At 71.7% G+C, this 455,846-nt stretch carries 422 protein-coding genes, 4 tRNA genes, 15 pseudogenes and 2 riboswitches (2 of these 443 cut by a window edge); of the genes and pseudogenes, 272 read left to right on the top strand and 169 right to left on the bottom strand.

Annotated elements, in window-relative coordinates; translation table 11 throughout:
• On the top strand, positions 1-1,260 hold the 3' portion of the coding sequence (gene resB, locus GA0070604_RS01300; protein ID WP_091112775.1) for a cytochrome c biogenesis protein ResB. 360 nt of this gene lie to the left of the window's left edge; 1,260 of the gene's 1,620 nt are visible here — the last part of the coding sequence; its start codon lies beyond the left edge, outside the window; it ends in the stop codon at positions 1,258-1,260.
• Entirely contained in the window at positions 1,260-2,252 is a 993-nt protein-coding gene (gene ccsB, locus GA0070604_RS01305; protein ID WP_091112779.1) for a c-type cytochrome biogenesis protein CcsB, read from the top strand. The genes resB and ccsB overlap by 1 nt, the downstream gene beginning before the upstream one ends.
• On the opposite strand, the gene GA0070604_RS01310 is transcribed toward ccsB, so the two are convergent.
• Positions 2,245-2,451 carry a hypothetical protein gene (locus tag GA0070604_RS01310; RefSeq protein WP_091112782.1) on the bottom strand — a complete coding sequence of 69 codons (207 nt, stop codon included), beginning with the start codon at positions 2,449-2,451 and terminating at the stop codon, positions 2,245-2,247. The two genes, ccsB and GA0070604_RS01310, sit on opposite strands and share 8 nt — an antisense overlap.
• A 75-nt stretch (positions 2,452-2,526) precedes the next feature.
• On the opposite strand from GA0070604_RS01310, the gene GA0070604_RS32220 reads away from it, so the two are divergent.
• From GA0070604_RS32220 to GA0070604_RS01320, 3 genes are all read left to right on the top strand, one after another.
• Positions 2,527-2,667, top strand: coding sequence for a hypothetical protein (locus GA0070604_RS32220; RefSeq protein ID WP_167363364.1), 141 nt, complete (start codon positions 2,527-2,529; stop codon positions 2,665-2,667).
• A 196-nt stretch (positions 2,668-2,863) separates the two neighbouring features.
• Positions 2,864-3,670 carry a helix-turn-helix domain-containing protein gene (locus GA0070604_RS01315; protein ID WP_091112785.1) on the top strand — a complete coding sequence of 269 codons (807 nt, stop codon included), beginning with the start codon at positions 2,864-2,866 and terminating at the stop codon, positions 3,668-3,670.
• Complete coding sequence (locus GA0070604_RS01320; protein WP_091112789.1) at positions 3,661-3,849, top strand: DUF397 domain-containing protein; 189 nt, start codon at positions 3,661-3,663, stop codon at positions 3,847-3,849. Before GA0070604_RS01315 ends, GA0070604_RS01320 begins: the two co-directional genes overlap by 10 nt.
• A gap of 318 nt (positions 3,850-4,167) precedes the next feature.
• Here the strand turns inward: GA0070604_RS01320 and GA0070604_RS34200 are convergent.
• Positions 4,168-4,455: pseudogene (locus tag GA0070604_RS34200) on the bottom strand (sigma factor); the annotation flags it as partial.
• Positions 4,456-4,549: 94 nt separating this feature from the next.
• A complete protein-coding gene (locus tag GA0070604_RS01330) occupies positions 4,550-5,020 on the bottom strand; it encodes a MarR family winged helix-turn-helix transcriptional regulator (RefSeq protein WP_091112792.1) in 471 nt (156 codons plus the stop codon).
• Between the two features lie 65 nt (positions 5,021-5,085).
• Here GA0070604_RS01330 and GA0070604_RS01335 point away from each other — a divergent pair, with 65 nt between their 5' ends.
• Positions 5,086-5,631, top strand: a complete 546-nt coding sequence (locus tag GA0070604_RS01335) for a carboxymuconolactone decarboxylase family protein (protein ID WP_091112795.1) — start codon at positions 5,086-5,088, stop codon at positions 5,629-5,631.
• A gap of 33 nt (positions 5,632-5,664) precedes the next feature.
• Here GA0070604_RS01335 and GA0070604_RS01340 read toward each other — a convergent pair whose 3' ends face one another.
• Both GA0070604_RS01340 and GA0070604_RS01345 read right to left on the bottom strand, forming a co-directional pair.
• Entirely contained in the window at positions 5,665-6,267 is a 603-nt protein-coding gene (locus tag GA0070604_RS01340) for a DUF1707 SHOCT-like domain-containing protein (RefSeq protein ID WP_091112798.1), read from the bottom strand.
• Positions 6,268-6,335: 68 nt separating this feature from the next.
• Positions 6,336-7,208, bottom strand: coding sequence for an alpha/beta fold hydrolase (locus tag GA0070604_RS01345; protein ID WP_091112802.1), 873 nt, complete (start codon positions 7,206-7,208; stop codon positions 6,336-6,338).
• 186 nt (positions 7,209-7,394) lie between these two features.
• Between GA0070604_RS01345 and GA0070604_RS01350 the strand changes: the two genes are divergently transcribed.
• Together GA0070604_RS01350 and mqnP are read left to right on the top strand one after the other, a co-directional pair.
• Positions 7,395-8,855, top strand: coding sequence for a menaquinone biosynthesis decarboxylase (locus GA0070604_RS01350; RefSeq protein WP_091112805.1), 1,461 nt, complete (start codon positions 7,395-7,397; stop codon positions 8,853-8,855).
• Positions 8,855-9,769 carry a menaquinone biosynthesis prenyltransferase MqnP gene (gene mqnP, locus GA0070604_RS01355; RefSeq protein WP_091112808.1) on the top strand — a complete coding sequence of 305 codons (915 nt, stop codon included), beginning with the start codon at positions 8,855-8,857 and terminating at the stop codon, positions 9,767-9,769. Before GA0070604_RS01350 ends, mqnP begins: the two co-directional genes overlap by 1 nt.
• Before the next feature lie 67 nt (positions 9,770-9,836).
• Here mqnP and GA0070604_RS01360 read toward each other — a convergent pair whose 3' ends face one another.
• The gene (locus GA0070604_RS01360; RefSeq protein WP_091112812.1) at positions 9,837-10,787 is read right to left on the bottom strand and encodes a terpene synthase family protein; all 951 of its coding nucleotides are present in this window, start codon (positions 10,785-10,787) and stop codon (positions 9,837-9,839) included.
• A gap of 169 nt (positions 10,788-10,956) precedes the next feature.
• Between GA0070604_RS01360 and GA0070604_RS01365 the strand changes: the two genes are divergently transcribed.
• Positions 10,957-11,601 (top strand): UbiX family flavin prenyltransferase, encoded by a 645-nt coding sequence (locus GA0070604_RS01365; RefSeq protein WP_091112816.1) that lies wholly within the window; start codon positions 10,957-10,959, stop codon positions 11,599-11,601.
• A 30-nt stretch (positions 11,602-11,631) separates the two neighbouring features.
• Here the strand turns inward: GA0070604_RS01365 and GA0070604_RS01370 are convergent, their stop codons facing one another.
• Positions 11,632-11,895: a BldC family transcriptional regulator gene (locus GA0070604_RS01370; RefSeq protein ID WP_091112819.1), complete on the bottom strand. Its 264-nt coding sequence runs from the start codon at positions 11,893-11,895 to the stop codon at positions 11,632-11,634.
• 269 nt (positions 11,896-12,164) lie between these two features.
• Here GA0070604_RS01370 and GA0070604_RS01375 point away from each other — a divergent pair, with 269 nt between their 5' ends.
• Positions 12,165-12,623 (top strand): Lrp/AsnC family transcriptional regulator, encoded by a 459-nt coding sequence (locus GA0070604_RS01375; RefSeq protein ID WP_091112822.1) that lies wholly within the window; start codon positions 12,165-12,167, stop codon positions 12,621-12,623.
• A gap of 25 nt (positions 12,624-12,648) precedes the next feature.
• Entirely contained in the window at positions 12,649-13,773 is a 1,125-nt protein-coding gene (gene cds1, locus GA0070604_RS01380) for an L-cysteine desulfhydrase Cds1 (RefSeq protein WP_208601955.1), read from the top strand.
• Between the two features lie 71 nt (positions 13,774-13,844).
• Here the strand turns inward: cds1 and GA0070604_RS01385 are convergent, their stop codons facing one another.
• The 4 genes from GA0070604_RS01385 to GA0070604_RS01400 form a co-directional block, all read right to left on the bottom strand.
• Complete coding sequence (locus tag GA0070604_RS01385; RefSeq protein WP_091126828.1) at positions 13,845-14,465, bottom strand: putative glycolipid-binding domain-containing protein; 621 nt, start codon at positions 14,463-14,465, stop codon at positions 13,845-13,847.
• Between the two features lie 128 nt (positions 14,466-14,593).
• The gene (locus GA0070604_RS01390) at positions 14,594-16,390 is read right to left on the bottom strand and encodes a DEAD/DEAH box helicase (RefSeq protein WP_377592332.1); all 1,797 of its coding nucleotides are present in this window, start codon (positions 16,388-16,390) and stop codon (positions 14,594-14,596) included.
• A gap of 185 nt (positions 16,391-16,575) precedes the next feature.
• The gene (locus GA0070604_RS01395) at positions 16,576-18,066 is read right to left on the bottom strand and encodes a hypothetical protein (RefSeq protein WP_091112831.1); all 1,491 of its coding nucleotides are present in this window, start codon (positions 18,064-18,066) and stop codon (positions 16,576-16,578) included.
• Positions 18,067-18,175: 109 nt separating this feature from the next.
• Positions 18,176-19,729 carry a C40 family peptidase gene (locus GA0070604_RS01400; protein ID WP_208601956.1) on the bottom strand — a complete coding sequence of 518 codons (1,554 nt, stop codon included), beginning with the start codon at positions 19,727-19,729 and terminating at the stop codon, positions 18,176-18,178.
• Between the two features lie 244 nt (positions 19,730-19,973).
• Here GA0070604_RS01400 and mqnE point away from each other — a divergent pair, with 244 nt between their 5' ends.
• Genes mqnE through GA0070604_RS01420 form a run of 4 tightly spaced genes read left to right on the top strand, consistent with a single transcriptional unit; the run spans position 19,974 to position 22,423 of the window.
• Positions 19,974-21,143, top strand: a complete 1,170-nt coding sequence (gene mqnE / locus GA0070604_RS01405) for an aminofutalosine synthase MqnE (RefSeq protein ID WP_091112835.1) — start codon at positions 19,974-19,976, stop codon at positions 21,141-21,143.
• A gap of 10 nt (positions 21,144-21,153) precedes the next feature.
• Complete coding sequence (locus GA0070604_RS01410; RefSeq protein ID WP_091112838.1) at positions 21,154-21,582, top strand: hypothetical protein; 429 nt, start codon at positions 21,154-21,156, stop codon at positions 21,580-21,582.
• A gap of 35 nt (positions 21,583-21,617) precedes the next feature.
• Positions 21,618-21,896 (top strand): DUF4229 domain-containing protein, encoded by a 279-nt coding sequence (locus tag GA0070604_RS01415; protein ID WP_091112842.1) that lies wholly within the window; start codon positions 21,618-21,620, stop codon positions 21,894-21,896.
• A 41-nt stretch (positions 21,897-21,937) separates the two neighbouring features.
• Positions 21,938-22,423, top strand: a complete 486-nt coding sequence (locus tag GA0070604_RS01420) for a hypothetical protein (RefSeq protein WP_141721203.1) — start codon at positions 21,938-21,940, stop codon at positions 22,421-22,423.
• An 89-nt stretch (positions 22,424-22,512) separates the two neighbouring features.
• Here the strand turns inward: GA0070604_RS01420 and GA0070604_RS01425 are convergent, their stop codons facing one another.
• Positions 22,513-23,853, bottom strand: coding sequence for a C39 family peptidase (locus GA0070604_RS01425; protein WP_091112850.1), 1,341 nt, complete (start codon positions 23,851-23,853; stop codon positions 22,513-22,515).
• Between the two features lie 218 nt (positions 23,854-24,071).
• Positions 24,072-24,158, top strand: a riboswitch (cobalamin riboswitch).
• 114 nt (positions 24,159-24,272) lie between these two features.
• On the opposite strand from GA0070604_RS01425, the gene GA0070604_RS01430 reads away from it, so the two are divergent.
• From GA0070604_RS01430 to GA0070604_RS01440, 3 genes are all read left to right on the top strand, one after another.
• On the top strand, positions 24,273-25,208 hold the full coding sequence (locus GA0070604_RS01430; RefSeq protein ID WP_091112854.1) for an ABC transporter substrate-binding protein: 936 nt from the start codon (positions 24,273-24,275) through the stop codon (positions 25,206-25,208).
• 142 nt (positions 25,209-25,350) lie between these two features.
• The gene (locus tag GA0070604_RS01435; protein WP_208602208.1) at positions 25,351-26,382 is read left to right on the top strand and encodes a FecCD family ABC transporter permease; all 1,032 of its coding nucleotides are present in this window, start codon (positions 25,351-25,353) and stop codon (positions 26,380-26,382) included.
• On the top strand, positions 26,379-27,209 hold the full coding sequence (locus GA0070604_RS01440; RefSeq protein WP_244161707.1) for an ABC transporter ATP-binding protein: 831 nt from the start codon (positions 26,379-26,381) through the stop codon (positions 27,207-27,209). The genes GA0070604_RS01435 and GA0070604_RS01440 overlap by 4 nt, the downstream gene beginning before the upstream one ends.
• 57 nt (positions 27,210-27,266) lie before the next feature.
• On the opposite strand, the gene GA0070604_RS01445 is transcribed toward GA0070604_RS01440, so the two are convergent.
• From GA0070604_RS01445 to GA0070604_RS01455, 3 genes are all read right to left on the bottom strand, one after another.
• Positions 27,267-28,046 (bottom strand): VOC family protein, encoded by a 780-nt coding sequence (locus tag GA0070604_RS01445; RefSeq protein WP_091112865.1) that lies wholly within the window; start codon positions 28,044-28,046, stop codon positions 27,267-27,269.
• Positions 28,047-28,141: 95 nt separating this feature from the next.
• The gene (locus GA0070604_RS01450; RefSeq protein WP_091112870.1) at positions 28,142-28,882 is read right to left on the bottom strand and encodes an ABC transporter permease; all 741 of its coding nucleotides are present in this window, start codon (positions 28,880-28,882) and stop codon (positions 28,142-28,144) included.
• 8 nt (positions 28,883-28,890) lie between these two features.
• Entirely contained in the window at positions 28,891-29,781 is an 891-nt protein-coding gene (locus tag GA0070604_RS01455; protein ID WP_091112874.1) for an ABC transporter ATP-binding protein, read from the bottom strand.
• A 182-nt stretch (positions 29,782-29,963) separates the two neighbouring features.
• Here GA0070604_RS01455 and GA0070604_RS01460 point away from each other — a divergent pair, with 182 nt between their 5' ends.
• From GA0070604_RS01460 to GA0070604_RS01475, 4 genes are read left to right on the top strand one after another with little or no spacing between them, the layout of a single operon-like run.
• Positions 29,964-30,290, top strand: coding sequence for a hypothetical protein (locus GA0070604_RS01460; protein WP_091112877.1), 327 nt, complete (start codon positions 29,964-29,966; stop codon positions 30,288-30,290).
• A gap of 10 nt (positions 30,291-30,300) precedes the next feature.
• On the top strand, positions 30,301-31,227 hold the full coding sequence (locus GA0070604_RS01465; RefSeq protein WP_091112879.1) for a WXG100 family type VII secretion target: 927 nt from the start codon (positions 30,301-30,303) through the stop codon (positions 31,225-31,227).
• Positions 31,228-31,236: 9 nt separating this feature from the next.
• Complete coding sequence (locus GA0070604_RS01470) at positions 31,237-31,590, top strand: YbaB/EbfC family nucleoid-associated protein (protein ID WP_091112882.1); 354 nt, start codon at positions 31,237-31,239, stop codon at positions 31,588-31,590.
• Positions 31,591-31,594: 4 nt separating this feature from the next.
• Positions 31,595-32,194 carry a hypothetical protein gene (locus tag GA0070604_RS01475; protein WP_091112885.1) on the top strand — a complete coding sequence of 200 codons (600 nt, stop codon included), beginning with the start codon at positions 31,595-31,597 and terminating at the stop codon, positions 32,192-32,194.
• 173 nt (positions 32,195-32,367) lie between these two features.
• Here the strand turns inward: GA0070604_RS01475 and GA0070604_RS01480 are convergent, their stop codons facing one another.
• Entirely contained in the window at positions 32,368-34,683 is a 2,316-nt protein-coding gene (locus GA0070604_RS01480; RefSeq protein ID WP_091112890.1) for a HelD family protein, read from the bottom strand.
• 206 nt (positions 34,684-34,889) lie between these two features.
• Here GA0070604_RS01480 and GA0070604_RS01485 point away from each other — a divergent pair, with 206 nt between their 5' ends.
• From GA0070604_RS01485 to GA0070604_RS01495, 3 genes are read left to right on the top strand one after another with little or no spacing between them, the layout of a single operon-like run.
• Positions 34,890-35,471: an ArsR/SmtB family transcription factor gene (locus tag GA0070604_RS01485; RefSeq protein WP_091112894.1), complete on the top strand. Its 582-nt coding sequence runs from the start codon at positions 34,890-34,892 to the stop codon at positions 35,469-35,471.
• Positions 35,472-35,516: 45 nt separating this feature from the next.
• Positions 35,517-36,845, top strand: a complete 1,329-nt coding sequence (locus GA0070604_RS01490; RefSeq protein WP_091112898.1) for an MFS transporter — start codon at positions 35,517-35,519, stop codon at positions 36,843-36,845.
• Positions 36,846-36,878: 33 nt separating this feature from the next.
• Positions 36,879-37,730 carry a menaquinone biosynthetic enzyme MqnA/MqnD family protein gene (locus GA0070604_RS01495; protein ID WP_091112901.1) on the top strand — a complete coding sequence of 284 codons (852 nt, stop codon included), beginning with the start codon at positions 36,879-36,881 and terminating at the stop codon, positions 37,728-37,730.
• Between the two features lie 62 nt (positions 37,731-37,792).
• On the opposite strand, the gene GA0070604_RS01500 is transcribed toward GA0070604_RS01495, so the two are convergent.
• Both GA0070604_RS01500 and GA0070604_RS01505 read right to left on the bottom strand, forming a co-directional pair.
• Entirely contained in the window at positions 37,793-38,731 is a 939-nt protein-coding gene (locus GA0070604_RS01500; RefSeq protein WP_091112906.1) for a serine hydrolase, read from the bottom strand.
• Positions 38,731-39,720, bottom strand: coding sequence for a hypothetical protein (locus GA0070604_RS01505; RefSeq protein WP_091112910.1), 990 nt, complete (start codon positions 39,718-39,720; stop codon positions 38,731-38,733). Before GA0070604_RS01505 ends, GA0070604_RS01500 begins: the two co-directional genes overlap by 1 nt.
• 364 nt (positions 39,721-40,084) lie before the next feature.
• On the opposite strand from GA0070604_RS01505, the gene paaA reads away from it, so the two are divergent.
• From paaA to GA0070604_RS01635, 26 genes and pseudogenes are all read left to right on the top strand, one after another.
• On the top strand, positions 40,085-41,155 hold the full coding sequence (gene paaA / locus GA0070604_RS01510) for a 1,2-phenylacetyl-CoA epoxidase subunit PaaA (RefSeq protein ID WP_091112914.1): 1,071 nt from the start codon (positions 40,085-40,087) through the stop codon (positions 41,153-41,155).
• Positions 41,152-41,442, top strand: a complete 291-nt coding sequence (gene paaB / locus GA0070604_RS01515) for a 1,2-phenylacetyl-CoA epoxidase subunit PaaB (RefSeq protein WP_091112917.1) — start codon at positions 41,152-41,154, stop codon at positions 41,440-41,442. Before paaA ends, paaB begins: the two co-directional genes overlap by 4 nt.
• Positions 41,439-42,164: a 1,2-phenylacetyl-CoA epoxidase subunit PaaC gene (gene paaC, locus GA0070604_RS01520; RefSeq protein ID WP_091112921.1), complete on the top strand. Its 726-nt coding sequence runs from the start codon at positions 41,439-41,441 to the stop codon at positions 42,162-42,164. The genes paaB and paaC overlap by 4 nt, the downstream gene beginning before the upstream one ends.
• Before the next feature lie 55 nt (positions 42,165-42,219).
• Positions 42,220-42,696 (top strand): 1,2-phenylacetyl-CoA epoxidase subunit PaaD, encoded by a 477-nt coding sequence (paaD, locus tag GA0070604_RS01525; RefSeq protein WP_091112923.1) that lies wholly within the window; start codon positions 42,220-42,222, stop codon positions 42,694-42,696.
• The gene (paaE, locus tag GA0070604_RS01530; RefSeq protein WP_091112926.1) at positions 42,693-43,802 is read left to right on the top strand and encodes a 1,2-phenylacetyl-CoA epoxidase subunit PaaE; all 1,110 of its coding nucleotides are present in this window, start codon (positions 42,693-42,695) and stop codon (positions 43,800-43,802) included. The genes paaD and paaE overlap by 4 nt, the downstream gene beginning before the upstream one ends.
• Positions 43,803-43,854: 52 nt before the next feature.
• Positions 43,855-44,133: a type II toxin-antitoxin system Phd/YefM family antitoxin gene (locus tag GA0070604_RS01535; protein WP_091112930.1), complete on the top strand. Its 279-nt coding sequence runs from the start codon at positions 43,855-43,857 to the stop codon at positions 44,131-44,133.
• Positions 44,130-44,540 (top strand): type II toxin-antitoxin system VapC family toxin, encoded by a 411-nt coding sequence (locus GA0070604_RS01540; protein WP_091112935.1) that lies wholly within the window; start codon positions 44,130-44,132, stop codon positions 44,538-44,540. Before GA0070604_RS01535 ends, GA0070604_RS01540 begins: the two co-directional genes overlap by 4 nt.
• A 57-nt stretch (positions 44,541-44,597) precedes the next feature.
• Positions 44,598-45,788 (top strand): cyclic dehypoxanthinyl futalosine synthase, encoded by a 1,191-nt coding sequence (gene mqnC / locus GA0070604_RS01545; RefSeq protein WP_091112939.1) that lies wholly within the window; start codon positions 44,598-44,600, stop codon positions 45,786-45,788.
• A 492-nt stretch (positions 45,789-46,280) separates the two neighbouring features.
• Positions 46,281-46,991, top strand: coding sequence for a demethylmenaquinone methyltransferase (locus GA0070604_RS01550; protein WP_091112942.1), 711 nt, complete (start codon positions 46,281-46,283; stop codon positions 46,989-46,991).
• Positions 46,992-47,074: 83 nt separating this feature from the next.
• A complete protein-coding gene (locus GA0070604_RS01555) occupies positions 47,075-47,293 on the top strand; it encodes a hypothetical protein (RefSeq protein ID WP_091112944.1) in 219 nt (72 codons plus the stop codon).
• A gap of 134 nt (positions 47,294-47,427) precedes the next feature.
• Complete coding sequence (locus GA0070604_RS01560; RefSeq protein WP_091126831.1) at positions 47,428-48,702, top strand: geranylgeranyl reductase family protein; 1,275 nt, start codon at positions 47,428-47,430, stop codon at positions 48,700-48,702.
• Positions 48,703-48,834: 132 nt separating this feature from the next.
• Positions 48,835-49,200 (top strand): NADH-quinone oxidoreductase subunit A, encoded by a 366-nt coding sequence (locus GA0070604_RS01565; protein WP_091112947.1) that lies wholly within the window; start codon positions 48,835-48,837, stop codon positions 49,198-49,200.
• Between the two features lie 13 nt (positions 49,201-49,213).
• On the top strand, positions 49,214-49,891 hold the full coding sequence (locus GA0070604_RS01570; RefSeq protein ID WP_091112951.1) for a NuoB/complex I 20 kDa subunit family protein: 678 nt from the start codon (positions 49,214-49,216) through the stop codon (positions 49,889-49,891).
• Complete coding sequence (locus tag GA0070604_RS01575; RefSeq protein WP_091112955.1) at positions 49,888-50,625, top strand: NADH-quinone oxidoreductase subunit C; 738 nt, start codon at positions 49,888-49,890, stop codon at positions 50,623-50,625. Before GA0070604_RS01570 ends, GA0070604_RS01575 begins: the two co-directional genes overlap by 4 nt.
• A 55-nt stretch (positions 50,626-50,680) precedes the next feature.
• Complete coding sequence (locus GA0070604_RS01580) at positions 50,681-52,009, top strand: NADH-quinone oxidoreductase subunit D (RefSeq protein ID WP_091112958.1); 1,329 nt, start codon at positions 50,681-50,683, stop codon at positions 52,007-52,009.
• Positions 52,006-52,704 (top strand): annotated as a pseudogene (nuoE, locus tag GA0070604_RS01585) (NADH-quinone oxidoreductase subunit NuoE); the annotation flags it as partial. The gene GA0070604_RS01580 and the pseudogene nuoE, both read left to right, overlap by 4 nt.
• A complete protein-coding gene (gene nuoF / locus GA0070604_RS01590; RefSeq protein WP_091112961.1) occupies positions 52,704-54,020 on the top strand; it encodes an NADH-quinone oxidoreductase subunit NuoF in 1,317 nt (438 codons plus the stop codon). The pseudogene nuoE and the gene nuoF, both read left to right, overlap by 1 nt.
• Positions 54,020-56,536, top strand: a complete 2,517-nt coding sequence (locus GA0070604_RS01595) for an NADH-quinone oxidoreductase subunit G (protein WP_091112965.1) — start codon at positions 54,020-54,022, stop codon at positions 56,534-56,536. The genes nuoF and GA0070604_RS01595 overlap by 1 nt, the downstream gene beginning before the upstream one ends.
• Positions 56,533-57,891 carry an NADH-quinone oxidoreductase subunit NuoH gene (nuoH, locus tag GA0070604_RS01600; protein WP_091112970.1) on the top strand — a complete coding sequence of 453 codons (1,359 nt, stop codon included), beginning with the start codon at positions 56,533-56,535 and terminating at the stop codon, positions 57,889-57,891. The genes GA0070604_RS01595 and nuoH overlap by 4 nt, the downstream gene beginning before the upstream one ends.
• 1 nt (position 57,892) lies before the next feature.
• Positions 57,893-58,468 (top strand): NADH-quinone oxidoreductase subunit NuoI, encoded by a 576-nt coding sequence (nuoI, locus tag GA0070604_RS01605; protein WP_091112973.1) that lies wholly within the window; start codon positions 57,893-57,895, stop codon positions 58,466-58,468.
• Positions 58,465-59,235, top strand: coding sequence for an NADH-quinone oxidoreductase subunit J (locus tag GA0070604_RS01610; RefSeq protein WP_091112977.1), 771 nt, complete (start codon positions 58,465-58,467; stop codon positions 59,233-59,235). Before nuoI ends, GA0070604_RS01610 begins: the two co-directional genes overlap by 4 nt.
• Positions 59,236-59,293: 58 nt before the next feature.
• Positions 59,294-59,611, top strand: a complete 318-nt coding sequence (gene nuoK / locus GA0070604_RS01615; RefSeq protein WP_091112981.1) for an NADH-quinone oxidoreductase subunit NuoK — start codon at positions 59,294-59,296, stop codon at positions 59,609-59,611.
• Positions 59,612-59,637: 26 nt separating this feature from the next.
• Complete coding sequence (nuoL, locus tag GA0070604_RS01620) at positions 59,638-61,581, top strand: NADH-quinone oxidoreductase subunit L (RefSeq protein ID WP_091112984.1); 1,944 nt, start codon at positions 59,638-59,640, stop codon at positions 61,579-61,581.
• 64 nt (positions 61,582-61,645) lie between these two features.
• Positions 61,646-63,178 carry an NADH-quinone oxidoreductase subunit M gene (locus GA0070604_RS01625; protein WP_091112988.1) on the top strand — a complete coding sequence of 511 codons (1,533 nt, stop codon included), beginning with the start codon at positions 61,646-61,648 and terminating at the stop codon, positions 63,176-63,178.
• On the top strand, positions 63,175-64,728 hold the full coding sequence (nuoN, locus tag GA0070604_RS01630; protein ID WP_091112992.1) for an NADH-quinone oxidoreductase subunit NuoN: 1,554 nt from the start codon (positions 63,175-63,177) through the stop codon (positions 64,726-64,728). Before GA0070604_RS01625 ends, nuoN begins: the two co-directional genes overlap by 4 nt.
• An 88-nt stretch (positions 64,729-64,816) precedes the next feature.
• Complete coding sequence (locus GA0070604_RS01635) at positions 64,817-65,899, top strand: polyprenyl synthetase family protein (RefSeq protein ID WP_091112996.1); 1,083 nt, start codon at positions 64,817-64,819, stop codon at positions 65,897-65,899.
• A gap of 58 nt (positions 65,900-65,957) precedes the next feature.
• On the opposite strand, the gene GA0070604_RS01640 is transcribed toward GA0070604_RS01635, so the two are convergent.
• Positions 65,958-67,163 (bottom strand): MFS transporter, encoded by a 1,206-nt coding sequence (locus GA0070604_RS01640; RefSeq protein WP_091112999.1) that lies wholly within the window; start codon positions 67,161-67,163, stop codon positions 65,958-65,960.
• A gap of 154 nt (positions 67,164-67,317) precedes the next feature.
• Between GA0070604_RS01640 and GA0070604_RS01645 the strand changes: the two genes are divergently transcribed.
• The gene (locus tag GA0070604_RS01645) at positions 67,318-68,100 is read left to right on the top strand and encodes an IclR family transcriptional regulator (RefSeq protein WP_091113003.1); all 783 of its coding nucleotides are present in this window, start codon (positions 67,318-67,320) and stop codon (positions 68,098-68,100) included.
• A gap of 84 nt (positions 68,101-68,184) precedes the next feature.
• Here GA0070604_RS01645 and GA0070604_RS01650 read toward each other — a convergent pair whose 3' ends face one another.
• Positions 68,185-70,293 (bottom strand): PhoX family protein, encoded by a 2,109-nt coding sequence (locus GA0070604_RS01650; RefSeq protein ID WP_091113008.1) that lies wholly within the window; start codon positions 70,291-70,293, stop codon positions 68,185-68,187.
• Positions 70,294-70,530: 237 nt separating this feature from the next.
• Here GA0070604_RS01650 and GA0070604_RS01655 point away from each other — a divergent pair, with 237 nt between their 5' ends.
• Positions 70,531-71,025 (top strand): sigma-70 family RNA polymerase sigma factor, encoded by a 495-nt coding sequence (locus tag GA0070604_RS01655; RefSeq protein ID WP_244162142.1) that lies wholly within the window; start codon positions 70,531-70,533, stop codon positions 71,023-71,025.
• On the top strand, positions 71,022-71,711 hold the full coding sequence (locus tag GA0070604_RS01660; protein ID WP_091113014.1) for an anti-sigma factor family protein: 690 nt from the start codon (positions 71,022-71,024) through the stop codon (positions 71,709-71,711). Before GA0070604_RS01655 ends, GA0070604_RS01660 begins: the two co-directional genes overlap by 4 nt.
• Before the next feature lie 8 nt (positions 71,712-71,719).
• On the opposite strand, the gene rarD is transcribed toward GA0070604_RS01660, so the two are convergent.
• The 5 genes from rarD to eccE all read right to left on the bottom strand — a co-directional run bounded on the left by rarD (position 71,720) and on the right by eccE (position 76,016).
• Complete coding sequence (rarD, locus tag GA0070604_RS01665; RefSeq protein WP_091113019.1) at positions 71,720-72,646, bottom strand: EamA family transporter RarD; 927 nt, start codon at positions 72,644-72,646, stop codon at positions 71,720-71,722.
• A complete protein-coding gene (locus GA0070604_RS01670) occupies positions 72,643-73,131 on the bottom strand; it encodes a GNAT family N-acetyltransferase (protein ID WP_091113021.1) in 489 nt (162 codons plus the stop codon). The genes rarD and GA0070604_RS01670 overlap by 4 nt, the downstream gene beginning before the upstream one ends.
• A gap of 118 nt (positions 73,132-73,249) precedes the next feature.
• A complete protein-coding gene (locus GA0070604_RS01675) occupies positions 73,250-73,675 on the bottom strand; it encodes a GNAT family N-acetyltransferase (protein ID WP_091113024.1) in 426 nt (141 codons plus the stop codon).
• A gap of 80 nt (positions 73,676-73,755) precedes the next feature.
• Positions 73,756-74,142 (bottom strand): phage holin family protein, encoded by a 387-nt coding sequence (locus tag GA0070604_RS01680; RefSeq protein WP_091113028.1) that lies wholly within the window; start codon positions 74,140-74,142, stop codon positions 73,756-73,758.
• A gap of 65 nt (positions 74,143-74,207) precedes the next feature.
• Positions 74,208-76,016: a type VII secretion protein EccE gene (gene eccE, locus GA0070604_RS01685; RefSeq protein ID WP_091113032.1), complete on the bottom strand. Its 1,809-nt coding sequence runs from the start codon at positions 76,014-76,016 to the stop codon at positions 74,208-74,210.
• 234 nt (positions 76,017-76,250) lie between these two features.
• On the opposite strand from eccE, the gene GA0070604_RS01690 reads away from it, so the two are divergent.
• Positions 76,251-76,568, top strand: coding sequence for a WXG100 family type VII secretion target (locus GA0070604_RS01690; RefSeq protein WP_091126832.1), 318 nt, complete (start codon positions 76,251-76,253; stop codon positions 76,566-76,568).
• Between the two features lie 18 nt (positions 76,569-76,586).
• Complete coding sequence (locus GA0070604_RS01695) at positions 76,587-76,880, top strand: WXG100 family type VII secretion target (RefSeq protein WP_091113035.1); 294 nt, start codon at positions 76,587-76,589, stop codon at positions 76,878-76,880.
• A 238-nt stretch (positions 76,881-77,118) separates the two neighbouring features.
• Here the strand turns inward: GA0070604_RS01695 and mycP (GA0070604_RS01700) are convergent, their stop codons facing one another.
• A complete protein-coding gene (gene mycP, locus GA0070604_RS01700; RefSeq protein WP_091113037.1) occupies positions 77,119-78,324 on the bottom strand; it encodes a type VII secretion-associated serine protease mycosin in 1,206 nt (401 codons plus the stop codon).
• A 151-nt stretch (positions 78,325-78,475) separates the two neighbouring features.
• Here mycP (GA0070604_RS01700) and GA0070604_RS01705 point away from each other — a divergent pair, with 151 nt between their 5' ends.
• Positions 78,476-81,214 carry an SseB family protein gene (locus tag GA0070604_RS01705; RefSeq protein ID WP_091126833.1) on the top strand — a complete coding sequence of 913 codons (2,739 nt, stop codon included), beginning with the start codon at positions 78,476-78,478 and terminating at the stop codon, positions 81,212-81,214.
• Positions 81,211-81,576: a hypothetical protein gene (locus tag GA0070604_RS01710; RefSeq protein ID WP_091113040.1), complete on the top strand. Its 366-nt coding sequence runs from the start codon at positions 81,211-81,213 to the stop codon at positions 81,574-81,576. The genes GA0070604_RS01705 and GA0070604_RS01710 overlap by 4 nt, the downstream gene beginning before the upstream one ends.
• Before the next feature lies 1 nt (position 81,577).
• Here the strand turns inward: GA0070604_RS01710 and GA0070604_RS01715 are convergent, their stop codons facing one another.
• The 5 genes from GA0070604_RS01715 to acs form a co-directional block, all read right to left on the bottom strand.
• Complete coding sequence (locus GA0070604_RS01715; RefSeq protein ID WP_091113046.1) at positions 81,578-82,510, bottom strand: alpha/beta fold hydrolase; 933 nt, start codon at positions 82,508-82,510, stop codon at positions 81,578-81,580.
• A gap of 190 nt (positions 82,511-82,700) precedes the next feature.
• Positions 82,701-85,103, bottom strand: coding sequence for an immune inhibitor A domain-containing protein (locus GA0070604_RS01720; protein WP_091113050.1), 2,403 nt, complete (start codon positions 85,101-85,103; stop codon positions 82,701-82,703).
• Between the two features lie 281 nt (positions 85,104-85,384).
• Complete coding sequence (locus GA0070604_RS01725; RefSeq protein WP_167363381.1) at positions 85,385-87,694, bottom strand: immune inhibitor A domain-containing protein; 2,310 nt, start codon at positions 87,692-87,694, stop codon at positions 85,385-85,387.
• 376 nt (positions 87,695-88,070) lie between these two features.
• Complete coding sequence (locus tag GA0070604_RS01730) at positions 88,071-90,863, bottom strand: immune inhibitor A domain-containing protein (RefSeq protein ID WP_091113055.1); 2,793 nt, start codon at positions 90,861-90,863, stop codon at positions 88,071-88,073.
• Between the two features lie 234 nt (positions 90,864-91,097).
• Complete coding sequence (gene acs / locus GA0070604_RS01735) at positions 91,098-93,089, bottom strand: acetate--CoA ligase (protein ID WP_091113059.1); 1,992 nt, start codon at positions 93,087-93,089, stop codon at positions 91,098-91,100.
• 230 nt (positions 93,090-93,319) lie between these two features.
• On the opposite strand from acs, the gene GA0070604_RS01740 reads away from it, so the two are divergent.
• Positions 93,320-94,066 carry a Fic family protein gene (locus GA0070604_RS01740; RefSeq protein ID WP_091113062.1) on the top strand — a complete coding sequence of 249 codons (747 nt, stop codon included), beginning with the start codon at positions 93,320-93,322 and terminating at the stop codon, positions 94,064-94,066.
• A 122-nt stretch (positions 94,067-94,188) separates the two neighbouring features.
• On the opposite strand, the gene GA0070604_RS01745 is transcribed toward GA0070604_RS01740, so the two are convergent.
• From GA0070604_RS01745 to GA0070604_RS31555, 3 genes are all read right to left on the bottom strand, one after another.
• Entirely contained in the window at positions 94,189-94,995 is an 807-nt protein-coding gene (locus GA0070604_RS01745; protein WP_091113065.1) for an HAD family hydrolase, read from the bottom strand.
• A gap of 617 nt (positions 94,996-95,612) precedes the next feature.
• A complete protein-coding gene (locus GA0070604_RS01755) occupies positions 95,613-97,178 on the bottom strand; it encodes a hypothetical protein (RefSeq protein WP_141721204.1) in 1,566 nt (521 codons plus the stop codon).
• 245 nt (positions 97,179-97,423) lie between these two features.
• Positions 97,424-97,636, bottom strand: coding sequence for a hypothetical protein (locus GA0070604_RS31555; protein WP_141721205.1), 213 nt, complete (start codon positions 97,634-97,636; stop codon positions 97,424-97,426).
• Between the two features lie 171 nt (positions 97,637-97,807).
• Here GA0070604_RS31555 and ssd point away from each other — a divergent pair, with 171 nt between their 5' ends.
• From ssd to GA0070604_RS01790, 7 genes are all read left to right on the top strand, one after another.
• Positions 97,808-98,911 (top strand): septum site-determining protein Ssd, encoded by a 1,104-nt coding sequence (gene ssd, locus GA0070604_RS01760; RefSeq protein ID WP_091113076.1) that lies wholly within the window; start codon positions 97,808-97,810, stop codon positions 98,909-98,911.
• Positions 98,908-100,116, top strand: a complete 1,209-nt coding sequence (locus tag GA0070604_RS01765) for a TadA family conjugal transfer-associated ATPase (protein WP_091113080.1) — start codon at positions 98,908-98,910, stop codon at positions 100,114-100,116. The genes ssd and GA0070604_RS01765 overlap by 4 nt, the downstream gene beginning before the upstream one ends.
• A gap of 17 nt (positions 100,117-100,133) precedes the next feature.
• A complete protein-coding gene (locus GA0070604_RS33240) occupies positions 100,134-101,372 on the top strand; it encodes a type II secretion system F family protein (protein WP_244161708.1) in 1,239 nt (412 codons plus the stop codon).
• Complete coding sequence (locus tag GA0070604_RS01775; protein ID WP_091113083.1) at positions 101,372-102,109, top strand: type II secretion system F family protein; 738 nt, start codon at positions 101,372-101,374, stop codon at positions 102,107-102,109. Before GA0070604_RS33240 ends, GA0070604_RS01775 begins: the two co-directional genes overlap by 1 nt.
• Positions 102,110-102,132: 23 nt before the next feature.
• A complete protein-coding gene (locus GA0070604_RS01780; protein WP_091062778.1) occupies positions 102,133-102,300 on the top strand; it encodes a DUF4244 domain-containing protein in 168 nt (55 codons plus the stop codon).
• A 131-nt stretch (positions 102,301-102,431) separates the two neighbouring features.
• Positions 102,432-102,815 carry a TadE family type IV pilus minor pilin gene (locus GA0070604_RS01785; RefSeq protein WP_091126836.1) on the top strand — a complete coding sequence of 128 codons (384 nt, stop codon included), beginning with the start codon at positions 102,432-102,434 and terminating at the stop codon, positions 102,813-102,815.
• Between the two features lie 122 nt (positions 102,816-102,937).
• On the top strand, positions 102,938-103,306 hold the full coding sequence (locus GA0070604_RS01790) for an Rv3654c family TadE-like protein (protein ID WP_244162143.1): 369 nt from the start codon (positions 102,938-102,940) through the stop codon (positions 103,304-103,306).
• A gap of 557 nt (positions 103,307-103,863) precedes the next feature.
• On the opposite strand, the gene GA0070604_RS01795 is transcribed toward GA0070604_RS01790, so the two are convergent.
• A complete protein-coding gene (locus GA0070604_RS01795) occupies positions 103,864-104,442 on the bottom strand; it encodes an LURP-one-related family protein (protein ID WP_091113087.1) in 579 nt (192 codons plus the stop codon).
• A gap of 70 nt (positions 104,443-104,512) precedes the next feature.
• Positions 104,513-107,034 (bottom strand): annotated as a pseudogene (locus tag GA0070604_RS01800) (DEAD/DEAH box helicase).
• 150 nt (positions 107,035-107,184) lie between these two features.
• Here GA0070604_RS01800 and GA0070604_RS01805 point away from each other — a divergent pair.
• The 6 genes from GA0070604_RS01805 (at position 107,185) to topA (ending at position 115,050) form a co-directional block, all read left to right on the top strand.
• A complete protein-coding gene (locus GA0070604_RS01805; protein WP_091113090.1) occupies positions 107,185-107,541 on the top strand; it encodes an STAS domain-containing protein in 357 nt (118 codons plus the stop codon).
• Positions 107,541-107,975, top strand: coding sequence for an ATP-binding protein (locus GA0070604_RS01810; RefSeq protein WP_091126838.1), 435 nt, complete (start codon positions 107,541-107,543; stop codon positions 107,973-107,975). The genes GA0070604_RS01805 and GA0070604_RS01810 overlap by 1 nt, the downstream gene beginning before the upstream one ends.
• 317 nt (positions 107,976-108,292) lie before the next feature.
• Positions 108,293-110,671 carry a sodium-translocating pyrophosphatase gene (locus tag GA0070604_RS01815; RefSeq protein WP_091113094.1) on the top strand — a complete coding sequence of 793 codons (2,379 nt, stop codon included), beginning with the start codon at positions 108,293-108,295 and terminating at the stop codon, positions 110,669-110,671.
• Positions 110,672-110,795: 124 nt separating this feature from the next.
• Positions 110,796-111,335: a hypothetical protein gene (locus tag GA0070604_RS01820; protein ID WP_091113098.1), complete on the top strand. Its 540-nt coding sequence runs from the start codon at positions 110,796-110,798 to the stop codon at positions 111,333-111,335.
• Positions 111,326-111,934, top strand: coding sequence for a hypothetical protein (locus GA0070604_RS01825; protein ID WP_091113101.1), 609 nt, complete (start codon positions 111,326-111,328; stop codon positions 111,932-111,934). Before GA0070604_RS01820 ends, GA0070604_RS01825 begins: the two co-directional genes overlap by 10 nt.
• Positions 111,935-112,299: 365 nt before the next feature.
• Positions 112,300-115,050 (top strand): type I DNA topoisomerase, encoded by a 2,751-nt coding sequence (topA, locus tag GA0070604_RS01830; protein WP_091113104.1) that lies wholly within the window; start codon positions 112,300-112,302, stop codon positions 115,048-115,050.
• Positions 115,051-115,121: 71 nt separating this feature from the next.
• Here the strand turns inward: topA and GA0070604_RS01835 are convergent, their stop codons facing one another.
• A complete protein-coding gene (locus GA0070604_RS01835) occupies positions 115,122-116,429 on the bottom strand; it encodes a D-arabinono-1,4-lactone oxidase (RefSeq protein ID WP_091113105.1) in 1,308 nt (435 codons plus the stop codon).
• Positions 116,430-116,654: 225 nt separating this feature from the next.
• Between GA0070604_RS01835 and GA0070604_RS01840 the strand changes: the two genes are divergently transcribed.
• Positions 116,655-117,230, top strand: a complete 576-nt coding sequence (locus GA0070604_RS01840) for a TetR/AcrR family transcriptional regulator (protein WP_091113108.1) — start codon at positions 116,655-116,657, stop codon at positions 117,228-117,230.
• A 142-nt stretch (positions 117,231-117,372) separates the two neighbouring features.
• Here GA0070604_RS01840 and GA0070604_RS01845 read toward each other — a convergent pair whose 3' ends face one another.
• Entirely contained in the window at positions 117,373-118,581 is a 1,209-nt protein-coding gene (locus tag GA0070604_RS01845; RefSeq protein WP_091113113.1) for an amino acid deaminase/aldolase, read from the bottom strand.
• Between the two features lie 149 nt (positions 118,582-118,730).
• Here GA0070604_RS01845 and tmk point away from each other — a divergent pair, with 149 nt between their 5' ends.
• The 6 genes from tmk to GA0070604_RS01875 all read left to right on the top strand — a co-directional run bounded on the left by tmk (position 118,731) and on the right by GA0070604_RS01875 (position 124,861).
• Complete coding sequence (gene tmk, locus GA0070604_RS01850; RefSeq protein WP_141721207.1) at positions 118,731-120,953, top strand: dTMP kinase; 2,223 nt, start codon at positions 118,731-118,733, stop codon at positions 120,951-120,953.
• Positions 120,953-122,332 (top strand): DNA polymerase III subunit delta', encoded by a 1,380-nt coding sequence (locus GA0070604_RS01855; protein ID WP_091113117.1) that lies wholly within the window; start codon positions 120,953-120,955, stop codon positions 122,330-122,332. Before tmk ends, GA0070604_RS01855 begins: the two co-directional genes overlap by 1 nt.
• Before the next feature lie 122 nt (positions 122,333-122,454).
• Entirely contained in the window at positions 122,455-122,784 is a 330-nt protein-coding gene (locus tag GA0070604_RS01860) for a YbaB/EbfC family nucleoid-associated protein (protein ID WP_091113121.1), read from the top strand.
• Position 122,785: 1 nt separating this feature from the next.
• On the top strand, positions 122,786-123,091 hold the full coding sequence (locus tag GA0070604_RS01865) for a hypothetical protein (RefSeq protein ID WP_091113124.1): 306 nt from the start codon (positions 122,786-122,788) through the stop codon (positions 123,089-123,091).
• Entirely contained in the window at positions 123,091-123,753 is a 663-nt protein-coding gene (locus tag GA0070604_RS01870; RefSeq protein ID WP_091113126.1) for a hypothetical protein, read from the top strand. Before GA0070604_RS01865 ends, GA0070604_RS01870 begins: the two co-directional genes overlap by 1 nt.
• A 268-nt stretch (positions 123,754-124,021) precedes the next feature.
• Positions 124,022-124,861 carry a PSP1 domain-containing protein gene (locus GA0070604_RS01875; RefSeq protein WP_091113130.1) on the top strand — a complete coding sequence of 280 codons (840 nt, stop codon included), beginning with the start codon at positions 124,022-124,024 and terminating at the stop codon, positions 124,859-124,861.
• Positions 124,862-124,947: 86 nt separating this feature from the next.
• On the opposite strand, the gene GA0070604_RS01880 is transcribed toward GA0070604_RS01875, so the two are convergent.
• Complete coding sequence (locus GA0070604_RS01880) at positions 124,948-126,684, bottom strand: metallophosphoesterase family protein (RefSeq protein ID WP_091113134.1); 1,737 nt, start codon at positions 126,682-126,684, stop codon at positions 124,948-124,950.
• A gap of 137 nt (positions 126,685-126,821) precedes the next feature.
• Here GA0070604_RS01880 and GA0070604_RS01885 point away from each other — a divergent pair.
• The 3 genes from GA0070604_RS01885 to GA0070604_RS01895 all read left to right on the top strand — a co-directional run bounded on the left by GA0070604_RS01885 (position 126,822) and on the right by GA0070604_RS01895 (position 131,392).
• Positions 126,822-126,895: transfer RNA gene (locus GA0070604_RS01885), tRNA-Thr, on the top strand.
• A 268-nt stretch (positions 126,896-127,163) separates the two neighbouring features.
• Positions 127,164-131,009 carry a S8 family serine peptidase gene (locus GA0070604_RS01890; protein ID WP_167363382.1) on the top strand — a complete coding sequence of 1,282 codons (3,846 nt, stop codon included), beginning with the start codon at positions 127,164-127,166 and terminating at the stop codon, positions 131,007-131,009.
• A 134-nt stretch (positions 131,010-131,143) separates the two neighbouring features.
• Positions 131,144-131,392, top strand: a complete 249-nt coding sequence (locus GA0070604_RS01895) for a hypothetical protein (RefSeq protein ID WP_141721208.1) — start codon at positions 131,144-131,146, stop codon at positions 131,390-131,392.
• Positions 131,393-131,402: 10 nt separating this feature from the next.
• Here the strand turns inward: GA0070604_RS01895 and GA0070604_RS01900 are convergent, their stop codons facing one another.
• Entirely contained in the window at positions 131,403-132,032 is a 630-nt protein-coding gene (locus GA0070604_RS01900) for a pyridoxamine 5'-phosphate oxidase family protein (RefSeq protein ID WP_091113146.1), read from the bottom strand.
• Between the two features lie 162 nt (positions 132,033-132,194).
• Here GA0070604_RS01900 and GA0070604_RS01905 point away from each other — a divergent pair, with 162 nt between their 5' ends.
• Genes GA0070604_RS01905 through GA0070604_RS01915 form a run of 3 tightly spaced genes read left to right on the top strand, consistent with a single transcriptional unit; the run spans position 132,195 to position 134,346 of the window.
• Positions 132,195-132,701 carry a DUF2231 domain-containing protein gene (locus GA0070604_RS01905; protein ID WP_091113150.1) on the top strand — a complete coding sequence of 169 codons (507 nt, stop codon included), beginning with the start codon at positions 132,195-132,197 and terminating at the stop codon, positions 132,699-132,701.
• Positions 132,698-133,234 carry an Hsp20/alpha crystallin family protein gene (locus tag GA0070604_RS01910; protein WP_091113153.1) on the top strand — a complete coding sequence of 179 codons (537 nt, stop codon included), beginning with the start codon at positions 132,698-132,700 and terminating at the stop codon, positions 133,232-133,234. The genes GA0070604_RS01905 and GA0070604_RS01910 overlap by 4 nt, the downstream gene beginning before the upstream one ends.
• Positions 133,235-133,239: 5 nt before the next feature.
• A complete protein-coding gene (locus tag GA0070604_RS01915; protein WP_091113156.1) occupies positions 133,240-134,346 on the top strand; it encodes a glycosyltransferase family 9 protein in 1,107 nt (368 codons plus the stop codon).
• 5 nt (positions 134,347-134,351) lie between these two features.
• On the opposite strand, the pseudogene GA0070604_RS01920 reads toward GA0070604_RS01915, so the two are convergent.
• A pseudogene (locus tag GA0070604_RS01920) lies at positions 134,352-135,200 on the bottom strand (glycosyltransferase family A protein); the annotation flags it as partial.
• On the bottom strand, positions 135,197-137,068 hold the full coding sequence (gene rfaE2 / locus GA0070604_RS01925; RefSeq protein WP_091113162.1) for a D-glycero-beta-D-manno-heptose 1-phosphate adenylyltransferase: 1,872 nt from the start codon (positions 137,066-137,068) through the stop codon (positions 135,197-135,199). The pseudogene GA0070604_RS01920 and the gene rfaE2, both read right to left, overlap by 4 nt.
• A 122-nt stretch (positions 137,069-137,190) precedes the next feature.
• Here rfaE2 and GA0070604_RS01930 point away from each other — a divergent pair, with 122 nt between their 5' ends.
• Positions 137,191-138,840 (top strand): MDR family MFS transporter, encoded by a 1,650-nt coding sequence (locus tag GA0070604_RS01930; RefSeq protein ID WP_244161709.1) that lies wholly within the window; start codon positions 137,191-137,193, stop codon positions 138,838-138,840.
• A gap of 18 nt (positions 138,841-138,858) precedes the next feature.
• On the opposite strand, the gene GA0070604_RS01935 is transcribed toward GA0070604_RS01930, so the two are convergent.
• The 4 genes from GA0070604_RS01935 to GA0070604_RS01950 all read right to left on the bottom strand — a co-directional run bounded on the left by GA0070604_RS01935 (position 138,859) and on the right by GA0070604_RS01950 (position 142,807).
• Positions 138,859-139,350 carry an NUDIX domain-containing protein gene (locus GA0070604_RS01935; RefSeq protein ID WP_091113169.1) on the bottom strand — a complete coding sequence of 164 codons (492 nt, stop codon included), beginning with the start codon at positions 139,348-139,350 and terminating at the stop codon, positions 138,859-138,861.
• Positions 139,351-139,661: 311 nt separating this feature from the next.
• Entirely contained in the window at positions 139,662-140,675 is a 1,014-nt protein-coding gene (locus tag GA0070604_RS01940; protein WP_091126840.1) for an NADPH:quinone reductase, read from the bottom strand.
• Between the two features lie 469 nt (positions 140,676-141,144).
• Entirely contained in the window at positions 141,145-142,005 is an 861-nt protein-coding gene (locus tag GA0070604_RS01945) for an SCO6745 family protein (protein WP_091126841.1), read from the bottom strand.
• A gap of 139 nt (positions 142,006-142,144) precedes the next feature.
• Positions 142,145-142,807 (bottom strand): FKBP-type peptidyl-prolyl cis-trans isomerase, encoded by a 663-nt coding sequence (locus GA0070604_RS01950; RefSeq protein ID WP_091126842.1) that lies wholly within the window; start codon positions 142,805-142,807, stop codon positions 142,145-142,147.
• A gap of 241 nt (positions 142,808-143,048) precedes the next feature.
• On the opposite strand from GA0070604_RS01950, the gene GA0070604_RS01955 reads away from it, so the two are divergent.
• Entirely contained in the window at positions 143,049-144,011 is a 963-nt protein-coding gene (locus tag GA0070604_RS01955; RefSeq protein WP_091113173.1) for a zinc metalloprotease, read from the top strand.
• Positions 144,012-144,083: 72 nt separating this feature from the next.
• Here the strand turns inward: GA0070604_RS01955 and ku are convergent, their stop codons facing one another.
• Positions 144,084-145,139 (bottom strand): non-homologous end joining protein Ku, encoded by a 1,056-nt coding sequence (ku, locus tag GA0070604_RS01960; RefSeq protein ID WP_091113177.1) that lies wholly within the window; start codon positions 145,137-145,139, stop codon positions 144,084-144,086.
• 85 nt (positions 145,140-145,224) lie between these two features.
• Between ku and ligD (GA0070604_RS01965) the strand changes: the two genes are divergently transcribed.
• The 4 genes from ligD (GA0070604_RS01965) (at position 145,225) to GA0070604_RS01980 (ending at position 148,800) form a co-directional block, all read left to right on the top strand.
• Positions 145,225-146,166, top strand: coding sequence for a non-homologous end-joining DNA ligase (gene ligD, locus GA0070604_RS01965; RefSeq protein ID WP_091113180.1), 942 nt, complete (start codon positions 145,225-145,227; stop codon positions 146,164-146,166).
• Positions 146,156-147,067, top strand: a complete 912-nt coding sequence (ligD, locus tag GA0070604_RS01970) for a non-homologous end-joining DNA ligase (protein ID WP_091113184.1) — start codon at positions 146,156-146,158, stop codon at positions 147,065-147,067. Before ligD (GA0070604_RS01965) ends, ligD (GA0070604_RS01970) begins: the two co-directional genes overlap by 11 nt.
• Positions 147,068-147,130: 63 nt before the next feature.
• A complete protein-coding gene (locus GA0070604_RS01975) occupies positions 147,131-147,976 on the top strand; it encodes a patatin-like phospholipase family protein (protein ID WP_091113188.1) in 846 nt (281 codons plus the stop codon).
• Between the two features lie 65 nt (positions 147,977-148,041).
• The gene (locus GA0070604_RS01980; RefSeq protein ID WP_091113191.1) at positions 148,042-148,800 is read left to right on the top strand and encodes a TIGR03089 family protein; all 759 of its coding nucleotides are present in this window, start codon (positions 148,042-148,044) and stop codon (positions 148,798-148,800) included.
• Here GA0070604_RS01980 and GA0070604_RS32225 read toward each other — a convergent pair whose 3' ends face one another.
• Together GA0070604_RS32225 and GA0070604_RS01990 are read right to left on the bottom strand one after the other, a co-directional pair.
• A complete protein-coding gene (locus tag GA0070604_RS32225; protein WP_167363383.1) occupies positions 148,801-149,379 on the bottom strand; it encodes a hypothetical protein in 579 nt (192 codons plus the stop codon).
• Positions 149,376-149,873: a sigma factor-like helix-turn-helix DNA-binding protein gene (locus GA0070604_RS01990; RefSeq protein WP_244161710.1), complete on the bottom strand. Its 498-nt coding sequence runs from the start codon at positions 149,871-149,873 to the stop codon at positions 149,376-149,378. The genes GA0070604_RS32225 and GA0070604_RS01990 overlap by 4 nt, the downstream gene beginning before the upstream one ends.
• Positions 149,874-150,009: 136 nt before the next feature.
• Between GA0070604_RS01990 and GA0070604_RS32230 the strand changes: the two genes are divergently transcribed.
• From GA0070604_RS32230 to GA0070604_RS02000, 3 genes are read left to right on the top strand one after another with little or no spacing between them, the layout of a single operon-like run.
• Entirely contained in the window at positions 150,010-150,183 is a 174-nt protein-coding gene (locus GA0070604_RS32230) for a hypothetical protein (protein WP_167363384.1), read from the top strand.
• A 26-nt stretch (positions 150,184-150,209) separates the two neighbouring features.
• Positions 150,210-150,773, top strand: a complete 564-nt coding sequence (locus tag GA0070604_RS01995; protein WP_091113199.1) for a thioredoxin family protein — start codon at positions 150,210-150,212, stop codon at positions 150,771-150,773.
• A complete protein-coding gene (locus tag GA0070604_RS02000) occupies positions 150,755-151,270 on the top strand; it encodes a protein-disulfide reductase DsbD domain-containing protein (RefSeq protein WP_091113201.1) in 516 nt (171 codons plus the stop codon). The genes GA0070604_RS01995 and GA0070604_RS02000 overlap by 19 nt, the downstream gene beginning before the upstream one ends.
• Positions 151,271-151,494: 224 nt before the next feature.
• On the opposite strand, the gene GA0070604_RS02005 is transcribed toward GA0070604_RS02000, so the two are convergent.
• Together GA0070604_RS02005 and GA0070604_RS02010 are read right to left on the bottom strand one after the other, a co-directional pair.
• Positions 151,495-152,961, bottom strand: coding sequence for a M28 family peptidase (locus tag GA0070604_RS02005; RefSeq protein ID WP_091113204.1), 1,467 nt, complete (start codon positions 152,959-152,961; stop codon positions 151,495-151,497).
• Positions 152,962-152,976: 15 nt separating this feature from the next.
• Positions 152,977-154,182, bottom strand: coding sequence for a cytochrome P450 (locus tag GA0070604_RS02010; RefSeq protein ID WP_208601958.1), 1,206 nt, complete (start codon positions 154,180-154,182; stop codon positions 152,977-152,979).
• 836 nt (positions 154,183-155,018) lie between these two features.
• Between GA0070604_RS02010 and GA0070604_RS02015 the strand changes: the two genes are divergently transcribed.
• A complete protein-coding gene (locus GA0070604_RS02015; protein ID WP_141721212.1) occupies positions 155,019-155,498 on the top strand; it encodes a hypothetical protein in 480 nt (159 codons plus the stop codon).
• 21 nt (positions 155,499-155,519) lie between these two features.
• On the opposite strand, the gene GA0070604_RS02020 is transcribed toward GA0070604_RS02015, so the two are convergent.
• Positions 155,520-157,199 (bottom strand): DNA repair helicase XPB, encoded by a 1,680-nt coding sequence (locus tag GA0070604_RS02020; protein ID WP_091113212.1) that lies wholly within the window; start codon positions 157,197-157,199, stop codon positions 155,520-155,522.
• 175 nt (positions 157,200-157,374) lie between these two features.
• Here GA0070604_RS02020 and GA0070604_RS02025 point away from each other — a divergent pair, with 175 nt between their 5' ends.
• Together GA0070604_RS02025 and GA0070604_RS02030 are read left to right on the top strand one after the other, a co-directional pair.
• On the top strand, positions 157,375-158,271 hold the full coding sequence (locus GA0070604_RS02025; RefSeq protein ID WP_091113214.1) for a L,D-transpeptidase family protein: 897 nt from the start codon (positions 157,375-157,377) through the stop codon (positions 158,269-158,271).
• Positions 158,272-158,383: 112 nt separating this feature from the next.
• On the top strand, positions 158,384-158,620 hold the full coding sequence (locus GA0070604_RS02030) for a hypothetical protein (RefSeq protein WP_091113217.1): 237 nt from the start codon (positions 158,384-158,386) through the stop codon (positions 158,618-158,620).
• Between the two features lie 25 nt (positions 158,621-158,645).
• On the opposite strand, the gene GA0070604_RS02035 is transcribed toward GA0070604_RS02030, so the two are convergent.
• On the bottom strand, positions 158,646-161,114 hold the full coding sequence (locus GA0070604_RS02035; protein ID WP_091113219.1) for a helicase-associated domain-containing protein: 2,469 nt from the start codon (positions 161,112-161,114) through the stop codon (positions 158,646-158,648).
• Positions 161,115-161,197: 83 nt separating this feature from the next.
• On the opposite strand from GA0070604_RS02035, the gene GA0070604_RS02040 reads away from it, so the two are divergent.
• Complete coding sequence (locus GA0070604_RS02040) at positions 161,198-161,821, top strand: HAD family hydrolase (protein WP_091113223.1); 624 nt, start codon at positions 161,198-161,200, stop codon at positions 161,819-161,821.
• A gap of 28 nt (positions 161,822-161,849) precedes the next feature.
• The gene (locus GA0070604_RS02045; RefSeq protein WP_088997128.1) at positions 161,850-162,236 is read left to right on the top strand and encodes a cold-shock protein; all 387 of its coding nucleotides are present in this window, start codon (positions 161,850-161,852) and stop codon (positions 162,234-162,236) included.
• On the opposite strand, the gene GA0070604_RS02050 is transcribed toward GA0070604_RS02045, so the two are convergent.
• Positions 162,197-163,027, bottom strand: coding sequence for a 1,4-dihydroxy-6-naphtoate synthase (locus GA0070604_RS02050; protein ID WP_091126843.1), 831 nt, complete (start codon positions 163,025-163,027; stop codon positions 162,197-162,199). The two genes, GA0070604_RS02045 and GA0070604_RS02050, sit on opposite strands and share 40 nt — an antisense overlap.
• A gap of 356 nt (positions 163,028-163,383) precedes the next feature.
• Between GA0070604_RS02050 and GA0070604_RS02055 the strand changes: the two genes are divergently transcribed.
• Positions 163,384-164,226 (top strand): GNAT family N-acetyltransferase, encoded by an 843-nt coding sequence (locus GA0070604_RS02055; protein ID WP_244161711.1) that lies wholly within the window; start codon positions 163,384-163,386, stop codon positions 164,224-164,226.
• On the opposite strand, the gene GA0070604_RS02060 is transcribed toward GA0070604_RS02055, so the two are convergent.
• Both GA0070604_RS02060 and GA0070604_RS02065 read right to left on the bottom strand, forming a co-directional pair.
• Complete coding sequence (locus GA0070604_RS02060; protein ID WP_091113225.1) at positions 164,198-164,848, bottom strand: futalosine hydrolase; 651 nt, start codon at positions 164,846-164,848, stop codon at positions 164,198-164,200. The two genes, GA0070604_RS02055 and GA0070604_RS02060, sit on opposite strands and share 29 nt — an antisense overlap.
• On the bottom strand, positions 164,845-166,446 hold the full coding sequence (locus GA0070604_RS02065) for an MFS transporter (protein ID WP_091113229.1): 1,602 nt from the start codon (positions 166,444-166,446) through the stop codon (positions 164,845-164,847). The genes GA0070604_RS02060 and GA0070604_RS02065 overlap by 4 nt, the downstream gene beginning before the upstream one ends.
• 85 nt (positions 166,447-166,531) lie before the next feature.
• On the opposite strand from GA0070604_RS02065, the gene GA0070604_RS02070 reads away from it, so the two are divergent.
• The gene (locus GA0070604_RS02070) at positions 166,532-167,371 is read left to right on the top strand and encodes a DUF3027 domain-containing protein (protein WP_091113233.1); all 840 of its coding nucleotides are present in this window, start codon (positions 166,532-166,534) and stop codon (positions 167,369-167,371) included.
• A 39-nt stretch (positions 167,372-167,410) separates the two neighbouring features.
• Here the strand turns inward: GA0070604_RS02070 and GA0070604_RS02075 are convergent, their stop codons facing one another.
• A complete protein-coding gene (locus GA0070604_RS02075; protein ID WP_091113236.1) occupies positions 167,411-167,671 on the bottom strand; it encodes a DUF2530 domain-containing protein in 261 nt (86 codons plus the stop codon).
• 14 nt (positions 167,672-167,685) lie between these two features.
• Here GA0070604_RS02075 and GA0070604_RS34205 point away from each other — a divergent pair.
• From GA0070604_RS34205 to thpR, 5 genes and pseudogenes are all read left to right on the top strand, one after another.
• Positions 167,686-167,868 (top strand): annotated as a pseudogene (locus tag GA0070604_RS34205) (hypothetical protein); the annotation flags it as partial.
• Positions 167,869-167,895: 27 nt separating this feature from the next.
• Positions 167,896-168,345, top strand: coding sequence for a MarR family winged helix-turn-helix transcriptional regulator (locus tag GA0070604_RS02085; RefSeq protein WP_208601959.1), 450 nt, complete (start codon positions 167,896-167,898; stop codon positions 168,343-168,345).
• A 72-nt stretch (positions 168,346-168,417) separates the two neighbouring features.
• Positions 168,418-169,704 carry an MFS transporter gene (locus GA0070604_RS02090; protein ID WP_091113244.1) on the top strand — a complete coding sequence of 429 codons (1,287 nt, stop codon included), beginning with the start codon at positions 168,418-168,420 and terminating at the stop codon, positions 169,702-169,704.
• Positions 169,705-169,824: 120 nt separating this feature from the next.
• The gene (locus GA0070604_RS02095) at positions 169,825-170,328 is read left to right on the top strand and encodes a hypothetical protein (RefSeq protein ID WP_091113248.1); all 504 of its coding nucleotides are present in this window, start codon (positions 169,825-169,827) and stop codon (positions 170,326-170,328) included.
• Between the two features lie 14 nt (positions 170,329-170,342).
• The gene (gene thpR / locus GA0070604_RS02100; protein WP_091113252.1) at positions 170,343-170,921 is read left to right on the top strand and encodes an RNA 2',3'-cyclic phosphodiesterase; all 579 of its coding nucleotides are present in this window, start codon (positions 170,343-170,345) and stop codon (positions 170,919-170,921) included.
• A gap of 16 nt (positions 170,922-170,937) precedes the next feature.
• Here thpR and GA0070604_RS02105 read toward each other — a convergent pair whose 3' ends face one another.
• From GA0070604_RS02105 to GA0070604_RS02120, 4 genes are all read right to left on the bottom strand, one after another.
• Complete coding sequence (locus GA0070604_RS02105) at positions 170,938-171,924, bottom strand: aldo/keto reductase (protein WP_091113255.1); 987 nt, start codon at positions 171,922-171,924, stop codon at positions 170,938-170,940.
• Between the two features lie 39 nt (positions 171,925-171,963).
• Complete coding sequence (gene sepH / locus GA0070604_RS02110) at positions 171,964-173,049, bottom strand: septation protein SepH (protein WP_091113259.1); 1,086 nt, start codon at positions 173,047-173,049, stop codon at positions 171,964-171,966.
• Positions 173,050-173,237: 188 nt separating this feature from the next.
• Positions 173,238-174,365, bottom strand: coding sequence for a phosphoserine transaminase (gene serC, locus GA0070604_RS02115; RefSeq protein WP_091113263.1), 1,128 nt, complete (start codon positions 174,363-174,365; stop codon positions 173,238-173,240).
• Between the two features lie 346 nt (positions 174,366-174,711).
• Positions 174,712-175,818, bottom strand: a complete 1,107-nt coding sequence (locus GA0070604_RS02120; RefSeq protein WP_091113266.1) for a citrate synthase 2 — start codon at positions 175,816-175,818, stop codon at positions 174,712-174,714.
• Positions 175,819-176,088: 270 nt separating this feature from the next.
• Between GA0070604_RS02120 and pdxH the strand changes: the two genes are divergently transcribed.
• The 7 genes from pdxH (at position 176,089) to GA0070604_RS02155 (ending at position 182,200) form a co-directional block, all read left to right on the top strand.
• Complete coding sequence (pdxH, locus tag GA0070604_RS02125) at positions 176,089-176,718, top strand: pyridoxamine 5'-phosphate oxidase (RefSeq protein WP_091113269.1); 630 nt, start codon at positions 176,089-176,091, stop codon at positions 176,716-176,718.
• On the top strand, positions 176,715-178,001 hold the full coding sequence (locus GA0070604_RS02130) for an MFS transporter (protein WP_091113271.1): 1,287 nt from the start codon (positions 176,715-176,717) through the stop codon (positions 177,999-178,001). Before pdxH ends, GA0070604_RS02130 begins: the two co-directional genes overlap by 4 nt.
• A 170-nt stretch (positions 178,002-178,171) precedes the next feature.
• The gene (locus GA0070604_RS02135) at positions 178,172-179,053 is read left to right on the top strand and encodes an aldose epimerase family protein (protein WP_091113274.1); all 882 of its coding nucleotides are present in this window, start codon (positions 178,172-178,174) and stop codon (positions 179,051-179,053) included.
• A gap of 2 nt (positions 179,054-179,055) precedes the next feature.
• Entirely contained in the window at positions 179,056-179,658 is a 603-nt protein-coding gene (locus tag GA0070604_RS02140) for a nitroreductase family protein (RefSeq protein WP_091113278.1), read from the top strand.
• A 180-nt stretch (positions 179,659-179,838) separates the two neighbouring features.
• Positions 179,839-180,144: a type II toxin-antitoxin system VapB family antitoxin gene (locus tag GA0070604_RS02145; protein WP_091113285.1), complete on the top strand. Its 306-nt coding sequence runs from the start codon at positions 179,839-179,841 to the stop codon at positions 180,142-180,144.
• A gap of 31 nt (positions 180,145-180,175) precedes the next feature.
• Positions 180,176-181,336: an acyl-CoA dehydrogenase family protein gene (locus GA0070604_RS02150; RefSeq protein WP_091113291.1), complete on the top strand. Its 1,161-nt coding sequence runs from the start codon at positions 180,176-180,178 to the stop codon at positions 181,334-181,336.
• A 99-nt stretch (positions 181,337-181,435) separates the two neighbouring features.
• Complete coding sequence (locus GA0070604_RS02155) at positions 181,436-182,200, top strand: DUF4230 domain-containing protein (RefSeq protein ID WP_091113297.1); 765 nt, start codon at positions 181,436-181,438, stop codon at positions 182,198-182,200.
• A gap of 88 nt (positions 182,201-182,288) precedes the next feature.
• Here GA0070604_RS02155 and GA0070604_RS02160 read toward each other — a convergent pair whose 3' ends face one another.
• Positions 182,289-182,474, bottom strand: a complete 186-nt coding sequence (locus GA0070604_RS02160) for a PspC domain-containing protein (protein WP_091113301.1) — start codon at positions 182,472-182,474, stop codon at positions 182,289-182,291.
• Positions 182,475-182,890: 416 nt separating this feature from the next.
• Between GA0070604_RS02160 and GA0070604_RS02165 the strand changes: the two genes are divergently transcribed.
• The 6 genes from GA0070604_RS02165 (at position 182,891) to GA0070604_RS02190 (ending at position 191,512) form a co-directional block, all read left to right on the top strand.
• The gene (locus tag GA0070604_RS02165) at positions 182,891-184,261 is read left to right on the top strand and encodes an L-serine ammonia-lyase (protein WP_091113305.1); all 1,371 of its coding nucleotides are present in this window, start codon (positions 182,891-182,893) and stop codon (positions 184,259-184,261) included.
• A 64-nt stretch (positions 184,262-184,325) separates the two neighbouring features.
• Positions 184,326-185,153: an ABC transporter permease gene (locus tag GA0070604_RS02170; protein ID WP_091126846.1), complete on the top strand. Its 828-nt coding sequence runs from the start codon at positions 184,326-184,328 to the stop codon at positions 185,151-185,153.
• Positions 185,154-185,897 carry an ABC transporter ATP-binding protein gene (locus tag GA0070604_RS02175; RefSeq protein WP_091113309.1) on the top strand — a complete coding sequence of 248 codons (744 nt, stop codon included), beginning with the start codon at positions 185,154-185,156 and terminating at the stop codon, positions 185,895-185,897.
• Complete coding sequence (locus GA0070604_RS02180; protein ID WP_091113312.1) at positions 185,894-187,855, top strand: DUF5941 domain-containing protein; 1,962 nt, start codon at positions 185,894-185,896, stop codon at positions 187,853-187,855. The genes GA0070604_RS02175 and GA0070604_RS02180 overlap by 4 nt, the downstream gene beginning before the upstream one ends.
• A gap of 16 nt (positions 187,856-187,871) precedes the next feature.
• Positions 187,872-190,061, top strand: a complete 2,190-nt coding sequence (locus tag GA0070604_RS02185) for a bifunctional glycosyltransferase/CDP-glycerol:glycerophosphate glycerophosphotransferase (RefSeq protein WP_091113315.1) — start codon at positions 187,872-187,874, stop codon at positions 190,059-190,061.
• Positions 190,062-190,207: 146 nt separating this feature from the next.
• Complete coding sequence (locus GA0070604_RS02190) at positions 190,208-191,512, top strand: ABC transporter ATP-binding protein (protein ID WP_091113319.1); 1,305 nt, start codon at positions 190,208-190,210, stop codon at positions 191,510-191,512.
• Between the two features lie 58 nt (positions 191,513-191,570).
• On the opposite strand, the gene GA0070604_RS02195 is transcribed toward GA0070604_RS02190, so the two are convergent.
• Positions 191,571-192,407 (bottom strand): SCO4651 family lipoprotein, encoded by an 837-nt coding sequence (locus GA0070604_RS02195; protein WP_091113322.1) that lies wholly within the window; start codon positions 192,405-192,407, stop codon positions 191,571-191,573.
• 211 nt (positions 192,408-192,618) lie between these two features.
• Between GA0070604_RS02195 and GA0070604_RS02200 the strand changes: the two genes are divergently transcribed.
• The 3 genes from GA0070604_RS02200 to GA0070604_RS02210 are packed head-to-tail and all read left to right on the top strand — an operon-like array spanning position 192,619 to position 196,252.
• Entirely contained in the window at positions 192,619-193,086 is a 468-nt protein-coding gene (locus GA0070604_RS02200) for a DUF4442 domain-containing protein (RefSeq protein ID WP_091113326.1), read from the top strand.
• 47 nt (positions 193,087-193,133) lie between these two features.
• Positions 193,134-193,883 carry an HAD family hydrolase gene (locus GA0070604_RS02205; protein WP_091113330.1) on the top strand — a complete coding sequence of 250 codons (750 nt, stop codon included), beginning with the start codon at positions 193,134-193,136 and terminating at the stop codon, positions 193,881-193,883.
• Positions 193,880-196,252, top strand: a complete 2,373-nt coding sequence (locus tag GA0070604_RS02210; RefSeq protein ID WP_091113333.1) for a glycoside hydrolase family 65 protein — start codon at positions 193,880-193,882, stop codon at positions 196,250-196,252. The genes GA0070604_RS02205 and GA0070604_RS02210 overlap by 4 nt, the downstream gene beginning before the upstream one ends.
• A gap of 122 nt (positions 196,253-196,374) precedes the next feature.
• Here GA0070604_RS02210 and GA0070604_RS02215 read toward each other — a convergent pair whose 3' ends face one another.
• A complete protein-coding gene (locus tag GA0070604_RS02215) occupies positions 196,375-196,554 on the bottom strand; it encodes a hypothetical protein (RefSeq protein ID WP_091113336.1) in 180 nt (59 codons plus the stop codon).
• Between the two features lie 234 nt (positions 196,555-196,788).
• Between GA0070604_RS02215 and GA0070604_RS02220 the strand changes: the two genes are divergently transcribed.
• Both GA0070604_RS02220 and GA0070604_RS02225 read left to right on the top strand, forming a co-directional pair.
• Positions 196,789-197,448, top strand: coding sequence for a dienelactone hydrolase family protein (locus GA0070604_RS02220; RefSeq protein WP_091113339.1), 660 nt, complete (start codon positions 196,789-196,791; stop codon positions 197,446-197,448).
• A gap of 75 nt (positions 197,449-197,523) precedes the next feature.
• Positions 197,524-197,706: an antitoxin gene (locus tag GA0070604_RS02225; protein ID WP_091113342.1), complete on the top strand. Its 183-nt coding sequence runs from the start codon at positions 197,524-197,526 to the stop codon at positions 197,704-197,706.
• Positions 197,707-197,832: 126 nt separating this feature from the next.
• On the opposite strand, the gene GA0070604_RS02230 is transcribed toward GA0070604_RS02225, so the two are convergent.
• Entirely contained in the window at positions 197,833-198,738 is a 906-nt protein-coding gene (locus GA0070604_RS02230; RefSeq protein WP_091113346.1) for an SMP-30/gluconolactonase/LRE family protein, read from the bottom strand.
• Positions 198,739-198,837: 99 nt separating this feature from the next.
• Here GA0070604_RS02230 and GA0070604_RS02235 point away from each other — a divergent pair, with 99 nt between their 5' ends.
• Complete coding sequence (locus tag GA0070604_RS02235) at positions 198,838-199,293, top strand: Lrp/AsnC family transcriptional regulator (protein WP_091113350.1); 456 nt, start codon at positions 198,838-198,840, stop codon at positions 199,291-199,293.
• Positions 199,294-199,301: 8 nt separating this feature from the next.
• On the opposite strand, the gene GA0070604_RS02240 is transcribed toward GA0070604_RS02235, so the two are convergent.
• From GA0070604_RS02240 to eccB, 11 genes are all read right to left on the bottom strand, one after another.
• Positions 199,302-199,958 (bottom strand): HAD family hydrolase, encoded by a 657-nt coding sequence (locus GA0070604_RS02240; RefSeq protein WP_091113354.1) that lies wholly within the window; start codon positions 199,956-199,958, stop codon positions 199,302-199,304.
• Positions 199,959-200,024: 66 nt separating this feature from the next.
• A complete protein-coding gene (locus GA0070604_RS02245) occupies positions 200,025-200,681 on the bottom strand; it encodes a C39 family peptidase (protein ID WP_091113358.1) in 657 nt (218 codons plus the stop codon).
• A gap of 383 nt (positions 200,682-201,064) precedes the next feature.
• Positions 201,065-201,406 (bottom strand): YkvA family protein, encoded by a 342-nt coding sequence (locus GA0070604_RS02250; protein ID WP_091113362.1) that lies wholly within the window; start codon positions 201,404-201,406, stop codon positions 201,065-201,067.
• Positions 201,407-201,475: 69 nt separating this feature from the next.
• The gene (locus GA0070604_RS02255; protein WP_091126847.1) at positions 201,476-202,294 is read right to left on the bottom strand and encodes a hypothetical protein; all 819 of its coding nucleotides are present in this window, start codon (positions 202,292-202,294) and stop codon (positions 201,476-201,478) included.
• A 159-nt stretch (positions 202,295-202,453) separates the two neighbouring features.
• Positions 202,454-202,921 (bottom strand): hypothetical protein, encoded by a 468-nt coding sequence (locus GA0070604_RS02260; protein WP_091113365.1) that lies wholly within the window; start codon positions 202,919-202,921, stop codon positions 202,454-202,456.
• A 145-nt stretch (positions 202,922-203,066) separates the two neighbouring features.
• Positions 203,067-205,415: an ABC transporter permease gene (locus GA0070604_RS02265; RefSeq protein ID WP_208601960.1), complete on the bottom strand. Its 2,349-nt coding sequence runs from the start codon at positions 205,413-205,415 to the stop codon at positions 203,067-203,069.
• The gene (locus GA0070604_RS02270; RefSeq protein ID WP_091113368.1) at positions 205,412-206,095 is read right to left on the bottom strand and encodes an ABC transporter ATP-binding protein; all 684 of its coding nucleotides are present in this window, start codon (positions 206,093-206,095) and stop codon (positions 205,412-205,414) included. Before GA0070604_RS02270 ends, GA0070604_RS02265 begins: the two co-directional genes overlap by 4 nt.
• Positions 206,095-206,616: a PadR family transcriptional regulator gene (locus GA0070604_RS02275; protein WP_091113371.1), complete on the bottom strand. Its 522-nt coding sequence runs from the start codon at positions 206,614-206,616 to the stop codon at positions 206,095-206,097. The genes GA0070604_RS02270 and GA0070604_RS02275 overlap by 1 nt, the downstream gene beginning before the upstream one ends.
• 112 nt (positions 206,617-206,728) lie before the next feature.
• Complete coding sequence (locus GA0070604_RS02280; RefSeq protein WP_091113375.1) at positions 206,729-207,997, bottom strand: WXG100 family type VII secretion target; 1,269 nt, start codon at positions 207,995-207,997, stop codon at positions 206,729-206,731.
• Positions 207,990-208,364 (bottom strand): hypothetical protein, encoded by a 375-nt coding sequence (locus tag GA0070604_RS02285; protein WP_091113378.1) that lies wholly within the window; start codon positions 208,362-208,364, stop codon positions 207,990-207,992. Before GA0070604_RS02285 ends, GA0070604_RS02280 begins: the two co-directional genes overlap by 8 nt.
• Before the next feature lie 110 nt (positions 208,365-208,474).
• Positions 208,475-209,962, bottom strand: a complete 1,488-nt coding sequence (eccB, locus tag GA0070604_RS02290; protein ID WP_091113382.1) for a type VII secretion protein EccB — start codon at positions 209,960-209,962, stop codon at positions 208,475-208,477.
• Between the two features lie 163 nt (positions 209,963-210,125).
• On the opposite strand from eccB, the gene GA0070604_RS02295 reads away from it, so the two are divergent.
• Positions 210,126-211,298: a type VII secretion protein EccE gene (locus GA0070604_RS02295; protein WP_091113385.1), complete on the top strand. Its 1,173-nt coding sequence runs from the start codon at positions 210,126-210,128 to the stop codon at positions 211,296-211,298.
• On the opposite strand, the gene eccD is transcribed toward GA0070604_RS02295, so the two are convergent.
• Positions 211,282-212,679, bottom strand: a complete 1,398-nt coding sequence (gene eccD / locus GA0070604_RS02300) for a type VII secretion integral membrane protein EccD (RefSeq protein ID WP_091113388.1) — start codon at positions 212,677-212,679, stop codon at positions 211,282-211,284. The genes GA0070604_RS02295 and eccD overlap by 17 nt on opposite strands.
• 169 nt (positions 212,680-212,848) lie before the next feature.
• Here eccD and eccCa point away from each other — a divergent pair.
• The 3 genes and pseudogenes from eccCa to GA0070604_RS02315 all read left to right on the top strand — a co-directional run bounded on the left by eccCa (position 212,849) and on the right by GA0070604_RS02315 (position 217,681).
• Positions 212,849-216,813: pseudogene (gene eccCa / locus GA0070604_RS02305) on the top strand (type VII secretion protein EccCa).
• Between the two features lie 252 nt (positions 216,814-217,065).
• Positions 217,066-217,374 carry a WXG100 family type VII secretion target gene (locus GA0070604_RS02310; RefSeq protein ID WP_091113390.1) on the top strand — a complete coding sequence of 103 codons (309 nt, stop codon included), beginning with the start codon at positions 217,066-217,068 and terminating at the stop codon, positions 217,372-217,374.
• A 28-nt stretch (positions 217,375-217,402) separates the two neighbouring features.
• Positions 217,403-217,681 (top strand): WXG100 family type VII secretion target, encoded by a 279-nt coding sequence (locus GA0070604_RS02315; RefSeq protein WP_091113394.1) that lies wholly within the window; start codon positions 217,403-217,405, stop codon positions 217,679-217,681.
• Positions 217,682-217,872: 191 nt separating this feature from the next.
• On the opposite strand, the gene mycP (GA0070604_RS02320) is transcribed toward GA0070604_RS02315, so the two are convergent.
• The gene (mycP, locus tag GA0070604_RS02320; RefSeq protein WP_244161713.1) at positions 217,873-219,111 is read right to left on the bottom strand and encodes a type VII secretion-associated serine protease mycosin; all 1,239 of its coding nucleotides are present in this window, start codon (positions 219,109-219,111) and stop codon (positions 217,873-217,875) included.
• A 126-nt stretch (positions 219,112-219,237) separates the two neighbouring features.
• Positions 219,238-219,573 (bottom strand): helix-turn-helix transcriptional regulator, encoded by a 336-nt coding sequence (locus tag GA0070604_RS02325; protein WP_091113401.1) that lies wholly within the window; start codon positions 219,571-219,573, stop codon positions 219,238-219,240.
• 201 nt (positions 219,574-219,774) lie between these two features.
• Between GA0070604_RS02325 and GA0070604_RS02330 the strand changes: the two genes are divergently transcribed.
• Positions 219,775-220,407, top strand: a complete 633-nt coding sequence (locus GA0070604_RS02330; RefSeq protein ID WP_091126849.1) for a carbonic anhydrase — start codon at positions 219,775-219,777, stop codon at positions 220,405-220,407.
• A 22-nt stretch (positions 220,408-220,429) separates the two neighbouring features.
• Here GA0070604_RS02330 and GA0070604_RS02335 read toward each other — a convergent pair whose 3' ends face one another.
• Together GA0070604_RS02335 and GA0070604_RS02340 are read right to left on the bottom strand one after the other, a co-directional pair.
• A complete protein-coding gene (locus GA0070604_RS02335; protein WP_091113404.1) occupies positions 220,430-221,449 on the bottom strand; it encodes a coiled-coil domain-containing protein in 1,020 nt (339 codons plus the stop codon).
• A gap of 4 nt (positions 221,450-221,453) precedes the next feature.
• Positions 221,454-221,584, bottom strand: a riboswitch (cyclic di-AMP (ydaO/yuaA leader).
• 139 nt (positions 221,585-221,723) lie between these two features.
• Positions 221,724-223,055 carry a YibE/F family protein gene (locus GA0070604_RS02340; protein WP_091113408.1) on the bottom strand — a complete coding sequence of 444 codons (1,332 nt, stop codon included), beginning with the start codon at positions 223,053-223,055 and terminating at the stop codon, positions 221,724-221,726.
• A gap of 185 nt (positions 223,056-223,240) precedes the next feature.
• Between GA0070604_RS02340 and GA0070604_RS02345 the strand changes: the two genes are divergently transcribed.
• Positions 223,241-223,678 carry a DUF6153 family protein gene (locus tag GA0070604_RS02345; RefSeq protein WP_141721213.1) on the top strand — a complete coding sequence of 146 codons (438 nt, stop codon included), beginning with the start codon at positions 223,241-223,243 and terminating at the stop codon, positions 223,676-223,678.
• Between the two features lie 87 nt (positions 223,679-223,765).
• Positions 223,766-224,389 carry a DUF305 domain-containing protein gene (locus tag GA0070604_RS02350; protein WP_091113415.1) on the top strand — a complete coding sequence of 208 codons (624 nt, stop codon included), beginning with the start codon at positions 223,766-223,768 and terminating at the stop codon, positions 224,387-224,389.
• Between the two features lie 149 nt (positions 224,390-224,538).
• Here the strand turns inward: GA0070604_RS02350 and GA0070604_RS02355 are convergent, their stop codons facing one another.
• Positions 224,539-224,838, bottom strand: a complete 300-nt coding sequence (locus GA0070604_RS02355; RefSeq protein WP_046568942.1) for a metal-sensitive transcriptional regulator — start codon at positions 224,836-224,838, stop codon at positions 224,539-224,541.
• A gap of 152 nt (positions 224,839-224,990) precedes the next feature.
• Between GA0070604_RS02355 and GA0070604_RS02360 the strand changes: the two genes are divergently transcribed.
• The 3 genes from GA0070604_RS02360 to GA0070604_RS02370 are packed head-to-tail and all read left to right on the top strand — an operon-like array spanning position 224,991 to position 228,502.
• On the top strand, positions 224,991-225,200 hold the full coding sequence (locus tag GA0070604_RS02360) for a heavy-metal-associated domain-containing protein (protein ID WP_091113418.1): 210 nt from the start codon (positions 224,991-224,993) through the stop codon (positions 225,198-225,200).
• Between the two features lie 36 nt (positions 225,201-225,236).
• Positions 225,237-226,211, top strand: a complete 975-nt coding sequence (locus GA0070604_RS02365) for a hypothetical protein (RefSeq protein ID WP_091113421.1) — start codon at positions 225,237-225,239, stop codon at positions 226,209-226,211.
• Positions 226,212-226,225: 14 nt separating this feature from the next.
• Positions 226,226-228,502 (top strand): heavy metal translocating P-type ATPase, encoded by a 2,277-nt coding sequence (locus GA0070604_RS02370; protein WP_091113425.1) that lies wholly within the window; start codon positions 226,226-226,228, stop codon positions 228,500-228,502.
• A gap of 70 nt (positions 228,503-228,572) precedes the next feature.
• Here GA0070604_RS02370 and GA0070604_RS02375 read toward each other — a convergent pair whose 3' ends face one another.
• From GA0070604_RS02375 to GA0070604_RS02390, 4 genes are all read right to left on the bottom strand, one after another.
• Positions 228,573-229,817, bottom strand: coding sequence for an RNA polymerase sigma factor (locus GA0070604_RS02375; RefSeq protein ID WP_091113429.1), 1,245 nt, complete (start codon positions 229,815-229,817; stop codon positions 228,573-228,575).
• Positions 229,814-230,173 carry a YciI family protein gene (locus tag GA0070604_RS02380; RefSeq protein WP_244162145.1) on the bottom strand — a complete coding sequence of 120 codons (360 nt, stop codon included), beginning with the start codon at positions 230,171-230,173 and terminating at the stop codon, positions 229,814-229,816. The genes GA0070604_RS02375 and GA0070604_RS02380 overlap by 4 nt, the downstream gene beginning before the upstream one ends.
• Positions 230,174-230,273: 100 nt before the next feature.
• Complete coding sequence (locus tag GA0070604_RS02385; RefSeq protein WP_091113432.1) at positions 230,274-231,533, bottom strand: DUF2786 domain-containing protein; 1,260 nt, start codon at positions 231,531-231,533, stop codon at positions 230,274-230,276.
• A gap of 166 nt (positions 231,534-231,699) precedes the next feature.
• Positions 231,700-232,269: a TetR/AcrR family transcriptional regulator gene (locus tag GA0070604_RS02390; protein ID WP_091113436.1), complete on the bottom strand. Its 570-nt coding sequence runs from the start codon at positions 232,267-232,269 to the stop codon at positions 231,700-231,702.
• 94 nt (positions 232,270-232,363) lie between these two features.
• On the opposite strand from GA0070604_RS02390, the gene GA0070604_RS02395 reads away from it, so the two are divergent.
• A complete protein-coding gene (locus GA0070604_RS02395) occupies positions 232,364-233,719 on the top strand; it encodes an MFS transporter (protein WP_244161714.1) in 1,356 nt (451 codons plus the stop codon).
• 4 nt (positions 233,720-233,723) lie between these two features.
• Here GA0070604_RS02395 and GA0070604_RS02400 read toward each other — a convergent pair whose 3' ends face one another.
• The 3 genes from GA0070604_RS02400 to GA0070604_RS02410 form a co-directional block, all read right to left on the bottom strand.
• Entirely contained in the window at positions 233,724-234,149 is a 426-nt protein-coding gene (locus GA0070604_RS02400) for an ATP-binding protein (protein ID WP_091113443.1), read from the bottom strand.
• A 170-nt stretch (positions 234,150-234,319) separates the two neighbouring features.
• On the bottom strand, positions 234,320-235,075 hold the full coding sequence (locus GA0070604_RS02405; RefSeq protein WP_208601961.1) for an SAM-dependent methyltransferase: 756 nt from the start codon (positions 235,073-235,075) through the stop codon (positions 234,320-234,322).
• 121 nt (positions 235,076-235,196) lie between these two features.
• Positions 235,197-236,186 (bottom strand): glycoside hydrolase family 6 protein, encoded by a 990-nt coding sequence (locus GA0070604_RS02410; protein WP_167363386.1) that lies wholly within the window; start codon positions 236,184-236,186, stop codon positions 235,197-235,199.
• 161 nt (positions 236,187-236,347) lie between these two features.
• Between GA0070604_RS02410 and GA0070604_RS02415 the strand changes: the two genes are divergently transcribed.
• The 7 genes from GA0070604_RS02415 to GA0070604_RS02445 all read left to right on the top strand — a co-directional run bounded on the left by GA0070604_RS02415 (position 236,348) and on the right by GA0070604_RS02445 (position 245,857).
• Positions 236,348-237,382, top strand: a complete 1,035-nt coding sequence (locus tag GA0070604_RS02415) for an extracellular catalytic domain type 2 short-chain-length polyhydroxyalkanoate depolymerase (RefSeq protein ID WP_091113453.1) — start codon at positions 236,348-236,350, stop codon at positions 237,380-237,382.
• A gap of 332 nt (positions 237,383-237,714) precedes the next feature.
• A complete protein-coding gene (locus tag GA0070604_RS02420; protein WP_091113456.1) occupies positions 237,715-237,804 on the top strand; it encodes a potassium-transporting ATPase subunit F in 90 nt (29 codons plus the stop codon).
• Positions 237,804-239,459, top strand: coding sequence for a potassium-transporting ATPase subunit KdpA (kdpA, locus tag GA0070604_RS02425; RefSeq protein WP_091113459.1), 1,656 nt, complete (start codon positions 237,804-237,806; stop codon positions 239,457-239,459). Before GA0070604_RS02420 ends, kdpA begins: the two co-directional genes overlap by 1 nt.
• Positions 239,460-239,479: 20 nt before the next feature.
• Positions 239,480-241,675 (top strand): potassium-transporting ATPase subunit KdpB, encoded by a 2,196-nt coding sequence (gene kdpB, locus GA0070604_RS02430; protein ID WP_244161715.1) that lies wholly within the window; start codon positions 239,480-239,482, stop codon positions 241,673-241,675.
• Positions 241,675-242,556 carry a potassium-transporting ATPase subunit C gene (locus GA0070604_RS02435; RefSeq protein ID WP_091113462.1) on the top strand — a complete coding sequence of 294 codons (882 nt, stop codon included), beginning with the start codon at positions 241,675-241,677 and terminating at the stop codon, positions 242,554-242,556. Before kdpB ends, GA0070604_RS02435 begins: the two co-directional genes overlap by 1 nt.
• Before the next feature lie 77 nt (positions 242,557-242,633).
• Positions 242,634-245,180 carry a DUF4118 domain-containing protein gene (locus GA0070604_RS02440; RefSeq protein ID WP_091126852.1) on the top strand — a complete coding sequence of 849 codons (2,547 nt, stop codon included), beginning with the start codon at positions 242,634-242,636 and terminating at the stop codon, positions 245,178-245,180.
• Entirely contained in the window at positions 245,177-245,857 is a 681-nt protein-coding gene (locus GA0070604_RS02445) for a response regulator (protein ID WP_091113464.1), read from the top strand. Before GA0070604_RS02440 ends, GA0070604_RS02445 begins: the two co-directional genes overlap by 4 nt.
• A 45-nt stretch (positions 245,858-245,902) precedes the next feature.
• On the opposite strand, the gene GA0070604_RS02450 is transcribed toward GA0070604_RS02445, so the two are convergent.
• From GA0070604_RS02450 to GA0070604_RS02465, 4 genes are all read right to left on the bottom strand, one after another.
• Entirely contained in the window at positions 245,903-246,661 is a 759-nt protein-coding gene (locus tag GA0070604_RS02450) for a zf-HC2 domain-containing protein (RefSeq protein WP_091113466.1), read from the bottom strand.
• A gap of 88 nt (positions 246,662-246,749) precedes the next feature.
• A complete protein-coding gene (locus GA0070604_RS02455; RefSeq protein ID WP_091113470.1) occupies positions 246,750-247,319 on the bottom strand; it encodes a sigma-70 family RNA polymerase sigma factor in 570 nt (189 codons plus the stop codon).
• A 161-nt stretch (positions 247,320-247,480) separates the two neighbouring features.
• On the bottom strand, positions 247,481-247,888 hold the full coding sequence (locus GA0070604_RS02460) for a RidA family protein (RefSeq protein WP_091113473.1): 408 nt from the start codon (positions 247,886-247,888) through the stop codon (positions 247,481-247,483).
• The gene (locus GA0070604_RS02465; RefSeq protein ID WP_167363387.1) at positions 247,885-248,739 is read right to left on the bottom strand and encodes an NAD(P)-dependent oxidoreductase; all 855 of its coding nucleotides are present in this window, start codon (positions 248,737-248,739) and stop codon (positions 247,885-247,887) included. Before GA0070604_RS02465 ends, GA0070604_RS02460 begins: the two co-directional genes overlap by 4 nt.
• 88 nt (positions 248,740-248,827) lie before the next feature.
• Here GA0070604_RS02465 and GA0070604_RS02470 point away from each other — a divergent pair, with 88 nt between their 5' ends.
• Positions 248,828-249,733 (top strand): LysR family transcriptional regulator, encoded by a 906-nt coding sequence (locus tag GA0070604_RS02470; RefSeq protein WP_091126853.1) that lies wholly within the window; start codon positions 248,828-248,830, stop codon positions 249,731-249,733.
• Here GA0070604_RS02470 and GA0070604_RS02475 read toward each other — a convergent pair.
• The gene (locus tag GA0070604_RS02475; protein WP_091113479.1) at positions 249,730-250,209 is read right to left on the bottom strand and encodes a GbsR/MarR family transcriptional regulator; all 480 of its coding nucleotides are present in this window, start codon (positions 250,207-250,209) and stop codon (positions 249,730-249,732) included. The genes GA0070604_RS02470 and GA0070604_RS02475 overlap by 4 nt on opposite strands.
• A 91-nt stretch (positions 250,210-250,300) precedes the next feature.
• On the opposite strand from GA0070604_RS02475, the gene GA0070604_RS02480 reads away from it, so the two are divergent.
• The 3 genes from GA0070604_RS02480 to GA0070604_RS02490 all read left to right on the top strand — a co-directional run bounded on the left by GA0070604_RS02480 (position 250,301) and on the right by GA0070604_RS02490 (position 256,795).
• On the top strand, positions 250,301-251,215 hold the full coding sequence (locus GA0070604_RS02480; RefSeq protein WP_091113482.1) for an ABC transporter ATP-binding protein: 915 nt from the start codon (positions 250,301-250,303) through the stop codon (positions 251,213-251,215).
• A complete protein-coding gene (locus tag GA0070604_RS02485) occupies positions 251,208-251,999 on the top strand; it encodes an ABC transporter permease subunit (RefSeq protein ID WP_091113486.1) in 792 nt (263 codons plus the stop codon). The genes GA0070604_RS02480 and GA0070604_RS02485 overlap by 8 nt, the downstream gene beginning before the upstream one ends.
• 434 nt (positions 252,000-252,433) lie before the next feature.
• Positions 252,434-256,795, top strand: coding sequence for an ExeM/NucH family extracellular endonuclease (locus GA0070604_RS02490; protein ID WP_244161716.1), 4,362 nt, complete (start codon positions 252,434-252,436; stop codon positions 256,793-256,795).
• Positions 256,796-256,915: 120 nt separating this feature from the next.
• Here the strand turns inward: GA0070604_RS02490 and GA0070604_RS02495 are convergent, their stop codons facing one another.
• Positions 256,916-257,365, bottom strand: coding sequence for a type 1 periplasmic-binding domain-containing protein (locus GA0070604_RS02495; protein ID WP_244161717.1), 450 nt, complete (start codon positions 257,363-257,365; stop codon positions 256,916-256,918).
• A gap of 395 nt (positions 257,366-257,760) precedes the next feature.
• Here GA0070604_RS02495 and GA0070604_RS02500 point away from each other — a divergent pair, with 395 nt between their 5' ends.
• The 3 genes from GA0070604_RS02500 (at position 257,761) to GA0070604_RS02510 (ending at position 262,252) form a co-directional block, all read left to right on the top strand.
• A complete protein-coding gene (locus GA0070604_RS02500) occupies positions 257,761-258,978 on the top strand; it encodes a HupE/UreJ family protein (RefSeq protein ID WP_091113491.1) in 1,218 nt (405 codons plus the stop codon).
• A 126-nt stretch (positions 258,979-259,104) separates the two neighbouring features.
• Positions 259,105-261,081, top strand: coding sequence for a purple acid phosphatase family protein (locus GA0070604_RS02505; RefSeq protein ID WP_091113495.1), 1,977 nt, complete (start codon positions 259,105-259,107; stop codon positions 261,079-261,081).
• A 91-nt stretch (positions 261,082-261,172) separates the two neighbouring features.
• Complete coding sequence (locus GA0070604_RS02510; RefSeq protein ID WP_091126854.1) at positions 261,173-262,252, top strand: WxL protein peptidoglycan domain-containing protein; 1,080 nt, start codon at positions 261,173-261,175, stop codon at positions 262,250-262,252.
• Positions 262,253-262,430: 178 nt separating this feature from the next.
• Here GA0070604_RS02510 and GA0070604_RS02515 read toward each other — a convergent pair whose 3' ends face one another.
• A complete protein-coding gene (locus tag GA0070604_RS02515) occupies positions 262,431-263,996 on the bottom strand; it encodes a helix-turn-helix domain-containing protein (RefSeq protein WP_091113498.1) in 1,566 nt (521 codons plus the stop codon).
• A gap of 353 nt (positions 263,997-264,349) precedes the next feature.
• Positions 264,350-265,051, bottom strand: coding sequence for a hypothetical protein (locus tag GA0070604_RS02520; protein ID WP_091113502.1), 702 nt, complete (start codon positions 265,049-265,051; stop codon positions 264,350-264,352).
• Between the two features lie 233 nt (positions 265,052-265,284).
• Here GA0070604_RS02520 and GA0070604_RS02525 point away from each other — a divergent pair, with 233 nt between their 5' ends.
• The 3 genes from GA0070604_RS02525 (at position 265,285) to GA0070604_RS02535 (ending at position 268,619) form a co-directional block, all read left to right on the top strand.
• Positions 265,285-266,034 (top strand): hypothetical protein, encoded by a 750-nt coding sequence (locus GA0070604_RS02525; RefSeq protein WP_167363388.1) that lies wholly within the window; start codon positions 265,285-265,287, stop codon positions 266,032-266,034.
• Between the two features lie 561 nt (positions 266,035-266,595).
• Complete coding sequence (locus GA0070604_RS02530) at positions 266,596-267,297, top strand: C40 family peptidase (RefSeq protein WP_091113507.1); 702 nt, start codon at positions 266,596-266,598, stop codon at positions 267,295-267,297.
• A 20-nt stretch (positions 267,298-267,317) separates the two neighbouring features.
• Entirely contained in the window at positions 267,318-268,619 is a 1,302-nt protein-coding gene (locus tag GA0070604_RS02535) for an NlpC/P60 family protein (protein ID WP_091113511.1), read from the top strand.
• Between the two features lie 152 nt (positions 268,620-268,771).
• On the opposite strand, the gene GA0070604_RS02540 is transcribed toward GA0070604_RS02535, so the two are convergent.
• Positions 268,772-269,740: an NADP-dependent oxidoreductase gene (locus GA0070604_RS02540; RefSeq protein ID WP_091113516.1), complete on the bottom strand. Its 969-nt coding sequence runs from the start codon at positions 269,738-269,740 to the stop codon at positions 268,772-268,774.
• Positions 269,741-269,834: 94 nt separating this feature from the next.
• On the opposite strand from GA0070604_RS02540, the gene GA0070604_RS02545 reads away from it, so the two are divergent.
• Both GA0070604_RS02545 and GA0070604_RS02550 read left to right on the top strand, forming a co-directional pair.
• Complete coding sequence (locus GA0070604_RS02545) at positions 269,835-270,434, top strand: TetR/AcrR family transcriptional regulator (RefSeq protein ID WP_091113520.1); 600 nt, start codon at positions 269,835-269,837, stop codon at positions 270,432-270,434.
• A gap of 726 nt (positions 270,435-271,160) precedes the next feature.
• A complete protein-coding gene (locus GA0070604_RS02550; RefSeq protein ID WP_091113524.1) occupies positions 271,161-271,640 on the top strand; it encodes a hypothetical protein in 480 nt (159 codons plus the stop codon).
• Between the two features lie 391 nt (positions 271,641-272,031).
• On the opposite strand, the gene GA0070604_RS31570 is transcribed toward GA0070604_RS02550, so the two are convergent.
• Entirely contained in the window at positions 272,032-272,892 is an 861-nt protein-coding gene (locus GA0070604_RS31570) for a DUF11 domain-containing protein (RefSeq protein WP_141721216.1), read from the bottom strand.
• A gap of 432 nt (positions 272,893-273,324) precedes the next feature.
• On the opposite strand from GA0070604_RS31570, the gene GA0070604_RS02565 reads away from it, so the two are divergent.
• A complete protein-coding gene (locus tag GA0070604_RS02565; RefSeq protein WP_141721217.1) occupies positions 273,325-274,632 on the top strand; it encodes an alpha/beta hydrolase in 1,308 nt (435 codons plus the stop codon).
• An 83-nt stretch (positions 274,633-274,715) separates the two neighbouring features.
• On the opposite strand, the gene GA0070604_RS02570 is transcribed toward GA0070604_RS02565, so the two are convergent.
• Genes GA0070604_RS02570 through GA0070604_RS02585 form a run of 4 tightly spaced genes read right to left on the bottom strand, consistent with a single transcriptional unit; the run spans position 274,716 to position 278,227 of the window.
• Positions 274,716-275,360, bottom strand: a complete 645-nt coding sequence (locus GA0070604_RS02570; protein ID WP_091126855.1) for a response regulator transcription factor — start codon at positions 275,358-275,360, stop codon at positions 274,716-274,718.
• Between the two features lie 14 nt (positions 275,361-275,374).
• A complete protein-coding gene (locus tag GA0070604_RS02575) occupies positions 275,375-276,721 on the bottom strand; it encodes a sensor histidine kinase (protein WP_244161718.1) in 1,347 nt (448 codons plus the stop codon).
• 13 nt (positions 276,722-276,734) lie between these two features.
• Complete coding sequence (locus tag GA0070604_RS02580) at positions 276,735-277,505, bottom strand: ABC transporter permease subunit (RefSeq protein ID WP_091113538.1); 771 nt, start codon at positions 277,503-277,505, stop codon at positions 276,735-276,737.
• Complete coding sequence (locus GA0070604_RS02585; protein WP_091113541.1) at positions 277,502-278,227, bottom strand: ABC transporter ATP-binding protein; 726 nt, start codon at positions 278,225-278,227, stop codon at positions 277,502-277,504. The genes GA0070604_RS02580 and GA0070604_RS02585 overlap by 4 nt, the downstream gene beginning before the upstream one ends.
• Before the next feature lie 464 nt (positions 278,228-278,691).
• On the opposite strand from GA0070604_RS02585, the pseudogene GA0070604_RS34210 reads away from it, so the two are divergent.
• Positions 278,692-278,883, top strand: a pseudogene (locus GA0070604_RS34210) (IS110 family transposase); the annotation flags it as partial.
• Positions 278,884-279,233: 350 nt separating this feature from the next.
• Here GA0070604_RS34210 and GA0070604_RS02590 read toward each other — a convergent pair.
• Complete coding sequence (locus GA0070604_RS02590) at positions 279,234-280,547, bottom strand: reverse transcriptase family protein (protein WP_128136113.1); 1,314 nt, start codon at positions 280,545-280,547, stop codon at positions 279,234-279,236.
• Positions 280,548-280,832: 285 nt separating this feature from the next.
• Here GA0070604_RS02590 and GA0070604_RS02595 point away from each other — a divergent pair, with 285 nt between their 5' ends.
• The 6 genes and pseudogenes from GA0070604_RS02595 to GA0070604_RS02620 all read left to right on the top strand — a co-directional run bounded on the left by GA0070604_RS02595 (position 280,833) and on the right by GA0070604_RS02620 (position 285,482).
• On the top strand, positions 280,833-281,369 hold the full coding sequence (locus GA0070604_RS02595; protein WP_091113549.1) for an RNA polymerase sigma factor: 537 nt from the start codon (positions 280,833-280,835) through the stop codon (positions 281,367-281,369).
• Positions 281,366-282,151, top strand: a complete 786-nt coding sequence (locus tag GA0070604_RS02600) for a zf-HC2 domain-containing protein (RefSeq protein WP_091113552.1) — start codon at positions 281,366-281,368, stop codon at positions 282,149-282,151. The genes GA0070604_RS02595 and GA0070604_RS02600 overlap by 4 nt, the downstream gene beginning before the upstream one ends.
• Positions 282,148-282,903, top strand: coding sequence for an ATP-binding cassette domain-containing protein (locus GA0070604_RS02605; RefSeq protein ID WP_091113556.1), 756 nt, complete (start codon positions 282,148-282,150; stop codon positions 282,901-282,903). Before GA0070604_RS02600 ends, GA0070604_RS02605 begins: the two co-directional genes overlap by 4 nt.
• Positions 282,900-284,173, top strand: a pseudogene (locus tag GA0070604_RS02610) (hypothetical protein). The gene GA0070604_RS02605 and the pseudogene GA0070604_RS02610 overlap by 4 nt, the downstream one beginning before the upstream one ends.
• Positions 284,170-284,802: a hypothetical protein gene (locus GA0070604_RS02615; protein ID WP_091113559.1), complete on the top strand. Its 633-nt coding sequence runs from the start codon at positions 284,170-284,172 to the stop codon at positions 284,800-284,802. Before GA0070604_RS02610 ends, GA0070604_RS02615 begins: the two are co-directional and overlap by 4 nt.
• Before the next feature lie 155 nt (positions 284,803-284,957).
• Complete coding sequence (locus GA0070604_RS02620) at positions 284,958-285,482, top strand: DUF5956 family protein (RefSeq protein ID WP_141721218.1); 525 nt, start codon at positions 284,958-284,960, stop codon at positions 285,480-285,482.
• A 299-nt stretch (positions 285,483-285,781) separates the two neighbouring features.
• On the opposite strand, the gene GA0070604_RS32880 is transcribed toward GA0070604_RS02620, so the two are convergent.
• A complete protein-coding gene (locus GA0070604_RS32880) occupies positions 285,782-286,342 on the bottom strand; it encodes a hypothetical protein (RefSeq protein ID WP_181726473.1) in 561 nt (186 codons plus the stop codon).
• 550 nt (positions 286,343-286,892) lie between these two features.
• Between GA0070604_RS32880 and GA0070604_RS02635 the strand changes: the two genes are divergently transcribed.
• Entirely contained in the window at positions 286,893-288,083 is a 1,191-nt protein-coding gene (locus GA0070604_RS02635) for an IS110 family RNA-guided transposase (RefSeq protein ID WP_091113566.1), read from the top strand.
• A 256-nt stretch (positions 288,084-288,339) separates the two neighbouring features.
• Here GA0070604_RS02635 and GA0070604_RS02640 read toward each other — a convergent pair whose 3' ends face one another.
• The 4 genes and pseudogenes from GA0070604_RS02640 to GA0070604_RS34085 form a co-directional block, all read right to left on the bottom strand.
• Positions 288,340-288,987: a nucleotidyl transferase AbiEii/AbiGii toxin family protein gene (locus GA0070604_RS02640; protein ID WP_091113568.1), complete on the bottom strand. Its 648-nt coding sequence runs from the start codon at positions 288,985-288,987 to the stop codon at positions 288,340-288,342.
• Positions 288,988-288,989: 2 nt separating this feature from the next.
• Positions 288,990-289,556 carry a hypothetical protein gene (locus GA0070604_RS02645; protein ID WP_073825711.1) on the bottom strand — a complete coding sequence of 189 codons (567 nt, stop codon included), beginning with the start codon at positions 289,554-289,556 and terminating at the stop codon, positions 288,990-288,992.
• A gap of 94 nt (positions 289,557-289,650) precedes the next feature.
• The gene (locus GA0070604_RS33250; RefSeq protein WP_279615665.1) at positions 289,651-290,538 is read right to left on the bottom strand and encodes a DEAD/DEAH box helicase; all 888 of its coding nucleotides are present in this window, start codon (positions 290,536-290,538) and stop codon (positions 289,651-289,653) included.
• A 55-nt stretch (positions 290,539-290,593) separates the two neighbouring features.
• Positions 290,594-292,009: pseudogene (locus tag GA0070604_RS34085) on the bottom strand (TOTE conflict system archaeo-eukaryotic primase domain-containing protein); the annotation flags it as partial.
• Between the two features lie 52 nt (positions 292,010-292,061).
• Between GA0070604_RS34085 and GA0070604_RS02655 the strand changes: the two are divergent.
• The 4 genes from GA0070604_RS02655 (at position 292,062) to GA0070604_RS02670 (ending at position 295,084) form a co-directional block, all read left to right on the top strand.
• Complete coding sequence (locus GA0070604_RS02655; protein WP_225319462.1) at positions 292,062-292,373, top strand: hypothetical protein; 312 nt, start codon at positions 292,062-292,064, stop codon at positions 292,371-292,373.
• A 6-nt stretch (positions 292,374-292,379) separates the two neighbouring features.
• Positions 292,380-293,531 (top strand): hypothetical protein, encoded by a 1,152-nt coding sequence (locus GA0070604_RS02660; protein WP_047891453.1) that lies wholly within the window; start codon positions 292,380-292,382, stop codon positions 293,529-293,531.
• A 129-nt stretch (positions 293,532-293,660) separates the two neighbouring features.
• Entirely contained in the window at positions 293,661-294,242 is a 582-nt protein-coding gene (locus GA0070604_RS02665; protein WP_091113571.1) for an RNA polymerase sigma factor, read from the top strand.
• A complete protein-coding gene (locus GA0070604_RS02670) occupies positions 294,239-295,084 on the top strand; it encodes a hypothetical protein (RefSeq protein ID WP_091113574.1) in 846 nt (281 codons plus the stop codon). The genes GA0070604_RS02665 and GA0070604_RS02670 overlap by 4 nt, the downstream gene beginning before the upstream one ends.
• Positions 295,085-295,172: 88 nt before the next feature.
• Here GA0070604_RS02670 and GA0070604_RS32885 read toward each other — a convergent pair whose 3' ends face one another.
• A complete protein-coding gene (locus GA0070604_RS32885; protein WP_181726474.1) occupies positions 295,173-295,733 on the bottom strand; it encodes a hypothetical protein in 561 nt (186 codons plus the stop codon).
• Between the two features lie 547 nt (positions 295,734-296,280).
• Here GA0070604_RS32885 and GA0070604_RS02685 point away from each other — a divergent pair.
• Together GA0070604_RS02685 and GA0070604_RS34215 are read left to right on the top strand one after the other, a co-directional pair.
• Positions 296,281-297,471: an IS110 family RNA-guided transposase gene (locus GA0070604_RS02685; RefSeq protein ID WP_091113578.1), complete on the top strand. Its 1,191-nt coding sequence runs from the start codon at positions 296,281-296,283 to the stop codon at positions 297,469-297,471.
• Between the two features lie 357 nt (positions 297,472-297,828).
• Entirely contained in the window at positions 297,829-297,948 is a 120-nt protein-coding gene (locus GA0070604_RS34215) for an IS3 family transposase (RefSeq protein ID WP_223201434.1), read from the top strand.
• Here GA0070604_RS34215 and GA0070604_RS02690 read toward each other — a convergent pair.
• Positions 297,934-300,765, bottom strand: a pseudogene (locus GA0070604_RS02690) (helix-turn-helix transcriptional regulator); the annotation flags it as partial. The gene GA0070604_RS34215 and the pseudogene GA0070604_RS02690 overlap by 15 nt on opposite strands.
• A 71-nt stretch (positions 300,766-300,836) precedes the next feature.
• Here GA0070604_RS02690 and GA0070604_RS34090 point away from each other — a divergent pair.
• Positions 300,837-304,328 carry a M28 family peptidase gene (locus tag GA0070604_RS34090; protein WP_047893052.1) on the top strand — a complete coding sequence of 1,164 codons (3,492 nt, stop codon included), beginning with the start codon at positions 300,837-300,839 and terminating at the stop codon, positions 304,326-304,328.
• Positions 304,329-304,750: 422 nt separating this feature from the next.
• Here the strand turns inward: GA0070604_RS34090 and GA0070604_RS02700 are convergent, their stop codons facing one another.
• Together GA0070604_RS02700 and GA0070604_RS02705 are read right to left on the bottom strand one after the other, a co-directional pair.
• Positions 304,751-305,200, bottom strand: coding sequence for a hypothetical protein (locus GA0070604_RS02700; protein WP_124778772.1), 450 nt, complete (start codon positions 305,198-305,200; stop codon positions 304,751-304,753).
• Between the two features lie 5 nt (positions 305,201-305,205).
• Positions 305,206-305,553, bottom strand: coding sequence for a hypothetical protein (locus tag GA0070604_RS02705; protein WP_091113588.1), 348 nt, complete (start codon positions 305,551-305,553; stop codon positions 305,206-305,208).
• Positions 305,554-305,816: 263 nt separating this feature from the next.
• Between GA0070604_RS02705 and GA0070604_RS02710 the strand changes: the two genes are divergently transcribed.
• The 6 genes and pseudogenes from GA0070604_RS02710 to GA0070604_RS31580 all read left to right on the top strand — a co-directional run bounded on the left by GA0070604_RS02710 (position 305,817) and on the right by GA0070604_RS31580 (position 310,718).
• Positions 305,817-305,999, top strand: a complete 183-nt coding sequence (locus GA0070604_RS02710; protein WP_091113591.1) for a hypothetical protein — start codon at positions 305,817-305,819, stop codon at positions 305,997-305,999.
• Complete coding sequence (locus tag GA0070604_RS02715) at positions 305,996-307,939, top strand: N-6 DNA methylase (protein WP_091113596.1); 1,944 nt, start codon at positions 305,996-305,998, stop codon at positions 307,937-307,939. The genes GA0070604_RS02710 and GA0070604_RS02715 overlap by 4 nt, the downstream gene beginning before the upstream one ends.
• A 143-nt stretch (positions 307,940-308,082) precedes the next feature.
• A pseudogene (locus tag GA0070604_RS33270) lies at positions 308,083-308,571 on the top strand (NUDIX domain-containing protein); the annotation flags it as partial.
• A gap of 236 nt (positions 308,572-308,807) precedes the next feature.
• On the top strand, positions 308,808-309,209 hold the full coding sequence (locus GA0070604_RS02730; protein ID WP_167363365.1) for a hypothetical protein: 402 nt from the start codon (positions 308,808-308,810) through the stop codon (positions 309,207-309,209).
• Between the two features lie 58 nt (positions 309,210-309,267).
• The gene (locus GA0070604_RS33275) at positions 309,268-309,699 is read left to right on the top strand and encodes a hypothetical protein (RefSeq protein WP_091113603.1); all 432 of its coding nucleotides are present in this window, start codon (positions 309,268-309,270) and stop codon (positions 309,697-309,699) included.
• 14 nt (positions 309,700-309,713) lie between these two features.
• Positions 309,714-310,718: an IS3 family transposase gene (locus GA0070604_RS31580; protein WP_244162147.1), complete on the top strand. Its 1,005-nt coding sequence runs from the start codon at positions 309,714-309,716 to the stop codon at positions 310,716-310,718.
• 163 nt (positions 310,719-310,881) lie between these two features.
• Here the strand turns inward: GA0070604_RS31580 and GA0070604_RS02745 are convergent, their stop codons facing one another.
• The 3 genes from GA0070604_RS02745 to GA0070604_RS02755 all read right to left on the bottom strand — a co-directional run bounded on the left by GA0070604_RS02745 (position 310,882) and on the right by GA0070604_RS02755 (position 316,557).
• On the bottom strand, positions 310,882-312,225 hold the full coding sequence (locus GA0070604_RS02745) for a hypothetical protein (RefSeq protein ID WP_141721221.1): 1,344 nt from the start codon (positions 312,223-312,225) through the stop codon (positions 310,882-310,884).
• A gap of 305 nt (positions 312,226-312,530) precedes the next feature.
• Positions 312,531-315,146 carry a DEAD/DEAH box helicase gene (locus GA0070604_RS02750; protein ID WP_091113615.1) on the bottom strand — a complete coding sequence of 872 codons (2,616 nt, stop codon included), beginning with the start codon at positions 315,144-315,146 and terminating at the stop codon, positions 312,531-312,533.
• Positions 315,147-315,408: 262 nt separating this feature from the next.
• Positions 315,409-316,557 (bottom strand): IS3 family transposase, encoded by a 1,149-nt coding sequence (locus GA0070604_RS02755; RefSeq protein ID WP_091113620.1) that lies wholly within the window; start codon positions 316,555-316,557, stop codon positions 315,409-315,411.
• Positions 316,558-316,652: 95 nt separating this feature from the next.
• Between GA0070604_RS02755 and GA0070604_RS02760 the strand changes: the two are divergent.
• A pseudogene (locus GA0070604_RS02760) lies at positions 316,653-317,116 on the top strand (transposase); the annotation flags it as partial.
• 260 nt (positions 317,117-317,376) lie between these two features.
• On the opposite strand, the gene GA0070604_RS02765 reads toward GA0070604_RS02760, so the two are convergent.
• On the bottom strand, positions 317,377-318,621 hold the full coding sequence (locus GA0070604_RS02765; protein WP_091113630.1) for an IS256 family transposase: 1,245 nt from the start codon (positions 318,619-318,621) through the stop codon (positions 317,377-317,379).
• A 441-nt stretch (positions 318,622-319,062) separates the two neighbouring features.
• On the opposite strand from GA0070604_RS02765, the gene GA0070604_RS02770 reads away from it, so the two are divergent.
• The 17 genes from GA0070604_RS02770 to GA0070604_RS02850 all read left to right on the top strand — a co-directional run bounded on the left by GA0070604_RS02770 (position 319,063) and on the right by GA0070604_RS02850 (position 334,651).
• Complete coding sequence (locus tag GA0070604_RS02770) at positions 319,063-320,445, top strand: glycosyltransferase family 2 protein (RefSeq protein ID WP_091113634.1); 1,383 nt, start codon at positions 319,063-319,065, stop codon at positions 320,443-320,445.
• An 18-nt stretch (positions 320,446-320,463) separates the two neighbouring features.
• The gene (locus GA0070604_RS02775) at positions 320,464-322,818 is read left to right on the top strand and encodes a pyridoxal phosphate-dependent decarboxylase family protein (protein WP_091113638.1); all 2,355 of its coding nucleotides are present in this window, start codon (positions 320,464-320,466) and stop codon (positions 322,816-322,818) included.
• Positions 322,815-323,684, top strand: coding sequence for a phosphotransferase family protein (locus tag GA0070604_RS02780; protein ID WP_091113641.1), 870 nt, complete (start codon positions 322,815-322,817; stop codon positions 323,682-323,684). The genes GA0070604_RS02775 and GA0070604_RS02780 overlap by 4 nt, the downstream gene beginning before the upstream one ends.
• A 2-nt stretch (positions 323,685-323,686) precedes the next feature.
• Positions 323,687-324,190, top strand: a complete 504-nt coding sequence (locus GA0070604_RS02785; RefSeq protein WP_091113644.1) for an NUDIX domain-containing protein — start codon at positions 323,687-323,689, stop codon at positions 324,188-324,190.
• A 35-nt stretch (positions 324,191-324,225) separates the two neighbouring features.
• Positions 324,226-325,245: a monodechloroaminopyrrolnitrin synthase PrnB family protein gene (locus tag GA0070604_RS02790; RefSeq protein ID WP_091113646.1), complete on the top strand. Its 1,020-nt coding sequence runs from the start codon at positions 324,226-324,228 to the stop codon at positions 325,243-325,245.
• Positions 325,242-326,348: a GHMP family kinase ATP-binding protein gene (locus tag GA0070604_RS02795; RefSeq protein ID WP_141721222.1), complete on the top strand. Its 1,107-nt coding sequence runs from the start codon at positions 325,242-325,244 to the stop codon at positions 326,346-326,348. Before GA0070604_RS02790 ends, GA0070604_RS02795 begins: the two co-directional genes overlap by 4 nt.
• Positions 326,345-326,992 carry a class I SAM-dependent methyltransferase gene (locus GA0070604_RS02800; protein ID WP_167363390.1) on the top strand — a complete coding sequence of 216 codons (648 nt, stop codon included), beginning with the start codon at positions 326,345-326,347 and terminating at the stop codon, positions 326,990-326,992. The genes GA0070604_RS02795 and GA0070604_RS02800 overlap by 4 nt, the downstream gene beginning before the upstream one ends.
• An 18-nt stretch (positions 326,993-327,010) precedes the next feature.
• Positions 327,011-328,054 carry a hypothetical protein gene (locus tag GA0070604_RS02805; RefSeq protein WP_091113659.1) on the top strand — a complete coding sequence of 348 codons (1,044 nt, stop codon included), beginning with the start codon at positions 327,011-327,013 and terminating at the stop codon, positions 328,052-328,054.
• Between the two features lie 7 nt (positions 328,055-328,061).
• The gene (locus GA0070604_RS02810) at positions 328,062-329,249 is read left to right on the top strand and encodes a hypothetical protein (protein WP_091113661.1); all 1,188 of its coding nucleotides are present in this window, start codon (positions 328,062-328,064) and stop codon (positions 329,247-329,249) included.
• 53 nt (positions 329,250-329,302) lie between these two features.
• A complete protein-coding gene (locus GA0070604_RS02815) occupies positions 329,303-330,007 on the top strand; it encodes a phosphotransferase (protein WP_167363391.1) in 705 nt (234 codons plus the stop codon).
• Positions 330,008-330,171: 164 nt separating this feature from the next.
• On the top strand, positions 330,172-330,747 hold the full coding sequence (locus GA0070604_RS02820; protein ID WP_167363392.1) for an HAD family hydrolase: 576 nt from the start codon (positions 330,172-330,174) through the stop codon (positions 330,745-330,747).
• A gap of 296 nt (positions 330,748-331,043) precedes the next feature.
• Positions 331,044-331,571, top strand: a complete 528-nt coding sequence (locus tag GA0070604_RS02825) for a DUF6244 family protein (protein WP_091113672.1) — start codon at positions 331,044-331,046, stop codon at positions 331,569-331,571.
• Between the two features lie 185 nt (positions 331,572-331,756).
• Complete coding sequence (locus tag GA0070604_RS02830; RefSeq protein ID WP_088986537.1) at positions 331,757-332,167, top strand: CdiA C-terminal domain-containing protein; 411 nt, start codon at positions 331,757-331,759, stop codon at positions 332,165-332,167.
• 14 nt (positions 332,168-332,181) lie between these two features.
• On the top strand, positions 332,182-332,637 hold the full coding sequence (locus GA0070604_RS02835) for a SitI3 family protein (RefSeq protein ID WP_091113676.1): 456 nt from the start codon (positions 332,182-332,184) through the stop codon (positions 332,635-332,637).
• A gap of 421 nt (positions 332,638-333,058) precedes the next feature.
• Positions 333,059-333,131: transfer RNA gene (locus GA0070604_RS02840), tRNA-Arg, on the top strand.
• Positions 333,132-333,557: 426 nt separating this feature from the next.
• A complete protein-coding gene (locus GA0070604_RS02845; RefSeq protein WP_244161722.1) occupies positions 333,558-334,064 on the top strand; it encodes a winged helix-turn-helix domain-containing protein in 507 nt (168 codons plus the stop codon).
• Entirely contained in the window at positions 334,064-334,651 is a 588-nt protein-coding gene (locus GA0070604_RS02850; RefSeq protein ID WP_141721420.1) for a transposase, read from the top strand. The genes GA0070604_RS02845 and GA0070604_RS02850 overlap by 1 nt, the downstream gene beginning before the upstream one ends.
• Here the strand turns inward: GA0070604_RS02850 and GA0070604_RS02855 are convergent.
• The 7 genes and pseudogenes from GA0070604_RS02855 to GA0070604_RS33280 all read right to left on the bottom strand — a co-directional run bounded on the left by GA0070604_RS02855 (position 334,625) and on the right by GA0070604_RS33280 (position 338,148).
• A complete protein-coding gene (locus GA0070604_RS02855) occupies positions 334,625-335,188 on the bottom strand; it encodes a PIN domain-containing protein (RefSeq protein ID WP_091126860.1) in 564 nt (187 codons plus the stop codon). The two genes, GA0070604_RS02850 and GA0070604_RS02855, sit on opposite strands and share 27 nt — an antisense overlap.
• 44 nt (positions 335,189-335,232) lie before the next feature.
• Entirely contained in the window at positions 335,233-335,745 is a 513-nt protein-coding gene (locus tag GA0070604_RS02860) for a helix-turn-helix domain-containing protein (protein WP_244161723.1), read from the bottom strand.
• Positions 335,746-336,442: 697 nt separating this feature from the next.
• Positions 336,443-336,709, bottom strand: coding sequence for a site-specific integrase (locus GA0070604_RS02870; protein ID WP_091113680.1), 267 nt, complete (start codon positions 336,707-336,709; stop codon positions 336,443-336,445).
• A 93-nt stretch (positions 336,710-336,802) separates the two neighbouring features.
• Positions 336,803-337,096: a hypothetical protein gene (locus GA0070604_RS32240; RefSeq protein WP_091113683.1), complete on the bottom strand. Its 294-nt coding sequence runs from the start codon at positions 337,094-337,096 to the stop codon at positions 336,803-336,805.
• Between the two features lie 11 nt (positions 337,097-337,107).
• Positions 337,108-337,339, bottom strand: a pseudogene (locus GA0070604_RS31590) (transposase); the annotation flags it as partial.
• Between the two features lie 133 nt (positions 337,340-337,472).
• Complete coding sequence (locus GA0070604_RS32245; RefSeq protein ID WP_244161724.1) at positions 337,473-337,619, bottom strand: hypothetical protein; 147 nt, start codon at positions 337,617-337,619, stop codon at positions 337,473-337,475.
• A 268-nt stretch (positions 337,620-337,887) separates the two neighbouring features.
• Positions 337,888-338,148, bottom strand: coding sequence for a hypothetical protein (locus GA0070604_RS33280; RefSeq protein ID WP_244161725.1), 261 nt, complete (start codon positions 338,146-338,148; stop codon positions 337,888-337,890).
• A 200-nt stretch (positions 338,149-338,348) separates the two neighbouring features.
• Here GA0070604_RS33280 and GA0070604_RS33285 point away from each other — a divergent pair, with 200 nt between their 5' ends.
• Both GA0070604_RS33285 and GA0070604_RS02885 read left to right on the top strand, forming a co-directional pair.
• Entirely contained in the window at positions 338,349-338,717 is a 369-nt protein-coding gene (locus tag GA0070604_RS33285) for an HAD hydrolase family protein (protein WP_244162148.1), read from the top strand.
• 234 nt (positions 338,718-338,951) lie between these two features.
• The gene (locus GA0070604_RS02885) at positions 338,952-340,742 is read left to right on the top strand and encodes an adenylyl cyclase (protein ID WP_091113686.1); all 1,791 of its coding nucleotides are present in this window, start codon (positions 338,952-338,954) and stop codon (positions 340,740-340,742) included.
• A 57-nt stretch (positions 340,743-340,799) separates the two neighbouring features.
• Here GA0070604_RS02885 and GA0070604_RS02890 read toward each other — a convergent pair whose 3' ends face one another.
• Both GA0070604_RS02890 and GA0070604_RS02895 read right to left on the bottom strand, forming a co-directional pair.
• Complete coding sequence (locus tag GA0070604_RS02890) at positions 340,800-341,393, bottom strand: ATP-dependent Clp protease proteolytic subunit (protein WP_091113689.1); 594 nt, start codon at positions 341,391-341,393, stop codon at positions 340,800-340,802.
• A 124-nt stretch (positions 341,394-341,517) separates the two neighbouring features.
• Positions 341,518-342,105, bottom strand: a complete 588-nt coding sequence (locus GA0070604_RS02895) for a helix-turn-helix domain-containing protein (protein WP_091113693.1) — start codon at positions 342,103-342,105, stop codon at positions 341,518-341,520.
• A 144-nt stretch (positions 342,106-342,249) separates the two neighbouring features.
• Between GA0070604_RS02895 and GA0070604_RS02900 the strand changes: the two genes are divergently transcribed.
• Positions 342,250-343,263: a potassium channel family protein gene (locus GA0070604_RS02900; RefSeq protein WP_091113696.1), complete on the top strand. Its 1,014-nt coding sequence runs from the start codon at positions 342,250-342,252 to the stop codon at positions 343,261-343,263.
• Between the two features lie 213 nt (positions 343,264-343,476).
• On the opposite strand, the gene GA0070604_RS02905 is transcribed toward GA0070604_RS02900, so the two are convergent.
• On the bottom strand, positions 343,477-344,511 hold the full coding sequence (locus tag GA0070604_RS02905) for a 2-oxoacid:ferredoxin oxidoreductase subunit beta (RefSeq protein WP_091113699.1): 1,035 nt from the start codon (positions 344,509-344,511) through the stop codon (positions 343,477-343,479).
• Entirely contained in the window at positions 344,504-346,351 is a 1,848-nt protein-coding gene (locus GA0070604_RS02910; RefSeq protein ID WP_091113704.1) for a 2-oxoacid:acceptor oxidoreductase subunit alpha, read from the bottom strand. The genes GA0070604_RS02905 and GA0070604_RS02910 overlap by 8 nt, the downstream gene beginning before the upstream one ends.
• 375 nt (positions 346,352-346,726) lie before the next feature.
• Between GA0070604_RS02910 and ndhC the strand changes: the two genes are divergently transcribed.
• Complete coding sequence (gene ndhC / locus GA0070604_RS02915; RefSeq protein WP_091126862.1) at positions 346,727-347,104, top strand: NADH-quinone oxidoreductase subunit A; 378 nt, start codon at positions 346,727-346,729, stop codon at positions 347,102-347,104.
• Positions 347,105-347,216: 112 nt separating this feature from the next.
• Here the strand turns inward: ndhC and folP are convergent, their stop codons facing one another.
• Positions 347,217-348,086: a dihydropteroate synthase gene (gene folP, locus GA0070604_RS02920; protein ID WP_091113709.1), complete on the bottom strand. Its 870-nt coding sequence runs from the start codon at positions 348,084-348,086 to the stop codon at positions 347,217-347,219.
• 151 nt (positions 348,087-348,237) lie between these two features.
• Here folP and GA0070604_RS34220 point away from each other — a divergent pair.
• The 4 genes and pseudogenes from GA0070604_RS34220 to GA0070604_RS02940 form a co-directional block, all read left to right on the top strand.
• Positions 348,238-348,595, top strand: a pseudogene (locus tag GA0070604_RS34220) (DivIVA domain-containing protein); the annotation flags it as partial.
• Between the two features lie 364 nt (positions 348,596-348,959).
• Complete coding sequence (locus tag GA0070604_RS02930; RefSeq protein WP_091113712.1) at positions 348,960-349,454, top strand: SRPBCC family protein; 495 nt, start codon at positions 348,960-348,962, stop codon at positions 349,452-349,454.
• Positions 349,455-349,501: 47 nt separating this feature from the next.
• Complete coding sequence (locus GA0070604_RS02935) at positions 349,502-350,086, top strand: DNA-3-methyladenine glycosylase I (RefSeq protein ID WP_091126863.1); 585 nt, start codon at positions 349,502-349,504, stop codon at positions 350,084-350,086.
• Between the two features lie 62 nt (positions 350,087-350,148).
• Complete coding sequence (locus GA0070604_RS02940) at positions 350,149-350,766, top strand: hypothetical protein (RefSeq protein WP_091113715.1); 618 nt, start codon at positions 350,149-350,151, stop codon at positions 350,764-350,766.
• A 120-nt stretch (positions 350,767-350,886) separates the two neighbouring features.
• Here the strand turns inward: GA0070604_RS02940 and GA0070604_RS02945 are convergent, their stop codons facing one another.
• Positions 350,887-351,678: an enoyl-CoA hydratase/isomerase family protein gene (locus GA0070604_RS02945; RefSeq protein WP_091113719.1), complete on the bottom strand. Its 792-nt coding sequence runs from the start codon at positions 351,676-351,678 to the stop codon at positions 350,887-350,889.
• Positions 351,679-351,681: 3 nt separating this feature from the next.
• Entirely contained in the window at positions 351,682-352,497 is an 816-nt protein-coding gene (locus GA0070604_RS02950; RefSeq protein ID WP_091113722.1) for a PaaX family transcriptional regulator, read from the bottom strand.
• A 190-nt stretch (positions 352,498-352,687) separates the two neighbouring features.
• Between GA0070604_RS02950 and GA0070604_RS02955 the strand changes: the two genes are divergently transcribed.
• Both GA0070604_RS02955 and GA0070604_RS02960 read left to right on the top strand, forming a co-directional pair.
• Positions 352,688-352,855, top strand: a complete 168-nt coding sequence (locus GA0070604_RS02955) for a DUF3117 domain-containing protein (protein WP_013283866.1) — start codon at positions 352,688-352,690, stop codon at positions 352,853-352,855.
• A 145-nt stretch (positions 352,856-353,000) separates the two neighbouring features.
• Positions 353,001-354,461, top strand: a complete 1,461-nt coding sequence (locus GA0070604_RS02960; RefSeq protein WP_091113724.1) for a leucyl aminopeptidase — start codon at positions 353,001-353,003, stop codon at positions 354,459-354,461.
• A 70-nt stretch (positions 354,462-354,531) separates the two neighbouring features.
• Here the strand turns inward: GA0070604_RS02960 and GA0070604_RS02965 are convergent, their stop codons facing one another.
• A complete protein-coding gene (locus tag GA0070604_RS02965) occupies positions 354,532-355,152 on the bottom strand; it encodes an O-methyltransferase (RefSeq protein ID WP_091113727.1) in 621 nt (206 codons plus the stop codon).
• Positions 355,153-355,398: 246 nt separating this feature from the next.
• On the opposite strand from GA0070604_RS02965, the gene GA0070604_RS02970 reads away from it, so the two are divergent.
• Both GA0070604_RS02970 and GA0070604_RS02975 read left to right on the top strand, forming a co-directional pair.
• Entirely contained in the window at positions 355,399-356,769 is a 1,371-nt protein-coding gene (locus GA0070604_RS02970) for a S1C family serine protease (protein WP_208602212.1), read from the top strand.
• A gap of 72 nt (positions 356,770-356,841) precedes the next feature.
• Positions 356,842-357,270, top strand: coding sequence for a twin-arginine translocase TatA/TatE family subunit (locus GA0070604_RS02975; RefSeq protein WP_091113731.1), 429 nt, complete (start codon positions 356,842-356,844; stop codon positions 357,268-357,270).
• Positions 357,271-357,395: 125 nt separating this feature from the next.
• On the opposite strand, the gene GA0070604_RS02980 is transcribed toward GA0070604_RS02975, so the two are convergent.
• The 3 genes from GA0070604_RS02980 to GA0070604_RS02990 all read right to left on the bottom strand — a co-directional run bounded on the left by GA0070604_RS02980 (position 357,396) and on the right by GA0070604_RS02990 (position 360,623).
• Positions 357,396-358,541 carry a P-loop NTPase gene (locus tag GA0070604_RS02980; protein ID WP_091113735.1) on the bottom strand — a complete coding sequence of 382 codons (1,146 nt, stop codon included), beginning with the start codon at positions 358,539-358,541 and terminating at the stop codon, positions 357,396-357,398.
• A gap of 197 nt (positions 358,542-358,738) precedes the next feature.
• Positions 358,739-359,344, bottom strand: coding sequence for a DUF1003 domain-containing protein (locus GA0070604_RS02985; RefSeq protein WP_091113738.1), 606 nt, complete (start codon positions 359,342-359,344; stop codon positions 358,739-358,741).
• The gene (locus GA0070604_RS02990; RefSeq protein ID WP_091113742.1) at positions 359,337-360,623 is read right to left on the bottom strand and encodes a magnesium transporter MgtE N-terminal domain-containing protein; all 1,287 of its coding nucleotides are present in this window, start codon (positions 360,621-360,623) and stop codon (positions 359,337-359,339) included. The genes GA0070604_RS02985 and GA0070604_RS02990 overlap by 8 nt, the downstream gene beginning before the upstream one ends.
• A gap of 32 nt (positions 360,624-360,655) precedes the next feature.
• On the opposite strand from GA0070604_RS02990, the gene GA0070604_RS02995 reads away from it, so the two are divergent.
• Positions 360,656-361,525, top strand: a complete 870-nt coding sequence (locus tag GA0070604_RS02995; RefSeq protein WP_091113745.1) for a PhzF family phenazine biosynthesis protein — start codon at positions 360,656-360,658, stop codon at positions 361,523-361,525.
• Positions 361,526-361,598: 73 nt separating this feature from the next.
• On the top strand, positions 361,599-362,129 hold the full coding sequence (locus GA0070604_RS03000) for a hypothetical protein (RefSeq protein WP_208602213.1): 531 nt from the start codon (positions 361,599-361,601) through the stop codon (positions 362,127-362,129).
• A gap of 66 nt (positions 362,130-362,195) precedes the next feature.
• On the opposite strand, the gene GA0070604_RS03005 is transcribed toward GA0070604_RS03000, so the two are convergent.
• On the bottom strand, positions 362,196-362,900 hold the full coding sequence (locus GA0070604_RS03005; RefSeq protein WP_091113752.1) for an HAD family hydrolase: 705 nt from the start codon (positions 362,898-362,900) through the stop codon (positions 362,196-362,198).
• Positions 362,901-362,997: 97 nt separating this feature from the next.
• On the opposite strand from GA0070604_RS03005, the gene GA0070604_RS03010 reads away from it, so the two are divergent.
• Positions 362,998-363,963, top strand: coding sequence for a DMT family transporter (locus GA0070604_RS03010; RefSeq protein ID WP_377593614.1), 966 nt, complete (start codon positions 362,998-363,000; stop codon positions 363,961-363,963).
• Positions 363,964-364,052: 89 nt separating this feature from the next.
• Entirely contained in the window at positions 364,053-366,233 is a 2,181-nt protein-coding gene (locus tag GA0070604_RS03015) for an APC family permease (protein ID WP_091113760.1), read from the top strand.
• An 83-nt stretch (positions 366,234-366,316) separates the two neighbouring features.
• On the opposite strand, the gene GA0070604_RS03020 is transcribed toward GA0070604_RS03015, so the two are convergent.
• The gene (locus GA0070604_RS03020; RefSeq protein WP_091113763.1) at positions 366,317-367,141 is read right to left on the bottom strand and encodes an SDR family NAD(P)-dependent oxidoreductase; all 825 of its coding nucleotides are present in this window, start codon (positions 367,139-367,141) and stop codon (positions 366,317-366,319) included.
• Between the two features lie 128 nt (positions 367,142-367,269).
• Between GA0070604_RS03020 and GA0070604_RS03025 the strand changes: the two genes are divergently transcribed.
• Complete coding sequence (locus GA0070604_RS03025; RefSeq protein ID WP_091113766.1) at positions 367,270-368,226, top strand: HpcH/HpaI aldolase/citrate lyase family protein; 957 nt, start codon at positions 367,270-367,272, stop codon at positions 368,224-368,226.
• 44 nt (positions 368,227-368,270) lie between these two features.
• Here GA0070604_RS03025 and GA0070604_RS03030 read toward each other — a convergent pair whose 3' ends face one another.
• A complete protein-coding gene (locus GA0070604_RS03030; protein WP_091113769.1) occupies positions 368,271-368,780 on the bottom strand; it encodes a DUF4190 domain-containing protein in 510 nt (169 codons plus the stop codon).
• A gap of 116 nt (positions 368,781-368,896) precedes the next feature.
• Between GA0070604_RS03030 and GA0070604_RS03035 the strand changes: the two genes are divergently transcribed.
• Positions 368,897-369,787, top strand: a complete 891-nt coding sequence (locus GA0070604_RS03035) for an SDR family NAD(P)-dependent oxidoreductase (protein WP_091113772.1) — start codon at positions 368,897-368,899, stop codon at positions 369,785-369,787.
• Between the two features lie 4 nt (positions 369,788-369,791).
• Here the strand turns inward: GA0070604_RS03035 and GA0070604_RS03040 are convergent, their stop codons facing one another.
• Positions 369,792-370,205 (bottom strand): DUF4190 domain-containing protein, encoded by a 414-nt coding sequence (locus tag GA0070604_RS03040; RefSeq protein WP_091113775.1) that lies wholly within the window; start codon positions 370,203-370,205, stop codon positions 369,792-369,794.
• Positions 370,206-370,541: 336 nt separating this feature from the next.
• Here GA0070604_RS03040 and GA0070604_RS03045 point away from each other — a divergent pair, with 336 nt between their 5' ends.
• The gene (locus tag GA0070604_RS03045; protein ID WP_091113779.1) at positions 370,542-371,738 is read left to right on the top strand and encodes an acyl-CoA dehydrogenase family protein; all 1,197 of its coding nucleotides are present in this window, start codon (positions 370,542-370,544) and stop codon (positions 371,736-371,738) included.
• Positions 371,739-371,762: 24 nt separating this feature from the next.
• Here GA0070604_RS03045 and GA0070604_RS03050 read toward each other — a convergent pair whose 3' ends face one another.
• Both GA0070604_RS03050 and GA0070604_RS03055 read right to left on the bottom strand, forming a co-directional pair.
• Positions 371,763-372,542 (bottom strand): hypothetical protein, encoded by a 780-nt coding sequence (locus GA0070604_RS03050; RefSeq protein WP_091113781.1) that lies wholly within the window; start codon positions 372,540-372,542, stop codon positions 371,763-371,765.
• Between the two features lie 23 nt (positions 372,543-372,565).
• Positions 372,566-373,216: a hypothetical protein gene (locus tag GA0070604_RS03055; protein WP_091113784.1), complete on the bottom strand. Its 651-nt coding sequence runs from the start codon at positions 373,214-373,216 to the stop codon at positions 372,566-372,568.
• Between the two features lie 99 nt (positions 373,217-373,315).
• Between GA0070604_RS03055 and GA0070604_RS03060 the strand changes: the two genes are divergently transcribed.
• The gene (locus GA0070604_RS03060; protein ID WP_091113788.1) at positions 373,316-373,927 is read left to right on the top strand and encodes a TetR/AcrR family transcriptional regulator; all 612 of its coding nucleotides are present in this window, start codon (positions 373,316-373,318) and stop codon (positions 373,925-373,927) included.
• Between the two features lie 246 nt (positions 373,928-374,173).
• Here the strand turns inward: GA0070604_RS03060 and GA0070604_RS03065 are convergent, their stop codons facing one another.
• Both GA0070604_RS03065 and GA0070604_RS03070 read right to left on the bottom strand, forming a co-directional pair.
• Complete coding sequence (locus GA0070604_RS03065) at positions 374,174-374,581, bottom strand: CoA-binding protein (RefSeq protein ID WP_091113791.1); 408 nt, start codon at positions 374,579-374,581, stop codon at positions 374,174-374,176.
• A 37-nt stretch (positions 374,582-374,618) separates the two neighbouring features.
• Positions 374,619-375,662: an Rv2578c family radical SAM protein gene (locus GA0070604_RS03070; protein ID WP_091113794.1), complete on the bottom strand. Its 1,044-nt coding sequence runs from the start codon at positions 375,660-375,662 to the stop codon at positions 374,619-374,621.
• 90 nt (positions 375,663-375,752) lie between these two features.
• Here GA0070604_RS03070 and GA0070604_RS03075 point away from each other — a divergent pair, with 90 nt between their 5' ends.
• Positions 375,753-376,172, top strand: a complete 420-nt coding sequence (locus GA0070604_RS03075) for a thiol-disulfide oxidoreductase DCC family protein (protein WP_091113798.1) — start codon at positions 375,753-375,755, stop codon at positions 376,170-376,172.
• Between the two features lie 105 nt (positions 376,173-376,277).
• Here the strand turns inward: GA0070604_RS03075 and GA0070604_RS03080 are convergent, their stop codons facing one another.
• The 3 genes from GA0070604_RS03080 to trxA all read right to left on the bottom strand — a co-directional run bounded on the left by GA0070604_RS03080 (position 376,278) and on the right by trxA (position 378,167).
• Positions 376,278-377,195: an MFS transporter permease gene (locus GA0070604_RS03080; RefSeq protein WP_244161727.1), complete on the bottom strand. Its 918-nt coding sequence runs from the start codon at positions 377,193-377,195 to the stop codon at positions 376,278-376,280.
• Entirely contained in the window at positions 377,192-377,632 is a 441-nt protein-coding gene (locus tag GA0070604_RS03085; RefSeq protein ID WP_091113802.1) for a hypothetical protein, read from the bottom strand. The genes GA0070604_RS03080 and GA0070604_RS03085 overlap by 4 nt, the downstream gene beginning before the upstream one ends.
• Before the next feature lie 166 nt (positions 377,633-377,798).
• Entirely contained in the window at positions 377,799-378,167 is a 369-nt protein-coding gene (gene trxA, locus GA0070604_RS03090) for a thioredoxin (protein ID WP_091113805.1), read from the bottom strand.
• Positions 378,168-378,713: 546 nt separating this feature from the next.
• Here trxA and GA0070604_RS03095 point away from each other — a divergent pair.
• From GA0070604_RS03095 to GA0070604_RS03140, 11 genes are all read left to right on the top strand, one after another.
• On the top strand, positions 378,714-379,229 hold the full coding sequence (locus GA0070604_RS03095; protein ID WP_091113809.1) for a MaoC family dehydratase: 516 nt from the start codon (positions 378,714-378,716) through the stop codon (positions 379,227-379,229).
• Between the two features lie 169 nt (positions 379,230-379,398).
• On the top strand, positions 379,399-379,890 hold the full coding sequence (locus GA0070604_RS03100; protein ID WP_091113812.1) for a hypothetical protein: 492 nt from the start codon (positions 379,399-379,401) through the stop codon (positions 379,888-379,890).
• Positions 379,891-379,971: 81 nt separating this feature from the next.
• The gene (locus GA0070604_RS03105; protein WP_091113815.1) at positions 379,972-380,595 is read left to right on the top strand and encodes a TrmH family RNA methyltransferase; all 624 of its coding nucleotides are present in this window, start codon (positions 379,972-379,974) and stop codon (positions 380,593-380,595) included.
• A 75-nt stretch (positions 380,596-380,670) separates the two neighbouring features.
• Positions 380,671-381,357 carry a DUF6758 family protein gene (locus tag GA0070604_RS03110; protein ID WP_341845351.1) on the top strand — a complete coding sequence of 229 codons (687 nt, stop codon included), beginning with the start codon at positions 380,671-380,673 and terminating at the stop codon, positions 381,355-381,357.
• A 120-nt stretch (positions 381,358-381,477) separates the two neighbouring features.
• Positions 381,478-381,636, top strand: a complete 159-nt coding sequence (locus GA0070604_RS32250) for a hypothetical protein (protein ID WP_007455302.1) — start codon at positions 381,478-381,480, stop codon at positions 381,634-381,636.
• Between the two features lie 6 nt (positions 381,637-381,642).
• A complete protein-coding gene (locus tag GA0070604_RS03115; protein WP_091113822.1) occupies positions 381,643-382,497 on the top strand; it encodes a PH domain-containing protein in 855 nt (284 codons plus the stop codon).
• A 103-nt stretch (positions 382,498-382,600) separates the two neighbouring features.
• Complete coding sequence (locus tag GA0070604_RS03120) at positions 382,601-383,272, top strand: SigE family RNA polymerase sigma factor (RefSeq protein WP_244161728.1); 672 nt, start codon at positions 382,601-382,603, stop codon at positions 383,270-383,272.
• 151 nt (positions 383,273-383,423) lie between these two features.
• Entirely contained in the window at positions 383,424-384,632 is a 1,209-nt protein-coding gene (locus tag GA0070604_RS03125) for a TolB family protein (RefSeq protein WP_244161729.1), read from the top strand.
• Between the two features lie 54 nt (positions 384,633-384,686).
• Positions 384,687-385,553: a PHP domain-containing protein gene (locus GA0070604_RS03130; protein WP_091113828.1), complete on the top strand. Its 867-nt coding sequence runs from the start codon at positions 384,687-384,689 to the stop codon at positions 385,551-385,553.
• 40 nt (positions 385,554-385,593) lie between these two features.
• Complete coding sequence (locus tag GA0070604_RS03135; protein WP_091113831.1) at positions 385,594-386,208, top strand: MarC family protein; 615 nt, start codon at positions 385,594-385,596, stop codon at positions 386,206-386,208.
• Positions 386,209-386,352: 144 nt separating this feature from the next.
• Complete coding sequence (locus GA0070604_RS03140) at positions 386,353-387,186, top strand: RecB family exonuclease (RefSeq protein WP_244162150.1); 834 nt, start codon at positions 386,353-386,355, stop codon at positions 387,184-387,186.
• Between the two features lie 129 nt (positions 387,187-387,315).
• Here the strand turns inward: GA0070604_RS03140 and GA0070604_RS03145 are convergent, their stop codons facing one another.
• Positions 387,316-388,170: an oxygenase MpaB family protein gene (locus tag GA0070604_RS03145; RefSeq protein WP_091113837.1), complete on the bottom strand. Its 855-nt coding sequence runs from the start codon at positions 388,168-388,170 to the stop codon at positions 387,316-387,318.
• A 110-nt stretch (positions 388,171-388,280) separates the two neighbouring features.
• Entirely contained in the window at positions 388,281-388,709 is a 429-nt protein-coding gene (locus GA0070604_RS03150; protein WP_091113841.1) for a Fur family transcriptional regulator, read from the bottom strand.
• A 172-nt stretch (positions 388,710-388,881) separates the two neighbouring features.
• On the opposite strand from GA0070604_RS03150, the gene GA0070604_RS03155 reads away from it, so the two are divergent.
• A complete protein-coding gene (locus tag GA0070604_RS03155) occupies positions 388,882-389,364 on the top strand; it encodes a DUF2231 domain-containing protein (RefSeq protein WP_091126865.1) in 483 nt (160 codons plus the stop codon).
• Positions 389,365-389,371: 7 nt separating this feature from the next.
• On the opposite strand, the gene GA0070604_RS32890 is transcribed toward GA0070604_RS03155, so the two are convergent.
• Positions 389,372-389,953, bottom strand: coding sequence for an ICP22 family protein (locus GA0070604_RS32890; RefSeq protein ID WP_208601963.1), 582 nt, complete (start codon positions 389,951-389,953; stop codon positions 389,372-389,374).
• Between the two features lie 83 nt (positions 389,954-390,036).
• Here GA0070604_RS32890 and GA0070604_RS03165 point away from each other — a divergent pair, with 83 nt between their 5' ends.
• Positions 390,037-390,213, top strand: coding sequence for a hypothetical protein (locus GA0070604_RS03165; protein WP_377593696.1), 177 nt, complete (start codon positions 390,037-390,039; stop codon positions 390,211-390,213).
• A gap of 41 nt (positions 390,214-390,254) precedes the next feature.
• Here GA0070604_RS03165 and GA0070604_RS03170 read toward each other — a convergent pair whose 3' ends face one another.
• The 3 genes from GA0070604_RS03170 to GA0070604_RS03180 form a co-directional block, all read right to left on the bottom strand.
• Positions 390,255-390,752, bottom strand: coding sequence for a flagellar biosynthesis protein FlgA (locus GA0070604_RS03170; RefSeq protein ID WP_091113844.1), 498 nt, complete (start codon positions 390,750-390,752; stop codon positions 390,255-390,257).
• 266 nt (positions 390,753-391,018) lie between these two features.
• Positions 391,019-391,354: an FmdB family zinc ribbon protein gene (locus GA0070604_RS03175; protein WP_091126867.1), complete on the bottom strand. Its 336-nt coding sequence runs from the start codon at positions 391,352-391,354 to the stop codon at positions 391,019-391,021.
• A gap of 61 nt (positions 391,355-391,415) precedes the next feature.
• The gene (locus GA0070604_RS03180) at positions 391,416-392,081 is read right to left on the bottom strand and encodes a 5-formyltetrahydrofolate cyclo-ligase (RefSeq protein WP_091113847.1); all 666 of its coding nucleotides are present in this window, start codon (positions 392,079-392,081) and stop codon (positions 391,416-391,418) included.
• An 83-nt stretch (positions 392,082-392,164) separates the two neighbouring features.
• On the opposite strand from GA0070604_RS03180, the gene GA0070604_RS03185 reads away from it, so the two are divergent.
• The 7 genes from GA0070604_RS03185 (at position 392,165) to GA0070604_RS03215 (ending at position 399,248) form a co-directional block, all read left to right on the top strand.
• Positions 392,165-394,369, top strand: a complete 2,205-nt coding sequence (locus tag GA0070604_RS03185; RefSeq protein ID WP_208601964.1) for a diguanylate cyclase — start codon at positions 392,165-392,167, stop codon at positions 394,367-394,369.
• A gap of 9 nt (positions 394,370-394,378) precedes the next feature.
• Entirely contained in the window at positions 394,379-395,374 is a 996-nt protein-coding gene (locus tag GA0070604_RS03190) for a UTP--glucose-1-phosphate uridylyltransferase (RefSeq protein WP_091113850.1), read from the top strand.
• Positions 395,371-396,672 carry a molybdopterin molybdotransferase MoeA gene (locus tag GA0070604_RS03195; protein WP_091113854.1) on the top strand — a complete coding sequence of 434 codons (1,302 nt, stop codon included), beginning with the start codon at positions 395,371-395,373 and terminating at the stop codon, positions 396,670-396,672. The genes GA0070604_RS03190 and GA0070604_RS03195 overlap by 4 nt, the downstream gene beginning before the upstream one ends.
• An 88-nt stretch (positions 396,673-396,760) precedes the next feature.
• Positions 396,761-397,369 carry a GNAT family N-acetyltransferase gene (locus GA0070604_RS03200; protein WP_377593689.1) on the top strand — a complete coding sequence of 203 codons (609 nt, stop codon included), beginning with the start codon at positions 396,761-396,763 and terminating at the stop codon, positions 397,367-397,369.
• A 184-nt stretch (positions 397,370-397,553) separates the two neighbouring features.
• Positions 397,554-398,342: a divisome protein SepX/GlpR gene (gene sepX / locus GA0070604_RS03205; RefSeq protein WP_091126869.1), complete on the top strand. Its 789-nt coding sequence runs from the start codon at positions 397,554-397,556 to the stop codon at positions 398,340-398,342.
• Between the two features lie 101 nt (positions 398,343-398,443).
• Positions 398,444-399,001, top strand: coding sequence for a dihydrofolate reductase family protein (locus tag GA0070604_RS03210; protein WP_091113859.1), 558 nt, complete (start codon positions 398,444-398,446; stop codon positions 398,999-399,001).
• Positions 399,002-399,174: 173 nt separating this feature from the next.
• Positions 399,175-399,248: transfer RNA gene (locus tag GA0070604_RS03215), tRNA-Ala, on the top strand.
• Between the two features lie 93 nt (positions 399,249-399,341).
• On the opposite strand, the gene GA0070604_RS03220 is transcribed toward GA0070604_RS03215, so the two are convergent.
• From GA0070604_RS03220 to GA0070604_RS03230, 3 genes are all read right to left on the bottom strand, one after another.
• Entirely contained in the window at positions 399,342-399,530 is a 189-nt protein-coding gene (locus tag GA0070604_RS03220) for a general stress protein CsbD (protein ID WP_091113863.1), read from the bottom strand.
• A 209-nt stretch (positions 399,531-399,739) separates the two neighbouring features.
• Entirely contained in the window at positions 399,740-400,684 is a 945-nt protein-coding gene (locus GA0070604_RS03225) for a phosphotransferase family protein (protein ID WP_091113866.1), read from the bottom strand.
• Positions 400,685-400,702: 18 nt separating this feature from the next.
• The gene (locus GA0070604_RS03230; RefSeq protein ID WP_208601965.1) at positions 400,703-401,614 is read right to left on the bottom strand and encodes a LysR family transcriptional regulator; all 912 of its coding nucleotides are present in this window, start codon (positions 401,612-401,614) and stop codon (positions 400,703-400,705) included.
• A gap of 237 nt (positions 401,615-401,851) precedes the next feature.
• Here GA0070604_RS03230 and GA0070604_RS03235 point away from each other — a divergent pair, with 237 nt between their 5' ends.
• Entirely contained in the window at positions 401,852-402,121 is a 270-nt protein-coding gene (locus GA0070604_RS03235) for a hypothetical protein (protein ID WP_091113870.1), read from the top strand.
• 54 nt (positions 402,122-402,175) lie between these two features.
• Here the strand turns inward: GA0070604_RS03235 and GA0070604_RS03240 are convergent, their stop codons facing one another.
• The 3 genes from GA0070604_RS03240 to GA0070604_RS03250 all read right to left on the bottom strand — a co-directional run bounded on the left by GA0070604_RS03240 (position 402,176) and on the right by GA0070604_RS03250 (position 406,305).
• Positions 402,176-402,949 (bottom strand): peptidase, encoded by a 774-nt coding sequence (locus GA0070604_RS03240; RefSeq protein WP_091113873.1) that lies wholly within the window; start codon positions 402,947-402,949, stop codon positions 402,176-402,178.
• 2 nt (positions 402,950-402,951) lie between these two features.
• The gene (locus GA0070604_RS03245) at positions 402,952-404,232 is read right to left on the bottom strand and encodes a VWA domain-containing protein (protein WP_091113876.1); all 1,281 of its coding nucleotides are present in this window, start codon (positions 404,230-404,232) and stop codon (positions 402,952-402,954) included.
• A gap of 360 nt (positions 404,233-404,592) precedes the next feature.
• Positions 404,593-406,305, bottom strand: coding sequence for a dolichyl-phosphate-mannose--protein mannosyltransferase (locus tag GA0070604_RS03250; protein WP_091113880.1), 1,713 nt, complete (start codon positions 406,303-406,305; stop codon positions 404,593-404,595).
• A gap of 92 nt (positions 406,306-406,397) precedes the next feature.
• On the opposite strand from GA0070604_RS03250, the gene rsmI reads away from it, so the two are divergent.
• On the top strand, positions 406,398-407,237 hold the full coding sequence (rsmI, locus tag GA0070604_RS03255) for a 16S rRNA (cytidine(1402)-2'-O)-methyltransferase (protein ID WP_377593691.1): 840 nt from the start codon (positions 406,398-406,400) through the stop codon (positions 407,235-407,237).
• Between the two features lie 151 nt (positions 407,238-407,388).
• On the top strand, positions 407,389-409,191 hold the full coding sequence (gene metG / locus GA0070604_RS03260) for a methionine--tRNA ligase (RefSeq protein ID WP_091113885.1): 1,803 nt from the start codon (positions 407,389-407,391) through the stop codon (positions 409,189-409,191).
• A gap of 52 nt (positions 409,192-409,243) precedes the next feature.
• Here metG and GA0070604_RS03265 read toward each other — a convergent pair whose 3' ends face one another.
• Positions 409,244-410,095, bottom strand: a complete 852-nt coding sequence (locus GA0070604_RS03265) for an alpha/beta fold hydrolase (RefSeq protein ID WP_091113888.1) — start codon at positions 410,093-410,095, stop codon at positions 409,244-409,246.
• Between the two features lie 61 nt (positions 410,096-410,156).
• Positions 410,157-411,380 carry a hypothetical protein gene (locus GA0070604_RS03270; protein WP_091126871.1) on the bottom strand — a complete coding sequence of 408 codons (1,224 nt, stop codon included), beginning with the start codon at positions 411,378-411,380 and terminating at the stop codon, positions 410,157-410,159.
• An 82-nt stretch (positions 411,381-411,462) separates the two neighbouring features.
• Here GA0070604_RS03270 and GA0070604_RS03275 point away from each other — a divergent pair, with 82 nt between their 5' ends.
• The 6 genes from GA0070604_RS03275 to GA0070604_RS03300 all read left to right on the top strand — a co-directional run bounded on the left by GA0070604_RS03275 (position 411,463) and on the right by GA0070604_RS03300 (position 417,543).
• The gene (locus GA0070604_RS03275) at positions 411,463-412,401 is read left to right on the top strand and encodes a TatD family hydrolase (protein ID WP_091113891.1); all 939 of its coding nucleotides are present in this window, start codon (positions 411,463-411,465) and stop codon (positions 412,399-412,401) included.
• Between the two features lie 82 nt (positions 412,402-412,483).
• The gene (gene rsmA / locus GA0070604_RS03280; RefSeq protein ID WP_091113892.1) at positions 412,484-413,353 is read left to right on the top strand and encodes a 16S rRNA (adenine(1518)-N(6)/adenine(1519)-N(6))-dimethyltransferase RsmA; all 870 of its coding nucleotides are present in this window, start codon (positions 412,484-412,486) and stop codon (positions 413,351-413,353) included.
• A gap of 85 nt (positions 413,354-413,438) precedes the next feature.
• Positions 413,439-414,392, top strand: coding sequence for a 4-(cytidine 5'-diphospho)-2-C-methyl-D-erythritol kinase (locus GA0070604_RS03285; RefSeq protein ID WP_091113896.1), 954 nt, complete (start codon positions 413,439-413,441; stop codon positions 414,390-414,392).
• A gap of 213 nt (positions 414,393-414,605) precedes the next feature.
• On the top strand, positions 414,606-416,405 hold the full coding sequence (locus tag GA0070604_RS03290; RefSeq protein WP_091113899.1) for an ABC-F family ATP-binding cassette domain-containing protein: 1,800 nt from the start codon (positions 414,606-414,608) through the stop codon (positions 416,403-416,405).
• A 95-nt stretch (positions 416,406-416,500) separates the two neighbouring features.
• Complete coding sequence (locus GA0070604_RS03295) at positions 416,501-416,956, top strand: DUF4383 domain-containing protein (protein ID WP_091113902.1); 456 nt, start codon at positions 416,501-416,503, stop codon at positions 416,954-416,956.
• A 113-nt stretch (positions 416,957-417,069) separates the two neighbouring features.
• Positions 417,070-417,543 (top strand): DUF4383 domain-containing protein, encoded by a 474-nt coding sequence (locus GA0070604_RS03300; protein ID WP_091113905.1) that lies wholly within the window; start codon positions 417,070-417,072, stop codon positions 417,541-417,543.
• Positions 417,544-417,604: 61 nt separating this feature from the next.
• Here the strand turns inward: GA0070604_RS03300 and GA0070604_RS03305 are convergent, their stop codons facing one another.
• A complete protein-coding gene (locus GA0070604_RS03305; protein ID WP_141721421.1) occupies positions 417,605-418,291 on the bottom strand; it encodes a TetR/AcrR family transcriptional regulator in 687 nt (228 codons plus the stop codon).
• 212 nt (positions 418,292-418,503) lie between these two features.
• Complete coding sequence (locus GA0070604_RS03310; protein ID WP_091113913.1) at positions 418,504-419,514, bottom strand: acyl-CoA desaturase; 1,011 nt, start codon at positions 419,512-419,514, stop codon at positions 418,504-418,506.
• Positions 419,515-419,759: 245 nt separating this feature from the next.
• On the opposite strand from GA0070604_RS03310, the gene GA0070604_RS03315 reads away from it, so the two are divergent.
• From GA0070604_RS03315 to GA0070604_RS03350, 8 genes and pseudogenes are all read left to right on the top strand, one after another.
• Positions 419,760-419,831: transfer RNA gene (locus tag GA0070604_RS03315), tRNA-Gln, on the top strand.
• A gap of 114 nt (positions 419,832-419,945) precedes the next feature.
• Positions 419,946-421,478 (top strand): annotated as a pseudogene (gene glmU, locus GA0070604_RS03320) (bifunctional UDP-N-acetylglucosamine diphosphorylase/glucosamine-1-phosphate N-acetyltransferase GlmU); the annotation flags it as partial.
• A gap of 57 nt (positions 421,479-421,535) precedes the next feature.
• The gene (locus tag GA0070604_RS03325; RefSeq protein WP_091113915.1) at positions 421,536-422,516 is read left to right on the top strand and encodes a ribose-phosphate diphosphokinase; all 981 of its coding nucleotides are present in this window, start codon (positions 421,536-421,538) and stop codon (positions 422,514-422,516) included.
• 301 nt (positions 422,517-422,817) lie between these two features.
• On the top strand, positions 422,818-423,510 hold the full coding sequence (locus GA0070604_RS03330) for a 50S ribosomal protein L25/general stress protein Ctc (protein ID WP_091113918.1): 693 nt from the start codon (positions 422,818-422,820) through the stop codon (positions 423,508-423,510).
• A 195-nt stretch (positions 423,511-423,705) separates the two neighbouring features.
• On the top strand, positions 423,706-424,296 hold the full coding sequence (gene pth, locus GA0070604_RS03335) for an aminoacyl-tRNA hydrolase (RefSeq protein WP_091113922.1): 591 nt from the start codon (positions 423,706-423,708) through the stop codon (positions 424,294-424,296).
• Positions 424,297-424,395: 99 nt separating this feature from the next.
• Positions 424,396-425,229, top strand: coding sequence for an inositol monophosphatase family protein (locus tag GA0070604_RS03340; protein WP_091113925.1), 834 nt, complete (start codon positions 424,396-424,398; stop codon positions 425,227-425,229).
• Positions 425,230-425,309: 80 nt separating this feature from the next.
• Complete coding sequence (cysD, locus tag GA0070604_RS03345) at positions 425,310-426,221, top strand: sulfate adenylyltransferase subunit CysD (RefSeq protein WP_091113929.1); 912 nt, start codon at positions 425,310-425,312, stop codon at positions 426,219-426,221.
• On the top strand, positions 426,221-427,534 hold the full coding sequence (locus tag GA0070604_RS03350) for a sulfate adenylyltransferase subunit 1 (protein WP_091113933.1): 1,314 nt from the start codon (positions 426,221-426,223) through the stop codon (positions 427,532-427,534). Before cysD ends, GA0070604_RS03350 begins: the two co-directional genes overlap by 1 nt.
• A 144-nt stretch (positions 427,535-427,678) precedes the next feature.
• Here GA0070604_RS03350 and galK read toward each other — a convergent pair whose 3' ends face one another.
• Both galK and galE read right to left on the bottom strand, forming a co-directional pair.
• Positions 427,679-428,872, bottom strand: a complete 1,194-nt coding sequence (gene galK, locus GA0070604_RS03355) for a galactokinase (RefSeq protein WP_091113937.1) — start codon at positions 428,870-428,872, stop codon at positions 427,679-427,681.
• Complete coding sequence (galE, locus tag GA0070604_RS03360) at positions 428,869-429,852, bottom strand: UDP-glucose 4-epimerase GalE (protein WP_091113941.1); 984 nt, start codon at positions 429,850-429,852, stop codon at positions 428,869-428,871. Before galE ends, galK begins: the two co-directional genes overlap by 4 nt.
• Positions 429,853-430,026: 174 nt before the next feature.
• Between galE and GA0070604_RS03365 the strand changes: the two genes are divergently transcribed.
• The 6 genes from GA0070604_RS03365 to GA0070604_RS03390 all read left to right on the top strand — a co-directional run bounded on the left by GA0070604_RS03365 (position 430,027) and on the right by GA0070604_RS03390 (position 434,652).
• Positions 430,027-431,049 (top strand): hemolysin family protein, encoded by a 1,023-nt coding sequence (locus tag GA0070604_RS03365; RefSeq protein ID WP_091113945.1) that lies wholly within the window; start codon positions 430,027-430,029, stop codon positions 431,047-431,049.
• 33 nt (positions 431,050-431,082) lie between these two features.
• On the top strand, positions 431,083-432,108 hold the full coding sequence (gene trpS / locus GA0070604_RS03370) for a tryptophan--tRNA ligase (RefSeq protein ID WP_091113948.1): 1,026 nt from the start codon (positions 431,083-431,085) through the stop codon (positions 432,106-432,108).
• A 62-nt stretch (positions 432,109-432,170) separates the two neighbouring features.
• Entirely contained in the window at positions 432,171-432,716 is a 546-nt protein-coding gene (locus GA0070604_RS03375; protein WP_208601966.1) for a 2'-5' RNA ligase family protein, read from the top strand.
• A 57-nt stretch (positions 432,717-432,773) separates the two neighbouring features.
• On the top strand, positions 432,774-433,709 hold the full coding sequence (locus tag GA0070604_RS03380) for a YhjD/YihY/BrkB family envelope integrity protein (RefSeq protein WP_091126873.1): 936 nt from the start codon (positions 432,774-432,776) through the stop codon (positions 433,707-433,709).
• Positions 433,706-434,071: a GntR family transcriptional regulator gene (locus GA0070604_RS03385; RefSeq protein ID WP_091113953.1), complete on the top strand. Its 366-nt coding sequence runs from the start codon at positions 433,706-433,708 to the stop codon at positions 434,069-434,071. Before GA0070604_RS03380 ends, GA0070604_RS03385 begins: the two co-directional genes overlap by 4 nt.
• Before the next feature lie 137 nt (positions 434,072-434,208).
• Positions 434,209-434,652: a hypothetical protein gene (locus tag GA0070604_RS03390; protein ID WP_091113957.1), complete on the top strand. Its 444-nt coding sequence runs from the start codon at positions 434,209-434,211 to the stop codon at positions 434,650-434,652.
• A gap of 149 nt (positions 434,653-434,801) precedes the next feature.
• On the opposite strand, the gene GA0070604_RS03395 is transcribed toward GA0070604_RS03390, so the two are convergent.
• Both GA0070604_RS03395 and GA0070604_RS03400 read right to left on the bottom strand, forming a co-directional pair.
• The gene (locus tag GA0070604_RS03395) at positions 434,802-436,436 is read right to left on the bottom strand and encodes a glycoside hydrolase family 13 protein (protein ID WP_091113960.1); all 1,635 of its coding nucleotides are present in this window, start codon (positions 436,434-436,436) and stop codon (positions 434,802-434,804) included.
• Positions 436,437-436,652: 216 nt separating this feature from the next.
• Positions 436,653-437,726 (bottom strand): LacI family DNA-binding transcriptional regulator, encoded by a 1,074-nt coding sequence (locus GA0070604_RS03400; protein WP_091113963.1) that lies wholly within the window; start codon positions 437,724-437,726, stop codon positions 436,653-436,655.
• Between the two features lie 197 nt (positions 437,727-437,923).
• Between GA0070604_RS03400 and GA0070604_RS03405 the strand changes: the two genes are divergently transcribed.
• The 4 genes from GA0070604_RS03405 (at position 437,924) to GA0070604_RS03420 (ending at position 443,723) form a co-directional block, all read left to right on the top strand.
• Positions 437,924-439,174 (top strand): sugar ABC transporter substrate-binding protein, encoded by a 1,251-nt coding sequence (locus GA0070604_RS03405; protein ID WP_091113967.1) that lies wholly within the window; start codon positions 437,924-437,926, stop codon positions 439,172-439,174.
• Complete coding sequence (locus tag GA0070604_RS03410; RefSeq protein WP_091113971.1) at positions 439,174-440,814, top strand: ABC transporter permease subunit; 1,641 nt, start codon at positions 439,174-439,176, stop codon at positions 440,812-440,814. Before GA0070604_RS03405 ends, GA0070604_RS03410 begins: the two co-directional genes overlap by 1 nt.
• Before the next feature lie 32 nt (positions 440,815-440,846).
• Positions 440,847-441,719 (top strand): sugar ABC transporter permease, encoded by an 873-nt coding sequence (locus GA0070604_RS03415; RefSeq protein ID WP_091113974.1) that lies wholly within the window; start codon positions 440,847-440,849, stop codon positions 441,717-441,719.
• 192 nt (positions 441,720-441,911) lie between these two features.
• Positions 441,912-443,723: a glycoside hydrolase family 13 protein gene (locus tag GA0070604_RS03420; protein WP_091126874.1), complete on the top strand. Its 1,812-nt coding sequence runs from the start codon at positions 441,912-441,914 to the stop codon at positions 443,721-443,723.
• A gap of 118 nt (positions 443,724-443,841) precedes the next feature.
• On the opposite strand, the gene GA0070604_RS03425 is transcribed toward GA0070604_RS03420, so the two are convergent.
• Positions 443,842-444,441 carry a TetR/AcrR family transcriptional regulator gene (locus tag GA0070604_RS03425; RefSeq protein ID WP_091126875.1) on the bottom strand — a complete coding sequence of 200 codons (600 nt, stop codon included), beginning with the start codon at positions 444,439-444,441 and terminating at the stop codon, positions 443,842-443,844.
• A gap of 98 nt (positions 444,442-444,539) precedes the next feature.
• Here GA0070604_RS03425 and GA0070604_RS03430 point away from each other — a divergent pair, with 98 nt between their 5' ends.
• The 9 genes from GA0070604_RS03430 to GA0070604_RS03470 all read left to right on the top strand — a co-directional run bounded on the left by GA0070604_RS03430 (position 444,540) and on the right by GA0070604_RS03470 (position 454,774).
• Positions 444,540-445,547 (top strand): YhgE/Pip domain-containing protein, encoded by a 1,008-nt coding sequence (locus GA0070604_RS03430; protein ID WP_208601967.1) that lies wholly within the window; start codon positions 444,540-444,542, stop codon positions 445,545-445,547.
• Positions 445,548-445,603: 56 nt separating this feature from the next.
• Positions 445,604-445,945 carry a hypothetical protein gene (locus GA0070604_RS03435; protein WP_091113977.1) on the top strand — a complete coding sequence of 114 codons (342 nt, stop codon included), beginning with the start codon at positions 445,604-445,606 and terminating at the stop codon, positions 445,943-445,945.
• A 277-nt stretch (positions 445,946-446,222) separates the two neighbouring features.
• Positions 446,223-447,299, top strand: a complete 1,077-nt coding sequence (locus tag GA0070604_RS03440) for a BMP family lipoprotein (protein ID WP_091113980.1) — start codon at positions 446,223-446,225, stop codon at positions 447,297-447,299.
• A gap of 265 nt (positions 447,300-447,564) precedes the next feature.
• A complete protein-coding gene (locus tag GA0070604_RS03445) occupies positions 447,565-449,091 on the top strand; it encodes an ABC transporter ATP-binding protein (protein WP_341845352.1) in 1,527 nt (508 codons plus the stop codon).
• Positions 449,088-450,443: an ABC transporter permease gene (locus tag GA0070604_RS03450; protein WP_091113987.1), complete on the top strand. Its 1,356-nt coding sequence runs from the start codon at positions 449,088-449,090 to the stop codon at positions 450,441-450,443. The genes GA0070604_RS03445 and GA0070604_RS03450 overlap by 4 nt, the downstream gene beginning before the upstream one ends.
• Before the next feature lie 3 nt (positions 450,444-450,446).
• Positions 450,447-451,727 carry an ABC transporter permease gene (locus GA0070604_RS03455; RefSeq protein ID WP_091113989.1) on the top strand — a complete coding sequence of 427 codons (1,281 nt, stop codon included), beginning with the start codon at positions 450,447-450,449 and terminating at the stop codon, positions 451,725-451,727.
• Between the two features lie 138 nt (positions 451,728-451,865).
• Positions 451,866-452,567 carry a cytidine deaminase gene (locus GA0070604_RS03460; protein WP_091113993.1) on the top strand — a complete coding sequence of 234 codons (702 nt, stop codon included), beginning with the start codon at positions 451,866-451,868 and terminating at the stop codon, positions 452,565-452,567.
• A gap of 134 nt (positions 452,568-452,701) precedes the next feature.
• The gene (locus tag GA0070604_RS03465) at positions 452,702-453,982 is read left to right on the top strand and encodes a thymidine phosphorylase (protein WP_091113996.1); all 1,281 of its coding nucleotides are present in this window, start codon (positions 452,702-452,704) and stop codon (positions 453,980-453,982) included.
• 111 nt (positions 453,983-454,093) lie between these two features.
• Positions 454,094-454,774 (top strand): DUF4272 domain-containing protein, encoded by a 681-nt coding sequence (locus tag GA0070604_RS03470; RefSeq protein WP_091114000.1) that lies wholly within the window; start codon positions 454,094-454,096, stop codon positions 454,772-454,774.
• A 7-nt stretch (positions 454,775-454,781) separates the two neighbouring features.
• Here the strand turns inward: GA0070604_RS03470 and GA0070604_RS03475 are convergent, their stop codons facing one another.
• Positions 454,782-455,687: a putative RNA methyltransferase gene (locus GA0070604_RS03475; protein ID WP_091114003.1), complete on the bottom strand. Its 906-nt coding sequence runs from the start codon at positions 455,685-455,687 to the stop codon at positions 454,782-454,784.
• A gap of 1 nt (position 455,688) precedes the next feature.
• Positions 455,689-455,846, bottom strand: the 3' portion of a protein-coding gene (locus GA0070604_RS03480) for a MarR family winged helix-turn-helix transcriptional regulator (protein WP_091114007.1). 325 nt of this gene lie beyond the right edge of the window; only the last 158 of its 483 coding nucleotides appear in the window; the start codon falls outside the window, past its right edge; the stop codon is at positions 455,689-455,691.

Genomic DNA, 455,846 nt, shown 5'->3' on the forward strand with positions numbered 1-455,846 from the left:
CTGCGTCGCCGGCCGCCGGCCGCGCCGAAGCGGCTCGACCGGCTGCCGCAGCACGCGGTGCTGGAGGCGCCGGCCGCCGCCGACCCCGAGGCGATCGCGGCCGTGCTGCGCCGCCGCCGGTGGCGGGTCGCGGTACGCGACAACGAGGTCTCCGCCGAGAAGGGCTACCTCAAGGAGACCGGCAACCTGGTCTTCCACGTCTCGCTGGTCGCCGTCCTGCTCGGAGTCGCGGTCGGTTCCTGGTACGGCTGGCACGGCAACCGCATCCTGGTGTCGGGCGCGGAGAACGCCTTCTGCAACACCCGCCAGCAGTACGCCGAGGCGTCGCTCGGACCCCGGGTGGACAGCGCCGACCTGCCCCCGTTCTGCCTCACCCTCGACCGGTTCGAGGCGGACTACCTCCCGTCCGGGCAGGCGTCGCGCTTCTGGGCGACGGTGACCGTGGACGAGCCCGACGGGTCGAAGCGGACCGCCGGTTTCTCGGTCAACTCGCCGCTGCGACTCGGCTCGGCCAACGTCTACCTGCTCGGCAACGGATACGCACCGGTCCTGAAGTACACCGACAGGTACGGCCGCAGCCAGACCAGCACGACGCCCTTCCTGCGCACCGGCGACCCGAACGCGACCGAAGAGGGCGTCGCCGTGTTCCCGGACGCGAACGTCGACCCGAAGACCGGCACCCGCGCCGCCGACCAGCAGGTGGCCTTCGACGGTCTCTACCTGCCCACCGCCCCGGACCGCGCGCCGTTCGTCTCGTCCCAGTTCCCCGAGGAACGCAACCCGGCGGTGGTGCTGGCCGCGTACCGGGGCAACCTCGGGATGGACGCCGGCATCCCCGGGTCGGTCTACAAGCTGGACCAGCGGCAGATCGACAACGGCAAGCTCAAGCAGGTCGGCGACAAGAAGCTGGGCCTGGGCGAGAAGTGGACCCTGGACGACGGCAGCACGCTGGAGTTCCTCGGCACCGAGCCGTACATCACCATCGCCGTGCGGTACGCCCCCGGGCAGACGTTGATGCTCGGCGCCTGCGTGACGCTGCTGCTCGGCCTGATGGGTTCCCTCTTCGCCCGGCGGCGGCGGGTCTGGTTCCGGGTTTCGCCCCCCGAGGGTGGATCTCCGACGGTCGGTAGTAGCTTGGTGGAGGCCGGTGGGCTGCCGCGCACCGAGCATCCGGGGTTCGCCGACGAGTTCGCGCAGCTCGTCGCCGCGGTCAGCGACGACGGGCGAGACGACCGGCGGGCGCGAGAAGGAGACGACTGATGTCCGCACTCTCCGACCAGCTGGTCACGTACGCGATCCTGGCGTACCTGGTCGCGATGATCTGCCACGCCGTCGAGTACGCGCTGGGCAACGCCCGGGCGGTGTCGGCGAAGGTCGCCGCCCCGGCCCGCGAGCTGGTCGGCGCTGGTGTCGGCGGTGCCGGTGGCACCGGTGAGGCGGTGCCGGCGTCGCCCGCCACCCCGGCCGAGACCCGGCCCGCCCGCCCGGCCGCGCGGGGCGCGCTGGCGGGGCAGATCGCCGGCTGGGTCACCGCGCTCGCCGTGGTGCTGCACCTGGGCGCGGTGTTCACCCGGGGCCTCGCCGCCGAGCGGATGCCCTGGGGCAACATGTACGAGTACGTGCTGACGGTCACCTGGATCGGGGCCGGGGCCTGGCTGGCGCTGCTCTGGAAGCGCCCGCAACTGCGCCGGCTCGGGCTCTTCCTGACCCTGGTCATGGTGCTGCTGCTGGCGTTCGCCGAGCTGAAGCTCTATGTGCAGGTCACGCCGCTGATGCCGGCGCTTAAGTCGTACTGGTTCATCATCCACGTGTCGACGATCATCTTCTCCTCCGGCATCTTCCTGATCGGCGTGGTGCCGGCCGCGACGTACCTGATGCGGGCCGGCTGGGAGCAGGGCCGGCGGAGCTTCCCGTACACCCTGGGCCGCCGGCTGCCGGCAGCGGCCGGCCTGGAGCGGCTGACCTTCACCCTGCACGCCTTCGCGTTTCCGATCTTCACGTTCGCGGTGATCGCCGGGGCGATCTGGGCCGAGGCGGCCTGGGGCCGGGCCTGGGGCTGGGACCCGAAGGAGACCTGGGCGTTCATCTCCTGGGTGGTGTACGCCGGCTACCTGCACGCCCGGGCGACCCCGAGCGTCAAGCGGAACGTGGCCACCTGGATCTCGATCCTGGGCTTCCTGACCATGCTGATGAACCTGTTCGGGGTCAACTTCTTCTTCACCGGCCTGCATTCGTACGCCGGCGTCAACTGATCCTGGTCCGGCGTCGGCCGGTGAGCACCCGGTCGACGCCGAGCGTCACCTGATAGGCGATCTCGGGGACGTCGGCCAGCTCGATCCGTTCGGCCCGCATGGCCAGCTGCGCGTGCAACTCGCGGGCCACCACGTCCCGGATCTCGGCCTGGAGGGGGCTGAGTCCGTCCGGGTCGCCCACCACGTACGCGTCATCCATGCCGCATAGCATCTGCCGGATCACGCCTGGGCGCAAAATGTAGAACTACATTTCTAAGAACTGTAGTTCTATGAAATGCGCCGTCCCGGGATTGACGCCACCCGCACCCGCCTGCTGCTGGCGAGCGGGGAGGGATTCACCGACGACCTATGGCGAGCAGCCGCGGACCGGCCCGACGTCGTCCTCGTCGACGCGGCCCGGCTCTATTCGGACTGACGGACATCCCGGACCGGCCGGCCGCCGGGCGGCACCTTCACGTGCTCTACAGCGTAGAGGGTGGTTTCTCCACTTCTCTTCCACGGCACGGGCGGCGGGGCTGACAGAGCGCTCCCGGGTCGCTACCGTCCGACGCGGGCGTGTCTCGTCCGTCTGCGCGGCGGGCGTCTTCTTCTCCGACCACGGGAGTTGCCGGATGGGCGAGCAGGTGTCGGCAGCGGCGTTGATCCGTTCCCAGCTCCGCCGGGCGCGGGTCGCGGCCGGGTTGAGCCAGGAGGAGTACGGCCGCCGTATCCACTACTCGACGTCGTTGATCTCCGCCGTCGAGCTGGGGAACGCCACGCCCAAACTCGACTTCCTGAAGCGCGCCGACGACGTCTTCGACACCGGAGGGCTCTTCGTCGCGCTTCGCGAGCTGGGCCGCCGGGAACGGGAGCCGGTGTGGTTCCGGCCCTGGCTGGAGGCGGAGCGGGAGGCCACCCAGTTGCGTTGCTTCGCAGCGATGATGGTGCCGGGCCTGTTGCAGACGGCCGACTACGCGCGGGCGGTGTTCCGGCTCGACCCCACCCTCACTCCCGACCGGGTGGAGGAGATGGTGACGGCCCGACTCGACCGGCAGGCCATCCTCGACCGGGAGGACCCGCCCCACCTGACCGCCGTCATCGACGAGTCGGCCCTGCGCCGCTTCGGCGTGGACGGTACGGACGTGCTGGTGGGTCAGCTCCGGCACCTGTTGGCCTGCGCCCGGCGTCCGCACGTCAGCGTGCACGTGCTGCCGCAGGGCACCGGGCTGCATCCCGGCCTGCTCGGCCCGTTCATCCTCGGCTGCTCGGCCGACGGGGGCTGGATGGCCTTCCTCGACAACCAGATCGGCGGCACGGTGGTCGACGACGTCGACGGGGTGGCGACGCTGCTCGGACGGTGGGAGAGTCTGCGTAGCGATGCGCTGCCCCGGCAGCAGTCGATCGGCCTGATCGAGGAGATCTTGAAGCCATGGACCTGACCGGCGCTTACTGGCGCAAGTCCACCCGGAGCGGCAACGACAGCGGCGCATGTGTCGAGGTAGCCGACAATCTGCCCGGCCGGGTGCACGTACGGGATTCGAAGGATCCTGCCGGCGCGGTGCTGACCTTCTCCCCGAGCGCCTGGCGGGCCTTCGTGGCGTCGGCCCGCAGCCGCTGACCAGCGACGGTCGACCGGGGCGCGTACGCCTCGCTCATGCTCGTGGCATCCGCCGGGTCGCGCCCGCACGCAAAGCGGCCCGGCTCTACTCGGACTGACCGCGTGGCGCGACGGCCGGGACAGGCCCCGTGCCCTGTCCCGGCCGCCGCAGGAGGCACTGACGCCGTCTCCGCAGGAGAGCCGGCGCAGCGCCTCGGCCAGCGGCCGGCGGGTCGACCAGGCGGTGACTGACGCGGCGACCCGGTCGGCGAAGCCCTCGGCGATGTCGCTGTCGGCGGCCCGGCCCAGGGCCCGCCAGCGGGCCTCCTCGGCCCGGCGGCGGCGCGCGATCTCCCTGGCCAGGATGCCGAAGAACCAGGGTCGGGCGTCGGTGCGAGCCAGGTCGTACGTGCTGCGCCGGCGGAACGCCGCGAGGAAGGTGTCGGCCACCACGTCCTCGGCGAGTTCCGGCCCGACCCGGCGGTCGCGTACCGGTAGAGCTGGGCGGCGTACCGGTCGTAGAGCAGGCCGAACTGTTCGGCGTCCTGCTGGGACGCCGCGATGGCGGTGGCGTCGTCGACGTCCCGGCCACCGACCACCGTCAGCACGGTGGCGCGGTCTGTCGATGCTGGCTCACGAGGAACCTCCCGTCCACGAGTGATCTGTCACCGTGTCTCTCCGTGGGCCGGGTTTTGGGTTCACGCCGGGGCGGGACCGGTCCTCACCCGCCGAACCAGCCGGGGACGTCGAGGCGGAAGACGTCGGCCGGGGCCATCCGGCGCAGGTCGTCCTCCAGCGCCGCGACCCGGTCGGTGCCGAGCGTCGCCGCCCAGCGGTCCCGGAGCTGGTCGAACACGGCGGCGGAGCGGCGCAGCCCGTCGATGCCCTTCTCCGTCATCCGGACCAGCTTGCGGCGGGCGTCGGCGGGGTCATCGGCGCGTTGCAGATAGCCGAGCGCGACCAGCCGGTCGACCGTCTTGCCGGCCGCCTGTTTGGAGACGCCGAGGCGCTGGCCCAGGTCGGAGGCGGTGGTGCCGGTCGGGCCGACCGCCTGGAGGACGAAGCCGTGGGCCGGGCGCAGGTCGGGGTGCCCCTGCCGGGCCAGCTCGGCGTGCAGATCATCGATCAGCGTACGGAAGCCGGCGAGCAGGAGCAGGGGAAGCGCGAAGCCGGGGCGGTCAGGAGTTGCCATGTTCGACAACCACGTTTACTATTCCGTCAACCACGTTGACTATCTTACGCGAGGGGTCCCGCCTCATGTCCCGACCGGTCTTCACCGCCCACACTCCCGACACCGCACCCGCCGCCGCCCGTCAGGTCATGGCCGGCGTGCACCGCAAGCAGGGGTACCTGCCCACCGCCGTCGCCCAGATGGCCGAGTCCCCCGAACTGCTCAAGGGCTTCCTCGCCGCCCTTGCCACCTTCGAGTCCACCGACCTCGACCCGGTCGCCCGGGAGGTGGTGGTGTTCACCGTCGCCACCCGCAACGAGTGCCACCTCTGCGTGGCCATGCACACCGCCATGCTCACCCGCCAGGGCGTCGCCCCGGAGTTGATCGACGCCCTGCGGGCCGGCGCGGAGCTGCCCGAGCCCCGGCTGGAGGCGCTGCGCCGGTTCACCCTGGCCGTGCTCGACCACCGGGGCGCGGTCCCCGACGACGAACTGGACGCCTTCCTCGCCGCCGGCTGGCAGCCCCGGCACGCCCTGGACGTGGTGTTCGGCGTCGGCACGTACACGATCTCCACCTTCGCCAACCGGCTCATCGCCGCGCCGATCGACCCGCCGCTGGCCGCGTACGCCTAACCAGGTGGGGGCCTGCCCGGAGACCGGTGGAGGCTACTGGCCGGCCAGCCAGCGGCGCCAGCCAGGCACATCCTTGCCCGCGCTCGTTGAGCGGACGTGTACATCGCCCAGCAGGGCGTACACCCTGACCCGGATCCGCGGTGTTCCCGGCAGCGGGGGCACCGGGGCCAGCCGGAGCTCTCGGTCGCCGAGCAGGTCGAACCCGGCAAGTTCAACGTCCACCCCGTCGGGCACCGTGATGTTGATGTCACCCATCAGGTTCCATGCGTTGATCTCCACCACGTCCTCGGCGCAGACGGCCGTGCCCAGGTCGAGGTGAACGTCGCCCAGCACGCTGAACGTACGTAGTCGGGCGGGCAACCGCCACCGCCCCGCGCGCCGCTGGTCACCGAGGAACGCAACGACGGTCGACACGGTGTGAGTGCTGCCGACCGGCTGTGGACCCACCACCCCGGCGGTCGCCTGCTCCAGCTCGTCGGTGCGCTCGGCCGCCCAGACCGCCCCGATCCGGTCGCTGAACTCCTCAAGGGTCAGCCGACCGTCGCCGACCGCCTCGCGCAGCGCTGCCGCAGCGGCCTCCTGCTCCACCTCGCTCGGTTTCCGTCCGGGCTGATCACGTCGAGGTTCGATCTCCACTCGTTGAGCCTACCCCTGCCCCGGTGCTTGTTGATCATGAAAGTCGATCGAGCGGGCCGCCGGTGGGGTCAACCGCGCAGGAACGGCAGCAGCAGGGCGGCCAGCTCCGCCGGGCGCTCCTCGAACAGCCAGTGACCGCAGTCCTCGACCACCTCGCCGGTGACCTGGTCGGCGTACCGGCGTACCTGGTCGGCCACCTGCGGGCCGAGACTGGCCCGGGCGCCGACGGCGAGCACCGGCATCGGCAGCCGGGTCGACCGGTACGCCGCGTTGTCCTTGATGTCCTGCCCGAACGCCCGAAAGTAGCCGAAGCTGGCGCGCAGGTGCGCCTCGTCACGCAGGTGCCGCGCGTACTCCTCGATGTCGTCCGGGCCGAGGCTGCCCTTGTTGACCATGATCGAGTCGCTGAAACGGTCCACCCAGAGCGTCTCCCGGCCGGCGACGAGCTGCTCCGGCAGGCCGTTGGGGACGGAGAAGAAGCCGAAGTTCCACACCGCCGGGCCGGCGGCGGTCAACGCCGGGATGGTGTAGATGCTCTCGTCGGGGATCGGCGCCTCGGTCAGCGCCAGCCGGGCGACCGAGTCGGGGTGGGCGGCGGCGTAGGCGTACGCGACCATGGTGCCCAGGTCGTGGCCGACCAGTCGGATCTCCCCGGCCAGGCCGAGCCCGGTGAGCAGCCCGTGCAGCTCGGCGGCGACGGTCTTCTTGTCGTACCCACCGGGTGGGGCGTCGCTGTCCCCGAAGCCGCGCAGGTCGGGGGCGATCACCTCGTACGACTCCGCCAGCGCCGGCAGCAGGTGCCGCCACATCCGCCAGCACTGCGGATAGCCGTGGAGCAGCACCACCGTGGGCCCCCGGCCGCCCCGGACGTAGTTCCACGTCACATCGCCGACCCGGGCCCGCTGCTCGGTGAACCCCGCTGGCATCCGTCCGTCGCCCATGTCGCCCCCCGCCCTGCTCCGGCCGCCCGACTACCCGGCAGGCTCCCGGCCATGCCAGCTCCGTTCCGCATCGCGGCTGCCGCGTTAACAGGGGGCCCGTGCTCTACCTGAGGCGTTAAGAGGGGGCCCCTCCTTACACAGCACCCGGCGTGAGCGGGGCGGACGGGGGTGCGGGAGGATGGCGGCATGGCGGCTCGTGGGTTTCCGTACACCGATCTGAAGGACTTCCTCGCGGCGCTGGAGCGCGCGGGTGAGCTGCGGCGGGTGAGCGTCCCGGTCGACCCGACGCTGGAGATCAGCGAGATCGTGACCCGGACGGTGCGGGCCGGCGGCCCGGCGCTGCTGTTCGAGCGGCCGACCCGGGGCGAGATGCCGGTCGCGATCAACCTGTTCGGCACCGAGAAGCGGATGGCGATGGCGCTCGGCGTCGACTCGCTGGACGAGATCGGCGAGCGGATCGGTGGGCTGATCAAGCCGGAGCTGCCGGTCGGCTGGTCCGGCATCCGCGAGGGCCTGGGCAAGGTCATGCAGCTCAAGTCCGTCCCGCCGCGCAAAGTGAAGACCGCGCCCTGCCAGCAGGTGGTCTACCGGGGTGAAGACGTCGACCTCAGCCGGCTGCCCGGGCTCCAGGTCTGGCCTGGCGACGGCGGGATCTTCCACAACTACGGGCTGACCCACACCAAGCACCCGGAGACCGGCAAGCGCAACCTCGGCCTCTACCGCCTCCAGCAGCACAGCCGGAACACGCTGGGCATGCACTGGCAGATCCACAAGGACTCCACCGCCCACCACGCGGTCGCCGAGCGGCTCGGGCAGCGGCTCCCGGTCGCCATCGCGATCGGCTGCGACCCGGTCGTCTCGTACGCGGCCACCGCGCCGCTGCCCAGCGACATCGACGAGTACCTGTTCGCCGGCTTCCTGCGCGGTGAGCGGGTGGAGATGGTCGACTGCCTGACCGTGCCGTTGCAGGTGCCGGCGCACGCCCAGGTGGTGCTGGAGGGCTACCTGGAGCCCGGCGAGCGGCTGCCCGAGGGGCCGTTCGGCGACCACACCGGCTACTACACGCCGGTCGAGCCGTTCCCGGTGCTGCACGTCGAGACGATGACCATGCAGCGCGACCCGGTCTACCACTCGATCATCACCTCGAAGCCGCCGCAGGAGGACCACGGCCTGGGCAAGGCCACCGAGCGGATCTTCCAGCCGCTGCTCAAACTGATGATTCCGGACATCGTCGACTACGACCTGCCGGCCGCCGGGGTCTTCCACAACTGCGCGATCGTCTCGATCCGCAAGCGCTACCCGAAACACGCGCAGAAGGTGATGAACGCGATCTGGGGCGCGCACCTGATGTCGCTGACCAAGCTGATCGTGATCGTCGACGAGGACTGCGACGTGCACGACTACGCCGAGGTCGCGTTCCGCGCCTTCGGCAACGTCGACTACGCCCGCGACCTGCTGGTCACCGAGGGGCCGGTCGATCACCTCGACCACTCGTCGTACCAGCAGTTCTGGGGCGGCAAGGCGGGCATCGACGCCACCCGCAAGCTACCCGCCGAGGGCTACACCCGGGGCTGGCCGGAGGAGATGAGCATGTCGCCCGAGGTGGTCTCGCTGGTCGACAAGCGCTGGAAGGAGTACGGGATCTGATGGCCGCCGTCGCCGAGGCCCCGGTGGCACGACCGGGCCGGGTCAAGTCCTTCCTCAAGCTGGTCGCGATCGAGCACTCGGTCTTCGCGCTGCCGTTCGCGTACCTGTCGGCGCTGACCGCGATGCGGGTCAACGGCGGGCACGTCCGCTGGGTCGACCTGCTCCTGATCACCGTGGCGATGGTCGGGGCGCGTACGTTCGCCATGGCCGCCAACCGGATCCTCGACCGGCGGATCGACGCGCGGAACCCGCGTACCGCCAACCGGGAACTGGTCACCGGGGCGGTGAGCCTGCGGACGGCCTGGACCGGCGCGGCGGTCGCGCTGGTGGTCTTCCTCGCCACCGCCGCCCTGCTCAACCCGCTCTGCCTGGCGCTCGCGCCGCTCGCCGTGGTGCCGCTGGTCGTCTACCCGTACGGCAAGCGGTTCACCAACTGGCCGCACGCCATCCTGGCGGTCGCCCAGGCGGTCGGGCCGGTCGGCGCGTGGCTGGCGGTCACCGGCACCCTCGCCGGCTCCGGACCGGCCTGGCTGCTCGGCGTGGCCGTGGGCCTGTGGATCGGCGGCTTCGACCTGATCTACGCCTGCCAGGACGCCGACGTGGATCGGAAGATCGGGGTGCACAGCGTCCCCGCCCGTTACGGGCTGCGCTTCGCGCTGCACGCCTCCACCGTGGCGCACGTGGTGACCTTCGCCCTGTTCCTCTGGTTCGGGGCGCTGGTCGGGTTCGGCTGGCTCTGGTGGATCGGGCTGGTGCTCACCGCGCTCGCCTTCGGCTACCAGCATCTGGTGGTCAGCCCGACCGACCTGAGCAAGGTCAACCGGGCGTTCTTCACCGCCAACGGGTTCGTCGGCATCGCGCTGTTCGTCTTCGCCCTGCTCGACCTGGTGATCCGCCTCCACCTGCGCCGCTGAGTCGCCGCCGCAACGCTGTTAAGAGGGGGCCCCTGCTCTACGGGAGGCGTTAACAAGGGGCCCCTCCTTACCCGTAGCGGGCGCTTTCGAGGGTCCAGTCGAGGGTGCCGCGGACGGTGTTGGCCACCCCGTCGAGAAGGGCGGTGACCGACTCGTCCAGCGCCGGCCCGAAGGACGGTACGGCGGCGCGCAGCGCCAGGAAGCGCCCCATCTCGCTGCGCCAGCGGTCGGCGACCAGGTCCACGGCGGTCGCCACCGGCACGCTCCGCTCGGCGGCCACCGCCAGCACCAGGTTGTGGCCGCCGGTGGTGGCCCGGTCCCGCTCCAGCGAGGCGATGTCGTTGAACCAGGAGAGCAGGTCGTTGGCGACGTCGGCGAGCCGGCGCAGCGCGGGGTGGTGGTAGACCGCGTCGGGCAGCGGCCGGCCGGCCGCGAACTCGATCAGGGGGTACGACACGTACGCCGCCGAGGTGGCTCGGCGCAGCTCCACGTACTCGTCGACCCCGGGCGCCCGGCCGGCGGACCTGGCGACCGCCTCCCGCCACACGCCGTCGAGATGGTGGGCGACGGCGTCGGCGAAGCGGAGCCGCCAGCGGGCCGGCATCCGGCGCCGGGGCTCCCGCCACGCCTGGGCGAGCAGCCGGCGCAACGGACCGGAGATACCGGGATGGCGGGCGTGGGAGCCCTGCCGGAGCAGGATGAGCGCACCGTCCCGCAGGGCCCGGATCCGCGCCGGGTCCGGCTGGCCCGGCCCGTCACAGCTGTCGTCCACGAGGAAGAACCAGGTGAACAGGGCGGCCAGCACGCGCAGGTCGGGTTCGACGGCATCCGGGTGGAGCCGGCCGGCGTACCGGGCGAAGCCGGCGCGGGCCAGCCGCTGCCGGGCGGCGGTGTCCGGCGGCAGCCCGAGGCGGTCGAGTTGACCGGCCAGCCACTCCTGCACCGGCTCCGCGTACGGGGAGAGCCGGGGCGCGATCGGGCAGGCGGACCGCAGCGACCGGAGCACTGCTTCCGTCATCACCGGTCCCCTTCCGTGACGTGGCCCGTCGACGGAAGCATGGCAGGTTGGTGGGATTCCCATCCGGCCCGGCGGACAAGCCGCCCGACGACCGGACAAACAGGACGGGCCGGGCGGGGCCTCGGGGGTGCCCGCCTGGCTTCCCGGCCGACCAGGCACGCTTGACGGTATGCGCGAACCATGGGTGGTCGGCGTCTCCGGGGCATCCGGCACGCCGTACCCCGCAGCGGTCATCCGTGGCCTGCTCGACGCCGGCGAGGCGGTGGACCTGATCGTTTCCCGGGCCGCCCGGCTGACCATCCTCGACGAGACCGGACGCCCCTTCCGGGACGCACACTGGGCCGACGACCTGGCCACCTGGCTCGGCCGCGACCTCGCCGACGCGGACCTGCGGTTCTGGCCGGCCGGCGACCTGGCCGCCGGGCCGAGCAGCGGCTCCTACCCGGTACGCGGGATGGCGGTCGTCCCGGCCAGCACGGCAGCCTGCGCCGGCATCGCCATCGGGCTCTCCAAGGACCTGTTGCAGCGCGCCGCCGAGGTGAACCTCAAGGAGCGGCGGCCGGTGGTCGTGGTGCCACGGGAGACCCCGGTGACCCGCAGCCACCTGGAACACCTCATCAGGCTGCACGACGCCGGTGCCGTCGTCCTGCCCGCCAGCCCCGGCTTCTACGGCGCCGGCGCAGCGGCCTCCGCCCAACAACTGGTCGACTTCGTGGCCGGCAAGGTGCTGGATGCGCTCGGTGTGCCGCACACGCTCTTCCGGCGCTGGTCCGGTGAGCTGGCGGCGGCCCGACGGGACGCGGACCGCACCTGACGGCCGGTCCGCGCGCCGATCGGCCCCGGGTCAGTACATGCCGGCGTTCGCCGGTCCGGGGCCGGTCGAGGCGGTCGGGCCCGTACTGCGCCTGCTCATGTCCTCCGCCTCGTCCAGCATGCCCTCCCCCTCAAGCAGGGCTCGCACCTCGGATTCCCGAAACCGGCGATGCCCGCCTGGAGTCCGGATGCTGCCTATCCGGCCGGCCGCTGCCCATCTCGTCACGGTCTTCGGGTCAACCCGAAACAGCGCGGCGACCTCACCCGGTGTCAGCAGGCGATCTCCAGTGTCCACAGCCCCCTCCTCGCGTCGACGAAGCCCCCGGCTGAACACACTGCCCCCGGCCGGTGCGAGCCCAGAGCCGTCATGAGGGACGTATGGCAATTACAGCACCGGCGACCTGGCCTGTCCGCCAAACGCGAAAAACGCACGGAGTGAGAAGTTAGTAAATGGTACCGGCGGAGAACTCCTGTGACTGCGAGTTTGTGAAGCCCTTACCAACTGCCATGTTCAACTGATGCCGAGCGCCGGGCGTTACGCCCGAACGGATAGGGTCACACTCCGTGGACGCGATCGACCTCAGCCTCGTGGAGTTGCTGCGCGGCAACGCCCGCCTGTCGTACGCCGAGCTGGCCCGCCAGGTGGGTCTCTCCGCACCGGCGGTGCACGAGCGGGTCGGCAAGCTGGAGGCGAGCGGGGTCATCCGGGCGTACCGGGCCGAGGTGCAGCCGGAGGCGATCGGGCTCCGGGTCACCGCGCTGATCGGCATCGTGGAGGACTCCAACGCCGACACCGACGACGTGCTGGAGGCGTTCCGGCAGATGCCCGAGATCGAGTCCTGCTATTTCATGGCTGGTGTCGAATCGTTCCTGCTCAAGGCGCGGGTCGGCACCATCGCCGAGCTGGAGCAGCTGATCGTCCGGCTGAACCGGACACCCGGGGTGGCCTCCACCCGGACCGGCATCGCCCTGTCCACCAAGTGGGAGAACCGTCCCCAGCCGGTCGAACCGCCCGCCTCCTGAGGGCCGGGCAGCCGGGCCTGCCGAGATGCGAGCCGACCTCGCTTGTAACGTTGCCGGCGTGACTCATCTCGACCGGTGTGACGAGGCCAGCCGAGCCTGGGTGACCGAGGCGATCGCCGCGGTCGAGGCGGACGCCAACCGCTCCGCCGACACCCACCTGCTGCCCTTCCCGCTACCCAGGGAATGGGGGATCGACCTCTATCTCAAGGACGAGTCGGTGCACCCCACCGGCTCGCTCAAGCACCGGCTGGCCCGCTCGCTCTTCCTGTACGGGCTCTGCAACGGCTGGATCGGCCCGGCGACCACGATCATCGAGGCGTCGTCCGGCTCGACCGCGGTCTCCGAGGCGTACTTCGCCCGGATGCTGGGGCTGCCGTTCATCGCGGTGATGCCCGCCGCCACCTCGCCCGAGAAGATTGCCCAGATCGAGTTCCAGGGCGGGCGCTGCCACCTGGTCGACGACCCGGCCCGGGTGGTGATCGAGGCCCGTTGGCTCGCCGAGGACACCGGTGGGCACTTCATGGACCAGTTCACGTACGCCGAGCGGGCCACCGACTGGCGGGGCAACAACAACATCGCCGAGTCGATCTACGCGCAGCTCGCGCTGGAGCGGCACCCCGTGCCGGCGTGGATCGTGGTGGGCGCCGGGACCGGCGGCACCAGCGCCACCATCGGCCGGTACACCCGCTACCGTCGGCTGCCCACCAAGCTCTGCGTGGTCGACCCGGAGAACTCCGCGTTCTTCCCGGCCTGGCAGGCGGGCGACTGGTCGATGCGGACCAACCGGGGCTCCCGGATCGAGGGGATCGGTCGCCCCTGCGTCGAGGCGTCCTTCCTGCCCTCGGTGGTGGACCGGATGCTCCAGGTGCCGGACGCCGCCTCGCTGGCCGCCATGCGGGCCGGCTCGGCGGTCCTCGGCCGTCGGGTGGGCGGCTCCACCGGCACCAACCTGTGGGGGGCGTTCGGGCTGATCGCGGAGCTGCTCGCCGCCGGGCGGACCGGGTCGGTGGTCACCCTGATCTGCGACGCCGGTGACCGCTACGCGGACACGTACTACGCCGACGAGTGGGTGGCCGCCCAGGGGCTGGACCTCGCCCCCCACCGGGCCACCATCGACAACTTCCTCGCCACCGGCAGCTGGCCCGCGTGAAAGGAAGGGCCCCCTCTTAACGCCTCCGGTAGAGCAGGGAACCCTTCTCACAACAGTGGGCGCGGCGCGGGTCAGCGCGGGTCGATCCGCTCGGCCAGGCCGGGGTAGCGCACCACGTACCCGTTCGGGTCGATGTCCAGGTCGGCGGTGAAGGTGCCGCTGGCGAAGCGGACCCGGCCCGGCCCGAGCGAGGTGTAGACCTGATCGCCCGGCAACACGGCCAGGCCGGGCAGCAGCACCCAGGCCACGGCGACCTGCCGGGCGTGGTCCGCCGGGGTCCGGCCCAGCCCGATCCGGCGTACCGGAAGGGTGTTGAACAGCGGCGAACCGCTCAGGTCGACGTCGAGCGCGGCGGCCAGCCGGTCCGGTTCGTCGGTGCCCGGCAGGCCGGCCGGCGGGTGCCCGGCCGCCCGCAACGCCGCGTCCAGGTCACCCTCCTCGCCGGTACGCACCCGCCAGCCGTCCTCGGCGCGTTCCAGGCGTACGCTGCGCGTCCAGCCGGCTCCCGCGGCCTCGGCCTCCAGCGAGCTGGTGCACCAGTCCGCGCCGACGGTGAGCTGATACCGGCAGGTGTACGGGATGGGGTCCACGGCCAGCACCACCCCCCGCGCGAAGAGACCCTCGCGATCGTCGAAGACGACGTGCTCGGAGCCGGCGGTGTCGGTCCTGGTCCAGAAGAGCGACTTCGGCATGGTCGGCATGAGGCGGACGTTACGCCCACCGGCCGAGCACCGGCACGGGATGCGCGAACGCCGCCGCCGAGTGGCTCGGCGACGGCGTACGTCAGCTCGCTCCGCCGTACCAGCGGAAGTGGGACCGATCAGTGGGCGCGCGTCGCCGGGCGCCCGCCGAAGCTGCGTCGGTCGTCGCGTGGCCGGTCGTCCCGGACCCGCCCCTCGGCGCGGAAGCCGGCCCGGCGATCCGTCGGTCGAAGGTCGCCACCCCGGCCATCCCGATCGCCGAAGCGCCGCCCACCCTGCGGCCGGTCCTCGTACCGGTGCTCGACGCGGTCGCCGTAGCCTCGGGTCTCGCGCTCGCCGCGTGCGTCGCGGTCGCTGTAGCCGCGGGGGCCGCGCTCGCTGTAACTCCGGGTGTCCCGGTCGCCGTAGCCCCTGTCCCCGTAGCCCCGGTCACCGCTGGGCCGGTCCCCGAACCGGCGCTCGCCACCCCGATCCCCGGCCCGCTCGCGCCGCTCCCCGAAGGGCCGGCCGGAGCGCCGTTCGTCCCGGTCGCCGAACCGGCGCTCGCCAGGCCCGCCCCGGTCGAACGACCCGCGCTCGCCACGCTCGAAGGATCCGCGCTCGCGGCCTCCGAACCGGCGCGGGCCGGACGGGCGGTCGCCGTGCCGGCGCGGCTCGGGCTCGTCCCGGACCGGTACGCCGCTGGGCTCGCGGGCGCCGGTCAGCTCGGCCAGCGCCGGGTCACCCGCACGGACCCGGGTCTGCGCCGGCTCGACGCCCGCCTTCTCGAGCATGGCGAGGGTCGTCCGGCGCTGCTTCGGCAGCACCAGGGTCGCGACCGCGCCCGACTCTCCCGCCCGGGCGGTACGCCCCGCCCGGTGCAGGTAGTCCTTCGGGTCCTTCGGCGGGTCCACGTGCAGCACCAGCGACACCCCGTCGACGTGGATGCCCCGGGCCGCCACGTCGGTGGCGACCAGCACGTTCATCCGCCCCTCACGGAACTCGGCCAGGGTCCGGGTACGCATCCGCTGGGTCTTGCCGCCGTGCAGGCCACCCGCCCGTACGCCGACCGCCGCGAGCTGCTCGACCAGCCGGTCGACGCCGAGCTGGGTACGCGCGAAGAGCATCGTGCGCCCGTCCCGGGCCGCGATGGACGCTGCGACGGCGAACTTGTCGTGCGGCGGGATCAGCAGCAAGTGGTGATCCATGGTGGACACGGCGGCGGTCGGCGGCGCGGTGGAGTGGGTGACCGGGTCCGTCATGAACCGGGTGACCAGGGTGTCCACGTCGTTGTCCAGGGTGGCCGAGAAGAGCAGCCGCTGGGCCTGCGCCGGGGTCTTCGCCAGCAGCTCGGTGACCTCGGGCAGGAAGCCCATGTCGGCCATCTGGTCGGCCTCGTCGAGCACGGTGATCTCGACGTCGTCCAGCTTGCAGACGCCGCGCTCGATGAGATCGCCGAGCCGCCCCGGGGTGGCCACGACGATCTCCACGCCCCGGCGCAGCGAGTCGATCTGCCGGTCGTACGGCACGCCGCCGACAGCGGTCTTGAGGAAGATGCCGACGGCCTTGCCGAGTGGCATCAGCGCGTCGTTGACCTGCATGGCCAGTTCCCGGGTCGGCACCAGGACCAGGGCACGCGGGTGCAGCGGGCGGGCCCGGTTGCGTTCGGCGAGCTGGGCGATCACCGGCAGGCCGAAGGCGAGCGTCTTGCCCGAGCCGGTCTGGCCCCGGCCCAGGACGTCGCGTCCGGCGAGTGCGTCCGGCAGCGTGGCCCGCTGGATCTCGAACGGGGTGGTGATGCCCTGTCGGGCGAGCGCGTCGACCAGCCGCCGGGGCAGGCCCAACGCGGCGAAGTCGACGGTCTCGATGGCCGGAGGCTCGGGCGTCGGAGCCTGGTCGGCGGACGGGGACGTGCCGGGGGCAGCAGAAATGGTCAAGAAATGCCTTTCGAGCGGGGCGCATCTTCGCGATGGCCCGCCGCAGCGCTGAACGCCGCCGAATCGCCCGCAAGATCGCCCATGGGCGCACGATCCGCGCGCCGGGTCAATGATCTCTACAAGTGTACGGCGGCCCGGCGCGGTCGCCACCGCACCGAGACGCCGTAGTGGGCGGGCTCACCCCGTCAGTTGCCCCCCGCGCCGCCGGTCAACCCGCTCAACGCGTCGTTGGCCAGGAACACCACCAGCAGGCTGATCGCGATCACCAGACCCAGCGAGACGGCCAGCACGATCACCACCCTGGCGGTGCTGGACCGGGCCGCCGGGGCGTCCTCGGCCCAGCCCTGGGCCAGGATGTGCCCGGTCAGGGAGCCGGAATTCTCCTCCGAGTGGCCCTGCGGGAACGCGAAAGTGGTGAAGCCGGCACCGTCGCTGCCCCCGTACGCCGTACCGGCCAGGTCGGAACCGCCCAGGTGGGCCGGCCCGGAGGAGGCCGTAGGCCCCCCGGCCGGGTACGCCGATCCGCCGGCCGGGCCGGTCGGGTTGGTCGGCGGCGGCCAGGTGGGCAGCGCGGGCCCCGGCACAACCGGCGCCGGGGTAGCCGCCACCGGTGGCGCGGAGACCGGCGGGGGCGACGGCGTCCCGACCGGAGCGGAGACCGCTGTCGGCTCCGACGGCGCGGTGACGGATGCGCTGGCCCGGACGGCGGGCGCGGACGGTGGTGCGGAGACCGCTGTCGGCTCCGACGGCGCGGTGACGGATGCGCTGGCCCGGACGGCGGGCGCGGACGGTGGTGCGGAGACCGCTGTCGGCTCCGACGGCGCGGTGACGGATGCGCTGGCCCGGACGGCCGGAGGACTCGGTGGTGCGGGGACCGGTGCGCTGGCGCGGGTGGCTGGTATGGCCGAGGGCGCGGCGGCGGGCCCACCCAGCGGGTCAGCCAGGGATGGGGATGCCGGGTCCGACATGGGTGCCGGCCCGTCCGCCGGGTTGGCCGTGGCCGGTGGCGGCGGGAACGGGGGCGCCGGCATCGGGCCGGGTGGCGGTGGAGGCGGTGGCGTCGGTGGGCCGGGCGGTGGCACCGGCGGCCCGGGCCGCGGCGGGACCGGCCCGGGTGGGGTCGGTCCGGGTGGCGGCGCGGGCACCGGCGGCACCGGCCGCAACGGCGGCTCCGGCTCCGGCACGGGCGGTGCCGGCGACGGCGGGGTGGGACCCGGTACGGGCGTCGGTGCCGGCTCGGGTTCCGGAGCGGGTGGCGTCGGCGGCTGCACGGGCTCCGGCGGCTGTGCCGGCTCGGGCGGCTCGGGGTTGACCGGACCCGCGCGGTAGACCTTGGCACCGCCGGCGTTCGCCACCGGCGCGGCGGCGATCTCGTCCGGCGACATCCGGTTCATGCCGGGCACGGCGACGCTGGCCCGGGCCTGCCCCGCCTCGGCCGGCGGTGCCGCCTGCGCCGGAGCGCCCGCCCGGTACGTGGTGGTGGCGGCGGCCGGCGTGCTCGGCCGGTCGTCAGCCGGCGGCGGTACGGCGGCCGCGGCGACGCTGACCCGTGCCCGGGCGACGGCGGCCGGAGCCGCCTCGCCCGGCAGCTCACCGGCGGGTCCGGACGGCTGCCCGGTGGGCTCGGGCGTGGATCCGGGGTGGACCGTCTCCGCCGGAACCTCTTGCTCGCCCATGCTTCCCTCCGCGCCCGCGTCGACCCCGGACCGTGGCGTTGGCCTGGAGTGCCTGGGTCTCACCGTGCCACATTCCGGCCCGGCAGCACAGCCGGAGCGGACGGTTGGGTCAGCTACCGGTGCTCGGGGTGGACGGTGCGGTGCCGGACGCGCTGTTCGACGGGTTGGCGGCGCTCGCCGTCACGGCCGGCTCGCTGCCCGTCGTGTCGTCCGGCGAAGTGCTCGGCGACTCGGGCGGGTCGGACGTCGGCGAGCCGGTGGGCGAGCCGCTCGGCGAGGTCGACGGGGTGTGGCTCGGACTCGGCGTGGTGGGCCGTGGGGTGGGCGTACGGGTCGGCTTGGGGGAGGCCGTCCGGCTCGGCGTGGGCGTGGGGATCGTCGAGGGGGTCGGCTTCGGCGGCGGGGTCGTCCCGGTCGGGTCCGGTGCCGGGGTGGCCGGGGCGGGGACTGCGCCGATCACCCGGGTGGCGGCGTAGAGCCGGCTCCAGCGGACCACCGAGATCTTGACCACGTCGCCGGTCCGCGGCGCCTCGACCATCTTGCCGTTGCCGATGTACATGGCGACGTGGTGGATGCTCGTCCAACTGCTGCCCGAGGCGAAGAAGAGCAGGTCGCCCGGGAGCAGCGCGTTCGGGCTCACGGTGCGGGAGCGAGTGGCGTAGTACTGGTCGCGGGAGACCCGGGGCAGGCCACGGTAGCCGGCCGCCCGGTACGAGGCGAGGACCAGGCCGGAGCAGTCGAAACGGTCCGGGCCCTCCGCCGCCCACAGGTACGGGTCGCCGAGCTGGGCGAGGGCGTACCGCACGGCGGCCAGTGCCTGCGGGTCGGCGACCAGCCCGCTGACGTTCTGGTCGACGACGTACGAGCTGCCGAACTGCTGCTCGGCGGCGTCCTGCCGCTTCTCGATCTCGAGTAGCAGCGCGGCATTGTCCTTGCGCAGCTTGACCAGCTTGGCTTCCAGCTCGTCCAGCGCCGCCTTGATCCGCGCGTGCTCGTTGGCCTTTTCGTTGGTGCGCTGCTGGATCGCGGCGTGTGCCTCGCGGGCCGTCTTCTCGGCGGCGGTGGCCCGGGTGACCTCGCCGGTGACCGCGGTGGTGGCCCCGTCGGCCTTGTCGCCGCGGTTGATCCGCTGGAGGTCGCTGAGCTCACGCAGGTCGGCGCCGAACGGCAGGGGCGGCACGGCGGCGGCGGCCTTGACCGCGTCGGCGGCGGCGTTGCGGGCGTTTTCCTGGGCCCGGGCCAGCGCGTCCTGGGCCTCCTCGAGCGTCTTGGCGGCGAGAGCCAGCTCGGCCTGCGCCGCGGCCCAGGCCTTCTCGGCCTCGATCAGGTTGTCGCCGAGCTCGGCGACCTGCGCGTCGACCTGGTTGATCTGCGCGATCAGCGGCCCGGCGGCCGGGTCGGTGATGCCCGGGGTGACACCGGGCGCCCCCGGGGTCTGACCGGGCAGCCCGGGGACCGCGCCGGGGAGTTGCAGCGTGCCGGTGTAGGTGGGGCGGAGGCCGGCGCTCGGGATCGTGTCGGGCAGCGGGTCGGCCCAGACCGGGGTGGCGAACGCGGCCGCCGCCACCGCGCCGAGCAGGGCGGACCAGAGCGCCGGGCGCAGCACCGGGGAGATGATCGGGAACCTGCGTCGCTGCCGTCGACGCCGCCTGCTGTCGGCCATTCCGCTCCCCGTCCGGTCTGGTGCGTTCCGCGCCGGATGAGCGCGGGTGGACCGGGACGGCACGGATGTGTTCGTTCCGCCCCACCCTGTCTTACCTCACTCGCGCACCTATGTCGATGCGCGGAGGGTGACGACCGTACGGGCAGCCGGTGAATTCCGTCGCTGGGGTCGACCAGGTCACCGGTTCGTCGGCCCCGCGACGTACGCTCGACCGGGATCGCAGGTGGAAGGGACGTGGCTTTCGATGGACGCCGGACTCAAGCGTGAGCTCGAAGCGAAGGTTTACGCGGGGGAGCGGCTCACCCGCGAGGACGGCATCGCCCTCTACGAGTGCGACGACCTCGCCTGGCTGGGGCGGCTGGCCCACCACAAGCGCACCGAGTCGAACGGCGACCGGGTGATGTTCAACGTCAACCGGCACCTCAACCTGACCAACGTCTGCTCCGCGTCGTGCGCGTACTGCTCGTTCCAGCGTAAGCCGGGCGAGAAGGACGCCTACACGATGCGGATCGACGAGGCGGTCCGCAAGGCCAAGGAGATGGAGGACGAGCAGCTCACCGAGCTGCACATCGTCAACGGCCTGCACCCGACCCTGCCCTGGCGCTACTACCCGAAGGTGCTGCGCGAGCTGAAGGCGGCGCTGCCGAAGGTCAACCTCAAGGCGTTCACCGCGACCGAGGTGCAGTGGTTCGAGAAGATCAGCGGCTTGAGCGCCGACGAGATCCTCGACGAGCTGATGGACGCCGGTCTGGAGTCGCTGACCGGCGGCGGCGCGGAAATCTTCGACTGGGAGGTCCGGCAGCACATCGTCGATCACGCCTGCCACTGGGAGGACTGGTCGCGGATCCACCGGCTGGCCCACTCGAAGGGCATGAAGACCCCGTCGACCATGCTCTACGGCCACATCGAGGAGCCCCGGCACCGGGTCGACCACGTGCTGCGGCTGCGCGAGTTGCAGGACGAGACGGGCGGCTTCCAGGTCTTCATCCCGCTGCGCTACCAGCACGACTTCGTCGACTCGGCGGACGGCAAGATCCGTAACCGGATCCAGGCCCGGACCACGATGGCCTCGCCGGCCGAGTCGCTGAAGACCTTCGCCGTGTCCCGGCTGCTCTTCGACAATGTCCCGCACGTGAAGTGCTTCTGGGTGATGCACGGTCTCTCGGTGGCCCAGCTGTCGTTGAACTTCGGTGTGGACGACCTGGACGGTTCCGTCGTGGAATACAAGATCACTCACGATGCCGACGCGTACGGCACGCCGAACACCATGCACCGCGACGACCTGCTGCACCTGATCTGGGACGCCGGCTTCCGCCCGGTCGAGCGGAACACCCGCTACGAGATCGTCCGCGAGTACGACGCGGCCCCGTCGCTGGCCGAGCGCCGGGCCGAGCCGCAGCAGGTCTGGGCCTGACCGGACGCCGATGACCACCGAGGAGCAGCAGCGCACCTTCCCCCGGCGGGACGCCGAGGGGCGCATCCTCACCCTGGGCGACCTGCTCGGGGTGAGTCTCGCCGGCCTGGTGATCGGAGTGCTGGCGCTGGTGCTCTTCGAATGGGCGTTCGCCACGATGGGCGCGGGCGGGTTCGGGCGTACCAACGGCTGGCTGGCGGTGATCCTGCCGGTGTGGTTGTTCTGGGACGACTTCCGGGCCTGGGATTTCGGCGCCGCCCGGGTGTTGGCGGCGCTGGCCGGCGTCGCGGTCGGGGTCTTCGCGGGGCTGTTGGCGGCCGGACTGGCCGCCGGGTTGCCGCCGCTGGTCTCCGGCGCGCTGGCCGCGGCGGTGTTCACCGTGGTCTACGCGGTGATCTGGTTTCCTGGCGTGCACTGGCTGGCCCGGCGTACGGGCTGAGCCCGCGCCGGCGTGATGGAGAACGGAGTACGAAGGTGAGCGCGGCGGTCAAGTACACGCTGGGCCGGATCGGGCTGTTCGTCGGCGTGCTGGCGGCCCTCTGGTTCGTCGAGATGAGCATGTTCCTGCGGCTGATGCTGGCGCTGATCTCCTCCGCCGCGCTCTCGTTCGTCCTGCTCCGCGGCTGGCGCGACGAGATGGCCGGGGAGATGGCCGAGGCGTCGGACCGGCGCCGCGCCGAGAAGGAGCGGCTGCGTTCCGCGCTCGCCGGGGACGACCGGTCCGAGCCGGCGGAGCAGCGCCGCGAGGAGTAGGCCGGCCAGCGAGCGGCCGGGTGTCGGTATGGTCGGCCGCCGTGAGTTTCCTTAACACGATCAATGGATGGCGGACGAAGGCGTTCGTCTGGATCGGTCTGCCGGCCATCGCCGCCATCGGACTGATGATGGGGGCCACCGACCTCGCCCCCGCCTGGCAGGCGAAGAACGGTGGCGGAACGTCGGGCACGTTCACCGCGGTGAACGAGGAGTGTGGCCGGCGCAGCTGTAAGTGGCACGGCAACTTCGTCGCCACCGAGGGCGGCACCCAGCGCGCGGATGTGCTTCTCTACGACGCGCCGGACGGGCTGGCCAAGGGCGACACCGCTCCGGCGCGCGACACCGGTGCCCGCGGGGGCGTCTACTCCACCACCGGCGGATCGACCTACCTGCAGGTCACCGGGCTCGTCGTGGCCGGTGTTGCCGCTCTGGTGATCTGGGTGGTGATCATCGTACGGGCGATCCGGCGCCGCCGTGAGACGGCCGAACCGTCGGCCACGCCCGCGTCGTTTGCCCCGTCGGCGTAACCGCCTCGTCGGAGGTACGCGCCACAGCGGCCGACGTCGTGGCGACGGGCCCGGCACCGTCCCGAGGGGGAGGTGCCGGGCCCGTCCCATCACCAGTTGGTCGAGCCGGGGACGACCGGCCAGGCCTTGTTCGTCGGCTTGATCAGGTACGCGATGCCGCCCGAGCCGCCGGCCACCGTGCCGTTCGCCCGGTACCGCTTGGTCCGCAGCCAGATCTGCTCGAACTGCTCCCGCTTGTAGACGTTGCGCACCTCGGCGTTCGAGGAGGACGCCGGGTCGTTCACGATCACGTCACCGTCGGCGGTGAAGCCGACCACCACGAACAGGTGCCCGGAGGTGCCGTAGTTCGACCCGTCCAGCTCCTCGCCGAGGAAGGACTGCGAGGTGATGACCGGGATGCCGGCCTTGATGAAGCGCTCCACCTCGTCCAGCGAGTGCATCCGGGTGACCCGCGCGTCGATGCCCGGGAAGCTGGCCGCGTACGCGGTGTTGAACGGCCAGTTGCCCGCGCCCTCGTACTCGTGGTCCCAGGTCATCCGGGCGGCGTAGGCGACCTGCGGATCGGTGTAGCCGGGGGTGATCCAGGACATGTCCTCGGTGGACGGCACCTTGCCGTAGTACTCCAGCACCATCGTGGTGGACGTCGGGCTGCACCAGACCTGGCCGCCGCCGCCCCACTCCGGGTAGTTGCCTCGGTGGATCATCTGGGAACGTGCCGGAACGGGCAGTTCGACGCCCCAGGCGATCCCGCCCTTGCTCGGCGTGACGGTGAACCGGTCGGGCACGTTCGAGCTCATCGCGCCCAGCATCCGGACCCGCGGCGCGGCGTCCTGTCCCGGCGCCCGGTAGAGGGTCAGCCGGAGCTGGTACGACCGCAGCAGCACGCCCTTCGCGGCGTCGTCGATGGAGAAGGTGTCGGTCCAGATGGTCGACCAGGGGTCGCCCTGGCCGTCCAGGGTGGCCCGCTTGATGTCCTGGTCCCCGGAGGCCCAGCGGCCCATCACGTACCAGGGGGTCTGCTGGCCGGTGTTGTACGTGCCGTGCATCTCGACCTGGATCCAGGTGCCGGCCGGGGTCTCCGCGTTCCACGAGGCGACCAGTTCGGTGGCGTCGAAGCCGACGGCCCGCTCCGGGGAGGTCCAGGTGGCGTACTCCCAGGTGCGGGTGGTGCCGCCGTGCTTGTCGGTGAATTCGGTGGTGCCGACCGGTTGGTCGATGGTGATTCCGGTGAGGTGCCCCGGGACGGCCCGCGTCCCCTGGTGGGTGCCGGTACGCCAGTCCGGGTACTTCGACCACTCCTGGAAGGTGATCTGCTCGTCGTGTGGACCGGCCGGGAGGTTGTTGCCCGCCTGGGCGGGCGCGGCGGTGCCGAGAAGGGCGAGCGCGGTCACGCCGGCGAGGGCGACCGCGCGCAACGGTTTCGTGATCATGGCAGCTCCCACGGGAGTACGGCATCGTTGCCGTTCACTGTCGCCCCTGGCGGGAATTTTCGCCAGAGGTCGACGCATGGAAAATCCTTGCCGGTGAGGGGATCCGGTCGGGATGCCGCCGCGTGGTCGGGGCGGCCCGCCGGGCGCCACCCACCCCGCCCATCCGGACGATCTCCGCTGGTCGTGCGCTACCGTGCTACCGACCGACCCGCAGCGAAGCCGGTGCGAAACCGGCGCTGTCCCGCAACTGTGATGCCCCGAACCGGTGCCGGCCCACCGCCGCTGCCGATCGGGGACGAGCCAGGTCGCCTGCGGCACGGTCGCGACACGCGCTCTCGAGGAAGGGCGCCTCGCGGACGGGTACGCCCAGGCGCTCCCTGTCGGCGAAGCACCACGCTCCTCGACCGACAGGAGGACCGATGTCCAGACGTACCCCCCGGCTCTTCGCCGCCGCCCTCGCGGTCGGCGCGCTCATCCTCGGCGGCTGCGCCGAGAAGACCGCGACCGACGCCCCCGCCGCCGGCAGCAGCTCCGCCGCGGCCTTCCCGGTCACGGTCGGCAAGCTGACCCTCGACAAGCGCCCGGAGAAGATCATCTCGCTGTCGCCGACCGCGACCGAGGTCCTCTTCGCGATCGGCGCCGGCAAGCAGGTCACCGCCGTCGACGACCAGTCGAACTACCCGCCGGAGGCACCGAAGAGCGACCTCTCCGGCTACCAGCCCAACGCCGAGGCCATCGCCGGCAAGAGCCCCGACCTGGTGGTGCTCGCCAACGACCTCAACAAGATCGTCGACCAGCTCACCACGCTCAAGATCCCGGTGCTGCTGGCCCCCGCCGCCGCCACGATCGACGACACGTACCAGCAGATCACCGACCTGGGCGCGCTGACCGGCCACCCGGGCGAGGCGGCCGACCTGACCAGGAAGATGAAGGACGACATCGCCGCGCTCACCGGCAGCCTGCCGAAGCGGGCGGAGAAGCTCACCTATTTCCACGAGCTGGGCCCGGAGCTGTACACCGCGACCAGCAAGACCTTCATCGGCTCGATCTACGCCCTCGCCGGCCTGGAGAACATCGCCGACCCGTCGGACGCCGACGGCCGCAACGGCGGCTACCCGCAGCTCTCCCAGGAGGTCATCGTCAAGGCGAACCCGGACTTCGTCTTCCTCTCCGACACCAAGTGCTGCCAGCAGACGGCCGAGACGGTCAAGGCCCGCAGCGGCTGGGCCGGCGTCACCGCAGTGAAGAACAACCAGATCGTCGCTCTCGACGACGACATCGCCTCGCGCTGGGGCCCGCGCGTGGTCGACCTGCTCCGGACGATCGTCGAGGCCACCGCCAAGGTCCCGGCGTGACCTGCCGGTGAGCGTGCGCCCAGTGGAATCCGCCGGCCCGGCCGGGACGCCCGACGCGTCCCGGCCGGCCGGCCCGCCCGCGTCCCGATCCGCGCCCGGCCGTCCGGTCGGCGGGCGTGGCGCGCGGCTCCGACCGGCCGGGCTGCGCAAGCGCTGGCTGATCGCCGGGGTCGCCGCAGTGCTGGTCGCCCTGGTCGCCGGGGTGTCCCTCGGCCCGGTCAGCCTGCCGCCCGGCAGCGTCGCCGCCGAGCTGCTCAACCTGCTGCCCGGGGTGCACCTGGACAGTGGGCTCAGCGAGCGGGAGATCGCCATCGTCACCGAGCTGCGGCTGCCCCGGGTCGTGCTCGGCCTGCTCGTCGGCGGGCTGCTCGCCCTGGCCGGCGGCTGCTACCAGGGCGTCTTCCGCAACCCGCTGGCCGACCCGTACCTGCTGGGCGTGGCGGCCGGTGCGGGGTTCGCGGTGACCGCCGCGATCGCGCTCGGCGTCGGAGCGGGCGGGGCGGTGGGCGGCCTGCCGGTGACCATCCCGCTCGCCGCGTTCGTCGGCTCCCTCGGCGCGGTCGCCCTGACGTACCTGCTCGGCGCGGCCGGCGGGCGCGACCGGTCACCCGCCACGCTGATCCTGGCCGGGGTGGCGGTCTCGGCGTTCCTCGCCGCCGGGCAGACGTACCTGATGCAACAGCACGCCGAGAGCCTTCAGCAGGTCTACTCCTGGCTGCTCGGCCGGCTGGCCACCGCCGGCTGGCGCGACGTCCGGCTGGTCCTGCCGTACTTCCTGCTCACCGCGATCGTGGTGCTGCTGCACCGGCGTGAGCTGGACGTGCTCAGCGTCGGCGACGACGAGGCCACCGGTCTCGGGCTGCACCCGCAGCGCTCCCGCTACCTGCTGATCGCCGCCGCCTCGCTGGGCACCGCCGCCGCCGTCTCCGCCTCTGGGCTGATCGGCTTCGTCGGCATCATCGTGCCGCACACCGTACGGATGCTCGCCGGATCCAGCTATCGGGTGATCCTGCCGCTGTCGATGCTCTTCGGCGGGGCGTTCCTGGCGCTGACCGACGTGGTCGCCCGGACCGCCGCGGCCCCCGCCGAGATCCCGATCGGCGTGGTCACCGCGCTGCTCGGCGGCCCGTTCTTCGTCCTGGTCCTGCGCACCGCCCGGCGGGTGTTCACATGAGCGCGAGGAGCGAGCCGGTGGCGCGAGCCCCGCAGCCGCGACCGGAAGCCTCGCCGAGCGCGGTAGAGGTCCGGGGCCTGCGCGTCAGCCTGGGCGGCGCGCCGATCCTGGCCGGCGTGGACCTGACCGTCGCCGCCGGCGAGTGGGTCACCGTGATCGGCCCGAACGGCGCCGGCAAGTCGACCCTGCTGCGCGCCGTCGGCGGCCTGCTGTCCGCGCCGGGCGCGGTCTCCCTCTTCGGTACGCCGATCCAGGCGTTCCGCCGCCGCGACCGGGCCCGGGTCGTCGCCACCGTCGCCCAGTCCCCGGTGGTACCGGCCGGCATGTCGGTCTTCGACTACGTGCTGCTCGGGCGTACCCCGTACATCCCGGCGCTGGGCCGGGAGTCGGCCGCCGACCTGGCCGCCGTGCGGGAGGTGCTGGACCGGCTCGACCTGGGCGCGTTCGGGCACCGGGAACTGGCCACCCTCTCCGGCGGGGAACGGCAGCGGGTGTTCCTGGCCCGTGCCCTGGCCCAGGGCGCCACCCTGCTGCTGCTCGACGAGCCGACCAGCGCGCTGGACATCGGCCACCAGCAGGAGGTGCTGGAGCTGGTCGACCAGCTCCGGCGCGAGCACGGCCTGACCGTGCTCGCCACCATGCACGACCTCTCCATCGCCGGCGAGTACGCCGACCGCCTGGTGCTGCTCGCCGACGGCCGGGTGGCCGCCGCCGGCCCCCCACACGAGGTGCTCACCGAGGAGCTGCTCGCCACCCACTACCGCGCCCACGTCCGGGTCGTCCAGGGCGACCACGGCCCCCTCGTCGTCCCGGTCCGCCCTCGTTGAAAGGAGGGGCCCCTTGTTAACGCCTCCGGTAGAGCAAGGGCCCCCTGTTAACCGCTGTCAGACGGTGGCGTGGCGGACGGGGCGGGGGGCGAGGGTGGAGAAGATGGCGCCCTGAGGGTCGCGGAGGGCGGTGAGCCGGCCCTTCGGGGTCTCCCGGGGCGGGACCAGGACGGCCGCGCCCAGCTCGGCGGCGCGAGCGGCGGTGGCGTCGGCGTCCGCCACCGCGAACCACACCGACCAGTACGCCGGCAGGTCGGCCGGCAGCTCCGCCAGCGGCGGCGTCATCCCGCCGACGATCAGCGCGCCGCACCGCCACCCGGTGTACGGCGCCGGCTCGGCCGGCTGCTCCTCCGCGTGCCAGCCGAAGACCAGCGCGTAGAAGTCCTTCGCCCGCTCGGGGTCGGGGGTGACCAGCTCGTTCCAGCACATCGACCCGGGCGCGTTGAACAGCTCCGCGCCGCGCATCGCCATCGGCTGCCAGACGCTGAACACCGCCCCGGCCGGGTCGGAGAGGACCGCCATCCGGCCCTGGTCGGAGACCGCGAACGGGGGCACCACCACCTGGCCGCCGGCCGCCTCGACCCGGGTGGCCACCAGGTCGGCGTCGTCGGTCGCCACGTACGTCGACCAGATCGGCACCTGGTCGGGAGTGGCCGGCGGGCCGACTCCGGCGACGGCCCGCCCGTCCTTCCGGAAGACGGTGTAGCCGCCGGCCGTGGGCTCCGGGGAGACCTGGCCGGTCCAGCCGAACAGCTCCGAGTAGAAGCGTTTCGCGTCATCCAGCCCCGGGGTCGCCAGGTCGGTCCAGCAGGGCGTGCCGGGCTCCACGCCGCTCACGGTGACCCCTCTCGCCGGGGGCGGCCCCGCTGGCACGCCCTGCCGGCATCGTGGCACCGCCGGGTCCCCCACCGGGCTGGAATCGGGCAAAACCGTCAGGTGAAGCGGCGTCCCTCGTCCCGCCGGTACGCCCACCCGGCGACCGTCGCCAGCACCACCACCCACACGCCGAGCATGACCAGGGAGACCGGGTTGGGCCGCAGGTCGGTGGTGGCCGCCCACATCACCTCCACCGCGCCCCGGGTGGGCAGGTAGGGGGCGATCGTCTTGATGAAGCCGGGCGTGGTGTCCGGGCCGCCGGTGAGCAGGCCGCCGCCGACGGCGAGCGGGAAGAAGACGAGCTGGGCGACCACGATCGCCGCCTTGCTCGGCAGCGAGTAGCCGATGGAGAGCCCGAGCAGGGTGAACGGCACCGAGATCACCGCCACCGCGCCGGCGCCGAGCAGGAACTGGACCGGGCTCACGCTCGCTTCGGTGGCCACCGCCGCGATCACCACCACCGGGATCATGGACACGTAGGTGAGCGCCAGGCCCGCCAGGATCCGGCCGGTGAGCCGGGCCGCCGGCCCCGCGGGCAGCGTCCGGGTGTACGGGTCCCAGGGCTTGTCGCGGTCCTCGGCGACGCCGATTCCGTACTGGAAGATGTTGGCGCTCATCACCGCGAAGGTGACCATGGCGGCGGTGGCGTAGGTGGCGGCGGCCGGGTCTTCGCCGGTGAAGGGCACCACGAAGAAGAGCATCGCGGCGGCGGGGAAGAACGCGCTGCCGAAGACCGCGACCGGGATCCGGACGGTCTCCAGCAGTTGGTAGCGGGCGTGGACCAGGGCGAGTGGCACGAGGTCTCCTAGACGGCGGCGGTGATGGTGGGCCGGTGGTGGGCCGTGATGGCGAGGAAGGCCTCCTCCAGCGAGGTGGGCCGGACCTCCAGGTCCCGGAACGCCACCCCGGCGATGACCAGGTCGCGGACGAGCTGGTCGGCGTCCGTGGTGAGCAGGTGGGTACGCCCCTCGGTGTGCTCGGTGGCGACCACCCCGGGCAGCGGTGGCAGGTCGTCGGCGACCAGGCTGACCCGGCGTACGCCGACGATGCCCCGGATCGCCTCGACGGTGTCGTCGGCGAGCACCCGCCCGTGCCCCATCACCACCACCCGCTGGGCGAGGGCCTCCACCTCCTCCAGGTAGTGGCTGCTCAGCAGCACGGTCCCGCCGTCGGCGTGGAAGCCGCGGATCGCCTCCCAGAGGGCGTGCCGCGCCTCGACGTCCAGCCCGGTGGTCGGCTCGTCGAGGACGACCAGCCGGGGCCGGCCGACGAAGGCGAGGGCCACCGCGAGCCGGCGGCGCTGCCCGCCGGACAGGCCGCCGGTCTGGCGCTTGAGCTGGTCAGCGAGGCTGAACCGGTCGAGCAGTTCGCCGCGGGGCACCGGGTCGGGGAAGTGCCGGGAGACGAAGTCGATCACCTCGCCGACCCGGAGCGTGCCGGGCAGGCCGGTCTCCTGCGGGGTGACCCCGAGCTGCCGCCGGCTGGCCGGGTCGCGCGGGTCGCCGCCGAACAGCTCAACCCGTCCGGCGGTGGGCCGGCGTATCCCGACCAGCAGGTTGATCAGGGTGCTCTTGCCGGCGCCGTTGGGGCCGAGCAGACCGACCAGCTCCCCGGTACGTACGGTCAGGTCGACCCCGTCCAGGGCCAGCACGTCACCGTAGCGGCGGCTGACCTGGTCGGCGTGGGCCAGGATCATCGGGTCTCCTTCGTGGGGCGGTCCCGGGCGCTTCTGCCGTCACCTGTGTATCGTGCCGGCGCCAGTTACGCCGCTGCCGGCCGGGGCGGCGTCGGGCTCAGCGGATCGCCTACTGTGGTATTCCCGTCCGCGGTGGCCTGGCGACAGCGGGCGGGATGCCGACGGGACACTGGGGAGGGTCCGTGACCAGTCCGAGCAAGAACCTGGACGTCCAACCGGAGGCGTTGACCGCCTTCGCCGCCGCGTCCCGGGACCGGGCGAGCCGCTTCGGTGAACTGCGGCAGGTGTTCCACGACGGGCACGTGCCCCGGCACGCCTTCGGCATCATGCCGGCGTCCTTCAGCCTGGCCGCCGCGTACGCCGAGCAGTTCGAGGCGTGCCTCACCGGGCTGGCGGAGGGCGCCGAGGTGATGGCCGACATCGCCGAGGGGATCAGCGACACGGCCGACGCGTACACCGGGACCGACGTGGCGACCAACGACATGTTCGCGCCCGGCGCGCCGGCCTGAGGGGGATGGGATGAGCACGGAGGCGCTCCAGCGCAACAAGACCTACTTCGAGCAGATCGTCTCGGGCACGCCCGACCCGTTCAAGCCGCTCTCACAGGCGGTGCTCTGGCCGTTCGAGCAGTTGCTGGAGCTGGTCGCGGGTGAGCCGGACGACCTGATGCGGGCGGCCCAGCTCGCCCTGACCACCGGTGAGGCGGTCCGGCAGATCGCAGGTGACCAGATCGCCGACCGGGCCCGGCTGCGGGGCGCCTGGGACGGCGACGCGGCGGAGAAGTTCCACGCCTCGATGGAGTCCGTCGAGGAGGCGATCGAGGAGCTGGCCAAGGGGCTGGACGGCACCAAGGAGGTGCTGGTCGACGCGGCGAACGCGGCGGTCGACGCGTTCAACCTGCTGGTCGAGCTGATCCTGGAGTTCCTGCTCTGGTTCCTGACCGAGGTCATCATCGCGGCGGTGGCCGCCGTCCTCAGCGCGGGCGTGACGCTGGCCGCCACGGTGGTCCGGGTGCTGGCCCGGCTCGCCACCACGGTCGGCCGGATGTCCAAGATCGTCGCCCGGTTCGCGGAGATCCTCACCAAGCTGGTGACCAAGCTGGAGAAGGTCGCCGCGCTGCTCACGAAGTACCGCAAGACCGTGATGGAGCTGCGCAAGGCGAAGAAGGCGTACAAGGCGTGGAACAAGTCCGGCTACACCAAGGAGGCGCTCCAGTTCAAGCTACAGCGGACCGCGATCCTCTTCCCGGGTCGGTTCGCGATCAACCAGGCCTCGCCGGTGAACATCCCCGGCATCGGTGGCGCCCTGCTGGACACCGGTGTCGGCCTGCATGACATCTCCGACGGGCACAAGGACCGCAACTATCTGGTGGACGGCACCTACAAGGAGGATCTGGGCCCGTACACCAAGGGTGTGCAGAACGTCTTCGACTCGATCGTGAACTGAGAGGCAGCCATGACCTTCCCCGCCCTGGACCGGATCGAGGCGCTGGCCCGCAACCTGGACGGCTGGCAACGTGAGCTCGGCGCGCGGATGGCCGAGCTGGAGCAGAGCAGCGCCGAGGGGGTGAGCGACTCCGGTCTGGTCACCGTCACCGCCGCCGCCGACGGCAAGATCCTTTCCACCGAGATCAACGCGCGGGCGATGCGGTTCGACTCGTACACCCTCGCCGAGGAGTTCACCGCCGCCGCGAACCGCGCCCAGGAGGCGGCCGCCGCCCGGGTCCGCGACATCGTCGGCGAGGTGATGGGGGGCGCGCCGGCCACCCAGCGCCCGGCCGACGACGGATACGGCTACGAGCGGTACTGAGCCGATGGACGACAGCAGATACCGCGACCGGATCGACCAGCTCGTCGACCCGGGCGAGCGGGTGCTGGCGTACGCGGCGGCGGAGATCGGCGGCGGCGTGGCACCCTCGCCGCCGCCGGACGACGCGGCCCCCGCCGCCTCCGGCCGGGCGACCGTCACCTCGGTGCTGCTCAACCTGCTCTTCCCGCTGGTCACCTGGGACCGCGGCGATCGGCTGGTGGACCTGATCGGCTGGGGGATCGCCGGCCGTGGCGCACCCGGCTCGGCCGCCTCCCGCCTGCACCGGGCGGTCAACCCGGCCCGGCCGGACGGCAAGGTGCGGCACACCGTGCTCGCCGTCACCGACCGGCGGCTGCTGGTCTGCCGCACCGGCGCGACGAAGCTGCTGTCCAGCCAGGAGGACGACGAGCGGGCCCTGGCCGAGACCTCGGTCGCCTGGTCGGCGTCGCGGGCCGAGGTGGCGTCGGCGCGGGTGGGCTGGCACCGGCTCAACCCGAAGCGCCTGCGCGTCGACTTCGCCGACGGCTCCTGGCTGTCCTTCACCGTGCCGATCGCCGAGTCGGGCCGGCCGCTGCGTGCGGTCGCCGCCGCCCTCACCGGCTGACGGTCGCCACCTTCACCGGCTGACGGTCGCCGCCCGGCGGGCCGGTCGGGACCACTCCCGGCGGGCACGCCGCTTGATCAACTCGGTGTGCGGCACGTGGTGGTCTCCCACGAGGCGATGACCACCGTATGCCGCACATGGAGTCGATCAAGCCGAGGTCGCGGACGACGGAGTCAGGCGGCCAGGGGAGCGGGCAGGGGGGCGTGGTGCAGTACCGAGAGGCGGGAGACCGCCCGGGTCAGCGCCACGTAGAGGCGGTGCAGGCCGCGCGGCTCGGCGGCCACGATCGCGGCCGGCTCGACGACCACGACGTGGTCGTACTCCAGGCCCTTGACCAGGGTCGCCGGGACCACGGTGACCCGCGCCGCGGCGTCGACGTCGTCGGCGGTCGCGGTCTCCACGCCGGCGGTGGCGAGCGCCGCGCGGAGCCCGTCCACCGCGTCGTCGGCGGCGATCACGCCGACCGAGCCGTCGTGCGCGAGCGCCGCGCGCACCTCGGCCACCGTCGCCGCCGTCAGGTCCTCGGCGGTACGCACGTCCAGCGTCCCGTCGCGGCGTAGCGACTCGGCCGGGGGCACGTCGACGGCGAGCGCGGGCAGTAGCCGGTTCGCGAACGCGACCACGACGGCGGGCACCCGGAAGCCGACGCTCAGCGGCACCACGGCCGCGTCCGGCTTGCCGAGGTGGGTGAGGGACTCGCGCCAGTCGGTGGCCGCCCACGGCGCGGTGCCCTGGGCCAGGTCGCCGAGCAGGGTGATCGAGCCGTGCTCGCTGCGGCGGGCGATGGCCCGGCACTGCATCGGGGAGAGGTCCTGCGCCTCGTCGACCACCACGTGCCCGAATCCGCCGGGCCGCTCGATCAACCCGGCCGCCTCGTCGATCAGCACGGCGTCCGCGGCGGTCCACTTCGTCGCCTTCGGGGTACGGCCCAGCTTCGTCCCGGCCACCGCCCGAGCGGGCCGCCGCCCCGTCGCCCCGTCGCCCGTCGCCACGTCGGCCGTTGCCACGTCGGCCGTTGCCACGTCGGCCGTTGCCACGTCGGCCGTTGCCACGTCGGCCGTTGCCACGTCGGCCGTTGCCACGTCGGCCGTCGCCGCGTCGGCCGTCGGCGCGGCACCGTCGGCCGGCGCGTGGTCGCGTGTCCGGCTCGGGATGCCGGCGGTGCCGAGCAGCAGGGCCTGCTCCTCGGCGGTGAGCAGGCCGTCGGCCGCCGCGGCGAGGGCGTCGGCGTCGGACCAGAGCCGGTGCAGCAGCCCCTCCGGGGTGAGCGCCGGCCAGACCGCGTCGAGGAAGGCGGTGACCGGCTTGGCCTTGCCCATCCGGCGCAGCCAGGCGTCGCTGGGCGACTCCGCCCGGCGGGCCTCGGACTGCCGTTGCAGCAGCCCCACCACCCGGGCCCGGACGCGTTCCCGCCCGGTGGCGTACGGCAGCCCCTCACGGCGGGTCTCGTCGACCACCCGGTGCAGCGGGTCGAGGCCGATCCGCCAACGGAACGAGCCGTCCGACACCATGATCGGCTCGGTGGGCGTACCGATGTGGGCGTCGACGGCGCGGCGCAGCACCTGGGCCATCCGGACGTCGTGCTTCAGGGTGGCGAGGGCCGGGTCGTCGACCGCGCGTACCGGTACCCGGGCGACCAGGTCCTCCACCGTGGCCTGCTCGACCTCGACCTCGCCGAGCGCCGGCAGCACGGCCGCGATGTACGACAGGAACGCCCGGTTCGGGCCGACGATCAGCACCCCCGACCGGCGTAGCCGTTCCCGGTGCAGGTAGAGCAGGTACGCGGCGCGGTGCAGCCCGACCGCGGTCTTGCCGGTGCCCGGGGCGCCCTGCACGCAGATCGAGTCGGCCAGGTCGGCCCGGACCAGCTCGTCCTGCTCGGGCTGGATGGTGGCGACGATGTCCCGCATCGGGCCGACGCGGGGGCGCTCGATCTCGGCGGTGAGGATCCGGCTGGCCGTACCCAGCTCCTCGCCCCGGTCCAGGTGCTCGTCCTCGAAGCTGGTGAGCAGGCCGGCGCTGAACCCGAACCGGCGCCGGACGGCGACGCCCTGCGGGTCGCGGGCGCTGGCCCGGTAGAACGACCGGGAGACCGGGGCCCGCCAGTCCAGCACCAGCGGCTCGCCGAGGTCGTCGGTGACGTGCCGGCGCCCGACGTGGTACACCCCGACCACTTCGTCGTCGGCGTCGCCGCTGTGCCGGCTGTCGGCGGTCCCGCCGCTGTGCTGTCCGTCGGCTGTTCCGCCGAAGTCGAGCCGTCCGAAGAAGAGCGGGGTGCTCGGGTCGTCGGCCAGTTCCTTTACCCGCCGGGCCATGTGCCGGCCCAACTGTTCGGCGGTGTACGCGTCCCCGGCGACCTTGTCACCGGTGGCGAAGAGTGCCTCGGCGCGCTCGCGCATCCGGCGCAGCGCGGCACGGGAGGTGTCCAGATGCGCGCGTTCGGCGGCGAGCGCGGCGTCCAGGGTCTGTTCGGGTGCGTGCAGGGTCATCCACGTACTCCTCGTCACGGGAAAAACGCTGCCGCTCGCGTTTCCGACGTCGGTCGGCGCGGGACGTCCTGTGCGGTGCTACTCACCACGGCCGTCAGGCGGGACAGAGCAGCTTACTCCGGTCCGTACGGAGGGCAACCGGTTTTTCCCGGGCCGGGTGGTGGCCGTCGCTGGGCCAGCCCGGCCGCGAGCGGGATCATGGGGGCATGACCGAGGAGCGTCCCGAGCCGCGCCGGGTGACCATCAGCGACCCGCAGGTGATGCGGGCCCTGGCCCACCCCGCGCGTATGGCGATCATGGAACACCTGAGCACGGTGGAGGGCGGCGCGACCGCCACCGAGTGCGCCGAGATCGCGGGCCTCTCGCCGAGCGCGACCAGCTACCACCTGCGGGAGCTGGCGAAGTTCGGGCTGATCGAGGAGGCCCCGAGCCGGGGTGACGCCCGGGAGCGGGTCTGGCGGGCGTACAGCCCGTCGTACTACATCGAGTCGGGGCCGGATGCCGACTCCGAGGCCCGCGCCGCCGAGCTGGCCCTGGTCGACGCCCACCTGGCCCGGGACAGCCAGCGGGTCCGGGACTGGATCCGGCGGGCCCCGGACGAGCCCCGCGAGTGGTACGAGGCCGCCTGGTTTGCCGACAGTGTGCTGCTGCTGACCGCGGAGGAACTGATCGGGCTCAACAACGCGATCCAGGAGCTGCTCAACCCGTACCGGCGGCGGGTGCGGACCAACCCGCCGGAAGGGGCCCGAAGCGTTGCCGTGCAGTACCGGGCGTTGCCTCTGGACTGATATTCGGGGTTGTGTCGACCAGGTGTGAAGGATTAACTTCGAAGTATGTCCTTCGCATCTGGTCCGTCGCGCTGGTCGGACGTCTGGCTCGCCACCGCCGCCCGGGGCGTCTCCAGCTGCGGGGACTTCCTCGCCGCGAGTGCCCTGACCCTGGCCCTGCAGTCCGCCGGGGCGGGCGGCCTCGCCGTGTCCGGGCTGATGCTTGCCGCCACTCTGCCGCTGGTGGTGCTCGCCCCGCTGACCGGCCGCCTCGCCGACCGGGTCGACAGCCGCCTGCTGCTGGTGATCGCCGGGTTCGCCCAGGCCGGGATCTGCCTCGCCCTCGCGTACGCCGGGCATCCGGCGCTGGTCATGGTCCTGGTGGCGCTGCTCGCGGCCGGGCTCGCGGTGACCCAGCCGGTGCTCTCCGCGCTGGTGCCGGTGATGGTCCGGGCCGCAGACCTGCCCCGGGCCGGCGCGCTCGTGCAGACCGCCGGCACCCTCGGCGCGCTCGCCGGCCCGGCGCTGGCCGGGCTGCTGGTCGGGGGGTTCGGCACCCGGGTGCCGCTGCTCGTCGACGCCGCCAGCTATCTCGCGCTGGTCGCGGCCGGGCTGCTGATCCGTACCCGCCGAGGGGGCCGACGGTCCGGGCCGGCGGCCGGCCGCGCGGCCACCCCGCCGCCGACCTGGCGCTTGCGACGCGACCCGCTGCTGGTCGTCATGGTCGGCAGCCTCGCCGCGGTGATCGGCGCGGTGGGCGCGGTCAACGTGATCGAGGTCTTCTTCATCCGGGAGACCCTGCACAGTTCCACCACCGTGTACGGCCTGGTGACCGGCTCCTGGACGCTGGGCATCGTGATCGGCGGCTGGATCTTCGCCCGGGTGGCCCGGCGCCTCGCCGACGACGGGGCGCTGCTCGGGGCCGGGCTGGCCCTGCTCGGCGGGTGCTGCCTGGCGGTCCTGGCCTCGGCGGCGGTGCCGGCGGCCTGGCTGCTCGTGCCGATCTGGCTGGCCGGCGGGGTCAGCAACGGCGGTGACAACGTCTTCAACAACCTGCTGCTGGCCCGGCGGGTTCCCGACGCGGCCCGGGGCCGGGCCTTCGCGGTCTTCGGGGCCGCGGTCCAGGGCGCCGGGATGGCCGGCTACCTGGCCGGTGGCCTGCTGCTGGAGTTGGCCGAACCCCGGCCCCTCCTCGTCGGCTGCGGGGTAGCCGGGGTGCTGGTGGTGGTCGCGTTGGCGCTGCCCGTCCGCCGGGCGGTACGCGCCGAACGGGCGGCGGCGGCAACCTCCGTGCCCGCAGGCACACCCGGCCGGCCCGAGGTGGCCGCCTCCGATCGGGACCGGGTGGCCGCGGAGCGGGATGCGGAGTTGGCCACTCAACTGCCCACCCCGTGAACCGGCCCGGCGGCCCGGGGTTAACGTCGGGCCATGGCCGACCGCATCGCCCGCCCGAGGGTGGGACACATCCAGTTCCTCAACTGCCTGCCGATCTACTGGGGGCTGATGCGGTCCGGCGCGCTGATCGACGTCGACCTGCACAAGGACTCGCCGGACCGGCTGAACGCCGCGCTGGTCGCCGGTGACCTGGACATCGGGCCGATCTCACACGTCGAGTACCTGCGGCACGCCGACGAGCTGCTGCTCCTGCCGGACCTGGCGGTCGGCAGCGACGGCCCGGTGCTGTCGGTCAACGTGGTCTCCACCAAGCCCCTCGCCGAACTGGACGGGGCACGGGTCGCGCTCGGCTCGACCTCGCGTACCGGGGTGCTCCTGGCCCAGCTGCTGCTCGGCGAGCGGTACGGCGTACGGCCGGAGTACTTCCGCTGCCCGCCCGACCTGAGCCGGATGTTGCTGGAGGCCGACGCCGGGGTGCTGATCGGCGACGTGGCGCTGCGGGCGCTCTACGAGGCGCCCCGCAAGGGCCTCCAGGTGACCGACCTCGGGCAGGCCTGGCGGGACTGGACCGGCCTGCCGATGGTCTTCGCCGTCTGGGCGGTACGCCGGGACTTCGCCGCCGCCCACCCCGGCCTGGTCAAGGAGGTGCACGAGGCGTTCCTGCGCTCGCGCGACCTCTGCCTGGCCGAGCTGGACCAGGTGGCCGAGGCGGCGGCCCGCTGGGAGCCGTTCGACGCGGCGACGTTGGCCACCTACTTCCGTACCCTCGACTTCTCGCTCGGCGAGCGGCAGGTGGCCGGGCTGCGCGAGTTCGCCCGCCGGGCCGCTGAGATCGGCGAGGCGCCCGCCCTGCCCGCGGACGGGCCGCGGTTCTTCCAGGGCTGACCGGCCCGGAACGACGCGGCGGCGGCGTCCACCAGGACACCGCCGCCGGATCGACCGGTGGGTCAGGGCGCCGGGCGCAGCAGCGCCTCGGTGATCTTCTGGCAGTTCTTCATGCCGTAGTCGTAGCCCATGCCGATCGGGTAGCGGACCATCACGCCCATCGTCCAGGTGTCACCGATGGCCAGGCAGTTGATGTGCATCTCCTGCTCCTTGGTCCGGTCGATCCAGCCGTTCTTGATGGCGATCTTCTTCTGCTCGGCGGCCGGGAACGCCTTACGGATGCCGAAGTCGCCGGCGCCGCGGACCAGCCGCATCTCGTTGATCAGCCACTTGGTCCACTTCGGCCCGGCGGCGCGGCCGTCGTCGATGCAGAGGCCGAGTCGGGCGGTGTCCCGTGGGGACAGGTTGGTCCGGCTCCAGCCACCGTCGCTGGCGACCTTGCTGTCGGTGAGCCCACACGTCTTGATCAGCCGCTTGATTGAGTCGGCCCGGCCCACGCTGTTGTAGAACTGCTCGGCGCGGGTGTTGTCGCTGTCCCGGATGATCTTCGTGGCGTCGGCCAGCTTCGCGTCGCTCGGGGTCTTCCCGTCCTCGGCCGTACGCCGCAGGTAGTCGGCGACGATCCACGATTTGATCAGCGAGGCGGTGGTGCTGGTCTCGGCCATGTTCTTGGAGCCGATGACCTTCCCGGTGCGCTTGTCCAGCACGGCCCAGGAGTACCAGCCCTTGAGGTCGAGGCTGTCGAGGTTCTGGGCGGTGAACGGCAGCGGCTCCAGCGACGGCGACGGGGAGGGCGTCGGCTGGGCGCGGGAGCTGCGGTCGGTGGGCGTGTTCGTGGAGCGGCCACTCGCGACGGCCTGGTGCGAGGTGGGGTTGGGGCCCAGCGGGGAGCCGGGCACCAGCCGGAGCGCGACGAGCACCGCCCCGACCAGGGTGATCGCGACGGCGCTGAACATCAGCGGCCGCTGGTTGCTGCCGGGCCGGCGCCGGGTGCCGGCCATCAGAGTTTCCCGACCGGCTGCTGCGGCACCTTGAGGGCGGCGCCGGGCTGCGGGGTGACCAGCTGGGTGGCCACGCTGGCGCAGACGTCCGCGCCGTATTCCAGCCCGTCCTTCTGCGGGTAGCGCATCATCACCGCGAGACTCCACTTGTCCGTCACGGCCAGGCAGCTGACGTGCCAGTTGCCGTCATAGTTGAGCGGGGTCCAGCCGTTCTTGATGCTGACGGGGCCCTGTGCCTTGATCTCGGCCGGCAGGCCGTCGATGATGCCCCACTTGCCGCCGCCGGACTTTTGCTGCTGGGTCTTGACGCTGCCCCGGACCTTGCTCATCTCGTCCAGGACCCACTTGGTCCACTTCGGGCCGGCGGCCTTGCCGTCGGCGATGCAGTCGCCGAGCCGGACGGCGTCACGCGGGGACATCTGGGTGAAGCTCCAGTAGCCCTTGTACGGGTCAACCGCGCCGCGCTTGGTGTCGGTGAGGCCGCAGATTTTGATCGCCCGCTGGATCACCGGATTCGGCATGCCGTCCGACGAGACCTTGTAGGACCCGCCGGCGGCATAGTAGACCTGGTTCGCCGCGTCGTCGTTGCTGTCCCTGATTGCCAGGCTCGCCGCCTTCTTCAACGCCGTGGTCGGCTCCTTGTCGCCGAGCTGGCGCAGGTAGTCGGAGACGATCCACGCCTTGATCATCGACTCGGTGGAGCTGGTCGACGTCATGTTCTTGGCGCCGCTGATCTTGCCGGTCTTGCGGTCCATCAGGGCCCAGGAGAAGAACTCTCCCTTGAAGTTCACCGAGACGGGCGCGTCGGCCAGGGTGGGCGGGGGCGGCGGGGTGGGCGCGGGGGCGGGGACCTTCTCCCCGCCCCCGATGCCGCCGAGGCTGGCGAGGGTGTCGCCGCCGGAGAGGCGGGCGTACGCGGCGGGCACCAGCATGACGCCACCGAGGAGGACTGCCACGATGGCGAGCACCATGATCACGCGATGTCGCATGAGTGGGTGAACTCCAGATGTCTGGCCGGGGGGACCGGCTTTTCCGAGTTGGTTCGGCCTGATCGCCGAGGTCGGGGGTGACCTGGAACTGGTGGCGATCGTCAGCAGCCGATCGGTGTGCCGGGGGAAGTCTACTTCCGGACAGGCCGGACGCCAGAACTTGGCACCTGGCAACTCGCCGTGATGGCGGGGTAATCGGCTGTTGTGCCGCCCTTGAGAGGATTCACGTTCGCTAAGTGGTTGATGTCACAGCCGTCGCTCGTCGCGGCTTCTCACTGGCAGCGGTCATCGGGTGACGGACGGTGGTATCCCAAACCTGTTACACCCTCTGGTGTCATTGGTCGAGAGCTGTAACACTGGCCTCATGTATGGCAACGACTTCGCCCCGCTCGAGGACGGTCCGGGCGGCGGCCTGCTCGGCGAGGTGGAGGCGGCGGAGGCGGCCCTGCGTGAGGCGGCGGCCCGCGCCCGGCACGGCGGGCCCGCCCCGGACGACGACCTCGACGCTTACTTCACCGACGTGATCGCGGCCGATCAGAAGATCGAGCCACGCGACTGGATGCCGGAGGCGTACCGGAAGACGCTGATCCGGCAGATCGCCCAGCACGCGCACTCCGAGATCATCGGCATGCAGCCGGAGGGGAACTGGATCAGTCGGGCCCCCTCGCTGAAACGCAAGGCGATCCTGCTGGCCAAGGTGCAGGACGAGGCCGGCCACGGCCTCTACCTCTACGCCGCGGCCGAGACGCTGGGTGTCAGCCGGGACGAGCTGGTGGAACTGCTGCTGAACGGCCGGCAGAAGTACAGCTCGATCTTCAACTACCCCACGCTGACCTGGGCGGACGTGGGCGCTATCGGCTGGCTGGTCGACGGCGCGGCGATTGTCAACCAGGTGCCGCTGTGCCGCTGCTCCTACGGCCCGTACGCGCGGGCGATGATCCGGGTCTGCAAGGAGGAGTCGTTCCACCAGCGCCAGGGCTACGAGATCCTGCACACGCTGGCCCACGGCACCCCGGCGCAGAAGGCGATGGCCCAGGACGCGATCGACCGCTGGTGGTATCCGTCGCTGGCGATGTTCGGGCCGCCGGACGGCGACTCGACCCACTCCGCCCAGTCGATGGCCTGGAAGATCAAGCGGTTCTCCAACGACGAACTGCGCCAGCGCTTCGTCGACATGTGCGTGCAGCAGGCCGAGATCCTCGGGCTCACCCTGCCCGACCCCGACCTGCGCTGGAACGACGAGCGGCAGGCGTACGACTTCACCCAGCCCGACTACGACGAGCTGATGCGGGTGATCAAGGGCAACGGGCCGTGCAACCGGCAGCGGATGGCGCACCGGCGCCGCGCCCACGACGAGGGCGCCTGGGTACGCGAGGCCGCCGCGGCGTACGCCGCGAAGCGGGCGGAGGAACAGAAGGAGAAGGTTGCCGCATGAGCAGCAAGGAGCAGTCGCCGCTCTGGGAGGTGTTCGTGCGGGCCCGGCGCGGGCTGTCGCACACCCACGTGGGCAGCCTGCACGCCCCCGACGCCGAGTTGGCCCTGCGTAACGCCCGGGACCTCTACACCCGCCGTCAGGAGGGTGTCTCCATCTGGGTGGTGCCGGCGAGCGCGATCACCGCGTCCAGCCCGGACGAGAAGGACGCCTTCTTCGACCCGGCGGCCGACAAGGTCTACCGCCACCCCACCTTCTACCCCGTGCCGGACGGGGTGGCGCACCTGTGACCAGCCTCTTCGACTACACCCTCGGCCTCGGCGACGACGCGCTGATCGCGGCGCAGCGGCTCGGCGAGTGGACCTCCCGTGCGCCGGAGATGGAGGAGGACATCGCGCTGGCGAACATCGCCCTCGACCAGCTCGGCGCGGCCCGCCTCCTGCTCACGTACGCGGGTGAGCTGGAGGGCGCCGGCCGGGACGAGGACGCGCTGGCGTACCTGCGCGACGACCGGGAGTTCCGCAACTGCCTCCTGGTCGAGCTGCCCAACGGCGACTTCGCGGTCACCATGGCGAAGCTGTTCTTCCTGGCCGCGTACCAGCTTCCGCGCTACACCGCGTTGGCCGGGTGCGCCGACGAGCGGCTCGCCGCGATCGGCGCGAAGGCACGCAAGGAGTCCGCGTACCACCTGGACCACGCCGCGCTGTGGGTGAAGCGGCTCGGCGACGGCACCGAGGAGTCGCACCGCCGGATGCAGGTCGCGGTCGAGCAGGTGTGGCCGTACACCCACGAGCTGTTCGCGGCGGACCCGGCGGCGCCGGTCGACCCGGCCACCCTGCGGGCCGACTTCGACACATGCGTGGACGCCGTGCTGGCCGAGGCGACGCTGACCAGGCCCGCGGACGGCTGGCAGCCCGGTGGGGGCCGGGACGGCGTGCACACCGAGCACCTGTCGTACCTGCTGGCCGAGATGCAGGTGTTGCACCGCGCCCACCCCGGAGCAAAGTGGTGAGCGCGAGGAGTGCGGCGCAGCGGAGCCCCGCAGCCGCGACCGGAAGGCGGCGCTGGTGAGTGACGCGCGGGAGGCCGTGGCGGCGGTGGTGGACCCGGAGATCCGGGTCGTCACCATCGACGAGCTGGGCATCCTCCGCTCGGTGGACGAGGACCCGGCGACCGGCCGAGTGGTCGTCACCATCACCCCCACCTACACCGGCTGCCCGGCGATGGACGTGATCCGCGCCGACATCCGCCGGGCGTTGGCCGCCGCCGGTCACCCGGACGCCGAGATCCGCACCGTGCACGCCCCGGCGTGGAGCACGGACTGGATCTCGGAGCGCGGCCGGGCCAAGCTCGCCGCCGCCGGGATCGCCCCGCCCGCGCCGACCCGGGCGGGGAACGTCGTGTCGCTGACCCTCGCCGTCCGTTGCCCACGCTGTGGCTCCCCGGACACCGAGCAGGTCAGCCGCTTCGGCTCGACCGCGTGCAAGGCACTGTGGCGCTGCCGTTCCTGCTCCGAACCCTTCGACCACCTGAAGGCGCTGTGACTGTCACCATCACCCGACCGGTCCGCCGCCGGCCGGTCTTCCACCCGCTTCCCGTCGCCGCCGTCGACCGGCTCACCGACGACGCCGTGGCGATCACCTTCGCCGTACCCGAGGAGCTGCGGGAGACGTTCGCGTTCTCCGCCGGCCAGCACCTCACGGTCCGGCGTCCCGCCGAAGGCGGGGAGGACGTGCGGCGGTCGTACTCGATCTGCTCCACGCCGGAGGAGCTGGCCCGGCACGGCCGGCTGCGGATCGGGGTGCGGGAGATTCCCGGTGGCGCCTTCTCCGCGTACGCCTGTGGGGCGCTGCGCGGCGGCGACACCGTCGAGGTGCTGCCCCCGCTCGGGCATTTCACCACGGCGTTCGCGCCGGACCGGGCCCGGCACTACGGCGCGGTGGTCGCCGGCTCCGGGATCACCCCGGTGCTCTCGCTGGTCGCGACGGCGCTGGCCGTCGAGCCGGCCAGCACCTTCACCCTGGTGTACGGCAACCGCACCGCGAACTCGGTGATGTTCGCCGAGGAGCTGGCCGACCTGAAGGACCGGTATCCGACCCGGCTGCACCTGGTGCACGTGCTGTCCCGGGAGATGGGTGAATCGCCGCTGCTCTCCGGGCGGATCGACGCCGAGCGGCTGACCCGGTTGCTGGACACCATCGTCCCCGGCGACGCCATCGAGGAGTGGTTCCTCTGTGGCCCGTACGGGATGGTGGTGGATGCCAAGGCGGTGCTCGCCGCCCGGGGTCTGCCGGATGCGGCGGTGCACACCGAGCTGTTCCACGTCGACGCCCCGCCGGAGCCGGTCCGCCGCCCCGTGGCCGAGCCCGGTGCCGGCACCGAGGTGACGATCGTGCTGGACGGGCGCTCGTCGAGCTTCACCATGGGGCGGGACGAGCGGGTGCTGGACGCGGCGCTGAAGGTCCGCGGCGAGCTGCCGTACGCCTGCAAGGGCGGGGTCTGCTCGACCTGCAAGGCCAAGGTGGTCGCCGGCGAGGTGACCATGGCCCGCAACTACGCGCTGGAGCCGGACGAGATGGCCGCCGGGTACGTGCTCACCTGCCAGTCCAGCCCGCTGACGGACGAGCTCACCGTCGACTACGACGCCTGATCCTCCGCGCCGATCAGGCGGCCTGTAGAACGTCCTGTTCTACACTCGTGTCATGGAGCAGATCGCGGTCCGGGAGCTGAACCAGCACACGAGCCGGGTGTTGGCGCGGGTGCGCGCCGGCGAGACGGTCGAGGTGACCGATCGGGGCGAACCGATCGCTCGCCTGGTCCCGATCCTGGCGGGTGACGCGCTTCTCGGCCGTCTGGTGGCCGAGGGCCGGGCGACGGCCCCGTCCTCGGCCGGACCGGTGCCGATGCCGCCGGTACTCGGCGACCCCGCCGTCGATGTCGCGGCCGTCCTGGCCGAGTCGCGGGACGAGGAGCGTTGGTGATCTACCTCGACTCCGCGGCGGTCATCAAGCTCCTTCGTCGGGAACAGGAGACCCCGGAGCTGGTCGGCTGGCTCAACGAGCGGGTCGGGATGTCGATGGTCTCGTCGGCTCTGGTCGAGGTGGAGGTGCCACGGGCCCTCCGTCGGGCTGCGCCGCAGGCGCTGGTCGGCGTTCCGTCGGTACTGGGGCGGCTCTACCGGGTCGAGATCGACGCGGCTGTCCGGGCCGCCGCCGGTGCCTACGCCGAGCCGCTGCTCCGCAGCCTGGACGCGATCCACCTGGCGACCGCGGAGATCCTGGCCCGCCAGGCGGGCGCCGACTTCGCCGCCTTCGTCACCTACGACCGGCGGCTGCTGGACGCGGCGAAGGCCGTGGGCCTGCCGGTGGCGAGCCCGGGCATGAACTGACTCAGGGTCCGAACGCCCCTTACGGCAGCCGCAACCGGTCGGCGTAGGCTCGGAGGCGTGACGGTGAGCCGGGAGATCGACGACATCCTGCAGCGCGGCGCGGACGGCGGGCGGATCACGCCCGAGGAGGCCCTGCTGCTCTACACCGAGGCGCCCTTCCACGCGTTGGGCGAGGCCGCGGACGCGGTGCGCCGACGGCGCTACCCGGACAACATCGTCACGTACCTGATCGACCGCAACATCAACTACACGAACGTCTGCGTGACGGCGTGCAAGTTCTGCGCCTTCTACCGGGCGCCCAAGCACAAGGAGGGGTGGACCCACCCCACCGAGGAGATCCTGCGCCGCTGCGGCGAGGCGGTCGAGCTGGGCGCGACCCAGGTGATGCTCCAGGGCGGCCACCACCCGGACTACGGGGTGGAGTACTACGAGGAGCTGTTCTCGGCGGTCAAGAAGGCGTATCCGCAGCTCGCCATCCACTCGATCGGTCCGAGCGAGATCCTGCACATGGCCAAGGTCTCCGGGGTGAGCCTGGACGAGGCCATCGCCCGGATCAAGACCGCCGGGCTGGACTCGATCGCCGGCGCCGGCGCCGAGATGCTGCCGGACCGGCCGCGCCGGGCGATCGCCCCGCTGAAGGAGTCGGGCGCGCGCTGGCTGGAGGTCATGGAGCTGGCGCACCGGCAGGGCCTCGAATCGACGGCGACCATGATGATGGGCACCGGCGAGACCAACGCCGAGCGGATCGAGCACCTGCGGATGATCCGTGACGTGCAGGACCGCACCGGTGGCTTCCGGGCGTTCATCCCGTGGACGTACCAGCCGGAGAACAACCACCTCAAGGGCCGTACCCAGGCGACCACCATGGAATACCTGCGGCTGGTCGCGGTGGCCCGGCTGTTCTTCGAGACGGTGCCGCACCTCCAGGCGTCCTGGCTGACCACCGGCAAGGATGTCGGCCAGCTCGCGCTGCACATGGGCGTGGACGACCTCGGCTCGATCATGCTGGAGGAGAACGTCATCTCCTCGGCCGGCGCCCGGCACCGGTCCAACCTGCACGAGCTGATCAGCATGATCCGCACCGCCGACCGGATCCCGGCCCAGCGGGACACCCTCTACCACCGGCTCGCGGTGCACTGGACGCCGGCCGACGACCCGACCGACGACCGGGTGGTCTCGCACTTCTCGTCGATCGCCCTGCCGGGCGGCGGGGCGGGGAAGTCGTTGCCGCTCGTCGAGGTGAACTGAGTCGTTCCGTCGCTCCCCGCGATGCCCGCCGTACGCCTGGTGTTCGGCCGGCTCGGCGCTGCGGTCGGCCGAACGGTCACCACGCGGTCGTCGCGGGGCTGTTTTCCGGTGCCCGTTCACGCGACCGGCCTCCGGCGCCCGTCGCAACAAGAGCTGTCAATTGGGGCGATTTCGGGTGGCGGTCGGCCACCTGGGGTGATGAGGCTCCGGCGCGGAGGGTGGCGAGGATGATCGCGGGCCGCTAACGTCCCCGCTGGTCCCCGTTACGTTCCTCACCGGGGTGAACCTCATGATCTTCGGGCCGGCCGTCCGCCGGTCATCCTCCACCGGCCCGCGAGGGCCGTTCACATAACGCACGGCAGCCGAGGGCGGGATGGACATCATCCCGCCCTCGCTGTCCGCTCCGGCGGGCGTGGGCGGCCGGCGGTGCTGTCGGCCCGTCCGCACGTACCCGAGGGGCGCCGGGCGGCGGCCGGCTGGCAGAGTGAGGGGATGAGCCGTACCCCGCAGGGCCAGCGCGCTGGCCTGGACAAGCAGCCCCACGAGGTCGCCGCGATGTTCGACGGCGTGGCGGCTCGCTACGACGTGACGAACACGGTGATGACCGCCGGCCGGGACCGGGCCTGGCGCCGGGCCACCCGGGCGGCGCTCGATCTGCGCCCCGGGGAACGGGTGCTGGACGTGGGCGCGGGTACGGGAGTCTCCACCGAGGAACTGGGCCAGTCCGGCGCGTACGTGGTCGGCGCCGACATCTCCCTCGGCATGCTCCAGGCCGGTCGCCGGACCCGGCCGCACGTGCCGTTGCTGGCCGGCGACGCGCTGCGGCTGCCCTTCCCGGACGCCACCTTCGACGCGGTGACCATCTCCTTCGCGTTCCGCAACGTGGTCGACACCCAGGCGGCCCTGCGCGAGTTCGCCCGGGTGACCCGGTCGGGCGGTCGGCTGGTGATCTGTGAGTTGAGCCACCCGACCAACCCGCTGTTCCGCACCGCGTATTTGTCGTACCTGATGCGGTGGTTGCCGACCGCGGCCCGGGTGGTCTCCAGCAACCCCGACGCGTACGTCTATCTGATCGAGTCGATTCGGGCCTGGCCGGACCAGGCCGCCCTGGCGGCGCGGATCCAGGAGGCCGGCTGGGGGCAGGTCGCCTGGCGGAACCTGACCGGCGGGCTGGCGGCGCTGCACCGGGCGGTCCGGGACTGACGGTCGACCGGCCGTGGCAGGGGGTCACTGTCCATTTCGTGAATATCCGTTATTACTCCATTTAGTCCCGTAGGCTCGCCCCCATGACGGGACCAGAGCAGGCGGCCACGGACGACGACGCCGCGGAACTCATCGCGCAGCTCAAGGAGCTGGCCGGCGCGGATCCCGCAGACGTCCGTCAGGTGGTCGCCGAGGTGCTGGCCGCGCTCGACCGGGCGGCCGGCGGCGCGCTGCGCGAGCACCTGCCCGAGACCATCCGCCTCGACGCCGGCCTCGGACCGGCCGCGCCGGCCCGTCCGTGACGCCGAAGTGGACTCCTACCGGCCTGTTCTCGCGAAGTTAGGTACCCCTCACCGGTTACCGGTGTAACTACGGTCATAGACTCCAACCCGATCGGCTTGTGAAGCATTTCACGAGCGTGCGGGAGGAGGCGCAGATGACCGCGGTGGAGCACGACGCCGACGTGATCGTCGTGGGCGCCGGTCCCGGCGGATCGGCAACCGCGTACCACCTGGCGCGGCACGGCGTACGCGTGCTGCTGCTGGAGAAGACCGAGTTTCCCCGGGAGAAGGTCTGCGGCGACGGGCTCACCCCGCGCGCCGTGCGGCAGCTCGTCCGGATGGGTGTGGACACCTCGCCCGAGGCCGGCTGGCTGCACAACAAGGGCCTCCGGGTGATCGGCGGCGGGGTACGCCTGGAACTGGACTGGCCCGACCTGGCCAGCTTCCCCAACTACGGCCTGGTCCGGACCCGGCTCGACTTCGACGACCTGCTCGCCCAGCGGGCCGTCGCCGCCGGGGCGAAGCTGCGGACCAGCGTCAACGTGATGGGTCCGGTGCTCGACGCCGACGACCGGGTGATCGGGGTGCGGGCCGAGGTGGGTCCGGAGAAGGAGCCGGCCACCTTCCACGCCCCGCTGGTGGTCGCCGCGGACGGCGTCTCCGGCCGCTTCCCGCTCGCCCTCGGCCTGGCCAAGCGGGAGGACCGGCCGATCGGCGTGGCGGTCCGCCGCTACTACCGCTCGCCGGCTCGGCACGACGACAACTACCTGGAGTCGTGGCTGGAGCTGCGGGCCAAGGGCAATGACGCGCTGCTCCCCGGCTACGGGTGGATCTTCGGTCTGGGCGACGGCCGGGTCAACGTCGGCCTCGGCATCCTCAACTCGTCCTCCGCCTTCGGCAAGACCAACTACCGGCGGCTGCTCACCGACTGGCTGGCCAACACCCCCGAGGAGTGGGGGATGACCGACGAGACCAACGCGGAGGGTCCGATCCTCGGCGCCGCGCTGCCGATGGGCTTCAACCGGGTGCCGCACTACACCCGCGGGGTGCTGCTGGTCGGCGACTCCGGCGGCATGGTCAACCCGTTCAACGGCGAGGGCATCGCGTACGCGATGGAGTCGGGCGAACTGGCCGCCGAGGTGGCGGTGCAGGCGCTCGCCCGGTCCGCCGCTGCCGAGCGGGAGCGGGCGCTGCAGGCGTACCCGCAGGAGCTGAAGGCCCGCTTCGGCGGCTACTACCGGCTCGGCGGGATCTTCGTGAAGCTGATCGGCCGCCCGGAGATCATGCGGCTGGCCACCAAGCACGGCATGCCGCACCCGACGCTGATGCGCTTCGTGCTCAAGCTGCTGGCCAACCTGACCGACCCCCGGGGCGGGGACGCGATGGACCGGGTCATCAACGCGATGACGAAGGTGGCGCCAGCCGTGTAGACCACCCGTTCCGGGGCGGTGCCGGCCCGGAAACGGACAGAGATCGACCCCGCCGGCCGAGGTCACGAGGGACGTGAATAGTGTGATTTTCGCCAACGACCGAGGCCAGGGAAGGACGAGCAGGAGACAACGATGACGCTCTCGCCTTACGCACCGATCATCGGGCTGTTCGCCCTCGCCGCGGCGTTCGCGCTGATCTCCGTGGCCGGTGCCCGACTCGCCGGTCCCCGGCGTCTGAACAAGGCCAAGCTCGAGGCGTACGAGTGCGGCATCGAGCCGAGCCCGCAGCCGGTCGGCGGCGGCCGGTTCCCGATCAAGTTCTACCTGACGGCGATGCTTTTCATCGTCTTCGACATCGAGATCATCTTCCTTTACCCCTGGGCGGTCTCCTTCGACGTCCTGCCGATCTTCGGCTTCGTGGAGATGGTCCTGTTCATCGTCGCGGTCTTCGTCGCCTACGCCTACGTCTGGCGGCGCGGCGGCCTGGACTGGGACTGAGGGAGGTACGCAGATGGGCATCGAGGAGAAGCTTCCCTCCGGCGTCCTGCTCACCACCGTCGAGAAGCTGGTCAACTGGTCGCGGAAGTCGTCCGTCTGGGGCGCCACCTTCGGCCTGGCCTGCTGCGCCATCGAGATGATGGCGGCCGGTGGCCCGCACTACGACATGGGCCGCTGGGGCATGGAGGTCTTCCGGGCCTCGCCCCGGCAGGCGGACCTGATGATCGTGGCCGGCCGGGTGAGCCAGAAGATGGCCCCGGTCCTGCGCCAGATCTACGACCAGATGGCCGAGCCCCGCTGGGTGCTCTCCATGGGCGTCTGCGCCAGCAGCGGCGGCATGTTCAACAACTACGCCATCGTGCAGGGCGTCGACCACGTCGTCCCGGTCGACATGTACCTCCCGGGCTGCCCGCCCCGGCCCGAGATGCTCATCGACGCGGTCCTCAAGCTCCGCGAGAAGATCGGGCACGAGCCGCTGGGCCCGAACGGCCGCAAGATGCTGGAGGCCCGCAAGGAGCGCGGTGACGTGCCCGTGGTGCCGTACGGCTCGATGCCGTCGTCGTACCGCAACGACAAGGCCCGGCGTGCCGAGTGGACCAGGGCGGTCCGCGAGGGGCGCGAGGAGCAGTTGCGGATCGAGAACTGGATGAAGGCCCAGAACCACCTCCACCCGCACGGGGGCCCGAAGTGAGCGCAACTGACGACAGGACCAACAACGGCGGTGTGCCGGTGCCGGTCACCCCGGCCGGGGCCACCAGCGGTGCGCCGGCCGAGCACCCGCCGGCCAGCCCCGCCGGCCGTGGCATGTTCGGCGTGCACGGCAGCGGCGACGTCTCCGGCTACGGCGGCCTGGTCCGCCCGCGCAAGGCGATCGAGGAGAGCCCCCGGCCGTACGGCGGCTACTTCGACGAGGTCCGGGACGCGCTGGAGGAGGCGTACCCCCAGTTCGGCGACGCGATCGAGAAGGTCGTGGTCGACCGGGGCGAGCTGACCCTGCACGTCCGCCCGGAGCGGATCGCCGAGGTCTGCCAGGTGATGCGCGACGATCTGGCGCTGCGTTTCGAGCTCTGCTCGTCGGTGTCCGGCGTGGACTACCTGGGCGCCGAGGAGCGCCGGCTGCACGTGGTCTACCAGCTCACCTCGATGACCTACCGGCGTCGGGTCCGGCTGGAGGCCGCCGTCTCCGCCGAGAACCCGCACCTGCCGAGCGTCACCAGCGTCTACCCGACCGCCGACTGGCAGGAGCGGGAGGCGTACGACATGTTCGGCATCGTCTTCGACGGCCACCCCAACCTGACCCGGATCCTCATGCCGGACGACTGGGAGGGGCACCCGCAGCGCAAGGACTACCCCCTCGGCGGTGTGCCCGTCGAGTACAAGGGCGCGGAGATCCCGCCACCGGACCGTCGGAGGTCGTACCAGTGAGCGCGAGGAGTGCAGCGGAGCGGAGCCCCGCAGTCGTGAACGGAGGGTGGGCACTGTGACGACGTCGAACTACGCGGCCGAGCGCGAGACCACCGAGGGCAAGGTCTTCACCGTCACCGGTGGGGACTGGGACACGGTCGTCTCCGGCACCGACCCGATCAACGACGAGCGGATCGTCGTCAACATGGGTCCGCAGCACCCGTCCACCCACGGCGTGCTCCGGCTGATCCTGGAGCTGGAGGGCGAGACGGTCCGCGAGGCCCGCTCGGTCATCGGCTACCTGCACACCGGCATCGAGAAGAACCTCGAATACCGCACCTGGGTCCAGGGCTCGACCTTCGTGACCCGGATGGACTACCTCTCCCCGTTGTTCAACGAGACGGCGTACGCGCTGGCGGTGGAGAAGCTGCTCGGCATCACCGACGACGTGACCGAGCGGGCCAGCGTCATCCGGGTGCTGATGATGGAGCTCAACCGGATCTCCTCGCACCTGGTCTGGCTGGCCACCACCGGCATGGAGCTGGGCGCGATCTCGATCATGCTGTACGGCTTCCGCGAGCGGGAGTACATCCTCGACATCTTCGAGACCATCACCGGCCTGCGCATGAACCACGCGTACGTGCGGCCGGGCGGGGTGGCGCAGGACGTGCCGGACGACGCGATCGTCAAGATCCGGAACTTCCTCAAGATGATGCCGAAGAAGCTCAAGGAGTACGAGGACCTCCTCTCCGGTCAGCCGATCTGGACCGAGCGCACCAAGAACGTCGCGGTGCTCGACGTGACCGGCTGCCTCGCGCTCGGCGTCACCGGCCCGGTGCTCCGCTCCGCCGGTCTCGCCTGGGACCTGCGCAAGACCATGCCGTACTGCGGCTACGAGACGTACGAGTTCGACGTCCCGACCCACACCGACGGCGACGTCTGGGGCCGCTACCTGGTCCGGCTCGCCGAGATCCGTGAGTCGCTGAAGCTGGTCGAGCAGGCGGTGGACCGGCTGGCCAAGCGCGGGCCGGTGATGGTCTCCGACAAGAAGGTCGCCTGGCCGGCGCAGCTCGCCATCGGCGTCGACGGCATGGGCAACTCGCTGGAGCACGTCGCCAAGATCATGGGTCAGTCGATGGAGTCGCTGATCCACCACTTCAAGCTCGTCACCGAGGGTTTCCGGGTCCCGCCGGGCCAGGTGTACGTCGGCATCGAGTCGCCCCGCGGCGAGTTGGGCGTGCACGCGGTCTCCGACGGCGGCACCCGGCCGTACCGGGTGCACTACCGGGAGCCGAGCTTCGTCAACCTCCAGGCGCTCCCGGCGATGGCCGAGGGTGGCCTGATCGCCGACGTGATCGCCGGTGGTGCCTCGCTGGACCCCGTGATGGGTGGTTGTGACCGATGAGTGTCTTTACGGAAGAAACCCGGGCCCGGGCGCGGGAGATCATCGCCCGGTACCCGGCGGACCGGTCCCGCTCGGCCCTGCTGCCGCTGCTGCACCTGGTCCAGTCGGTGGAGGGCTACGTCTCCCCGGCCGGCGTCGAGTTCTGCGCCGAGGTGCTCGGCCTGAACAAGGCCCAGGTCGGCGCGGTGGCCACCTTCTACACGATGTACAAGCGCAAGCCGACCGGTGACTACCTGGTCAGCGTCTGCACCAACACGATGTGCAACGTGCTGGGCGGCCAGGAGGTCTACGACACCCTCTCGGAGCACCTGGGTGTCGGGCACGACGAGACCACCGAGGACGGGAAGATCACCCTGGAGCACGCCGAGTGCCTGGCGGCGTGCGACTACGGCCCGGTGATGACGGTCAACTACGACTTCTTCGACAACGTCGACCCGCAGGCTGCGGTCGGCGTGGTCGAGGAGCTGCGGGCCGGGGGCCGGCCGATGCCGACCCGTGGCGCGCGGCTCTGCACGTTGAAGGAGATGGCCGTCCAGCTCGCCGGTTTCGCCGACGAGCGGGAGGGCGCCGTCGCCGACGGTGGGCCGGGCGAGTCGACCCTGCGTGGCGTGCGGCTGGCCGAGGAGCACGGCATCTCGGTGCCGGGGTTCGACCCGAACACCCCGATCCGCAGCAAGGAAGCGGAGGCTCAGAAGTGACGACGCCTCGGCCGGAGACGCTGGCCAAGCTGACGCCGGTGCTGACCAAGCGCTGGCTGTCGCCGGACGCCTGGCGCATCGGCACCTACGAGAAGCTGGACGGCTACGCCGCCCTGCGCAAGGCGCTCAAGGCGCACCCGGACGACCTGATCCAGCTGATCAAGGACTCGGGGCTGCGCGGGCGCGGCGGCGCGGGCTTCCCGACCGGCCTCAAGTGGGGGTTCATCCCGCAGGGCGACGGCAAGCCGCACTACCTGGTGGTGAACGCCGACGAGGGCGAGCCGGGCACCTGCAAGGACCTGCCGCTGATGACCCACGACCCGCACTCGCTGGTCGAAGGTGTGATCATCGCTTCGTACGCGATCCGGGCCAACCGGGCGTACATCTACATCCGCGGTGAGGCCGTGCACGCCGCCCGCCGGCTGCGCAACGCGGTCCAGGAGGCGTACGCCAAGGGCTACCTCGGCCGCAACATCCAGGGCAGCGGCTTCGACCTGGACCTGGTGGTGCACTCCGGCGCCGGGGCGTACATCTGCGGCGAGGAGACCGCGCTGCTGGACTCGCTGGAGGGCTTCCGGGGCCAGCCCCGGCTGCGCCCGCCGTTCCCGGCGACCCACGGCCTGTACGCCAGCCCGACCGTGGTCAACAACGTCGGCACCATCGCCAGCGTGCCGTACATCGTGCTGGGCGGCGCGGACTGGTGGAAGACCATGGGGACGGAGAAGTCGTCCGGCCCGATGATCTATTCGCTCTCCGGCCGGATCGCCAACCCCGGCCAGTACGAGTGCTCGATGGGCATCACCCTGCGGGAGCTGATCGAGCTGGCCGGCGGGATGCGGCCCGGGCACAACCTGCGGTTCTGGACCCCGGGCGGCTCGTCCACCCCGCTGCTCACCGCCGAGCACCTGGACGTGCCGCTGGACTTCGAGGGGGTGGCGGCGGCCGGCTCGATCCTGGGCACCACGGCCACGCAGATCTTCTCCGACCAGGACTGCCCGGTGTACGCGACCTACCGGTGGCTGGAGTTCTACCACCACGAGTCGTGCGGCAAGTGCACCCCGTGCCGCGAGGGCAACTACTGGATGGTCCGGGTCTACCGGCGGATCCTCGCCGGCCAGGGCACCCACGAGGACCTGGACACCCTGCTCGACACCTGCGACAACATCCTCGGCCGCTCGTTCTGCGGTCTGGGTGACGGTGCGACCAGCTCGGTGACCTCGTCGCTGAAGTACTTCAAGCAGGACTACCTCGACTACATCGAGGGACGTACCGCGCCGAAGCTCTCCGAAAAGCAGTTGGTGGGAGCCCACTGATGACCGACGTAGCCAAGCAGACCGAGACCGTCACCCTCACCATCGACGGCGTCCAGGTCACCGCGCCCAAGGGAACGCTGCTGATCCGGGTCGCCGAGCAGATGGGCACCGAGATCCCGCGGTTCTGCGACCACCCGCTGCTGGCCCCGGCCGGCGCCTGCCGGCAGTGCCTGGTGGAGGTGGAGGGCCAGCGTAAGCCGGTCGCCTCCTGCACGCAGACCGTGGCCGAGGGCATGGTGGTCCGTACCCAGCTCACCTCGCCGGTCGCCCAGAAGGCCCAGGAGGGGGTGATGGAGCTGCTGCTCCTCAACCACCCCCTGGACTGCCCGATGTGTGACAAGGGCGGCGAGTGCCCGCTGCAGAACCAGGCGATGTCCACCGGCCGTACGGACTCCCGCTTCCACGAGCACAAGCGGGAATACCCGAAGCCGCTGCCGATCAGCAGCCAGGTGCTGCTCGACCGTGAGCGCTGCGTGCTCTGCCAGCGCTGCACCCGGTTCTCCGAGGAGATCGCCGGCGACAAGTTCATCGACCTGATGAACCGGTCGTCCGCCGAGGAGATCAACATCTACCGGGACGACGCGTACGGCGCGGAGTCCGGCGAGGACAGCGGCGACGTCCCGTTCAACTCGTACTTCTCGGGTAACACGGTGCAGATCTGCCCGGTGGGCGCGCTGACCGGCGCGCAGTACCGGTTCCGGGCCCGCCCGTTCGACCTCGTCTCCACCCCGAGCGTCTGCGAGCACTGCTCGGCCGGTTGCGCCCAGCGCACCGACTGGCGGCGCGGCAAGGTGCTGCGCCGGCTGGCCGGCGACGACCCGGCGGTGAACGAGGAGTGGAACTGCGACAAGGGTCGCTGGGGCTTCCAGTACACCCGCGCGTCCGACCGGCTCACCACCCCGCTGGTCCGCGACGAGCGGACCGGTGAGCTGCGCGAGGCGTCCTGGAGCGAGGCACTGACCCGGGCCGCCGAGGGGCTGCGCGCCGCCCGCGACGGCGGTTCGGGCACGGCGGTGCTGACCGGCGGCCGGCTGACCGTCGAGGACGCGTACGCGTACGCGAAGTTCGCCCGGGTCGCGCTGCACACCAACGACATCGACTTCCGGGCCCGCCCGGTCTCCCGCGAGGAGGCCGACTTCCTGGCCAGCCGGGTCGCCGGGGTCACCGACGTGACCTACACGGACGTGGAGAACGCGCCCGCGGTGGTGCTGGTCGGCCTGGAGCCGGAGGAGGAGTGCCCGATCCTCTTCCTGCGGCTACGCAAGGCGTACCTGAAGAACAAGCTGACCGTGTACGCGATCGCGCCGTTCGCCACGCGCGGCCTGGAGAAGCTCGGGGCCAAGCTGGCCCGGGTGGTGCCGGGCGAGGAGGCCAGCGTGCTGGCCGAACACGCCACGGTGGCCGAGGCGCTGAGCCGGCCGGGGGCGATCCTGATCGTCGGCGAGCGGCTGGGCGCGGTGCCGGGCGGGCTCTCCGCCGCGGCGGACGTCGCCCGGCGTACCGGTGCGAAGCTGGCCTGGGTGCCGCGGCGCGCGGGTGACCGCGGCGCTGTCGACGCCGGCTGCCTGCCCAACCTGCTCCCCGGTGGCCGTCCGGTCACCGAGCCGGCCGCCCGCGCCGAGCTGGGCGAGGCGTGGGACATCGCGGCCGGGGTGATTCCGAGCCAGGCCGGCCGGGACACCGACGGCATCCTCAAGGCGGCCGCCGCTGGTCAGCTCGGTGCCCTCGTGGTGGCCGGGGTGGACCCGGCCGACCTGGCCGACCCGCGCCTGGCCGAGCAGGCCCTGGACGCGGTGCCGTTCCTGGTCAGCCTGGAGCTGCGGATGAGCGCCGTGGCCCGCCGGGCGGACGTGGTCTTCCCGGTCGCCCCGGTGGTCGAGAAGGCCGGCAGCTTCCTGGACTGGGAGGGCCGGCTGCGCACCTTCGAGAAGGTGCTGGACACGGCGGCGATGTGCGACGGCCGGGTGCTCGACGCGTTGGCCGCGCAGCTCGACGTCCGGCTCGGCACCGGTGACGTGGCCGGCGTCCGCCGGGAGCTGGGCGCGCTGCCCCCGACCCGGGTGGACCGTCCGGCCGCGCCGATGTTCGAGCCGGCCACTGTGCCGCAGCCGGGCGCGGGCCAGGCCGTCCTGGCCACCTGGCACCAGCTGATCGACCTGGGCACCCTCACCGACGGCGACGAGCACCTCGCCGGCACCGCCCGCCCGCCGGTGGTCCGGCTCGGCAAGGGCACCGCCGAGGCGATCGGTGTGGCCGACGGCGACCCGGTGACCGTGGGCACCGACCGCGGCGCGGTCACCCTGCCGGCGGCGATCACCGAGATGCCGGACGGTGTGGTCTGGCTGCCGACCAACTCACCCGGCTCGACCCTCCGGCGCAGCCTCGGCGCGGCGGCCGGCGAGGTCGTACAGGTCTCCGCCGGCACGGTCGGCGGTGCTGCCGTCCCGGCCGGACGTGTCGCCTCGGACGGAGCCGGTAGCCCGGGTCCGCTCCTCAACGCAGGGGGTGTTCAGTGAGCCCGGTCATCCTGGCCGCGCAGGACCCGACGCTGGCCGACTTCGGTCACGACCCGTGGTGGCTGGTCCTGATCAAGATCGTCTTCGCGTTCGTCTTCGCCGTGCTGGCCACGCTGCTCGGCGTCTGGTTCGAGCGGCGGGTCGTCGGCTACATGCAGGTCCGGCCCGGACCCAACCAGGCCGGCCCGTTCGGCCTGCTGCAGACGCTCGCCGACGGTCTGAAGATGGCCTTCAAGGAGGACATCCTCCCGAGGACCGCCGACAAGATCGTCTTCTTCTTCGCCCCGACCGTCTCGGTGATCTGCGCGGTCACCTCGCTGTCGGTGGTGCCGTTCGGCCCGCAGGTCAGCATCTTCGGCCACTGGACGCCGTTGCAGGTCACCGACGTGTCGGTGGCGGTGCTGGTGCTGCTGGCCTGTTCCTCGATGGGCATCTACGGCATCGTGCTCGGCGGTTGGGCCTCCGGCTCGACCTACCCGCTGCTCGGTGGTCTCCGGTCCACCGCCCAGATGATCTCCTACGAGGTCGCGATGGGGCTGAGCATCGTGGCGGTGTTCATGACCGCCGGCACGATGTCCACCAGCGGGATCGTCGCCGCCCAGGCACACGGCACCAAGCTGAGCCTCTTCGGCGCCGACCTCCAGGCCCCCGGCTGGTACGCGATCCTGCTGCTGCCGAGCTTCATCATCTTCTTCATCTCCACCGTGGGTGAGACCAACCGCGCGCCGTTCGACCTGCCCGAGGCGGAGTCGGAGCTGGTCGCGGGCTACATGACCGAGTACAGCTCGCTGCGGTTCGCGCTCTTCATGCTCTCCGAGTACGTCGCGATGGTGACCATGTCCGCGGTCACCACCACGCTGTTCCTCGGCGGCTGGCGGGCCCCCTGGCCGATCACCCTGTGGGCGGGCGCCAACTCGGGTTGGTGGCCGATGCTCTGGTTCTTCGGCAAGGTGATCCTCCTGGTCTTCGTCTTCGTCTGGCTGCGGGGCACCCTGCCTCGGCTCCGGTACGACCAGTTCATGCGCTTCGGCTGGAAGGTCCTGCTGCCGATCAACCTGGTCTGGATCCTGGTGCTGAGCGGGCTGCGCTCGATCGAGGACTGGCAGACCAAGGACCGGCTGCTCGCCACCGGTATCGGCGCGGGCGTGCTGCTCCTGGCCACGCTCTTCTGGCCGACCAAGAAGAAGGAGCCGAAGCCGACGCTCCAGGAGCAGGTCAACAGCCGTCCGCACGGCAGCTTCCCGCTGCCTCCGATGGATCTTCAGGTACCACCGAGCCCGCGCACCGTGCGCGTGGTCGCCGAGCGGGAGCCGGCCAACGTCGTCGCCGGCTCGGACCCCAGCAGGGAGGTGTGACGTGGGCGCGATCTCCGGAACGTTCAAGGGCTTCGGGGTCACCTTCTCGCACATGTTCAGGAAGGTCGTCACCACCGACTACCCGTTCAAGCCGCCGGTCGCGGCGCCGCGCTACCACGGGCGGCACATCCTCAACCGGCATCCGGACGGCCTGGAGAAGTGCATCGGCTGCGAGCTGTGCGCCTGGGCCTGCCCGGCGGACGCGATCTACGTCGAGGGTGGCGACAACACCGAGGATGAGCGCTTCTCCCCGGGTGAGCGGTACGCCAGCGTCTACCAGATCAACTACGCCCGGTGCATCTTCTGCGGGCTCTGCATCGAGGCATGCCCGACCCGTTCGCTCACCATGAGCAACGAGTACGAGCTGGCCCGGGACAGCCGGCAGGATCTGATCTTCACGAAGGAGCAGCTGCTCGCGCCGCTGCTGCCCGGCATGGAGCAGCCGCCGCACCCGATGCGGCTGGGCGACAGCGAGAAGGACTACTACGTCGGCGGGCTGACCAATCCGGGTACCTCGGCCGGCGCCGAGCGCTCGCCGATGAGCCCGGCTGCGGCTGGCAAGGGAGACACGGCATGACCACGCAGACGGTGCTCGCCGAGGCGGCCTCGGTCTCCGGCGGCGAGGCGGTGACCTTCTGGATCCTCGCGCCGCTTGCGCTGCTCGGCGCGATCGGCATGGTGTGGGCCCGCAACGCGGTGCACTCGGCGCTCTGGCTGGTGCTGACCATGCTCTGCCTGGGCGTGTTCTACGTCCTGCAGGCCGGGCCGTTTATCGGCATGGTGCAGATCATCGTCTACACCGGCGCGATCATGATGCTCTTCCTGTTCGTGCTGATGCTGGTCGGCCGGGATTCCACGGACTCGCTGATCGAGACGCTGCGCGGGCAGCGGACCGCGGCGGTCGTGCTGGCTCTCGGCTTCGCCGGCCTGGTCGGTTCGGGCCTGTTCCGCGCCCTGGAAGGGGTCACCGCGGTCGGCCTGGACAAGCCGAACGCCGAGGGCAACGTGGAGGGCATCGCCCGGCTGCTCTTCACCAAGTACGTCTTCGCCTTCGAGTTGACCTCCGCGCTGCTGATCACGGCGGCCGTCGGCGCGATGGTGCTGGCGCACGTCGAGCGGCGCAAGGAGGACCGGATGGACCAGGTCGCCACGATGAAGGCCCGGTTCCGCCCCGGCAACTACCCCGGCCCGAAGCCCGGCCCGGGTGTCTTCGCCACCTCGTCCTCGGTGGCCACCCCGGCCCGGCTGCCCGACGGCCGGCTGACCGAGCGCAGCATCCCCGAGATCCTGCCGGTTCGGGAGCTGTCCGCGGAGGAGACCTCGCTGAAGGGGACGGACAAGTGAGCGCGAGGAGTGCAGCGGAGCGGAGCCCCGCAGCCGCGAACGAAAGGCGGGCCCGGTGATGAAGGAGTTCTTCTCGGTCGAGCCGAACTACTACCTGGTCCTCGCCGCGGTGCTGTTCACCATCGGCGCGGTCGGGGTGCTGGTCCGGCGTAACGCGATCGTGCTGTTCATGTGCGTCGAGCTGATGCTCAACGCGGCCAACCTGACGCTGGTCACCTTCAGCCGGATCAACGGCGACCTGAACGGCCAGATCATGGCGTTCTTCGTGATGGTGGTGGCGGCGGCCGAGGTCGTGGTCGGGCTCGCGATCATCATGTCGATCTTCCGGACTCGGCGCTCGGCGAGCGTCGACGACGCCAACCTGCTGAAGTACTGAGGGGTCCACCGGTGGATGAGATTCTGATGAAGGCTTCGGCTGCTTCGGCGGACGCCGTCTCCTTCGCTTCGGCGGACGGCCTGCTCGGCAGCGTCTGGCTGCTGGTGGCTATCCCGCTGGTCAGCGCGGCGATCCTGCTGCTGCTCGGCAAGCGGGCGGACCGCTGGGGCCACTGGCTGGGGGTGGGCGCGATCGGCGCCGCCTTCGTGCTCGGCCTGACCTACTTCCTCCAGCTCCGCGGCCTGGAGAACAAGCAGGTCCAGCTCAGCCTCTGGCAGTTCATCACGGTCGGCGACCTCAAGGTGGACTTCGGGCTGCTCTTCGACCCGCTGGCCGCGGTCTTCGTCCTGCTGATCACCGGGGTGGGCTTCCTGATCCACCTCTACGCGGTCGAGTACATGGCGCACGACGAGGGCCGGCGACGGTTCTTCGGGTACTTCAACCTCTTCGTCGCCGCGATGCTGCTGCTGGTGCTCGGCAACAACTACGTGATGCTCTACTTCGGCTGGGAGGGCGTCGGCCTGGCGTCGTACCTGCTGATCTCCTTCTGGTACGGCCGGCCGAGCGCGGCCACCGCCGGTAAGAAGGCGTTCCTGATGAACCGGGTCGGCGACGCCGGCCTGGCCATCGGCATCTTCGTCCTGTTCGCCCAGCTGGGCACCACCCAGTACGACCAGGTGTTCAACGGGGTGGGCGCGCTGAGCAGCACCACCGTGCTGGTGCTCGGCCTGCTGCTGCTCCTCGGCGCGGCCGGCAAGTCCGGCCAGTTCCCGCTCCAGGCGTGGCTGCCGGACGCGATGGAGGGCCCGACCCCGGTCTCCGCGCTCATCCACGCGGCCACCATGGTCACCGCGGGCGTCTACCTGATCGCCCGGTCCAACCCGATCTTCTCGGCCAACAGCACGCTCCAGCTCGTGGTGGTCAGCGTCGGCGCGGTCACCCTGCTGATGGGCTGCCTCATCGGCGCGGCCAAGGACGACATCAAGCGGGTGCTGGCCTGGTCCACGGTGAGCCAGATCGGCTACATGTTCCTCGGCGTTGGCCTGGGCGGCGGCGCGTACGCGCTGGCCATCGTGCACCTGCTGGCGCACGGCTTCTTCAAGGCCAACATGTTCCTCGGCGCCGGCTCGGTCATGCACGGCATGAAGGACCAGGTGGACATCCGCCGCTTCGGCGGGCTGTCGAAGCACATGAAGATCACCTGGCTGACCTTCATGATGGGCTGGCTGGCCATCATCGGCATGTTCCCGTTCTCCGGCTTCTTCTCCAAGGAGCCGATCATCGCGGAGGCCTTCGCGCGGGAGGACTGGACCGCCTGGCTGTTCGGCGGGGCCGCGCTGCTCGGCGCCGGGCTCACCGCCTTCTACATGACCCGGCTCTTCGTGCTCACCTTCCACGGCCCGGCCCGCTGGACCGAGGAGATCGAGCACCCGCACGAGTCGCCGCGGCTGATGACCGTCCCGCTGATCCTGCTGGCGATCGGCTCGGTCGGTGCCGGCTTCCTGCTCTCCACGTCCGTGCCGGACTGGCTGACCGCCACCGCCGGCCTCGGCGGCGAGCACGCGGAACACGAGCCGGTCCTCGCGCACTGGCTGATCACCACGCTCTCGCTGCTGATCACCGTGCTCGGCGTCGGGCTGGCCTGGATGCTGTTCCGCAACGGCACGGCCACCGAGCCGCAGCCGGCCGGCGTGCTGGTCACCGCTGCCCGCCGCAACCTCTACACGGACACCTTCAACGAGGCGGTCTTCGAGAAGCCGGGCATCTTCCTCACCCGGGCGCTGGTCTTCCTCGACAACCGGGGCGTCGACGGGCTGGTCAACGGCCTGGCCGCCGCGGTGGGCGGGGGTTCGGCCCGGCTCCGGCGGCTGCAGACCGGTTTCGTGCGGTCGTACGCGACCTCGATCATGGCCGGCGCGCTGCTCGTGGTGGCGGCGTTCCTGGCGGTGCAGGCGGGGTGGTTGGCGTGATCGACCTCAACGCGGCCGCCCCCGCCGGCGGGCCACGCAGTCACGACGGAGGTAAGGCCGAATAATGTCCAACTTCCCGTTCCTCTCGGTGCTGACCGTGGCACCGCTGGTCGGTGCCCTGGTCGTGGCCCTGTTGCCGCGTCGCCGGCCGGACCTGGCCAAACTGGTGGCGTTCGGCTGGTCGCTACTGGTCCTGGTGCTGTCGGTGGTCATGTGGATCGCCTTCCAGGCCGACGGTGACCGGTTCCAGTTCCGCGAGTCGTACGCGTGGATCCCGAACTGGGGGGTCAACTTCACCTTCGCGGCCGACGGCATCGCGCTGGTCATGCTGATGCTGATCGCGATCCTGGTGCCGCTGGTGATCCTGGCCTCCTGGCACGACGCCGAGTCGTCGAAGCGTTCGGTGCCGGTCTACTTCGCGCTGCTGCTCGTCCTCGAGTGCACGATGATCGGCGTCTTCGCCGCCGCCGACGTCTTCCTGTTCTACGTGTTCTTCGAGGTCATGCTGGTGCCGATGTACTTCCTCATCGGCAGCTACGGCGGCCACCAGCGGCAGTACGCGGCGGTCAAGTTCTTCCTCTACTCCCTGGTCGGCGGCCTGTTCATGCTGGCCGCGGTGATCGGCCTCTGGGTGGTCGGTGGGAAGACCTTCGACTGGCAGGCGCTCAGCCAGGCGAACATCGACGTCAACACCGCTCGCTGGCTCTTCCTCGGCTTCTTCCTCGCGTTCGCGATCAAGGCGCCGTTCTTCCCCTTCCACACCTGGCTGCCGGACGCCGGTGGCGCGGCCCCGGCCGGCGCGGCGGCGCTGCTGGTCGGCGTGCTGGACAAGGTCGGCACCTTCGGAATCCTGCGGTACTGCCTGCCGCTCTTCCCCGAGGCGTCGAAGTGGTTCGCCCCGTGGGCGCTGGCGCTGGGCCTGATCGGCATCATCTACGCCGCGCTGCTGGCGGTCGGGCAGAACGACCTCAAGCGGCTGGTGTCGTACACCTCGATCGCGCACTTCGGGTTCATCGGGGTCGGCATCTTCGCCTTCACCACCCAGGCCGGCACCGGCGCGGTGCTCTACATGCTCAACCACGGCCTGGCCACCGGTCTGCTCTTCCTGGTGGTGGGCATGCTGATCGCCCGCCGCGGCTCGGCGCTGATCAGCGACTTCGGCGGCGCGGGCAAGCTGGTGCCGGTGCTGGCCGCGGTGCTCTTCTTCGCCGGTCTCGCTTCGCTGGCGCTGCCCGGCACGGCGCCGTTCGTCTCCGAGTTCCTGGTGCTGATCGGCACGTTCACCACCAACAAGCCGGTCGCGGTGATCGCCACGCTGGGCATCGTCCTGGCCGCGGCGTACGTGCTGTGGATGGTGCAGCGCACCACCCAGGGCACCCTCAACCCGGCCCTGACCGAGGTGGAGGGCATGCGCCGTGACCTCAGCCTGCGCGAAAAGATCGTGGTCGCTCCGCTGATCGCGCTGATCGTGCTGCTCGGCTTCTATCCCAAGCCGGTCACCGATGTCATCAACCCCGCCGTCAAGGCGACCATGCAGGACGTCGGTCGGACCGACCCCGCCCCGAAGGTCGGTAGCGTCCAGGAGGCCGCAAAATGACCGAGTTGAAGTTGCCGTCGATCGACTATGCGGCGCTCGCTCCGATCCTGATCATGCTGGGCGCGGCCCTGGTCGGCGTCCTGGTCGAGGCGTTCGTGCCGCGGCGTCGGCGCAACCCGGTGCAGCTGCTGCTCGCCCTGGCGGCCGTGTTCGCCGCGCTGACGATGGTGATCCTCAACGCCGACGACCGGCTGCTCACCGCCGGCCAGGCCATCGCGGTGGACGGGCCGACGCTCTTCCTCCAGGGCGCGATCCTCATCCTGGCCGCGATGGCGCTGCTGCTGATCGGTGAGCGGGCGGTCGAGCGGGGCGGGGCCTTCGTGGCCCACGCCGCGGTCACCGCCGACTCGCCCGACGACCGGCGGCAGGCCGAGCGGGCCGGTGGCACCACCGAGGTGTACCCGCTGGCCACGTTCGCGATCGGCGGCATGCTGATCTTCGTGGCGGCGAACGACCTGCTGACCATGTTCATCTCGCTCGAGGTCTTCTCGCTGCCGCTCTACCTGCTCTGCGCGCTGGCCCGTCGCCGGCGGCTGCTGAGCCAGGAGGCCGCGCTGAAGTACTTCATGCTCGGCGCGTACGCCTCGGCGTTCTTCCTGTTCGGCGTGGCGCTGATCTACGGCTTCACGGCGGGTACCCCGGGCCGGTCGGCCGGCGTCGACTTCGCCACCGTGCACGCCGCGGTCGGCGGCTCCTCGTCCAGCCAGGTGCTGCTCTTCGCCGGCATGGCGCTGCTCGCCATCGGCCTGCTCTTCAAGGCGGCCGCCGCGCCGTTCCACGTCTGGACGCCGGACGTCTACCAGGGCGCTCCGACCCCGGTGACCGGCTTCATGGCCGCCTGTACCAAGGTCGCCGCCTTCGGCGCCATGCTGCGGGTCTTCCACGTCGCCTTCGCCGGGGCCGCCTGGGACTTCACCCCGGTGCTCGGCGCGGTGGCGGTGCTCACCATGCTGGTCGGTGCGGTCCTGGCGGTCACCCAGACCGACATCAAGCGGCTGCTGGCGTACTCGTCGATCGCGAACGCCGGCTACCTGCTGGTGGGCGTGCTCGCGCCGAGCAAGGACGGGCTCTCCGGCACGATGTTCTACCTGGTCGCGTACGGCTTCTCGGTGCTTGCCGCGTTCGCCGTGGTGACGCTGGTCCGGGACGCCGACGGGGAGGCCACCCACCTGTCCCGCTGGGCCGGGCTGGGCCGCCGGTCGCCGTTCTTCGCCGCGGTCTTCACCTTCATCCTGCTGGCCTTCGCCGGTATTCCGCTGACCAGCGGGTTCACCAGCAAGTTCGCGATCTTCGCGCCGGCGCTGGACGCGAACCAGACCTGGCTGGTGATCGCCGGCGTGCTGACCAGCATGGTGCTGGCCTTCCCGTACCTGCGGGTCGTGGTGATGATGTGGCTCTCCGAGCCGGGCGAGGCGACCCCGACCGTCGCCATCCCGGGCGCGCTCACCTCCGCGGCCCTGGTCATCGGCGTGCTGGCCACGCTGGCCCTGGGTGTCGCCCCCCAACCGCTGCTCGACCTGGCCACCGGGGCCGCCGAATTCGTGCGATGACAGTGGTTCTCCTCCCGGGGGCCGGTACGCCGTGGCGTACCGGCCCCCGGTCCGTATCCCCTTTCCGGGCAGGTCGAACGGGTGTGGCATGGTGGAAGGCGTGGTGATTCCGGCTGGCGAGCGTTCAGGTGTCACCGGCTCCGGCGGTCGTCGGGAGCCGGAGAGCACGGGTCAGTTCGGCGCGCTCGGCCTGCACCTCGCCGACCCGCGCGTCGAGGCGTCCGTGCTGGGCCTGCTTGAGCAGGTCGAGAGCGAGTTGCGGTCGAGCGTGGCCAGTGCCGACCCGCTCGTCACCGAGGCGTCCCGGCACCTGGTCGAGGCCGGCGGCAAGCGGTTCCGCCCGCTGCTGGTGGCGCTGGGCGCCCAGTTCGGTGATCCGACCACCGCGCAGGTCGTGCCGGCCGCCGTGGTGATGGAGCTCACCCACCTGGCGACGCTCTACCACGACGACGTGATGGACGAGGCGGCCGTGCGACGGGGCGCCCCGAGCGCCAACTCCCGCTGGACCAACTCGGTCGCGATCCTGGTCGGCGACTACCTCTTCGCCCGGGCCGCGGACCTCGCGGCCGAACTCGGCCCCGAGGCCGTACGCCTGCAGGCACGCACCTTCGCCCGGCTGGTGCACGGGCAGATCGCCGAGACGGTCGGCCCGCGCGACGCCGACCCGGTCGCGCACTACCTGCACGTCATCGCCGAGAAGACCGGATCGCTGATCGCCACCTCGGCCCGCTTCGGCGGCATGTTCGGCGGCGCGTCCGCCGAGCACATCGAGGCGCTGGAGGGTTACGGCGAGACCATCGGGATGGCCTTCCAGCTCTCCGACGACCTGCTCGACATCGCCTCAGAGTCGGTGCAGTCCGGCAAGACGCCCGGCACCGACCTGCGGGAGGGCGTGCCGACCCTGCCGGTGCTCTACGCGCTCGCCTCGGACGACTCCGACGCCGCCTCGGTGCGGCTGCGGGAGATCCTGGCCACCGGTCCGCTGGTCGACGACGCGCTGCACGCCGAGGCGCTCGGCCTGCTCCGGGAGTCGCCCGCGCTGAAGCGCGCCCGGGAGACGGTTCGCGGCTACGCCGAGGACGCCCGCGCCCGGCTGGCCCCCCTACCCGACACCCCACCCCGCCGCGCCCTCGAATCCCTCTGCGACTACATCGCCGACCGCACCTCCTGACCCCCACCCGGGCGTGATCGTGTCCATGACACGCCGGGGCAGGGCGACAACCTCGTGATCACGCGAGTGGGGCCGGGCCCGGGGTGGTGGGGCCGGGCAGGAGGCGGGCGCCGAGGAGCATGAGGAGGGCGGCCAGCAGCATGGCGATCGCGGCCGTCGCCCACATGGTCGGGTAGCCGAGCTGGCCGGCGACGGTGCCGAGGCCCAGCGGGCCGAGGCAGCCGCCCGCGTACACCCCGGTCTGGGTGATCGAGGTGGCGGCGGCCGGCGCCTGCGGGTGGAGCTTGACCACCGCGAAGTTCATCAGCCCGGGCCAGGCCCAGCCGAGCCCGAAGCCGAGCACCACGCCGGCCACCAACGGCCCGGAGCCGGCCAGGGCCAGCAGGGCCAGCCCGACCGCGCCGACCACCAGCATCCCGGCGATCAGCGCGATGTGCCCGGTCTCCCAGCGGTCGGCGAGCCAGCCGGCACCGACCCGGGCGACCACGCAGACCGCGCTGCCCAGGGTCAGGGTGAGGCCGGCCAGGGCCGGGGACAGCCCGCGCCCGGCCGACGAGTCGACCACGAAGGTGCCCAGCGCGTTCGCGGCGGCTGCCGCCAGGGTGGCCGCCAGGCCGACCACCACCAGCGCCAGGCCGGCCCCACCCGCCCGCCCGGTGGCCGACCGCCGCCCCGGATCGCGCTCCGCCCCGGGCACGGCCGGCAGCGCGGCCAGCGCCGCCGCGGCGGCGGCCACGAACGCCCAGCGCCAGCCGGCGGTCAGCGCGATGGCGGGCACCGCCACTCCGGCCAGCAGGGTGGAGACGGGGATGGCCGCCTGCTTCACGCCGAAGGAGAGCCCCTGCCGGTGGGCGGGCACCTGCCGGGCCAGCGCCGCGTTGCTGGCCAACTGCCCGAGCGCGTTCGCGGCGGCGCTGAGCCCGAGCAGGCCGACCAACACCGGGTACGACCGGGCCAGCCCCGCCACGGCCAGCAGCGAACCGGCGGAGAGCAGGACGCCGGCGCGGGCCACCCCGGCCGGCCCGTACCGCTCCACCAGCACGCCGGAGGGGACCGACGCCAGCGCGCTGATCCCGAAGTAGACCGACACGGCCAGGCCCAGCCCGGCGGGGGAGAACCGAAGATCGTCGCCCATCTGCACGGCGAGGCCGCCGACCAGGAAGACCGGCAGCACGCAGGCGATCGTGGTGGCCACGGCACCCGCGCTGACGCGGATGGTGGGCCGGGACGCGGGGGGTGCGGGACGCAGCGCGGTGTCGGTCATGGTGCGCCAAACCTACGTCGGTCACAGTTTGACAGCTGATCGTGTCTGTCGGTGTACGGACTGTGCCCGGTGATCTGGCATCCTCGACCCGAACAGGCATTTCGCACCCGGCCTGTTTTTCATATGGTGTAAGTCCCCGGCGGCGGAGGTGGTTGTGCGCGACCCCTTGGCGGAACCCTCGGACCTGATCCGAAGTGTCTCCCGCGCGCTTCGAGTGCTTGAGTCGGTCGGCCGTGCGCCGAGGGGGCTCACCGTCAAGCAGATCGCCCGTCGGTGCGAGCTGACCGTCGCCACCACGTACCACCTGGTGCGCACCCTGGCGTACGAGGGCTACGTGATCCGGCGGGAGGACGGGACGTACATCGTCGGGTTGGAGGTGGCCGACCGGTACCGGGAACTGGTGACGGCGTTCCGGGGGCCCCCGGCGGTCGGCGAGTCGCTGCGGCGGGCGGCGGCGGACACCGGCTGGAGCCACTACCTGGGCCGCTTCGTCGGCGGCCAGGTGGCGGTCACGGCGGTCGCCGAGGGGCCGCGCTCGCCGTACCTGGAGGACCTGGTGCCGGGCTTCGACGAGGGGGCGCACGCCACGGCCCTCGGCAAGAGCCTGCTCGCCACGCTCACCGCCGACCAGCGCGTCCGCTACCTGCGCGAGTACGGCATGCGCCCGTTCACCAACGCCACCCTGACCACCGCCGAGGCGTTCGAGGCCGACCTGGCCGCCGGTGACCGGCGCGGCATGCAGCTGGAGCTGGGGCAGTTCCGCCAGGGGGTGGCCTGCGCGGCCGTGCTGGTCACGCCGGACAAGGACATCGAGCGCCGGGTGGTGCTGGCCTGCGCGCTGCCGGCCGGCGAGATGATGACCTCCGCCCGGGTGGTTCGGGCCAAGCTGCTCAGCGCAGCTCGCGCGATCGCCGACGGCCTCGCCACCGAGCACTGACCCCGGTGATGCCGAAGGGCCCCTTCCCGGCGGGGGAAGAGGCCCTTCGGGGGCGGTCCAGCGCCGAACCGCCCGGAGGAGAGGTCAGCTGCCGATCGGGCCACCGTCGAGGCGCCAGGTGACCACGACGCCCGGCTTGGCGAAGTCGCCGTCCGGCCAGGTGGAAGCCGGGTTCTCCACCGTCGCGCCGGTGATCTCGCCCGGGTGCTGCACCGCCACGAAGACCGAACGGTTGTCCTTCGTGATGAACGGGCCGCAGGTCTCCGCGCCGTACGGCACGGTGAGGAACTGCTTGAGGTGGCCCCGCTCGGGTCCCTCCAGCGCGGTGGCGAAGAGGCCGTCGTTGCTGCCCAGGGCGTTGCCGTCGGTGGCGATCCAGAGGTTGCCGGTGGCGTCGAAGGCGACGTTGTCCGGGCAGGAGATCGGCGACACCTTGCTCTTGTCGTACCCGGCGAAGTGGGTGGACGGGTCGGTCGGGTCGCCACAGACGATCGGCAGCGACCAGGCGAAGGTCTCGGCGGTGTTGTCGCCGCGGTCCTCGACCAGCTCCAGGATCTGCCCGTGCTTGTTGAGGTTGCGCGGGTTGGCCTCGTCGGCGGCGGCCTTGCCGGACTTGCCCCGGTCGGTGTTGTTGGTCAGCGCCACGTACACCTTGCCGGTGAGCTCGCTGGGCTCGACGTCCTCCGGGCGGTCCATCTTCGTCGCGCCGACCCTGTCCGCGGCGAGGCGGGTGAAGGTGAGCACGTCGGCCGCGGTCATCCCGTCGACGTACGAGCGGTTGCCGCTGACCAGCTTGATCCACCGGCCCCGGCCGTCGAAGGCGCCGTCGGAGGGGAGCTTGCCGGTGCCGTCGATCTCGGCGGCGCTGTTGCCCGCCAGGGCGGCCACGTAGAGCGTGCCGGATTCCAGCAGGGTCAGGTTGTGCCGGCGGGCCACCGTGGAGCCGCCCGACATGAACTTCTTGTCCGAGACGAACTTGTAAAGGTAGTCGAACCGCTCGTCGTCGCCCATGTACGCGACCACGCGGCCGTCCTTCGCCACGATGACGTTGGCGCCCTCGTGCTTGAACCGGCCCAGCGCGGTGTGCTTGCGCGGCCTGCTGTCCGGATCGAACGGGTCGATCTCGACGATCCAGCCGAACCGGTGCACCTCGTTCGGGTGCTTCGCCAGGTCGAAGCGCTCGTCGGCACGGTCCCACTTGCGGCTGCCGCTCGGGTACCGCACGTCGGTCGGGATGCCGTACCGGGCCAGCTTGGGCTTGAGCACCTCCGGCGCTCCGTCGCCGCCGACGAAGTACTGGTTGAAGTTCTCCTCGCCGGAGAGCACCGTGCCCCAGGGGGTGACCCCGCCGGCGCAGTTGTTCAGCGTGCCGACCACCGTACGGCCCTTCGGGTCGGCGGCGGTGCACAGCCAGGCCGAGCCGGCGGCCGGACCGGTCAGCTCGAACTTCGTGGCCAGCGCGGTGACCCGGCGGTTGTACTTCCGGCCGTTGCGCACCGGCCGCCACTGCCCGGTGCTCTCCACCCGCTCCAGCTCCACCACGGACATGCCGTGCGCGGCCATCGCCACCCGGATCTGCTCCACGGAGAGCGCGTCCAGGCCGGTGAAGCCGGGGAACATCAGGTCCTCGTTGGTGTACTCGTGGTTGACCACGAGCAGCGCCCGCTTCCGGTCGATCGGCAGCACGCCGACGAAGTCGTTGTTGTAGCCGAACTGCATCGCCTGGGCGGCGGCGGTCTGGCCGTGCAGCTCGAACGCGGGCGCGCCCGGCACGACCGGGTCACCCCACTTGATCACGACCGCGTGGTCGTACCCGTTCGGGACGACCAGGGTGTCGAGCCGGTTGGGCGGGATCGGCTTGAAGGTCAGCGCGCCGCTGCCCACCCCGCCGTTCGGGGCGGCGGCGCCGGGAACGGCCGGGGCGGCGGGCGCGGCGGCGGCCGGGGCCGCGCCGGCCAGGGCGCCCGCGACGGTCCCGCCGAACCCGAGGACCAGGGCGCCGACCGCGCCGGCCCGCACCACACCGCGGCGGGAGACCTCGGCATCGACCAGGTCCCCGAAGTACGGGTTGTCCGAGGGGTTCGGCACCGGGTGGTCGCAGGCGTTGCCGCAGCGGTACAGGCAGGTCATGGCGTCGCGGCTGCCGTGGCGGGTGGAACCCAGCAACGGGAGCAGCCGGGGACGGTCGCTCATGAAAGGGCCTCCTGGTAGGACGTGGGTGGCAGGCCGGGACGCCCGCCCGCGTACGGGCCGGAGGCTGCCAGGGCGCGGTGAGCTGAGATCGGCCCGGACGTGAACCGGATGTGAACAACTGCGCGGCGGGCGAGCCGGGCTGAACCGAACGGCGACATCGCACGTATCCACGGGCGAAGGCATCCTGGACCCGCGTACGGGAGCGAGGAGACCGCCATCAGCGACCACGACGCCCAACTGCTACGCGCGCTGCACGACGAACACGCCGACGCGCTCCTCGCGCACGCCCTCCGGCTGGTCAACGGCGACCGGGCACGTGCCGAGGACCTGGTGCAGGAGACGCTGCTGCGGGCCTGGCGGCACCCGGAGTCGCTGGACCCGGGGCGGGGCTCGGTCCGAGCCTGGCTCTTCACCACCGCGCGGAACCTGGCCATCGACGCCTGGCGGCGCCGGTCCGCCCGGGTCGGTGAGGTCTACACCGACGAGCTGCCCGAGCCCGCCGGGGCGGTCGACGAGGCGGAACGCGCGGTGGAGGCGTGGACCGTGGCCGAGGCGCTGAACCGGCTCAGCCCGACCCACCGAGAGGTGCTGGTCGAGTGCTTCTATCAGGGGCGGTCGGTGGCGGAGGCCGCGGCGCGGCTGGGGGTGCCGCCGGGCACGGTGAAGTCACGCACCCACTACGCGCTGCGGTCACTACGGTTGGCGCTGGCCGAGATGGGGGTGACCGAATGACCCGCTGCGAGTTCGCGCACGACGACGGCGCGTACGTGCTGGGTGCCCTCGCTCCCGCCGAACGGGCCGCCTACGAGCGGCACCTGGCCGGCTGCGCCGCCTGCCGCGAGGCGGTGGCCGAGATCGCCGTGCTGCCCGGCCTGCTGGGGCGGCTCGACCCGGCCGGGCTGGCGGAGTTCCTGCCGTCGGCGGCGGAGACCTCCCGGGTGCCCGCGCTGCTCGACGCGGCGCGGGACCGCCGGCGCCGCGAGCGGTCGAGGTCCCGACGCCGATACGCGCTGACCACGCTCGCCGCCGCCGTCCTCGCCGTGCTGGTCGGGGTCGGCGGGGCGGCCCTGTTCCGCTCGGCCGCCCCGCCCGCTCCGCGGGTGCCGGTGGCCGCGATGCGACCGGTCGCCGGCCCGGCCCCGGTGCACGCCGAGATCGGGCTGACCGACGCCGACTGGGGCACCGAGGTCACCATGCGCTGCGGGTACGACCGGCAGCCCGGGCACCGCGAGGCGTACACCTTCCGGCTGGTGGCGTACGGACCGGACGGCGCGACGGAGCAGGTCGGCTCCTGGCTGGCCGCTCCCGGCGACGACGTGCGGTTCACCGGCGTCACCCGGTTCACCCGGGGCGAGCTGGTCCGCCTCGAACTGCTGCGCGCCGACGACACCGCCGTGCTCGCCTACGACGTCCGCTGATCCGCCGTTCAGTGGGTCGGGGCGGGGACCGGGGTGGTGGCGGACCGGGCGGCGGCACGGGTGCGGCGGGCGGTGCGGAGGGCGTCCGTGGTGAACACCACCAGCGCGAGCCAGACCAGGGCGAAACCGGCCAGCCGGGCCGGCGGCATCGGCTCGTGGTAGACCAGCACCCCGCAGCCGAGCTGGAGGATCGGACCGACGTACTGCAACATGCCGAGGGTGGACAGCGGCAGCCGGTTCGCCGCCCCGGCGAAGAACAGCAGCGGGATCGCGGTGGCCGCGCCGGCCAGCACCAGCAGCGCGGTGTGCCCGGCGGAGACGTGCCCGAACGTCGCCGCGCCGTCCCGGGTCAGCCAGCCCAGGTAGGCCAGCGCCGGCAGCGCCAGCACGGCCGACTCGACGAAGAGCCCCTCCGCGGCGGGCAGCGCCAGTCGCTTCTTGACCAGGCCGTACCCGGCGAAGCTGAAGGCCAGCACCAGCGCGAGGTAGGGCGGCCGGCCGTAGTCGACGGTCAGCACCACGACGGCGAGGCCGCCCACGCCGAGCGCCGCCCACTGCGCCGGGCGCAGCCGCTCGCGCAGCAGGAAGACCCCGATCAGCACGATGACCAGCGGATTGATGAAGTAACCGAGGGCGGTTTCGATCACCCGGTCGGAGTTCACCCCGTAGATGTAGGTGCCCCAGTTCACGGCGATCAACGCGGCGGCCGCGCCGACGGCGGCGAGCGCCCGGGGCCGCCGGACCAACGCCCGCAGGAAGCCGATGTTGCGCATCGCGGCCAGCACGAGGGCCACGAAGACCACCGACCAGACGATCCGGTGGGCGAGGATCTCCACCGGCCCGGCCGGCCGGAGCAGCTTCAGGTAGATCGGGAAGAAGCCCCAGATCAGGTACGCGCCGAGACCGTACAGGTAACCGAGGCGGGTCTGGTTCACGCCTCCACAGTAAGTGGTGAAGGGGGCTGTTGCTCCTTTCCGGTGACCTGGCTCACCCGCTGGTCGAGCTGCATCCAGCGGTTGGGCTCGACCGGGACGAAGCCGATCTTCGCGTATACCCCGTGCGCGTCGTTCGTGGCCAGCACGATCCGGTGTACGCCCAGCTCGGCCAGGTGGTCGCGGACCGCGCCGGCCAGCCAGGTGCCCAGCCCACGACCCCGCTCGGACCGGTCCACGTAGACGTCGCAGAGCCAGGCGAAGGTGGCGCGGTCGGTGACCACCCGGGCCACCGCCACCTGCTGCCCGTCGCCCGGACGGTAGACGCCGAAGCCGATCGAGCCGGCGAAGGCGCGCTCGACCGCGTCCCGCTCCCGCCCGATCGCCCAGTACGCGTCGGTCGCGAGCCAGTGGTGCACCCGATCGAGGTCGAGCCGGGCCGGATCGGTGCTGAGCTGGTAGCCGTCAGGGCGGGTCAGAGTGAACACCCTGCCACGCTAGTACCGCTCTCCCCGCCCCTCGCCAGCCAATTCCCGCCCACTGGCCTGCCCGGCAGCCGGGACGGCGTGCCGGTGTCGGAGACGCCGGCGAGCAGGACCAGCCGGTTCACGGCGACAGCGGCTTGACCCAGCGCCGCCACTCCGGTTGTCGTCGGTAGCCGGCGGCTGCCCAGGCCAGCCGGCCCAGCTCGTTGCCGTCGAGCACCATCGCGTCGACGCGCCGGCCGCCGAGCCCGGCGAAGCGCAGCTCGGCGGCGGCCAGCAACGCGCTGCCGATGCCCTGCCGGCGGTGGTCCGGGTGGACGGCGAATCGGTAGAGATGCGCCCGCCAGCCGTCCCAACCCGCGATCAGCGAACCGACCACCGCGCCCCGGTCGACCGCCAGCAGCAGGGCGTGCGGGTCACGGGCGACCAGCCGGTGCACCGCCTCCGCCGTGTCGTGCCGGTCGGTGCCCTCGGCGGCGAGTCGCCAGAAGGCCAGCACCGCCTCGACGTCCTCGCTCGTCCCCGCCCGCACCTGAAATTCTGCCATGCCACGCTCCGCCCTCGGAGATCTTGGACAGTTGCCGTTCGCCGCGTACGGCAACTGTCCAAGATCCAGCCTGTTGGTCGTCAGTCGCGGTCGAGGACCGTGCCGAGGAGCCAGGTCACGAGGCTGACGAAGAGCGCGCCCAGCACCGCGGCCGGCCAGAAGCCGTCCACGTGGAAGGGCAGCCCGGCCTGGCCGGCGATCCAACTCGTCAACAGGAAGAGCAGGCCGTTGACCACCAGCGCGATCAGGCCGAGGGTGAGCAGGTAGAAGCCGCAGCCGACGGTCTTGATGATCGGCTGGAGCACCGCGTTGACCACCCCGAAGATCGCCGCCACCAGCACCAGCGTGGTCACCTTCTCGGCGACCGTGTCGGTGCTCAGGGTGATCCCCGGGATGAGCAGAGTGGCCAGCCAGAAGGCCACCGCCGTCGAGGCCAGCCTGATCAGAAGACCTTTCAGGAAATCCATGGCCGGGATCGTGCCACGCTCCGTCCAGCTGCGGAACCCGTGGTGATCAACGGATCGTGTTCGGGTCAGCGGCGGAGCGGGCGGCCGACCAACTGCGACTCGATCGGCGTCGGCGACAGCAGCGCCCAGCGCAGCGCCCGGCGGTTCACCACGGCGACCATCTCGTCCCGGATCCGGGTGAGCCACTCCGCCGAGCTGCCCAGGCCCAGGGCGGCACCGGCCAGCGCCGCCTCGCCCGGATCGAGCGGTTGCAGGATCGCCAGGTCGGCCCGGGCCAGCGCCGCCGTGTCGGCCGGGGTGAGCTCGTCCCGTACCACCAGGACGGATCGCCAGGCCGCCTCCGGCCCCGCCTCGGCCGGCACCGGCCCGGCGTCGACCACCAGCAGCAACGGGTGCAGCGGCGAGCCCGGAGCGCCGCCGACCGGCCGCCCGGGCGGGATCAGCGGCATCGTCCCGCCCGGCCCGCCCACTCCGCGCACGAACGGCTCCCACACCCGGGGTCGGGTGGTCTGCACCACCACCCGGGCGCCCAGCGCCAGCGCTCGCAGCGCCATGAGCTGCGCGGCGCGTACCCCGCCGACGAGCAGTAGCCGGGTCGTTCCGGGGCGGAAGAGGCGTACGGTCAACGGGCCGCCCTGCCGGTTGGCGCCCACCATCAGGCCGGACTCGCCGATGCCGAGTTCCAGCGCGTCCAACTCCGCCGGGGCCGGCGCGGTGGCGGCCCGGGCCACCACCAGGGGCAGGGTGGCGGCCAGGCCGACCAGGTGCTCGCCGTCGAGCCGGCGGAGCTCCGCGCCGAGATCGCCGGCGAGCCGGCGCAGCGCCCGCTCGGCGGTGGACAGCTCCACGGCGGTCGCGGCGGCCAGGCGTACGGTCAGCTCGGCCGGGACCGGGGCGGTGTCGGCGCCGGCGCGTGGACCGAGGCAGAGTGAGACGGTGGTGGCGGTGGTCGGCAGCGCGAGTAGCCGCGGCACCAGCCGCCGGCCCCCGTCGGCACGCGGATCCGGCCAGCGCCGCAGCCGCCAGGTGGCCTGCGCCAGCCCGCCGACCGCCAGCGCCGACCAGCTCTCGCGCAGCGGCGCCCCGGCGTCGTGGTGGGCCAGTTCGGCGATCACCCGCAGCGCCGCCGTTCCGCCCAGCGGCCGACCGGCCAGCGGGCCGAGCCGGCGGACGATGCGCCGGACCGTGCCGGAGAGGGCCCGGCGCAGCTCCTCGTCCGACCAGCCGTCGGCCCGGAGCACCCGGACGGCCAGCACCGCTCGGGCCCGGCCCGCCAGCCGCCCGTCGGTGAGCTGGCGGTACGACGTCCCGACTGTGCCCAGTGCGGCGGCCGGCGCCGGGGCGGGAGAGGCGGAGAGCAGCAGTTGGAGCCGGACCGGTGGGCTCTCCGGGCCCGGTGGCGGCAGCAGGCCCCGCGGCGCGGGCAGGGACTGCGGGCCGTCGCCGAGCAGGTCGCCAGGGTCGCCGATCTCCAGCAACGCGGTCAACCCGTCGGCGTCGTCGACCACGGCGGCCGGATCGCCGGCGAGTTCGACCGGGCGGACCGTCGCTCCGGGTGCCACCAGTTCCAGCACCGCGCCCGCCCCGGAGGCCGCGGGCAGCGCTCGCCGGCGGGTCAGGTGCGCCAGCCCCACCAGCAGCCACTCGTAGAGCCACCGGCCACGGAACCGCACCCAGGCGGCGGGCAGCAGCAGTGCCGCCGACAGCGCGGCGGCCACGGTGACCGCCGCGCCCCGGCCGACGGCCGCGGCCAGCAACGCCACCGCGACCTGCGCCGCCGCCACCTGTCCGGCGCGTACGCCCGGCACAGGACGGATCCGCCGCGGTGGCCGCCCGGGCGTCGGTGCCGGCCGTTCGGTCGTGGTCGCCGTCACCGCGTCTCCTCCGCCTGTTCGTCGCGTGACGTTGGCGTGGCTCATGGTAGGCCGCCTTTGTCCACAGGGGAGTGGAGGGGGTAGCACAACCGAAGTCGGACGACTACCGTCAGCGACGAGTTCCGCCGAGTGCGCGTCGTTTCCACCCACCAGTCCGGATCCGCGCCCGGCGAGTCCACGGTGGTCGTCGTTGCGGCGACCAGCCACGACCGAGGAGACGAGGTGACGTCCCGGGTGTCCCAGACCCAGGCAGAAGCCGCGGTGATGCAGCAGACCGCCGCGAAGTTCGAGCAGGTGGACCAGTCGTTGCAGAGCATGCTCAGCGGCCTGATGGCCGAGTTGGAGGTGTTGCAGCAGGCCTGGCGAGGCGCCGGTGGGCGCTCGTTCGAGCAGGTGAAGCAACAGTGGGCGCAGGACCAGGCGGCGCTGCAGCGGGCCCTGCGCGAGACGGCCACCGCGATCCGCACCGCCGGAGCGCAGTACGACGTCTCGGACACCGAGGCCGCCAGCCGGGTCGCCGGCCTCCACCGCAGCATCCAGCTGCCGCTCTGACAGGGAAGGACGGATCCGATGGACCACGGTGTGCTGGTCGTCAACTTCGCCGCGTTGCAGCAGGCCGGCGCGGACATTCAGAAGGCGCTGAACACCCTAGACAGCCAGCTCGGGCAGCTCGAACGAGACGCCGCGCCGCTGGTCGCGAGCTGGGCCGGCGAGGCCCGCGAGGCGTACGAGCAGCGGCAGGCGCGGTGGCGGGCCGCCTCGCAGGACCTGCAGGCCATGCTGCGCGACATCAAGCTGGCGGTGGAGGACTCCGCCGCCGACTATCTCGACACCGAGAAGCGGAACGTCAACCTGTTCCAGTAGTCGTCGCCGCCCGCGTCCAGGGTCCGCGCAGCCGCCGGGAAGAGGCCACCACCTGGCCTCGGCCGTGGGCGCCGCCTTCTCACGGTGGCGCGGACCCTGGACGCGTGGCGCGCGGCAGGCAGGGGCCGGTGGCGAGCGGCGCCGGTCGCCCGGGCGCGCCGGCGTCGGGGCGTTGCCGTTCGGGCACCGGTCGCCCGGGCGGGCGGTCTTCGGTTCGTGAGCGGCGCGTGGCGGTGGGTCAGGCCGGGCCGGCCGGACGCCAGCGGCGCCGGGCCCCGCGCGGCAGCACCACGGCGAGCAGCACCACCACGCAGGTCGCCGCCCCGGTCGCGCCGGCCACCAGCAGCGCCCGGTCCCGGGCCGCCGCCCGTCGCGTCCGCTGCGCCACCTCCGCCGGGTCCGGCTGCTCCACCGGCAGGGCCGCGCCCCGGCGCGGGCTCGCCACCGCCGGCCCGGCCGACTCGGTGACCGCTCGATACGGGTTCAGCACACCGGCGCCGGATCCGTCACCGCTTCCCGGGGCCGGGTCGGCACTGTCCACGATCCGCCGAGCCACCTCGGCCGCGGTCAGTTTGGGGCGATACTGCCGCAGCAACGCGGCGGTGGCGGCCACGAACGGCGCCGCGTAGCTCGTCCCCTCCGCCCGGCGGTGGCCCTGCCCGGGTGCCGCCACCAGCACGTCGCTGCCGGGAGCCAGCAGGTCGACGTACGGGCCGGTCTGGGAGAACGTGGAGCGGACCCCGTCCGCGCCGATCGCGCCGACCCCGAGCACCCCGTCGTACGCGGCCGGGTACGGCCGGGGGTTGCCGCTGTCGTGCAGGTTGCCGGCGGCGGCCACCACGACGACGTCACGCCGCACCGCGTAGGCGATCGCGAGGCGGACCGCGGGATTGTCCGCGTACAGCACGACGGAGAGGTTGAGCACGTCGGCGTCGTGGTCCACCGCCCACCGGATGGCCCGGGCGAAGTCGGCCGCGCCGACCGTACGCCCCGACTCCCGCCCGTCGACCACCTGCTGCTCGCTGACCCGTACCGGCAGGATGCGGACGCCCGGGGCGAGCCCCCGGAACGCCACTCCCGGCCGGGGTGTCGCCGCGATGATGCTCGCCACCCCGGTGCCGTGTCCGGCGCAGTCCCGGGTGCCGTTGCCGCCCGCGTCGAGGAAGTCGGCGCCGGCGAGCACCCGCCCGGCGAGCTGCGGATGAGTCCGGTCCACCCCGGAGTCGACCACCGCGACGGTCACTCCGGCGCCGGTGGCGAGCGGGGCGAGGCGGTCCGGCGCGTACCGTTGCTGGGGCCATGGCGGGTCCGCCACCGGGCGGGCCGGTGCGGGCGGTGTGGCGCAGGACGACGGCGCCCGGGCCGCTGCCGGACCGGCGGGAAGGACGGCGGTGAGGACGGCCGCAAGGACGGCCAGGGCCGGTCGCGCGATGGGCCGGGACATCGACCGCCTCCGTAACGTGTCGGCTCCGGAACAGGATGTTAGCGCCCGTAGACGGCCCGACGAACGGCTGCCGGCCAACCATTGTGATCTTGTTACCACCTTGTAGGTTGTAGGCGATGCCTGTGGCCTGTTCGCTGAAGGAGAGGTGGCCGTGACCGGATGGGAGCCGGCCACCGAGGCCGAGGTGGCGATGCGGGACGCGTTGCGTGCGCAGGACCAGCAGCTCTACTTCCGCATCCTGACCCGCGTCGATCTGCTGCTGCCGGTCGCCGCCGAGGCACCTGGGCGGACCCCGGTGGGCTGGGGCACCTGGACCACCGGCGGCCGGACGCACATCCTCGCCTTCACCTCCGTCGCCGCGTTGCGGGCCTCCCTGGGCGGGAACGCCGGTGCCACCCGCCGCGTCCCGTACGCGGAACTGGCCGCCGGATGGCCGAACCACGAGTGGTGGCTGGCCGTCAATCCCGGCCTGCCGATCGAGGGCTACCTGCCCGCCTGGTACGTGGCGCAGCTCTCCCGGGGCGACGTCCGGCTGCCGGGCCGGACCATGGGTGCCCGCGCCCGCCTGGAACGGGTGGAGACGGCCGCCCGGCTGCGCGCCGGCACCGGCACACCCGGCCCGGACGCCACGACGGCGTCGCTCCCCGACGCGTTCGCAGGGCGAGCACCTGCCGCGCCGGTCCCAGTCAACTCGGGCGGCCGCACCCCGGCGGCCGGGGACGAGCCGTTGACGGTGCCGATCCCCACGCCGGCCGCCCGGCCCGCCGTGCCCCGCGCGGCCGGACCGGTCGGTCCACCGGCGGTCCAGGGGGCGGAGCCGGCGGCCGACAAGCCGACACCGCCCAACCGGCGTCCCGGCGATGACGGACCGGCCCGCGACGGGTGGCCCGCCCGACCGCACACCGCTTCCGCTGGCGGCGCCCCAGCCGGTGGTCGGTCCGCGCTCGGCTCCGACAGCCTTTCCGGCTGGCTCAACGACCTCCGCCGGCGTCCGGGCGAGCCGGACCCGTTCGCCGACGCCGGGCGTACCGGTTCGGCGAACGACCGGTCCGGCGAGCCCGCGCCAGCCCCCGCCCGGTCGTTCTTCGAGCCCGCATCGAGCCGCTCATCGCGCCGGCTGTCCTCCCCGGACCCGGTGCACCGGCCCGGTGAGCCTGCTGTTCCGCCGTCCCGACTCGCCCAGGGTGGCCAGCCGTTTCCCCGCCGCCGCCCGCTGAGCGAGCCGGTTCCGGAGCGGCCCACCCGGCCGTTGGGAGTGGACGCCGGGGAGGCCACGCAGGCGCTGCGCCCGGGGGAAGCGGCCGTGCCCTTCCGACCCGCCGCGGCCCCAGGGGAGGAGGCGACCCAGGCGCTGCCCCGTCCGCACCTCGCCGTCGGCGACGGGTCGGGTGCGGACGAGCGGACCCAACCGATTCGTCCCGGGGGCGGGGCCTTCGCGCCGGCCGAGACGGAGGAACTGCCCCCGTCGGTCGCCGAACCGGTGCCCGGCCCGCCCACGCCGCACCAGGGTTTCAAGCCGATCGTCATCGAGGGCACCGTGATCGAGTCCCGGGACCTCACCGGGTCCGAGGAGCCGACCCGGATCGCCCCGGCCCCCGACGCGGCGTCCGAGCCGTACGCGGTGCCGGCCGTTCCCGACGCCACCTCCGCGATGGCGACCGCGGCCGGCTCGCCGTTCCGGACCGACGGCGACGGGCCAGGCGCGCCCTGGGCCGGCCCCGCCGACCCCACCGTGCCGATCACGATCGAGCCGCCCGCTGAGCCGACGGTTTCGTTGTTCGAGGTGCCCGAGCCGCCCGCCGAGCCGACAGTTTCGTTGTTCGAGGCGCCTGCGCCGGCTGCGTCGCCTGCCGCGCCCGCGGCGGAGCCGGTGGTGTCCGCCGGACCGGAGCCGACGCCGCCGGAGCCGACGCCGCCCAACTTCGTGGCGGCCAACGAGGTCGAGGAGGAACTGCTCGGTGCGGCGGGCAGCGGCAGCACCGACGGCTTCCTCTCCACCCTGCTGCTGGCCCGGGTGCTGTTGCCCGTCGCGGCCGACTCCGCGCCGGGGAGCCGCCCCGGCGACCTCGGCTTCGTCTGGCGGACGGAGCAGCTCGACGGCGAGACGTACGTGGTGGTCTACACCTCACCGGAGCGGCTGGCCGACCGCGTCGACGCGTCGGTCGACACCGTACGCGTGAAGTTCGTCCAGCTCATCCGCCGCTGGCCGGACGAGAGCTGGTCATTCGCGGTGAATCCGGGCACCCCGGTCGGGGCGAAGTATCCCGGCGAGCAGGTCGTCGCGCTGGCCAACTGGGCCGCCGAGGTGGGGCTCGGCGACGACGCGGAGGGCGAGCCGGAACAGCCGGTCGCCGAGGCCGAACCCACCTCGGTGGTCCGGCCCACCGCGCCGCCCGCCGACCCGAACCGGCCGGTGACGATGCAGAAGGCGCTCGCCCCGAGTCAGCTTGCCTACTATCTGGAGCGTGGCTACGACCGGGTGTCCGGCTTCGTGCACCGGGCCGGCGAGCTGGCCCATTTGAGCACTCCGGCGCAGCTCTACGACGCGCTCGGTCTGGGTCACCCCGAATCGCCGTTCTCCCGGGACGCCGAGGAGATCTACGTGCTGCGCTGGCCGGCGTACCGGCCGAGCCTCTACCGCATCCCGTACGGCGGGCAGAACGAGGCCGCGATGCGAGCGATGGAGGGCTGGGTGATCGAGCGTCCGCCGTTCCGTGGCAACGGTTTCGCGCCGGGGGAGAGCAGCGACGTGGTCGCCGAGTTCAAGGTGGACAGCGCCCGGCTGCCGCACGGTGCGCAACTGTGCCGGATCGGCGCGGACGGCAGTGACCGGGTGGTGGCGATCCTGGACACCGACGCGCTGCGCTGGCGACGGGTCGGTGACTCGTGACCCGCGACGGCTACGTGGCCCGCTGGCGGGGCCGGGAGTACCAGGCCAGCCCGGACGGCGACGACGTCCGCCTCTACCAGCCCGGGCCGGGCGAGGGCTTCGAGGAGGTACGCCCCGGCCGGCACGTCCGGGTGGTGCCGGCCGCCGAGGTCGACGAGCTGGCGTACGTCCGGACCACCTGCACCTGGCAGGGGCAGCCGTTCATCGTGCTGGCCGAGCAGGACGGCTGGCTGCGGGTGGAGTACACCGGTGGCCGGTGGCCGGTGGCCCGCGCGTTGGGGCTCGAAGCCTTCGACTTCGGGGTCTACCAGGGCTGGGCGCCGGCGAACGAGGTCGCCGATCTGCGCGAGCAGCGGGTGTGAGTCAGGACTTCGCCCAGCGCAGGATCTCCCCGAGCACCACGTCCGGGGCCTCCACGTGCGGGAAGTGCCCGACCCCGTCGAGCAGCCGCCACTCGTACGGGGCGGTCACGTAGCGGCCCGAGCCCTGGGCGGTACGCGGCAGGGACGACCGGTCGAGCGCGCCGTGCAGTTGGAGGGTCGGCGTGACCAGCGGCCGCTGCATCAGCTTGACGAACCGGTAGCCGTGCAGCCGCAGCACCGACCGGAACGCCCACCGGTAGCCCTCCATGGCGCAGAAGGCCGCCTGCGGGATCTGCATCGCCTCCCGGCAACTCCGGGCGTACGCCGCGAAGTCGGGGCCGTTCACCCAGCGCGGCCCGCCCCAGCGGCGCAGGATCGCCTCCACCTCGGCGGCGTCGTCCCGGGTCAGCACGTGCTCGTACCGGGGAAGCTGGAACTTCAGGGTCGGGGTGGAGGCGGCGAACTGGCCGCGCGGGTCGGCGAAGATGGCGGCCCGCAGCCGGAGCGGGTGCGGCGCTCCGAGCACCACCAGCCGCCGGACCAGGCTGGGGTGGAACGAGGCGGCGGTCCAGGCGATGAGGCCGCCGGCCCCGGAGCCGACCAGGGTCGCCGACCGTTCGCCGAGCGCCCGGATCAGCCCGGCCACGTCGGCGGCGAGTGTGTAGCCGTCGTATCCCCGGGGTGGCTTGTCGCTCGCGCCGTACCCGCGCAGGTCCATGGCGACCGCCCGGAACCCCGCGTCGGCGACCGCCGGCAGCAGCTCCTGCCAGGCCAGCCAGTATTCGGGAAAGCCGTGGAGGAAGAGCACCATCGGGCCGGCACCGGCCTCGACGACGTGGAAGCGGCTCCCGTTGGCGCCGACGAACCGGTGCGTCCACGGCCCGTCGGGGAGGACGCAGGACTCGTCGACGGGTCCGCTTCGCTGGTCGGTCATGTGGCACAGCCTAGGGCCGGCATCGCGCCGGTAGCTGCGCAGGTGGCGAGGATCAGGGGATTCTCCGGGAGACCACCGGAGGGCCCGGTTCGGGGGTGGGCCGGCCGGGATGCCGGTTACGCCGAGGGCGATGCCCGGGCAGGTGACCTGCCCGGGCATCGGGTGGTGCGCGGTCGTACCGATCAGTGGTTCAGGAGAACTTCACCTTCATCGAGGTGCCCTTCTGCTGCTGAACCGTGATCTTGACGCCGACGGCCGGGAGCTTGACGCCGTGGTTCGGTAGCTCCGGGTACCAGTACTGCTTGGTGTCGTTGAACACCGGCTGCGCGTCCTGGCCCCGGATGTACTGGGCCTGGCCGTTGATGTGCAGGGTGACCGAGTCGGCCTTGTTCAGGCTGAACGGGGCGTCGTAGACCTGGACGCGGGCCCGCCACGGGTTGCCGGTCAGGTTGTAGATCGGCTGCGGGTGCGCGTCGATGATCAGGTTACGACCCTCACCCGGGTGGTCGAACGTGTCGTTGTCGGCCCACCGGAGGTTCCAGTAGGAGATGAGCAGCCCTTCCTGGTACGCGTAGTGGTCCACGTAGTCCGGGCGGGTGTTCAGGTAGCCGAAGTAGTACGGGCCGGTCTTCAGGTACTTGTCGTACGAGACGTACGACCGGTTGCCGGCGATGTAGTAGTTGTCGAACTTCCGCTGGTAGGTCTCCTCGACGATGCTCCAACCGCCGAGGGTCCAGCCGCTGGCGCCCGCCTCGGCACCGTCGCTGAGCAGCGTCTGCCCGTCGGCGGTCACGGTGATCGCGTCACCGTAGAAGCCACCGGCGGAGAGGCCACCGTCGGTCTGGTAGCGCAGCCGGAACTGCACGACCTTGCCGGCGAGGGAGCTCAGCGGGATGTCGACGTCGACCCACTGCCCGTCGCTGGAGCCGTCCAGGGCGAAGCGTCCGGCCGAGATCTCCTTGAGGGCGGTGCCGTTGGCCGTGCCCGGCAGGGTCGACCAGGTCTGGCCACCGTCGGTGGACGCCTCGAAGAAGAGGTAGTCGTAGTCCTCTTCGATGGTGTAGCGACCCTTCATGGTGAGCGCGGCGCTGCTCTTCCCGGTGAGGTCGATGGTCCGGGTCATCGTGTTGTTCAGGTCGTCGGCGTTGCCCGAGAAGAACTGCTTGGTGCCCTCGTACGGCTTGCCGTTCTGGAAGGTGTACTCGCGCTGCGGGAGCACCACCACCGCGGCCTGCGCCTTGGTGGAGTTGTATTCCTGCGGGCCCAGTTCCAGGGTGCGCTTCTGGCCGGCCACCACGACCTCGTAGTCGAGCCAGCCGAGTTGGAGCTTGTTCCAGGCGCCGAGGTCGCCACCGCGCTCGCCGATGCCGCCGTCGTTCTTGTCGCCGAGGCGGCTCTGGGCCATCAGGGTCCAGTGCTCGTTGTTGTTGTCCCCGCCGTTGTTGATGTTGTAGTCGTCCGGCAGGCCGAGGTCGTGGCCGTACTCGTGGTAGAAGACGCTGCGGCCACCGTTCTCGGGCTGGATGGTGTAGTCGCCGATCCAGACGCCGGTGTCGCCGATCTCGGTGCCGCCCAGCGGGTTGTCGGCCGGGCCGGTGTTGCCGATGTCCGAGGCGTACGCGTACCAGCGGTGGCTCCAGATGGCGTCCTCGCCCTGGTGCGGGTCACCGTCGGCCTGGTCGCCGCCGGAGTGGACGATCTGGAAGTGGTCGATGTACCCGTCCGGCTCGTTGAAGTCGCCGTCGCCGTCGTGGTCGTACCGGTCCCACTGGTCCATCGCCCGCACGTCGGCGGCGATCTCCGCGGTCGACCGGCCCTGCGCCTTCTGGTCGGCGACCCACTGGTTGGCGGCGTCGCGGACCAGCGCCCAGGTGTTGGTGCAGACGTTCGAGGCGCACGGGTAGCCGTTGGAGCGGCCGTAGCGCGCCTCGTTGTACCGCACCTTGACCCAGTTGGTGACCTCGCCGTCCACGCTGTAGCGACCCGAGGACTGGGCCTCGTAGTACTGCTTCAGCGACTCGCCGCCCGGGTCGGTGCCGAAGTAGAGCTGGCGGTAGTGGTCGGCGTTGTAGTCCGGCTGCCAGACGGTGGAGTTGTCCACCGCGCGGTCGGGCTGGGGGATCTCGTTGCGCAGCGGCCCGTCGAACCGGGTCGGGCCCTCGGTGTTCGGGTCGGTGTCCTGGTCCGGGTAGCTCGGGTGCCGCTCGTTGCCGAACTCGGCGAGGATCACGAAGATCTGGTCGGTCTTCTCGCGCGACAGCTCGACGTACTGGTCCTGGGTCGGGCCCTTGCCGGCCTTGGTGCTCTTGGCGTTCTTACCCGCCTTGGGCCCCTTGGCGGCCTTCTCGCCGACCTTGACGACCGTGCTGCCGTTGATCTTCTCGGCCTTCGCCCGGCCGGAGAGGACCTCGCTCAGGCCCTCCTGGCGCAGGGCCCGGCGCTTCTCCTCCAGCGGGTTGGGAAGGTCGTGGTCGGCTCGGGCGGGCTCGGCCACCGACGGGGCGGCGGCCGGCACCTTCGCGGCCGGCGCGGCGCTGGCGGCCGTGCCCGCCACCAGTCCCGTCGCGGTCAGCGAAAGCCCGAGCAGACCCACTGCGACTTTGCGCACGTGGTACCTCCGGTGTGAGGGAACCGGCCCAACGGGGGTACGGGCCGGTGCAGACGTCCCACTAGTGGGACCAATGGTGAAGATAGACACTCCGGTGACCGGTGGGAAGAAGGCGCGCATCGATTTGTAGCAAATTTTTGCCGGCGTAACTCCTCACCGTCACATCCGCGTCGGCCGATCGAGTCGTCGCCGGCGAGGCGGACGGGTACGCGAAAGGGGCCGGTGGCGTCGCCGCCGCCGGCCCCTTCCGGTCCGCTGCTAACCGATCAGTTGGTGATCTTGACGACCATGTCGCTGGTCGGGGTGGTGCCCTGCTCCAGGATCTGGATCCGGGTGCCGGTGCCGGCAACCTTCACCGAGTTCCACGCGTTGCCCGAGTTCCAGTACGTCCCGATACCGCTGTCGTCGAAGACCGGCTGCGGGGCGAGCGCCGGGACGGTGACCGCCACACCGTTCTTGTGGAAGGTCTGGGCCGGCTTGGCGTACAGGCTGAACGTCGCGTCGTAGCCGCCCCGCCGGTTGGTGATGGTGCCCTGGCCGGGGACGTTGATCTTCTGCGACCGGACGTCGACCGGCAGGTTGAGACCGTAGCCCGGGTGCTGCGACGTGTTGTTGTCGCCGTACGCGTAGTTGACGTACCACACCAGCATGCCGGGGTGGTTCGAGAACCGCTCCACGAAGTTCGGCCGGGTGTTGAGCCAGCCGAAGTTGTACCCACCGGTCCGCAGCGTGTCGTCGTAACCGAAGTAGGTCCGGTTCTCGGCGATGTAGAAGCGGGGGTAGGTGGCGGTCACCGAGCCGGTGATCCGGGTCCAGCCCTTGGCGGTCCACTCCGCGGCCAGGGTCTCCGCGTCATCGGTCCAGGTGACGGCGCCGTTCTTGGTCAGCGCGATGTTGTCCAGGAACGGGCCCGCCAGGTGCACGCCGCCGTCGGTTGCGTAGCGGTAGCGGAACGTCACGGTCTGCCCGGCGTACGCCGACAGGTCGTAGGTCAGGTCGACCCACGCGCCGCTGGTGGAGCCGTCGACACCGGTCTCGCCGGCGTCGATGAGCGAGTTGCTCAGCGAGTGCCAGGTGGCGCCACCGTCGGTGGACACCTCGGCGTAGAGGAAGTCGTAGTCCTCCTCGATGTCCCACTGTGCCTTCGCGGTGATCGACGCGGAGGTCGCGCCGGTCAGGTCCAGGGTGCGGGTCAGCGTGGAGTTCAGGTCGTCCGCGCTGCCGCCCCACCACTCGTACGACCCGCCGAACGGCGTGTTGTAGTTCGTGGTCTGGGTCTGCGAGGGCAGGTTCACCACGACCGCCTGAGCCTTCGGCCCGTCGCTGTCGCCCGCCGGCCCGAGCGTCACCTTGGTGGCGCCGCTCTTCTCCTCGACCACCGAGTGGTTCAGCCAGCCGAGGTAGAGCTTCGACCACGGGTCCATGTAGCCCGGGGTCGAGCCGATGTCGTCGACGCCGTGGCCGAGCCACGAGCCCGAAGCCATCAGGCTCCAGAAGCCGACGCCGTTGTCGCCACCGACGGTGTCGTACAGGTCCGGCAGACCGAGGTCGTGACCGTACTCGTGGGCGAAGACGCCCAGGCCGCCGTTCTCCGGCTCCGTGGTGTAGTCACGGATCCAGAACCCGGTGTCGCCGATCTGCACGCCGCCCGCGAGATTGCCGGCCGGGCCGGCCTTGCCCTCAAGGTTCGGGAACGCGGCCCAGCGGTGCGACCAGATGGCGTCCTCGCCCTGGGCGCCGCCGCCGGCCTCCTCGCCCTCACCGGCGTGCACCGCCTGGAAGTGGTCGATGTAGCCGTCGGGCTCGTTGAAGTCGCCGTCGCCGTCGTAGTCGTACCGGTCCCAGACGTCGAACTGGGCCAGGTAGTCCTTGATCTGCTGCGGCGTCTTGCCGGCCTTGATCTGGGCGTCATACCAGGACGTGGCGCTGTCCTTGATGAAGTTCCAGGAGCCGTCGGCGTCGGAGATCTCGTTGCTGCCGTACCGGGCCTCGTTGTACGGCACGGTGATCCAGTCGCTGACGTCGCCGCCGACCGTGTACCGACCACCGGACTGCTTCAGGTAGAAGTCCCGCATCGACTCGTTCGGACCGTAGAACATGTCCGTGTAGTGCTCGCGGTGGAAGTCGGGGCGCCACGTGGTGCTGTTGTCGTCCGTCGCGCTGCCGTCCCAGTTGCGGTCCGGCTCGGGGATCTGGTTGACCACCGGGCCGGGTGTGCCGCCGGTACGCGGGTCGGTCTTGTCGCCGAAGTTGACCAGCATCGTGAAGATCGGGTCGACCTTCGGTGCCTGCTGGTACTCGACGAACAGGTCGTCCTTCATCTGGATGACCTTGGAGCCGTTGCGCGTCTGAAGCTTCGCCTTGCCCTTCAACAGGTCGGCGATGGCCTGCTTGCGGACCTCCCGGTGCTGATCCGCCTTCGGGTCCGGGAGGCTGTCCTTCTTGCCGAGCTTCGCGTTGTCAACGCCGGGGGCGGGCTCGGCCGCCGGGGCGGCGGACGCCGGCGCCGTGACGACACCGGCTGCCAGCAGGGCGGCCGCCGTCGCGGCCAGGCCCGCTGTGACTCGTCTCCTCAAAGGTCCTCCTCCTTTGTGGATCTGTTACATGACAGGAGCGGCTATAGCCATCACTGTCATGACATGCGCCACCCACAATGGCAGAGGCATGGACCCTTGTCACCGGCCAGTTGCCACTCCGGGCGGCCTTCATATCCGGCTAAATAGGGATCAGATCCCCCAGTGATTCGGCGCCGATTCACGTTACGTTTTGACAACGGTCACGCTGCGTGACGGTTGGTTGTGGCATCCCCAAGGGGAGCGCCGGGAACCACAGAAATGTCACGCCTCGCTCTCCGGTGGAACATCGGCGGACAACGAGCGACGGGGCCCGTCCGGAGCAGTGCGCTCCAGGACGGGCCCCGCCGGGGTACCCGATCCGCTACAGCGGGTCAGGTCACCGCCTTGCCGGGGTCACGAAGACCGTGGCGTAGGAGTTGTCCTTGGCGGCCCGCTTGATGGTGATCGAGACGCCGTAGGCGACGCCCGCGTCACCCGGGTTACCGGTGCCGAGGACGATGGCCCCACCGCTCAGGGTCGCCCCGTAGTACTCCGCCGCCGGGGTGCCGTCGGGGTTCACCACGCGGGTGGTGTACGGCGCGTTCTCCTTCGACGGAAGCACCACCGAGGCGTCGTTGTCCCGGGCGTACGCCGCGCCGTCGCGGATCTCGATGCCCGGGTACCAGCCCTTGGCGTCGGTGAAGGCCGGCACCGGAGCCTGGGAACCGTAGTTGGTGCAGTACTCGCTGTACGGCTCGCCCGCCGCCTCCAGGCACTCCCGGAAGGGGTACGTCGGGTTCAGCGAGAAGGCCGCGTTGGACGACTGCGGACGGCTGGGCAGGTTCTTCAGCGTCGACGGGTCCTTGCTGGCCGCCACGCCCGTGCGGCGCAGCGGGTCGAAGTGCGAGTCGACGATGAGCAGGCCGCCCTTGGCGCCGTAGCTCGGCAGCGCGGTCATCTGGCCGGTGACGTGGTTGACGTTGCCCAGCATGGTGTCCCGGTACCAGACCAGCATGCCCGGGGCGTTGTAGGCGACCTTCTCGACCTTCCACGCGTCGTGCGAGTAGGTCGTGTCGTAGGTGTACTTCAGGCCGTTGTCGAAGCCGTCGAAGTTGCGCCACTCGGCCAGGTAGTACTGCGCCTTGACCTGGGTGCCCGGGTCGTTGTGCCAGCCCGCGCCGGTGGTGTCGGTCCAGGTGCCGCCGGTCTGGGTCCAGCCGTTCGCGCCACCCTCGACGTCGTCGCTCCAGGTGGTGGCCCCGCCGCCGGTGACCGAGAAGTCGTCGGCGAACCAGCCGCGCTCCTCGAACGCCGCGTCCGTGGCGAGGCGCAGCCGCACCTGCACCGTCTTGCCGGCGTACGCCGACAGGTCGATGTAGTCGTGGCGCCAGCCCTCCGTGTCACCGCTGAGGCCGTACTTCTTGCCTCCGTAGTCGGCCATCCGCCCGTTCGGGTCGCCGTAGCCGTCGTTGGTGGTGACCAGCTTGCCGGACTCGTCGTACACCTTCTGCTCGGCCCAGGTCGCACCGCCGTCGGTGGAGACCTCGACGAAGCCGAAGTCCCAGTCCTCCTCGATGATGTAGTTGTTCCACATCCAGAACTTGGCGTCGGCGGCCGCCGGGACGCTCACCTCGCGGCTGAGCTTGACGTCGGCCCAGTGCTGGTCGGCGCCGCTGTACCACATGTTCGCGCCGCTGTGCGGTTCCGCCAGCTTGACAACCTTGTCCGGCAGATCGATCTTGATGCCGTCCTCGGTGCCGACCGGCGTACGGGAGGTCTGGCCGAGCTGCACCGCGTGCCCGTTGCTACCCGGCTTGAAGGTCAGCGGGTCGGCCCAGCCGAGTACCCACTTGTCCCAGATGCCCATGTGGGTGGGCAGGGCCTGGAAGATCTCACCGGAGTGCGAGCCCGAGGCCATCAGGTCCCAGAAGTCGACGTCCGAGTCGGCGTTGCCCGAGGTGTCGTAGAGGTCCGGCAGGCCGAGGTCGTGCCCGAACTCGTGGGCGAACACGCCGACGCCGGCGTCCTCCGGCTGCACGATGTAGTTGGACACCTTCAGGTTGGTGCCGGGGATGGTGTAACCACCCGCGACCGACGAGGAGTGCGCCCAGATGGCGTAGACGCCCTGGTCACCGCCGCCGCTGGACTTGCCCTTGCCGGCGTGCACCAGCACCAGGTGGTCGATGACGCCGTCCGGCTCGTTGTAGTTGCCGTCCCCGTCCCGGTCCGCCTGGTCCTCGATGTCGTAGTCGGCCCAGGGGAAGTTCGGGTCCATCTTGGCCAGCGCGTCGATCGCGTCGGTGGCGAGCCGCGCCGCACCCAGCGGGTTGTCCGGGTGGCCGTTCATCGACTGCTCACGCCCGGGGACCCAGTTGCCCTTGTCGTCCTTGGTGCAGCGGTTGGCGCCGTACCAGGCCTCCGAGTGCGGCAGCTTGATCCACGGGCTGGCCTGCCCGTCGACCGTGTACGCGCCCTTGGACATCTCCAGGTACATGTTGTGCATGGTCCGGCCGGCCAGGCTGACACCCGGCTTGCCGTCCGGCCCGGTCAGGTCCGTCCGGACCCGCTCGGTGATGCCCTCCTTGGTGTAGAGCATCTTGTTGTAGTGCTCGGACGAGAAGTCCGGCACCCACATCGAGTTGTTGTCCTTGTGGGACAGCGTCGCCGGGTCGGCGATGTTGTTGTGCGTCGGCCCGTTCTGGACGGTGCCGGGCACACAGGTCCGGTCGTCGAAGACCGTGTTGGGGACCATGACGTTGGTGAAGTCGTCATTGGCCTCGTCGTTGAACTCCACCAGCAGCGTGAGCAGCTTGGCCGTCTGGGTGCTCTTGGCCTGCTTGATCTTACGCGGGCTCTGGCCGGTCTTGATCGCCTTGGCCTCGAGCTTGGCCAACTCCCGCGCGGTCACCGGGTTGCCGCCGGCGAACTTGCGGTCGTAGGCCCGGGCCTCGTCGCCGGGCGAGGTGAAGATGCCGTCCTTGCCCTTGACCTCCTTGCCCGCGGTGTCCGGTTGCACCTCGGGCTCGGCGTAGTTGATGTAGTACTCGTCCGCCCCGATCGTGGCCGGTGCCGGACCGGACGTCTGGGCGGCCGCGCTACCGGTCACGGTCAGTGACGCGGCCGCGAGGGCGATGGCGGGCAGCGCGACGAGTAGGCGTCTGCGTGACCCGGATTGCGGAAGTGTGTGCATGCCACTCCGTTCGTCGGCATGGGAGGAAAACGGACGGTCAACGTTGTAGCGAAGATCGTCAACCGTCCAATGTCGCTGAACCTAAGGGACAAGGGACCCTCACCGACAGGGGTGATTTCGCCCTCTGGCCGTTCAGCCCGTTGCGCCTCCACCGAACTTCCGACCTTGGTGGCGGACAAACAACGGTGGGTGACGGCCCTGGGGCCGTCACCCACCGCCGCGTTACGACGTACGTCAGTCCTCGTCGGACTTGCCGCCGCCCATGCCGGCGGAGATCAGCTCCATCACCGAGGAGTCCTGCAGGGTGGTGACGTCGCCGAGCGAGCGGTGCTCCGCGACGTCCCGCAGCAGCCGGCGCATGATCTTGCCGGAGCGGGTCTTCGGCAGCTCGGGGACCAGCATGATCTGCCGCGGCTTGGCGATCGGGCCGAGCGTCTTCGCCACGTGGTTGCGCAGGTCGGTGATGAGCTGCTCACCGGCCGCGCCGGAGGTCTCCGCGTTGCCCCGCGGGATGGCGAACGCCACGATCGCCTGGCCGGTGGTCGGGTCGGTCGCGCCGACCACCGCCGCCTCGGCCACCGACGGGTGGCTGACCAGGGCGGACTCCACCTCGGTGGTGGAGATGTTGTGCCCGGACACCAGCATCACGTCGTCGACCCGGCCGAGCAGCCAGATGTGCCCGTCGTCGTCCTTCTTCGCGCCGTCACCGGCGAAGTAGACCCACTCGCCCTCCCCGCCGGCGGCACCCGCACCGAACCGCGACCAGTACGTCTCGATGAACCGGTTGTCGTCGCCCCAGATGGTGCGCAGCATCGACGGCCACGGCTCCTGGAGCACCAGGTAGCCGCCGCCGCCGTTCGGCACCGACTGGCCCTGGTCGTCCACCACGTCGGCGACGATGCCCGGCAGCGGGGCCATCGCCGAACCCGGCTTGGCCTCGGTGACCCCCGGCAGCGGCGAGACCATGATCGAGCCGGTCTCCGTCTGCCACCAGGTGTCCACGACCGGCAGCTCGCCCCGGCCGACGTGTTGGCGGTACCAGATCCACGCCTCCGGGTTGATCGGCTCGCCGACGCTGCCGAGCAGCCGCAGCGAGGACAGGTCGTACCCGGCCGGAATGTCCTCACCCCACTTCATCATGGTGCGGATCAGGGTCGGCGCGGTGTACAGGATGGTGACCTTGTACTTGTCGACGACCTCCCAGAACCGGCCCTTGTGCGGGGTGTCCGGCGTGCCCTCGTACATCACCTGGGTGGCACCGTTGGAGAGCGGGCCGTAGACGATGTACGAGTGGCCGGTGACCCAGCCGATGTCGGCGGTGCACCAGTAGACGTCGGTCTCCGGCTTGAGGTCGAAGACGGCGTGCGTGGTGTACGACGTCTGCGTCAGGTAGCCGCCGGTGGTGTGCAGGATGCCCTTCGGGCGGGCGGTGGTGCCGCTGGTGTAGAGGATGAACAGCGGGTGCTCGGCGTCGAACGGCTGCGCGGTGTGCGCCGGAGAGGCGGTCTCCACCGTCTCGTGCCACCAGCGGTCCTTCGCCGACCAGGCGACCTCCTCGCCGGTCCGGCGCACCACCAGCACGTGCTCCACCGACGGGCACTTCGCCACCGCCTCGTCGACGGTCGGCTTGAGCGCCGACGGCTTGCCCCGACGGAAACCGCCGTCGGCGGTGATCACCACCTTGGCCGTGGCGTCCTGGATCCGGTTGGTCAGCGCGTCCGCGGAGAAGCCCCCGAAGACCACGCTGTGCGTGGCGCCGATCCGCGCGCAGGCCAGCATCGCCACCGCCGCCTCGGGGATCATCGGCAGGTAGATCGCCACCCGGTCGCCGGCGACCACGCCCAGCTCGGTCAGCGCGTTCGCCGCCTGGCAGGTGAGCTTGTGCAGGTCGGCGTAGGTGAGGGTGCGGGTGTCACCCGGCTCGCCCTCCCAGTGGATCGCCACCTTGTCGCCCCGGCCGGCCTCCACGTGCCGGTCCAGGCAGTTGTACGCCACGTTGAGCTGCCCGCCCACGAACCACTTGGCGAACGGGGCCTTCGACCAGTCGAGCACCTGGTCCCACTTCTTCGCCCAGGTCAGCCGGTCGGCCTGGCGCTCCCAGAAGCCCAGCCGGTCGCGCTCCGCCTCGGCGTACGCGTCGGCCTTGACGTTGGCGTTCGCGGCGAGTTCGGCCGGCGGCGGGAACTGGCGCGTCTCGTTCAGCAAGTTGGCCAATGCCTCGCTCATGCGTGCTCCTTCGTCGCGTGACCTGCGTCTCGTACGTCGCTGAGGTTAGTCGCGCGGCAGCAACCCCGCGACAGCCTGTTCCGTCACCGCGCGCCCAGCGGCCCCCAGCACGCGCCGAGTTGTAAGGAAGGGCCCCTTGTTAACGCCTCAGGTAGAGAGGGGTTCCCTTCTCACACCCCAAGCTGGGGGCGCGCGGGGTGGGGCGGCCGGTGGGTCGATAGCGTGGCGGGGTGACCACCGACCCGCTTGCCCCGCTGCTCGCGCTCGCCGACATCGCGCCCGCCGTCGAGCGGGCCCGCGACCGGGTCGACCTGGCCCACCGGCACCGCGCGCTGCGCCGCCACGGCGGCCAGGTCGCCGCCGAGGTCAGCCTGCGCAGCGCCGTGGCCAGCGCCGCGCTGGAGGGCCGGGCACACGAGCGGGAAGAGGTACGCGCCGGCACCGTCACCGACCCGCTGCTCCAGGGGGCGCTACGGGTGGCCGGGGCGCTGCCCGGGCTGAGTGAACTCTGGCCGAAGGCCCCCCGTCAGGTCCTCGCCCGGCTGCACGTCCTCGCTGCCCGGGACGTCGTCGCCGAAGCGGAACTGGGCCGGCCGGCGGCCGACCCGGTGGTCGCGGCGCGCCTCGACGGGCTGGCCGGGCTGGTCGCCGGTGGTACGAAGGTGCCGCCGCTGGTGCTGGCCGCGGTGGTGCACGGTGAGCTGCTGAACCTGCGCCCGTTCGCCGGCCCGTCCGGGGTGGTGGCTCGCGCCGCCGGCCGGTTGGTGCTGATCTCGACCGGTTTCGACCCGCGTGGGCTGGTCGCCGTCGACGTGGGCCATCGGGAGCGCGAACCCGAGTACGTCGGCTCGGCCGGCGCCTTCGCCACCGGTACGCCGGACGGGCTGCGCTCCTGGCTGCGCCACTACATGGCCGCGGTCGAGATCGGTGCGGACCAGATCGCCCTCATCGGTGACGAGATCCTCGCCGCCTCCTGAACGTCGCTCCGACGCCAGCGCCCTTTCGGAGAGAACGCCGCCTGCGGACAGTCGCAGACGCCACGTGTCCTGGGGGAGTGCCGCCCTTCGGCGGCGGGCCGGACGGGTGATGGCGCCCGTGATCAGGCGGTGGGTGCGGCGGCGCGGGTGCGGCGGTGCCGGCCGTACCAGGCGATCCCGATGGCGACGCCGACGCCGACGCCGAGGGCCGCGGCGGCGACCGGCACGGCGGGCCGCTCGCGCAGCCGCCGGCCGAGCGGGACCGGGTGCCGGAACTCCAGCACCGGCCACGCGTTCTCCACGGCCAACTTGCGCAGCGCGCGGTCCGGGTTGACCGCGGTCGGGTGGCCCACGCACTCCAGCAGGGGCCGATCACTGTACGAGTCGGAGTAGGCGTACGAGTCGGCCAGGTCGTACCCGCGTTCGGTGGCCAGCTCGCCGACGGCGTCGACCTTGCTCGGACCGGCCGCGTAGAACTCGACCTCGCCGCTGTAGCGGCCGTCCTCCACCGCCATCCGGGTGGCGATCACGTCGGTGACCCCGAGCAGCTCCCCGATCGGCCGGACCATCTCCTCGCCGGAGGCGGAGACCAGCACCACGTCCCGGCCGGCGGCCTGGTGCTCCTCGATCAGGGCGGCGGCCTCGGCGTACACGTAGGGGTTGATCAGCTCGTGCAACGTCTCGGCGACGATCTGGCGAACCTGGTCCACCTGCCAGCCCTTGCACAGTGCGGCGAGGTAGTCCCGGGTCCGGGCCATGGTCTGCTCGTCGGTCCCGCCGAGCCGGAACATCAGCTGCGCGTACGCCGACTTGACCACGTCACGCCGAGTGATCAGCCCGTCCCGGTAGAACGGCCGACCGAACGCCAGAGCGCTCGACTTGGCGATGACGGTCTTGTCGAGATCGAAAAAAGCGGCACCTCGGCCCACGGCGCGAAAGTCTAGCCCGAGGAAGGAAAGCGAGCGGGTGCCTGGGGGTGGCGTGCCGGCTTCGCCCGGGGTGGGAACCTGCGGCGACGACCTGGCCGACGCGGGGGCATTCTGCTGATCGTGATGGCGATCACACTCTCTGAACGCAATTTAGCGGTGGGTGGAGCCGACACCACTCGACGTATACCGGTCCGCTGCGGCATGCTTGTGCTCGCGACGAGAGTTCACCTCTCGCCGGCCGGAAGGCCCTCGGCGGTTGCACCCCCCGTGACCGCTGAGCAGGTTCGGCTCGACCCCCCCGGAGCCGAACCTCCCGACGACCCCCGTCTCCCCCGACGGGGGTCGTCCCTTTGTGGGAGCGCTACCCGGCAGTAGGTCAGCGGCCATCCTCGTCCTCGTCGAGGGTGCATCCGCCGGCGTCTCCTCTTCCGGCGCGGGCTCACCGGCGTCCGTACGAGCCGTCAAGGTCCGCTCGGCCTGCCGGGCCGGGCGGTGGCACGTCCCCCGGGAACGGGCGGGTCGACGGCGGCCGGGGTCCTGTCATGTCGAGTCCGGCTTGGGCCACGATCTGCCTCGACGCGGCAACGTGCCCGACAGGGTGGCGCCCCGGCGCGGGGTCAGCTCAGGAATCGGGGTGGGTGGGTGGGGCGGCCCGGCAAATAGAGGCGGTAGCCAGCAGCTTCGACAACCTGCGGTTCGCTGTCGCTCAAATACCTGCTGATGGTCAGATCGAAGGTCGAGCCAGCTGGCGCGATGTAGGCAACGTCCTCCGCCCGGTTGACCAGATCCAGGTACGGGGTATATCGATTTAGTCCCGGCTGGAGATCGTCCCGAAGGACGGCGCAGATGACTCGTTCGTCGGCTGCATAGATCAATCTGTTGCAAGTCCAGTATTCAGTATAGAAGCGTGTGATGCCGAGCCTGTCGATAGCGGCCAGGAGGTCTCTTTGTTCGCTGGCCTGATCTGCGTAGCTCAGAGCATGCTGCGCAAGTGCCGCAGTGGCGTGGGTCATCATCACCACGAGTGTGGTTACCGAAGCGACGGCGAGCGTTCTCCCAGCAACTCGAAGCTTGGCCGAACCAAGTCGCCATAGCGGCCATATGGCTGCCGGGAGGGAAACCAGCAGCAGCTCAAGATAGCGAGCGCTCTCGATGGGCGTATCGGCGGCTGCCGGACTCCTCGCATAAGAGACAACAGTTATCATGCCGCCCAGGGACAGGGTCAGTACGCCAAGTTCCCGCGCTCGGTCAGGACTGGATCCAGACCTGTACGCCCGCACCGCGACTATTGCCGATATGACCAGTAAGGCCAGGTAGGCGGGTCCCCACAGCATCTGCCACCGACTGCAATGGCTCGGATCGCACAGGCCCGTTGCCAAGGGGATACCCAGCATGACTCCGCCGTGGAGGCGGTCAACAAGCGGCGCGTCCGATCCAGCAGTGTTGTGATGCAAGAGGACCATCAGCGAGTTGTTCCTGAAGGGACTCATGAGATTGTGCGCGATCATAGGCGATGCGCCCAACAGAAGTCCGGCCAGCGCGACGAGACCATATTTGCCGCGTAGCTCGCGGGCGCAGGTTAGTGCCAAGGCGACGGCACCGCAGGCGAGATAGGGAAGGATCAGCAGATGATCCCAGAGCGAGAGGCCCGCAAGGAAACCCCAGGCGCCGAAAAGAAGGAGTCGGCGTCGACCGCGGCGCGCCGCCAGGATCGAGGTGACAAGGATTAGAGATGCGGTAATTGCTGCGAGCTCGGCAGAGCCGTCCGCGATTATCCGATCTTTTACGACCCGGTCCGATCCAAGGGCGAGCAGGCCTATCACCAGGAGCGCGAGCCCTCTCGCCGAGAAGAGTCGCCTGGTCAGAAAGTACATCGCGATCAAGAATAGGGCGTAAAAGGCCAGTGGCCCAACGCGCAGTGCCGATGTGGTCGGGCCGTTCAGCCAAATCACGGGTGCGGCAACATAGGATTCGAGCGTTCCCATGTAGTGTTGACCGTAGAGGAAGGCTGGGAAGTCCTTGCCCTGTAGAATGTGTAATGCGGCCAAGCCGAAAGTTGCTTCGTCGCTGTTTGTGGGGGGCGCGTCCGCCGCCGTAAGCCATGCGCGGAACCCCACGCCGAGGCAACCCAGGACTATTGCTGTGGCAGCAGTCAGAGTGCCGCGTCCGCGCCAGTCAATCACGGGCGGCACTATACCTGAGAACGGCGTAGCCAGTGAGCCTTCAGCCTTCGTTAAGAGTGGTGCGCGGAGCTGGCCGGGAATGGGAAGTGCCTTCTGGTTCGGGGTGTCTGGGGTTGCCGAACCAGTAATCACTGGCCAGCGGAGCCACTTGCAATGTGCGGGATGCCGCAGGCCGTCCGAAGGCCTTTGTCGGCGCGGACCGGTCCCCTCCTCGGGTAGGAGGCCGACAGCGGTTAACAATCCGATCAGCCGTTGATATCAACGGCGGTGGCCGAGGCCGAGCCCAAACGCGAACGGCTGTCGCCGCCGGCCGGTGGACGCCAGCGGGCGAAATGGCTCTCGTCGAAAGTCCGGTGAGCGAGGCGTCCGGCAGCCAGGCAGCCGCAAGCCCTGATGCGGGCCGGTTCCGAGAGCGAAGCGATGACAGCCGGCACCTGCTCGTCGACGAGGGTCGCCATCGGGCGATATCGATGAGCAGGCTCGCCCGCTCGTAGCAGATCAGCTTGCTCGGCGGGGTTTTTCCACAGCGCGGTTCGTCATCCACAGGCGAGCGCGGAACGACGACCGCGAGGGCGGCGATTCGGCAGGCTTCCCGGCGGCACGTCCGAGTCCGAACGCTGGAGGCCGCCATGCCGCCCCGTACCCCGCTCCCGCCGCACCACCGCCTTCCCCTGCTCGTCACCGCCGACGGCGAACTCCTCGACGAACTGCTGCGGCTCGCCGCGGCGGGCGGCACCGAGGTCGAGTTGGCCGCCGATCCGGCCGCCGCCCGGGCCCGCTGGGCACCGGCCCCGCTGGTGCTCGTCGGCGCCGACCAGGCGCAGGCCTGCCTGCGGGCCCGGTTACCTCGCCGCCCCCGGACGGTGCTGGTCGGCCGCTCCGGGCACCTCGACCCGGGTACGCAGCTCGCCGAGCTGATCGGTGCCGAGCACGTCGCGACCCTGCCCGCCGCCGAGCCGTGGCTGGTCGACCGGTTCGCCGAGTGCGCGGGTGACGCCTCCGGCGCCGGCACGGCGCGCGTCGTGGCGGTGCTCGGCGGCCGGGGCGGCGCCGGCGCCAGCGTGCTGGCGGGCGGGCTCGCCGTCACGGCGGCCCGGGCCCGGCTGCGTACTCTCCTGGTCGACGCCGACCCGCTCGGCGGCGGCCTCGACCTCGTGCTCGGCTGGGAGCAGTTGGAAGGGCTGCGCTGGCCGGGCCTGACCGACACCGACGGGCGGGTCGACCCACCGTCGCTCGTCCGCGCCCTGCCCAGCCGGGGAGACCTGGTGGTCCTTTCCTGGGACCGGGGTGACCTGCTGCACCTGCCCGGCGAGGCGATGGCCGCCACCGTCGACGCCGCGCGTCGGGGCCGGGACGTCGTGGTCCTCGACCTGCCCCGCTACCTGGACGACGCGGCCGTCGTCGCGTTGCAGGCCGCGGACCGGGCGCTGGTGGTCGTACCGGCCGAGCTGCGGGCCACCGCCGCCGCGGCCCGGGTGGTGGCGGTCGCCGCCCCGCACTGCACCGACCTGTCGGTGATCGTGCGCGGGCCGGCCCCGGGTCGGCTCAAGGCCGGCGAGGTGGCCCGGGCGCTCGGGTTGCCACTCGCCGGCACGCTGCGCCCCGAGCCGGCGATCTGCCGGGGCCTGGAACGAGGCGAGGCGCCGGCCGCCGCCGGGAAGGGGCCGCTCGCCGCGCTCTGCCAGCGGATTCTTGACGAGCTGACCGGCGTACCGGCGCGGGGCGCGGCGTGACCGGCCCGGCCGACTCGGGGAAACTGGCCGTCCGGGTCCGGCAGCGCTTCGCGGAGGCGGCCACCCCGGTCACTCCCGCCGCCATCGTCTCCGCCGTACGTGCCGAGCCGGGCACCGTGCTCGGGGACACCGCGCTGCTGCGGATCGCCGACCGGGTGCACCACGATCTCGTCGGGGCCGGGCCGCTGGCCCCGCTGCTGGCCGACCCGCAGGTCACCGACGTGCTGGTGAACGGCACCCGGGTGTGGGTCGACCGGGGACGCGGGTTGCACCAGGTGGCGGTGCCGCTCGGCACGGTCGACGACGTACGTCGGCTGGCACAGCGGCTCACCGCGGCCGCCGGTCGGCGGCTCGACGACGCCTCCCCGTACGCCGATGCCCGGCTGCCCGACGGCACCCGACTGCACGCCGTGCTGCCGCCGGTGGCGATCGACGGGCCGTACCTCTCGCTGCGTACCTTCCGGCAGCGGCCGTTCACCATCGACGAGCTGGTACGCCATGGCACCGTCCCCCGGCCGGTGGCGCCGCTGCTGGCCGCCGTCGTAACGGCCCGGCTGGCGTATCTGGTGACCGGAGGCACCGGCTCCGGCAAGACCACCCTGCTCAACACGCTGCTCGGGCTGGTGCCCGGGACCGAACGGATCGTGCTCGTCGAGGACGCGTCCGAGCTCCGTCCCGTGCATCCGCACGTGATCGGCCTCCAGGCGCGTACGTCCAACGTGGAGGGGGTCGGCGCCGTCGGGTTGAGTGATCTGGTCCGGCAGGCGTTGCGGATGCGGCCCGACCGCCTGGTGGTGGGCGAGTGCCGGGGCGCGGAGGTGGTCGACCTGCTTGCCGCACTGAACACCGGCCACGACGGGGGCGCCGGGACGCTGCACGCCAACGCCGCGACGGACGTGCCGGCCCGGCTGGAGGCGCTCGGGCTGCTCGGCGGCCTGCCCCGGGCCGCCCTGCATGCCCAGGTCGCCGCGGCGCTCCAGGTCCTGCTGCAGATGCGGCGTACCGCCGAGGGGCGGGTGCTGGAGTCGATCAGCCTGCTGCTCCCTGAGGGGCCGGATCGGCTCGTCACCGTGGTTCCCGCCTGGGTACGCGGGCGCGGGCTCGGCCTCGCCGCCCGGCCGCTGGGCACACTGCTACGGGAGCGGAACGTGACGATCCCGCCCATCCTCTGCTCGGCCTGGCCGGGCTCGGCGGGTCCGTCGTGACCCTCCAGGGCTGGCTGGTGTCCGCGCTTTTGGTCGCCGCCGCGGCGGCGGTGGCCTGGCCGGTGCGCGCCGGTCGGGCCCGGCGGCGTGCCGTCCTCGAACCAGCGGGCCGGGATCGGACGACGTCGGGGCCCCACGTCGCCGGCCGTGCGCATGGGCGTCGGTTCAGCGGAGCCTGCACGACGGCCGGTGGCGGACGGGGCGGGGAACTCGGCAGCCCCGATCGGCCGCCGGTCCGCCCACCCGGCCGTCGCGATGCCACCCACCCGGCCGCCGCGCCCGTACCGGTGGGCGGGCGCCGGCCGCGGGCCGCCCTGTCACTCAGCCCGACCTCGACGGGCGCGGCGGTGACCTGGTCGGTCGGCGGCACCGCAGATCCGGCGGTGGGCGGATACGGGCCGGCCGCGCACACGCTGGGCGGCGCGCCTCCCGGCACCCATCCGGTCGGGCCGGTTGCCAGCGGTTCGGCCGACGCGCGGGCGGTCGACCAGGTCCGCCGCGCTCCGACCGGTGACCGGCGCCAGGCTGGTCCTACCGATGGCCAGGTCCAGCGTGGTCCCGTCACCGGGCTGTTCCGAGTTCCCGGCCTGCTGGCTGCCCCGAGGCCGGCCCGGCTGCCGACCGACGGCGTCGCCGTGCGAGGACGGTTGCTGGAACGGGTGGGGGTGGCGGTGTCCCGGCGCGGCCTGCTGCCGGCCGTCCTGATGGGCGGTGGGACGGGAGCCGTGCTCGGCGGGCCGGTGGCGGCGATCGTGCTGGCCGCCTACGGGGCGCTCGCCGCCCGGGCGGCCCGGCGCCGGAGCGCCCGCCGGCAGGCCGACCAGGCGCGCCGACGCGAGCTGGACCAGCTCTGCGCACTCGCTGCCGATCTCCGCGCCGGGCTGCCGGTCGAGGGCGTCGTCGCCGATGGCCCGCACCGGATCGCCCGGTTGGGCCGGGCCGCCGTGCGGCTGGCCGATCGGACCGGGGCGCCGCTGGCCGAGCTGCTCGAACGCGTGGAGGCGGACGCTCGGGCCGCCGATCGCGGTCTTGCCGCGGCTGCCGCCCAGGCCGCCGGAGCACGGGCGACCGCGTGGCTGCTCGCCGCTCTGCCGCTCGGCGGCATCGGCCTCGGCTACGCCATCGGCGTGGATCCGGTTGCCGTGCTCCTGCACACGACCGTCGGCGGTGGCAGCGCGCTCGCGGCCGTCGCGTTGCAAGTCGGCGGCCTGCTGTGGGCCGAACGGCTCGGGGCGACGCCGGGGCGGCACGACTGATGTCCCGCCAGGTGATGGCCGCGGGTTGCCTGGCCGGGGCGGCGTTGCTGCTGGTCGCCACGACCGGTCCGGTCGGGCGACCAGGGCGGCGGCTTCGGCTGCTCACCCGCTCGACGGTGGCGGAGCGGACCAGGCCACCGTGGTGGCCGGACCGGATTCGGCTCGGCGCGGGCCTCGCCGGGCTGGCCACGTTGGTCGTGGTCGGCGGCTGGGCGGGTCTGATCGTCGGGGTGCTGGCCGGCCTGGCCGCCGACCGCGTGCTCCGGCGGATGGAGCCGCGCGCGGCCCGCGACCGACGGCTCCGGGAGATCGCCGATCTGCCCCTCGCCGCCGACCTGTTGGCAGCGGCGCTGCGCGCGGGAGCGCCGGTCGACCGGTCGGTGCTGGCGGTCGCCGAGGCGCTCGGTGGGCCGCTCGCCGACCGGCTCGGCCGGGTGGGCCGGACGCTGGAGCTCGGCGGAACGGCGGCGGAGGCATGGGCCCACCTGAATCCCGTGGCCGGGGCCGAACGCCTGGTGGCCGACGCGATCCGCTCGTCCAACAGCGGTACGGCGCTGGCCGGCGCCCTCACCCGCCTCGCCGACGAGCTGCGTTCCGACCGGGCGATCGCGGCCGAGGCGGCGGCGCGGCGGGCGGGCGTCCTGATCGTGCTGCCGCTCGGGCTCTGCTTCCTGCCCGCCTTCATTCTCGCCGGCCTGGTGCCGGTGATTGTCGCCGTCCTCGGCGACGTGCTGTGAACCCACGAGGAAAGGAGTACGACATGCGCAGACTTCTCGCCCGTCTGCGGGGTGACGCCGGGATGAACACGGCCGAGTACGCCGTCGGCACCCTGGCCGCGGTGGCCTTCGCCGGCATCCTGCTGAAGGTGCTCACCTCCGGCAACGTGCAGTCCGCGCTCACCGCTGTCATCGACCGGGCGCTGAAGTGACCGGGCGCTGGTGGGCCGGCCGCCGTCGGTGCGCTTCGGGCTCGGGAACGCCGCACCGGCCCGCCGTGCCCGGCGCGAAGCCGCGTCCGGCGGAGCCGCTCCTACACACCGCGGGTACGCGCGGGGCGGGGGTGACGGCCGCCGCATCCTCGGGGCGGCCGTGGGGCGCTGGCGAACGGGGCTCGTTCACCGCTGAGTTGGCGGCCGGCCTGCCGGCGCTCGTTCTGCTGCTCGTCGCCGGCCTCACTGCGGTCGAGGCGGTGACCACGCGGGCCGGATGTCTGGCCGCGGCTCGGGAGGCGGTGCTTGCCGCCTCCCGCGGTGAGCCGGGATCGACAGCCGGTGCTCGGCACGCCCCGCCCGGGGCCGACATCTCGGTCACCGTCTCCGGTGACCAGGTCATGGCGACCGTCCGGGCACCGGTCCGTACGCTCGGCGCGCGGCTGCCCCGGATCACCGTGTCAGCCACCGCCGTGGCCGCCGTCGAACCCGGTACACCGGGGCCACGATCGTGAGGAACCATCGACGACCGGCCCGCACCACCCGGCGGCGGTACGGCCGGCGGATCGGCGACCTGGGCCGCCGGGACAGGTCGCGCAGTCCGAAGACGGAGCGGCCGCCAGGCCAGCCGCCGCTCGTGGTGGCTGCGGCGGGTGGCGGCGCGACGGACCGGGGCGGGGCGACCGTCTGCCTGCTCGCGGTCGGTCTCGTGTTCGTGCTGGTCGGTCTCTTCGGCGCGGCGCTGGGCGCGGCCCGGACGGCGCGGCAGCAGGCCCGGAACGCGGCGGACTTCGGGGCCCTGGCGGGCGCCGCCTGGGCGATCGAGAGCGACGACGTCGCGTGCGGACGGGCCGGCGAACTGGTACGCGCCAACGGCGGGCGGCTGGTGGCCTGCCGGCTCGACGGGCTCGACGTCGTGGTCACGGCGGAGGTCGGGGTCGCGCCGTTGCCGGGGCTGGCGCGCACCGCGACCGCGACGTCCCGGGCCGGTCCGGTGCGCGGCTGACCGACGCCGGCCAGCACCGCGGTCCGCATCGAATGCCGCCTGGCCGGCCACGGATCGCGCCGTCCGGCCAGGGGCCGCGCCGTCCGGCCAGGGATCGCGCCGTCCGGCCAGGGATCGCGCCGTCCGGCCAGGGATCGCGCCGTCCGGCCAGGGATCGCGCCGTCCGGCCAGGGATCGCGCCGTCCGGCCAGGGATCGCGCCGTCCGGCCAGGGATCGCGCCGTCCGGCCAGGGATCGCGCCGTCCGGCCAGGGATCGCGCCGTCCGGCCAGGGATCGCGCCGTCCGGCCAGGGATCGCGCCGTCCGGCCAGGGGCCGCGCCGTCCGGCCAGGGGCCGCGCCGTCCGGCCAGGGGCCGCGCCGTCCGGCCACGGGCCGCGCCGTCCGGCCACGGGCCGCGCCGTCCGGCCCACGGACCGCGCCGCCGGCCACCGACGCGGCGCTGGCCGGCGACGGAGGCGCCCCGGTCGCACACCCGCTGACCCGGTCAGGGGTCGGGCGCTTTGGGTCCAGCAGACCGCCCGACCCCACCGTCAACCGAACGCCGAGGTGGACGCCTCAGCGGGCCTGCAGCGCGTCGAGGCCGATCGCCATGGCGATGACCAACCGCCGGTCGATCTGCGGGTTCTGGATCTCGACGAGGTACCGGTCGCGGAGGCCCCACTTCTTGACGACCGAGAACACCGGCTGGCCGCCGGCCACGAAGTCGAAGTGGTAGGGCAGCCAGGAGAGCGAGTCGACGAACCGGCGCAGCAGCGCCACCGGGAGGCTGCGCTCCTGTCCGGTGATCGCGGGCAGGCCGGCCTGCTCGACGTGCCAGGTGGAGCGCAGCAGCGACTGGGCGAAGTCCTTGCGGAACAGACCGATCGGGGTGCCGGAGTGGTCGGTCACGTCGTACGTGGCGCCGAGATCGAGCCGCTGGCGGGCCTTGAAGCCGAGCAGCGGGGTCTGCTTGGAGTCGTCGGTGTAGATGGTCACCTGCTCCTTGAACGCGAGCCGCTTCTGCTGCGCGAACGCGAGCAGTCCGCCCTCGGAGCCGTCCGGCGCCACCGAGTGGACCTCGTACTGGTTGACCATCATCCGGATCCGCTGGCGGATGAGGAACTGGTGCTGGGTCTGCAAAGTGTCGAGCTGCACAAGATCTCCTTCGATTGACGAACGCCGGAGTTTCGCACAGTTCGGTGCTCGGCGTACGCCCCAGATCCCGTCACACCGCCGGCTCGGGCGAGGTGAGATCGCTGCCCGCCGGCGTCCCCGGTGCTCCGGGGGAGCCGTCGGCCGCGGCCAGGTTGGCCAACACCACGTCGAGGACCCGGACCGCACCGGCCTTGGAGAGCGGGTTGTTGCCGTTGCCGCACTTCGGGGACTGGACGCAGGACGGGCATCCCGACTCGCAGCCGCACTCGGCGATCGCGTCACGGGTGGCACGCAGCCACGCCGCCGCCGTCCCGTACGCCCGCTCGGCGAAGCCCGCCCCGCCGGGGTGGCCGTCGTACACGAAGACGGTGGGCGCCTCGGTGTCCGGGTGCACGGCGGTCGACAGTCCGCCGATGTCCCACCGGTCACAGGTCGCCATCAGCGGCAGCAGGCCGATCGCGGCGTGCTCGGCGGCGTGCAGGGCGCCCGAAACGTCGGCGGGCTCCACCCCGGCGAGCGCCAGGGACTCCGGGGAGAGGGTGAACCAGACAGCGACGGTGCGCAGCTCGCGGGCGGGCAGGTCCAGCGGCCGGGTGTCGATCACCTCGCCGGTGGCGATCCGCCGCCGCTGGTACGACACCACCTGGCTGGTCACGTCCACCTCGCCGAGGAAGAGCCCGACCGGCCCGGCGTCCACGTACGACCGGACCGACGCCACGGACAGCGAGGTGACGTCCCGGGCATGGGTGGACCAGTCCGGCTCCTCGGCGTGCACCAGCGCGCACCCGTCGGCCAGGTCGAGCGAGTCGACCACGTACGAGACGCCCTGGTGCAGGTGGACCGCGCCGGGATGGAGGAGGAAGTGCGAGGAGCCGCCGTCGACGGTGCCGAGCAGCCGTCCGGTGGACGCCTCGACCACGCAGACCGGTGCCCCGTCCTCGCCGCGCAGATCGACCTCGGGGCGTTCCCGGTGCCGCCAGTACCAGCCGGTGGGCCGTTGCCGCAGGGCGCCGGCCCCGACCAGCGAGTCGACCGCCTCCTTCGCTCCCGCCCCGAAGAGCTCCAGGTCGGCCGGGGTGAGCGGGGCCTCGAATGCGGCGCAGGCGAGCTGTGGGGCGAGCACGTACGGGTTGGCCGGGTCGAGCACGGTCGCCTCGACGGGCCGCCCGAAGAGCGCCTCCGGGTGGTGCACCAGGTAGGTGTCGAGCGGGTCGTCCCGGGCGACGAGCACCGCGAGGGCCTCGTCGCCGGACCGGCCGGCCCGTCCCGCCTGCTGCCAGAGCGACGCCCGGGTGCCGGGCCAGCCGCAGATCAGGACCGTGTCCAGCCCGACCAGGTCGACGCCGAGTTCGAGGGCGTTGGTGGAGGCGAGCCCCAGCAGGTCGCCGCGCAGCAGCGCGCGTTCCAGCTCGCGCCGCTCCTCCCGCAGGTAGCCGCCCCGGTAGGCGGCCACCCGGTCACCCAGCCCGGGCACCGCCTCGTCCAGCGACCGTCGGGCGTTCGCGGCGACCACCTCGGCGCCGCGTCGGGACCGGACGAAGGCGAGCGTGCGGACCCCCTCGACGACGCTGTCGGCGAGCAGGTCGGCGGTCTCCCGCAGCGCGGACCGCCGGACCGGAGCGAGGTCCGCGATCTCCTCGACCGCCGATGAGGGGGGCAGCAGCGGCGGCTCCCACAGCGCGAAGGTCACCCCGCCCCGCGGCGAGGTGTCCTCGGTGACGGCCGCGACCGGCAGGCCGGTGAGCCGTTCGGCCGCCGCCGCCGGGTCGCCCGACGTCGCCGAGGCCAGCACGAATACCGGCGAGCCGGCGGGCACCGCACCGGTGCCGCGGCGCGAGCCGCCGCGCGCCTGTGTGGGAGTGAGCGCCTGTGCGGGGGTACGGCCGCCGTACTTCGCGCACTGTCGGCGTAGCCGGCGCAACACGTGCGCCACGTGTGAGCCGAACACGCCGCGGTAGGTGTGGCACTCGTCGACCACCACGTACGTTAGCCGGCGCAGGAACCCGGACCACTGGGCGTGCCCGGGCAGGATGCCGTGGTGCAGCATGTCCGGGTTGGTCAGCACGAACCGGGAGTGCTGGCGGATCCAGTCCCGCTCGGCGCGCGGGGTGTCCCCGTCGTAGCAGGCCGGGCGTACCCCGTCGAGCTCCAGCTCGGCGACGGCGCGTAACTGGTCGGCGGCGAGCGCCTTGGTCGGGGCCAGATAGAGCACGGTGGCGCGCGGGTCGGCCAGCAGCGCGGCCAGTGCCGGCAGTTGGTACGCCAGCGACTTGCCGGACGCCGTCCCGGTGGCCAGCACCACGTGCTGCCCGGCGTACGCCAGCTCGGCGGCCTCGGCCTGGTGCCGCCACGGGGCGTCCACCCCGCGCCGGGCGAACGCCGCCCGCAGCTCCGCGGGGACCCACGCCGGCCAGGGGCCGGCGTGCCGGCGCGGGCCGGCACCCGCTCGACGTGGGTGACCGGGTCGGTGGCGTGCCGGGCGCGCAGCCGACGCAGCAGCTCGGCCGGCGGCTGCCCGGAGCCATTGCGCGGGGACCCGGCGCCGGACGAGGGCGTCAGGCCGTGGCGCGGCGGCGGACTCGCCGAGCTGATGCCGTCGATGGTCACGTCCTGCACCTTCGGAAACGCGAATCGGGGTGATGAAATGCGGGGGGCCTGGGTAAAAGGGTGCCTCGGCCGGTGAACACGGGCATTCCGGCGGAGATGGTTAGATGCCCAGGAGAGCTTACCGAGGAGGGGCCGATGGAGCTGTCGCTGGCGACCCGCACCGTGGGGGAGCACACGGTGCTCGAGGTCGGCGGTGAGGTGGACGTGTACACCGCGCCACGCCTGCGGGAACGGCTCCTCGAACTGATCGACGGCGGCGCTCGCCGGGTCGTGGTCGACCTGGGGCGGGTGGATTTTCTCGATTCGACCGGCCTCGGCGTGCTGGTCGGCGCACTGAAGCGGCTCCGCTCGGCGGATGGCTCCTTCGCCCTGGTCTGCGACAAGGAGCCGCTACTCAAGATCTTCCGGATCACCGCGCTGGACCAGGTCTTCCCGCTGCATCCCACGGTTGATGCGGCGGTCGGCGCCGACCCGACCGGCGCCGGCGCGTGATGGCGACGGTCAAGCTCTCCTTCTCGCCGGCCCCGGTGCACGTCCGCACCGCACGCCTGGTCGGCGTCGCGGTGGCCCGGCGGGCCGGCGTACGCGAGGACCTGCTTGACGAGGTGCGCCTGGCGATCGGTGAGGCGTGCACCCGCGCGGTCGCCCTGCACCGGCAGTACGGGCTGTCCGATCCGGTGCTGGTGGAGATGTCCGACAGCGGGGCGTACTCGGTCCGGGTGGTGGACCGGGCGCCGATCGAGGCGGGCATCGGTCTCGCCGCCCTGCCCCCGGACGAGCTGGCCAAGGAGTCGCTCAGCGAGGATGCGTTGACCACCGGGGTAGGCTTCGCCCTGCTCGCCGGTTTTGTCGAGGACCTCCAGGTGCGCCCGGTCGACGAGGGTGTCGGCACCGAGGTCCGGATGGTGTGGCCGGCCGGCCACTGACCCGAGATCTTGTCGCAGGCCGCGTTCCCGCCCGGGGAACGCGGCCTCGTCGTGCTGCCCCGGCCATATATCAGATTTTTTCGCATAGCACAGCGACGTAGATCATCGGGACACGGTGCCCCTCGGTGTGACCCTCAACACGCCGGAGGGCTACAGTACCCGGGTTATCAGCAAGTGATCCGTCCCGCAGCCAGCGGGAATGGGTGTTCATCGCTGGTCCGCCGGGGTGGGTTGGCGCGCGCTTGCGAGTCCGCATCCAGGCGTCGGTTCGTGCGTCTCCACGGATCGGCGCGAGTGTTCGGTACAGGAGGACATAGATGTCCGGGACCTTGGCCGCCGACGGCGGCGCTCTGTCCCTTACCGGAGCCAACGTGACTTACGTCGTCATCGCCGCGGTCATCGCGCTGGTGGCGCTCGTCTTCGCCGCCACCCTTACCAGGGCGGTGCTGGCAGCCGGTACGGGCACCAAGAACATGCAGGAGATCTCCGGGGCCGTGCAGGAGGGCGCCTCGGCGTACCTGCTGCGGCAGTTCCGCACCCTGGCGATCTTCGTGGTCATCGCCGTCGTGCTGCTGTTCCTGCTGCCGGTGCACGACACCGACGGCAACCAGACCCTGGTGAAGATCGGCCGGTCGGCGTTCTTCGTGGTGGGCGCCGGGTTCAGCGCGTTCATCGGCGGCGCCGGTATGTGGCTGGCCACCCGCGCCAACCTGCGGGTCGCCGCCGCCGCCCGGGAACGGGAAGGCGGGCGCGAGGGCGCCATGAAGATCGCCTTCCGGACCGGTGGCGTGGTCGGCTTCCTCACCGTCGGCCTCGGTCTCTTCGGCGCCGCGCTGGTCGTCCTCCTCTACAAGGGTGACGCCCCGACCGTGCTGGAGGGCTTCGGCTTCGGCGCCGCGCTGCTCGCCATGTTCATGCGGGTCGGCGGCGGCATCTTCACCAAGGCCGCCGACGTCGGCGCCGACCTGGTCGGCAAGGTCGAGCAGGGCATCCCGGAGGACGACCCGCGTAACGCGGCCACCATCGCCGACAACGTGGGTGACAACGTGGGTGACTGCGCCGGCATGGCCGCCGACCTCTTCGAGTCGTACGCGGTCACCCTGGTCGCCGCGCTGATCCTGGGCCGGGCCGCGTTCGGCAACGAGGGCCTGGTCCTGCCGCTGATCATCTCCACGATCGGCGTGCTGGTGGCGATCGTCGGGGTCTTCATCACCCGGCTGCGCGCCTCCGACCGCAACGGGCTGACCGCGATCAACCGGGCCTTCTACCTGTCCGCCCTGGTGTCCGCGGTGCTGGTGGCGATCGCCGTGTTCGGCTACCTGAAGCCGACCTGGGCGGACCTGCTCGGCGACAACTGGCGCGAGACGCTCAACGTCACCGGCGGCGAGCCGCCGCTCGGCCCGCGCGGGCTGGCCATCGGCGCGGTGCTGATCGGCATCGTGCTGGCCGCCGCGATCCAGGCGCTCACCGGCTACTTCACCGAGACCAACCGGCGCCCGGTGCAGGACATCGGCAAGAGCTCGCAGACCGGCGCGGCCACCGTAATCCTCGCCGGCATCAGCGTCGGCCTGGAGTCGGCGGTCTACTCGGCGCTGCTGATCGGTGCCGGCGTCTTCGGCGCGTTCCTGCTCGGCGGCAGCTCCATCACCCTGTCGCTGTTCGCGGTCGCGCTGGCCGGCACCGGCCTGCTCACCACCGTCGGCGTGATCGTCGCGATGGACACCTTCGGCCCGATCTCCGACAACGCGCAGGGCGTGGCCGAGATGTCCGGCGACATCGACGAGCACGGCGCGCGGACGCTGACCGAGCTGGACGCGGTCGGCAACACCACCAAGGCGATCACCAAGGGCATCGCGATCGCCACCGCGGTGCTGGCCGCGACCGCGCTGTTCGGCTCGTACACCGACACGCTGCGCAGCTCGTACTCGGACGCGGGCGTGGGCGACGTGGGTGCCGAGATCCTCAACGCGCTCAACGTGGCCAACCCCCGCAACCTGGTCGGCCTGATCGTCGGCGCGGCGGTGGTCTTCCTCTTCTCCGGCCTGGCCATCAACGCGGTCTCCCGCTCGGCCGGCGCAGTTGTGATGGAGGTACGCCGGCAGTTCCGCGAGCTGCCCGGCATCATGGACCGCACCCAGCGCCCCGAGTACGGCAAGGTCGTCGACATCTGCACCCGGGACGCGCAGCGCGAGCTGATGACCCCCGGTCTGCTGGCCATCATGGCGCCGATCGCGGTCGGCTTCGGCCTCGGCCCGGGTGCGCTGGCGTCGTACCTGGCCGGCGCGATCGGGGCGGGCACGTTGATGGCGGTCTTCCTGGCCAACTCCGGCGGCGCCTGGGACAACGGCAAGAAGCTGGTGGAGGACGGCGCGTACGGCGGCAAGGGCTCCGAATCGCACGCCGCCACCGTCATCGGTGACACCGTCGGCGACCCCTTCAAGGACACCGCCGGTCCGGCGATCAACCCGCTGATCAAGGTGATGAACCTGGTCTCGCTGCTGATCGCGCCGGCCGTGGTGGCCTGGAGCGTGGGCGCGGACAAGAACACCGGCCTGCGGGTCACGGTCGCCCTGGTGGCCGCGCTGGTCATCGTGGTGGCCGTGGTGTTCAGCAAGCGTAAGGGCGTCGCGATGGCCGATTCCGGTGACGCCGGCGCGGGCAGCCCGGAGGAGCGGGTGGAGGCGGTCGGCGCCTGAACCCGGCGAGACGGTCAGGGTTCCCGGTCGGCGTGTCTGCCGGCCGGGAACCGGCCCGTTCGGCGGCCCGGTGCCCGAAACCTGACCGCTGGCACTTCCACCGGGAGGCCGTACGCTGCTTCGCATGCGTACGCGCCGGGCGGCAACCGCCGGAAAGCTCACGGTGGTCCTGGCCACGCTCGGTCTCGTCCTCGCCGGGTGCGGCGGCCCCAGCCCCAGGGCCTGGGCCGCGTCGGTCTGCCAGGCGCTCACCCCGTGGCGCGCCGAGATCAACAAGCTGACCAGCAGCACCCAACAGCAGATGACCGCGCAGACCACCCCCGCGCAGGCCAAGGAGAACCTGGTCCGGCTCTTCGCCGGGGCCGAGCGGGCCAGCGAGACCGCCCGGCACAAGGTCGAGCAGGCCGGTGTGCCGGAGACCGACCACGGCGAGGAGATCTCCGCCGGGTTCCGCGCCTCGCTGAGCAAGGTACGCGACGCGTACGGTCGCGCCCGGGCCACCATCGAAGAGCTGGACACCGCTTCGCCCGGCCCGTTCTACGACGGGGTGCGGGCCGCGGTGGACACCCTCAACAAGGAGTACGACGCGAGCGCGCTGGACACCAGCAAGCTCAATTCGCCAGAGCTCAAAGAGGCCTTCGACGAGGTCCCGGAGTGTCGCTGACGCCGCCATCCCCGAACCCGATCCGCCAGCCCTCGCTGTTCTCCACGGAGGCGGCCGACCCGGCCCTGGCGGACCTGGCCGGCCTGCTCGCCGGCCCAGCGGAGGCGGTCCGGATGGGCGGCACCGCCCGGATCTCGGTGGTGGTGGCGGCGGCCTGGCGGGTGCACGTGCTGGTGGCCGAGCTGGACGCGCGGGGCGTGGCGGCGAGCTGGGAGCCGACCGAGGACGGCCGGCACCTGGTCCGCACCGCGTACGCCACCACGCTCGCGCCGCTCGCCACGGCCTGGCTGCGCGGCGCGGCGAAGCGGCCCCCGGCCGGCTTCCACCTCAACGGGCGTCGGCTGCGGCTCTGGCTGGCCGCCGCCGGTTCGGCCGACCCGGCGGGTTTCCGGCTCGGTCTCGGTCCTGCGGAGGAGGAGTGCTGGCCGCGGGTGCGGGTCGCGCTCGCCGCGGTGGGGCTGCCGGCGGCGTTCGTCGAGCCGGACGAGGGCGGGCCCGCGTACCGGATCGCCGGGCGGCGGCGGGTGGCCCGGCTGGCCGAGCTGGTGGGTGACCGGCCCCGCGCCGCGCCGGCCGCCGAGTGGCCGGACGCCGGCTGAGGCTCGGCCGCCGACCTGAGCGCAAGCCCGCCGGCTGTCCGATCCCGGACACCGCCGCTCGGCGGTTTGCCCAGGAAAACGGAGCGGTGTCGGTTCGCCCGAGGGTGAGTGATCGTCACAGTGACCTGCTCGACACCCTACCCACGGTGTACGGTGACGCCGTTCGGCGGGTGTCGCCGCGCGAGCCGGCCCGGCAGTCGCCCGAACCGGACCGTTTGCCGCCCACGAAACCCAAAGCGCGGACGGCGCGTTACGTTGGACATCCGGACCACCCGTGGTCCGGCTGGTATGACCATGCCCGAAACGGGCAGTGGGCAAGACGGCCCGGGCACGGGCCGAACGCAGGAGTGAGGTCGGGGAGAGACGTGCCGAGCAACGCTGGAACCACCCGTCTGGTCATCGTCGAGTCACCGGCGAAGGCCAAGACGATCTCGGGCTACCTCGGCCCGGGGTACGTCGTGGAGGCCAGCTTCGGCCACGTTCGGGACCTGCCCCGCAACGCGGCCGACGTGCCGGCCAAGTACAAGGGTGAGCCGTGGGCGCGGCTCGGCGTGGACGTCGACAACGGCTTCCACGCCCTCTACGTGGTCTCCGCCGACCGGAAGCAGCAGATCAGCAAGCTGACCAAGCTGGCCAAGGAGGTCGACGAGATCTTCCTGGCGACGGACGAGGACCGCGAGGGCGAGGCGATCGCCTGGCACCTGGTGGAGACGCTCAAGCCCAAGGTGCCGGTCAAGCGGATGGTGTTCCACGAGATCACCAAGCCGGCCATCCAGGCCGCGGTGGCCAACCCGCGGGAGATCGACCGGGACCTGGTCGACGCCCAGGAGGCCCGGCGCATCCTCGACCGGCTGTACGGCTACGAGGTCTCCCCGGTGCTGTGGAAGAAGGTCATGCCGAAGCTCTCGGCGGGCCGGGTGCAGTCCGTGGCGACCCGGATCGTGGTCGAGCGGGAGCGCCAGCGGATGGCCTTCCGCACCGCCGAATACTGGGACATCCTGGCCAGCCTCACGGTGGCGAACCCGGGCGACGGCCCGCGGGCGTTCAACGCCACCCTGATCGCGTTGAACGGCGACCGGATCGCCACCGGCAAGGACTTCGAACCGACCACCGGCCGGGTGAAGGCCGGTGCGGGCGTGGTCCACCTCGACGAGGGCGGGGCCCGGGGGCTGGCGGCACGCCTGGAGGGCCGCCCGTTCACGGTCACCCGGGTCGAGGAGAAGCCCTACCGCCGCCGCCCGTACGCGCCGTTCATCACCTCCACGCTCCAGCAGGAGGCGGCCCGCAAGCTGCGGTTCTCGTCGCAGCAGACGATGCGCACCGCGCAGCGGCTCTACGAGAACGGCTACATCACCTACATGCGTACCGACTCGGTGAACCTGTCGGAGACCGCCATCGCGGCGGCCCGTCGGCAGATCGTCGAGCTGTACGGCGAGCGCAGCGTGCCGCCGGAGCCGCGCCGCTACACCGGCAAGGTGAAGAACGCGCAGGAGGCGCACGAGGCGATCCGCCCGGCGGGGGACAACTTCCGCACCCCGGGCGAGGTGGCCAAGGAGCTGTCCGCCGAGGAGTTCAAGCTCTACGAGCTGATCTGGCGGCGCACCATCGCCTCGCAGATGACCGACGCGGTCGGCTCCAGCGTGTCGGTGCGGATCCGGGCGCTCTCCTCCGCGCAGGAGGAGGCCGACTTCGGCGCGACCGGCAAGACCATCACCGACCCGGGCTTCCTGCGCGCGTACGTCGAGTCGAGCGACGACGAGAACGCCGAGGCCGAGGACGCCGAGCGGCGGCTGCCCACCCTGGTCAAGGACCAGCCGCTGACCGCCGAGGAGTTGGCCGCGCAGGGCCACCACACCCAGCCGCCCGCCCGCTACACCGAGGCGTCGCTGGTCAAGGCGCTCGAAGAGCTGGGCATCGGCCGCCCGTCGACGTACGCGTCGATCATGCAGACCATCCAGGACCGCGGCTATGTCGTCAAGCGCGGCCAGGCGATGATCCCGTCGTTCCTGGCGTTCGCGGTGATCGGGCTGCTGGAGCGGCACTACCCGCGCCTGATCGACTACGACTTCACGGCCAGCATGGAGAACGAGCTGGACGAGATCGCCGGCGGCGACCACGCGGCGGTGGACTTCCTCACCTCGTTCTACTTCGGCAGCGCCAACGGCACCGGCGACCAGGCCATCGCCCACGCCGGCGGGCTCAAGAAGCTGGTCACCGAGAACCTCAGCGACATCGACGCGCGCAGCGTCAACTCGATTCCGCTCTTCACCGACGAGGAGGGGCGCGAGGTCGTGGTCCGGGTCGGCCGGTACGGGCCGTACCTCCAGCGGGCGCTGCCGGGCGAGCCGACCGCGCCGACCGGTGAGGGCGAGGAGGGCGGCGCCCACGGCGACCGCGCGCCGATCCCGGAGGGCCTCGCGCCCGACGAGCTGACCCCGGAGAAGGTGCACGAGCTGTTCCTCGGCGGTGGGGGCGAGCGCAAGCTCGGCGACGACCCGGCCACCGGCGAGCCGATCGTGCTCAAGTCCGGCCGGTTCGGCCCGTACGTGGCCAGCGGGGAGCGTAAATCCTCGCTGCTGCGCTCGCAGTCGCCGGACACGCTCACCTTCGACGAGGCGCTCAAGCTGCTCAGCCTGCCCCGGCTGGTGGGGGTGGCCCCGGACGGGGCCGAGGTGTTCGCCAACAACGGCCGCTACGGCCCGTACGTCAAGCGCGGTGACGAGTTCCGCTCGCTGGACTCGGAAGAGAAGATGTTCACCGTCACGCTGGACGAGGCGCTCGCCCTGCTGGCCGCCCCGAAGACCCGCCAGCGTCGGGCCGCCGCGCCGCCGTTGCGGGAGATGGGCGCCGATCCGCTGACCGAGAAGCCGCTGGTCATCAAGGACGGCCGGTTCGGGCCGTACGTCACCGACGGGGAGACCAACGCGTCGCTGCGGCGCGGGCAGACCCCGGAGGCGCTGACCATCGAGGAGGCCTCCGAGATGCTCGCCGAGAAGCGCGCGAAGGGTCCGGCTCCGAAGAAGAAGGCAGCGGCGAAGAAGGCCGCACCGGCCAAGAAGGCCACCCCTGCCAAGAAGACACCGGCCAAAAAGGCAACCACGGCGAAGAAGAAGTAAGGAACCCAAGAGATCTTGGTACGTGCCTGCCCTCCGCGGGGCGGACACGTACCAAGATTCGGGGGTCGTGGTCAGGCGCCGAGGACTCGGGCCAGGTAGGGGTTGGTGAACAGGCGGTCGGGGTCCAGGCGGTCGCGGACGGTGAGGAAGTCGGCGAACTTCGGGTACGCGGTGGCAAGCGACGCCGCGTCCCGGTAGTGCAGCTTGCCCCAGTGCGGCCGACCGCCCAGTTCCGTCGCCACCTCCTCGAAGGCGCGGAAGTACGGCTCGAAGGGCATGCCCACGTACTGGTGGATGGCGAGGTAGACCGAGTCCCGCCCGTATCCGTGGGAGAGCCAGATGTCGTCGGCGGCGGTGAACCGCACCTCGACCGGGAAGAGCACCTTGAACGGCAGCCCGTCCACGATCCGCCGGAGCGCGTCGAGCGCGGCCGGCAGGACGGCACGGGGCAGGGCGTACTCCATCTCCACGAAGCGGACCCGGCGCGGGGTGCAGAAGACCAGGTCGGAGCGGCCGGTGTAGGTGCGTTCGGTGAGCGCCCGGGCGGAGACCGCGCTGATCCCCGGGGCGAGCGCCGGCACGGCCCGGCCCAGCCGGCAGGCCCCGGCGAAGACGCTGTTGGCGAGGAACTCGTCGTCCAGCCAACCCCGCCAGCGGGGCAGCGGCCGGTCGTCGGCGTCCACCCGGTCGTTGGTCTTGACCTGCACCCGGGTCGTGTACGGGAACCAGTAGAACTCGACGTGGTCGTGCTCGCCGACCAGCGACGGCAGGTCGGCCAACACCGCGTCCAGCGCCGCCGGCCGCTCGTGCGCGCGGAGCACGAAGGCGTCGACGCAGCGCAGCGTGACCTCGACCAGCACCCCGACCGCGCCGAGCCCGACCCGGGCGGCGGCGAAGACGTCGCGGTGCGCCTCCGCGGAGCAGTGCAGCACCTCGCCGGTGCCGGTGACCAGGGTCAGCGCCGTGACGAAGGTGGAGAGGCAGCCGAGCCGCGCGCCGGTGCCGTGGGTGCCGGTGGAGAGCGCGCCGGCCACGGTCTGCGCGTCGATGTCGCCGAGGTTGGGTAGGGCCAGGCCGTGGGTGGCGAGCAACTCGTTGAGGGCGTGCAGGGTCATCCCGGCCGGTACGGTGACCAGCCGGCGGGCGGCGTCGACGGTGACCCCGGTGTCCAGATCGGACAGATCGAGCCGGTGTCCGTCGGTCAGGGCGGCCCCGGTGAACGAGTGACCGCTGCCCACCGCCCGGATGGTCCGGCCAGCGCCGGCTGCGGCGCCGACCGCATCGACGACCTCGGCGACGGTCCGGGGGTGCGTCACAAGAGCGGCGGTGCTGTGCTGGTTGCCGGCCCAGTTGGACCAGGCGGCTGGCGTACCGGACATGGACGCTCCTAGACGTGAATAAGAACTGAATTCATATCAGGAACGTTGTGCCTGGTAAATACCGCAAGCGGGGCCCGCTCGTTGTACCGGTAGTCACAGTCTGGTGACGTGTAGATAGGTTCATCCGTCGAAGGGGGGTGGCGCCGAGTGTCCACACCAGCCGCCACGACCGGGCCGCTGCGCCGCGTACCGGTGCAGGGTCGAAGTGTCGCGCGGGTCCAGCGGATGCTGGACGCCTGCGCCGAGCTCGTCGACGAGGTGGGGTACGAGGGGTTGACCACCACCCTGCTGGCCGAGCGCGCCGAGGTCGCGATCGGCTCGGTCTATCAGTTCTTTCCGGACAAGCGGGCGATCGTGCAGGCGTTGACCCTGCGTACGCTGGAGTCCTACCTCCAGCGGCTCGACGAGCGGTTCGCCTCCGACGACCTGAGCGACTGGTGGGACGGCGTTGACGCGGCAATCGACGAGTACATCACGATGCACCGCACCGTCCCGGGGTTCCGTACCCTGCACTTCGGCGACGTGGTTGACCTGCACCTGCTCGACGAGCAGCGGGACAACAACGGCGTGATCGCCGACCAGCTCGCCCGGCTGCTCACCGAGCGGTTCGGCCTGGACGGCGTACCCGACTTCCGGTTCCATCTGGAGGTCGCGGTGGAGGCGGCCGACGCCCTGATCAAGCTGGCGTTCCGGCGTCGGCCGGAGGGCGACGAGCGGGTGCAGGTCGAGGCGAGGGCGCTGGTCCGGGAGTACCTGCACCGGCAGCTCGACGCCCGGACGGAGGCGGCCCAGCCGGGCTGAGCCGGACGCGGCCGGCCCAGCGCCGGCGGCGTGACACCGTGCGGCGCCCGGGGGGTGCGGCAGCCGTGCGGGACGGGCAGCGGCGGGTTCCCGAGGTACGCCGGGACCCGCCGTCACCCTTTCCGCCCGGCGGAACGCGTGCCTAGAGGAACGCGTGGCCCTCGCCCCGGTAGCTGGGCGCGGTGCCGACCACCTCGTCGCCGTCGACCAGGTGCAGCTCGTTCACCCGTTCGCACAGCTCGCCGGCCTTGGCATGGCGGAACCAGACCCGGTCGCCGACCCGCAGGGTGGTCGCGGCCGCACCGACGAGGGGGGTCTGCACCTCGCCGGCGCCCTCGGCCCCGAGCAGCTTCAGGCCCGCCGGCAGCCACGGGCGCGGCAGCCGGCTCTCCCCGGCCGCGCCCGAGGCGATCCAGCCGCCGCCGAGCACGGTGGCCAGTCCGGGCGCCGGCCGGCGGACCACGGCGCAGGCGAAGAACGCCGCCGGGGTGGGGCGCCAGGCCCGGTACGCGTCGAACAGCGTCGGCCCGTACAGGCCCGATCCCGCGGTGACCTCGGTGACCGCGGGATCGGCGCTGGTGGCGGCCACGCTGCCGGTGCCGCCGCCGTTGACGAACTCCAGGTCGGCGTGCTCGCGTACCGCGGCGACCGCCGCCGCCCGCCGGTCCAGCAGTTCCCGGTACGAGCGGCGCTGGGCGGCCCGGATCGCCGCGCCGCGTACCTGCTGCCCGGGTGGCGCGTCGCCGAGCCCGGCGATCTGCGCCTCGTACGACATCAGGCCGACCAGCCGGAAGCCCGGCCGGGTGGCGACGGCGGCGGCGAACGTGCCGGCCGCCCGGGCGCTGTGCACCGGGGAGCGGCGGACGCCCAGGTGCACCCGTCCGCCCAGGGGCCGCCAGGAGGCGTCCAGGTCGAGGCAGATCCGCAGCGCCGGCCGGCCCCCGGGCGGGCACACCGCGTCGACCAGGTCGAGCTGGCCGGGATCGTCGACCATCAGGGTCACCGCGGCGGCGAGCGCCGGATCGGCGGCCAGTTCGGCGAGCGCTCCCCGGTTGGCCGTGGGATACGCCACCAGCACGTCGTCGCTGACGCCGGTACGCGCCAGCCAGATCGCCTCGGGCAGGGTGAACGCCATCACGCCCCGCCAGCCGGGTCGGGCCAGCACCCGGCTCAGCAGTTCCCGGGCGCGGACCGACTTGCTGGCGACCCGGAGCGGCTTGCCGGCGGCGCGGCTGACCAGCGCGTCCGCGTTGGCATCGAAGGCGGCGAGATCGACCACGGCGTACGGCGGGTCGAGGTGTGCGGTCGCGCGATCGAGTCGATCGCGAAGTTCGTCAGGATCGGTGGCCACGTCTGCACGCTAACTGTCTGGGGGGTAATGCGAAATACCCTCGCGTCTGTCCGGGCTGCGGTCGATGGTGCCGGCGGCCTAGGCTCGGCAAGCAGGCGAATGTCGCGGGGGGAGTGCGTCCCGCCCACGACTAAAGTGTTCCACCGGGGATGCCCAGCTCTGGGCCGGCACGTGGAGGTACGGCCATCGAAAGCCAGAAGAACGGCGAGTCGCCCGGCGTGTCGCCACCCGCGGCTCAGGCCGACCGGTCCGGGGCCGCCGCCATCCGCTCGGTGCTGCGTATCCGGCCGTTCCGCCGGCTGTGGATCGTGCTCGGCGTCGCGTCCTTCGGTGACTGGCTCGGCCTGCTCGCCACCTCCGTCTTCGCCGCCGCCCAGGTCTCCGGCGACACCGCCAAGGGCGCGGCGTTCGGCACGGTGATCGCGATCCGGCTGCTCCCCGCCCTGCTGCTCGGCCCGGTCGCCGGCGTCTTCGCCGACCGCTTCGACCGGCGCTGGACGATGGTCATCTGTGACCTCCTGCGCTTCGTGCTCTTCGCCTCCATCCCGCTGTACGCGCTCACCGGCGCCAGCGGCGGGCTCGTCGTCACCTGGGCCGCGATCGCGACCTTCCTGATCGAGACGGTCACCCTGATGTGGCTCCCGGCCAAGGAGGCCGCGGTCCCCAACCTGATCCCGCGCGCCCGGCTGGAGACGGCCAACCAGCTCACCCTGATCACCACGTACGGGCTCACCCCGATCGCCGCCGCGCTCGTCGCCGCGGTGCTCGACCGCAGCGTGCGGGGGCTGGCCGGGGGCAGCATGCCGAGCTGGGCCGAGCCGGCCCAGCTCGCGCTCTGGGTCAACTCGTTCTCCCGGCTGGCCACCGCCATCGTGGTCGCCGTCGGGATCAGGGAGATCAGCCAGGTCCGGACCGGCGAGCGCGAGTCCACCGAGCAGGGCATGGTGCGCCAGTTCACCGAGGGCTGGCGGTTCATCGGCCAGACTCCGCTGGTCCGTGGTCTGGTGCTCGGCATCTTCGGCGCGTTCGCCGGCGGCGGCATCGTGGTCGGCACGGCCAAGTTCTTCGCCGCCTCGCTCGGCGCCGGCGACGCCGCGTTCTTCCTGCTCTTCGGCGCGATCTTCATCGGCCTGGCGATCGGCATCGGGGCCGGCCCGATGATCGTGCGGGACATGTCCCGGCGGCGCTGGTTCGGCATGAGCATCGTGCTGGCCAGCGCCTCGGTGCTGGTGCTCGCCTTCGCGATCCACCTCTCCATGGCGATCCTCGGCGCGATCCTGGTCGGCGCGGGGGCCGGCATGGCCTTCCTGGCCGGCACCACCCTGCTCGGCGGCGAGGTCGCCGACGAGGTACGCGGCCGGGTCTTCGCGGTGGTGCAGATCGGCACCCGGCTGGTGCTGATCCTGGCCATCGCGCTGAGCAGCATCCTGGTCGGGGTCGGCGGCTCGCGCCAGCTATCCATCGCCGACCTGGGCATCTCGGTCTCCTCGACCCGGCTGCTGCTGCTCGCCGCGGGCGTCGCCGGCATCTTTGCCGGGATCAGCGCGTTCGGCCAGATGGACGACAAGAAGGGCGTGCCGGTCCTCGCCGACCTGTGGGGCTCGATCCGGGGCCGCCCGCTGATGCCGGCCGAGCCCTTCGCCTCCAGCGGCCTCTTCGTGGTCTTCGAGGGCGGCGAGGGCGCCGGCAAGTCCACCCAGCTCGCCGCGCTCGCCGAGCGGCTGCGCGGCCAGGGGCGGGACGTCGTGGTCACCCGCGAGCCCGGGGCCACCGCCGTCGGTGAGCGGATCCGCGCGCTGGTGCTGGAGACCGAGGGGGCCGAGGCCCCGTCGCCGCGCGCCGAGGCGCTGCTCTACGCCGCCGACCGGGCGCACCATGTCGCCACCGTGGTCCGGCCGGCGCTGGTCCGGGGCGCGGTGGTGATCAGCGACCGGTACGTCGACTCGTCCCTGGCCTACCAGGGGGCCGGTCGTACGCTGCCGGCGGAGGAGGTCTCCTGGCTCTCCTCGTGGGCCACCGGCGGGCTCAAGCCCGACCTGGTGGTGCTCCTCGACGTCGACCCGCGCACCGGCCTGAGCCGGGTCGAGTCCCGCAGCCAGGGCACCGACCGGCTGGAGGCCGAGTCGATCGCGTTCCACGAGCGGGTCCGGTACGCCTTCCTCGACCTGGCCGCCGCCGACCCCAAGCGTTACCTGGTGCTCGACGCCGCCCGGCCGGCCGAGGAGATCGCCGAGGCGGTCGCCCGCCGGGTGCGGGAGTTCCTGGCCGACCCGGCCGGCATCGTGCACCCGCGGCCGGCCCACGGCCCGGACACCACGGTCCAGCCCGAGTTATCCGAGGCGGAGCTGGTGGCCATGGAGCGCCGCACCTGATGCCGGACGTCTTCGCCGACCTGGTCGGGCAGGACGAGGCGGTGGCGACGCTGCGTCGCGCCGCCGCATCGGCCGCCGCCCTGCTGCGTGCCGCCACCGCGCCCGCGACCCGCGTCGCCGGGCCGGCGGCGGGTGCCACGTCCGGCGACTCCTACGACGAACTCGACGCGCTCGCCGAGGAGTTCGACGTCGAGCCGGCGACCGGTCCGGCCGGGGTGACCGCCGAGCCGGGAACGGTGGAGCCGGCGCAGCCGGACGGATCGGCGGAGACGGCCGCGCCGGCGGGCGGCCCCGGGGCGGGGATGACCCACGCCTGGATCTTCACCGGGCCGCCCGGCTCCGGACGGTCCGTGGCCGCGAGGGCCTTCGCCGCCGCGTTGCAGTGCGAGCACGGCACCGGCTGTGGCGAGTGTCCCGGCTGCCACACCACGATGGCCGGCACCCACGCCGACGTCCGGCTGGTGGTGCCCGAAGGGCTCTCCATCGGTGTCGGCGAGATGCGCGCGCTGGTGCTCCGGGCGGCCAGCACGCCGTCCGGCGGGCGCTGGCAGGTCGTCATCATCTCCGACGCCGACCGGCTCACCGAGGCGGCCGGCAACGCCCTGCTCAAGGCGATCGAGGAGCCGCCACCGCGTACGGTCTTCCTGCTCTGCGCCCCGTCCACGCACCCGGACGACGTCTCGGTGACGATCCGGTCGCGGTGCCGGATCGTACCGCTGCGGCAGCCGCCGGCGGGCGCTGTCGCCGAGGTGCTCGTACGCCGGGACGGGGTCGCGCCCGACGTGGCCGAGTGGGCCGCGGCGGCCGCCCAGGGGCACGTGGGTCGGGCCCGGCGGCTGGCCCGCGACCCGGAGGCCCGGCAGCGCCGCGACGCGGTGCTCGCCGTGCCGCGCCGGCTGACCGGGGTGGGCGCGGCGTTCGACGCGGCCTCCGCGCTGATCGAGGCGGCCGAGGCGGAGGCGGCGGCGTCGGTCGCCGAGATCGACGAGGCGGAGCGGGCCGCGTTGCAGACCGCGCTCGGCGCGGGCGGCACCGGCCGGGGCGCGGCCGGGGCGATGCGTGGTGCCGCCGGCCAGCTCAAGGACCTGGAGAAGCGGCAGAAGTCGCGGGCCACCCGGGCCCAGCGGGATGCCCTCGACCGGGCGCTGGTCGACCTCGCCGGCTTCTACCGGGACGCGTTGGTGAGCGCGCTGCGGGCGCCGGTCGCTCCGGTGCACACCGACACCGCCGCGATGGCCGAGGCCGGCGCGCGGAAGTGGGACGCCGAGGGGGCGCTGCGCCGGCTGGAGGCCGTGCTGGAGTGCCGGGTGGCGATCGAGGCGAACGTCAAACCGCGGATCGCGGTGGAGGCGATGATGCTCGCGCTCTGGAAGGGCTAGAGGGCCCTTTCCGGCGTTGTCCACAGGGCATCGACAGGCGCGATTGACGTGCGGTACGGTCCCTGGTGCCGCGGTGACGGTGGCGGCACGCTCAGTGATGATCAGCCGGGAGGAGTCCGCCCATGCCGCGGGGGGAGATCGACGAGGCCTGGATCGAGGAGGCGGTGCGGCGCTACCGGCGCATCGAGACCCTGCAGGCCGAGTTCGACCAGGCGGTCGACGCGGTCGAGGTCACCGTCCGCTCGCCCGACGGGCTCGTCGAGGTGGCGGTGACCGCTGGTGGGCGGATCACCGACGTCCGCTTCCTCGCGCCGCTGCACCAGCGCAGCCCCCGGGACGTCGCCGGCTCGGTGCGGGCCGCGGTCAGCGCCGCCGCCGACGCCGCCCAATGGGCCCGGGAGAAGCTGCACAACGAGACCTTCGCGGCGTACCGGCCGCTGGCGGGAGCCTGACATGGAGACGCTGCGCGTGCTGGCCGCCCGCCTTGAGGAGGCCAGCGCCACCCTCGAATCCGTGTCCCGCATGGTGACCGCCACCGACCCGCCGCACCCCGCCTTCGGCACGCACGCCGAGGGCCGCCCCGGCGAGGTCGGCCGCGCCCTGCACCGGCAGTGGACCGTCGCCACCGGCGACCGGGCCCGGGAAGCCCACGCCGCCGCGACCCGGCTGGCCGCCGCCGCATCCGCTCTGCGCGACGCCGCCGACCGATACGCGAGCACCGACGAGTCCGTCCGTCGCCGGCTCGCCCGGGAGGCGTGATGGACGCCCTGGACCGCCTCGCCGAGCCGGGCCTCGACCTGCTCGCCCGGGTCGACGCGCTGCTCGCCACCGGCGCGCCCGAGGGGCACCGGCTCTGGCCGCTGCTGCGCCGCATGCAGGTGCTCCCCGGCGCGGCGGTACGCGAGTTCCTCGACCTGCATCCAGCGCCGCTGGCCGACGCCGGCCACGCCGTGCGCCGGCTGATCCGGGGGTACGACGACGCCTGCACGATGCTCGCCGATCCGGTCGCCTGGTCCGGGCCGGCCGCCTCGGCGTACGACGAGGCCCGCACCACCCTGCTCCGCCACCTGGACGAGGGGCCGGAGAGCCTGGTCGGGCGCCTGGAGTCGACCGCCGGATACGCCGACGCGCTGGCCGACTGGGTGGAGGGGAGCCGGCTCGCCCTGGCTCGGGCGCTGGCCGACGTGCTGCGCTCGGCCGAGGCGGTCACCGTGCACGCGGCCACCAGGGTGGGCGGCGACGATCGTGCTGGGGCGCTCGCGGCGGCGGAGATCGCCACCCGGGTGCTGGGCGCGCTCGGCGTGGCGTACGACGGCGCGGAGACGCTACAGCGCCAGTGGGCGCCGAGTCTGGCGGAGGCGACGTGGCGGGAGCGGCCGACCGGCGTCCGGGCGGCCAACTCGACCATGCGGATCGGCTGACGCGGGCCCACGCGCCACGGCGCCGCCGGCAACTCGGCCAGCGGCGCCGTGGTTATCCCCTGCACCCCCCGCAGGTCTGCTTCCACTCAACGCGGTGCGCCGTCGTTTGTCGTCCGGCTGGCCGATGTTTCAGCCGTCCGGGCGAGGATCTTCGGCACGAGGGGGTGGGTGCGGTTCGGTCGAGTCGACAGTCATGGATCGCTGCGCCGGGTGACCGGGCGGCGACGGGGGCGGGCCGGAACCGCGTCGGGGTCGTAGGGTGGTGGGCATGGGCATGCTCTGCGCGGTCAGTTTCAACCGGTACGGGCGCCTCTACTACCTCGATCCGGGCGAGTTGCGCCCGCAGGTGGGCGACAAGGTGCTGGTGCCCACCGACGAGGGGCCAGAGGTGGCCGAGTGCGTGTGGGCCGCCCAGTGGGTGGACGAGGACACGGCCGGCTTCCCCCGGCTGGCCGGGCTGGCCCAGGAGGAGGACCTGCGCCGCGACGAGCTGCTACGCCGGCGTAAGGCCGACGCCAAGGTCGCCGCCAAGCGGCTGATCCGCGAGCACGGGCTGCCGATGAAGGTGGTGGCCGTCGACCACGTGTTCGCCACGCCGGAGACCGGCAGCGACCGCACCACGATCTACTTCACCGCGCCGCACCGGGTCGACTTCCGCTCGCTCGTCCGCGACCTGGGTGCCACCCTGCACTGTCGGGTGGAGCTGCGGCAGCTCTCGGCCCGTGACTCGGCGCGGGTGCAGGGCGGGATCGGCTCCTGTGGCCGGGACCTGTGCTGCGCCACCTTCCTGAACGACTTCGAGCCGGTGACCATCCGGATGGCCAAGGACCAGGACCTGCCGCTCAACCCGCTGCGCATCTCCGGCGCGTGCGGCCGGCTGATGTGCTGCCTCAAGTACGAGCACCCGCTGTACCAGCGGTTCCAGGAGTCCGCCCCGTCGATCGGCAGCCGGGTGTCCAGCCCGGAGGGAGAGGGCAAGGTCGTCGGCCACAGCGTCCCGAGGGATTCGGTCACCGTACGCCTGGACGCCGACGGTTCTCGCTGCTCGTGCAGCCGAGCCTCCGTCTGCGCCCCCCGCCAGGCCCACGACAGCCACTACACCCGCTGACCCCGATCTCCGCGTTGATCAAGGAGTTTGCGTCGGGAATCGCTGCGGCGGCGACGCATTCTCCTTGATCAACATTGGCTGGGTGGTCAGCGGAGGACGATGGGGGGTTCGGCCAGGCGGGGGTGCAGGGGGCGCTGGGGGGTCAGCCAGGAGGCGGTGGGGGACTGGTCGGGGTTGAGCTGCCAGGCGTGCGAGACCCGGTCCAGTGCGATCGGGTAGATCGTCAGCGTGCCGTCCGGATCGATGCGGATCCGAAGGAACGCCTTCGAGTCCTCGATGCCCTGGCCGGCGAAGAGCTCGTTGACGTTCACCCCGAACGCCCCGGCCACCAGCAGATACAGCGCCACGAGCTGGCTGGCGACCAGGCCGATCACCGGCCCGTACAGCACCGCCGCCGCGGCCAACGGCAACGGCCACGGCCAGTCGTAGAAGGGCAGCGCCAGCCAGAGCCAGGTGCCCGCGGCGGCCAGCGCGACATGGCCCAGCCCGTGCGAGACGCCGAGGATCCAGTGCCGGGCATGCCGTTTCCCCTCGGCGCCGGGCGGTTTCGCGAAGAACACCGCGCTCAGCATGGTCACCAGGAACATGATCACCAGCGGTACGCTCAACAGCCGCTGCTCGGTGGCGCCCGCCCGGTGCGTCGTGACCCCGGCCATGGCCAGCATCAGCAGCGTGTGCAGGATGCCCAGCAGGGTGGTGAACCCCGGGTTGCGGAGCGGCAGTCGGGCGAAGATCCCCCAGCCGTAGCGCCGCGAGCGGGTCTTCTCCGGGAAGCGGGCCGCCAGGTCGTACTCGCGGGTGCGGCTGGCGCGGCGGGACAGCGTGTCGCGCGGCGGCACCTCCAGCCGCTCCGGCAGGGTGTGCGTGGGGTAGAGGTAGGCACCGCCGCCCCCGCAGGTGATGAGCTGCCGCTCCGGGCCGGTGTAGCGGGCGTAGTGGTGCAGGTCGCCGGAGATCAACAGCCGCACCTGGGCCCCGGTGGGGGCGATTATCGTACGGATGAAGTAGTCGATCGAGTCGTACGCGGTGGGGTGGTCGGCGGCCTTGACCCAGGTCGGCGCCGGCACCGCCAGGATCACCTTCGACCCGGGGGTGAGCTTCCGGGCGACCTCGTCGAAGTAGGCGAGCTGCGGGTCGTCCAGGTACGACCCGGACTGGTCGTCGAGGCCGAGCAGCCACCAGCCGGCAGGCAGTTCCGTCGCGAAGTACGACCGGGACTGGCCGGTGGCCCAGCCGGCGAAGTTCCGGTCCCGGGACCGGACGAACAGCCGCAGGAAGGCGGTCAGGCCGTCGTACCAGTCGTGGTTGCCCGGGACCGCGAAGATCGTCGGCTGTTCGGGCGGCGGCACCGGCAGCGCGGCCTGATACGGCCCCTTGCACCGGTCCTCGTACGCCGCGTAGGCGGCCGACGGGTAGACCTGGTCGCCCCCCATCACCAGGGTCTGCGCCCGGGGCAGCCGGTGCCCGTCGACCGTCAGCTCCGGCTGGGCGAGCAGGTACGCCACCGAGTACGTCGCGTCGAAGCCGTCGCCCAGGTCGGCCACGTAGTCCAGCCAGAGCCCGCCGTCCGGCCCGACCTGCCGGAACGTCCCGTCGCCGAACGCGTTCTGCAGCTCCCGCTTGTCCAGGTACGCGCCGAACAGCATCGCCAGCAGGGTACGCAGCCCGGTGCTGATCAACAGCAGCGGCGCGAGCCAGGGGACCGGTTTGCGCGGGGTGAAGCCCAGCTCCAGCGGGTCCAGACTGCGCGGCCGGCGGTTGGCGCGCTCGCCGGGGTGCGCCTCGGGGATCGGCTGCTGCGGCGGTACGTGATCCTCGCTCACCCGCCGCAGGGTAGTCGTGCCCGAACATGAACGCCCTCCCACGGACGTACTGAATCCGCCCCGATGTCCGGATCGTCGTGCGGATCAGGGATCCCGTTCGGATCTCGGCGGGATGTGCCGTACACTTGGCGATCGTTGCCGCCTTAGCTCAGTCGGCTAGAGCGACGCACTCGTAATGCGTAGGTCGACGGTTCGATTCCGTCAGGCGGCTCGGTGCAGAAGCCCAGGTCAACGGCCTGGGCTTCGCCGTTTCCCGAGGTCGGTCACGCCGCCGCCGGCGGCCCGCGTCGCGCGATGGCGACGGGTGCGGCGGCCACCGCCGGGGCGTAGCCAGGGGGCTCGATGGGGTCGCCCGTTTGGCGGTGGCGCCAACGGGCCCGCCTCTGCGACACTTCGACCGCCCGCAATCTCTTCTCCTGCCTGCGGTGCTCTGATCGATTCGACCCACGGGGGATCACATGGCACTCCGCCGTTCGGCGGTGGCTGCGCTCGTACTGGCCGTCACCGGGGCGCTCGTCCCCGGCGTGCAGCCGGCGCGCGCTGCCCAGTCGCCCGACCACCAGTTCAGCGCCAAGCGGTTGCCGCGGCCAGAACGCTCGCGTGACCTGGCGGAACGCGACTTCGACCCGCGCGCCGTTCTCGTCCGGTTCAAGCCCGACGCCTCGAAGTCGGCGAAGGACAAGGTCCTTTCCGGACGTGGCATCAAGGGCACCTCCGCGGTCAGCGGGACCCGCTGGGTCAAGGTGCACGGCGATGCCCCGGCCGCCGATCTGCTGCGCAGCCTGCGTAGTGACCCGGCGGTCGCCGGCGTCAGCCTCGACTACCGGCGCACGGCCAGCGCCAAGCCGAACGACCCGGGGTACGTCTACGGGGACCAGTCCTATCTGAACACCGTCCGGCTGCCCCAGGCGTGGGACCGCACCAAGGGCTCCACCAGTCAGATCATCGCGGTGGTCGACACCGGTGTGAACACGGCACACCCCGACCTGGCCGGTCGGACCGTGGCCGGTTACAACGCGATCAGGCCGGGTGCCTCGGCGGCTGACGACAACGGCCACGGCACGATGGTGGCGGGCGTCGCGGCGGCCAACACCAACAACGGTATCGGCGTGGCGGGTGCCGCCTGGACCGCTCGCGTGATGCCGATCAAGGTGCTCGACGCCCGAGGCTACGGGTACGACTCGGACATCGCCCGGGGCGTCATCTGGGCCGCCGACCATGGCGCCAAGATCATCAACATGTCGCTCAGCGGTCCGGGCGACAACACCGCCCTGCACGACGCGATCACCTATGCGACCGGCAAGGGCGCGGTGGTGGTGGCCGCCGCCGGCAACGAGGGCGACGGCGAGACGCAGTATCCCGCGGCCTACCCCGAGGTGATCTCGGTCGCCGCGACCGACGAGGCCGGCCGACTCACCGACTTCAGCTCGTACGGTGACTGGATCGACGTCGCCGCGCCCGGCGCCAACATCGTCTCCACCGGTCTCGGATCGGATTACTACATCGCCGACGGCACCTCCTTCTCCGCCCCGATCGTCTCCGGCACCGCCGCGCTGGTCCGGACGGTGTACCCGACGCTGACCCCGGCGCAGGTCCTCTCCCAGATCCGCACGAAGGCTCGGGACGCCGGGCCGCGCGGCATCGACCCGTACTACGGCTACGGGATCCTCGACGCGTACGCCTCGGTCGGCGCTGTCCGGGCGGCGGAGTTCCCGGCCCCCTCGCTCGGCGCCAACGAGCCGAACGACGTGCCGGCCCGGGCCACCGCGCTCGGCGCGTCGATCACCGGCACCATCGGCGCTGAGGGTGATGTCGACTGGTACAAGTTCAGCACTGACGGCCTCAAGGCCATCAACGTGACGGTGAAGCCGGCCGGGTACAACCCGGACTGGTACCAGAACCTCGACCCGGTCCTCGCCGTCTACGACGGCAACCTGCGCCTGGTCGGCGTGTCCGACGCGGGCACCGTCGGCGATTCGGAGAAGGTCTCCGCCAAGGTGGCCGCCGGTACCTACTACGTCTCGGTGCGCAACTACAACGGATCCGCCGACACCCGGCCCTACACCCTGACCCTGGCCAGCACCACCGCGCCGATGTTCGGGCCGTACCAGGCGAAGGCGACCGGCTCGTCGCCGCAGACCGTGGCCATCGGTGACGTGACGGGCGACGGCCGCAACGACGTGGTCATGGCCACCGGCTTCTACTTCGACGAGGCCAACGACTACAAGCTCTTCGTCTACGCGCAGCAGCCGGACGGGACCCTGGCCGCGCCGGTCAAGTACGCCACCGGGCTGGCGTACGGGGACTCGGCGGCCCTCGCCGTGCTCGACGTCAACGGCGATGGCCGGCAGGACGTGGCCGTCACCAGCAGCGCCGGTGTGGAGATCTTCCGGCAGACCGACACGGGCACGCTGGAGTCGACCGGCACGCTCGCCGGCACCGCCAACAGCTCGGCCCTCGCCGCCGCCGACATGGACGGTGACGGCGACACCGACCTGGTGGTCACCAGCGACGGAGTGAAACTGCTGACCCAGGAGGCGGACCACACCTTCACCGTCTCGGCCATCGCGGCCGAGAGCAGCGGTGAGCTGGAGATCGGTGACCTCGACGGTGACGGCCGCAACGACGTGGTCGGGTTCTCCGGCACGTCCGTCCGGGTCTGGCACCAAACCGATGCCGGCTGGAACCGCACCGACCACCCGGCCGGCTCCGCCACCAGGATCGGCGGAATCGAGGTCGCCGACGTCTCCGGTGACGGCCGCGCCGACGTGATCGCCACGCTGTACCTGAACACGCCGGCCGCGAACGTCGCCGTCCTGCGGCAGAACGCGGGCGGCGGCCTGGACGCCCCCCAGCTGACCCCGTCGGGCGACCTGCCCGAGACGGTCGAGGCCGCCGACGTGAACGGCGACGGCCGGAACGACGTGGTCACGGTGCACAGCACCTCGGTCAGCGTCCTTCCGCAGCAGGCGAACGGTTCGCTCGGAACGCCGGGCGTCTCCGCCATGCCGTACGCCACGCACACCCACCTCCAGGGCCTGGCCCTCGGCGACCTCGACGGCGACAAGAAGATCGACGTCGTCACCGCCAACTACAACGCCGGGCTGGTCGTGGCGTACAACGGCGCGCAGCCGAGCCCGGTGGGCGAGCAGCGCTGGGTGCGGGACGCGTCGCCGGCCGACTTCGCCACCGGCGTGGCGGTCGCGGCGAAGCCGACGGTCACCTTCGCCCGGGACGTGGACCCGGCCACGGTGACCTCGTCCACCGTGCGCCTGGTCAACGGCGTTACCGGTGCGGCCGTGGCCACGGACGTCTCGGTCAGCGGCAACAAGGTGACCCTGGCCCCGACCGCGGCGCTACAGGACAACACCCCGTACCGGATCGTCGTGAGCGGGCTCAAGGACAGCGCGCGCGCCGCCCAGGCGGAGGCGTTCACCACCACCTTCCGTACCGAGGACCTCGCGCCGCCGGCGGTCGGCGGTCTCAAGGCGGTCGGCGGCTACCGGGTGGCCACGCTGAGCTGGACCCTGCCGAACATCAACGACCTGGACCAGGTCATCGTCCGGGCCGCCGCCGGCACCACCGCACCGTCCTCGGTCACCAGCGGGATCGCGGTGTACGCGGGCGCCGGCAGGTCGGCCACCGCGTCCAACCTGGTCGCCGGGTCCTCCTACACCTTCCGGGTGTGGGTGCGGGACCGGTCCGGCCGGTACAGCTCGGGCCCGACGGTCCAGTTGCTCGGCACCACCGCGACCGTCGGCAGCAGGATCACGGCGCTGACCTACGGCGGCGCGGTGACCCTTACCGGCAAGCTGGCCCGCAAGGACACCGGGGCCGGCCTGGCCGGCCAGACCGTCCAGCTGTACGGCAAGTACAAGGGCGCCTCGTCGTTCGTCCTGATCGCCACCGTGACCAGCGGCACCAACGGCGCGCTCGCGTACACCCACAAGCCGGCCAAGGGCGTCACCTACGAGTGGCTGTACCGGGGTTCCACCACGTACATGGGCAGCGTCAGCAGCCTGCGGACGGTGACCGTGGCGACGGCGGTGACCGCGAAACTGTCGAAGACCTCGTTCCGCCGTGGCGGCACCGTGACCCTCTCCGGCTCGGTCTCGCCGAGGCACGCGGGGCAGACGGTCTACCTCCAGCGCCTGGTCAACGGTACGTGGAAGAACATCACGAGCAAGAAGCTCTCCTCGTCGAGCACCTACTCGTTCTCCATCAAGCCGACCAGCAAGGGCACCTACGGCTACCGGGTGTACAAGCCCGCCGACACCGACCACGCCGCCGGGTTCAGCCCGCGGCAGAGCTTCAAGGTCACCTGATCTCGTCGGCACCTCCGATCGGTTCCCCCGTCGCGACTGCGGCGGGGGAACCGTCGTCTGGGGGGCTCGTCGCCGCGGCGGAGCTACGATTGCCGGGCCATCCCGTGACCCAGCCGACGGAAGCGCAGCAGCACATGACAGCGGTACCTGCCCCCGCGGTGGCGATCCTCGTCCTGCTCGTCGTGCTCGCCCTGGATGCGTGGGTCTACACGGACGCCAGGGAGCGACTGCGGCGCGGAAGCCCGGTCTCCGTCGCGATCGGGTCGCTGCGGATCGAGACGCCGGAGGCGTGGTTCCTGGGCTGTGTGATCTTGTGGGTGGTGTTCTTTCCGCTCTACCTGGCCGCCTCGGGCCGGAACCCGTTCGCCCGCCAGGGCGGCTGACCACCACGGATCACTGCGGCACCGGCTCGTAGATGGTCTTCACGTAGTCCGGGCCGTAGTGGCGTTCGAGGTCGGCGAGGTTGTCCGCCGGGGCCTCCACCTCCTTCACCAGCCGGGCCCGGGTCGGCAGGACCTCCGGTCGCCAGGTCTCCGGCTGCCACAGCTCGGAGCGGAGGAACGCCTTCGCGCAGTGGTAGAAGATCTGCTCGATGGCCACCTCGACGGCCAGCACCGGCCGGTGCCCCCGGACCACCATGTCGGCGAAGTACGGAGCGTCCCGCACCAGCCGGGCCCGACCGTTGATGCGCAGCGTGTCGGTGCGGCCGGGAATCAGGTAGATCAGCCCGACGCGCGGGTTGGCCAGGATGTTGCGGTAGCCGTCGGCCCGCCGGTTGCCGGGCCGCTCCGGGATGGCGATGGTCGCCTCGTCCAGCACCTGGGTGAAGCCGGGCGGGTCGCCCTTCGGCGAGACGTCGCAGCTGCCGTCCGCGCCGGCCGTGGCGACCAGGCAGAACGGCGACGCGGCCAGCCACTCCCGGTCCCGGGCGTGCAGCACCGTGCGTTCCTTGTCGAGCGACCGACGGTTGGGCGTGCCCAGCAGCTCGCGCAGTTCCTCCGGTGAGGTGATCTCCGTCGTCACGACTTCCTCCCCCGTCCGTTGACGTTGACGGTGATTCCGGCCCACGACTGGCCGGCTTCCGCCATCGTCAGCCTAGGTGAGCGCGTCGAACGCGAGTTTTGCCCCCGGGAGCGGCGGGTACGGCTGACCCGCAGCGCTCGGACGCGGACCGTTGGAGGCCGGATGGAGAGCCGACTGAAGGTGCTGGGTCACCCGCTGCACCCGATGCTGGTGATGTTCCCGGTGGCGCTCCTGATCACCGCGGTGATCTTCGATGTGGTCGACGCCGCCGGCGGGCCGGACTACCTGGCCGAGGCCGCGTACTGGAACATCGCGGTCGGCCTGGTCGGCGGCCTGCTGGCCGCGGCGGCCGGCTCGGTCGACCTGTTCGCCCTCCCGACCGGCACCCGCGCCAAGCGGGTCGGGCTCACCCACGCCGCCGCGAATCTCGCGGTGATCCTGCTCTTCGCCGCGGTCTGGGCGGTGCGGTTGAACGCCGACTCCCGGGCCGCCGGGGGAGCCCTGATCGCCATCGAGGTGGTCGCCGTGGCGATTCTCGGGATCAGCGCCTGGCTCGGCGGTGAGCTGGTGGACCGGCTGGGCGTCGGCGTCGACCGGGAGGCCGACCTGGACGCCCCCAGCTCGCTGCGGCCCTCCTCGGCGGCCCAAGGGATCGGAGACGTGCGATGACCGAACAGAGCGGTGGCCGGAGCTGGCGTGCCCGGTACCAGGGCTGGGACCCGATGGGCGAGCTCCAGTCCCTGCGGTCCGAGCTGAGCCGGCTGGTCGGGGGCCGGTCCGGCCCACCGGAGGTCGAGGTCGGTGCGGTGGCCGACGGCTGGGAGGTGGTCGTCCGGCTGCCCGGCGTGGCACCCGAGGAGGTGGCCGTCGAGGTGGACGACCGGGAACTGTGCGTACGGGCCCGCTCGGAGGCCGAGGTGAACGCCGACCAGGGCATCCCGGGCGGCGTCGAGACGCGTGGCTTCGAGTATCGGGTGGACCTGCCGTCCCGGGTGGACCCGGACCGGATCGACGCGGTGATGGACCACGGCCTGCTGCGGGTGCGGCTGCCCCGGGCGGCCCGGCCCACGCCGCGCACCATCACCGTCGGCCGCGCCGGGCCCCGCGCCACCGCCCCGGGTACGCGGAAGCTGGCCGATCCGGCCGCCGACCGGGAGTTGCACCACCCGGACACCACGGTCGACGAGATCGACCGGCCGTAGGTTCCGTGGCCAGCCCGTCCGTGCTCGGCCCGGTCGGCGAGCGGGTATCCGACGTCGAGCGGATCGCCGTGCTGCGGGCGAACGCGCTCGGCGACTTCATCTTCATCCTGCCGGCGCTGGCGGCGCTGCGGGCCGCGTACCCGGGGGCGGAGATCGTGCTGCTCGGTGCGCCGTGGCACGCGGCGCTCTGGCGCGACCGCCCCGGCCCGGTGGACCGGGTGCTGGTGGTGCCGGCCGCGCCCGGCATCCGCGAGGCCGGGCCGGACGAGCCGCCGGCGGAGCTGGCGGACTTCCTGGCGGCGGCCCGCGCGGAGCGCTTCGACCTGGCGTTGCAGCTGCACGGCGGCGGAGCCAACTCCAACCCCCTGGTCTCCGGTCTCGGCGCGCGGGTCACCGCCGGTCTGCGCGCCGAGGACGCGCCGCCGCTGGACCGCTGGATCAGGTACGTCTACTACCAGCACGAGGTGATCCGCTACCTGGAGGCGGTGGCCCTGGTCGGGGCGGCGGCCACCACGATCATCCCGGCCCTGGCCGTCACCGGGACCGACCGGGCCGAGGCCCGCGCGGTGCTCGGCGAGTCGACGCGTCCCCGGGTTGCGCTGCACCCGGGGGCCACCGACACCCGGCGGCGCTGGCCGCCGGAGCGTTTCGGAGAGGTCGCCCGCGCGTTGGTCGGCGACGGGTACGAGGTGCTGGTCACCGGCACCCCCGCCGAGCGGGGGACGGTCGACGCGGTGGTCGCGGCGGCCGGGGTACCGCTCCGACCGCAGGTCGGCACGCTCAGCCTCGGCGGGCTGGCCGCCTGTTACGCGGACTGCGCACTGGTGGTCTCCAACGACACCGGGCCGCTGCACCTGGCCGGCGCGGTCGGCACCCCGACGGTGGGCGTCTACTGGATCGGCAACCTGATCAACGGGGCGACGCCGCTGCGGGCCCGGCACCGCCCGATCGCCGCCTGGACCACGCACTGTCCGGTCTGCGGCGTCGACTGCACCCCGGGCATCTATCCGCACCGGCCCGGCGACGGCGACTGCCCGCACCGGGACTCGTTCGTCGCCGACGTGCCGGTGATCGAGGTCGTCGAGGCCGCCCGCGAGCTGCTGGCGGGCTGACCGGCGAGGACGACCTCCCACGCCTCCACCTCCCGTTCGGTCACCGTGGTCGGCGACTCAAGGTGGTACGCCCCGCTGGGCAGCACCCCGGCGCCACCGTGGCGCTCCAGCACCGCGAGCTGCGCGGCCACGTCCTCGCCCTGGTGCCGCTCCTGCAACCGGCGCCAGAACTCGAAGCCGCCGGAGTCGACCAGCTTGGCCCGGTCGTAGAGCACGCACCCGCCGATCCAGGAAACCTTGTACGCCCGCCAGGCGCCCGCCGGCAGCCGCAGCTTCGCGGTGACGTGCAGCAGGTTCGCCGCCGGGTGGATGGTGGCGCGCTGCCACTGCGGGGTGCCGGGACGGATCCGCTCGGGTACGGGTGGGCCGTCCCACTCCTCGTAGTGGACGTGCGTCTCGGGGCGTACGTCGTCGAGGTAGGAGAGGCCGTGCACCGCGTTGCCGACGAACCCGCAGCCCAGCTCCGCGATCGCGGTGGCCAGCCGGGACAGCGTGCCCGGTTCCAGCCAGACGTCGTCGTCCAGACAGAGCACGTACCGGGCCGCCGACCGGTCCAGCAGGTACGCCCGGTGCTCGGCCAGCCCACGCCGGGGCAACCGCCGGGTCAGCAGCACCGGATGGCCCCGGTGGCGCAGCGCCCGGACCATGGTGGCCGCCGCCGGGTGGACGTACGCCGGATCGCCGTCGGACTGGTCGCTGACCACCACCCCGAAGTCGGGTACGCCCTCCTGGGCGGCCAGTCCGGAGAGGGTGACCGCCAGTTCGGCCGGGCGGTTGCGGGTGGGGATCAGCACGTCGAGCTGCCGGGGACGGCGGAACCGTTCCGGGCTGCCCAGGTCCAGCGGCCGGTTCACGTGGGTCTGCCCGTCCCCTCGCCGACCGTGGGGGCGACCGACTGCGCCCGGATCCGGTCGATGATCGCCGAGGTGGAGCGGTCCGGCACGTACCCGAGGGTGCGGACCTGCCCGCCGAGCCGGCGCACCAGCGGCGCCTCGGGCACCATCTCCGGCGGGTAGTCGCCGCCCTTGACGTACACGTCGGGGCGCACCGCCTCGATCAGCTTCGCCGGCGAGTCCTCCTCGAAGACCACCACGTGGTCGACGCACTCCAGCGCGGCGAGCAGGGCGGTCCGGTCCTCGACCGGGTTGACCGGCCGGTCCGTCCCTTTGAGCCGGCGTACGCTGCCGTCGGAGTTGACCGCCACGATCAGCAGGTCGCCGAGCGCGCGGGCCTGGGTCAGGTAGCGGACGTGCCCCGGGTGCAGCACGTCGAAGCAGCCGTTGGTGAAGACGATCGACCGGCCGGCCCGGCGCTGCTCCGCGACGAGCGCGGCCAGTTCGTCCGTGCCGATCAGCGTCGAGTGGCCGGCCTCGTCCGCCCCGGCGCCGAGCGCGTCGAGCAGGTCCTCCCGCCGGCAGACGCAGGTGCCGGTGTCGGAGACGGTGATGGTGGCGGCGAGCTGGGCGAGCTGGGCGGCGGTCGGCAGGCTCGCCTCCGCCGCCAGCGCCAGCGTCATCGCCGCCAGGTACGCGTCACCCGCGCCCACCGCGTGGCTGGCCGGGACCGGGGTGCTGTGGCTGCGCCGGCGTACGCCGTCGGCCCCACCGACGACCGCGCCCTCGGTGTCCAGGGTCACCGCCACCACGTCGGCGCCGGTGTGCGCGTGCAGCTCGGCCAGGCGCGACTCGGCCAGCACCGCCCGGTCGACGCCCTCGCCGGCGACGGCGTTGACGGTGACGCCGGTGCCGGTGACGCTGAGCCCGTCCCCGGTGAGCGCGACCCGGTCCTCGCCGGGGGTCGGCTCACCCGTCGGCCCGGTGACCGGGCCGGGCCCCTCGGTCGGCGGCGTGCCGGGCCCGTCGGCGGACGGCGCGCCGGAGGTCGGGTGCGGGGTGCCCGGAGCCCGCTCGCCGGCCCCGCCCGGTGCCGCGCCGACAACCAGCTCGGACGGGCCGTCGGTCGGTTCGGCCGGATCCAGGTGCAGGTCACCAGCGGTGGCGGCCCGCACCGAGGTACGGTTCCCGCCACCGAAGCCGGCCGCCGCGCGGGCCAGCAACCGGGTCGCCTCGGCGAAGCTCGGGGTCACCACGGTGGGATTGAGTCCGCGCCAGTCGGCCAGGTCGTGCGCGTCGAGCGCCACCGTGGCGTAGCGGTCCCGGTTGGCGACCAGCCAGGCGCGGAGGGCCCTCGGCAGCGCGCCCAGGCCGTAGTCGCAGACGACCAGGGTGAGCGGCTGTCCGCCGGAGGCGGCCCGCAGCTCCTCGGTCGCGCAGTGCAGCGCGGTGAGCAGGCGGGCCACCCCGTCGTCGTCGAGGGCGTCGTCCGGCTCGCCGGAGTCCTCGCGGAGCAGGATCTGGTTGCCGGCGAGCATTCGTCGTTTCACCGGGGTCGGTCGGCCGTGCTGGTTGACCGTACGGTCCCAGACGCCGGCACGGTCCAGGCAGTCGTGCAGTTCGTCGCCGGCCGCGTCGGCGCCGACCGGGGCGACCAGCACGGCCCGCCCGCCGAGGGCGGCGACGTTGACGGCGGTGTTCGCCGCGCCGCCGGCCGCCGAGATGCGCCGGCGCAGGGTGAGGACGGGTGCGGGGGCCTCACGGCAGAGCCGCTCGGACTCCGCGAACCGCCACTCGTCCAGCATGGCGTCGCCGACGACCAGCACGGGACGCCCCTGCCAGCTCTCCACGACGGTGGCAAGCCGGCGTTCTTCCGCTGCTCCTGCCATGCTTTCCCGGGTCCCCCACGCCGGTCCGGCCAAACCTGTCCGCGGCGGGTCGCGATTCGGTGGCATGTTCTGCGGGAGGCGGGAAAGCGGGCGTAATGACTGCCCAAGCCCACGATCGTCCCGTGCTGCACGCCCGCCAGATCCGTCTGTTGATGTTCGGTCTGATGACCGGGATGCTGCTGGCGGCGCTGGACCAGACCATCGTCGGTACGGCGTTGCCGACCATCGTCGGCCAGCTGGGCGGAATCAACCACTACTCGTGGGTGGTCACCGCGTATCTGCTCGCCTCCACCGCCTCGACCCCGCTCTACGGCAAGATGGCCGACCTGCGCGGGCGTCGCCCGGTGTTCCTCTTCTCGATCGGCACGTTCCTGGTCGGCTCGCTGCTGGCCGGCCTGTCGCAGAACATGACCCAGCTGATCATCACCCGGGGCGTGCAGGGGTTGGGCGCCGGTGGCCTGATGACGCTGGCCTTCACCATCATCTCGGACGTGGTCAGTCCCCGGGAACGCGGCCGCTACCAGGGACTCTTCGGCGCGGTCTTCGGCCTGTCGTCGGTGGCCGGCCCGCTGGTCGGCGGCTACTTCGCGCAGACCAACTGGCGGTGGATCTTCTACATCAACGTGCCGTTGGCGATCCTGGCCATCGTGGTGTGTTACCACGTCATGCGGTTGGTCCCGTTCCAGCGGCGCCAGCACGCCATCGACTGGGTCGGGGCGGCACTGCTGGTCGCCGGGGTGAGCAGCCTGCTGCTGGCGCTGAGCTGGGGCGGCACCCAGTACGCCTGGGGCTCCGGCGTGATCATCGGGCTGTTCGTGACCGGGGCGGTGCTGGGCGTGCTCTTCGTCCTCCAGGAGGCCCGGGTGAGCGAGCCGATCCTGCCGCTGCGGCTGTTCCGTAGCGGCACGTTCACGCTGGCCAACACGGCGGGCTTCGTGCTCGGTCTGGTGATGTTTGGGTCGATCATCTTCATCCCGCTCTACCTCCAGATCGTCAAGGGCGCCTCGCCGACCCGCAGCGGTCTGCTGATGCTGCCGATGATGGCCGGCATCATCGTCACCTCGGTGCTGGCCGGCCGGGCGATGAGCCGGATCGGGCGCTACAAGTGGTTCCCGGTGGTCGGCTCGGCGGTGCTGGTTGCCGGCATGCTGCTCTTCCGGCAGCTCCAGGTGGCCACCTCGATCTGGGCGGCCTTCGGTTACATGGTGGTGATCGGTGTCGGGCTGGGCCTGTGCATGCAGTCGCTGATCCTGGCGGTGCAGAACGCGGTGGACCCGCGGGACCTGGGCGCCGGCACCTCGTCGGCGACCTTCTTCCGCTCGCTGGGCGGCTCGTTCGGCGTGGCGATCCTCGGCGCGGTGTTGTCGACGCAGCTCACCAGCCAGCTCGCCAGCCGGCTACCGGCCGCGATCGCGCAGCTTCCGCCGGCTGAGCAGGCGGCGGTGGCGGCCCGTGGCGGCACCAGGATCTCGATCAACGAACCGGCGACCATCCTCGCCCTGCCCACCCCGGTCCGGTCCGCGATCCAGGCCGCGTTCGTCGAGTCGCTGCACCTGGTCTTCCTGACCACCGGGTTGATCGCCATCCTTGCGGTGCTGGTCACCCTGGCCCTGCCGAACCAGCAACTGCGGGGCACCGGCCCACACGGCGCGACCGGCGGCGCGGACCCGCTCGGCGGGAAGGCCGCCGCAGCCGGCGGCAAGCCGCTGACCAAGGAGTCGAAGGAGGAGGCCGCCTCCGACATGGAGTCGAAGTCGCAGACGATGCTCTGAGTGGGCGTGAGGGCGGGACTACTTGAGGATCAGCCGGTTGGTCTGTTCGAAGACGTCCAGGTCGGCGAGGGTCTCGGCGACGCTGGCGGAGAGCGGGGCGGGCAGTTCCTCCCGGTGGAAGAAGCCGGCGTCGATGGTCTCGTCGGTCATCCGGAGCAGGTCCCCGTCCCACTCGTCGACCCGGAACGCGGTGGTGAAGATCTGGTACGTGTGGCCGTACATGTTGGTGTGGGTGCGGTCGGGGCCGGTGTAGAGGGCGAACGCGCTGACCCGCAGGGCACGTAGGCCGGTCTCCTCGCGTACCTCCCGGACGGCGCAGTCGGCGATCGACTCGCCCAGCTCCATGGCGCCGGCCGGCATCGCCCACTGGCCGTTGTCCGAGCGCTGGATCAACAACACCCGGGCGGCGTTGTCCCGGACCACCGCACGGGCCCCGACGAACATCAGGGTGCGGTCACCGGCCAGGGCGCGTAGCTGTCCCACGTACGAGTCGGCCCACGAGATGCTCACCCGGACAATCTACGCAGCATCCTCAGCCGGATCGGGCGTTCCGAGGGTTCCCTGAATGTGACGGGCGCCACTAACCTGTCCGGTTTTGCCTGCTTGGAGGTGCGCGAACCGACCGCGTCGTAACACTTTCCGGCGTACCGTCGCCTGCACGGGTAGGGGCATGTTCCCCGGAACGAACCTCCCTCCCCAGAGGGCGGCCCCGGCGTTCGCACCGCGCCGGGGCCGCCCGTCCATACGGGGTGACCCGCACCGCTATTGTCGCGAAACTTGTTCGCCTCTGTCCTGGTGTCGGGAAAATCCGTTTCGCGTGGTCACGCCTCGGACGTGGCGATGAGCACCTTGCCGACCGCCCCGTCCTCCACCGCCTTGTGCGCCGCCTGGGCCGCAGACATGGGGTAGTAGTGCAGTGGCAGCCCCGCCTCCGCGCCCACCCGGATCGCGCCCTGGGTCACCGCCGCCGCCACGTCGGTCACCGCCTGCGCCTTGGCCGCCTTCGGTGCCGTGTAGATCAGCACGAACTGCCAGCGGGCGTTCGGCACCATCAGCGGCCGGATCGGCAGGGCCACCTCGGAGCCGCCGTCGTCGGCGTACACGCAGACCGCGCCCCCGTTGCGCAGGATCTGCACGTCGGTGGCGGCGTTGCGGGCCGCGGAGACCTCGACGATCGTGTGCACCCCGTCGGGCGCGATCTTGCGGACCTCCTCGACCACGTCCTGCTCGCGATAGTTGATCACGTAGTTGGCCCCGGCCGCCGCCGCGAGCTGCGCCTTCTCCGGGCTGCTGACCGTGGTGATCACGCAGGCGTCGGCCCAGCGGGCGAGCTGGACCGCCGCGTTGCCCACCGCGCCCGCGCCGCCCTGCACCAGCACCACGTGGTCGCTCAGCGCGCCGGCGTGCAGCTTGTCCGGCATGAACTCGCCGGCGGTCAGGCAGCGGTGCGCGGTCAGGAAGGGGATGCCGAGGCAGGCGCCCAGGTCGAAGGAGGCCGAACCGAGGCGGACCGCGTGCCGGACCGGCACCACCGTGTACTCGGCGGCGGTGCCCCAGGGGCGCTGCCAGGCGGCCTCCCAGAGCCACACCCGCGCGCCGATCAGGATCTGGTCGACGCCCTCGCCGACCGCCTCGATCACCCCGGCGCCGTCCTGCCCGGGGATCTGCCAGCCGGCCGGCAACGGCCACTGGCCGCGGGCCTTCCAGTCGGTCGGGTTCACCCCCGAGACGGCCATCCGCACCAGCACCTCGCCGGGTCCTGGCGCCGGGATCGGGCGCTCGACCTGCTGGAGCACCGAGGCGTCCCCGTTGCGTTCGTACACGATCGCCTTCATCGCCATCCCTTCACCGCCGACACCTGCGCTACCCGGCCGTTCCCCGGTCATGCCGATCCGACTCGCCCCGGAAAACGTACAACCCGGCGGTGGCCGGCAGGAGTGGTGGTGCTGCGGGACATACCGGCGACAACGGGACGATGGGTTGGGCCGGGCCCGTTTCCGGGACCGGCCCACCCTCGCAGGTCAGCCCGCCGCGACCGAGCGCCGCACGTAGTCGATCAGCTCCGGCGTCGGGCCGCCGTGCTCCGTGCAGGGTCCGGACGGTGAGCCCGGTACGCCGGCACAGCTCGCCGATCCGCCAGGTGGACGCCACGTCCCACTCCCTCTCGCATCACCGCCCTCTGCGGTGACAGGAACCGACGCTAGGACCTGACGCGGCGTCAGAAGCAAGTCGTTCAGCGGCTTCGGCCGAGCCGCGGCACCAGCTCCGGGGTGAGCACGCCGATCGCCCGCCGGACGGCGCCGGTCAGCGGGCCGGGGCGGGCGCGTCCTGGTGGGCGGCGGTGCGCTGGGCGGGCAGGCCGATCGGGCTCTGCGGCGGGATGATCGTGCGGCAGCGGCTGGTGATCGGTTCGAGCAGCTCGCGCAGCCGCGCCGTACGCTCCGCGCCCAGCGCCCGCCACGGGCCGATGGCGGCTCGGTCGGTGGCCTCCTCGACGGCCCGGAACGCCTCGGCGCCGTGCTCCGTCGGCGTCCGGTCCGCGGTCAGCCAGCCCTTCTCGACCAGGCGCTCCTCGGCGGCGGCCCACTCCGCGTCGGTCCAGCCCCGGGCCATCTGGTGGAACTCGCGGGACTGGTCGACCCGGCACCGCCAGGCCACCACCTCGACCGGGTCCAGCCCGGTGGTGACCAGCGCCCCGACGTGGCCGTCGCCCCGGTGCTCGCGCAGCGTGGTGGCGGCCTGCCAGAGCCGGGCCAGCGGATAGTCGCCCCGGGGCAGCGCGGCGTTGGCCGCGCCGAGCACCCGGCCGGCCGTCTCGACCCGCCCGGCCGCCTCCTCCAGCAGGTCCGCCGCCTCGACCAGGTGCGCCTCGGGCAGCTCGTAGGTGAACTCGGCGAGCGCCTGCACGGCACCGGTGAGTCGGGCCCGCAGCGCCTCCTCCGGGGTGGCCAGCCGCCACACCGAGGGCAGCGCCCGGGCCACCATGGCCGGCGCGAAGCTGTAGAACGCGGCCACCACCATCGGTGCGGCGACCGGCCCGAGCGGGGCGGTCCGGCCGGCGAAGTAGCCACGCCAGTAACCCCGCAACCCGACGGCCTCGTACGCGGCCCGGGCCCGGGGGTGGAAGTAGGTCACCGCGTGGACCGGCTCGAAGTGTGTCCACATCAGCCGGGCCAGCCCGGGGTCGTCCAGCGCCGCCACGTGCACCTCCGCGTCGTTGGGCAGGTCGCCGCGGACCGATGGACCGCCCACGGTTGATCCGAACCTACTGCCGCAGGGTGACCGGAAGGAAGCCTGCTGTGACCTACTGCGCGGCAAGTACGTCAACGACGAAGCGCAGCGCCCCGGGCGGACCCCCGAGCTCCCCGTTCTCGCCGTACGCCAGGTTGCCCGGGATGTCGAGCTGCACCCGGCTGCCCACCGGCACGCCGACCAGGCCCTGGTCCCAGCCCTGGATGAGCCTCCCGACGCCGATCGGGGTGGTGTACGGCTGGCCCCGGTCCCAGGAGGAGTCGAACTGCTGGCCGTCCTTGTACGACACGCCCACGTAGTTGATAGTGATCTGCTGGCCGGCCTTGATCGCCGGGCCGGTGCCCTTGACCAGGGTGGTGACGTTGAGCTTCTTCAGCTCGCCGGTGCCCGGGCCGACCTGCGGCTTGGTCTTCAGCGCCGGGTCGATCCCCTCGGGCAGCTGCTGGGCGGGCGGGGCGGTGGGGGCGGCGTTGGGCTCGGTGGTGGCGCTGGGCGAGGAGCCGGCGGTGGCCTGCTTGTCGTCGTCCTGGTTCAGCCAGATGATGCCGCCGATCAGCGCGGCGACCGCGAGGACACCCACGAACGCACCCAGCATCGACTGCCGGCGGCGCTTCGCCTCGGCGGCCTTCTTCGCCGCCAGCTGCGCGGCCAGCCGCCGCTCCGCCTTCGTACCCGGGCTCTGGCCCGCCGAACGGTTCTCCACGCGCTCGCTCACGTCGACTCCCCTGCTGATGGGTGGGTACGGCCCGGCGGCCGCTGCCGAGGCCAGCGCACACGGTACCCGCACCGACGCCGCCCGTGCTCCTACGGCCGGTGGAGTTCCGGACAGCTCAGCCCTCTTGGGGCTGTTGTCGGCGCCAATCGCGTGTTCTGATACCGGAACGACGGTCGATGACCTTGTCGCCCTGATCTCCATTCCGCTCTGCGGCCATCCCCCATCCGTGAGAGGTGCAACGATGCGCAGAAGATCCACGTTTCAACTGGCGGTCCTGACCGCCACCGCCGCGACGTTCCTGGCCGGCGGTGGCGCCTCCGCCGCGTTCGCCACGGCGGCGCCCGGGGCCGCCTCCCCCGGTGTCGCGGCCTGTGAGCCGGGTGCCGAGGGGCACAGCGCGGCGCGGGTGAGGGAGGGCTCCCGGGGGCAGGAGCCGGAGCTGTACCCGAAGAACGAGGCGAAAGCCTACGGCGTGATCAAGGATTCGCCCCGCCTGCCCGACGGCAGCGTCACCGTGCCCACGGTCTTCCACATGATCTCCGACCACCCGCTGACCGAAGCCGAGACGAACCGGTGGAACACCATGATCGCGGCGCAGATCACGGTGCTCAATGACTCGTTCGGGGGCCGTACGGCGGCGGATGCCTCCGACACGCCGTTCCGCTTCTCGCTCGTCGACACCACCTGGACGGTCAACAGCGACTGGTACACGGTCGAGCCGGGCAAGAACGAGCGCGACATGAAGAAGGCGCTGTACACCGGCGACGCCCGCACCCTGAACGTCTACGCGGCGAACATCGGCGGTGGGCTCCTCGGCTGGGCGTACTTCCCGAAGGACTACAACAACGGCCGGGACTACATCGACGGCGTGGTGATGCTGGACGAGTCGATGCCGGGCGGCACGGCGGGCAAGTACGCCCTGGGCGACACGCTGACTCACGAGGTCGGGCACTGGCTGATGCTGGAGCACACCTTCGCGCACGGGTGCTCCGCCTCCGGCGACTACGTCGCGGACACTCCGCGCGAGGCGGCGCCGCAGTTCAACTGCCCGGAGGGCGCGGACAGCTGCACCGCGCCCGGGCTGGACCCGATCCACAACTTCATGGACTACACGCAGGACTCCTGCATGAACATGTTCACCCCCGGGCAGGCGGACCGGATGAGCGACGCCTGGGTGGCCTTCCGCGCCGGCGGCGGCAAGTAAGAGGTGAAAGGAGGGGCCCCTTGTTAACGCCTGCGGTAGTAAAAGGGGCCCCTCCTAACACCTGCGCCGGGTTCAGGCGGTCTTGCGGGAGGAGGCCGCCTTCTTCTCGGCGGCCTTCTTCGCGGGGGCCTTGGCGGCCTTCTTCTCCGCGGTCTTCTTGGCCGCCGCCTTCTTCGCCGGCTCGGCCTTCTTGGCGGCGGCTCTCCTCGCCGGCTCGGCCTTCTTCGCCGGGGCCTTCTTCTCGGCCGCCTTCTTCGCCGGCGCCTTCTTCGTCGCCTTGGCCGCCTGCTGCGCCGACCGGGCCGAGGTGATCGGGGTCGGCTCGGCCGCCCCGCCCGCGGGTGCCTCCCCCCGGGCGACCCGAGCCCGCTCCACCGACGCCTTCAGCGCGGCCATCAGGTCCACCGCGGCGGCCGGCGCGGCCTCTTCCTCCTCCGGCTGGACCACCTCGCGGCCCTCGATCTTGGCGTCGATGACCTCCTGCAACGCCGCCCGGTAGTCGTCGGTGAAGGCGTCCGGTTCGAACTCGCCGGCCATCGAGTCGATCAGCGAGCTGGCCATCGCCAGCTCCGGGGGGCGGACCTTCAGGTCCTCGTCCAGGAAACCGAAATCCGGGGTACGCACCTCGTCCGGCCAGAGCATCGTGTTGAGCAGCAGCACGCCCTCGCGTACCCGCAGGGTGGCCAGCTGCTCCCGCTGGCGCAGGGCCACCTTGACGATCGCCACCCGCTCCGAGTCGGCCAGCGCGTCGCGCAGCAGCACGTACGGCTTGGTGGCCGAGCTCTCCGGCTCCAGGAAGTACGCCTTGTTGTAGAGGATCGGGTCGACCTGCTCGGCGGGTACGAACTCCAGCACGTCGATCGCCTTCGAGGTGGTCAGCGGCAGGTCGGCGAAGTCCTCGTCGGTGAGGATGACCATCTCGCCGCCGCCGATGTCGTACCCCTTGGCGATGTCGTCGTAGCTGACCTCCTCGCCACAGACGGAGCAGGTGCGCTTGTAGCGGATGCGGCCGCCGTCGTCGCGGTGCACCTGGTGGAAGCGGATGTCCTTCTCCTCGGTGGCCGAGTAGACCTTCACCCCGATCGACACCAGGCCGAACGACACCGCTCCTTTCCAGATCGCCCGCATCCCGCGCTCCTCTCCCCGGTTCTGACCAGGATCGCAAACGATCGAACGGTACGCACGTGCTTCCGGGTGCAACTACAGTCAGGAGGTGCCCGGCGCGCCGTTGAAGCCGATGCTCGCGATGACCGGGCAGCTCCCGGCCGGTGCCGGCTGGGCGTACGAGTTCAAGTGGGACGGGGTCCGGGCGCTCGCCGACGTCTCCCACGGCGACAAGCACCTGTACGCCCGCTCCGGCGTGGAGATCACCACCGCGTACCCCGAGCTGATCCCGCTGGCCGAGCAGCTCGACGACGCGTTGCTGGACGGCGAGGTGGTCCTCTTCAACGAGCTCGGGCAGCCGTCGTTCACCGCCCTCGCGGAGCGGATGCACGTCCGCAACCCGGCCAAGGCGGCCCGGCTGGCGGCCAGCATGCCGGTCACGTACATGATCTTCGACCTGCTCCGGCTCGGCGGAGAGGACCTGACCGGCCGTCCCTACCGGGAGCGCCGCGCGGCGCTGGAGTCGCTCGGGCTCGGTGCCGCCCGGTGGGCGGTGCCGCCCGCCTTCGCCGACGGCCCGGCCACGTTCGAGGTCGCCGGGGAGCACGGCCTTGAGGGAGTGATGGCCAAGCGGATCGACTCGGTCTACCGACCCGGCGTCCGTTCACCCGACTGGGTGAAGGTCAAACTGGAGGTGACCGGCGACTTCGTGGTCGGCGGCTGGCGGGCCGGCGCGCGCAAGATCGGCGGTTTGCTGGTCGGGGTGCCCCGGCCGGACGGGCGGCTCACCTTCCGGGGCCGGGTCGGCGGCGGGATCGGCGCGGCCCTCGAACGCGAGCTGCTACGCGAGCTGGAACCGCTACGCAGCGTCGCGTCGCCGTTCGCCGGGGACGTGCCGCGCGAGGACGCCCGGGGTGCGATCTGGGTGACCCCGCGGATCGTGGTGGAGATCAAGTACGGCCAGCGCACCCCCGACGGGCGGCTGCGCTTCCCCCGGATCCTGCGCCTGCGTCCGGACAAGCCCCCCGAGGAGGTCGACGATGCCAGCTGACCGGCTCCGGGTGGACGTCGAGGGTCGCGCGCTGGAGCTGTCCAACCTGGACAAGGTGCTCTATCCGAAGGCTGCGTTCACCAAGGGCGAGGTGATCGACTACTACACCCGCATCGCCCCGGTGCTGCTGCCGCACCTGCGCGACCGTGCGCTCACCCGGATCCGCTACCCGAACGGCGTCGAGGGCGGCTCGTTCTTCGAGAAGAACGCCCCGGCCGCCACCCCCGGCTGGGTACGCACCGAGACGCTGCCCGCCCCCGGGTCGAGCAAGGGGCGGGAGACCATCGACTACGTCGTCGCCGACGACCTGCCGACCCTGGTCTGGCTGGCCAACCTCGCCGCCCTGGAACTGCACACGCCGCAGTGGAAGATCGGCGAACATCCCGACATGATGGTGGTCGACCTGGATCCGGGTGCCCCGGCCGGGTTGAGACAGTGCTGCCAGGTGGCGCTGCTGATGCGGGACCGGCTCGCCGACGACGGGATCGAGGCGTATCCCAAGACGTCCGGCAAGAAGGGCATGCAGCTCTGCTGCCCGATCGCCGGTACCCAGTCCTCCGACCTCGTCTCCGACTACGCCAGGCGGATCGCCCAGGAGTTGGAGAAGGCGCACCCGAAGCTGATCGTGTCGAAGATGGCGAAAAACCTTCGCCCCGGCAAGATCTTCATCGACTGGAGTCAGAACAACGCGGCCAAGACCACCGTCGCGCCGTACTCGCTGCGTGCCCAGGACGTGCCGTCCGTGTCCACCCCGCTGACCTGGGACGAGGTCTCCGCCGGCGCGGCCGGCAAGCGCCCGGCGACCCGTCCGTACACCGCCGCCGAGGTGCTCAAGCGCGTCGAGCGGCAGGGCGACCTGCTCGCCCCGCTCCTCGACGGCGGCCCGGAGCTGCCGGCATAGGGCCCGGCCGTGAACCGGATCTCACGGCGGCTCCGGGGCGATTCCACGTGAAAAGATCACGCCATGACCAACGCACTCGTGCTGGCCGGCGGTGGGGTGGCCGGCATCGCCTGGGAACTCGGCGTCCTGCGCGGCATCGCCGACGCCGATCCGGCGCTTGCCGAGCAGGTCCTCGCCGTCGACCTGATCGTGGGTACGTCCGCCGGTTCCTCAGTCGCCGCGCAGATCACCAGCGGCGTCCCACTGGACGAACTGTACGCGGCTCAGCTACGCCCCGAGTCCGCCGAGATCGAGATCGACGTCGACATGGAGAAACTCTGGGCCGACTACGGCGCGGCGCTGGGCGGCGTGTCGAGCCCGGAGGAGGCCCGCCGTCGGGTGGGTACGCTCGCGCTGGCCGCGCAGACCGTCGACCCGGCCGTCCGGCTAGCCGCGATCGACGCCCGGCTCCCAGTCAAGCGGTGGCCGGAACGGGACGTACGGCTGCCCGTGGTCGACGCGGAGACCGGTGAGGCGGTGATCTTCACTCCCGGGTCCGGCGTCGCCCTGGTCGACGCCGTCGCCGCCAGCTGCGCGGTGCCCGGCGTCTGGCCGCCCGTCGCCATCAACGGCCGGCGCTTCGTGGATGGCGGGGTCCGCTCCATCACCAACGCCGATCTGGCCGCCGGCGCCGACCGGGTGCTCATCATCCAGCCCGTCCTGGAGGGCACGCCGCAGCCGTGGGGCGACCTCGACGCCGAGATCGCCGCGCTGGCTCCGGCCAAGGTCCACGTGATCAGTGCCGACCAGGCCTCCGTCGACGCGTTCGGCACCAACCTGCTGTCGCCCGCCACCCGGGCGCCCTCCGCCCGCGCCGGTCGTGCCGTCGGTGAGTCGCACGGCAAGGCCGTGGCGGCATTGTGGAGCTGATCCCGTCCCGCCGGTCGGGGCGGGCGGGTGGTTAGGCTGAGCGGATCGACAGGAGGAGCTTCCCGATGGCTGTCCATCCGTCCGTAGCAGTTCCGGTCGACACGCCACGGGAGGCCGGCCATCCGCTGCTCACCTACTGCGACGACGCGACCGGGGAGCGGGTCGAGCTGACCGCGCAGCAGCTCGGCGGCTGGGCGGCGCGCGGCGCGAGCCTGCTGCGGGACGGCTGCGGGCTGGCCCCGGGCAGCCGGGTGGCGGTGCTGCTGCCGCCCCACTGGCGTACCGCCGCGGTGCTGATCGGCGCCTGGTCGATCGGGATGGCGGTGTCGTTCCGGCCGCGGGCCACCGCCGGGCTGCCGGTCCTCGAACCCGGCGGCGACCAGCCGTACGACGCGGTCTTCGTGACCCCGGGACGCCTCGACGACTGGCTGGAGGACGTACCCGACGGGGTGCACCGCTACCTCGTCGGCACCGGTCCCGGGCCGCTGGCCGAGGTGCCCACGGGCTGGCTCGACTGGTCCACCGAGGTGCTCCGGCACACCGACACCCCGCCCGACTACGCCGCCGTCCGCCCGTGGGACCCGGCCAGCCCCGACGGCACCAGCTACGGCCAGTGGCGGCAGTTGGCGACGGAGATCGCCGGACAGCTCGACCTGCGGCCCGGCGACCGGCTCCTGGTCGATGCGGCCGAGCACGAGCAGCCGCTGAAGTGGCTGCTCGCCCCGCTCGCCGCCGGCGCATCCGTGGTGGTCTGCGCCAACGTCGATCGGTCCAGGCTGGATGCCCGGATCGAGGCCGAGCAGGCCACCCGGGTGCTCTCATGATTACTTGCAGGTCATCCTGTTCTTCCAGGCCAGGCCGAATGACACCGGGCCGTCGGTCGACGGGTCGCGGTACGAGATGGTCATCACGGCGCCCTGCGGAATGGCCGACGGGTTGATCACCAGGACGATGCCCTCATCCGCCTCGCTTCGCGAGGGGAAGAGCCGATCGAGTTCGGGCGGGGAGGGTATCGAGTAGCAGTGTGAACCGTCGACCCTGATCTCCGCCGGCACACCGGCCTCGGACAGCGCCTTCCGAGCCGCGTCCGGGTCGAAGAGCTGCTTTTTCGACAGCTTCAGAGTCACCGTCCCGTTGGGATTGCTGACCACGGAGAAGGCGACCAGTTGCGCCGGAGCCGTGCTGGCCGGCCCCTGCGCGTACGGCAGCGCGGCGGGTCCCGAGCCGGTGAGCGCCGGTACGGCCACGGCCAGCCCGGCGAGCAGCACGCCGGCCACGGTCACCGTGGCCAGCCGCCGTCGGCGCCGCGAGGTGCCCGCGGCGATGATGTCCTCGGCCGGCGTGTCCAGGTCCAGGCCGGACAGGCCGTCCGCCACGGCACGAAGTACGTCTTGGTCTCTCACTGTTCGATCTCCTGAGTCTCGGCGGATATCAGATGGCCGCGCAGCGTCGCGACGGCCCGGGACAGGTGAGCGGTGACAGTTCCCGCAGCGATGCCGAGCACCTGAGCGGTGGTCTCGGTGTCCAGGTCCAGGAACGCCCGCAGCGCGATCACCTGGCGCTGGCGGGCGGGCAGCCGCCGCAGCGCCGCCATGAGCGCCGCGTCCACGCCCCCGCGGTCCGGGCCGACCGCCACGTCGTGCCCGGCGGACAGGGCCACCTCGCGGCGGCGGCGCCGCCAGGCCGACACCCGCACGTTCAGGGCGGTACGCACCACCCACGCCTGGGGAGCCGGGTGCCGGCTGACCTTCCGCCAGGACGTCCAGGCTCTGGTGAACGCCTCTGCCACCAGGTCCTCAGCGCCCTCGCGATCGCCCGTTCCGGCCACCACCGCCCGTACGCAGGCGGCTCGGTGGACCCGATAGAACTCTGCGAACTGTGCTTGCTCGTGTCCCACGTCCCGTCCACGCCTGAGCCCGTCGGCCCACTTACCTCCGGCTGACATTCGCCCGGACAGAGTTGCGCAGGAAGGCCCCCATGCCGCCGGAAGCTACCGGCCGTGGCTCAGCACCGGGCGCCACCAGGACGCCCGGTTGGACCTGCTCGCGCCGGTGGCCGAGGAGTGGCTGGGCGACCTGCGGGACGACGACTATCGGCCGCCGCGCCCGCTACCTGCGCCGTCGCTGCTGATCACCGCGGACGGTACCCGGAGGCCGATCATCGAGGCAGCAGCACGAGGTTGGTTCGCGCTATATTGCGGCGTCTGATCGATCCAAGGGGGTAACTGGTGGGGATGCTGCAACGCGTCGGTCTGGCGGCGGCTGCCGGTACGGCGCTGCTTCTGGCGGCGTGCGCCAGCCAGGGCATCCCAGCGACGGAGGCGGCACCCGCCACCACCGCACCCGCGACCACGGCGGCTGCGAAGCCTGTCGCGTCGCCTACCAGTCCGAAGGTGACGCTGCCCGACCGGTACGACCCGAAGCGGAACCCCGCCACCGACCTGAAGGCCGCCCTCGCGTTGGCGAAGGCGGACGGGAAGGCGGTGCTGATCGACTTCGGCGCGGACTGGTGCCCCGACTGTCATGTGCTGCACGAGCTGTTCGAGGCACCGGAGACCAAGCCGCTGATCGAGGAGAACTACCACCTGCTGGCGGTGGACGTCGGCGAGTTCGATCACAATCTGCAGTTCACCGCGAAGTACATCGACCTGAGCCGCAGCGGTATTCCCGCACTGGTGGTGGTGACCCCAGCGGGCAAGATCCGGGTGGCCACCAACGACGGTTCCTTCGCCAACGCCCGCAGCATGGACAGCAAGCAGGTCAACGCGTTCCTCACCAAGTGGGCACCGAAGCGTTGACCCGTCGACGTGCCCTGGTCGCGGCGCTGGCCGGCGCGCTCCTCGCCGGGGGATGCGCCAACTCCGGCGGGCCGTCGTCCACCACCGACCGTAGTGGTCGACTGGAGGCCGGCGGCGTGACCGTCGAGGCGACGCTGACCGACGGTCCCGACGGCGGGCGGCTGCGGACGACCTTCCGCCCGCAGCGGCCCGGCTTCCATCTCTACAGCATCGACCTCCCGCCGGACGGGGTGCAGGGGCTCGGCATCCCGACGGTCGTCGCCGTCCGGGGCAGCTTGGACGCGACTGGTGCGGCGAGCGCCGACATGCCGGTCAGTAACCTGCGGATCGAGGAGCTCGACGTCGACCTGCCCGTCTACCCGGACGGCCCGGTCACCGTCACGCTTCCTGTCCGGTCCACCGGGGACGGTCCGGCCGAGGTGGTGGTCACGTACGGCGCGTGCAGCGCGGGCACCTGCCTCCCGCCGGTACGCGAGCGTGTGATCGCCCTGACCTGAGGTCCAGCGATCTGCCCGCACACCTCGCCCTCACCGGCGGTCGAGCCACGGCGCGCGGCGGGCGCAGGGCTGTACGGCGGTTCGGGTTCCGTGACGCCGGACGCCGCGCCCGCTACCTGCGCCGCCGCTGACCGTCGCCGGCTCCGCGGCCCGGCGGCCCGGGCGGGAGCCGGTGCGAGGTGGTGACACCTCGGCCTGCTCGCCCGCCCGGGCCGGTGCGCGGGTCAGCTGGCCGTGGTCGAGGCGGCCCGCACGTCCCGTACGTCGCTGGCGAGCCGCCCGAGTACCCAGGCCAGGGCCGGGGCGTTGGCGCCGAGTGCCTGCCGGTTGACGGTGGCGAGGGTGTCGCAGGTCTGGTGGTAGCAGTGGTCGAACATCTGCCCGGCCTCGCCGCCGAAGAGGGCCTGCTGCGCCGGCGTTTTCACGCCGAGGTTGCCGCCGTCGATTCCGCCCACCGGGATGCCGACGTCCTGGAACACCAGGTGGTCCGAGCCCACCGACTCGGGACCGGTCCGCTGGTACGGCAGCCCCCGGCGGTCGAAGTACGCCCCGAAGAGGCCGGCGATCACGTGGCTGCCGCCGGTGCCCGGATCCCAGACGAAGCGGGCGTCGTTCGGTGCGGCGATCAACTCGCCGTTGAGCACCGCCGCGATGCGCTGCCGTTCCGCTGCTGACAGGGCGGAGACGTAGTAGCCGGAACCGACGTCGATCATCTCCTCAGCGCCCCACCAGGCGAACCGCACCTTGTTTCGCACGGAGTGCTGCTGGTTGGCCAGGGCCAGCGCCACCTGGAGGACGGTGGCGGCCGTCGAGCCGTTGTCGTTGATGCCCGGCCCCTCGGGGACGCTGTCGAGGTGGGCGCCGAGCAACACGACGTTGTTCGGGTCGCCGCCGGCCGTCTCGGCCAGCACGTTCACCGTCGTCCGCGGCACCGACCGACCGACCAGGGTCAGGTGTACGCGAACCGTTCCGGCCCGCGACGCCCGGACCAGTTCCTCGCCGTCGCGCTGGGACACCGAGGCCACCGGGATCGTGAAGTCCGCCGGGTTGAACGCGAAGAACCGGTAGCTGTTCTCCGGGGAGGGGGTGGCGTAGTAGAGGAGCACCGCGCGGGCACCCAGGCCCGCGGCGACCTGCTGCTGGAGGCTGTAGCCGCAGGCGGCCCGGGCGAGTACCACGACGGATCCGGCGACGGGAAGCCCGGCGTAGTCGGCCGCGTCGCAGCCGGTACGTCCGGCGGCCGGCGACACCACCGGCGCGTCGATGCCGCTGACGGGGGTCGACGGGGCGAAACGGGTCATCAGCACCGGCGGGTCGATGACGGCCGCGCCAGAGACGGTCAGTTGCTCGGTGCTGATCTCGAAGTTGGTGTAGGGGACGGTCTGCTTCACCACCCGATAGCCGGCGGCCGTCAGCAGGCCGCTGACGTAGTCGGCGGAGCGGGTGAATCCGACCTGGTCCCAGGCCCGGTTGCCGCCGCTGCGGTCGGCGATGAGCTGGAACGCCGCCAGGTGACGGTAGACGGCATCGCCGGTGACGGCGGCGGCCAGCCGGTCGGCCAGGACCTGGTTCCCGGGCGGAACGGCGCCGGGTGCGGCCTGGGCGGCGCGGCCGGCTGGCCCGACCAGGCTGGCCGCCAACAGCAGACTCGCCAGCCCGGCGAGTCTTCGGAACGCTGTCGATCTGTGCACGGAACCTCCGATCCTTCACTCCCGCCGTACGGTGACGGGCAGTTGGGCGACCCCGCGCAGGGTCGCGGTGGGTTCGTAGCTGGATGGTCCGGCCGGGGTGAATCGGATGCGGCTCGCCCGCAGCCCGTCCACCACCTCCCGCAGTTGCATGGTCGCCAGCGCGGCGCCGAGGCAGGCGTGCGCGCCGCGTCCGAAGGCGAGGTGCATGCCACGCCGCCGGCTCAGGTCCACGGCGTCGGGGGCGGCGAAAACCGCCGGGTCACGGTTGGCCGCCGCGATGAACAGCACCAGTACGTCCCCCCGCCGGACGACCTGCGTGCCGACGGCGCATTCCGTCACGCAGACCCGGGCGTCGGCCTGGACCGGCCCGTCGAGCCGGAGCAGTTCGTCGACGAGCGGGTCCGTGTCGTGCGACGTGGCGGCACCGGCGAGCAGGGCCGGGTCCGTGACGAGCCGGACGAGCACCGCCCCGAGGAGCCGGCTGACGGATTCGTAACCGGCGTGCAGCACCGCGCGTAGCGAGTTGGCCAGCACCGCCGCCGGGACGTCCTGGCGGCGCGCGGCGGCTCGGGCCACGCCGATGAAGCCTTCCTCGTCGGCGTCCCGCAGCCAGTCGCCGACCATCCGGCTCAGTTCGGCGCGGGCCTGGTTGCCGGGCTCCGCCCGATCCGGTTCGAGGCCGGCGTCCATGCTCCGCACGATGGCGTTGGACCACTGCTCGAAGGTGGGGCCGTCGGGTGGCGGCACCCCGAGAAAGGTGGAGATCGTGCGGAGGGCGACCGGGCGGGCGAACTCACTGACCAGGTCCACGGGCTCCGTCCGGGCGGCCAGTTCGGACAGCCCGGCCGCCGCGATGTCGGCGACCTGCTGTCGCATGGCTGCCGGTGACTGTTCGTGCAGTGCCGAGACGAGCAGGTGACGAATCGCGGTGTGTTCCGGCGGATCGAGCGACTGCACGCTCAACTGGGCTTGCGGAATTGGGATTCCCACCCGCCGAAAGTCGGAGCCGAAATGGTTGGTGTCCGCGAGCACCTGCCGGCATTCCTGATATCCGGTGACCACCCAGGAATCCAGTACGGTGTGCCAGTAAACCGGATTGATCTCCCGGAGTCTCCGATAAAACGGGTAGGGATTGGCGATCACCTCGGGCGCCAACGGTTCATAGACCGGGTCACCGGCCGCCGTTGCCACCGCTTCCGCCGCAGCGACTTCTCCCGCCACCGAAACGTCCTTCCCGAGTTGGTAGTTCGTGCAGGCAGCCGTCGTTGCGGCCAACCGAATTCGATTGGCCGCAACGACCCGGCAGATCAGTGGATGTAACGCATGATGGCCTCCTCTCCAAGCAGTTCTCCGTTCGTCGTTGTCGACGAACGGACGTCATGGCAGGAATGTGCGCAGGCGAATAGATCGAATCCACGTCGCGGCACATCTCTGTCCCGGCGTGAGGCGGTGCCGGAAAGTTTCACTCATTGGGGCGATGCCGCCGATCGCCAACTTGCCACACGAATGCCGAAGGCGTCAACCATTGACGTTGACGACTTCGCTAACGCGCAGGTGGTGAGGCGGATGATGCCCTGTGATCACCAATTCTGATCAAGCGAGCGCGGCTTGCGCCCGATTGCGCCGGTGATCCTCGCAACCGGTTGAGCCACGACGTGCGCCGTGCGCAGGGCGAGCTTTGATCGACGGCCGGCCGCATCGGTGTCGCCGACCGTCGGGCGGCAGGTGGTCGCAGAAGCCGGTGGCGTACGGCCGCGCCGGCGTACGTTTGGAATGCCGCTCGCGGATCTGCCGGGGCCGCAGGGGGAGTCGCTACCGGCGGGTCTCTTCCATGGGGTGCCCCGCGTCGCGTCGGCCCGCCAGTCGACGGATCACATCACGCACGGATGACCGCCCTTCGCCGGATCACGTCGAGGTGGACGAGGCGGCCTCCACCGGTTGCGGTCGGCGGAGGCCGCCCCGACCTGTTCGGGTACGGCGGCAGGGCCGCGCTGCTGGGGAGCTGCGCTCATTGAAAGAGCCGGCCCGGCCTCCTGGAGCGGCCCCGCTTGGTGATCATGGAATCCCTGCGCCTGCGGCGCACCATGATCGAGTTGACCTTCCGCGACAGCCCCTTGAAGATCCTGTCCTTCATCGCATGCCTCTTCCCGGTGCGTCAGATCGGCCTTGGCGAATCCGCGCCGAAAGGTGGCAGCGGCGCTGGGCCCGCCGGCCATGTCGCAGGCCGCGTACCCGACGAGGCGGCGGTCACTCATCAACGTCGCCTGTCTGTCCCTGTCGGCAGCGCATGCAACGCCTACGACACGAGCCACGTTGTTGTAGGTGTTGCGCCGGAGGCGTATGTCCGGGCCACGCTCGTAAACCTCGATAGGCCGGAGTTGCCGGTCCAGCGCCTCCAGAACGGGTGTGATCGACTCCAGGTGCGGCACCACGGCGGTGTCACGGCGACCGGAGACCGCGACATGCCGCAAGCGGAGTCGATCAACCTCGAAAGGGAGTCGATCGACCTCGAAAGGTGGTCGATCTGCCCCGAATAGGGTCGATCAGCCCTGGAAGGGTCAGTCGAAGGAGGGGAGGGACGGGCCGAGGACGTCGTCGGCGTCGACGATGGTGTACGCGTACCCCTGCTCGGCGAGGAAGCGCTGCCGGTGGGCGGCGTACTCGGTGTCGATGGTGTCCCGGGAGACCACCGTGTAGAAGTGCGCCTGCCGGCGGTCGGCCTTCGGCCGGAGCACCCGGCCGAGCCGCTGCGCCTCCTCCTGCCGGGAGCCGAACGTGCCGGACACCTGGATCGCCACCGCCGCCTCCGGCAGGTCGATGGAGAAGTTGCCGACCTTCGAGATGACCAGGGTGCGTACCTCGCCCGAGCGGAACGCGTCGAAGAGCCGCTCCCGCTCCTTGTTGGTGGTCGAGCCCTGCACGATCGGCGCGTCCAGATACTCGCCGAGCTGGTGGAGCTGGTCGATGTAGCCGCCGATCACGAGGACCTGCTCGTCCGGGTGCCGCTCGACGAGCGCGCGAACCACCGGCAGCTTCGTCCGGGCGGTCGCCGCCATCCGGTAGCGCTCCTCCGCCTCCGCCGTCGCGTACGCCATCCGCTCGGCGTCGGTCAGCGTGACCCGTACCTCGGTGCACTCGGCCGGGGCGATCCAGCCCTGCGACTCGATGTCCTTCCACGGCGCGTCGTACCGCTTGGGGCCGATCAGGCTGAACACGTCGCCCTCGCGGCCGTCCTCGCGGACCAGGGTGGCGGTCAGACCGAGCCGGCGGCGGGCCTGAAGGTCCGCGGTGAACCGGAAGATCGGCGCGGGCAGCAGGTGCACCTCGTCGTAGATGACCAGGCCCCAGTCGCGGGCGCTGAACAGGTCCAGGTGGGTGAACGCGCCGCCGCGCCGCGAGGTGAGCACCTGGTACGTGGCGATGGTGACCGGGCGGATCTCCTTGCGCTCGCCCGAGTACTCGCCGATCTCTTCCTCGGTCAGCGAGGTGCGGGCCACCAGCTCCCGCTTCCACTGCCGGCCGGCGACCGTGTTGGTCACCAGGATCAGCGTGGTCGCCTTCGCCTCGGCCATCGCCGCCGCCCCGACCAGCGTCTTGCCGGCGCCGCAGGGCAGCACCACCACGCCCGACCCGCCGGCCCAGAACGCCTCCACGGCCTCCCGCTGGTAGGACCGCAGGGTCCACGGCTTCACGCCGTCCTTGCCGGCCTCGGCCAGCTCGATCGGGTGCGCCTCGCCGTCCACGTAACCGGCCAGGTCCTCGGCCGGCCAGCCGAGCTTGAGCAGTGCCTGCTTGAGCCGGCCCCGCTCGGACGGGTGCACCGCGATCGTGTCGTCGTCGAGCTTCGCGCCGAGCATCCCGGCGAGCTTCTTGCTCTTGGCGACCTCGACCAGCACCACCCGGTCCAGCGCGCGTAGCACCAGCCCGTGCGCCGGGTCGTTGACGAGTTGGAGCCGGCCGTACCGGTCCATGGTCTCGGCGACGTCGACCAGCAGCGCGTGCGGCACCGGATAGCGGGAGTACTTGATCAGCGAGTCCACCACGCCCTCGGCGTCGTGGCCGGCGGCCCGGGCGTTCCACAGCCCGAGCGGGGTGAGCCGGTAGGTGTGTACGTGCTCCGGAGAGCGTTCCAGCTCGGCGAAGGGCGCGATGGCGATCCGGCACGCCTGCGCGTCGGGGTGGTCGATCTCCAACAGCAGGGTCTTGTCGGACTGCACGATCAGTGGTCCACCGCTCACGCCAGCGCCCTTTCCCTTGCCGGATCCCCGTCGCCCGCATGCCGGCTGACCGTGCCAGAGGCGGACCATCCAGTGTTGCACGCGCGGAGGTGTCCGGAAAAAGTCATGTCCGAGAGGCAACGCGACATGGGCCTCACACGTCTACGAAGGGAACACCTGTCCAGGGGGAGGGTCCATGAAGCGTGTCCGACTCACGGTTCGGGTCGTCGCCCTGGCCACGGTCGTGCTGGTCGGCGTGGGTGCGTGTGCGCTCGATGCGCAGGGCGACGGCGTCGGGGCGGCCGCCCCGACACCCGTCGGCGTGACGGAGACAGCATCGGGGGCGAGCGCGCCCGCACCCACACCGGGCCAGCCGACCGGATCCCCGTCGGCGGAGCCGATCCGGCCGGGCACACCGAAGCCCAGCGGGCCGGCCACACCGAAGCCCAGCCGGACGACGACGGCCGCCGCCGCGCCGAAGCCGAGCGCCTCCGGGTTCACCGGCTGCCCGCAGGGCGAGCACCAGCGGGCCGTGGAGGAAAGCCTCGCCAAGCTGGGTGGGTTCGGCACGGTGACCGTGGACGGGAAACAGTCCGCCGCCGACTGCGCCGCGATCAAGAAGTTCCAGCTCAGGTACGGGATCAGCCCCGCCGCCGGCCGTGCCGGCACCACCACGTACGACGTGGCGCGGCGGCTGGCCAGCACCGACGTGAGCCGCTGCAAGGCCGGTTCCGGGCTGACCTTCTGCGTCGACCTGACCCGGCAGACCGTCTGGGCGATGCGGGACGGCAACGTGGTGATGGGCCCGACGGTCACCCGCACCGGCATGGCCGGGTACGCCACCCCGACCGGCACCTACCGGGTCGGCTGGCGGAACCGGAAGGAGTGGTCCAACCCGTACGAGGTGTGGTTGCCGTACTGGCAGCAGTTCAACGGCGGGATCGGCTTCCACGAGACCACCACGTACCTGCACAACAAGTCGATCGGTTCGCACGGCTGCGTCAACCTGCTGCACCGGGACGCGGTCCGGCTCTGGGAGCTGGGCTCGGTCGGCACCCGGGTGGTCGTCTTCGGCCACCGTCCCGGCACCTGAGCCGCCCGTATCCCCGACCGACCGGCGCGGATCCGGGTTTTATCCCCTGTCCGAGAGTCCTTTTCGGTGCCACGCTGGGAACCGGGGTCCAGTGGGGCGGGAGGGGCGGACGATGGCGGTCGACCACGACGTACTTCGCGAGGAGGACCGGGCGCCGGGCGGCGAGGTCTCCACGGCGGCCCTGATCGGATACGCGATCGCCGCCGTCGGCATCCTCGGCTGGTTCCTGTTCGGGCTGCTGGTGCAGCGGCAGGGCTTCGTCGACTCGGTCGGCGAGGCGGCCGGCGCGGCGTTCGGGCTGCTGCTCGCCGTCTCGGTGGTCGAGATGATCCGGCACAACGGCCGCTGAGCGGGCCGGGGCCCGACCGGCACGTTCATTCCTCCAGCACCGCCGCGGTGATCCGGTGCAGCGCGAAGGTGTGCATCATCTCCGTCCGTTCGTCCTCGGCGCGCAGGTAGCCCGCCCCGATCGACACCGGGCGGACCAGCCGGGACGCGGTCGCCCCGTGCGCGTCGACGTATCCCACCCAGACCAGCGCCTTGTCGCGGACCGCCTGCTGGAGCACGGCGAGCGCGTCGTTGTGCGTGTGCGCGGGCACCATGCCGATGCGCGCCGTGCCGCCCCGGACCACCGCCGGGGCCCGCCGGGCCGCCCGCGCCGCCGCGTCGCCGCGGCGGATCTGCTCCACCACCCCGAGCAGCCGGGGCAGGGGCAGCTTCGGCGAGGCCAGCGGGTCCAGGCCGCGGCTGGCGACCGGCACCCGGGCCGGCGCCCGCCGGGTCTTCGGCCGGGAGAGCACGGCCGAGCCGCTCGCATCCTCCGGCACCGGCGCGTACCCGGCGTCGCGCAGCGCGGTCAGCATCCGCCCCACCTGGTACGGGGTGACCAGCACCGTCGGAGCCAGCCGGCGGAACGCCAACTGCTCCAGCCGCCGGTCGGCCAGCACCTCGGTGAGCAGCGCCTCGTCGTCGCTGCGCACGTACCCGCCGGCGGAGCCGACCCGCAGCCCGCCGTGCTTGCGGGCCACGTCGTTCACCAGGTACGTCAACCCCTGCGGCACCGGCGTACGCGAGCGGCGGCGGAACAGCGCGTGCAGGTCGTCGGCCGAGTAGCCGGCGTCCAGGGCACGTCGGACGCTGGCCGTGGTGACCCGGTGCACGCTCGCCCCGCCCGCCGATTCGTGCTCGGCCACCACGTCCAGCTCGGCGGCGAGCCCCGGGTCGGGCGGACCGGGCACCACCACGGTCAGGTCGGCCTGGAGCAGGAAGTGGTCGACCGGGGCGGGCAGCAGTGCGTCCAGCGCGCGTACGGCGGTGGACGGTTCGTCCGACTCGGTGTCGGAGAGCAGCCCGAGCGGGTCCTCCGCCCGCTCGTCGGCCTCGGTCACGTCGGCCAGCAGCAGCCGCCCGTACGAGGTGAGCGCGCCGAGCCCGGTCACCCCGAGCTGGGCCGCCTCGGCCAGCACCTCGCGGTGCGCGGCCTCCCGGCCCCGGGCCCGCCGGGGCGCCCGCCAGTCCAGCGACTCCAGCACCTCGTCGGGGGTCGGGGCGGTCGCCGGTGCCAGGTCGGCCAGGACGGCGAGCACCGCGCGTCGGGCGGCCGGGGCGCCGGCCCGTTCCGCCTCGGCGGAGAGCACCGAGATCGGTCGGTCCCGGTCGTCGCGCTGGCCGACCAGGCCCACCTGGCGGGTCATGGTCAGCCAGGCCCGGGCCAGTTGCTCCCAGCGCTGGGCCAGTGAGCCGGCCCGCCACACCTCGTACCCGCCGGTGGGCAGGATCTGCTGGTCGCCGCCGTACCGGGTGGTGGCGGTGCCGGTCAGGTCAAGTTCGCCGACCAGCCCGGCCGCGTACGCCACCTCGAACAGCAGCGCGGTGGTCGAGTCGTCCAGCCCGAGCCCCCGGGCCAGCCGGCGCAGGTCACGTACGCCGACGCCGCCGGAGCGCAGCACCGGGGCCGGTTCGGCGGCCAGGCTCTCCAGCAGCGCCTCGGTGTGGCGTACCACCTCCATGGTCTGTCCGGCCCCGGCGGAGTCCACGGCCTTCGGCTCCCGGGGCGGGCTCGCCACCACGGGCGGGTCGGTACGCAGCGGGCCGAGCGGACCGCTGTCCCGGCGCAGCAGCAGACCCACCTCGCGGGGCAGTTCGACGGCGCTGCCCCGGCCGCCCGAGACCGGGACGAGCAGCCGGTGTTCCACCAGCCAGCGGATCGGTGAGCCGGTCGGCGCGCCGCCGTTGGTCTGGTCCGGGGGAAGCTCGTCCTCGGCGCCGGTGGCGGGGGCGTCGAGCGCGCCCGGGGGCACCGTGCCGACCGGTGGCCCGGCGGCGAGCCGGTCCAGGATCGCCCGGGCCGAGGGCGGCGCGGCCAGCAGCGTGCGCCGCAGCTTCGCCGGGTCCGCGCACAGCGCCGCCGTCCGCGGGTCCAGGTCCGCCGCCGGTCGGCCCAACCCCGCCGGGTACGGGGAGACCTCGTCGACCCCGTCCACCAGGTGCAGGTCGTGCTCGGGGCCGTGCAGCAGGAAGAGCGCGCGGAGCCGGTCGACGGCGCGCCGGACGGCGGTCGGGGCGGGCGGGTGTGGGCCGGTGGTGGCCAGCGCCAGGATCGCGTCGGTGGCGGTGCCACCGCCTTCCGGATCACGGGTGAGCCGGGCGGCGTCCAGGATCTGGAGGGTGAACTGGTCCAGCCCGTCGAGGGCCCGGGCCACGGAGACCCGCGACTGGGCCCGGATGGCGAGGGCGGAGACGTCGGCCGGCACCGGTACGACGAGGTCCGGCCGCAGCTGGAGGAGGGCGGCCAGGGACTCGTCGGGAAGGGCCCGCAGACGGTCGGCGAGTGAGGTGGTCATCGTCGTACCACGCTAGCCCGGTCGGGGGGCGTCGCGCCCCTCGGACGTCCGGCTCGGTCAGGTTGGGCGGGTAGGTTCTCGGCATGCCCTCACTGATGGTCGGTTTCGACCTTGACATGACCCTGGTCGACTCGCGCCCCGGCATCGCCGCCGCGTACCGGGCGCTGTCCGCGCGTACCGGCGTGCCGGTGGACGCGGACGTGGTGGTGTCGCGGCTCGGCCCGCCGCTGCGTACGGAACTCGCCCACTGGTTCCCGCCGGAGCGGGTGGAGGAGGCGGTGGCCGCCTACCGCGAGCTGTACCCGGCGTACGCGATCACCCCGACCCTGCCGATGCCCGGCGCGGTGGCCGCGCTAGAGGCGGTGCACGCGCGTGGCGGGCGGGTGATGGTGGTGACCTCGAAGATCGGCCGGCTGGCGAAGCTGCACCTGGATCACCTCGGGTTGGCCGTCGACGAGCTGGCCGGGGATCTCTTCGCCGAGCAGAAGGCGACCGCGCTGCGGGAGCACGGCGCGGCCCTCTACGTCGGGGATCACGTGGCGGACATGGTGGCCGCGAAAACCGCGGGAATCCCAGGTTTGGGAGTGGCGACCGGGCCGTGTACGCAGGACGAACTGCTGGCCGCCGGAGCGCACACGGTTCTGGATGATCTCAGCGGATTCCCGGCGGCGCTGGACCGGATCATCCGGCTAGCCTTGAGGGGGTAGTTGTCTCGAGCGAAGCAGAGGTTGTCAGGTGCCGACGGGTCGAGTGAAGTGGTATGACGCGGCCAAGGGATACGGGTTCGTCACCAGTGATGAGGGTGGCGACGTGTTCCTGCCCAAGGGCGCGCTGCCGGCGGGCGTCACCGACCTGAAGGGCGGCCAACGGGTCGATTTCAGCGTGGTCGACAGCCGGCGCGGCGCGCAGGCGATGGGTGTGAAGCTGCTGGAGGCGCCGCCGTCCGTGGCGGAGCTGCGCCGCCGGCCGGCTGAGGAGCTGCACGGTCTGGTCGAGGACATGATCAAGGTGCTGGAGGCGAAGGTCCAGCCGGACCTGCGCCGGGGTCGCTTCCCCGACCGGAAGACCGCGCAGAAGATCGCTCAGCTGGTCCACGCGGTGGCGCGCGAGCTGGAGGTCTGAGGGACGAGCCCGGCGTCGGCGGCCCGGCCCAGCAGCGCCTCGACGGCAGCGAAGCCGGCCTCTCCCAGGTCGGCGGTGAAGTCGTTGACGTAGAGGGCGATGTGCCGGTCCACCACGTCGGGCTCCATCTCCTGGGCGTGCGCGAGGACGTAGCCTCGGCTGGCCTCCGGGTCGGCCCACGCCTGGCGTACCGACTCGCGGATCCAGGCGGCGGCCTCGACCGGGTCGACCGCGCCCTTGCGGGCCAGGATCGCGCCGAGCGGGATCGGCAGACCGGTGTCGCCCTCCCACCACTCGCCGAGGTCGACCAGCGCGGTCAGCCCGTGCCGGGGGTAGGTGAACCGGGCCTCGTGGATCACCAGCCCGGCGTCGTACCGGCCGGCGGCGACGCCCGGCATGATCTCGTGGAACGGCACCACCTCGATCCGTGCCGGCGGGCGCTCCGCCGCCCAGAGCCGGAAGAGCAGGTACGCGGTGGTCCGCTCGCCGGGCACCGCCACGGTCGCGCCGGACAGGTCGGTCCGGTCGCCCCGGGTGAGCACCAGCGGCCCGCAGCCCCGGCCCAGCGCGCCGCCGCAGGGCAGCAGGTGGTAGTCGTCGAGCAGCCAGGGTAGTGCCGCGTAGCTCACCTTCACCAGGTCGAACGCACCGCGCTCGGCCGCCGTGTTCGTCACGTCCACGTCGGCGTAGGTCACCTCGACCGGGGGCGCGCCCGGCACCCGGCCGTGCACCAGGGCATCGAAGACGAAGGTGTCGTTGGGGCAGGGGGAGATCGCCAGGGAGAGCGCCACGTCCCCCACCGTAACCCCGTCCCGCGGACTGCCCACCACCCCGGTCCCACCACGGCCGGTCCGTCACCGCGACACCCCGGATCACGGCTCACGGCTCACGGCGGTCCTGGCGGGTCGGAGCTTCACTCGCTACAAACTTGATGACGTAGATGAATCGCGGTCGAAGGGGCTTTCGTCAGGGCTCGATCTGGTCGCTGCCGGCTTCGAGCCGGGGCGCCGTTGAGTCGTTGACGTCATCAAGTTCGTAGCGAGTAAGCAAGCACTTCATCCCCAGCCAGGAACGTTTTCCACAGCGTTTTCCACAGGTGGATACTCGCGGGTTGGACTGGTGTCGAGGCGCGGCCGAGCATGGGCTGGTGACCGACGCGGAGCCTCTGACGGATCTGGCGGCGACCCTGCGCGCGTTGCGCCGGGCGGCCGACCTCAGCCAACGGGAACTGGCCGGAAAATCCGGGGTGCCGCAGGCGACGATCGCGCGGATCGAGTCCGGGAGGTCGCCCGACCCGGGCTTCCGCACCATCGAACGTCTCGTCGGCGCCGTGGCCGGCCGGATCACGATCTCGCCCGCGGCCTCCGCTGAGCTCGATCCGGTTGCCCAGGAGGAACTGCGGGACGCGGCGGGGCGGCACCCTCCGGCGCACCTCGAGGCCCGCGAGGTGCGCGAGCCCCGCGATTGGCCGGGCGCCTGGTGGGCGCACTGGTACAACGTCCCGCCCGAGCGTTGGCCTCCACTGCCGGCCGTGACATATGCGCTGGACCGTGACGCGCGGGATCGGCAGCGGCATCGCGATCAGGTGCGGCGGGACAGCACCGTCCGCCGGTACGTCGACCCGGCAGTCCCGTCGACCTCCTGGTGTTTCGTCGCCGAGCGGCCCGGCGGGGAACTGGTCGGCGAGCTTCGGGCACACGAGCGCAGCGTCGACCTGCTGATCGGGCATTATCCGGTCGGCCAGCGCGAGCTCGTACTCGACGGGGTGCTCGTCGCGCCGGCGTATCGTCTGATGGGCATCGGGCGTCGGCTGGTCGACGCGTTCTCGCTCGAGATGGACCGGGCCGGCATCGGCTCCGTTCACGCGGTGGCCGTCGAATGCGGTGCCATCGACTTCCTGCTCGCGTGCGGGTTCCAGCTGGAGTGCAGGCGGCCCGCCGCGTTGCTGCTGGAACGGCCGGTCAGCGGAGGGCGGCCGCCGCGGCGGTGAGGGCGGCGAACGCCTCCCGCATCCGCCAGGATCCCCGATCCCGGGGCCCGATCGGGTTGGACACCGTACGCAGCTCGGCGAAGGGCACGCCGGCCTGCGCGGCGGCGACGGCCACGCCGTACCCCTCCATGGCCTCCGCCACCGCGTCCGGGTGCCGGGCGGCGAGGGCCGCGGTGCTCGCGGCGGTGCCGGTCACCGTGTTGACCGTGAGCACCGCGCCGACCGTGGCCGCCGGCAGGGCGGTACGCAGGGCGTCCAGCAGCCCCGGGTCGGCGGGTACGACGCTGCCGACGCCCAGCAGGTCCGCCGGCATGCCCAGCTCCTCCAGCGGGAGAAAGCCCTCCGGCGACTCGGCGCCCAGGTCGGCCGCCACGCTGCGGGTCGCCAGCACCGTGCCGCCGACCGCCACCCGGTCGACGAAACCGCCGGCGATGCCCGCGCTGACCACCGCCCGGTACGGCCGACCGGCCGCCTCGGCGAGCACGAGCAGCCGGGCGGTGGCGGCCCCGGCCACGGCGGGGCCCACCCCGACGGGCGCGACGGTGACGGTGGGGTCGGTCAGGCCCGCCCGGACCGCCTCCGCCTCGGCGGGTACGGCGGTCACCACCAGCAGTCCGGTCACCCGACCGGCCCCCGTGGCTCCCGCCGGTTCTCCTCGTCGAGGCCGCCCGGCCCGCCGACGGTGGAGGAGGAGGGACGGTAGATGTGAAAGCCGGGCGGCGCGAACGCCTCGTCCAGCTCGGTGGTGGGCGTACCGCCCGACGTCGGGGCCGGCGAGGTGGGGGCCGGGTCGGCCAGCTCCTCCGTCCGCTCGTCGGCCAGCTCGTCGTCGCCGAGGGACCGGCCGATCAGGCGTTCCTTGCGCAGCCGGCTGGCCACCAGCACGCCGCGTACGCCCACCAGCGCCGCGAAGCTGGCGGCGACGGTGACCCCGATCCGGCCGGTGAACGGGACGAGCCCGAGCCCGCCGCCGGCCACGAAGGCGAGCATGAGGGCGGTCTCCGAGTGGGCGAAGGAGCTGGCCCGCAGCCGCTCCGGGATCCGCTCCTGGATCGAGGCGTCGACCGCGAGCTTGGCGATCCCGCTGAACAGGGACGTCACCAGGCAGAACAACGCCACCATGGGGAGCGAGAACTTCAGCGCGGCCAGCACCGCCACCCCGGCCACGATGATCATGCCGCTGGACTGGATCGCGGTCGGCCGGTGGATACGCAGCCGGGTGCCGACCGCGGTGGCCAGGAAGGTGCCCACCGCCAGTGCGCCACCGACCAGGCCGAGTGCGCCCTGTGCGCCCAGATCCCGGCCGAAGAAGTCGGTCGTCAGGTCGCCGGCCTTGATCGCGAAGGCCAGGAAGAGCAGCAGGAAGCCGTACACGCCGCGCAGCGCCGCCGCGCCGATCACGGTGGCGATCACCAGGCGGCCGGCGGGTCGGCCCCGGCCCAGCGGGCGTTCCCCGTTCCGGCGGCGCAATGCCCGGAACGGCTGCGGCACCCGCTCCGGGGGCTCGGAATCCGCCCTCGGCGGCAGGCGCAGCGCGATCACCATGCCGACCAAAAAGATCAGCGAGGCCACCCGGAGCGACCACTGCGGCCCGAACCAGAACGCGGCCAGCCCGAGCGGGGCGACCAGGCCACCGGCCACCGTGCCGTAGACGCTCGCCCGGGCGCCCACCTGGGACAGCCCCAGGCCCTCCGGCAGCAGCCTCGGCACCGCCGCCGAGCGGGCCACCCCGTACGCCCGGGAGAGGGCGAGCACGCCGAACGCCGCCGGGTAGAGCCCGAAGCTGCCGAGGTAGTCGGAGATCAGCCAGGCGAGGAAGGCCCGGCCGAGCATGGTGGTCGCCAGCGCGTACCGGCGGCCGTGCCGGAAGTGGTCCAGCAGCGGCCCGACCACCGGGGCGAGCATGGCGAACGGCACCATGGTCACCAGCAGGTAGAGCGCGACCTTGTTGCGGGCCTCGCCGAGTGGCACGTCGAAGAAGATCGTCCCGGCCAGGCCGATGGCGATCAGGGTGTCCCCGGCGCAGGAGAGGGCGTGCAGGTCGAAGAGGCGGACCATGCCCACCTCGTTGCCGGCGCTGCGGGCCCGGGCCGATCCGGCCCGTCGGGTCATCCATCGACCGCCATGCAGCGAGCCGCGTAGCAGCAGGCGGGTGGCGCGGATGCCCGTGCCGACGGCCCGCCCGAGGGCGGACCGGCCGGAGCGGGAGGACGGCGGCATGTGTCCATCCTCGCCCATCTGATCCACGCGCGCTCCGCCACCCGGTAGAACGACTCCGGGGAGTGCCTGTCAGTCGACCGTGGGCATGGGGAACAATGGGCAGGTGACCAGGCCCGCCTCCGCCCGCGCTCCCCGGCTCGACCAGGTGTGCGCCGCCGCCGTCGAGGTGGCCCGCGCCGCCATCACCGAGGTGGACCCCGCCGACGTCGGCGAGCACCTCCAGGCCGTCGCCGAGGGCGACCGGCTCGTCACCCACTACTTCGAGTGCCGGCTGGCGGGCTACCGCGGCTGGCGCTGGGCCGTGACGGTGACCCGGGTGCCGCGCAGCCGGCACGTCACGATCTGCGACACGGTCCTGCTGCCGGGCCCCGACGCGCTGCTCGCCCCCGGCTGGGTGCCGTGGCAGGAGCGGCTCAAGCCGGGCGACCTCGGCCCGGGCGACCTGCTGCCGACCCCGCCGGACGACGAGCGCCTCGCCCCGGGCTATGTGCTCTCCGACGACCCGGCGGTTGAGGAGACCGCGTGGGAGCTGGGCCTGGGCCGTCCCCGGGTGCTGTCCCGGGAGGGGCGCTCAGAGGCCGCCCAGCGCTGGTACGACGGCGACCACGGCCCGGATGCCGCGATCTCGGTGGCCGCGCCGGCCGCCGCCCGCTGCGGCACCTGCGGCTTCTATCTGCCGCTCGCCGGCGCGCTGCGGCAGTCCTTCGGCGCCTGCGGCAATTTCTACGCCCCGGACGACGGCCGGGTGGTGAGCGCCGACCACGGCTGTGGCGCGCACTCGGAGACGTTGGCCGAGACGGCCGAGACCCCGGTCGACGAGCTGCCCACGGTCTACGACGACAGCGCGGTCGAGGCGATGTCGGTAAGCCGGGCCCCGGGCTCGGTGGAGGCGGCCGAGCCGGCCGAGCCGTACGGCCACCCCTGACGGTCGCTGCGACCGACGGTCAGCCACGGCGGGCGGCGGTCAGCCACGGCGGGCGGCGGCCTCCCGGCGGCGGCGCCGGTTGGCGTCGTGCCGCATCATCACGGCGAGACCGGGAAAGCCCCACAGGAAACCGGCCAGGCAGGTCCAGAGCCAGTTCTGATGCCCGTGCTCGGTGAGCCAGCCGCGGAAGAAGACCAGCAGCACCAGCCCGACCACCGCCCAGGCGATCAGCCCGGCGACGGCGAACGGCACCATCGGTGGGTCGAGCGGCTCGGGCCGCGGCGGTTGCTCCTGGGACACGGGCACAGCATACGGGCGTGCGCACGCCCGTGGTGATCAGGTTGGCCAGGGGTAACGCCCTTGACATCCACCCCCTGTTGTACGTCGTGGCGTTGTTGTTCATCCTGTACTTCCCGCGCGGGCCGATCGAGTCCGTGGTGTTCCCACGCGGGACAAAACGATCTTCTGGTGAGTCTGGTCATATCGCATGTCGTTAGCCAGGCTTATTAGTTAAGCTAACTAGTGTGACGGAGCGGACGGTGACGGCGAAACGCGTGCCACCGGCGCAGCTGGCCCCCCAGCTGCGTGATGCGATCACCCGACTCAACCGACGGGTCCGACAGGCCCGCCCGGTCGGCGACCTGACGGTCACCCAGGTCTCGGCGCTCACCAGCCTCAACCTGGCCGGTGCCCTGACGCCCCGGGAGCTGGCCGACGTCGAGCGGGTGCAGCCGCCCACGATGACCAAGATCGTCGCGAAGCTGGAGGAGCGCGGCCTCGTGCAGCGCACCCCCCACCCGACCGACGGCCGGCAGGTCATCCTCGCGGCGACCGAGGGAGGGCGGGCCGTGCTCGAACAGTTCGAGCGGGCCCGCAACGAGTGGCTGGCCGACCGGCTGGCCGCGCTCACCGAGGAGGAACGCGACACGCTGCGGCGGGCCGCCAACATCCTCCAGGGGATCGCTCGCGCCTGAGCCACGACGCGTCGTGCTCTCCGCCCCGTCCGGCGTGGATGAGGCGTACCGACGCGAGGAGGCGCACCAAGAGTGCGGGCGAAGTTGAGCACGATGTTCCAGTCCCTACGAGTCCGAAACTACCGGCTCTTCGCCACCGGACAGCTGATCAAGTTGATCGGCGTCTGGATGATGTTCATCGCCCAGGACTGGCTCGTCCTTGAGCTCAGCGACAATTCCGCCACCGCGCTCGGCGTGGTCACCGCGTTGCAGTTCACCCCCGTACTGCTGCTGACGCTGCTCTCCGGCCGGCTCGCCGACCGGTACGACAAGCGGATGCTGCTCTTCGTCGCCAACGCGTTCTGGACCGCGCTGGCGCTGGTGATGAGCCTGCTGGTGATCACCGGGCTGGTGCAGCTCTGGCACGTCTTCACGTTCGCCCTCCTGCTCGGCGTCGCCAACGCGGTGGAGACCCCCGTCCGGCAGGCGTTCGTCTCCGAGCTGGTCGGCGTGCCGCTGCTGCCCAACGCGCTCTCGCTCAACGCGGCCACCTTCAACTCGGCCCGGATAGTCGGCCCGGCCACCGCCGGTCTGGCCATCGCCGCCTTCGACGTCGGGCCGGTCTTCCTGTTCAGCGCACTCAGCTCGATCGCGCCGCTGGTCAACGTGGTCCGGATGCGTACCTCCGAGCTGCACCGCAAGGACCTGCCGCCGGCCGGCGAGCGCGACCAGGCCCGGGTGGTGGACGGCCTGCGGTACGTCGGGCGCCGGCCGGACATCCTGCTGCCGATGGCGCTGATGTCGGTGATCGGGATGAGCCTGTTCAACTTCCAGCTCACCCTCGCCGCGCTGGCCAAGACCGTGTTCAACACCGGTGCCGCCTCGTTCGGCCTGTTCAGCACCGCGCTCGCGGTCGGCGCGCTGATCGGTGCCCTGGCCGGCACCGGGCGGCGCAGCCGCCCGTCCGTCTGGCTGGTGCTCGGTGCGGCGGTCGGCTGCGCCGCGTTCGGCACCCTGGTCGGGCTCGCCCCGGCGTACTGGCTGGTGGTGGCGTTGCTGCTGCCGACCGGGTTCTTCATGGTCTTCTTCGCCCAGGCCGCCAACCAACGGGTTCAGCTCAGCGTCGACGCCGCCTTCCGGGGTCGGGTGATGGCGCTCTGGGTGCTGGTCTTCCTCGGCACCAACCCGGTCGGTGCGCCGATCATCGGTTGGGTGGCCGAGACCTTCGGCGCCGGGGCGAGTATCTGGATCGGTGGCCTGATCTCGCTCGCCGCCGCGCTCCTCGCGCTCACCTGGCAGCTGCGCCGCTCCGGTGCCCGGCTGCGGATGCGGGTGCTGCCCATGCCCCGTTTCTACGTGGTGTCGCCCGGCGCCGAATGACCCGATAACCATCGCCGAGGACCGGTTTCCCGCCCCGGGGACCGGTCCTCGGCGTATTCGTAGATGCCCGATCCGCCCATTCGGGTGGCGGGCCGCGACGATGGGCCTTAGCGTCGGTACGTGGCGCGGGGACTACTGTTGGTGCTGGCAATCCTCGCTGTTTGCTGCCTTCCCGCCGTCTTCGCGCTGATCTTCTGCGCCGACGAGATCCTCGACCGGGTGGTCTGCAAGTGGGCCGAATGGCGCGAACAGCGGCGGGAACGGCGTACCATCGCCCGGCTGGACCGGGCCCTTGAGGCAGACGCCCTCACCCGCGACATCGACCTCACCGAGCTCGACCGGGCGGACCGGCGTCCTCTGCAACAGCTCGCCACCGATCTGCGCCGGCTCGGCGGCCACCGGCTCGCCGCCGCCGACCGCTCCGTGGTGTGGCACGGCGCGGTCATCGACGCGTACGACGAGCGGCTGCGCGCCGCCTGCCGAGCGCTGGGCATCACCGAGCACCTGGCTGAGCTGGACGGTGTGGACCGGGAGATCGAGCGGGTACGGGTGGAGGGGCAGTTGCACGCCGCCGGGCTCACCCTGCCCGCCGCCCGCCCCGGTCACCACCAGCGGCACCGCTGACCGGGCGACCTCCGGTGCGGCTCTTCGTCGCGGTCTATCCACCCCGGCCGGCGATCGACGACCTCGCCGCCCAGGTGGCCCGGCTGCGGATCGGGGCCGCCTCCGCCGCCGGCACCAACGTCCGGCTGGCCGACCCGGCCAACGCCCACCTCACCCTGGCCTTCCTCGGCGACGTGCCCGAGGACCGGCTGGTCGACGTGGAGAGCGCGCTCGGCCTGGCCGCCGAGACGTTCCGGGGCGGCCGGGACAGCTCGCCGCGGCTCCGGCTCGGGGGCGGGGGCAGCTTCGGGCGGGGCCGGTTCACCGTGCTCTGGGTGGACGTCCAGGGCGACGTCGAGGGGCTGGCGGTGCTGGTCCGGCTGATCCGGTTCGGGTTGCGCCGCGCCGAGCTGCCGCACGACGAGAAGCCGTTCCGGGCCCACCTGACCATCGCCCGCCCCGGCGACCGGGTCGACCGTGCCGACGTGCTGGCCGATCGGGAGATCCTGCACGCCTACCTCGGCCCCGAGTGGCCGGCGGCGGAGCTGGTGCTGGTCCGCAGCCACCCGGGCCCCCGCCCCACCTACGACCGCCTGGCCGCCTGGCCGATCTGACCGGACCAGCTCCGCCTCACCAGGCCCAGGCCTCGGGGCCGGGGCCGCCGTTGCCGAGGGGCGGGAAGAGTTCGTCGAGGCGTGCCAGGGTCGCCTCGTCGAGGTCGACCTCCAGCGCGGTGAGGTTCCGGTCGAGCTGGTCCACGGTGCGCGGGCCGACGATCGGGGCGGTCACGCCCGGCCGGGAGAGCAGCCAGGCCAGCGCCACGTCGGCCGGGTCGTGGCCCAGGTCGGCGCAGAGCTTCTCGTACGCCTCGATGGTGGGGCGGTGCGCGGCGAGCGCGTCGGCCGATCGGCCGCTGGCGCTGCGGGCCGCGCCGCCCTCGGCCATCTTGCGGATGACGCCGGAGAGCAGGCCGCCGTGCAGCGGCGACCAGGGGATGACGCCCAGCCCGTGATGCTGCGCGGCCGGAATCACCTCAAGCTCGACGTACCGGGTCATCAGGTTGTAGATGCACTGCTCGGAGACGAGGCCGAGGAAGTTGCGCCGGCCCGCCGCGGCCTGCGCCTGGGCGATGTGCCAACCGGCGAAGTTGGACGATCCAACGTAGATCACCTTGCCCTGCGCGACCAGGGTCTCCATGGCCTGCCAGATCTCCTCCCACGGCGTGGCCCGGGAGATGTGGTGCATCTGGTAAAGGTCGATGGTGTCGGTCTGGAGCCGGCGCAGCGAATCCTCACAGGCCCGGATGATGTGCCGGGCGCTGAGGCCCTGGTCGTTGGGCCACTCGCCCATCCTGCCGTACACCTTGGTGGCCAGGACGACCTTGTCGCGGCGCCCGCCGCCCTGGGCGAGCCAGCGGCCGATGATCCGCTCGGTGACGCCCTCGCCGAGCTTCCAGCCATAGACGTTCGCGGTGTCGAAAAAGTTGATGCCGTGTTCCAGCGCCCGATCCATGATGGCGAAGCTGTCCGGCTCGTCGGTCTGCGGCCCGAAGTTCATGGTGCCGAGGCAGAGCCGGCTCACCGAGAGACCGGTACGTCCCAGGTTCGTGTATTCCATGGGTTCACCCTGGCACGCCAGGACTTCGAGTGCCTACGGTCAGGACGACTCGCGGGCCGCCGGGCCGCTGCCGAACAGGACATCGTCCCAGCTCGGCAGCCGCTTGCGCGGCTTGCCGCCGGCCTCGGCGGACTCGCTGCCGCCGCCGGCTGCCGCCGCCGCGCCGGTGCGACGCGGCCGGAGCACGGCCAGCGATGGTACGGCTGGGACCTCCTTCGGCGCGTCCGAGTCGTCGTCGAACGCGGACCCGGGGCCGCCACCGAGCAGCGCTGCCGCGCCCCCGCTGACCGGGCGCTGACGGGGTGCCTCCGGCCCGGCCAGCGCAGCCGGGGTGCGTGGTTCGAGCCCGCGACCGGAGGTCGAGCCGAGCGGCCGGTCCAGCGACGCGAGCAGGGCGTCCCGGCCGGCGCGGATCGGGTCCCGCCCCGGGCGGGCGTGCTCGGCGGGCGTCGGCAGGCCGTGCCCGCCCCGGCTCGGCTCGCCGCGCGACGGGCCGGGCAGCGCGTGACCGCCCCGCTCCGGTGCCGGCTCCTGGCCGAGGATCGGCGTCGGCCGCTCGGCGCAGAGATATTGCGCCATGTCGTCGTGCGGGGCGACGTGCTGCCGGGTCTTGTCGAGGTCCCAGACCGCCTGGGCGGTGGCCTTGCCCGACGGCCAGGTGGCGATGATCCGCCAGGTGCCGTCGTCCCGCCGGTACGCGTCCCAGGAGATCTTCTCGGTGTCGATCCCGTGCTGGGCCAGCCGGCCGTTGACCACCTCGGCCAGCGGGGTCGGCTTCTCCGCGCCCTTGAGTCGGGTCCGCCGGGCGTGCTGGGCGAGCATGGCCCGCTCCTGGAGCACCGGGCCCGCGTAGCGCAGGACGCGGTCGACCGGGACGCCGGCGATCCGGGCGACGTCCTCAGCGGACTCGCCGGCGCGGATGCGGGCCTGGATGTCCCGCGGAGAGAGGGAGGGCGTCGGGTCGGCGGCACTCGGCACCACCGCGAGGGGTGCCGACCCGGGCTCGGCGTGCAGCGCCCCGGTGACGCGTTCGTCGATGGGCAGGGCGAGCAGACGCCCGACCTCGTCGGCGAGCACCATAGCCTGGCCGTCCTCGGAGAGGGCGACGAAGCGTACTGGGCGCATGTGCTTGCCTCCGTCCCGCTTCGCTGGCCGTCACGCCACGAGCCGGCCACCCGGGCGTCTCGCACCACCGTACGCTCATCTACCCCAAGGTGGGGGATGCGACACCCGGCATGTCGCGACTGAGCTGCGGCGATGATCACGGTGGGTGGTCGCGGAAGCAGCGACGACCACCCACCGTCACCGAGTGATCAGAGTCGCTCGACCACGTAGTCGATGGACGCGGTGAGCGCCTCCACGTCGGCCGGCTCGACCGCCGGGAAGAGCGCGACGCGCAGCTGGTTGCGGCCCAGCTTCCGGTACGGCTCGGTGTCCACGATGCCGTTGGCGCGCAGCGCCTTGGCGATCGCCGAGGCATCCACCCCGTCGGCGAAGTCGATCGTGGCCACCACGTTGGAGCGCAGCGCCGGGTCGGCCACGAACGGGGTGGCGAACCCGGCCCGCTCGGCCCAGCCGTACACGATGGCGGCGCTCTCGGCGGTGCGCTTGGCCGCCCAGGCCAGGCCGCCCTGGGTGTTCATCCAGTCGGTCTGCTCCGCGGCCAGGAAGATGGTGGCCAGCGCGGGGGTGTTGTACGTCTGCTCCAGCCGCGAGTTGTCGATCGCGGTGACCAGGTCGAGGAAGGCCGGGATGTAGCGGCCGGACTCCTTGATCTCGGTGGCCCGGGCCAGCGCGGCCGGCGACATCAGGGCCAGCCAGAGGCCGCCGTCGGAGCCGAAGCACTTCTGCGGGGCGAAGTAGTAGACGTCGGTCTCGCCGACGTTGACCTCCAGGCCGCCGGCGCCGGAGGTGGCGTCGACCAGCAGCAGCGAGCCCTCGTCGGCGCCCGCCACCCGGCCGATCGGCACGGCCACGCCGGTGGAGGTCTCGTTGTGCGGGGTGGCGTAGACGTCCACGCCCGCCTCGGCGACCAGGGTCGGCGCGGTGCCCGGCTCGGCCTTGCGGATGGTCGGCTCGCCCAGGAACGGGGCGTCCTTGACCGACTTGGCGAACTTCGCGCCGAACTCGCCGAAGCTGGCGAACTGGGCCCGGTCGCGGATCAGGCCGAAGGTGGCGACCTCCCAGAAGGCGGTGGTGCCGCCGTTGCCGATGATCACCTCGTAGCCCTCGGGGAGGGAGAAGAACTCGGCGATGCCCCGGCGCAGCCGGGCCACCTGGTCGCGGACGGTCTTCTGCCGGTGGGAGGTGCCCAGGTAGCTGGTGGCGACGTCGGCGAGGGCGGAGACCGCCGCCGGACGGACCTTGGACGGCCCGCAGCCGAAGCGCCCGTCGGCGGGCTTGATGTCGTCGGGAATCCGGATGGTCGCTGCGTCAGCCACGGTTGTCTCGATCCTTCCGCGTGGGCGGGGACGGCCCTCTGTGCGGGCGCGGACCGACGGCGGCCGCGCGTGAGCGCGCGGGGAGGCCGGGATCCGAGCCCGGTCCGGCGGCACTGCCGGCCTTCATCCTCGCACCCGCGCGACCCGCCCCGGCGGCTGGTCCCGCCCTCTGAGGTGAGGCGTCGAACACATCCCCGCCGCGCAGGATCCGCGCACTCTTCGGGAACGTGCTGGCTCCGGGCTGCGTGAGGGGACACCTGCGGTGAGGTTTGTGCGGATCTCGCGTCGGGCGGAAAAGCGCGAGCCCCGCCCGGGGGACCGGGCGGGGCTCGACGGGCGTGGGATGTCAGACGCCGTGCGGGATGGCGTCCCAGCCGTCGACCTGCTGCGGCTTGCGCGGGCCGTGGCCGACGTACCGGGCCGACGGGCGGACCAGCCGCTGGAGCTTCTTCTGCTCCAGGATGTGCGCCGACCAGCCGCCCATCCGGGCGCAGGTGAACATCGAGGTGAACATGTGCGCCGGCACCTCGGCGAAGTCCAGCACCACGGCCGACCAGAACTCGACGTTGGTGGCGAGCACCCGGTCCGGGCGGCGGGCCTGCAACTCGGCCAGAGCCGCCCGCTCCAGCGCCTCGGCGACCTCGAAGCGCGGCGCCCCCAGCTCCTTGGCGGTGCGCCGGAGCACCCGGGCGCGCGGGTCCTCGGCCCGGTAGACCCGGTGGCCGAAGCCCATCAGGCGCTCGCCCCGGTCGAGCACGCCCCGGACGTACCCCTCGGCGTCGCCGCTGCGCTCGACGGCCTCCAGCATGCTGAGCACGCGCGACGGCGCGCCGCCGTGCAGCGGGCCGGAGAGCGCGCCGATGCCGGAGGAGATGCAGGCGGCGGCGTCGGCGCCGGTGGAGGCGACGATCCGGGCGGTGAAGGTGGAGGCGTTCAGGCCGTGCTCGGCGGCCGAGATGAAGTAGGCGTCGACGGCCTTCACGTGCCGCGGGTCGGGCTCACCCCGCCAGCGCTTCATGAACCGCTCGACGATCGTCTCGGCCTTGTCGATCTCCTTCTGCGGCACGGCCGGCAGGCCCAGGCCGCGGGCGGACTGGGCGACGAAGGAGAGCGCGGTCACGGAGACCCGGGCGAGGTCCTCGCGGGCCTGCTCGTCGGCGATGTCGAGGAGCTGGTTGAGCCCCCAGTACGGGGCGAGCATGGCGACCGCGGACTGCACGTCGACGCGGATGTCGCCGGAGTGCACCGGCACCGGGAACGGCTCGGCCGGCGGCAGGCCCGGGCCGAAGCGCCCGTCGACCAGCAGCGCCCAGACGTTGCCGAAGGAGACCTGACCGATCAGATCCTCGATGTCCACGCCGCGATAGCGCAGTGCGCCACCCTCGCGGTCCGGTTCGGCGATCTCGGTCTCGAAGGCTACGACGCCCTCCAGGCCCGGTTTGAAGTCGGACATGTCGTCTCCTGGCTTCCGGCGGTGCGCCCGCGCGGGCTCAGCCGAACCCAGCGCCCCAGCGACCCTCAGGGATGTGTTCGTGCCATCTTGCCTGCTGAGTAACTGAGTGCGCGACCCACCGCGACTGTGCTACACGCGACATCCCCATCGCTGGACAGGCGCACGGCCTCGACCAGACTGGTCGGTGGGGCGTGGCCAGCGTCGGGGGACGTGGCCGCCCCGACGAAAGGGACGTGGAGAGTGACGGGCGACACACCGACCCCGGCTGCCATGCGCAACGAATACGCAGCCGACCTGGGCCTTTCCGAATCGGATCTCGCGCCGGACTGGCACACCCAGTTCGCCCGCTGGTTCGCCGACGCGGTGGCGTATCCCCTCCCCGAGCCGAACGCGATGGTGCTGGGCACGGCCGACGCCGACGGTCGCCCGAGCGGCCGGACCGTGCTGCTCAAGGGGTACGACTCGGAAGGCTTCGTCCTCTACACCAACCACGACTCGCGCAAGGGCGTCGAGCTGACCGCCAACCCGTGGGCCAGCCTGGTGTTCCCCTGGTTCCCCATGCAGCGCCAGGTGGTGGTCACCGGCCGGGTGGTGAGGGTCGACCGGGCCGAGACCGAGGCGTACTTCGCCAGCCGACCGCGTGGCTCCCAGCTCGGCGCGTGGGCCAGCACCCAGTCCCGGGTCATCCCGGACCGGGCCGCGCTGGACGCGGCGTACCGGGCGGCCGCCGAGCGCTTCGTCGCCGTCGAGCCGGTCCCCGTGCCGCCACACTGGGGCGGGTTCCGGGTGCTCCCCGAGACGGTGGAGTTCTGGCAGGGCCGGGCCAGCCGGCTGCACGACCGGTTGCGGTTCCGGCACACCGACGGCGGCACCTGGGTCATCGAGCGGCTGGCCCCGTGACCGGGGTGAAGGAGGCCCGGCCGCGCGAACCGCGCCGCTGGGCGATCGACCTGCGTCCACTGGGCGTGCCCGCGTACCGGCGGGTGTGGCTCGGCAACGGCGTGGCGATGTTCGGCTTCCAGCTCACCGCGGTCGCCGTACCGGTGGAGATTTTCGGGCTGACCGGCGGCTCGTTCTGGGTCGGCCTGCTCGGCGTGGCCGGGTTCCTGCCGCTGCTGCTCTTCGGGCTCTGGGGCGGGGCGGTCGCCGACGCCCGGGACCGGCGTCAGGTCCTGCTGGCCGCCGGCGGGCTGCTCTGGGCGTCGACCCTGGGCCTGTTGGCCCAGTCGCTGTTCGGGGTGGGCAACCCGGGGCTGCTGCTCGCCCTGGTGGCGGTGCAGTCGACCGCGTTCGCGATCACCTCGCCGGCCCGTAGCGCGATCCTGCCGCGCCTGGTGCCGGACGAGCTGGTTCCGGCGGCGAGCACGCTGAACTTCACCACGTTCACCGCGGCCGCCGTCTTCGGGCCCCTCACGGCCGGCCTGATCTTCGCCACCTGGCGCGCCGAGGTCGGGCTGCCGATCGCGTACGCGGTGGACGCGCTGCTGTTCACCGTCTCGCTCTGGGCCACCCTGCGGCTGCCGGCGATGCCACCGGAGCCGGACCCGACGGGCGACGGCACCCCGCGGAAGGCGGGACTGGCCAGCATCGTGGACGGCTTTCGCTACCTGGCCACCACGCCGGTGCTGCTGCTGTCGTTCGCCATCGACCTGATCGCGATGATCCTGGCCATGCCCCGGGCGCTCTTTCCCGAGGTGGCGCAGGACCGGCTGGGCGGTGGTGGCGCGATCGGCTGGCTCTACAGCGCCATCGCGATCGGCGCGATGCTGGGCGGCCTGACCTCCGGCTGGATCGGCCGCCTGCGGCGGCAGGGGCTGGCGCTGGTGCTGGCCGTGGTGGGCTGGGGCATCGCGATCGCCCTGGCCGGGCTGGCCCGCCAGCTCTGGCTGGTGGTGCTGCTGCTCGGCCTCGCCGGGGCCGCCGACCTGGTCAGTTCGGTGCTGCGGCAGTCGATGCTGCTGGTGTACGCGCCGGACCGGATGCGCGGCCGGCTCCAGGGCGTGAACACCGTGGTGGTCGCGGGTGGTCCCCGCTTGGGCGATTTGCGGGCCGGCACCATGGCGGCCGGCTTCGGTGCCGGCGTCGCCTGGGTCGGCGGTGGCCTCGTCGCGGCCGTACTCGCCGTGCTGCTGGTGGTGGCCTTCCCGGCCCTGATCCGCTACCGCTCGGCCACCCGCCCCTGACCGTCCGCCCCGGGCCCTCCCCCCGTGCTCCCGCGCTCCTGCCCCGGGGTAGGTGTTAGGAAGGGGCCCTTGCTATCGCCAGGCGTTAAAAGGGGGCCCTTCCTTTCATCTACTAAGGTCGCCAACATGGAGAACGGGGTGAATCCCTCGCCGTCGGGGCACAGTGGAGCATCTCGGCGGACGGGCACGAGGCCGTCGTCGTCGAGGTGGGCGGCGGGCTGCGGGCGTATCGGCACGATGAGGTGGACTACCTCGACGGGTACGAGGCCGACGAGATCTGCCCCGGCTCGGCCGGGCAGGTGCTTGCCCCGTGGCCGAACCGGATCCGGGACGGCGCGTACGCCTTCGGGGGCCGGACGTTACAGCTCGACCTGACCGAGCCGGCCCGGAACAACGCCATCCACGGCCTGGTCAACTGGGTGTCCTGGCAGCTGGTCGAGCGGACGCCGGAGACCATCACGCTCGGCTACGACCTGCCGCCGACCCCGGGCTACCCGTGGGCGTTGCGGCTGCGTACCCGGTGGAGTGTCGGGGCGGGCGGGCTGCGCGCCGAGCACGAGGTGACGAACCTGACCGACGAGGCGGCGCCGTTCGGCTTCTCGGTGCACCCCTACCTCCGGCTGCCGAAGGCCGGCGTGGACGAGCTGTCGCTGCGGGTGCCGGGGCGGATCCGGATGCTGCTGGACGGCCGGCTGCTCCCGGTGGGCGCGACCCGGGTCACCGGCAGCGAGTACGACTTCACCGAGCCCCGCCCGATCGGCGACGCGGTGCTCGACCTGGCCTTCGGGGACATCGTCCGGGACGGCGACGGTCGGTCGAGCGTGACCCTCGCCGCGCCGGACGGTTCGGCGGTGCACGTCTGGGCCGGCCCCGAGTTCGGCTGGTGGCAGGTCTTCACCGGGGACACCCTCACCGGCGAGCGGCACCGCCGCTCGGTCGCGATCGAGCCGATGACCTGCCCGGCGGACGCTTTCCGCTCGGGCAAGGACCTGATCGTGCTGGCCCCCGGCGAGACCTGGCGGGGCGCCTGGGGCATCCGGCCCGGAGCCTGAGCGTGGAGTTCGCCGAGGTCGTCCGGCGCCGCCGGATGGTACGCAACTACGACCCCGACCGGCCGGTCCCGCCCGAGGTGGTGGACCGGTTGCTGGAGCATGCGGTCCGGGCCCCCTCGGCGGGCTTCGCCCAGGGTTGGGGCTTCCTGGTGTTGGAGGAGCCGGCGGACCGGGAGCGGTTCTGGGCCGCGGCCACCCCGGGCGGGGGTGGCCGGGAGCGCTGGCTGGCCGGGATGCGCCGCGCTCCGCTGATCGTCGTGCCGCACGCGAACCGCTCCGCCTACCTGGACCGGTACGCCGAGCCGGACAAGGGCTGGACGGATCGCGCCGAGGACCGCTGGCCGGTGCCCTACTGGTACGTGGACACCGGCTTCGCCGCGCTGCTGATGCTGCTCACCGCCGTGGACGAGGGGCTGGGCGCCTGCTTCTTCGGCATCCCACCGCAGCGGATCGGGGCGTACCGGGAGGCGTTCGGGGTGCCGGCGGAATTCCACCCGATCGGCGCGGTCACCATCGGTTACCGCGCACCCGACCACCGGTCACCGTCGCTGCGTCGTGGCCGGCGGCCGGTCGACGAGGTGGTCCGGCGGGGCCGCTGGAGTTGACGGCGGGTTTGTCCGGGCCGGTCGGGGCATCGGCGGTAGGAAAACCGACATGAGGGAGTAAAACGCAATGTGGCCGCTGCGGCTAGGCTGGCACGGACATCATCAGCCGTTCCGCGTGGCGTCTCGCCCTGACCCGGCCGGGCGCCGAGGCGGGCCGCGCCAGGGGGAGGGGAGCGCGCCGTGATCTTCAGAGCGGTCCGGGACGGGCGTCCCTACCCGGAGCACAACCTCACGCTCAAGCAGTGGGCCGAGATCCCGCCGCGTCCGCTGCGGCTGGACCAGCTCATCACCACGAAGCGGGAGCTGGCGCTGGACAAGCTCCTCGCCGAGGACTCCACCTTCTATGGCGACCTCTTCCCGCATGTGGTGCAGTGGAACGGCGGCCTCTACCTGGAGGACGGTCTGCACCGGGCGTTGCGTGCGGCGTTGCAGCAGCGCAACCAGATCCACGCCCGGGTGCTGGTGCTCAGCCCGCAGGGCGAGTGACGTCCTGCTGAGCCTTCGTTAAGGTGGCGGCATGACCCCTCTCGACCTGCTGGACATCGACGCGTCGCTGGGCGAGGAGGAGCGGCAGATCCGCGCCGTCGTGCGCCAGCTCGTCGACGACCGGGTACGCCCGCACGTCGCCGGCTGGTACGAGGACGGCCGAGTGCCGGCCCGCGAGCTGGCCCGCGAGTTCGGCAAGCTCGGCCTGCTCGGCATGCACCTGACCGGGTACGGCTGCGCCGGCGCGCCGGCGGTCGCGTACGGGCTGGCCTGCCTGGAGCTGGAGGCCGGCGACTCCGGCATCCGCTCGCTGGTCTCGGTGCAGGGTTCGCTGGCCATGTACGCCATCTGGCGCTACGGCAGCGAGGAGCAGAAGCAGCGCTGGCTGCCCGCGATGGCGGCTGGCGAGGCGATCGGCTGCTTCGGGCTGACCGAGCCCGATCACGGCTCCGATCCGGCCTCGATGGCCACCCGGGCCCGCCGGGACGGCGACGACTGGATCCTCGACGGCGGCAAGATGTGGATCACCAACGCGCCGGTCGCCGACGTCGGGGTGATCTGGGCGCGCACCGACGAGGGCGTGCGAGGTTTTCTCGTGCCGATGGACACCCCCGGGGTGGCCACGCAGGAAATCCGCCGGAAGATGTCGCTCCGCGCGTCACTGACCGGCGAGATCGTCCTCGACGGCGTCCGGCTCCCGGCGGACGCCCGGCTACCCGAGGCGACCGGGTTGAAGGCGCCGCTGAGCTGCCTCACCGAGGCCCGGTACGGCATCGTCTGGGGCGCGCTCGGCGCGGCCCGCGACTGCCTGGAGACCGCCCTGTCGTACGCGACCACCCGGACCCAGTTCGGCCGGCCGCTCGCGGGCTTCCAGCTCACCCAGGCCAAGCTCGCCGACATGGCCGTCGAGTGGAACAAGGGGCTGCTGCTGGCGCTGCACCTGGGTCGGCTCGCCGACGCCGGGCGGCTGCGCCCCGAGCAGGTCAGCGTGGGCAAGCTGAACAACGTACGGGAGGCCCTGGCCATCGCCCGGCAGTGCCGGACGATCCTCGGCGCCAACGGGATCTCCGGCGAATACCCGATCATGCGGCACGCCGACAACCTGGAGAGCGTGCTGACCTACGAGGGCACCTCGGAGATCCACCAACTGGTTGTCGGGCAGCGGCTGACCGGGCTCTCTGCCTTCGCCTGACCTGCGGTTTTCCCATCTGCCGCCGGTCGGCGAGCGGGTGTCGTACGGGGGCCTTACCGTCATCTTCAGGCGCAGTGTCTGACGAGGACGGTGAGGGCGATGGCCCGCGACGGTGACATCAACGAGCCCACCATGGAGTTCCCCGGTCACCCGGCCGGCGACCCCGGCCAGCCCCGGTCCGACGTCACACCCGACCCGGGGCCGGGCGCCCCGGCGTCGGTGGGTGGCCCGGTTCGCGGCCTGCTCTGGGTGCTCGGCGCGGCCGCGCTGGTCGTGGTGGCGCTGCTCGGCGTGCAGGCGAGCGGGATCCTGCCGGATTTCCGCAACCCGTTCGCCAGGGAGCAGACCGACCGCAGTCAGCCGACGCTGCTCAGGTCGATCCGCGACCTCAGCCGGTACGTCGCGGCCGAGGGCGACTTCCAGGTGGTGATCGACCTGCAGAACGACCGGCGGAACGTGCCGGACTTCCTGCTCAACGAGCGGACCCTCTTCGTGGGGGCGGGGCGGGTCGAGGCGTACGTCGACTTCTCGAAGATCGCCGATGGGGCCGTGGTGGAGTCGGCCGACAAGAAGTCGGTGGAGATCAAGCTGCCCGCCCCGCAGCTCGGCGAGACCGACCTCGACATGTCGAAGAGTTACGTCTTCGCCCAGCAGCGTGGCCTGCTCAACCGGCTCAACGACCTGGTGGCCGGTGACCCCAACCGTCAGCAGCAGGTCTACCGGCTGGCCGAGGACCGGATCACCGCCGCCGCCCGGGACAGCGGGCTCGCCGCGCGGGCCGAGGAGAACACCCGCAAGATGCTGGAGGGCCTGCTCCGCTCCCTCGGCTACGAGAAGGTGACCGTCACCTACACGGCCCCCTGACATCGTCGGCAGTTTCGGGGGAAGTGCTGCTTCAGCGGCGAGTGGAGGCAGCACTTTCCCCGATGTCGCGCCCGGGCGGGTTGGTGGGTCAGTACTCGTTGGGCATCAGGATCCACAGCACCAGATAGATGATCACCTGGGTGCCGGGCAGCAGTAGGGACAGCAGGAACAGCAGCCGGACCAGGTTGGCCGACAGGCCGAACCGCTGGGCCAGGCCGGCGCAGACCCCGGCGACCATGCGCCCCTGGCGGGGGCGGACCAGTTTGCGACTCATCGTCGTACTCCCACTCTGCGGCGATCCGCCGCGCTGACTCCAGGTTAGGAACGGCAGCACCCCCCGCCCTCGCCCCCGAGGATGATCGCCAGCCCCCGCACCCGTAGGTGCTTACCCCCGCCGGGTCACGCCGGGGCAAGATCGTGCTCGATCCTGGATCGAGTGGCCTCCCGGTCGCTCCGAGGCCACTACTTCCCGGATCGAGCACGATCTTGGCGCGGGAGACGGGCGCGGGGAGACGGACGCGGGGCGCGGGGGAGGGCGGGTGTGCCGGGCTGGGAGCAGGTTCTGACCTGGGCAGGTAGGCTCGCCGGTCGGGCGCCCACACCCCGGGTGCCGCCCGCCGCCCCGGACCGGGAGCGGCACATCCCGGGCCGGACCCGTACGACGGGTACGACGGCGAGGAAAGTGCAGCCATGATCAGTGTTTTCGACCTCTTCAGCGTCGGCATCGGGCCGTCCAGCTCGCACACCGTCGGGCCGATGCGCGCCGCCCGTACCTTCGTGACCGGGCTCAAGGCGGACGGGCTGCTCGCCGACACCGCCCGGGTACAGGCCGAGTTGTTCGGCTCGCTCGGTGCGACCGGGCACGGGCACGGCAGCGACCGCGCGGTGCTGCTCGGGCTGGAGGGCGAGGCGCCGGAGACGGTTGACACGGACTCGGTCGGGCCGCGGGTGGAGCGGATCCGGGCCGATCGGCGGCTCAGCCTGCTCGGCACCCACGAGATCGACTTCGACCCGGACCGGGACCTGGTGCTGCACCGACGCCGCTCGCTGCCGTACCACCCGAACGGGATGACCTTCGCGGCCTTCGACGGGGGCGGGAGTCAGGTCAGGGCCCGCACCTACTACTCCGTTGGTGGCGGGTTCGTGGTCGACGAGGCGGCGGCCGGGGCGGACCGGATCAAACCGGACACCACCCGGGTCCGTTACCCGTTCCTGACCGGGGCGGAGCTGCTGGCGGTCACCACCGGCAACGGCCTGTCGATCAGCGAGGTGATGCTCGCCAACGAACTGTCCTGGCGCGGCGAGGCGGACGTCCGCTCCGGGCTGCTGGACATCTGGCGGGTGATGCGGGAGTGCGTCGAGGCCGGCTGCGCGCGGGACGGAGTCCTTCCCGGCGGGCTGAAGGTCCGCCGCCGGGCGGCCGAGCTGCGCCGCAGCCTGGAGGCGGAGGCCGACGCCAGCGACCCGCTGCGCGCGATGGACTGGGTCACCCTGTTCGCGCTCGCGGTCAACGAGGAGAACGCGGCCGGCGGCCGGGTGGTCACCGCCCCGACCAACGGTGCCGCCGGGATCATCCCGGCCGTGCTGCACTACTACACCCGGTTCGTGCCCGACGCCTCGGACGAGGGCGTGGTCCGCTTCCTGCTCGCCGCCGGTGCGATCGGGGTGCTGTTCAAGGAGAACGCCTCGATCTCCGGGGCCGAGGTCGGCTGCCAGGGCGAGGTCGGCTCGGCCTGCTCGATGGCCGCCGCCGGGCTCGCCGAGGCGCTCGGCGGCACCCCCGAGCAGGTGGAGAACGCCGCCGAGATCGGCATGGAGCACAACCTCGGCCTCACCTGCGACCCGGTTGGCGGGCTGGTGCAGATCCCGTGCATCGAGCGGAACGCGGTGGCCAGCATCAAGGCGATCACCGCCGCCCGGCTGGCGCTGCGTGGCGACGGGGTGCACGCCGTGTCGCTGGACAAGGTGATCAAGACGATGCGGGAGACCGGTGCCGACATGAAGGTCAAGTACAAGGAGACGGCGCGGGGCGGCCTCGCGGTGAACGTCATCGAGTGCTGAACCCGATGGGGTGACCCGGCGTGTACCGGTGCCGAAGGCGGGTGGCGCGGGCGAGGATGGGACGGTGACGACAGGCGTCGCCGCGCTCTGGTCGGCCCGCAACTCGCTGCGCATCCTGGTCAAGCGGGACCTCGCGGTGAAGTACCAGCAGTCCGTGTTGGGCTACCTATGGTCGCTCATCGAGCCGCTCGGCATGGGCCTGATCTACTGGTTCGTCTTCGGGGTGCTCTATTCCGGGGCCACCCGCCGGCACCTGGGCGAGGCCGCCGGGTCGTACCCGCTGTTCCTGATCACCGGGATCTTCGCCTGGATGTGGGCCAGCTCGGCGCTCAACGAGGCGACGAACGCGCTGACCGGGCAGGCCCGGCTGATCACCACGATGAACGTGCCCCGGCAGGTCTTCCCGATCGGCCGGGTCACCGGTCGCTTCGCCGAGTACGCCGCCGGCCTGCCCATCCTGGCCGGCATCGCGGCGATCTACGCGGCGCACGGGAAGATCCACGTCGGCTGGACCCTGCTCGCCCTGCCGCTGGCCGTGTCGGTGCAGTTCGTCCTGCTGGCCGGGGTCGCGCTGCTGCTGTCGGCGTTCAACGTGCTGATGCGCGACATCGAGCGTTTCATGCGGCTGATCATCCGGGTGCTGTTCTACGCCACCCCGATCATCTACCCGCTCGGTCTGGTACGGGACTCCGGCATGCCGGCCTGGGTCAAGTTCGGTTACGAGCTGAACCCGCTGGTCGGCATCTTCCAGCTGCACCACTCGATCTGGTACCCGGACGAGTTCCCCGACGCCCGGCTGCTCGCCGTCACCGTGCTGGACAGCCTGCTGGTGCTGGCGGTCGGCTGGTGGTCGTTCCGCCGGCTGGAACCGGCCGTGCTCAAGGAACTCTGAATGACGGCGATCATCGAGGCGGAGGGGCTCGGCATCCGGTTCGTCCGCAACCGGCGCCGGCAGCTCCGGCTGCGGGAGCTGTTGATCCATCGGGGCGGGCGGAACAGCACCGCCGGCCAGTTCTGGCCGCTGCGGGACGTGTCCTTCCGGGTCGAGCCCGGCGAGACGGTCGGGGTGATCGGTCGTAACGGCACCGGCAAGAGCACCCTGCTGCGGTTGATCGCCGGGGTGCTGATCCCCGACGAGGGCCGGATCCGGGTACGCGGGGCGGTGGCTCCGCTGCTGGAGCTCTCCGCCGGTTTCTCCAACGACCTGACCGGCCGGGAGAACCTGTACCTGGTGGGCGGGCTGCACGGGCTGCCGACGGCGTACCTGCGGCGGCACTTCGACGAGATCGTCTCGTTCGCCGGGGAGCAGGTCGAACGCTCCATCGACACCTCGGTCCGGCACTACTCCTCCGGGATGAAGGTGCGGCTCGGTTTCGCGGTCATCGCCCACCTGCCGCATCCGATCCTGTTGGTGGACGAGGTGACCGCGGTCGGGGACGCGGAGTTCCGCGCGAAGTGCTATGCGACCATCGAGCGACTTCTCGCGGAAGGGCGCACGCTCGTGCTGGTGTCACACAACGAAAAGGACCTCACCCGGTTCTGCCGTCGAGGGCTCTACCTCGACGGCGGGCGGCTGACCGTGGACGGGACGATCGACGAGGCGCTGCACGCGTACGCCAGCGCCGCGCAGCGGTGACGCTCGCGATCGTGCTCGCCGCCGACCCGGCCGCGAGCCTGACCACCCGTGCCGGGGAACGACTGGTCGACCGGCTCGTCGGGCAGTGGCGACGGGCCGGCGCGAGCGACGTGCGGGTGGCCGGCGACCTGACCGAGCTGGCCGAGCTGGTGGCCGGCGCGACCGGCCCGGTGCTGGTCAGCGGGGCCGACCTGGTGGCGCACACGGCCGTACTCCGACACCTGGCGACCAGCCCGGTGGGGCCGACGCTGGCCCTGGTGCTCACCGATCCGCCCGCGCCGGGGCAGGCGTCGGTCCGTGAGGAGCGCGGCCAGGTGGTGGCGGTCGGCGACCCGGCGGACGCGACCGGGGTCTTCGGCGGCGCGCTGCGGGTCGGCGCGGCCGACCTGCCGGCCCTTGCCGCCGCGGCCGAGACGGCCGCCGCCGCGCCGAGCGGGCCGGCGACCGCCGCGGTGGACCGGCTCTTCGCCGAACTCGCGGCGTGCGGCACGCTGACCTTCGCGCACCGGGTACGCCTGCTCGTGGCGCACCGGGCCGGCACCCCCGCCGAGGCGGACGCCGCCGAGGCGGCCGTGGCCGCGGTCGATGAGGACCGGGCCGAGCTGCGGCTTTCGGTGAAGGAGCGGGACGACTTCTTCACCACGTTCTTCGTCAGCACCTGGTCGGTGTACGTGACGAAGGCCGCCGCCCGGCTGCGGCTCAGCCCGACGGCGGTGACCATGATCTCGGTGGCCTTCGCGGTGGCCGCCGCGCTGCTGTTCGGGGCCGGCGGGCGGCCCGCGCTGGCCGCCGGGGCGGTCCTGCTCTACCTGGGCTTCGTGCTCGACTGCGTGGACGGGCAGTTGGCCCGCTACACCCGACAGTTCAGCGCCTGGGGCGGCTGGCTGGACACCATGGCCGACCGGGCCAAGGAATACGTCGTCTACGCCGGCCTCGGCTACGGCGCGACGCACGCCGGCTTCCGCTACGGCTGGGCCCTGGCGATCGCCGCGATGACGTTGCAGACCGTGCGGCACATGACCGACACCTGGTACGGCGTGCTGCACGACGAGGCGGCCCGGCGGCCCCGCCCGGCGACCGGGGGGGCCGGGGGCATCGGCGGGCGGCTGAACGCCGCCTCGACGAAGGTGCAGGCGGACACCGGCTCGGTGTCGTACTGGCTGAAGCGGACGGTGGTCTTCCCGATCGGCGAGCGGTGGGCGCTGATGGCGCTGACCGCCGCGCTCTTCGGCCCGCTGGTGGCGCTCTGCGCGGTGCTGGTCTGGGGGACGCTGGCGTTCGCGTACACCGGGGGGTTGCGGACGTTGCGGGCGCGGTGGATGCGGGTGCCGGTGGTGGCCACCGTCGACGCGACGCTGCACCGCGACGACGGGCCGCTGGCCCGGGGGGTGCCGGCGGTCCGCCGGCCCGGCCCGCTGGCGCTGGCGGTGCTCGGTGCGCTCAGCGCGGTGGCCCTGCTGCTCTGGGCGCTGGCCACCGTGCACGCCGGCGACCGGTTGCCGGGCTGGGTGGTGCCGCTGGCGGTGCTGGTGCTGCTGGTCGCCGCGCTCGGCGCGCGGGCGTCGCACGACGGTCCGCTGGACTGGCTGGTCCCGGCCGCGCTGCGGGCCGGGGAGTATCTCTTCGCCATCGCCGTCGGGGTGGCCGGCCGGGCGCCCGCCTGGCTGATCTTCGGGTACGTCTTCGTGCTCACCCTGCACCACTACGACCTGACCGCCCGGCTGGAGAAGCGGCAGACGGCCCCGCCGCTGCACCCCGCCACGCTCGGCTGGGACGTACGGTCGGTGCTGCTGGCGGTGGCGACATTCGCGGGATTTGCCAGTATCGGGCTGATTACACTCGGTGCGTACCTTCTCGTGGTTTTCGTCGCGAGCGTGGTCCTCGCCTGGGTGGTCCTGCCGGCCCGCGCCCCACGGACGCCGGTCCCGGTCGGTGGGGGTGAGCGCTCGCCGGGCTGACGGAGGGCCGGCCGGGATGACCCTGATCAGCTTCGTCGTACCGGCCTTCGAGGTGCAGGGCTACCTGCGGGAGTGCCTCGACTCGATCCTCGGCCAGCCGTACGGCGACCTGGAGGTGATCGGGGTCGACGACGCCTCCCCGGACGGCAGTGGCGAGATCCTGGCCGAGTACGCGGACCGCGACCCCCGGGTCCGTCCGGTCCGGCTCACCGAGAACGGGGGGCTCGGTCCGGCCCGCAACGTCGGGCTGGACCGAGCCGTCGGCGAGTACGTCTGGTTCGTCGACGGCGACGACTGGCTGGTCCCCGGCTGCCTGCCGCACGTGGCGAGCCGGCTGGTCGCCACCCGCCCGGACGTGCTGATCGTGGACCACGTCCGGGCGTTCTGGAACAACGTGGGCACCCGCAGCGTCATGCCCGAGGTGTTCCCGCGGCCACCCGGCGCGGAGACGTTCCGGCTGCGGGACCGCCCCGAGACCCTGCGGCTGCTGCACACCGCCTGGAACCGGGTGGTCCGGCGGGAGTTCCTGATCGAGCGGGGGCTGCGCTTCGAACCCGGCTGGTACGAGGACGTCTCGTTCAGCTACCCGGTGCTGATGGCCGCGGAGCGGATCGGCGTGCTGGACCGGATCTGCCTGAACTACCGGCAACGCCGGACCGGGGCGATCACCCGTACCCGGGGGGACCGGCACTTCGAGGTGTTCGCCCAGTGGCACCGGGTGTTCCGGCTGATGGACCGGTGGGGGCCGACGGTGGCCGCGCTCCGCCCCGGGATCTTCGAGCGGATGATCTGGCACTACCTGACCGTGCTCGGCAACGGTGAACGGATCGCCCCCGAACTGCGGCCCGCGTTCTTCGCCCAGATGCACGACGACTACGTACGCTTCCTGCCGCCCGAGGGCTACCCGGTGCCGCCCGGATTGGACGGGGTGAAGCACCGGCTGGTGGCGGCCGGGCGCTGGCGGACGTTCCGCGCACTCCGCGCCGCCCACCAGACCGAGGAGCACGCCCGCCGCTCGGTCCGGCGGGTCCGGCGGCGGGTGCTGCCGGTGGCCCGGCAGGCCGCTCGTGGGACCCGGGACGCCGTGCTGGGCGAGTACTACCGGGCCGAGCTGCGCCGGCCGCTCGACCCGACCCTCGCCGTCTACGCCGCGTACTGGTACCGGGGGTACGCCTGCAACCCGGCCGCGATCTACGCAGCCGCCCGTCGGCTGGCCCCTCAGGTGCGGGGGGTGTGGATCGTCCGGCGGGACCGGGTCGCCAGCCTCCCATCCGGCGTCGAGTACGTGGTCGCCGGCACCCGGGACTACTACCGGGTGCTGGCCCGGGCCCGCTGGCTGGTCAACAACGTCAACTTTCCGGATCACGTACGCAAGCGGGCCGGTTCGGTGCACCTCCAGACCCACCACGGCACGCCCGTCAAGGTGATGGGGCTGGACCAGCAGCGGTATCCGCTCGGCGCGGTGGGCATGGACTTCGCCCGGCTGCTGCGCCGGGTGGACCGGTGGGACTACAGCGTCACCTCGAACAGCTTCTCGACGCAGATGTGGGAGCGGGCGTATCCGGCCGGGTTCACCGCGCTGGAGGTCGGCTATCCGCGTAACGACCGGCTGGCGCTGGCCACCCCGGAGCAGTGCCGCCAGGCCCGGGTGGAGCTGGGCATCGGCCCCGACGAGACGGTGGTGTTGTACGCGCCGACGCACCGGGAGCACCTGCCCGGCTGGCGGCCGCCGTTCGACCCGGACCGGATGCGCGAGGTGCTCGGCCCGTCCGGGCGGGTGCTGGTACGCAGCCACTACTTCCACGACCGGGACCGGCGGCCCAGTGGCCCGGTGAGCGACGGGGTGCTGGATGTGAGCGCCCACGAGCGGGTGGAGGACCTGTACCTCGCCGCGGACGTACTGGTCACCGACTACTCCTCGGCCATGTTCGACTACGCCGTGCTGGACCGGCCGATCGTCGTCTACGCCCCGGACTGGGACGCGTACCGGGTGACCCGGGGCGTCTATTTCGACCTGGTCGCGGAGCCGCCGGGCGCGGTGGCCCTCGATTTTCCCGCCCTGCTCGACGCGTTCCGTTCCGGCGCGTTCCGGGCGGAACCGGCCGAGCAGGCCCGACAGCGGTTCCGGGCCCGGTTCTGCGCGCTCGACGACGGGCACGCCGCCGAGCGGGTGGTTCGCCGGGTTTTCCTCGGCGAGCCGGCCTGAAACCGCTTCCGGCTGGCGACGGGCTGCCGGGACCGCCTTAATTGGGCTGTCACGAGCCGAACATGGCACGTTTACCCGATGTGCTTGTTCGATGATGTTGGTCACAGTCATCTGCGGGTTTCGGCCGAGAGCTGGGGAGGGAGACGGTGACCACCGTCGCGCTCAAGGATGTCACCAAGGTGTTCCAGGACGGGACAGTCGCGGTCGACACCATCAATCTGGACGTCAACGACGGCGAGTTCATGGTGCTGCTCGGCCCCTCCGGCTGCGGCAAGTCCACCGTGCTCCGAATGGTCGCCGGGCTGGAGGACCCGAGCACCGGCGCGGTCCTGCTCGACGGCGAGGTCGCCAACGACCTGCCGCCCCGGGATCGGCGGATCGCCATGGTCTTCCAGGACTTCGCCCTCTATCCGCACATGACCGTCGGTGACAACATCGGTTTCCCGCTGCGGTTGGCCGGGATCGAGCCGGGCCCGCGCGGGGAACGGGTCCACGACGTGGCCGGTGCCCTCGGCATCGGCGACGTACTCGGCCGCAAGCCCAGCCAGCTCTCCGGCGGCCAGCGGCAGCGGGTGGCGATGGGCCGGGCGATCGTGCGCCGCCCCGGGCTGTTCCTGATGGACGAGCCGCTCTCCAACCTGGACAGCGGCCTCCGTGCCGAGCTGCGTGCCGAGATCTCCGGCCTGACGCGCGAACTGGGCGTCACCACCATCTACGTCACGCACGACCAGGCCGAGGCGCTGACCATGGCCGACCGGGTCGCCATCATGCGCAAGGGCGTGCTCCAGGACGTCGGCACGCCCACCCAGGTGTACGGCCGGCCCGCCACCCTCTACGTCGCCGCGTTCCTCGGCAGCCCGCGGATGAACCTGCTGGAGGCGTCGGTCTACGTCCACCTCGACCGGTACGTGGCGCTCAACCTCGGAGAGCAGGCGCTCTACCTGCCCTGGGACGACATCCGTAGCCGTGCCGTGGCGCACTACCACGGCGAGCGGATCGTGGTCGGGATGCGGGCGGAGGCGCTCACCCCGGTCGCCCCGGATTCCCCCGGCCACGTGCTCCAGGGGCGGATCCGTTACCTGGAGCACCACGGCCACGAGTCGCTGGCCTTCCTCGACATCGGCGCCACCGCGATCCTGGTGGACGAGATGGGCACCCCGATGGAGAACATGGAGCCCGGCCAGCGCGGGCTGCGCCGCTTCGGCCAGGTCATGCAGCGGTTCACCGGGCGGGGCGCGGAGGCGTCGGAGGCCGTGGCCGCCGGTGGCGGCAACCGGACCAGCGTGCTCTCCGACCCCGGCCGCCATCACCGCCGTCCGGCGGAGCTGGCCGTCCGGCTCGCCCCGTACCCGGCGGTGTCGGCGGGCCACCCGCTGGCCATCCAGGTGCGGATGGACGCCCTGCACTTCTTCGACGAGCGCGGCGACCGGATCGATGTCGGCTGGCGCTGAACGAGTGCGGCCCGGCCGGTGATCTCGTCACCGGCCGGGCCGTGTTCGGGCTCTCCGGTCAGTTGCCGGCGGCCAGGTCGCCCAGGCCCTCCAGCATCTCGGCGAAGTCGGCCGTCTCCGCCGGTGGCGGCGTCTCGATGTTGACCGGCTTGCCGTAGTCGGTGTAGTCGATGGTCAGGTCGCTCGTCGTGCCCATGACCATGTGCACCCGGCGCGGCTGGTACTGCTCGTCGACCCAGAGGTCGAGCTTGATCTCCTTGACCCCCTGCTTAACCAGTTCCTTCTCGACGCCCTCGCGCAGCTTGGCGTCGACCTGGCCGAGGTAGTTCGCCACCGGCGTGGTGACGGTGTAGTGGACGGTGGGCGCCCCGTTCACCGTCTCCTCACCGACGACGGTGACTCCCTCGGTGGCGAGCAACGTCTTGACCTGCTTGGTCGGGTCCATGTCGTCGAACTGCTTGGTGAAGTCCATCCCCGCCTCGGCACCGGCGGAGGACAGGTCCAGCTTCATCCAGCGCTTCCCGTTCAGGTCCGCGCGGCTCTCCTCGGGGATCTCGATGTAGAACGCGCCGCCGATCATGCGGACGGTGGTCGGGGTGCCGTCAGGCCCCGCCGTCTTCATCTCGGCCTTCACCGGGTCGCGCATGTCCACGACACCCTGCATCGAGATCTTCTGGCCGGCCGTCGTGCCCTCCATCGTCAAGGTCACGGATTCGGCCCTGTCGGAGGCGTCGACCACCTTCTGCAACGAACCCTTCAGATCGCTGGCGAGCAGCGCGAGCACGCTCGGCTTCTCGGGCGCGTCAGACGAACCTGGCTTGGATCCGCAGGCGGTCACCGCCAGTGCGGTGAGCGCGGAGACGGTGAGGACGGCGGATTTCTTCCACAGCGACACGTGGCAGCTTCTTTCCCCGAAGGAGTTTGGGCCTCTCGCCCCGACAGATGGATGACACGCTATCCCAACCGGTCCACCTCGCCGGGAGGTCCGGGCCTGGCCACCAGGGCGCCCTGAGGAGTGCGGGGCACCCGGCTGACGCGCAGGGAGTGGATCAGTGCGCGAATCACCTGGCCTTGCCCCGCTGGTTACCGGCGAGTAGCGTGCGGGGATGTCCGTCGACTCTCGCCAGGTGGCAGCCGGTCTGCTGGAGGCCGTGCCATTCGCCCGCACGCTCGGAATCGAATTCGTCGAGGTCGCTCCCGAGGCCGAGGGTGGGGTGCGGGCCGTCGTCCGGCTCCCCGACGCCGTCGAGCACCGCAACCACGTCGGCGGCCCGCACGCCGGGGCCATGTTCACCCTCGGGGAGACCGCCTCCGGAGCAGTGGTGCTCGCCGCGTTCGGGCACGTCCTCGACCGGGCGGTGCCGCTGGCCGTGACCGCCACGATCGCGTACCGGAAGGTGGCCCTCGGGCCGGTGCTGGCCACCGCCCGACTGGGCTGTACCCCGGCGGAGGTGCTCGCCGAGCTGGACGCCGGGCGGCGGCCGGAGTTCCCGGTCGAGGTGGAGATCGGCACCGAGGACGGGGTCACCACCTCGACGATGACGGTGACCTGGACGCTTCGCCCGAACCGCTGAGGCCCGAATCGGGTTTGCCCGGCCCGTCCGCTGGATAGGGTCGTAACGTGCTGGGTCTACCCGCTCACGTGACCGCCTGCCTCTTCGATCTGGACGGTGTGCTGACGCAGACCGCCAAGGTGCACAACGGCGCCTGGACCGAGACGTTCAACGCGTTCCTCGCCGACCGCGCGGCGGCCACCGGCGAGCCGTTCCGCCCGTTCGACCCCGGCCCCGACTACAACCGGTACGTGGACGGTAAGGCGCGCGCCGACGGGGTGCGCTCCTTCCTGGCCTCCCGCGGGATCAGCCTGCCCGAGGGCACGCCGGACGACCCACCGGAGGCGGACACGGTCAACGGGGTGGGCAACCGCAAGAACGTGGTCCTGCTCCAGCGGCTCCAGAGCGACGGGGTCGACGTCTACCAGGGTTCGGTGCGCTACCTGGAGGCGGCGGCGCGCGTCGGGCTCCGCCGGGCGGTCGTCTCGGCCAGCGCCAACGCCCAGGCCGTGGTCGAGGCGGCCGGGCTGGACCGGCTGCTGGAGGCCCGGGTGGACGGGCTGGTCGCCCACGAGCGGGGGCTGCGCGGCAAGCCGTACCCGGACACCTTCCTGGCCGGCGCGGAACTGCTCGGGGTGGCGCCGGCGAAGGCCGCCGTCTTCGAGGACGCTCTCGCCGGGGTGGCCGCCGGAAAGGCCGGCGATTTCGGGTACGTGGTGGGCGTCGACCGGGTCGGCCAGGCCGACGACCTGCGCTCGCACGGCGCCGACGTGGTGGTGACCGACCTGGCCGAGCTGATGACGGAGCCGGCCCGATGATCCGGGAACGGGCCTATCCGGTCGAGCCCTGGCACGTCCGCGAGACGCGGCTCGACATGGACGTGCTGGCCCAGTCCGAGTCGGTGTTCGCCCTCTCCAACGGCCACGTAGGGCTGCGCGGCAACCTGGACGAGGGTGAGCCGCACGGCCTGCCCGGCACCTACCTCAACTCCTTCTACGAACTGCGGCCCCTGCCGTACGCGGAGGCCGGCTTCGGCTTCCCCGAGTCCGGCCAGACCATCGTCAACGTCACCAACGGCAAGCTGATCCGGCTGCTCGTCGACGACGAACCGCTCGACGTCCGGTACGGCGAACTCCTCTCCCACGAGCGGGTCCTCGACCTGCGGGCCGGCACCCTGCACCGGGAGCTGCACTGGCGCTCGCCGGCCGGGCGGGAGGTCAAGGTTCGCAGCACCCGACTGGTGTCGTTCACCCAGCGTACGGTCGCCATGATCAGCTATGAGGTCGAGCCGGTCGACGGGCCGCTGCGGCTGATCCTCCAGTCCGAGCTGGTGGCCAACGAGACCCTGCCGCCGCAGAGCCGCGACCCGCGGGTGGCCGCCGTGCTGGAGTCGCCGTTGCAGGCCGAGGAGGAGCTGACCACCGCCGACGGTGGGCTGCTGATCCACCGGACCAAGGTGAGTGGACTGCGGGTCGCCGTCGCGATGGCGCACGAGGTGCACGGCCCCGAACGCACCACGATCTCCTCCGAGGGGTACGAGGACTGGGTCCGTACCACGATCGGCGGGGTGCTCAAGCCCGGCCAGACGCTGCGGGTGATCAAGTACCTGACGTACGGCTGGTCCAGCCGGCGGTCGCTGCCGGCGATGCGCGACCAGGCCGGCGCGGCCCTCGCCGCCGCCCGCCTGGACGGCTGGGACGGCCTGCGCCGGGCGCAGCGGGAGTATCTGGACGAGTTCTGGGACGCCTCCGACGTGCGGGTGGAGGGCGACCCGGAGGTGCAGCAGGCCGTCCGGTTCGGGCTGTTCCACGTGCTCCAGGCCGGCGCCCGGGCGGAACGCCGGCCGATCTCCGCCAAGGGGCTCACCGGCCCGGGTTACGACGGGCACGCGTTCTGGGACACCGAGATGTTCGTGCTGCCCGTGCTCACCTACACGCAGCCGAACGCGGTACGCGACGCGCTCTACTGGCGCCACTCGACGCTGCCGCAGGCGCACGACCGGGCCCGGACGCTGAACCTGCGGGGTGCCGCCTTCCCGTGGCGGACCATCGAGGGCCCGGAGTCGTCGGCGTACTGGCCGGCGGGCACCGCGGCGTTCCACATCGCCGCCGACGTCGCCGACGCGGTACGGCGGTATCTGCTCGCCACCGAGGACGAGACGCTGGAGCGGGAGATCGGCCTGGAGCTGTTCGTGGAGACCGCCCGGCTCTGGCGGTCGCTGGGCCATCACGACCGGGACGGGCAGTTCCACATCGACGGGGTGACCGGCCCGGACGAGTACACCGCGGTCAAGAACGACAACATCTACACCAACCTGATGGCGCAGCGGAACCTGCTGACCGCCGCCGACTGCGCGATGCGCCTGCGGGATCAGGCGCTCAACCTCGGGGTCACCGAGGAGGAGGCGGCCGCCTGGCGGGACGCCGCGCGCTCCATGCACATCCCGTACGACGAGGACCTCGGGGTGCACCAGCAGGTGGACGGGTTCACCCGGTTGCAGGAGTGGGACTTCGAGCACACCCCGCCGGAGAAGTACCCGCTGTTGCTGCACTACCCGTACTTCGACCTCTATCGAAAACAGGTCGTCAAGCAGGCCGACCTGGTGCTGGCCATGCACTGGCGGGGTGACGCGTTCAGCGGCCCGCAGAAGATGCGCAACTTCCTCTACTACGAGCGGCGGACCGTCCGGGACTCCTCGCTCTCCGCCTGCACGCAGGCGGTGATGGCGGCCGAGGTGGGCCACCCCGAGCTGGCGCACCGCTATCTGCGCGAGGCCGCGCTGATGGACCTGCACGACCTGAACGAGAACACCCGGGACGGGGTGCACATGGCCTCGCTGGCGGGTGCCTGGATCGCCCTGATCGCCGGCTTCGGTGGCCTACGCGACCACGAGGGCATCCTGTCCTTCTCGCCACGGCTGTCCAGCCGGCTGAGCCGCCTGGAGTTCTCGCTCCAGTGGCGCTCCATGCACCTGCGGGTCGACGTCCGGCCGCATCAGACGACGTACTCGTTGCGGCACGGTGGGCCGGACACCGTGCTGGAGCTGCGGCACCACGGCGAGCCGATCCGGGTCACCTGCGACCAGCCGGTCACGGTGCCGGTGCCGCCGGCCGATCCGACCGGCCCGTCGCCGGAGCAACCGCCGGGCCGGGCGCCCCTGCTGCACCTGCCGGAGGGCACCAGCTGAGCCTGCGCCGTCGTGCGGCGAGACCGGCCCGGCATGCGTCGTCGCGGTCGGCGGCGGCCCCAGCGCCGTGTCGAGCCGAGCCGGCCCGGCCCTGGTCAGGGCCGGGCCGGCTGGTCGAAGGGTCAGAACTGGCGGCCGTTGGACGGTCGCCCCTCGGCGTCGCGGGGCGCCATCGCCCTCGGGTCGTCGGCGGTGCGCGCCTGCGCCGCTTCGTCCGCCCAGTCCCGGGAGCGCTCGGCGTCCTGTTCGCGGCGTTCCCGGTCGGCGTTCTGCTGCCGGGACCTGTTCTGCTGCTGGGCCATGACGATCCTCGCGATCCGTCCGGGGCGCGGCTGCGCCGGTCCGTGGGTCACCTCGCGCCTTCCCGATCGGCCCGGCGGCAAACGGCGGCGCCCGGCCGGTCAACTTCGTGTGCCGCACATTGCGGTCTCCGAGGCACGGGAGACCGCAATGCGGCGCACCCGGACTTGATCATCTGTCCGGCGTGCGAGGGCTGGGGGAGGTGAGCCGGGGGTGGGCGGGGGTATGCCGAGGGCATGGAGACGCGTGGGGTGACGATTCCAGTGGTCGAGGGCGGGCTGGCCGCGGACGTGCTCATGCCGGCCGGCGCGACCGGCGCGGTGCTCTTCGCGCACGGCAGCGGCAGTTCCCGGCACAGCCCGCGCAACGTGGCCGTCGCGCACCAGCTCAACGCCCGGTCGCTGGCCACCGTGCTGGTCGACCTGCTCACCCCCGACGAGGACATGCTGGACGCCCGGACCGCCGAGCTGCGCTTCGACATCGGGATGCTCGCCGAGCGGCTGGCCGCCATCGTCGACTGGATGGGCGGCGATCCGGCGCTGGGCCCGCTGCCGGTCGGCCTCTTCGGGGCCAGCACCGGCGCGGCGGCGGCCCTGGTGGCGGCGGCCGCCCGGCCCGACCGGGTGGCCGCGGTGGTCTCCCGCGGCGGTCGGCCCGACCTGGCCGGCAACGCCCTGTCGGCGGTACGCGCCCCGACGTTGCTGCTGGTCGGCGGCCTCGACGAGGAAGTGATCGTGCTCAACGAGCAGGCCCGGGCCGAGCTGGGCGAGGTGGCCGAGCTGCGGATCGTCCCCGGTGCCACCCACCTCTTCGAGGAGCCCGGCACCCTCGACCAGGTGGCCGACCAGGCCGGCACCTGGTTCACCACCCACCTGCGTACTCCCCACCCGGCCTGACCCTCGTGCCGATCATGGAGCGGTTTGTGCTCGCCATGCCCGGGAAGGCCAAGCGTGAGGAAGGGAGATCCGGCCATGAGCGACTTCATGAAGAAGGCCGAGCAGTTCGGCGAACAGCATCCCAAGCAGGCCGACCAGGGCATTCAGAAGGCCGGCCAGGAGGTCGACCAGCGCACTGGCGACCGGTACGACAAGCAGGTCCAGAAGGGCGAGCAGGAGGCTCAGCAGCGGATCGACCAGGGCAACCGCAACCGCTGACCGCGCCGCGCTCCCGGGTCGTCCCAGGTGGGCGACCCGGGAGAGGCGTGTCCGGATCTCCTGCCGCCGGCCGGGCGGATTACCGCCGGACATCGCGCCGGCCAGCCCGGCGACGGTACCGGGCGATCACCAGCCCGGGTAGCGGACCCCGTTGACGTTCACCCGCAGGCTGAACAGTGAGCTGGAGGCGCAGATGTAGAGGTGGTTGCGCTTCGGGCCGCCGAAGGTGAAGTTCGCGACGACCTCGGGGAGGCGCAGCTTGCCCAGCAGGGTGCCGTCCGGGTCGAAGCAGTGCAGCCCGTCGTACGCGGCGACCCAGACCCGGCCCGCGTCGTCAAGACGTACGCCGTCGAAGCTGCCGGCGTCGCAGGTGGCGAAGACCTCATCGCCGCGCAGCGTGCCGCTCTCGGTCACCCGGAACCGGCGCAGGTGCTTCGCCCGGGTGTCGACCACGTAGAGCTGAGACTCGTCGGGGCTGAACGCCAGGCCGTTGGGCTGCCCGAAGTCGTCGGCGACGAGGTGCACCTCGCCGTCGTGCGGGTCGACCCGGTAGACATGGTTGCCGTCGATCTCGCGCTCCGCGCGGTTGCCCTCGTAGTCGCTGTCGATGCCGTAGCTGGGGTCGGTGAACCAGATCGACCCGTCGGAGCGCTCGACGACGTCGTTCGGGCTGTTGAGCCGCCGGCCCCGCCAGCGCTCGGCCAGCACCGTGTCGGTGCCGTCCGCCTCGGTGCGGGTGACCCGCCGCCGGCCCTGCTCGCAGCTCACCAGCCGGCCCCGTCGGTCGACGGTGTGCCCGTTGGCGTAGCCGGCCGGCTGACGGAACACCCCGACCGCGCCGGTGGTCTCGTCCCAGCGCAACAGCCGGTCGTTGGGGATGTCGCTGAAGACCAGAAATCGTCCGGCGGGGAACCAGGCCGGGCCCTCCAGCCAGCGGCCCCCGGTCCAGAGGCACTCCGTCCACTCGTCGCCGTTGACCCGACGGAACCGTTCGTCGAGCACCTCGAACCGGGTCCTGAACCGGTCGACCATGACCGCCTCCGTTCGTGACTGGGATTCGGAATCAAGCTAACATGACCGAACCAGGATCAGGCTAGGCGTAATCTTCCGAACAATTTACGGAGGCGGGAAGTGGATGAGATAGACCGGAGGCTGCTCGCCGCGCTGCAACGCGACGCCACCCAGTCGTACGCCACGCTGGCGGGCACGGTCGGCCTCTCCACCGGCGCGGTGCACGACCGGGTACGCAAGTTGCGTGAGCAGCAGGTGATCCGGCGGACCACGGTGGACGTCGACCCGGGCGCCGTCGGCCGGGGCGTGCTGGCGTTCGTGCTGGTGGAGGCGAACGAGTGGATGGGCGACCAGCCCACCCACGACGCCCTGGCCGCGCTGCCCGAGGTGGAGGAGGCACACGTCATCGCCGGCCCCGCCTCGCTGCTGGTCAAGATCCGGGTCGGTACGCCCGAGCAGCTCCAGGCCAGCCTGCGCCGGCTGTTCCAGGTGGAGGGCGTCACCGGCACACAGACCGTGGTGGTGCTGGAGAGCTTCTTCGAGCGCCCGCTCGACCCGCACCCGCCGACTGCCTGATCCGGCGGCTACCGCAGCAGGGCGGGCAGCTCGCCGAGGGTGGCGAGCATCTGCCCTTCCCAGGCGGGATCGGTGTCGTGGTGCTCGGTGGTCCGGATCACCGTCATGCCGACCGCCGCCGCCCCGGCCAGTTCGCCGTCCGCGCCGTCGCCGACGAAGACGCAGTCGGTGGGGTCGACGCCCAGCCGTTCGGCCGCCGTACGGTAGATCGCCGGGTCGGGCTTGGCCATCCCGACGGTGCAGGAGAAGACCGCCTCGTCGAAGCGGCGGGCCAGTGCGCTGGTGTGCCACGCCTCGGCGGTCTCGGCGGTGGCGTTGCTGATCAGGCCGAGCGGGTGGCCGTCGGCGCGTAACGCGTCCAGCAGGGCGAGGGTCTTCGGCGCGACACCGTCCAGCAGTCGGGCGGCCAACTCCCGGCGGTGTGCGGCGGCGCGGGCCACCTGTTCCTCGGTCGGCGTCCCGCCGAGTCGCCGGGCGAGGATCCGTACGGTCTCGGCCACGTCCCAGCCGAGCATCCGGTCCCGCCAGGTGGCGTGGTACGCGGAGACCAGCGCGGCCGGTTCCACCCCCACCATCAGTGCCATCTCGCCGACCACCCGGTCCCGTTCGGGGTTCGCCCCGTCGATGAGGGTGTGGAAGAGGTCGAAGATCACCGGCCGCGGCATGCCACATGCTAACGACGGCGAGGGCCGGCCTCCCCGGGTGGGGAGACCGGCCCTCGTGGCGCTCGGTCAGGAGCTGTAACCGCGGCTGGCGATCCAGTTGGCCAGGTCGGTCACGTTCATCCAGTACGTCGGCTCGCCCGGGCTGGCCGGGTCGGCGATCAGTACCGTCTTGCCGTCGTCCTTGTACTCGACCACCGTCAGGTAGTGGCCCGTGTAGCTGTGGGCCACCCCGTCGACGTCCAGGGCGGTACCGATGATGTTGGCAACGACCGGGCGGCCCTGGTCGACCGCGGCCTTGACGTCGGTCCGCAGCTGCTCGACCTGGTCCTTGGTGGCCGCGTTGTCCCGGATCTCGGTGGTCTTGTACTTGCCGTCGGTGTACTGGTTGAGCACCCGGGTGATGTCCAGGGCGGAGTCGGTGCCGTTCACCGTGGTGCCCAGCTTCTGGGCCAGCTCGTCCTGGTTGACCTGCTTACCCTCGGCCGACAGTGCGATCCGGGTCGCGGCCGGCCCGCAGTAGTAGAAGTTCGGCTGGGCCTGGTACTGGTAGCCGGTGCGGCGGTCGCCCTTGCCGCTGCCCTTGTCGGCGGACGCCGACTTGGCCGACTTTGCCGGCTTGACGGCCGGAGCGGCGTGCGCGGCCACGGCGGGGCCCGCGACCACGCCGCCGGACATGACGAGACCGGCGACGGAGAGCATGCTCCTGCGGAAGATCTGGTTCATCGAGGCTCCATTCGGGGGTTGACGTCCGGATACGCGGACGCGGCACCGGGAGTGGCGCTCGGGCACTGCAACGACCGCCACGGACGGGCCCATTCCGCCCGTCGAGCCGTCGTGCTCGTGTACGAGAAGTGGAACCAGCGGGGTGCGGCGGTGATTTCCGCAGGTCGCATGGCCCCGGTCACCCCGAAAACGGGAATCGTGATGAAAAGGCCCAGATCGCCCGACGCCCCCACTCCCACACGAACCAGATATTCACCGCAGGTGGCGCACCCGTCCTGCGGGAGGCGACGCCAGATGCGGCAAGTCGTGGTCTTCCGGAGCCCGGATACAGCCACCTGCCGCACCGGGAGTGGATCATGCGTTCGGCGGGCGGTGGCGGGCGATCACGACAGGGGGCGGCGTAGCCGGTCCGGGCCCGGTGGGACGGGCGCGCGATCGGGCGGCCCGGGACGCTCCGCGCGCCGCCGGGCGGCCAGCCGGCCCAGGTAGAACAGGGCACCGGCCAGCACGCCCATGTCGTCCAGATAGATCGGGTCGGGGAGCAGGTCCACCGGGAGGATCGCGTAGATCAGCGCGCCGTAGAACGCCACCTTCCCGCCGGCCCCCAGCGTGCCGAGCAGCCGGCGGGCCCGAATCACCCGGACGGCGAGCAGCACGGCGCCGACCAGCGTCGCCAGCGCGACGAGAGCGGCGAGCACGACCAGGACCCAGGTCTCACGGGACACAGCGCCACGCTAACCGAGCCGGGCCAGTTCCGCCGGGTACCGGCACGCCGGCCCGGCCCGCTGTCGGTGTCAGTACACCGGCACGGCCGCCCGTCCCCGGGCCGGCGGCGCGATCTCGCGGGTGATGTCGGCCTGGCCGGCCGGCAGTTCCCGGGTGGCCTCCGGCCCGACGAGATCCACGATGGACAGCGCCGACTGCGTCTCGGGTGCGGGCTGGGTCGCCGCGTACGCCTCGTCGCGCAGGCTCCGCGCCGCGACAGCGGCCAGCTCGGCGGCCTGCCAGGCGGCCTGCTCCCGCTCCCGGGCGGCCTGCTGCCGGGCGCGCAGGTTGTCCCGGACCAGCCGGCGCAGCAGCAGTTCCTGCTCCACCGGGTGCCGGCGAGGGTCCCAGCCCTGGTGCCCGAGGATGTCGCTGAGCTGCTGCACGGTGATCTCCTTACGCCACTGCGCGTCCAGCGCGGCCCGGTGCAGCCAGCGCTCCCGGTCCGCGTACTCGGCGGGCGTCCGGGCGGTACGCGGCAGGGGCAGCGCGGCAGCGGCGGCCAGCCGTCGGACGTCCTCCTCGGCCGCCTCGTACGCCTGCCACGCCTCCTCGACCTCCTCCTGGGCGGCCAGCCACTCGGCCCGTCGCCGCTCGGCGGTGGCTGCCGCGCGGGTCGCGGCCACCTCGACCTCCTGCGCGTACCGGGCCCGCTCGCGGGTCTCCTCGGCCAGTTCCAGGCTGCTCGGCCTGGCCGCCTCGGTGATCCGGTCGCCGAACACCGGCCGGAACCGGCCCGGGCGGACGACCAGCGCGGCGACGACGATCGCCGCCACGGCAATCAGGGCCAGCCAGATCCCGGCGGCCTGGGGAACATCGGGCAGGACGGTGGAGAAGACGGTCTGCATCACCAGCACCTCGTGGTGGAACGGTCGGACTCAGGGTCTGGGGCCCGCTGGGCGGGCAGCGGATCGCCGTGGGCGCGCCGGGGCGCGAAGGCACCGCTGGGGCCGTACCCGATGGCACGGCGAGGAACGCACCGGAGGCCGCGCGGGCGGCCGGCGTGCTCAGCCGCGCGGCGGGCCGCGGCGGGCGATCGACTCCCGGCCGGGATCGGCGGCCGGGACCACGACGGCGGTCGCGGGCGGTGCCGCGACGTCGTGGTCGGCGTGCCGCGACGGTATGCCGGGCACCGGCGACACGGACGCCGAACGCGGCTGCCCAGCGGTGGCCTCGGCGGCCGGCGCGGCGAGCCGGACCTCGGCGGCCGACGCGCCGCCGGCCGCGCGCGTGGGCCGGACGATCGGCGCGGCGGCGGCATCGGGGGCCGTGACCAGCAACCCGTCGAACGCGACGGAGGCCGCCCGCAGGCCGGTGACCTCAACCGGCCGAAGTGGGCCGACGGTGGCGGGCGCGGCGGCCAGCCCGTTGAGCCCGACGACGAGTGCCAGGGCGGTCACCGCCACCCGGGTCAGCTTCCGCAGGGTGCGCAGCGTCGCAGCCCAGAGGGAGGGGGCGAACGCTACGGGCAGCACCAGTCCAACTTATCCGGCGGAACCGCGTGGTGCAGCTCGACAAGTGCGCGGGCGACGTGACTCGCCCCACCCTCCGCCCTGGACGGACAGCGTTCGTACGAGGCGGCCCACCCGGTGCCCCAAGCCACCGGGTGGGCCGTCGCAGTCACTCGAACCGCAACCCGTCCGGACGGGTCAGCCGCCAGAGCACCGGCAGGCTCGCCAGGGTCACCAGCAACACCACCGCGGCACCGAGCCCGACGCCGAGCCCCACCACCGGCCAGCTCACCACCACCGGTCCGCCCACCATCTTGAGCAGGGCCGCCCCCATCGCCACCCCGATGCCGGTGGCGAGCACCAGCCCGGCCAGCACCGGCACCCCGGTCTGCCCCAGCACCGACCAGCCGAGCGTGCTCCGAGGCGTCCCGACGGCGACCAGCGCGGCGAGCAGCCGGCGGCGCTCCCGGAGCTGCTCCAGGACGCCGACCAGCATGCTCACCCCGATCAGCAGCAGGGTGACCACCGCGCCGCCGAGCAGCCCACGCCGGACGTTGACGAACTGCGAGTTCTCCCGTACCGAGTTCAGCGCGTTCACCGAGGCGAACAGGTCCAGCCCGGCCACGTCGGCGCGGACCCGTTCCATCGCCTCCGGATCGTGCGGATCCAGGCTGAGCAGCGCATGGGCCGATACCCCGGACCGTGGCAGGGACGGCATCGCCCCCGAGGTGACCAACAGTCCGGCGTGCCGCGCCCCCATCGGGTCGTCGCGTACCGGGACGGTCCGGGCGTTCGCCGGTACCTGCCAGGTCGCGATGCCGTCGCCGAAGCTCAGCCGGGCACCAGGACCGATGCCGGTGATCGGGCCGATGCCGGCTTCGGGGTCGTTCGGCCGGACCAGGAAGACGTCACCGTCGGTGCAGGACCCGAGGTCGCCGTACTCGGCCAGCGCCGCGCAATCACCGACCAGCACCTCGGCGAGGCGGTGCTCGGATTCGTCCTCCCTGCCGGGGACGGTCTGCGGGACCGCCGTCAGATGCAGGGTGCCGATGCTGCGCGTCACCGCGGGAATGGCCGCGATCTGTGCCAGGGTCCTTCCGGGCTCCGGCGGGTTGTACAGCGAGACGGCAACCTGGGCCCGGGACAGGTCCTGGCCGGTGGTCTCCCGGAACTCGTGCTGCACGCCGGCCACCAGCATCTGCAGCCCGATGGTGCCGGCCACCGCCACGGCCACCCCGCTGACCAGCCGGGCCGAGGCGGCACTGTCGAGCTGGAGTCGCCGTACCGCGAGCTGCCAGGGCGGCGGGCCGCCGCGCAGCCGGCGTACCAGGATGTCGACCAGCCAGGGCAGCAGGGTGACCGTGCCGACGAGCAGCAGCACCGCGCCGGCCGCGACCTGGGCGTCGGTCCGGGTGGAGCTGGCGGCCCGGACGTCGGCGAGTGGACTGAGCAGCGCGAGCCCGGCGAGGGGCAGCAGCAACCGCCACCACAGCCGGCGCCGGACCGGGGTAGCCCGGCGGCTGACCCCCAACGGCGTGACGAGCACACCGCGCAGGGCCAGCAGCGCCACCCCGGCGGCGAGCAATGGCACGGCCAACGCCACCAGCGCCACCAGCCACGGCACCGGGCGCAGGTCGCCTGGAAAGACGCTGATGCCGTACCACGAGACCACCAGTGCCAGTTGGCGGCCGGCGAGGAAGAGCACCCCGCCGACGGCGAGCCCGAACAGGGCAGCGGTGCCGGCCTCCCCGGCGGCGATCCGGCGGACCATGCCGGCGTCGGCCCCGAGCAGCCGGAGCGCGGCGAGCCGACGGTCGCGCTGCTCGCCGCCGAAGCGGACGGCCGCCCCGAGGAACACCACGATCGGCAGCAACAGCACCACGAAGACCACCACGACGAGCAGCCACAGCACTGGGCCGAACTCCTCCTCCGAGCCGACCCCGCCGAAGTGGTCCAGGCGTATGGCGCGCTCGGGCGTCAGATCGTCGCGGCCCAGATAGAAGGCCAGCTCGTGGGGGCCGGAGAGGCCGTCGGGAGCGATCGTGCCGGTGACCCGGGCCCCGCCCAGGCGGGGGGCGAGCAGCGGTCCGTCCGGCGAGTCGAGCAGGGCACGCAGCTCCGGTGAGACCACCGCCTCGCCGTCGCGGGGAAAAGCAGCCAGCCCGGGTGGCAGCGGCGCGTCCGGCCCCTCCGGGTGGAGGATCCGCCCCCGCACATAGCGGTCGCGGAAGTCGGTGTCGGCCCAGGCAACCAGCAGCGTGTTCGCCGCCGCCGACAACTCAGGCCCGTTACGCATGTCGGACCGGGCTGCGGTCCGGTCGCCACGGGCGTCGATCGCACCGGGCACCGCCGCGGCGAGCAGCAGCATCGCGACCCCGACACCCACGCCGAGTGTGGTCAACAGGGTTCGCGTCCAACCCTCCCGCCCGCCGGTGCGGGCCATCCGGGCCCCCATCAGCAGGTCGCCCAGCCCGGCCCGCAATCGGCCGCCGGGCCGTCGGAACTCCACGCCGGTCACGCCACCTGCTCCAGGCTGCGGGCCCGGCCGTCGCGGACCACGACCTCCCGATCGGAGTACGCCGCCACCCGCGGTTCGTGGGTCACCAACAGGACGGCCACGCCGGCCCCCCGGGCCGCGTCGGCGAGCAGGCGCATCACCCGCTCGCCGTTGAGTGAGTCCAGGGCGCCGGTGGGCTCGTCGGCGAAGACGACCCGAGGGCCGGTGACCAGCGCGCGGGCCACCGCCACCCGCTGGCCCTGGCCGCCGGAGATCTCGCCCGGGCGCTTGCCGGCGACGTCGGTCACCTCCAGCCGGTCCAGCCACTCGGTGGCCCGCCGTTCCGCCTCGCGGCGGGGTACGCGTTCCAGGCGCAGCGGCAGCGCGACGTTCTCCAGGCAGGTCAGCTCCGGTACGAGCTGCCCGAACTGGAACACGAAGCCGAACTCCCGGCGGCGCAGCGCGCTGCGGGCCGGATCGGAGAGGCTGGTCAACTCGATGCCCCGGTAGTGCACCTGACCCTGGTCCGGGCGCACGATGCCGGCCAGGCAGTGCAGCAGCGTGGACTTGCCCGACCCGGACGGGCCCATCAGCGCCACCACCTCGCCGGCGCGTACGGACACCGAGGCGCCGGCGAGGGCCTGGGTCGGGCCGAAGGACTTGTGCAGGTCCGTTCCGGTCAGCAGGGCGTCGCCGGTCATCAGCGGATCTCCTTCGCCAGCTCGTCGAGGCGGGCGGTGGTCAGTTCCAGCCAGCGCAGGTCCGCCTCCAGGTGGAAGAGCGCGTGGTCGCAGATGAGCTGGTCGGCCAGGTCGCCGTCGGCCTTGCGCCGGGTCAGCTCGCGCATCAGCCGCAGGTGCTCGGCCCGTTGGGTGTCCAGCAGGTCGGCGGCGGGGCGGCCGGTGAGCAGCGCGAGCACCACCTTGGTGTAGAGGACGTTCTGCAGGTAGGGCTCGGGCTTCTCGGGCTGGGACAGCCAGCGCTGGACGTCGGTCACGCCCGCCTCGGTGATCGCGTACCGCTTGCGCTCGGGGCCCTCGCCGGGCTCGACCGAGTCCACCTCGACGAGGCCGTTACGGAGCAGTCGGGACAGCGTGGAGTAGACCTGGCCGAAATGTAGCGGCCGGCTGTGTCCGAAGCGCTCGTCGTACGCCCGCTTGAGGTCGTAGCCGTGTCTTGGGCTGGATTCCAGCAGCCCGAGGAAGGTGTGTCCGATCGACATGGCGTGGACTATACACAGCAGGTATACCTGATGTGTATACCTGGGTACGCAAACGCGGACGGCGCGACGACCCCTCCGGTGAGGGCTCGCCGCGCCGTCCGTCAGCGTGCGATCAGTCGGTGCCGAGCACCGGCGGCGGCGCCGACCGGCCGTCGCCCCAGACCATCTCGTCCTCGGTCAGCCAGGTGAGCCGTTCCTCCGACTCGTCCTCGGCGTGCTGGCCACGCCCGCCCAACACGCCGTTGCGCCCGGCCATCGCGGGACGCGCGTTCGTGCCGCGGCCGCCGTTGGACTTGCCACCGTCCGTCTCCACCACGATGCCTCGCCCGGCGGCGAGCCGCCCGGTGCCGGCCGCCGCCCGGTTCTCCAGGCCGGACATCGCGCCGGGCCGGCCGGCGGTCGGCACGCCCGCGCTGGCCAGCGAGCCGGTGCCGCCCACCACGCCCAGCGGCCCGTAGGGGCCTCCGCCCGGAGAGACGGTCGCGGTGGTGCCGCCGATGCTGGTGAGGCCGGTGACCGCCGGGCCGGTGGTCACCGGGGCGGCCCCGGCGAGCGAGGTGCCGGCGGGCTCGACCACGCCGACGGAACCGATGGTGCCCGGGTTACCCGTGCCCGGGTTACCCATTCCCGGGCTGCCGGTGCCCGGGCCGCCGGGACCGGCGCCGACCACCGTGCCGCTGCCCGGGGCCGTGTGGTGGACGCCGGACGTGGTCGCGGTGGCCCCCGGGATGAGGCCGGGCGTGCCGGAGGTCGGCCCGGACGAGGGCGTGGCCACCGACGGGCCGTTGCGCAGCGTCGGGTCGCTCGGGTCGGAGTGGCCCGGCAGGCGACGGTCGGGCGGCTCGGGGATGACGACCCGTCCGTAGGCGGAGAAGTCGTATCCCTCGGCCAGGTTGGCGACGACCTGCACCATCCGCTGGTGCGCCTTCTCCTGCTCGGCCTTGTCCTGCTCGTGGCCGACGATGCCACCGATCACGGCGCCCGTGAGGCCGCCCACCAGGAAGCCCTTGCCGGCACCGGAGATCAACTTGTCGTTGTCGTCGGTCTCCTCCGGGCTCTCCGCCTTGGACTGGGCGGTGCGCAGCTCGGTGGCCATCATGTCGAGGGCCTGCCGGATGCCGGCCATGCCGTGGGCGAGGTTGCCGGAATAGTCGACGACCAGGTTCAACCGCTGGTGGAACTCCCGGGCGGCGTCGCCCGTCCAGGTCTTGGCCAGCGCGTCCAGGTCGCCGGTCAGATCCCGGCTGAGGCCCTCCAGGGTGTCCTTCAGCGAGCTCCACTGGGCGCCGAGCCCGTCGATCTGCTTCGGGTCACCCGCGGTGACGCCCTGGTAGAGCTCCTTGTGGCTGACGTGTGCGTAGCGGCTGGTGTACTCAGACACGCGGATCAGCTCCCTTCGCCGGCTTCATCGCGTCGCTCAGCCCGGAGAGCGCGGCGATGATGTCGGCCGCGGCGGCCGCGTTGCGCGCCTCGGCGGTCCGGTAGTTGGTCATGATCGTCTGGGTCGCCTTCTTGGCGGCCACGATCGCGCGGTGCAGCCGCTCGGCGTGGTCGACGTAGCTCGCGTGGGTTTCCGAGTAGCGGCGGGCGTTGGCGTTCGCGTCGGTGAACGTGCCCAGCGCCGGCGGCCGGCACTGCATCTCGGTGTTGAGCTTCTTCAGCACCGCCTCGGCCTCGCTCAACCGCCGCTCGAGCCGCTGGTGAAAGTCCTCCAAGGACAGTACGTCAACTGTCGTGCGCCCGGTCATGACTGCATCCCCGTAGTCATCGTCGAGATTCGTTGGCCACGCTCAGGTTAGTCGACCGGAGCCGCGCCGGGCGACCCGCGGCCGGCCGCGCTCCAGATCGGACCGTCGGGTCAGCCGCCCTGGGTCCCCGTCGTCTCCGTGTCATCCGAACCGGCCGTCGTGCCGGACGAACCAGCCGCCGTGTCGGACGAGCCGGACGATCTGGTGCTCGGGTCGAAGTGGGCCATGGCGTCCTCACGGGCCAGGGTCGGCCCGATCGGCACCAGCGCCAGCAGTGAGGCGGGCACCGCCAGCGGGGTCACCTCCCCGTAGCCGAGCGCCGCCTTCGCGCCGGGCCCGAGCGGGTAGCGAACCCCCTGCGCGGTGATCAGGTAGACCGTGGCGCCGGCCGCCGCCTTCCCGCTCTCACCCGCTGTCGCCTGCACCAGCACGCCCTTGCCGCCCGGCAGCAGCACGCTCTCCGCGGTACGCACGGCGTCCCGGCTTCCTTGCCGGGCGGTCACCCCGGCCGCCGCGGTCAGCTCGGTCGGCGGCTGGTCGAAGATCTCCAGTGTGGTGACCGGTGGCTGCCCGGACCCACCCTTCCGGTAGGTGGCGCACAGCACGGTCCGCCCGGGCTGCACCTCGTGCATGGTGGGCAGCTTCTCCGGCAGCCCCGCGGGCTCCAGCCGCTGATCGGTGAGGAACTGGCCGGCCTGGTTCGGCGTGAGGTCGGTTACCTTGCCGCCGCCGCCGAGCAGCAGCAGCGCGGTCATCTCGGTGATCGTCACCAGTCCTTGCCGGGTCAGCACGTAGTACTGCTCGGCGGCCCGGAAGACCTGCCCGACCCGGGCCGGGCGGTCGCCCACCGTCAGCGGGCTGGAGCCGTCCTCCCCGTCGATCGTCGGCTTCCGCAGCTCCGGCCCGACCGGCACCGCGTTGAGCAACTGCTGCCCGACGGCGAGCGGCGTCGCGCTGGCCATCTTCAACGCCACCAGCGCCTTCTGGTCGCCGACGATACGCAGCCGCGCGCCGTTCGTGAGCAGGTACCGCTTGCCGTCCGCCCGGACCAGCACCGCCCGATCGGTGAGCGGGGTGCCGCCCGACAGCGGCCGGTCGACCACCAGCCGGGTGGTGGAGCGCTGAGGGTCAGCCGGATCGGGCACGTCACAGACCGACCAGGGCAGCTCGACCAGCGACTTCCGGTCCGGCACGTCGTCCGGGGCGCCGACGATGCCCACCGCCCGGCCCCGCGGCCGGTCCTTGATCGACGCCTGGGAAACGGTCCGCACCGTCGGGTCGGCCTCGTCGAGGATCAGCCGGGCCGAGGCGTAGTTGAGGGTCGGGTACAGCACCCCCTCCGTGTAGACGTACGTGGCACCGGTCTCCCGCTCGATCACCAGCGTGTTCGACTCCAGTGGCGCGGCGTTGCCGGTGAGCTGCCCGTACGCGCCGGCGCCGCCGAGCACGACGGCAGCGGCGATCACGCTGCCGAACACCGCCATGCCGAGCCGGCGCATCGGCAGGTCGTTGGTCTCCGGGTCGCCGGAGAGCAGTGCGGAGACGATGCGGCGGGTGACGAAGCGGTACGCCTGCACCTGATCGCGGCGGGTCCGCATGACTAAACCTCCGGCGGGGGTGGGTCCGCGACGATCAGGTCCGAAACTCCGCCGCGGGCTTCCCTACGATAAGGGGCCGTCGACGGTTCACCGGGACCCCGCCCGCCCCCGGCGACGCACCGACCCGTCGGATGCCCAGGATGTCCAGAAGGGACGCTCACCGATGACCCAGGTCCAGGCGCCATCCGGTCGTACGGCCATCGCCCCCGCCGTCCCGCCGGACCGACCGATCACCCCGGCCGACCGGCGTCGACGCGGCCGGCTCGGCCCGGTCGTCGTCGGTCAGCTCGTGGTGCTCGAGTGCGCCGCGCTGGCCGTCTGGTTCGCCACCTCCGGTCCGGTCTGGGTGCTCGGCGTCGTCGCCGGGCTGGCCGTGGTGGCGGTCTTCGCCGCCTTCGGCCGTCGGGGCGGCCGCTGGTGGTACGAGGACCTGCTGCTGCGCCGCCGGCTACGCCGCCGCCGGGAGCGGGCCCGGGGAGCGGCGCCGGCCGGCGACCCGAGGCTCGGCGCGCTCGCCCCGGAGCTGACCGTCATCGAGCTGACCGATCGCGGCACCCGGCTCGGCATCGGTCAGGACGAGCGGGGCTGGTTCGCGGCCGTCGCGCTGACCGGCCGCCCCGGCGCGCCCGCCGGCTCCGTCGAGGCGGCGATGGTGGACCGCGCCCTCGCGGTGCTCGCCGACTTCACCGGGCCGGTCACCCAGACCCAGGTCGTGTCACACACCCTGGTCTGGTACCCGGCGCCGGGCGCGCCGCCGGCCGCCCACCGCACGGTCTGGGTGGCGCTGCGGCTCTCGGTCTCCGACGCCCGGGCCGAGACGGTGAGCCGGGGCGGCGGGCTGCGCGGCGTGCACCGCACCGTCGCGGCGGGGGTCGGCCGGCTCGGCAAGGCGCTGAACGCCGCCGGCCTCAGCCACCGCGTCCTGAGCCGCGACGAGCTGCACGCGGCGGTGGTCTCCGGGGCCGGGCTCGACCTGGCACCCGAGTCGCCGGTGGAGAGCTGGACCAGCCTGCGCGGCGGCGGCTGGACGCAGCGCTGCCTGGCGCTGCGGGTACGCCCCAACGGCTCGCTGGGCGCACTGGTGGACGCGGTCACGTCGACCTCGGCGCCGTCGCACACCGTCTCGGCGGTGGTGCTCCCCAACGGGCGTCGGGTGCCGCCGCTGCTGCGGGTGGCGGCGATGGACAGCCACGCCGAGGCGCTGGTGAAGGCCATCCGGGACGTGGCCGGCCGGTCCGGTGTGCCGGCCCGCCCGCTGGACGGGCAGCACGGTCCGGGCGTCTACGCGACCGCGCCGGTGGCGACCGCGATGGGCACGGTCACGGTCGAAGGTTGACGATCCAGCCGTACGCGCCGCACACCCAGACGGTCAGCGGCACCAGGGCGACGATCAGCAGGATCTCGACGATGTCGAGGGTACGTCCCCAGACCGGCGAGATCCGCTTGCCCGCCACGCTGAGGCCGTAGATCAGGCTGATCACCGCCGCCAGCAGCAGGCCGCCGAGGATCATCCCGAGCCGGAGCGGAAGCGTCGCGGTGCCGAAGGTGGCCGCGGCGGCCAGCCCCAGGCCGACGGTGCCGGCGAGCAGCACCGGGGTGCGCTGGGCCCGGCCGATGAACGGGCGGGCCCGCAGCAGCGACAGCAGGGCCAGGACCAGGCAGAGCAGCACCGCCGGCAGCCGGCCGTTGCCGGCGAGCACCACCTGGCCGCCGAGCACCAGCAGCGCGACCGTCCACAGCAGGCCGGTGAGGAACGCGTCGGCCCGCTCGCTGTTGCGCAGCACGCGCGGCCCGTCGACCGACTCGGTGTCGGACTTCAGGTCGTCCGGGCCGGTCGGGATCGACGGCACCGGCAGCCGGGCCAGCCGGTAGGCGAACATCGGCAGCATCGGCAGGGCGGCGAACGCGACAGTGGCGATCACCGCCGCGGCCGCCGCCGCGCCGATCTCGAAGACCAGGCAGAGCACCGCACCGAAGCCGACGGCCGCGCCCACCGTGACCGCGCCGAGGAACAGCGGCAGCCGGTCGCCGACCGCGAGCGCGGCCACCGCGCCGAAGAGCACCACCGCGGTCCCGGCCAGCAGCACGTGCGGGCTGGCCAGTTCGGCCAGCTTGCGATCCCCGGCGAGGACCAGCAGGCCACCGATCGCCGCGTAGCCGAGGCCGCCCATGGCCAGCGCCGCGCCGGTGCGGCTGTCGCCGACCGCGCGGGACAGCACCGCGGCGCTCACCAGCAGGGCGAGCGAGACCACGAGGGCGGCCAGCGCGCCGGGCAACTGCGGCGGACCCGCGAAGAGCGCCGCCGCCGCGCCGCCGGCCAGGGCCACCCCGGCGAAGAGCACGGCGAACGCGCGGGTGGTGCCGACCTGCCAGGTGCCGGGGCGCTGGTTGGTGGCGCTGGCGACCGCGTCCACCACGTCGTCGAAGACGATCTCAGGGGCGGCGCCGGCCCGGGGGTTGAAGTAGAGCACCTCGCCGTCGCGCACGCCGAGCTGGGCCGCGGTACGGCCACCGTCCAGCGGCTGCCCGCCGAGCCGGGACAGGCTCCACCCGCCGTGCCGCACGCCCTCGTCGGCGAGGTCCTCGCCGGCGTACCGCAGCAGGGTGGGAAGCAGGTCGGCCAGTGGAACATCCGACGGCAGCGCCAGGTCCATCCTGGTCCGCGGCGCCACGATGGTGATCCGGCTCAGCCCGCCGGTCGCCGCCTTCGTCGCCACTGTGGCCTCCTTGTGCTCGCCTACGATCCACCTGGCCGATGGTGTCGCCCCCCATGGGTCCGCGACGCCTTCGGGAGATTACCTACGATGGCTGTCGCACAGGTTGCCCACCCGACGCCTCGGGTGCGTGGCAGACCGCAATCAGGGCCGCTTCTGGGGAGGAGATGCCGTGAGCACGGTGGTGTTCCGCCGGCTTCCGCGTCAACCGGGGCCCGCGCTGCCGCGCGGCGAGGTGCTGCTGGAGTCTCCGCCTGAGCTGCCCGAGCAGCAGCAGCGCGGGATGGGCCAGGTGTTGATGATCCTGCCGATGCTGTGCGGGGTCGGCGCCATGGCGTTCCTCTACGCCGGGCGCGGCGGCGGCATGATGACGTACGTCGCCGGTGGCCTTTTCGGTGTGTCGATGCTGGGCATGGCGATCGGCACCCTCGGCAGCGGCAACAACAACAAGGCCGAGTTGAACGCCGAACGGCGTGACTACATGCGCTACCTGGCCCAGATGCGTAAGCGCACCCGCCGGGCCGCCGAGCAGCAGCGCGCCGCGATGACCTGGCGGCACCCGGAGCCGGACGCGCTCTGGTCGATCGCCTCCTCGCGCCGGCTCTGGGAGCGGCGGATCACCGAGGACGACTTCGGCGAGACCCGGATCGCGCTCGGCCCGCAGCGGCTGGCGGTGGAGATCGTGCCGCCGGAGACCAAGCCGGTGGAGGACCTGGAGCCGATGAGCGCCATCGCGCTGCGCCGGTTCGTCCGGGCCCACTCCAGCGTGCCGGACCTGCCCACCGCGCTCTCGCTGCGCGCGTTCAGCCGGATCGTGCTGCGCGGCGACCGGGAGCCGGTGCTCGACCTGGCCCGGGCCGCGCTGGGTCAGCTGGTCACCTTCCACGCCCCGGACGACCTGGTGGTGGCGGTGGTGGCCGCGCCGGACCGGCAGCCGGTGTGGGACTGGGTGAAATGGCTGCCGCACGCCCAGCACCCGGGGCGTACGGACGCGGCGGGCGCCCGCCGGATGGTCTTCGCCAGCCTCGCCGAGGCGGAGGCGGCGCTCGCCAACGAGCTGAACGGCCGCCCCCGGTTCGCCCCGGAGGCGAAGCCGCTCACCACCGCCCCGCACCTGGTGGTGGTGCTCGACGGCGGCGAGGTCACCGCGACCTGCGCGCTCATGGGCCCGGGCCTGCTCGGCGCCACGGTGATCGACCTCTCCGGCACCGTGCCCCGCGACGCCGGTCGCTGGCTGCTCTGCCTCGACGTCGGCGACGGCAGCGGGTTGGACCTGGTCCGGGGCACCACGTCGTCCCGACTCGGCCGGCCGGACCGGCTCACCGCGGCGGCCGCCGAGGGACTGGCCCGGCAGATCGCCCCCTACCGGCTCTCGCAGCAGCAGGGGGCCACCGCCGAGGAGCCGCTGGCCCGCAGCATGGAGCTGCCGGACCTGCTCGGCGTCGGCGACGCGGCCGCCGTGGACGTGCAGCAGACCTGGCGGCCGCGCAGCCACCGGGACCGGCTGCGCATCCCGCTCGGCGTCGGACCGGACGGCAACGTGGTCGAGCTGGACTTCAAGGAGTCGGCCCACGAGGGTATGGGCCCGCACGGCCTGGTCATCGGCGCGACCGGTTCCGGCAAGAGCGAACTGCTGCGTACGGTCGTGGGGGCGCTGGCCGTCACGCACTCGTCCGAGGAGCTCAACTTCGTCCTGGTCGACTTCAAGGGTGGCGCCACCTTCGCCTCGCTGGACGCGTTGCCGCACACCAGCGCGGTGATCACCAACCTCTCCGACGAGTTGCCGCTGGTCGACCGCATGCGCGACGCCCTGGCCGGCGAGATGAACCGCCGCCAGGAGGTGCTCCGGGCGGCCGGCAACTACGTCTCCCGGTACGACTACGAGAAGGCCCGGGCCGCCGGCGAACAGCTCGACCCGATGCCCAGCCTGCTCATCATCTGCGACGAGTTCAGCGAGTTGCTCGCCGCCAAGCCGGACTTCATCGACCTGTTCGTGATGATCGGCCGGCTCGGCCGGTCGCTCGGCGTGCACCTGCTGCTGGCCAGCCAGCGGCTGGAGGAGGGGAAGCTCCGGGGGCTCGACACCCACCTGTCGTACCGGATCGGTCTGCGGACCTTCTCGGCGGTGGAGAGCCGGATCGTGCTCGGCGTGCCGGACGCGTACGAGCTGCCGAACGCGCCCGGCCACGGCTATCTCAAGACCGACACCAGCACCATGCTCCGGTTCCGGGCCGCGTACGTCTCCGGGCCGTACCGGGCGCCGGGGCAGGTGCAGCGGTCCACCCGGGCGCAGGTGCAACGTCGGATCGTCCCGTACGGCATCGACTACGTGCCGGTGCCGGCCCTGCCGAGCCCGGCGGAGACCGCGCCGGAGCCGGAGCAGGCGGCCGACGGCAAGGCCGTGGCCATGCTGGACGTGCTGATCGACCGGCTCAAGGGCGGGGCCGGCCGGCGCACCAGGTCTGGCTGCCGCCGCTGGCCGAGCCGCCGAGCCTGGGCGAGCTGTTGCCGCCGCTGAGCGTGCACCCGACGTTCGGCCTGTGCACCGCCGACTGGCCGGGGCGCGGCCGGCTCACCGTGCCGGTCGGCATCGTCGACCGCCCGTACGAGCAGCGGCGCGATCCGATGATGGTGGACCTGTCCGGCGCGGGCGGCAACGTGGTGATCGTCGGTGCCTCACTGAGCGGCAAGAGCACCATGCTGCGGTCGATGCTCGCCTCGCTGGCGCTCACCCACACCCCGCGCGAGGTGCAGTTCTTCTGCCTCGACTTCGGTGGTGGCGCGCTGCGCAGCCTGGAGGGGCTGCCGCACACCTCCGGGGTGGCCGGCCGGCGGGACACCGAGGCGGTCCGGCGGACCATCGCCGAGGTGGTCGCGATCATCGACGAGCGGGAGCTGCGCTTCACCCAGCACGGCATCGACTCGGTGGCCAGCTACCGCCGGCGGCGGGCGGCCGGTGAGTTCGCCGACGACCCGTTCGGCGACATCTTCCTGGTGGTCGACGGCTGGAACACCCTGCGTCAGGAATACGAGGAGCTGGAGCAGACCATCACCAACCTGGCCAACCGGGGGCTGGGTTTCGGCGTACACGTGGTTGTCACGGCCGTGCGGTGGGCGGAGATCCGGATCAACATGCGGGACCTGCTCGGCACGAAGCTGGAGCTGCGGCTCGGCGACCCAGCCGAGTCGGAGATCGACCGCCGGGCCGCGCAGAACGTGCCGGCGGGCACGCCGGGTCGCGGTCTGACCCACGACAAGCTGCACTTCCTCACCGGGGTCTCGCGGATCGACGGCAAGCGTGACATCGAGGACCTGACCGAGGCGTCGGTCGCCCTGGCCGGGCACGTGGCGGCCAACTGGCCGGGTCGCCCCGCGCCGAAGGTACGGCTGCTGCCGCGCAAGCTGCCCGTCGCCGAGCTGGCGAAGGTCATCGACCGGTCGGCCCCGGGCATCCCGATCGGCGTCAACGAGTCGGCGCTCGCCCCGGTGTATCTGGACCTGGCGAGCGAGCCGCACCTGACCGTCTTCGGCGACGCCGAGTGCGGCAAGACGAACCTGCTGCGGCTGATCGCCCGGGGCATCGCCGAGCGGTACAGCCCGGCCCAGGCCCGGCTGGTCATCGCCGACTATCGGCGCGGTCTGCTGGGTGCCGTGGAGGGCGACCACCTGCTCGACTACGCACCGTCCAATCAGGTGTTCAGCCAGGGGCTGGGCTCGATCCGCACCGCGTTGCAGAACCGGCTGCCCGGACCGGACGTGACCACCGCCCAGCTACGCGACCGGAGCTGGTGGAAGGGTCCGGACCTCTACATCCTGGTCGACGACTACGACCTGGTCGCCTCCGGCGGCAACAACCCGCTCAGCGCGCTGCACGAGCTGCTGCCGCAGGCCCGGGACATCGGTCTGCACCTGATCATCACCCGGCGGGTGGGCGGCGTGGCCCGGGCGCTCTACGAGCCGGTGCTGCAACGCCTGCGTGAGCTGGACTCGCCGGGCCTGCTGATGTCCGGCAGCCGGGAGGAGGGTGCCGTCTTCGGCAACCTGCGGCCGAGCCCACAGCCCGCGGGCCGGGGCACCCTGGTCCGCCGCCGCGACGGCCAGCAGCTGATCCAGACCGCCTGGACGGAGCCGGCCTAGTGGCGCCCGGGCGGTCGATCCGACGGGGCCGGTCTGGCTCGGGCCGAGGGCCGTCCACGTTGTACGGTGGGCACGGAAGCGGTTGCAGGTCCTGGCGTGTCGGCAAGGACGACAGGGATGCAGGGCTGCGCGGGTTGAAGCTCGTCCGCTACCGTTCGAGTTGAAGTGTCCGTCGGTGGGGTGCGTTCGCCTTGCCGCGGGGGAGGGGCGCGGCGGATCCGCCGCCACGAAGATGACGGAAGGGTGTGAAGCATGGCGTTCGAGGTCAGTGCAGCGACTCTGCACACCGCCGCGAGTGACGTGCGGTCCACGCGCAGCGACGTCGACGGCGAGCTCAAGAAGCTGTGGAACGTGGTCGACGACCTGGCGATGGCTTGGAAGGGTCAGGCGTCCACGGGTTTCCAGAACCTGATGACGCGTTGGAACGAGGACACGACCAAGCTGCTGACGGCGATGGACAACATCGCTGACCTGCTCGACAAGTCGGGCACGACGCACCAGGTCAACGACGAAGAGCAGCAGCAGATGCTGGACAAGTTCCACGCTGCTCTCAACCCGTGATCCGCGTAGCCAGGCAGAGGAGGAACCGATGAGCATCAAGGTTGACTACGCTGTCCTCGAGAGCAGCAACCAGCAGATGCAGACCATCTCGCGGACCATCGACGAGAAGCTGGACACGCTGCGTTCGATGCTGACCAAGCTCGAGTGGGAGGGCGAGGACCGCGCCGCCTACCAGCACCACCAGGCTCAGTGGGACGCGGCCGTGCGGGACATCAACCGAGTCCTGAACGACATCGGCCAGGCGGTCGGCATCGCTCGCGAGAACTACATGACCACCGAGATGAGCAACTCCAAGCTCTGGGGTTGATCTGACCGATCCCTCTGCGGCTCCGCCCCGGTTCGGCCGGGACGGGGCCGCAGTGCTTTTCGGAGGATGCCGGCGGCTGGCGTACCGCCGCCGTCCAGGTGCGAGCTGTGGTGGCAGCGCCGGGAGCGGCCCGACGCCCGCCCCGGGGCGGGCTCAGACGTCCACCCCGCCGCCGTCGTCCGGGGCTGGGCTCAGGCGTCCACCTCGGCCGGCCGTCGTCCGGGTCGCCAGCCGCGCCTGCGGCCGAGGGCCAGGATCGGCCGGAGCGCCAGCAGGACGCCGGCCGCCGCCGCTCCGACCACGGCCGCCCAGGCCGCCACGACCCGCTGCCAGGCCAGCGGGTCGGCCGGCGGGACCGGCTCCGGCATCGCGCCGAGCGGTGGGTCGCTGCGCGTGCCCAGCAGGCTGGTCACCGCCCGGTAGGGGTCGACCATCCCGTAACCGACCTCGGCGTTGTGCCCGTCCGGCGGATTGTCGGCGGTCTGGGTCAGCCGGAGGGCGACCTCTTTCGGGGTGATCTTCGGGTGGGCGGCGCGGACCAGGGCGGCGACCCCGGAGACGTACGCCGCGGCGAAGCTGGTGCCGCCCTGCGGCTCGGCGAGGTATCCCGAGCCCTGCGGCGCTGGGCCGATGATGTTCAGTCCGGGCGCGGCGATGTCCACGTAGTCGCCGGTGACCGACGTGCCGACGTGTTCGCCCTTGTCGTCGATCCCGGCGACGGCGATGACCCCCGGGTACGCGGCCGGGTACTCGGACGGCTCCTGCTCGTTCTCCTGCCGGTTGCCGGCGGCGGCCACCACGATCACGCCCTTGTCGAGGGCGCGGTCGACGGCCTTCTTCAGCGCCGGGTCGTCCAGCGTGACCAGGGACAGGTTGATCACGTCGGCCCCGTGGTTGACCGCCCAGTCGATGGCGTGGCCGATCTGTGCCGGGATCGACTTGTCCATGCTGCGCTTGCCGTCGGCGAGGACGCGGATCGGCAGGATCTTCGCCTCCGGCGCGATCCCGCTGTACGGCGTGCCGGTGTCGTCCCGGCCGGCGATGATGCCCGCCACCAGGGTGCCGTGGCCGGCCAGGTCGCACTGCCCCTTGAGTTTCGCCAGGTTGTTGAAGTCGGTGCCGTCGAGCACCCGGCCGCGCAGCAGCGGGTGGTCGGGTGAGACACCCGAGTCGATGACCGCGACCGTGATCCCGGCACCCCGGGTGATCCGCCAGGCCCCGGACGGGTCGAGCCGGTCCAGTGCCCAGGGCCTCTCGGTGGGCGCGGGATTGCCGGTCGGACCGCACTTGGGCGCGGCCAGGGCGGGTGCCGGCGGGGCCAGGAGACCGCCGAGCAGCGCCGTGACCGCAGCTCCACAGAGGACGGATCGGAACCGGTGTCCGGTACGGACGCTCACCGTCGTCCCGTCCGGCCGCAAGCTGTCACGCACGCGCTGAGATTACCGTCGCCACGCCCGCCGCAGGGTGCCGGGAGTGTGCTCCACCGGGCGGCCGGGGCGATGGGTCGGCCACCCGTCACCGGCCCGCTCTCCGGTGGGCGCGGCGGGGCGTGGGCGTCAGGCGCCGGGACCGGTGGCCGGCTCGGCGGTGAAGAGGGCGAGCAGGGCGCCGACCTGCTGGTCGGCCTCCGCCGGGTGCCGGAAGTGGCCGCTCGGGTTGATCGTGTATTCGTTGCGCCGCCCCACCCGGGTGCGGCGCAGGTAACCACCGGCCTCCAGGTCGGCGACGATCGCCTGGGCGGCCCGCTCGGTCACCCCCACCTCGTCGGCCACGTCCCGCAGCCGCGCGGTCGGGTTGCGCGCGATGGCCAGCAGCACGTGCCCGTGGTTGGTGAGGAAGGTCCAGTTACGGCCGCTCCCGTTCTCGCGCGCTGTCGTCGCCATGATGGTCATGGTATGGCCCCGGGCGGGGCGTCCCGGCTCCTGCCCCGGCCCGCTCCCGCTGCCGTCAGGTCAAGCGCTCGGCAACACATGAAACCTGTATCACGTAAATCTTGACGTATCTTGGCTGTGGGTGTGACGGTGGTTCCCGCGGCCGTCTCCGCCGCCGACCGGGTTGACCAGGTCGTTCCACGCGAGGACGAGGTGACTGCCGTGACGCCGACCACTCCCGAACAGGCGCTCGCCGAGCTGTACGCCGGCAACCGTCGCTTCGTCACGGGCGTACCCCGGCATCCGAACCAGGACGCCGGCCACCGGGCCGCGGTCGCCGACGGCCAGCACCCCTTCGCGGTGATTGTCGGCTGCTCCGACTCCCGGCTCGCTGCCGAGATCATCTTCGACCGTGGCCTCGGAGACGTCTTCGTGGTGCGGACCGCCGGCCACACCGTCGGCCCCGAGGTGCTCGGCAGCGTCGAGTACGCGGTCACCGTGCTCGGCGTACCGCTGGTCGTGGTGCTCGGGCACGACTCCTGCGGGGCGGTGCAGGCCGCCCGCGAAGCGGTCGCCACCGGCACCTCCCCGGCCGGGCACCTGGGGGCGGTGGTCGAGGCCGTCGTGCCCAGCCTGCGCCGGGCCGCCCGGCAGGGCATCGAGGACGTGGACGGGATCGTCGACATCCACATCGCGCAGACCGTGGAGGCGCTGCTGGCCCGGTCCGCCGTGCTCGCCGACCTGGTGGCCGTCGGCCGGTGCGGGGTGGTCGGCATGTCGTACCGGCTCAGCGCGGGCGAGGTGCGGACGGTGGCCGAGGTGCCGGCGGGCACGCCGACCACGACGGTGGTCTGACGCGCCCCTCGGCGTACGACGGCTAGAGCAGCGACATGTGGACGTGGTCGGTGTGGTTGGAGGGGCCGCTGTAGGACTTCCAACCGGTCGCCGGGAACCAGATCTGCCGGTTCCAGATCACGTAGTAGATGCCCAGCCGATCGGCGTTGCGGATGAGGAAGGCGGCGAGGTTGTTGCCGTACATCCGGGTGTCGTTGTTGTGCCAGGGCGCGAAGCCGCTGTTCTGCAACGACCAGTCGCAGGCCCGACCCTTCGGATGCTCCCACGGCCCACCAGGCCGGTAGCAGCCGGCGAAGCGGTTGAAGCCGGCCCGCCGGACCTCCTTGTAGGCGTGCAGGGTGCGCGGGGTGATACAGCCCGAGGTGGTGGGGTCGTCCGCGCTGCACGACTCGGGCTTCCAGCCGCCGTCGGCGGTGCGACCGGGACCGATCCGGGCCACCGGCGAGGTGGCCGAGACCAGACCGCCGGTGAAGCCCTTCCCGCCGACCAGCGCCAACGCCTTCTCCGCCGCGACCTTCTCCCGCGCCATCGCGTTCTTCTGCTTCTCCTGCTCGCGCACCTCGGCGTCGAGCGCGAGCTTGGCCTGCTCCGCACGGGTCTTCGCCGCGTTGATCGCCGCCAGCCGCTGCCCGTTGACCAGGTTCAGCTCGTCCAGGGCGGCGGCCCGCTGGACGAACGAGTCGGGCGAGTTGCTCTCCAGCAGCACGGCCACCGCACCGATCCGGCCGGTGCGGTACGACTGCGCGGCGACCTGGCCGACCTGTGGGCGCAGCGCGTCGAGTTCGGCCTGCGCGGCGCGTACCTCGATGGCCAGTTGGAGTTGGCGCTTCTTCGACTTCTCCAGCTTCGCCTTGGCCTGGAGGTAGGCGCGGTTCGTGGCGTCGATGACGTCCGTGATGAGCGGAGGATCGTTGTCCTCCTCGTGCCCCGAGGGGGTGGGGTTGGTCGGCGCGGCCAGCGCCGGGGCCGGCCCGGCGACGATGGCGAACGCGGCGAGTACGGCCACCACGGGTGTCAACCAGTGGCGCAGGGGTGCCGTCACAGTGTTCCCTTCCGTCGACCGCCGACCGGGTTAGCTGCCGGGTTCGGGGCGGAAGTGGCCCCTACCGCTGACGCGGATTCACCCCTCGTACCTGGTTCCCCGGCTCGCCGTCGGGCGATTGGGCGGCGGCACCGCAGGCGCCGCTGCGCGCCTTCGGCGGTGACCGGCAGCGACGTTACCTGAGAGTCCCCGCGGCGATCTACGTCCGGAAGCCGACCAATAGTGCGATTTCGTCGTCGCCCTGCGTGACCGGCGTCGCGTTTGGAACCCGTGATCACGCTGTGGAGTCTCGCCATGCGTCCTCCGTGTTCCCCTGCGGCCCGCGCCGCCCCGCGACCGCCCCGCCGAGCGCCGCCAGGGCGTCGTCCCGCTCCGCCGGTGGCCGGGAGGCGGGCCGCTCCGGCGGTTCGGTCTCCGACCCGGCGCGCCGGCCGGCGGCGGTGACCACCGCGGCCAGCCCGGTGGTCAGCGGTACGGCGGCGATCAGGCCGAGCGTGGCCACGATGCTACGGACGATCTCCTGGGCCAGGAACTCGCTGGTCAGGATCTGACTCAGCGGGCGTGAGTCGGCGACGAGCAGGAGCAGCAGCGGCAGCGAAGCGCCCGCGTACGCCAGCACGATCGTGTTGACCGTGGAGGCGATGTGCGCGCGGCCCACCCGGGTGGCCGCCCGGTAGAGCTGGATCCGGGACAGCCCCGGGTTCGCGTACGCCAGCTCGGTGACCGTGGCGGCCTGGGTGACGGTGACGTCGTCCAGCACACCGAGCGAGCCGATGATGATGCCGGCCAGAAGCAACCCGTGCAGGTCGACGTCGCTCTGGAACATCGACAGGGTGGTGGCGTCCTCGCTGCCGAAGCCGGTCAGGTGGGTGGCCGCGGTGGCCAGGGCGCCGAGGACGCCGGTCAGCACCAGGCTGCCCAGGGTGCCGAGCACCGCCACCGAGGTCTGCGCGGAGATCCCGTGGGTCAGGTAGAGCACCACGAACATGATCAGCGCGGACCCGACGATCGCCACCAGCAGGGGCGGCTGGCCGCCGGCGATCCCGGGCAGCACGAAACCGAGCAGGACGGCGAAGCTCGCCACCAGGCCGCCCAGCGCGGCCAACCCGCGCCAGCGGCCGAACGCGACGATGGCGACGGCGAAGAGCACGGCGAGCCAGGCCAGTGGCGCGCCGCGCTGGTGTTCGGCGATCTGGTAGCTCTTCGTCGCCGGGTCGGCCGGGTCCGCCAACTCGACCAGCACGACCGCGTCGCCCACCTCGACCCGGGGCGCGCCGGGGCCGGCCGGGACGGGTGCCTCGACCTGCCGTCCGGCGTCCGGGCCCTGCTCGGCGGCGACGGTGACCGTACCGCAGGGGCCGGTGGAGCCCCCCGGGTCGCCCTCCGGCGTCTCCGGTGCCGGTGGGCAGGGTTCGGTCACCACCCGGGTCACCGTGCCGTGGTAGCGCGGCACGTCCGCGCTGCCCGCCGGCTCCCGGGTGTCCCGTGGCCAGAGCACGAGCGCGGCGACCACGGTGACCAGGAACAGCGGCACCACCGTCGCGACGAGGATCCGTCGTACGCCGGGCGGGGCGGACGGAGCGGGACGGGTGTGGTCGGCGCCCATGGCGAAACTCCCAACGATTCACAGCCGGAGACGTGTCGCCGGGCTGGTCGGTTCACCGGGCCGGCGGAGGCGCACGGGGGCGGCGGCGCCAGTCATCGCGGGGAATGGTAGCCAGGCCGGCCCGGAGCGACCCGATCGACGGGTTCCCCGCGGCCGGCCCGGCCGCACCGGTTAGCGTGGTCGACGTGCGTACGAAGGCGGCGCCGATGACCGGGCGGATGGCCCGGCTCCTGCTGCTGCTCTGCACGCTGGTCGGGTTGGCCGCCATGCACACCCTCGGCCACGGCGCACATGGTCCCGCCGGTCGGTCCGGCGGGCACGACAGCGGGCACCACCCGGCCGTCGCCGCGCTGGCCGCGGTCGAGACCTGCCCGGGTGACGGCTGCCACGCGGGCGTGCTGCCGCTACGTGACCTCGGCGGCGACCCGTCCGGATGGAGCGTGTGCCTGGCGGTCCTCGGCGCGTTCGCGGTGGCGCTGCTGGTCACCGTGCTGCTACGGGCCGCGTCGCGGCTCGCCGGGCCGGGCCTCGGCCGCCCGCACCGGGCCACCCGTGGGCCGCGCGCCCCGCCGCTCCGGCCGTACGGGCTGCGCCTGGCGGCGGTGTCGGTGCTGCGCAGATAGGACGCCCCGGCGCGGGTGGACCGGACGAAAACCGGTGACCCGCGTCCGCCGTCCGCTGCGTACCTTCCGACACCGAAAGGCCCAACCGTGTTCACTCGTACCCTCGTGCGCCGGACCGCCCTGGCCGGCGCGACCGCCGTCGCGGCTCTCGCACTAGCCGCCTGCGGCGGCACCGATCATTCGACCACCCACCCCGGCACCGGCTCGGCGGGCAGCGGCTCGCCCTCCGCCGGGGCCTCGTTCGGCGACGCCGACGCGATGTTCGCCCAGATGATGATTCCGCACCACCGGCAGGCCGTGGAGATGGCCGCGCTGGCCGAGGGGCGGGCCGCCGACCCCGAGGTGAAGAAGTTGGCCGAGCAGATCAGGGCGGCCCAGGCACCGGAGATCGCCACCATGACCGGCTGGCTCGCCGCCTGGGGCCGGCCGGTCCCGTCGGCGAGCGCCGGCCACGGGATGCCGGAGATGGATCACGGCATGCCGGGGATGATGTCCGCCGCCGACATGGCGAAGCTGACGGCGTCCTCGGGCGCCGACTTCGACCGGCAGTTCCTGGCCATGATGATCGCCCACCACGAGGGCGCGATCAGGATGGCGGAGGACGAGCTGGCCCGGGGAGCCGACCCGGAGGCCCGGGCGCTCGCCCAGCGGATCGTCGACACCCAGCGGGCCGAGATCGACGCGATGCGGAAGCGGCTCGACCGCCGCTGACCCGCCACCGCCGTTCTCGCGCCGTGCCGCGCCGCGCCTCGCAAGATCGTGCAGAACCATGGATCGAGTGGTGTCAGACCTGCTCCGATGCCACTACTTCCTGAATCGAGTACGACCTTGCGAGGCTGCGTCGGGCCGGAGGGATCGGCTCAGCCGCGCTTCATCAGCCGGCCGACGGCGGCCATCATCTCGGTGGCCATCTCGTCGGCGCGGCCCTCGGCGGCGCCCTCGTGCATGCAGTGGCGGGCGTGCCCGTCGAGCAGGCCGAGGCCGACCTTGTCGAGGGCGGCCTGGATGGCGGAGATCTGGGTCAGCACGTCGATGCAGTAGCGGTCGTCCTCGACCATCTTCTCGATGCCGCGGACCTGGCCCTCGATGCGGCGGAGCCGCGCGAGCAGCTGGTCCTTGCTGGCGGTGTAGCCCCGGGTCGGGGTCGTCGGTGCGGTCATGAAATCCAGGATAGCGTACCCCTCGGGGGTATGCTATCTTCTCCATGGCCGATACCCCCACCGGGTAACGGTAACGGGAGAGTGGCAGTCGCCTCGGGTTGAATTACCCCTAGGGGGTATAAGGTCGGAGGCGGTGGGAAGGGAGATTCGCCATGGTCACCACCACGTACCAGGTGCAGGGCATGACCTGCGGGCACTGTGTCAACTCGGTCAGCACCGAGGTGGGCGCGATCCCGGGCGTCAGCGACGTCCAGGTCGACCTGGCCTCCGGCCAGGTCACCGTCACCAGTGAGAGCCCGTTGGACACGGACACCGTCCGCGCCGCCGTGGACGAGGCCGGATACGACCTCGTCGGGGCGTGACGGGTCCGCCAGACCCGAAGAAACCGAGGTAACACCATGAACACGGCGACGAAGCTGAGCGGCTTCACCCTCGGCCTCGCGGCGGTGTTCGGCACGGCGTACGGGGTCGGCCAGCTGACCGGCCCCGTCACCCCGGCCGCCGAGACCCGCCACGACGGCACCGACGCCGGCCACACCGAGGCCGCCCACCCCGGCGACGGTCACGCAGCCGGCGCCACCGACCACCTGCCCGGCGGGCTGCTCGTCTCCGACCGCGGCTACACCCTGCAACCGGTGGCCGCCCCCACCGGCGAGTTCGCCTTCCGGATCACCGGGCCCGACGGTCAGCCGGTCACCCGCTACGACGTGGCGCACGACAAGAGCATGCACCTGATCGTCGCCCGCCGCGACCTCTCCGGCTTCCGGCACGTGCACCCGGAGCTGGCCACCGACGGCACCTGGCGGGTCGCCTCGCCGCTAGCCGGCCCCGGCGTCTGGCGGGCGTTCGCCGACTTCACCCCGACCGGCGGCGAGCCGCTGACGCTCGGGGTCGACGTCACCGTCCCCGGCGAGCTGGCGGAACGCCCGCTGCCCGCGCCCGCGACCAGCACCACCGTCGACGGCTACACCGTCACCCTGAACGGTGCCCCGCAGCCCGGCCGCACCAGCCAGCTCACCCTGACGATCAGCCGGGACGGGACACCGGTCACCGACCTCCAGCCCTACCTCGGCGCGTACGGGCACCTGGTGGCGCTGCGACAGGGCGACCTGGCGTACCTGCACGTGCACCCGGAGGGCGCGCCCGGCGACGGGCGGACCCCGGCCGGGCCGGCGGTCGGTTTCGCCGCCGAGGTGCCCTCGGCCGGGACGTACCGCCTCTTCCTGGACTTCCGGCACGGCGACGCGGTGCACACCGCGGAGTTCACCGTCGTCGCCGGCGACCAGGCCGTTCCGGCGCCGGAGGCGCCGGCCACCACCACCGCACCGACCCCGGACACCGGACACGGCGTCCCCGGTCACGCGCACAATTGACCGGAGGTGCCGCGATGACATCGACCGCCAAAAGCCCCCGCGCGGGCTCTTCCTCCCTGCCGGTCGCGCCGAACCTGATCGAGCTCGCGATCGGCGGCATGACCTGCGCCTCCTGCGCCGCCCGGATCGAGAAGAAACTCAACCGGATGGACGGCGTCGAGGCCACGGTCAACTACGCCACGGAGAAGGCCACCGTCCGGTACGCCGACGACGTCACCCCGGACGAGCTGATCGCCACCGTGGAAAAGACCGGCTACACGGCCGCCGTACCGCCGCCGCCCGCACAGGCCACCGCCGAGGCGACCGCCGAGCCGGTGGACGAGCTGCGCGGGCTGCGTACCCGGCTGTGGGTGTCGGCGGTGCTGGCCGTGCCGGTGATCCTGCTGGCCATGGTGCCGGCCTGGCAGTTCGACTACTGGCAGTGGCTGTCGCTGACCCTGGCCGCCCCGGTGGTCGTCTACGGCGGGCTGCCCTTCCACCGGGCCGCCTGGATCAACCTGCGGCACGGCGCGGCGACCATGGACACCCTGGTGTCGCTCGGCACCATCGCCGCGTTCGGCTGGTCGCTCTGGGCGCTCTTCCTCGGCGACGCCGGGATGCCCGGGATGACCCACCCGTTCAGCTTCGACATCGCCCGCACCGACGGCGGCGGCAACATCTACCTGGAGGCGGCGGCCGGCGTCACCGTCTTCATCCTGGCCGGCCGCTACTTCGAGGCCCGCTCCAAGCGCACCGCGGGGGCCGCGCTGCGGGCCCTGCTCGAACTCGGCGCCAAGGACGTCGCGGTGCTGCGCGGCGACCAGGAGACCCGGATCCCGGTGGACCAGCTCGTCGTCGGGGACCGGTTCGTGGTTCGCCCCGGCGAGAAGGTCGCCACCGACGGCGTGGTCGAGGACGGCACCTCGGCGGTCGACGCCAGCATGCTCACCGGCGAGTCGGTGCCGGTCGAGGTCGGGCCCGGCGACGCCGTGGTCGGCGCGACCGTCAACGCCGGCGGCCGGCTCGTGGTCCGGGCCACCCGGATCGGCGGGGACACCCAGCTCGCCCAGATGGCCAAGCTGGTGGAGCAGGCGCAGACCGGCAAGGCGGCCGTGCAGCGGCTCGCCGACCGGATCTCCGGGGTCTTCGTGCCGATCGTGATCGCGCTGGCCGCCGGCACACTGGGCTGGTGGCTCGGCAGCGGGGCCGGTACGACCGCCGCGTTCACCGCCGCGGTGGCCGTGCTGATCATCGCCTGCCCGTGCGCGCTCGGGCTGGCGACGCCGACCGCGCTGCTGGTCGGCACCGGGCGGGGCGCCCAACTCGGCATCCTGATCAAGGGGCCGGAGGTGCTGGAGTCCACCCGCCAGGTCGACACCGTGGTGCTGGACAAGACCGGCACGGTGACCACCGGGCGGATGACCCTGGTCGACGTGCTCCCCGCCGCCGGTCAGGACGCCGACGAGCTGTTGCGGCTGGCCGGCGCGCTGGAGGCCGCGTCCGAGCACCCGATCGCCCGGGCGGTCGCCGACGGCGCGGCGCAGGCCGGCCCGGTGCCGGCGGTCAGCGGCTTCGCCAATGTCGAAGGGCTCGGCGTGACCGGGTCGGTCGACGGCCGGGACCTGGTGGTCGGGCGGCTCCGGCTGCTGCGGGAGCGGGGCCTCGACGTACCGGAGGAGGTCGTGCGGGCCGCGGCCGACGCGGAGGCCGCCGGCCGGACGGCGATCCTCGCCGGCTGGGACGGCCGGGCCCGGGGCGTGCTCGCGGTGGCCGACGTGGTGAAACCGACCAGCCGGGCCGCCATCGCGGGACTGCGCGAGCTGGGGCTCACCCCGGTGCTGCTCACCGGCGACAACGCCACGGTCGCCCGGGCGGTGGCCGCCGAGGTCGGCATCGAGCAGGTGATCGCCGAGGTGCTGCCGGCCGACAAGGTCGACGCGGTACGCCGGCTCCAGGACGAGGGACGGACGGTCGCCATGATCGGCGACGGGATCAACGACGCCGCCGCACTGGCCCAGGCCGACCTGGGGCTGGCCATGGGCACCGGCACCGACGTGGCGATCGAGGCTTCCGACCTGACCCTGGTCCGGGGCGACCTGATGGCGTCCGTGGACGCCATCCGGCTCTCCCGGCGGACGCTGCGCATCATCAAGAGCAACCTGTTCTGGGCCTTCGCCTACAACGTGGCCGCCCTGCCGCTGGCCGCCGCCGGCCTGCTCAACCCGATGATCGCCGGGGCCGCGATGGCCTTCTCGTCGGTCTTCGTGGTGGCGAACAGCCTCCGGCTGCGGCGCTTCCACTCGGTCGCCTGAGATACCCGCGTCCGCCGCCGGCCCGGTCCGTCCGGAGCCGGTGGCGGCGCGGCCGTTCACCCCGGCGGGTTCACCGCTCGGCGGCCAGCCGCGCGGCGCGTACCTCCAGGTAGCGCTGCTCGGGCCAGCTGGTGGTCGCCCGCGCGGCGGCCAGGTACGCCTCCCGCGCCTCGTCCGGCTCGCCGACCAGTTCCAGCAGGTGGGCGCGGACGGCGGCGAGCCGGTGGTGTCCGGCGGTGCGCTCGTCGGCGGCGAGCGGCGCCAGCAGGGCGAGCCCGGCCCGGGGGCCGTCCACCATGGCCACCGCGCCGGCCTGGTTGAGGGTGACCATCGGGTTCGGCGCGATCCGGGCGAGCACCCGGTAGAGCCCGACGATCTGCGGCCAGTCCGTCTCCGCCGCCGTCGGCGCCTCGGCGTGCACCGCCGCGATCGCCGCCTGCACCTGGTACGGGCCGGGCGGTGACCAGGTCAGCGCCTCCGTCACCAGGGCGATCCCCTCCTCGATCTCGGCCCGGTCCCAGCGAGTGCGGTCCTGCTCGGACAGCGGGATCAGCTCCCCGCCGGGGCCGGTCCGCGCGGCCCGGTGCGCGTCGGTGAGCAGCATCAACGCCAGCAGCCCGGTGACCTCGCCGTCGTCAGGGAGCAGCCGGTGCAGCTCCCGGGCCAGCCGGATCGCCTCCCCGGTCAGCTCCGTTCGGTGCAGCTCACCGCCGCTGGAGGCGGTGTGACCCTCGTTGAAGATCAGATAGAGCACGTGCAGCACGGCGCGCAGCCGCTCGTCGCGATCGGCGGGCGAGGGCATGACGAACCTGGCCCCGGCGGCCTCGATGCGCTGCTTCGCCCGGCGGATCCGCTGGCTCATCGTCGCCTCCGGCACCAGGTACGCCCGGGCGATCTCCGCCGTGCTCAGCCCGCCGACCGCCCGTAACGTGAGCGCCACCTGGCCGGAGCGGGTGAGCCCCGGATGGCAGCAGAGGAACAGCAGCTTCAGCGTGTCGTCCCCGCTCGGCGGCTCCTCGTCGGCGGGCGGTGCGACCGCCGCGTACGCCGGCTCCCGGACCGCCACCGCGACTTCGCGATCCCGGCGGGCCCGCTCGCTGCGCCACTCGTCGGTGAGCCGACGGGTCGCCACGGTGACCAGCCACGAGCGGGGGTGGTTCGGGACTCCCTGCTCCGGCCACTGGGTGGCGGCGGCGAGCAGCGCCTCCTGTACGGCGTCCTCGCAGGCGTAGAACTGGCCGTGCCGGCGGACGAGCACGCCGAGGACCTGCGGCGCGAGGGCGCGCAGCAGGTCCTCGACGCTCGAAGTTGTCACATCTCCGTCCCGGCCTCCGCCATCACCGGCCGGACCTCCAGCACACCGAAGCCCCGCTGCACGTCCGGCCAGCTCGCGGCGATCTCGGCGGCCCGCTCCGGGGTCTCGCAGTCGACCATCAGGTAGCCGGCGAACTGCTCCTTGCTCTCCACGAACGGCCCGTCGGTGATCTCGACGCCACCGGCGCGGGATTGGACCGTACGGGTCTGCGACGGGTGGGCCAGCGCCTCGCCGCCGACCAGTTCCCCGGACTCGGTCAGCTCCTTCATGATCTGGTCGACCCCACCGAAGATCGCGGTCCGCTCCTCCTCGGACAGCTCCTCGACGAAGCCGGGCCGGTTCCAGATCAGCAGCATGTACTTCACGGTCACTCCTCGGGTCCGGGCCACCGGCGGTGACCTCTCGTGGTACGGGTCGGAGCCGGGCCGTCCGATCCGACATCCTCCCGGAGAAAATTCAGCGGCCCCGACGCACCGCGCGGTGGCCGGGGGAGCCGACGTCGAGCGAGGCCCGGTCGGCGGCCGAGGTGCCCGAGGCCCAGCCCTCGGCGTCGCGTACCTGGAGCCGGTGCCGGGTGACGCCGGGAAAGAGCTGGTCGACGCGTTCCCGGACGGCGTCCGAGCGGGCGGCGAGCACGGGGAGCAGCCGGTCGTCGCCACGCTCCTCGGCCGCTGCCCGGTCCGCCGCCGAGGTGGCCGCCCGCAGCCGCTCCCCGATCCGTAGCGCGAACGCGTTGAGGAACGACTCGTCGTACCCCTTGGTACGCCGCCCACCGCCCGTACGGCGTTCGCCCCGGCCGCTGTCCGTACGACGTTCGCCCCGGCCGCTGTCCGTACGGCGTTCGCCCCGGCCGCGCAGCATCGCCGTGGTGGCCTGCACCAGCAGCGAGGTGTGCAGCAGCTCGACCGCCGCCAGGTCGGCGGGGAAGCCGAGCACGGTGGCGAAGCCGAGGTCGTCGGACCAGACCGATTCGCACCGGTTCGCCGCCGCCACCTCCTGGATCAGCAGCGCCTTCGCCGCCGCGTACGGGGCGTCGGTGCCGAGCCGGACGCCGCTCGGCTGGTCCGGTCGTTCGGCGGTCGCGTCGAGCAGCGCCGCGTCGATGCTGTGCCGGGCCATCAGCTCCTGCGCCTTCCCGGTGAGCGCCTCCGCCTCGGCCGCGAAGGTGGTCGACTCGGCCTTGGCCAGCAGCGCGCGTACCCGGTCCAGCATCCGCGACCCGCCGGCCGGGGCGGTGGCGCGCGGGGCGGCGGCCGGGCCGCCGGGCGGCGGGCGGAGCACCGCGATCGGCGGCAGCCCTTCGACCAGCGCGAGCGCGTCGACGGCGTCCCGCAGCCCGGTGATCCGGTCGCCGCCGGCCAACCGGTTCAGCCAGCCGGCGTCGCCGTCCCAGCGCGCGCCGAGTTCGGCGAGCTGGTCCGCGAACCACGGTGGGACCGGGCCGGGCTGCTCCCGGCGCTGGGCGGCCAGCACGTCGCGGAGCAGCCGTACGCCGCGCGCCGTCAGCCGCCGGGTCGCGATCCGGTCCAGGTCGACCGGCTGCCAGCCCCGAGGCCAGAGCCGTCCCACGCCGCGGACCAGGCGGGCGAGCAGCGCCGCGTCCACCGCCGGGCCGTCGCCGACCACGAGCCGGTCGAGGGCGCGTTCGGTCTGGCGTACGTCGGTGCCGCGGGTGGCCGCGAGGGCGTCGGCGAGCAGTTGTTCGGCGTCCGGCACGGTCCCTCCTCTCCTCGGCGTCGTCCGGCGGCATGCCGCGTGCGGCAGGTCGGGCCGTCGCGTCGGTGGGACGGCGCCTGGTGCCGCAACCCGTCCGGCCCCAGGAACGGTACCGAGAGGCCCCGGCCCCGCCTGCTGCTGGTCGAGAACGACCGCGCCGGGCGGGTTATTCGGCGGCAGGGCGGGCCGCGTCGAGGAGGAGTTCCACCAGACCGCGCGCGGCGTGGGCGGGATGGGCGTCGGGGCGGGTCACCGCGTGGGCGAGCACCCCGTCGATCAGCACGAGCAGCTGGTCGGCGGCGAGGTCCGGATCGGGGTGGCCGTACCGGACCAGTTCGTCGGCGAAAAGTTGGTGGAGCCAGTCCTTGTACGCCCGGATCTCGGCGTGCGCCGGGTGCGCCGGGTCGGTCAGCGTCAGCTCGGCGGCGGTGTAGCGGCAGCCACGGAAGGTGGGGCTGGCGGTGGTCATCTCCAGCTCGTCGAAGACGGCCAGGATCCGTTCCCGGGGGTCGTCGCCACCCCGCCGCATCGCCTCCTGATAGCGGCCCGGCACCGTCGACGTACGCAGTACCTCGGCGACCAGCCCGTCCTTGCCGCCGAAATGCTGGTAGAGCGAGCGGCGGGCGACGTCGGCCTGCTTAAGGATCGCGTCGACGCCGACGTGCACCCCCTCGCGGTAGGTGAGGTCGCGGGCGGCGGCGAGGAGGCGTTCCCGGGGGCCGGGTCGGTCGGTCATGGCGCCGATTCTGGCACGGGACTTGACGGTAGAACAACCAGTCGATCTAATCCTCGGCATGAGTAGATCGAACGTTCTATCTCCATCGGCGGACATGGTGTCGCCCGCGGCCCTGCCGACCGTGCTGGCCGGGATCTTCATGACCATCCTTGACTTCTTCATAGTCAATGTGGCGATCCCCAGCACCCAGCGGGATCTGCACGCCAGCGCCGCCCAGATCCAGTGGGTGGTCGCCGGCTATGGCCTGGCCTACGGATCGGGGCTCATCCTCGGTGGCCGGCTGGGCGACCTGGCCGGCCGGCGTCGGGTGTTCACCGTCGGGCTCGCCCTGTTCACCCTCGCGTCGGTGGCCTGCGGGCTCGCCCCCAACGCCGGCACGCTGATCGCCGCGCGGGTCGCCCAGGGGGCCTCGGCGGCGCTGCTCGCCCCGCAGGTGCTGGCACTCCTCCGCACTACCTATCAGGGCGCCGCCCAGGTGCGGGCGATCAACGCCTACGCCCTGACGATGGGGCTGGCCGCGGTGTTCGGGCAGCTCATCGGGGGGCTGCTCATCCACGCCGACCTGTTCGGTCTGGGCTGGCGGGCCTGCTTCCTGATCAATGTCCCGATCGGTGCGGCCGCGCTCGCGCTGGTCCGCCGAGTGGTGCCGGAAAGCCGGGGCGCGGCCGGCGTACGCCTCGACGGGGGCGGCGCGCTGCTGGTGACCGCCGCGCTGGTCGGGATTCTGCTGCCGCTTATCGAGGGCCGCGAGCAGGGCTGGCCGTGGTGGACCTGGCTCTCGTTCGCCCTCGCCGGGGCGCTCCTCGTCGCGTACGTCCGGCGCCGGCACGACCAGCCGCTGATCGACCCGGCGCTCTTCCGCGAGCGGGCCTTCTCCGCCGGTCTGCTCACCCAGCTCGCCTTCACCATGGGGATGGCCGCGTACTTCCTGATCTTCGCCCTCTACGCGCAGCAGGGCCGCGGCCTGGACGCCCTACGGGCCGGACTCTTCTTCGTGCCGATCGGCGTCGGCTACCTGGGCGCCTCGCTGGCCGCGTCCCGCCTGGTGGCCCGGTACGGCCGACAGGTGATCGCGGCCGGCGGGCTGACCCGGGCCGTGGCGCTGGCCGTGCTGCTCGTCGCCGTGACCGGGCAGTGGCCGGTCGGCTGGCTGGTGCCAGCGCTGCTGGTGGACGGGATCGGAATGGGCCTGGCGCTGGCCCCCATCATGGGCACCGTGCTCGCCCAGGTCGCACCGCGGCACGCGGGCGCGGCCGCAGGCGTGCTGACCACCGCCCAGCAGGTCGGGGCAGCGGTCGGCGTCGGCATCATCGGGATCGTCTTCTTCGGCAGCCTGCGGGACGGGGTGCTCCCCGCGTTTCAGCACGGGCTCTGGTATCTGATCGCGGTCACCGCCGCGATCGCGCTGCTGGTGCAGCTCCTGCCCCGGGCCGCCGAGTCCCGGGCCTGATCGGTCAACGGGGGAACGAGGCCCAGATGTTCTTCGTGCGCTTGGTGGCGTACCAGCCGACCGCCAAGGAGACCGACTGGGCCAGCAGCAGCCCGCGCCCGCCCGAGTCGAGCGGGTGGGTGTCGATCAGTTCGGGGACCGTGCCGAGGTCGTGGTCGGCCACGTCGAGGATGAAACAGTCGTCGGCGGCGAGCAGGGCGACGCTGGTCGGCGGCAGGCCGTGCCGCAGCGCGTTGCTCGCCAGCTCGGTGGCGACGAGGACGACCAGGTGCGGCACCTCGTCCAGGTCCTCGCCCTGAACCAGGCCGTGCCGGGTCAACGCGTCGCGCAGCGAGGACCGCAGCTCGCGTAGCTCCGCGGGCGTGCCGAGACCCCACCGCTCCAACTCGGTGGCCCGTGGCGGCAGCGGCGACGTGCGGAGCTGACCCATGATCCTGCCTTACCCTGCGTGGCTGCCCGCTATGCCGGTCGGGTACATCGCCCTGCCGTTCACCGGCCCGGCGAACCGCGCCGCGGCCGAGTCGCCCCGGTCGTCCGTGGCGGGTGGCGGCAGGCCGGTCCCCGGGGCGGCTCACCGGCTTCGGAGCCGCCCCGGGACGGTCACCTCCGGAGCAGGGCGAAGACTCCCCAACCCAGGTACTCGCGCTGGTAGCGGACGTACCGCAGTGGGTCCTCGGTCAGCTCCCGGCGTAGCTGTCCGGCCAACTCGTCGTCGGGGTTGGCGTCCAGCCAACGGCGCAGGTTGAGCCAGTGCGCCGCCGCGTACCGGTCCCAGCTGTCCTGGTCGGCGAGGACCATCTCCACCAGGTCCCAGCCGCACTCGCCGAAGAGCCGGACCAGCCCGGGCAGGTCCCGGAACTCGTCCCGCGACCGGGCGTGGGAGCCGGCCACGGCCTCCTGGTCGGGCGGGTCACGCCGCCAGTACGGCTCCCCGACCAGGGCCATCCCACCGGGGCGCAGGCCGCGCTCCAGGATTTCCAGGGTGCCGGGCACACCCCCGCCGATCCAGGTGGCGCCGACGCAGGCGGCCAGGTCGACGGCCTCCTCGGGTACGTACGTCGCGGCGTCGCCGTGCACGAACCGGACCCGGTCCGCGACACCCAGCTCGGCGGCGCGTTCCCGGGCCGCCGCGGTGAAGGCGGTGCTGATGTCCACCCCGGTGCCGGTCACGCCGTGATCCCGGGCCCAGGCGCAGAGCAGCTCGCCCTTGCCACTGCACAGGTCGAGGATCGACGTGCCGGGGGCGAGCTTGATCGCCCGGCCCAGGGTGGCCAGCTTGCCGGCGTCGAACGGGTTGAGGATCCGGAGGTCGCCCTCGCGGATGGTGAAGCTACGTGGCAGATCCAATGTCGTCACTCCAGAAGGTGGGTCCGTGGGACAGGTCGACTCGGTTCATCGCGCTGAGCACGGGCACCAGAACACCCTCTTTCACATCCTCGAAGTCACCTCGCGAGGCTAACGGTCGGTCCAGGTGTCCTCAATCGGAATCTCCCGGTGGGCTGGCCTGGGCTGCCGCCCCTCGCGCCGCAGCCGGTAGCCAGGGCGCGGCCGCGATCAGGGCGCGGGCCTGAGCGGGCGAGAACACCCCCGGCGCGGGTTCACCCCTACCGCACGGCCCGTCCGATTCGCCCGGGTTTTTGATCCAGAGCAGCGCGGCCACCCGGTCCAGCCTCGGTTCCGTGGTCGGTGGCTGGCCGAGGGCCTGCGGGGAGGCGTTGCACCACTGGTCGCCCGGCGGGGCGGCCAGGCCGTTGCGGGAGGTGTCGATGACCATCTCCCGGCCCCCGACCAGGTCCGACACCCGCCGCCCCCAGCGATGGCTGTCGGCGGTCGACTGCCGGTTGGCCACGTTCACCGAGAAGCCCTCCGCCCGGGCGATGCCGGAGCGGTGCAGGCGTTCGGCGGTCTCCTCGGCAGCACGCCAGTGCGGGTGCCCCGCGTCCAGGTAGACGTGGTGTCCCGCGTCGGCGAGGGTACGGGTGGCCTCGGCGAGCATGCGTGCCCGGGCGTCGTCGAAGCACTCGGCGGCCACCCCGTCCGGCTCCAGGATGACGGCGGCCCGGCTGTCCCCGAGCACCTCCGTGACCCGTCGGACGAACCGGGCGTACGCGGCCGGGCCGCTGGCGCCGCCGCCGTCCGGACCGGCGCAGTCCAGGTTCGGAATGTGGTAGATGACCACCACCGGGAGCGCCTTCCGGGCCCGGGCGGCGGCGAGGTACGGGCGCAGGTCGGCCAGGTCCTCCGGGCCGGTCAGCCAGTGGGCCTGCGGGGTTCGGGCGATGGGGTCCAGCCAGGCGGCGTGGTGGTCGTCACGCCAGTGCGCCGCCGGGCTGTCGGTGTCCACGAGCAGGGTCGCGCCTCGGAAGGGGTGCCGCAGTGGTGCGTACTCCGCGTCGCTGCCACCGCACCCGGTGAGGGCGGTGAGGAGTACGGCGGTCAGGGTGGCGGCGAGCCGGACGCGGTGCACCCGACCACCGTAGGCGCGGCGCGCCACCGCCCGCGTCCGGTGGGTGACCCACACGGGCGGCGACCCGGAGGTGTCGGCCGTACGGATATCCGCTGTGGTCGATATCACGTTAGCGTCTCGGCACGCCGGCCGTCCCGCCGGCGCTCCGACGGGAGAACGCCATGAAGACACCGTGGAAAGCCGCCGCCACCCTCACCGCGGCCCTCCTCCTGGCCCTGCCGGGCGGCACCGCCGCCCGGGCGGCCGGCACGCCGTACACCAAGACCCCGGTCTCCGGCTCGCTCAGCACCTACCACGTCTCCGGCGTGTACGTCGCCGGGGTCTCCTCCGGCGGGTACCTGGCCACCCAGCTCCAGGTCGCGTACTCGGCGCGGATCCGGGGCGCGGCCGTCTTCGCCGCCGGCCCGTACTACTGCGCGCAGAACAACGTCGCCCAGGCGCTCTACGGCTGCGGCGACAACATCTACCCGACGTACGTGTCCACCCTGGAGAACTACACCCGCACCTGGGCGGCGTACGGCTGGGTCGACGGCACCGGCAACCTCTCCGGCCAGCCGGTGTACGTCTACCACGGTGGCAACGACAACACCGTGAAGAAGTCGGTCACCGATGACCTGGTCCGCTACTACCAGGATTTCGGCGCCAGCGTCCGGTACGACTCCGGCAGCGCCGCCGGCCACGCCTGGGTCACCCCGTACGGCACGGCCGGCTGCACGGCGACCGCCTCACCGTTCCTCAACGACTGCGGCACCGACCCGCAGGGCGCCTTCCTCGGCAAGCTGCTCGGCGGGGTCTCCGCGCCGAACACCGGCCCGCTCGGCGGCACGCTCATCCGCTACAGCCAGGACAGCTTCGCGGTCAACGGCTGGGCCAACGGGCTGAGCATGGACGCCAGTGGATTCGCGTACGTCCCGAGCGCCTGCGCGGCCGGCCAGACCTGCCGCCTGCTGGTCGCCCTGCACGGCTGCGCCCAGGGGTACGCCAAGGTCGGCACCGCCTTCGTGGACCGGGCCAACCTCAACCAGTACGCCGACACCAACCGGCTGATCGTGCTCTATCCGCAGGCGATCGCGACCGGGGCGAATCCGAACGGCTGCTGGGACTGGTGGGGCTACCTCGGCGCCACCAACTATCCGATCAAGGGCGGTGCCCAGATCGAGACGATCATGAACATGGTCCGCCGGCTGGGCGGCTGACGGACCGCCGGCAGGACCACCACGTACAGATCCTTCCGGTGCCGACCCGGGCGGCGGTGCCGTCCGGGTCGGCGGCGTGACCTCGCGCCGGACGGGCACTGCGGCGGCGTCCGTGAAGAACGCGTCAAGAAACCGGGCGGCGTCGTCACGGTCGCGTTATGACCCCTGTCCGTGCGGCGGGCACCGCGTTGTGATTGCCCGGCGCGGCCGGAAGGCGGTCGCGGAGACATCTCCGGTTAAGGGGAGTCAGCCGTGTCTGACGTGGTGTTCGTGCTGGTGACGGTGGTGCTGTTCGCGGCCCTTGCCCTCCTGGTCCGGGGGGTGGAGAAGCTGTGAGCGCGGTGAACGCCGCCGGTCTGGTGCTGGCGATCGGCCTGGGCGTGCTCATGGTCGTCGCCCTGCTCTTCCCCGAGCGGTTCTGATGGGTACGACGGCCGCCGGCACCCTTTTCGTGCTGTCGCTGGTCGTGGCGCTGGTCGCCGCGTACCGGCCGTTGGGTGACCACCTCCACCGGGTGGTCACCGGGACCCGGCACACCCGGGTCGAGCGGGCGATCTACCGCCTGGTCGGGGTGAACGCCGCCGCCGGGCAGCCCTGGGGGGTGTACGCCCGCGCCGTGCTCGCCTTCTCCGCGGTCTCGGTCCTGTTCCTGTACGCCCTCCAGCGTGTGCAGGACCACCTGCCACTGAGCCTCGGCTTCGACGCGGTGGCCCCGCACGGTGCCTGGAACACCGCGGTCTCGTTCGTGACCAACACGAACTGGCAGTGGTACCCGGGTGAGTCGACCATGGGCCATCTGGTGCAGATGGCCGGGCTGGCGGTGCAGAACTTCGTCTCGGCGGCGGTCGGCATCGCGGTGGCGGTGGCCCTGGTACGCGGGTTCGCCCGCAGCCGCAGCGGCGAGCTGGGCAACTTCTGGGTCGACCTGACCCGGATCACCCTGCGCGTGCTGCTGCCGATCGCCGTGCTCGGCGCGCTCGTGCTGATGCTCGGCGGCGTGGTGCAGAACCTCTCCGACGGCACCGCCGTCACCACCCTGACCGGCGGTACGCAAACGATCACCGGCGGCCCGGTGGCCAGCCAGGAGGTCATCAAGGAACTGGGCACCAACGGCGGCGGCTTCTACAACGCCAACAGCGCCCACCCGTTCGAGAACCCGACGGCCTGGACCAACTGGCTGGAGATCTTCCTGATTTTGGTCATCCCGTTCAGCCTGCCCCGGGTCTTCGGCCGGATGGTCGGCCAGCACCGCCAGGGGTACGCGATCGCCGCGGTGATGGCGATCCTCGCGCTGGCCGGCGTCACCCTCACCAACGTCTTCGAGCTGTCCGCCCACGGCACGGTCCCGCAAGCGGTCGGGGCGGCGCTGGAGGGCAAGGAGGTCCGGTTCGGCGGGTCGAACTCGGCCACCTTCGCCGCCGCCACCACGCTCACCTCGACCGGGGCGGTGAACTCGTCCCACGACTCGTACACGGCTCTCGGCGGGATGACGCCGATCGTCAACATGATGCTCGGCGAGGTGGCCCCGGGCGGGGTCGGCTCCGGTCTCTACGGCCTGCTGATCCTCGCGGTGGTCACCGTCTTCGTCGCCGGCCTGATGGTGGGCCGCACCCCGGAGTACGTGGGCAAGAAGATCGGCGCCCGCGAGATCAAGCTCGCGTCGCTGTACTTCCTGACCACCCCGACCCTGGTGCTGGTCGGTACGGCGACCGCCTTCGCCACCGGCCACCACGCGACGGCGTTGAACGTCGGCCCGCACGGCCTGTCCGAGGTGCTGTACGCCTTCACCTCGGCGAGCAACAACAACGGCTCCGCGTTCGCCGGCATCACGGTGAACACGCCGTGGTGGAACACCGCGCTCGGGCTGTGCATGCTGCTCGGCCGGTTCCTGCCGATCGTGTTCGTGCTCGCCCTGGCCGGTTCGCTGGCCCGGCAGCAGCCCACGCCCGCCTCCGAGGGCACCCTGCCGACCCACCGGCCGCTCTTCGTCGGGATGGTCGTCGGCGTCACGGTGATCCTCGTGGCGCTGACCTTCCTGCCCGCGCTCGCGCTCGGCCCCCTGGCCGAGGGGCTGTGATCCCCATGAGGAACGAGGACATGTCCGTCACGTCTGTGACACCAGGCACCGGCGAGCAGCCGGTCGCCGGCACTCCCGCCACCCGGGGCGACCGGGTCGGCGGGGGACTGCTCGACCCGAGGCAGCTCGTCCGGTCCCTGCCGGAGGCGGTGCGCAAGCTCGATCCCCGTACGCTCTGGCGTAACCCGGTGATGCTGGTCGTGGAGGTCGGCGCGCTCTTCACCACCGTGCTCGCGGTCACCGGTCCGTCGGTGTTCGCCTGGGCTGTCACGGTCTGGCTGTGGCTCACCGTGCTCTTCGCCAACCTGGCCGAGGCGGTCGCCGAGGGGCGGGGCAAGGCCCAGGCCGCCACGCTGCGACAGGCGAAGAAGGACACCGTCGCCACCCGACTGATCGGCTGGACCCCGGGCGCCGCGGCGAACCGCTACCGCGACGAGGCGGTGCCCGCCCCGGAGCTGAGGCAGGGCGACATCGTCCTGGTCGAGGCGGGCGGGATCATTCCCGGTGACGGGGACGTGGTCGAGGGCATCGCCAGCGTCGACGAGTCCGCCATCACCGGCGAGTCCGCCCCGGTGATCCGGGAGTCCGGCGGGGACCGCAGCGCGGTCACCGGCGGCACCCGGGTGCTCTCCGACCGGATCGTCGTGAAGATCACCCAGCGGCCGGGGGAGAGCTTCATCGACCGGATGATCGCCCTGGTCGAGGGCGCGAACCGGCAGAAGACCCCGAACGAGATCGCGCTGAACATCCTGCTGGCCGCGCTCACCGTCGTCTTCCTGCTGGCGGTCGTCACGCTCCAGCCGCTGGCGATCTTCTCGAAGGGTTGGCAGGCGGCAGCCCCCGACACCGGCGCGATCAGCGACGCCGGCGTCGCCGGAGTGGTGCTGGCGTCGCTGCTCGTCTGCCTGATCCCGACCACCATCGGGGCGCTGCTCTCGGCGATCGGCATCGCCGGCATGGACCGCCTGGTGCAGCGCAACGTCCTGGCCATGAGCGGCCGGGCCGTCGAGGCGGCCGGTGACGTGAACACCCTGCTGCTGGACAAGACCGGCACGATCACCCTGGGCAACCGGCAGGCCGCCGAGTTCCTCCCGGTCGACGGGGTGGACGCGGCCACGGTCGCCGACGCGGCGCAGCTGTCCAGCCTCGCCGACGAGACCCCCGAGGGCCGGTCGGTGGTCGTCCTGGCCAAGAACGAGTTCGGCCTGCGCGAGCGCGAGCCGGGTCTCATGCCGCACGCCTCCTTCGTGCCGTTCACCGCGCAGACCCGGATGAGCGGCGTCGACCTAGCGCCCGACACCGCCACGTCCGCGCCGGGCCGGCGGATCCGCAAGGGGGCCGCCGCCGCGGTGATGAAGTGGGTACGTGAGCACGGCGGCCACCCCACCGAGGAGGTGGGCCAACTCGTCGACGAGATCAGCGGGATCGGCGGCACGCCGCTGGTGGTGGCCGAGCACGTCGACGGCGAACCGGCCCGCGCGCTCGGCGTCATCCATCTGAAGGACGTGGTCAAGTCCGGGATGCGTGAGCGCTTCGACGAGATGCGCCGGATGGGCATCCGGACCGTCATGATCACCGGCGACAACCCGCGTACGGCGAGGGCGATCGCGGACGAGGCCGGGGTGGACGACTTTCTCGCCGAGGCAACCCCGGAGGACAAGCTCGCCCTGATCAAGAAGGAGCAGGAGGGCGGCCGGCTGGTCGCGATGACCGGCGACGGCACCAACGACGCTCCGGCGCTCGCCCAGGCCGACGTCGGCGTGGCGATGAACACCGGCACGTCGGCGGCCAAGGAGGCCGGCAACATGGTCGACCTCGACTCCGATCCGACCAAGCTGATCGAGATCGTGGAGATCGGCAAGCAGTTGCTGATCACCCGGGGCGCGCTGACCACGTTCAGCATCGCGAACGACATCGCGAAGTACTTCGCGATCATCCCAGCCATGTTCGCCGGGATCTACCCGAGTCTGGACGCGCTGAACGTCATGCGGCTGGCCAGCCCGGAGTCGGCGATTCTGTCGGCCGTCATCTTCAACGCGATCGTCATCGTCGCGCTGATCCCGTTGGCCCTGCGTGGCGTGCGCTACCGGCCGGCCAGCGCGTCGAAGCTGCTCAGCCGCAACCTGCTGGCCTACGGCCTGGGCGGCATCGTGGTGCCGTTCCTCGGCATCAAGCTCATCGACCTGCTCGTCCAGTTCGTTTCGGGGATCTCGTGATGCGCCTTCCTTCCTGGCTCACCCAACACCTGGCCGCGCTGCGTGCGCTGCTCGTGTTCACCGTCCTGCTCGGACTGGCGTACCCCCTCGCCCTGGTCGCCGTGGGCCGGCTCCCGGGCCTCGCCGACCGGGCGGACGGCTCGCTGGTCGGCGTCGACGGCCGGCTCGTGGGCAGCTCCCTGATCGGCCAGTCGTTCACCGACGCCGATGGCAGGCCCGTACCGCGCTATTTCCAGTCCCGGCCGTCGGCGGCCGGCGACGGCTACGACCCCACCGCCACCGGGGCCAGCAACCTGGGCCCGGAGAGCGTGGTCGACACCATCGCCACCGACCCGGCGGAGTCCACGCCGAGCCTGCTCACCCAGGTCTGCGCCCGGAGCAAGGCCATCGGCGAGCTCGACGGCGTCGACGGACGGCGACCGTACTGCACCGCGGACGGGGTCGGCGCGGTGCTCGCCGTGTTCCACCGCGACGGGCTGACCGGCCCGGTCACCCGGGTGGTCAGTGTCAACCAGGTCGCCCCCGCCACCCCGTTCGTCGCCACCTGGCACGGCGTGCCGGTGGAACTGGCGAAGCCGGGCGAGGACCAGGTCGCGGCCGGCGGCGTCATCACCCCGGTCCGGGGCGACGCCCCCGCCACGCCGGCCGTGCCCGCCGACGCGGTCACCGCCGGCGGCAGCGGCCTCGACCCACACATCAGCCCGGCGTACGCGGAGATCCAGGTAACCCGGGTGGCGCGCGAACGGGGCGCGGATCCGGCCGTGATCCGGCGCCTGGTGTCCGAGCACACCACCGGTCGGGCGCTCGGCTTCATGGGCGAGCCCACGGTCGACGTGCTCGCCCTCAACCTCGCGCTCGACCGGCAGTTCCCCGCTCGCTGACCGGGGGTGTTAAGAAGGGGCCCCTTCACCTCGCCAGGCGTTAACAGGGGGCCCCTCCTTCGGAGAGGATGGTGTTCGTGCCGAGGGGTGAACTGCGTATCTATCTCGGGGCCGCCCCGGGCGTCGGCAAGACGTACGCGATGCTGGAGGAGGCCCAGCGGCGGGCCGAGCGCGGCACCGACGTGGTGATCGGCCTGGTGGAGAGCCACGGGCGGCCGCACACGGCGGCGATGATCGGTGACCTGGAGGTGGTGCCGCGCCGCGCGATCACGTACCGCGGCGGCGGGTTCACCGAGATGGACCTCGACGCGGTCCTGGCCCGCCGCCCCGAGGTCGCCGTGGTCGACGAGCTGGCGCACACCAACGTGCCCGGCTCCGGGCACGACAAGCGCTGGCAGGACATCCAGGAACTGCTCGACGCCGGCATCAGCGTGCTGTCGACGGTCAACATCCAGCATCTCGAGTCGCTCAATGACGTCGTGGCGCAGATCACCGGCATCACCCAGCGGGAGACCGTCCCCGACCAGGTCGTCCGCGCCGCCGAGCAGGTCGAGCTGATCGACATGACCCCGGAGGCGCTACGCCGCCGGATGGCCCACGGCAACATCTACCGCCCCGACCGGATCGACGCCGCGCTGGGCAACTACTTCCGGGTCGGCAACCTCACCGCCCTGCGCGAGCTGGCGTTGCTCTGGTTGGCCGGCAAGGTCGACGAGCAGCTCGACGCGTACCGGGCGCAGCACGGCATCTCCGCCACCTGGGAGGCCCGGGAACGGGTGGTGGTCGCGCTCACCGGCGGGCCGGAGGGCGAGACGCTGATCCGGCGGGCGGCCCGGATCGCCGCCCGCAGCAAGGGCGCCGACCTGCTCGCCGTGCACGTGGCGCGCAGCGACGGGCTGGCCGGGGCGGACCCGGCCCGGCTCGCCCGGCAGCGGGTGCTGGTGGAGAGCCTCGGCGGGACGTACCACCAGGTGCTCGGCGGCGACATCCCGGCCGCCCTGCTGGACTTCGCCCGCGGTGTCAACGCCACCCAACTGGTGCTCGGCGCCAGCCGACGGGGGCGTTTCGCCCAACTGCTGTCACGGGGCGTCGGAGTGACCACCACCGCGCTCTCCGGGCCGATCGACGTACACCTGGTCACCCATGCCGAGGCCGGGCGCGGCCGGCGGGCGGCCAGGGTGCCGGCCGCGCTCTCCCGGCGGCGCCGGTTGCTCGGGTACGCGCTCGCGGCGCTCGGCATGCCACTGCTGACCGTTCTGCTGGCGGCGCTGCCCGACCTCACCCTGACCAACGACATCCTGCTCTTCCTCGCCGGTGTCGTCGGGGTGGCGCTGGTCGGCGGGCTGTGGCCGGCCCTGGTCGCCGCACTCGGCGGCTCGCTGTTGCTGAACTGGTTCTTCACTCCGCCCTACCACGCGCTGACCATCGCCGAGGCGGACAACCTCCTCGCGCTGGGCGTCTTCGTCGGCGTGGCCATCGCGGTGAGCTGGGTGGTCGACGTGGCGGCCCGGCGTACCCGGGAGGCGGCGCGGGCCTCGGCCGACGCGCAGACCCTGGCCACCGTGGCCGGCGGCGTGCTGCGCGGCGAACGACCGCTGCCGGCGCTGCTGGACCGGCTGCGGGAGACCTTCGCGCTGCGCGCGGTGAGCGTGTTGGAACTGGTCGCCGAGGCCGAGGGGCGACCCGGCCGGGCCCGGGAGGAGGCGGCCTGGCGGGTGGTGGCCGGCGTCGGTGACACGCCACCGGGCAGTCCCAGCGCCGGGGAGACGGCCGTGCCGGTGGACGACCGGCTCACCGTGGTGCTCTCCGGTCGCCGGCTGGAGGCCGCGGACCGGCGGGTGGTCGAGGCGTTCGCCGCGCAGGCCGCCGTCGCGCTGCGCCAGGAACGTCTCGCCGAGGAGGCCGCCACCGCCCGGCCACTCGCCGAGGCCGACCGGCTGCGCACCGCGCTGCTCGCCGCGGTCAGCCACGACCTGCGTACGCCGTTGGCGTCGGCAAAGGCGGCGGTGAGCAGTCTGCGCAGCCACGACGTCGAGTTCGGCGCGGACGACCGCGAGGAGCTGCTGGCCACCGCCGACGAGTCCCTCGACCGGCTCGACCGGCTGGTGGCGAACCTGCTCGACATGAGCCGGCTCCAGGCCGGCGTCCTCGGCGTCACCGCCACGGCGATCGGGCTGGAGGACGTCGTACCCCGGGCGCTGGACGAGCTCGGGCCTGCGGCGGCCGACGTCGCCACCGACATCCCGGCCGACCTGCCGGCCGCCGTGGCCGACCCCGGCCTGCTGGAACGGGTGCTGGTCAACATCGTGGCCAACGCCCTGCGGCACAGCCCGCCCGGGCGGCCGCCCACGATCACCGCCAGCGCGCACGCCGGGCAGGTGGAGCTGCGGGTCATCGACACCGGCCCCGGCATCCCGGAGGACCAGTGGGAGCACGTCTTCCTGCCGTTCCAGCGCCTCGGCGACCGGGACAACCAGACCGGGGTCGGCCTCGGGCTCGCGCTGTCCCGGGGGCTCGCCGAGGCGATGGGTGGCAGCATCACCCCCGAGACCACGCCGGGCGGCGGGCTGACCATGGTGGTGCGGCTGCCAGCCGCCGAGGCTTCGGAAGGGGCACGCGGATGACCCGGATCCTGGTCGTCGACGACGAGCCGCAGATCCTGCGCGCCCTGCGAATCAACCTGCGTGCCCGCGGCTACGACGTGCTCGTCGCCGAGACCGGCGGGGCGGCGCTCAGGGCCGCCGCCGGTCATCCGCCCGACCTGGTGGTGCTCGACCTGGGGCTGCCCGACCTGGACGGCGTCGACGTGATCCGGGGCCTGCGCGGCTGGACCAGCGTGCCGATCATCGTGCTCTCCGGCCGGGCCGGCAGCGAGGACAAGGTCTCCGCCCTCGACGCCGGGGCCGACGATTACGTCACCAAGCCGTTCGGCGTGGACGAGCTGCTCGCCCGGATCCGGGCCGTCACCCGCCGGCTCGGCGGCGTCGCGCCCGGCGCCCCGGCGTTACGGGTCGGCCGGCACACCGTCGACCTCGCCGACCGGACCGTCACTCGGGACGACGGCACCGAGGTCAAGCTCACCCCGACCCAGTGGGCCATGCTGGAGAAGCTGCTGCGCAACCCCGGCAAGCTGGTCAGCCAGCGCCAGCTGCTGCACGACGTGTGGGGCCCCGAATACCACCACGAGACCAACTACCTGCGGCAGTACATGGCCCAGTTGCGGCGCAAGCTGGAGGACGACCCGGCCCGCCCCCGGCACCTGATCACCGAGCCCGGGATGGGTTACCGCTACCGCCCCTGAGTCCCCGGGCGACGCCCGCTGGTCATGCCGTCGGCCGGGCGCCGGTCAGGCCGCCCAGCGGTCTGCGGCACGGGCCGAACCAGGGTACGGCGGCGGCAACAGCCGTAGCCCCGGGGGCTCGGGCTGCTCCTCGGCGGGCAGGTGCCAACGCGGTCCCTCCGGGCGCTCGCGGTGCGCCGGGCCGCCGGGCCGGAGCCGGGGGCGGGACAGCGCGACCACGACCGCGTATCCGGCGAGCAGGAAGCCGTGGCTGACCAGCCGGGTGGTCTCCACCCGCTCGGTGGCCAGATCGTTGACCGAGAGCAGCACCAACGTGCCGACGAACGCCGACAGCATCGGCACCAGCCCGGTCGGCGGGGTGCGCCGCGCCGCGACGAACAGGAATCCGGCGCCGACGGCGACGTTCCAGGCCGCCGACTCGTGCCACAGGTGCCCGGACGCCAACGCGCCGGCCGCCGCGTGGTCGTGGACGCCGGTCACCCCCTGGCCGATCTGGGTCAGGCCGAGGACGACCTGTAGCGCGCCGATCAGGCCGAGCACCGCCCGCAGGGTGAGCACGATCCGGGTCCGGCGCGGAGCCGGAGCCGGCTCCGGCAGCGCGGCGAGGATGACATCGGTGAGGTCGTCGTCGCCGGCCACGGTGACCGACAGCCGCGCCCGGCGGGTCACCGCGGCGGCCCGGTCGTACCAGGCCCGGCAGCCGCCGCACCCGCTCAGGTGGGCCTCCGCGGTCACCCGCTCGGCGGCGGTCTCCTCCCCGTCCAACAGCGCCGACAGCACCTCACGCCACTGTTCACACCCCATGTACCGATAGTCGCTCAGCGAGGGGCTGCGGTTCCCGCCCGGTCGGCCGAGCCGCCGTTTCGGCGCAGGTCACCGGGGATGCGCCCGGTCACCCCGCCGCGTCGCCGCCGCGCCGTGCGCCCCAACCGGGCCGACTCTCGGCGGCCGCGACGAGGTCCTCGCGGGCCCGGGCCACCCGGGAGCGGATGGTGCCGACCGGGCAACCGCACACCTGGGCCGCCTCGGCGTAGGACATGCCGAGCACCTGGGTGGCGACGAACGCCTCGCGCCGCTCCGCCGGCAACGCGGCGATCAACTGCTCCAGCACCACCTGCCGGTCGAAGCCGCCACGGTACGCGTCGGGGGCGTCGTAATCGTCGGCCATCGGCACCGTCCGCGGACGCGCCGTCGCGGCACGTACGTGGTCCACCGCGACCCGGCGGGCGATGGTGAGCAGCCAGGTCCGCGCCGAGGACCGGCCGGCGAACGACGGCAGTGACCGCATCGCGCGCAGGAAGGTCTCCTGGGCCAGGTCCTCGGCCTCGGACGGGGAGGTCAGCGCGGTGAGGAACCGTCGGACCTGCTGCTGTGTCGCGCGGACGAACCGGGCCGCCGCGTCCCGGTCGCCCCGGCCGGCGGCCAACGCCCACGCGGTGAGCTCCGCGTCGTCGTCGGCCATCCGGCACCTCCGCTCGGGCCACCGGCCGGACGTACACCGGCGGCGGACACGACAGGTTGTAGTAGTGACTGGTTGGTAGCGTACCGCAAGCGATGCCCCGCGCTTTTCTTCGTCGTTGCGGTCGACGGGCCGCCCCGGTCCGGTCGGCGAAAGATCCGGCGTCAGCCCGTGGTCAGGGCGGCGGTCACCTCCACCTCCAGCACCGCGCCGGCCAGGAAGAGCCGACTCACCTCCACCGTGGTGCTCGCCGGCTTGGCGTGCGGAAAGTACCGGTTGCGGACCGCCGCGTAGCCGGCCAGGTCGCCGAGGTCGGTCATGAACGTCCGGACGTGCATGACGTCGGCGAACGTGGCGCCGTGCGCGGCGAGCAGCCCGTCTATCAGCTCGAAGATCCGTTCGGACTGCGCCCGGACGTCACCGGGCGCCACCACGGCGCCGTCGTCGTCGACGCCGACCTGGCCGGAGAGGACGAGCAGGGCGCCGCCCGGCAGGTCGAGGCGGGCGACGTGGGCGAACCGGTCGCCGAACGGCGCGGCGACGGTCGCGGGGTTGTCCAGGGTCACGGTCATGCCTGCTCCTTGTCGTGGGGCGCGGCGTCCAGGTCGTGGACGCCGGTGAGGACGGCGATGTCCTCGTCCGGGCGGGGTGCGGCCGCCAGCACCGACGCGGTGGCCCGCAGGACGGGTGCCGGCACCCCGTCGAGCGCGTCGAGCGCGAGCCGGGCGTCCTTGGCGGCCAGCGCGACGGCGAACGCGGCGTCCGTGGCGGTCGCCCGGGCGACCGCGCCGCCGAGCGGTCCGGTGGCCAGGGCCTCGACCGCCGTACGCCGGTCCACGCCGACCGCCTCCGCGACCGCCAGCGCGTCGGCGGTGGCCGCCACGGCGGTGACCAGGGCGGTGTTGAGCACCAGCTTCAGCGCGGCGCCACGGCCGGGACCACCACAGCGGCGGACCGTGCCGAGCAGCTTCAGCACCGGGGTGACCCGTGTGACGGCCGCCTCCGTGCCGCCGGCCAGCACCACGAGCCGACCTGCCTGGGCCGCGCCGGCACTGCCGGCGACGGGCGCGTCCACGAGCGGTACGCCCGCCGGCAGCCGCCCGACCAATTCGGCCAGGGCCCGTGGGCCGATGGTGGACATCTCGACCAGATGGGTGCCGGGGCGCAGGGCTGTTGCCGCCCCGTCGACGCCGTACAGCACCTCCTCGACGGCGGCGGCGTCGGTGAGCATGGTGATCACCAGGTCGGCGTCCCGGACCGCCTCGGCCGGGGTGGCGGCGGCCCGTGCGCCGGCCGCGACCAGTGGGCCCGTCCGGGCGGGGGTGCGGTTCCAGACCGTGAGGTGCTGCCGCCCGGTGGCCAGCAGGCGGCGGCCGACCGCCGTGCCCATCGTGCCGGTGCCCAGCAGTGCGATGACGTCCATGGCCCGGAACGCTAGATGCTGGCCAGCCATGCTACCAACGAATGTTCGGCATCGCTGCCATTCGTCAGTCGCATGGCATGATGACGGCATGCAGCCGCAGGCCCTCCAGGTCTTCCGCGTCGTCGCCGAGCACGGCTCCATCACCGCGGCGGCACGGACCCTGCGCTACACCCAGTCCGCGGTGTCGCGGCAGATCGCCGCCCTGGAGGCCGAACTCGGGTCGCCCCTGTTCGACCGGCTGCCGCGTGGCGTCGCCCTGACCGAGTCGGGCCGGTGCCTGCTCGCCCACGCCGAGGCGGTGCTCGATCGGCTCGAGGCGGCCCGCCGGGACCTGGCCGCGCTCCGCGACCTGACCGCCGGCCGGCTGCGGGTCGGCGCGTTCCCGACGGCGGTCGCCGCGCTCGTACCCCGAGCCCTGGCCGCCTTCCGGTCCGCCCACCCCCAGGTGGCGCTGTCGCTGGTCGAGGGGCTGACGCCCGGGCTGCTGGACCGGCTGCTCGCCGGGGACGCCGACGTCGTGGTGGTCAGCGCGGCTCCCGACCAGCCCCTCGACGAGGACCGGTTCGACCTGCACCATCTCGTGGACGAGGTCCTGCTGGTAGCGGTGCCCCGGGCGCACCGGCTCGCGCACCGGCGTACGGTGCGGCTGCGCGAGCTGGCCGACGAGGCGTTCATCGCCGGTTCGGCCACCGCCGAGGAGACGCTGTTGCGAGCCACCCTGCCGGCCGGCTTCCGGCCGCGGATCGACATCGTGGCCGCGGAGTGGACCGGCAAGCTGGGCTGTGTCGCGGCCGGGTTGGGGGTCGCCCTGGTGCCCGCGCTGGCCGTCCGGGCCACCCCGCCCGACCTCGCCCTGCTCCGGTTGCATCCGGATGATGCCTCGGTCCGGCGGGTCTTCGCCGCCACCGCCGGCGGTCGCAGTCGGCCGCCGGCGGTGCGGCGGTTTCTCGACCATCTCGACACGGTGGCGGCCGGGCTGGCCGGCCCGGCCTAGTCCGCCTGCGTGGTCGGCCCGGCCTGGTCGGCCTGCTTGGTCTGCCAGCGGTCGATGAGCGCGGGCAGTTCCCGCCACAGGTAGTCGTAGAAGTCCCGCATCTCGGCGAGCCGTCGGCCCGCCGGGCTGTCCGCCCCGGCGGCCCGGATGCCCTGCTCGGCGGCGTCACGCATGACGGTCACGATGGCGTTCTGACCGGACATGAGCCTGGCCCAGGCGCCCTCGCGTACCCGGAAGTGATCGCGCCGGCTGCCGGGTGCCGGGACCCGCTCGATCAGCCCGACCGTCGACAGGGACTTGAGCGCGGTCGAGACGCTGCCCGAGCTGATCCCCAGGGCCTCGACGATGTCCCCGGCGGTCATCGCCTCCTCCTGGGTGAAGAGCAGTGCGGCCAGCACCCGGGCGGTCATCCGCTGCATCCCGCCCTGGGTGAGGGAGAGCGCCAGATGTTCCGCCGGGCCACTCAGTGCCGTCATACGCGTCCTTCCGCCGTGCTGTCTGTCGTACCCGCCACTCTATCAGCTCGAAGACTTCAGGAATCTCTGAAAGTTCGATACTGTCTGCGGCATGAGCGCGGTAATCGAGTTGGAGAAGTTGACCAAGACCTACGGCAGCCGCCGAGGTCTGGTAGACCTCGACCTCACGGTCGGGCCGGGTGAGGTGTTCGGCTACCTCGGCCCCAACGGGGCGGGAAAGTCGACCACGATCCGCCTGCTGCTCGATCTGATCCGACCCACTAGCGGCCGTGCGCTGCTGTTCGGCCAGGATCCTCGGCGGCAGGCGGTGTCCCTGCACCGGCGGGTCGGCTACCTCGCCGGCGACTTCGTGGTCAACCGACGACAGCGGGTCGGCGAATGCCTGAGATTCCTCGCCCGGCTACGCGGCGGCGTCCCGCAGGCCCGCATCACCGAACTGGCCGAGCGCCTCGACCTGGACCTCGCCGCCCGGATCCGGGCGCTGTCCAAAGGCAACCGACAGAAGGTCGGCCTGGTGCAGGCGTTCATGCACCGGCCGGACCTGCTCATCCTCGACGAGCCGACCTCCGGCCTCGACCCGCTGGTCCAGCAGACCTTCCTCGACCTGGTACGCGAGGCCAGCGCCAACGGCCAGACCGTCTTCATGTCCTCGCACGTCATGACCGAGGTGGAGGCGGTCGCCGATCGCGTCGGCATCATCCGTGCCGGTCGACTCGTCGCCCTCGACACCGTCGCGCAGCTGCGGGCCAGCACCGTGCACGACGTCCAGGTGACCTTCGCCGAGGCCGTGGACCGGGCGGGGCTGGCCGCCCTGCCTGGCGTCTCCGGCCTGACGGTCGACGGCTCGACGGCCCGCTTCCAACTCGCCGGCAGCCCCGACGACCTGATCCGGCTGCTCGCCCGGCAGCACGTGGCGGCGCTGCGCGCCACCACACCCGACCTGGAACAGACGTTCCTCACCTACTACCGCGCCGACAGCGCCGACCAGGAGCGAACCCGTGTTTGACGTGATGACCAGCCAGACGTTGCGTGACGGTCGCCGTGCGCTCGTCGGCTTCGCCGCCGGCACCGCCCTCCTCGCCGCGATGTACGGGGGCTTCTATCCCCAGATCGCCGACGGGGCGATGGAGCAGACCGTGCAGGGCTTCTCCCCGGGGCTGCGCGAGGCACTCCGCATGGACGACCTGGTCTCCGCCGCCGGCTACCTCGGCTCCAGCGTGTTCGGCATCATCGTGCCGCTGATCGCCGTCGGCTACGGCATCACCGTCGGCACCCGGGCCGTCGCCGGCGACGAGGAGGCCGGTCACCTCGACCTGCTGCTCGCGCACCCGGTCAGCCGTACCCGCCTGGTCCTGGCCCGCTTCGCCGCACTCGCCACCGGTGCTCTGCTCATCGCCGGCACGGTGTGGCTCGCCATGCTCACCATCCGTTCCGGAGCCCGGCTGCAAGACGTCAGCGTCACCCAGTTCGCCGCGCAGTGCGCCGCACTCGCCCTGCTCGTCGTCGCCTTCGGGGCGATCGCGTTGACCGTCGGCGCGGTCACCGGCAACCGGGCGGTCACCCTCGGGGTGACCGCCGGCGTCGCCGTCCTCAGCTACGCCCTGCGCACCATGGCCGGCCCCGTCGGCGTCGACGGCCTCCGCTACCTCTCCCCGTTCTACTACTACGACGGCGGGGAGCCGCTGCGGTACGGCTTCCAGTGGACCCACCTCGCGGTCCTCGTCGGCCTTACCGCTCTCCTCGTGGCCGTCGCCACCAGGGCCTTCGACCGTCGCGACCTGACGAGCTGACCGCAAACCCGAGTTGCGGCGCGGCCGGTGCGAGCATCGCGCCGGCCACACCGTCAACGGAGCAGGTCCGCCGCCCGTCCGACGGCCACGGTGGACGTTGCCGCCGGCCGGGCCGACGACGAGGCATCCCCCGGCTGCACGGGCGCACCGCCTTCTGTCACGATCTCCGGGGTACGGCAACCGGATTGCTCCCCGGAGTCGTGCCTGTCGCGTTCAGAGTCATTACGCAGCGCGAGCGAATAATCGAAATCAGTAAATAACGTGGGCCCGCGTCCGTTTCGTGGCTCGGCGCACCGTTGTTCGATCTACGTTGCATTCTGGCCGACAGGCTAACCTGCTCCGTACATCTGGCGGCTCCTGCGAAGACACCAATTGCGCTTAGGTTCCACCAGTCCATCCCCCTCTCGGAGGCAACAGCTTTGAAGCTCCGACCCATGCGCAGACACCCTGGCAGGGTGTTGGGCGTACTCGTCACGAGCGGTGCGCTCGCGCTGAGCAGCAGCGCCGCCTTCGCTGCCGCACCGGCGGCGACCCCATTCATCAGTGAGATCCACTACGACAACGTCGGCACCGACACCGGTGAGGCGATCGAGATCGAGGCGCCGGTCGGCTTCGACCTGAGCGGCTGGCAGATCGTCCTCTACAACGGCGCGAACGGCGCGGCGTACAACACCCGGACGCTGAGCGGCACGGTGCCGGCGGCCGGTGTGGTGGTCGCCAACTACCCGACCGACGGCATCCAGAACGGGTCCCCGGACGGCGTCGCCCTGGTCTCTCCCACCGGCGCGGTGGCGGAGTTCCTCACCTACGAGGGCACCATGACCGCGGTCGGCGGCCCGGCCAACGGGATGACCGGCACCGACATCGGGGTCGAGGAGACCAGCAACACCCCCGTCGGCCACTCGCTCCAGAAGATCAACGGTAAGTGGAACGCCCCGGCGCCGAACACCTTCGGTGTCCTCAACGGCACCGGCAACCCCGACCCGGACCCGGACCCGGATCCGGGCGTCGGCTGCACCGTCACCGTCGACCGCACCATCGCGGAGGTCCAGGGCACCGGCAGCGCCACGCCGCTGGCGGGCAGCCGGGTCACCGTCGAGGGCGTGGTGACCGCCGACCACCGCACCGGTGGCTACAACGGCGTCTACGTGCAGACGGCCGGCAGCGGTGGCGACCGTCCGGTGGCTGCCGGCACCGCCTCCGACGGCATCTTCGTCTACCTCGGCACGAACACCGCGAACCACCCGTCGGTCGTCATCGGCGACCGGGTGCGGGTCAGCGGCGTCCCGAGCGAGTACAACGGCCTCACCCAGCTGAGCACCGCCGCCAAGACCGACGTGCAGGTCTGCGAGCACGGCGCGACCCTGCCGGCCCCGGTTCCGGTCAGCCTGCCGCTGGCCGAGGGTGCCCGCGAGTCGGTCGAGTCGATGCTGGTGGCGCCGGTCGGCCAGTACACCGTCTCCGAGGTGTACAACACCAACCGGTACGGCGAGGTCGTGCTCGCCGCCGGTGACAAGGTCGCCCCGAACGTGACCGACCTGGCCCGTCCGGGCTCGGACGCCGCCAAGCAGCTGATCGCCGACAACAAGCTCCGGCGGATCCTGCTCGACGACGGCAAGACCACCAACCTGTCCACCGCCGGGCTGCTGCCGCCGTACCTGTCGAAGGAGAACCCGCTGCGGGTCGGCGACTCGGTCGAGGCGTTCGGCCCGGTCGTGCTGTCGTACGGCTTCGACGAGTGGCGCTTCCAGCCGACCACCCCGGTCAGCGCGGACACCCCGACGGCTACCCGGACCACCTTCAAGGCCACCAACCCGCGTACCGCCGCGCCGGCGAACGTCGGCGGCGACATCCGGGTGGCCACCTTCAACGTCCTCAACTACTTCGTGCACTTCGGGGGTGACGCCCGCGGCGCGGCGAACGAGGCCGGGCTGGCCAAGCAGGAGGCGAAGATCGTCGCGGCGATCAGCGCGCTCGGCGCCGACGTGGTGGGGCTTGAGGAGATCGAGAACTCGGTCCGGTTCAACGCCAACGACCCGCAGCAGGCGCTGAAGCGCCTCGTGAACGCGCTCAACGCCAAGGACGGCGCGGGGACCTGGGACTACGTCCGTAGCCCGGCCGAGCTGCCCGGCCCCAGCCAGCAGGACTTCATCACGACGGCGATCATCTTCAAGCCGGCGAAGGTCCAGCCGAAGGGCGCGTCGCGCTCGGTCAACGACGAGAGCGTGTGGTTCAACGCCCGCGAGCCGATCGCGCAGACGTTCACCGCGGGGAAGATCTCCTTCACCGTGGTCGTCAACCACCTCAAGTCCAAGGGCGGCACGGGGACCGGCGACAACGCCGACACCGGTGACGGTCAGGGCAGCTGGAACGGCGACCGGGTCCGGCAGGCCAAGGCGCTGACGGCGTTCGTCGACCGGGTCAAGGCCGACAGCGGCACCGAGGACGTGCTCCTGCTGGGTGACTTCAACGCGTACACCCAGGAGGACCCGATGCAGGTCCTCTACGCCAAGCAGTACCAGGACCTGAACAACACCGGCAAGGCCACCTACGTCTTCGGTGGCGAGTCCGGCTCGCTCGACCACGCCCTCGCCTCGCCGTCGCTGGCGTCGCGGGTCACCGGGATCGACGTCTGGCAGATCAACGCGGTCGAGTCGTTCGCCTTCGAGTACGACGGGCTGGCCGCCTTCTACGAGCCGACCCCGTACCGGGCCAGCGACCACAACCCGATCGTGGTGGGCATCAGCACCGGCGCGAAGCCGGTCGACCTCCAGCTGCTCGGCATCAACGACTTCCACGGCCGGCTGGAGTCCCCGGCCACCGTGGGTGGTCAGCCGGTCGGCGGCGCCGCCCAGCTCGCCGGCCTGGTCGGTCAGCTGCGGGCGCAGAACCCGAACACCGCGTTCATCTCCGGCGGCGACAACATCGGCGCGTCCACCTTCATCTCGGCGATCGACGGGGACAACCCGACGATCGACGCGCTGAACGCGATGGGCCTGGCCGCCTCGGCGGTCGGTAACCACGAGTTCGACAAGGGCATCGCCGACCTCACCGGCCGCGTGTCCGACCGCGCCGACTTCCCGTACCTGGGCGCCAACGTGTACCGGGGCGACACCCGGGCGCTGCCGGCGTACTCGGTCAGCACCCTCGGTGGGGTCCGGGTCGGCTACGTCGGCGTGGTGACCGAGCAGACCGCGTCGCTGGTCAGCCCGGACGGCATCGCCGGTCTGACCTTCCGTGACCCGGTGGCCGAGGCCAACCTGGTGGCCCGCCAGCTCAAGGACGGCAACCCGGACAACGGCGAGGCCGACGTGGTGGTGCTGCTCGCGCACGAGGGCGCCGCGACGGAGAACATCACCTCCGCCGAGGCGCTGGCCAACGACCCGGTCTTCGGCAAGTTCACCCGGGTCGACGCCACCATCGACGCCATCTTCAGCGGCCACACCCACCAGCCGTACGCGTTCAAGCTCCCGGTCCCCGGATCGGACAAGCTGCGTCCGGTGGTGCAGGCCGAGGACTACGGCATGCGGCTGGGCAAGGTCAGCCTGACCTTCGATCCGGAGTCGCGCTCGGTGACCGCCTCCGACGCGCAGCTGGTCGACGTGGTCGGCGCGCCGGCGAACCCGGCGGTGGCCGACATCGTGGCCGCCGCCAAGGTCAAGGCGGCCGAGCTGGGCAAGGAGAAGCTCGGTTCGATCACCGCGGACATCAAGCGGGCCTACACCAACGGCAACGAGGACCGCGGCGCGGAGTCGGCGCTGGGCAACTTCATCGCCGACGTGCAGCTCGCCGGCACCAAGGACGCCGGCCGGGGCGGGGCGCAGATCGCGTTCATGAACCCGGGCGGTCTGCGGGCCGACCTGCTCTACCGGACCGACGGCACGGTGACCTACGCCGACGCCTTCGCCGTCCAGCCGTTCTCCAACGACGTGGTCACCAAGAGCTACACCGGTGCCCAGATCAAGCAGGTGCTGGAGGAGCAGTGGCAGCCCGACGGCGCGTCCCGTCCGGTGCTTTGGCTCGGTGTCTCGAAGGGCTTCAGCTACACCTACAACCCCGAGGCGCCCAAGGGCTCGCGGATCACGTCGGTCAAGCTCAACGGCACGCCGCTCGACCTGTCGGGCACCTACCGGGTCACGGTGAACTCGTTCCTCGCCGCCGGTGGTGACAACTTCACCACCCTGGGCGGGGGCACCAACCCGGCGACCACCGGCGACAACGACCTCACCATGCTGGTGAGCTACCTCGCCGCCAACTCGCCGGTCACCCCGGACACCCAGCCCCGGTCGACGATCGGCCAGGCCGGTCCGCAGTGCACCACGACGATCACCGGCAAGTACAGCAAGCCGCTGGTGGTCAGCGCGGGCCTGGTCTGCCTGGAGAACGCCACGGTCTCCGGCCCGGTCACGGTCAACCCGGGTGCCTCCCTGGTGGTCACCGGCGGCACCATCAGCGGCCCGGTTTCCGCCACCCGCCCGGTGCTGTTCGAGCTCTCCGGCGCGACGGTGTCCGGCCCGGTCACGGTCACCGGCGCCACCGGCGAGCTGAAGATCGCCGAGGGCAAGGTGAACGGCCCGGTGTCGGTCACCGCCAACACCGGTGGGGTACGGATCGACGCGGTCACCGTCAGTGGCCCGATCACCGTCAACGGCAACACCGGCAGCCAGCCGGTGGTCGTCGCCGGTAACACGGTCAGCGGGCCGCTGGCCTGCTCGGGCAACAACCCGGCCCCGGTGAACGAGAGCCGGCCGAACAGCGTGAAGGGCCCGTCCTCGGGCCAGTGCGCGAAGCTGTAGTCCGGATGTGCTAACCGGTCCGCGGCCGGAGCCGATCAGGCTCCGGCCGCGGACTCGTTTACGGCGCCGGCTGAGCCACCTGAATGCCGACGGGGTCGACCCCGTGCCGACCCCGCCTCGTCACACCTGGTCGAGCCAGATCACGATCCCGGTCAACTCGTTGAGCACCGCCGCGACACCTGCCCGGATGGCCGCCGCGCAGCGCTGAGCCGTGAACGACTCGGGGTCGTACGCCGAGGACATGCCGAGCCCCTCGCCCCGGAAGGACGCGCCGGACCAGTCCACCGCCGTGACGTTGTGGGTGGGCTCGGCCAGCTCCGCGCCGACCACGAGGAACTGCTGCGACAGGTGGTGCGGGGTGACCAGCGCGAGGGGGTCGACGAGGTCGTTGCCCGCGCTGACGATGAGGTCCGGGCCCATCTCCAGGGCTCGGCTGATGCTGGGCACGAGATCGTGCCCGTCCGCCGCGGTCACCGTCCTGAGATCGACGTGTGTCTCCCGGGCCCATTCCTTCACCGCGGTCACGAGGGCCCTGGTCGGCCGGTCGTCACCCGTGGTGAGCAGCACCACCCGGTAGCCCTTCGTCGGGCGTACCCCGGACCAGGAACCGGGTCGGGGGTGACGGTCCCCTCCGGGGTGGGTGGGGCGGAGGGGTCGACGAAGCCTGGGCCGAGGGTGCCGACGGGGATGGGCTTCGAGTGTGGCCGCGACCAGTCGTCGCCGGAACTGCATCCGGTGACCAGCGCGGCGGCCGTCGCCAGCGTGGCAACGGCCCGGAGCGGGGGGCGCAAGGCGGTCGTCCTCCGAGGGCTCGCGGGAATACGCGTGCTCCTTCCTATCCCAGTTCCCGCCCAGGTCAATCCGCTGGCCGCCGTTCCGGCGGTTTGTTCTTCAGCGGTTCGCCAGCGGTCCGGTCGGCGTTCAGCCGCGGCGTGCAACGTGCACTCGCCAACCGAAGGAGCCGCATGTCAACACGTGTCCGCCGGACCGCCGCCGTCACCGTCATCGGGATCATCGCGGTGGTGTTCGCCGTCCTGAACGCAGGCCCGGCGCTCGCCCACGGGTTCACGTCGACCGTGTACCTCCACGTCACCGACGGTGACGAGGGTCGGGTGCGGACGAAGCTGGAACTCGAGTACGACCTCTACGTCGTCTCCGCCGCCGACTACCAGCACGACGACCCCCTCTTCAAGGCGGGCATCCCGGCGTTCGACGCCGGTGACACCGCCGGGCAGGCCGCCGCGCTGAACGCCCACCGGAAATCGGCCGTCGAATACGTCACCGGGCGCCTCTCGGTCACCTCCGGCGGCACGCCCTGCAACCCCACTCAGGTCGGGGACTTCACCATCGGCGAGCGGGAGGACGTGCCGTACGCCGAACTGCTGCTCGACTGGGCCTGCCCCGAGCGGGACGACGGGCACGAGGTACGCAGCGCGCTCTTCCCCGACACCGAGGGCTACGTCAAGAGCACCAAGACGATCGTCACCTACGAGCTCGACGGTCGCTCGGGCAGTGCCGCGCTCGACGCCGCTCGCCCGTCCTTCTCGACCGCCCAGGCGTGGTACGAGCGGTTCTGGGAGTTCTTCCGGCTGGGCGGGGAGCACCTGCTGACCGGGATCGACCACATTCTGTTCCTGCTGGCGCTCATCGCCGGGTCACGGCGGCTGCGGGAGATCGTGCTGGCGGCCACCAGTTTCACCCTGGCGCACTCGGTGACGTTCATGCTCGCCGCCCTCGGTCTGGTCGACGTGCCGGCGCGGGTCGTGGAGCCGGTCATCGCGCTGTCGATCGCCGTGGTCGCCGGCTGGCACCTGTGGCGGATCTGGCGGCGCGGCGACCACGCCGCCGACCTGGAGACGGCGGGCGGTGGTCACTTCAGCCTGGACCGTTCGGGCTGGATCCGGCTCGGGGTCGTGTTCTGCTTCGGCCTCGTACACGGGCTGGGCTTCGCGGGCGCGTTGGGGATCGACGAGGCATGGTCGTGGAGCCTGCTGTGGTCCCTGCTGGTGTTCAACGTCGGCATCGAGGTCGTGCAACTGGCGATCATCGCGGTCGTCTTCCCCCTGCTGGTCGTGTCGTATCGCCGTGCGGCAACGGCCGGCCTCTGGGCGACGGGCGCGATTTCTGCGGGCGTGTCCGTTATGGGGCTGGTCTGGTTCGTCCAAAGGATCCTCGGCTTCTGAAACCGGCGCAGGGTTCCGGGAAGCGCAACGAAGCCGCCGGGCCGGATTCATGACCGATTCACCGGGCGACGAAACCTTGAGTCCGCTCCTGGAGCACCTCTCCTCTCTAGAAAAGGGACGGAATCAATGAGACTGAGCACCCCGGCACCGGCCCCCGGGCTGGTACGCCGTCGCGTGGCCGCCGGGGCCACGGCGGCGTTCCTGGGCCTGGCCGTGGCCGTCGGCAGCGGCCTGGGCACCGGCGCCAGCGCTGCCGACTCCACCGCCCTCACCGGCATCATCCTCGGTGTGGGCGCCGACGAGTCCCAGCGCATCGTCAACTGGTACTCCTCGGCCGACACCGCGCAGCAGGTCCAGCTCGCTCCGACCGCCTCGGTCGTCAACGGTGAGTTCCCGGCCGGTGCCGCCACCTTCGACGCGATCGGTGGGGCGAACATCGCCACCAGTGGCGGCTTCAACCGCCACGCGACGATCACCGGCCTGAAGGAGGACACCGCCTACTCCTACCGGGTCGGCTCCGAGGGCAACTGGTCCCCGACGTACTCCTTCAAGACGCAGGACTTCGAGGGCGACTACGACTTCCTGTTCTTCGGCGACCCGCAGATCGGTTCCTCGGGCGACGTGCTGAAGGACCAGGCCGGCTGGCAGGAAACCCTGAACGTCGCCATGGCGGCCAACCCGAACGCCGAGCTGCTGGTGTCGGGCGGTGACCACGTCGAGACCGCCGGCACGGAGACCCAGTGGACCGCCTTCCTCTCTCCCGACCAGCTGCGTCAGGTCCCGTTCGCGGCGACCATCGGTAACCACGACGTCGGCTCCAAGGCGTACGAGCAGCACCACTTCACCCCGAACACCGACCGCTCGGGCGTGCTGTACGCCAACGGCAACCCGGCCTCCAACACGTCCGGGGGTGACTACTGGTTCATCTACAAGGACGTGCTGTTCATCGACATCAACAGCAACAGCTACAACCCCACCTCGGGCGGTGGCGGCGACGCGGCGCACGTCGCGTACATCACGGATGTGGTCAACAGGCACGGCTCCGAGGCCAAGTGGAAGGTGCTCGTCTTCCACCACGCCATGTACTCGCCGGCCAGCCACGCCAAGGACTCCGACGCCAAGGTGCGGCGGGTCGACTTCCCGACGGTCTTCTCCAACCTCGGCATCGACATGGTGATGGCGGGCCACGACCACGCCTACTCCCGCAGCTACGCCATCAAGAACGGCGCGAAGGCGAACCCGGAGGAGCAGCCGGGCGCCGCCGACGTGTACCCCGGCCCGGGCGGCGTGATCTACGTGACCGGAAACTCGGCCTCGGGCTCGAAGTACTACGACATCACCAAGCCGGACAGCAGCGCGTCGAGCGGCGCCGGCAACGGTGCCGACCCGCTGAACCCGGACAGCTACTGGTACAACTCGGTGCAGAACCAGGAGCACGTCCGCAGCTACGTCAAGGTCCAGGTACGCAACGACAAGCTCGTCGTCGAGAACATCCGCAGCGGCACCTGCGCCGCCCCGAACGCGTCGGTGGAGAAGGGCAGCTGGTGCAACAACACCCCGGCTGACCAGCCGGTGGGCTCGATCGTCGACAAGGTCACCGTGCACCCGTACCAGGGCAACGGCCAGAACATCCAGGTCAACGTGCCCAACGCGGCACCGGGCGAGTTCGGCTGGACGATCGACGGCTACAACGGCCTGGTGGACCTCGGCACGGCCGAGGAGCACAACGGCGACTACTTCGCGGCGACCGGCCAGATCAACCCGATCGTCGTGTCGGACAGCCGTCGGTCGCTCGCCCCGTGGTCGATCTCGGCCAGCGTGGGTGACTTCCAGGACGGCGACAAGTCGTTCTCCGGCGCGTACCTCGGCTGGACGCCGAAGGTGCTCGCGGACGGCGCCGGTGCTCAGGCGAGCGGCCCGGTGGCCTCCGGCTACGACGACCGCGGCGCGGGCCTGTCCGTCTCGCGCGGCCTCGGCTGGGCCGCCCAGGGCCACCCCCGGGGTACCGCCAAGCTGGGCGCCGACCTGGACCTGAAGATCCCGGGCAGCGTCGAGAAGGGCAGCTACCGGGCCACCCTCACGATCACCGCGCTGAGCAGCTGACCGGACCCGTCACACCCGGCGGGGTAGGCACCTTCGGGTGCCCACCCCGCCGGTCTCTCCAGAACCGATCGAGATCGCCGAGGACCCCGAGATGCCCGTGCTCGCAACACGCCGGAAGACCGGCGTGGCCGCCCTCGCCCGTACCGCCGCCCTGGCCCTGCTCGCCGCACTCGCGCTCGCCGGCCTCGGTGCCGCGCCCGCTCACGCGGCGGACGGCGACGTCACCTGGACGGTCCGGACGGCCTCGAACAGCTACGGCGCCGATCGGTCCAGCTTCGGTTACGCCGTCAACCCCGGTGGCCGGCTCAAGGACGCCATGGTCGTCGCCAACCGCGGCAAGGCCCCCCTCGACCTGGCCGTCTACACCGCCGACGGCTTCACCACCGGCACGGGTCAGCTCGACCTGCTCACCAGGGACAAGAAGTCGGTCGGGATCGGAGCCTGGGTCCAGGCCGACCGCGAGCGCGTGGTGATCCAGCCCGGGAAGTCGGTCGAGGTCCCCTTCGCGGTCACCATCCCGGACAACGCCACGCCCGGCGACTACGCGGGCGGCATCCTCACCTCACTGACCCAGGCCACCACGGCCGAGGGCATCAACGTGGACCGCCGTCTCGGTATCCGGATCAAGCTGCGGGTCAGCGGCGCGCTCAAGCCGAGCCTCGCGGTCGAGGACCTCCACGTCGCCTACGCCGGCACGTCCAACCCGTTCGGCAGGGGCGACGCCACCGTCACCTACCGGATCCACAACACCGGCAACGCCATCCTGTCGGCGCAGCAGGCCGTCTCGATCACGGGTCCGTTCGGGTGGCTGCGGGCCGACGCGCGCGACGTCGCGGCCCCGCCGGAGCTGCTACCGGGGGAGAGCTGGGCGGTGACCGTGCCCGTCCACGGCGTGGCCCCGACCGTCCGGCTGGCCGCGACCGTGACCCTCACGCCCCTGCTCACCGATGCGTCGGGCTCCACCACCTCGCTCAAGCCGGTCTCGGCCACTGCGTCCGGCTGGGCCGTCCCGTGGACCCTGTCGGTGCTGGCCGTCGTACTGGTCGCGGCCGTCGTCGGGGGACCGCTACTCGCCCGCCGCAGCCGCGACCGGCGCCGGCGGCGCGAGGACGCCCGCGTGCGGGAGGCCGTCGAGCAGGCGCTGCGCGAGCAGGAGACGCCGGCCCGCTGACCGCCCACAAATCCACGCGGTACGGCGTGTCCTGACCCGTCCCGTGTGCGGTGTCCTGGTCCGTCCCGTGTCCCGGTCCGTCCTGTACAGCGTGTCCCGGTCCGTCCCGGGCAGCCGGAAGTGCTGTCCGGGACGGGACACGGGAGGCCCCCGTACCGGTCTGTCCCGGACGCGCCGGTCAGCGTCGTTCGACGATGAACGCCTGCGCGAGGTTGCTGGAGCAGGGGCTCTGGATGAGCTGGGCCCCCGCGTCCCGGTGTTCCCCGTAGACGCCGATGCAGTACGCCTTTCCCGGCACGGAGCGCACCCGGTAACGGCCGGCCGCGCCGGTGAGCGGCTCGAAGGTGAACTTCTGGTCGGCCCGGTCCGCGCCGCAGACGTCGCCGGAGAGCAGGAGGCCGTCGACGCGCCCGCCGAGGTCGATCGTCGCGCAGCCGATCCCGTTCTCCGGGCTGTCGAGCTTGATCCGGTACACCTTGCCGGACACCTGCTCGATGATGACCGGCGGTGACGCCGAGGCGCAGGGGTGCTGGCCCAGCACGATCCGGCCGGACGGCTTGTAGAGTTCCGGTCCTTCGCCCACGCACATGCCCGTGTGGGCCACCCGCAGCCGTACCGGTCCGGTGGCCGGCCCGGCGGGTGCCGTCGTGCCGGTAGCCGGCTTCGTCGACGCCGACGTGTTCGTGCTCGCGCTCGGTCTGGGGCGCGGCACCGCCGAACGGGACGCGGACGGCGACGGGACGCTGGAGGGAAGCGCCGCCGGCAACGGCCGGGGATCGAACTCCTCGACCGGTGACTCGGTCGGGCCGCCCGAGCCCACCGCGGTTCCCGGCGAGTCGCGCAGGGCGCGAGCCACCACCGCTACCGCGATGGCGGCCATGACCAGCACAAGTACGCCGGACAGCACCCGACTCGCCCAGCCGGTCCGGTACATGATCGGCGGGACCAGCCAGCGGAGGCCGGCGGGCCGCGGCACCTCCTCCGCAGGGTCGTGCCGGTGTACGCCGACCCACCGCTCGTCCGTCCGCCCCGCGGCCACGTTCGCCAACCGGCCGGCCGACGACGGCGGGTCCGGCCTTCGATCCCCCGAGCCCGCTCCGGTCACCCCCTCGGTGGCTGCTCGGAGGTGCTGCGGCTCTGGGCTGGCGTCGCGGGCGAGCGACGACGGGCCGGACGCCTCCGAATCCGACGACGGACCGGACGCCTCCGGGTCCGACAGCGGCACCGACCGCAGCACCGATGCCAGGACGGGCAGCGGTTCCACCTCCGTCGGGGAGTGCGGGCGTTGGCCGGTCTCGTCGGGCGCTCCCGGTCCGCCGGAGGCGTCCGCTACCGGCTCGGGCGCGAGAGGCGGCTCCCCGCTGGTGGCCGGATCCGGGCTCACGCCGTTCGTCGGAGCAGCCTCCCGCACCGCCTGAGCGGCGAGTCGCTTCCGAGTTGCCAGCCACAACGCGGCGGTGGCCTGGTCCAGGCCGCAGGCCCGGACGAAGGCGGTCACCAGCGCCTCCCGAGGCAGGTTGTTCCGCCCCAGCACGGCGGCGATCGTGCTGTGCGGCAGCGCCTCCCCGAACCGCTCCGCCTGGCGCTGCAACTGACGGAAGGTGAGGCCGGACCACTCCTTCAACGCCCGCATCGCGGCGACGAACTCGGCCGGCGAGGTCGCGGCGAAAGGATCCGGAGCCGACCCGGGCCGCGGCCGGACCTCGGCGCCGTTGCTGCCGATCGACGTCTCTCCGTCGTCCATCGCGTGGCCCTCCGTCAGTCCACTGCGGACGCCAGTGGCGTTTGGCCCGCGAGACTACTCCTCGATGGCATTGCGCGGGGGCCGAGAAAAGGGCGAGGGCCTGTGGGCGCGACATTCGCCGGAGCGGACGAGCCGCAGGTGCGCACCCGGTGCGTGGGCATTGTCCGGCCGGCTCGCCGATCCGCACGAAAAGGAGGTCGCGCCGGATCGCCGTGACGTCCGCCGGTTCCGCGAAATATTCGTGCCGAACGACGGGGAGGTCTCCCCGCCACGAATGTGACGGGAAGACCTCCCGATTCGGCGCCCGCGGAGCCGGCTTCCGCAGTCGCCGGTTCTAAGTTGTCACGGTCGTGTCAGCGGACCACCACCCACGTGCCGGCCTTGTTCTGGCGGTAGACGCGGCTTTCCAGCCCGACGTACTTCGACGCGCCGCCGGTACGGACCTTCGAGGTGCCGGTCTGAACGCAGTCGGGGTGGCCTCCCCTGATCTTGACCGTACCGACCTTCTTGTGGACCTCGAACAGATATGAGTCGTAGACCGGGGTGACCCGCAGCTGGTACTTGCCGGCCTTCGGCTGGGTGTAGGCGAAGCTGACGAACACCGCCTGCTGCTTCTCGACGTTGAAGCCGACCGCCGCCGAGATGACGCCCTTCGACAGGCCGAACGTGCCGGAGACGGAGTTACTGACCCGGACCTCATGTTGCAGGCTGATCACGGTGCCCTTGGCGTTTCCGGTGGCCTGCCATTTCGCTCCGATCGGCCAGGTCCTGCTCTTACCGACGTACCGCGTGTTCTTGACGACCAGGCCGGGCAGGGTGCACCGGTCGCCGGCCCTGGCGGTGGCACTCGTCGGTGACGACGCCGACTTCTTGGCCGGGGCCGCGGAGGCCATCGCCGAAGCGGCGGTTGCTCCGCCGCCGATGACCGCCGCGGCGATGGCGAGCGGGACGAACTTCGACTTCAGAATTTCCCGAAAAGAACGCATGACTACCTCACGGTCGTGACTGATCGGACGGGTGTCGGCGCCGGGCCCGGACGCCTCGGCAATCAGCAAAGACCGTCGACCATTGTTCCGTATATCCGAAACGGTGTTCGGAACGGAGCCGGACAAAAATCCCGCGCGGTGGACCACTCGTCTATCGCGCGTTCCGTCCTGTCCTGGCTCCCGTGTCCCTGTCCCGCGTTCCGATGTCCCGCGACCAATCGGGTGTGCGAGAGCACCTGTTCCCCGTCCCGATCTGTCCGATACGTTTCCAGGTCTGGAGCGACGGGGGTGAATCGGTTCCGATGGAATTGCTAGCAGCGAGCCAACGCGCGTTTCATCTGCCACTACACCCACCCGGAGGAACAACCATGAAACGAATGATGGGCCAGAGGTCCCTTCTGATGGTCGGCCTGGGCGTCATCCTCGCGGCTCTCGCGACCACCGCGATCACCGCGCAGGCGAAGCCCACCAGCAAGTCGAGCAGCTCCACCGCGCAGCGACCGGGAACCCTGGTCACGAAGAATTTCAACCTCACCAAGGTCGCCTTCGCGAACGACCCGAAGGTGAAGACGTGCGTGCGGATCACCATCTTCGGCACGGTGCAGTACAAGAAGGCGCCAGCCCGGAGCTTTGGCAAGCCTCGATGGTTGTACACCGACCGAAAGATCATCTCGCCGACGATGACCGCCAAGTCCTTTTCCTCGCCTCGATGCAGCGGCTCCGGGAAGGCGGTCAAGATCAGCAAGGCCGAACTCTCCCAGCGTTGGTACGCCACAGACTGCACGTTCAACCCCGGCATCTCGGTCGGGGCCCCCTGGTCGGTCGCCGTAGCACCGACCTGGAGCTGCGGGGACGTCACCGCCGCTCAGCGCGAGACGAAGTTCTCCAAGGCCGCCGCCTCCTACCGGCAATCGAACAGCGGCAAGGTGATCAAGTTCAATAGCGGCGGAGTGAACCAGGAGGCTTGTATGAGCGTCGACGCGTCGGTGCAGGTGTACAAGAAGAACGGCGCGGACAACGCGGACGCGACCTTCAAGATCTGCCCGTCCTGAACATATCCGCACCCGTCCTGACCGAGCCCGCGACGCACGTGACGACCCGCCGGCGCCGAGCCGGGCAGCGGCCACTACCGGCGCCAAGTTCGCGGACGAGCCTGCTGGCGGCGTAGCGCCAGCAGCGGATGTAGCAGCGACTCCGACAACTGACCGAACCACAAACCGCAGGGTGGATCCGTCCGGATCCACCCTGCGGTGTCTTCCGCGCCGGCCCGGGCTCCGCGGTGGGGCTCGCTCCGCTGCCCGAGTCGAGCCGCGCGGACGAGGCCCGGCACCAGGACGAAGGCCCTGCCGGCACATCGGCCTCGCCATCTCGCAGCAGGTCTCCGCTGTGGCCCGCTACCGCGACGGAACCGCTGCCGGCCGGGACAGGCGCCGCCGGACGCTCCCGCCAGACAGGCCGGCACAAGACGGTACGGCGGTCGGGCAGAGACAGGACGGCCACCGTGACCGGCGCTGCGACCGGGGCTGTCCCGTACGGCGGACGACCTTCCGAGGCCCGCGCCGAACGGGTGCACTCGTCACCACCACGCCCAAACATTCTTTGAGGAGCAGGCCATGCCACAGTCGCCCAACAACATCTCGCCGGAGCACCGCAGCCCCATGCCGTCCTCGTCATCGGAATCGACCCGCGGTACGCGCGGCCCCGGTCGGCGGGGCGTATTCAAGCTTCTGCTCGCACTGGCGTTCATCGGCGCCACCCTCGCCGGACTGGGCGGCCTAGCCAGTGCCAAGGCCAGCTCCGGCTGTTCCGGCAGCGTCGCGGAGAAGGCGGTGTGCAAGGCCCGGGCGCAGATCGGCGACCCGTACGTGTTGGGCGGCAAGGGTTCGAGCTCCTTCGACTGCTCCGGGCTCACCTACTACGCCTACGACAAGGCCGGGCTCAACTGGGGTTATCGCACTGCGGCCGGGCAGTACAGCTACGGGGTGAGCAAGGGCCGGACCGTCTCCACCCGGAATCTTCGCCCCGGTGACCTCATCTTCTTCAACTGGGACGGCGGCGAGATCGACCACGTGGGCATCTACGTCGGGAACGGCAAGATGGTCCACGCGTCCAGCGGCAGAGGAAAGGTCGTCGAGACCAAGCTGAATTCGTACTACCGCAGCCACATGCTCAAGTCGGCGGTACGTCCCTCCTCCGGTTCGCCGAAGTCGAACGACGGGGCGGAGAAGAAGAAGCCGAGCGCGAAGCCGAAGGGCAGCACCCGGCCGCGCACCGAGCCCGAGCAGGCCCCGGTTGTGGTCGTTCCGTTCAACTGATGCCCTGAATTGGACCTGACATGATGACGACGCGAATCACCAAATTCCTTCCGCTGTTGTTCGCCGGTGTTCTGATCGCGGGAGTCCTCGCGGTCGCCGGCGGTTTCGCGAATGCGGCACCCAGCTGCACCGGCACGGTCAACCAGAAGGCGCTCTGCCACGCCAAGCAACACGTCGACCAGAAATGTACGTGGACCGGGACGAAGTCCGACGGCAGCGACTGCGCCCGGTTGACCTACGACGCCTACCGCAAGGCCGGCCTGAAGGAGGGCTACCGCAGCCCGGCCGCCGAATACCGCTACGCGGCCAAGCGGAAGTGGACGGTGCCGGTCAAGAAGCGCAAGCCTGGTGACCTTCTCTTCTTCGACTCCGGTGGCGACGGGGTGGACCGGGTTGGCATCTACGCCGGCGACAACCGGATGATCTTCGCCACGGGCAAGGCATCCTCGAAAACCATAAAGCTGGTCGAGATCGGGGCCGCTCGGCGCAAGCAGATGAAGAACCTCGCCGTCCGTCCGACGATCGAGCCTGTCAAGGTCGTCGTACCTGAGCCACGGGGCGGGCCAGCGGAGGAGGAGGAGCCAGCCGACGGCTCGACGGCCTGTGAGACCGAGCAGCCACCGGCCGACGACCAGACCTCGGACGATCAGGGATCCGACGAGGCCCAGGACGCGACGGAGAGCGAGGAGGCAGCCGACGACCAGGGCGACGAGGGCGGCGAGGCCGTTGGCGATCAGCAGTCAGACGCGGACGGCGGCCAGGACGCGGAACGCGACCAGGCGGCGGACCCGGAGCAGGACAACGGCACCGAGCAGGACCCCGAAGGCGACAACGCGGAGAACGCTGACGATGTGGGGGACGGCGGCGACACCGGGGAGGGCGGCGACGCGGAGAACGGCGACGCGGAGAACGGCGACGACGCGGGCGATGGCGGCGACGGGGGCGATGGCGGCGACGGGGGAAACGGCGAGGAGACGGAGGGCGAGCAGGACGACACGGGCGACCAGGGCGCCGAGGACGAGCAGCAGCCGGACACGGACGGTGGTGAGGATGCGGACGGTGGTGAGACCACCGACAGCGGGCAGGAGACGGAGGGGGCCGGCGACTGCGCGGGCGACGACGGGACGGCCGACGCGGGTGAGGACCCGGCCGGTGACGCGGGCGACGAGGGCGGTGCCGACTCGTCGGACGACTGCCTCGACACCGACCCCGTGGACCAGCGCGTCGTCTCCGTCGTGCCGACCGACGTGACCGACAAGCCCGGCGTGGTGGAGCCGGGCGAGCCGGGGGCGACCGGCGACGGCGGCTGCCAACGGCCCTGACGTCGGTACCCGTACTCGGGGTGGTCTTCGATGTCGAGAAGACCACCCCGAGGCGTCCGACGCCATCCGGCGGGTCACGCCGTTGCCCGTCCGGGCACGCCCCCGAGTACCGTCCGAGGCCCACGTCGCTCAGCTACCGATGGCAGTGTGCTTCACATCGTGACGACAAGCTTCCCGGTCGTGTGCCGGCGAACGAAGTCGACGCATGCTTGAGCCCCCTGGTCGAGGGTGTAGCGGTGCCCGATCGTGGCCGGTAGTTCGCCACTGACCGCCAGTTCGCCGACCTCGCGCATCCCGCCGAAGGTGCCGTCCATGTCCAGCACGAAATGCAGACCGACGTCGTCGCGGCCGATCCAGTCCTGCCGGGGTACCGGGTAGGTGATCGTGAGGAGGCGCCCACCCGGGCGGATGGCGCCTGCGACTTCGGCAAGGTGGTCACTCGGCAGTGTCAGGTTGAAGGCGACGTCGACGTCCGAGGGGTACCCGGATTGCGCGTACCCGATGGTTTCGTCGGCGCCGAGAGCTCGGAGGATGTCGGCGTCAGCGGCGGTCGCGGTGGCGATCACCCGCGCCCTCGCGGCGGCGAGCAGCGGGAGCACTGCGGTTCCGACTCCGCCGGTCGCGCCGACGACCAGGACGGTTTCCCCGGGCTGCACCATGGCGGTGGCCATCAGTGCCCGTGCCGTCAGGCCGACGGTGGGCAGGGCGGCCGCATGCTCGATGTCGAGGCCGGCCGGGCGGTGCGCCAGGAACGGGGTGTCGGCCTCGAAGACCGCGTACTCGGCCAGTGAGCCGGTGCTCAGCGACGGCCGGACCGCACCGGCCATCGCCCGCAGCGCCCGCGGCACAGCCTGACCGAAGATCTCGTCGCCCACCTGGTAGGCCGTCACGCCAGCGCCGACCTCGCTGACCGTGCCGGCGAAGTCGTTGCCCGGCACGTGCGGAAACTCCAGTGGCACGGCGTCGCGGAAATCTCCGCTGGGCAGCCGGACGTCCGCCGGGTTGATCGATGCGGCGGCGATCCGGACCTGGATCTGTCCCGGTCCGGGCCGGGGGGTCGGCACCTCCGCCACCGTGTATTGCTCAGGCGGCCCGTAGCCGGTCGCGACAACTGCCTTCATGCGTTTCCTCCAGATAAGCGGACCGCGTGGTCATGTTAGTGATCGTGAAGCTAGCAATAACCGGACCGGCCGGTCAACTTGCTAGGGTGGCAACGTGACCAGCGCCCGCCCGTTACGTGCCGACGCCGCCCGCAACCGGCGGCTGCTACTGGCGGCCGCCGCCGACGAGTTCGCGGAACGTGGCCTGGCTGCCTCGGTCGCCGACATCGCCCGCCGCGCCGGTCTCGGCAAGGGCACCCTTTTCCGCCACTTCGCCACGAAGGACGACCTGCTCGCCGCGATCGTCCTCGACCGGATCGGCGAGCTCAACGCGGTCGGCGAACAATTGCTCGACGCGGCGGAACCCGGCGCCGCCCTGTTGGAGTTCCTCACCATCGCCGCGGATCACCAACAGCAGCGCGACCTTTCGTTCCTGCAGGAGGCCGGCGAGCTGAACGCGGAGGTGACCAGGGCGCGCGAGCAGATGTTCCGCACCGTACACAAGCTCGTCGATCGGGCTCGTGAGCATGGCGACGTACGAGCCGACGTCACCGGCGCCGACGTCATCCTGCTGATGTGCGCGCCCAACCACGTCACCAGCTATGTGCCAGACGCCCCGCCCGACCTGTGGCGGCGATACCTCGCCATCATCTTCGACGGCCTACGCCCGGAAGGCGCCCACCCGCTGCCCCACCCGTCGCCAGCCGTTCCTTGACCCGGCATTGATGAGTTGGGCCGGCACGGTTTTGCGGGCCTGACCAACGTTGCCGCCGCGAATCGCCATCACGCCAACGACACCGCCCGCCGGCTGGCACTCGGAATCACCTGACGACTATTTCCGGGACCATGGTGGCGACCCCGGACCATCACCTCAGGCTGAATACGTACGGGGTGGTGCCTGCATCGTGACGCCGGCATCGATGACGGTGCCGGACAGAGCGAGTGCGAGCGGCCCCTGGCCTCTGGGACGAGAACGTCGGCCATCCCTCCCGGAGGTGGAAATGGTCAACGTCGGCGCACCCGAAGCTGTGCCAAGGCTTTAGCGAAAGGTCCGTCCGGAGCCGTAAACAATCCATGGGCGGTCGGTACGTCCCGGACGTTTGCTTATGGAATGCTGGTCCGCGTAGGCCGTCCCGGACGGGACCAGATGTTGGCCAGGGCGGTCCATGGTTCGCGACTGACCCGTACGGTCCGGGACGGTTCCGTGCGATCACTCGGTGGGCTCCGGTGAGAACAGCAATTCCACCGATGCGCTTGTTCCGGGTCAGGGCGCCGCTTCCCGAATTCCTGCGAAACGTTCGAGACAGCCGGCCGGGATTGTCCCGTACCTGATTGCGGGTGCTGACGACGGCCGGTGCGCGGTTGACTGAGTGAGTCGTCGGACCGGCAGGCGCCCCGGGGTCGCGGCGACGCTTTCACTCTTCTGATCTGAAGGAGCGTCATGATCGACTTCGTCAAGCGTCGGATGGTTCCGCTGCTGATCGCGCTATTGGTCATCGGTGGCGGGACCGCCGCAGTCGCCGGCATCAGCCAGGCAAAGGCCAAGAGCGGCCCGGTATTCGGAATGCCGTACTTCCTCTACAAGAAGAATGCCAACATCGCCGGCCCGTGCGGCAAGAACAGCTTCGTCCGGACCGCCGGAACCGTGAGGCTGCAGCCCAACCGCCACTACGAGACCAAGAAGCTCGCCTCGCGGTTCGACGGCAACGTCACCTCGAAGGAGATCTACGACTACCGCGGCTTTTCCTCCGCGTACCGGATGCTGCACTGCGAGAATCACCGGTACGTGTACCGGTACTACGGGAAGACCCAGGTCCACCGCGAGTACGTGTGCACCAACCACGAGAACGAAGGCGGCTGGATCCGGATCGGCTGCGTCTTCACGTCCGGCTGGAAGTCCGGCTGGCGGACCAACCTCTGACCGGCCGACTCCGCGGGTGGGCCCTGCCGGGCACACCCGCGGGAACGGCACGGAGACCGCACAGACGGTGGGAATTGTGAAACGGACATGACGACGAGGCATGGATAAGCATGACCGGGCGGCATGTCACTCCGTGATCATGCGCCGTCCGGGTGGGCGCGGGTCGGTTACATGTCCCGCGCCGCGTTCCTGATCCGACCGGGTGGCTGGCCCCGCCGCTCATGCCCTGCTCGGCCCGCCTGGCGTGGCTGCCCCGTGCCTCCCGGCTCACCCCGCACCGTCGGCTGTCGGACCAGCTCCGCCGATCACCGCCCGGTCGTGCCGGTCGTTGTACGTCCGAACCGCCCTCTGAACGCGCTGTCGCCGCTGCCGATGATCTGCCTGAGCCGGACTACGCGCCGGTGGGCCCGGGGCAACCCACCACCCTCACCCGAGCGCTGAGGTTGTTGTTGTAAATGTTCGGATCAGGGAGTGCGATGACCCAGCCTGTGCCGCCGCCCGACGTCCCTCGACTCTTGTCGCAGCCGGTCACCTTGACCTTGACGCTGACCACCCGGCTCTGCCCGACCGCGAGGTTTGAGAAGTCGCAGTTGAAGGTGCGACTGGTGGTGGTGCAGCCGACACCGCCGACGAACTTCGTGCCGGGCTGGACGTCGCCGCTGAGCGACACCCAGGGCTCCTTCGAAGGCCCGCGGTTGACCACCTTGTGGGAAATGGTGACCGTCTGCCCGATCCGAGCGACCGGCACCGTCGACGTCATGACCAGGTCGGCGACCTCGGGCCGTACGTCAACCTTGCCGCTGACCTTGCTGGTGCTCGGCCGAGGGCTCGCAGTCAACGTGAGGCGAACCGTGCCTGCCCGGCCGATGGGCGCACGTGCCTTCGCCCGCAGCGACAGCGAGGCGGCGATCTTCTTCTGCCCCTTGATCTTCCTCGTGCCGAAATTGCAGGTGACCTTCGATCCGGACCGCTTGCACGGCGAGCTGACGGCAATGATGTCCACTTTGTTCGTGATCCCCGACAGGTCGGCGGTGAGCTTCACGCTTTTCGCGGTGCCCTTGCCCCAGGTCATGACGCCGATAGGGATGGTGGTGGTCCCGCTTTTACCGACATAGGTGGACATGCCGCTGCCGTACTCGATGAAGTAGGGTGCGAGCCCCACCCCCGCCGCCTGCGCGACGCCGGGCATGGCGAAAAAAGCGATGAGTGTTCCGGTCACGATGGCCGCGAGGCGACGAGAGAGGACGGACATAGCCGTCGATTATATGGCCGTGAATTCGTCCTCCCGGATCGGGCGGGTCATGCGTCAAGCCGTCGGCGATCCCCTCGACGGCGCGGCACCCTGAACCCGGCGACCCGCCGAGGTCAGTCAGCTTCCGCACCACCCGACGTGGGCCGCAGCCCACCAACCTCGTTGGAATCTTCGAAGATGGCATGCCTGCTGTGAGGCGCCACTTCGGGTCATCCGGGATCAAAGATCATGATCCCTGGCGCGCGCCGTTGCTTTCGCCGCCTCGTCACCGACTCCATGGCGCGAACAACTCGCACCGTCGTATGGCGGTGAGGGTTATCCCCGGCATGAATGTGGGTGAAAGCTGCCTTTTGTCGAACCAGGTGGCGCTCGTAGCGTGAGGCCGATGAAGGGCAGCCGCAGGCGCAGCCCTGAATTCCTGAGGAGTTGCTCATGATACGGAGATTCCGCACAGTCATATTTGCTTCGTTGATTGTCGGCTGTGTCACGGTCGCGTCCGCGGCACCCTCGTCCGCCTCCCGCAACGTCGTACCGCACGCCCAGTCGGGAGCTGACGGGCCGGTCCGGCTGAGACTGCCGGCGCCGACGGGGCCGTATCCGGTGGGTACGGTCGACCTGCACCTGATCGACCGCTCCCGTACCGACCTGTGGATGGCCACCCCGGCCCACCGCGAGCTGATGGTCAGCCTCTGGTACCCGGCCGGGGACGTGGGCCGCTTCCCGCTGGCGCCGCACATGACGCCCGGCGCGGCGGCCCACTTCGGCAGCGCCGCCGGCGCCGGCGCCAGCCTGTACGGCATACCGGCGGGCGCGGTGGACTTCGCCGCCACTCGGACCAGCGGCCACCGGGGCGCGCCGGTGACGCGGCACAAGCGACCGTTCCCGGTGGTGTTGTATTCACCCGGTGCCGGCGACCCGCGGACCTGGGGCACCACTCTGGTGCAGGACCTGGCCAGCCGCGGGTACGTGGTGGTGACCCTCGACCACACCTACGACGCGTCCGAGGTGGAGTTCCCGGACGGCCGGGTCGTCGACACCGTGTTGCCGGAGCTGTTCGGGCAGGCGCAGCGGCCCGAGGAGTTCCAGATTCTGGCGGCCAGGGTGTTCGGCACACGGATCGCGGACACCCGCTTCGTGCTCGACCAGTTGGCGGCTCTCAACGGGGGCACGAATCCGGACGCGGAGGGCAGGCCGCTTCCCGAGGGCGTCGTCGGTGCCCTGGATCTCCACCGAACTGGCATGTTCGGCGTCTCCGCAGGCGGGTTGAGCGCCCTGCAGGCCATGAGCGAGGACTCCCGTATCAGGGCCGCGATCGACATGGGCGGCAGCATCGAGTCGCCGGTCATCGCGGATCCCATCCAGCTGTGGCCCGTGGCCCGGCGCGGCCTGGACCGCCCGTTCATGTTCGTGGGCGACCCCGGCACAGACCACCGTCAGACGCCGTCCTGGCGGATGTTGTGGGACAACAGCAGCGGCTGGCATGTCGACCTGCGGCTCGACGGCGCAAAAAGCGAGGACTCCTACAAGGACACCGTGCCGTTGCTTCCACAGATCGCCCGGCAGCTCGGCCTTCCCGACAGCTTTGTCACCGAGGCAATCGGCAGCATCCAGTCGACCCGAGCCGTCCGCACCGAGGAAGCCCTGGTCGCCGCCTTCTTCGACCGGTGGCTACGCGGCCGGGACGGTCACGTGCTGGACGGTCCCTCGCCACGACTGCGCGATGTCACCTTCGTCCCCTGACGCGAAAGCGTTCCCGCCGGCTGGCAGCCACTTCGGCTGCCGGCCAGAGGGGTACGCGTGATGGTGGCCGGGCCACGTGGCCGTCAGCCGCCGAGGTGGCGGAGAACGGCCAGCACCCGGCGGTTGTCGCCGTCCGAGGGCGGCAGACCGAGCTTCGCGAAGATGTTCGCTACGTGCTTCTCCACCACGCCGGGGGTGATGACGAGGGCCGCCGCGATCCCGGCGTTGGACCGGCCCTCGGCCATCAGCGAGAGCACCTCACGCTCCCGTGGGGTCAGAGACGTCAGCCCGACTGTGTCCTGTCCGGCCCGGATCAGGTGGCCGACCACCTCTGGATCCAACGCGGTGCCGCCGGACGCCACCCGGGTCAGCGCCTCCACGAAGTCGGCGACGTCGGCGACGCGGTCCTTGAGCAGGTACCCGACGCCGGAGGGCCGGTCGGCGAGCAGGCGGGTCGCGTAGCGGGTCTCCACGTACTGCGAGAACACCAGCACGCCAACCTGCGGATGGTCGTGTCGGATGTCGATCGCGGCGCGTAGCCCCTCGTCGGTGTGTGTCGGCGGCATCCGGATATCGACCACGGCCACGTCCGGCACGAAGGCGGCGACCGCGGACCGCAACGCGTCCGCGTCGGCCACCGCCGCGCACACCTCGAAACCCCGGTCGGTGAGCAGCCGGACCAGCCCTTCGCGCATCATCGCGGCGTCCTCCGCGATCACCACCCGCATGCCGTCGCCTCCCTTCACACCTGTGTGGGCAGCTCGATCTCGACCCGGGTCGGGCCGCCGGCCGGACTGTGCACGCGCATCCGGCCGTCCACGACGGCAACGCGGCGGGCCAGGCCGGTCAGGCCAGGGCCGTCCGGGTTCGCCCCGCCGGCGCCGTCGTCGGTGACGGTCAGGGTCAAGCGCCCGCCGGCTCCGACGACGCCGAGCTCGACGTGGGTCGCGCGGCTGTGCTTGGCCGCGTTCGCGAGCAGCTCGGCGGCGCAGAAGTAGGCGATGGTCTCGATGGCGGGCGCCGGACGCTCGGGCAGCCCGACGTGCACATTGACCGGGACCGCACTGCTGGTGGCGAGCGTCGCCAGCGCGTCGCCGAGACCGTTGTCGAGCACCGGCGGGTGGATCCCGCGCACCAGGTCACGCAGGTCGGCGAGGGCGTCCTTCGCGCCGCGGTGGGCGAGCGCGACGAGCTCGCGGGCCTGGGCGAGGTCGGGCGGTGGGCCGTCGGTGCCGAGCTTCTCGTTTGCCATGCCGAGGTTCATGGCCAGCGTGGCCAGCCGGATCTGCGCGCCGTCGTGCAGGTCCCGTTCCAGCCGGCGCATCATCGTGGCCGCGTCATCGATCGCGCGGGCCCGGCTGACCTGGAGCTCCCGTACCCGTTCGATGAGCCGGCGTGGACCGAGCAACCAGCGCATCGCGGCCACGTCCGCTGCCGTGCCTGCCCGCATCAGCCACGGCGCGACCAGCAGCATGGCGAGACCGGCCGCGGCGATGGGGAATGTGCCGGCGAACGTCCGCGTGCCGAGGGGACCGAACGGGGTTAGCGCCCACACCGGTCCCAGCTGAGTGCCGGGCGGATGGTTGCGGAACATCGGCCACCACAGCGGATAGCTGAGGTTGACCGGACCGAGCACGTAGCAGAACACGCCGTATCCCTGAGGGATGGCTAGGGGCACCTTGAGCAGGCCGTACCCGACGGCACGCCAGCCGGGCCCGTCGGCGACCAGCGCGCCGAGCCGCCGCGACGGCCGGGGTGGTGGGGCTTCCATGTGTACGTCGAGCAACCGGGACGCGAGCCGGCGGTGCACGGTTCCCATCGCGCGTCCGGTCGGGGCGGCCAGCACGACCAGGAGCGCGACGGTGAGAGGGAACAGCACCAGGAACAGCGGCGCGATGGTCGGGGCCGGCTCCCGGGACATGGCGCCGGTCGCCCAGAGGACGAGAACGCCGAGGCCCGGCACGATCGCCGGTACGCCCAGGACGGCGACCGCGCTGGCCACACCGACCACGCAGAACACTGCCCGGCGCAGCGCCACGGTGGTGAACGGGGCGCGCAGCGCGGTCATCGGCCCATTGTCGTCGGTCACGCGTCGTCGTCGGTCACGCGTCACGGTGGCGGAGCAGAATGCCGCCGCAGAGGATCGCCACCGCCGCGTACCCACACATCAGCAGCACGCTGATCCACCCGGCGAACAGCCCGGGTATCGGCGAGGTCACCGCGACCGAGTTGAGCAGCATCAGCAGCGGCACGAAGCGTCCGACCATGATGCCGCTCTCGCCGAACATGCCGACCACGATCACCGGTACGAACATCAGCCCGAACAGCGCGCCGATCGCGGCGCCCGAGTGCCGTACCACCGCCCCGATACCCACCCCGATCAGCGCCGTGGCGGCCAGATACCCACCGGTCAGCAGGACCGCGCGCGAGATCGCCGGGTCCCCGAGGGAAGCGGCCGGGATGGCGGTGCCGAGGATCGCGAGTTGCCCGCCCACATATCCGGCGAAGCTCCCGACCAGGCCGACGGCCAGAGCCGCGCCGCCGCACACCGCCGCCTTCGCGGCCAGGACAGTCCGGCGCCGCGGTACGGCGGCGAGCGTCGAGCGGATCATCCCGGTGCCGTACTCGCCGGTCACCGCCAGGACACCGAGCGCGCCGAGGAGAAGTTGGGCCAGGATGGCCCCACTGAGGCTGTTGTTCAGGATCTGGGCGGCGGTGGCGACCGGGGTGTGCGACCGGTAGCCGACGCCCACCCCGACCCCGGTCGCGCCCATCGCGACCACCGTCGCAGACGCCAGCCACCACGTCGACCGGACGCTCCGCAGCTTGATCCACTCCATCCGGGCCACCTGCCGGAATCCGTATCCGTTCATGACACTTCCGTTCCGCGGTAGTCGGTGGCCTGCGAGGTGAGCCGGAAGAACGCGTCCTCCAGGTTGTCGTGGCGCCCCGCCAGCTCGGCGACGGTGGTCTCCGCCAGCAGCCGGCCCCGGCCGATGACCACCAGCCGGTCCGCGGTCAGCGCCATCTCGGCGATCAGATGGCTGGACACGAACACCGTCCGGCCCTCGGCGGCGAGCCCACGCAGCAGGTCCCGGATCCAGCGGATGCCCTCCGGGTCCAGCCCGTTGACCGGCTCGTCGAGCAGAAGGACCCCCGGGTCGCCGAGCAGCGCCACCGCGATCCCGAGCCGCTGACGCATGCCGAGCGAGTACGTACCCGCGCGCCGCTCCGCCGCGTCGGACAGGCCGACGACGTCGAGTACCCGCCCGACCCGGGACGCGGGTATGTCGTTGCTCGCGGCCAGCGCGGCCAGGTGCGCCTGGCCGCTGCGACCGGGATGGAACGCCCCGGCGTCGAGAAGCGCGCCGACGGTCTTCAACGGCCAGTTCAGGTCCGCGTACCGGGTGCCGACGACCAGGGCCTGGCCGTGATCAGGCGCATCCAGGCCCAGGATCATCCGCATCGTCGTCGACTTGCCGGACCCGTTCGGGCCGAGGAAGCCGGTCACCACCCCCGGCTGGACCCGGACGCTCAGCCCGTCCACGGCGGCCCGGCCCCCGTAGCTTTTGGTCAACTCCCGTAGTTCGATCACAAGATCGACGTTAGGCAACGCCGTCCGCAGTCAGAAGCCGGAAACCACCCGGCTCCGCCTGGTGGTTTCCCCCCAGCGAACCGTAGCGGCATGGGCTCCGAGTCGGTGGCGGGCCCGCAGTTGGGCGCCCGTAGGGCAAGCTCGTACCCGCGCGCTGCGGCCCTCTGCACCGCCGGCTCCGGGTGGCGCCTGTCTCGCACATCGTGTCCGGGGTTCCTGCCGGCGACGGCGGCAGGCTCGGGGTTGCCGTGCCCGCGAGGCCGGGAGTGGAGATGGCTGGTGTGTTTCGCCGAGGTCGTTTGGCTGGCGGTAGGGGATGCCACCGCCGCTTCGTCGTCTGTGAGATTCGGTAGACCGCTGATGGAGATCCGCGACCCTGATCGCATTGGTAGATGGTGCCGGCAAACCCGAACCCGCAGACGAGGGCCATCCGAGAGAACCGATCAACGAAGGAAAGCACGACGGTGGCGAAGCTGTGGATCGGCGTGGACATCGGCAAGACCCCACCATGTCGCGGCCTTGGACGGCGACGGCCGGCTCGTCTACTCCCGTCGAGTCACAACGACGAGACCGCGCTGCTCACCGTCAGGGCCGAGGTGTCGACGTACGGCCGGCCGGTCTGCTGGGCAGTCGACGTCACCACCGGCCTGTCTGCGGGGACTACGGGTGTGGTCCTGGGCTGGGAGAACAGGGGGCCGGGTGACGTGGGTGAACGTAGGCCACTCCCTGCCACCCCAGATGAACCCCCCGGTCGCTAGACTGAGCGCTCGCGCCCTCGTAGCTCAGGGGATAGAGCAACGGTTTCCTAAGACGACGCTCTATCTGTACCCGGAGGCTGACTACCTGCCGGTTCCTATTCTTCTTGCATATTAATGGGTCGCACGCGGTCCTTGCTGTGCTCGCTTGCTGAAGATCAGCAGAATAGGCGTAAGTCCTGCTCAGGTCCTGCCTCGGTCGGTTCGACGCGTCCTTGCCAAATCTCGCGAAGTTGCCGCGCCGCGTCAGTCTACGGTGCCGCGAGTGCCTGGGCCAGTAGCGCGGTGAGTTTGGCTGCGCGTGCCGGGTGGTGATGACCGACCCAGGCAACTCGCCCGATGAGGTATTGGGCGAAGTCGGGGTGGCCGGTCCTGTTCTGCGCGGCGAGGCCGGTGCGGGCGGCGTTGTGGAGGATGGCGCGGAGCCGGTCGTAGTCGTCGCGTGGTGTGGCGGGGTGGTGGTTGACGACGAGTCCGGCGAGGAGTTGCCGGTCGGCTCGGCCACGGACACGGGTCTTACCTGTGTGGACTTCGAAGCCCTCGTCGCGGGCGATGTGGGTGACGGCGGCGATCAGGTCGTGGATGCGGCGGGTGGTGAGGTCGCCGGAGAAGGCGAGGTCGTCGGCGTAGCGGGTGTAGGTGATCTCGAAGGCGTCGGCGAGGCCGGTGAGGCGTCGGTCGAGTCGGTAGGCACACAGGTTCGCCAGCGCGGGTGAGGTGGGCGCGCCTTGGGGCAGGTGACCGGTGCGCAGCGCGGCGAGCCGCGCCGCCCGCTCCGGTAGGTCGGTGGGTGCGCGGCGCAGGACGGGGTTCGGGGTGCGGGTGGTGCAGAGTCCGGTGAGGGTGTGGGCGACGGGTTCGGGGTAGCCGGCGGTGCGGAACAGTCCGTAGGCGCGGGTGGCGGGGATGTGGGTGAAGAAGGCGAGCAGGTCGATCCGGACGACGACCGGCTGTGCGGTGTGGGCGGCGGCGAAGGTGTGGGCGGAGCGGCCGGGTACGAAGCCGTGGGCGGCGGGGTGGACCGGGATGGGGCCGAGGACCTCGGTGAGGAGCCGGCGTTGCAGGGCGCGCAGCCGGGACTTCGGTGCCTCGATGAGCCGGCCACCCGCGGTCCAGCGGTAGTGGTAGTGGTGCAGCCGGTGGGCGGTGGCGCGTCGGTTCATGGCGCGTCGGTCGGCGTACCAGTCGAGGTACTCAATGCTCAGGTCGAGCGTCGCGGCCAGGTCGCCGACCGTGTCGATGACCGGATTGTGCCAGGGACGGCGGACGGTGCGGGTCGGCGTCACTGGGCGCGTGTGGAGGACGATCGGCCGCTGGTGCTGGCGGGCGGCGGCGACTGCCGCGCGCAGCGGGTCGAGGGTGCTCAGGAACGTGGCGAGCTCGCGTGGCCGGTCGGTGGGTGGGCGTGGGTAGGCGGCCAGCACCGCGTCGGCGACCGGCCACAGCCAGCGGCGTCGCACGCCGAGGACGAGCCCACCCTGGTCGACGAGATCGGCACGGCGCCAGCCCTTGCCGGCGAGGAACGCGTCGGCGAGCGCGGTGGCCAGGGCGTGATTGGTGGTCACGATCGGGCCGATGGTGGCAGCGTGTCCCGACGATGCCCGGTCGTGCGGGTGCACAGGCTCGCGGAGCGTGCCGACGCACCTGTGGTGTGCTGCCGAGGTGAGTGTCGCGTCCCCGGGGTTGCCCCGGAGAGACCGTGACCGGACCCCGCGTGGGGGAGCGGCCTGGTCAGCTCGGGACACGCTGCCATGGGAGCAGCGTAGAGAACGCAGACCGTCATGGGTGTCCGCGATGGGTGTGGCGCGGTGGAGAGAACCGTTTCGCCGGGTGATGCGTCCTAACCTTGCGTGATGGACGTGGACGACGAGGAGCTGTTGCGTCTCGTCGGGAAGGGTGACCGTGGGGCGTTCGACGTGCTGTATGCGCGTAACGCGCCGTGGTTGGTGCTGCGTCTGCGCCGCCGGTGCCGGGATCCGGAGTTGGTCCGGGAGGTGGTGCAGGAGACGTTCCTGACGGTGTGGCGGGCCGCGGCCGGCTACCGCGGGGACGGTGCGGCGGTGGGCTGGCTGTGGTCGGTGGCCGCCGGTCGGTTGATCGACGCGCGGCGTCGCGCGTTGGCCCGTCCGCAGAGTGTGGGGGTGCCGGGCGACGACGTGTTGGCGTGGTCTCCGTCGGCGGAGGACGAGGTCTTGGCGGGCGCGTACGACGCCGAGTTGGAGCGTGCGCTGCATCGGCTGGCTCCGGAGTTGCGGGCGGTGTTGCAGGCGACGGTGCTGGACGGTCTGACGGTGCGGGAGGCCGCGGTGTTGCTGGGTGTGCCGGAGGGCACGGTGAAGACCCGGGCGATGCGGGCGCGCCGCGAGTTGAGGGCGGCCCTGTCATGACCGGGTTTCACGTTGACGCCGGGGTGCTGGCGGCGTACGTCGAGGGACGTCTCGCTGACGTGGACGCGTGGTCGGTGGAGGCGCACCTCGACCGCTGTGCGGCCTGCCGGACGAGCATCGCCTCGGACGCGTCGACGGCTTCTGTGGTGGAGGCGGTCGCGGTGTCGCTGGGCGGCCGGTTGCCGCGGCAGGGGCGGGTGCGACGGGCGACCGGGTGGCGGCGGATCAGGGTGTTGGTGGGTGCGGGGCCCGCAGCGCGGGCGGCGTGGTTGCTGTCGGTGGCGGTCACCGGGGTGCTCACCGCGGGGTTGGCGGTCAGCCCGACGGTGGTTCCGCCGTGGTTGCTCCTGCTGATCGCGCCGGCACTGCCCGCTGTCGGTACGGCCCTGTCGTACGGGCCGCGAACGGATCCGCTGCATGAGCTGATCGCGGGGACACCGCAGGGCGGCCTGCGGATCGTGCTGTGGCGCACGCTGGCGGTCCTCGCGGTCGCCGCGCCCGTCGCGGTCCTGGCCGGCGCGGTGACGGGTATCGGTACGCCGGGGTGGTGGCTGCTTCCCTGTGTCGCGTTGACCGCACTGACGTTGGCGCTCGGCTCGTTGGTCGAGCCCGCGTACGCCGCGCTGGTGGTGGCGGGGGCGTGGGCGGTGGTGGTGCTGGCGCCGCCGGTCGGCGGTCTGGCGGTCCTGGTGTCGGCCGGCCCGGGCTGGCTGGGCGTCACCGCGGCGGCCGCGGCGGTGGTGTACGTGCGTCGGGAACGCGTGGGAAGGCAACCGGCATGACGACGGTGAGCGTCGACGGCCTGCGGGTCAGCTACGGCAAGCGGATCGTCCTCGACGACCTGGACCTCGATCTCGGTGTGGGGGTGCACGGGTTGCTCGGCCCGAACGGCGCCGGGAAGACCACCCTGATGCGGGTCCTGGCCACGGTCCTGCGCCCCGATCGAGGCGAGGTGCGGCTGCTGGGCCACCACCTCGGCGACCCATCGGCGTTGCGGCAGGCGCGCCGCCAGTTGGGTTACCTGCCGCAGGCATTCGGGTTCTACCCGCGCTTCACCGTGCGGGAGTTCGTTGAGTACTTCGCCTGGCTCAAGGAGATGCCGCCGGCGCGGATTCCACTGGCGGTGGACCGGGTGATCGAGCGGGTCGGTCTGCTGGAGCGCGCCGACGACCGGATGAAGCACCTCTCCGGCGGGATGCTGCGCCGCGCTGGCATCGCCCAGGCCATCGTGAACGACCCTCGGCTGCTGCTGTTGGACGAGCCGACCGCCGGTCTGGACCCGGAGCAGCGGGTGCAGTTCCGGGCGCTGCTGCGGGAGCTGGGCCTGGATGCCGTGGTCCTGGTCAGCACGCACCTGGTCGAGGACGTCGTGGCGGCGTGCACCCGGGTCAACCTGGTCGACAGGGGACGGCTGGTCTTCACCGGCCTCCCCGATGAGCTCATCGCCGCCGGTGGGGACGGCGACAGCGGCGACTCCCCGATTGAACGGGGCTACACGGCGGTGCTGCGTGGCGCGCGGACGGCACCGCGGTGAGGCGCGCGCTGAGGGTGGAGCTACGCCGGGGTACTGCACCACTTGCTGCGGTGGCGATGTTCGGTGCCGGAGTGTGGATGCTGGCCGTGCACCCGGACGACTGGGCCGGCCGGTGGGCGGGCCTTGCCAACTACCTGCGGGTGTCGCTGCTGATCCTGTGCGCTCTCATGATCGCTGCCGGGGCGTGGCAGTCCGGCAGGGAACGACGGCGCGACATCGACGAGCTGATCGCCTCCACCCCCGCCCGGGCTGGCAACCACTGGTGATGGCCTGGTTCGCCGTCACCGTGGCCGGTGTCGCCGGGCTGCTGGTCGCGTTCGCCGGGGCGGCGGTGCTGGTCGCCCGGGTCGCGACCTACGCCGGCGGAGGCTGGTGGTGGACGTTGACCGTCGGTGTCCTCGCCCTGGCCGCCGCCGCCGCGATTGGCGTCCTCGTCGGGCGGCTCGTACCGCTTCGGGTGGCGGCCCCGATCGCCGGCCTCGCCACCTACCTGGGCCTGGCCATCATCACCTACTGGGACGGCACGCCCGGCGCGTGGCTCTCGCCCGTCTACGGCGGCTGGGCGGTGTACTCGCGCGTCCCCGGCCGGATCACCGCGTTGCAGGCAGCCTGGCTGGTGGCCCTGACGGTCCTGCTGCTCGCCGCCGCCGCACGGCAGCAGCGAGCAGCCCTGCTGGCCGGCGGACTCGCCGTCGCCGTCGCCGTGCCGATCACCACCGGCCCGGGCACCCACCGCCTCCCGGCCGACCCGGCCGCGGTCGAGCTAGTGTGCACGAGCAGCGGCCCGCAGATGTGCCTCTCCCGGATCAACGCGTTCCTGATCGACGACGTCGCCACAGTCGTGCAGCCGATCCTGGGACGTCTCGACGGGATACCCGGAGCACCCCGGCGGGCAGCCGACCAGGCCGCGCAGCCGGCCGGTCAGTCCATCGAACGGGACGACGGCACGGTCTGGCTCAACCTCGACTACCAGTCCACCGCCCTGGGCGGCCTGGCCAGCCGCAAGAACCTGCGGGCGGACTTCCGGCAGGTGACCCGGACCAGATGCGAGGACCCCTCCGGGACACGCAACATCGACATGCGGGTGTACCGGACCGACACCCTGGCCACCGACTGGATGCTCGACGAGGCAGCCACCCCGGACGACGTGCCCCTCACCGTGCTCCGCGCACTGCCGGAGCCGGCGCAGCGTTCCTGGTTCGCCGCCTACCTCGACGCCGCCCACCGATGCGACATCCCGGCGCTGATTCGCCTCGGCGAGCAGCCGTGACCAGCCGCCTGCTCACGCTTCATCTGCGCTCCCGCGGCGCGACCACGTTCGTGGTCGATGTCGGCGTCATCGCGCTGCTCGCCTGGGCCGCCGGAACATGGCTCGCCAGCCGGCCCTACTTCGACGGGCCCGCCGCCCGCGTCCCCGTGGTCGCACTCGCACCGCTGCTGGCCGCACTCCTGCTCGGCCCCACCCTCGCCGGCGCCGACGAGGACCTCGAACGCAGCACACCCCTGCCGTGGCGGGCCTGGCGAGCCGGTCACCTACTCGTCGCCGCCTTCGTCACCGCCACGGTGCTCAGCCTTGCCGGACTGCGGGCACCCGACACGTACGGTGCACATGCGCTGGTACGTAATGCTCTCGGTTGCGTCGGACTGGTCGCCGGCGGGGCGGTGCTGCTCGGCGCGCGGCTGGCGTGGCTGCCCGCCTTCGTCTACGTGTGCGCCGTCTACGCCGCCGCTCCGCGTCAGACCGGCACCGCCGTTGCTGCGTGGGCCTGGCCGATTCAACCCTCAACCTCCACAACGTCCTGGCTCGCCGCTGCCACGATCTTCGTCATCGGTGTCGCCGCATACCTGCACCGAGGGTCCCGTGCCTCGGCTGGCCGCCGCCACCGTCCAAGTCGCTGATCGGGGGCCCCGCCTTGCGTCAGCACGGAGTCTGAGCCGCCAGGACATGACCACCGAGGTTCTCGCCGCCGTACGAAGGCTGCCCGCCGCCGTTACGGAACTGGCCTCATCGGACGTCGGCCGTGGTGGCGCAGGCACGGCCGTACGCTGCGAAAATGGACACCGGATACGCCTGGGGCATCGACCAACCGCCTGATCCCGCTGTGGCCAGGGCCGCCGACACGGACGCGGATGGCTTGACACCGGAGCAGCTGCCGGAGGTACGCGAACTGACCGCGCGGGGCTGGCAGTTGGCCCCCGATGCTCCGATGCTGGTCTTCCTTCCCGCGGTGTGGCCCCCGCAGCTGCGCACCTGGGTGCCGGACCGGGCAAGCCGCTACGAGACCTGGACTGAGCTGGACCCGAAGACGTACGAGGTGCTGCGGGAGCGGACCGTGCGGTCGAGCTGGGAGTCCCGCAACGAGGTCGAGAACGACAACGATGCCCTGCTGGCCGACGCGGGCATCACCGGCCGGCCTCGGGGTCGGCTATGGCTGCTGAAGCCGCCGCCCGGGTTCACCTCGGTCGACGACTTCCTCGCCGAACTCGGCCGGCGCGCTGATACCGCCGGCATCGACGGGGCGTGCAGCCCGGAATACGTACGGCTCACCCGGAACGTGCTGCGAGAAATGACTGCCTGAGGATCCGTGGGCACGGCGGTACCTGCGATTCTGCCCGCCGACCGACACTTCCACCGCGGTCCTGGTCAGACTCATGACAGCGAGCGTAACCAAGGTCGCCGCCAGCCCGCTCACCGGCGATTCCTCGTCGTCGTTCACCGGACGCCCGTCAAATACATCTGCGTCGGCGTCGGCAATTCGTCGAGGAAACCGAAGGGCTGCGCGCCAGGCTCACCCGACTCGTCGCCCGTCCGATCCTGGCCGGGCCGGAATAGGGAGGGCGGTAGGCGTAGCTCATGTCGATGAGGTGGGGCGTTCGGTCACTCGCGGGTCAGCCCGGGTGGCAGCGCGTCTTCGTCGGGTCGGACCTGGCGGGCGTTGGTCAGGGAGTCGCTTGCGATGGTGTGGATCAGTGGTGCGGGGCCGCCGATGCAGGTCCAGGTGTCGTCCCAGAGCGCGGGGACCAGCCATGACCGGTCGGCGGGGAAGAACAGGTCGGGTAGCGCTCCGTGAGGGTGGCGGATGTGTCCACCGGTGCGCCAGGTGAGGGCTTGCTCGGGGCCGGCCTCGACCAGCACGTACGGCCAGTTCCAGTAGAGGAACACCCTCGGGGCGTGGGAAAAGACGACGTCGTGGGCGCCGGTGTCGAGGTAGGCCAACCACCACGGCAGGTCAGGAGTGTGCGTGGTGAGATCCTCGATCAGGGCGTGCTCGTAGGCGGCGGCGGTGACCTGGTCGGTTTGGTACGTGGTGGCGTAGGCGTCGAAGACCGGCGGGATGGCGGTGGTGATCGAGACGCCGGCAGTGGTGTGCCCGGCGATCCAGCTCACGTCGGCGGCGGCGCCGACGCGCCAGTCCCGTCCGTCCTTGTTGACCTGCACATCGCTATTCAAGCCGCTGCCGCGACGGTTGGCGTGGGAATCAGGCCGGTCGCGGAACGGCGGCCGGCGAACCCGCCGTCGTGGGCCACCATGCCGTACGCGTGCCCTGCGCGCGGTGGAGCGCTGATGCTGCGCAGGGTCCCGCACATCGTGTCCGGGATGCCGACCGGCGACGGCAGCAGGCTCAGGGTTGCCGCGCCCGCGGAGCCAGGGGGTGGGGATGGCTGAAGTGTGTTCCGCCGTGATCGTGGCTGAGCCTCGAGGTGCCACCCACTTCTCGCTCCGCGGGCCGGTTGGTTGAACGGGCCCGGCCCCGCGGGCCGTAGGCCCTGATGCCAGGAGGCGGTGGGTATGGCTGCGTGTGTTTCGTCGAGATCGCTTGGCTCACGGTAGGAGATGCCACCCGCTGCTTCATCGTCTGCGAGATTCGGTAGACCGCTGATGGAGATCCGCGACCTGCGTTCGCCTCATGAGAAGGTGCCGGCAAGTCCGAACCCGCAGACCAGGGCCATTCGCAAAAAACAGACCGATCATGTGAAGGAGCGCGAGGGTGGCGAAGTTGTGGATTGGCGTGGACATCGGCAAGACCCACCACCATGTCGCCGCCGTCGCCAGTGACGGTCGGTTGGTCTACTCCCGCCGCGTCGCCAACGACGAGACCTCACTGCTCACCGTCATGGCCGAGGTGTCGACACACGGCCGGCCGGTCTGCTGGGCGGTCGACGTCACCACCGGCCTGTCGGCGCTGCTGCTGACCCTGCTGTGGCGGCGGCAGGTTCAGGTTCGCTATGTCTCCGGCACCGTTGCGTTCCACATGGCCGCTGCGTTCGCCGGCGAGAACAAGACCGACGCCCGCGACGCGGTCGTCATCGCCCAGACCATCCGCATGCGCCCCGACATCCCGATCCTGGAACCCTCCGACCGGCTCCTGGCCGAGCTGACCGTGCTGACGGGCTACCGCGCGGACCTCGTCGGGCAGCGCGTCGCGACCCTGTTCCGGTTGCAGGAACTCCTCACCGGCATCAGCCCCGCCCTCGAACGGGCCGTGAACCTGAACCGGAAGGCGCCGATGATGGTCCTGGCGTGCTGGCAGACACCGGCGGCGATCCGGCACGCCGGCGTCGATCGGATCACCGCCCTGCTCCGTCGTGGGCACGTGAAGAACGCCGTGCAGGTCGCCGAGGCGATGGTGGCCGCCGCCCGGCAGCAGACCGTGAACCTGCCCGGCCAACGCGCCGCCGCCGTGGTCGTCGGGCAGATGGCCACCGAGATCCTCGCCCTCGAACAACGCATCGCCGCCCTCGACGACCTCATCGCCGAACAACTCGACCAGCACCCCCTCGCACCGATCATCGGGAGCCTGCCCGGCATGGGTCCCCTGCTGACTGCCGAACTACTCGTCCACACCGCTGGCATGACCGAGTACGACAGCCCCACCAAACTCGCGGCACATGCCGGCCTGGCGCCTGTTTCCCGCGACTCCGGCACGGTTTCCGGGAACCATCGGCAGCCCCGCCGCTACCACCGGAGACTGCGGCACATTCTGTGGATGGCCGCGTTCACCGCCGCCAGAGAATGCCCTATCTCCCGCGCCTACTATGAGAAGAAGCGTGCCGAAGGAAAGAACCACCGGCAAGCCATTCTCGCTCTCGCCCGGCGGCGCGTCGACGTTCTCTGGGCACTCTTCCGCGACCGTAAGACCTTCAGTCGACCGGCAGTAACCGTCCGCACCGCAGCCTGAAGCGGCCCGCTCTCCGTCGGCTCGAGCCCCTCGCGTCGGCCGATCCACCCTGCCTATCAAGATCAACCGAAGTCACATGGAGACTCCTAACCCGACGGTCTGCCGGTGTCCACAGGCCGACGACCTGCGTTTCTCCTGCCTTCCTCGTTGCGTGCCGGTCGCTTCGCGGGCTCGCTGCGATCGCTTGCCGAAGATCATCTGGAACGTTGTGGGTCCTGCGGGTGCCGGCTTGACGTAGCCGCGAGTCGGGGCCGAGTCATCGTTCCTCGTCGTCGAGCAGTTCGCGGCGCCACTCCGCGAATCGGCTTCGGAGCTTGTCCAGCGCTGGGCCGGTGACGCCGTACTGGGCAAAGTCATCAGGGTCGAGCTGGGTGGCTTGTCCGAGGGCGTCGGCGAAGATGCGCGGGTCGAAGCCACGGTCGGCGCGCTGCGCGAGAGCGAGGAGGGCGTCGCGGGTGTAGCGGCCGGATCGGAGGGTGGCGTCGATGTCGATGAAGTCTCGGGCGAACGCTCGTCCGTAGAGGGCGCTCATCTTGTTCGCTACCGCGTCGTCAGGGTGGAGGACCGGTCCGATCGCCATGAGGATCGGTTCGTTGGCGCGCCAGTCCACGCCGAGTTCGACCTTGGAGGTCCGTACGCCGTCGGTGACGGCCAGCCGGGCGAACGTGTCGTACTGCCGTTCGGTCTCGACGGTGAGGCCGTCGTCTCGGTAGGCGCGCACGACAGCGGTAACCGCGGCGGTGAACTCGTCGCGGCGGTCCCAGGCGGTGAACAGGTCGACATCCTCGCTGGGCCGCTCGACGAGCCCGGCGGCCTGGACCGCGTAGCCGCCGGCCAAGGCGAAGCCGTATCGGTCGGCCGCCGCGAGCCCGGTACGGGCGAGGCGTTCGTGGAACGGGTCCACCGCTATGCCGCGTTGCTGCGGGTCGCGGCGAGTTCGGGGAAGGCGTCCTCCCAGCGCTGGCGAAGCTGGGGCGGCAGCCAGAGGGTGGGCCAGAGCTGCCGGAGGAGGTCGGCGTCGAGCCAGGTGTTCAGATCCTCGACGGTAGCGGCTTCGGTGAGTACCACCTTGTACATGGTGGCCAGGCGCGCGGTCCGGCTCAGGTCGTACTCGGCTTGCCCTGACCAGTCGAGGTGACGCGGAAGCGTCACCGTGCCGCCGGTCGGGCCGCGCAGTGCGGCGAGGGTTTCGGCCACGACGTAGGGTTTCCGGTCGCCGTAGGGTCGGTAGTCCGCTGGCGGCTGGGGTGATGTCCTGCGCCGGTTGATGTTGGTCGCCCGCCGGACTTCCGGTCGTAGCGCCTGGCGGATCGTCTCCCGGCTGTATCCGGTGACCCGCTGCAGGTCCACCGGCCGCCATCCGGCCGCGTGGAACGCCCGCAGCTGCTCGTCCCGCTCGGTCAGCGCGGCGGCCCGCGTCGCCTCATACCGGGAGACAACCGCCTGCAGCTCATCCTCGGAGAACCGGCCCATGGCCCGTTAGCCTACCAGGCTAGGCCCAGCGCGCTTGGCTTACGTCGTAGCTCTGTAGCTGGCGGACCAGTCATGATGATCGCGATTGATGCGCTCATGTTCTGGTGAAGCCGAGGGCCCGGTATCCGGGCATGCGGCGTGGGAGTGAGGCGGCGAGGATTGGTGTGGCCGGGTCGTGGTAGTCGTGGACCTCGGCGAGGTCCTTGCCGGGCGCGGCGCGGATAACGCGGCCGGCGCATTGGACGAGTAGGCCGTCGTAGGAGATCGGGCCGGCGAGGAAGAGGGTGTCGAGGGCAGGGGCGTCGAAGCCTTCACCGATGAACGGTGTGGTGCCGACGACAAGGAGGCCGTCGCCGGCCTTGGCGCCGTCGAGCCGGTCAACGATGGCCCGCCGTTCGCGGGTGCTCATCGCGCCTTGGAGCACAAGCGCCTGATGTCCGCGTGCGGCGAGTAGGGCAGTGAGTGCCTCGACCTGGGCGACCCGGCGGGTCAGCACGAGACAGTTGCGACCGCGGGTCAGGGCCGCGGCGACGTCGTCGGCGATCTGGGTGTTGCGGGGCTCGTCGAGGGCCAGCCTTCGGTGCACCTCGGCGAGCGCGCCGGGCGCGTCCAGGTCGACGTCGCCGGGTTGGAATGTGGTCTCGTGGATGAACAGCGCTCGACGGGGTCCGGCGTCGGTGTGCATCGCGGCCGCGAGGGTGCCTTGTTCCTCGTCGGTCAGGGTGTGGCGGACGGGTCCGAGTTGCCAGGTGACGAGTTGGCCGAGGCCGTCGCGTCGGGTGGGGGTGGCGGTGAGGCCGAGCCAGAACTGCGCAGCGATCCGTTTGACCGAGTGCTCGTACGCGGCGGCGCCGAGGTGGTGGCATTCGTCGACGATGACGTGCCCGTACCCCTGGGTCAGGGTGGCGACGTCGTCGCGCCGGGGCGAGGGAGGGCAGCAGCGCGATGTCCACGGTGCCGGTGAGCTTGCGTCGGCCGCCACCGAGTTGGCCAGGCTTGATGTCGAGGAACTGTTGGATGCGGGTGCGCCACTGGTCGGCGAGGGCTTTGCGGTCGACGAGGACAAGGGTGGAGGTGTTGCGTTCGGCGATCACGGCGCAGGCCATGACGGTCTTGCCGGAGCCCGGTGGGGCGACCAGGATCCCGTCGTCGTGGGCGAGCAGAGCGCCGACCGCGTTGGCTTGCCTGCTGGTGAGTTCGGCGGTGAACGCGGTGTCGATCTCGGTCCCGGAGTTTCGTGCGTCCGTGACGGCCAGCCGCGACCCGGCGCGCTCGACGATCGTGGCGATGGTGTGCCGCAGGCCCCGCGGAAGGATCAGGCGATCATCGAGGGTGAGGTCGTAGCCCTGGATGAAGCGTGGGGTGTCCCAGGTGGACTTACGTAGCCGCTGCAGCTCGTAGAATTTCGGGTTGGTCATGGCGGCGGCGTGCTTGAACGTTGCCAGCGCGGCGGGCGTGAGCTGCCTGGCGTCGATGCTCAGCCCGGCACCGGCCTCCGCGTGGACCACCGCAGGGAGCGGAGGGTGGACCTGGGTCGCGGTGGACCGGCTCATCGTAGCGACGTCCGCGCCGGTGAGGGCGTGTTTGGCCTGCCGGGCGACGTGTTCGGCTTCGCCGGGGCTGAGCCGATCCAGCGTTGACAGGAACGCCCACTGGTCGGCGTGCGGCTCAAGGGTGCCGAGGTCGAGGAAGGTGGTCAGTCCGTCCTTGCGGCGGCGACCCTGTAGCGGCGCGGCGATGAGGTTGCCGAAGCCACCCTCGGGCAGCACGTCCTGGTTGGGGAAGAGACGGTCGTACGACCGCAGGTCCATCGACCCGCGCAGCACCATCGCCTCACGCAACAGGACCGTGCCGACGGCCCGCGCGGTGGCCGCGGGAACAGCGCCGGTGAAGAAGACCCACACGTGGGCTCCGCGGCCCGACTGGGAGATCTCCAACGCGGCGGGCACCGCGCTGGCCCGTGCCGCCTTCACGTACGCGAGGGCGTCGAGCACCGCCGTCGGCCCGTCGAAGTCGGCCACGACGAAGTGGCAGGTGTTGCCGGGCATCAGCGGATACAGGCCCATGAACACGTCGCCGACCAGATGCGCCGCGACGACCTCCGTCGTGCGGGGCAGGTAGGTGGCACCCCGCCGGTCCATACCCTTACGCCAACCGCCCGCGACCGCGGGCATCCAGCCGGCAGCGCCGGTACGGGCGTTGTCCCACCGCACGGCGTACACGTCGGCCCGGGCCCGGAACCGGTCGGCGAACAACGTCAGCTTGTCCCGGGTCGGCGAAGCCATGGTGACCAGCCCTGGCGGCTCCATCGGCGCGGACAACTGCTCCGGCGCCGCAGACGTGTCCTGGCCGCGCAACTCCAGCAGACGCGCCAGCCGGGCGTTCTCCGCCCGTACCCGCTCCACCTCCCGCCGAAGATCGACGAACTCGGCTACCGAACCCATGCCGACCATCCTCGCGTATCAGGCTCCGAACACCTCGACACCGGTCCGCTATCCTCCGCCGATGGCATCGAAGGGGACCGCCGCGTTGGAGGCGATGATCGAGGAAGCCACCGTCGACACGGACGGTCACGAGGACGAGCGTGCCGGCCTGTTCGCCATGATCGAGGAGCATCTGGCGGTGCCGTTCACCACCACCGTCCTCGGCGTCGAGGTCACCATAGGCAAGATCGAGCTGGCCGCGGACAGCATCGTCGCGGTCTGCGCCCGAGGCCGCCACCGGCAACGTGTCGGTCTTCTCGACCTTCCGCTACCCACCCCTATGCCGGACGGTGCCGCGTGGATCGACGCCTACCGGCACTGGGCCGGGAGGTAGGCCACGGTGAGCGAGTACCAGTACTACGAATTCACCGCCGTCGACCGTCCCCTCACCGGCCGGGAGCGGGCCGAGCTGCGGTCGCTGTCCACCCGGGCCGACATCACCGCCACCAGCTTCGTCAACACCTACGAGTGGGGCGACTTCAAGGGCGACCCTCGCAAGCTGATGGAACGGTACTTCGACGCGCACCTGTACCTGGCGAACTGGGGCACCCGCCAGCTCATGCTCCGGCTACCGAAACAAGTGCTCGACCCCGCCACGGTCGCCCAGTACTGCCAAGGTGACAGCGCATCCGCCTGGACGGCCGGCACGCACGTCATCATCGACCTGCACGACGAGGACGAGGACGGCGCCGACGAGTGGGACCTCGACGGCCACGGCCTGCTCACCTCCATCATCCCGGTCCGGGCCGACCTCTCTGCCGGCGACCTGCGCCTGCTCTACCTCGCCTGGCTGCGCTGCGTACAGTCCGCCGAGATCGCCGACGACGAGCCCGAACCGCCCGTCCCCGCCAAGCTGGACACCCTCGACGCGCCGCTCACCGCCGTCGCCGAGTTCCTGCGCATCGACCCCGACCTGATCGCGGCCGCGGCGGCTGGGTCGTCGCCGGCCGCCTCCGGCGAACCGACCGCCGCACAACTACGGAAGTGGGTCGTCGGGCTACACGCCCGGGACAAGGACGCCATCCTGACCGACCTAATCACCAGCGGCGAAAGCCACCTGCGCAACCGACTGCTGCGCCGCTACCGCGACGCGCATCCCGTCGACGCGTCCACGCCGACGGCCGTCCGTACTGCCGGTCAACTGCTCGCAGCCGCTGCGGACCTGCGTGCCGTGCGGGAACGACGGGATGCCGAGTTGCGCGAACACGACCGGGTCCGCCGGGAACGCTCCGCCGCAGCAGCCCGGCAACGGCACCTCGACACCCTCGCAGTCGACCAACCCACCGCCTGGCAACGGGTCAACGAACTCATCGCCACAAAGAAGCCCCGCGAGTACGACACCGCCGTACAACTCCTCGTCGACCTGCGCGACCTCGGCGAACGCGACGGAGACAGCGCATCGTTCCAACACCGGCTGGCCGAGCTGCGGGCGGCGCACGCCCGCAAGCCCAGCCTGCTCGAACGCCTCAACCTCGCAGGCCTCGACACCTGACGCCTGGTCCGCCGCCCGGTGAGCTGGCCACCATCGCCTTCACGCGCTGCGGCTTTCGCGCCGGCGCCACGACCTCAGACGTCGACCGTCGGCCTGCAACAAGGTCGGCGTGGGCGGCCATAGTGTGGTGTGAGGCATCAAGTATGGCCGCCGGACGAGGAACTGTGGTCCTCGATCACCGCCGGCGACGAGGCGGCGTTCGGTCGGCTCTTCGACCGATACTCCCGCCCGGTCTACAACCACGCGTTCCGGCTGACCGGGTCGTGGTCGACGGCTGAGGACGTCACTCAGGCGACGTTCCTCGTCGCGTGGCGCCGCCGGCACGACGCCCGCCTGGTGGACGGTTCGGCGCTGCCGTGGCTGCTGGTCGTCGCCACCAACACGGTCCGCTCGGAGTGGCGGTCCGCGCGCCGGTGGCTGGCGCTGCTACGGCGTCTACCGGGTGAGCGGTACGCCGATGGTGACCTCGCAGACGAGGTTTCCGCTCGGCTCGACGACGAAAGGCGGATGACCGAGGTCCTCTCGGTGGTCCGCGGATTGCCGCCGGCCGAGCGGGAGGCGGTGGCGTTGTGCCTGTGGTCCGGCGTGTCGTACCCGGACGCGGCAGCCGTGTTGGGCATCAGCGAGGTGGCGGTGCGGTCGAGAGTGAGCCGTGCGCGCAGCCGCCTGACCCGTCTGATGCCAGAGGAGATCCAGGAGGGGAAGCGGTGAACGACATTCTCGACCTGCCCGCGGAGCGGGACCTGCCGCCGGATGCGGCACACGCGATGCGGGCCCGGATCCTCGGCTTCGTGAGCCCGCCTCCGCCGCGTATTCCACGACTGCGGATCGCCATTGCTGCGGCGGTGCTGCTGGCCGTGGCTTCCGGTGCCGCGGCGGTGGTGTGGGACCGGCCGGAGCGCTCGACCATGCAGGTGCTGGCCATGGGGGCCGGTGAGCTGTCGCCGACGCTGCGGGACGCGGCGGAGCGGTGCCTGCAGTGGAACTCCCCGCAACGACAGACCCGCCAGGCACCAGGGGAGCGACCCGTTCCGGTGGCCCTGGCTGACCTGGCGGTGGCCACGGAGCGAGGTGACCGTGCGCTGGTGTTGTTCATGAACGACGTCGGCTACGCCACCTGCGACGTGGACGGGGCGGGAACAGCCCGGGAGTCCGGCGGGGGCGCCACTGAGCCGTGGCCGCACGGTGACCTGCTGCCCGGGCCGGTGCAGCGGCTGCTGCTGACCTCCACCGAGCACGACGGCGGGGACGTCAGCGTCAGCGGCCGGGCCAGCAGCCGCGTCCACCGGCTCGTACTCGACCACGGCGACGGCCACACCACCACAGCACGACTGTCCGAAGGCGCGTTCGGCCTGATGACCAACGACGCCCGACTCAAGGCCGGCAACGACCCTGAACTGGTCAGCTACGACGCCCGCGGGACGGAGATCGACAGGCGTCCGCTGTTCCAGGCCGAAGACCAACTCGAGCACTGCTACGCGGACCCGGACGGGAAGCGGATCTACGGCAAACCGACCAGCGACTGCCGTCCCGCCGAGACGTGGGGGCGTTAGCCATGATCGGAGGCTGCCCGCTGCCCGCTGCCCGCTGCCCGCTGCCCGCTGCCCGCTGCCCGCTGCCCGGGGCGTGGGGCGTGGGTCGTCACTCGCGGGTCAGCCCCGGTGGCAGCGCGTCCTCGCCAGGTCGGACCTGGCGGGCACTGGCCACCGGGTCATGTTCCAGGGTGTGGATCAGTGGTGCCGGGCCGCCGACGCAGGTCCAGGTGTCGTCCCAGAGAGCGGAGACCAGCCATGACAGGTCGGCGGGGAAGAACATGTCCGGCAGCGCGCCGTGCGGGCGGCGGATATGACCACCGGTCCGCCAGGTGAGGGCCTGTTCGGGGCCGGCCTGGACCAGCACGTACGGCCAGTTCCAGTAGAGGCACACCCTCGGGGCGTGGGGGAAGACGACGTCGTGGGCGCCGGTGTCGAGGTAGGCGAGCCACCACGGCTGGTCGGGGGTATGCGTGGTGAGGTCCTCGATCAGGGCGTGCTCGTAGGCGGTGGCGGTGACGTCGTCGGTCTGGTACGTGGTGGCGTAGGCGTCGAAGATCGGCGGGATGGCGGTGGTGATCGAGACGCCGGCAGTGGTGTGCCCGGCGATCCAGCCCACGTCGGCGGCAGTGCCGACGCACCAGCCCCGCCCGTCCTTGCTGACCTGCACACCACCATTCAAGCCGCTGCGGCGACGGTTGGCGTGGCAATCGGGCCGGTCGCGGAGCGGCGGCCGGCGACCAGCCGTCGTGGGCCACGATGCCCAACGCCTGCCCCGCGCTCGGTGGAGCGCTGATGCTCGCAGGTCCCGCACATCGTGTCCGGGGTGCCGGCCGGAGACGGCGGCAGGCTCAGGGTTGCCGCGCCCGCGGGGTCCGAGGGTGGGGAGGGCTGAAGTGTGTTCCGCCGTGATCGTGGCTGAGCCTCGAGGTGCCACCCACTTCTCGCTCCGCGGGCGGGCCGGGTTGAACGGGCGCGGCCCTGGCGGCCGTAGACCCGGAGATGCCCGAGAGCGGTGGGTATGGCTGCGTGTGTTTCGTCGAGATCGCTTGGCTCACGGTAGGAGATGCCACCCGCCGCTTCGTCGTCTGTGAGATTCGGTAGACCGCTGATGGAGATCCGCGACCTGCGTTCGCATCGTTAGAAGATGCCGGCAAACCCGAACCCCAGACGAGGCGCATTCGAGAAAAAGCCGACCGACGAAGGAGAGCACGACGGTGGCGAAGCTGTGGATCGGCGTGGACATCGGCAAGACCCACCACCACGTCGCCGCTGTCGACGGTGACGGCCGGCTCGTCTACTCCCGTCGAGTAGCCAACGACGAGACCGCGCTCCTGACAGTGATGGCCGAGGTGTCAACGCACGGCCGTGGGGTCTGCTGGGCGGTCGACGTCACGACCGGCCTGTCGGCGCTGCTGCTGACCCTGCTGTGGCGGCGGCAGGTGCAGGTTCGTTACGTCTCCGGCACCGTCGCGTTCCACATGGCCGCCGCGTTCGCCGGGGAGAACAAGACCGACGCCCGCGACGCGGTCGTCATCGCCCAGACCATCCGCCTGCGCCCCGACATTCCGATCCTGGAACCCTCCGACCGGCTCCTGGCCGAACTCAGCGTGCTCACCGGCTACCGCGCCGACCTCGTCGGCCAGCGCGTCGCCACCCTGTTCCGGCTGCAGGAACTCCTCACCGGCATCAGCCCCGCCCTGGAACGCGCTGTGGACCTGAACCGGAAGGCCCCGATGATGGTCCTCGCCTGTTGGCAGACCCCGGCCGCAATCCGGCACGCCGGCGTCGACCGGATCACCGCCCTACTCCGACGCGGTCACGTGAAAAACGCCGTCCAGGTCGCCGAGGCGATGGTGGCCGCCGCCCGCCAGCAGACCGTCACGCTCCCCGGCCAACGTGCCGCGGCCGTGGTGGTGGGGCAGATGGCCACCGAGATCCTCGCCATCGACCAACGCATCGCCGCCGTCGACGACCTCATCGCCGAACAGCTCGACCAGCACCCCCTCGCGCCGATCATCGGGAGCCTGCCCGGCATGGGCCCACTACTGACCGCCGAACTACTCGTCCACACCGCCGGCATGACCGAATACGACAGCCCCACCAAACTCGCCGCCCACGCCGGCCTGGCACCCGTCTCCCGCGACTCCGGAACGGTCTCCGGCAATCACCGTCAGCCCCGCCGCTACCACCGAAGACTGCGACACATCCTGTGGATGGCCGCTTTCACCGCCGCCCGAGAATGCCCCACCTCCCGCGCCTACTACGAGAAGAAACGCGCCGAAGGAAAGAACCACCGCCAAGCCATACTCGCCCTCGCCCGGCGACGCGTCGACGTCCTCTGGGCACTCATCCGCGACCGCAAGACATTCACTCGACCGGCACCGGTGATCCGCGCGGCAGCCTGAACCAATCGGCTCCCCGCCGGCGCGAGCCCACGCGCCGGCCGATCCACCCTGCCCGCCAAGATCAACCGGAGTCACATGGAGACTCCTAAGACCGTCATCTATGCATGTCGGTAGGCCGACTGCCTGCGATTCAGCCGTTCATTACCTCTGTTTGTTGGTCGCATTGGATAGCTGCTGCGCTCCGTTGCTGGCGGTTACAGTAGCAAACCGGCCGCCTCTGTTGCTTTTTGTGTCAACTTTCTCGATTCTAAATCCTCGTCACGGCATTTTGCGACTTGACGTAGCGAGGATGCTGTCCGGGGAAGCACGTGCGATCCTCGCCCAACCCGCTCCTTTACGCCGCACGCCGAGTTACGCCTGGGCACCGGAGTCGGAAGTGGGCGCAAACGCGTTGCCAGGCTGATGCGCCAGGCCGGGCTGCAGGGCTTCTGCCGGCGCTGCCGTCAGGGCTGCAAGGTGCGCGAGTTGGACGCGTGAGTGGATGCCGAGCTTCCGGTAGACGCGGGTGAGGTTTGCTTCGACTGTTTTGACACTGATGGTGAGGGCGGTGGCGATGTCGCGGTTGGTCGCTCCGCTGGCGGCGAGCTCGACGCAGCGCTGTTCGGCGGAGGTGAGGCAGGGGAGCGTACTGCTGTGCGCGGGGACGGGCTCCAGTTGGTGGAGGGTGCGGGTGGCGGCTTCGATCCAGGGGTGTGCCTGGTGCGTGCTGAAGAGGTCGGCGGCGCTCTGCGCCGCGGTGCGGGCGCTGGCGCGTCGGCGTCCGCGTCGTTCGGTGTGGCTGAGGGCCAGGAGGGTTCGACCGTGTTCGATGGGCAGGTGGCGGAGGTGGTCGGCTGCTGCGGTGAGGAGGTCGGCGGCCGCATCGTAGTTGCCCAGGGTGGCTTCCAGGAGTGCCTGGGAGCGGTCGAGCACGGGGAGGACGCAGCTTCTATCTAGATCAGTCGCGGTGCGACGGGTATCGGTCAGCAGTTTGCGGGCTTGGTCGAGGTAGCCGAGGGAGATGAGGGCTTGGGCGAGGTCGGCGTGCCAGCGCAGGACGGACGGGTCGCGGACCTGCTGGCGCTTCTCAAGCGTACGGACCTCTTCCAGCGCCTCCAGGGCTTCTTTCGGACGCCCGGTGACCAGGAGAAGATGTCCGAGGACGAAGAGGTTTCGGGAGAGGAAGACTTTGTTGTCCTCCCGGCGGGAGGTGTCCGCCCCGCGGCGTGCGTGAGCGAGGGCGGAGTCGGTGCACGAGGCGGTGCCCTCGACCAGGGCGGAGGTGTAGCACGTTGGTGCGGGGTCCAAGGCGGCTCTGTCGGTAAGCGACAGGGCGCGGCCGGCGTAGTCGAGGGCCAGTCCGCACCGTCCGGCGCGGATCTCGACTTCGGCGAGGCTGCGCAGGACATCCACGGTGGCTTCGGCGTCTCCGGTCCGCTCGGCTTCGACGAGCAGAGGCAGCAGTGCGCTGCGGGCTTCGTCCAGACGGTCGTCGAAGATGGCGTGCCGGGCGGAGAGCTGTTCGGGCCTGGCGTTGACGGGGATGTGAGTGCTGCGTGGCAGGGACAGGGCGTGGCCGAGCGTGGTCTCGGCTTGGGGGCGGCCGAGGATGCGTTGGATGCGGGCCTGCATCGTGAGGGCCATGGCGGTGGTGGCGGTGTCGCCAGCGCTCCGGGCGAGGCTGGCGGCCCGGGCAGCCTGGGCGCACGCCCGGTCGGGATCGCCGTTGACGTTGGCCCAGATCGCCTGGCGGACGAGGATCTGCGCGGTCAGGTCCGGATGTCCGGCCGCTTCGTGAAGTGCGTCGGCGAACAGCTTGTCGCCGTTGTACAGGTGCTGTCCGCCTGAGTCGATCAGGGCGATGAGGGCGTTGACGCGGTTGGCGGGGCTGCTGTCGTGGTGCAGGACGAGGCGGACGGCAGCCTGGCCGCGGGGCAGGTCGCCGTTGTGGGCGGCGTCGCGTACGGCGGTCAGCGCCCGTTCGGTGAGCAGGTCGGCGTCGGTCTCCGGGGTACGTTCGGCGGCGAGCAGGGAGAGCTCGGCCGCTAGTGCGGGTTCTCCGCGCAGCCGGGCGCGGGCGGCGGCGCGGTCGGCGCAGTCGGCCGACTGCGGGTCGTTGGTGTCGGCCGCCAGCGTGGTGTGACGGTCGCGGCGGATGCTGTCGCGGCTGGCTTCGGCCAGGCGGGCGTGCAGGAGCCTGCGTGTGGCGACCGGCGGTCGGGCCGCGAGTTCGGCACCGATCGCGGCGGCGGCGAACCGGATCTTCCCGTCGACCTGCCCGATGTTGATCAGTCCGGCTGCCTCGGCCTCTGCGAGAAGGTTTTCGGCGGGCGGGCCGGCGAGGCGGCTCAGCAGTTCGCGGTCGGGCCGGTCGTCGAGTGCGGCGACCGTCAACAGTTCCTGAACTTCGGCCGACACAGTGCCCAGCCATTCGTTCACCAGTCGGCGGGCGGCCGGCGGCAGGACCAGGTCGTCTACGAGACCCTGAGCGGCCGGCAGGTCGGTGGCGCGGCTGCGGGCCCCGGCGAATGCGAGGGCTAGGGCCGGGTTCCCTCCGCTGCGGATGTGGGTCTGCGTGACCTCGTAGGGGGTTAGCCGGTACGGCGACAGCAGGGTTGCGACCTGATCGGGTGTCAGCGCCGGGATGCGTACCGCACAGGGGTCCTCGCCGCACCAGTGGCCTTCGCTCCCCGGGCGCCAGATTCGCTCTGCGGCTATGACGGGAAGGTCGGGAGCCAGGCGCAGTGCCCAACGCAAGACGGCCGCGCTGGCCGTATCCAGCCACTGGGCGTTGTCCACCACCAGTGTCAGAGGCGGGGTGTCCAGCAGCAGGGTGGCGGTCAACCGGCGCAGCCGTAGAGCGGTCCCGGCGGGATCGGCAGAGCCCGGCACTCCGACGGCCTTGTCGATTCCGGTCGCGAGTTCCCGCGCGGCCGGCAGCGGTTGGAGGGCCAGTGCGAGTTCGAGCAGTCCGGTGTAGGGGACCCGGGCGTCCTGTGGGCTCGGAGCCAGCCTTAGGACAGGCATGCCCAGCTGCTGCCCGAGTACACCGGCCGCAGCGGTCTTGCCGATCCCGGGCGGACCGAACAGCACCACCCGACGGGCGCCGCGCACGACGCCCGGTACCACCGGCAGCATGGTGCCGGTGGCCCCCTGATGCGCATTCACTGCCGTCGCAGAATCTGGCACCGGATCATAGTGCGCCCGACGGTCCTTCGCGCACCAGAGCAAGGGGTTGCCCTGATTTCGGCCAGCCTCCGCCGTTCCTAGTGTCATCGCCAAAGCCGAGCTGTCACCGGTTGCCGGAGATCCCATCAACACGGGCCCTGCTGCCACACCCCTCAACCCATCTCGGCGGGAGGATTGCGATGTATCGAAGAACTGCCATGGCGGCCGCTGTCGCGGTTGCGCTTACCCTGGGCACCGTGACCGGGGTGGCCACCCAGTCGACCGCAGCCACCCCGCCCCCTACACCCACGGTTGCGCAGAGCCCGCTGTCGCTGGCGATCTCTGCAGCCGACCGCGCTGCCGACGGCGGTCACGACGCGCTGGCGAAAGGCCCCTTCGAGCAGTACGACCGTCGCATGGTGATCCCGTGGGTGGACGGCCTGTTCTCCATTGCCTACGAGCGCACCTACCGGGGCCTGCCGGTGGTCGGCGGCGACGCCGCCGTACTCGCCGACGGCCGGGGCGCCATCCGGGCGATCTCGGCCGCCACCAAGACGAAGATCAACGTCTCCGTCGTGCCGACGGTCGCCGCCGACCGCGCCGAGCAGACCGCCAAGGGCCTGCTCACCAAGGTCGACCAGGTCGAGTCGCGCACCCTCGTGGTGCACGTCAAGGACAGCACCGCGCGACTCGCGTGGGAGGTCGTCGTCGCCGGGCGCACCGCCTCGGCGCCCAGCCACCTGCATGTCTTCGTGGACGCGCGCAACGGCCAGGTGCTGGCCAAGCAGGAGGACGCCGCGGCCGGTTCCGGCACCGGCAAGTGGAACGGGCCCAGCCCACTGTCGATCACCACGTCGCAGTCGGGCAGCACGTACTACCTGCGCGACACCACGCGCACCGGCCTGAACTGCCAGGACTACAGCACCAGCACCGTCTTCTCCGGCGCCGACGACAGCTGGGGCAACGGAGTGGGCACAAGCAAGGAGACCGGCTGCGTCGACGCACTGTACTCGGCGCAGAAGGAATGGGACATGCTGTCGGCCTGGCTGGGCCGCAACGGGCACAACGGCAACGGCGGCAGCTGGCCGATCAAGGTCGGCCTGAACGAGCAGAACGCCTACTGGGACGGCTCGACGATCACGATCGGCAAGAACTCGGCAGGCAACTGGATCTCCTCGATGGATGTGGTGGGTCACGAGTTCGGCCACGGCATGGACCAGAACACCCCCGGCGGCACCAGCTCCGAAGCCGGCCTCGGCGAAGCCACCGGCGACATCTTCGGCGCCCTGACCGAGGCATACGCCAACCAGTCCAGCGCCTACGACGAACCCGACTACCTGGTCGGTGAGGAGATCGACCTCGTCGGCGACGGCCCGATCCGCAACATGTACAACCCCTCGCTGGTCGGCGGCCACCCGAACTGCTACTCCTCGTCGATCCCGAACACGGAGGTACACGCGGCCGCAGGTCCGCTCAACCACTGGTTCTACCTGCTCGCCGAGGGCAGCGCGCCGGGCGGCGGCAAGCCGAACAGCCCCATCTGCTCGGGCGGCCCGTCGTCGGTCACCGGCGTGGGCATCCAGTCCGCCGGAAAGATCTTCTACGGCGGCATGCTGCTGAAGACCTCCGGCATGACCCACAAGAAGTACCGCACCGCGACCCTGACCGCCGCGAAGAACCTGGACTCCTCGTGCGTCCTGTTCAACCGGACCAAGGACGCGTGGAACGCGGTCGCGGTCCCGGCCCAGACCGGCGACCCGACCTGCACCGGTTCCAGCACCGACTTCTCCGTCTCGGTCAGCCCCACCTCGGGCAGCGTCAACGCGGGCTCCTCGGTCACCGCGACGGTCAACACCGCGACCGTCTCCGGCAGCGCGCAGACCGTGTCGCTGACCTCCTCGGGTGCCCCGTCGGGGGTCACCGTGTCGTTCAGCCCGACGTCGGTGACGTCGGGCAACAGCTCCACGATGACGGTGGCGACCACCTCCAGTGCGGCTGCGGGCACGTACACCATCACCGTGACCGGCACCGGTTCGATCACCCACACCGCGCAGTACACGCTCACGGTCAACGGCGGCACCCCCGGTGGCACCGCGCCGGACATCGACGTCGCCAACGTGCAGGCGCACCTGACACAGCTCAGCACCATCGCCACCAACAACGGCGGCACCCGCCGCTCGACCGGCCAGGGCTACCTGCAGTCGGTGGCGTACGTCAAGGGCAAGCTGCAGGCCGCCGGCTTCACCGTCACCGAGCAGCCCTGCACCTCCGGCTGCACCAGCGGTGCAGGCCCGAACCTGATCGCCGAGTGGCCGGGCGGTAACGCGAGCAACGTCTACATGTTCGGCGCCCACCTGGACGGCGTCTCGGTCGGTCCGGGCATCAACGACAACGGCTCCGGCTCGGCGGCGCTGCTCGAGGTCGCCCTCGCGCTGGCCGCGCAGAACCCGACCATGCTGAACAAGGTCCGCTTCGGCTGGTGGACCGACGAGGAACAGGGCCTCAACGGCTCCAAGTTCTACGTCAACTCGCTGACCAGTACCCAGCGAACGGCGATCAAGGCCTACTACAACTTCGACATGATCGCGTCGAAGAACGGCGGCTACTTCATCAACAACATCACCTCGACCGCGTCGCAGCCGATGAAGGCGTACTGGGACTCCCTCAGCCTGCAGCCGGAGGAGAACGTCGAGGGCCAGGGCCGTTCCGACGACTACTCGTTCCAGAACGCGGGCATCCCGACCTCCGGTTACGCGATGGGCGCCAGCGCCACCAAGACGTCGGCCCAGGCGTCGAAGTGGGGCGGCACGGCCGGTCAGTCCTACGACTCCTGCTACCACTCCTCGTGCGACACCCTCAGCAACATCGACGCCACCGCGCTGAACCGGGCTGCCGACGGCATCGCCTACACGCTGTGGAACCGGGCGGTCGGCACCTCGACGCCGACCAACGACTTCTCGATCTCGGCCAGCCCCTCGTCGGGCACCGTGAACGCGGGGTCCAGCACCACGACCACCGTCGGCACCGCCACCACCTCGGGCAGCGCCCAGACGGTGACCCTGACCGCCAGCGGCGCCCCCACGGGCGTAACGGTCTCGTTCAGCCCGTCGTCGGTCACCTCCGGCAGCTCGTCGACCGCCACCATCGCGGTCGGCTCGTCGGTGGCCGGCGGCACCTACACCATCACCATCACCGGCACGGGGTCGGTGTCGCACAGCACCACGTACACGCTGACCGTGACCGGCGGACCGGGCGGCTGCACCGCCGCCCAGCTGATCCTCAACGGCGGGTTCGAAAGCGGCACCTCGCCGTGGACCGGCTCCACCGGCGCGATCGGCACCTCTATCGGGCAGGTGCCGCGCAGCGGCACCCGGTACGCGTGGCTCGGCGGATACGGCTACACCGCGACCGAGGCCATCAGCCAGACCGTCACCATCCCGTCGGGCTGCACCAGTGCGGTACTGACCTACTGGCTGCACATCGACACGAACGAGTACGGGGCGCTCGCCTACGACGTGTTCACGATCAAGGCCAACGGCACCACCGTGGCGTCGCTGTCCAACATGAACGCTGCCACGGGCTACACGCAGCGCACCGTCAACCTCGGCGCGTACGCCGGCCAGACGGTCACGCTGACCTTCACCGGCACCGAGGACGCCTACCTGCAGACCAGCTTCGTGCTGGACGACGTGACCCTGCAGATCGGCTGAGTTCAACGGCAGGGTGGGGCGCTCGCCCCACCCTGCCGCAGGTCCTGCGCCCCTGTTCCGCTGCCGGACCGGACCTTAGCCTGAATCCGTGGATTGGATTCTGGGTGCGTTGTCGGGTTGATCTAGCCGATTGGGGGTGTGATGGATCCGCTGGCCCTGGTCTCCGTAGAACGCCAAGTAACCCGGCTCCGCCTTGACCTGGCGAGAGGCGAAGTCCATCGCCTCCGGGCGCAGATCTGCCCAACCTCGCGGGAAGCGGCCGTACCGGTCGTAGAACCTCCGCAACAGCGCGAACCCGGCCGTATCTCGCCATGCTTGGACGCAACCAGGTCCAGCTCAGCAGGGACAAGGGTCCAGTGCTCGACCAGCTCGCCGATGCTCAGAGGAGATCGACTCACAGCGGTCAACCACCGTGGCAGCGATCAGGGACCGCGCAGACCCCCAAAAAGATCAACTATTTGGCCCCTGGTCGCAAGATCGGCGTGGTTGGTCGTGAAGGGCCCGTCGGCGTGTGACCAGGTCCAGCGAAGCCGTCGGTGGGTCAGCCACGCACTAGCCTGGCCGGCGAGGTCGCGGTGCCGGCGCTGGGTCCTGTTGGTGTCGCCGCCGTCGGTGGTGAAGGCGAGCAGGGCGTAGCCGCCGGGGATGCCGGCGTGGGGCTCGCCGGGGTGCCGGCTGCCGTCGACGGGGAGGTGCACGCTGGCCAGGGCCGGTGCGCCCTGTCCGGGCAGGGTTTGCAGCATGTGGACGCGGCCGTGGTCGACCAGGTGCCATCGGCCGTCCAGGGGCAGCCTGAGCACGGTGCGGGCGTGGGCGAACAGTTCGTAGGCGTCGACGGGGTCCTGCACGACGAGGGTGGTGGTCGCGGTCATCGTGGTCACCGGGCCCAGATCGCCAGGGCTGCGGTGGTGGCGGCGCCGGCGTACCCGGCGAGCAGCAGCGGCACGGCGCGGGAGATGGCGGTGTACTTGGCCCGTACGGCGCGGGAGAGCCACCACAACTCGCGGGCGCGTGCGAGGGGGGCGGTCTGGGCTCCCGGGTCGGTGTCGCCACCGACAACGCGGACCAGGACGTCCTGGGCGGTGTCGGTGTCGGCGTAGGCGACGAACCCGAAGTCCCCACCCCGAAATCCCGGTACGCGAAACCCGCGTCCGGCACCGGTGGGGCTACTGAACCGCCGAAAGCCCTTGCGGCAGGGCTGGCGCCGCGCGCCCTTTATGGGCATCACCGCACGCTCTTCCGCGCTCGTCGGAGAGGGCCGATGTCCACCGAACTCGCACAATTTGCGCCTATACCTCCGATATCGGGTCAGGTCAGTTGACGACTGGCCATTGATGTAGTGAGCATCACGGAGCCATCAGCCCGACGTCGGGAGGTATCGCAGCGCTGCATCAAAAATGATCTAGAAACGATCCGAGTACGCGGCTGCTCGCGGGGAGCGGGATACCTATCGTCGGATGCAGTGACCGACCACACCGGAGGAACCGCATGATCCTGAGGCTGGCCGAAGTGTTGAGTGAGCCGGAGATTCTGTACTTGACCACGGCTTTCTTCATGGCCGTGGAGGCGTTCGCCGCTTGGGTGATTGTCGATGAGCAGCGGACCCGTCGCCTGGCGCGGCTGATTGGCGCCTGGCGGAACCCCCAGGGCAAGGACGGGCAAGACCGGTGACGCCTGTCCCGCCGGACACGGTGACCAGGTCGCAGATCGCCGCTGCGGTCTGCGTCACGGAGCAGGCCGTCAGCAACTGGATTAGGCGGTACGCCGACTTTCCCCGCCCGAGCAGCACCGGAAGGACGCACACCTATCCGACGGCCCTCGTAGCGGAGTGGTTCGACCGGCAGCACGGGACGACCTACGGGGACCGGTTCCGCAAGGCGATCCACGGCCATGACACGCGGCATCGGACCAATCCGGCGATTCCAATCGACGCGCAATGGTTGGCGCCACTCGAGGATCTAATGCTTCGCAGCAGCGATGCGTGGCTGTTCGAGCGGCTGGTCCTCACCCTCGTCCACGCGAAGCACGCCCGGGCCACGACCGCCGCGGCATACTTCACGGCACGCATTCGCACCACGTTTCAGGACCCCTGGTGGAGGAATGCCGTGACCGAGATCGACGCCGTACTGTCCGAGCGGCGGCAACCGCCGCACCTGATTTTCGACCACCTGCTCGACCGGTTCGCCAAAGCGCGGCACAAGACGCTCGACCAGTACCTTGTGCCCACCGAGATCGCGCAGCTGATGGTGCGGCTGGTCGATCCCCGGCCCGGGAGCCGCGTACACGACCCGTGCTGCGGCACGGCCGGTCTGCTCGTCGCCGCCGCCGAGCACATGGCGCGTGCCAGCACCGAGCTGGCGGTCGTCAGCGGCCGCGCCGCCACCAAACGAACCCGGCACATCGCCACCATGAACCTCGCCGTGCACGGCTACCGAGCCGCCATCACCGACGACACTGCGGCCGGGCTATCGACAGTCGTCGCCGAACCCGAACAGTTCGACACCATCCTGCTCAATCCGCCGTTCAGCCGCGAGCAATGGCAGCCGGCGGACGACGCGCAGTCATGGCCGTACGGCAAGCCGAACCCCCACAACACCGGCCTTGCCTGGCTGCAAGCCGCCGCCCTGTCGCTTGCCCCTGGCGGCCGGGCCGCTGTCATCATGCCGGCCAGCGCCACCGAGGCAAGCAGCACCAGAGACCAGAACGTCCGAGCGGCGATGGTCGAGGCGGGCGTCGTTAGGTGTGTAATCCAGCTCCGGGAGCATATGTTCCGGGAGGCGAAGACAGCAGTCAGCATCTGGATGCTAGGTCATCCGGACGACGCACAAAGTGACGTCCTACTGATCGACGCCAGCGCCGCCACCCGAAGGACCGAGAAGACCCACTGGGCGCTGACTGGAGACGGTATCGAGACGATCGTCGGCGTCTACCGGAATTGGCAGAACGGCGAAGTGCTCACGCCGGCGCGGGCGGGTGTCGACGCCGTCAGCGTCAGCATCGCCGAACTACGCGACAACGACTACGTCCTACAGGTCGACGCCGGCCGGCCTCGTGCCCGGCCGCTGCCGCGAACCGACGGCACCATGGACACGTTGCTCGGCCTCGTGCCGGACGACTGGCAGAACCGCCACCTCGGCGACTTTTGTGAGGTGCAACCGGGAGTGAGCGGCGAAACCCTTCCCCCTTCGAAGAAGGCCGCCGGAGGTGTCCCAGTCGTCACCGCCGTCAACGTCCGTAACGACGAGATCGCCACCGCTCCGAAATTCACCGTTAGCAATGCCACCGCCGCCGGACTCGACCGGTATCGCATCCATGCGGGTGACGTGCTGCTGGTACGAGTCGGCAAGACCAGCAGAACCGCAGTCGCGGATGATCAGCACAGCGGCTGGCTGGTCGGTAATACGTGCATCCGAGTCCGCGCGAAGGAAGGAATTCGAGCAGAGTATCTGGCCTGGTACCTCACCCATCCCGGCGTCCGGGAGTGGATCGTGTCGAGAACGCTGCCGGGCGTCAAACCGAGCATCAACGCGAAGATCATCAAGTCGATGCCGCTCGTCGTGCCGCCGACGGAGCAGCAGCGGAACCTAGCCGGAACTGTCCCGAAGTTGTGACGAGATTCTGCCAGAGCTGCGACGCTTCCACCGAGCCCATGGGCGCCGCGGTTCTGTTCACCGACGCTGCCGGGCGGGCTCTGCTGGTTGAGCCCATCTACAAGGACTACTGGGAGCTCGTCGGTGGGTGAGTCGATGCCGACGAGTCGCCCCGGCGGGCGGCGGTCCGTGAGGTCAAGGAGGAGTTGGGCAAGTCGATGGTCCCCGGCCGGCTGCTGGTGACCGACTGGGTGCCGCCCCGACCGGAACGCACCGAGGGTGTCATGTTCGTCTACGACGGTGGCGCCCTCGACGAGCTGGGCACCGCTGATATCCAGCTGCCGCCGGACGAGCTGCGCAGCTGGGCGTGGTGCGATCAGGATCAGATTCGGGAACGGATGTCGGCGCTGCTGGCCCGCCGGGTGATCGCCGCGCTGTGCGCCAAGGCCGAGGGCGCGATGTTCGACCTGGAGAACGGTTTCACACGCACTGACATGCGCCGGCGACGCGCACCCTTCGCCATGAGGGTGCGCGCTGCCTTGCTGTTCACGCTGCCTCGTCGTAGCGGTCGGCGGCTGCGGTGCCGGGTCGGATCGCTGCCACCTCCCTCGGCGACCGGTCCGGTCAGAAGCGTGCAGCCACCGGAGCGGTAGAGGCAGTCGTGGATGCCGTCGGCGTACAGCAGCCCGGTCAGGTCTGCGCGGGCCTTGGCGATCGGGTGGGCCCGCTGGATCCCGGCCGCCCCGATCAGCGGTGCCAGGTCGGCGACCGCGCGGACGGCGGTGTCGACGCCGGCGGCCTCGCCAACCCTGGCGGCGAAGTCAGCGTGCGGATGCGAGTCAGCCGCCAGGCGGCTGGTCGGTGACGGTCCCCGGGCCTGTTCGGGGCTGTGCTGGAACTGTCGGAGGTGCCGTCTAGCCTCCCTGAGCAGAACGACCTGGAGGGAGCTGCTGTTTCGGGCCAGATGGAAGAGGTGCTCAGGCATCGCTACATCTACGTGCCGCGTGGCACCGAAACGGACACGATCCAGCCTGGCAAGCGGCTCGGCCTTGCTATAGCGCGCGAACGCCGCGCCCACCTGACGGTCGTGGCACCGCGCAAGGACTCGGCGACCCATCATCCCGAACTCGCCAAGCTCGACATCGTGACCGAGCGGAGCGGCCACCCGCGGGATGGCGGAGTGGTCCTTGCCTGGTGCCCGACCCACAAGGTTATGGAGAAGATCCAGCTCCTTGAGCTCACCCTGCTGACCGGCAGCGCCGAGAACACCCTCCCTGTCACGCTGATGTGAGACAGCCCGTCTACCAGGGGATACTCTTCCTGGACGGTCCTGAGGAGAGATCATCAGCATGACGTCGAAGCCCCATGAGAGCCTGGATCCGGACGCCCGGCCCCAGCGGCGGACATTCACCGCAGAGTTCAAGGCGCGGATTCTGGACGAGTACGACGCGGCGCCGGACGCGACGGCTCGCGGGGCGATCCTGCGCCGGGAACGGCTGTACGGGTCACACATTCTCGACTGGCGCAAGGCCCGAGACGCCGGAGCCTCGGCCGGCTTGACGGACCGGCGGCAATCGGCCGCGCGGGCAGCGAAGAAGGCCGAGAACGCCGAACTTGCCCGCCTGCAGCGGGAGAACGCCCGCTTACAGGCCAAGCTGGCCAAGACCGAAACCGCGTTGCAGATCATGGGAAAAGCGCACGCGCTCTTGGAACTGCTCTCCGAGAGCGCGGACACCGCGCCGATGCCGAACCCGTCCTCGCCGAGGCACAGCAGGCGCTGACCCCGGCGTGGGGCATCGCCGGGGCTTGCCGGCTGACCGGTGTCTCCCGCGCGACGCTCTACCGACACCGCACACCACCGCTGGTCTCACGGCCGCGGACCACGCGCAAGCCACCGCCGTCGGCGCTGTCCGAGGCTGAACGCGAGCAGGTGCTGCAGCTGCTGAACCGGCCCGACTACCAAGATCTGGCACCGGCGCAGGTGTGGGCCCGCGAGCTCGACGAGGGCCGCTGGTGGTGCTCGGAGTCCACGATGTACCGGATCCTGCGGGCTGCCGGGCAGAGCGGCGAACGCCGCAGCCAGGCCAGCCATCCGGCCCGCACCAAACCCGAACTCGTGGCCGACGCGGCGAACCACGTCTGGTCCTGGGACATCACCAAGCTACGCGGACCGGACCGAGGCGTCTGGTTCCACCTCTACACCGTGATCGACATCTGGTCCCGTTACGTCGTCGGGCACCTCGTCGCCGCGCACGAGGACGGCCAGCTCGCCGAGGCGCTGATCGCTGACGCGGCCGCCAGCGAACGCGTCGACCCCGATCAGTTGACCGTGCACGCCGACCGTGGCGCCGCGATGACCAGCAAGACCGTCACCCAACTGCTGACCGATCTGAAGATCGGCCGTAGTCACAGCCGTCCGAAGACATCGAACGACAATCCGTACATCGAGGCGAGCTTCAAGACGTTGAAGTACGACCCGAGCTTCCCAGACCGGTTCGGGTCGATCCAGCACGCCCGCCAGCACTGCGAGGCGTTCTACACCTACTACAACCACGAACACAGGCACTCCGGGATCGGCCTGCACACCCCGGCATCGGTGCATCACGGCACCGCCGGACAGATCCGTGAACAGCGGCAACAGACCCTCGACGCCGCCTGGGTCACCCATCCCGAACGGTTCGGCCGCCGTCCACGACCGCCCCGACTCCCAGAACGGGCATGGATCAACAAACCCGACAACAGCGACCCCGAACAGACCACCGGCCCACCCGTGCCCACCCGGCCAGCAGCACAAAGCTGAACAAATCAAGAAGATGTCTCAGTTGACTTGACAGGTTCCGACAGACGCTCAGCGTTGATCACAACGGCCTAACCCAACCTTGTCTGACGGCGCCATTGCCACTTCGCGAGCCGATCCGATCCGCCGGGCGATGGCACCGAGCGAATAGCTGGCGTCCGGGCAATCAGGCCCAGACTCTGGCCTCTCTGGCGAAGCACGGCCAGGGCCGCGTGCCGGCAGCGAACTCGCCGCTGAGCATCGCGGCGACCTGCTGGCTCCAGGTGCGGAGATCGATCAGCTCGAGCATCAACTCCGCGATCGCGGCGAAGTTCAGGGATGTCGACCAGAGCCGGTTGCCCGACCGTACGGCGACGTTCAACAACGGCTTCGAGGGGTCCTCGGTGCCGTCGAGACGTTGCAGCCAGGACGCTTCGACACCAGCCTTGGCCAGCGAGTCGGTGATCTTGTTCGGGTTCATGCAGACGGCGAAGAACATGCCGTCGGCGATGAGGCTGGCCGCGACCTCGGCTTCGATCGGGTAGATCGCCCAGGGTGGGCGCACGAGAGTACGACCGGCCTGGTCGATGCTCAGCAGCGTCAGCGTGTGCCCGGGGTTGTCGGCGCCGATGCGGCGGCGGACCCGGGCGAGTTCGGCGTTGAAGCGAGTGCCGAACTCCTCCGCGGTGTACCGGCCGGCGGCGGTGAATTGACTGGCCGCGACGACCGCGCGACCGGACGAGACCACGCCTCCGGCGATACCCGTCCGCGCATGCGCCAAGGCGAGGATGTCACGCAGGCCCGCCAAGTCGGTGCGGTAGTCGATGGTGGTGCGCACTGGTGCGTAGCCGCTGGGCAACGTGCCGGTCTCGTCGGCGAGGACCTGCGAGGTGTCGGCTAGCAGCCGCTCCTGGGCAGGAACTCGATACCGCTGGTTGGTCTTGATCTCGCGGAGCCAGGCCCAGCCGTCACGGTCGAGGACGGTGACGTCGCCGACACGGATGACGTTGGTCAGGTCGTGGTGCAGCACGAACTCTTGGCTCTCGCGCCACGCGGTCTCGATGATCTCCAGCTCTGCGGCCAGGCCGGTCTTGCCGTACATCGGGCCGGGAGCGTCGGCGCGCGACAGCGCCACGATGATGTTGCGCTGGTATCCGAAGACTCTCCAAGCGAGTGCGTCCGCGATCGACTTGAGCTGGCGCCAGATCCGCTCGTAGACGTCGCCTTCCAACACCCAGGATTCTCGGTCGGTGCGGTCGAGGGCTGTGCCGAGTTCGGGCGCGTCAGCGGTGAGGTTGCGGTGCCTATCCAGTCGTTTGATCTGCCGGCCGATCGCGGAACGACGCTGCTCGGTGTCGAGGACCATGCCACGGAGCCGACTCTGGAAGTGGTACAACTCCTCGGCAGAGCGGCAGGCGCGTAATGTCCGGATCAGATCGATCAAGGCGCGCAGGGTCTCCTGGTGCGCCGGATGCGTCAGGATGAGGTCGATCTGATCGCCGTCCGCACGATCCATCAACGTGGCGCGCACCGTGCCTCCTGCACTGCCGACCGGTTGGCATTCGCATCATCCGGACAGCCCACCGTCTCGGCAAACGAGTTCGCCGCTGCGTAGCGCCGGCGGCACTGTGCCGGCGCCGGAAGCGCTCTGTGGCCAGTGACACCACGGCGATGTGCAGAAGGGCGCGGGCAATGGCGAGCCTGTCGCGCCGCTATCGACTCCGGTGCATCGCGGTGCGGCATGTCGGCCCGCTGATCCACTTACCGAAGACCTCCTCAGTTATCGATCACCGTCACCCCGTGGCCTCACCCGGCCAACCCCCAGTCGCGAAACGCCTAAGGCTGCTCAGGTTCGGGTGACGCTATTGGCACTTGCCTCAGGTGAGGAAGCCATTGTGAAGGTAGTGCGCCCTCAGCCTTGAAAATTCTCACAACGTCGTCGCCTGTTGTGGCCGCTGAGTAGATCGCTCGTAGCATCCGCCAAGCCGAGTTAAGTCGCTCAAAGAGATCGAGCACATCGCTCGGACGTACGAGATATACGTGATTTTCGGCGACGGCACGTGCAGCGGGGTGAACTGTGTGCTGGGCTGACACCAGCAGCGATACCGAATCGCCGGGGGCGGCCTCGCCGCGCTTGTCAGCCACGAAGCGGAGGTGACCGCCGGCTTGTCGAACGTCTGATGCTCCTATTTCCCCTTCGGGTTTCGCCTCGCTCTTCGCTTCCCATGCAATCCAAATGAGATCACCAAACGTCCAGGTAGCGTCGGGGGCTGCGTCGGCATCGCCGTTGCCAACACTATCCGTGGCGCCAGAAAAGTGGCCGAGGCCTACAAGCGCAGCTTCATAGGGTTTGGCGGGCGTTTCGCCCAGTCCAGTGCGGATCCGTTCCATCTCCGGCTCGAACGTACTCGACTTACCGAGCGTGGACAGTCGGGCGAGGATGCTCGAGACAGCCACCTCGTCGAGCGGATCAACCAGGGCCGGCTCTGCCTGTTGGGCCTCTTCGACGGGTGCGGCCAGGTGTGACAGCCAGTTCGTGCCTCGCCCGGCGGCGCGGGCGTCGCGGTAGTAGGCTGCGCTCGCTTCGGCATATGTTGCGTCGCCGGTCTGCATCGCGAGCCGTCGTGCGATACACGATCCAAGGTAGTGCCAGAGAGCGGCATAGCGTTGGGGCGCCTTTCCTCCCCGTAGGTTGTCGAGGACCTGGCGGATGAGATCGAGCGCCCGTTCCCACTCACCCTGCCAGACGGCCTCCCAAGCCGCGACCTCTCGGCCGGCGGCCCTCTGAAGTTCAGCCGCGCCTGCAGGTGGCACCTGGCTGAGCGCGTCGCGGTGGGCGATGATATCCGCGTCAACTTCTCGCCATTCCGCGCCGTGTTGCTGGAACACCTCAATGTTCTCGGCCATCTCGGAGGACTGGCAGCCAAGGCTGTTGTCGTAGCCGAACTGAACCTCGGCGTGGATTTCCGGACGCATTGCGACCTTCACATCGGCGCGACCGATGTACCTCGTCAAGTCATCACCCAGGACCAGTACTGTTGCGAAGTCGCGAGCGTTTCGTGTCGCGCGTCCTGAGCCCTGAACGATGCGAGCCCGGATGCGCTCCTGAAGGACCTCGAGCGCACCGAGCTCCTCGAAGAGGAATCGCTCCTGAAGATCACCCTTGGCCGGGAGCCCGTCGAGAATCACGAGTCGGCAGGCGTCGTCGGGGAGATCGATTCCGTCGTAGCGGTTACTAAGCACCAGAACCGCGTCCGGGCTGGTGGTGAAAGAGGACAAGTCATCCTCGACGTCCTGCGCGGTGAGCGTGGCGAAGCCCTTAGGAACACGATGTTCGGTGAACTTGGCCGCAGTCCGACCATCAGGCGTGAGCACCACCGCCCGACGGTGCTTAGCAATGACGTCTTTTACCCATGGTCCCAGATCGCTCCTGACGACCGATAGATCGGTGGTGAGTTCCGGGAAACAAAAGAGCCTTCGGCCTGTGCCCTGCTTCTCCCACCCTTTCGGGATGGGGATGCGCTTAATCTTGCGTCGCCCAAAACTGCGTTCTAGCTCACCGCCGTCACCCAGGGTCGCGCTCATGTAGACCCTTTGAGCTGGGTTGCTAAATGCCGGATGAACTGTGCTCGGAGCGATCAAGGGGCGGAATAGCAACCTACTGTATGTGGCGTAGAGGAGGCATCGATCCAGCTTACCCGCAAGCATCTGGTACGCGTATCGTGCCGACTTACTGACCGTCTCGGCAGAGCATGCCGCCCTGACGATCTCCTCTAGTCTCTCGGCATGTGCTGCGACGCCGGTTGGCGATGCAAGGTAGGTTCGAGTAAGGAACTGCCCATCCGGGTTTTCGTTACGAAGCCGAGCTGCGACAAGGGGGTCGAGGGAGTCCTTGAGCTCGGCAAGCACGAGTCCATAAGCGCTTTCGCTTCGCGAAATCTCCAGGCTCCATGGGCTTGCAACATAGCTCTCCACCGAGTGCGCGTCGTCCAAGAGAAGGAGTTGGGCATCGTCGAGCGCGGGGTTGCTGTTGAAGACATGGGCGTACGTGCTGACTGCGATGGACTGCGCCGAAGTATAGCGAGCCCTGTCGGCTCGGTTCCATGTTGGAACTGCGCCAACCAGCAATGAAGTCGGAATGCCATAGTTTTTAAGCGCAGCAGCCGTCTGGCGGGCCAGTTGGCGCGTCGGGCACAGGTATGCAACCCGTTCGTTCAAAGCGCGGCGCTGGTATTCGCCGATGAGGCCACCGACGAGGGTCTTGCCTGCTCCAGTCGGAAGCTCGATCGCCACATCTGGATCTCCCCGGTGGCCGCTGTGCCATGAGCGCAGGACGTCACCTTGATGCAGCCACAAGGCCGCAGGGCCGTTATTCGTCTCGGAGAGAGTCCTGTACAGCTCGACAGGGTCATCCGGCGCAACTGGGGTAGGCGTCCGACGCTTGAAGGCCATCCACGCATTCTGCCGCACCTACGCGTCGCAGCAAGCCCCTGGCTCTCGCTGAAAGGGCCGCTTGGCCGCGATGGGAAAGCCGAAGAAGGTGCCGACAGAACGGACGGTTGCCCACAAGGAGGCCAGTTCAGATGCGCGAGCGGGCGTGTCAAGTGCTTGTGCTGACCCGGACGGCTCGGCCGGTGAGGGGTCTGGTGAACCGCCCCGGATCTTGTAGAGACTTTGATGTTCCCCGGGTTTCTCGGAGCCGTGTTGGTTGGCGTCAGGCTACGGATAGGGCGATCGGGTGGAGCCTTTCATACTCGATTGGAGTAAGCATGCCCAGTGAGCTGTGGCGGCGTTGCCGGTTGTGGAAGATCTCCAGGTACTCGAAGATCGCGTTGGCCAGTTCGATGCGGGTGCGCCACCGCCGGCGGTTGAGCAACTCGGTCTGCATCCGGCCCCAGAACGACTCGATCATGCCGTTGTCGTAGCAGTCGCCGATCGATCCCATCGACGGTGCAAGGCCGGCTTCCTGGACCCGGCGGGTGAAGGCCCATGAGGTGAACTGGACTCCGTGGTCCGAGTGGATCACGGTGCCGGTGGGCTGGCGGTTGCTGATGGCCATGCTCAGGGCGTTGGTCACCAGCGTGGCCGTCTGGGTGGCGTCGATGGACCAGCCGACGACCTTGCGGGAGAAGGTGTCCAGCACGACCGCGCAGTACACCTTGCCCTCTCGGGTCGGGTGCTCGGTGATGTCGGTGACCCACAACTGGTTCGGCGACGATCGGGTGAAGTCGCGGTTGACCAGATCGCTCGCGGTCGGCGTCTGGTGCTTCGGGCGGGGCCGGCGACTACCAGGCAGACCGCGTATGGCGGCGCGGCGCATCAGCATCTCCACCGCGTGATAGCCCACGACGAGTCCACGGCCCAGCCGCAGTTCGGCATGCACGCGGCGGGACCCGTAGGTGCCGCGAGATGCCAGATGTACCGCACGGATCTGTTCGGTCAACCACGCGTGACGCAGCGCCCGCGGCGATGGCGGCCGGTTACGCCAGGCGTAGTACCCGGACGCCGAAACCTCGAGCACACGGCAGCAGACCTCGACGGGTAGCCCCTCAGCGGCCATCTGTTGGATGGCCGCGTACCGGTCTTTTGGGGGCACCACCTCCTTGAGCAGTTCAGCCGCGCGGCGATGCACGGCCAACTCGGTCTCCAGTTCGGCGATACGCCGCCGAGCGGCAACCAACTCCGCCTGGTCAGCGGAGGTGACGCCCGGCATTTGGCCGGTGTCGATCAGCTCCTGACGGCGCCAGTTGTAGATCGTCTGATCACTGATCTCCAGGTCACGGACCAGCTCCGCTACCGACCGGCCGGCCTTGAGCAGATCGAGGACCTTACGACGAAACTCGGGTGGATATCTCCTCGGCACGTCTCTCCTCAACGAGTGACGAGCCTGACGAGTCAACCAACCTGACTCCACCGAACCCGGGGAACATCACTTCCCCGCTTGGGAAGGATCGAGAGATGGCAGGAACGAAGCCGTATCCGCAGGAGCTGCGGGAGCGGGCGGTGCGGATGGTCGCGGAGGTGCGGCCGAACTATGAGTCGGACTGGGCGGCGATCACGGCGGTGGCGGCTCGGCTGGGGATCGGCACGGCCGAGACGTTGCGTAAGTGGGTCCGGCAGGCGCAGGTTGACGATGGCGGGCGGTCGGGGGTGACGTCGGAGGAGCTGAAGCGGTTGCGGCGGGAGAACGCCGAGCTGCGTCGGGCGAATGAGATCTTGAAGGCCGCGTCGGCTTTCTTCGCGGCCGAGCTCGACCGGCCTACGAAACGCTCGTGAAGTTCGTTGACGAGCATCGGGACCGCTTCGGTGGAGTCGAGCCGATCTGCCGCGTGCTGCGTCAGCACGGGCTGCAGATCACCCCGAGCGGCTACTGGGCGGCCAAGAAGCGTCTGCCGTCGAAGCGGCAGGTGCGTGATGCTGCTTGCTCGGGTGGCGGCCCGCCGTAGCTCAATAACCAGGTCACCGGTGTTGCGGCCGCGGTGAACCAGATGCCAGCCCTTGGGCACATGTCCGCCAGACCGCAAAGCATGGATGAGTGGACGCCAGGCCGCTCTCACCTGTTCTGGGGGGTCCAGAACCTGCACAGATCCTTCCGCCTTCTCGAGCAGGTCCAACAACCCCTTGCACGGTCACGTCCGCGCTGGTGGTGTAAGAGACGGCCATCGCGTGATCCGTTCTGATGCTATGCGGCGATCGGCGCCGCGTCGGGCTGGTCGGTGTCGTGTTGGCTGGTGTCGACGGTGATCAGGCGGGCTTTGGCCAGTAGTTCCAGGCCCATGTAGCGGCGTCCTTCGGTCCATTCGTCGGTCTGCTCGGCCAGGACTGCGCCCACGAGGCGGATGATCGCCGGCCGGTTGGGGAAGATCCCGACGACGTCGGTGCGGCGGCGAATCTCCTTGTTCAGTCGCTCCTGAGGATTGTTGGACCAGATCTGGCGCCAGATCTCACGCGGGAAGCCGGTGAACGCCAGGAGGTCGTCGCGGGCGGCATCGAGGTGCTCGGCCGCGGCCGGGAACTTCGCTTCGATGGTGGTCACGACCCTGTCGAACTGGGCGCGGACGGCGTCGGCGTCGGGCTGGTCGAAGATCGTCCGGACGAGGGTGGCGATCCACGGCTGCGCGGACTTCGGCACCTTGGTCAGCAGGTTGCGCAGGTAATGGGTCCTGCACCGCTGCCACGAGGCCCCGGGCAGAGCCGCCCCGATGGCATGCACCAGGCCTGCGTGGGCGTCGGAGATGACCAGGCGGACACCGGACAGGCCGCGGGCGGTCAACGATCGCAGGAACGCCAGCCAGCCGGCGCCGTCTTCGTCGGAGGCGACGTCGAGGCCGAGGACTTCGCGTTGGCCGTCAGCGTTGACGCCGACAGCGATCAGCGCGTGGACGTTGACGGTGCGACCGGCTTCGCGGACCTTCATCGTCAGCGCGTCCATCCACACGAACGTGTAATGCCCTGAGTCCAAGGGCCGGTTGCGGAACGCCTCGACCTGCGCGTCCAGGTGGGCGGCCATCTCCGAGACCTGCGACTTCGACAGCTGCCGGATCCCGAGCTGCTCGACCAGCTTCTCCACCCGCCGCGTCGACACCCCCAGCAGGTAACTCGTGGCCACGACCGAGACCAAGGCCTGCTCGGCCCGCCGCCGGTGGGTGAGCAACCACTCCGGAAAGTAGCTGCCGTGCCGCAGCTTCGGGATCGCCAGGTCGATCGTCCCGGCGCGGGTGTCCCACTCCCGATGCCGGTAACCGTTGCGGGAGTTCACCCGCTCATCGCTGCGCTGCCCATATCCCGCGCCGCAGACCGCGTCCGCCTCGGCGGACATCAACGCCTGCGCGAACGTCTTCACCATCGCCTGCAACACATCAGGCGACGCGCCCTCGATCTGCTCGCGCAGCAGGTCAACAGGGTTCACACTCGCTGAAGCGGCCATCGCGTCCTCTTCTTCCTTCTCTGACTTGGTCGTCTTGAAGGATCGACGCGATGGCCGTCTCTCATCTACGCAACACGCCCATCACGGGCAAGTCGTACACCACTCCCGTGGACGCAACCCTGCCGCTCTCTGCGGCAGGCTGGTGTGGCACTCAGCGCCGACCGAGGATGATGGCGGGTCCCGTGGCACCGCCTGGTACGCCACATGCATAGCGTTCGCTGAACTGGCCCTGGCGGCGAGCGGTGCGCGGTTGTACTGCCACTGTGCAAGCGGGATCAACCGCGCCCCAGCTGCCGCGTACGCCATCCTGCGCGCGAAAGGCTGGACAGCGATGGCTGCCCGCGACCGGATACTCAGCCGCCGCCCGCAGGCTCAACCCCGCTATTTCCAGGACGCGGAGAGGTGCCTCCGTGAGTTGGGCCTCGTCGAACAGGAGACGCCGTGATCTCGATCAGCCGGATACTCATCGGCGCGTACGCCGTGCGCAGCGTCTACATGACCGCTTCCATGGTCTGGTCCGCGCGGTCGCTTCGGACGGATGCATCTCGAGTCGGGAACACCCCGATCGATGTTGGGCCCGACCTGACGGTGGTCATCCCCGCTCTGCGAGAGCAGACGGTAATGCCCCGCTCCCTGGCGTGTTTCCTGCAGCTGGCGGCGGACTGGCCTCAGCTGCGCGTGCTGGTCGTCACTGCAGCGCGCGAGGCCACCCAGACACCAGTAGGGCAGCAGACTACCGAGCACCTCTGCCGTGACCTGGCTCGCCGGCACAACGAACAGCTGGGCCGTGAGGTCTTCCACGTCGTGTCGTATCCGGGCCAGGGCCGCAGGGCGTCACAACTCAACTACGCCGTCGGAGAGTTGGAACGACTGTTTCCAGCGAACGGCGAGGAGTACATCGCAGTTTTCGACGCCGACGCGGTTCCCGACGCCCGCCTGCGTGCCCACGTCGCGCGGGCTGCAGTCGGCCGGCCCGCGATGATGCAGCAGCCGATGCTGCCCGCATTCCACGCCGGCACTCGAGGGAAGCGTTCGGCAGCGATGTCGGGGCAGGACCTCGCTGCCTTCCGGCGCACATTGGGCATCGAATACCGGCGGATCAAGGTGGCCGGCTGGTGCGCGCCGGGACGTAGCCGTCGAATGCTGGCCACCATCGCTCGTCCCATGGTGTACGGCGTCGGGTCCGGACTCATCCTGCGCCGCGACAAGCTAGAAGAGGTTGGATTCTTCCAGGAGCCTCACGACGATCTTGCGGTCGGCCACCGCCTGAGCATGGCCGGTGAGCCAATAGCCGTACTGCCCTCGATCAACATCGTGGAGCCGTACCAGAGCGTGGCCGCCATGGCCCGCGCGTTCAGCAGCGTGGCCTTTGCCAACGCTGCCACCCGTCGTGACTACCGTTTCGCGGCGGCGAGGCCTACCCGACTCTCCCGCGCCGGCCAGCGGTTGCTGGCGGCCCGCGCACTGGCCGACGGTGCTGCCTGGGCCCTGGGACCAGCGATCGTGACGGCTGCTGCCGCGCACCTGGCAGCCCGTCGCCAGTTCAGGCTGTTGGCCACGGCCACTCTGACTGCGGCGGTCATCGAACCGATCGTGGCGTATCGGCTGCGTGGCCGGCTACTCCGCGACTTCCGAACACCAGGCAGAGCCGACGCCACGTGGCAGCAGCCGGCACGCCTGGGATCGATTGCCACCTTCGCGGTACAACCCGCAGTCAGCGCGCTTGGGCCATGGCTGCTGGGCCTGCGGGCGATCAGGGCTGCGGTCACCGGTCGCGACCTTCGGTTCACCAAGACCGATCACATGGGCGAGACCGCCCGATGATCCCGAGGAGACACAATCATGGGTGATCTCGACGTCGGCTGGGCGGTGCCCAGCGACTTCCCCGAGGACGGTTGGAGTCGCACCCTCATCGAGGAGCATCTGGCACAGGCAAAGAGCGAGATACCCGCGTGGGACGACGCCGAGCAGACCAGGCTCGGATTCGCCATGGCTGCGCCACACCCGGAAGCCGTCCGGACGCTCAGCGACTGGTGTGCGGTCAACACGAACAACGTGGGCGTGCACACCCGCTTCGGGGAAGGCAAGGCCGGCACCAGACGATTGGAGAAGGAATCGCTGGCCATCCTCGCCGGTCTCTACCGGGCGGGAGCCACCGATGGGCATCTCACCAGCGGCGCGAGCGAGGCCACCCTCGCCGCGCTGCGAATCGCCCGCAATCTCCTCCGGACCGCGGGGCACCGCGTCCGTGTGATCACCTCAGACCTCTGCCACGCGTCCGTCGCGAAGGCCGCAGAGGTTCTCGACCTGGATCTGGTGCGGCTTGCGCCAGGCGCGTCCTGGACGATGACCCGCCAGCAGGTCCGGCAGGCTGCAGCCGATGCGTTCGGCGCTGGTGTGACGGGCATCGTCGTGGTGGCCACCGCCGGTTACTACAACAGCGGCTTCTCGGATCCTGTCGACGAGATCGCCGCCGAACTCCGTGACCTCGCTCTCCAGAAGCCGGGAGCCGTCCGGTGTTTCCTTCACGTGGACGCTGCTCACGGCGGCTTCGTCTTTCCCTTCACCGCTCCCGACCTTCCTTTCGACTTTCGTAACCCCGGTGTGCATGCCATGGCCGTCGACCCACACAAGGCCGGCCTCATGCCGTACTCGTGTGGGGCTCTGCTCGTGAGAAAGGGACTGCTCGAACACGTAACCAGAATCGATCCCCATACACGGATCCCGGACGAGACCGTCCTCGGCTCGCGCCCCGGCGCTACCGCGGCTGCACTTTGGGCAACCCTGCACATCCTGGGTCGCAGCGGCTACCGCGCCATCGCTGCTCAGTGTATCGACCGCCGCGACCAGCTGGCTGCGGCCATCACGGCAGCTGACCCCGACGCTGTGTTGGTGACCGCTCCGCATGCACCAGTCGTCTCCGCGGCCTTCAGCCACCCCGGCGGAGAGTTGCCCTCCGACCTTTGCGCGAGCTACCGGCTCGTCCCGCTCACACTCCCGGATCCTCGAGGCGGCGGCGAGCGGCGCTTGTTCTACCACTTCTATGCGTCCCCATCCCTGACCAACAAGCAGATCACCACGTTCGCCGCCCGGTTGGCCCAAGGCGTCGTGCACGCCCGCGAGGCAGTGGCCGCCAGCGGCGAAAGCCGCAGCATCACGTCGGAGGTGGTGGCAGGAGTCCGCAACCACACCGACTGCTTCCGCCACTTCGTCGTGCACCCCGACGGGCGACGCGATCCCGCCGCGCCGGGCTACTCGTTCCACACCTTCACCCAACGCCGCTTCACTGGCGAGCAGATGCAGGACAAGTTGTGGGGTCAGGCGCGTGAAGGCGGCCCGCTGTGGGTGTATGCCCCCGACCTCAAGGATCCGTTCACGAACGAACTGCTGGGCGTGCGGACCGACCGCTACTTCTTGGAGGTCCTCGACCGTCACCAGCAGCAACTATCGCTGGTAGGAGCGATCCACGCCACCATCGTGTTGTCGGGCTCGCTTCGCGTGCTGTTGAACTTCGAGGCAGATGGCACCTTCCGTTCTGCCGAGTACAAGGCGTTGGGCACGCGTGGATCGGACGAGCTGCAGGTCTTTCCTGCCGCCATCACGGCAAAGATCGGCAAGGACGCGGCAGGATTCCGACGTCCTGGTGGTGACGACTATTCCTTCTCCATCGACACGTCTGCGGAGCTGACCGTCCGCCTCATCGATGGCGCCGCACCGCCCGCGGTTCGTACCGCTCGGTACAACGCTGACGTCCTCCTGCCCCGACGCCCACACCTACGCCGTGAGCAGTTGCGGCGCTTTCCGAACCGGTTTTTCGACACGGAGGTCGACATCGAGGCCGGTCGAACCTGGGAGGGCACCGCCTACCTGCCCGAACTTCTCGCACCGACTAGCGTGGGCACGGTACTTGCCGCCCGTTCCGCGAACGTCGGACTATGCACCGTTGAGGGCCGGATCACCGCGACTGCCCTACACCTGGCACTCACCCCACTGACCGAGCCCAGCACCGAGGCCATCGAACTCGCCGCACCCTGGAACCTCGGCCGATGCCTGCACCATGCTCTGCCTCGCCTTGACGTCCGCGATCCATCTCAGCTCTGCGTCGGACAGGTCGTCGAGTTCGCCGAGAGTGTCTACGAAGTGTTCATCCGAGACGGGCTGCCCACCGATCTCGCCATCGCCGGAGCAGGCCGATGACGACGCCGATGCTCGACCGCGCTGCCGCTCGCCGGCTCGCCTCGGACGCCGAAGTCATCAGTGTCCGACGTCTTCCCCAAGGCCGCTTCAACACCTGCTGGCACGTCACAGGCCGCGATCGCTCCTACCTCCTCAAGTTCAACAACCGGGAGGGCGAGGCCCACCTGCAGAAGACGGCCGACGCCATGATTGGCGCCGCGACACGCGGTGTCAAAGTGCCGCAGGTCCTGCGGCTCGGCAGGGACCCGAACCTCGGGCCATTCCTGCTCCAAGAGTGGCTCCCCGGCCGCACGTTCACCGAAGCCCGCCGCACCGACGCCATCACTGCAAACCTATGGCCCGCCCTGGCAGAGCAGATCGCGCTGCTGCACAACGGGTCAACCATCGCCGTCCCCGCGACACCCGCCTCCCGCGTTCGCCACCTGTCCGACCTGCTTCATCGTCTCGGACGAGATCAGTTGATTCCCTCCGACCTTGAAGAGGTTGCCCGCCGCCGCGGCACCGTCCTGGCCGACATGCTCGGTGACCACCCGATGGTGAACACCCACCAGGACATCCACCCGGATAACATCCTTATCCGACCTGGCGGTCAGATCGCCTTGCTCGACTTCGATCACGCCACCATTGCCGAAGACGTCAGCGACTTCGTCAAGATCGACCGATGGTGTTTGCCCGCGGGCGAGGACCGCCGGCTCCTGCTGGATGCCTACTGGCGCCAGCGAGGCCAGCCAGCCGACCCGATGTTCGAGCACCGCCTCTCCTTCTACCGCCTGGTCATCCACCTGTCATACGTCCTGTATTGGCGAGTCCGTGACAGCACCCAGATCCCCGGATGCGTCGCGGCCCTGCGAAACGAACTGGAGTGAACATGCCCGCCACGAAACCCACCAACCCAGCGCCCGCACCGGTCGCCGGCCCCGGCGTGCAGGTTGTCGCCGCCCTACTCCGCCGCGACGACCACATCGTGCTCGTGCAAGAGCAGCGCGACGGACAGGAGATCTGGTCTATCCCCGGCGGCGGCGTCGAACGCGGCGAACTGCTGACCGAGGCCCTCATTCGCGAGGTACAGGAGGAGACCGGTCTGCGCCTGGCCACGGTCGGCCCGCTGGCCTACCTCGTCAACACCACGACCGAGCGGTACCCGTCCACAGTCGTCCTGACCTTCGACTGCACCGACTGGGACGGCAACATCGCCGTACATGACCCGGACGGCAAGGTCATCGGCGCTGTCCTGCTACCGCTTGACGAAGCCAAGAAGATCCTGGCCACCTCCACGGCCGCACGGCCCGAGATCGAACCCGTGCTCGCCTACCTCGATGGCGCCAGCACCAGCCGGGTGTGGAGCTACCGCGACGACCAACCCGCTGATTGATCACCTCGGGGCACACCTGGACAACTGGGAGAATCATGACGGTCACCCATGGTCTCGACGCGAGCATAACAACGCTCGACCCGCTCGGCGCCGACGCCGTAATGCGGTCCCTGCCCCAAGCCAACATCGCGGCCGACACCGCATGGCTGCACACCCGAGCCGTACACCTCAGCCAGGCTGCCACCCGAATCCGCGACGCTGCCCCCGCTCGGGCGGCATTGCGTGACCTGGGCATGCTCACCGCCTCGCTCGCCCGCCACACCGGCCGAGGCCTCGCACCACCTGTGGTCGAAGCGGCGATGCTCCACCTAGGCAACATCGCCGACGAGGTGCCACGTGAGACCGTCTACTCATACAGCACCCGCAACCCCCGCGGACCCAGACGGCGTTCCTTCACTGACACGCCCGGCGAGCACCTCTTCATCAACGAGGTCTCCGCAGCCAGCTGCGGCCTCGACGCCGCAATCGAGCGCTGTCGCTACCTGCCAGAGGCCGCCGACCAACACGAAGCCAACGCCGCCGCCGCGATTGTGCACCATCACCTGCGAACCTTTGCCGCCCACCTGGTGACCGTCAAACGTCACCTGACGCCGCAGTACTTCACCGGCCGACTGCGCCCCTACTTCCCAGCGCTCACCATCGCCGGGCAAACCTACTACGCGCCTGGCGGCGCCCAGATGCCCCTGCTCGTGATCGATGTCGTACTGCTCAACCAGGCGGTCACCGGCGAGCTCGCCGGCTGGTTCGAGCAATACGTCGACGACAACGTCATCTACCTGCCGCCACACCACCGCGCACTCATCGACCAGGCCCGTGGCAACCCGGGTTTGGCGCGACTCGCTCACCGATACCCGCACCTGCGCACCGCGACCGGCCTGCTCATCGACGATCTGCTGCGGTTCCGCCTGCCACACCGCCAACTCGCCCAGGCCAACATGGCAATACGCGATGAAGGTGCTCTCGGCAGCGGCGGCTACACGACTGACGCCCTCGATCAACTCGTGGCCGTAACCAAGCGCGCCCGTATCCTCCTCGACCCTGGGAGCACCGCGTGAACAGCCGCTCGATCGATACCGACTTCCCGACGTTTCCCCTCGGCGCAGTGCGGTCCACGCTGCCTGCCAGCCCGACGACTCCACCGCAGCCCGTCACGACGTGCGTCCGCGTGGCCTATCCGAGCCGGGTCAATGCCATGGCTCTGGACTCCAGCAAGATCGTGCCGAACGGGGACGGCACCTACCTCGCCGGTGAACTGCTCGTGGCGTGCGACCTGCCACGCCACGTAGAGGTCAGCATCGTCGACGACGGTCCCGCCGTCCAGACGACATCTGACTGCGCCCATCCCGTCCTGGCCCGACATGCGGCGTTACTGATCCGCACGGTGCTTGGGGTCCATGAGCGCCTACGCGTCCGGGCCACTGCCCCGGACCTGCCCGCCCACATCGGGCTCGGTTCCAGCAGCGGTCAGATAGCCGCCGTGGCCGCGGCAGTCAACGAGATCTATGGCCGTCCCATCCCCGCTCGCCGGCTCGTAAGGTTCCTCGCCCGCAATCACGGCGAGGAGATCGACGAAGACCTCCACCACCTTCTGCCTGTGCAATGTCTGGGCGGATCCGCCGCCGCCGGGCTCATACCCGGCGCCGTCCAGGTCATCGCCGGCGCTCAGGTGCCACTGCTGCAGGCTCCCTTGCCCGACGGCATGCACATCGTGCTGGGAATGCCCCATGAACCCTTGAACTGGGACGCACGAGCAAGCCTCGCAGCCGAGGCACGGCATTTCGATGGATTCATCACGACCGGCCGCACACACGGACCTGAGATCGCCTATCGCCTCCTGCACGACGCCTGGCCCGCCCTCATCGACGGTGACCTGCGCCCGCTGGGGCACCTACTCTTCGACTACCGCTTTCGGATGGGAAGCATCGCCAACTGCGCGTTCTCCCATCCAGATCTCCTCATCACCGCCGCGAAACTCGAACACATCTTCAGTGACCTGCTTGCTGACGTCCTTACCCTTTCCTCGGTCGGCCCCACCTTCTGCGCCGTTACACGTACTCCGGGCCCGTGTGAGCAGGCGTTCGCGGACGCGGGACTGAGGACCCTGCGCTGCCGGCCGGCCAACAGCGGCTACAGCCTCCATAACGGAGCTCAATCGTGACGAGTGTACGACCGGCCCCTACCGGCAACTACTGGAACGATCCGAACACGGTCTCAGCCTTCGCTGCACTTTCGGCGCCTGTCTACCTGACCAACCTGCTCTGCAGTCCCGTACCTGACGGCGCCGTTGCGCTCGACGTAGGCTGCGGTACGGGCCGGAACTTGCCCAGTCTGGTGGCTGCAGGCTTCCGTGTCCTGGCCATCGATCTGCATCCCGGCATGCTGGATGAGGCCCGCGACCACCACGCCGGGCCGCGTGTCGCACTCGCCCGTGCGAATGTCACCAACATGCCCGTTGCCGATCAACGGGCCTCGCTGGTCGTCTGCCACGGTGTCCTACACAACCTTCATGACCGTGACGACCTCGGGGCCGCGTTGCGTGAGCTGCACCGAGTCCTCGCCGTCGGAGGCTCTCTGTCGCTGAACACATTCACTGCCGGGCACCTCGACCCATGTCTCGACTCACTCGGCGACGACGTCTACGTCCTACCGAACGGCCAATACATGACCCTGCTGACGCCCGACGACCTGGAGAGCCTTCTCCTCGGAGCGGGTCTGTCAGTGTGCGGCGACGTCACGCAGTACCTCAGTCCGGGCGAACCGGGCCAACGCAGCGTGTGGCGCGCCATCCTCACCCGGGTATAGCCCGTCGAAGGGAACACCGTGCTCCTCGTCGCCGCCATCACAGACAGTCCCAACGACCAGGACATCGCCTTCACCCGCATGCCAGACCCTCCCGGCGGGCCTCTACTCGTCGTCGACGAACGCAGACTGCGCCAACAGGTGTGGCGCCGGCTCGACGACGGTCAGGAACCCTTGCCCGACGTATCTGCCGTCAGGGTCCCGTTGTGGGCCTGCCACGTCGATGCAGCGACGGGGCAGGCCACCTTCTACGCCACCACGCAGTGGCGTCCCGCCGCGGCAGTGCTGGTCGCCTTCCACTACTACACCCAGATGCCAACCGGCGTGCCCACCGACGTCACCGGATGGGCTCACGCCCTCGTCGGCGAGCGGGCCGGAATGAACTTCCCTGTACCGAGGCCCGGGAGACGGCCCTCGCAAGGTCCAGAAGTCGAAACCAAGATCACCCTCGGTGCGAAGATCAACCCGCTGGCTGTCGCCCGTATCCTGTTGGAGCACTTGTCGACCATCGGAACGCCCGTATCCGACAGCATCATCTACCGGCGAATCCTGCGATCGGAGATCTACCGGCCAGCCGGCTCCAGCCCGCGCGAGTACGCCGCACTGACGCCGCGCCCTGACGGCAGTTGGTGGGCGAAGGCAAAGTTCCTCCGTGATGGTCAACTCCACAAGCGGATCCGTCCGGCAACCGACCAAGAACACGCTCTGGCCCTCGTCGGCGACGCGCTCGGTCACAGGCCTCTCGACAAGGTCGGTCAGCTGCTACGCAGCACCTGGGACCTTCCGTCACCAATGGACCAGGACGGCCACTGGTCAACCATCACAGTAGACACAAGCACCCTCGCCCCATACCTGGGAACGCTTCAGCAGGTCGAGATCGAGTACGGAGCTTGCCTCACCACAGCCGCCGCAACCATCGGCTCTCCGCCGGTCCGCCGGGCCGTGGAATCGACAGCGGACGCGGTCGCCGATGCGCTCGCAGCCCACGGTATTCCCCATACCCGATTCGGCCAGAGCAAGGTCGAGCACTTCCTCAACAACGGGCGGAACGATGACTGTGAATGATCGAGTGATGCCCGTACTCGACGCCGTACTGGCGGGCCGCGACGCGCCCGCCGCGCTCGACACCTGGTGTAGGGAAGACGTCACTGTGCAGCTCAGTGGGTTGGCCATTCAGCTCCGTGCGTCGTCCAGCACAGCAGCGAGGTACACGAGGAGCCTGTTCACCCCTGGCAGCTCCTTGTGGAACGCGCATGACGATGCCATCTCGTCCACCATGACGATGCGAACCATCGCCCTGCCCACCAACCGCGTCACCGCGCTCGCCGAACGCGTCCGCCTACGCGCCAGAGGTGTTTCACGGGATGTCAAGATGCATGCCCAGGCCCCGGCCAGGTGGCATCGAACTGCTGCCGGCCCAGTGCTCGTCACCGACACCGGTGCGGCGATAGCCCCCCAGGTGGTCGCTCGCCACGCCGACGGCTACACCGTGATCACGGTCGACGATACGGACGCGGCGATGAATGCCGCCCGGCACCTCCGCGAGATCGGCTACCGGCGGGCCGAGAACGACGGCTGGGTCTGCCTACACGCCTCAGCTGCCACCATCGACGGCCGCGGCATCTTGTTCGTAGGCAACTCCGGCGCCGGCAAGTCCAGCCTCGCCCTCGCCGTCGCTGCTGCCGACGACGGAGCTTTCCTCTCCAACGACCGCACCATGATCGCGATATCTCCGGATGCCGCTCCGCGAGCCGTCGCGATGCCCGGACCCATTCGACTCAACGGCGGAACACTGAGCGCACTCGGCTTGAGCCACGCCAGCCGGTGGAACCTTGCACGTCCCAAGCCGGCATCTGGCTCGGACTGGCAGAGCTTCCAGGGGAGCAACAAGCTGCACATCTTGCCCGAGGAGTGGCGTGAGCGCACGGGCACGCCGCTGTTATCCAGTGCGGCAGTGGAGCTGATTGTCTTTCCACAGGTTATCCACGGTAACCACAAGATCGACTCCTGTTTGACTCCACTCGGCCGAGCTCGGAGGCTCTTGGCGGCTCAGTGCATGTCACCCGGGGACGACATCTACGTGTGCGACTGGCTGAGTATCCGCCACGGAAATACCGATAAGCAGGGCGTCAATTCGGCCGATGTTCTCGACGCGCTTGCACGCCGACCCAGCATGGACCTCCGCTTCGGTACTGACACTCCGTATCGGACCGTGACGGCAGCCATCAAGGATCGGCTGGACGCACTGCCGCGGACATGAGATCGATTCCTGCGAACAATCGGCTCCTAATCCTACCGGGTGTCGTAATCAAGATGTACCGCGAAGCATGGCGAGCCCAAAACGAAAGGGATGCTCTTCGGCGCCTCGACGACGCTCGCATATTGGCGCCGTCCGAGCGGGGCTCCGGTCGAATCGGCAGTCGCAAGTTTCTTGTAATGAGTAGGCTGCGCGGATCGACGGCGGACGGAACCGAAGAAGCGGCAAGACGAATAATTGCGTACCTGCGATCTGTCCATGAGCTCGGCGGGCCTGGCTTTGGCCGGCTCTGTGCGCCGCTCCTGCCACGATGGAACGACTATGTCTGTCAGCGCCTGATCTCTTACCGAAAAGCATTCGTCAGCCAAGGGCTTCACGAGGGCGCAGGCACCGCAGACGCCCTTACCCATCTGCGGCTACCCGAACCACCCGTGCCATCCTTGTTGCACAATGACCCAGAGCCGGGCAACTTCCTCGAAGGTCCTAGCGGCATCGCGGGACTCGACTGGGAACTGGCCATCTACGGCGACCCGGACCTCGACTACGCCAGAATCGGCTATGCGCTTGGAATCCGTCCAGCTCGACTGGTCGATCTCCTTGATGATCAAGGGGTTGCGTTCAACGAGCAAGCGCTGACTATCTACCGTCGCGTCCACTTGCTCGGTCGTCTCATGTCGTCGATCACCGCCGCTCCACCAGATATGGCGGCTGCTCAGCGTTACCTAAGGGACCTGAGAGCCTGCGCCAATGACCATACCTAACTTAGGTTCGCTACGGGGGAATCGTGCGTCCGGCCAACTACGCGCAGCTTGGAGAAGTTATGTTGGGGCCAGTCGGAGGTGAGCCTTCAGTAAAAGTTGTTTGCTCGCCGCAGGAACCTTGTCATCACGGTTATCCGCCGGTCGACTTTTATCGTTACCGAGCGGTGCTCTTCGACTGGGACGGAACTCTCGTCAACAGCCACCCAATCAACTTTCGCGCGCTGTCTCAAGCCTGTGAGCGATGGGGGCTCGATCTCCGGGAAGAGTTCTATACCGCTCGAATAGGCACTTCTGGGAGCGAGTTAATCTCCGAGCTTGCTGGAGTCGCCGGTATCGTTGCGCCAGTCGAATCCATCGTTGCCGACTGTATCGATCGGATTATCGAGAGGACTTCCGGCCTGGAAGTCTACGTTCCAGTTGTCGAACTCGCGATGGGCTTCCATGGAGAAATTCCGTTGGCTATCGTATCAGGAGGCGCTCGTAGGGTCGTCGAAGCCGGCCTCGAAGCCACTGGCCTGCGGCGTTTGTTCGACCATGTGGTAGCCGGAGAGGATGCCGAGCGCGGGAAGCCCGATCCGGAATTGTTTCACCTCGCCGCACACCGACTGGGCGCTGCACCTTCGACCTGTCTCGTTTACGAGGACTCGCCTGAAGGCATTCAAGCGGCCGACGCGGCCGGCATGCACGTTGTGGACGTCCACTGTTTTCGCCGCCGCATTGCAGGATCGGCGACCCGGTAGCTGTGCCGTCTTGGCAATACAATTAGCCTCCCAACGCCGACTTCCTGGAGCATGCGCTGTTGGTTGTCGGACGACGCCGATGGCTGGCCGCCTGCTACGCCTGCAGTTCTGCACGGCTCCGGGCGAGTTCCTTGCCGTAGCTGGCGGTCGTAACGTTCTACACCCGTGAAGCTGTTCGCATCGCGGCGGCTGTCTGCGGTGCTGACCGCCTCGCCGCTGTCTGGTGGCCTCGCAAGGAGCCCGGTAGGTTCAGCTGTCGAGCACTTCCACTTTCATCGATTGGGGATGCCGGCTACGTGTCGCACATCGAGAAGATCACCGGTGAACTCCGCGCATTGATGACCGGAGTCGAGCGCGCGCAGGGGTTGGCAGCCGCCGCCGACAGTCAGGCGCAGGAGGTGGCGTTGCGGGCCGCGGGCGCGGGCTTCGTCGCTGTAGCGGCGGGTGTGGCGCGGGTGCGCACCGCGATCACGGGCATCCAGGGTGGCCTGGGAAGTCTTGCCGGGTCGATCGGTGAGGCGACGAAGGCCACCGCGGCGGTGCCGAACGAGGCCACCCCGCAGGAGACGATCGCCGGGCTGGCGCCCGTGCAGAGCGCCGTGGACGCCGCTCGTGACGCGGCGGCCGGGGCCATCACCGGAGTCGGTGAGGCGCAGCAACTCGTCGCCATGGTCCTGCAGGGCGGGCAGCCCGGGCCGCTGCTGCAGGCGTTGGAGGCCATCAAGCAGGTCCTGGTGCTGGTCGTTGCGCGCACCGGCGGGGCCCGGCAGGCCGTTGAGGCGGCGATCGCGCAGGCCCGGCAGTTGGGGTCGTCGGGAAACTGACAGGGGCTGGCGGTCACCCACCGGCCAGCCCCACCCCTTCCCAGCACGGTGACCCGCCGCCGACAACGCATGCCGCCGGCGACACCCCATCAGCTGACCACGACCACGGCACGCCCTGGACCAGACAGCCAACCGGTGTCCCGGGCGGGACGCCGACCGGTCCGAGAACCAGAATTCCACCCAGGTTGGACGACGAAGGGCGGCGTCCGTTGGAGCTTGAGAACGAATGCGCCGATATAGTCGCCAGCAAGAGCTACCGGGTCCACCAGAACCCCACCAGGCAGGAGATCGCCGACGCCCGGCTCCGTACCGGCGACTCGGGCAACCCGAACAAAGACCCGGATTACCTGATCGAAGGTCACGTGTTCGACTGCTATTCGCCCACTCTCGGCAAGCCGGTGCGGGGTGTCTGGAGCGAGGTCCGCGCCAAGGTCGACAAGGAGCAGACCCAACGCGTGGTGCTGAACCTGCACGACTGGCACGGAGACCTCGCGGCCCTGCGGACACAGTTCGACACCTGGCCCGTCGAGAGGCTGAAAGAACTCGTCGCGGTAACGCCGAGTGGCGCGATCGTGCAGATCGTCCGTCGAGACTGAGGAGAGGCGCAGAGATGGCTGTCGAGTTCAGGTTGACCCTGGGCGGTGACCTGCCCCTAGACCACGTGGCTGATCTCGTGGCAGCCGAACCCGCCGAGAAGCCCAGGCCGAGCGGCACCAACCCACGGCTGCTCAGTGCCCGCCTCTACGACACCCGCGGGTACGCGCTGACCATCTCCTCAGGCAGCCAGGGCTATTTCGATGCCGAGGCCGACGACGGTGCCCGCTGGGAGTGGGAGCCGGAGACGTACGTCGACATCGACTTCTCCATGCGGGCAGACGACCTGGTCGACAAGGGCATCCCGAACATGATGCAGGCCGTGGCCCGGGTGTTGGCCGCCCGGCAGGAGGACGCGGCGCTGGTCCAGAACGGCAACTGGCTCCTGCTGACCCGCGTCGGGGGCACACTCCGCAGACACCGGCCTACCTGGTGGAGCCACTACGGCATAGACGACCCCATCACCCCATGAGCCAGCCGAGCGCGGGTGACCCGCTGACGAACGGCGCGGCTTCGACCCGTCATCCGTGGGCGACGTCGACGTCGTCTTCCTCGACCCGACGGACCTGACCCGCGACAACGACGACCAGCCACCGCGCGGCTGATCGCGACCTGGCCGGAATCCGCCGTGGGAGGCCGCGCCCAGCCGGGGGAGCGGACAGCCGCACATGATCTTCGGTGATGTGCGCGGTGTGTGCTCTCCAGCGGATGCCAACCGGGGTGAACCGGTGCCAACGTGGGTCACCATGGCCGACCGCCGGTCGCAAACCGGGGTTCGTGTGCTCCGGGTGTGGTCCTGGGCTGGGCGAACGGGGTTCTGGGGAACGTGGGTGAACGCGGGCCACTCCCTGCCACCCCAGGTGAACCCCCAGGTCGCTAGACTAGGCCCTCGCGCCCTCGTAGCTCAGGGGATAGAGCATCGGTTTCCTAAACCGTGTGTCGCAGGTTCGAATCCTGCCGGGGGCACTTCGAAGATCAGTCAGAACGCCATCTGAACTGCGGATACGCCTCCGCGTCGATCACTCGACCTGTGTAGTGGTGTGCGGCCTGGAGCCGTCGTTTGTCGCTGTCTACGGACTATCCGCGGATTGATCTTGGCCCGTGACGTGTGGCGTTCTTACAGCTCACAGTCTGCACCCGGGCACTGCTACATCGGTTCTGCGGCCGCTCGCGTTGCGTCCTAGCGGGGGAATGGGCGGCCTGTCCAGTCGGCGCTACGACTCGACGAGACGTGGAGCGGGCGCCTTCGGGGAGCGCGGTCGGAGCTTCGCTGCTGCTAGGTGGCCTTGGATGTGTTCGACGAAACTAGGGGCGCCGCCGTTGCTACAGAGGTTGAATGGTCAGGGTTAGGGTGTGGTTGATGCGGCGTGTCGACGTGATCGTGGCCGGTGGATGGCGTATTTGGTTCGGGTGCGCTATCCGGATGGTGGTGGGCTGACGGCCGAGGGTCGGGTCCGGCGTGAGGCGGTGCGGTTGCAGGCGGCGGCGCTGTTGAGTCAGGGCGTGTCGGTGTCGGAGATCGCCGGGCGGTTGCGGGTGTCGCACAACGCCGTCTACGTGTGGCGGCGGCGGTGGCTGGCCGACGGTGCGGCTGGGTTGGCGTCGAAGGGTCCTTCAGGTTCGGCGTGTCGGCTCACTGGCCAGCAACTGGACCAGCTTGCCGCCGCGTTGGAGGAGGGGCCGGCCGCGCACGGCTGGGCCGAGGACCAGCGTTGGACCCTGGCCAGGGTGGCGGAGTTGATCGTCCGGCTGTTCCGGCAGCGGTACACCCTGCGCGGGGTGTCGTTGTTGTTGCACCGGATCGGGTTCAGCCCACAGGTGCCCAAGCATCGGCCGGTCGAACGCGACGAGGCGGCGATCGCGACCTGGCGGCGGGAGGTGTGGCCGCAGGCAAAATGATGGCGGCCGAGCGTGGCGCGTGGATCTGCTTCGAGGACGAGGCAGGTCACACGCTTCGGCCGTCCAAGGCCCGGACCTGGGCGCCACGTGGGCGGACACCGGTGATCCCGGTGTCCGGTAAGGGTTCCGGCCGCATCTCGGTGGCCGGGCTGGTCTGCGTCAAGCCCGGACAACGAACGCGCCTGCTGTACCGGGTGAAGGTCCACCGTCCCCGCAAGGGCGAGCGGCGCAGCTTCGCCGAGACGGACTACGCCGCCCTGCTGGATGCCGCTCACCAGTACCTCAAGGCGCCGATCGTGCTGATCTGGGACAACCTCAACACCCACGTCAGCGTCGCCATGCGCGAACTTGTCGCGAACCGCGACTGGCTCCACGTGATCCAGCTACCCGTCTACGCCCCCGACCTCAACCCGACCGAAGGCGTCTGGTCACACCTCAAACGCAGCCTGGGCAACCTCGCCGTGACCGGCGTCGACCACCTCGCCGCGGTGGTGAAGAACCGGCTCAAGCGCATCCAGTACCGCCCCGACCTCCTGACCAGCTTTCTCACCCACACCGGTCTAACCCTCGACCCAGAACCGCCGTAACCCTGACCATTCAACCTCTGTAAGACACCCGAGCAACTCCTCGACGCTCAGTTGGGGCTTCCCGGCCGAGCGGCCGGTCTCGGCGCTCTGCCTCTTGATGATGTCCACGACCGCAGGCGGAGCCAGGTCGTACTGCAGGCATAGAAATCGGTCGGGTGCCAGTACTTCGATATGCAGGGGACCTACGGCGGCCTGCGGAAAATGTCTCAAGTTGTTCGTCACGATGACGTCCGCTCGGCCCGCGACGGCGGCGGCTAGAACGTGCCGGTCATCCATGTGATTCGTCATGCCCTCAATGAGAGACTCGTAGCCCGTGACGAGGGCGTCACTGAACGCTTCGTTCATGCACGCGAACATCGCGTCAAGTCGCTCGGGGTCAATGCTCGGGCGTAGCCGCAGGATCGTCCGCCGCGTCTCTGCGAGGATGTCCTGGCTCCAAAGCGGACGGTAGAAGTCCGCCTCTGCGACCCGTAGGAGAGTGTCGCGGAGCGCGTTTGGAACCAGGACGTTCGCATCGAGCAGGACAGAGAACGGCACCAAGTGAGCCTAAGTGCTAGGGATGCCTGGTGGAAGCTTCGGCTTCACGTTCTGTTGTCGTTGCCTTCCTCAAGGTCGTTAGCTGGTAGGTCATAGAGCCCCATGTCAAGGCTCTCTACCGTCATGCGCTGAAGTAGCTGCCGCCGCTCCTGCCGTCGCTGCTCTTGGTACTTGAGCACGTCGGCAAGCTTGATGCGGCGGTGGCTGTTGGGTCGCTCATGCGGAATCTTCCCCTCGTCCAGCAGTTTGGTGAGGGTCGGCCGCGACACCCCCAGCATGTCTGCGGCTTGCTGCGTGGTAAGTGTTGTGTGTTGCGGCGCGATCGTGACGGCGTAGCCGTTGGCCAGGGCTTCAAGTGCCTTGACCAAGATGTCGTGCAGGCCGTCGGGTAGGGGCTTGGAGCTAGAGCCGTCTGCGCTTACCAGGCGTGCTCTTGCCTCGGGCACATCGTGGCCGCGGTCGCGTAGGACCTGAAGGAGGTCTACGACTTCCGCGCTGTTGGCGGCATCGGGCAGGATCGTCTGCTCATCCATGACGCGGGCTGCGGCGGCTGTCATGGCGCAAGCATGCGTCTAATTCGCAAGAAACGCAACGTGATCTAGGGTTGCTGCTCGTCATGTTGGATTACTGACAAAACGGACGACTCTTCGCCAGGCTATAACTCAGGGTCTTCGCTTTCATGCATCGACGGCGGACCTGGGTAACCTTCTGAGCTGCGCCCACGCCGTGGACTCGTTCGGCGGTAAGTCAGCCGTCTGCAGGCGTTGGGGATGCGCGCCCCTCGACACTCTTCCAGGCAGCGGCCCTGACTTACGCTCTGGTCAGAGCCGCCTCAATTCGAAGGTCGACTGTCGCCTCCTAGCCGTCGATGCACTTGGCGTACACCTTCAGCAGCACGTCCACAGAGTGGCCGGCGCGCGCGGCGACGTCGGTTGCCGGAACACCGGAGTTCAGCCACAGCGACACCGCCGTGTGCCGCAGGTCGTACGGACGCCCGGCCAGTGGGCCGCCACCTGCACCGGAGTCAGCGCCAGCTCCCGCGCTGCCTTCCACACCCGCGAGTACGTTGATGCGGCCACCACGTTGCCCTTGCCGCTGCGGAACAGTCGACCGTCATCAGCGACGCCGAACCGGTCGACATGCCGCCGCAGAATGCCCACTAGCTTCGGCGGGATCGGCGCGACCCGGGACTCCGCCGCCGCCCGGTGCTTCAACCCGCGACGGTCGTGCACCTCGCCGCTGTCGGTCCACCGCTTACCCGCCTGGGGCCGGTTGTCGACCAGCGTCAGCCGGCCCCACCCGGTTGCCGGAAGGGTGGCAATCCTGCTCGCGCAGCGCCAGTGCCTCACTCGGGCGTAGCGCCGCGAAGTACAGGCACGCGAAGAACGCGACCAGGCGCTCACCGCGGCCGACGCGACCCCGCTCGTCGACGTATGACACCACCGTCAGCAGCTCCCGCGCCGGGCGACCGCTGACCACCACCCGCCGGTCGACCGACTCGGCGATGGTCGCCCGCTGCACCCGTACCCGGATTTGTCGACCGGGTTGAACGCCAACGCCTCCAGTTTGACGGGTCGTAGCGCCAAGCCATCCAGTGCCGCCCGCACCACCGCCTCACCGATTTCGGACACCGGCAGCGACGCACGCCGCATCCCACCGCAGCGCCGCACCCAACTCCGCCGGCACCTCCCGATCACGTACGCCCGGATGCAGGAGGTGATCGAGCAGGACCCGTCGCAGCTCGTCCACCGCCGGCCGGCCCGCCTGCTCACGGACCAGAACGGGAGTCACGGTCGCCAACGCGTCAACCATGCTTCCCCGCGACTTCGCCGCTGCTCCCGGCCACTCCATATCGATGTACGCCTGCACGAACTCCAGCCACGACACCGCACCCTTGCTCTGCACCATCGAGTCAGGCAGGCCAGGTCGATCGTCCCGGCGCGGGTGTCCCACTCCCGGTGCCGATAGCCGTTACGGGAGTTGACCCGCTCGTCTGCGTCGCCCGTAACCGGCGCCGCAGACCGCGTCGGCCTCGGCAGACATCACCGCCTGCGCGAACATTTTGTTCATTGCCTGCAACACGTCCGGCGATATGCCTGCGATCTGCTCGCGCAGCAGGTCAACAGGGTTCACACTCTCTGATGCGGCCATCGCGTCCTTTTCTCCTTCTCTGACTTGGTCGTCTTGAAGGATCGACGCGATGGCCGTCTCTCATCTACGCAACACGCCCACCACGGGCAAGTCGTACACCACTTCCGTGGACGCAACCCTCCGGGTCAGAGGGTCACGCCCGCGACTCGCGGATCGCGGCTTCGATGCGCAGCCCGATCCCGGTCGTGACGAGGAATCCCGCGAGGATGTACGGCTCAGGCGTCCCAGTGTCGGTCGACAGGGTGATGACCGAGACCAGTAATCCGGAGACCAGGGCCACGTTCCCGAGCATGCGGGCGGTGGAGGCACGCCTCGAAGGAGGGTTCACCGGGCGAACCGTACCGGAGATCCTGGCTCGCCGTTGTCGGGAATTGTGCCGGTCAGGACGGCGGTATGAACACGAGGGGGCCGGTCCCGAGGGCGAGGCGGCGCGTTGTGTCGATCGGCTCTCGATCCCTCTTCCGGGCACGGGCAACTCGATCCACTGTTACCCTGCGCGATGAGGGGCTGCGCAGCGTGACGCTCGGGGTTCGCAGGCTGGCGGATGGTCACCGTCGGTACCCTGCAAGTTCTGGCCTGCCCGCGAGACATGGTGGTACTTGATGAATGATCTTCGAGTGGTGGCGTTCGACCTGGACGACACCCTGGCTGTCTCCAAGTCCCAGATCGATGGTCGGATGGCGGAGCTCCTCGGCCACCTGCTGGGCGAGGTGGACGTTCTGATCATCTCCGGCGGCCGGTTCGAGCAGTTCGAGGCGCAGGTGCTGGCCCACCTCAACCTCGCAGAGGAGCAGTTGCGCCGGCTGCACCTGATGCCCACCTGCGGCACCCGGTACCTGCGGTGGCAGGACGGCGAGTGGCGGCTGATCTACGCCGAGGATCTGAGTGACGCGGACAAGGCCCGTATCGTCGCGGCGCTCACCGAGTCGGCGAAGGCGCTCGACCTCTGGGAGACGAAGACCTGGGGGACATCATCGAGGACCGGGGCAGCCAGATCACCTTCTCCGCGCTGGGCCAGTCGGCCCCGCCTGCCGAGAAGTACGGCTGGGACCCGGACGGCAGCAAGAAGCGGCGGCTCCGGGACGCGGTCGCCGAGAAGCTGCCCGACCTGGAGGTGCGCGGCGGCGGCTCCACCTCGATCGACGTCACCCGCAAGGGCGTGGACAAGGCGTACGGCATGCGCAAGCTGCTGGAGTGCCTGGACCTGAAGCACGACAACGTGCTCTTCGTCGGTGACCGGCTGGACCACGGCGGCAACGACTATCCGGTCAAGGCGATGGGCATCCAGTGTCACGCCGTCACCTGCTGGGAGGAGACGGCCGACTACGTGCGGGTGCTCGTCGACGACCTGGTCCGGCGGCACACCCAGCGGGCGTAACCGCCGCGCTTGGCGGCGCGGGCCCCGGCGCGTGCCGAGGCCCCGCCTGGCACGCGCCGCAGTGACGCCGCGCCCTTCAGCTCGTACACTCCGGCCCGAGTGCCGCGGCGGTTCCGGAGCCGCCGCTCCCTGGCGCGATCGTCGTCGATGGGGTAGGAACAGGACGTCCGGTCGGGAGAGCGCTCTCACGCTCCTGCCGGTCGATTCCTACCCCACCACCGACAGGGCAGGCAGATGAGACCACTCGACCCGTCCCGCCGCCGCTTCCTCACCGTCACCGCCGCCTCCGCCGCGTCGCTCACCGCCCTCGGGATGCCGGCCCTGCCGGCCGCCGCCATGCCCGGCCGCCACGACAGCGCCGAGCCGGATTTCGGCCCCAACGTCTTCGTGTACGACCCGACCACCCCGACCGCCGAGATCCAGTCCACCCTGGACAGCCTTTTCGCCGCCCAGGAACACAACGAGATGGGCACCGGCCGGTACGCGGTGCTCTTCAAGCCCGGCCGGTACGAGGTCGACGCGAGGCTCGGCTACTACACCACCGTCGCCGGCCTCGGCGCGCACCCGGACGACGTGGAGATCCACGGCGCGGTACGCGTCATCGGCCAGCCCGACCCGAGTTCGGCGGCCGGGATCTCCGCCCTCACCAACTTCTGGCGCTCGGTGGAGAACCTCGCCGTCACCCCGACCGACTGGTCGAACCAGTGGGCGGTCTCCCAGGCGTCCCCGATGCGCCGGGTGCACATCAGGGGCATCCTCTGGCTGGAGCCCGGCAACGGCGGCTACTCCAGCGGCGGCTACATCGCCGACTCCAAGGTGGACGGCATCACCATCAACGGCTCCCAGCAGCAGTGGCTGACCCGGGACAGCGAACTCGGCGGCGACTGGACCAACGGGGTGTGGAACCAGGTCTTCTCCGGGGTGATCGGTGCGCCCGCGCAGGGCTTCCCCGACCCGCCGTACACCACGCTGCCGACCAGCCCGGTCACCCGGGAGAAGCCGTACCTCCTCGTCGACGGCGCGGGCCGCTGGCGGGTGGCCGTACCCGGGTTGCGCCGCGACACCGTGGGCACCACCTGGGGCGCGGGCGCCCGGCCGGTGCCCTCGCTGCCGCTGGCGGACTTCTTCATCGCCAAGCCCACCGACTCCGCGAAGCGGATCAACCAGGAACTGTCCCAGGGCCGGCACCTGCTGCTCACCCCGGGCGTCTACCACCTGGACCGGGCGCTGCGGGTCAAGCACCCGGACACCGTCGTGCTCGGCCTCGGCATGCCCAGCCTCGCCCCGACCACCGGCGACGCGGCCCTGCGGATCGAGGACGTGGACGGCGTACGCGTGGCCGGGGTGCTGGTCGACGCCGGCCCGGTCGAGTCGGAGGTGCTGGTCGAGGTCGGCAAGCGGAACAGTCACCGGTCGCACGCCACCAACCCGATCTCGCTCCAGGACGTCTTCTTCCGCATCGGCGGCCCGTACGCCGGCCGGGCGGTCACCAGCCTGGTGGTCAACAGCCGGCACACCCTGATCGACAACATCTGGGCCTGGCGCGGCGACCACGGCAGGCCGGGCACCATCGGCTGGACCGTCAACACCGCCGCGACCGGCGTGGTGGTCAACGGCGACGACGTGACCGCGTACGGGCTCTTCGTCGAGCACTACCAGCGGTGGCAGACCGTCTGGAACGGCGAGCGCGGGCGCACCGTCTTCTACCAGAGCGAGTTGCCGTACGACCCGCCGAGCCAGGCCGCCTGGCGCAGCCCGACCGGCCAGGGCTGGGCGTCGTACAAGGTCGCCGAGCACGTACGCGAGCACGAGGCGTGGGGGCTCGGCGTCTACTCGTACTTCAACCAGAAGGTGGACATCCGCTGCGACCGGGCGATCGAGGCGCCCCGCCGGGCCGGGGTGCGCTTCCACGACGCGATCACCGTCTTCCTCGACGGCAGCGGCGGCATCGAACGCACCGTCAACGAGGCCGGCACCCCGGTCGTCGGCTCGTACGGCACCAGCCCGGTGCTCAGCTACCCGTGAGCCGGGTGCGGGCGGCCGGCGGGACCACCTCGCCGGCCGCCCGGCCGGTCCCGCAGGTCAGGCCGGAAGCTGCTCGGCGCGGGTGACGACCTGGTCGATCAGCCCGTACTCGCGGGCCTGCTCGGCGGTGAACCAGCGGTCCCGGTCCCAGTCGGCCTGGATCTCGTCCAGCGTGCGGCCGCTGTGTTGGGCGATCAGCTCCTGCATGGTCCGCTTCACGTGCAGCATGTTCTCCGCCTGGATGGTGATGTCGGCGGCCGTGCCACCCATGCCGCCGGACGGCTGGTGCATCATGATCCGCGAGTGGGGGAGCGCGAAGCGCTTCCCGGCCGCGCCGGCGCAGAGCAGGAACTGCCCCATCGAGCCGGCCATCCCGAGCGCCAGGGTCGCCACGTCGTTGTTGACGTACCGCATGGTGTCGTAAACGGCCATTCCGGCGCTGACCGAACCGCCCGGCGAGTTGATGTAGAGGAAGATGTCCCGTTCCGGATCTTCGGCGGCGAGCAGCAGGATCTGCGCGCAGATCTGGTTGGCCGAGGCGTCGGTGACCTCGGTGCCGAGGAAGATGATGCGCTCCTTGAGCAGCCGCTCGAAGACCCGGTCTCCGAAGGACGGCTGACCCTCGTCCAGCATCCAGATGCCGTACCCCATGACCTGACCACCCTCCCTGGCCGGCGGGCGACGGACGGCCCGGCAACCGGCGGTCTCCAGCCTCCGGCGGACGGCGGACCGGAAGCCAGCGCTTCTGCCGGCGGCAGATCGGCTGTGGGCAGAACTACGCGGCGGTCAGCCGGAGCCGGCCGGTCCGGGCCCGCCGCCGGGCCAGCGTGACCGGGGTACGCGGCCGGCGGCGTGCTGCGGCCGGCGGGGACGGGATCAGCCAGATCCGGGTGCCCATCCCCAGGACCGTCGGCGACGCGTACCCGATCGCGGGGCCCACGGGCGCCGGCACGGTGGCGGGCTGCCGCAGCGACCCGCCGAGAAGCGGGACCGGGGTGGCGGGGCGCCGGGTGACGTGCAGCCGTGGTCCACCGCCGGCCCGTAGCTGCGGGCCGGTACGGCCGCCCTGCCCGGCCGGCGCCCGGTCCAACCGGGCCAGCGTCAGCCCGGCGGCCACCGGGGTCCGCCGCTCGACCCGGCGCAGTTCGTCGCGGGCCTCCTCCAGCAGATCGGAGAGGTGGATGCCGAGAGCGCGGCAGATCGCCGCCAGCACTTCCGAGGACGCCTCCTTGCGGCCGCGCTCCACCTCGGAGAGGTACGGCAGCGAGACGCCGGCCGCCTGGGCGACCTCGCGGAGCGTCCGGCCCTGCCGTAGCCGTACCCGGCGGAGCACCCCGCCGATCACCCGTCGTAGCAACGACATGCGGGCCTCCTCGCGGTCGTCGTCCCGACGCCCCCATCATGCCCCGTCCGACCGCCGGGCAGGGAACCTGGCCCGAGCGGCCGGAGCGGCGACCACGAGCTATCTTGTCCACGTGCAGGCGAGGGCGGCGAGGCGAGGCCGACGGTGATCCATTTTCCGGCGCACCGGCGGGCACCGTTGCGTGCCCTCAGTCTGCGCGTGCTGGCCGCGGTGGCCCTGGTCTTCGCCACGGTGGCGGTGGTCTGGCTGGACCGGGACGGCTACCACGACAACAACGAGGACGGGATGACCCTCCTCGACTGCTTCTACTACGCGGTGGTCTCGCTCTCCACCACCGGCTACGGCGATGTCACCCCGGCCAGCCAGTCGGCACGGCTGGCCAATGTCCTGTTCGTCACCCCGGCCCGGGTGCTCTTCCTGATCATCCTGGTCGGCACCACCCTGGAAGTCCTGACCGATCAGTACCGGAACGGCCGTCGCCTGACCCAGTGGAGGAAGACCGTGAAGGACCACGTGATCATCTGCGGCTACGGCACCAAGGGCCGCAGTGCCGTCTCCGCGCTGCTGGAGGACGGGATGGACAAGTCCCGGATCGTGGTGGTGGAGCGGAACGGCACCGCGCTGCGGCAGGCCACCTCGGCCGGGCTGGTCACCGTCGAGGGCTCGGCGACCCGCTCGGCGGTGCTGGAGGAGGCACACGTACGGTCGGCCAAGGCGGTGATCATCGCGACCGACAGTGACGACTCGTCGGTGATGGTGGCGCTGACCGCCCGGCAGCTCACCGCCGGCCAGGTCCGGATCATCGCCGCCGTACGCGAGGCGGAGAACGCGCCGTTGCTCAGGCAGAGCGGCGCGCACCACGTGATCGTCTCCGCGGCGACCGCCGGCCGGCTGCTCGGCCTCTCCACCTCCGCCCCGCCGCTGATCGATGTGGTGGAGGACCTGCTCACCCCGGGGCAGGGCATGGCGCTGGCCATGCGCTCGGCCGAACGCGACGAGGTGGGCCGGTCGCCGCGCGAGCTGGACTCGCTGGTGATCGCCCTGGTCCGCCGAGGCAGGGTGGTGACGCTCACCGACCGGGCCGGCGCGGAGATCGAGACCGGCGACATGCTCGTGTACGTGCGCGACGACCGCCCGCTGCCGGCCACCACGGGCTGAGGCGGCACGGGAGCAGCCCCGGTTGACGCTGCTTGGGTAGAGACGACGGCGTGGGGTCACGCGACCAGGCCGACCTGCGGGGCGCACAGGACCTGGCCGACGGGATTCCCCCGCGCGGCTGGAGATCGTCCCCGATGTCGGGCACCTGTGGCACCTGGAGCGGCTGGAGCCGTTCTCCCGGACGATCGGGGACCTCGTCCGGGAGAACGCACGCTAGGCGATCGTCCAGGTGTCGCCGCTGGCGAGGAGGCCGGCGAGTTGTTGTTCTGGGGTTTCGTCGGTTTTGGCTTTGGCGGTGGTGACCTGTTCCTGGACGAGGTTGTCGTAGGTGGGGCGGGTGATGCTGCGGAACACTCCGATGGGGGTGTTTCGTAGGTCGGGGCCGGGCAGGCGGGACAGGGCGAAGGCGTAGGCGGGGTCGGTGACGTGGGTGTCGTGGACGACGATCTGGTCGGTCGGGGTGGTGGCGGTGTCGCGGACTTCGAGGCCGAACCCGCCGGGTGGGTGGACGACGCAGTGCTCGCCGTTTTGGCCGAACGTGATCGGCTGGCCGTGTTCGAGGCGGATCAAATGGTCGTCGCGGGTGGCGGGCTCTTTGAGGGGGTCGAAAGCGCCGTCGTTGAAGATGTTGCAGTTCTGGTAGATCTCGACGAACGCGGAGCCCTGGTGTTGCGCGGCGGCGCGGAGCACTGATTGCAGGTGTTTGCGGTCGGAGTCGATGGTGCGGGCGACGAAGGTGGCTTCGGCACCGAGTGCGAGCGACAGCGGGTTGAACGGGGCGTCGGCTGATCCGACCGGGGTTGATTTGGTGATCTTCCCGGTTTCGGAGGTGGGTGAGTACTGGCCCTTGGTCAGGCCGTAGATGCGGTTGTTGAACAGCAGGATCTTCAGGTTGACGTTACGGCGTAGGGCGTGGATGAGGTGGTTACCGCCGATGGACAGGGCGTCGCCGTCGCCGGTGACGACCCATACGGACAGGTCGGGGCGGGTGACGGTCAGGCCGGTGGCGATCGCGGGGGCGCGGCCGTGGATGGAGTGCATCCCGTAGGTGTTCATGTAGTACGGGAATCGGGAGGAACAGCCGATCCCGGAGATGAACACGATGTTCTCGCGGGGGATGTTCAGTTCGGGCATGAAGCCCTGGACGGCGGCGAGGATGGCGTAGTCACCGCAGCCGGGGCACCAGCGGACTTCCTGGTCGGACTTGAAGTCCTTCGCGGTGAGTTTCAGGGCGACGGGTTCAGACATTCTTGCAGACCTCTTCCAGCATCGTCTCCAGCTCGGCGGCGGTGAACGGCAGGCCGCGGACCTGGTTGTAGCCGATCGCGTCGACCAGGTACTTCGCCCGGATCACGTGGGCGAGTTGGCCGAGGTTCATCTCGGGGATGACGACCCGGTCGTAGGCGGCCAGCACGTCGGCGAGGTTGCCCGGTAGCGGGGCGAGGTGTCGCAGGTGGGCCTGCGCGACGGGTAGGCCACGCTGGCGCAGGCCACGGCAGGCCGCACCGATCGGCCCGTAGGTGGAGCCCCACCCGAGGACGAGGACGCGGGCGTCGCCGTCGGGGTCCTCGACCTCCACGTCCGGCACCGGGATGGTGTCGATGCGGGCGGCGCGGGTGCGGACCATGAAGTCGTGGTTGGCCGGGTCGTAGGAGATGTCACCGGTCTTGTCGGCCTTCTCCAGGCCACCGATGCGGTGTTCCAGGCCGGCGGTGCCCGGCACCGCCCACGGCCGGGCCAGGGTGTGCGGGTCACGCAGGTACGGCAGGAACGTGGTCCCGTCCTCCCCGTTGGGGGTGGTGGCGAACTGCACCCGCAGGTCGGGCAGCGAGTCGACGTCGGGCAGCAGCCACGGCTCGGAGCCGTTGGCGACGTAGTTGTCCGACAACAGGATCACCGGGGTGCGGTACGTCAACGCGATCCGCGCCGCCTCCAGGGCGGCGTAGAAGCAGTCCGCCGGCGAGCGGGGAGCGATGACCGCGACCGGCGCCTCACCGTGACGGCCGTACAGGGCCATGTTCAGGTCGGCCTGCTCGGTCTTGGTCGGCATGCCCGTGGACGGACCGGCGCGTTGCACATCCACGATCACCAGCGGCAACTCCAACGCCACGGCCAGGGAGATCGTCTCACTCTTGAGCGCCACACCCGGGCCGCTGGTCGTCGTCACCCCCAACGAGCCACCGTAGGAGGCGCCCAGAGCGGCACCGACCGCGGCGATCTCGTCCTCGGCCTGCATCGTGACCACACCGAACCGCTTGTGCTTACTCAACTCGTGCAGAATGTCCGAGGCCGGCGTGATCGGATACGCGCCCAGAAACACCGGCAACCCCGACCGTACCCCCGCCGCCACCAAACCCAGCGACAACGCCTGGTTACCGGTGATGTTGCGGTAGGTGCCCGGCAACATCCGCGCCGGCGCCACCTCGTACCGCACCGAGAAGTCTTCCGTGGTCTCCCCGAAATTCCAACCCGCCCGGAACGCCGCCACGTTCGCCGCGACCAACTCCGGCCGCGCCGCGAACTTCCGCTCCAAAAACCGCAGCGTCGACGCGTACGGCCGTGAATACATCCACGACAACAAACCGAGCGCGAACATGTTCTTCGCCCGCTCCGCGTCCTTCTTCGACACCGCATGCTCAGCCAGCGCACCAACCGTCATCGACGTCAACGCCACCGGATGCAGCACATACCCGTCCAGAGAGCCGTCCTCCAACGGCGAGGACGTGTAACCCACCTTCGTCAGATTCCGCTTCGTGAACTCATCCGTGTTCACAATGATGTCCGCGCCACGCGGCAGATCCGCCAGATTCGCCTTCAACGCCGCCGGATTCATCGCCACCAACACATTCGGCGCGTCCCCCGGCGTCAAAATGTCGTAATCAGCGAAATGAACCTGGAAACTCGACACCCCCGGCAACGTCCCAGCAGGCGCCCGAATCTCCGCCGGGAAATTCGGCAACGTCGAAATATCATTACCCAACTGGGCCGTCTCCGACGTGAACCGATCACCAGTGAGCTGCATACCATCACCCGAGTCACCGGCAAACCGGATCACCACCCGGTCCAACTGACGGATCTGCTTGGTCACGCCCGCACCCCGCTTCGCTCGGCGCCGTCGCGCGGGCGGCTGAACATGATGGTGACCCCGCCTTGCCCGGCCACGTGCCCTCCTAGACGCGCTGTTGCCGCTGGCCGTCCGTCCCCGGGCCCGGCCCGCTCCATTTCTCACGTCAGAGCCTACGTCGGCCCGTTAGGACAACCTTGGTCGAGGTCCGACGTATGGGACCCGATCAGGCCACTGTATGCGGGGATTTGGGGGGTTTGGTGCCGCTGCTCGTAATTCACATCACCGCACGGGCGGACACGGGTGGCGCGCCGGGTGGTCCGCCGGGGTCGGGCGGGCGCCACCGGGGCCGTGACGCGATCGGCGCCCCCGGACACCCCGACCGGTAGGCTGCCGACCGTGACCGGTTACCTCGGCTCGTACGCCACGCTCGGTCTCCTACTGCTCGCCGCGGTGCTCTTCTTCGTGACGGCGTTCTCGGCCAACCGGGTGTTGCGTCCCGGCCGTCCGGCCGAGCCCTGGGGGAAGCGGGCCAGCTACGAGTGCGGTCTCGACCCGGTCGGCGGCGACTGGGCGCAGATGCAGATCCGTTACTACGTCTACGCCTACCTGTACGTGCTGTTCGCGGTGGAGGCGGTCTTCCTTTTCCCGTGGGCGCTGGTCTTCGACCGGCCCGGGTTCGGCGTGACCACCGTGGTGGAGATGGCGGTCTTCGTCGCCGTGGTGGCGCTCGGCATCCTCTACGCCTGGCGTAAGAACATCCTCCGCTGGACCTGACGACGGCCCCAGGGCACGACACGGCGTCAGACCGGCCTCCAGTCGGCCTGGAGCGCCGCCGGGCGACGCGGAGGCCGACCGATGGCCGGCGGTCGTGCTGGAGTTGTGGTGCTCAGGCCAGGCCCCGGCGGGTCAGCGCCGGCGGTCGGACTCCCCTGATCGACGCCACCATGTCCAGCACCCGACGGGTCTCGCGGACCTGGTGGGCGCGGAACACCCGGGCGCCCAGCCAGGCCGACACGGCGGTGGCGGCCAACGTCCCCTCCAACCGGTCCGGTACCGGCAGGTCCAGCGTCTCGCCGATGAAGTCCTTGTTCGACAGGGCGACCAGCAGCGGCCACCCGGTGTCGGTGAGTTCGGCCAGCCGCCGGGTGATCTCCAGCGAGTGCCGGGTGTTCTTGCCGAAGTCGTGCGCCGGGTCGATCAGGATCCCGTCCCGGCGTACGCCGAGGGCGACCGCACGCTCGGCGAGCCCGGACACCGTCGTGATCACGTCGGCCACCACGTCGTCGAACGCGGCCCGGTGCGGCCTGGTGCGGGGGGCGAGCCCGCCCGCGTGCGAGCAGACCAGCCCGGCGCCGGTCTGCGCGGCGACCCGGGCCAGCGCGGGATCCGCCCCCGACCAGGTGTCGTTGAGCAGGTCGGCGCCGGCCGCCACGGCCTCCACCGCCACCTCGGCCCGCCAGGTGTCGATCGAGATGACCACGTCGGGGAAGGCGGCCCGGACCGCGGCGATGGTGTCCACCGTCCGGCGGATCTCCTCGGCCACGTCCACCTCGTCGCCCGGCCCGGCCTTCACCCCGCCGATGTCGATGATCTCCGCGCCCTCGGTCACCGCCCGCTCCACCGCGCGCAGCGCGCTGTCCGGGGCGAAGGTGGCACCCCGGTCGAAGAACGAGTCCGGCGTGCGGTTGACGATCGCCATCACCACCAGCTCGCCCGGGGCGAACGTCCGCCCACCGAGCCGCAGCGCACCGGCCATGCCCGCCTCCTGAGTCCCCGGTCGTCCGCCGGCCGCCCCCGACGCTATCCGGTCCCGTCCGAGCGGGCCCGCGCGGTACGGCGGGGCATCGAAAACATTCGGAGCGCTTGGAGGGCTCGCCCGATCCCGGCGCGCGTGCCACGATCTCTACATGGGTCAGGTTCTGCTCATCTTGGTCGTCGCGCTGACCGTCGCGGCAGTGGTGTTCGGCGTGACCGTGCTGGTGTCCGGACGGGATCCGGGCCTGGTGCCCGCCGAGCCGGACGGGCGGGCGGTGCCCCTGCCGGGCGGCCGCCCGCTGCACGAGACGGACGTCGCCGAGGCGCGCTTCGACACCGCGCTGCGCGGCTACCGGATGGCTCAGGTCGACCAGGCGATGCGGCGGGCCGCGTACGACATCGGCTACAAGTCCGAGCTGATCGGTGTGCTGGAGGCCGAGGTCGCCGCGCTCCGTGAGGGGCGGATCGAGGAGGCCGACGCGCTGCGCCGTACCCGGGAGGAGGCCGCCCGGACGGATTCCGCCGCCGCCGACGCGCCGAGCCCGGCCGACGACCCGCCCTCGGCCGTGGACGGCACTGCCGCGGACGCCGACCGCCCGGCCGGTGGCCCCGCCGCCGGCGCCGACCTGACCGCGGAGGCCGGGGTGGCCGCCGCGCCGGCCGCGGCCGCCGTCGAGGACGAGACCGTGCCCGCCACCGACGCTCCGGCGTCGGCCGGTCCGCTCGCCCCGGTCGCCGCGCCCGCCGAACAGGAGTCAGCCGAGCGGCCGACCCTGCGTCCGCCGGCCACCGAGTCCACCGGTCAGCGGGCCGCCGACGATGTCGATGCCGAGGACGACCGGGAACGTGGCGGGGTGGTCCGGTCGGAGTCGGCGTGACCGGCCCACAGGCCGACGGTTTCGCCGAGGCGGCCCAGCCCGGTGCCGGAGAGGTCAGCGCGACGGTGATCGTCAACGCGCGCGCCGAGCGGGTGTTCGCCGCGCTGACCGACTGGGAGCGGCAGTCCGACTGGATCCCCCTCACCAAGGTCCGGGTGGTCGAGGGGGACGGCGGCGAGGGGAGCCTGGTCGAGGCGGTCACCACGCTCGGCCCGGCCGTGCTGCGGGACGAGATGCGGGTGGTCCGGGTGGACGCCCCGTACGAGGTCGGGGTGGTGCACTGCGGCAAGTTGCTGCGCGGCCCCGGCGTGCTGCGCTGCACCCCGGTGGAACGGGACCGGACCCAGGTCGTGTGGCACGAGTGGTTCCACCTGCCCGGCGGGGCCGCCGGCCGGGTGACCCGGCCGGTGCTCTGGCCGGGCTCGAAGTTCGGCCTCACCCAGGCGCTGAAGCGGTTCGCCCGGCTGGTGGAGCAGGGCCGGCTGCCCTGACCGCCGCGCGGTGCCCGCTGTCGGTGGGTTGACCTACCGTGTACGGCGTGACTGACCTGGTGATCGGCGCCGACGGGCTGCCCCGCTGCGCCTGGGGGGCGAGCACCCCGGACTACGCCGTCTACCACGACCGGGAGTGGGGTCGGCCGTTGCGCGGTGACGACGCGCTCTACGAGCGGCTGACCCTGGAGGCGTTCCAGTCCGGCCTGTCCTGGCTGACCATCCTGCGTAAGCGTCCGGCGTTCCGGCTCGCCTTCGACGAGTTCCGGATCGAGAAGGTCGCCGGCTACGGCGAGGCCGACGTTGCCCGGCTGCTCGCCGACGCCGGGATCGTGCGGAACCGGGCCAAGATCGAGGCGGCCGTCGCCAACGCCCGCGCCGCCCTGGCGTTGCCCGACGGCCTTTCCGCGCTGCTGTGGTCGTACGCGCCACCGCCCCGGCCGGCCCGGCCGCGGTCCTTTGCCGAGGTGCCGGCGCTCACCCCGGAATCCACCGCGCTGGCCAAGGCGCTCAAGAAGCGCGGCTTCCGGTTCGTCGGCCCCACCACCGCGTACGCGTTGATGCAGGCCACCGGCATGGTGAACGACCACCTCGCCGACTGCCACGTCGACGCCGAGCCCGCGCGGGCGTGATCGGGACGGCGTCCGGTGGACGTGCCAGGACCGGCGCCGGCCGGGCGTGATGGGATTGCGGCATGACCGACACCGAGCTCCGGACGAGCGAGACGACCGAGGGCGCCACGCCCGGTGCCTGGGCGGTGCTGCTGCCCGCCGAGCGGTACGAGGCCGAGCGGCTGGTGCACCACGACACGCTGGAGCTGACCGGGCTGGACGGGCTCCGGCCCCGGCCGGGTGACCTGGTCGCGGTGCTGGTCGAGGAGCCGCTGCGGCTGGTGGCTCTCGGCCGGGTCGCCCTGGCCACCGCGGAGACCCGGGAGGATCCGGACGACCCGCAGTCCGATGCCGGGCCCGGGGCGCTCGTGGTGTCGTACACCCGGCGGGCGCTCGACGAGCCGGTGCCGGTCGACGGGCTGGCCCTCGACGGGCCGGTGACCGGGCTCGACCCGGCGGTCTGGCGGGAGTTGGCCGACCGGCTCGGCCCGCCCCCGGCCCGACGGACCTGGCTGGTCAGCCTCGACCTGCCGATCGAGGCGGCCTCGCCCGCCGAGGCGGTCCGGATCTTCTGGTCGTACGTGCAGGAGCTGGGCCCCCGGGAACTGCCCGCCTTCGTCTCGCCCACCAACGACGAGCTGGCCATGCAGGCCTTCGTGCTCGGCGCCGAGGCCAACCAGGACCCCGAAGAAGACGACTGAGCCGCCCTGTCCCCGTGGGCGCAGTTCGCCTGTCTCCTGGAAATAGTGGCCATCCGCATCGGGAATGGCCACTATTTCCACGAAGTTGTGTGGATCTGGGACGGGCGCGCGGCGGGCGGGTCAGTGGCCGGCGAAGGTTGGCTTCTGCTTGTTGACGAAGGCCATGGTGGCCGCCTTGTGATCGGCGGTGGCGCCGCAGATCGCCTGTGCCTGCGCCTCGGCGGCGAGGGCGTCGGCGAGGGTGCCGGCGTCGGCGATGGAGAGCTGCCGCTTGATCGCCCCGTACGCGACGGTCGGGCCGGCGGCGAGCCGGGCGGCCAGTTCCTGCGCGGCCGGCAGCACCTGCTCGTCGTCGTCCACCAGGCGGGTGAGCAGGCCGAGTCGGCTGGCCTCCTCGGCGCCCACCGGCTCGGCGAGCATCAGCAGCTCGACGGCCTTGGCGTGGCCGACCAGCCGGGGCAGCGTCCACGAGGCGCCGGTGTCGGCGGCGAGCCCGACCCCGGCGAAGGCCATCAGGAACCTGGTCCGCGGGCCGCCGATCCGGAAGTCGGCGAGGAACGCCAGCGAGGCGCCCGCCCCGGCGGCCATGCCCCGCACGGCGGCGACCACCGGCTTGGGCAGGTTGGCCAGCCGGGCGGCGATCGGGTTGTAGTGCGCGCGCACGGTGGCCAGCGGGTCGCCGTCGTCGGTCTCGAGGGTCTGCACGTGCTCCCGCAGGTCCTGCCCGGCGCTGAACGAGTTGCCCGCCCCGGCCAGCACGACGGCCCGGCAGGACCGGTCGGTCTCCAGCTCGGCCAGGGTGTCGCGGAGCGCCTCCTTGAGCGGAACGTCGAGCGAGTTCATCGCCGTCGGGCGGTTCAGCGTCAGGGTGACGACGGCGTCGGTGCGGTCGACGAGCAGCGGCTCGGTCACGTTCTAACGACCCTTCTGTCGGGCGGGGCGGTTGTTGTCGAGGCACAGCTCGACGTACCGGTCGGCGGCCGGCCTCAGCCGGGCGGCGTGCCGGTCGAAGAAACTGGCCGCGCTGGCGCCCGACCAGCGCTCGGGGAGCAGCGCGGGGGGCAACTGCGGGTCCCGGAAGAGGAAGGTACGCCACGCGTGCACGAGCCGGAATCGGGCCGCGTACGCGTCCTCGTCGCTGCTGCGTACGGTGACGCCGGACAGGAGGGGCTTCTGCTCGGTGACGAACCGCTCGTACGCCCGGCCGATCTCGGCCAGGTCCCAGGCGCGGCGGACCACCGCGGTGGCGCCCTGGGTGCCGGCGGCATGGGCGGCGGTGAACCGCTCGTAGCGCACGCCGGCCTCGGCGAGCAGCGCGTCCACGTCCTCACCCGGGCGGGTGGCCACCCAGGTGCAGTCGTCGAGTGCGCCGTAACCGAGGAAGCTCAGGTTGGCGGCGAGCCGTTGCCGGTCCCGTCGGGAGGCGGGGGCCTCCAGCACGAGCAGGTCGAACCGGCCGTCCCAGCTGTGCCGGCCGGTGCGGTAGATCCGGGCCGCGGCCTCGTCGAGTCGGCGGGCCGCTTTGGGTGTGATCGAATATCCGGGCCCGGAGGCGAGCCGGAGTGGTTCGAGCCAACCTTGCCGGACCATCCGGGAGACTGCGGTGCGTACCGCCGGTGGAGCGATCCCCAACGGCGCCAGCAGCTTGACCAGGGCGGCGACCGGTGCCCGCCCACCCCTGGCTCGGAGGTGGTCGCCGTACAGGTCGAAGAGTGCCGACCGTGCCTGCATGACCGCACATTGTGACAGGCCTACCCAAGATATGCTAGGTGCTGTTACATCAATGCTGCTTCGGTTTGGGTCCGGCGGTGTTCATCAGGGAAAATCGTTGGTCGACGCCCCCGTGGTGGTTGCGGGTGGCTATGGCGAAGTGGCTGTGGGGCAACCCACCGACCCTGGCGTAGGTCTGAGGGGAGACAACATGGCGGCGATGAAGCCGCGGACGGGCGACGGTCCGCTGGAAGTCACCAAGGAGGGCCGGGGCATCGTCATGCGGGTCCCGCTGGAGGGCGGTGGCCGGCTCGTCGTCGAGATGACTCCCGACGAGGCCACCGCGCTGGGTGACGCGCTGAAGGCGGCCGCCGGCTGATCTGAGGAGCGGTCCGCGCGGCACGCGCCGCGCGGGCGGTTCGTTCGTCCCTGAGCCGCCGGCGTAGCCGGTGGCTCAGGGACTTTGCCGGCCCAGGAGCGGCGAATAGTCCCGCTCTGAGAACTTTTCGGAGGTACGGTCCAGCGTGCTGGCCATTCGTCTGGTGAGCGAGCCGGTGCGGCTCGACGCCCTTGTCCTGCCCGTTCGTCCCGAAGGGCCGGACGCCCCGGCCACCCTGGTCCCGACCGCCTCGCCGCCCGCCGAAGAGATCCGGGCCGAGGTGATCGCGTTGCTTCCCGCCGCCCGGTTGACCGGCGACACCGGCGAGATCCGGGAGCACCTGCGCCCCGGCGGCACGCCGTCGCGACTGGTCCTGCTCGGCGTCGGCGCGGGCGACGAATCCGCGTGGCGGAGCGCGGGCGCGGCGCTGGCGCGGGCCGCCAAGAATGAGACGCACATCACTGTAGCGCTGCCCGTGGACGGCGAGCCGGCGCTGCGGGGCCTGGTCGAGGGCCTGCTGCTGGGGTCGTACCGGTTCCGCCTGACCGAGGCCGGCGGGGCGCCCGCGCTGGCCGAGGTGGACGTCGTGGTGGCCGACCCGGAGGCTCTCGCCCCGACCCTGGCGACAGCCCGGACCACCGCCGAGATGACCCGGCTGGCCCGCGACCTGACCAACACCCCCTCGTCGACCAAGAACCCGGCCTGGTTCGCCGCCCAGATCGAGACGGCCGCGGCCGGTCACCCCGACCTGCACCTGCGGGTACGCGAGCCGGCCGAACTCGCGGCCGAGGGCTTCGGCGGCATCCTCGCCGTCGGCGGCGGCTCGGCCAACGGGCCCCGCCTGGTCGAGCTGGACTGGCGACCGGCGGACGCGCGTACCCACGTGGTGCTGGTGGGCAAGGGGATCACCTTCGACACCGGTGGCATCTCGATCAAGCCGGTGCCGGCGATGAAACTGATGCGCAAGGACATGGCCGGCGCCGCCGCGGTGCTCGCCGCGACGCTGGGCGCCGCCGCGCTGCGGCTGCCGGTGCGGGTCACCACGCTCGCCCCGCTGGCCGAGAACATGGTCAGCGGGTCGGCGTTCCGCCCCGGCGACATTGTCCGCCACTACGGCGGCCTGACCAGCGAGAGCACCAACTCCGACGCCGAGGGCCGGCTGGTGCTCGCCGACGCCATGGCGTACGCGGCGCGCGAACTCAAGCCCGACCTGCTGGTCGACCTGGCCACCCTCACCGGTGCCAACGCGGTCGCGCTCGGCAAGCGGCACGGTGCCCTCTACAGCGAGAACGACCAGCTCGCGACCGACCTGCTGACCGCGATCGCGGCGGCCGGCGAGCGCGCCTGGCGGATGCCGCTGCCCGCCGACTACGTCGAGTACCTGGGCAGCGAGGTGGCCGACCTGCACAGCTCCCCGGACCGGGGCGCCGGCTCGGTGGTCGCCGCGCTCTTCCTCCGCGAGTTCACCGGCGAGCTGCGCGACCGCTGGGTGCACGTGGACATGTCCGCCCCCTCGTGGTCCGAGGACGAGCACGCGGAGCTGACCCGGGGCGCCACCGGCTGGGGCGTACGCGGGCTGCTGCGCTGGCTGGCGACGCTGGGCTGACCGGGCGTCCGGATCCGGCGCCCGGTGTGCCCGGGCGCCGGGCCCGCGTGCCCGGGGCCGGGGCGCCGGATCAGAGCTTCACGGCGGCGAGCAGGCCGTGCCCGACCGGCAGCAGCGCGGGGACCCAGTGCTCCGACTCCCGGACCGCCTTGATGGTCTCCCGGACGGTGACCGTCTCCAGGTCGCGTGCGGCCGGGTCGCCGATCCGGCCGCCGGCGAGGACGCCGTTGAGCGCGAGCACCCCGCCGGGCCGCAGCAGCCGCAGCGCGGCGTCCACACAGGCGCTGAAGCCGGTTGCCTCCGCGTCGACGAAGACCAGGTCGTAGGCGCCGTCCGCGAGCCGTGGCAGCACGTCGAGGGCTCGGCCCGTGATGATCCGGGTACGCCCCGGCGGGATGCCCGCCTCCACGAAGATCCGGCGGGCGATCCGTTGGTGCTCCACCTCCACGTCGATGGTGGTGAGCACCCCGTCGGGACGCATGCCGCGCAGCAGCCAGACACCGCTGACTCCGGTGCCGGTGCCGATCTCCACCACCGCGCGGGCGTTGCCGGCGGCGGCGAGCAGCCGCAACGCGGCCCCGGCTCCCGGCGTCACCGCGTCCACACCCACCTCCTCGGCGAGACTGCGGGCCGTGCGCAGCACGAGATCCTCGGTGACGTACGACTCGGCGAACTGGAGCACCTGGACCATCGAGTTGCCGGGGTTGGCGACCGTGGCGATGGGACACCTCCGGGCGGCGGGAGTGGTGCGAGGAGTGGGTTTGCGGGTACGAGCCTAGAGGCGGGCCGCGACCGGCGCAGCCGCCAGTCGGCCCCCGATGACGATCACGGTGGGCAACCCCTGACTCCGTTCGGGGTATCCGTGCAATCCTGGACGGTGTCCCGTGTGTCACGGTCGGCGGCTCCGCCGGTCGCGGCGCGGGACTCGCGGGACGGACTGGGAGGCACCGACGTGACCGACGGCTGGGACGGGCGCCAGCCCGGCGGGTACCCGGCACCGGCGGCAGGGCCGGCGTTCGGGAGCCCGCCTCAGGGCACTCAGAGCGCCGGAGGCGGCGGCGCGAGCTGGCCCGGGAGCCCGCCCCAGGGCCCGCAGGGCGCGGGCGGCACGGGCTCACCCTGGTGGTCCGACGCGCTCGCCGACCCGTGGCGCGATCCGTACGCGCCCGCCGCGGTGGTGGTTTCCGCCGCCCCGGCCGACCCCGCCAGCGAGCCCGAACCGGTCAGCGACCCGGACGCGCCGGGCCGGCCCGGGCTGCGGCAGGTCGTGCTGGTCTCGCTGATCACGGCCCTGCTGGCCGGCTCGCTCGGCAGCGCCCTGACGTACGCCTTCCTGCACGGCGGTGCGACCGCGCCCCGCCTCGGCGCGCAGTCGGGGCAGGCCCCGGCGCTCGCCCAGCGCAAACCCGAGTCACTGGCCGGTGTCGCCGAGAAGGTGCTGCCCAGCGTGGTGACCATCCGGATGGCCAGCCTGGGCGGCGTAAGCGAGGGCTCGGGCTTCGTGGTGAGCGGCGACGGGCACATCGTCACCAACGACCACGTGATCGCCGGCGGCACCGGCAAGGCCACGGTGATCTTCAACGACGGCAGCTCGGCGCCGGCCACCGTGGTCGGCCACGATCCGGAATCCGACCTCGCGGTGGTCAAGGCGACGCGTACCGGGCTGAGACCGGTGGAGTTCGGCGACTCGGACGGGCTGGCCGTCGGCGACCCGGTGCTCGCCATCGGCTCGCCGCTCTCGCTGGCGAACACCGTCACCGCCGGCATCGTCAGCGCCCTCGACCGGACCATGCAGGCCGGCGAGCCGGGCGGCCCGACGCGCTACTACGCGGCGATCCAGACCGACGCGGCGGTCAACCACGGCAACTCCGGCGGCCCGCTGGTCGACGGCGCCGGCCGGGTGGTCGGGGTGAACTCCACGATCAAGTCGCTGGTCGCCGACGGCCAGGAGGCCGGCAACATCGGGCTCGCCTTCGCCATCCCGATCAACCAGGCCAAGCGGATCACCCAGGACATCATCGGCACCGGCAAGGCCCGGCGTACGGTGATCGGCGCCCAGGTGGGCGGCACCGGCGTGACCAGCGGAGGCGTACGCCTCAACGCGGTGGAGCCCGCCGGCCCGGCCGCCTCGGCCGGGCTCAAGGCCGGTGACGTGGTGCTGAGGCTGGACGGGCACCCGCTGACCGAGCCCACCGACCTGGTGGCGCTGGTCCGCAAGTACGCCCCCGGCTCGGTGGTGGCGGTGGAGTACCGGCGGGGGTCGACCCGGCAGAACGCCTCGGTGACGCTTGCCGCAGATGCGAAGTGAGCAGGCGTTGCCCCCTCCCGGTCGGCCCGCTGTCGTGCGTAGTCTTGCCGTGACGCGCACGAGGAGGCCGGAGTGTTCGAGAACCTGAACTGGTGGGAGATCGGCGCGCTGCTGCTCCTGGCGCTGTTGATCTTCGGAGACCGGCTGCCCGCCGTGATCGGCGACGGTCTCCGGATGGTCCGCAACCTGCGTGCCATGGCCCGTAACGCCACCACCGACCTGAGCCGCGAGCTGGGCACCGACATCCAGCTGGAGGACCTGCACCCGAAGGCGTTCATCCGCAAGCACCTGCTCAGCGAGGAGGACGAGCAGGCCATCCGGAAGCCGCTGCAGAGCGTGTACGACAACCTGCGCTCGGACGTCACCGGCGTGCACGAGGAGCTGAAGAGCGTCGCCAAGGCGGCGGATCTGCGTTCCAACGGCACCAGCCCGACCACGTCGACCGGCGGCACCCCGCCGGCGGCCCCCGCCCCCCGCCCCAGCTACGACGACATCACCTGAACCCCGCCGGGTTGATCAGAAAGTTGTTGTCCCGCCACCCCGGCGCGGTCGCTGACAACTCCACGATCAACGAGAACCGCCCCTCCTCGGGCGGGCCGGGGGGGCGGTTCGAAAAGGGCGTCGGGTCAGCGGGCGGAGGGCTTGAGGCCCAGGGGCTTGCCGAGCAGAGACTCGCGGCGGATCGCCAGGCGGTCGGCGACCTGGGCCAGCGCCCGGGCGGCCGGGGCGTCCGGCTCGGCCAGCACGATCGGGGTGCCGGCGTCGCCGCCCTCGCGGACCCGGGTGTCCAGCGGGATCTGCCCCAGCACCGGCACCTGTGCGCCGATGGTCCGGGTCAGCGACTCGGCGACCGCCGCGCCGCCACCGGCCCCGAAGACCTCCATCCGCGAGCCGTCCGGCAGCTCCAGCCAGGACATGTTCTCGATGACGCCGACCACCCGCTGGTGGGTCTGCAGCGCGATCGCGCCGGCCCGCTCGGCCACCTCGGCGGCGGCGGCCTGCGGGGTGGTGACGACCAGGATCTCCGCGTTCGGCAGGAGCTGGGCCACCGAGATCGCGATGTCACCGGTGCCCGGGGGCAGGTCCAGCAGGAGCACGTCCAGGTCGCCCCAGTAGACGTCGGCGAGGAACTGCTGCAGGGCCCGGTGCAGCATCGGGCCGCGCCAGACGACGGCCGTGTTGCCCGGGGTGAACATGCCGATCGAGATGACCTTCACGCCGTGCGCCTGCGGCGGCATGATCATGTCCTCGACCCGGGTCGGGGCACCCTCGGCGCCGAGCATCCGGGGCACCGAGTGGCCGTAGATGTCCGCGTCGACCACGCCGACCGACAGGCCACGAGCGGCCAGCGCGGCGGCCAGGTTGACCGTGACGCTCGACTTGCCGACGCCGCCCTTGCCGCTGGCGACCGCGTACACCCGGGTGCGGGAGCCGGGCTGCGCGAACGGGACGACCGGCTCGGCGGTGGCACCGCCGCGCAGCTTGGACTGGAGCTGCTGGCGCTGCTCCGGGCTCATCACGCCGAACTCGATCTCGACACCGGTCACGCCGGGCACCGCGCCCACCGCGGCGGTGATGTCGGTACGCAGCTTGTCCTTCAGCGGGCAGCCGGCCACGGTGAGCAGCAGCTCGACCCGGACGACGCCGTCGTCGCCGACCTCGGCGGAACGGACCATGCCGAGTTCGGTGATCGGCCGACGGATCTCCGGATCGTTGACGGTTGCCAGAGCGGCCTGAATCGCCTCGGAGACGGTGCTGACGGGTGCTGACATGCCCGCAATGCTACGTCGCTGGTCATCGGCGAACGCCGGTGGCGGGGCCGGTGTGAGCGATTCGATGGCGTCGACCGAGGGGTGGACGGGTCGTGCCGCGAAGTGGGACGATCGAGACGAACGCCGCCCGCCTGGCCCCTTGAGGCGCGCGGCGTTCAATGCCGGTCCGGTCCGGCACAATGCCTGCCCGGCCCGGCTCAGCCCTCCGCGCGCGGCTCCCGGGCGTAGTCGCCGTCCAGGTCGTCGTGCGGTTCGTCGAGCGGCTCGCCGCCGCCCGGCCGCCGGCCTTCCCGTTCCTGCCGGCGTGCCAGCTTCTGCCGCCGCTGCGCCGCCTCGTCCAGTTCCTCGGCCAGCCGGGCCAGCTCGGAACGGACGAAGTCGCGGGTGGCCACCTCGCCCAGGGCGATCCGCAGGGCGGCGATCTCCCGGGCCAGGTACTCCGTCTCGGCCTTCTGCATGGTGGCGCGCCGGCGGTCCTCCTCCAGCGCGATCCGGTCCCGGTCCGACTGCCGGTTCTGCGCGAGCAGGATCAGCGGGGCCGCGTACGAGGCCTGGATGGAGAGCATGAGGGTCAGGAAGGTGAAGGTGTACGGGTCGAAGCGCCAGCTCGGCGGGGCGAGCGTGTTCCAGGCGAACCACGCGCCGATGAACAACGTCATGTAGACGATGAAGTTGGCCGTGCCCATGCCCCGGGCGATCCCCTCGGACCACCGGCCGAAGGTCTCCTGGTCGACCCGGGGCAGCTTGACGCCCCGGGGCTCGCGTGGCTGGTCCAGCCGCTCGGCCCGCCGCTGGTCAGCCATGATCGCGGTCCAGGGTCTCCTGGCTGGGGGTGGCCGGGGCCGGCATGGCGTCCCGGTTGCGCCAGTCGCGGGGCAGTGAGTGGTCCAGCACGTCGTCCACGGTCACCGCGCCGACCAGCCGGTTGTTGCGGTCCACCACCGGCATGGCGACCAGGTCGTAGGTGGCCATCCGGCGGGTGATCTCGGGCAGCGGGCTGGTCGGGCGGAGCGGGTCGATGTCGTTGACCACCACCCCGCCCAGCAGGTCGGCCGGGGGCTCACGGAGCAGTCGCTGGAAGTGGACCATGCCCAGGTAACGCCCGGTCGGCGTGGTCAGCGGGGAACGGGCCACGAAGACCTGCGCCGCCACGGCGGGCGAGAGCTGCGGCTCCCGGATGCGGGCCAGCGCCTCGGCCACCGTGGCGTCCGGCGGCAGGATCACCGGCTCGGAGGTCATCACGCTGCCGGCGGTGCCCGAGGCGTAGCGGAGCAGCTGGCGTACCGGGTCGGCCTCGTCCGGCTCCATCAGGTCGAGCAGCACGTCCTGCTCGGGCGGCGGTAGCTCGTTGAGCAGGTCGGCGGCGTCGTCCGGGTCCATCTCCTCCAGCACGTCGGCGGCGCGTTCCCGATCCAGCGCGGCCAGGATCTCTACCTGGTCCCGCTCGGGCAGCTCGCTGAGCACGTCGGCGAGGCGCTCGTCGTCCAGCGCCGCCGCCACCTCGTTGCGCCGGGCGTCGGGCAGGTCCTGCAACGCGTTGGCCAGGTCGGCCGGGCGCATGTCCTCCAGTACGGCCAGCAGGTTCGCCGTACCCCGGCTGTCGCCGACCCCGCCGAGGCCGCGGACCCGGTCCCACTCGACCTGGTGGAGGTGACCGCGGCGGGTGAGACGGCCGGTCTGTTCGCGGACGGCGACCCGGGTCAGCGTCCACTCGCCGGTGCGGCCGCACTCCATGGCCACGTCGACCACCGAGCCGGACGGCCCGTCCTCCAGCTGGACCCGGCGATCCAGCAACTCCGCCAGCACGAGCAGCTCGTTGGGGCGCTTGGAGAACCGGCGCAGGTTGAGGGTGCCGCTGCCGAGCACGACGGCGTCCGGGTCGATCGAGGTGATCCGGTTGATGGAGAGGAAGATGCGCCGGCGCATCGGCATCTCGGCGACCAACCCCACCACCTCGGGCGGGCGTTGGTTGGGCCGCATCCGGGCGACCGCGTCGCGAACCCGGCCCACCTGGTCGCCATTCGGGTCGAAGACGGCGACTCCGGCGAGTCGCGCGATGTAGACCCGGTTCGGCGTGCTCACGGCACCAGCCTAAGGGCCTAGGGTTTATCAACATGTCGACCTTGGCCTACGAGATCGTGGACGTCTTCACCGACCGCCCGTTCACCGGCAACCCGCTGGCTGTGGTGTTTGGCGCGGAAGGGCTTGCCACCGAACAGATGCAGGCGCTCGCGCTGGAGTTCAACCTGTCGGAGACGGTGTTCGTGCTGCCGCCGACCCAGGTCGGCGCGACGTACCGGGCGCGGATCTTCACCCCGGCCGAGGAACTGCCGTTCGCCGGGCACCCCAGCGTCGGCGCCGCGGTGACCGCCAGCCGCCGCGGAATGTTCGACGCGGGCACGGTCACCCAGGAGTGCGGTGCGGGTGTGCTGCCGATCGAGGTGAGCGGGACCGGGGCGACCCTCACCGGTGGGACGCCCACCCTCGGCCCGGAACTCGACCCGGAGCCGCTGCTGGAGATGGTCGGCCTCAGCGTCGCCGACCACCCCGGGCCGGCGCCCCGGGTCGCCGGCTGCGGGCTGGAGTTTCCCTACCTTCCGGTACGCCCCGACGCGGTGGCCCGCGCCCGGATGAACCCGGCGACGGCCGAGCGGTACGGCGTGGAGCACGTGAGCGTCTTCTCCTGGGACGCCGACACCCGCACCGCACACGCCCGGGTCTTCGTGCCGGGGCTCGGCGTGCCGGAGGACCCGGCGACCGGATCGGCCGCCCTCGGCCTCGGCGTCTGGCTGGTCGCCAGCGGACTGCTGCCCGGCGAGGGCCGCGCGGAGTACGCGGTGCGCCAGGGCATCGAGATCAACCGGCCGTCCGCGTTGGCCTGCACGGTGACCGCGGCCGGTGGGGCGGCGGTGGGCGCGACAGTCGCCGGCCAGGTGGTGCCGGTGGCCCGCGGCGAGATCGCCGTGCCCCCCTTCGTGGGCTGAGCGGTAAGGAGGGGCCCCTTCTTAACGCCTGGGGTAGAGCAGGGGCCCCCTGTTAACCGGCGAGCCGGCGATGATGCGGGAGGATGCCGGGGTGAGCGAAGAGGCGGACGAGCGGGTCACCACCCCGCTGGTGGACGAGGCGGTCAAGAAGGCGGCGGTGGCGTGGGTGTCGGTCGCCGGCGGGCCCGCGTACGCGTTGTGGTGCCTGCCGCTCGACGGCGCGTTGCTGCTGGTCAGCGGCCCGGGTGAGCAGTCCGCCCCCGGGCTCGCCGACGCGGACGCGGCGGAGGTGACCCTGCGCGGCGACCACGGCGGGAGGATCGTCACCTGGCCGGCTCGGGTGACCCGGCTGCACCCGGGCACCGAGGAGTGGGATGCGGCCGCGCCGCTGGTCGCCGCGAAGCGGCTCAACGCGCCCGGCCCGGTCGCCGACCTGGCGCACCGCTGGGCCGCCGAGGGTTGCGCGCTGAACCGGCTCACCCCGGCGGGCACCCCGGTGGCCGGCGGCGACCTGCCGGCCGACTCGCTGGCCGAGCGACCCCGGGAGGCCCCGGTGGTCCGGACCACGCGCAGGCCGTTCCGGCTGCACAAGGTCCGCCGCTGAACCGTGGCGGTGTGAGAAGGGTTCCCTTCTCTACCGGAGGCGTTAAGAAGGGGCCCTTCCTTGCAGTCAGGCCGGGACGGTGCGGGAGGCCGGGTCGAGCAGGTCCAGCACCTCCGCCAGCGAGGCCAGCGCCGGGCCGTGCCAGGACCGGTCGGCGTTGAACACCATGTGGTCGGCCAGGTCCGGGGCGGCCAGCCGGACCGCCGTCATGCCGGCCCGCTCCGCGCCGGTGAGTTCCTGGCTGCCCCCGTCGCCCACGTAGAGGCAGTCGGCCGGGGCGAGGCCGAGCCGGCGGCAGGCGGCCCAGTAGAGGGCCGGGTCGGGCTTGCAGCAGCCGACCTGCACCGAGAAGACGCGTACGTCGAGCAGCGGCGCGACCGCCAGTTGGGGCAGGAACTCCGGCAGTTCATGGGTGCAGTCGCTGATCAGCCCGGTGCGTACGCCCCGGTGGCGCAGCGTGGCCAGCACCGGCACCGCCTCGTCCCGTAGTCGGGTGTCGGCGCGTATCGCCTGGTGGCGGGAGGCGACCGCGGCGCGTACGGCTCGCTGGGAGGGGTGGACTCCGGCCTGGTCGCAGACCCAGCGCAGGGTTGCCTCGGCGTTGCCGAGCCGGCCGCTGGCGCGCTGGTAGTAGGTGCGGTCGAGCACCTCGATCAGGGTGTCGGGTGGGCAGCCGAGCTGCTCCGCGATGGCCAGGTGGGCGGTGCCGCGCTGAACGCCGCAGGTGAGCGTGCCGAAGAAGTCGAACAGCACCGCCTGGTAGGTGGGCATGGGGGAGTGCCTCCGGGCGTAGAGGGGAGGGTCGCCGGGACGGGCATGATCGTAACGGAGCGCTGACCGTCCGTGGTGTCCGCTGTTCGTGTGAGGATTGCTCCCCGTGTCCTCCGGTCCGTACCGCCCGCCGCTCGACGCGCTGACCATCGGCGCGCTCGTGCTGGCCGTCACCGCCGTCTCGTCGTCGGCCCCGCTGGTCGCGTTCGCCGCCGCGCCGGCCCTCGCCGTCGCCTTCTGGCGGAACCTGCTCTCGGCCGCCGTGCTCGGTCCGTTCTCCGTGGCCGGGCGGCGGGCCGAGATCCGGGCGCTGACCGTCGGCGCCGGCCGGCGCGAGGGGCTGTACTGCGTGCTGTCCGGGGTGGCGTTGGCCGCCCACTTCGCCACCTGGATGCCGAGCGCGCAGCTCACCACCGTCGCCGCGGCCACCGCGTTGGGCGCCACCCAGCCGGTGTGGCAGGGGCTGATCGCCCGCTGGCAGGGGCGGCGGCTGCCGCTGGCGGTCTGGGCGGGGATCGGGGTGGCCGTGCTCGGCGCGGTGCTGGCCACCGGCGCCGACTTCACCGTCTCCGGCCGGGCCTTCACCGGCGACCTGCTCGCCATCGTGGGCGGCCTGTTCGCCGCGGTCTACACCGCCTTCGGCGAGCGGGCCCGGGCCACCATCAGCACCACCACGTACACCACCATCTGCTACGGCGTCTGCGCGGCGATCCTGCTGGTGGTCTGCCTGGTCGGCGGGGTGCCCCTGCACGGCTGGGCCGCCGGCACCTGGTGGGCGATCCTCGGTCTGGTGGCCGGCGCCCAACTGCTCGGCCACTCGATGTTCAACTACGCCCTGCACCGGGTCTCCGCCACCACGGTCAGCGTGCTGATCCTGTTGGAGGCTCCGGGCGCGGCCCTGATCGCCTGGGTCTGGCTCGGTCAACTGCCCCGCCCGCTCGCCCTGCCCGGGCTGGCCCTGCTGCTGGCCGGCGTCGCCGTCGTCGTCCTTGGCGGTGCCCGGGCCGGCCGCCGTACCGAACCGGTTCCCGTCCCCGCCGACGCCGCCCCGCTGGCCGACTGAGCCGCCGTCCAGCCCGCGTCGGGTGCTCTTTTCCGGAAAGTGTGGCCATTCGGCCTCCCGAGGGCCCGCTTTCCGTGAAAGTGCGGAGGGTGGGGACGGGAGCGAAGCAGCCGAGCGACGCTGAGCCGGATCGGGGGACGCTGGTCACGCCCTCGGCCGAGTTCCCGCCGCTGGGTCCGGAGGAGCGGGCGGCGCTGGGCCGGATCGGGGAGCGCTGGCGGCTGCCGCGCCGCCCCGAGGAGCTTCCCGTCGACCCGGCCCTGGGCCGCCGCCGGGCCGGCCCGGCGCCGAGCCGGTTCGGACGGCTGGCCCCGATCGACATGTTCACCGTCGAGGAACCGGGTGAGCTGTGCGCGACCGGGCCGGCCCACGAGCCCGGCTCCCGGGCCGGGCGGGCGCTCACCCGGCTGCGCCGGGCGCTGTTCGGCCCGCCGCTGTCCAGTTCCGCCGTGGTCTACGAGCGGATGCGGAAGCTCGTCGCCCTGCCGATTCTCTCCTCCGACCTGCTCAGCTCGGTGGCGTACGGGCCGGAGGCGATGCTGGCCGTGCTGGTGCTCGCCGGCAGCGGGGCGCTCGGGCTCTCCCTGCCACTGGCCGCCGTGCTGGTGGTGCTGATGATCGCCGTGGGGCTGTCGTACCGGCAGACCGTTCCGGCGTACCCGCACGGGGCGGGGTCGTACATCGTGGCCGGGGACAACCTCGGCACGACGGCCGGGCTCACCGCGGCGGCGGGCCTGATGCTCGACTACGTGCTCACCGTTTCGGTGTCCATCGCGGCGGGGGTGAGCGCGATCACCTCGGCGATGCCTCGGGCCGCGCCGGCCACCGTGCTGCTCGGGGTGCTGGTGATCGCCGTGCTGCTGGCCGGGAACCTGCGCGGGGTGCGTACCGCCGGCAACATCTTCGTGCTGCCCACGTACGCCTTCGTGGCCGCGCTCCTCGCCGTGCTGGTGGTCGGCTACGCCCGCGCGGCGGGCCGGGGTTTCGTGCCGGTGCCACCGCCGCCGGTGCCGGCCACCCAGGGGTTGGGCCTGCTGCTGGTGCTGCGCGCGTTCTCCTCCGGCGCGGTGTCGATGACCGGCATCGAGGCGGTGTCGAACGCGATCCCGGCGTTCCGCCCCCGGGAGTGGCGCAACGCGCGCACGACGCTCGGCTGGATGGTCGGCATGCTGGTGGTGCTCTTCGCCGGGCTGATCGGCCTGATCCACCTGAACGGCCTGGTGCCCCGGTCGGACCAGACGATCCTGTCCCAGCTCGGCCGGCTCACCTTCCCCACCGGGCCCTGGTACGTGTTCCTCCAGGCCTCCACCGCGCTGATCCTGCTGTTGGCGGCGAACACGGCCTTCAACGACTTTCCCCGGCTGCTGTTCTTCATGGCCCGCAACGGCCACGCACCCCGCCGCTTCCTGCACCTGGGGGACCGGCTGTCGTTCAACAACGGCCTGGTCGCCCTGGCCATCGCCGCGGCGCTCATCTTCGTCGCGTTCGGCGGGCACACCGTGTCGCTGATCCCGCTCTACGCCGTCGGCGTGTTCCTCGCCTTCACGCTCTCGCAGGCGGGCATGGTGGTGCACTGGCGCCGGCACCGGGACCGGGGATGGCGACGTCGACTGGTGCTCAACGCGGTGGGCGCCACGCTCTCCGGGATGGTGCTGCTGGTCGCCGCGGTCGGCAAGTTCGCCGAGGGCGCCTGGCTGGTGGTGGTCGCGGTGCCGCTGCTGGTGCTGATCGCCCACCGGATCCACCGCCACTACACCCGGCTGCACCAGGCCCTCGCGCTGCATCCGCCCCCGGGCGGGACCGCGCCGTCGGCGGGGCCGAGTGCTCCCGGCGGGTCCGCCGAGGGCGAGGAACTGCCCCAGGAGGTACGCCACCTGGTGGTCGTGCCGATGGCCCGGTTGAACCGGGCGTCGCTGCGGGCCCTGGCGTACGCGGCGTCGCTGGGCCAGCCGACCCTGGCCGTGCACATCGCCCCCGAGGACGCCGAGGCGGACCGGTTCCGGGAGCAGTGGCGGGCCTGGGGCGACCATCTGCGGCTGGAGACCATCGTGTCGCCGTACCGGGCGGTGATCGGGCCGCTCGCGCACTACCTGGAGGCGCTGCGCGCCGCCCGGCCGGAGCTGACGCTGACCGTGATCATGCCGGAGGTGGTGCTGCGCCACCGCTGGCACCGGGTCCTGCACAGCCGGGCCGAGCATCGGCTGCGCGCCGCGCTGCGGGCCCTGCCCGGCGTGGTGGTCACCAGCGTCCCGGTCCACGTCGCCGAGTGACGGTCAGACGTCGTGTACCTCCAGCACGCGGGTGGTCGGGGCGCGAAGTCTGGCAGTGGGTCGAGGTGGGACGCCACCGGCGCTCAGCCGTCGATTCCGACCGCCTTCGCGCTGGCGGTCCAGAGGCGGGCGGCGAGCGCCGGGTCGGCTGCCTTCGACAGCGGTCGGCGACGCTTCCGGTCGCGGTAGTAGCCGCCGGAGGTCAGCCGGGACGGGTCCTGGTTGGCCAGCCAGACCAGGGTCTCGGCGCCCCGCTCCGGGCTGCGGAAGGGCAGCGCCCGCAGGCCGAAGGCGATCAGCCGGTTGTCGCTGGCGAACCGGGTGCGCACCACGCCCGGGTGGAACGAGTACGTCGGCAGCTCCGGCCAGCGCCGGGCCGCCTCGGCGGCGAAGAGGATGTTCGCCTGCTTGCTGGTCCCGTACGCCCGGTACGGCCGGTAGTCGCGCAGGGTGGCGTTCAGGTCGTCGGGGTCGAGGACGCCGCTGCGGTGTGCCCCGGAGGCGGTCACCACCAGCCGGCCGATCCGGTCCCGCAGCAGGTGGCTGAGCAGGAACGGGGCGAGGTGGTTGGCCTGGATGCTCAGTTCGAAGCCGTCGACGGTGGTGACCGGCCGGAACGAGATCCCGCCGGCGTTGTTCGCGAGCACGTCGATCCGGTCGCACGTGGCGCGCAGCCGCTCGGCGAGCCGGCGTACGTCATCCAGGACGGCGAAGTCGGCGCGGAACAGTTCCGGCTGCTCGCCGGAGCTGTCGCGGACCCGTTCCCCGGCGTCCCGGAGCCGGGCCGGGTCCCGGCCGACCAGTACCACCCGGTCGCCGCGGCCCGCCAGGTCGACCGCCGCAGCCAGTCCGATGCCGGAACTGGCGCCGGTCACCACCACGGTCCGACGGTCAGTGAGATCTTCCACAGGTCCATTCACCCCGGTCACGGCACGAGGTTACCGTGGCGTCACAACGCCCTTTGGGATCGTTAAGTTCACGGATCTTCGTCTTTGTCGGCGTCGGCCTGCCGTCCGGCGCTGGAAGGAGCCCATCCATGGCCGCTGTCGGTCGCCCCCGCCGGTCCTGCCTCGCGGTGCCCGGCTCCAGCGTCAAGATGCTCGGCAAGGCGCAGGGTCTTCCCGCGGACCAGGTCTTCCTCGACCTGGAGGATGCGGTCGCCCCGCTGGCCAAGCCGGACGCCCGCAAGAACATCGTCGCCGCGTTGAACGAGGGCGACTGGGCGGGCAAGACCAGGGTGGTCCGGGTCAACGACCTGACCACACCGTGGACGTACCGGGACGTGATCGAGGTCGTCGAGGGCGCCGGCGCCAACCTGGACTGCGTCATGCTGCCGAAGGTGCAGAACGCCGCCCAGGTGCAGTGGCTGGACCTGACCCTCACCCAGATCGAGAAGACGCTCGGCCTGGAGGTCGGCCGGATCGGCATCGAGGCGCAGATCGAGAACGCTGCCGGGCTGGTCAACGTGGACGCGATCGCGGCCGCCTCGCCCCGGGTCGAGACGATCATCTTCGGCCCGGCCGACTTCATGGCCTCGATCAACATGCGGTCGCTGGCGGTCGGCGCGCTGATCCCCGACTACCCGGGCGACCCCTACCACTACATCCTGATGCGCATCCTGATGGCCGCCCGGATGCACGACAAGCAGGCCATCGACGGCCCGTTCCTGCAGATCCGCGACGTGGACGGGTTCCGTGAGGTGGCCCGGCGGTCGGCGGCGCTGGGCTTCGACGGCAAGTGGGTGCTGCACCCGGGCCAGATCGACGCGGCCAACGAGGTCTACTCGCCGGCGCAGGCCGACTACGACCACGCCGAGCTGATCCTCGACGCGTACGACTGGTACACCTCGGAGGCGGGCGGGAAGCTCGGCGCGGTGATGCTCGGCGACGAGATGATCGACGAGGCGTCCCGCAAGATGGCCCTGGTGATCGCCGCCAAGGGGCGCGCGGCCGGGATGACGCGTACCTCGTCCTTCACGCCGCCCGGTCACTGAGCGGCGGTCCCGGTGCCGCCCCGAACCCGGGGCGGCACCGAGCCTCAGTACGAGGACGAGCTGCTCTCGGCGCTCGCGATCGCGATGATGATCATCACCACGTAGAAGGCGATCAGCAGCGCCAGCAGGCCGGTGAGGATCCAGCCGATGATGATGGCGGCCTTCGCCATCCCCTCGCCCTGCTCGCCCGTCTCCCGGATCTGCTTGCGGGCCACGTGGCCGAGGATCGCGCCGATCGGCGCGGCGATGCAGGTGCCGATGCCGACCAGCGACAGCACCAGCGCCACGATCGCCATCGTGTTGGTCTTGGCGGGAACGTACGCCGGGTAGCCGGGCGGCGGGTAGCCGGCCGCCGCGTACGGGTCGCCGGCGGGCGGGTAGCCGGGGCTGGCGTACGGGGTGGCCGCGGGCGCGCCGGAGTACGGGTCCGCCGAGGTCGGCTGGCTCGGGATCGGGTTGGCGCTCATCGGCAGGGTCGGATCGGCGGGCGGGCTCGACTGCTGGCCGGGCGCGTACGGGTCGTGCCAACCACCGGACGGCGGGGGGTAGGTCATCAGGTCATCTCCAGAACGTGCGGGTTTCGTCAGGGTAGCCAGCGCCGCGCAACACGGAGAGCCCTCTTTTCGGGTGCCGCGTTGCCCGGAACGTCCACAGCGGGCAGGATCTCGGCATGGCCTTTGACGCGCGCGGCGGTCGGTCGCGACGGAACGTGAGCCGTCCGGGGCTGGTGCGGCGCAACCGCGGCAGTCACCTGGCCGGGTCCGTCGAGCAGGACCAGCCGGCGCCCCTCGCCGAGCCGGTCACCATGCGCCTGGACGGTCGGGTCGCGCTGGTCACCGGCGCGGGCAGTCCCGACGGCATCGGGTACGCGACCGCGCGCCGCCTCGCCGACCTGGGTGCCCGGGTGGCGATCGTCTCCACCACCCGGCGGATTCACGAGCGCGCCGGCGAGCTGGGGGTGACCGGCTTCGTCGCCGACCTCACCGACGAGTCCGAGGTGGGCGCGCTCGCCGACGCGGTGGCCGAGCAGGTCGGCGACGTCGAGGTGCTGGTCAACAACGCGGGCCTGGCCAGCCGGGCGAGCCCGGAGGTGCTGCGGCCGGTGGCCCAGCTCAGCTACGACGAGTGGCGCGGCGAGATCGACCGGAACCTGACCACCGCGTTCCTGTGCAGTCGGGCGTTCATCGGCGGGATGGCCGAGCGGGGCTGGGGGCGGATCGTCAACCTGGCCGCCACCGCCGGCCCGGTCAACGCGCTGCCCACCGAGGCCGCGTACGCGGCGGCGAAGGCGGGCGTGGTGGGGCTGACCCGGGCGCTGGCCATGGAGATGATCGCCGACGGGGTGACGGTGAACGCGGTCGCGCCCGGCATCATCCACACTGCGGCGTCCACCATGGCGGAGATCAAGCAGGGGCTCGGCACGCCGGTCGGCCGGCCCGGCACGCCCGACGAGGTGGCCGCCGCGATCGCCTTCCTCTGCTCGCCGGCCGCCTCGTACATCACCGGGCAGATGCTGGTGGTCGACGGCGGCAACAGCGTCCGGGAGGCCCAGTTCCGCTGAGGCGTCACCGGTAGGAGCCGTTGTCGGAGTTCGCCCAGATGGCCAGGCCGATCCAGCCGCAGCAGACGAGCAGCCCGATCGCGGTGAAGATGTAGCTGAGGATCAGCCCCCAGTTGGCGAGCTGGGCGCCCTCCTCGCCGGTCTGCCGGATCTGCCGCTTGGCCAGGTGGCCGCAGACGATGCCGGCCGGAGCGAAGACGAAGGCGAAGACCAGCGACAGGATCGCCAGCACGTTCGGCCCGCCGCCGGGTGCTCGCGGGCCCTGCCCGGGCGGCCCGTACTGCCCGTACGGGGGCTGCGGGGCGTACGGCGGCTGTTGACCCCACGGCGGCTGTTGCGGGTGCCCGTACGGCTGCCCGTAGGGCGGCGGCTCGTACGGCGACGGCGGCTGCTCCGGCTCGCCGGGTGGTTGGCTCACGCCACCGCCTCCCTGCGGTCGGCGCCGGCGTGAGCCTGCACGGCGCTGAGCCCGATGGTTCGCTCGCTACGCTCGCTCACGCCACCGCCTCCCTGCGGTCGGCGCCGGCGTGAGCCTGCACGGCGCTGAGCCGGATGGTTCGCTCGCTACGCTCGCTCACGGCCGCTCGCCCCCTCCGTCGCAGGTCAACGCCCCTCTCTTGCGGACGCTACCCGCAGCGGTGAACCTTTTCACAGCGGTTGTGTGGACTGGTCACCTTGGCCTCGTCGGCCGCGCGGCCGATACTGACCGAGCGTTCAGTTACCCGTGAGTAATGCGCCGATTCCGGAGGCTGCGATGGCCCGACTCGCCCAGACACCCGGCCTGACCGACGTGCAGCGGTCGATCCTGGAGACCGTCCGGGAGTTCGCCGACAGGGAGATCATTCCGCACGCCCAGCGGCTGGAGCATGCCGACGAGTACCCCGCCGACATCCTCGACGGGATGCGCGAGATGGGCCTGTTCGGCCTCACCATCGCCGAGGAGTACGGCGGCCTCGGCGAGTCCCTGCTCACCTACGCCCTGGTGGTCGAGGAACTGTCCCGGGGCTGGATGTCGATCTCCGGCATCGTCAACACCCACTTCATCGTGGCGTACCTGATCTCCCAGCACGGGTCGGCGGGGCAGCGGGCCCGGCTGCTGCCGAAGATGGCCACCGGCGAGGTACGCGGCGCGTTCTCGATGTCGGAACCGGAGTGCGGCTCCGACGTGTCGGCGATCAAGTCGAAGGCGGTCCGCGACGGCGACACCTTCGTGCTGAACGGCCAGAAGATGTGGCTGACCAACGGGGCGTACTCCTCGGTGGTGGCCACGCTGGTCAAGACCGACACCGGTGCCGATTCGGTCTACGGCAACATGAGCACCTTCCTGCTGGAGAAGCAGCCCGGCTTCGGCGAGACCGCACCCGGCCTGACCATCCCCGGCAAGATCGAAAAGATGGGCTACAAGGGCGTCGAGACCACCGAGATGATCCTCGGCGGGGTCACCGTCCCCGCCTCCGCCGTGCTCGGCGGCGAGGAGAAGGTCGGCCGAGGCTTCTACCAGATGATGGACGGCATCGAGGTGGGCCGGGTCAACGTCGCCGCCCGCGCCTGCGGCATCTCCATCCGCGCCTTCGAGCTGGCTGTCGCGTACGCCCAGCAGCGCCGCACCTTCGGCCAGCCGCTCGCCAAGCACCAGGCCGTCGCGTTCAAGCTCGCCGAGATGGGTACGAAGATCGAGGCGGCGCACGCCCTCATGGTGAACGCCGCCCGGCTCAAGGACGCCGGCCAGCGCAACGATGTCGAAGCCGGCATGGCCAAACTGCTCGCCTCGGAATACTGCGCCGAGGTCGTCCAGGAGGCGTTCCGCATCCACGGCGGCTACGGCTACTCCAAGGAGTACGAGATCGAGCGGCTGATGCGGGAGGCCCCGTTCCTGCTCATCGGCGAGGGCACCTCGGAGATCCAGAAGACCATCATCTCCCGCGGCCTGCTCAAGCAGTACAAGCTCTGACCGGCGGTAAGGAGGGGTCCCTTGTTAACGCATTCGGTATAGCAGGGTCCCCTTCTCACCGGCCGATGCGGCGGGGCGGGGTGGCTCCGGCGGGGTGATCGGCAGGCCGACCGCCAGGGTCTGCGGGCGCGGGCGGAAGTGCTCGATCGCGGCGAGCAGCCGCTCGTCGGAGACGGTCACCTTCCGCCCGCCGACCACCTGTGGCGTCAGCCGGCCCGGGTCGAGGCGCAGCCACACCCCGTCCGGCCGCTTCCGGGAGTTCAACCGGGCCTCCCTGACCTCGGACCAGGGGTACCACTCCGAGCCGTCCCGCAGCCCGCTCGCGGTCAGCGCCAGCCGGCCGGTGAACCGGGCCTCCTGAAACACGGCCCAGCCGAGGCCCAGCGCCAGGCCGGCCAGCAGCACCGGCCGGCCGACTTCGGCCCAGGACCAGCGGTCGGGGATGAGCGAGACCACACCGACCGTCAGTGTGATCCCCCCGAACGCGCCGGTGGACATTTCCAGCCAGGCGGCCGGTGAGCGCCGCGCCACCAGCCCGGGCTCCGTCCCGTCACGGCCGGCCACCCGGGCGTGCCAGACCAGCCGGCCGGTCCGCCGGGGTCGCCACCGCTGCTGCACCAGGTGCATTCCGGTGGCCAGCCAGGCCAGGCCACGGACGTCGGCCAGGTCGGCCCTGCTCATCCCGAGCAGCAGCCAGGCGGCCACCGCGGCGACCGCGCCGCCGGCCAGGAGGGCGGCCAGCCGGCGGGACCAGAACCCGTCGCGGTTGGGCTGCACCGACGCCGCCGGCTCGGGGAGGGACACGATCGCAGGGTACGGGGACTCCGCTAGCCCTCCGAGCCGGGCAGCCGTACCGCCAGGTGCTCGCGGGCGCGGGCGACCAGGGCGGCCGGTTCGTCGGCGTAGAGGCGGACTTCGTGCACCGGTCCGCTCGGGCCCTTGGGCAGGCGTACGGAGAGCGGCTCGCGGAGCACGACGTCCACGCTGGTCTGGCTGCCGGCGCCGATGTTCAGGATCGTCCCCGTGTCGGCCTGCTCGACCTGGACGGCCCGGCTGGACGGCAAGGACCGGTAGCGGTGCTCTACCCGGGCGACGGCGGACCAGGGGACGAGGAGGTCGACCGAGAAGCCGTTGCGGACGCGTAGCCCCGCCGGGCCGGCGACGTGTGGGTGGATCCGCAGGCTGGCGAAGAGGCCGATCATCCAGAGCACACCCCAGATTCCGAGCGCGAGCGCGGTGTGCCGGAGCGGCCGCCACGGGACGGTGTGCCGGAGGATCAGGTCGAGGATCGGAATCTCGATCGTGGAGAGCGCGATGAAGACGCCGAGGATCGGCTTGACCACGCCGACGTAGCTGAACGCCGCCGCCCCGGGCTCCAGGGCCGGGGGCCGGCGGAGCAGCCACCGGCCGAGGCTCACCCACATGCCCACCTCGTACGCGACCATGCGCCGCAGCAGCGCGACAGTCTGACTCCCCATGGGCACCCGCCTTCGGGTCGCTGTTTTTGCATTGCAGTTGCAACGTAAAGTGTGCGTGGTCGATGTGTCAATGCAGTCGTATTGTGAAAGCATGGGGCCATGCCGAAGCGGGTCGATCACCGGGAGCGCCGCACGCTGATCGCCGACGCCCTGATGCGGGTGGCCGCCGAACACGGGCTGGAGGCGGTCAGCCTGCGCCACGTGGCGGCGGAGGCCGGTGTCTCCTCGGGGATGGTGCAGCACTACTTCCGCACCAAGGACGAGATGATGGCCTTCGCCCTCTCGGTGGTACGCGAGCACAGCGAGGCCCGGGTCGGCCAGGCCGTCGCGGCGCTGGGGCCGGACCCGTCCCCGCGTACGCTGCTCCGGACCATGCTGGCCGAGCTGCTGCCGCTCGACGAGTCGCGCCGCGCGGACGGCCGGGTCGCGCTGGCGTTCCTGGCCTACACCGCGGTACGCCCGGCGGTGGCCGCCGCGCTGCACCGGGAGACGGCCGAGCTGCTCGCGTTCATCGCCGGGCAGATCCGCGCGGCGCAGGTGGCCGGAACGGCGCGGGCGGGCGTCGATCCGGACCGGGCCGCGGTGGCTCTGCTCGCCGTGATGGAGGGTCTGGGCGTCTATCTGCTCGGCGGGCACTACCCGCCGGAGACGGCGCTCGGCGCGCTGGACACCCAGCTGGACCTGCTGCTCGGCCCCGCGGATCGGAAATGACGTGACCGCACGGCACCGCCCCGACGGGCGGGGCGCCGCTGGCGGGGTGCAGCTGGCGAGGCGCCGCTGGCGAGGCGGCGCAGGATGCCGCAAGTGGTGGTCTTCCAGGGGCCGGATACAACTACATGCCGCACCTGGAGTGGATCATGCCTCGGCGGCCAGGCGGCCAGGCGGCCAGGCGGCCAGGCGGCCAGGCGGCCAGGCGGCCAGGTGGTCGGGCGGTCAGGCGGTCAGGCGGCCGGGTGGTCAGCCGAGCCGGGTCAGGCCCGCCGCGGCTCGCTCGACGATGAGGCAACGGTCCTCGACGTAGTCGATCCCCGCCTCCTCGGCGATCTGCCGCGCCTCCGCCGACACGATCCCGAGCTGCAACCACACCGCCGGGGCGCCGATCGCCACCGCCTCCCGGACCACGTCGACCGCGTCCCGGGCCGGACGGAACACGTCCACCAGGTCGACCGGGTGTGGGATGTCGGCCAGCGACGGGTACGCCTTCTCGCCGAACAGTTCGTCCACCGTCGGGTTCACCGGGATGATCCGCCAGCCGTACCGCCGCATCTCCGCCGGCACCCGGTGCGCGGCCTTGCCCGGGTCGCGGGAGGCGCCCACGACGGCGATCACGGCGGAGTCGGCGAGGATCTGCTGAGCTGAACGCACCCACCGAGCCTAGCCCTGTCGTGCCCCGAGCCGACGCCTAGATCAGCGTCAACTGTTCCGTTGGGGGCGGTGGTGGCTCGGGCACCCGCCGGTTGTCGCCGGCCTCGCTCCGGTGCAGGCCGTGCCGCCGGGCCGCCATCCGCACCCGCGCGGTCACCTCCCGCTGGTACGCCTGCGGCGCGTACGCCCCGGAGCGGTAGAGCTGGCGGTAGCGGGGAACCAGGTGCGGGAAGTCGCGGGCCAGCCAGTGCGCGTACCACTCCCGGGCGCCGGGGCGCAGGTGCAGCGGCAGCGGGGTGACGCCGGTGGCCCCGGAGGCGGCGATGGCGGCCACGGTGGCGTCGATCGACTCCTCGTCGTCGCTCAGCCCGGGCAGGATCGGCGCCATCAGCACCCCGACCTCGAACCCGGCGTCGGTGAGCTGCCGGACGGCGTCCAGCCGGCGGCGCGGGCTCGGCGTGCCCGGCTCGACCGCCCGCCAGAGCCGCTCGTCGACGAAACCCACCGAGTACGAGAGCCCGACCCGGGTGACCTCGGCGGCCTGGCGCAGCAGCGGCAGGTCCCGCAGGAGCAGCGTGCCCTTGGTCAGGATCGAGAACGGGTTCGCGAAGTCCCGCAGCGCCTCGATGATCGGCGGCATGAGGCGGTAGCGCCCCTCGGCCCGCTGGTAGCAGTCCACGTTGCTGCCCACGGCGATGTGCGCGCCGCGCCAGCGTGGGGCGGCCAGCTCGCGGCGGACCAGCTCCCCGGCGTTGACCTTGACGATCACCTGCCGGTCGAAGTCCGCCCCGGCGTCGAGATCGAGATAGGTGTGGGTGTTGCGGGCGAAGCAGTAGCGACATGCATGACTGCATCCCCGGTACGGGTTGATCGTCCACTCGAACGGCACGCGGGACGTGCCGGGCACCCGGTTGACGATTGACTTCGCCCGTACCTCGTAGAAGGTCATCCCGGCGAATTCGGGGGTGTCGAAGGTGCGGGCGATGGCGCCAGGGAGCGCCAGCGGCAGGGGTGGAGCCGCTGGCGCTGCCCCGTCGGGAGCCCCCTCGTCCGGGGGAGCGGAGAGGTTGTCCCAGCGCATGGGCCTATTCGAACACGCGTACGAACGATCCGCAAGTGACTCGCCGGACACCGGGGACCCGAACGGGCCGGTCGGGTGCAGGATGGGGGTATGGAGAGGTCGACCTTCGTCTACGACGGCGACTGCGCGTTCTGCACCCGCTGCGCGCAGTTCATCGAGCGCCGGATTCCCACCGGTGCGCGGGTGGTGCCCTGGCAGTTCGCCGACCTGGCGGCGCTGGGGCTGACGGAGGCCGAGTGCGAGGAGGCGGTCCAGTGGGTGGGCGCCGACGGATCCCGCGCCGCCGGCCCGGACGCCGTCGCCAAACTGCTCGGCGACAGCACGTCGCTGTGGCGGGCCGCCGGCGCCGGTCTGCGCTTCCCGCCGGTGCGGGCCGCCGCCTGGCCGGCGTACCGGTGGGTGGCCCGCAACCGGCACCGGATGCCGGGCGGCACGGCGGCGTGCGCGTTGCCCCAGGAGGCCCGGGAACGCCTCTACGGCCCGACCGGCCGTCCCACCGCCGGATCCTGACCGGTGCTCCGCACACCTGGCTGACCGGCCCGGATGACCACCGCCTCGGGCTGGATCCCGGCGGGTGCGGGTGGGAGGACGCCGCCCGCGGTCAGCCGCCCGTGGTCAGCCGCCTGCGGCCGGGCCGACCGCCGGCTCGGGGCCGGTGAGCGGGCCGGCCGGTGTGGGCGGGGCCGCGTCGCTGCCGGGCGTGCCGCGACCACGGGTCAGCAGCCGACGGGCCCACACCACCGGGCGGACCCGCTCCAGCGGCAGGAAGCTGGCCATCGCGACCAGGTGCGGGGCGAACGAGATGGTGATCGTCGCGATGGTCACCAGGTGGAACGAGTAGAAAAAGCCCACCGTGGCCATCCGCCACCGCTGCGGCAACACGAAGACCAGCGGGCTGAGCAGCTCGAAGGCGAGGATGCCGAACTGGGCGACGATCAGCAGGTGCGGCACCTGGGCGATCAGGTCGGCCAGGTCGGTCCCGCGACGGATGATCGCCCGGGCCAGCACGGACCCGGTGGCCCAGTCCAGGCCGCCGAAGCGGAACTTCGCCCAGGCCGCCAGGAAGTACGTGCAGACGACCGCGATCTGGGTGACCCGCAGCGCCCAGCCGCCCGCCTCGCTGCGGGTGGGATCGCCGTGCCGGGCGCGCCCGGCGGTGGGCAGCACGGCCAGCGCGACGAGCAGCCCGAACCGGTCATGGTCGACCTTGCCGTAGCTCATCGCGACGATCATCCACTCGAAGTAGAGCGCGAAGACCGCCCAGCCGAGCAGCCGGGGCGCCCGCCCGGTCGCGGCGAGCAGGGCGAGTGCCAGCAGCACCCAGAAGATCACGGCGACCAGCGCCGGGGTGGGGGTGGGCAGCGACAGCAGCCGACCGATGAACAGCGGCCGGTAGAGGTCGCCGGGCACGTCGACGCGGCTGCGTACCCAGGGGGTGAAGACGACCAGGTCGGCGGCGACGAAGAGATAGACGAGGGTACGGAAGGCGGCCACCCGGCCGCGCGGGACCGCCTCGGTCAGCCAGCCGGTCACGGGGTGGCCTGCCAGCGTACGGCGGTCTCGTCGGTCCACCGGCCGGTGGGACGGCCGCCCTGGATGTCGTACCAGCGGACCACGATGCGGACCTCCACCAGCGCGGGGGCGGCGGGGTGGCGCTCGGCGTACGCCTCGGCGACCCGGCGCAGCCGGGTCGGGTCGTCGACGTAGCGGCTCTGCTGGCCCTCGATCTCGGCGCGGCGGATCCCGGTGGCGTTCTGGTCCAGCGCGACCACCGCCCCGGTGCGGTCCACGCCCTCGACGCGGGTGTCCGGTGCGGGCGCGTCCGGCGGGTCGGAGGTCGAGTACATCCGGAACGGCCCGAACGGGAAGTCGTCGTCGGTGCCCCGCACGGTGCCGGCGAGAAGCAGCGCCAACCCGAGCACGGTGGCGCCCAGCCGAACCGCGCGTCCGCGGGTGGTCAAGGTCTCCATCGGCTGGTCACGATACGCGATGAGGGGCCGGGAGGTGTCCGTCCGTCGTCCAGTTCGCGTCGGCCGTGTGGCCCGCCGGGCGGTCGGCGCGGCGGCCCCGGTGGAGACGACACCGGCCGGGACCCGTGTCGCGGGTCCCGGCCGGCGTCAGCGTCTCTGGTGCGGGTCAGTGCTTGTGGCCCTGCGCGGCCATCTGCTTACGGACCTCGTCCATGTCCAGCTTCTCGACCTGCTCGATGAGGTTCTCCAGCGCGGACTCGGGCAGGGCGCCGGGCTGCGCGAAGACGATGACGCCGTCCTTGATCGCCATCACCGTGGGGATCGAGCTGATATTGAACCTGGCCCCCAGCTCCTGCTGCGCCTCCGTGTCGACCTTGCCGAAGACGATGTCCGGGTGCTTCTCGGACGAGCGCTCGTAGACCGGGGCGAAGCGCTTGCACGGGCCACACCAGTCGGCCCAGAAGTCGAGCAGGACGATGCCGTCGCGCTCGGTCACCTCTTCGAAGTTGGCCGTGGTCAGCTCAACCGTTGCCATTGCACTCTCCGATCAGCGCGGATTGCCTACGACCCGTGGAACCAGGCTTGATGCCCTTTAATTCCCGTGACGTACGCGACGAAACGCTGCGCAGCACGACGGTCACGCTGCGACCCATCGAGGGTAATCTGTCCGACCCGTCATGTGAAACGCAAGTGCAGGACGCATTTGCGTGACCGCACGTGATGGGAGCGTTTCCAGGGAGATCACCGTGCGTGCGCGCTACGGAGCGGTAATTTGACGGCTGACAAGGAGCTATCCGGGCTGTAGAGATCGCTTTAGGGGTGACCCCTAGTCACTGAGCGTGTTGTTACAAAAAGGTAAATGTGACGCCCGTCTCTGTTGGCGCGGCCTTGTCGTACGGCAGAATCTGTCACATCAGAGCGTGGGCGGCGGGTGCCGGGGAGGGCCCCGCCGCTCATTGCGTCTCCACCCGGATCGGTCCGGGTGTGACATTTCCTCGCCCAGAGCGCCCCTGCCGCCACCTTAACCGGCGGTAAGGCATGCTGTGCCGAACTCCATCGCCACCCGTCGAAGGGGACAAGGATGCAGTTCGGCCGCTACTACGAGGAGTTCGAGGTCGGCGCGGTCTACCGGCACTGGCCGGGCAAGACGGTCACCGAGTACGACGACCACCTCTTCTGCCTGCTGACCATGAACCACCACCCGCTGCACATGGACGCCCACTACGCCGGGTCGGCGACCCAGTTCAAGCGCAACGTGGTGGTCGGCAACTACATCTACTCGCTGCTCCTGGGCATGTCGGTGCCGGACGTCAGCGGCAAGGCGATCGCCAACCTGGAGGTCGAGTCCCTGCGGCACGTCGCCCCCACCTTCCACGGCGACACCATCTACGGCGAGACGACGGTGCTGGACAAGCGGGAGTCCTCCTCGAAGTCGGACCGCGGTGTGGTGGCCGTGGAGACCCGGGGCTACAACCAGGACGGCACCCTGGTCTGCGTCTTCCGCCGCAAGGTGATGGTGCCCAAGAAGGAGTACGCGGCCGCGGCCGTGCCCGAGGGGGTCGACCCGGAGCGGCCCAGCTTCCCTGAGCCGCGCTGACCCGACGTACGACGCGGGCCCCTGCCGATCCGCGCGGAAGGGGCCCGTTTCCCGTTTCGGGGCATATGCTGACGCCGGAGGTCCCCCCGATGAGCGAGCGCCGGCGAGCGAGTCATCAGCACAGCGCTGGTGAGCCTCATGAGGGCGTCGAGCGAAGCGAGGCGACGGCATGAGTCACTCCGTCGCCGGAGAGCCGCCCGCCGCCGGGCGTCGTCGTACCGCGCTGCCGACCACCGGCGTCTACTCCGCGGCGGAGTGGGACCTGTTGACCGATCTCCCGGGTCGGGTTCTCGTCGCCGCCGCCTCGCCGGGGCCCGGCCGCCCGCCCCGGGGGGTGGCCGCCGGGCTCGCCGGCCTGGACGCCGTCGCGGCCGGCCGGGGGTTCGACAGCGACCTGGTCCGAGCCGTGGTCTCCGCGATCTACGCCCGGCACGACGGCGCCACCGAGCGGGATGACCAGCTCACCGACATGGTCGACCTGCTCGCCGCCTGCCGGGCCACGGTGCGCGTGCTCCGGCGCCGCGCCGACCCGGCCGACTCGGCGGCCTACCGGCAGTGGGTGGAATCGGTCGCGGCCCGGGTCTGCCGGGTCGGCGACGGGGCCAGCCCCGCCGACCGGCGTTTCCTCGACCGGCTCGGCGGCGCGTTGGACCTGCGCTGACAGGAGCGCCGGAGCACCGGCCGCCACGCCGGCCGAACCCGCCGCGTGGATGCCGGATCGGGGCCGTACGCTCTGACAACCGTGACCGACGACCAGCTCGACGTGGGTGTGGGGCCGTGGCCCGGCGACCCGCCGGACGATCCACGGTACGACCCGGAGCTGCTCGCCGAGGGCGACCGGCGCAACGTGGTGGACCGCTACCGCTACTGGCGGCAGGAGGCCGTGGTGGCCGACCTGGACCGGCGCCGGCACGACTTCCACGTGGCCATCGAAAACTGGCAGCACGACTTCAACATCGGCACGGTGGTCCGCAACGCCAACGCCTTCCTCGCCGCGGAGGTGCACATCGTCGGGCGGCGGCGGTGGAACCGGCGTGGAGCCATGGTGACCGACCGCTACCAGCACGTCCGGCACCATCCCACGATCGAGGAGTTCGTCGCCTGGGCGGCGGCGGAGCGGTTGCCGGTGGTCGGCATCGACAACCTGCCCGGCTCGAAGCCGCTGGAGACGAGCGTCCTCCCCCGGCGCTGCGTCCTCCTCTTCGGCCAGGAGGGGCCGGGGCTGTCCGACATGGCCCGAGCCGCCTGCGACCAGCTCTTCTCCATCGCCCAGTACGGCTCGACCCGGTCGATCAACGCCGGGGTGGCCAGCGGCATCGCCATGCACGCCTGGATCCGCGCCTACGCCGGGCCGCCGCCGGACTGACGCCATCCGCCCGATCCGCCGGCTCCGCTTGACGCCCCGCCGGACCGGGGTGACGGTGGGGAGGTGAGTCTCGCGATGAGTTGCCCGCGGTGCGGTGGGTCGGTCCGCGGGCCGGACCTGATGCACGGTGAGTCGCGGTGCCTGCGTTGCGGTCCGGTGCCACCGCTGCACGTGCCCGAGCACATCGGTGCCGAGATCCTGGCCAGCGTCGTCGAGCGGGTGGCCGCCGACGCCGGTCCGGCCGGCCGGCCGGGCGTACCGCTGTGGTGCCCGTGGCCGCTGCCCACCGGGTGGACGCTGAGCGGGGTGGCCTGGGCCGGGGACGATCCGGGCGGGGTGCGCGCCACCGCGGTGGCCTGCGCCGGTCCGGCTCCGCTCGACGGCGGACCGGCCGACCTTCTCTTCGTGGCCGAGGAGCCGGGCGTCGGGCTGGGCTCCCGGTTCGCCGGGCTACCCGGTCCCGACCCGGGGCCGCAGGTCGCGGAGGCTCTGGCGGAGCCCGGCCCAGGCCATCCGGAGCGGGTGCCGCGCGCGAAGATCCGGGTCGGCGGCCACCCGACTCCACTGTGGCTCGTCAACTCCCCGACTGATCGAAGCGCGTACGCCGGCGAGGCTCGGGGAATGTGGCTTCATGCGATAGCCTGGCCGGCGAGTGCGGGTCACCTCCTCGCGGAAGAAGTCGTGCTGCACGACCTCACTGAGTGGACTCCGCCCGAACTCGTGTACGGCGCACCATCTCCGTACCTGCACGGACGGGCCTGACCGGCCGGCACCGGCGGTAGGAGAAAGAACACGGATATTCACTGTACGACAGCATGCTGATACTCTGGGTGCCACTGCGGTAAAACGCACCCGGTGCCGCGCGCGAGAGGATGGCCCGCCATGGTCAAGAAGGTCCTCACCTGGGCCGGCATCGCATTCTTGATCTTCTTTGTCGCCTACCGGCCGAACTCCGCCGCTGACGTCTTCAAGTCTCTCGGCGGCGGCATCATGGACATCGCCCAGGGGTTCGGCGACTTCTTCACCAGCCTGGTCGCCTAGCCACCGATGGGAAGCCCCGCCGGTCCGCCCTTCGACCCTGACGATCCCGACCGCGAGCGCCGGGAGCGCGACACCGAGCCGATCCCCCGGATCGACCCGGACGATGCCGGCTACGGCGGTGGCCCGTCCTTTTCGGACGACGCCGGCTATGGCGACGTGCCGGGATTCGCCGGCGAGGGTCAACCCGGGCGGGCCTGGATCCGCGACCCGGAGGGCGGCTACCAGCCGCCGCAGATCTCCGAGGAGGAGCTGTCCGGGCTGCGGGTCGACGCCTCCGGCATGGCTCCCCGTCGGGTGCTGCCGCTGGAGGACGAGCCCAGCTCGCTGGTGGCCCGCTATCTCTTCCCCACCGAGCGCTACCGGGGTGAGTGGAAGCGGCACTGGATCCACCTCTCCACGCCGATCATCATCGGCGTGGCAGCCACCTTCGTCCTCGGCTACCTCTCCGGCTTCCTCGCCGGGCGCAACGTCGGGGCGCTGACCACCGTCGCGGTGCTGCTCTGGTTCGCCGTGATGGGCTGGGTCGCCTGGCGGGTCGCGGACTGGTGGTACGACCGCTTCATCCTCACCAACAAACGGGTGATGGTGGTCAACGGCATCATCACCCGGAAGGTGGCGATGATGCCGCTGGCTCGGGTCACCGACATGAAGTACGAGCAGACCCCGGCCGGGCGGGCGCTCAACTACGGCACCTTCGTGCTGGAGTCCGCCGGCCAGGACCAGGCCCTCCGCGAGATCAAGAACCTGCCCAACCCGAACGAGCTCTACCTGCGCGTCGTCGAAGAGATGTACGAGCCGCAGGCGGTCGAGGCCCGGTTGGGCAAGGAGGCGGACGAGGCCAAGGCGGACGACGGGGCCTGAAGCTTTTCGTCCGAACATCGGATGAACTGCGCACCAATCGCCGTCGACCCGACCCGCCCGGACGTGGCAGCCTGCCATGCAGGACGGGGTGCGGAGGTGAGCGGTGGCGAGCAGGGACCCGCTGGAGGAGGAGTTCCGCGAGTTCGTCGCGGCCCGGTCCAGCGCACTGCTGCGTACCGCGTATCTGCTGGCCGGCGACTGGGCGACGGCCGAGGACCTGCTCCAGACGGCGCTGACCAAGACGTACCTGGCCTGGAAGCGGCTCGGCGGGATCGAGGCCATCGAGCCGTACGCCCGCCGGGTCATGGTCAACACCTCGACGAGTTGGTGGCGGCGTCGCTGGCACGGTGAACGCCCGACCGAGGTGCTGCCCGAGCGGGCCGGCGTCGACGAGATCGAGCAGCAGCTCGACCGGGACGCCCTCTGGCGGCACCTTCAGGCCCTTCCGGCCCGGCAGCGGGCCGTACTGGTCCTCCGGTTCTACGAGGACCTGTCCGAGGCGCAGACCGCCGCCCTGCTGGAGATCTCCCCGGGCACCGTGAAGAGTCAGACCTCGCGAGCGCTGAACACACTGCGCCGCCGGCTGGGCTCCGCGGCAGCCCTCGGTCTGCCGGCCGAGCCGGAGGCGACGCCGGCACCCGCGCCGCGTACGCCGTCGACGCCCCGCGCCGTGCCGCCGCCCGCCGTGCGCCCGCCGGTGGTCCGGCCGGCCCCACTACCCACCGGCCCGGCCATCGCCCGCCCCGCCACCAGCGTGCCGGTGGAGACCCGATGAGAGAGCGGATCATCGGTTCCGTGTGTTGGTGGCTCAACCGTTCGGCCGAGCAGCGAGGTGGCCCCATGAGTGAGCGCGGCGAGGTCGCGCCATGACCCGTCCGTCCAACTCCTGTGACAACCAGACGGGGGGCCTGGAGCGTCCATTTCCCGTGACCGACGACGAGTTGGAGCGGGCGCTGCGGGACACCTTCGCCCGCCAGGTCGCCGCGCCGCGACCGCTCGCCGCCGACCCGGCCGGCGTGGCCGTCCGCCGGGCCCGCCGCAGCGGCCATCGCCGTACGCTGGCCGGGCTCGCCCTGGCCGGGGTGGCCACGGTGCTGGTCAGCACCGGCATGGCCCCGTTCGGCACATCGGCCGGCCGTGAGGGCCCGCCCACCGTGGTCCTCGGCGACCCGCGCGGATTCTCGCCTTCTCCGCTCACCACCGAGTCCACCGTCGAGCCCCCCACGGCCGGCCCGGTCCGCCCCGAACTCGACATGATCGTGGGCTCCTGGCTCTACACGAACGGTGGCGAACGACGGGAGCTGACCGGGGTGAGCGCCGTCGATCAGGCGCAGCGCGTCTCCGACGACGGGGGCTGGCTGCTCACCTCGTCGGTCACCGCGGCCGGCCGTACCCTCTGGTGGGTCCCGCAGAAGGGCGGGGCGCCGCAGGTCCTGCTCGCCGGCGCGGACGAGGTCGCGGTCGCCGCGGACGGACGTCGGGTCGCCTGGCGCGACGGCCCGCAGCTCTTCGTCGCCGGCATGGTCGCCGGGCACTTCTTCACGACCACCCAGACGGCGGCCCCGGCGGGGGCCGTGCCGGTCGGGTTCGCCGGCGACGCGGTGCTGGTCCGGCAGCCCGACCGGGGCGGGTTCCGGGTCTGGCGCGCGCCGTTCGACGGCCGGCTGGGCACCGCGAACCGCGACGTCCTCAACGTGTACGGGGTGCTGCCCGACGGCCGGGTGGTCGGCCAGGTCTCGGCCGGCACGCCCCGGCGGCCCTGTCTGGCCCTGCTCGACCCGGCCCGGGATCTCGCCCCGGTCCGGACCGGCTGCGGCCTGGACCTCGCCACCGACGGCCATGGCGAGGTCTCCATCGACGGCCGGTGGCTGCTGGTCAACGCCGCGCGGAACGACGCGCTCCTCGTCGACCTGAACACGTTCGGCCCCGGCGTGTCGGCCCGGCCCGCCGGGCCGACGGTGGTCGGGGCGGTGAGGTGGGCCCGGTCGGGCGGTGCCCTGCACGTCGACGCCACCGGAGGGCTGGTCCGGGTCCGCCCCGAGCAGGTGGCGGCCGGCGAGCAGCCGACCGCCACGCCGGTCGACGGCGTGGCCCCCGGTGACCGGCCGGTCGTGGTGGCAGACCCCCGCCCCTGAGCCGGCGCCCGCTCGGGCGGCCGGCCGGGGCAGCCGGGCGGTAGCGTCGGTGGGGTGACCGTTGCCGCCCGGATCGACCTGCACGCCCACTCCACCGCCAGCGACGGCACCCTCAGCCCGGTCGAACTGGTCCGGGCGGCCGCCGACACCGGCCTCGACGTCGTCGCGATCACCGACCATGACACCACCGCCGGCTGGGACGCCGCGGTCGGCGCGCTGCCGGCCGGGCTCACCCTGGTCCGCGGCGCGGAGATCTCCTGCCGCTGGTTCGGCGTCGAACCGGCGATCCCGCTGCACCTGCTCGCGTACCTCTTCGACCCGGACGAGCCGGAGCTGGTCGCGGAGCTGGCCCGGGTCCGGCGGGCCCGGGAGGAACGCGGCGAGCGGATCGTACGGTTGTTGCAGGCCGACGGCATCGACGTGAGCTGGCCGGAGATCCTGGCCGGCGCGGCCGGCGGGACGGTCGGCCGGCCGCACATCGCCCAGGCGCTGATCCGCGCCGGGCTGGTGGCCACCACCACGGAGGCGTTCGCGCCCGACTGGCTGGGGGAGCGGTACCGGCTGCCCAAGGAGGACATCGACGTGTTCCGGGCGGTGGCGCTGATCCGGGCGGCCGGCGGGGTGCCGGTCTTCGCCCACCCCCGGGCCTCCCGGCGTGGTCGGACCGTGCCGGACGAGGTGATCGCGGCGCTGGCGGCGGCCGGGCTGGCCGGTCTGGAGGCCGACCACGAGGACCACACACCGGCCGAGCGGGCGCACGTCCGCAGGCTCGCTGCGGAGCTGGGCCTGCTGGTCACCGGGTCGTCGGACTTCCACGGGACGCACAAGACCGTCCAACTCGGCGCGCACACCACCGACCCCGAGACGTACGAGCGCCTTGTCGCACTGGCCAGCGGGGTGACCCCGGTCGCTTCGGAGTGATCCGCGGTTCGGCCCGCAGCGGCACCGCTACCGTGTTCGGGTGGATCTCAAGCTCTTCGGCGCGGTCTTCGTGACCCTGCTGGTGATCGTCGACCCGCCCGGCATGCTGCCCATCTTCCTCGCGCTCACCGGGCCGCTGCCCGCGCGTGACCGGAACCGGGCCGCCTGGCAGGCCGTCGCGCTGGCGCTCGGGGTGATCGTGGTCTTCGCCGTGGCCGGGCAGACCCTCCTCGCCTACCTGCACGTCTCCCTTCCGGCGTTGCAGGCCGCCGGTGGGCTGCTGCTGGTGCTGGTCGCGTTGGAGCTGTTGACCGGCAAGGCCGACGAACCGAGCCAGCAGAGCACCTCCAACGTCGCCCTGGTGCCGCTGGGCACCCCGCTGCTGGCCGGGCCGGGTGCCATCGTCGCCACCATGCTCTTCGTGCAGCGGGCCGGGGCGTTCACCGACTACCTCGCGATCGCCCTCGCGATCATGGGGGTGATGGCCACGGTCTGGGTGGCGTTGCGCTTCTCCGGTGTGATCGTCAAGATCCTCCGGCCGGGCGGCATCGAGGTGCTGACCCGGATCGCCGGTCTGCTGCTGGCCGCCATCGCGGTGCAGCTCATCGCCGACGCGGTGGCCGCCTTCGTGACCCAGTACGTCACCACGCACTGATTCGCCCGGCCCGCCGTCGCCGGGGTGTCGTACCGGGGTGGCAGGATCTCAGGCGTGCGACGACCCTCCCCGACCGGACGACCGACCGGCGGCCGACCGCCCCGGCCCCGCACCGAGCAGGCCGAGCAGCTCGGCTTCGAGGGGATGCCGGAGCGCCTTTTCGTCTGCACACCCAGCAAGCTCGGCGCGTACGCCGACTGCCCCCGCCGCTACCGCTACTCCTACGTCGACCGCCCCGCCCCGCCCAAGGGGCCGCCGTGGGCGCACAACTCGCTCGGTGCCAGCGTCCACACCGCCCTGAAGAACTGGTACGCGCTCGCGCCGGACCGCCGCCGCCCGGAGGTGCTGGGCACGCTGCTCAAGGGCACCTGGGTGCGTGAGGGCTACCGCGACGACGAGCAGGAGCGGGACGCCTTCCGCCGGGCGCTGGCCTGGCTGGAGTCGTACGTGGCGGGGCTCGACCCGGCCGACGAGCCGGTCGGGGTGGAACGGGTGGTCGCCGTCAAGACCGGGGTGCTCGCGTTCAACGGCCGGGCCGACCGCATCGATTCCCGCCCCGGCCCGGACGGGCGGCCCGAGCTGGTCATCGTCGACTACAAGACCGGCCGCACCGGGCTGGACAGCGACGACGCCCGCGGCTCGCAGGCCCTGGCCCTCTACGCGTACGCGGCCGAGCGGGTGTTCCGCCGGCCCTGCCGCCGCGTCGAGTTGCATCACCTGCCCACCGGGACGGTCGCCGCGCACGAGCACACTCAGGAGTCGTTGCAGCGGCAGCTGACCCGGGCCGAGGAGACCGCCCGGGACATCATGGCCGCCGAGCGGGCGGTCGCCGACGGCACCGACCCGGACGAGGCGTTTCCCGCCACCGCGGGGCCGCGCTGCGGCTGGTGCGACTACCGGCGTACCTGTCCGACCGGCTCGCAGACGCCGGGCAAGGACCCGTGGTCGGCCGTGGAACGGTTCGCCGATTCGGAGTGACCGCTTCGTCCCCCCGCTCGCCCCGTCGCGGGCCCGGCGCGGTTCACGGGATGCGGCAACCGGCGGTGTCCGGGCGGCGGGGACAGGCCGGGTTGCCGCATGCGGAGCGGCTTGCGGCTCGCCGACAGGCTACGCAGCGAGGCCGAGCCGGGCGGCACGGTCCTTCGCGGCCTGCTGGATCGGCCCGACCCGGTAGCGGCGCGGCAGCGCCGTCAGGGCCAGCCGTAGCGCGCGGACGCTCAGATCCGCCGACAGCGCGGTGGTGGGCAGGCCCAGGCCGCCGTACAGCCGGCGGGCCCAGGCCGGTAGCAGCGCCAGCGCGGTGCCGGCGATTCCCAGGTACGCCCAGCGCGGTGGGCCGAGGTGCAGCCCGAGCTTCACCGGCAGGCTGAGCTTCCACGGGATCGGCGGGGCGGTCAGGAAGAGGGCGGTCTCGGCCGCCTCCTTCGTCATCCGCAGGTCCGGCCGGATCCGCCGGTAGTAGTCGGCCACCTCGGCGGCGGTGCCCGGCACGTCGGCCGGGTCCAGCCCGACCAGGGCCGCAACCCGGCGTTGCTCGGTGTAGTACGCGTCGACCTCGGCGTCGGTCAGCGCGAGCCCGGCCCGACGGGCGGTGCTGACGAACGACTCGACCTCGGCGACGTGCACCCAGCGCAGCAGCTCCGGGTCGTCGATCCGGAACCGTTCACCGGTGAACGGGTCGGTGGCCCGCATCCGAGCGTGCAGCGTACGCAGCCGGCGCCCGGCCGCCTCGGCCTCCGCCGTGGTGCCGTAGACCGCCGTCGCCACGTAATCGGCGGTCCGGACCAGCCGGCCCCACGCGTCGACGCGGTAGTTGCTGTTCTGGGCGACTCCGGCCATCGCGCGCGGGTGCAACGCCTGGAGGTAGAGCGAACGCAGGCCGGCGACGATCAGGATCGGCTCCGCGTGCACCTTCCACGTGACCGATCCCGGACCGAACAGGCCGAGGTCATCGGTGTCCACCGCCCAAGAGTGCCACGCGCCGGACGGCATCCGGCAGGAGGCGGCGTCTGGGCCGGTGAGGTCCGGTGGGGCGCGGACCCCGTCGCGACGACCGGGCGCCGGGCCTGCGGTCAGTCGTCGACGGAGCGGCGGGTCTGGCACGCGGGGCAGAGACCCCAGAAGGTCACCTCGGCCTCGTCCACCTCGAAGCCGTGTGCCGTGTTCGGGTCGAGGCAGGGGGCGCTGCCGGTCGCGCAGTCGATGTCGGCGATCTCGCCGCAGCCGCGGCACACCACGTGGTGGTGGTTGTCCCCGGCGCGCGCCTCATAGCGGGCGGGACTGCCCGCCGGTTCGATGCGGCGGGAGAGCCCGGCCCGGGAGAGCGCGGCGAGCACGTCGTACACGGCCTGCGTGGAGACCGAGTCGAGCCGCTCCCGGACCCGGCGGGTGATCTCGTCGACCTCCAGGTGGCCGCCGTCGGCGAGGACGTCGAGCACGGCGAGGCGCGGTCGGGTGACCCGCAGGCCCCTCGACCGGAGCAGTTCCTCACCGCTGGACATGAGTCCATGACAGCACGCGTTGCCGGGGCCGACAACCGACCTGGAACCGGAGGTGGCCCCGGCCACAGGGTGAACCGCACCGAGAAGGCGTGCGTGGGTCGATGTGGCGGGACCACGACGGGGCTGGCCCGTCGTACGCTGACCGCGCTTCGGTCTATTCGTGGGGGTGTCGGTGTTCAGGGAAGTCAACGGCCTGCCGCTTCACGTCCTGGTCATACACGCCGTCGTGGTGCTGGTGCCGCTGCTGGCGCTGCTCTCCGTCGCGTACGGGGTGCTGCCCCGGTGGCGGTCCCGGCTCGACTGGGCGGTGGCGGGCCTTGCCGTGGTGACTCCGATCGCCACCTTCGTGGCGAAGGAATCCGGCGAGGCGTTCGAGGAGGCTCAGCGGCAGCGGGGCCTCGGTGGCGAGTTCCTCAGGAAGATCGAGGAGCACTCCGAGTACGGTGACACCCTGTTCTGGTTCACCATCGGGCTGGCGGTGGCGGCGCTGCTGCTCCTGCTGGTGACCAGCGGCCTGACCCGGGTGCGCAGCCTGCCCCGCTGGCTGGCCCAGGTGCTGACCGCGGTGGTGGTCGTCCTCGCGGTCTTCGCGCTGGTGTACGTCTTCCTGGCCGGTGACAGCGGTGCCGAGGTCGTCTGGGGCGGAACGCTCTGACCGGAGATCAGAAGATCACCCGTGAGCAGAGCAGGCAGGTCAGGATCACCAGCACCACCCCGGCGACCGTCCCGATGCCGTAGGTGAGCCGCTGGGAGCGCTGTTCCGCCTGGTCGATGACGGTCATGTTCTGCGGTGGCAGCCGCCGAGGTGGGGCGGGCTGCACGTGCAGGGGCGGCCGCCAGCCGGGCGGCGGAGGCGTGGTCGGCGGTGGACCGGAGTATCCCCCGGCCGGGGCGCCGCTGCCGGCCCTGCCCCCACCGGCCACCCCACCACTGGCCCTGCCGCCACCAGCAGACCAGCCGCCGTCACCGGGCAGTGGTTGGCCCGCGGCGGGCTGCCCGTCCGTGCCAGGATCGGGCCGGGCCCACGGGCTCTCCGCCTGGCTCGCGCCGGACCAGGGGTAGTGCGACTGCCCGGCGTCGGGCCGGTGGTCGCCGGGCGAGCCGGTACCGGTCGCCGACTCGCCGGGCCGGTCGGCGGCCGTCGGCCCGTCGGCGTGGTCGCCGCCGAGCCCACCGTCCGGCTGGTCCGGTGTCGGGCGTCGCCAGAACTCGTCCGCGGGGCTGCCACCGCTCGGCGTCGTCACGCCGTCCGACGCTACCAACGCCCCGCCCGGTCGCGGGTGTGGATGGGTGTGGGGGTTTTGTTGCGCCGGTATCCTTGCTGGTCGTGAGTGATCCCGGCATGCGTGGCGCGCGCGGCGACGACGACCGCGTGGTCGACCTAAGCGACGACTTCGTGGTGCTGCCCGAGCAGACCACCGACGACACGGACCGCGGTTGGGGCGAGCGGTCCGGCGGCAACGACGAGTGGCTGTTGGCCGAGCGCCCGCCGCACTGGGACTGACCGACCGCGCCAGCACCGCTCGGCCGGTTGGCGGGGCGCGGTCATCCGCGTACCACCACCGCGAAGCGGCTGCCTTCGGGCACCCCGACGGCCCGTTGCGCCTGCTCGGGCCGGAGCGCCAGGTAGAGCGCGGAGGACCCGTCGACCGCCCCGGCGCCCACCACGTCGAGCACCAGTGCCCGCGGGGCGAGCAGTGTCGCCTCGCCGGCCGCCGTGCCGGCCGGTACGACCAGCAGGTCCACCCGGGCGCCCGGATGGAGCACCGCGAGGGCGGCCGGCTCGGCCAGCCGGATCGGCACCCCGACCGATCCGGCGGGCAGTGGCAGCGCCTTGTCGGGGCGGTCGTCGGCCGGTGGCGAGGAGGTCGTGGCCGGGTCGGGCTGTGCCGGGGCCACGTCGGGCGGGCAACCTGCCGGGGTCTGCAGGACCGCGGCGGCCACGCCGAGCAGCGCCGCGACCAGCGCCACCCGGAGCAGGGTCCCGCCCCGGGGCAGACCGCGCCACCGTACCGGCCGCAGTGATCCTTCGCCCGTCGCCACCCGCGCCCTCCCCGCCAGCCGATCCGATGGACGCGGCCAGGCTAGGAACGCGGAGCGGGCCGACGGTGGTCGAAGCCACCGCCCTGTGGAAAACCCACCCGCCTGTGGACAACCCCCATCCGCCGCCCCCCTCTGCTAGCCTCGCCGGCCCTCACAACGAAGGTGATGGGGTCTCTTTCACGGAAAAAGTGGCCATCCTGGCAGAAGTGGCCACTTTTTCGGTGAAGTTGCGCGGATCTCGGGCGGACGCGCGGGCGCCCCGAAGCTCAGGAGGAGCTGCTGGAGGAACTGGCGGCGGGGGTCTTGGTGGCGGAGCCGCTGGACGAGGTGGACGAGCTGGTGCTCGACCCGTTCGACGTGCTGCTCGACGACGAGTCGGACTTGGCCGGCTTACTCGTCGTGCTCGTCGCGCTGTCCGACCCCTTGGAACGCGAGTCGGTGCGGTAGAAGCCGGAGCCCTTGAACACGACGCCGACCGAGTTGAAGACCTTGCGCAGCCGTCCCTCACACGCGGGGCACTCGGTCAGCGGCTCGTCACTGAAGGACTGCACCGCCTCGAGCTGGTGGCCGCACGCGGTGCAGGCGTACTGGTACGTAGGCACGTTCTCCTCCGGATCTGGCACGGCCGGTTGGCACTCGACGTATTCGAGTGCCAATGGTGCGTCATGGCACCCGGGTTCGTCCAGCGGAAGCGTTCGGTTCCACACCGGGCACCACCGGTAGCGTACGCAGCCTGCCGGTGGGGGTGATCACGGCGCGTACCGGCCGGTCGTGTGGCTGCGCCGGGAGCGCGTCGAGCAGCTCCCCGTCGTGCAGCAGCGCCACCGTCAGGGCCGCCGCGGGCACCCGGGCCAGGGCCCGGTCGTACGAGCCGCCGCCCCGGCCCAGCCGCCGTCCCCGTTGGTCGACGGCCAGGGCGGGGACGATCACCAGCTCCGCCGTGGCCACGGCGGAACGGCGCAGCCGGGCCCCGGTCGGCTCGCGCAGCCCCCGCCCGGCCGCGCGCAGCGACGCCGCGCCGGCGTACACGGCCCAGTCCAGGTCCAGGTCGTCGCGGAGCACCGGCAGCAGCAACTCCGCCTCCGGCGGGAGCGCCGCCCGCAGCACCTCCGGCAGATCGCCGCCGCCCGGCTCGGAGCCGACCGGCACGTACCCGGTCATCCGGGTCGGACGGAGCCGGCGTACCAGGGAGACCAGCTCGGCCTGGACGCGCGCCGCGGCCTCCGCCCGCCCGGCGGCGGACAGCGACCGGCGGTGGGCGAGCAAGGTCACCCGCAAATCGCGCTTTGCCTCATGTGCGACATCCGCTCCATCAGAAAATTCCGGCACGCAACACTCCTGACACAACGCTTGCCTCCCGGTCGCTCTGTGTCAGCATCGCAACAAGGGGCGCGGAACTTCCGGGGGGAAGCTTGACGCTACGCGGGCGGTTGACGGCGGCCTTCCTCGCGGTGGTGCTCGGCCCGGTGCTGCTCGGCGCGTTCTTCGTCGGATCCATGATGTCGGCCGTCGACCGCAGCCGCTCCACCGAACGCCTCGGCCTGGCTGCCGCCGCGGTGCGTACCTCGGTGGACGCCCTGTGCCAGCAACTGCGGGCGGCGGCCGACGCGGTCGCGCTGGTCGCCGACCCGGCCGCCCGGCCCCGCGCGGCGGACCAGGTGGTGAGGCGCGGGCTGGCCGCCGCCGTGCGGATCACCGACCACGCCGGCCGGACCGGCTACGCCACCCCGGGTGACCCGGGCGGGCCCTGGCAGGACTGCACCGGCGAGCCGCCGGTCGCCGGCCCGGTCCGCGCGCTCGCCGCCCAGGTCCAGCTCCGCGACGCCGCCGGCACCGACCTGGGCACGGTCGCCGCCGCGCAGCCCGTCGACCCGGCCTTCGTCGCGCGCCTCGCCGCGGTGGCCGGTGTCGCGGTCACCCTCCTGGACGACCCCTCCGGCGGCGACCAGGTCACCGAGACCACCGGGGGCCGGTACGTTCGCCGGCTCGGCCCGTCCTCCGGGCAGCCGCTGCCGCTGGTCCTCTCGGTCCCCGGCGAACGTCCACCGGGCCGGTACGCCGCCCTGGCCGGCGCGGTGGTGCTCGCCGCGGCGCTGGCCGTACTGGCCGCCGGACGGCTGGCCCGGGTGACCACCCGTCCCCTGGTGGAGTTGGCCGGCGCGGTGGACCGGGTGGCGCACGGGGACCTGACCGCCCGGGTGCCGGTCCGCAGCCGGGACGAGATCGGCCGGCTGGCCCGGGCGTTCAACCGGATGACCCGGGAGACCGGCAGCTACGTGGCCGCCCTGACCAGCAGCCGGGACCAGTTGCGTGGCCACCTGGCGGTGCTCGGCGACACCTTGGCCAGCACCCACGACCTGCAACGCATCCTGCGGGTGATCCTGCACAGCGCGATCGCCGCGACCGGCGCGCGGGCCGGCGCGGTGCTGCTGCTCGACGGCGACGGCGTGCTCGTCGGCCGGTGTGTCGAGGGGCTGGACGGGCGCTGGCCCACCGCCGACCGGTCCGATCCGCCGACGCTGCGGGTGCCGGTCGGCACCGGAGTGGTCGGCACGGTGGCCGCGACCGGAGAGCCGCTGCGCGGCCGGTGGGAGCCGGCGGACGCCCCGACCGGGGAACCGACCTGCGAGACGTACATCGCGGTGCCGTTCGCCGCGCCCGGGGCGGCGGAGCTGGCCGGGCGGGGTGGGCCCGACCGGCCCGGCCACCCGCCGGCCGGTGGCCCCGATCCGGCCTCCGGGCCGCCGGGCGGCGCTCCGGAACCGCCGGAGGCCGGTCCGGCGCCGCGCCGTGACCTGGAGTCGTCCGGCTCGGGCGCGCTCGGCGTGCTGGCCCTCTACGACCGGCTCGGCGCGGACGAGTTCGACGACGACGACCTGTTCACCCTGCGGACCTTCGCCGGGCACGCGGCGGTGGCCGTGGAGAACGTCCGGGTGCACGAGGAGGCACAGCGGCTCTCGCTGACCGACCCGCTGACCGGGCTGTGGAACTACCGCTACCTGCGCGAATCGATCCGGCGGGAGGTGGAGCGGGCGAACCGGTTCGGCCGGATGCTCAGCGTCCTCGCCCTCGACCTGGACCGGTTCAAGGAGGTCAACGACACCTGGGGGCACGCCGCCGGGGACGCCGTGCTCGTCGAGTTCGCCCGCCGCGTACGCGGCGAGATCCGCGAGGTGGACCTGGCGTTCCGGCACGGTGGCGAGGAGTTCGTGGTGCTGCTGCCGGAGACCGACGCCCGGGGCGCCACCATCGTCGCCGAGCGGCTCGGCGCGGTGGTCCGGGACCAGCCGGTGCCGGTGGACGGGCACGGCGGGACGCTGCGGGTGCCGGTGACCGTTTCCATCGGCATCGCGGTCTACCCCGACCACGCCGCCACCGGCCAGCAGGTGCTCGACGCCGCCGACGACGCGCTCTACGCGGCCAAGTCCGCAGGCCGGGACGGCTACCAGGTGGCCCGCGTGCCCGATCCGGCGGCCACCCGGGAGATCCCCGTGGTGGTCGCCGCGGTCAGCCCACCCGACGGGCTGCCCAGGGCCGGCGCGGCGGACCCGGCCGGCGCGGGTCAGGGCGGCGCGTCTTCCGGTCCTCACCCGCCGCGGCAGAGCCGTGGCCGATAGTCTCGCGGCATGTCGGAGCACTCAGCGAACCCCTCAGCGGCCGCCGCATCCGGTCGTTCCCGTGCGGTCAAGGCTGTCATCCCGGCCGCCGGCCTGGCTACCCGGTTTCTGCCGGCCACCAAGGCGGTCCCGAAGGAGCTGCTGCCGGTCGTCGACCGGCCGGTGCTGCAGTACATCGTCGAGGAGGCCACCCAGGCCGGCCTCACCGACGTGCTGCTGATCACCGGGCGCGGCAAGACCGCGATGGTGGACCACTTCGACCGCCGCCCCGATCTGGAGGCGCGGCTGGAGAGGAAGCCCGAGCTGCTGGCGGCGGTACGCCGCACGAGCGAGCTGGCCGAGATCTACACCTGCCGGCAGCCCGAGCAGCTCGGCCTCGGCCACGCCGTCGGGTACGCCGAGTCGCACGTCGGCGACCAGCCCTTCGCGGTGCTGCTCGGCGACGAGTTCGTCAAGCTGGACGAGCCGCTGCTGCCGGCGATGCTGGAGCTACAGGCCCGCACCGGCGGCGTTGTGCTGGCGTTCTTCGAGGTCGACCCGGCCGACACCAAGCGGTACGGCATCGCCTCGGTCGAGCCGGCCGAGCCGGAGTACGCCGACATCGCCGAGGTCGTCAAGGTCACCGGCATGGTGGAGAAGCCGAGCCCGGAGGACGCCCCGAGCAACCTCGCCGTTCTCGGCCGGTACGTGCTGCCCGGGCGGATCTTCGACGCGATCCGGCGGACCGAGCCGGGCAGCGGCGGGGAGATCCAGCTGACCGACGCGATGGAGCTGCTGCGTACCGAGGGGGTGCCGGTGCACGCGATCGTCTACCGGGGCACCCGCTACGACACCGGCATGCCGCTCGGCTATTTGCAGACCGTCGTGCAGATCGCTGTGGAGCGCGAGGACCTGGGCGCCGAGTTCCGCAAGTGGCTGGTCGAGTTCGTCAACCAGGGTGACGAGACGGTCACCTCGGCGGCCCTGAACGGGGTACGCGACGCGTCGGGCGGTTCCAATACATGACCGCGACGGCCGACGCCGAGGCGGCCGCGAACGAGTTGACGCCGCTCGCCGACTACCTGGGCAGTGTGCTGCGCAGGTTACGCGCGCTGCCTCCGCTCGACCTCGACCTCACCCAGGCGTACGGCAACGTCCTCGCCGAGGACGTCGTCGCGCCGCACTCGTACCCCGCCTTCGACCAGGCGGCGGTGGACGGGTACGCCGCGCGCTGGGAGGACATCTCCGGAGGGAGCCGGGGCACGGCCTCCTCCGGCCCGCCCGGTGGCCGCGTCATCCGGCTGAACGTGGTCGGCGACTTGGGCGCGGCGAGCTGGCGGCCGGTCCGGCTCACCCCCGGCTCCTGCTTCTCGGTGGCGGCCGGGGCGCCCCTGCCCATCGCCGCCGACGTGGTGGTCCCGGTGGAGTGGACCGACCAGGGCATGGCCGTGGTGGAGATCTTCCGCACCCCCAAACGCGGGTACGGCGTCCGCCGCGCCGGTGAGGAGCTGCCCGCCGGCACCCTGCTCGCCCGTGCCGGCGCGTACGTCTCGCCGGCGCTGGTCGCCGTCTTCGCCGCCACCGGCATCGGCCACGTGGTGGTGCGGCCCAGCCCGCGGGTGGTCATCGTGGCCACCGGCGACGAGCTGGTCGACGTCGGCCGGGGCAGCCAACCCGGCCAGGTGGTGGACACCAACTCGCACGCGTTGACCGCCGCCGCGGCCGAGGCGGGCGCGCTCGCGTACCGGGTGGGGATCTGCGACGACGACCCGGAGGCGCTGCGCGGCCTGCTGGAGGACCAGACGCTGCGGGCCGACCTGATCATCACCACCGGCGGCACCGGCACCGGGCCCGGCGACATGGTCCGCCGGATCCTGTCCCGCCGGGAGGGCGGCCGGGCCGGGCCGGTGGCCTTCACAGAGGTCGCCCTCTATCCCGGAACGGCCCTCGGATTCGGTACGGTCGGCGCCGAGGAGGTGCCGGTGGTCTGTCTACCCGGTGAGCCCGGCGCGGCGCTGATCGGTTTCGAGGTGCTGGCCCGCCCGGCCATCCAGTTGCTGGCCGGCGCCGAGCCGGTGTTCCGGCCCGGCGTCCGGGCGCACCTGCTGGAGACGGTCTCGTCTCCGGGCGGGCTGCGTGAGTTCCGTCCCGCGCACGTGGCCGAGCGGCGCGGCGGCGGGTACACGGTCCAGCCGCTCGCCGGCGGGCCGTTCACCCTCGCCGGCCTGGCCGAGGCGAACGGCCTGCTGGTCCTCGGCGAACGGGTCACCACCGCCGCCGCCGGGTCCACGGTGGACGTGCTCCTGCTGGACCGGCGCAGGTGAGCGCGAGGGGCGTGCCTGCGAGCCCGGTGGCCGCGAGTGGGAGGCCGGCCCGGTGAGGCTGTTCCGACGGCCACCCGGCTGGCCGGTGGTGCTGGTGGACGGCCCGGTGGTGCTGCGGCCGTACCGGCGCTCCGACGCCGTCGCCTGGTCGGAGATCCGACGCGCGAACCGGGCCTGGCTGTCCCCCTGGGAGTCCCACCTGCCCGGCAGTTGGAACGAGCTGAACTCGCCGGCCGCGTTCCGCTTCATCCACGCCGACCAGCGCCGCTCGGCGCGTACCGGCGACGGGATGCCGTTCGCCGTGTGCCTGCGCGAGGACGGGCAGGAGCGGCTGGTCGGCCACGTCAACCTGGGCAGCATCGTGCGCCGGGCGTTCTGCTCCGGGTACGTCGGCTACTGGGTGGACTCCCGGGTGGCCGGTCGCGGCGTGATCCCCACCGCCGTCGCGCTGGTCGTGGACCACGCGTTCGGCCCCGGCGGGCTGCACCGCATCGAGGTGAACATCCGGCCGGAGAACAAGCCGTCCCGGCGGGTGGTGGAGAAGCTGGGCTTCCGCGAGGAGGCGTACCACGTCCGCTACATGCACATCGACGGCGCCTGGCGGGACCACATCGGATACGCGATGACCAGCGAGGAAGTGGCGGCCGAGGGTGGGCTGCTGGCCCGCTGGCACCGCGTACGTGACAGCCGCGGGTGAAGCGTCCCACCCGCCACGCCCGGCGCGGCGTACCGTCAACCCGGTCGACGGCCCGTAACCTCAAGTAACTGCAAGCTGCGGCAAGCGCTGCGCGACCGCATGATCTGCGCCGTAACCGACGGATGGCGGAACATGTTGCGGTCGGATGGCGCGGGCCCGAATTTTGGTGACGGGAGGGGTGAGGGTGCCGACCTCGGTGCTCCTCGCCGTCCTCGCCGCCGCCGGCCTGCTCGCCCTCGCGCCGGCGCTGGTTCGCCGGTACGACGCCACCGAGCGGCTGGTGGCGGAGCGGGCGCAGTCGACGGCGCGGGTGCTCCAGCGCCACCGTCGGCGTCGTACCGTGCCGGGACGGCGGCCGGTCCGGCCGCCCCGCTCCCTTGTCGTCACTTTGAGTGAGAACGCCGATACGGGAGGTCTCTCCGCGCCGGTCTCCGCACCGCCCGCCGCCCGCCGGTCCGGCCGGCTCCGGTCGGTGCCGCCCGCCTCGGCCCGGTCCCGTCGACGGCATCCGCCGAAGCGCCGCCAGCACACCCCGGCGATCTATCGCCGACGCCGGGTACTGGCCGCGCTGCTGCTGCTCAACTTCGTCGAGCTGATCGGCGTGGTGCTGGTCGGCCCCGGGTTCTGGATCAGCGTCACGGTGACCGGCACCCTGCTCGTGGCGTACGTCGTACACCTGCGGAAGCTGGCGCTGGCCGACCGTCGGCGGCGGCGTGCGGAGGCCCGGGAGGCGGCCTGGTTGGCCGCCCGCCAGGCCGAGGTGCGGCGCGAGCAGGCGCGGCGCGCCGCGGCCCGCCGCGAGGCACAGCGGCGGCTGGCCGCCCAGCGCGAGGCGGTCCGGCGTACGGCGATGGGGCTGGACCTCCCTGCCGACCTGCCCCGGGCGGCGAGCGGCGGATCGGTCTCCTACCGGCGGGCGGGCGGCCTGCGCGGCCGGGCCTACGAGGCCGGACGCGGCTCGCACACCGCCTGAGAAAAATCTTGAGGCGTGCTGTCGAATCCGGCCGAGGTCGTTCGACGGGATGATGAGGGCCGGCGCGGGGCCGGCCGCCACTGACGCACAGGGAGCGCACCATGGCCAAGATCGTGTCGAACTTCTTCATCTCGCTCGACGGTGTCGTGGAGCGGCCCGACCAGTGGCACTTCCCCTACTTCAATGACGAGATGGGCGCCGCCGTCGGTCGCGGGATGGAGACCACCACGGCGTTCCTGATGGGGCGCCGGCAGTACCAGGAGTGGGCGGAGTACTGGCCGAACCACAGTGGGGGCGAGGACGCCGGCTTCGCGACCTTCATCAACTCGGTGCCGAAGTACGTCCTGTCCAACACGCTCACCGAGGCGACCTGGCAGAACTCGACCCTCCTGTCGGGCGACCCGGCGCAGGTCGCCGCGCGGTTGCGGGAGCTCAAGGAGCAGACCGACGGGGAGATCGCGATGTCGGGCAGCGCCACCACGGTCCGGTGGCTGCTGGCCAACGGGCTGCTGGACGAGCTGCGGCTGCTGGTCCACCCGATCGCCGTGGGCCGCGGCCAGCGCCTCTTCGAGGACACCCCCACCTACCCCCTCCGCCTGACCGCCCACGAAACCTTCAAGACCGGCGTCCTCAACCTCACCTACGTCCCCGAGGCCTGACTGCCGGCTGTCCGTTGAGATCTTGGTAGGTATGGGCCCCTCTGGGGGGCCTGTTCCTACCAAGATCTCCTCATCCGGCGGGGTGATTCGTGTGGGGGGCGTGGGATCTGTTAGCCTTGGCGCCGGCCCGCCCGGTGCAAGCCGGGTGGGACCGACGCTGGTACGCCAGCGGAGGGGCTGTGGCGCAGACCGGTAGCGCACCTCGTTCGCATCGAGGGGGTCAGGGGTTCAAATCCCCTCAGCTCCACCCAGTTCAAAGGCCGTTTCCGTCAGTCGGAGACGGCCTTTTTCGATCTCCTACAGCAGCAGATGCAGCAGTCATGGAGTCCGGTCAAGCGGATCAGCTGGTGAAGTCGTCCGGCACGTCCCGGGCGTCCTCCTGGACGTGCTCGCCGGGCTGCTGGCCCTTGGCCTCGTCCCGCCGCGCCACCCGTTCCGCCTCCGACTTCTCGTCCTGGGCCATGTTGCCCATCCGCGCCCGCGCCGCGCCGGCCACCCGCTCGACCTTGTCCTTCGCCCGCTCGGTCATGTCCGCTCCCTGTCGTTGTGGCGAACCGGGGCACCGTCCGCCCCCTCTCAGCCCTGCATCCCCGTTCGTCCGTGGGCGGAAACCCCCTGGTCAGCTACTTGTCTGAAAGCGTGACGGGCGGCGGACCGGAGGCCGAGCAACTCCGAATACCGCTACCACCGGCTCGACACAGGCGGATGGCACTCACCCCTCACCCCGCCCGGCGTCGACTACCAGTCAGAGCACAGGGCGTCGGTGATGTCCGGCCGGTTGAGCGCCGCCGCGCACCAGGCGAAGTGGCCGTCCCTACCGTCCGCGTCGTAGGCGTTGCTGGTCAGCAACGCGTACACCGCGCGATAGAAGAGCAGCTGGTGACGGCTGTGGCCGAACAGCCCGCACAGGGTCTCGACCAGTTCGTCGTCCAGGGCTCGCGCGGCCGGTCCGTACATGTCGAAGACGCCCGCGGCGATGCTCGCCTCGAAGGCCGGAACCGCCTCCGTGGAGAGGAAACCCCAGTCGAGCAGTGCTGCCGGCTCGCCGGCCGGGGTCACCAGGACGTTCTCCCGTACAAGATCTCCGTGGACGGTGACGGTGTGGGACGGCGGCAACCCCTCGATCAGGTGGCGGACCCGGGCGACCTTCGCGTCGAACCCGTCGACCGCGCCGCGCAGGGTGGGATGGAAGGCCGCGACCCGTCTGTCCACGAGGTCACGGAGCGCGCCGGCCCAGGTGTGCCGGCCCAGCCACATCGGCGCCGGCTCGTCGAGCACGGTCAGCCGCCGGGCGGATTCGCCGCCGGCCGTCTTCGCGAGCGCCGTGACCACCGTGAGCATGCAGGTGCGTGCCGTGTCGACCGAGACGGCCCCCGCCGTCACGGCCTCCTTCAGGTTCCGGCCGGGCAGCTCGTTCTCGATGGTCACCCCGTGGCCGCGTACCTCGTCCACCTCGACCATCCGGGGTACGGCGAAGGGGAGATCCTGCGATCCGAGGTGCTCGTAGAAGTCCTTGACGACCCGCAGTTCGGCCGGTTGCCGGCGGAACCACAGCTTGCCGACGTGCCCGCCGCCGAGGGCGAAGACGACCCCTTCCATTCCCTCGCCGAGCAGGTCGAACCGCCGGTAGCCCCTCCTCGCGAAGTGATCCTTGACGAGGTCTGCGGGCGGCAACGTGACCATGGTGGGCCACCATACGGGCTACCTGGGCCGCCCGGCGATCGCGTAAAGGTCGCGGGCGGGTCCGGTGAGCTGCCGGCCGGCCGGCCAGGCCGCGCGGAGCCGGCGGTGCAGACCGAGGCCGGTGACGGGTACGGCGGTCAGGGTGCCGGCCGCGAGCTCGCTGCTGACCGTCAGCGAGCTGACCACGGCGGGGCCGCTGCCGGCCGCGACGGCGTGCTTGATGGCGGTGGTCGAGGACAGTTCGAGCAGCGGCGCGGCGAGCGCGTCGACGTGGTGCTCGCGTAGGGCGGCCTCCAGGGCGCGGCGGGTGCCGGAGCCGGCCTCCCGGGACACCAGCGGCGTGGCGGCGAGTTCGGCAGGGGCGATGCCGCGTCGGCGACGCGCCCACGGGTGGCTGGGGGCGACGACGACGGTGAGCCGGTCCATGGCGACGGTGTGGGCGTCCAGACCGGGTGGCAGGTCCGGGCCCTCGACGAAGCCGAGTTCGGCGTTGCCGGCGAGGAGCCGGGCCGCGACCTCCGCGGAGTTGGCGGCCTGCAGTGTGACGGTCAGGTCCGGGTGCCGGGCGCGCAGCGCCACCAGCCACGCCGGTAGCAGGTACTCGGCGACGGTCTGGCTGGCGGCGACGGTGAGCCGGCTCTCGTGGGAGACGCGCAGGGCCTGGACGGCGGCGGCGAGCGAGTCGGCGGCCTCCACCACGCCACGGGCCCAGTCGGCGATCAGCGCTCCGGTGGGGGTGAGGACGGTGCCGCGTGGGGTGCGGTGCAGCAGGGTGAGGCCGAGGCGGCGTTCCAGGTGGCGGAGCCGGGCGCTGGCGGCCGGTTGGGAGACGCGGTGCTCCGCCGCGGCCTGTCCGATGCTGCCGAGGCGGGCGACGGACAGCAGCAGGTCGAGGCTGGCCAGGTCGGTGACCTGCGGCGGCAGAGGCATAAGAGCAGGTTATGGCTCGGCACGAGGTCGCTGCCCACCGGTCCGGTCCGGGCGGCGGGAGCGGGCGCCACAACTTCAGGACCGACGGGCGGCGTGGTTCTCGGCGACCATCGACGGTTTACGTACCGTAGGGACGTAACGCCACAGCGTCGAGTGGCGCTATTGGGGCGTCACAGGGCTGATCGCGTCCATCGACGACGCTGACGGGCCCTTGCCCATTCGCGAGAGGAAGTGCCGATGACGCCTGGTGTGAAGGCGTCGGGCCCGGGACCGGACGACCACGCTCCGGTGACCCCCGACTGGAACTGCGGCTCCTGTGGCGACGAGTGGCCCTGCGCCACCAAACGCAGCCGGCTGCTGGAGGAGTACCAGGTGGACCGGGCCGCGCTCAGCGTCTACCTGGGTTCCTGCCTCGCCGCGGCCACCCAGGATCTGCACACCGCGCCGGTGTTGTCGCTCCAGGCCCGCTTCATCGGCTGGGTGCCGCGCAGCGGGCGTACCTTCTGACGGTTGCCTCGGTGGCCGCCGCGCCCACGTGCACGACGGCCACCGAAGGTCCACTCAGGGGCGGCGGGGTCGCCGGGTGAGCGCGAAACCGACCACACCCGCCACGGCGGCGAGCACGCCGCCGACGGTGGTCCAGACCCAGCGTGAGCCGGCCTCCGGGAGCCAGTCGGTGAGGCTCATCTTCTCCTCGGCGACCGGTTCCGGCGCCGGTTCGGCGGTGAGCACCGTACCGGCCCGGGTGTTCGGCACCAGCGGCGCTTCGAGCTTTCCGTCGTCACCGGAGGCGCCGCCCTCGCCGTCCACGCCGACCAGCAGGTCTACGTCGATCGGCAGGCCCAGGTCGGGCTCGGGCAGTTCGGTCACCGCGAGCCGGACGTAGTAGGTGCCGGGCAGCGGGTCGCCGGACCACGGCTCGGCCCACGGCCGGACCCGGCGCAGCGTGCAGCCCAGGGTGACGCTGGTCGCCGCCGCGTCGGCGGTCGGGGTCTGTGCCCCGGCCGTGCAGGCCTGCCGGCGGCGCAGCCCGTCGAACACGTCGACGGTCCAGGTGGACTTGCCGGTGCGGCCCTTCGGGAAGGAGACCGTGGCGGTGATCTGGTGGGTCTGCCCGGCCTCGGCCCGGAACGACCAGTAGAGGTGGTCGCCGGTCGACGCGCCCACCTGGACGGGCTGTCCGGCGGTGATGGTGGTGGCGGTCAGGAACGAGGTGCCCGACTTGGTGACCGTGGTCGCACCCGGGGAGGGTGTCGGGTCCGCCGAGGCGGCGGCCGGGGCGAGGGTCAGCCCGGCGGCGGCCAGTGCCGCCGCGGACCGGATCAGCGTATGCATCCTCAGTTCTCCCTCCAGGTGGCGACCCACCAGCGGGTGAGCAGCCCGGCGACCAGTCCGGTGACCAGCCCGGCCAGGGTGAGCAGGAGCAGCAGGGTCCAGCCACGGCCGAGGTCCGGCCCGTCCGGGGCGGGGGAGGCGGCGACCACGTCGACGGTCAGCTCGACGGGCATGCCCGGGGTGGCCTCGGTGCCGGGGCGCGGGGCGAACGAGTTGCTGACCACCAGGCACACGGTCTGCGCGGTCACGGTGCCGGTCGGGGATGGGGTGGGGGTGTCCTCCTCGGCCGCCGACCAGCGCAGGCCGGCGGAGACCACGTCGGTCCGCCCGCTGCCGGCGTCGACCCCCCGGACCAGTTCGCGTCCGTCCGCTGCGGTGGCCCGCAGCAGTACGCCGTAGTCGGGGTTGACCGGCCGGTCCAGCGCCACGCTGACCGAGGCGCGCAGCTCCTGGCCGGGCCGCACCGGCACCCGGTACCAGCGGTGCTCGGAGAACGCCTCCCGGTCGGTGTAGACGCCGGGGCCGAGCAGGGGCGCCTTGTCGCACTCGGCCGACCCGCCGACCACGGTCGGCGCGGCGGTGTACGTGTCCCGGGCCCGGTCCACGAGCTGCTTGATCCGGCCGGTCAGCTCGTCGGCGCTCTGCGCCGCCGTGTACGTGCCGCCGGTCGCCCCGGCGATGCAGAGCAGCTGCCGGCGTACCTTCTCGTCCGGGGCGAGGCCCAGGGTGTCGACGACCAGCTTGGTGCCCTGGGCGGCCAGCTCGCGGGCCACCTCGCAGGGGTCGGGCGGGGCGCAGGTGTCCTCGCCGTCGGTGATCAGGACGATCCGGCGGGCGGTGCTGCCGGTGCCGAGGTCCTGCGCGGCGGAGCGGAGCGCCAGTCCGACCGGGGTGAAGCCGGTCGGGCGGAGCCCGGCCACGGCCGCCTTGGCCTGTACCCGGTCCACCGGGCCGACCGGGACGATCTGCTGGGTGTCCAGGCAGCCCTGCTTCTTGTCCTTGCCCGTGTAGGTGGCCCCGAGCACCCGGATGCCGAGTTGGGTCTCGTCCGGCAGCGCGTCCACGACCTCGTTGAACGCCTGCTGCGCGACGGAGATCCGGCTGCGTCCGTCGATGTCGCGGGCCCGCATCGAGCCGCTGACGTCGAGGACCAGTTCGACCTTGGGCGGCTCGGCGGGGATCTCGGTGGTCTCGTCGCCGGCCTTGGCGGGCGTCGGACCGATCAGCGCGGTCGTCGCCAGCAGCCCGAGTAGGACGGCCGTCGATCGTCTCTTGTTGATCACCGGGCGAAGTGTAGTTATATCCACTTTGGAAGATCATCCGGGTCCGCCGGCCGCTGGTCGGCCGGCGCGTCGGCGGGTGATCGCCAGTGCTGGCCCGGTCACCGCCCGCACCCTTGGAGCGGTGAGGAATGCGTAATGTTCCGACTGGGCTACTCGTAGTTATTTGCCCCGGCGGGCCAACTGTCGGAAGAGTTATTCGTCGGAAATCTGACTTCGGTCGACCATTGTGTGACTGCTTGGGGTGTGGTTAAGCTTTATCTGCGCGCCCCAATCGCCCGCTTCCCCCGTGGCAGGCGATCGGGGCGCGCCTTTTCGTGCGCCGGGACCGCCCGGCCCGTTCGCCGACCGGGCGGTCCCGGTTCAGATCCAGCGGCCCTCCAGCCACATCCGGGCGGACCAGTCCGCGTAGGTCAGCAGCCGGCCCACGAAGATCGGGTAGAAGTAGCCGAAGCAGAGGGCCACCAGCAGTACGTACGCGCCCGCGATGACCCCACCCACCAGCCGCCGGTCGGCGGCCTCCTGCTTGGTCGGTGGTGACGCGCCGGCCGTGACGGCGGCTGGTGCCGGTGCGGCGATCGCGCCGAGCACGTAGGTGACCGCCAGCACCAGGAACGGCAGCGCCGGGGCGGTGTAGAAGGAGAACATCGTCCGCTTGTCGAGGGCGAACCAGAACCAGGGCAGCAGGCCGGCGGCCACGCTGAGCAGGATCGCCCCGGCCCGCCAGTCCCGACGGGCCAGGCCGAGCCAGGCCAGCGCCGCCAGCGCCGGCAGGAACGACCACCACAGCAGCGGGGTGCCGAGCAGCAGGATCTCCGAGGCGCAGCTCGGCGCGCCGCAGTTGCCGTCGCCGGACCAGTAGAAGGCGACCGGGCGGCCGAGCAGCAGCCACTGCCACGGCCAGGACTGGTACTTGTGCGGCTCGTCGAGCTGGGTGTGGAAGCCGTACGCGGCCTGGTGGTATTTCCACAGGTTGATCAGCGGCCCGATGACCGGATCGTCGCTGAGCCCGGAGCCCGGGTAGCGGCTGGCCAGGCGGAGGTAGCCGTCGTCGCTGAACAGCCAACCCGACCAGGTGGCGACGTACGTCACGACCATCAGCACCCCGGCCAGCAGCAGCCAGGGCAGCTCGTCCAGCACGGCGTCCCGCCACGGGCGGCGGGCACCGGCGGACCGGCGTACGCCGACCTCCCAGAGGATCACCAGCAGCGCGAAGGCCGGCACGAAGTAGAGGGCGCTCCACTTCACCGCGCAGGCGCCGCCGAGCAGTACGCCGGCGAGCAGCCGCCACCAGGGCCACTCCCGCCAGGTCGACCGGGGCCGGCCGGCCGGCCCGGGCCGAGACGGGTCGAGCCCCGCCTCCAGCGCACGGGACCAGCGGCGTCTCCGGGCGTCCCGGTCCAGCACCAGGGCGCCGAACGCGGCCAGCACGAACAGCATCAGGAAGATGTCGAGCAGCGCGGTGCGGGAGAGCACCAGGTGGAAGCCGTCCAGGGCGAGCAGCAGCCCGGCCGCGCACCCCAGCGTGGTGGAGCGGAACATCCGCCGGCCGATCCGCACCAACAGCAGCACCGACAGGGTGCCGGCGACGGCCGCCGCGAACCGCCAGCCGAACTCCGGGGCGGTGGTCATCAGGTGCCCCGGTACGGAGATGTTCGTCTCCGGGTCCTGGTAGCCGAAGGCCCACTCGCCGAGCCCGATCAGCCACTTGCCCAGCGGCGGGTGCACCACGTACGAGGGGCCGTTGTCCTTGTAGTTCCACTCGACGCCCCGGTCGATCAGCCCGTACGCGTCCCTGGCGTAGTAGACCTCGTCGAAGATCTTGCCCTTGGGGCCGCTGAGCCCGAGGAACCGCAGGATTCCCGCGATCGCCACGACGACTGCGGTGGCCAGCCAGGCGTGCCCGTCGACGCGGGCGTCGACGGTGGCGAGCCGCCGTCGGATGGCGGCTGGGACGCCGCCCCCGCCACTCGTCCCGGAACCGGCGGGCTGGGCGGTGGCGGACAGGTCGGCGGCCGGCCGGTCCGTCCCGGCCTGATCCGCGCTCGCGCTCTGTGCAGTCGACGCACTCGTCACCCGGCGATCGTAGGCTGCGAAGGTGCCACGTGGCGCCTGTCGTCCCCAAGATTGGTACGACTGTCGATGAAGGAGATTGCCTGGTGGGTGAAATGTCCGAGGTTGGGCGGCTGGTGTTGCTCGGCGCGCCGCTCGGCAATCCGGCCGACGCCTCGGCCCGGTTCCGCGAGGTGCTCGCCACCGCCGACGTGGTCGCCGCCGAGGACACCCGGCGGCTCGCCCGGCTGGCCCGCGACCTCGACGTGACCGTCCCCGGCCGGATCGTCTCCTACTTCGAGGGCAACGAGGAGCGGCGTACCCCGGAGCTGGTCGAGGTGCTCACCGCCGGCTACACGGTCGCCCTGGTCACCGACGGCGGCATGCCCAGCGTCTCCGACCCCGGCTACCGGCTGGTCCGGGCCGCCCTCGACGCTGGCGTCCCGGTCACCGCCGCCCCCGGCCCGAGCGCGGTGACCACCGCGCTGGCGCTCTCCGGGCTGCCCTGTGACCGGTTCTGCTTCGAGGGCTTCCTGCCCCGCACGCCGGGCGCCCGCCGGTCCCGGCTGCGGGCCCTCGCCGCCGAGGAACGCACCCTGGTCCTCTTCGAGGCGCCGCACCGGATCGCCGGCGCGCTGGCCGACCTGGCCGCCGCGTTCGGCCCGGACCGGCCCGCCGCGCTCTGCCGGGAGCTGACCAAGACGTACGAGGAGGTGGTCCGCCGGCCGCTCGGCGAACTGGCCGAGTGGGCCGCAGCGGGCGACCCGCGCGGCGAGATCACCCTGGTCGTGGCGGGTGCGCCGCCGGTCGCCGCGGCCCGGCCCGACGACGACACGCTGCGCGCCGCGGTGGCCGGGCGGGAGGCGGCCGGGCTGTCCCGGCGGGACGCGATCACCGAGGTCGCCACCGAGTACGGCCTGCGCCGCCGGGACGTCTACTCCGTCGTGCACAGCTGAGAAGGCGGCCCGGTGGCCCGTTCGCCTGACTCGGGTACGGGCAGCTCAAGCCGCCTGTTGATGACAAATCGGACGAGCTGTCCGGGTCGGGTGGTGGGACGCGCCCTATTGGTTCGCGGGCGACCCGAGGCAATCACTACGCTTGCTGCTCATGAGTCACGTTCTCGCCGCGGTCGCCTGGCCCTACGCCAACGGCCCGCGCCACATCGGCCACGTATCCGGATTCGGCGTTCCCTCCGACGTCTTCGCCCGGTACATGCGCATGGCCGGTCACGACGTGCTCATGGTCTCCGGCACCGACGAGCACGGCACCCCGATCCAGGTGCAGGCTGACGCCGAGGGGGTCACCCCGCGCGAGCTGGCCGACCGGTACAACCGGGTGATCGCCGAGGACCTGCGGGCGCTGGGGCTGTCCTACGACCTGTTCACCCGCACGACCACCCGTAACCACTACGCCGTGGTGCAGGAGCTGTTCGTCGGGCTGCACCGGAACGGCTACATCGTCCCGAAGGTCACCACCGGGGCGATCTCGCCGTCCACCGGCCGTACCCTGCCCGACCGCTACATCGAGGGCACCTGCCCGATCTGCGGCTACGACAGCGCCCGCGGCGACCAGTGCGACAACTGCGGCAACCAGCTCGACCCGATCGACCTGATCAACCCCAAATCGAAGATCAACGGGGAGACGCCGGAGTTCGTCGAGACCGAGCACTTCTTCCTGGACCTGCCGGCCCTGGCCGACGCGCTGCGGCAGTGGCTCGACACCCGGGAGGGGTGGCGGCCCAACGTGCTGCGGTTCTCCAGGAACCTGCTGGACGACCTCCAGCCCCGGGCCATCACCCGCGACCTGGAGTGGGGCGTGCCGATCCCGCTGGACGGCTGGCGGGACCGCCCCGACAAGCGGATCTACGTCTGGTTCGACGCCGTGATCGGCTACCTGTCCGCCTCCATCGAGTGGGCCCGCCGCACCGGCGACCCGGAGGCGTGGCGGAAGTGGTGGTCCGTCGACGGTGAGGGGAAGGACGCCCGCGGCTACTACTTCATGGGCAAGGACAACATCGTCTTCCACTCGGTGATCTGGCCGGCGCTGCTCGACGGCTACTCCGGGGAGGGGGCACGCGACGGCGAGCCGGGCGAACTGGGCCGGCTCAACCTGCCCACCGAGGTGGTCTCCAGCGAATACCTGACCATGGAGGGGCGCAAGTTCTCCTCCTCCCGCAAGGTGGTCATCTACGTCCGGGACTTCCTGGAGCGGTACGACGCCGACGCGCTGCGCTACTTCATCGCGGTCGCCGGCCCGGAGAGCAACGACACCGACTTCACCTGGGCCGAGTTCCTCCGGCGCAACAACGACGAGCTGGTCGCCGGCTGGGGCAACCTGGTCAACCGGTCCATCTCCATGGCGGCGAAGAACTTCGGCGCGATCCCGCCGGTCGATCCGGCCGGGCTCACCGAGGCCGACGAGGCACTGCTCGCCACCGCCCGGGCCGGGTTCGCAGCAGTCGGCGACCTGATCGCCAAGCACCGGCAGAAGCAGGCCATCGGCGAGGCCATGAAGGTGGTCGCCGAGGCCAACAAGTACCTGTCGGAGCAGGCGCCCTGGAAGCTCAAGGGCGAGGACGACAAGCCGCGGATGGGCACCATCCTGCACGTCGCCCTCCAGGTGGTCAGCGACGCCAACACGCTGCTCACCCCGTTCCTGCCGCACTCCGCGCAGAAGATCCACGAGCTGCTCGGCGGCACCGGCGTCCACGCGCCGATGCCGGTGATCGAGGAGGTCGAGGACCTTGACGGCGGGCCGGCGTACCCGGTGCTGACCGGCGACTACACCGTCGGCGCGCGCTGGGAGTCCGTACCCCTGGAGGTGGGCCGGCCGCTCGCGGCGCCGAAGCCGGTGTTCCGCAAGCTCGACCCCTCCATCGTCGACGAGGAGCTGGCCCGGCTGGCCGGCTGACCGTACCCGTGGCGGCGCGGCCCGGTCCTCCCGGGCGGCGCCGCCGGCACGGTCAGGCGCGTGCCATCCGTGACACGCCGATGAACTCCATGATCGCCTGGTTGACCTCGTCGGCGTGGGTCCACGGGATGCCGTGCGGCGCGCCCTTCAAAGTGATCAGCTTCGCGTTGGGCAGCATCGGCGCCAACCGCTGCCCGGTCGCCGGGTAGGGCAGCACCGCGTCCTTGTCGCCCTGCACGATCAGCACCGGTACGTCGATCCGGGGCAGATCGTTCCGGAAGTCCGTCTGCCAGGCGTCCACGCTGTCGTGGGTGCCCTTGGCCGACGCCCGCGCGCCGATCTCCCAGTGCCCCCGGAACGCGTCGTCGCTGACCCGCTTGCCCTTGTTTTCGTCGTAGTTGAAGAAGTTCTGGCAGAACTGGGTCAGGTAGGCGAACCGGTCGGCGCGGATCGCCTGCTGGAAGCCGTCGAAGAGGCCCTTGTCGACGCCCTCCGGGTTGTCCGCCGTCTTCAGCAGGAAGGGCGCCAGTGGGGCCAGCAGCACCGCCCGGTCCACCCGGCTCGACCCGTACGTGCCCAGGTAGCGGGTTACCTCGCCGGTGCCCATCGAGTGCCCGATCAGGATCGCGTTGCGCAGGTCCAGCTCGGTCATCAGCACGTCCAGGTCGGACGCGAAGGTGTCGTAGTCGTAGCCCATGGTCGGCTGGGCGGAGGCGCCGAAACCGCGCCGGTCGTACGTGATCGTCCGGTATCCGGCGTGCAACAGCGGGTTGGACACCTTCTCCCAGCTCGCGCCGTTGAACGGGAAACCGTGGATGAGCACGACCGGCTGTCCCGAGCCGTGGTCCTCGTAGTACAGGTCGATGGGCGCGGAGTTCTCCGTGCCGACGGTGACGAAGGGCATGTCGGGTCTCCTGAGCTGGGATGCCGTCGCGGACCCCGGCGGATTCCCGCGCCACCTGCGGTTATGCACGCGGGTACGGCAGGTCCACCACCTGGTCGTCGGTCACCTCGGCGCCCGGCGCCCAGGTCTCGTAGACGCCCCGCTCGTGGCACTGCGCCCCGGTGGCCGCCACCGCGTCCGGGTCCGGCCGGCGCAGCCGCAGCCGCAGCCAGCCCGACTCCTCCCGCAGCACCAGGCAGGGCACCCCGCGCCAGGTGGCGTAGCGCAGCCGTCGGGCCGCCGACTCCACCGGATACCGGGCCGCCCGGGTCCTCGCCAGCACCCGGAACCCGCCGGGCTGGTCGGCCACCGCCTCGTACTCGTTCTCCTGGTACGCGCCGACGAGCCGGGTGGAGCGGGGCGCGTCGCCGGTCGGCACGTACTCCTGGTCGGGGGCGAGCCCGGGCACCGCGGACAGCAGGTGCCGCCACTGCGGTCCGACCATCCGCAGCCAGCCCTGCTGCTCCGCCTGGTAGGTGTAGAGCACCACCTCCACCCCGTCGGCCGGGTAGGCGACCAGGACGGCGTTGGCCGGCATCGGCAGGTCGGCGAAGTCCAGGGTGACGAACTCCGGGATGAGCTGGGCGTTGCTCGGCACGAACCCGGTGCCCAACACCGGCGGCCCGAGCCGGTCCCGGGGCGGCAGCGCGATGAGCCCCTGGTGCGCCGGCCCGACCGGCACGTCGTAGTCGCTCGGGTCGGCGGCCCGCCAGCGCAGCGCGTACGCCACGTCGCCACCCTCCCCGTCGCCGCGCAGCACCGCCAGCGCGGCCGGCGTACGCAGGTGCGCCACGTCGTGTTCCCGGTAGCAGAAGCCGTGCGGCAGCAGGCCCCGCACATGGCCGGCGAGCTGGCGGGCGGAGAGCACCTTCACCATCCGGGTGCCCGGCCGGATCACCGCCGAGCCGCGCACCGCGGCCAGCGTCGGGTCCCCGGCCGCGGCCGGCTGCTGGCTGAGCTGGTGCAGGTACGACCAGCCGCGCTCCCGGTGCACCGGCATCAGCAGCGGCGCGTCCGCGTCCTCGGTCGGTGGGCCCCCGCCGTGCACCGAGGTCACCTCGGTGACGTGCACGAACCTCCGCCACGGATACGCCGAGCCCGATCGGGGCGCCCACTCGAAGCCGGGCACCTCCTCGGCGCTGAACAGCTCGTACGCCGCGCCCCGGGCGATCTCCTCCGCCGGGTGGACGCGGCCGTCGCACGTCACGTGCAGCCCGGTCCCGCTGGCCTGAGGGGTGACGGTCACGATCCGCACGGTAAGCGCGCCACATGTTGGGGGCGTGAACAGGTGATGGCGGTCCGGGAACACCGGCCACCGGCGGTGTGTGATGCTGGCCGCGATGACCGAGCAGACCGAAACCCGCAAGCAGCGGGCCGCCCGCCGGGCCGGCGAGTTCCCACCCGTCCCCGAGGCGTTGCCCGTCCCCGTGCTGGACAGCCACACCCACCTCGACATCACCGTCAGCGAATACGGCGTGCCCCCGGTCGGCGAGCCGGGTCCGGAGGCGAACGGCGGATCGAGCGGTGGACCCGCCGAGGACCCGGTCGCCGCGGCGGTCGCGGTGGCCGCCGCCGTCGGCGTGGACCGGCTCGTCCAGGTCGGGGTGGACGTCGAGTCGTCCCGCTGGGGCGCCGACGTCGCCGAGCGCCACGGCGCGGTGCTGGCCACCGTGGCGCTGCACCCGAACGAGGCGCCCCGACTGGCCGACCTGGACGAGGCGCTGCGCGAGATCGAGTCCCTTGCCGCCCGCGACCGGGTACGCGGCATCGGCGAGACCGGGATGGACTTCTTCCGTACCGGGGACGAGGGGCGGGCCGCGCAGGAGGAGAGTTTCCGGGTGCACATCGCCATCGCCAAGCGGTACGGCAAGGCACTGGTGATCCACGATCGGGACGCGCACGCCGACGTGCTGCGCGTGCTCGACGACGAGGGCGCCCCCGACACGGTCGTGCTGCACTGCTTCTCCGGCGACGCCGACTTCGCCCGCGAGTGCGTACGCCGGGGCTACCTGCTCAGCTTCGCCGGCACGGTCACCTTCGGCAGCGCCGGGGCGCTCCGCGAGGCCGCCGCGGTGACCCCGGTCGACCAACTGCTGGTGGAGACCGACGCCCCGTACCTGACCCCGATGCCGTATCGGGGCCGGCCGAACGCGTCGTACCTGATCCCGCTGACCGTCCGGTCGCTGGCCGAGACCACCGGCACTGACCTCGACACCCTCTGCGCCGCGATCTCCGCCACCGGCGACCGCGCCTTCGGCCCGTGGTAAAAGGAGGGGCCCCTTGTTAACGCCTCGCGTTGTACAAGGGGCCCCTCCTAACCGGTGAGGCGAGGCGAATACGCTACGGGGCGTGACCGGACTCCTCGGCCCGGCGGAGATCCGGGAACTCGCCGCGCGCCTCGGCGTGACGCCGACCAAGAAGCTCGGCCAGAACTTCGTGCACGACCCGAACACGGTCCGTCGGATCGTCGCCAGCGCGGGGCTCGCCCCCGACGACGTGGCGCTGGAGGTCGGCCCCGGGCTCGGCTCGCTCACCCTGGCCCTGCTTCCGGTCGCCGCGCACGTGCACGCCGTGGAACTCGACCCGACGCTGGCCGCCGCGCTGCCGGCGACCGCCGCCCGGTTCGCCGGCCCGGACGCCGCCCGGCTCACCGTGCACCCCGCCGACGCGCTGCGGGTCACCGCCGCGGAGCTGACCGATCCGGCCCCGACCGCGCTGGTGGCGAACCTGCCGTACAACGTCGCCGTGCCGGTGGTGCTGCACCTGCTCGCCGAGCTGCCCAGCCTGCGGCACGGCCTGGTGATGGTGCAGAAGGAGGTCGCCGACCGGCTCGTCGCCGGTCCCGGCTCGAAGGTGTACGGCGTCCCCTCGGTCAAGCTCGCCTGGTACGCCCGGGCCCGGGCCGCCGGCAAGGTCCCGCCGAACGTGTTCTGGCCGGTGCCGAACGTCGACTCCGGGCTGGTCGCCTTCACCCGCCGGGAGCCGCCCCGCGCCGACGTACGCCGGGAGGCGGTCTTCGCGGTGGTGGACGCGGCGTTCGCGCAGCGCCGGAAGACGCTCCGGGCCGCCCTGGCCGGCTGGGCCGGCGGCGCCGACCGGGCCGCCGCCGCGCTCACCGCCGCCGGTGTCGACCCGGGCGCCCGCGGCGAGTCGCTGACCGTGGAGCAGTTCGCCGCCATCGCCGCGTCGGCCCCGACCGTGCCCACCACGGCCCAGTAGGCTGGGCGCCGTTGCCCGACCCCGCCGAGGAGCTGATCGTGGAGAAGCCGTTCGACATCCGCCTGTGCCCGCGGGACATCGTCCCGTGACCGAGGCCTGGCGACCGGGCGACGAGGACGAGCAGCGGCGCGGGGCCGGCGGGCCGGTCAAGGTCCGGGTGCCCGCCAAGGTCAACCTGCACCTCGGGGTGGGGCCGCTGCGCCGGGACGGGTACCACGAGCTGAACACCGTCTATCACGCGATCTCCATCTACGACGAGCTGACCGCCCGCCGCGGCGACACCCTCACCCTCACGATGGCGGGCGAGGGCACCGGCGAGCTGGCCCTCGACGACTCCAACCTGGTGATCCGGGCCGCCCACGCCCTCGCCGGGTACGCCGGTGTCCGGCCACACGCCCGACTGCACCTGCGTAAGCAGATCCCCCTCGCCGGCGGGCTGGCCGGCGGCAGCGCCGACGCCGCCGCCACGCTGGTGGCCTGCGACGCGCTCTGGGGCACCGGACTGTCCCGGGAACAGTTGGCCGCCATCGCCGCCGACCTCGGCTCCGACGTGCCGTTCCTGATCCACGGCGGCACCGCGCTGGGCACCGGCCGGGGCGAGGCGGTCAGCCCGGTGCTCGCCCGCCCTACCTCGTGGCACTGGGTGGTGGCGGTCGCCGACGGCGGCCTCTCCACCCCGGCCGCGTACCGGGAACTGGACCGGCTCCGCGATGCCGGCACCGCCGGGGAGCCGCTGGGCAGCACCGACGCGCTGCTCGCCGCGCTGCGCCAGCGCGACCCGCGGGTCCTCGCCACCGCCCTCGGCAACGATCTCCAGGCCGCCGCGCTGGCCATGCGCCCGTCGCTGGCCGACACCCTCAAGGCGGGGGAGGCCGCCGGCGCGCTCGCCGGCATCGTCTCCGGCTCCGGCCCGACCTGCGTCTTCCTCGCCAGGGACGAGGCGGACGCCGGGCGGATCGCCGCCGAACTGGAGGCTGCCGGGGTGTGCCGGGAGGCCCGCGTCGCCCACGGCCCCGTCGCCGGTGCCCGCATCGTCTGACCCCGTTTCGCCTCGGACCGCATGATCGACACGGCTTGCGGCAAGGTGTGGTCAAATCCGACGACGAGACCACGCTTTGCCGCAGCCAGAGTTGATCATGGCTGGGCGGGCGGCGTGGTCCGGGCGCGGGCGGGAGGCCGCGTACGCTGAAGGGCGGGCGTCCCGAGGTGCCGACCGCGGCACCGGGACGCCTTGATCATGGAAGGTGGGGGAGTGGCCAACATCGTCAACCTGGACCGGGTGTCCAAGGGGTACGGCGCCGCCGGGCCGCTGCTCACCGACGTCTCGCTCGGCCTCGACGACGCCGACCGGGTCGGCGTCGTCGGCCTCAACGGCGCCGGGAAGTCCACCCTGCTGCGGCTGCTCACCCGGACCGAGGAACCCGACGACGGCCGGGTCACCCACCGTCGCGACCTGCGGGTGTCCTGGCTGCCACAGACCCTGAACCTCGCCCCCGACGCCACCGTCCGCGACGTCGTCCTCGGCACCGCCTGGCTCGGCGAGAGCATGGGCGCCGAGCACGAGTGGGCCGGCGACGCCGGCGTCCGGGCCATCCTCGACGGCCTCGGCATGCCGCACCTCGGCCTCGACGCGCCCGTCGGCCCGATGTCCGGTGGCGAGCGCCGCCGGGTCGCCCTCGCCGCGCTGCTCGTCCGCGACGCCGACCTGCTCATCCTCGACGAGCCCACCAACCACCTCGACGTCGGCGGCGTCGACTGGCTGGCGAGGCACCTGGTCACCCGCAAGGGCGCGCTCGTCGTGGTCACCCACGACCGGTGGTTTCTCGACGCCGTCTGCACCACCACCTGGGAGGTCGCCGACCAGACCGTGCGGGCGTACGAGGGCGGCTTCGCCGCCTGGATCCTCGCCCGGGCCGAGCGGCAACGGGTCGCCGCCGCCACCGAGGCCCGCCGGCAGAACCTGCTCCGCAAGGAGATCGCCTGGTTGCGCCGGGGCGCACCGGCCCGTACCTCCAAGCCGAAGTTCCGCATCGACGCGGCCAACGCGCTCATCGCCGACGTCCCGCCACCGCGCGACACCATGTCGCTGCAACGGCTCGCCACCGCCCGGCTCGGCAAGCAGGTGTACGACTTGGACCAGGTCACCCTGCACGCCGGGCCGAAGGAGATCCTGCACGACGTCACCTGGCAGGTCGGCCCCGGCGACCGGGTCGCCATCCTGGGCCGCAACGGCGCCGGCAAGACCACGCTCCTGCGGATGCTGGCCGGCGTCACCCGCCCCGACGGCGGGCGCCTCACCACCGGGCAGACCGTCAGGCCCGCCTTCCTCTCCCAGGAACTCGCCGAGCTCCCCGGCCACCTGCGCGTCCTGGAGGCCGTCGAGGAGGTGGCCCGGCGCGTCCAGTTCGGTGACCGGGAGATCAGCGCCGCCCAGCTCGCCGAGATCTTCGGCTTCGACGACCGGAGGCTCTGGACCCCGGTCAGCGACCTGTCCGGCGGCGAACGCCGCCGGCTGCAGATGCTCCGGCTGCTCGCCGGCGAGCCCAACGTGCTCCTCTTCGACGAGCCCACCAACGACCTGGACACCGACACCCTCGCCGCGCTGGAGGACCTGCTCGACTCCTGGCCCGGCACCATCGTCGTGGCCAGCCACGACCGCTATCTGATCGAGCGGGTCGCCGACGTGGCGTACGGGATGTTCGGCGACGGGCGGCTGGTGCACCTGCCCGGCGGGGTCGACGAGTACCTGGCCCGGGCCGCCGCGGGCGGGGGTCCGGCGCCCGCCGATCTCACCCCGGCCGCCACCGTCCCGGTCCGCGAGGGCATGTCCGCCGCCGAGGTACGCACCGCGAAGAAGGAACTGGGCAAGCTGGAACGGCAGATCGCCAAGCTGGAGCAGAAGGAGGCCGACCTGCTCGAACAGCTCGCCACGCACGCCACCGACTACGCCAGGGTCGCCGAGCTGGACGCCCAACTGAAGGAGCTGCGGGCCGAACGGGAACGCACCGAGGAGGCCTGGCTCGCCCTCGCCGAGGAACTGCCGGCCGGCTGACCTCGACGCCGGGGTGGGGGGTGTGCGGCGTCACATCCCGTCGTACGGGACAATCGCTGCCGACCCCTTTTCCGTTCGGTCTTGGAGACGCAGAGATGGCCCACACCCCCGTCAACCACCCCGCGCGGCCGATCTACCGGGCGATCGGCGGGCTCGTTGGTCTGTACTTCGTGCTCTTCGGCGTGCTCGGCCTCATCGCGAGCGCCGGCAACGACGTGTTCGCCCAGGACGACACCAAGGCCCTCGGCCAGGGCACCAACCTCGGCTTCTCGCTGCTCTCGATCCTGCTCGGCGCCGTGATCCTGTTCGGCATCGTGATCGGCCGCAACCTCGACGCCGCCATCAACCAGTGGCTCGCGTACGTGCTGTTCGTCCTCGGCCTGGGCCAGCTGGCGTTCCTGCGGACCGACGCCAACATCTTCAACTTCTCGATCATTACGGTGATCGTGGTGCTGACCCTCGGCATGGTGCTCCTCATGGCCGGCATGTACGGCAAGGTCGGCACCGACGAGGAGCAGGAGGCCTGGCAGAAGGCCCGGCTCGTGCTCTGACCGCAGCCCTACCCGAAGGCCCGGCTCGCGCCGGGCCTTCGGCGTTTCTGGGGACGGGTTCGACCGCTAGGGGTGACAATCTTCCCGAAACGGTCATTCGGTTGGAGGTCCCCATGGCGCACTTCCCGGTGAACCACCCCGCCCGGCCGCTCTACCGGGTCCTCGCCGGACTCATCGGGCTCTACATCCTGGCGTTCGGGGTCTACGGGGTCGTTCTCACCTGGGACAAGGGCCTGTTCGGCCGGGGCAGCGACTGGGCACTCGGACTCCGCACCAACCTGGCCTTCTCCCTGGTCTCCGTGATCTTCGGAGCGTTCCTGCTGGTCGGGGCGTCCCGGCGCGGCAACCTCGGCCACTACATGAACCTGACCGCCGGGGTGGTCTTCCTGTTCACCGGCCTGCTCATGATGGCCCTGCTCCAGACCCCGGGGAACTTCCTCAACTTCTCGATGTCCACCGTCATCGTGTCGCTGCTGTTCGGGCTGGTCCTGCTGGCCACCGGCCTCTACGACAAGGTCGGTCCCCCCGAGCACGCCACGGCGGAACACGAGCGCCGTCGCCACCCGGTCGCCGAGCGCCACCGCTGACCCGTCCGGCGCTGGTCCGACCGGCCGCCGTTCCGTCCGGCGCTGGTCCGTCCGGCCGCCGTCAGCCCGGCTTGCGGGACGTGATCAGGCCCGGCTGCGGCTCCAGATGCGACAGGCCGTTCCAGGCCAGGTTCACCAGGTGCGCCGCGACCGTCTCCTTCCGCGGCTTGCGTACCTCCAGCCACCAGCGCCCGGTCAACGCCACCATGCCCACCAGCGCCTGCGAGTACAGCTCGGCCAGCTTCGGGTCGTATCCCCGGCTGGAGAACTCCGCGCCCAGGATGTGCTCCACCTGGTGCGCCACATCGTTCAGCACACTGCTGAAGTTGCCCGTGGCCGACATCAGCGGCGACTCCCGGACCAGCACCCGGAACCCGCTGGTCTCCTCCTCGATGTACGTCAGCAGTGTCAGCGCCGCCTGCTCCAGCAACTCCCGTGGATGCCCCGCGGTGAGCGCGCTGGTGATCCGCTCCAGCAGCGACCGGACCTCGCGGTCCACCACCACCGCGTACAGGCCCTCCTTGCCGCCGAAGTGCTCGTATACCACCGGCTTGGAGACCTTGGCCCGGGCGGCCACCTCCTCGATCGAGGTGGCGTCGAACCCGCGCTCGGCGAAGATCTGCCGGGCAATCGAGATCAACTGCTCGCGGCGCTGCGCCGCGGACATCCGTACCCGGGAGGAGGACTTCGTCGCCGGGACCGCTCGCCGCCGGGCCCTGCCGGTGCCGTCGCCCGAATCCTCGGTCATCTCGTCACCTCGCCGGCGCTCGGTGACGCCCTGCCGTGGGATCTGCCCGCTCACCGGGGCACCTCGCCGATCCGTGGTCCTGCCGGATCGCCGGCCGGGCGGCGCTGAAGCTCGGTCACCCGGCCATCCTGCCAGGCCGCCGCGCCGTTGGCTGCCCGAGCACCGCCGCGCCGTGGGGGTGACCGGTCACCGTCGCGGCATCGGCCGGCCGGTCACAGTTCCGGCTCCGCCGGCCGGCCGGTCACCCCTTCGAGCTCCGTCGCCCGCACCTGGGTCCGCTCCGGCCCCACCAGCTTCGCGTTGATCCGCTCCGGTCTCGGCCAGCGGACCGCCCACACCGCGCCGGTCCTCTCCAGCAGCCAGATCACCCGCGCCGACGGGTCGAGCTGACCCCGCAGCACCCCGTGCCGCGCGCTGGTCGGCTCGGCGTGGTGCAGGTTGTGCCAGCTCTCCCCGAACGACAGCAGCGCCAGCGGCCAGAAGTTCGCGGCGCGGTCGCCCTGGCGTACCACGAAGGGCCGCTCCCCGTAGACGTGGCAGACCGAGTTGATTGCCCAGGTGACGTGATGCAGCAGCGCGATCCGGACCAGCCCGCCCCAGAAGAACGCGGTCAGCGCGCCCTGCCACGACCCGGTGAGCAGCCCGCCCATCGCCGTCGGCCCGAGCAACGAGACCAGCACCAGCAGCGGGAAGAGCCGGTCGACCCGACGCGTGGCCGGATCGGCGAGCAGGTCCGGGGCGAACCGCTCCCGGTTGGACAGCTCCCGGTTGAACAGCCAGCCGACGTGCGCGTGGAACATCCCGCGGGTCAGCCCGCGGACGCTCTCCCCGAACCGCCACGGCGAGTGCGGATCGCCCTCCAGGTCGGAGAAGGCGTGGTGCCGACGGTGGTCCGCCACCCACTGGATGACCTCGCCCTGCACGGCGAACGAACCGGCCACCGCGAGCGCCGACCGCAGCCAGGGCTTCGCCTTGAACGAGCCGTGGGTGAAGTACCGGTGGTAGCCGACGGTGACACCGAGGCCGGAGAGTACGTACCAGAAGGCGGCCACGAGGACGTCGCTCCAGGCCAGCCAGCCGCCCCAGGCCACGGGGACGGCGGCGAGCAGGGCGAGGAACGGGATGGCCACGAAGCCCCAGAGGGCGATCAGGATGCCCCGGGACTGGTGGCCCTGGGTCAGCGGCTTGGGTCCGGTGTTCGGGTCGGTCAGGGCAGTCGCCATGACACCTCCCAGGAAGACGGGCTACGCCTACGTCACCGTAACCAGCGGCCGGCCGCGCCGCACCGGACAGTCTGAATCGTGAATGGCCGAGGGATTGTCGTACGTGCCATCGCGGCTGTCTGGTGATCACCGTGCCGTGCGGTCGTGCGCTCAATTGGCGGATCGAGGGTATGATCTCCGAGCTGTTCCGGATCGCGGACGATGTGCGGGCCTGAATCCACGGGCTGTAGGTCTTGACGCGGCGATGGGGTGTGGGGTAACGGCAACCCGCAGGCCTTTGGAGCCTTGAGCTCCTGGTTCGAATCCAGGCACCCCAGCTCAGCGTCGTCCTGCCGGCGAGCGACGGCATTTGTGTGGCCGGATGCGAATTGCAACGGGCTGCGTGGTTAGCATGGCCGCGAGACTGTCGCCGTCCCGACGGGAGCCACGTCGTGTCCCAGCCCCACCTCCGCACCGTCGTCGTGCTCGCCGCCGGTGAGGGCAAGCGGATGAAGTCGGCCCTGCCCAAGGTGCTGCACCCGCTGCTCGGCCGTACCCTGCTCGGACATGTGCTGGCCGCGGCCGATCCGCTGGCGGCGGACCGCACGGTGGTGGTGGTCGGGCACGGCGCCGACCAGGTGCGGGCGCATCTGGCCGAGGTCGCCCCCGAGGCCACCCCGGTGCTCCAGGAGCGGCAGCTCGGCACCGGGCACGCGGTCCGGATCGCGCTCGACGCGGTGCCGGACGTCACCGGCACGGTGGTGGTGATCAACGGGGACGTGCCGTTGCTGCGGCCGGAGACCGTACGGGCCCTGGTCGAGGCGCACGAGGGCGCCGGTGCCGCGGCGACCGTGCTCGCCGCCGAGGTGCCCGACCCGACCGGCCTGGGCCGGATCGTGCGGGACGCCGACGGTCGGCTCGAGCAGATCGTCGAGGAGCGTGACGCCACCCCGGCCCAGCGCGCGCTGCGGGAGATCAACGCGGGCATCTACGCGTTCGACGTGGCGCGGCTGCGGGAGGCGCTGGGCAAGCTCTCCACCGACAACGACCAGGGCGAGGAGTACCTGACCGACGTCTTCGGCCTGCTCCGGGACGCCGGTGAGCCGGTGGCGGTGCACTGCGCCGCCGACCACGTGGAGACGCTGGGCTGCAACGACCGGGTCGAGCTGGCCGGGCTGCGCCGGCTGCTGCGGGACCGGGTGAACGAGGGCTGGATGCGGACCGGGGTGAGCATTCTCGACCCGCACACCACCTGGATCGACGTGACGGTGACCGTCGAGCGGGACGCGGTGATCGACCAGAACACCCAGCTCCAGGGCGCGACGCTGGTCGGCGCGGGCGCGCTGGTCGGCCCGGACACCACCCTGATCGACACCACGGTCGGCGCGGGCGCCAGCGTGCTGCGCAGCCACGCGGTGGGCGCGGAGGTCGGTCCGCGGGCCACGGTGGGGCCGTTCGCATACCTGCGGCCGGCCGCGCGCCTCGCCGAGAAGGCCAAGGTTGGCACGTTCGTCGAGGTGAAGAACTCCGAGGTGGGGGCGGGCGCCAAGGTGCCGCACCTGTCGTACGTGGGGGACGCGACGATCGGGGCGAAGGCGAACATCGGCGCGGCGACGATCTTCGTGAACTACGACGGGGTGAACAAGCACCACACCACGGTCGGCGAGGGTGCCTTCGTCGGGTGTGACACCAACCTGATCGCGCCGGTCGAGGTGGGCGCCGGGGCGTACGTCGCGGCGGGCAGCGCGATCAGCCAGGACGTTCCGCCGGGAGCGCTCGGGGTGACCCGGGCGTCGCAGCGCAACATCGACGGCTGGGTGGCCCGGAAGCGGCCCGGCACGGTCTCTGCCGAGGCGGCCGAGCGGGCGCAGCGCGCCGCTGAGGATGCGTCGGGCGGGGCCTGGGCCGCAAGCGAAGGTGACTGAATCCACGAGGGTGCCGAGTCGGTGGGCGGGCCGGTGAACCCGGGGGATACTGCAACCGAATCCCCGGCTCCACCACCACCGCCGGGAACCACCGACAAAACGGGAGCAGACGGGCCCATGGGCAGCATCGTCGCCGAAAACCGCAAGAGCCTGATGCTCTTCTCCGGACGGGGCTTTCCGGAGCTGGCCAAGGAGATCGGTGAGGTGCTCGGCGTCGCGCCGACGCCCACCGACTCGTACGAGTTCGCCAACGGTGAGCTCTTCGTACGGTACAAGGACTCGGTGCGCGGCTCGGACGCCTTCGTGGTGCAGTCCGTGACGCACGGGGTCAACACCTGGGTCATGGAGACCCTGATCATGGTCGACGCGCTGAAGCGCGGTTCGGCGAAGCGGATCACGGTGGTGCTGCCGTACTACCCGTACTCCCGCCAGGACAAGAAGCACCGGGGCCGGGAACCGATCTCGGCGCGGCTGGTGGCCGACCTGCTGAAGACCGCGGGCGCCAACCGGATCCTCACGGTCGACCTGCACACCGCGCAGATCCAGGGCTTCTTCGACGGGCCGGTGGACCACCTCTTCGCGATGGACGTCCTGGCCGAGTACGTGGAGCACAAGTACGCGGGCCGCCCGATGACCGTGGTGGCGCCGGACTCGGGCCGGGTACGGGTGGCGGAGCGGTGGACGGACCGGCTGGGTGGCTGCCCGTTGGCCTTCATCCACAAGACCCGTGATCCGCTGAAGCCGAACCAGGTGGTGGCGAACCGGGTGGTCGGCGAGGTGGAGGGCCGGGTCTGCCTGATCGTCGACGACATGATCGACACCGGTGGCACGATCACCAAGGCCGCCGACATCCTGAAGGACTCCGGCGCGGCGGATGTCGTGGTCGCGTCCACCCACGCGCTGCTGTCGGACCCGGCGACCGAGCGGCTGAAGAACAGCCCGATCAGCGAGGTCGTGGTGACCAACACCCTGCCGCTGCCGCCGGAGAAGCAGCTCGACAAGCTCACCGTACTGTCGATCGCGCCGCTGCTGGCCCGGGCGATCCGGGAGGTCTTCGACGACGGGTCGGTGACCACCCTCTTCGGTGGCCTGAGCTGACACACCACCACCGCCGCCCGGCGGCCGCCTCGGACGGTCGCCGGCGGTGTGGTGGTTGCCCCGCGGGACCGCCCGAACGGTGATATGGGGACTGCCGGAAAGCGCGGAAACGACTCGGGTAGACTGGTGCGGTTGCCACGGCGAGGGTGCCCTGCGGGCCGCTGAAGAAGCGCCGCACGGAGGCGCCGTCATCGACGCGGTGCTCCGGGCAGTCGATCATGACGCATGAGCCCCCAGCGAGCCCCTCGCCCAGCACCGCCAGACGACAAGCCGCCAGCTGCGAAGCATCAGGAGTTTCCCCGTGTCCGAGGTAAAGATCAGCGCCGAGCCCCGTACCGAGTTCGGCAAGGGTGGTGCCCGTCGTACCCGCCGGGCCGGCAAGGTGCCCGCCGTGCTGTACGGCCACGGCGAGAAGCCGAAGCACATCGCGCTCCCGGCGCGTGAGTTCGCCGCCGCGATCCGCAAGGGCGGGGCGAACCAGCTCTTCGCGATCGAGGTCAGCGACGGCACCCAGGTGCTGGCGCTGCCGAAGGCGATCCAGCGTGACCCGATCAAGGACACCTTCGAGCACGTCGACCTGCTGCTGGTCCGCCGTGGCGAGAAGGTCACCGTCGAGGTTCCGGTCGAGCTGACCGGCGAGGCGGCGAAGGACACCCTGATCGTGCACGACCACGACACCCTCTCGGTGACCGCCGACGCCACCAAGGTGCCGGACCACCTGGAGGCCTCGGTCGAGGGCGCCGAGGCGGGCGTCCAGGTCACCGCCGGCGACGTCGCGCTGCCGGCCGGTGTCGAGCTGGCCGCCGACCCGGAGCTGCCGGTCGCCACGGTGACCGCCGCCCCGACCGCCGAGCAGCTCGAGGCGACCCTCCCCGAGGTCGAGGAGGCCACCGAGGAGGCCGAGGAGGAGGTCGGCGAGGAGACCGCCGAGGCTCCCGAGGGCGCGCCGGCCGCCGAGGGCGAGGCTGCGGCCGAGGCGAAGACCGAGGCCTGATCGGTCCGCTGGCTGTGCGACAGGCGTCCCCGGTTTCCGGGGGCGCCTGTCGACGTATCGGGGACGGGGGCCCGCGCGGCGGCAGGCAACCCGTGGCGTGGCGCCGGCTGGAACGGCGGGCGACGGCTTGCCGGGGCCGTGGTGCCGGCGGACGCGCCGAGCCGGTGTGGTCGCAGATGACGGAAGGGGCGTGGCGTGACGGACGAGGCGGGGCCGTGGCTGGTGGTCGGCCTGGGCAACCCCGGCCGGGAGTACGCGGGTAACCGGCACAACGTCGGCTTCATGGTGGCCGAGCTGCTGGCCGGCCGGGTGGGGGCCCGGTTCGGGCGGCACAAGCGCGTGGTGGCGGAGGCCGCCGAGGGGCGGCTCGGGTTCGGCGGTCCGAAGCTGGTGCTGGTGAAGCCGCTGACGTACATGAATCTTTCCGGCGGCCCGGTGGCCGGGCTGGCGCAGTTCCACAAGATCCCGCCGGCGCGGGTGATCGCGGTGCACGACGAGCTGGACATCCCGTACGGGCAGGTGCGGGTGAAGTGTGGCGGCGGCGAGGGCGGCCACAACGGTCTGCGCTCGATGTCGAAGTCGCTGGGCACGAAGGACTACGTGCGGGTGCGGTTCGGTATCGGCCGGCCGCCGGGGCGGCAGGATCCGGCGGATTTTGTGCTGTCGGACTTCTCCTCGGTGGAGCGCAAGGAGTTGGAGTTCCTGGTCGACCGGGCGGCGGACGTGGTCGAGTCGGTGGTCACCCGCGGGGTGGAGCCGACGCAGAACCTGTACCACGGCGGGTGAGTTCCGGGCGGGCCGTACCGGATTCGGCGGGTACGGGTCGGTAGTCTGCGCCTTTCTGCCGGCGGATGCCGGCTGGCGGCGGGCGACGGGAGCGGAACCATGGGCAGTCCCCCGATCATCGACGGCGGGTTCGCCCGGTGGCTGGCGGCGCGGGCCGGGCAGGCGCTGACGACCCTGCGTACGGAGATGGGCTTCGCGGACCCGGGGGCGTTGAAGTCGGCCGGGGACAAGGTCTCGCACGACCTGATCCGTACCGAGCTGGCGAGGTGGCGGCCGGGGGACGCGGTGCTGTCGGAGGAGGACGAGGGCTCCCGGCTGGCCTGGACGGCCGAGGTGGGCTCCGACGTGGTGTCCCGGCTGACCGCGGACCGGGTGTGGATCATCGATCCGCTGGACGGTACCCGGGAGTTCTCCGAGGAGGGCCGATCGGACTGGGCGGTGCACGTGGCGCTCTGGGCGCGGCGCGCCCCGACGTCGCACGGCCTGGTCGCGGGCGCGGTGGCGTTGCCGGCGCAGCACCGGGTGCTGGGCACGGACCATGCGCCGGCGTACCCCCCGATGACGGTGGAGGCGGCGACCCCGGGCGGCGGGCGGACCATCCGGTTGGCGGCGAGTCGTAGCCGCCCACCGGTGTTTCTGGCCGAGCTGGCCGAGGACATCGGCGCTCATCTGGTGCCGATGGGCTCGGCGGGCGCGAAGATCGCCGCTGTGGTCACCGGTGAGGTCGACGCGTACATCCACGCCGGCGGCCAGTACGAGTGGGACTCGGCGGCCCCGGTAGCTGTGGCGACGGCCACCGGGCTGCACGCTTCCCGGATCGACGGTTCTGCGCTGAAATACAACGAGGCCGATCCCCGCCTGCCGGACCTGTTGGTCTGCCGGAAGGATCTCGCCAGTCGGTTGCTTGCAGCGTTGCAGCGGCATTCCGGGTAGCCTGAACGTTCATCTTGACGAGTCCGACCGGAAAGGTCTGGAATCCCGATGTGCGGATCCGAGCGAATCGAACTGGTGTCATGACATCCCCCGCCGCGTACCAGGTGTCCCACCTCGACGCGTTGGAGGCGGAGAGCATCTTCGTGATGCGCGAGGTCGTCGCCGAGATGGAGCGCCCGGTGCTCCTCTTCTCCGGCGGCAAGGATTCGATCGTGATGCTCCGGCTGGCCCAGAAGGCGTTCGCCCCGGCCAACATCCCGTTCCCGGTGATGCACGTCGACACCGGCCACAACTTCCCCGAGGTCCTGGAATACCGGGACCAGCGGGTCGCCGAGCTGGGCCTGCAACTCATCGTGGCGAGCGTGCCGGAGGCCCTGGCCAACGGCCTCGTACGCGAGTCGGCGGACGGGATGCGTAACCGGATCCAGACGCCGGTGCTGCTCGACGCGGTGGAGAAGCACCGCTTCGACGCGCTCTTCGGCGGCGCCCGCCGGGACGAGGAGAAGGCCCGGGCCAAGGAGCGGGTGTTCAGCTTCCGGGACGAGTTCGGCCAGTGGGACCCGAAGAACCAGCGCCCGGAGCTGTGGGCGCTCTACAACGGCCGGCACCACCCGGGCGAGTCGATCCGGGTCTTCCCGCTGTCCAACTGGACCGAGCTGGACGTCTGGCACTACATCGCCCGCGAGCGGATCCCGCTGCCGTCGATCTACTACGCGCATGAGCGCGAGGTGATCGAGCGCGACGGCATGCTGTACGCGGTCAACGAGTTCTTCCGGGCGCGCTCCGGTGAGCAGCCGATCAAGGCCCAGGTGCGGTACCGGACGGTAGGTGACGCCTCCTGCACCGCGGCGGTCCGTTCGGACGCCGACACCGTGGAGAAGGTGATCGAGGAGGTGGCCGCCACCCGGATCACCGAGCGCGGCGCGACCCGCGGCGACGACCGGGTCAGCGAGGCCGCCATGGAGGACCGTAAGCGGGAAGGCTACTTCTGATGAGCGCGGAGACACTGGCCACGGACGCCCGGGCCGCCGCCGGGCCGGAGCCCCGGCCGATGGACCTGCTGCGGTTCGCCACCGCCGGCAGCGTCGACGACGGCAAGTCGACCCTGATCGGCCGACTGCTGTACGACACGAAGTCACTCTTCACCGACCAACTCGCCGCTGTCGAGGCGGTCAGCGCGGCGCGGGGCGACGAATACACCAACCTGGCGCTGCTCACCGACGGCCTGCGCGCCGAGCGGGAGCAGGGCATCACCATCGACGTGGCGTACCGCTACTTCGCCACGCCGCGGCGGAAGTTCATCATCGCCGACACCCCCGGGCACATCCAGTACACCCGGAACATGGTCACCGGCGCGTCGACCGCCGACCTGGCGCTGATCCTCGTGGACGCGCGCAAGGGCCTGGTGGAGCAGTCCCGGCGGCACGCGTTCCTCTGCTCGTTGCTGCGGGTGCCGCACCTGGTCCTCTGTGTCAACAAGATGGACCTGGTCGACTGGTCGCAGGACGTGTTCGAGCGAATCGCCGACGAGTTCACCGCGTTCGCCGCGAAGCTCGACGTGCCGGACCTGACCGTGGTGCCGATCTCCGCGCTCAAGGGCGACAACATCGTCGCCCGCTCCGAGAACATGCCCTGGTACGAGGGGCCGGCGCTGCTGCACCACCTGGAGCGGGTGCACATCGCCTCCGACCGCAACCTGGTCGATGTGCGGTTCCCGGTGCAGTACGTGATCCGGCCGCAGTCCACCACGGTCACCGACTACCGCGGCTACGCGGGCCAGGTGGCCTCGGGCGTGCTCAAGCCCGGCGACGAGGTGATGGTGTTGCCGTCCGGCTTCACCAGCCGGATCGCCGCGGTGGAGACGGCGGACGGCCCGGTGGACCAGGCGTTTCCGCCGATGTCGGTGACGGTCCGACTGACCGATGAGATCGACATCTCACGCGGCGACATGATCTGCCGGCCGAACAACGCCCCGGCGGTCGCCCAGGACATCGAGGCGATGGTCTGCTGGATGGACGAGACCCGCCCGCTCCAGGTCGGCGGCAAGTACGCCATCAAGCACACCACCCGTTCGGCGCGGGCGATCGTGCGCGGCCTGCACTACCGGCTGGACATCAACTCGCTGCACCGGGACGAGGCGGCCGGCGAGCTGAAGCTCAACGAGATCGGCCGGGTACGGCTGCGCACCACGGTTCCGCTGCTCGCCGACGAGTACCGGCGTAACCGCACCACCGGCGGCTTCGTCATCATCGATGAGACCACCAACCGGACCGTCGGCGCCGGCATGATCGTCGAAGCCGGCTGACGCGGGTCACTCCGCCCCTGGCGATGATCGCGCTCGAACAGGGTTGTAGTGGCCTCCCGGGCACAAGGAGGCCACTACATCCAGGATCGAGCACGATCTTGGGCGCGGGGCGCGGGGCGCGGGGCGCGGGGCGCGGGGCGCGGGTCAGGTGAGGCGGGTGGTGCCGGCGGCCGGCCGCACGGTCACCGTGCCGGGGGCGGCGAAGCCGCGCTCGGCGTACGCGGTGGTGACGGCGTCGGCGACCGCCGGGGCGCGGTCGGCGTCGACCAGGGCGAGCACGCAGCCGCCGAAGCCGCCGCCGGTCATCCGGGCGCCGTACGCCCCGGCGGCCAGGGCCGCGTCGACCGCGGTATCCACCTCGGGCACGGTGATTTCGAAGTCGTCCCGCATCGAGGCGTGCGAGGCGGTCAGCAGGGGGCCGGTGTCGGACACCCGGCCGGCGCGCAGCAGTTCGACCGTGTCGAGGACCCGCTGGTTCTCGGTGACCACGTGCCGGACCCGGCGGCGAATCTCGTCGTCGGGCAGCATCCCGAGCGCCGCGTCGAGGTCGGCGACGGCCACGTCACGCAGGGCGGGCACCCCGAGGGCCCGCGCCGCGTTCTCGCAGGACGCGCGGCGGGCGGCGTACTCGCCGTCGGCGTGCCGGTGCGGGGCGCGGCTGTCGACCACCAGCACGGCCAGCCCGGCGGTGTCCAGGTCGAACGGGATCTGCTCGACCTCCTCCGTGCGGCAGTCGAGAAAGAGGGCGTGTCCCGCCCGCCCACGGATCACCGCGGACTGGTCCATGATCCCGGTGGGCGCGCCGACGTAGTCGTTCTCGGCGCGTTGGGCGAGCCGGGGCCACCGGTCGGCAGGCAGGTCCAGCCCACCCAGTTCGACCAGGGCGGCGAGCACCGCCGCCTCGACGGCCGCCGAGGAGGAGAGCCCGGAGCCGACCGGCACGTCGGAGGCGATGGCCAGCCGGGCGCCGGGGACGGCCTGCCCGGCGGCGCGCAGCGCCCAGACCACCCCGGCCACGTACGCGGCCCAGCCGGTGACCCGGCCGGGCTCGTCGACCTCGGCCGGGCCGAACTCGACCGGGTCGGCGGAAAGCTCCGACCGGACCGTCCAGCGTTCGTCGTCGCGGGCCGCCGCGGCGACCACGGTACGCAGCGGCAGCGCGAAGGGCAGCACGAAGCCGTCGTTGTAGTCGGTGTGCTCGCCGATCAGGTTGACCCGGCCGGGAGCCGCCCAGCGGCCGGCCGGCCGCACGCCGTACCAGTGCCGGAAGCCGGCGGCGGCGCGGGCAGCGGCATCGCCGGACGGCGCGGCCGGGGGCGTGGTGGTCGCGGCCGTCACCGCTGCCCCAGGACGTGCGCCTGGTAGAAGGCCCAGGCGTCGCCGACCATGTCGGACAGGGTGGGCTTCTCCGGCACCCAACCGAGCTCCTCGCGGGCCAGTGTGGAGGAGGCGACCAGCTCGGCCGGGTCGCCCTCGCGACGCGGGGCCACCTCGACCGGTACGGAATGGCCGGTGACCTCGCGGACCACCTCGATCACCTGCCGGTTGGTGAAGCCGCTGCCGTTGCCGAGGTTGTAGATGCGGTGCCGGCCGGGTGTCGCGGCGGTGAGTGCCAGCAGGTGCGCCCGGGCCAGGTCGGCGACGTGGATGTAGTCGCGGACGCAGGTGCCGTCGACGGTGGGGTAGTCGTCGCCGAAGAGTTGGAGCTTGTCGCGCCGGCCGGCGGCCACGTCGAGGGCGAGCGGGATGAGGTGGGTCTCCGGGTCGTGCCGTTCGCCGATGGCCCGCCCGTCGTGCAGGTACGCCCCGGCGACGTTGAAGTAGCGCAGCGAGACGGCCGCGAGGTCGTGCGCGATCGCCTCGGAGGTGAGCGCCATGTCGACGGCCAGCTTGGTGGCCCCGTAGGTGTTGGTGGGGGCCTTGACGGCGGTCTCCGGGATGGGCACCTCGGTGGGGTTGCCGTAGACGGCGGCGGTGGAGGAGAAGACCAGCCGGGGTACCCGGGCGGCGCGTACCGCGTCGAGCAGGGCGAGCGAGCCGACGGTGTTGTTCTGCCAGTAGAGCTCCGGCCTGACCATCGACTCGCCAGCGGCGATCAGCGCGGCGAAGTGCAGCACGCCGTCGAAGCCGGCGTCCGGGGTGAGCACCCGGGCGGCCTCGTGCACCGGCAGCTCGACGTGGGTCGCGTCCGGGGCCAGCGCCTCCCGGTGGCCGGTGCGCAGGTCGTCCAGGACGGTCACCTCGTGGCCGTGGTCCAGCAGCATCCGGGTCACCACGCTGCCGATGTAGCCGGCGCCCCCGGTGACGAGCAGTTTCACGTCGGGTTCCTCCCGCCTGGCCGCGTCCCGCGGCGGCCGTACGTGATCACCCTACGGCCGCCGGCTGTGCCGTGGCTGTCCCCTGAGTTCGGTAGGTCCGCCGCGTTTCCGGATGACTGAAACAGATGCGAACATTGCCCGGGTGTTCGGCGTCCGCTGTCTACGATCCTTCTCATGGAGGCTGGCGGTCCCCGGCCCCGGCGACGACCGTCGGGGCGGCCGCGACGCGAGCCGGGGCCGCTCGCCCGGACCGTCGCCCGACTCGTGGTCCGCGCCGCCGACGGGGCCACCCGGCTGGTCACCGATCTGCTCGGCGCCAGCCCGGCGGCCGGGCGGGAGCGGATCAGCGAAGCCGAGCTGCGGGACCTGGTCGCGGCCAACACGGTGCTCGACCCGGACGAGCGGCGGATCATCGACGAGGTGCTGGTGGCCGGGGCGCGCCTGGTCCGCGAGGTGATGGTGCCGCGTACCGAGGTGGTGTTCCTCTCCGCGGGGCTCACCGTCGCCGAGGCGGAGCGGCTGGTCCGGGCCGAGGCGCACACCCGTTATCCGGTGGTCGACGGCACCCACGACGACGTGGTCGGCTTCGTCCATCTGCGCGACGTGCTGCTCGGCTCCGAGCACGGGAGCCCGGCCAGGGTCTGGGAGCTGACCCGGGAGGTGAAGCGGCTACCCGGCAGCAAGCGGGTGCTGGCCGCGCTCACCGAGATGCGCCGGGAGGGGCACCACCTGGCGGTGGTGGTTGACGAGTACGGCGGTACCGCCGGCATCGTCACCTGCGAGGACCTGGTCGAGGAGCTGGTCGGGGAGATCCACGACGAGTACCACGCCCCGCCCGACCCGGCGTACGCCGGCCTGCCCGCCGTCGTGGACGGCCGGCTCAACCTGGCCGACTTCGCCGACCGCACCGGGGTGCCGCTGCCCACCGGGCCGTACGAGACGGTCGGCGGCTTCGTGATGGCCGCCCTGGGCCGGCTCCCGGTCGCGGGGGACGAGGTGCCGGTGGCCCTCGCCCCGGACGGCCCGGGCGGACCCGACCCGGACGACCCGCCGGGCGGCTGGCTGCTGCGGGTGCTCGCCCTGGAGGGGCGGCGGGTGTCCCGGCTGGCGGTCTCCGCCGCGCGCCTGCCCGAGCAGCGGCGCGAGGTCGCGGCCCGGGCCACGGCCGCCGAGAACGGATCCACCGGCCCGTCATGACTTATCGGGGTCGGTGCTGACAGAATTGCCGGCATGTCCGACGCACCCGCCCGCCCCCGTGTCTTCTCCGGCATCCAGCCGACCGCCGACTCGTTCCACCTCGGCAACTATCTGGGCGCGGTGCGGCACTGGGTGGCCCTCCAGGACAGCCACGACGCGTTCTACTGCGTGGTCGATCTGCACGCGATCACCGCCGGCCACGACCCGAAGGTGCTCAAGCAGCGTTCCCGGGTCGCCGCCGCGCAACTCCTCGCGGTCGGCATCGACCCGGAGCGCAGCACCCTGTTCGTCCAGTCCCAGGTGGCTGAGCACTCCCAACTGGCCTGGGTGCTCGGCTGCATCACCGGCTTCGGCGAGGCCAGCCGGATGACCCAGTTCAAGGACAAGGCGCAGAAGCAGGGCAGCGAGCGGGCCAGCGTCGGCCTCTTCACCTACCCGGTCCTGATGGCCGCCGACATCCTGCTCTACCAGGCCGACGCCGTGCCGGTCGGCGAGGACCAGCGCCAGCACCTGGAGCTCTCCCGCGACCTGGCCCAGCGGTTCAACACGACGTTCGGGCCGACCTTCACGGTGCCCGCGCCGCACATCGTCAAGGACACCGCGAAGATCACCGACCTGCAGGACCCGACGAGCAAGATGTCGAAGTCGTCCTCCTCGCCGGCCGGCATCATCGACCTGCTGGACGACCCGGCCCGCTCGGCCAAGAAGATCCGCTCCGCGGTCACCGACACCGGCCGGGAGATCGTCTTCGACGCGGTGGGCAAGCCCGGCATCGCCAACCTGCTGAGCATCTACTCGGCGCTCTCCGGTCGCGGCATCGACGACCTGGTCGCCGCGTACGACGGCAAGGGCTACGGCGACCTGAAGAAGGATCTCGCCGAGGTGGTCCGGGAGGCCCTCACCCCGATCCAGGAGCGCACCCGCACCTATCTGGACGACCCGGCCCAGCTCGACAAGCTGCTCGCACAGGGCGCGGAGAAGGCCCGGGTGGTCGCCGCGGCGACGCTGCGGGCCACGTACGACCGGATCGGCTTCTTCCCTCCGCTGCGGTCCGAGTAACGGTCCCGGGGCACGTCGGGAGAGGGTGTAGACAGCCGGTGGCGGGAGGGGTGGCGGGGAGCGTGGAGCACAGGGACGGGGCGCCGGAAAACGGCGACACCATCGAGATCGGGATCGCGGTGGACATCCCCGAGCCGTGGGGCGAGATGCTCACCCGGCGTCGGGTCGAGGCCGGCGATCCGCAGGTCGTCCCGGCCCACGTCACCCTGCTCGGGCCCACCGAGATCCCGGTACGGGCGCTGCCCGCCGTCGAGGAGCATCTGGCCCGGGTGGCCGCCGCGCACCTGCCGTTCACCCTGCACCTGCGGGGCACCGGCACGTTCCGCCCGGTCACCCAGGTGGTCTTCGTGGCGGTGGCGGCCGGGATCAGCGAGTGCGAGCTGCTCGCCGCCGCCATCAACTCGGCCCCCGAGCTGCACCGGGAGGCCCGCTTCCCGTACCACCCGCACGTCACGGTGGCCCAGGACGTCCCGCCCGAGGCGCTGGACAAGGCGTACGAGGACCTGGCCGACTTCTCGGCGCTGTTCGAGGTCGGGGCGTTCACCCTCTTCTCGCACAGCGGCGCGACCCGGTGGCAGCCGCGCCGCGACTTCCGGCTGGGCGGTTGAGCTGAGCACCGGGCCGGACGTTCTCCGTCACCGCGGCGGATCGGCGAGGATCGCGTGGTGAACGTGCTCGGCCGGGTCGAGGCGGCGTTCGGCCGGCGGATCGAGGCGGCGCGCGACCGGCTGCCGGTCTTCGACCACGTGTGGCGGGCCGGGACGCTCTACGCCGGCGTGCTCGCCGGCCGGCTCGCCGCGGCCATCGCCTACTACGGCTTCTTCGCGGTCTTCGCGCTCGCCCTGGTCGGGTACGCGGTCTTCGGGGCGATCCTGGAGGACAACAACGAGGTCAGCCGGGCGGCGTCCAACTTCCTCGAAAAGAACCTGCCCTTCCTCGATTCGGACCAGATCGCGCAGAGCAGCAAGACCGTCGGGGTGGTCGGTCTGGTCATCCTGGTCTTCACCGGGATCGGCTGGGTGGAGGCGATCCGCTCCTCCCAGCGGCTGTTGTACGGCTTCAACCAGCAACCCGGCAACCTGGTGGTGCGCCGTCTGGTCGACCTCGGGGTGCTGGTCGCGGTCTTCGTGCTGCTCGGCGTCTCGGTGGCCGCCGTCGACGCGCTGGAGTCGCTGCTGCGTTTCCTGCTGCGCAGCACCGGGTCGGTCGGCCTGACCACGGTCAGCGCGATGCTCAGCGTCCTGGTCAACGCGGTGCTGGCCGTGGCGCTGCTGGTGGCGGTGCCCCGGTTGCGGATGAGCCGCCGCCGGCTGCGCCCGGTGGTGATCGTGGTCGCGATCGGCATCACCCTGCTCAACACGGTGGGGCGCTACTACGTGGTCCGCACCGAGCGGAACCCGGCGTACACGGTGGTCGCCACCGCGGTGGGGCTGCTGCTCTACCTCTACCTGCTCAACCAACTGGTGCTGTTCGGCGCGGCGCTGGCCGCGACCAGCCGGTACGGCCGGGTGGTCGACCTGGCCGAGGGCCGCGCCGCCCGGGAGGTGGACGTGGAGGCCGACGAGGTGATCGAACCAGGTACCCCGGGAGGCGCTGGATGACCACGCGGATCCGCATCGACCCGGACTCGGCGGTGCCCCCGTACGAGCAGGTACGCGGGCAACTCGCCCGGATGATCGGCGACGGCCGGCTGCCGGTCGGCACCCGGCTGCCCGCGGTCCGGCAGTTCGCCGCCGACCTCGGCCTGGCCGTGAACACGGTGGCCCGGGCCTACCGGGAACTGGAGGGGGCCGGGCTGGTCGAGACCCGGGGCCGGCACGGCACCGTGGTCGCTCCCGGCCGTGACGACGCCACCGATCGGCTGCACCGCGCCGCGACCGAGTACGCCGCCGAGGCACGGCGGCTGGGCGTCCCCCCGGACCGCGCCCTCGCCCTGGTCCGCGCCGCCCTCTCCTCCTCCTGACCGCCCCGATGGTGCGCGGCAACCGCACGCACAACTTCCCCCGAAGATGCCGCCTCGGCTCGCCGGGAGGGCACATGTCCCCTGAAGTTGTGCGGATCTTGCGACACGAGCTGCCTGATCGTGCCCATGATGAGCAGGTGGGCGCGCTTGTGACACTGGACCTGCCGGACGACTCGCCGATGCTCGGCCTGCCGTGGATCATCACCTTCGGGCCGCTCGGCGACGCCGACGAGTGGGAGCCGGTGGTCTGCGGCCCGTACGAGCGGGCGCACGCGCTCGCCCTGGCCGAGGCGGTGGTCGCCGAGGAGCAGTTGATGGCGGTGGTCGAGCCGCTGCTGCCGGCGCTGACGCCGGAGGAGATCCGTGGCGAGATCGCCGCGGCGCAGCTCGCCGCCGAGGACGAGGCGGCCCAGGCCGACCGGGCGGACCTCTACGGCGACTTCGAGGACACCATCGACGAGGAACTGGAACTGGCGGCCGAGCGGGAGCCGGTGGCGGAGCCGGCGACCGCGCCGAGCCGGGACGAGGTCCGGGCCGGGTTCGCCCGGATCGCCAGGCTGCTCACCAGCAAGGAGGGCTGAGCGGCCGGCCCGGATCGACGCCGGCGCCTCGGGAAGCGGACCTCCCGAGGCGCCGGCGCCATCTCGCCCCCACCACAAGGGGTCGGTGGCCCAGCCGCCCGTCGGCGCGGAGCACAACGGACGACCAGGTCAATGGGTGGTTACCCGGCTCACCGCCGTTCGAACCACGCAGCAGAGTCCACCGGCAGGACGTGCCCGTCACCCCGCTCGGTGAGGTCGGCGCTGGCGACGATCGGCCGGCCGTGGCCGGCGACCGTGGCCTCGGCGCCGCTGAGGTTGACCACGCAGGTCAGCTCGGCACCGCCGGCGGTGCGGCGGAAGGCCAGCAGCCCGGGCTCGGTCTCCAGCCAGGTGATGCCGTCGAGGCCGGCCAGCGCCGGGTGCTCGTGCCGGATCCGCAGGGCGGTCCGGTAGAGCTCCAGCGTCGAGCCGGGCACGCCGGCCTGGGCGGCCACCGAGAGGGCACGCCAGGTCGCGGGGGCCGGCAGCCAGCTCAGTTCGCTGCCCGCCGGGCCGAACCCGTACGGGGGCAGCTCGCCGCCCCACGGGATCGGCACCCGGCAGCCGTCCCGGCTCTCGCCGGTACGCAGGAACGCCGGGTCCTGGCGCAGCTCGTCGGGGAGGTCCAGCACCTCCGGCAGGCCCAGTTCCTCGCCCTGGTAGACGTACGCGCAGCCGGGCAGGGAGAGCATCAGAAGGGCGGCGGCCCGGGCACGGCGCAGGCCGACCTCGCCGTCGCCGTACCGGGTGACGTGCCGCTGCCGGTCGTGGTTGGAGAGCACCCAGGTGGTCGGGGCGCCGACGATGGTCGACTCGGCGAGCGCGGTGTCGATCACCTTGCGGAACGAGTCGGCCGACCAGGTGGCGTCGAGGAAGTCGAAGCTGAACGCCTGGTGCAGCTCGTCCGGGCCGATGTAGCGGGCCAGCCGTTGCGGGGTCTCCGCCCACGCCTCGGCCACCGCCATCCGGCCGCCCGGGTAGCTGTCCAGGATCGGCCGCCAGGCGCGGTAGATGTCGTGCACCTCGTCCTGGTCGAAGTACGGCAGCCGGCCCTTGCCGAGCAGTTCGGACTGGCGCTGCCCGGTGGTCATCGAGTTGAAGCCGACGTCCGGCAGGCCCTCGGCCTTGATCATCCCGTGCGCCACGTCGATCCGGAAGCCGTCCACGCCCCGGTCCAGCCAGAACCGCAGGATGTCCTCGAACTCCGCGCGTACCTCCGGGTGGCGCCAGTTCAGGTCGGGCTGGGCCGGGTCGAACAGGTGCAGGTACCACTGGCCGTCGGCGACCCGGGTCCAGGCGGGGCCGCCGAAGATGCTCTCCCAGTCGTTCGGTGGCAGCTCACCGGCCGCACCCTTGCCCTCGGCGAACAGGTAACGCTCGCGCTCGGGTGAGCCGGGGCCGGCGGCGAGCGCCGCCTGGAACCAGGGGTGCCGGCTGGAGGTGTGGTTGGGGACCAGGTCCACGATGATGCGCAGGCCCAGGGCGTGCGCGTCGGTGATCATGGCGTCGAAGTCGGCGAGGTCACCGAAGAGGGGGTCCACGTCCCGGTAGTCGGCCACGTCGTAGCCGGCGTCGACCTGGGGCGAGGTGTAGAAGGGGGTCAGCCAGAGGGCGTCCACCCCGAGGTCACGCAGGTAGGGCAGGCGGGCGCGGATGCCCTGGAGGTCGCCGACGCCGTCGCCGTTCGCGTCCGCGAAGCTGCGGACGTAGACCTGGTAGACGACCGCGGATCGCCACCAGTCGTTGTCGGAGGTCAGCGGCGTGGGATGGGCGGCGGCGGTCATCGGTGACGATCCCCGTTCTGTGGTGCGGGACGGCGGCAGCCCCGCGCCGGCATGGCTGCCGGTTCGGGGCGTCTGAGCAGGATGCCGCCGGAGCGTTGCAAGAGTCAAGCATTTCTTGCGCAAGGAATGCTGCCACCGCCCTGCTGAGGGGCTGGCCCGCCGGGTGGTCGCGTCCCAGTATCCGGGCGGGTGGCCCGGTGGCCGGTGCCAGCCGGCTCAGGCTGGGACGACGAGCGAGGAGGGGGCCGGGCGCTGGGGCTTGGCGCCGGTGCCGGCCTGCCGGAGCACCGCGGTGGAACCGCGTACCACCAGCTCCGGCCGGAACAGGTACTCCGAGTGTGGGGCGGGGTGGCCGTTGATCTCGTCGACCAGGGCCCGGACCGCGGCCACCGCCATGGCCGCCACCGGCTGGCGCATGGTGGTCAGCGGCGGGTCGGTGAAGGCCATCAGCGGGGAGTCGTCGTAGCCGACCACCGAGACGTCGCCGGGGACGGAGAGACCGCGCTGGCGGGCGGCCCGGATCGCGCCGAGCGCCATCAGGTCGGAGCCGCAGACGATGCCGGTGACCCCGCGCTCGATCAGCCGGCCGGCGGCGGCCTCGCCGCCCTCGACGCCGAACAGGGACAGCTCGGCCAGCTCGCCGACCTCCGCCTCGCTCGTGCCGACCAGTCGGGCCATCGCGGCCCGGAAGCCGGCCACCCGGCGCTGCACCGGCACGAAGCGGTCCGGCCCGGTGATCAGGCCGATCCGCCGGTGGCCGAGGGCGATCAGGTGCGCGACGGCCAGTTCGGTGGCCTCGCCGTCGTCGCAGGAGACGAAGGGCGCGGCGATGCCGGGCGCGTACCCGTTGATCATGACGATCGGCAGCGGGCGGCCGATCAGCGCCCGGTACCGGTCGTGGTTGGCGGCGGTGTCGGCGTGCAGGCCGGAGACGAAGACGATCCCGGAGACCTGTCGGTCCAGCAGCATCTCGACGTACTCGTCCTCGGTGACGCCGCCGGGGGTCTGGGTGCACAGCACGGGGGTGAAGCCGCTCTGTGCCAGCGTCGACTCGATGACCTGGGCGAAGGCCGGGAAGATCGGGTTGTCCAGCTCCGGCACCACCAGGCCGACCAGCCCGGCGCTGCGCTTGCGCAGCCGGGCGGGGCGCTCGTATCCGAGCACGTCGAGGGCGGTCAGCACGGCCTGCCGGGTCTCGGGGGCCACGCCGGGACGGTCGTTGAGCACCCGCGACACCGTGGCCTCGCTGACTTCGGCCTGCTGGGCGATGTCGGACAGACGAGCGCGCATGGCGGCACTTTAGCTCACGGGAAAGTTCTTGCGTACACTTCTGCAATACCTTCCATTCTCTGCAACGTCTTGCTAACGTCCCGGCAACACGCGAGAGCAGCGGCGCAACACCCAGCGCCGGTCAGCAAGAAATTACAGAGGTTTCCACTGGCGGGCCGTCCTTCCCCCGGCGGACCGCCTTGACGACAGGAGTACCGATGCGCATCCGTACCGCGGGTGTGGTCGCTGTCCTCGGCCTGGCGCTCGCCGCCTCCGGCTGCGGTGGCAGCGACGGCGACAAGCCGGCCGCCAAGGAGTCCAGCAAGGCGACCGGCGGCAAGCTGGTCATCTGGGCCGACGACAAGCGGACCGCCGCCCTCAAGCCGTTCGCCGAGGAGTTCGGTAAGGACAACGGCGTCACCGTCGAGGTGCAGGCGATCTCCAAGGACCTGCAGACGAACTTCGTCACCGCCTCGCAGCAGGGCAGCGGCCCGGACGTCGTCGTCGGCGCGCACGACTGGCTCGGCAACCTGGTCCAGAACGGCGCCATCGACCCGGTGCAGCTCGCCGCCGACCAGAAGAGCGGGTTCAACGAGGTCGCGATCAAGGCGATGACCTTCAACGGCCAGCTCTACGGCGTCCCCTACGCCACCGAGAACATCGCGCTGATCCGCAACACCGAGCTGGCCCCCGAGGCGCCGAAGACCATCGAGGACCTGGTCACCGCCGGCAAGAAGCTCCAGGCCGAGAAGAAGGCCAGCGAGATCCTCTGCCTCCAGGTCGGCCAGACCGGTGACTCGTACCACATCTACCCGCTGTACACCTCCGGCGGCGGCTACCTCTTCGGCACCGCGGCCAACGGCGACTACGACCCGACGGACCTGGGCGTGGGCAAGCCGGAGTCGATCGCGGCCTTCCAGAAGATCGCGAAGCTCGGTGAGAAGGGCGACGGCGCGCTGAAGCGCTCCATCACCGGCGAGAACTCCATCGCCACCTTCACCGGCAAGAAGTGCGCCTACCTGGTCTCCGGCCCGTGGGCGATCGCCGACGTCAAGAAGGCCAACATCTCCTACGACATCTCCCCGGTCCCCGGCTTCGCCGGTGGCAAGGAGGCCCAGCCGTTCGTGGGTGTGCAGGCGTTCTACGTCGCCGCCAAGGGCCAGAACAAGGCGCTGGCCCAGGAGTTCGTCACCAACTACGTGACCAAGCCCGAGCTGGCCGCCGCGCTGTACCAGGCCGAGCCGCGCCCGCCGGCGCTGACCGCCGCCTTCGACCAGGTCAAGGGCGCCGACCCGGACCTGGCCAAGTTCCAGGAGGCCGGCAAGAACGGCCAGGTGCTCCCGGCGATCCCGGCCATGGCCGCGATCTGGGACCCGTTCGGCAAGGCGGAGGCCGCCATCATCGGTGGCGCCGACCCGGCCAGCACGATCACCGCCGCCGGCAAGACCATCGCCGGTCAGATCAAGTAATGAGCACGTCGCTGTCCGGCCCGGGGTCTGCCAAGCAGGCCCCGGGCCGGGAGCCCGTTCGGAACGGGCTCCCGCGCAAGTCCCGTACCGCGCGGCACCACGCGCCGATCACCGCGACCGGTCTCGTCGTCAAGGTGGTCCTGCTCGGCCTGGCCGCCGGGCTCGCGATCTGGGCGGCGTTCCCGCTCGTCGAGGCCGGGCACTGGATCGGGCTGGCCATCCTGGCCGCCACCACCGCCGGCCTGTTCTACCTCTATCTCACCCGCCGGCACATCCCGGCCAAGTACCTGGTCCCCGGCACGATCTTTCTGATCGCCTTCCAGGTCTTCCCGGTGCTCTACACCGCCAGCACCGCCTTCACGAACTTCGGCGACGGCCACCGCGGCAGCAAGGACGACGCGATCGTCGCCATCCAGACCTCCTCGGTCAAGCAGGTCCCCGGCTCGACCGAGTACTCCCTCTCCATCGCCACCAAGGGCGATCCGGCCACCGGCCCGCTGGTCTTCCTGCTCAGCGACCCGAAGACCCGGGAGGTCTCCGCCGGTGACGCGGACGGGCTGCACCGGCTCGACGCCGGTGCGGTCACGGTCAGCCCGACCGGCAAGGTCACCGCCGCCGACGGCTACACCGTGCTCAACTTCGGTCAGGCCAGCGTACGGAGCAAGGAGATCACCGACCTGATCGTGCCGACCTCCGGCGGCGCCATCCGGTCCAACGGCCTGTCCCGCGCCTACGAGGGCACGGCCGTCCGGGCGTACGACGCGGATTGCGACTGCGTCCGGGACACCGAGACCGGCAAGACCTGGACCGCCGACGCCGCGACCGGCTCCTTCGTCGCTGACGACGGCGAACGGCTCGCCCAGGGGTGGAAGGTCAACGTCGGGCTGAAGAACTTCAGCCAGGTGCTGACCGACCCGAACATCTCCGGCCCGTTCTTCGGCACGCTGCTCTGGAACTTCGCCTTCGCGATCGGCTCGACCGGGCTCACCTTCCTGCTCGGCATGGCCATCGCGCTCGCCCTGCACTCGCCCCGGATGCGGGGCACCAACCTCTACCGGGTGCTGCTGATCCTGCCGTACGCGATGCCGTCGTTCGCGATGCTGCTGATCTGGCGGGACATGTTCAACACCGACTTCGGCCTGCTCAACAATCTCTTCGGGCTGGACGTCGACTGGTTCGGCGGGGCCTGGACGGCGCGCGTCGCGGTGGTGCTGGTGCAGCTCTGGCTGGGCTACCCGTACATGTTCCTGGTGGCCACCGGCGCGCTCCAGGCCATCCCCCGGGAGCTGACCGAGGCGACCTCGGTCGACGGCGCCTCGCCGTGGCAGTCGTTCAAGGCGGTCACCCTGCCGCTGCTGCTGGTCGCGCTCTCGCCGCTGCTGATCTCGTCGTTCGCGTACAACTTCAACAACATCAACGCGATCTGGCTGACCACCGAGGGTGGGCCGTTCCCGGCGGACAACCCGACCAACGGCGCCACCGACCTGCTCATCACCTACACCTACCGGCTGGCCTTCGGCCCCCAGGGCGCCGAGTTCGGCATGGCCGCCGCGGTGTCGATCTTCATCTTCACGATCGTGGCCACGGTGTCGGCGATCAGCTTCCGGCGCACCCGCAAGCAGGAGGAGGTCTACTCATGAGCGAGCGTCCCCGAGCGAAGCGAGGTGGCGGCATGAGCGGCCGGATCTCCGGGAGGGCGCGGAGCCGCTGGTTCGCCCAGGTGGGCTGGCGGCACGTCGTCGGGCTGCTGGCGGTCGCGTTCAGCCTCTTCCCGATCCTGTTCGTGCTCTCCGCGGCGCTCAACCCGCTCGGCACGCTCTCCTCGGCCGAGTTGCTGCCGACCGGGGCGTCGTTCGAGAACTTCGCCAACCTGTTCGACAAGACCGCGTTCGGCCACTGGTTCCTCAACTCGCTGCTGATCGCCGGTACGGCCAGCTTCGTGTCGATCTTCCTGTCCGCGCTGTCCGCGTACGCGTTCTCCCGGATGCGGTTCGCCGGGCGACGGATCGGCCTGCTCACGCTGCTCCTGATCCAGATGTTCCCGCAGTTCCTGGCCATCGTGGCGATCTTCCTGATCTTCACGACGGTCACCGACCTGTGGCCGGCGGTCGGCTTCAACACCCCGTGGGGTCTGTTCCTGCTCTACATGGGTGGTGCGCTGGGCGTGAACACCTGGCTGATGAAGGGCTTCTTCGACACCCTGCCGAAGGAACTGGACGAGTCGGCCACCATGGACGGCGCCTCGCACGCCCAGGTCTTCTTCCGGATCATGCTGCCGCTGGTGGCGCCGATCCTGGCGGTGACCGCGCTGCTGTCCTTCATCGGCACGATCAACGAGTTCATGATCGCCAACGTGTTCCTCACCAACACCGAGTCGAAGACCCTCGCGGTCGGCATGTACGGCCTGGTGGCCGGTGAGCGCAACAACAACTTCGGGATGTTCGCGGCGGGCACGCTGCTCACCGCGATCCCCACGGTGCTGGTGTTCCAACTGCTCCAGCGCTACATCGTCTCCGGCCTCACCGCCGGAGCCGTCAAGGGATGAGTCGGAGGGGTGGCCACTCGCCTCGTGGGTGAGGCGAGTGGTGCTACTCCGCACCCCGGAAAAGCACGCTGCGGCAAGGGCGTCGTGTCGACGTACACCGGAGCAGTCACGGGAAGGCCGTCGTGGTCGGGAAGCCGCCGCGACGCCAACCCCTTCCTCTCCCCGTCCGAACCCGACACGAAGGGCATGTCCATGTCTCTCCAGCCGCACCACGACGGCTCCGCCACCTACGTACCCGAGCAGGAGCCCGCGCTCGGGCAGCGGGTCCCCGTCTTCGTCCGGGTGCCCGCCGGCGCCGACGTACGCCAGGTGCACGTGCGCACCACCGGCGACGGCGAGCCGCGCTTCGCCGAGGCCGTCGTCGACCGCACCGAGGGCGGCGACACCTGGTGGCGGGCCGACGTCGAGGTCCGCAACCCGGTCAGCAACTACCGCTTCCTGCTCGATGGGCGTGCGGGCTGCCGCTGGCTCAACGCCGCCGGCCTGGTCGACCACGACGTGCCCGACCACGGCGACTTCAAGCTGGTCAGCTACGCCCCGCCGCCGGCCTGGGCCCGGGACGCGGTGATCTACCAGATCTTCCCGGACCGGTTCGCCCGCTCCTCCGCCGCCGAGGGCCGGACCACGCCGGACTGGGCCATCCCCTGCGACTGGGACACGCCGGTGATCGGGCGCGGACCGGAGACGCCGTACCAGTTCTACGGCGGCGACCTGGACGGCATCACCGAGCACCTGGACCACCTGGACCGGCTCGGGGTGAACACCGTCTACCTCACCCCGTTCTTTCCGGCCCGCTCCAACCACCGGTACGACGCGGCCAGCTTCGACACCGTCGACCCGCTGCTGGGCGGGGACGCCGCCCTGGCCCGGCTGGCCGACGCGGTGCACGCCCGGGGCTGGCGGCTGCTCGGCGACATCACCAGCAACCACACCGGCGACGCCCACCAGTGGTTCACCGCAGCCGCCTCCGACGTGGCCGCGCCGGAGCGGGACCTGTACTACTTCGACCTGGCCAACGGCGACTACGAGTCCTGGAACGGGGTCAAGTCGCTGCCGAAGCTGAACTGGGGCAGTGCCGAGCTGCGCCGCCGCTTCGCCACCGCCGAGGATTCGCTGCTGCGCCGCTGGCTGCGCCCGCCGTACGGGTTGGACGGCTGGCGGGTGGACGTGGCGAACATGACCGGCCGGCGGGGCGCGGACGCGTACACCCACGAGGTGGCCCGGCTGCTGCGCGAGGTGGTCGCCGACACCCGCGCCGACGGGCTGCTGCTCGCCGAGCACGGTCACGACCACACCGGCGACCTGGACCGGGACGGCTGGCACGGAACGATGAACTACGTCGGCTTCACCGACCCGGTCTGGTCCTGGCTGCGCCACGGCGACGACCCGCTGCCCAACTTCCTCGGCACCCCGGGCGGGGCGCGACGGCGGGACGCGGGCGCGGTGCTGGCCACCATGAACACCTACCGGTCGCTGATCTCCTGGCGGTCGTACGTGCACTCGTGGCAGTTGCTCGGCTCGCACGACTCGGCCCGGATCCGCACCGTGGTCGGCGACGCCGCCCGGCAGGAGGTGGCCGCCGGCCTGCTCGCCACCATGCCGGGCACCCCGGTGGTCTTCGCCGGTGACGAGCTGGGGCTGACCGGCACGAACGGGGAGGGGTCGCGTACCCCGATGCCGTGGCACCGGCCGGAGAGCTGGGACCGGCGTACGTTCGAGGCGTACCGGTCGCTGCTGGCGCTGCGCCGTGCCGAGCCGGCGCTGCGGCACGGCGGCCTGCGCTGGGCGCACGCGGACGCGGACACGCTGGTCTTCCTGCGTGAGGCGCCGGCCGGCACGGTGCTGGTGCTGGCCCGCCGTGCGCCCGGCACCCCGGTGCGTCTGGCCGGCCTGCCCGCCGGCGAGAACGTGTACGGCGGCGCGCCCGCCCTGCGCCCCGACGCCGACGGCGCGGTGACTCTCCCCGCCGACGGCGCCACCTTCCAGGTCTGGCGCCTCGCCTGACCGCACCCGTTCAAGGTCACGCTCAAGACGGGATGTAGTGGCCTCGCCGCGCGATGAGGCCACTACATCCCGGATCGAGCACGATCAGGGCGAGCCCGACCGGGCCGAGGGCGGGCGGTCAGCGGGGAGGGCCGGCGAGCAGGGTCCGCACGCCGGCCAGGTAGCTGGCGCGGTCGGGGGAGCCGGTCAGGACGCGCTGCATGAGGTAGCCGGGGACCAGGCCGAACAGGGCCGTCCCGACCACCGTGGGATCGGCGTCCGCGGGCAGCTCGCCGGCCTCGCGGGCGCGTCGGGCCATCGCCACGAAGCGCTCCCGGAAGCCGGTGTACGTCGTCCGGACGAACTCGGCGAGCGCGGGATCGCGTAGCGACTCGCTCCAGACCTGGATCGCCAGCCGGAGCATCCCGTCCTCGCCGGTCTGGCCGTCCACATAGGCCAGGGCTCGGTCCAGCGCCTCGGTGAGGGGCAGCGGCGGCTCGTGCCGGGCCAGTTCGGTGAAGATGTCGTCCGCCCCGCCGATCACCGTCTGGGCGATCGAGGTGATCAGGTCGTTCTTGCTCGGGAAGTAGCGGTAGACCGCGCCGACCGACAGCCCCGCCTCGGCGATCACGTCCTGCATCGAGGTGTTGTGGAAGCCGTCGCGCAGGAAGCACTGTCGCGCCGCGTCGAGGATCTGCTGGCGGCGGGCCGCGAGGTGTTCGTCCGATACGCGTGGCATGACATCGAGCATAAAACGAACGTTCGTTCTTGACCGGGCATGGTCGGGGGCGCATGCTCCCTCATAAGAGAACGAACGTTCGTTTTAGGAGGCCGGAGATGGCCACTCATCCGTTCCGGGTCCGTTCGCCCTGGCTGCTCGCCGTCCTGCTCGCCGCCCTGGCCGTGGCGGTGCAGGCGCTACTCGTACCGCTCTTCGCCGCGCCGGCGGCGAATCTGGCGCCGCGCGACGTGCCGATCGCCGTGGCGGGTCCGTCGCCGGCGGCGGCCGAACTGGCCGGTCGGCTCGCCGCCGCCGCGCCCGGCGCGTTCAAGGTGACCACGCTGCCCGACGTGGCGGCGGCCGACCAGGCGCTGCGTGACCGCAAGGTGTACGCCGCCTTCGTCGTCGGCCCGGACGGGATCGCCCTGCACACCGCCCCGGCGGCCAGCCCCACCGTCGCCGCGCTGCTCACCGAGGCCGCCGCCCAGTTCTCCGCCGGCCGCCCGGTCTCCGTGGTGCAGGTCGTGCCGGCCGCCCCGGACGACCCGCGCGGCGCCGGGTTCGCCGCCGGCTTCCTGCCGTTGGCGCTGACCAGCATGCTGGCCGGGGCGCTGCTCACCTTGCTGGTCGCCGGTCGTGGCGCCCGGCTGCTGGGCCTGCTCGGCTACGCCGTGCTGGCCGGTCTGGCCGGGGCGGCGGTGCTGCACGGGTGGCTCGGCGTGCTGACCGGTGACCCCTGGCTCGAGGCGGGCGCGATCGCCCTGTTCGCGCTGGCCGCCGCCGGCCTCGTGGCCGGGCTCGGGGCGCTGCTGGGCGGCCCCGGCGTCGGCCTCGGCGCGCTGCTGGTGTTTCTGGTCGGCAACCCGCTCTCCGCGGTGGGCGCCGCCCCCGAGTTGCTACCCCAGCCGTGGGGGGTGGTCGGGCAGTTCCTGCCGGTCGGGGCCGGCGGCACGTTGCTGCGTTCGGCGGCGTACTTCGGCGGGGCGGGCGCGTCCCGGTCCCTCGCAGTGCTGGCCGGCTACGCGCTGCTCGGCCTGCTTCTGGTGCTGGCCGGTCGGCTCCCGGCGGGCGGGGATGCCGCCCCGACGGCGGATCCGGGCCGGCCTGCTGAGGTCACGGTATGACGACGGCTCCTCGTGGGGCTACTACGAGCCGTCGTTGATAGGGGAGGATGGGCGGCGTGGAAGCTCTTCGGCTGGTACTTCTCTACGTCCATCTGATCGGGTTCGCGCTGCTGCTCGGCGGCTCGATCGCCCAGTACGTCAGCGGCCGGCTGCGGATCAACGCGGCCATGCTCTGGGGCTCGGTGATCGGGCTGCTGACCGGGATCGGCCTGGCCGCGCCGCTGCGTGACGGGCACGAGCCGGCGCCGGCCAAACTTGTTACCAAGTTGGTGCTCGCGCTGCTGATCTTCGTAATGGTCTTTTTCTCCCGGAAACGGGAGTCGGTCAACCGCGGACACTTCCTCGCCATCATCGGGTTGACCCTGGTGAACGCGGCCGTGGCGGTCTTCTGGCGGTAGTCCCGCGAGCAGCGGAAACGCACCGGGAAACGGACGTTCGCGACACCGTAGCGGAAGCCTGCCAGCGGGCAAAGTGATTTGCCCCACGCGACGGTTACGTAGGGGTAACGGACGCTCAACAGTCGTGCACGATTGTCGGCCGGTGGGTGGGCGCGGGCGTACGCTCCCGTCCGTAACGTGGGACGCCGGCAGGCACACCGCAGGCCGGCGAAAGGGCTGCCACCGCGCACAACGCGGTGTGCAATGGGAAGGAGTCGTCTTGCGCTCTGTGCGTGGGATGCGGATCGTCACCTCTGCCGTCGTGGCGGGTGGCCTCGTGCTGGGCGCCGCCGCGTGTGGTGAGGCCCCCAAGGACGAGAACGCTGCCGGCGGCACCGGCGGCAAGAAGTACACCGCCTGCATGGTGACCGACCTCGGCGGCATCGACGACAAGTCGTTCAACACCTCCGCCTGGGCCGGCCTCGAGGCGGCCAAGAAGGCCAACGACAACATCGACATCAAGTACGTCGCGTCGAAGGCCGAGGCGGACTACGAGGTCAACCTGACCGGGTACGTCAACCAGAAGTGCGACTTCATCCTGGCCGTCGGTGGCCTGATGGAGAAGGCCACGAAGAAGGCCGCCGAGGCGAACCCGAAGCAGCAGTTCGGCATCGTGGACGCGAACCCGGGCGTGGACAACATCTACCCGATGCAGTTCGACACCACGCAGGCCGCCTTCCAGGCCGGTTACCTCGCCGCCGGGATGAGCAAGACCGGCAAGGTCGGCACCTACGGCGCGATTCCGATCCCGCCGGTGACCATCTTCATGGACGGTTTCGCCGACGGCGTGGCCTACTACAACCAGGCCAAGGGCAAGAACGTCCAGCTCCTCGGCTGGGACAAGGCGACCCAGAAGGGCTCCTTCTCCAACTCCTTCGAGAAGCAGGACGACGGCAAGAAGGTCTCCGACGCGCTGGTCGCCCAGGGCGCGGACATCATCATGCCGGTCGCCGGTGGCGCGGGTCTCGGCACCACCGCCGCCGCCCAGGCCTCCGGTGGCAAGTACTCGGCGATCTGGGTTGACGCCGACGGCTGCGAGAGCACCCCGAACTGCCCGGCCCTGCTGACCACGGTCGTCAAGAACATCCAGGACGCCGTCAAGGAGGCCGTGCTCAAGGCCGCCAACGGCGAGCAGCTCGCGGCCAAGCCGGGCTACGTCGGCACCCTGGCCAACAACGGCGTCTCCCTCGCCCCGTACCACGAGTTCGACAGCAAGGTCCCGGCCGAGCTGAAGAGCGAGGTCGACAAGATCAAGGCGGACATCGCCGCCGGCACCATCAAGGTCACCTCCAAGGCCCAGCCGACCACGGAGTGACCGCTTCGCCGGCCGCCGCAACCGAGGGCATCGGGCGGCGGAGGCCGGCGGAGGCCAGGCACGACGAACCGGCCGCCTCGGGCGTACGCGGGCAGAGACCCACGGCGTCGAGGCGGCCGGTCACTTACCCAGAGGAACCGATCCGGCTTCGTGGCCGGCCGGCAGCGGCTACGCCGCACCATCGCTCGCACTCCAGGAGGTTGCGCTGAGACTCGAACTGCGCGGCATCACCAAGCGGTTCGGTGATCTGGTCGCCAACGACCACATCGACCTGACGGTGGAGCCTGGAGAGATCCACGCCCTGCTCGGCGAGAACGGTGCCGGCAAGTCGACCCTGATGAACGTGCTCTACGGGCTCTATCAGCCCGACGAGGGCGAGATCCTGGTCGACGGGCAGCCGCTGAAGCTGAAGGGCCCGTCGGACGCCATCGCGGCCGGGATCGGCATGGTGCACCAGCACTTCATGCTGGTGCCGGTGTTCACCGTGGCGGAGAACGTCATGCTCGGCGCCGAGCAGGTCAAGGGCGGCTTCACCGGCTTCCTCGACCGCCGGCGCGCCCGGCGCGAGGTGGCCGAGGTCTCCGAGCGGTACAACCTCCAGGTCGACCCGGACGCGGTGATCGAGGACCTGCCGGTCGGCATCCAGCAGCGGGTGGAGATCGTCAAGGCCCTCACCCGCGACGTGGACCTGCTGATCCTCGACGAGCCCACCGCGGTACTCACCCCGCAGGAGACCGAGGAACTGCTCGCGGTCATGCGGTCACTCAAGGCCGCCGGCAAGTCGATCGTCTTCATCACCCACAAGCTGGGCGAGGTGAAGGCCATCGCGGACCGGATCACGGTCATCCGGCGCGGCCGGACGGTCGGCACCGCCGAGCCGAGCGCCAGCCGGGACGAGCTGGCCGCGCTGATGGTGGGCCGCAGCGTCCGGCTGACCGTCGACAAGCAGCCGGCCACTCCGGGCAAGCCGATCCTCGAGGTGTCCGGCCTGGTCGTCGACGACGACCGGCGGGTACGTGCGGTCGACGGCGTCGACCTGACCGTGCACGCCGGTGAGGTGCTCGGCATCGCGGGCGTGCAGGGCAACGGCCAGACCGAGCTGATCGAGGCGATCATGGGCCTGCGGCCCGCCCTCGCCGGCACCGTCACCCTGGACGGCGAGGCCGTGCACGGCTGGCCGACCAAGAAGGTGCTCCGCGCCGGCGTCGGCTACGTGCCGGAGGACCGCAGCGTCGACGGCCTGGTCAAGGAGTTCTCCGTCGCGGAGAACCTGGTGCTGGACATCTACGACCAGCCACCCTTCGGCAAGGGCCTGTCGCTCAAGCCGGACGCCATCGCGAAGTCGGCGAGGGAACGGATCGAGCAGTTCGACGTCCGTACCTCCTCGGCGGACACACCGGTGGGCACGCTCTCCGGCGGTAACCAGCAGAAGGTGATCGTGGCCCGGGAGCTTTCCCGGCCGCTGAAGCTCTTCATCGCCGCGCAGCCCACCCGGGGCGTCGACGTCGGCTCGATCGAGTTCATCCACAGCCGGGTGATCCGCGAACGGGACATCGGCACCGCCGTCATGGTGGTCTCCAGCGAACTGGACGAGGTGATCGGCCTGGCCGACCGGATCGCGGTGATGTACCGCGGCCGGATCATCGGCGTGGTCGGCCCGGACACCCCGCGCGAGGAGATCGGCCTGTTGATGGCCGGCATCACCCCGGACAGCGCCACGGCGACCGACGGCACCAGCGGTACGCCCGGCGGCCCGGCCCCCGACGGCCCTGCCAACGAGGAAGAAGCATGAGCAACCCGAATTCGGTGTCGGGCTCGCCGGACAAGGCGCCAGCCACCGAGACACAGGAGTCGCGGAGCGAGTCGCCGGCGATCCCGACCCCGCGCGCTGGCGACGGCGAGCGTGCGGTGACCGCCACCGCGACCAAGGAGCCCGCCGCCGAGCCCCGCCCCTCGCTGGGCCGGCTCTTCCTGGAGAACCTCTGGGCGGCGAACACGGTCACCGTGACCGTGCTCGCCGTGCTGCTGGCGATGCTGGTCGGCGCGGTGCTGATCATCATCTCCGACCCGGACGTGCTGGCCACCTACAGCTACATCACCGCCCGGCCGTCGGACGCGCTCAACTCGAGCTGGACGGTGGTCAGCGAGGCGTACGCGAACCTGTTCAAGGGCGCGGTCTTCGACCCGGACGCCACCGGCTTCACCGCCGCGATGAGCCCGATCTCGGAGACGCTCACCTACACCGCGCCGCTGGTCTTCACCGGCCTGGCGGTGGCGCTCGCCTTCCGTGGCGGCCTGTTCAACATCGGCGCCCAGGGCCAGGCGACGGTCGGCGTCGTCCTCGCCGCCCTCGCCGGCTTCGCGCTGCCGCTGCCGCCGGGGGTGCACCTGCTCGTGGCGCTGCTCGCCGGCGCGGCCGGCGGTGCGCTCTGGGGATTCATCCCGGGCATCCTCAAGGCGCGTACCGGCGCCCACGAGGTGATCAACACGATCATGCTCAACTACGTCGCCGTCTACTTCCTGGCCTGGATCATCATGCAGGACGGGGTGCACAGCCCGGACCGCGCCGACGCGATCAGCAAGCAGGTCGACGCCTCCGCCCAGCTGCCCCGGCTGCTCGGCGACAACCTGCGGGTGCACGCCGGCATCCTGCTCGCCGTGCTGGCCACCGCGTTCGTGGCCTGGCTGCTGAACCGCTCGACGCTCGGCTTCGAGCTGCGCGCGGTCGGCGCCAACCCGGACGCCGCCCGGACCGCGGGCATCAGCGTCACGAAGACGTACGTGCTGGTCATGGTGATCGCCGGCGTGCTGGCCGGCCTCGGCGGCTCGAACATGGTGCTCGGCTCGACAGCGGACGCGCTCACCCCGCAGGTGATCGCGCAGATCGGCTTCGACGGCATCCTGGTCGCGCTGCTCGGCCGGGTGAAGCCGTGGGGCGTGCTGATGGCCGCGCTGCTGTTCGGCGCGCTCCAGGCCGGCGGCAACCGGATGCAGTCGTACTCCGGGATCTCCCTGGAACTGGTCACCGTGCTCCAGGCGCTCATCGTCATCTTCATCGCGGCGCCGGCCCTGGTGAAGGCGATCTTCCAGCTCCGGGCGGCCCGGGCGGCCCGGTTGCAGACGAGCCTCGCGAAGGGCTGGTGAGGCATGTCCACCATGGTTGTCCCCGAGGTCGCCGTCACCACGGTCGACGAGGGTTTCTGGACGCGCGCCCGCAAGACCGGAGCGATCCTGCTCGGGCTGGGCGTGCTTGCGGCGGCGCTCTTCGGGGCGCTCGCCACCGACCGGCAGGCCCGGTTCACCCTCAGCGAGACCGAGGGCGGTGCGGCCCTGGCGATCCACGGCACGACCGGCGCGATCCTGTTCGGGGTCATCGCCGCCGCGGCCGGCGCCGCCCTGCTCGCCGGGGTGCCCAAGCGCTGGTTCACCGTGCTGCTCGGCGTCGGGCTGGTCGCCTTCGTGGTGAGCTTCCTCTGCTGGCAGGTCTCCGGCGCCCCCGACGGCCGCAACTTCATGCCGCTGGTCAACGTCGTCCGCGGCACGTTCCTGCTGGCCCTGCCGCTGATCTTCGGCGCGCTGGCCGGGGTGCTCTGCGAGCGGTCCGGCGTGGTCAACGTGGCGATCGAGGGCCAGCTGCTGATGGGCGCCTTCTCCGGCGCGCTCTTCGGCAGCCTCTCCGGCAACGTCTGGGTCGGCCTGGTCGCCGCCGCGATCGGCGGCGCGTTCATCTCCCTCCTGCTCGCCGTTTTCGCCATCCGCTACCTGGTCGACCAGGTCGTCATGGGCATCGTGCTCAACCTGCTGGCGGTCGGCGTGACCGGCTTCCTCTACGAGCGGCTGATGCAGCGGGACGCGACGAAGTACAACAGCGCGCCCCGGTTCAGCAACTGGGAGATCCCGCTGCTCAAGGACATCCCGCTGATCGGTCCGGCGCTGTTCCGGGGCAACATCTTCCTCTACCTCGGCCTGCTGCTGGTGCTGGTCATCCACATCGCGCTGTTCCGTACCCGGTGGGGGCTGCGGACCCGCTCGGTGGGTGAGCACCCGACCGCCGCCGACACGCTGGGCGTGAAGGTGCTGCGGCTGCGCTACCGCAACGTGATCATGGCGGGGCTGGTGGCCGGCGTGGGTGGTGCCTCGTACACCCTGGCGCTGTACTCGTTCACCAAGAACATGATCGGCGGTAAGGGCTTCATCGCCCTCGCCGCGCTGATCTTCGGCCGGTGGAGCCCGACCGGGGCGCTGCTCGCGGCGCTCTTCTTCGGCTTCGCCGACCAACTCGCCACCTATCTGGGCGCGATCGGCAGCAGCATCCCCAGCCAGTTCCTGGCGATGCTGCCGTACCTGGCGACGATCCTGGCCGTGGCCGGGCTGGTCGGCAAGGTGCGGGCCCCGGCGGCCGACGGCAAGCCGTACGTCAAGGGCTGACCCGCCCGCGACGCAGCGTGCCCGGCGGGGCGGCCCGCCGGGCACGGCCGTCTCCGGGGGCGCGTTCGGCGGCCGCGACCACCCCGCCGTGCCCCGTACGGGCCCGAGCAGCGGGAATTGGGCAGAATGGGAGATGTGATGGAGATCGACTGGGAGCGGCTGCGGGCCGCCGCCGTTGAGGTGATGCGGCACGCATACGTGCCGTACTCGAAGTTCCCGGTCGGGGCGGCCGCCCTGGTCGACGACGGCCGGGTGGTGGTCGGCTGCAACGTGGAGAACGCCGCGTACGGCGTGGTCCTCTGCGCCGAGTGCGGGGTGGTCTCCTCGCTGCACGCGAGCGGTGGGGGTCGGCTCGTCGCCCTTTCCTGCGTCGATGCCACCGGGGAGCCGCTGATGCCCTGCGGCCGCTGCCGCCAGCTGCTGTGGGAGCAGGGCGGCCCGGAGTGCCTGATCGAGGCCAAGGGCGGTCCGCTGCGGATGGCCGAGCTGTTGCCGCACGCGTTCGACGTGGCCGACCTCGACGCGGTGACCGGCGAGCACCCGGTGCCCGTGGTGCCGGACCGGCTGGCCGCCTGGCGGGGGCGGGGCACCGTCTTCGTGCACCCGGACCTCTCCGCCGGGCAGCAGGTCTGGACGGCGTACTGGGAGCGGTCGGCCGGGGACAGCGAGGGCGCCGAGACCGGCGTGCTGGAGGAGGGGCCGACCTGGGACGACCCGGCCGAGGCGATCACCTGGGGGCTGGCCCGGACGCCGCGGGTCGTGGTGGTGGACGCGTCGGGCACGATCTTCTGGGCCGGCGAGGGCGAGCCTCCGCTGGAGATCCCGGTCCGCTGGGGTTGAGCTTGGGGGATGGGGCCGACCGTGCCCGGCTCCGGGCGGTCAGGCTTGATCCCTCCGCCGGTCACGGTCGGCCCCATCCCCTTGGTGGTCGCGGTACGCGGACCGGTTTCGCAACGACGAAGAAAGAACATTTGATGAGTGCTTTCACGGCGGTTGACGTCATCCGGGCCAAGCGGGACGGGGGCGTGCTGAGCGACGGGCAGATCGACTGGGTCGTCGACGCGTACACCAGGGGGCTGGTGGCCGACGAGCAGATGTCGGCGCTGGCCATGGCGATCCTGCTGCGCGGCATGACCGGGCCGGAGATCGCCCGGTGGACGGCCGCGATGATCGCCAGCGGGGAGCGGTTGGACCTCTCGCCGGTGACCCGGCCGACCGTCGACAAGCACTCCACCGGCGGCGTCGGCGACAAGATCACCCTGCCGCTCACTCCGCTCGTCGCCGCCTGCGGCGCGGCGGTGCCGCAGTTGAGCGGCCGGGGTCTCGGCCACACCGGCGGCACGCTGGACAAGCTGGAGTCGATCCCCGGCTGGCGGGCCGCGCTGAGCAACGCGGAGTTCATCGCCCAGCTCCGTGACGTCGGCGCGGTGATCTGCGCGGCGGGCGACGGGCTGGCCCCGGCCGACCGCAAGCTGTACGCGTTGCGCGACGTCACCGGCACGGTGGAGGCGATCCCGCTGATCGCCAGCTCGATCATGAGCAAGAAGATCGCCGAGGGGACCGGCGCGCTGGTGCTCGACGTGAAGGTGGGCTCCGGCGCGTTCATGAAGACCGTCGACGACGCCCGCGAACTGGCCCGGACCATGGTGGAGCTGGGCAAGGCGCACGGGGTGCGGACGGCGGCTTTGCTCACCGACATGTCCACCCCGCTCGGCCTGGCGATCGGCAACGCGGTCGAGGTGACCGAGTCGGTCGAGGTGCTCGCCGGTGGTGGCCCGGCCGACGTGGTGGAGCTGACCCTGGCACTGGCCCGGGAGATGCTCGACGCCGCGGGCCTGGCGGACGCCGACCCGGCGGCGGCGTTGCGTGACGGCCGGGCGATGGACGCCTGGCGGACGATGATCCGGGCGCAGGGCGGCGACCCGGACGCCCCGATGCCCACGGCCAACGAGGTCGAGGTGGTCCACGCCGACGCCGACGGCTACGTCGCCGGGATCGACGCGTACGCCATGGGGGTGGCCGCCTGGCGGCTCGGAGCCGGCCGGGCCCGCAAGGAGGACCCGGTGAGCATCCCGGCCGGCGTGGTGCTGCACAAGCGCCCCGGCGAGCCGGTCCGCGTCGGCGAGCCCCTGTACGAGCTGCGCGCCGAGCACGCGCAGCGGATCCCGGCCGCGCTGGCCGAGGCGCAGCGGGCCTTCCGGATCGCCCCGGAGGCCCCGGCCGCGACGCCACTGGTGATCGAGCGGATCGGCTGATCCGTTCCGGTTGGCGGGGCCGTGGTGCCGGTCCCGCCGACCGGCTATCCTGCCTGGCCAAGGGGGACCGATCGGCGATGAGCCGACGCGAGCAGACAGGGGGCCTGAGCCGTGCGCGTACCCGCCCCCGATTCCCGGGCCGTTCGTGAGGCGAGCCTCGAAGAGCTGTCCCGGCTGGGTCTCCCACTGCCGCCGCCGCACTTCCCGCTGGTCTGGGAGCCGGGGGACGAGGTCGAGCTGCGTTCCACCGCCGAGATCGAGGCGCGGATCGCGGTGCTGCACCTGATCCTGGCCCGGTGCTTCGGGATGCCGGCGCAGGCGGCGATGAGCTGGCTGCTGGAGTCGCACCTGGTTGACACGGTGACCCCGCCCGAGTGGCAGTTCGTCGTGGGCGGCAAGGGCGACCACCGTTCGTTCGTACTGCACCACGACGCGCTCTTCTCGCTGGCCTGGGTGCTCGGGTTGGCCAAGGAGCTGGACCCGACGGTGCCGGTGGACGAGCGGCTGGTCGAGCGGATGCCGAACCTGGTCGGCGGGGAGACCTTCCCGCAGTGGCGGGCCCGGATTCTGGCCGCGCCGCAACATCCGGCCGACGCCGCCGCCCTGCTCGACCTGCACTACTGCCTGGACTGGGCGTACCTGGAGTCGGAGCGCACCGGCCGGGCGCTGCCCGGACTGGTGGACGCGAACGCGATCGGGCAGCGCCGATGGGCGCTGGAGTGGGCGGTGGTGCTGCGCGGGCCGTACCACGACGAGCCGCCGGGCTGGGAAGAGGTCGATCTCTCCACGTAGGGCCCGGTCAGCGTGGGCGGTGCACGCCGAGCCGGACGGCGAGGGTCACCGGTGTCGGCTCGGGCAGCGCGGCGATGCGCTCGGCGAGCCGGGCCGGGTCGGCGTGCCAGGCGCTCGGGCCCATCCCCACCAGGGTGGCCACCTCGCTGCGGCGCAGCGCCAGCCGGGCCCGGTGCTCGGTCGCCGATTCCTCGATGAAGTGCGCGCCCAGGCTGCCGGCGACCCGGTCCGCCTTGGCCGGGTCCACCCGGAGCAGGTCGAGCGCGTCGACCAGCTCGGCGAGGTGGTCCACGGCCGGGGTGACCACCAGCAGCGCGCCGGCCGGATCGAGCACCCGGTGGAACTCCGGGCCGTTACGCGGCGCGAAGACGTTCAGCAGCAGGGCGGCGGAGTGGTCGGCCAGCGGCAGCCGCCGCCAGGTGTCGGCGAGCGCCGCTGCCGCGCGCGGGTGGGCCCGGGCTGCCCGGCGCAGCGCCGGCTTGGCGACGTCCAGCGCCAGGCCGACGGCGTCCGGCAGCGCCGCCAGCACCGCCGCGAGATACCAGCCGGTCCCGGCCCCGGCGTCCACCACCAGGGGGTACGCGGCCCGCGCCGCGCTGTGGCCACCCCGCTCGGACGCCGCGCCGGTGCCCGCCCGTACCCCCGCGACCGCCTCGGCGGCGGTGGCGGCGAGCGCGGCGGCGACGGTGTCGTAGTGGCCGGCGGCGAGGAAGTCGGCGCGGGCGGCGACCATTTCGGTGCTGTCCCCGGTGTGCGGGGCGTGGCCGGCGAGCAGGTTGACGTATCCCTGGCGGGCGATGTCGAAGCTGTGCCGGCGTGGGCAGCGCAGGGCGCGGGCGGTGCCGGCGGTGGTTTCGGCCAGCGGCTCGGCGCAGACCGGGCAGCGCAGCCGGTCGAGGATTCGGGCGTCCACGTCAGGCCTCGGACGGGCTGGTCTGCTGCCCGCCGGTGAGGTGGTCGACCACCCGGTGGGTCAGGGCGCCGAGTGCCGCGACCTCCTCCGGGGTGAGCAGGTCGATCAGGTGTCGGCGGACGGCGTCGACGTGGCCGGGCGCGGCCGCCTCGATGGCCT

The sequence above is a fragment of the Micromonospora eburnea genome (assembly GCF_900090225.1).
In the GTDB taxonomy this organism is placed as follows: domain Bacteria; phylum Actinomycetota; class Actinomycetes; order Mycobacteriales; family Micromonosporaceae; genus Micromonospora; species Micromonospora eburnea.

Bases quoted from the DNA above. Each gene is read 5' to 3' on its own strand.
- kdpA (WP_091113459.1), top strand. From the start codon at position 237,804: ATGGGTACGACGGCCGCCGGCACCCTTTTCGTGCTGTCGCTGGTCGTG.
- GA0070604_RS01780 (WP_091062778.1), top strand. From the start codon at position 102,133: ATGCGCAGACTTCTCGCCCGTCTGCGGGGTGACGCCGGGATGAACACG.
- GA0070604_RS02310 (WP_091113390.1), top strand. From the start codon at position 217,066: ATGGCGTTCGAGGTCAGTGCAGCGACTCTGCACACCGCCGCGAGTGAC.
- GA0070604_RS01610 (WP_091112977.1), top strand. From the start codon at position 58,465: ATGACCACGCAGACGGTGCTCGCCGAGGCGGCCTCGGTCTCCGGCGGC.
- GA0070604_RS01505 (WP_091112910.1), bottom strand. From the start codon at position 39,720: ATGCGACATCGCGTGATCATGGTGCTCGCCATCGTGGCAGTCCTCCTC.
- ssd (WP_091113076.1), top strand. From the start codon at position 97,808: ATGCCGCCCCGTACCCCGCTCCCGCCGCACCACCGCCTTCCCCTGCTC.
- GA0070604_RS01315 (WP_091112785.1), top strand. From the start codon at position 2,864: ATGGGCGAGCAGGTGTCGGCAGCGGCGTTGATCCGTTCCCAGCTCCGC.
- GA0070604_RS01595 (WP_091112965.1), top strand. From the start codon at position 54,020: ATGACCGACGTAGCCAAGCAGACCGAGACCGTCACCCTCACCATCGAC.
- GA0070604_RS02450 (WP_091113466.1), bottom strand. From the start codon at position 246,661: ATGGGGTGTGAACAGTGGCGTGAGGTGCTGTCGGCGCTGTTGGACGGG.
- GA0070604_RS01715 (WP_091113046.1), bottom strand. From the start codon at position 82,510: ATGACCGACCAGCGAAGCGGACCCGTCGACGAGTCCTGCGTCCTCCCC.
- GA0070604_RS03300 (WP_091113905.1), top strand. From the start codon at position 417,070: ATGGCGCACTTCCCGGTGAACCACCCCGCCCGGCCGCTCTACCGGGTC.
- GA0070604_RS31570 (WP_141721216.1), bottom strand. From the start codon at position 272,892: ATGTCCGTCCTCTCTCGTCGCCTCGCGGCCATCGTGACCGGAACACTC.
- GA0070604_RS02515 (WP_091113498.1), bottom strand. From the start codon at position 263,996: ATGGACGACGGAGAGACGTCGATCGGCAGCAACGGCGCCGAGGTCCGG.
- GA0070604_RS02445 (WP_091113464.1), top strand. From the start codon at position 245,177: ATGACCCGGATCCTGGTCGTCGACGACGAGCCGCAGATCCTGCGCGCC.
- GA0070604_RS01455 (WP_091112874.1), bottom strand. From the start codon at position 29,781: ATGATCCTGGCCCACGCCGACCAGGTCAGCCGCCGCTACGGTGACGTG.
- GA0070604_RS01695 (WP_091113035.1), top strand. From the start codon at position 76,587: ATGGACCACGGTGTGCTGGTCGTCAACTTCGCCGCGTTGCAGCAGGCC.
- GA0070604_RS02030 (WP_091113217.1), top strand. From the start codon at position 158,384: ATGGCGGTCGACCACGACGTACTTCGCGAGGAGGACCGGGCGCCGGGC.
- GA0070604_RS02535 (WP_091113511.1), top strand. From the start codon at position 267,318: ATGATGACGACGCGAATCACCAAATTCCTTCCGCTGTTGTTCGCCGGT.
- GA0070604_RS02940 (WP_091113715.1), top strand. From the start codon at position 350,149: ATGACCGACACCGAGCTCCGGACGAGCGAGACGACCGAGGGCGCCACG.
- GA0070604_RS01410 (WP_091112838.1), top strand. From the start codon at position 21,154: ATGACCACCGAGGAGCAGCAGCGCACCTTCCCCCGGCGGGACGCCGAG.
- GA0070604_RS02655 (WP_225319462.1), top strand. From the start codon at position 292,062: ATGGCATCGAAGGGGACCGCCGCGTTGGAGGCGATGATCGAGGAAGCC.
- GA0070604_RS01495 (WP_091112901.1), top strand. From the start codon at position 36,879: ATGGCCGACCGCATCGCCCGCCCGAGGGTGGGACACATCCAGTTCCTC.
- GA0070604_RS01775 (WP_091113083.1), top strand. From the start codon at position 101,372: ATGTCCCGCCAGGTGATGGCCGCGGGTTGCCTGGCCGGGGCGGCGTTG.
- GA0070604_RS02065 (WP_091113229.1), bottom strand. From the start codon at position 166,446: ATGCCGCCGTCCTCCCGCTCCGGCCGGTCCGCCCTCGGGCGGGCCGTC.
- folP (WP_091113709.1), bottom strand. From the start codon at position 348,086: ATGGCCGGTGCGCTGCGGCTCGGTGGGCGGACGTTCGCCCCGGGCGAG.
- GA0070604_RS03075 (WP_091113798.1), top strand. From the start codon at position 375,753: ATGGAGAGGTCGACCTTCGTCTACGACGGCGACTGCGCGTTCTGCACC.
- GA0070604_RS02275 (WP_091113371.1), bottom strand. From the start codon at position 206,616: ATGTCGATCGGACACACCTTCCTCGGGCTGCTGGAATCCAGCCCAAGA.
- GA0070604_RS01730 (WP_091113055.1), bottom strand. From the start codon at position 90,863: ATGCACACACTTCCGCAATCCGGGTCACGCAGACGCCTACTCGTCGCG.
- GA0070604_RS03235 (WP_091113870.1), top strand. From the start codon at position 401,852: ATGACGCCTGGTGTGAAGGCGTCGGGCCCGGGACCGGACGACCACGCT.
- GA0070604_RS02705 (WP_091113588.1), bottom strand. From the start codon at position 305,553: ATGCCCATAAAGGGCGCGCGGCGCCAGCCCTGCCGCAAGGGCTTTCGG.
- GA0070604_RS01805 (WP_091113090.1), top strand. From the start codon at position 107,185: ATGGAGCTGTCGCTGGCGACCCGCACCGTGGGGGAGCACACGGTGCTC.
- GA0070604_RS03115 (WP_091113822.1), top strand. From the start codon at position 381,643: ATGGGAAGCCCCGCCGGTCCGCCCTTCGACCCTGACGATCCCGACCGC.
- GA0070604_RS01945 (WP_091126841.1), bottom strand. From the start codon at position 142,005: ATGTGGACACACTTCGAGCCGGTCCACGCGGTGACCTACTTCCACCCC.
- trpS (WP_091113948.1), top strand. From the start codon at position 431,083: ATGTCCGACGCACCCGCCCGCCCCCGTGTCTTCTCCGGCATCCAGCCG.
- GA0070604_RS02860 (WP_244161723.1), bottom strand. From the start codon at position 335,745: ATGACAGCCGCCGCAGCCCGCGTCATGGATGAGCAGACGATCCTGCCC.
- GA0070604_RS01840 (WP_091113108.1), top strand. From the start codon at position 116,655: ATGCTGGACGCCTGCGCCGAGCTCGTCGACGAGGTGGGGTACGAGGGG.
- GA0070604_RS01995 (WP_091113199.1), top strand. From the start codon at position 150,210: ATGCTGCAACGCGTCGGTCTGGCGGCGGCTGCCGGTACGGCGCTGCTT.
- GA0070604_RS02480 (WP_091113482.1), top strand. From the start codon at position 250,301: ATGAGCGCGGTAATCGAGTTGGAGAAGTTGACCAAGACCTACGGCAGC.
- GA0070604_RS32240 (WP_091113683.1), bottom strand. From the start codon at position 337,096: ATGGTGCAGAGCAAGGGTGCGGTGTCGTGGCTGGAGTTCGTGCAGGCG.
- GA0070604_RS02215 (WP_091113336.1), bottom strand. From the start codon at position 196,554: ATGGCCCAGCAGCAGAACAGGTCCCGGCAGCAGAACGCCGACCGGGAA.
- GA0070604_RS01635 (WP_091112996.1), top strand. From the start codon at position 64,817: ATGGTGGAAGGCGTGGTGATTCCGGCTGGCGAGCGTTCAGGTGTCACC.
- GA0070604_RS01650 (WP_091113008.1), bottom strand. From the start codon at position 70,293: ATGAGCGACCGTCCCCGGCTGCTCCCGTTGCTGGGTTCCACCCGCCAC.
- GA0070604_RS02785 (WP_091113644.1), top strand. From the start codon at position 323,687: ATGCCCGCCACGAAACCCACCAACCCAGCGCCCGCACCGGTCGCCGGC.
- GA0070604_RS03225 (WP_091113866.1), bottom strand. From the start codon at position 400,684: ATGGTCACGTTGCCGCCCGCAGACCTCGTCAAGGATCACTTCGCGAGG.
- GA0070604_RS02415 (WP_091113453.1), top strand. From the start codon at position 236,348: ATGAAGACACCGTGGAAAGCCGCCGCCACCCTCACCGCGGCCCTCCTC.
- metG (WP_091113885.1), top strand. From the start codon at position 407,389: ATGAGTCACGTTCTCGCCGCGGTCGCCTGGCCCTACGCCAACGGCCCG.
- GA0070604_RS03395 (WP_091113960.1), bottom strand. From the start codon at position 436,436: ATGACCGCCGCCGCCCATCCCACGCCGCTGACCTCCGACAACGACTGG.
- GA0070604_RS01810 (WP_091126838.1), top strand. From the start codon at position 107,541: ATGGCGACGGTCAAGCTCTCCTTCTCGCCGGCCCCGGTGCACGTCCGC.
- GA0070604_RS03190 (WP_091113850.1), top strand. From the start codon at position 394,379: ATGTCGGAGCACTCAGCGAACCCCTCAGCGGCCGCCGCATCCGGTCGT.
- GA0070604_RS02160 (WP_091113301.1), bottom strand. From the start codon at position 182,474: ATGAGTCGCAAACTGGTCCGCCCCCGCCAGGGGCGCATGGTCGCCGGG.
- GA0070604_RS03415 (WP_091113974.1), top strand. From the start codon at position 440,847: ATGAGCGGCCGGATCTCCGGGAGGGCGCGGAGCCGCTGGTTCGCCCAG.
- GA0070604_RS02565 (WP_141721217.1), top strand. From the start codon at position 273,325: ATGATACGGAGATTCCGCACAGTCATATTTGCTTCGTTGATTGTCGGC.
- GA0070604_RS01360 (WP_091112812.1), bottom strand. From the start codon at position 10,787: ATGACGGAAGCAGTGCTCCGGTCGCTGCGGTCCGCCTGCCCGATCGCG.
- GA0070604_RS32250 (WP_007455302.1), top strand. From the start codon at position 381,478: ATGGTCAAGAAGGTCCTCACCTGGGCCGGCATCGCATTCTTGATCTTC.
- GA0070604_RS02525 (WP_167363388.1), top strand. From the start codon at position 265,285: ATGGAATTGCTAGCAGCGAGCCAACGCGCGTTTCATCTGCCACTACAC.
- GA0070604_RS02225 (WP_091113342.1), top strand. From the start codon at position 197,524: ATGAGCGACTTCATGAAGAAGGCCGAGCAGTTCGGCGAACAGCATCCC.
- GA0070604_RS01385 (WP_091126828.1), bottom strand. From the start codon at position 14,465: ATGCCGAAGTCGCTCTTCTGGACCAGGACCGACACCGCCGGCTCCGAG.
- GA0070604_RS03150 (WP_091113841.1), bottom strand. From the start codon at position 388,709: ATGTCCAGCGGTGAGGAACTGCTCCGGTCGAGGGGCCTGCGGGTCACC.
- GA0070604_RS02150 (WP_091113291.1), top strand. From the start codon at position 180,176: ATGACCCCTCTCGACCTGCTGGACATCGACGCGTCGCTGGGCGAGGAG.
- GA0070604_RS01345 (WP_091112802.1), bottom strand. From the start codon at position 7,208: ATGGGCGACGGACGGATGCCAGCGGGGTTCACCGAGCAGCGGGCCCGG.
- GA0070604_RS01310 (WP_091112782.1), bottom strand. From the start codon at position 2,451: ATGGATGACGCGTACGTGGTGGGCGACCCGGACGGACTCAGCCCCCTC.
- GA0070604_RS02580 (WP_091113538.1), bottom strand. From the start codon at position 277,505: ATGAACGGATACGGATTCCGGCAGGTGGCCCGGATGGAGTGGATCAAG.
- ku (WP_091113177.1), bottom strand. From the start codon at position 145,139: ATGCGGGCGATCTGGAAAGGAGCGGTGTCGTTCGGCCTGGTGTCGATC.
- GA0070604_RS03265 (WP_091113888.1), bottom strand. From the start codon at position 410,095: ATGCCCTTCGTCACCGTCGGCACGGAGAACTCCGCGCCCATCGACCTG.
- GA0070604_RS02380 (WP_244162145.1), bottom strand. From the start codon at position 230,173: ATGCTGCTGATCTGGAACCGGCCCGGCTTCGTCGAGGAGCTGTCCGAG.
- GA0070604_RS02025 (WP_091113214.1), top strand. From the start codon at position 157,375: ATGAAGCGTGTCCGACTCACGGTTCGGGTCGTCGCCCTGGCCACGGTC.
- GA0070604_RS01895 (WP_141721208.1), top strand. From the start codon at position 131,144: ATGACAGCGGTACCTGCCCCCGCGGTGGCGATCCTCGTCCTGCTCGTC.
- GA0070604_RS02355 (WP_046568942.1), bottom strand. From the start codon at position 224,838: ATGACCGCACCGACGACCCCGACCCGGGGCTACACCGCCAGCAAGGAC.
- GA0070604_RS01560 (WP_091126831.1), top strand. From the start codon at position 47,428: ATGACCGCGGTGGAGCACGACGCCGACGTGATCGTCGTGGGCGCCGGT.
- GA0070604_RS02765 (WP_091113630.1), bottom strand. From the start codon at position 318,621: ATGGCCGCTTCAGCGAGTGTGAACCCTGTTGACCTGCTGCGCGAGCAG.
- eccB (WP_091113382.1), bottom strand. From the start codon at position 209,962: ATGCGGACCCGCCGCGATCAGGTGCAGGCGTACCGCTTCGTCACCCGC.
- GA0070604_RS01640 (WP_091112999.1), bottom strand. From the start codon at position 67,163: ATGACCGACACCGCGCTGCGTCCCGCACCCCCCGCGTCCCGGCCCACC.
- GA0070604_RS02750 (WP_091113615.1), bottom strand. From the start codon at position 315,146: ATGGCCTTCAAGCGTCGGACGCCTACCCCAGTTGCGCCGGATGACCCT.
- GA0070604_RS01980 (WP_091113191.1), top strand. From the start codon at position 148,042: ATGGCTGTCCATCCGTCCGTAGCAGTTCCGGTCGACACGCCACGGGAG.
- GA0070604_RS02200 (WP_091113326.1), top strand. From the start codon at position 192,619: ATGTCCGTCGACTCTCGCCAGGTGGCAGCCGGTCTGCTGGAGGCCGTG.
- GA0070604_RS01535 (WP_091112930.1), top strand. From the start codon at position 43,855: ATGGAGCAGATCGCGGTCCGGGAGCTGAACCAGCACACGAGCCGGGTG.
- GA0070604_RS02505 (WP_091113495.1), top strand. From the start codon at position 259,105: ATGAGACTGAGCACCCCGGCACCGGCCCCCGGGCTGGTACGCCGTCGC.
- GA0070604_RS01955 (WP_091113173.1), top strand. From the start codon at position 143,049: ATGCGCAGAAGATCCACGTTTCAACTGGCGGTCCTGACCGCCACCGCC.
- GA0070604_RS02390 (WP_091113436.1), bottom strand. From the start codon at position 232,269: ATGACCGACCGACCCGGCCCCCGGGAACGCCTCCTCGCCGCCGCCCGC.
- GA0070604_RS01475 (WP_091112885.1), top strand. From the start codon at position 31,595: ATGGACGACAGCAGATACCGCGACCGGATCGACCAGCTCGTCGACCCG.
- GA0070604_RS01465 (WP_091112879.1), top strand. From the start codon at position 30,301: ATGAGCACGGAGGCGCTCCAGCGCAACAAGACCTACTTCGAGCAGATC.
- nuoK (WP_091112981.1), top strand. From the start codon at position 59,294: ATGAAGGAGTTCTTCTCGGTCGAGCCGAACTACTACCTGGTCCTCGCC.
- GA0070604_RS01870 (WP_091113126.1), top strand. From the start codon at position 123,091: ATGGACGCCCTGGACCGCCTCGCCGAGCCGGGCCTCGACCTGCTCGCC.
- GA0070604_RS03365 (WP_091113945.1), top strand. From the start codon at position 430,027: ATGGAGGCTGGCGGTCCCCGGCCCCGGCGACGACCGTCGGGGCGGCCG.
- GA0070604_RS01625 (WP_091112988.1), top strand. From the start codon at position 61,646: ATGTCCAACTTCCCGTTCCTCTCGGTGCTGACCGTGGCACCGCTGGTC.
- GA0070604_RS02175 (WP_091113309.1), top strand. From the start codon at position 185,154: ATGACGGCGATCATCGAGGCGGAGGGGCTCGGCATCCGGTTCGTCCGC.
- GA0070604_RS01490 (WP_091112898.1), top strand. From the start codon at position 35,517: ATGTCCTTCGCATCTGGTCCGTCGCGCTGGTCGGACGTCTGGCTCGCC.
- GA0070604_RS01820 (WP_091113098.1), top strand. From the start codon at position 110,796: ATGCGTACGCGCCGGGCGGCAACCGCCGGAAAGCTCACGGTGGTCCTG.
- GA0070604_RS02620 (WP_141721218.1), top strand. From the start codon at position 284,958: ATGGACACCGGATACGCCTGGGGCATCGACCAACCGCCTGATCCCGCT.
- GA0070604_RS03025 (WP_091113766.1), top strand. From the start codon at position 367,270: ATGGCCGCTGTCGGTCGCCCCCGCCGGTCCTGCCTCGCGGTGCCCGGC.
- GA0070604_RS02370 (WP_091113425.1), top strand. From the start codon at position 226,226: ATGACATCGACCGCCAAAAGCCCCCGCGCGGGCTCTTCCTCCCTGCCG.
- GA0070604_RS02790 (WP_091113646.1), top strand. From the start codon at position 324,226: ATGACGGTCACCCATGGTCTCGACGCGAGCATAACAACGCTCGACCCG.
- GA0070604_RS03460 (WP_091113993.1), top strand. From the start codon at position 451,866: ATGGAGATCGACTGGGAGCGGCTGCGGGCCGCCGCCGTTGAGGTGATG.
- GA0070604_RS01320 (WP_091112789.1), top strand. From the start codon at position 3,661: ATGGACCTGACCGGCGCTTACTGGCGCAAGTCCACCCGGAGCGGCAAC.
- GA0070604_RS02835 (WP_091113676.1), top strand. From the start codon at position 332,182: ATGGCTGTCGAGTTCAGGTTGACCCTGGGCGGTGACCTGCCCCTAGAC.
- mqnE (WP_091112835.1), top strand. From the start codon at position 19,974: ATGGACGCCGGACTCAAGCGTGAGCTCGAAGCGAAGGTTTACGCGGGG.
- GA0070604_RS02395 (WP_244161714.1), top strand. From the start codon at position 232,364: ATGGTGTCGCCCGCGGCCCTGCCGACCGTGCTGGCCGGGATCTTCATG.
- pdxH (WP_091113269.1), top strand. From the start codon at position 176,089: ATGCGCAACGAATACGCAGCCGACCTGGGCCTTTCCGAATCGGATCTC.
- GA0070604_RS01350 (WP_091112805.1), top strand. From the start codon at position 7,395: ATGGCGGCTCGTGGGTTTCCGTACACCGATCTGAAGGACTTCCTCGCG.
- GA0070604_RS02965 (WP_091113727.1), bottom strand. From the start codon at position 355,152: ATGGTCCAGGTGCTCCAGTTCGCCGAGTCGTACGTCACCGAGGATCTC.
- GA0070604_RS02315 (WP_091113394.1), top strand. From the start codon at position 217,403: ATGAGCATCAAGGTTGACTACGCTGTCCTCGAGAGCAGCAACCAGCAG.
- GA0070604_RS02015 (WP_141721212.1), top strand. From the start codon at position 155,019: ATGGAATCCCTGCGCCTGCGGCGCACCATGATCGAGTTGACCTTCCGC.
- GA0070604_RS01335 (WP_091112795.1), top strand. From the start codon at position 5,086: ATGTCCCGACCGGTCTTCACCGCCCACACTCCCGACACCGCACCCGCC.
- GA0070604_RS03085 (WP_091113802.1), bottom strand. From the start codon at position 377,632: ATGGAGACCTTGACCACCCGCGGACGCGCGGTTCGGCTGGGCGCCACC.
- GA0070604_RS03430 (WP_208601967.1), top strand. From the start codon at position 444,540: ATGGCCACTCATCCGTTCCGGGTCCGTTCGCCCTGGCTGCTCGCCGTC.
- GA0070604_RS02645 (WP_073825711.1), bottom strand. From the start codon at position 289,556: ATGGGCCGGTTCTCCGAGGATGAGCTGCAGGCGGTTGTCTCCCGGTAT.
- GA0070604_RS01500 (WP_091112906.1), bottom strand. From the start codon at position 38,731: ATGGCCGGCACCCGGCGCCGGCCCGGCAGCAACCAGCGGCCGCTGATG.
- GA0070604_RS02845 (WP_244161722.1), top strand. From the start codon at position 333,558: ATGGCGTATTTGGTTCGGGTGCGCTATCCGGATGGTGGTGGGCTGACG.
- GA0070604_RS02600 (WP_091113552.1), top strand. From the start codon at position 281,366: ATGACCGGGTTTCACGTTGACGCCGGGGTGCTGGCGGCGTACGTCGAG.
- GA0070604_RS03420 (WP_091126874.1), top strand. From the start codon at position 441,912: ATGTCTCTCCAGCCGCACCACGACGGCTCCGCCACCTACGTACCCGAG.
- GA0070604_RS02815 (WP_167363391.1), top strand. From the start codon at position 329,303: ATGTACCGCGAAGCATGGCGAGCCCAAAACGAAAGGGATGCTCTTCGG.
- GA0070604_RS02230 (WP_091113346.1), bottom strand. From the start codon at position 198,738: ATGGTCGACCGGTTCAGGACCCGGTTCGAGGTGCTCGACGAACGGTTC.
- GA0070604_RS02500 (WP_091113491.1), top strand. From the start codon at position 257,761: ATGTCAACACGTGTCCGCCGGACCGCCGCCGTCACCGTCATCGGGATC.
- GA0070604_RS03425 (WP_091126875.1), bottom strand. From the start codon at position 444,441: ATGCCACGCGTATCGGACGAACACCTCGCGGCCCGCCGCCAGCAGATC.
- GA0070604_RS01865 (WP_091113124.1), top strand. From the start codon at position 122,786: ATGGAGACGCTGCGCGTGCTGGCCGCCCGCCTTGAGGAGGCCAGCGCC.
- GA0070604_RS03220 (WP_091113863.1), bottom strand. From the start codon at position 399,530: ATGACCGAGCGGGCGAAGGACAAGGTCGAGCGGGTGGCCGGCGCGGCG.
- GA0070604_RS02070 (WP_091113233.1), top strand. From the start codon at position 166,532: ATGGGGAACAATGGGCAGGTGACCAGGCCCGCCTCCGCCCGCGCTCCC.
- GA0070604_RS03305 (WP_141721421.1), bottom strand. From the start codon at position 418,291: ATGACCGAGGATTCGGGCGACGGCACCGGCAGGGCCCGGCGGCGAGCG.
- GA0070604_RS02550 (WP_091113524.1), top strand. From the start codon at position 271,161: ATGATCGACTTCGTCAAGCGTCGGATGGTTCCGCTGCTGATCGCGCTA.
- GA0070604_RS03005 (WP_091113752.1), bottom strand. From the start codon at position 362,900: ATGCCCACCTACCAGGCGGTGCTGTTCGACTTCTTCGGCACGCTCACC.
- GA0070604_RS03400 (WP_091113963.1), bottom strand. From the start codon at position 437,726: ATGCGCGCTCGTCTGTCCGACATCGCCCAGCAGGCCGAAGTCAGCGAG.
- GA0070604_RS02255 (WP_091126847.1), bottom strand. From the start codon at position 202,294: ATGCAGACCGTCTTCTCCACCGTCCTGCCCGATGTTCCCCAGGCCGCC.
- GA0070604_RS02980 (WP_091113735.1), bottom strand. From the start codon at position 358,541: ATGTCAGCACCCGTCAGCACCGTCTCCGAGGCGATTCAGGCCGCTCTG.
- GA0070604_RS03030 (WP_091113769.1), bottom strand. From the start codon at position 368,780: ATGACCTACCCCCCGCCGTCCGGTGGTTGGCACGACCCGTACGCGCCC.
- GA0070604_RS02245 (WP_091113358.1), bottom strand. From the start codon at position 200,681: ATGAACCAGATCTTCCGCAGGAGCATGCTCTCCGTCGCCGGTCTCGTC.
- GA0070604_RS02105 (WP_091113255.1), bottom strand. From the start codon at position 171,924: ATGGAATACACGAACCTGGGACGTACCGGTCTCTCGGTGAGCCGGCTC.
- GA0070604_RS01430 (WP_091112854.1), top strand. From the start codon at position 24,273: ATGTCCAGACGTACCCCCCGGCTCTTCGCCGCCGCCCTCGCGGTCGGC.
- rsmI (WP_377593691.1), top strand. From the start codon at position 406,398: ATGTCCGAGGTTGGGCGGCTGGTGTTGCTCGGCGCGCCGCTCGGCAAT.
- GA0070604_RS01940 (WP_091126840.1), bottom strand. From the start codon at position 140,675: ATGAAGGCGATCGTGTACGAACGCAACGGGGACGCCTCGGTGCTCCAG.
- GA0070604_RS02035 (WP_091113219.1), bottom strand. From the start codon at position 161,114: ATGACCACCTCACTCGCCGACCGTCTGCGGGCCCTTCCCGACGAGTCC.
- GA0070604_RS02270 (WP_091113368.1), bottom strand. From the start codon at position 206,095: ATGACCGGCGACGCCCTGCTGACCGGAACGGACCTGCACAAGTCCTTC.
- GA0070604_RS02455 (WP_091113470.1), bottom strand. From the start codon at position 247,319: ATGGCCGACGACGACGCGGAGCTCACCGCGTGGGCGTTGGCCGCCGGC.
- GA0070604_RS03095 (WP_091113809.1), top strand. From the start codon at position 378,714: ATGCAGTTCGGCCGCTACTACGAGGAGTTCGAGGTCGGCGCGGTCTAC.
- GA0070604_RS03325 (WP_091113915.1), top strand. From the start codon at position 421,536: ATGGGCAGCATCGTCGCCGAAAACCGCAAGAGCCTGATGCTCTTCTCC.
- GA0070604_RS01400 (WP_208601956.1), bottom strand. From the start codon at position 19,729: ATGGCCGACAGCAGGCGGCGTCGACGGCAGCGACGCAGGTTCCCGATC.
- GA0070604_RS01470 (WP_091112882.1), top strand. From the start codon at position 31,237: ATGACCTTCCCCGCCCTGGACCGGATCGAGGCGCTGGCCCGCAACCTG.
- GA0070604_RS03035 (WP_091113772.1), top strand. From the start codon at position 368,897: ATGGCCTTTGACGCGCGCGGCGGTCGGTCGCGACGGAACGTGAGCCGT.
- ligD (WP_091113184.1), top strand. From the start codon at position 146,156: ATGCCAGCTGACCGGCTCCGGGTGGACGTCGAGGGTCGCGCGCTGGAG.
- GA0070604_RS02325 (WP_091113401.1), bottom strand. From the start codon at position 219,573: ATGACCATCATGGCGACGACAGCGCGCGAGAACGGGAGCGGCCGTAAC.
- mqnP (WP_091112808.1), top strand. From the start codon at position 8,855: ATGGCCGCCGTCGCCGAGGCCCCGGTGGCACGACCGGGCCGGGTCAAG.
- GA0070604_RS01555 (WP_091112944.1), top strand. From the start codon at position 47,075: ATGACGGGACCAGAGCAGGCGGCCACGGACGACGACGCCGCGGAACTC.
- GA0070604_RS02155 (WP_091113297.1), top strand. From the start codon at position 181,436: ATGGCCCGCGACGGTGACATCAACGAGCCCACCATGGAGTTCCCCGGT.
- GA0070604_RS03195 (WP_091113854.1), top strand. From the start codon at position 395,371: ATGACCGCGACGGCCGACGCCGAGGCGGCCGCGAACGAGTTGACGCCG.
- GA0070604_RS01860 (WP_091113121.1), top strand. From the start codon at position 122,455: ATGCCGCGGGGGGAGATCGACGAGGCCTGGATCGAGGAGGCGGTGCGG.
- GA0070604_RS02460 (WP_091113473.1), bottom strand. From the start codon at position 247,888: ATGACCGTGACCCTGGACAACCCCGCGACCGTCGCCGCGCCGTTCGGC.
- GA0070604_RS03000 (WP_208602213.1), top strand. From the start codon at position 361,599: ATGCGGGAGGATGCCGGGGTGAGCGAAGAGGCGGACGAGCGGGTCACC.
- GA0070604_RS03465 (WP_091113996.1), top strand. From the start codon at position 452,702: ATGAGTGCTTTCACGGCGGTTGACGTCATCCGGGCCAAGCGGGACGGG.
- GA0070604_RS02950 (WP_091113722.1), bottom strand. From the start codon at position 352,497: ATGCAGGCACGGTCGGCACTCTTCGACCTGTACGGCGACCACCTCCGA.
- GA0070604_RS02905 (WP_091113699.1), bottom strand. From the start codon at position 344,511: ATGTCTGAACCCGTCGCCCTGAAACTCACCGCGAAGGACTTCAAGTCC.
- GA0070604_RS02700 (WP_124778772.1), bottom strand. From the start codon at position 305,200: ATGACCGCGACCACCACCCTCGTCGTGCAGGACCCCGTCGACGCCTAC.
- acs (WP_091113059.1), bottom strand. From the start codon at position 93,089: ATGAGCGAGGCATTGGCCAACTTGCTGAACGAGACGCGCCAGTTCCCG.
- GA0070604_RS02810 (WP_091113661.1), top strand. From the start codon at position 328,062: ATGCCCGTACTCGACGCCGTACTGGCGGGCCGCGACGCGCCCGCCGCG.
- GA0070604_RS03210 (WP_091113859.1), top strand. From the start codon at position 398,444: ATGGCCAAGATCGTGTCGAACTTCTTCATCTCGCTCGACGGTGTCGTG.
- GA0070604_RS01395 (WP_091112831.1), bottom strand. From the start codon at position 18,066: ATGGGCGAGCAAGAGGTTCCGGCGGAGACGGTCCACCCCGGATCCACG.
- GA0070604_RS02120 (WP_091113266.1), bottom strand. From the start codon at position 175,818: ATGTCCGACTTCAAACCGGGCCTGGAGGGCGTCGTAGCCTTCGAGACC.
- GA0070604_RS02710 (WP_091113591.1), top strand. From the start codon at position 305,817: ATGATCCTGAGGCTGGCCGAAGTGTTGAGTGAGCCGGAGATTCTGTAC.
- GA0070604_RS02340 (WP_091113408.1), bottom strand. From the start codon at position 223,055: ATGGGCGCCGACCACACCCGTCCCGCTCCGTCCGCCCCGCCCGGCGTA.
- GA0070604_RS01485 (WP_091112894.1), top strand. From the start codon at position 34,890: ATGACCGAGGAGCGTCCCGAGCCGCGCCGGGTGACCATCAGCGACCCG.
- GA0070604_RS03045 (WP_091113779.1), top strand. From the start codon at position 370,542: ATGGCCCGACTCGCCCAGACACCCGGCCTGACCGACGTGCAGCGGTCG.
- GA0070604_RS02890 (WP_091113689.1), bottom strand. From the start codon at position 341,393: ATGGGGTACGGCATCTGGATGCTGGACGAGGGTCAGCCGTCCTTCGGA.
- GA0070604_RS02365 (WP_091113421.1), top strand. From the start codon at position 225,237: ATGAACACGGCGACGAAGCTGAGCGGCTTCACCCTCGGCCTCGCGGCG.
- GA0070604_RS01905 (WP_091113150.1), top strand. From the start codon at position 132,195: ATGGAGAGCCGACTGAAGGTGCTGGGTCACCCGCTGCACCCGATGCTG.
- GA0070604_RS02530 (WP_091113507.1), top strand. From the start codon at position 266,596: ATGCCACAGTCGCCCAACAACATCTCGCCGGAGCACCGCAGCCCCATG.
- GA0070604_RS02285 (WP_091113378.1), bottom strand. From the start codon at position 208,364: ATGACCGGGCGCACGACAGTTGACGTACTGTCCTTGGAGGACTTTCAC.
- GA0070604_RS02470 (WP_091126853.1), top strand. From the start codon at position 248,828: ATGCAGCCGCAGGCCCTCCAGGTCTTCCGCGTCGTCGCCGAGCACGGC.
- GA0070604_RS02570 (WP_091126855.1), bottom strand. From the start codon at position 275,360: ATGCGGGTGGTGATCGCGGAGGACGCCGCGATGATGCGCGAAGGGCTG.
- GA0070604_RS03140 (WP_244162150.1), top strand. From the start codon at position 386,353: ATGCCGGAGCGCCTTTTCGTCTGCACACCCAGCAAGCTCGGCGCGTAC.
- GA0070604_RS01550 (WP_091112942.1), top strand. From the start codon at position 46,281: ATGAGCCGTACCCCGCAGGGCCAGCGCGCTGGCCTGGACAAGCAGCCC.
- GA0070604_RS31555 (WP_141721205.1), bottom strand. From the start codon at position 97,636: ATGGCGACCCTCGTCGACGAGCAGGTGCCGGCTGTCATCGCTTCGCTC.
- GA0070604_RS01835 (WP_091113105.1), bottom strand. From the start codon at position 116,429: ATGTCCGGTACGCCAGCCGCCTGGTCCAACTGGGCCGGCAACCAGCAC.
- GA0070604_RS02360 (WP_091113418.1), top strand. From the start codon at position 224,991: ATGGTCACCACCACGTACCAGGTGCAGGGCATGACCTGCGGGCACTGT.
- sepH (WP_091113259.1), bottom strand. From the start codon at position 173,049: ATGCGCCCAGTACGCTTCGTCGCCCTCTCCGAGGACGGCCAGGCTATG.
- GA0070604_RS01660 (WP_091113014.1), top strand. From the start codon at position 71,022: ATGACCCGCTGCGAGTTCGCGCACGACGACGGCGCGTACGTGCTGGGT.
- trxA (WP_091113805.1), bottom strand. From the start codon at position 378,167: ATGGCAACGGTTGAGCTGACCACGGCCAACTTCGAAGAGGTGACCGAG.
- GA0070604_RS02540 (WP_091113516.1), bottom strand. From the start codon at position 269,740: ATGAAGGCAGTTGTCGCGACCGGCTACGGGCCGCCTGAGCAATACACG.
- GA0070604_RS03060 (WP_091113788.1), top strand. From the start codon at position 373,316: ATGCCGAAGCGGGTCGATCACCGGGAGCGCCGCACGCTGATCGCCGAC.
- GA0070604_RS03110 (WP_341845351.1), top strand. From the start codon at position 380,671: ATGAGTTGCCCGCGGTGCGGTGGGTCGGTCCGCGGGCCGGACCTGATG.
- GA0070604_RS02475 (WP_091113479.1), bottom strand. From the start codon at position 250,209: ATGACGGCACTGAGTGGCCCGGCGGAACATCTGGCGCTCTCCCTCACC.
- GA0070604_RS02995 (WP_091113745.1), top strand. From the start codon at position 360,656: ATGTCGACCTTGGCCTACGAGATCGTGGACGTCTTCACCGACCGCCCG.
- GA0070604_RS02400 (WP_091113443.1), bottom strand. From the start codon at position 234,149: ATGGGTCAGCTCCGCACGTCGCCGCTGCCGCCACGGGCCACCGAGTTG.
- GA0070604_RS03310 (WP_091113913.1), bottom strand. From the start codon at position 419,514: ATGGCGACTGCCCTGACCGACCCGAACACCGGACCCAAGCCGCTGACC.
- GA0070604_RS02850 (WP_141721420.1), top strand. From the start codon at position 334,064: ATGGCGGCCGAGCGTGGCGCGTGGATCTGCTTCGAGGACGAGGCAGGT.
- GA0070604_RS02490 (WP_244161716.1), top strand. From the start codon at position 252,434: ATGCGCAGACACCCTGGCAGGGTGTTGGGCGTACTCGTCACGAGCGGT.
- GA0070604_RS01440 (WP_244161707.1), top strand. From the start codon at position 26,379: ATGAGCGCGAGGAGCGAGCCGGTGGCGCGAGCCCCGCAGCCGCGACCG.
- GA0070604_RS01330 (WP_091112792.1), bottom strand. From the start codon at position 5,020: ATGGCAACTCCTGACCGCCCCGGCTTCGCGCTTCCCCTGCTCCTGCTC.
- GA0070604_RS01365 (WP_091112816.1), top strand. From the start codon at position 10,957: ATGCGCGAACCATGGGTGGTCGGCGTCTCCGGGGCATCCGGCACGCCG.
- GA0070604_RS02220 (WP_091113339.1), top strand. From the start codon at position 196,789: ATGGAGACGCGTGGGGTGACGATTCCAGTGGTCGAGGGCGGGCTGGCC.
- GA0070604_RS01570 (WP_091112951.1), top strand. From the start codon at position 49,214: ATGGGCATCGAGGAGAAGCTTCCCTCCGGCGTCCTGCTCACCACCGTC.
- cds1 (WP_208601955.1), top strand. From the start codon at position 12,649: ATGCGAGCCGACCTCGCTTGTAACGTTGCCGGCGTGACTCATCTCGAC.
- rfaE2 (WP_091113162.1), bottom strand. From the start codon at position 137,068: ATGGCAGGAGCAGCGGAAGAACGCCGGCTTGCCACCGTCGTGGAGAGC.
- GA0070604_RS03405 (WP_091113967.1), top strand. From the start codon at position 437,924: ATGCGCATCCGTACCGCGGGTGTGGTCGCTGTCCTCGGCCTGGCGCTC.
- GA0070604_RS03295 (WP_091113902.1), top strand. From the start codon at position 416,501: ATGGCCCACACCCCCGTCAACCACCCCGCGCGGCCGATCTACCGGGCG.
- GA0070604_RS01975 (WP_091113188.1), top strand. From the start codon at position 147,131: ATGACCAACGCACTCGTGCTGGCCGGCGGTGGGGTGGCCGGCATCGCC.
- GA0070604_RS01910 (WP_091113153.1), top strand. From the start codon at position 132,698: ATGACCGAACAGAGCGGTGGCCGGAGCTGGCGTGCCCGGTACCAGGGC.
- GA0070604_RS34090 (WP_047893052.1), top strand. From the start codon at position 300,837: ATGGCGGCCGCTGTCGCGGTTGCGCTTACCCTGGGCACCGTGACCGGG.
- GA0070604_RS01565 (WP_091112947.1), top strand. From the start codon at position 48,835: ATGACGCTCTCGCCTTACGCACCGATCATCGGGCTGTTCGCCCTCGCC.
- GA0070604_RS03100 (WP_091113812.1), top strand. From the start codon at position 379,399: ATGAGTCACTCCGTCGCCGGAGAGCCGCCCGCCGCCGGGCGTCGTCGT.
- paaA (WP_091112914.1), top strand. From the start codon at position 40,085: ATGTATGGCAACGACTTCGCCCCGCTCGAGGACGGTCCGGGCGGCGGC.
- nuoL (WP_091112984.1), top strand. From the start codon at position 59,638: ATGAAGGCTTCGGCTGCTTCGGCGGACGCCGTCTCCTTCGCTTCGGCG.
- GA0070604_RS02955 (WP_013283866.1), top strand. From the start codon at position 352,688: ATGGCGGCGATGAAGCCGCGGACGGGCGACGGTCCGCTGGAAGTCACC.
- GA0070604_RS01815 (WP_091113094.1), top strand. From the start codon at position 108,293: ATGTCCGGGACCTTGGCCGCCGACGGCGGCGCTCTGTCCCTTACCGGA.
- GA0070604_RS02775 (WP_091113638.1), top strand. From the start codon at position 320,464: ATGGGTGATCTCGACGTCGGCTGGGCGGTGCCCAGCGACTTCCCCGAG.
- nuoN (WP_091112992.1), top strand. From the start codon at position 63,175: ATGACCGAGTTGAAGTTGCCGTCGATCGACTATGCGGCGCTCGCTCCG.
- ccsB (WP_091112779.1), top strand. From the start codon at position 1,260: ATGTCCGCACTCTCCGACCAGCTGGTCACGTACGCGATCCTGGCGTAC.
- GA0070604_RS02895 (WP_091113693.1), bottom strand. From the start codon at position 342,105: ATGTCGTTGCTACGACGGGTGATCGGCGGGGTGCTCCGCCGGGTACGG.
- kdpB (WP_244161715.1), top strand. From the start codon at position 239,480: ATGTCCGTCACGTCTGTGACACCAGGCACCGGCGAGCAGCCGGTCGCC.
- GA0070604_RS02435 (WP_091113462.1), top strand. From the start codon at position 241,675: ATGCGCCTTCCTTCCTGGCTCACCCAACACCTGGCCGCGCTGCGTGCG.
- GA0070604_RS02210 (WP_091113333.1), top strand. From the start codon at position 193,880: ATGATCCGGGAACGGGCCTATCCGGTCGAGCCCTGGCACGTCCGCGAG.
- GA0070604_RS32220 (WP_167363364.1), top strand. From the start codon at position 2,527: ATGCGCCGTCCCGGGATTGACGCCACCCGCACCCGCCTGCTGCTGGCG.
- GA0070604_RS01480 (WP_091112890.1), bottom strand. From the start codon at position 34,683: ATGACCCTGCACGCACCCGAACAGACCCTGGACGCCGCGCTCGCCGCC.
- GA0070604_RS03275 (WP_091113891.1), top strand. From the start codon at position 411,463: ATGCTGGCCGCGATGACCGAGCAGACCGAAACCCGCAAGCAGCGGGCC.
- GA0070604_RS03055 (WP_091113784.1), bottom strand. From the start codon at position 373,216: ATGGGGAGTCAGACTGTCGCGCTGCTGCGGCGCATGGTCGCGTACGAG.
- GA0070604_RS02465 (WP_167363387.1), bottom strand. From the start codon at position 248,739: ATGGACGTCATCGCACTGCTGGGCACCGGCACGATGGGCACGGCGGTC.
- GA0070604_RS02040 (WP_091113223.1), top strand. From the start codon at position 161,198: ATGCCCTCACTGATGGTCGGTTTCGACCTTGACATGACCCTGGTCGAC.
- GA0070604_RS03230 (WP_208601965.1), bottom strand. From the start codon at position 401,614: ATGCCTCTGCCGCCGCAGGTCACCGACCTGGCCAGCCTCGACCTGCTG.
- GA0070604_RS03340 (WP_091113925.1), top strand. From the start codon at position 424,396: ATGGGCAGTCCCCCGATCATCGACGGCGGGTTCGCCCGGTGGCTGGCG.
- GA0070604_RS01875 (WP_091113130.1), top strand. From the start codon at position 124,022: ATGGGCATGCTCTGCGCGGTCAGTTTCAACCGGTACGGGCGCCTCTAC.
- GA0070604_RS02885 (WP_091113686.1), top strand. From the start codon at position 338,952: ATGAGACCACTCGACCCGTCCCGCCGCCGCTTCCTCACCGTCACCGCC.
- GA0070604_RS03455 (WP_091113989.1), top strand. From the start codon at position 450,447: ATGTCCACCATGGTTGTCCCCGAGGTCGCCGTCACCACGGTCGACGAG.
- GA0070604_RS02985 (WP_091113738.1), bottom strand. From the start codon at position 359,344: ATGGCTGACCAGCGGCGGGCCGAGCGGCTGGACCAGCCACGCGAGCCC.
- GA0070604_RS02165 (WP_091113305.1), top strand. From the start codon at position 182,891: ATGATCAGTGTTTTCGACCTCTTCAGCGTCGGCATCGGGCCGTCCAGC.
- GA0070604_RS03385 (WP_091113953.1), top strand. From the start codon at position 433,706: ATGACCACGCGGATCCGCATCGACCCGGACTCGGCGGTGCCCCCGTAC.
- GA0070604_RS02605 (WP_091113556.1), top strand. From the start codon at position 282,148: ATGACGACGGTGAGCGTCGACGGCCTGCGGGTCAGCTACGGCAAGCGG.
- tmk (WP_141721207.1), top strand. From the start codon at position 118,731: ATGCCCAGCTCTGGGCCGGCACGTGGAGGTACGGCCATCGAAAGCCAG.
- GA0070604_RS03070 (WP_091113794.1), bottom strand. From the start codon at position 375,662: ATGCGCTGGGACAACCTCTCCGCTCCCCCGGACGAGGGGGCTCCCGAC.
- GA0070604_RS01680 (WP_091113028.1), bottom strand. From the start codon at position 74,142: ATGGATTTCCTGAAAGGTCTTCTGATCAGGCTGGCCTCGACGGCGGTG.
- mycP (WP_091113037.1), bottom strand. From the start codon at position 78,324: ATGTCCCGGCCCATCGCGCGACCGGCCCTGGCCGTCCTTGCGGCCGTC.
- GA0070604_RS01675 (WP_091113024.1), bottom strand. From the start codon at position 73,675: ATGGCAGAATTTCAGGTGCGGGCGGGGACGAGCGAGGACGTCGAGGCG.
- GA0070604_RS01425 (WP_091112850.1), bottom strand. From the start codon at position 23,853: ATGATCACGAAACCGTTGCGCGCGGTCGCCCTCGCCGGCGTGACCGCG.
- cysD (WP_091113929.1), top strand. From the start codon at position 425,310: ATGACATCCCCCGCCGCGTACCAGGTGTCCCACCTCGACGCGTTGGAG.
- paaB (WP_091112917.1), top strand. From the start codon at position 41,152: ATGAGCAGCAAGGAGCAGTCGCCGCTCTGGGAGGTGTTCGTGCGGGCC.
- GA0070604_RS02780 (WP_091113641.1), top strand. From the start codon at position 322,815: ATGACGACGCCGATGCTCGACCGCGCTGCCGCTCGCCGGCTCGCCTCG.
- GA0070604_RS03240 (WP_091113873.1), bottom strand. From the start codon at position 402,949: ATGCATACGCTGATCCGGTCCGCGGCGGCACTGGCCGCCGCCGGGCTG.
- GA0070604_RS02295 (WP_091113385.1), top strand. From the start codon at position 210,126: ATGACCCAGGTCCAGGCGCCATCCGGTCGTACGGCCATCGCCCCCGCC.
- GA0070604_RS03410 (WP_091113971.1), top strand. From the start codon at position 439,174: ATGAGCACGTCGCTGTCCGGCCCGGGGTCTGCCAAGCAGGCCCCGGGC.
- GA0070604_RS02240 (WP_091113354.1), bottom strand. From the start codon at position 199,958: ATGCCGCGGCCGGTGATCTTCGACCTCTTCCACACCCTCATCGACGGG.
- GA0070604_RS03450 (WP_091113987.1), top strand. From the start codon at position 449,088: ATGAGCAACCCGAATTCGGTGTCGGGCTCGCCGGACAAGGCGCCAGCC.
- GA0070604_RS02510 (WP_091126854.1), top strand. From the start codon at position 261,173: ATGCCCGTGCTCGCAACACGCCGGAAGACCGGCGTGGCCGCCCTCGCC.
- GA0070604_RS01855 (WP_091113117.1), top strand. From the start codon at position 120,953: ATGCCGGACGTCTTCGCCGACCTGGTCGGGCAGGACGAGGCGGTGGCG.
- GA0070604_RS02185 (WP_091113315.1), top strand. From the start codon at position 187,872: ATGACCCTGATCAGCTTCGTCGTACCGGCCTTCGAGGTGCAGGGCTAC.
- GA0070604_RS33275 (WP_091113603.1), top strand. From the start codon at position 309,268: ATGACGTCGAAGCCCCATGAGAGCCTGGATCCGGACGCCCGGCCCCAG.
- GA0070604_RS03440 (WP_091113980.1), top strand. From the start codon at position 446,223: ATGCGGATCGTCACCTCTGCCGTCGTGGCGGGTGGCCTCGTGCTGGGC.
- GA0070604_RS03350 (WP_091113933.1), top strand. From the start codon at position 426,221: ATGAGCGCGGAGACACTGGCCACGGACGCCCGGGCCGCCGCCGGGCCG.